At 66.6% G+C, this 446103-nt stretch carries 434 protein-coding genes, 2 tRNA genes, 3 pseudogenes and 1 riboswitch (2 of these 440 only partly in view); of the genes and pseudogenes, 212 read left to right on the plus strand and 227 right to left on the minus strand.

Annotated elements, in window-relative coordinates; all coding sequences use genetic code 11:
- Together N5I32_RS15740 and N5I32_RS15745 are read right to left on the minus strand one after the other, a co-directional pair.
- Window positions 1-407, minus strand: partial view of a 2-dehydro-3-deoxy-6-phosphogalactonate aldolase gene (locus tag N5I32_RS15740; RefSeq protein WP_261496871.1) — the 5' portion only. 199 nt of this gene lie to the left of the window's left edge; the window shows 407 of its 606 coding nt (coding positions 1-407); the start codon lies at window positions 405-407; its stop codon lies off the left edge, out of view.
- The gene (locus N5I32_RS15745; RefSeq protein ID WP_261496872.1) at window positions 404-1312 is read right to left on the minus strand and encodes a 2-dehydro-3-deoxygalactonokinase; all 909 of its coding nucleotides are present in this window, start codon (window positions 1310-1312) and stop codon (window positions 404-406) included. The genes N5I32_RS15740 and N5I32_RS15745 overlap by 4 nt, the downstream gene beginning before the upstream one ends.
- A gap of 339 nt (window positions 1313-1651) precedes the next feature.
- Here N5I32_RS15745 and N5I32_RS15750 point away from each other — a divergent pair, with 339 nt between their 5' ends.
- From N5I32_RS15750 to N5I32_RS15790, 9 genes are all read left to right on the plus strand, one after another.
- On the plus strand, window positions 1652-2536 hold the full coding sequence (locus N5I32_RS15750; protein ID WP_261496873.1) for a LysR family transcriptional regulator: 885 nt from the start codon (window positions 1652-1654) through the stop codon (window positions 2534-2536).
- Between the two features lie 108 nt (window positions 2537-2644).
- Window positions 2645-3121, plus strand: a complete 477-nt coding sequence (locus N5I32_RS15755) for a formate dehydrogenase subunit gamma (protein ID WP_261496874.1) — start codon at window positions 2645-2647, stop codon at window positions 3119-3121.
- Window positions 3118-4635 (plus strand): formate dehydrogenase beta subunit, encoded by a 1518-nt coding sequence (locus N5I32_RS15760; RefSeq protein WP_261496875.1) that lies wholly within the window; start codon window positions 3118-3120, stop codon window positions 4633-4635. The genes N5I32_RS15755 and N5I32_RS15760 overlap by 4 nt, the downstream gene beginning before the upstream one ends.
- Window positions 4632-7511, plus strand: a complete 2880-nt coding sequence (gene fdhF / locus N5I32_RS15765) for a formate dehydrogenase subunit alpha (protein ID WP_261496876.1) — start codon at window positions 4632-4634, stop codon at window positions 7509-7511. Before N5I32_RS15760 ends, fdhF begins: the two co-directional genes overlap by 4 nt.
- Window positions 7512-7515: 4 nt before the next feature.
- Window positions 7516-8337: a formate dehydrogenase accessory sulfurtransferase FdhD gene (gene fdhD, locus N5I32_RS15770; protein ID WP_261496877.1), complete on the plus strand. Its 822-nt coding sequence runs from the start codon at window positions 7516-7518 to the stop codon at window positions 8335-8337.
- Window positions 8327-8530 (plus strand): formate dehydrogenase subunit delta, encoded by a 204-nt coding sequence (locus N5I32_RS15775; protein ID WP_261496878.1) that lies wholly within the window; start codon window positions 8327-8329, stop codon window positions 8528-8530. The genes fdhD and N5I32_RS15775 overlap by 11 nt, the downstream gene beginning before the upstream one ends.
- A gap of 49 nt (window positions 8531-8579) precedes the next feature.
- A complete protein-coding gene (locus N5I32_RS15780) occupies window positions 8580-9167 on the plus strand; it encodes an ImuA family protein (protein ID WP_261496879.1) in 588 nt (195 codons plus the stop codon).
- Window positions 9082-10572, plus strand: a complete 1491-nt coding sequence (locus N5I32_RS15785; RefSeq protein ID WP_261496880.1) for a Y-family DNA polymerase — start codon at window positions 9082-9084, stop codon at window positions 10570-10572. The genes N5I32_RS15780 and N5I32_RS15785 overlap by 86 nt, the downstream gene beginning before the upstream one ends.
- Window positions 10569-13949, plus strand: coding sequence for an error-prone DNA polymerase (locus N5I32_RS15790; protein ID WP_261496881.1), 3381 nt, complete (start codon window positions 10569-10571; stop codon window positions 13947-13949). The genes N5I32_RS15785 and N5I32_RS15790 overlap by 4 nt, the downstream gene beginning before the upstream one ends.
- A gap of 10 nt (window positions 13950-13959) precedes the next feature.
- Here the strand turns inward: N5I32_RS15790 and N5I32_RS15795 are convergent, their stop codons facing one another.
- From N5I32_RS15795 to N5I32_RS15805, 3 genes are read right to left on the minus strand one after another with little or no spacing between them, the layout of a single operon-like run.
- Complete coding sequence (locus N5I32_RS15795) at window positions 13960-14748, minus strand: dimethylarginine dimethylaminohydrolase family protein (protein WP_261496882.1); 789 nt, start codon at window positions 14746-14748, stop codon at window positions 13960-13962.
- A gap of 34 nt (window positions 14749-14782) precedes the next feature.
- The gene (locus N5I32_RS15800) at window positions 14783-15973 is read right to left on the minus strand and encodes a pyridoxal phosphate-dependent aminotransferase (RefSeq protein ID WP_261496883.1); all 1191 of its coding nucleotides are present in this window, start codon (window positions 15971-15973) and stop codon (window positions 14783-14785) included.
- A complete protein-coding gene (locus N5I32_RS15805; protein WP_261496884.1) occupies window positions 15970-16617 on the minus strand; it encodes a TetR/AcrR family transcriptional regulator in 648 nt (215 codons plus the stop codon). Before N5I32_RS15805 ends, N5I32_RS15800 begins: the two co-directional genes overlap by 4 nt.
- Window positions 16618-16906: 289 nt before the next feature.
- Here N5I32_RS15805 and N5I32_RS15810 point away from each other — a divergent pair.
- A pseudogene (locus tag N5I32_RS15810) lies at window positions 16907-17787 on the plus strand (chromate transporter).
- 32 nt (window positions 17788-17819) lie between these two features.
- Here the strand turns inward: N5I32_RS15810 and N5I32_RS15815 are convergent.
- Window positions 17820-18662 (minus strand): sterol desaturase family protein, encoded by an 843-nt coding sequence (locus N5I32_RS15815; protein ID WP_261496885.1) that lies wholly within the window; start codon window positions 18660-18662, stop codon window positions 17820-17822.
- 241 nt (window positions 18663-18903) lie between these two features.
- Between N5I32_RS15815 and N5I32_RS15820 the strand changes: the two genes are divergently transcribed.
- The 5 genes from N5I32_RS15820 (at window position 18904) to N5I32_RS15840 (ending at window position 26485) form a co-directional block, all read left to right on the plus strand.
- Window positions 18904-20013 carry an efflux RND transporter periplasmic adaptor subunit gene (locus N5I32_RS15820; protein WP_261496886.1) on the plus strand — a complete coding sequence of 370 codons (1110 nt, stop codon included), beginning with the start codon at window positions 18904-18906 and terminating at the stop codon, window positions 20011-20013.
- Window positions 20014-20022: 9 nt separating this feature from the next.
- The gene (locus N5I32_RS15825) at window positions 20023-23100 is read left to right on the plus strand and encodes an efflux RND transporter permease subunit (RefSeq protein ID WP_261496887.1); all 3078 of its coding nucleotides are present in this window, start codon (window positions 20023-20025) and stop codon (window positions 23098-23100) included.
- Window positions 23101-23130: 30 nt separating this feature from the next.
- Window positions 23131-24372: an AGE family epimerase/isomerase gene (locus N5I32_RS15830; RefSeq protein WP_261497307.1), complete on the plus strand. Its 1242-nt coding sequence runs from the start codon at window positions 23131-23133 to the stop codon at window positions 24370-24372.
- Window positions 24373-24496: 124 nt separating this feature from the next.
- On the plus strand, window positions 24497-25453 hold the full coding sequence (locus N5I32_RS15835) for an L-malyl-CoA/beta-methylmalyl-CoA lyase (protein ID WP_261496888.1): 957 nt from the start codon (window positions 24497-24499) through the stop codon (window positions 25451-25453).
- A 72-nt stretch (window positions 25454-25525) separates the two neighbouring features.
- Window positions 25526-26485 carry an acetyl-CoA carboxylase carboxyltransferase subunit alpha gene (locus N5I32_RS15840; protein WP_261496889.1) on the plus strand — a complete coding sequence of 320 codons (960 nt, stop codon included), beginning with the start codon at window positions 25526-25528 and terminating at the stop codon, window positions 26483-26485.
- 129 nt (window positions 26486-26614) lie between these two features.
- Here the strand turns inward: N5I32_RS15840 and N5I32_RS15845 are convergent, their stop codons facing one another.
- Genes N5I32_RS15845 through N5I32_RS15855 form a run of 3 tightly spaced genes read right to left on the minus strand, consistent with a single transcriptional unit; the run spans window position 26615 to window position 28947 of the window.
- Complete coding sequence (locus N5I32_RS15845; RefSeq protein WP_261496890.1) at window positions 26615-27352, minus strand: lysophospholipid acyltransferase family protein; 738 nt, start codon at window positions 27350-27352, stop codon at window positions 26615-26617.
- A gap of 24 nt (window positions 27353-27376) precedes the next feature.
- Window positions 27377-28279 (minus strand): cell division protein FtsX, encoded by a 903-nt coding sequence (locus N5I32_RS15850; protein ID WP_439648209.1) that lies wholly within the window; start codon window positions 28277-28279, stop codon window positions 27377-27379.
- A complete protein-coding gene (locus N5I32_RS15855) occupies window positions 28276-28947 on the minus strand; it encodes a cell division ATP-binding protein FtsE (protein ID WP_261496891.1) in 672 nt (223 codons plus the stop codon). The genes N5I32_RS15850 and N5I32_RS15855 overlap by 4 nt, the downstream gene beginning before the upstream one ends.
- A gap of 165 nt (window positions 28948-29112) precedes the next feature.
- Between N5I32_RS15855 and N5I32_RS15860 the strand changes: the two genes are divergently transcribed.
- A complete protein-coding gene (locus tag N5I32_RS15860; protein WP_261496892.1) occupies window positions 29113-30084 on the plus strand; it encodes a zinc-ribbon domain-containing protein in 972 nt (323 codons plus the stop codon).
- A 35-nt stretch (window positions 30085-30119) separates the two neighbouring features.
- Here N5I32_RS15860 and N5I32_RS15865 read toward each other — a convergent pair whose 3' ends face one another.
- Window positions 30120-32696 carry a TIGR02302 family protein gene (locus N5I32_RS15865; RefSeq protein WP_261496893.1) on the minus strand — a complete coding sequence of 859 codons (2577 nt, stop codon included), beginning with the start codon at window positions 32694-32696 and terminating at the stop codon, window positions 30120-30122.
- A 37-nt stretch (window positions 32697-32733) separates the two neighbouring features.
- Complete coding sequence (lysA, locus tag N5I32_RS15870; RefSeq protein WP_261496894.1) at window positions 32734-33999, minus strand: diaminopimelate decarboxylase; 1266 nt, start codon at window positions 33997-33999, stop codon at window positions 32734-32736.
- 129 nt (window positions 34000-34128) lie between these two features.
- Between lysA and N5I32_RS15875 the strand changes: the two genes are divergently transcribed.
- Genes N5I32_RS15875 through N5I32_RS15890 form a run of 4 tightly spaced genes read left to right on the plus strand, consistent with a single transcriptional unit; the run spans window position 34129 to window position 37770 of the window.
- Window positions 34129-34770 carry a CerR family C-terminal domain-containing protein gene (locus N5I32_RS15875; RefSeq protein ID WP_261496895.1) on the plus strand — a complete coding sequence of 214 codons (642 nt, stop codon included), beginning with the start codon at window positions 34129-34131 and terminating at the stop codon, window positions 34768-34770.
- On the plus strand, window positions 34767-35714 hold the full coding sequence (locus N5I32_RS15880) for an HlyD family secretion protein (protein ID WP_261496896.1): 948 nt from the start codon (window positions 34767-34769) through the stop codon (window positions 35712-35714). The genes N5I32_RS15875 and N5I32_RS15880 overlap by 4 nt, the downstream gene beginning before the upstream one ends.
- Entirely contained in the window at window positions 35711-36637 is a 927-nt protein-coding gene (locus N5I32_RS15885) for an ABC transporter ATP-binding protein (RefSeq protein ID WP_261496897.1), read from the plus strand. Before N5I32_RS15880 ends, N5I32_RS15885 begins: the two co-directional genes overlap by 4 nt.
- Entirely contained in the window at window positions 36634-37770 is a 1137-nt protein-coding gene (locus N5I32_RS15890; protein WP_261496898.1) for an ABC transporter permease, read from the plus strand. The genes N5I32_RS15885 and N5I32_RS15890 overlap by 4 nt, the downstream gene beginning before the upstream one ends.
- 22 nt (window positions 37771-37792) lie before the next feature.
- Here the strand turns inward: N5I32_RS15890 and N5I32_RS15895 are convergent, their stop codons facing one another.
- Entirely contained in the window at window positions 37793-37930 is a 138-nt protein-coding gene (locus N5I32_RS15895) for a hypothetical protein (protein ID WP_261496899.1), read from the minus strand.
- Complete coding sequence (gene argH, locus N5I32_RS15900; RefSeq protein ID WP_261496900.1) at window positions 37927-39324, minus strand: argininosuccinate lyase; 1398 nt, start codon at window positions 39322-39324, stop codon at window positions 37927-37929. The genes N5I32_RS15895 and argH overlap by 4 nt, the downstream gene beginning before the upstream one ends.
- Before the next feature lie 25 nt (window positions 39325-39349).
- Here argH and N5I32_RS15905 point away from each other — a divergent pair, with 25 nt between their 5' ends.
- Complete coding sequence (locus N5I32_RS15905; protein WP_261496901.1) at window positions 39350-39904, plus strand: TlpA disulfide reductase family protein; 555 nt, start codon at window positions 39350-39352, stop codon at window positions 39902-39904.
- 3 nt (window positions 39905-39907) lie between these two features.
- On the opposite strand, the gene N5I32_RS15910 is transcribed toward N5I32_RS15905, so the two are convergent.
- Window positions 39908-40471 (minus strand): DNA-3-methyladenine glycosylase I, encoded by a 564-nt coding sequence (locus N5I32_RS15910; RefSeq protein WP_261496902.1) that lies wholly within the window; start codon window positions 40469-40471, stop codon window positions 39908-39910.
- A gap of 79 nt (window positions 40472-40550) precedes the next feature.
- Between N5I32_RS15910 and N5I32_RS15915 the strand changes: the two genes are divergently transcribed.
- The 4 genes from N5I32_RS15915 to yddG all read left to right on the plus strand — a co-directional run bounded on the left by N5I32_RS15915 (window position 40551) and on the right by yddG (window position 44483).
- The gene (locus N5I32_RS15915) at window positions 40551-41402 is read left to right on the plus strand and encodes an EAL domain-containing protein (RefSeq protein ID WP_261496903.1); all 852 of its coding nucleotides are present in this window, start codon (window positions 40551-40553) and stop codon (window positions 41400-41402) included.
- Between the two features lie 118 nt (window positions 41403-41520).
- Window positions 41521-42696 carry an acetyl-CoA C-acetyltransferase gene (locus tag N5I32_RS15920; protein ID WP_261496904.1) on the plus strand — a complete coding sequence of 392 codons (1176 nt, stop codon included), beginning with the start codon at window positions 41521-41523 and terminating at the stop codon, window positions 42694-42696.
- Window positions 42697-42812: 116 nt separating this feature from the next.
- Window positions 42813-43538, plus strand: a complete 726-nt coding sequence (locus N5I32_RS15925; RefSeq protein WP_261496905.1) for a beta-ketoacyl-ACP reductase — start codon at window positions 42813-42815, stop codon at window positions 43536-43538.
- Between the two features lie 63 nt (window positions 43539-43601).
- Entirely contained in the window at window positions 43602-44483 is an 882-nt protein-coding gene (gene yddG, locus N5I32_RS15930) for an aromatic amino acid exporter YddG (RefSeq protein WP_261496906.1), read from the plus strand.
- Here yddG and N5I32_RS15935 read toward each other — a convergent pair.
- The 3 genes from N5I32_RS15935 to N5I32_RS15945 all read right to left on the minus strand — a co-directional run bounded on the left by N5I32_RS15935 (window position 44474) and on the right by N5I32_RS15945 (window position 45733).
- Window positions 44474-44641 carry a YdcH family protein gene (locus N5I32_RS15935; RefSeq protein ID WP_261496907.1) on the minus strand — a complete coding sequence of 56 codons (168 nt, stop codon included), beginning with the start codon at window positions 44639-44641 and terminating at the stop codon, window positions 44474-44476. The genes yddG and N5I32_RS15935 overlap by 10 nt on opposite strands.
- A 127-nt stretch (window positions 44642-44768) precedes the next feature.
- On the minus strand, window positions 44769-45518 hold the full coding sequence (locus N5I32_RS15940; RefSeq protein ID WP_261496908.1) for a tRNA1(Val) (adenine(37)-N6)-methyltransferase: 750 nt from the start codon (window positions 45516-45518) through the stop codon (window positions 44769-44771).
- Entirely contained in the window at window positions 45518-45733 is a 216-nt protein-coding gene (locus tag N5I32_RS15945; protein ID WP_261496909.1) for a putative signal transducing protein, read from the minus strand. Before N5I32_RS15945 ends, N5I32_RS15940 begins: the two co-directional genes overlap by 1 nt.
- A gap of 54 nt (window positions 45734-45787) precedes the next feature.
- Here N5I32_RS15945 and N5I32_RS15950 point away from each other — a divergent pair, with 54 nt between their 5' ends.
- Window positions 45788-46789 carry a polyprenyl synthetase family protein gene (locus N5I32_RS15950; protein ID WP_261496910.1) on the plus strand — a complete coding sequence of 334 codons (1002 nt, stop codon included), beginning with the start codon at window positions 45788-45790 and terminating at the stop codon, window positions 46787-46789.
- Here N5I32_RS15950 and N5I32_RS15955 read toward each other — a convergent pair.
- The 3 genes from N5I32_RS15955 to N5I32_RS15965 all read right to left on the minus strand — a co-directional run bounded on the left by N5I32_RS15955 (window position 46782) and on the right by N5I32_RS15965 (window position 51067).
- Window positions 46782-47615, minus strand: coding sequence for a 4-(cytidine 5'-diphospho)-2-C-methyl-D-erythritol kinase (locus N5I32_RS15955; RefSeq protein ID WP_261496911.1), 834 nt, complete (start codon window positions 47613-47615; stop codon window positions 46782-46784). The genes N5I32_RS15950 and N5I32_RS15955 overlap by 8 nt on opposite strands.
- The gene (locus tag N5I32_RS15960) at window positions 47605-49308 is read right to left on the minus strand and encodes a tetratricopeptide repeat protein (protein WP_439648218.1); all 1704 of its coding nucleotides are present in this window, start codon (window positions 49306-49308) and stop codon (window positions 47605-47607) included. The genes N5I32_RS15955 and N5I32_RS15960 overlap by 11 nt, the downstream gene beginning before the upstream one ends.
- Window positions 49309-49414: 106 nt before the next feature.
- The gene (locus tag N5I32_RS15965; RefSeq protein ID WP_261496913.1) at window positions 49415-51067 is read right to left on the minus strand and encodes an electron transfer flavoprotein-ubiquinone oxidoreductase; all 1653 of its coding nucleotides are present in this window, start codon (window positions 51065-51067) and stop codon (window positions 49415-49417) included.
- 236 nt (window positions 51068-51303) lie between these two features.
- Between N5I32_RS15965 and greA the strand changes: the two genes are divergently transcribed.
- Both greA and N5I32_RS15975 read left to right on the plus strand, forming a co-directional pair.
- Complete coding sequence (gene greA, locus N5I32_RS15970) at window positions 51304-51774, plus strand: transcription elongation factor GreA (protein WP_261496914.1); 471 nt, start codon at window positions 51304-51306, stop codon at window positions 51772-51774.
- A gap of 20 nt (window positions 51775-51794) precedes the next feature.
- Window positions 51795-52826, plus strand: coding sequence for a hypothetical protein (locus N5I32_RS15975; RefSeq protein ID WP_261496915.1), 1032 nt, complete (start codon window positions 51795-51797; stop codon window positions 52824-52826).
- Window positions 52827-52873: 47 nt separating this feature from the next.
- Here the strand turns inward: N5I32_RS15975 and N5I32_RS15980 are convergent, their stop codons facing one another.
- The 5 genes from N5I32_RS15980 to N5I32_RS16000 all read right to left on the minus strand — a co-directional run bounded on the left by N5I32_RS15980 (window position 52874) and on the right by N5I32_RS16000 (window position 56920).
- A complete protein-coding gene (locus tag N5I32_RS15980) occupies window positions 52874-53494 on the minus strand; it encodes a hypothetical protein (RefSeq protein ID WP_261496916.1) in 621 nt (206 codons plus the stop codon).
- Between the two features lie 18 nt (window positions 53495-53512).
- Window positions 53513-53647, minus strand: a complete 135-nt coding sequence (locus N5I32_RS15985; RefSeq protein ID WP_261496917.1) for an aa3-type cytochrome c oxidase subunit IV — start codon at window positions 53645-53647, stop codon at window positions 53513-53515.
- A gap of 84 nt (window positions 53648-53731) precedes the next feature.
- The gene (locus N5I32_RS15990) at window positions 53732-54193 is read right to left on the minus strand and encodes a DUF6173 family protein (protein WP_261497309.1); all 462 of its coding nucleotides are present in this window, start codon (window positions 54191-54193) and stop codon (window positions 53732-53734) included.
- The gene (locus tag N5I32_RS15995; protein ID WP_439648219.1) at window positions 54190-55233 is read right to left on the minus strand and encodes an MBL fold metallo-hydrolase; all 1044 of its coding nucleotides are present in this window, start codon (window positions 55231-55233) and stop codon (window positions 54190-54192) included. Before N5I32_RS15995 ends, N5I32_RS15990 begins: the two co-directional genes overlap by 4 nt.
- Before the next feature lie 10 nt (window positions 55234-55243).
- A complete protein-coding gene (locus tag N5I32_RS16000; protein WP_261496919.1) occupies window positions 55244-56920 on the minus strand; it encodes an acyl-CoA dehydrogenase in 1677 nt (558 codons plus the stop codon).
- A 130-nt stretch (window positions 56921-57050) separates the two neighbouring features.
- Between N5I32_RS16000 and N5I32_RS16005 the strand changes: the two genes are divergently transcribed.
- Window positions 57051-57995 (plus strand): L-threonylcarbamoyladenylate synthase, encoded by a 945-nt coding sequence (locus N5I32_RS16005; protein ID WP_439648210.1) that lies wholly within the window; start codon window positions 57051-57053, stop codon window positions 57993-57995.
- A complete protein-coding gene (locus N5I32_RS16010; RefSeq protein ID WP_261496920.1) occupies window positions 57992-58393 on the plus strand; it encodes an ACT domain-containing protein in 402 nt (133 codons plus the stop codon). Before N5I32_RS16005 ends, N5I32_RS16010 begins: the two co-directional genes overlap by 4 nt.
- A gap of 4 nt (window positions 58394-58397) precedes the next feature.
- Here N5I32_RS16010 and N5I32_RS16015 read toward each other — a convergent pair whose 3' ends face one another.
- Window positions 58398-58991, minus strand: a complete 594-nt coding sequence (locus N5I32_RS16015) for a YqgE/AlgH family protein (protein ID WP_261497312.1) — start codon at window positions 58989-58991, stop codon at window positions 58398-58400.
- Window positions 58992-59080: 89 nt separating this feature from the next.
- Here N5I32_RS16015 and N5I32_RS16020 point away from each other — a divergent pair, with 89 nt between their 5' ends.
- Window positions 59081-59881, plus strand: coding sequence for a protein-disulfide reductase DsbD domain-containing protein (locus N5I32_RS16020; protein ID WP_261496921.1), 801 nt, complete (start codon window positions 59081-59083; stop codon window positions 59879-59881).
- Here the strand turns inward: N5I32_RS16020 and N5I32_RS16025 are convergent.
- The 4 genes from N5I32_RS16025 to N5I32_RS16040 all read right to left on the minus strand — a co-directional run bounded on the left by N5I32_RS16025 (window position 59878) and on the right by N5I32_RS16040 (window position 66075).
- The gene (locus N5I32_RS16025) at window positions 59878-63219 is read right to left on the minus strand and encodes an efflux RND transporter permease subunit (protein ID WP_261496922.1); all 3342 of its coding nucleotides are present in this window, start codon (window positions 63217-63219) and stop codon (window positions 59878-59880) included. The two genes, N5I32_RS16020 and N5I32_RS16025, sit on opposite strands and share 4 nt — an antisense overlap.
- 1 nt (window position 63220) lies before the next feature.
- Entirely contained in the window at window positions 63221-64660 is a 1440-nt protein-coding gene (locus N5I32_RS16030) for an efflux RND transporter periplasmic adaptor subunit (protein ID WP_261496923.1), read from the minus strand.
- Between the two features lie 84 nt (window positions 64661-64744).
- A complete protein-coding gene (gene moaB, locus N5I32_RS16035; protein ID WP_261496924.1) occupies window positions 64745-65287 on the minus strand; it encodes a molybdenum cofactor biosynthesis protein B in 543 nt (180 codons plus the stop codon).
- Entirely contained in the window at window positions 65284-66075 is a 792-nt protein-coding gene (locus N5I32_RS16040) for a uracil-DNA glycosylase (RefSeq protein WP_261496925.1), read from the minus strand. Before N5I32_RS16040 ends, moaB begins: the two co-directional genes overlap by 4 nt.
- Before the next feature lie 116 nt (window positions 66076-66191).
- Between N5I32_RS16040 and N5I32_RS16045 the strand changes: the two genes are divergently transcribed.
- From N5I32_RS16045 to N5I32_RS16060, 4 genes are all read left to right on the plus strand, one after another.
- The gene (locus N5I32_RS16045) at window positions 66192-67154 is read left to right on the plus strand and encodes an aspartate carbamoyltransferase catalytic subunit (RefSeq protein ID WP_261496926.1); all 963 of its coding nucleotides are present in this window, start codon (window positions 66192-66194) and stop codon (window positions 67152-67154) included.
- A 70-nt stretch (window positions 67155-67224) separates the two neighbouring features.
- Window positions 67225-68499, plus strand: coding sequence for a dihydroorotase (gene pyrC, locus N5I32_RS16050; protein WP_261496927.1), 1275 nt, complete (start codon window positions 67225-67227; stop codon window positions 68497-68499).
- A gap of 1 nt (window position 68500) precedes the next feature.
- Entirely contained in the window at window positions 68501-69106 is a 606-nt protein-coding gene (gene plsY / locus N5I32_RS16055) for a glycerol-3-phosphate 1-O-acyltransferase PlsY (RefSeq protein ID WP_261496928.1), read from the plus strand.
- Window positions 69107-69220: 114 nt separating this feature from the next.
- Complete coding sequence (locus N5I32_RS16060) at window positions 69221-69628, plus strand: DUF805 domain-containing protein (RefSeq protein WP_261496929.1); 408 nt, start codon at window positions 69221-69223, stop codon at window positions 69626-69628.
- On the opposite strand, the gene N5I32_RS16065 is transcribed toward N5I32_RS16060, so the two are convergent.
- From N5I32_RS16065 to N5I32_RS16080, 4 genes are read right to left on the minus strand one after another with little or no spacing between them, the layout of a single operon-like run.
- On the minus strand, window positions 69622-70992 hold the full coding sequence (locus tag N5I32_RS16065; RefSeq protein WP_261496930.1) for a glutamate--cysteine ligase: 1371 nt from the start codon (window positions 70990-70992) through the stop codon (window positions 69622-69624). The two genes, N5I32_RS16060 and N5I32_RS16065, sit on opposite strands and share 7 nt — an antisense overlap.
- 58 nt (window positions 70993-71050) lie before the next feature.
- Window positions 71051-71563: a hypothetical protein gene (locus tag N5I32_RS16070; RefSeq protein ID WP_261496931.1), complete on the minus strand. Its 513-nt coding sequence runs from the start codon at window positions 71561-71563 to the stop codon at window positions 71051-71053.
- The gene (locus N5I32_RS16075) at window positions 71560-72336 is read right to left on the minus strand and encodes a hypothetical protein (RefSeq protein WP_261496932.1); all 777 of its coding nucleotides are present in this window, start codon (window positions 72334-72336) and stop codon (window positions 71560-71562) included. The genes N5I32_RS16070 and N5I32_RS16075 overlap by 4 nt, the downstream gene beginning before the upstream one ends.
- 14 nt (window positions 72337-72350) lie before the next feature.
- On the minus strand, window positions 72351-73091 hold the full coding sequence (locus N5I32_RS16080; protein WP_261496933.1) for a 16S rRNA (uracil(1498)-N(3))-methyltransferase: 741 nt from the start codon (window positions 73089-73091) through the stop codon (window positions 72351-72353).
- 12 nt (window positions 73092-73103) lie between these two features.
- Here N5I32_RS16080 and ubiA point away from each other — a divergent pair, with 12 nt between their 5' ends.
- From ubiA to N5I32_RS16095, 3 genes are all read left to right on the plus strand, one after another.
- Window positions 73104-74072 carry a 4-hydroxybenzoate octaprenyltransferase gene (ubiA, locus tag N5I32_RS16085; RefSeq protein WP_261496934.1) on the plus strand — a complete coding sequence of 323 codons (969 nt, stop codon included), beginning with the start codon at window positions 73104-73106 and terminating at the stop codon, window positions 74070-74072.
- Window positions 74073-74137: 65 nt separating this feature from the next.
- On the plus strand, window positions 74138-76060 hold the full coding sequence (locus N5I32_RS16090; protein ID WP_261496935.1) for an OmpA family protein: 1923 nt from the start codon (window positions 74138-74140) through the stop codon (window positions 76058-76060).
- Between the two features lie 34 nt (window positions 76061-76094).
- On the plus strand, window positions 76095-76424 hold the full coding sequence (locus N5I32_RS16095) for a hypothetical protein (RefSeq protein ID WP_261496936.1): 330 nt from the start codon (window positions 76095-76097) through the stop codon (window positions 76422-76424).
- 8 nt (window positions 76425-76432) lie between these two features.
- Here the strand turns inward: N5I32_RS16095 and N5I32_RS16100 are convergent, their stop codons facing one another.
- From N5I32_RS16100 to N5I32_RS16115, 4 genes are all read right to left on the minus strand, one after another.
- Window positions 76433-76870 carry a molybdenum cofactor biosynthesis protein MoaE gene (locus tag N5I32_RS16100; protein ID WP_261496937.1) on the minus strand — a complete coding sequence of 146 codons (438 nt, stop codon included), beginning with the start codon at window positions 76868-76870 and terminating at the stop codon, window positions 76433-76435.
- Between the two features lies 1 nt (window position 76871).
- Entirely contained in the window at window positions 76872-77120 is a 249-nt protein-coding gene (gene moaD, locus N5I32_RS16105; RefSeq protein ID WP_261496938.1) for a molybdopterin converting factor subunit 1, read from the minus strand.
- Entirely contained in the window at window positions 77117-77785 is a 669-nt protein-coding gene (pgsA, locus tag N5I32_RS16110) for a CDP-diacylglycerol--glycerol-3-phosphate 3-phosphatidyltransferase (RefSeq protein WP_261496939.1), read from the minus strand. Before pgsA ends, moaD begins: the two co-directional genes overlap by 4 nt.
- A gap of 84 nt (window positions 77786-77869) precedes the next feature.
- Entirely contained in the window at window positions 77870-78439 is a 570-nt protein-coding gene (locus N5I32_RS16115; protein ID WP_261496940.1) for a cupin domain-containing protein, read from the minus strand.
- Window positions 78440-78571: 132 nt separating this feature from the next.
- On the opposite strand from N5I32_RS16115, the gene N5I32_RS16120 reads away from it, so the two are divergent.
- Window positions 78572-79849 carry a 4-aminobutyrate--2-oxoglutarate transaminase gene (locus tag N5I32_RS16120; RefSeq protein ID WP_261496941.1) on the plus strand — a complete coding sequence of 426 codons (1278 nt, stop codon included), beginning with the start codon at window positions 78572-78574 and terminating at the stop codon, window positions 79847-79849.
- A 64-nt stretch (window positions 79850-79913) separates the two neighbouring features.
- On the opposite strand, the gene N5I32_RS16125 is transcribed toward N5I32_RS16120, so the two are convergent.
- Entirely contained in the window at window positions 79914-80702 is a 789-nt protein-coding gene (locus tag N5I32_RS16125) for an exodeoxyribonuclease III (RefSeq protein ID WP_261496942.1), read from the minus strand.
- A gap of 133 nt (window positions 80703-80835) precedes the next feature.
- Between N5I32_RS16125 and N5I32_RS16130 the strand changes: the two genes are divergently transcribed.
- Window positions 80836-81375, plus strand: coding sequence for a hypothetical protein (locus tag N5I32_RS16130; RefSeq protein ID WP_261496943.1), 540 nt, complete (start codon window positions 80836-80838; stop codon window positions 81373-81375).
- A gap of 112 nt (window positions 81376-81487) precedes the next feature.
- Here N5I32_RS16130 and N5I32_RS16135 read toward each other — a convergent pair whose 3' ends face one another.
- Window positions 81488-82174, minus strand: coding sequence for a response regulator transcription factor (locus N5I32_RS16135; RefSeq protein ID WP_261497313.1), 687 nt, complete (start codon window positions 82172-82174; stop codon window positions 81488-81490).
- A 153-nt stretch (window positions 82175-82327) separates the two neighbouring features.
- Here N5I32_RS16135 and ribA point away from each other — a divergent pair, with 153 nt between their 5' ends.
- Together ribA and N5I32_RS16145 are read left to right on the plus strand one after the other, a co-directional pair.
- Window positions 82328-83416, plus strand: coding sequence for a GTP cyclohydrolase II (gene ribA, locus N5I32_RS16140; protein WP_261496944.1), 1089 nt, complete (start codon window positions 82328-82330; stop codon window positions 83414-83416).
- A gap of 17 nt (window positions 83417-83433) precedes the next feature.
- Window positions 83434-83928: a L,D-transpeptidase family protein gene (locus N5I32_RS16145; protein WP_261497314.1), complete on the plus strand. Its 495-nt coding sequence runs from the start codon at window positions 83434-83436 to the stop codon at window positions 83926-83928.
- Here the strand turns inward: N5I32_RS16145 and N5I32_RS16150 are convergent.
- From N5I32_RS16150 to N5I32_RS16160, 3 genes are all read right to left on the minus strand, one after another.
- Window positions 83919-84572 carry a YggS family pyridoxal phosphate-dependent enzyme gene (locus tag N5I32_RS16150; RefSeq protein WP_261496945.1) on the minus strand — a complete coding sequence of 218 codons (654 nt, stop codon included), beginning with the start codon at window positions 84570-84572 and terminating at the stop codon, window positions 83919-83921. The genes N5I32_RS16145 and N5I32_RS16150 overlap by 10 nt on opposite strands.
- Window positions 84559-86724 carry a tetratricopeptide repeat-containing sulfotransferase family protein gene (locus tag N5I32_RS16155; protein ID WP_261496946.1) on the minus strand — a complete coding sequence of 722 codons (2166 nt, stop codon included), beginning with the start codon at window positions 86722-86724 and terminating at the stop codon, window positions 84559-84561. Before N5I32_RS16155 ends, N5I32_RS16150 begins: the two co-directional genes overlap by 14 nt.
- Before the next feature lie 129 nt (window positions 86725-86853).
- Window positions 86854-87837 carry a porin gene (locus tag N5I32_RS16160; RefSeq protein WP_261496947.1) on the minus strand — a complete coding sequence of 328 codons (984 nt, stop codon included), beginning with the start codon at window positions 87835-87837 and terminating at the stop codon, window positions 86854-86856.
- Between the two features lie 255 nt (window positions 87838-88092).
- Between N5I32_RS16160 and N5I32_RS16165 the strand changes: the two genes are divergently transcribed.
- The 5 genes from N5I32_RS16165 to N5I32_RS16185 all read left to right on the plus strand — a co-directional run bounded on the left by N5I32_RS16165 (window position 88093) and on the right by N5I32_RS16185 (window position 93436).
- Window positions 88093-88635: a DUF3576 domain-containing protein gene (locus N5I32_RS16165; protein WP_261496948.1), complete on the plus strand. Its 543-nt coding sequence runs from the start codon at window positions 88093-88095 to the stop codon at window positions 88633-88635.
- 81 nt (window positions 88636-88716) lie between these two features.
- Window positions 88717-91272 (plus strand): leucine--tRNA ligase, encoded by a 2556-nt coding sequence (leuS, locus tag N5I32_RS16170; protein ID WP_261496949.1) that lies wholly within the window; start codon window positions 88717-88719, stop codon window positions 91270-91272.
- Window positions 91259-91756, plus strand: a complete 498-nt coding sequence (gene lptE / locus N5I32_RS16175; protein ID WP_261496950.1) for an LPS assembly lipoprotein LptE — start codon at window positions 91259-91261, stop codon at window positions 91754-91756. The genes leuS and lptE overlap by 14 nt, the downstream gene beginning before the upstream one ends.
- Window positions 91753-92778: a DNA polymerase III subunit delta gene (gene holA, locus N5I32_RS16180; RefSeq protein WP_261496951.1), complete on the plus strand. Its 1026-nt coding sequence runs from the start codon at window positions 91753-91755 to the stop codon at window positions 92776-92778. Before lptE ends, holA begins: the two co-directional genes overlap by 4 nt.
- Before the next feature lie 70 nt (window positions 92779-92848).
- Window positions 92849-93436, plus strand: a complete 588-nt coding sequence (locus tag N5I32_RS16185) for a glutathione S-transferase family protein (RefSeq protein ID WP_261496952.1) — start codon at window positions 92849-92851, stop codon at window positions 93434-93436.
- Here the strand turns inward: N5I32_RS16185 and N5I32_RS16190 are convergent, their stop codons facing one another.
- Complete coding sequence (locus tag N5I32_RS16190) at window positions 93437-94864, minus strand: amidase (protein WP_261496953.1); 1428 nt, start codon at window positions 94862-94864, stop codon at window positions 93437-93439. It lies immediately after the preceding gene.
- Between the two features lie 93 nt (window positions 94865-94957).
- Between N5I32_RS16190 and N5I32_RS16195 the strand changes: the two genes are divergently transcribed.
- The gene (locus tag N5I32_RS16195) at window positions 94958-95407 is read left to right on the plus strand and encodes a GAF domain-containing protein (protein WP_261496954.1); all 450 of its coding nucleotides are present in this window, start codon (window positions 94958-94960) and stop codon (window positions 95405-95407) included.
- Here N5I32_RS16195 and N5I32_RS16200 read toward each other — a convergent pair.
- On the minus strand, window positions 95404-96561 hold the full coding sequence (locus N5I32_RS16200) for a TIGR03862 family flavoprotein (protein ID WP_261497316.1): 1158 nt from the start codon (window positions 96559-96561) through the stop codon (window positions 95404-95406). The genes N5I32_RS16195 and N5I32_RS16200 overlap by 4 nt on opposite strands.
- A gap of 92 nt (window positions 96562-96653) precedes the next feature.
- Between N5I32_RS16200 and N5I32_RS16205 the strand changes: the two genes are divergently transcribed.
- On the plus strand, window positions 96654-96956 hold the full coding sequence (locus N5I32_RS16205) for an HNH endonuclease family protein (RefSeq protein ID WP_261496955.1): 303 nt from the start codon (window positions 96654-96656) through the stop codon (window positions 96954-96956).
- A 7-nt stretch (window positions 96957-96963) separates the two neighbouring features.
- Here N5I32_RS16205 and N5I32_RS16210 read toward each other — a convergent pair whose 3' ends face one another.
- On the minus strand, window positions 96964-97578 hold the full coding sequence (locus tag N5I32_RS16210; RefSeq protein WP_439648211.1) for an enoyl-CoA hydratase/isomerase family protein: 615 nt from the start codon (window positions 97576-97578) through the stop codon (window positions 96964-96966).
- Window positions 97579-97717: 139 nt separating this feature from the next.
- On the opposite strand from N5I32_RS16210, the gene N5I32_RS16215 reads away from it, so the two are divergent.
- Both N5I32_RS16215 and N5I32_RS16220 read left to right on the plus strand, forming a co-directional pair.
- A complete protein-coding gene (locus tag N5I32_RS16215; RefSeq protein WP_261496957.1) occupies window positions 97718-99202 on the plus strand; it encodes a DUF2125 domain-containing protein in 1485 nt (494 codons plus the stop codon).
- Between the two features lie 102 nt (window positions 99203-99304).
- On the plus strand, window positions 99305-100654 hold the full coding sequence (locus N5I32_RS16220; protein ID WP_261496958.1) for a TldD/PmbA family protein: 1350 nt from the start codon (window positions 99305-99307) through the stop codon (window positions 100652-100654).
- 10 nt (window positions 100655-100664) lie between these two features.
- On the opposite strand, the gene N5I32_RS16225 is transcribed toward N5I32_RS16220, so the two are convergent.
- The 5 genes from N5I32_RS16225 to pnp all read right to left on the minus strand — a co-directional run bounded on the left by N5I32_RS16225 (window position 100665) and on the right by pnp (window position 106687).
- Window positions 100665-101342 carry a class I SAM-dependent methyltransferase gene (locus tag N5I32_RS16225; protein ID WP_261496959.1) on the minus strand — a complete coding sequence of 226 codons (678 nt, stop codon included), beginning with the start codon at window positions 101340-101342 and terminating at the stop codon, window positions 100665-100667.
- On the minus strand, window positions 101339-102514 hold the full coding sequence (locus tag N5I32_RS16230; protein WP_261496960.1) for a rhamnan synthesis F family protein: 1176 nt from the start codon (window positions 102512-102514) through the stop codon (window positions 101339-101341). Before N5I32_RS16230 ends, N5I32_RS16225 begins: the two co-directional genes overlap by 4 nt.
- A gap of 349 nt (window positions 102515-102863) precedes the next feature.
- A complete protein-coding gene (locus N5I32_RS16235; protein ID WP_261496961.1) occupies window positions 102864-103610 on the minus strand; it encodes an FkbM family methyltransferase in 747 nt (248 codons plus the stop codon).
- A complete protein-coding gene (locus tag N5I32_RS16240) occupies window positions 103607-104482 on the minus strand; it encodes a glycosyltransferase family 2 protein (protein WP_261496962.1) in 876 nt (291 codons plus the stop codon). The genes N5I32_RS16235 and N5I32_RS16240 overlap by 4 nt, the downstream gene beginning before the upstream one ends.
- Window positions 104483-104533: 51 nt before the next feature.
- Window positions 104534-106687 carry a polyribonucleotide nucleotidyltransferase gene (gene pnp / locus N5I32_RS16245; protein ID WP_261496963.1) on the minus strand — a complete coding sequence of 718 codons (2154 nt, stop codon included), beginning with the start codon at window positions 106685-106687 and terminating at the stop codon, window positions 104534-104536.
- 361 nt (window positions 106688-107048) lie between these two features.
- Between pnp and N5I32_RS16250 the strand changes: the two genes are divergently transcribed.
- Complete coding sequence (locus N5I32_RS16250; protein WP_261496964.1) at window positions 107049-108506, plus strand: sialate O-acetylesterase; 1458 nt, start codon at window positions 107049-107051, stop codon at window positions 108504-108506.
- Window positions 108507-108509: 3 nt separating this feature from the next.
- Here N5I32_RS16250 and N5I32_RS16255 read toward each other — a convergent pair whose 3' ends face one another.
- The gene (locus N5I32_RS16255; protein WP_261496965.1) at window positions 108510-109343 is read right to left on the minus strand and encodes an SDH family Clp fold serine proteinase; all 834 of its coding nucleotides are present in this window, start codon (window positions 109341-109343) and stop codon (window positions 108510-108512) included.
- Complete coding sequence (locus N5I32_RS16260; protein ID WP_261497317.1) at window positions 109340-109618, minus strand: Rdx family protein; 279 nt, start codon at window positions 109616-109618, stop codon at window positions 109340-109342. Before N5I32_RS16260 ends, N5I32_RS16255 begins: the two co-directional genes overlap by 4 nt.
- A 168-nt stretch (window positions 109619-109786) precedes the next feature.
- On the opposite strand from N5I32_RS16260, the gene N5I32_RS16265 reads away from it, so the two are divergent.
- The 4 genes from N5I32_RS16265 (at window position 109787) to N5I32_RS16280 (ending at window position 114529) form a co-directional block, all read left to right on the plus strand.
- Window positions 109787-111592 carry an adenine deaminase gene (locus tag N5I32_RS16265; protein WP_261496966.1) on the plus strand — a complete coding sequence of 602 codons (1806 nt, stop codon included), beginning with the start codon at window positions 109787-109789 and terminating at the stop codon, window positions 111590-111592.
- Entirely contained in the window at window positions 111589-113064 is a 1476-nt protein-coding gene (locus N5I32_RS16270) for an AMP nucleosidase (protein ID WP_261496967.1), read from the plus strand. Before N5I32_RS16265 ends, N5I32_RS16270 begins: the two co-directional genes overlap by 4 nt.
- Window positions 113065-113192: 128 nt before the next feature.
- Window positions 113193-113480: an HU family DNA-binding protein gene (locus N5I32_RS16275; RefSeq protein ID WP_261496968.1), complete on the plus strand. Its 288-nt coding sequence runs from the start codon at window positions 113193-113195 to the stop codon at window positions 113478-113480.
- Between the two features lie 170 nt (window positions 113481-113650).
- Complete coding sequence (locus tag N5I32_RS16280) at window positions 113651-114529, plus strand: DMT family transporter (RefSeq protein WP_261496969.1); 879 nt, start codon at window positions 113651-113653, stop codon at window positions 114527-114529.
- Here the strand turns inward: N5I32_RS16280 and N5I32_RS16285 are convergent.
- Window positions 114516-115403 carry a CE1 family esterase gene (locus N5I32_RS16285; protein ID WP_261496970.1) on the minus strand — a complete coding sequence of 296 codons (888 nt, stop codon included), beginning with the start codon at window positions 115401-115403 and terminating at the stop codon, window positions 114516-114518. The two genes, N5I32_RS16280 and N5I32_RS16285, sit on opposite strands and share 14 nt — an antisense overlap.
- A gap of 55 nt (window positions 115404-115458) precedes the next feature.
- Window positions 115459-116565 carry a chorismate synthase gene (aroC, locus tag N5I32_RS16290; protein ID WP_261496971.1) on the minus strand — a complete coding sequence of 369 codons (1107 nt, stop codon included), beginning with the start codon at window positions 116563-116565 and terminating at the stop codon, window positions 115459-115461.
- Window positions 116566-116734: 169 nt separating this feature from the next.
- A riboswitch (TPP riboswitch) is annotated at window positions 116735-116842 on the plus strand.
- Window positions 116843-116878: 36 nt separating this feature from the next.
- Between aroC and thiB the strand changes: the two genes are divergently transcribed.
- From thiB to thiQ, 3 genes are read left to right on the plus strand one after another with little or no spacing between them, the layout of a single operon-like run.
- Window positions 116879-117874 carry a thiamine ABC transporter substrate binding subunit gene (gene thiB, locus N5I32_RS16295; protein WP_261496972.1) on the plus strand — a complete coding sequence of 332 codons (996 nt, stop codon included), beginning with the start codon at window positions 116879-116881 and terminating at the stop codon, window positions 117872-117874.
- Window positions 117850-119421, plus strand: coding sequence for a thiamine/thiamine pyrophosphate ABC transporter permease ThiP (locus N5I32_RS16300; RefSeq protein ID WP_261496973.1), 1572 nt, complete (start codon window positions 117850-117852; stop codon window positions 119419-119421). Before thiB ends, N5I32_RS16300 begins: the two co-directional genes overlap by 25 nt.
- Window positions 119408-120103 (plus strand): thiamine ABC transporter ATP-binding protein, encoded by a 696-nt coding sequence (gene thiQ / locus N5I32_RS16305; protein ID WP_261496974.1) that lies wholly within the window; start codon window positions 119408-119410, stop codon window positions 120101-120103. The genes N5I32_RS16300 and thiQ overlap by 14 nt, the downstream gene beginning before the upstream one ends.
- Window positions 120104-120196: 93 nt before the next feature.
- Here the strand turns inward: thiQ and N5I32_RS16310 are convergent, their stop codons facing one another.
- From N5I32_RS16310 to N5I32_RS16345, 8 genes are all read right to left on the minus strand, one after another.
- Window positions 120197-120985: a cytochrome c1 gene (locus N5I32_RS16310; RefSeq protein ID WP_261496975.1), complete on the minus strand. Its 789-nt coding sequence runs from the start codon at window positions 120983-120985 to the stop codon at window positions 120197-120199.
- A 19-nt stretch (window positions 120986-121004) separates the two neighbouring features.
- Entirely contained in the window at window positions 121005-122321 is a 1317-nt protein-coding gene (gene petB / locus N5I32_RS16315; protein ID WP_261496976.1) for a cytochrome b, read from the minus strand.
- An 11-nt stretch (window positions 122322-122332) separates the two neighbouring features.
- Window positions 122333-122896, minus strand: coding sequence for a ubiquinol-cytochrome c reductase iron-sulfur subunit (gene petA, locus N5I32_RS16320; RefSeq protein WP_261496977.1), 564 nt, complete (start codon window positions 122894-122896; stop codon window positions 122333-122335).
- Between the two features lie 194 nt (window positions 122897-123090).
- Window positions 123091-123735, minus strand: a complete 645-nt coding sequence (locus N5I32_RS16325) for a LysE family translocator (RefSeq protein ID WP_261496978.1) — start codon at window positions 123733-123735, stop codon at window positions 123091-123093.
- Complete coding sequence (locus N5I32_RS16330) at window positions 123732-124343, minus strand: glutathione S-transferase (protein WP_261496979.1); 612 nt, start codon at window positions 124341-124343, stop codon at window positions 123732-123734. Before N5I32_RS16330 ends, N5I32_RS16325 begins: the two co-directional genes overlap by 4 nt.
- 116 nt (window positions 124344-124459) lie before the next feature.
- Window positions 124460-125257 (minus strand): NYN domain-containing protein, encoded by a 798-nt coding sequence (locus tag N5I32_RS16335; RefSeq protein ID WP_261496980.1) that lies wholly within the window; start codon window positions 125255-125257, stop codon window positions 124460-124462.
- A 64-nt stretch (window positions 125258-125321) separates the two neighbouring features.
- Window positions 125322-125936 carry an FMN-binding negative transcriptional regulator gene (locus tag N5I32_RS16340; protein ID WP_261496981.1) on the minus strand — a complete coding sequence of 205 codons (615 nt, stop codon included), beginning with the start codon at window positions 125934-125936 and terminating at the stop codon, window positions 125322-125324.
- A 146-nt stretch (window positions 125937-126082) separates the two neighbouring features.
- Window positions 126083-127213, minus strand: coding sequence for an S-(hydroxymethyl)glutathione dehydrogenase/class III alcohol dehydrogenase (locus N5I32_RS16345; RefSeq protein ID WP_261496982.1), 1131 nt, complete (start codon window positions 127211-127213; stop codon window positions 126083-126085).
- Between the two features lie 85 nt (window positions 127214-127298).
- Between N5I32_RS16345 and N5I32_RS16350 the strand changes: the two genes are divergently transcribed.
- On the plus strand, window positions 127299-127571 hold the full coding sequence (locus N5I32_RS16350) for an I78 family peptidase inhibitor (RefSeq protein ID WP_261496983.1): 273 nt from the start codon (window positions 127299-127301) through the stop codon (window positions 127569-127571).
- A gap of 4 nt (window positions 127572-127575) precedes the next feature.
- Here N5I32_RS16350 and N5I32_RS16355 read toward each other — a convergent pair whose 3' ends face one another.
- Window positions 127576-128565: an NAD(P)H-quinone oxidoreductase gene (locus tag N5I32_RS16355; protein ID WP_261496984.1), complete on the minus strand. Its 990-nt coding sequence runs from the start codon at window positions 128563-128565 to the stop codon at window positions 127576-127578.
- A gap of 8 nt (window positions 128566-128573) precedes the next feature.
- On the minus strand, window positions 128574-129266 hold the full coding sequence (locus tag N5I32_RS16360; RefSeq protein ID WP_261496985.1) for a COQ9 family protein: 693 nt from the start codon (window positions 129264-129266) through the stop codon (window positions 128574-128576).
- Window positions 129267-129373: 107 nt separating this feature from the next.
- On the opposite strand from N5I32_RS16360, the gene rpsU reads away from it, so the two are divergent.
- Both rpsU and N5I32_RS16370 read left to right on the plus strand, forming a co-directional pair.
- The gene (rpsU, locus tag N5I32_RS16365; RefSeq protein ID WP_154335332.1) at window positions 129374-129580 is read left to right on the plus strand and encodes a 30S ribosomal protein S21; all 207 of its coding nucleotides are present in this window, start codon (window positions 129374-129376) and stop codon (window positions 129578-129580) included.
- Window positions 129581-129758: 178 nt separating this feature from the next.
- Window positions 129759-130211, plus strand: a complete 453-nt coding sequence (locus N5I32_RS16370; protein WP_439648212.1) for a transglycosylase SLT domain-containing protein — start codon at window positions 129759-129761, stop codon at window positions 130209-130211.
- Window positions 130212-130229: 18 nt separating this feature from the next.
- Here the strand turns inward: N5I32_RS16370 and N5I32_RS16375 are convergent, their stop codons facing one another.
- The gene (locus tag N5I32_RS16375; protein ID WP_261496986.1) at window positions 130230-130688 is read right to left on the minus strand and encodes an Lrp/AsnC family transcriptional regulator; all 459 of its coding nucleotides are present in this window, start codon (window positions 130686-130688) and stop codon (window positions 130230-130232) included.
- A gap of 136 nt (window positions 130689-130824) precedes the next feature.
- Between N5I32_RS16375 and ald the strand changes: the two genes are divergently transcribed.
- The gene (ald, locus tag N5I32_RS16380) at window positions 130825-131943 is read left to right on the plus strand and encodes an alanine dehydrogenase (protein WP_261496987.1); all 1119 of its coding nucleotides are present in this window, start codon (window positions 130825-130827) and stop codon (window positions 131941-131943) included.
- Between the two features lie 136 nt (window positions 131944-132079).
- Window positions 132080-132766 (plus strand): hypothetical protein, encoded by a 687-nt coding sequence (locus N5I32_RS16385; RefSeq protein ID WP_261496988.1) that lies wholly within the window; start codon window positions 132080-132082, stop codon window positions 132764-132766.
- Between the two features lie 99 nt (window positions 132767-132865).
- Here the strand turns inward: N5I32_RS16385 and mscL are convergent, their stop codons facing one another.
- Window positions 132866-133285 (minus strand): large conductance mechanosensitive channel protein MscL, encoded by a 420-nt coding sequence (mscL, locus tag N5I32_RS16390; protein ID WP_261496989.1) that lies wholly within the window; start codon window positions 133283-133285, stop codon window positions 132866-132868.
- A gap of 125 nt (window positions 133286-133410) precedes the next feature.
- Window positions 133411-134052, minus strand: coding sequence for a phosphoribosyltransferase (locus tag N5I32_RS16395; RefSeq protein WP_261496990.1), 642 nt, complete (start codon window positions 134050-134052; stop codon window positions 133411-133413).
- Between the two features lie 136 nt (window positions 134053-134188).
- Between N5I32_RS16395 and dgcA the strand changes: the two genes are divergently transcribed.
- Complete coding sequence (gene dgcA / locus N5I32_RS16400; protein WP_261496991.1) at window positions 134189-135154, plus strand: N-acetyl-D-Glu racemase DgcA; 966 nt, start codon at window positions 134189-134191, stop codon at window positions 135152-135154.
- Between the two features lie 147 nt (window positions 135155-135301).
- Window positions 135302-136165, plus strand: coding sequence for a D-amino-acid transaminase (locus N5I32_RS16405; RefSeq protein WP_261496992.1), 864 nt, complete (start codon window positions 135302-135304; stop codon window positions 136163-136165).
- Window positions 136166-136195: 30 nt separating this feature from the next.
- On the opposite strand, the gene N5I32_RS16410 is transcribed toward N5I32_RS16405, so the two are convergent.
- Together N5I32_RS16410 and N5I32_RS16415 are read right to left on the minus strand one after the other, a co-directional pair.
- Complete coding sequence (locus N5I32_RS16410) at window positions 136196-136513, minus strand: DUF1244 domain-containing protein (protein WP_261496993.1); 318 nt, start codon at window positions 136511-136513, stop codon at window positions 136196-136198.
- 9 nt (window positions 136514-136522) lie between these two features.
- On the minus strand, window positions 136523-137263 hold the full coding sequence (locus N5I32_RS16415; protein WP_261496994.1) for an N-formylglutamate amidohydrolase: 741 nt from the start codon (window positions 137261-137263) through the stop codon (window positions 136523-136525).
- Window positions 137264-137386: 123 nt separating this feature from the next.
- Between N5I32_RS16415 and pyk the strand changes: the two genes are divergently transcribed.
- The gene (gene pyk / locus N5I32_RS16420) at window positions 137387-138835 is read left to right on the plus strand and encodes a pyruvate kinase (RefSeq protein WP_261496995.1); all 1449 of its coding nucleotides are present in this window, start codon (window positions 137387-137389) and stop codon (window positions 138833-138835) included.
- A gap of 26 nt (window positions 138836-138861) precedes the next feature.
- Here the strand turns inward: pyk and N5I32_RS16425 are convergent, their stop codons facing one another.
- From N5I32_RS16425 to glpD, 10 genes are all read right to left on the minus strand, one after another.
- Window positions 138862-139986: an iron-containing alcohol dehydrogenase gene (locus tag N5I32_RS16425; protein WP_261496996.1), complete on the minus strand. Its 1125-nt coding sequence runs from the start codon at window positions 139984-139986 to the stop codon at window positions 138862-138864.
- Window positions 139983-141467 carry a glycerol kinase GlpK gene (glpK, locus tag N5I32_RS16430; protein WP_261496997.1) on the minus strand — a complete coding sequence of 495 codons (1485 nt, stop codon included), beginning with the start codon at window positions 141465-141467 and terminating at the stop codon, window positions 139983-139985. Before glpK ends, N5I32_RS16425 begins: the two co-directional genes overlap by 4 nt.
- A complete protein-coding gene (locus N5I32_RS16435; RefSeq protein ID WP_261496998.1) occupies window positions 141464-142603 on the minus strand; it encodes a DmpA family aminopeptidase in 1140 nt (379 codons plus the stop codon). The genes glpK and N5I32_RS16435 overlap by 4 nt, the downstream gene beginning before the upstream one ends.
- A 106-nt stretch (window positions 142604-142709) precedes the next feature.
- The gene (locus N5I32_RS16440; protein WP_261496999.1) at window positions 142710-144431 is read right to left on the minus strand and encodes an ABC transporter substrate-binding protein; all 1722 of its coding nucleotides are present in this window, start codon (window positions 144429-144431) and stop codon (window positions 142710-142712) included.
- A gap of 88 nt (window positions 144432-144519) precedes the next feature.
- The gene (locus N5I32_RS16445; RefSeq protein ID WP_261497000.1) at window positions 144520-144942 is read right to left on the minus strand and encodes a DUF2160 domain-containing protein; all 423 of its coding nucleotides are present in this window, start codon (window positions 144940-144942) and stop codon (window positions 144520-144522) included.
- The gene (locus tag N5I32_RS16450) at window positions 144942-145745 is read right to left on the minus strand and encodes a carbohydrate ABC transporter permease (RefSeq protein WP_261497001.1); all 804 of its coding nucleotides are present in this window, start codon (window positions 145743-145745) and stop codon (window positions 144942-144944) included. The genes N5I32_RS16445 and N5I32_RS16450 overlap by 1 nt, the downstream gene beginning before the upstream one ends.
- Complete coding sequence (locus N5I32_RS16455; RefSeq protein ID WP_261497002.1) at window positions 145745-146617, minus strand: carbohydrate ABC transporter permease; 873 nt, start codon at window positions 146615-146617, stop codon at window positions 145745-145747. Before N5I32_RS16455 ends, N5I32_RS16450 begins: the two co-directional genes overlap by 1 nt.
- Window positions 146617-147693, minus strand: a complete 1077-nt coding sequence (locus N5I32_RS16460; protein WP_261497003.1) for an ABC transporter ATP-binding protein — start codon at window positions 147691-147693, stop codon at window positions 146617-146619. Before N5I32_RS16460 ends, N5I32_RS16455 begins: the two co-directional genes overlap by 1 nt.
- Window positions 147693-148796, minus strand: a complete 1104-nt coding sequence (locus N5I32_RS16465; protein WP_261497004.1) for an ABC transporter ATP-binding protein — start codon at window positions 148794-148796, stop codon at window positions 147693-147695. Before N5I32_RS16465 ends, N5I32_RS16460 begins: the two co-directional genes overlap by 1 nt.
- Window positions 148797-148806: 10 nt before the next feature.
- A complete protein-coding gene (glpD, locus tag N5I32_RS16470) occupies window positions 148807-150381 on the minus strand; it encodes a glycerol-3-phosphate dehydrogenase (protein ID WP_261497319.1) in 1575 nt (524 codons plus the stop codon).
- A 301-nt stretch (window positions 150382-150682) separates the two neighbouring features.
- Here glpD and N5I32_RS16475 point away from each other — a divergent pair, with 301 nt between their 5' ends.
- From N5I32_RS16475 to pheT, 5 genes are all read left to right on the plus strand, one after another.
- Window positions 150683-151450 carry a DeoR/GlpR family DNA-binding transcription regulator gene (locus N5I32_RS16475; RefSeq protein WP_261497005.1) on the plus strand — a complete coding sequence of 256 codons (768 nt, stop codon included), beginning with the start codon at window positions 150683-150685 and terminating at the stop codon, window positions 151448-151450.
- Between the two features lie 143 nt (window positions 151451-151593).
- A complete protein-coding gene (rpmI, locus tag N5I32_RS16480) occupies window positions 151594-151794 on the plus strand; it encodes a 50S ribosomal protein L35 (RefSeq protein ID WP_261497006.1) in 201 nt (66 codons plus the stop codon).
- A 12-nt stretch (window positions 151795-151806) separates the two neighbouring features.
- Window positions 151807-152169, plus strand: coding sequence for a 50S ribosomal protein L20 (gene rplT / locus N5I32_RS16485; RefSeq protein WP_261497007.1), 363 nt, complete (start codon window positions 151807-151809; stop codon window positions 152167-152169).
- A 141-nt stretch (window positions 152170-152310) separates the two neighbouring features.
- Window positions 152311-153393, plus strand: a complete 1083-nt coding sequence (pheS, locus tag N5I32_RS16490; protein WP_261497008.1) for a phenylalanine--tRNA ligase subunit alpha — start codon at window positions 152311-152313, stop codon at window positions 153391-153393.
- A gap of 381 nt (window positions 153394-153774) precedes the next feature.
- Complete coding sequence (pheT, locus tag N5I32_RS16495) at window positions 153775-156183, plus strand: phenylalanine--tRNA ligase subunit beta (RefSeq protein ID WP_261497009.1); 2409 nt, start codon at window positions 153775-153777, stop codon at window positions 156181-156183.
- A 14-nt stretch (window positions 156184-156197) separates the two neighbouring features.
- Here the strand turns inward: pheT and N5I32_RS16500 are convergent, their stop codons facing one another.
- A complete protein-coding gene (locus tag N5I32_RS16500) occupies window positions 156198-157121 on the minus strand; it encodes a LysR family transcriptional regulator (protein ID WP_261497010.1) in 924 nt (307 codons plus the stop codon).
- Between the two features lie 125 nt (window positions 157122-157246).
- Between N5I32_RS16500 and N5I32_RS16505 the strand changes: the two genes are divergently transcribed.
- The 6 genes from N5I32_RS16505 (at window position 157247) to N5I32_RS16530 (ending at window position 161577) form a co-directional block, all read left to right on the plus strand.
- Window positions 157247-157792, plus strand: coding sequence for a carboxymuconolactone decarboxylase family protein (locus N5I32_RS16505; protein ID WP_261497011.1), 546 nt, complete (start codon window positions 157247-157249; stop codon window positions 157790-157792).
- Window positions 157793-157844: 52 nt separating this feature from the next.
- On the plus strand, window positions 157845-158807 hold the full coding sequence (locus N5I32_RS16510; protein WP_261497012.1) for an MBL fold metallo-hydrolase: 963 nt from the start codon (window positions 157845-157847) through the stop codon (window positions 158805-158807).
- 40 nt (window positions 158808-158847) lie between these two features.
- Window positions 158848-159336 (plus strand): nuclear transport factor 2 family protein, encoded by a 489-nt coding sequence (locus N5I32_RS16515; protein ID WP_261497013.1) that lies wholly within the window; start codon window positions 158848-158850, stop codon window positions 159334-159336.
- 30 nt (window positions 159337-159366) lie between these two features.
- On the plus strand, window positions 159367-159912 hold the full coding sequence (locus N5I32_RS16520) for a pyridoxamine 5'-phosphate oxidase family protein (protein WP_261497014.1): 546 nt from the start codon (window positions 159367-159369) through the stop codon (window positions 159910-159912).
- A 223-nt stretch (window positions 159913-160135) separates the two neighbouring features.
- A complete protein-coding gene (locus N5I32_RS16525) occupies window positions 160136-161065 on the plus strand; it encodes a DUF3179 domain-containing protein (protein WP_261497320.1) in 930 nt (309 codons plus the stop codon).
- Complete coding sequence (locus N5I32_RS16530) at window positions 161047-161577, plus strand: DoxX family protein (RefSeq protein WP_261497015.1); 531 nt, start codon at window positions 161047-161049, stop codon at window positions 161575-161577. The genes N5I32_RS16525 and N5I32_RS16530 overlap by 19 nt, the downstream gene beginning before the upstream one ends.
- Here N5I32_RS16530 and N5I32_RS16535 read toward each other — a convergent pair.
- Together N5I32_RS16535 and N5I32_RS16540 are read right to left on the minus strand one after the other, a co-directional pair.
- Window positions 161562-162128: a carboxymuconolactone decarboxylase family protein gene (locus N5I32_RS16535; RefSeq protein ID WP_261497016.1), complete on the minus strand. Its 567-nt coding sequence runs from the start codon at window positions 162126-162128 to the stop codon at window positions 161562-161564. The genes N5I32_RS16530 and N5I32_RS16535 overlap by 16 nt on opposite strands.
- Before the next feature lie 106 nt (window positions 162129-162234).
- Window positions 162235-162795: a carboxymuconolactone decarboxylase family protein gene (locus tag N5I32_RS16540; protein ID WP_261497017.1), complete on the minus strand. Its 561-nt coding sequence runs from the start codon at window positions 162793-162795 to the stop codon at window positions 162235-162237.
- Window positions 162796-163159: 364 nt separating this feature from the next.
- Here N5I32_RS16540 and N5I32_RS16545 point away from each other — a divergent pair, with 364 nt between their 5' ends.
- From N5I32_RS16545 to N5I32_RS16555, 3 genes are read left to right on the plus strand one after another with little or no spacing between them, the layout of a single operon-like run.
- Window positions 163160-163387 (plus strand): hypothetical protein, encoded by a 228-nt coding sequence (locus N5I32_RS16545; RefSeq protein WP_261497018.1) that lies wholly within the window; start codon window positions 163160-163162, stop codon window positions 163385-163387.
- A 48-nt stretch (window positions 163388-163435) separates the two neighbouring features.
- Complete coding sequence (locus N5I32_RS16550) at window positions 163436-163663, plus strand: hypothetical protein (RefSeq protein WP_261497019.1); 228 nt, start codon at window positions 163436-163438, stop codon at window positions 163661-163663.
- Between the two features lie 48 nt (window positions 163664-163711).
- Window positions 163712-163939 carry a hypothetical protein gene (locus tag N5I32_RS16555; protein WP_261497020.1) on the plus strand — a complete coding sequence of 76 codons (228 nt, stop codon included), beginning with the start codon at window positions 163712-163714 and terminating at the stop codon, window positions 163937-163939.
- Between the two features lie 143 nt (window positions 163940-164082).
- Here N5I32_RS16555 and N5I32_RS16560 read toward each other — a convergent pair whose 3' ends face one another.
- The 3 genes from N5I32_RS16560 to N5I32_RS16570 are packed head-to-tail and all read right to left on the minus strand — an operon-like array spanning window position 164083 to window position 166533.
- Complete coding sequence (locus N5I32_RS16560; RefSeq protein WP_261497021.1) at window positions 164083-164919, minus strand: YiiX/YebB-like N1pC/P60 family cysteine hydrolase; 837 nt, start codon at window positions 164917-164919, stop codon at window positions 164083-164085.
- Between the two features lie 52 nt (window positions 164920-164971).
- On the minus strand, window positions 164972-165955 hold the full coding sequence (locus N5I32_RS16565) for a YeeE/YedE thiosulfate transporter family protein (protein WP_261497022.1): 984 nt from the start codon (window positions 165953-165955) through the stop codon (window positions 164972-164974).
- A gap of 35 nt (window positions 165956-165990) precedes the next feature.
- Window positions 165991-166533, minus strand: coding sequence for a hypothetical protein (locus N5I32_RS16570; RefSeq protein WP_261497023.1), 543 nt, complete (start codon window positions 166531-166533; stop codon window positions 165991-165993).
- Window positions 166534-166700: 167 nt separating this feature from the next.
- On the opposite strand from N5I32_RS16570, the gene N5I32_RS16575 reads away from it, so the two are divergent.
- The gene (locus tag N5I32_RS16575) at window positions 166701-166865 is read left to right on the plus strand and encodes a hypothetical protein (protein WP_261497024.1); all 165 of its coding nucleotides are present in this window, start codon (window positions 166701-166703) and stop codon (window positions 166863-166865) included.
- Window positions 166865-167548: a hypothetical protein gene (locus tag N5I32_RS16580; RefSeq protein ID WP_261497025.1), complete on the plus strand. Its 684-nt coding sequence runs from the start codon at window positions 166865-166867 to the stop codon at window positions 167546-167548. Before N5I32_RS16575 ends, N5I32_RS16580 begins: the two co-directional genes overlap by 1 nt.
- A 22-nt stretch (window positions 167549-167570) precedes the next feature.
- Here N5I32_RS16580 and N5I32_RS16585 read toward each other — a convergent pair whose 3' ends face one another.
- The 12 genes from N5I32_RS16585 to N5I32_RS16640 form a co-directional block, all read right to left on the minus strand.
- Entirely contained in the window at window positions 167571-168620 is a 1050-nt protein-coding gene (locus N5I32_RS16585) for a patatin-like phospholipase family protein (RefSeq protein WP_261497026.1), read from the minus strand.
- A gap of 1 nt (window position 168621) precedes the next feature.
- Window positions 168622-169845 (minus strand): bifunctional alpha/beta hydrolase/OsmC family protein, encoded by a 1224-nt coding sequence (locus N5I32_RS16590; RefSeq protein WP_261497027.1) that lies wholly within the window; start codon window positions 169843-169845, stop codon window positions 168622-168624.
- 161 nt (window positions 169846-170006) lie between these two features.
- The gene (locus N5I32_RS16595; protein WP_261497028.1) at window positions 170007-170258 is read right to left on the minus strand and encodes an anti-sigma factor family protein; all 252 of its coding nucleotides are present in this window, start codon (window positions 170256-170258) and stop codon (window positions 170007-170009) included.
- Between the two features lie 105 nt (window positions 170259-170363).
- On the minus strand, window positions 170364-170963 hold the full coding sequence (locus N5I32_RS16600; protein ID WP_261497029.1) for an RNA polymerase sigma factor: 600 nt from the start codon (window positions 170961-170963) through the stop codon (window positions 170364-170366).
- Window positions 170964-171174: 211 nt separating this feature from the next.
- Window positions 171175-172026 (minus strand): ATP-binding cassette domain-containing protein, encoded by an 852-nt coding sequence (locus tag N5I32_RS16605; RefSeq protein WP_261497030.1) that lies wholly within the window; start codon window positions 172024-172026, stop codon window positions 171175-171177.
- The gene (locus N5I32_RS16610) at window positions 172023-172862 is read right to left on the minus strand and encodes an ABC transporter ATP-binding protein (protein WP_261497031.1); all 840 of its coding nucleotides are present in this window, start codon (window positions 172860-172862) and stop codon (window positions 172023-172025) included. The genes N5I32_RS16605 and N5I32_RS16610 overlap by 4 nt, the downstream gene beginning before the upstream one ends.
- 4 nt (window positions 172863-172866) lie before the next feature.
- Window positions 172867-173784 carry an ABC transporter permease subunit gene (locus N5I32_RS16615; RefSeq protein ID WP_261497032.1) on the minus strand — a complete coding sequence of 306 codons (918 nt, stop codon included), beginning with the start codon at window positions 173782-173784 and terminating at the stop codon, window positions 172867-172869.
- Window positions 173781-174788: an ABC transporter permease subunit gene (locus N5I32_RS16620; RefSeq protein ID WP_261497033.1), complete on the minus strand. Its 1008-nt coding sequence runs from the start codon at window positions 174786-174788 to the stop codon at window positions 173781-173783. Before N5I32_RS16620 ends, N5I32_RS16615 begins: the two co-directional genes overlap by 4 nt.
- Before the next feature lie 70 nt (window positions 174789-174858).
- On the minus strand, window positions 174859-176451 hold the full coding sequence (locus tag N5I32_RS16625; protein ID WP_261497034.1) for an ABC transporter substrate-binding protein: 1593 nt from the start codon (window positions 176449-176451) through the stop codon (window positions 174859-174861).
- 40 nt (window positions 176452-176491) lie between these two features.
- Window positions 176492-177157 carry a helix-turn-helix domain-containing protein gene (locus N5I32_RS16630; RefSeq protein ID WP_261497035.1) on the minus strand — a complete coding sequence of 222 codons (666 nt, stop codon included), beginning with the start codon at window positions 177155-177157 and terminating at the stop codon, window positions 176492-176494.
- 151 nt (window positions 177158-177308) lie between these two features.
- Window positions 177309-178460, minus strand: coding sequence for a M24 family metallopeptidase (locus N5I32_RS16635; RefSeq protein ID WP_261497036.1), 1152 nt, complete (start codon window positions 178458-178460; stop codon window positions 177309-177311).
- Window positions 178461-178621: 161 nt separating this feature from the next.
- Complete coding sequence (locus N5I32_RS16640) at window positions 178622-179554, minus strand: LysR family transcriptional regulator (protein WP_261497037.1); 933 nt, start codon at window positions 179552-179554, stop codon at window positions 178622-178624.
- A gap of 163 nt (window positions 179555-179717) precedes the next feature.
- Between N5I32_RS16640 and chvE the strand changes: the two genes are divergently transcribed.
- The 6 genes from chvE (at window position 179718) to N5I32_RS16670 (ending at window position 187173) form a co-directional block, all read left to right on the plus strand.
- On the plus strand, window positions 179718-180764 hold the full coding sequence (chvE, locus tag N5I32_RS16645) for a multiple monosaccharide ABC transporter substrate-binding protein (protein ID WP_439648220.1): 1047 nt from the start codon (window positions 179718-179720) through the stop codon (window positions 180762-180764).
- A gap of 62 nt (window positions 180765-180826) precedes the next feature.
- Entirely contained in the window at window positions 180827-182356 is a 1530-nt protein-coding gene (gene mmsA / locus N5I32_RS16650; protein WP_261497039.1) for a multiple monosaccharide ABC transporter ATP-binding protein, read from the plus strand.
- Window positions 182357-183529: a multiple monosaccharide ABC transporter permease gene (gene mmsB, locus N5I32_RS16655; RefSeq protein WP_261497040.1), complete on the plus strand. Its 1173-nt coding sequence runs from the start codon at window positions 182357-182359 to the stop codon at window positions 183527-183529.
- A gap of 8 nt (window positions 183530-183537) precedes the next feature.
- Window positions 183538-184506 carry an AraD1 family protein gene (gene araD1, locus N5I32_RS16660; protein WP_261497041.1) on the plus strand — a complete coding sequence of 323 codons (969 nt, stop codon included), beginning with the start codon at window positions 183538-183540 and terminating at the stop codon, window positions 184504-184506.
- Between the two features lie 10 nt (window positions 184507-184516).
- Entirely contained in the window at window positions 184517-186262 is a 1746-nt protein-coding gene (gene araD / locus N5I32_RS16665; RefSeq protein ID WP_261497042.1) for an L-arabinonate dehydratase, read from the plus strand.
- Window positions 186262-187173 carry a Gfo/Idh/MocA family protein gene (locus tag N5I32_RS16670; RefSeq protein ID WP_261497043.1) on the plus strand — a complete coding sequence of 304 codons (912 nt, stop codon included), beginning with the start codon at window positions 186262-186264 and terminating at the stop codon, window positions 187171-187173. The genes araD and N5I32_RS16670 overlap by 1 nt, the downstream gene beginning before the upstream one ends.
- Before the next feature lie 22 nt (window positions 187174-187195).
- Here the strand turns inward: N5I32_RS16670 and N5I32_RS16675 are convergent, their stop codons facing one another.
- From N5I32_RS16675 to N5I32_RS16705, 7 genes and pseudogenes are all read right to left on the minus strand, one after another.
- The gene (locus N5I32_RS16675) at window positions 187196-187987 is read right to left on the minus strand and encodes an SDR family NAD(P)-dependent oxidoreductase (RefSeq protein ID WP_261497044.1); all 792 of its coding nucleotides are present in this window, start codon (window positions 187985-187987) and stop codon (window positions 187196-187198) included.
- Complete coding sequence (locus N5I32_RS16680) at window positions 187984-189228, minus strand: Tm-1-like ATP-binding domain-containing protein (protein WP_261497045.1); 1245 nt, start codon at window positions 189226-189228, stop codon at window positions 187984-187986. The genes N5I32_RS16675 and N5I32_RS16680 overlap by 4 nt, the downstream gene beginning before the upstream one ends.
- Window positions 189225-190190: a phosphotransferase enzyme family protein gene (locus tag N5I32_RS16685; protein ID WP_261497046.1), complete on the minus strand. Its 966-nt coding sequence runs from the start codon at window positions 190188-190190 to the stop codon at window positions 189225-189227. The genes N5I32_RS16680 and N5I32_RS16685 overlap by 4 nt, the downstream gene beginning before the upstream one ends.
- The gene (locus tag N5I32_RS16690) at window positions 190187-191464 is read right to left on the minus strand and encodes an aspartate aminotransferase family protein (RefSeq protein WP_261497047.1); all 1278 of its coding nucleotides are present in this window, start codon (window positions 191462-191464) and stop codon (window positions 190187-190189) included. The genes N5I32_RS16685 and N5I32_RS16690 overlap by 4 nt, the downstream gene beginning before the upstream one ends.
- Window positions 191457-192956 (minus strand): annotated as a pseudogene (locus tag N5I32_RS16695) (tripartite tricarboxylate transporter permease). The gene N5I32_RS16690 and the pseudogene N5I32_RS16695 overlap by 8 nt, the downstream one beginning before the upstream one ends.
- A gap of 7 nt (window positions 192957-192963) precedes the next feature.
- Window positions 192964-193503: a tripartite tricarboxylate transporter TctB family protein gene (locus N5I32_RS16700; RefSeq protein ID WP_261497048.1), complete on the minus strand. Its 540-nt coding sequence runs from the start codon at window positions 193501-193503 to the stop codon at window positions 192964-192966.
- A gap of 151 nt (window positions 193504-193654) precedes the next feature.
- Window positions 193655-194590 (minus strand): tripartite tricarboxylate transporter substrate-binding protein, encoded by a 936-nt coding sequence (locus N5I32_RS16705; RefSeq protein ID WP_261497049.1) that lies wholly within the window; start codon window positions 194588-194590, stop codon window positions 193655-193657.
- 120 nt (window positions 194591-194710) lie between these two features.
- Here N5I32_RS16705 and N5I32_RS16710 point away from each other — a divergent pair, with 120 nt between their 5' ends.
- The 4 genes from N5I32_RS16710 (at window position 194711) to N5I32_RS16725 (ending at window position 199118) form a co-directional block, all read left to right on the plus strand.
- Window positions 194711-195502, plus strand: a complete 792-nt coding sequence (locus N5I32_RS16710; RefSeq protein ID WP_261497050.1) for an IclR family transcriptional regulator — start codon at window positions 194711-194713, stop codon at window positions 195500-195502.
- Window positions 195503-195632: 130 nt separating this feature from the next.
- Window positions 195633-197114 carry an aldehyde dehydrogenase family protein gene (locus tag N5I32_RS16715; RefSeq protein WP_261497051.1) on the plus strand — a complete coding sequence of 494 codons (1482 nt, stop codon included), beginning with the start codon at window positions 195633-195635 and terminating at the stop codon, window positions 197112-197114.
- Window positions 197099-197761, plus strand: a complete 663-nt coding sequence (locus tag N5I32_RS16720) for an HAD-IA family hydrolase (RefSeq protein ID WP_261497052.1) — start codon at window positions 197099-197101, stop codon at window positions 197759-197761. Before N5I32_RS16715 ends, N5I32_RS16720 begins: the two co-directional genes overlap by 16 nt.
- Before the next feature lie 4 nt (window positions 197762-197765).
- On the plus strand, window positions 197766-199118 hold the full coding sequence (locus N5I32_RS16725) for an aminotransferase class III-fold pyridoxal phosphate-dependent enzyme (protein WP_261497053.1): 1353 nt from the start codon (window positions 197766-197768) through the stop codon (window positions 199116-199118).
- Window positions 199119-199180: 62 nt separating this feature from the next.
- On the opposite strand, the gene N5I32_RS16730 is transcribed toward N5I32_RS16725, so the two are convergent.
- The 3 genes from N5I32_RS16730 to N5I32_RS16740 are packed head-to-tail and all read right to left on the minus strand — an operon-like array spanning window position 199181 to window position 201554.
- On the minus strand, window positions 199181-199384 hold the full coding sequence (locus N5I32_RS16730) for a DUF2783 domain-containing protein (protein WP_261497054.1): 204 nt from the start codon (window positions 199382-199384) through the stop codon (window positions 199181-199183).
- Window positions 199384-200997 (minus strand): FAD-dependent oxidoreductase, encoded by a 1614-nt coding sequence (locus tag N5I32_RS16735; RefSeq protein WP_261497055.1) that lies wholly within the window; start codon window positions 200995-200997, stop codon window positions 199384-199386. Before N5I32_RS16735 ends, N5I32_RS16730 begins: the two co-directional genes overlap by 1 nt.
- On the minus strand, window positions 200997-201554 hold the full coding sequence (locus N5I32_RS16740; protein ID WP_261497321.1) for a VOC family protein: 558 nt from the start codon (window positions 201552-201554) through the stop codon (window positions 200997-200999). The genes N5I32_RS16735 and N5I32_RS16740 overlap by 1 nt, the downstream gene beginning before the upstream one ends.
- Window positions 201555-201809: 255 nt before the next feature.
- Here N5I32_RS16740 and N5I32_RS16745 point away from each other — a divergent pair, with 255 nt between their 5' ends.
- Entirely contained in the window at window positions 201810-202127 is a 318-nt protein-coding gene (locus N5I32_RS16745) for a MarR family winged helix-turn-helix transcriptional regulator (protein ID WP_439648221.1), read from the plus strand.
- A 1-nt stretch (window position 202128) separates the two neighbouring features.
- On the opposite strand, the gene N5I32_RS16750 is transcribed toward N5I32_RS16745, so the two are convergent.
- Complete coding sequence (locus N5I32_RS16750; protein ID WP_261497057.1) at window positions 202129-202656, minus strand: MarR family winged helix-turn-helix transcriptional regulator; 528 nt, start codon at window positions 202654-202656, stop codon at window positions 202129-202131.
- A complete protein-coding gene (gene maiA, locus N5I32_RS16755) occupies window positions 202653-203282 on the minus strand; it encodes a maleylacetoacetate isomerase (RefSeq protein WP_261497058.1) in 630 nt (209 codons plus the stop codon). Before maiA ends, N5I32_RS16750 begins: the two co-directional genes overlap by 4 nt.
- A gap of 124 nt (window positions 203283-203406) precedes the next feature.
- Between maiA and hmgA the strand changes: the two genes are divergently transcribed.
- Genes hmgA through N5I32_RS16780 form a run of 5 tightly spaced genes read left to right on the plus strand, consistent with a single transcriptional unit; the run spans window position 203407 to window position 208889 of the window.
- Window positions 203407-204768 carry a homogentisate 1,2-dioxygenase gene (gene hmgA / locus N5I32_RS16760; RefSeq protein WP_261497059.1) on the plus strand — a complete coding sequence of 454 codons (1362 nt, stop codon included), beginning with the start codon at window positions 203407-203409 and terminating at the stop codon, window positions 204766-204768.
- Window positions 204769-204825: 57 nt separating this feature from the next.
- Window positions 204826-206085 carry a fumarylacetoacetase gene (gene fahA / locus N5I32_RS16765; protein WP_261497060.1) on the plus strand — a complete coding sequence of 420 codons (1260 nt, stop codon included), beginning with the start codon at window positions 204826-204828 and terminating at the stop codon, window positions 206083-206085.
- 11 nt (window positions 206086-206096) lie between these two features.
- The gene (locus N5I32_RS16770) at window positions 206097-207047 is read left to right on the plus strand and encodes an MBL fold metallo-hydrolase (RefSeq protein WP_261497061.1); all 951 of its coding nucleotides are present in this window, start codon (window positions 206097-206099) and stop codon (window positions 207045-207047) included.
- 21 nt (window positions 207048-207068) lie between these two features.
- On the plus strand, window positions 207069-208685 hold the full coding sequence (locus N5I32_RS16775; protein ID WP_261497062.1) for an FAD-dependent oxidoreductase: 1617 nt from the start codon (window positions 207069-207071) through the stop codon (window positions 208683-208685).
- A 3-nt stretch (window positions 208686-208688) separates the two neighbouring features.
- Window positions 208689-208889 carry a DUF2783 domain-containing protein gene (locus N5I32_RS16780; protein ID WP_261497063.1) on the plus strand — a complete coding sequence of 67 codons (201 nt, stop codon included), beginning with the start codon at window positions 208689-208691 and terminating at the stop codon, window positions 208887-208889.
- 30 nt (window positions 208890-208919) lie between these two features.
- On the opposite strand, the gene hpaH is transcribed toward N5I32_RS16780, so the two are convergent.
- From hpaH to N5I32_RS16810, 6 genes are read right to left on the minus strand one after another with little or no spacing between them, the layout of a single operon-like run.
- Window positions 208920-209717 carry a 2-oxo-hept-4-ene-1,7-dioate hydratase gene (gene hpaH, locus N5I32_RS16785; protein WP_261497064.1) on the minus strand — a complete coding sequence of 266 codons (798 nt, stop codon included), beginning with the start codon at window positions 209715-209717 and terminating at the stop codon, window positions 208920-208922.
- A complete protein-coding gene (locus tag N5I32_RS16790; RefSeq protein ID WP_261497065.1) occupies window positions 209714-210568 on the minus strand; it encodes a fumarylacetoacetate hydrolase family protein in 855 nt (284 codons plus the stop codon). Before N5I32_RS16790 ends, hpaH begins: the two co-directional genes overlap by 4 nt.
- The gene (locus N5I32_RS16795; protein WP_261497066.1) at window positions 210565-211962 is read right to left on the minus strand and encodes a pyridoxal phosphate-dependent decarboxylase family protein; all 1398 of its coding nucleotides are present in this window, start codon (window positions 211960-211962) and stop codon (window positions 210565-210567) included. The genes N5I32_RS16790 and N5I32_RS16795 overlap by 4 nt, the downstream gene beginning before the upstream one ends.
- A 9-nt stretch (window positions 211963-211971) precedes the next feature.
- The gene (hpaD, locus tag N5I32_RS16800; RefSeq protein ID WP_261497068.1) at window positions 211972-212952 is read right to left on the minus strand and encodes a 3,4-dihydroxyphenylacetate 2,3-dioxygenase; all 981 of its coding nucleotides are present in this window, start codon (window positions 212950-212952) and stop codon (window positions 211972-211974) included.
- Window positions 212953-212955: 3 nt separating this feature from the next.
- Entirely contained in the window at window positions 212956-214461 is a 1506-nt protein-coding gene (hpaE, locus tag N5I32_RS16805; protein ID WP_261497069.1) for a 5-carboxymethyl-2-hydroxymuconate semialdehyde dehydrogenase, read from the minus strand.
- Window positions 214458-214856, minus strand: a complete 399-nt coding sequence (locus N5I32_RS16810; protein ID WP_369414339.1) for a 5-carboxymethyl-2-hydroxymuconate isomerase — start codon at window positions 214854-214856, stop codon at window positions 214458-214460. Before N5I32_RS16810 ends, hpaE begins: the two co-directional genes overlap by 4 nt.
- A gap of 94 nt (window positions 214857-214950) precedes the next feature.
- Between N5I32_RS16810 and hpaR the strand changes: the two genes are divergently transcribed.
- The gene (hpaR, locus tag N5I32_RS16815) at window positions 214951-215415 is read left to right on the plus strand and encodes a homoprotocatechuate degradation operon regulator HpaR (protein WP_261497070.1); all 465 of its coding nucleotides are present in this window, start codon (window positions 214951-214953) and stop codon (window positions 215413-215415) included.
- Window positions 215416-215701: 286 nt separating this feature from the next.
- Here the strand turns inward: hpaR and rpsO are convergent, their stop codons facing one another.
- The 6 genes from rpsO to N5I32_RS16845 all read right to left on the minus strand — a co-directional run bounded on the left by rpsO (window position 215702) and on the right by N5I32_RS16845 (window position 219904).
- Window positions 215702-215971, minus strand: coding sequence for a 30S ribosomal protein S15 (rpsO, locus tag N5I32_RS16820; protein ID WP_261497071.1), 270 nt, complete (start codon window positions 215969-215971; stop codon window positions 215702-215704).
- Between the two features lie 127 nt (window positions 215972-216098).
- The gene (locus N5I32_RS16825) at window positions 216099-217052 is read right to left on the minus strand and encodes a calcium-binding protein (protein WP_261497072.1); all 954 of its coding nucleotides are present in this window, start codon (window positions 217050-217052) and stop codon (window positions 216099-216101) included.
- 115 nt (window positions 217053-217167) lie between these two features.
- Window positions 217168-217671, minus strand: a complete 504-nt coding sequence (locus N5I32_RS16830; protein WP_261497073.1) for a DUF1643 domain-containing protein — start codon at window positions 217669-217671, stop codon at window positions 217168-217170.
- The gene (locus N5I32_RS16835; protein WP_261497074.1) at window positions 217668-218324 is read right to left on the minus strand and encodes an RluA family pseudouridine synthase; all 657 of its coding nucleotides are present in this window, start codon (window positions 218322-218324) and stop codon (window positions 217668-217670) included. Before N5I32_RS16835 ends, N5I32_RS16830 begins: the two co-directional genes overlap by 4 nt.
- A 45-nt stretch (window positions 218325-218369) precedes the next feature.
- Window positions 218370-219266 carry a homocysteine S-methyltransferase family protein gene (locus N5I32_RS16840; protein WP_261497075.1) on the minus strand — a complete coding sequence of 299 codons (897 nt, stop codon included), beginning with the start codon at window positions 219264-219266 and terminating at the stop codon, window positions 218370-218372.
- Between the two features lie 14 nt (window positions 219267-219280).
- On the minus strand, window positions 219281-219904 hold the full coding sequence (locus N5I32_RS16845; RefSeq protein ID WP_261497076.1) for a LysE family translocator: 624 nt from the start codon (window positions 219902-219904) through the stop codon (window positions 219281-219283).
- 128 nt (window positions 219905-220032) lie between these two features.
- On the opposite strand from N5I32_RS16845, the gene N5I32_RS16850 reads away from it, so the two are divergent.
- Complete coding sequence (locus tag N5I32_RS16850) at window positions 220033-220455, plus strand: glyoxalase (protein WP_261497077.1); 423 nt, start codon at window positions 220033-220035, stop codon at window positions 220453-220455.
- A 37-nt stretch (window positions 220456-220492) separates the two neighbouring features.
- On the opposite strand, the gene N5I32_RS21360 is transcribed toward N5I32_RS16850, so the two are convergent.
- The 3 genes from N5I32_RS21360 to N5I32_RS16870 all read right to left on the minus strand — a co-directional run bounded on the left by N5I32_RS21360 (window position 220493) and on the right by N5I32_RS16870 (window position 223043).
- Window positions 220493-221269: a GFA family protein gene (locus N5I32_RS21360; protein ID WP_369414341.1), complete on the minus strand. Its 777-nt coding sequence runs from the start codon at window positions 221267-221269 to the stop codon at window positions 220493-220495.
- Between the two features lie 66 nt (window positions 221270-221335).
- Window positions 221336-221791: a free L-methionine (R)-S-oxide reductase MsrC gene (locus tag N5I32_RS16865; RefSeq protein ID WP_261497078.1), complete on the minus strand. Its 456-nt coding sequence runs from the start codon at window positions 221789-221791 to the stop codon at window positions 221336-221338.
- A 73-nt stretch (window positions 221792-221864) separates the two neighbouring features.
- Window positions 221865-223043, minus strand: a complete 1179-nt coding sequence (locus N5I32_RS16870; RefSeq protein ID WP_261497079.1) for a thiolase family protein — start codon at window positions 223041-223043, stop codon at window positions 221865-221867.
- A 93-nt stretch (window positions 223044-223136) separates the two neighbouring features.
- Between N5I32_RS16870 and N5I32_RS16875 the strand changes: the two genes are divergently transcribed.
- From N5I32_RS16875 to N5I32_RS16885, 3 genes are all read left to right on the plus strand, one after another.
- Entirely contained in the window at window positions 223137-223475 is a 339-nt protein-coding gene (locus N5I32_RS16875; RefSeq protein WP_261497080.1) for an STAS domain-containing protein, read from the plus strand.
- Window positions 223465-223953: an ATP-binding protein gene (locus tag N5I32_RS16880; RefSeq protein WP_261497081.1), complete on the plus strand. Its 489-nt coding sequence runs from the start codon at window positions 223465-223467 to the stop codon at window positions 223951-223953. The genes N5I32_RS16875 and N5I32_RS16880 overlap by 11 nt, the downstream gene beginning before the upstream one ends.
- Window positions 223954-224153: 200 nt before the next feature.
- Window positions 224154-225731 (plus strand): gamma-glutamyltransferase family protein, encoded by a 1578-nt coding sequence (locus N5I32_RS16885; protein ID WP_261497082.1) that lies wholly within the window; start codon window positions 224154-224156, stop codon window positions 225729-225731.
- Between the two features lie 2 nt (window positions 225732-225733).
- Here N5I32_RS16885 and hspQ read toward each other — a convergent pair whose 3' ends face one another.
- Complete coding sequence (gene hspQ / locus N5I32_RS16890) at window positions 225734-226060, minus strand: heat shock protein HspQ (RefSeq protein WP_261497083.1); 327 nt, start codon at window positions 226058-226060, stop codon at window positions 225734-225736.
- Between the two features lie 83 nt (window positions 226061-226143).
- On the opposite strand from hspQ, the gene N5I32_RS16895 reads away from it, so the two are divergent.
- Both N5I32_RS16895 and N5I32_RS16900 read left to right on the plus strand, forming a co-directional pair.
- Entirely contained in the window at window positions 226144-227025 is an 882-nt protein-coding gene (locus N5I32_RS16895; protein ID WP_261497084.1) for an AEC family transporter, read from the plus strand.
- Between the two features lie 74 nt (window positions 227026-227099).
- The gene (locus tag N5I32_RS16900; RefSeq protein WP_261497085.1) at window positions 227100-227675 is read left to right on the plus strand and encodes a transglycosylase SLT domain-containing protein; all 576 of its coding nucleotides are present in this window, start codon (window positions 227100-227102) and stop codon (window positions 227673-227675) included.
- A 6-nt stretch (window positions 227676-227681) separates the two neighbouring features.
- On the opposite strand, the gene N5I32_RS16905 is transcribed toward N5I32_RS16900, so the two are convergent.
- The 5 genes from N5I32_RS16905 to N5I32_RS16925 all read right to left on the minus strand — a co-directional run bounded on the left by N5I32_RS16905 (window position 227682) and on the right by N5I32_RS16925 (window position 235107).
- Window positions 227682-228272 carry a LolA family protein gene (locus N5I32_RS16905; RefSeq protein WP_261497324.1) on the minus strand — a complete coding sequence of 197 codons (591 nt, stop codon included), beginning with the start codon at window positions 228270-228272 and terminating at the stop codon, window positions 227682-227684.
- A gap of 128 nt (window positions 228273-228400) precedes the next feature.
- Window positions 228401-229402, minus strand: a complete 1002-nt coding sequence (locus N5I32_RS16910; protein ID WP_261497086.1) for a YaaC family protein — start codon at window positions 229400-229402, stop codon at window positions 228401-228403.
- A 209-nt stretch (window positions 229403-229611) separates the two neighbouring features.
- The gene (locus N5I32_RS16915; RefSeq protein WP_261497087.1) at window positions 229612-232455 is read right to left on the minus strand and encodes a DNA translocase FtsK; all 2844 of its coding nucleotides are present in this window, start codon (window positions 232453-232455) and stop codon (window positions 229612-229614) included.
- A 12-nt stretch (window positions 232456-232467) separates the two neighbouring features.
- Entirely contained in the window at window positions 232468-233646 is a 1179-nt protein-coding gene (locus N5I32_RS16920; protein WP_261497088.1) for an aminotransferase class I/II-fold pyridoxal phosphate-dependent enzyme, read from the minus strand.
- A 132-nt stretch (window positions 233647-233778) separates the two neighbouring features.
- A complete protein-coding gene (locus N5I32_RS16925; RefSeq protein WP_261497089.1) occupies window positions 233779-235107 on the minus strand; it encodes an amidase in 1329 nt (442 codons plus the stop codon).
- A 48-nt stretch (window positions 235108-235155) separates the two neighbouring features.
- On the opposite strand from N5I32_RS16925, the gene N5I32_RS16930 reads away from it, so the two are divergent.
- Complete coding sequence (locus tag N5I32_RS16930) at window positions 235156-236418, plus strand: FAD-dependent oxidoreductase (RefSeq protein WP_439648213.1); 1263 nt, start codon at window positions 235156-235158, stop codon at window positions 236416-236418.
- Window positions 236419-236428: 10 nt separating this feature from the next.
- Here N5I32_RS16930 and N5I32_RS16935 read toward each other — a convergent pair whose 3' ends face one another.
- The 6 genes from N5I32_RS16935 to dapE form a co-directional block, all read right to left on the minus strand.
- Window positions 236429-236611, minus strand: a complete 183-nt coding sequence (locus N5I32_RS16935; RefSeq protein WP_261497091.1) for a Trm112 family protein — start codon at window positions 236609-236611, stop codon at window positions 236429-236431.
- The gene (locus N5I32_RS16940) at window positions 236608-237246 is read right to left on the minus strand and encodes an LON peptidase substrate-binding domain-containing protein (RefSeq protein WP_261497092.1); all 639 of its coding nucleotides are present in this window, start codon (window positions 237244-237246) and stop codon (window positions 236608-236610) included. The genes N5I32_RS16935 and N5I32_RS16940 overlap by 4 nt, the downstream gene beginning before the upstream one ends.
- 26 nt (window positions 237247-237272) lie before the next feature.
- Complete coding sequence (gene trxA / locus N5I32_RS16945; RefSeq protein WP_261497093.1) at window positions 237273-238178, minus strand: thioredoxin; 906 nt, start codon at window positions 238176-238178, stop codon at window positions 237273-237275.
- A gap of 69 nt (window positions 238179-238247) precedes the next feature.
- Window positions 238248-239432, minus strand: coding sequence for a lytic murein transglycosylase (locus N5I32_RS16950; RefSeq protein WP_261497325.1), 1185 nt, complete (start codon window positions 239430-239432; stop codon window positions 238248-238250).
- Between the two features lie 169 nt (window positions 239433-239601).
- Window positions 239602-241857, minus strand: coding sequence for a ribonuclease R (rnr, locus tag N5I32_RS16955; protein WP_261497094.1), 2256 nt, complete (start codon window positions 241855-241857; stop codon window positions 239602-239604).
- 53 nt (window positions 241858-241910) lie between these two features.
- Window positions 241911-243080: a succinyl-diaminopimelate desuccinylase gene (gene dapE, locus N5I32_RS16960; RefSeq protein ID WP_261497095.1), complete on the minus strand. Its 1170-nt coding sequence runs from the start codon at window positions 243078-243080 to the stop codon at window positions 241911-241913.
- A 235-nt stretch (window positions 243081-243315) separates the two neighbouring features.
- Between dapE and N5I32_RS16965 the strand changes: the two genes are divergently transcribed.
- The gene (locus tag N5I32_RS16965) at window positions 243316-244386 is read left to right on the plus strand and encodes a Hint domain-containing protein (protein WP_261497096.1); all 1071 of its coding nucleotides are present in this window, start codon (window positions 243316-243318) and stop codon (window positions 244384-244386) included.
- On the opposite strand, the gene N5I32_RS16970 is transcribed toward N5I32_RS16965, so the two are convergent.
- The 7 genes from N5I32_RS16970 to paaG all read right to left on the minus strand — a co-directional run bounded on the left by N5I32_RS16970 (window position 244383) and on the right by paaG (window position 249901).
- Window positions 244383-244727, minus strand: a complete 345-nt coding sequence (locus tag N5I32_RS16970) for a DUF8846 family protein (RefSeq protein WP_261497097.1) — start codon at window positions 244725-244727, stop codon at window positions 244383-244385. The two genes, N5I32_RS16965 and N5I32_RS16970, sit on opposite strands and share 4 nt — an antisense overlap.
- A 63-nt stretch (window positions 244728-244790) precedes the next feature.
- Window positions 244791-245447 (minus strand): nucleoside triphosphate hydrolase, encoded by a 657-nt coding sequence (locus tag N5I32_RS16975; RefSeq protein WP_261497098.1) that lies wholly within the window; start codon window positions 245445-245447, stop codon window positions 244791-244793.
- Window positions 245448-245516: 69 nt separating this feature from the next.
- The gene (gene pcaF / locus N5I32_RS16980; protein ID WP_261497099.1) at window positions 245517-246719 is read right to left on the minus strand and encodes a 3-oxoadipyl-CoA thiolase; all 1203 of its coding nucleotides are present in this window, start codon (window positions 246717-246719) and stop codon (window positions 245517-245519) included.
- A gap of 45 nt (window positions 246720-246764) precedes the next feature.
- Window positions 246765-247364: a TetR/AcrR family transcriptional regulator gene (locus N5I32_RS16985; RefSeq protein ID WP_261497100.1), complete on the minus strand. Its 600-nt coding sequence runs from the start codon at window positions 247362-247364 to the stop codon at window positions 246765-246767.
- A gap of 4 nt (window positions 247365-247368) precedes the next feature.
- Entirely contained in the window at window positions 247369-248679 is a 1311-nt protein-coding gene (paaK, locus tag N5I32_RS16990) for a phenylacetate--CoA ligase PaaK (protein WP_261497101.1), read from the minus strand.
- Window positions 248676-249113, minus strand: coding sequence for a hydroxyphenylacetyl-CoA thioesterase PaaI (gene paaI, locus N5I32_RS16995; protein ID WP_261497102.1), 438 nt, complete (start codon window positions 249111-249113; stop codon window positions 248676-248678). The genes paaK and paaI overlap by 4 nt, the downstream gene beginning before the upstream one ends.
- Window positions 249110-249901 (minus strand): 2-(1,2-epoxy-1,2-dihydrophenyl)acetyl-CoA isomerase PaaG, encoded by a 792-nt coding sequence (gene paaG / locus N5I32_RS17000; RefSeq protein ID WP_261497103.1) that lies wholly within the window; start codon window positions 249899-249901, stop codon window positions 249110-249112. The genes paaI and paaG overlap by 4 nt, the downstream gene beginning before the upstream one ends.
- A gap of 111 nt (window positions 249902-250012) precedes the next feature.
- Here paaG and paaZ point away from each other — a divergent pair, with 111 nt between their 5' ends.
- From paaZ to N5I32_RS17020, 4 genes are all read left to right on the plus strand, one after another.
- A complete protein-coding gene (gene paaZ / locus N5I32_RS17005) occupies window positions 250013-252037 on the plus strand; it encodes a phenylacetic acid degradation bifunctional protein PaaZ (RefSeq protein ID WP_261497104.1) in 2025 nt (674 codons plus the stop codon).
- A 195-nt stretch (window positions 252038-252232) separates the two neighbouring features.
- The gene (locus N5I32_RS17010) at window positions 252233-253267 is read left to right on the plus strand and encodes a TRAP transporter substrate-binding protein (protein ID WP_261497105.1); all 1035 of its coding nucleotides are present in this window, start codon (window positions 252233-252235) and stop codon (window positions 253265-253267) included.
- 76 nt (window positions 253268-253343) lie between these two features.
- On the plus strand, window positions 253344-253928 hold the full coding sequence (locus N5I32_RS17015) for a TRAP transporter small permease (RefSeq protein ID WP_261497106.1): 585 nt from the start codon (window positions 253344-253346) through the stop codon (window positions 253926-253928).
- Window positions 253925-255238 (plus strand): TRAP transporter large permease, encoded by a 1314-nt coding sequence (locus N5I32_RS17020; RefSeq protein ID WP_261497107.1) that lies wholly within the window; start codon window positions 253925-253927, stop codon window positions 255236-255238. The genes N5I32_RS17015 and N5I32_RS17020 overlap by 4 nt, the downstream gene beginning before the upstream one ends.
- Window positions 255239-255241: 3 nt before the next feature.
- On the opposite strand, the gene N5I32_RS17025 is transcribed toward N5I32_RS17020, so the two are convergent.
- The 11 genes from N5I32_RS17025 to N5I32_RS17075 all read right to left on the minus strand — a co-directional run bounded on the left by N5I32_RS17025 (window position 255242) and on the right by N5I32_RS17075 (window position 269840).
- Window positions 255242-257299 (minus strand): 3-hydroxyacyl-CoA dehydrogenase NAD-binding domain-containing protein, encoded by a 2058-nt coding sequence (locus tag N5I32_RS17025; RefSeq protein WP_261497108.1) that lies wholly within the window; start codon window positions 257297-257299, stop codon window positions 255242-255244.
- Window positions 257300-257422: 123 nt separating this feature from the next.
- Complete coding sequence (locus tag N5I32_RS17030) at window positions 257423-258028, minus strand: TetR/AcrR family transcriptional regulator (protein ID WP_261497109.1); 606 nt, start codon at window positions 258026-258028, stop codon at window positions 257423-257425.
- A gap of 53 nt (window positions 258029-258081) precedes the next feature.
- On the minus strand, window positions 258082-259632 hold the full coding sequence (locus N5I32_RS17035; RefSeq protein WP_261497110.1) for an ABC transporter substrate-binding protein: 1551 nt from the start codon (window positions 259630-259632) through the stop codon (window positions 258082-258084).
- A 1-nt stretch (window position 259633) separates the two neighbouring features.
- The gene (locus tag N5I32_RS17040; RefSeq protein ID WP_261497111.1) at window positions 259634-260611 is read right to left on the minus strand and encodes an ABC transporter ATP-binding protein; all 978 of its coding nucleotides are present in this window, start codon (window positions 260609-260611) and stop codon (window positions 259634-259636) included.
- Window positions 260608-261579, minus strand: a complete 972-nt coding sequence (locus N5I32_RS17045; RefSeq protein ID WP_261497112.1) for an ABC transporter ATP-binding protein — start codon at window positions 261577-261579, stop codon at window positions 260608-260610. The genes N5I32_RS17040 and N5I32_RS17045 overlap by 4 nt, the downstream gene beginning before the upstream one ends.
- The gene (locus N5I32_RS17050) at window positions 261576-262433 is read right to left on the minus strand and encodes an ABC transporter permease (RefSeq protein ID WP_261497113.1); all 858 of its coding nucleotides are present in this window, start codon (window positions 262431-262433) and stop codon (window positions 261576-261578) included. The genes N5I32_RS17045 and N5I32_RS17050 overlap by 4 nt, the downstream gene beginning before the upstream one ends.
- Window positions 262417-263367, minus strand: coding sequence for an ABC transporter permease (locus N5I32_RS17055; RefSeq protein ID WP_261497114.1), 951 nt, complete (start codon window positions 263365-263367; stop codon window positions 262417-262419). Before N5I32_RS17055 ends, N5I32_RS17050 begins: the two co-directional genes overlap by 17 nt.
- A 21-nt stretch (window positions 263368-263388) precedes the next feature.
- The gene (locus N5I32_RS17060; RefSeq protein ID WP_261497115.1) at window positions 263389-265407 is read right to left on the minus strand and encodes a CocE/NonD family hydrolase; all 2019 of its coding nucleotides are present in this window, start codon (window positions 265405-265407) and stop codon (window positions 263389-263391) included.
- A 15-nt stretch (window positions 265408-265422) separates the two neighbouring features.
- Entirely contained in the window at window positions 265423-266937 is a 1515-nt protein-coding gene (locus N5I32_RS17065; protein WP_261497116.1) for a trimethylamine methyltransferase family protein, read from the minus strand.
- Entirely contained in the window at window positions 266934-269000 is a 2067-nt protein-coding gene (locus N5I32_RS17070; protein ID WP_261497117.1) for an oxidoreductase, read from the minus strand. The genes N5I32_RS17065 and N5I32_RS17070 overlap by 4 nt, the downstream gene beginning before the upstream one ends.
- Window positions 269001-269123: 123 nt before the next feature.
- Entirely contained in the window at window positions 269124-269840 is a 717-nt protein-coding gene (locus N5I32_RS17075) for a GntR family transcriptional regulator (RefSeq protein ID WP_261497118.1), read from the minus strand.
- A 149-nt stretch (window positions 269841-269989) separates the two neighbouring features.
- Here N5I32_RS17075 and N5I32_RS17080 point away from each other — a divergent pair, with 149 nt between their 5' ends.
- The 4 genes and pseudogenes from N5I32_RS17080 to N5I32_RS17095 all read left to right on the plus strand — a co-directional run bounded on the left by N5I32_RS17080 (window position 269990) and on the right by N5I32_RS17095 (window position 273896).
- Window positions 269990-270871 carry a dihydrodipicolinate synthase family protein gene (locus N5I32_RS17080; protein ID WP_261497119.1) on the plus strand — a complete coding sequence of 294 codons (882 nt, stop codon included), beginning with the start codon at window positions 269990-269992 and terminating at the stop codon, window positions 270869-270871.
- 54 nt (window positions 270872-270925) lie between these two features.
- A pseudogene (locus tag N5I32_RS17085) lies at window positions 270926-272123 on the plus strand (NAD(P)/FAD-dependent oxidoreductase).
- Between the two features lie 10 nt (window positions 272124-272133).
- Complete coding sequence (locus tag N5I32_RS17090; RefSeq protein WP_261497121.1) at window positions 272134-272832, plus strand: SDR family oxidoreductase; 699 nt, start codon at window positions 272134-272136, stop codon at window positions 272830-272832.
- Between the two features lie 35 nt (window positions 272833-272867).
- Window positions 272868-273896, plus strand: a complete 1029-nt coding sequence (locus N5I32_RS17095; RefSeq protein ID WP_261497122.1) for a proline racemase family protein — start codon at window positions 272868-272870, stop codon at window positions 273894-273896.
- 108 nt (window positions 273897-274004) lie between these two features.
- On the opposite strand, the gene N5I32_RS17100 is transcribed toward N5I32_RS17095, so the two are convergent.
- The 4 genes from N5I32_RS17100 to N5I32_RS17115 all read right to left on the minus strand — a co-directional run bounded on the left by N5I32_RS17100 (window position 274005) and on the right by N5I32_RS17115 (window position 277589).
- Window positions 274005-274080 (minus strand) — tRNA-Thr (locus N5I32_RS17100).
- 100 nt (window positions 274081-274180) lie between these two features.
- Complete coding sequence (locus N5I32_RS17105) at window positions 274181-275659, minus strand: heme biosynthesis protein HemY (protein ID WP_261497123.1); 1479 nt, start codon at window positions 275657-275659, stop codon at window positions 274181-274183.
- 10 nt (window positions 275660-275669) lie between these two features.
- Entirely contained in the window at window positions 275670-276896 is a 1227-nt protein-coding gene (locus N5I32_RS17110) for a COG4223 family protein (protein ID WP_261497124.1), read from the minus strand.
- Window positions 276897-276965: 69 nt separating this feature from the next.
- Window positions 276966-277589 carry a uroporphyrinogen-III synthase gene (locus tag N5I32_RS17115; protein WP_261497125.1) on the minus strand — a complete coding sequence of 208 codons (624 nt, stop codon included), beginning with the start codon at window positions 277587-277589 and terminating at the stop codon, window positions 276966-276968.
- A gap of 179 nt (window positions 277590-277768) precedes the next feature.
- On the opposite strand from N5I32_RS17115, the gene tsaD reads away from it, so the two are divergent.
- Genes tsaD through N5I32_RS17140 form a run of 5 tightly spaced genes read left to right on the plus strand, consistent with a single transcriptional unit; the run spans window position 277769 to window position 280958 of the window.
- Window positions 277769-278863, plus strand: a complete 1095-nt coding sequence (gene tsaD, locus N5I32_RS17120; protein WP_261497126.1) for a tRNA (adenosine(37)-N6)-threonylcarbamoyltransferase complex transferase subunit TsaD — start codon at window positions 277769-277771, stop codon at window positions 278861-278863.
- A complete protein-coding gene (locus tag N5I32_RS17125; RefSeq protein ID WP_261497127.1) occupies window positions 278860-279825 on the plus strand; it encodes an NAD(P)H-dependent glycerol-3-phosphate dehydrogenase in 966 nt (321 codons plus the stop codon). Before tsaD ends, N5I32_RS17125 begins: the two co-directional genes overlap by 4 nt.
- A gap of 2 nt (window positions 279826-279827) precedes the next feature.
- On the plus strand, window positions 279828-280097 hold the full coding sequence (locus N5I32_RS17130) for a YciI family protein (RefSeq protein ID WP_261497129.1): 270 nt from the start codon (window positions 279828-279830) through the stop codon (window positions 280095-280097).
- Entirely contained in the window at window positions 280097-280510 is a 414-nt protein-coding gene (locus N5I32_RS17135) for an EVE domain-containing protein (protein WP_261497130.1), read from the plus strand. Before N5I32_RS17130 ends, N5I32_RS17135 begins: the two co-directional genes overlap by 1 nt.
- Before the next feature lie 55 nt (window positions 280511-280565).
- Window positions 280566-280958 carry a DUF1761 domain-containing protein gene (locus N5I32_RS17140; protein WP_261497131.1) on the plus strand — a complete coding sequence of 131 codons (393 nt, stop codon included), beginning with the start codon at window positions 280566-280568 and terminating at the stop codon, window positions 280956-280958.
- A 210-nt stretch (window positions 280959-281168) separates the two neighbouring features.
- On the opposite strand, the gene N5I32_RS17145 is transcribed toward N5I32_RS17140, so the two are convergent.
- Window positions 281169-281516, minus strand: coding sequence for a DUF2853 family protein (locus N5I32_RS17145; protein WP_261497132.1), 348 nt, complete (start codon window positions 281514-281516; stop codon window positions 281169-281171).
- A 91-nt stretch (window positions 281517-281607) separates the two neighbouring features.
- Window positions 281608-283002, minus strand: coding sequence for an adenosylhomocysteinase (gene ahcY / locus N5I32_RS17150; RefSeq protein ID WP_261497133.1), 1395 nt, complete (start codon window positions 283000-283002; stop codon window positions 281608-281610).
- Between the two features lie 122 nt (window positions 283003-283124).
- Here ahcY and N5I32_RS17155 point away from each other — a divergent pair, with 122 nt between their 5' ends.
- Entirely contained in the window at window positions 283125-283718 is a 594-nt protein-coding gene (locus N5I32_RS17155; RefSeq protein WP_261497134.1) for an HD domain-containing protein, read from the plus strand.
- Window positions 283719-283749: 31 nt separating this feature from the next.
- Here N5I32_RS17155 and N5I32_RS17160 read toward each other — a convergent pair whose 3' ends face one another.
- From N5I32_RS17160 to N5I32_RS17170, 3 genes are all read right to left on the minus strand, one after another.
- Entirely contained in the window at window positions 283750-284043 is a 294-nt protein-coding gene (locus tag N5I32_RS17160) for an H-NS histone family protein (protein ID WP_439648222.1), read from the minus strand.
- Window positions 284044-284152: 109 nt separating this feature from the next.
- Window positions 284153-284707, minus strand: coding sequence for an ActR/PrrA/RegA family redox response regulator transcription factor (locus tag N5I32_RS17165; RefSeq protein ID WP_261497326.1), 555 nt, complete (start codon window positions 284705-284707; stop codon window positions 284153-284155).
- A gap of 63 nt (window positions 284708-284770) precedes the next feature.
- Complete coding sequence (locus tag N5I32_RS17170; protein WP_261497136.1) at window positions 284771-285403, minus strand: SCO family protein; 633 nt, start codon at window positions 285401-285403, stop codon at window positions 284771-284773.
- An 81-nt stretch (window positions 285404-285484) separates the two neighbouring features.
- On the opposite strand from N5I32_RS17170, the gene regB reads away from it, so the two are divergent.
- From regB to N5I32_RS17230, 12 genes are all read left to right on the plus strand, one after another.
- Window positions 285485-286873 (plus strand): sensor histidine kinase RegB, encoded by a 1389-nt coding sequence (regB, locus tag N5I32_RS17175; protein WP_261497137.1) that lies wholly within the window; start codon window positions 285485-285487, stop codon window positions 286871-286873.
- Between the two features lie 92 nt (window positions 286874-286965).
- Window positions 286966-288537 carry a PAS-domain containing protein gene (locus tag N5I32_RS17180; protein ID WP_261497138.1) on the plus strand — a complete coding sequence of 524 codons (1572 nt, stop codon included), beginning with the start codon at window positions 286966-286968 and terminating at the stop codon, window positions 288535-288537.
- Between the two features lie 57 nt (window positions 288538-288594).
- Window positions 288595-289101 carry a tRNA (adenosine(37)-N6)-threonylcarbamoyltransferase complex ATPase subunit type 1 TsaE gene (tsaE, locus tag N5I32_RS17185; protein WP_261497139.1) on the plus strand — a complete coding sequence of 169 codons (507 nt, stop codon included), beginning with the start codon at window positions 288595-288597 and terminating at the stop codon, window positions 289099-289101.
- Window positions 289098-290111, plus strand: a complete 1014-nt coding sequence (locus N5I32_RS17190) for an aminoglycoside phosphotransferase family protein (protein ID WP_261497140.1) — start codon at window positions 289098-289100, stop codon at window positions 290109-290111. The genes tsaE and N5I32_RS17190 overlap by 4 nt, the downstream gene beginning before the upstream one ends.
- Window positions 290096-290779: a nucleotidyltransferase family protein gene (locus tag N5I32_RS17195; RefSeq protein ID WP_261497141.1), complete on the plus strand. Its 684-nt coding sequence runs from the start codon at window positions 290096-290098 to the stop codon at window positions 290777-290779. Before N5I32_RS17190 ends, N5I32_RS17195 begins: the two co-directional genes overlap by 16 nt.
- Window positions 290772-293726, plus strand: a complete 2955-nt coding sequence (gene addB / locus N5I32_RS17200) for a double-strand break repair protein AddB (protein WP_261497142.1) — start codon at window positions 290772-290774, stop codon at window positions 293724-293726. Before N5I32_RS17195 ends, addB begins: the two co-directional genes overlap by 8 nt.
- Window positions 293723-297112, plus strand: coding sequence for a double-strand break repair helicase AddA (addA, locus tag N5I32_RS17205; RefSeq protein ID WP_261497143.1), 3390 nt, complete (start codon window positions 293723-293725; stop codon window positions 297110-297112). The genes addB and addA overlap by 4 nt, the downstream gene beginning before the upstream one ends.
- A gap of 57 nt (window positions 297113-297169) precedes the next feature.
- Window positions 297170-297490, plus strand: coding sequence for a thioredoxin (gene trxA, locus N5I32_RS17210; RefSeq protein WP_261497144.1), 321 nt, complete (start codon window positions 297170-297172; stop codon window positions 297488-297490).
- 112 nt (window positions 297491-297602) lie between these two features.
- Complete coding sequence (gene hslV, locus N5I32_RS17215; protein WP_261497145.1) at window positions 297603-298160, plus strand: ATP-dependent protease subunit HslV; 558 nt, start codon at window positions 297603-297605, stop codon at window positions 298158-298160.
- Window positions 298153-299244, plus strand: a complete 1092-nt coding sequence (locus tag N5I32_RS17220) for a hypothetical protein (protein ID WP_261497146.1) — start codon at window positions 298153-298155, stop codon at window positions 299242-299244. Before hslV ends, N5I32_RS17220 begins: the two co-directional genes overlap by 8 nt.
- Entirely contained in the window at window positions 299241-300539 is a 1299-nt protein-coding gene (gene hslU / locus N5I32_RS17225) for an ATP-dependent protease ATPase subunit HslU (protein WP_261497147.1), read from the plus strand. Before N5I32_RS17220 ends, hslU begins: the two co-directional genes overlap by 4 nt.
- Before the next feature lie 22 nt (window positions 300540-300561).
- Window positions 300562-301677, plus strand: a complete 1116-nt coding sequence (locus N5I32_RS17230) for an alpha/beta hydrolase (protein ID WP_261497148.1) — start codon at window positions 300562-300564, stop codon at window positions 301675-301677.
- On the opposite strand, the gene N5I32_RS17235 is transcribed toward N5I32_RS17230, so the two are convergent.
- Together N5I32_RS17235 and N5I32_RS17240 are read right to left on the minus strand one after the other, a co-directional pair.
- The gene (locus N5I32_RS17235; protein WP_261497149.1) at window positions 301678-302268 is read right to left on the minus strand and encodes a Smr/MutS family protein; all 591 of its coding nucleotides are present in this window, start codon (window positions 302266-302268) and stop codon (window positions 301678-301680) included.
- Window positions 302269-302303: 35 nt separating this feature from the next.
- On the minus strand, window positions 302304-302969 hold the full coding sequence (locus tag N5I32_RS17240; RefSeq protein ID WP_261497150.1) for a Tim44/TimA family putative adaptor protein: 666 nt from the start codon (window positions 302967-302969) through the stop codon (window positions 302304-302306).
- 108 nt (window positions 302970-303077) lie between these two features.
- Here N5I32_RS17240 and N5I32_RS17245 point away from each other — a divergent pair, with 108 nt between their 5' ends.
- The 3 genes from N5I32_RS17245 to idi are packed head-to-tail and all read left to right on the plus strand — an operon-like array spanning window position 303078 to window position 304668.
- On the plus strand, window positions 303078-303554 hold the full coding sequence (locus N5I32_RS17245; protein ID WP_261497151.1) for an FxsA family protein: 477 nt from the start codon (window positions 303078-303080) through the stop codon (window positions 303552-303554).
- 60 nt (window positions 303555-303614) lie between these two features.
- The gene (secB, locus tag N5I32_RS17250) at window positions 303615-304121 is read left to right on the plus strand and encodes a protein-export chaperone SecB (RefSeq protein ID WP_261497152.1); all 507 of its coding nucleotides are present in this window, start codon (window positions 303615-303617) and stop codon (window positions 304119-304121) included.
- Between the two features lie 10 nt (window positions 304122-304131).
- Window positions 304132-304668 (plus strand): isopentenyl-diphosphate Delta-isomerase, encoded by a 537-nt coding sequence (gene idi / locus N5I32_RS17255; RefSeq protein WP_439648214.1) that lies wholly within the window; start codon window positions 304132-304134, stop codon window positions 304666-304668.
- 3 nt (window positions 304669-304671) lie between these two features.
- Here the strand turns inward: idi and N5I32_RS17260 are convergent, their stop codons facing one another.
- Genes N5I32_RS17260 through N5I32_RS17280 form a run of 5 tightly spaced genes read right to left on the minus strand, consistent with a single transcriptional unit; the run spans window position 304672 to window position 309264 of the window.
- A complete protein-coding gene (locus tag N5I32_RS17260; RefSeq protein ID WP_261497153.1) occupies window positions 304672-304974 on the minus strand; it encodes a DUF4387 family protein in 303 nt (100 codons plus the stop codon).
- Entirely contained in the window at window positions 304967-306325 is a 1359-nt protein-coding gene (locus N5I32_RS17265; RefSeq protein ID WP_261497154.1) for an acyclic terpene utilization AtuA family protein, read from the minus strand. The genes N5I32_RS17260 and N5I32_RS17265 overlap by 8 nt, the downstream gene beginning before the upstream one ends.
- A 1-nt stretch (window position 306326) precedes the next feature.
- Window positions 306327-307844, minus strand: coding sequence for a tripartite tricarboxylate transporter permease (locus tag N5I32_RS17270; RefSeq protein WP_261497155.1), 1518 nt, complete (start codon window positions 307842-307844; stop codon window positions 306327-306329).
- An 11-nt stretch (window positions 307845-307855) separates the two neighbouring features.
- Window positions 307856-308296: a tripartite tricarboxylate transporter TctB family protein gene (locus N5I32_RS17275; RefSeq protein ID WP_261497156.1), complete on the minus strand. Its 441-nt coding sequence runs from the start codon at window positions 308294-308296 to the stop codon at window positions 307856-307858.
- Entirely contained in the window at window positions 308296-309264 is a 969-nt protein-coding gene (locus N5I32_RS17280) for a Bug family tripartite tricarboxylate transporter substrate binding protein (protein ID WP_261497157.1), read from the minus strand. Before N5I32_RS17280 ends, N5I32_RS17275 begins: the two co-directional genes overlap by 1 nt.
- A gap of 117 nt (window positions 309265-309381) precedes the next feature.
- Here N5I32_RS17280 and N5I32_RS17285 point away from each other — a divergent pair, with 117 nt between their 5' ends.
- From N5I32_RS17285 to N5I32_RS17305, 5 genes are all read left to right on the plus strand, one after another.
- A complete protein-coding gene (locus N5I32_RS17285) occupies window positions 309382-310047 on the plus strand; it encodes a response regulator transcription factor (protein ID WP_261497158.1) in 666 nt (221 codons plus the stop codon).
- An 11-nt stretch (window positions 310048-310058) separates the two neighbouring features.
- Window positions 310059-311420 (plus strand): sensor histidine kinase, encoded by a 1362-nt coding sequence (locus N5I32_RS17290; RefSeq protein ID WP_261497159.1) that lies wholly within the window; start codon window positions 310059-310061, stop codon window positions 311418-311420.
- The gene (locus tag N5I32_RS17295) at window positions 311390-312424 is read left to right on the plus strand and encodes an ABC transporter substrate-binding protein (protein ID WP_261497160.1); all 1035 of its coding nucleotides are present in this window, start codon (window positions 311390-311392) and stop codon (window positions 312422-312424) included. Before N5I32_RS17290 ends, N5I32_RS17295 begins: the two co-directional genes overlap by 31 nt.
- Before the next feature lie 129 nt (window positions 312425-312553).
- Entirely contained in the window at window positions 312554-314341 is a 1788-nt protein-coding gene (locus tag N5I32_RS17300) for an autotransporter assembly complex protein TamA (RefSeq protein ID WP_261497161.1), read from the plus strand.
- Window positions 314341-317856 carry a translocation/assembly module TamB domain-containing protein gene (locus N5I32_RS17305; protein ID WP_261497162.1) on the plus strand — a complete coding sequence of 1172 codons (3516 nt, stop codon included), beginning with the start codon at window positions 314341-314343 and terminating at the stop codon, window positions 317854-317856. The genes N5I32_RS17300 and N5I32_RS17305 overlap by 1 nt, the downstream gene beginning before the upstream one ends.
- Here the strand turns inward: N5I32_RS17305 and N5I32_RS17310 are convergent.
- The 5 genes from N5I32_RS17310 to N5I32_RS17330 are packed head-to-tail and all read right to left on the minus strand — an operon-like array spanning window position 317850 to window position 321404.
- Window positions 317850-318710 carry a YihY/virulence factor BrkB family protein gene (locus N5I32_RS17310; protein ID WP_261497163.1) on the minus strand — a complete coding sequence of 287 codons (861 nt, stop codon included), beginning with the start codon at window positions 318708-318710 and terminating at the stop codon, window positions 317850-317852. The genes N5I32_RS17305 and N5I32_RS17310 overlap by 7 nt on opposite strands.
- Window positions 318682-319377 carry a DNA polymerase III subunit epsilon gene (gene dnaQ / locus N5I32_RS17315; RefSeq protein WP_261497164.1) on the minus strand — a complete coding sequence of 232 codons (696 nt, stop codon included), beginning with the start codon at window positions 319375-319377 and terminating at the stop codon, window positions 318682-318684. The genes N5I32_RS17310 and dnaQ overlap by 29 nt, the downstream gene beginning before the upstream one ends.
- Entirely contained in the window at window positions 319370-319972 is a 603-nt protein-coding gene (gene coaE / locus N5I32_RS17320) for a dephospho-CoA kinase (RefSeq protein WP_261497165.1), read from the minus strand. The genes dnaQ and coaE overlap by 8 nt, the downstream gene beginning before the upstream one ends.
- Entirely contained in the window at window positions 319969-320808 is an 840-nt protein-coding gene (locus tag N5I32_RS17325; protein ID WP_261497166.1) for a shikimate dehydrogenase, read from the minus strand. Before N5I32_RS17325 ends, coaE begins: the two co-directional genes overlap by 4 nt.
- Window positions 320805-321404 carry a Maf family protein gene (locus tag N5I32_RS17330; protein WP_261497167.1) on the minus strand — a complete coding sequence of 200 codons (600 nt, stop codon included), beginning with the start codon at window positions 321402-321404 and terminating at the stop codon, window positions 320805-320807. Before N5I32_RS17330 ends, N5I32_RS17325 begins: the two co-directional genes overlap by 4 nt.
- Before the next feature lie 426 nt (window positions 321405-321830).
- Here N5I32_RS17330 and hemJ point away from each other — a divergent pair, with 426 nt between their 5' ends.
- From hemJ to N5I32_RS17365, 7 genes are all read left to right on the plus strand, one after another.
- The gene (gene hemJ / locus N5I32_RS17335) at window positions 321831-322280 is read left to right on the plus strand and encodes a protoporphyrinogen oxidase HemJ (RefSeq protein WP_261497328.1); all 450 of its coding nucleotides are present in this window, start codon (window positions 321831-321833) and stop codon (window positions 322278-322280) included.
- A gap of 126 nt (window positions 322281-322406) precedes the next feature.
- A complete protein-coding gene (rho, locus tag N5I32_RS17340) occupies window positions 322407-323678 on the plus strand; it encodes a transcription termination factor Rho (RefSeq protein ID WP_261497168.1) in 1272 nt (423 codons plus the stop codon).
- 31 nt (window positions 323679-323709) lie between these two features.
- Window positions 323710-324996 carry a tRNA uridine-5-carboxymethylaminomethyl(34) synthesis GTPase MnmE gene (mnmE, locus tag N5I32_RS17345; protein ID WP_261497169.1) on the plus strand — a complete coding sequence of 429 codons (1287 nt, stop codon included), beginning with the start codon at window positions 323710-323712 and terminating at the stop codon, window positions 324994-324996.
- Between the two features lie 3 nt (window positions 324997-324999).
- Entirely contained in the window at window positions 325000-326874 is a 1875-nt protein-coding gene (gene mnmG / locus N5I32_RS17350; RefSeq protein WP_261497170.1) for a tRNA uridine-5-carboxymethylaminomethyl(34) synthesis enzyme MnmG, read from the plus strand.
- Window positions 326871-327491, plus strand: a complete 621-nt coding sequence (gene rsmG, locus N5I32_RS17355) for a 16S rRNA (guanine(527)-N(7))-methyltransferase RsmG (protein ID WP_261497171.1) — start codon at window positions 326871-326873, stop codon at window positions 327489-327491. Before mnmG ends, rsmG begins: the two co-directional genes overlap by 4 nt.
- On the plus strand, window positions 327484-328290 hold the full coding sequence (locus N5I32_RS17360; protein ID WP_261497172.1) for a ParA family protein: 807 nt from the start codon (window positions 327484-327486) through the stop codon (window positions 328288-328290). The genes rsmG and N5I32_RS17360 overlap by 8 nt, the downstream gene beginning before the upstream one ends.
- Window positions 328291-328300: 10 nt before the next feature.
- The gene (locus N5I32_RS17365; RefSeq protein ID WP_261497173.1) at window positions 328301-329197 is read left to right on the plus strand and encodes a ParB/RepB/Spo0J family partition protein; all 897 of its coding nucleotides are present in this window, start codon (window positions 328301-328303) and stop codon (window positions 329195-329197) included.
- Here N5I32_RS17365 and N5I32_RS17370 read toward each other — a convergent pair.
- The 5 genes from N5I32_RS17370 to rph are packed head-to-tail and all read right to left on the minus strand — an operon-like array spanning window position 329194 to window position 332406.
- Window positions 329194-329547: a YbaN family protein gene (locus N5I32_RS17370; RefSeq protein ID WP_261497329.1), complete on the minus strand. Its 354-nt coding sequence runs from the start codon at window positions 329545-329547 to the stop codon at window positions 329194-329196. The genes N5I32_RS17365 and N5I32_RS17370 overlap by 4 nt on opposite strands.
- Complete coding sequence (gene hemW / locus N5I32_RS17375; protein ID WP_261497174.1) at window positions 329547-330701, minus strand: radical SAM family heme chaperone HemW; 1155 nt, start codon at window positions 330699-330701, stop codon at window positions 329547-329549. The genes N5I32_RS17370 and hemW overlap by 1 nt, the downstream gene beginning before the upstream one ends.
- 3 nt (window positions 330702-330704) lie before the next feature.
- Complete coding sequence (locus N5I32_RS17380; RefSeq protein ID WP_261497175.1) at window positions 330705-331085, minus strand: RidA family protein; 381 nt, start codon at window positions 331083-331085, stop codon at window positions 330705-330707.
- Window positions 331082-331696, minus strand: a complete 615-nt coding sequence (rdgB, locus tag N5I32_RS17385; RefSeq protein WP_261497176.1) for an RdgB/HAM1 family non-canonical purine NTP pyrophosphatase — start codon at window positions 331694-331696, stop codon at window positions 331082-331084. The genes N5I32_RS17380 and rdgB overlap by 4 nt, the downstream gene beginning before the upstream one ends.
- Complete coding sequence (gene rph, locus N5I32_RS17390) at window positions 331696-332406, minus strand: ribonuclease PH (RefSeq protein ID WP_261497177.1); 711 nt, start codon at window positions 332404-332406, stop codon at window positions 331696-331698. Before rph ends, rdgB begins: the two co-directional genes overlap by 1 nt.
- Before the next feature lie 115 nt (window positions 332407-332521).
- Here rph and hrcA point away from each other — a divergent pair, with 115 nt between their 5' ends.
- Together hrcA and N5I32_RS17400 are read left to right on the plus strand one after the other, a co-directional pair.
- Entirely contained in the window at window positions 332522-333598 is a 1077-nt protein-coding gene (gene hrcA / locus N5I32_RS17395; RefSeq protein WP_261497179.1) for a heat-inducible transcriptional repressor HrcA, read from the plus strand.
- Between the two features lie 41 nt (window positions 333599-333639).
- Window positions 333640-334143, plus strand: coding sequence for a nucleotide exchange factor GrpE (locus N5I32_RS17400; protein ID WP_439648223.1), 504 nt, complete (start codon window positions 333640-333642; stop codon window positions 334141-334143).
- Between the two features lie 3 nt (window positions 334144-334146).
- Here the strand turns inward: N5I32_RS17400 and tmpB are convergent, their stop codons facing one another.
- Window positions 334147-334752: a (R)-1-hydroxy-2-trimethylaminoethylphosphonate oxygenase gene (gene tmpB / locus N5I32_RS17405; RefSeq protein WP_261497182.1), complete on the minus strand. Its 606-nt coding sequence runs from the start codon at window positions 334750-334752 to the stop codon at window positions 334147-334149.
- A complete protein-coding gene (gene tmpA, locus N5I32_RS17410; RefSeq protein ID WP_261497183.1) occupies window positions 334749-335885 on the minus strand; it encodes a 2-trimethylaminoethylphosphonate dioxygenase in 1137 nt (378 codons plus the stop codon). Before tmpA ends, tmpB begins: the two co-directional genes overlap by 4 nt.
- 93 nt (window positions 335886-335978) lie before the next feature.
- On the opposite strand from tmpA, the gene N5I32_RS17415 reads away from it, so the two are divergent.
- Window positions 335979-336851 carry a LysR family transcriptional regulator gene (locus N5I32_RS17415; protein WP_261497184.1) on the plus strand — a complete coding sequence of 291 codons (873 nt, stop codon included), beginning with the start codon at window positions 335979-335981 and terminating at the stop codon, window positions 336849-336851.
- On the opposite strand, the gene mutS is transcribed toward N5I32_RS17415, so the two are convergent.
- Entirely contained in the window at window positions 336848-339493 is a 2646-nt protein-coding gene (gene mutS, locus N5I32_RS17420; RefSeq protein WP_261497185.1) for a DNA mismatch repair protein MutS, read from the minus strand. The two genes, N5I32_RS17415 and mutS, sit on opposite strands and share 4 nt — an antisense overlap.
- A 146-nt stretch (window positions 339494-339639) precedes the next feature.
- Here mutS and N5I32_RS17425 point away from each other — a divergent pair, with 146 nt between their 5' ends.
- Both N5I32_RS17425 and N5I32_RS17430 read left to right on the plus strand, forming a co-directional pair.
- Window positions 339640-341907 carry an NADP-dependent malic enzyme gene (locus N5I32_RS17425; RefSeq protein ID WP_261497186.1) on the plus strand — a complete coding sequence of 756 codons (2268 nt, stop codon included), beginning with the start codon at window positions 339640-339642 and terminating at the stop codon, window positions 341905-341907.
- Window positions 341904-342773, plus strand: a complete 870-nt coding sequence (locus N5I32_RS17430) for a ribokinase (protein WP_261497187.1) — start codon at window positions 341904-341906, stop codon at window positions 342771-342773. Before N5I32_RS17425 ends, N5I32_RS17430 begins: the two co-directional genes overlap by 4 nt.
- 30 nt (window positions 342774-342803) lie before the next feature.
- Here the strand turns inward: N5I32_RS17430 and msrA are convergent, their stop codons facing one another.
- The 3 genes from msrA to N5I32_RS17445 all read right to left on the minus strand — a co-directional run bounded on the left by msrA (window position 342804) and on the right by N5I32_RS17445 (window position 345482).
- Entirely contained in the window at window positions 342804-343427 is a 624-nt protein-coding gene (msrA, locus tag N5I32_RS17435) for a peptide-methionine (S)-S-oxide reductase MsrA (protein WP_261497188.1), read from the minus strand.
- Between the two features lie 156 nt (window positions 343428-343583).
- The gene (locus N5I32_RS17440) at window positions 343584-344810 is read right to left on the minus strand and encodes an argininosuccinate synthase (RefSeq protein WP_261497189.1); all 1227 of its coding nucleotides are present in this window, start codon (window positions 344808-344810) and stop codon (window positions 343584-343586) included.
- Between the two features lie 96 nt (window positions 344811-344906).
- Window positions 344907-345482 (minus strand): hypothetical protein, encoded by a 576-nt coding sequence (locus N5I32_RS17445; protein ID WP_261497190.1) that lies wholly within the window; start codon window positions 345480-345482, stop codon window positions 344907-344909.
- 207 nt (window positions 345483-345689) lie between these two features.
- On the opposite strand from N5I32_RS17445, the gene ilvA reads away from it, so the two are divergent.
- Window positions 345690-346937 carry a threonine ammonia-lyase IlvA gene (ilvA, locus tag N5I32_RS17450; RefSeq protein WP_261497191.1) on the plus strand — a complete coding sequence of 416 codons (1248 nt, stop codon included), beginning with the start codon at window positions 345690-345692 and terminating at the stop codon, window positions 346935-346937.
- Here the strand turns inward: ilvA and N5I32_RS17455 are convergent.
- Window positions 346934-347290: an Hpt domain-containing protein gene (locus N5I32_RS17455; protein ID WP_369414345.1), complete on the minus strand. Its 357-nt coding sequence runs from the start codon at window positions 347288-347290 to the stop codon at window positions 346934-346936. The genes ilvA and N5I32_RS17455 overlap by 4 nt on opposite strands.
- Before the next feature lie 157 nt (window positions 347291-347447).
- On the opposite strand from N5I32_RS17455, the gene N5I32_RS17460 reads away from it, so the two are divergent.
- The gene (locus N5I32_RS17460) at window positions 347448-348689 is read left to right on the plus strand and encodes a PP2C family protein-serine/threonine phosphatase (RefSeq protein ID WP_261497192.1); all 1242 of its coding nucleotides are present in this window, start codon (window positions 347448-347450) and stop codon (window positions 348687-348689) included.
- Here N5I32_RS17460 and N5I32_RS17465 read toward each other — a convergent pair.
- The gene (locus N5I32_RS17465; protein WP_261497193.1) at window positions 348686-349135 is read right to left on the minus strand and encodes an NUDIX hydrolase; all 450 of its coding nucleotides are present in this window, start codon (window positions 349133-349135) and stop codon (window positions 348686-348688) included. The two genes, N5I32_RS17460 and N5I32_RS17465, sit on opposite strands and share 4 nt — an antisense overlap.
- Before the next feature lie 76 nt (window positions 349136-349211).
- On the opposite strand from N5I32_RS17465, the gene hslO reads away from it, so the two are divergent.
- From hslO to N5I32_RS17505, 8 genes are all read left to right on the plus strand, one after another.
- Window positions 349212-350213 carry an Hsp33 family molecular chaperone HslO gene (gene hslO, locus N5I32_RS17470; RefSeq protein WP_261497194.1) on the plus strand — a complete coding sequence of 334 codons (1002 nt, stop codon included), beginning with the start codon at window positions 349212-349214 and terminating at the stop codon, window positions 350211-350213.
- Complete coding sequence (locus N5I32_RS17475; protein ID WP_261497195.1) at window positions 350200-350799, plus strand: CoA pyrophosphatase; 600 nt, start codon at window positions 350200-350202, stop codon at window positions 350797-350799. Before hslO ends, N5I32_RS17475 begins: the two co-directional genes overlap by 14 nt.
- The gene (locus N5I32_RS17480; RefSeq protein ID WP_261497196.1) at window positions 350799-351941 is read left to right on the plus strand and encodes a CCA tRNA nucleotidyltransferase; all 1143 of its coding nucleotides are present in this window, start codon (window positions 350799-350801) and stop codon (window positions 351939-351941) included. The genes N5I32_RS17475 and N5I32_RS17480 overlap by 1 nt, the downstream gene beginning before the upstream one ends.
- Before the next feature lie 56 nt (window positions 351942-351997).
- Window positions 351998-352594, plus strand: a complete 597-nt coding sequence (locus N5I32_RS17485; protein ID WP_261497197.1) for a LysE family translocator — start codon at window positions 351998-352000, stop codon at window positions 352592-352594.
- A 56-nt stretch (window positions 352595-352650) separates the two neighbouring features.
- Complete coding sequence (locus N5I32_RS17490) at window positions 352651-354507, plus strand: ABC transporter ATP-binding protein (RefSeq protein ID WP_261497198.1); 1857 nt, start codon at window positions 352651-352653, stop codon at window positions 354505-354507.
- Entirely contained in the window at window positions 354504-356339 is a 1836-nt protein-coding gene (locus N5I32_RS17495) for an ABC transporter ATP-binding protein (RefSeq protein WP_261497199.1), read from the plus strand. Before N5I32_RS17490 ends, N5I32_RS17495 begins: the two co-directional genes overlap by 4 nt.
- Window positions 356336-357562 carry a class I SAM-dependent RNA methyltransferase gene (locus tag N5I32_RS17500; RefSeq protein ID WP_261497200.1) on the plus strand — a complete coding sequence of 409 codons (1227 nt, stop codon included), beginning with the start codon at window positions 356336-356338 and terminating at the stop codon, window positions 357560-357562. Before N5I32_RS17495 ends, N5I32_RS17500 begins: the two co-directional genes overlap by 4 nt.
- A 74-nt stretch (window positions 357563-357636) precedes the next feature.
- Window positions 357637-358134, plus strand: coding sequence for a L,D-transpeptidase family protein (locus tag N5I32_RS17505; RefSeq protein ID WP_261497201.1), 498 nt, complete (start codon window positions 357637-357639; stop codon window positions 358132-358134).
- 36 nt (window positions 358135-358170) lie between these two features.
- On the opposite strand, the gene dalA is transcribed toward N5I32_RS17505, so the two are convergent.
- Window positions 358171-358680: a divisome-associated lipoprotein DalA gene (gene dalA, locus N5I32_RS17510; protein WP_261497202.1), complete on the minus strand. Its 510-nt coding sequence runs from the start codon at window positions 358678-358680 to the stop codon at window positions 358171-358173.
- 175 nt (window positions 358681-358855) lie between these two features.
- Between dalA and N5I32_RS17515 the strand changes: the two genes are divergently transcribed.
- Together N5I32_RS17515 and N5I32_RS17520 are read left to right on the plus strand one after the other, a co-directional pair.
- Entirely contained in the window at window positions 358856-359461 is a 606-nt protein-coding gene (locus tag N5I32_RS17515; protein WP_261497203.1) for a L,D-transpeptidase, read from the plus strand.
- A 144-nt stretch (window positions 359462-359605) separates the two neighbouring features.
- Entirely contained in the window at window positions 359606-359788 is a 183-nt protein-coding gene (locus tag N5I32_RS17520; protein WP_261497204.1) for a hypothetical protein, read from the plus strand.
- A gap of 54 nt (window positions 359789-359842) precedes the next feature.
- Here the strand turns inward: N5I32_RS17520 and hemH are convergent, their stop codons facing one another.
- Complete coding sequence (gene hemH, locus N5I32_RS17525) at window positions 359843-360907, minus strand: ferrochelatase (RefSeq protein WP_261497205.1); 1065 nt, start codon at window positions 360905-360907, stop codon at window positions 359843-359845.
- Between the two features lie 52 nt (window positions 360908-360959).
- Window positions 360960-361796, minus strand: a complete 837-nt coding sequence (locus N5I32_RS17530; protein WP_261497206.1) for a methyltransferase domain-containing protein — start codon at window positions 361794-361796, stop codon at window positions 360960-360962.
- A 22-nt stretch (window positions 361797-361818) separates the two neighbouring features.
- On the opposite strand from N5I32_RS17530, the gene N5I32_RS17535 reads away from it, so the two are divergent.
- The 4 genes from N5I32_RS17535 to N5I32_RS17550 are packed head-to-tail and all read left to right on the plus strand — an operon-like array spanning window position 361819 to window position 364114.
- A complete protein-coding gene (locus N5I32_RS17535; protein WP_261497207.1) occupies window positions 361819-362541 on the plus strand; it encodes a ComF family protein in 723 nt (240 codons plus the stop codon).
- A gap of 36 nt (window positions 362542-362577) precedes the next feature.
- Window positions 362578-362835, plus strand: coding sequence for a glutaredoxin 3 (grxC, locus tag N5I32_RS17540; RefSeq protein WP_261497208.1), 258 nt, complete (start codon window positions 362578-362580; stop codon window positions 362833-362835).
- A 3-nt stretch (window positions 362836-362838) separates the two neighbouring features.
- Complete coding sequence (locus N5I32_RS17545; RefSeq protein ID WP_261497209.1) at window positions 362839-363669, plus strand: carbon-nitrogen hydrolase family protein; 831 nt, start codon at window positions 362839-362841, stop codon at window positions 363667-363669.
- A gap of 1 nt (window position 363670) precedes the next feature.
- Window positions 363671-364114 (plus strand): MarR family winged helix-turn-helix transcriptional regulator, encoded by a 444-nt coding sequence (locus tag N5I32_RS17550; RefSeq protein WP_261497210.1) that lies wholly within the window; start codon window positions 363671-363673, stop codon window positions 364112-364114.
- A gap of 6 nt (window positions 364115-364120) precedes the next feature.
- Here N5I32_RS17550 and ubiG read toward each other — a convergent pair whose 3' ends face one another.
- A complete protein-coding gene (ubiG, locus tag N5I32_RS17555) occupies window positions 364121-364864 on the minus strand; it encodes a bifunctional 2-polyprenyl-6-hydroxyphenol methylase/3-demethylubiquinol 3-O-methyltransferase UbiG (protein WP_261497211.1) in 744 nt (247 codons plus the stop codon).
- 64 nt (window positions 364865-364928) lie between these two features.
- Here ubiG and pip point away from each other — a divergent pair, with 64 nt between their 5' ends.
- The 6 genes from pip (at window position 364929) to infB (ending at window position 371843) form a co-directional block, all read left to right on the plus strand.
- The gene (gene pip, locus N5I32_RS17560; RefSeq protein ID WP_261497212.1) at window positions 364929-365897 is read left to right on the plus strand and encodes a prolyl aminopeptidase; all 969 of its coding nucleotides are present in this window, start codon (window positions 364929-364931) and stop codon (window positions 365895-365897) included.
- The gene (gene tspO, locus N5I32_RS17565; protein WP_261497213.1) at window positions 365894-366355 is read left to right on the plus strand and encodes a tryptophan-rich sensory protein TspO; all 462 of its coding nucleotides are present in this window, start codon (window positions 365894-365896) and stop codon (window positions 366353-366355) included. The genes pip and tspO overlap by 4 nt, the downstream gene beginning before the upstream one ends.
- 135 nt (window positions 366356-366490) lie before the next feature.
- The gene (gene rimP / locus N5I32_RS17570; protein WP_261497214.1) at window positions 366491-367060 is read left to right on the plus strand and encodes a ribosome maturation factor RimP; all 570 of its coding nucleotides are present in this window, start codon (window positions 366491-366493) and stop codon (window positions 367058-367060) included.
- Window position 367061: 1 nt separating this feature from the next.
- A complete protein-coding gene (gene nusA / locus N5I32_RS17575; RefSeq protein WP_261497215.1) occupies window positions 367062-368669 on the plus strand; it encodes a transcription termination factor NusA in 1608 nt (535 codons plus the stop codon).
- A gap of 16 nt (window positions 368670-368685) precedes the next feature.
- Window positions 368686-369315: an RNA-binding protein gene (locus tag N5I32_RS17580; protein ID WP_261497216.1), complete on the plus strand. Its 630-nt coding sequence runs from the start codon at window positions 368686-368688 to the stop codon at window positions 369313-369315.
- Window positions 369312-371843: a translation initiation factor IF-2 gene (gene infB, locus N5I32_RS17585; protein WP_261497217.1), complete on the plus strand. Its 2532-nt coding sequence runs from the start codon at window positions 369312-369314 to the stop codon at window positions 371841-371843. The genes N5I32_RS17580 and infB overlap by 4 nt, the downstream gene beginning before the upstream one ends.
- Before the next feature lie 36 nt (window positions 371844-371879).
- Here infB and N5I32_RS17590 read toward each other — a convergent pair whose 3' ends face one another.
- The 4 genes from N5I32_RS17590 to N5I32_RS17605 form a co-directional block, all read right to left on the minus strand.
- The gene (locus N5I32_RS17590) at window positions 371880-372017 is read right to left on the minus strand and encodes a hypothetical protein (protein WP_261497218.1); all 138 of its coding nucleotides are present in this window, start codon (window positions 372015-372017) and stop codon (window positions 371880-371882) included.
- Window positions 372018-372147: 130 nt separating this feature from the next.
- A complete protein-coding gene (locus N5I32_RS17595; RefSeq protein ID WP_261497219.1) occupies window positions 372148-372549 on the minus strand; it encodes a (deoxy)nucleoside triphosphate pyrophosphohydrolase in 402 nt (133 codons plus the stop codon).
- Window positions 372546-373907: a bifunctional glutamate N-acetyltransferase/amino-acid acetyltransferase ArgJ gene (argJ, locus tag N5I32_RS17600; RefSeq protein WP_261497220.1), complete on the minus strand. Its 1362-nt coding sequence runs from the start codon at window positions 373905-373907 to the stop codon at window positions 372546-372548. The genes N5I32_RS17595 and argJ overlap by 4 nt, the downstream gene beginning before the upstream one ends.
- A 22-nt stretch (window positions 373908-373929) precedes the next feature.
- The gene (locus tag N5I32_RS17605) at window positions 373930-374772 is read right to left on the minus strand and encodes a peptidylprolyl isomerase (protein WP_261497221.1); all 843 of its coding nucleotides are present in this window, start codon (window positions 374770-374772) and stop codon (window positions 373930-373932) included.
- A 183-nt stretch (window positions 374773-374955) separates the two neighbouring features.
- Between N5I32_RS17605 and secA the strand changes: the two genes are divergently transcribed.
- Together secA and N5I32_RS17615 are read left to right on the plus strand one after the other, a co-directional pair.
- The gene (gene secA / locus N5I32_RS17610; RefSeq protein ID WP_261497222.1) at window positions 374956-377691 is read left to right on the plus strand and encodes a preprotein translocase subunit SecA; all 2736 of its coding nucleotides are present in this window, start codon (window positions 374956-374958) and stop codon (window positions 377689-377691) included.
- Between the two features lie 106 nt (window positions 377692-377797).
- Entirely contained in the window at window positions 377798-378688 is an 891-nt protein-coding gene (locus N5I32_RS17615; protein WP_261497223.1) for a hypothetical protein, read from the plus strand.
- Here N5I32_RS17615 and radC read toward each other — a convergent pair.
- The 3 genes from radC to dnaK form a co-directional block, all read right to left on the minus strand.
- On the minus strand, window positions 378680-379438 hold the full coding sequence (gene radC / locus N5I32_RS17620) for a RadC family protein (protein ID WP_261497224.1): 759 nt from the start codon (window positions 379436-379438) through the stop codon (window positions 378680-378682). The two genes, N5I32_RS17615 and radC, sit on opposite strands and share 9 nt — an antisense overlap.
- A gap of 59 nt (window positions 379439-379497) precedes the next feature.
- Window positions 379498-380643: a molecular chaperone DnaJ gene (gene dnaJ, locus N5I32_RS17625; protein WP_261497225.1), complete on the minus strand. Its 1146-nt coding sequence runs from the start codon at window positions 380641-380643 to the stop codon at window positions 379498-379500.
- Between the two features lie 70 nt (window positions 380644-380713).
- Window positions 380714-382627, minus strand: a complete 1914-nt coding sequence (dnaK, locus tag N5I32_RS17630; RefSeq protein ID WP_261497226.1) for a molecular chaperone DnaK — start codon at window positions 382625-382627, stop codon at window positions 380714-380716.
- 155 nt (window positions 382628-382782) lie between these two features.
- Here dnaK and N5I32_RS17635 point away from each other — a divergent pair, with 155 nt between their 5' ends.
- Entirely contained in the window at window positions 382783-383442 is a 660-nt protein-coding gene (locus N5I32_RS17635) for an alpha-ketoglutarate-dependent dioxygenase AlkB family protein (protein ID WP_261497227.1), read from the plus strand.
- 2 nt (window positions 383443-383444) lie between these two features.
- On the opposite strand, the gene N5I32_RS17640 is transcribed toward N5I32_RS17635, so the two are convergent.
- The gene (locus N5I32_RS17640; protein WP_261497228.1) at window positions 383445-384263 is read right to left on the minus strand and encodes an ABC transporter permease; all 819 of its coding nucleotides are present in this window, start codon (window positions 384261-384263) and stop codon (window positions 383445-383447) included.
- A 116-nt stretch (window positions 384264-384379) separates the two neighbouring features.
- On the opposite strand from N5I32_RS17640, the gene cysQ reads away from it, so the two are divergent.
- The 9 genes from cysQ (at window position 384380) to N5I32_RS17685 (ending at window position 394639) form a co-directional block, all read left to right on the plus strand.
- Complete coding sequence (gene cysQ / locus N5I32_RS17645; protein WP_261497229.1) at window positions 384380-385174, plus strand: 3'(2'),5'-bisphosphate nucleotidase CysQ; 795 nt, start codon at window positions 384380-384382, stop codon at window positions 385172-385174.
- The gene (locus N5I32_RS17650) at window positions 385174-385974 is read left to right on the plus strand and encodes a 3-deoxy-manno-octulosonate cytidylyltransferase (protein ID WP_261497230.1); all 801 of its coding nucleotides are present in this window, start codon (window positions 385174-385176) and stop codon (window positions 385972-385974) included. Before cysQ ends, N5I32_RS17650 begins: the two co-directional genes overlap by 1 nt.
- Window positions 385971-387167 carry a glycosyltransferase family 2 protein gene (locus N5I32_RS17655; RefSeq protein WP_261497231.1) on the plus strand — a complete coding sequence of 399 codons (1197 nt, stop codon included), beginning with the start codon at window positions 385971-385973 and terminating at the stop codon, window positions 387165-387167. Before N5I32_RS17650 ends, N5I32_RS17655 begins: the two co-directional genes overlap by 4 nt.
- A 194-nt stretch (window positions 387168-387361) precedes the next feature.
- Window positions 387362-388255, plus strand: coding sequence for a UTP--glucose-1-phosphate uridylyltransferase GalU (gene galU / locus N5I32_RS17660; RefSeq protein WP_261497232.1), 894 nt, complete (start codon window positions 387362-387364; stop codon window positions 388253-388255).
- 3 nt (window positions 388256-388258) lie between these two features.
- On the plus strand, window positions 388259-389245 hold the full coding sequence (gene galE / locus N5I32_RS17665; RefSeq protein WP_261497233.1) for a UDP-glucose 4-epimerase GalE: 987 nt from the start codon (window positions 388259-388261) through the stop codon (window positions 389243-389245).
- Entirely contained in the window at window positions 389235-390464 is a 1230-nt protein-coding gene (locus N5I32_RS17670; RefSeq protein ID WP_261497234.1) for a glycosyltransferase family 4 protein, read from the plus strand. Before galE ends, N5I32_RS17670 begins: the two co-directional genes overlap by 11 nt.
- A gap of 41 nt (window positions 390465-390505) precedes the next feature.
- Entirely contained in the window at window positions 390506-391516 is a 1011-nt protein-coding gene (locus tag N5I32_RS17675) for a glycosyltransferase family 2 protein (protein ID WP_261497235.1), read from the plus strand.
- Window positions 391517-391526: 10 nt separating this feature from the next.
- Window positions 391527-393224, plus strand: coding sequence for a DUF5927 domain-containing protein (locus N5I32_RS17680; protein WP_261497236.1), 1698 nt, complete (start codon window positions 391527-391529; stop codon window positions 393222-393224).
- A gap of 2 nt (window positions 393225-393226) precedes the next feature.
- Window positions 393227-394639, plus strand: coding sequence for a nodulation protein NodH (locus tag N5I32_RS17685; protein ID WP_261497237.1), 1413 nt, complete (start codon window positions 393227-393229; stop codon window positions 394637-394639).
- Here N5I32_RS17685 and N5I32_RS17690 read toward each other — a convergent pair.
- The 9 genes from N5I32_RS17690 to N5I32_RS17730 all read right to left on the minus strand — a co-directional run bounded on the left by N5I32_RS17690 (window position 394627) and on the right by N5I32_RS17730 (window position 400618).
- The gene (locus N5I32_RS17690; protein WP_261497238.1) at window positions 394627-395091 is read right to left on the minus strand and encodes a PTS sugar transporter subunit IIA; all 465 of its coding nucleotides are present in this window, start codon (window positions 395089-395091) and stop codon (window positions 394627-394629) included. The genes N5I32_RS17685 and N5I32_RS17690 overlap by 13 nt on opposite strands.
- 34 nt (window positions 395092-395125) lie before the next feature.
- The gene (gene hpf / locus N5I32_RS17695) at window positions 395126-395701 is read right to left on the minus strand and encodes a ribosome hibernation-promoting factor, HPF/YfiA family (protein ID WP_261497239.1); all 576 of its coding nucleotides are present in this window, start codon (window positions 395699-395701) and stop codon (window positions 395126-395128) included.
- Between the two features lie 59 nt (window positions 395702-395760).
- Entirely contained in the window at window positions 395761-397077 is a 1317-nt protein-coding gene (locus tag N5I32_RS17700; RefSeq protein ID WP_261497240.1) for an RNA polymerase factor sigma-54, read from the minus strand.
- The gene (gene lptB / locus N5I32_RS17705; protein WP_261497241.1) at window positions 397052-397813 is read right to left on the minus strand and encodes an LPS export ABC transporter ATP-binding protein; all 762 of its coding nucleotides are present in this window, start codon (window positions 397811-397813) and stop codon (window positions 397052-397054) included. The genes N5I32_RS17700 and lptB overlap by 26 nt, the downstream gene beginning before the upstream one ends.
- A complete protein-coding gene (lptA, locus tag N5I32_RS17710; RefSeq protein WP_261497242.1) occupies window positions 397813-398307 on the minus strand; it encodes a lipopolysaccharide transport periplasmic protein LptA in 495 nt (164 codons plus the stop codon). Before lptA ends, lptB begins: the two co-directional genes overlap by 1 nt.
- A 7-nt stretch (window positions 398308-398314) precedes the next feature.
- Window positions 398315-398917, minus strand: coding sequence for a hypothetical protein (locus N5I32_RS17715; RefSeq protein WP_261497243.1), 603 nt, complete (start codon window positions 398915-398917; stop codon window positions 398315-398317).
- Between the two features lie 5 nt (window positions 398918-398922).
- Window positions 398923-399891, minus strand: coding sequence for a KpsF/GutQ family sugar-phosphate isomerase (locus N5I32_RS17720; RefSeq protein WP_261497244.1), 969 nt, complete (start codon window positions 399889-399891; stop codon window positions 398923-398925).
- Between the two features lies 1 nt (window position 399892).
- On the minus strand, window positions 399893-400507 hold the full coding sequence (locus N5I32_RS17725; protein ID WP_261497245.1) for a ribonuclease D: 615 nt from the start codon (window positions 400505-400507) through the stop codon (window positions 399893-399895).
- A 26-nt stretch (window positions 400508-400533) separates the two neighbouring features.
- Window positions 400534-400618: transfer RNA gene (locus N5I32_RS17730), tRNA-Leu, on the minus strand.
- A 140-nt stretch (window positions 400619-400758) separates the two neighbouring features.
- Here N5I32_RS17730 and N5I32_RS17735 point away from each other — a divergent pair.
- The 10 genes from N5I32_RS17735 to N5I32_RS17780 all read left to right on the plus strand — a co-directional run bounded on the left by N5I32_RS17735 (window position 400759) and on the right by N5I32_RS17780 (window position 412927).
- Window positions 400759-401748, plus strand: a complete 990-nt coding sequence (locus tag N5I32_RS17735) for a complex I NDUFA9 subunit family protein (RefSeq protein WP_261497246.1) — start codon at window positions 400759-400761, stop codon at window positions 401746-401748.
- Window positions 401745-402554, plus strand: a complete 810-nt coding sequence (locus N5I32_RS17740) for an undecaprenyl-diphosphate phosphatase (protein WP_439648224.1) — start codon at window positions 401745-401747, stop codon at window positions 402552-402554. Before N5I32_RS17735 ends, N5I32_RS17740 begins: the two co-directional genes overlap by 4 nt.
- A 157-nt stretch (window positions 402555-402711) precedes the next feature.
- Window positions 402712-404148, plus strand: a complete 1437-nt coding sequence (locus tag N5I32_RS17745) for an NAD(P)-dependent oxidoreductase (protein ID WP_261497249.1) — start codon at window positions 402712-402714, stop codon at window positions 404146-404148.
- A 91-nt stretch (window positions 404149-404239) separates the two neighbouring features.
- Window positions 404240-404953: a hypothetical protein gene (locus tag N5I32_RS17750; RefSeq protein WP_261497250.1), complete on the plus strand. Its 714-nt coding sequence runs from the start codon at window positions 404240-404242 to the stop codon at window positions 404951-404953.
- Entirely contained in the window at window positions 404950-409488 is a 4539-nt protein-coding gene (gene gltB, locus N5I32_RS17755; RefSeq protein ID WP_261497251.1) for a glutamate synthase large subunit, read from the plus strand. Before N5I32_RS17750 ends, gltB begins: the two co-directional genes overlap by 4 nt.
- Before the next feature lie 79 nt (window positions 409489-409567).
- On the plus strand, window positions 409568-410308 hold the full coding sequence (mtgA, locus tag N5I32_RS17760) for a monofunctional biosynthetic peptidoglycan transglycosylase (protein WP_439648215.1): 741 nt from the start codon (window positions 409568-409570) through the stop codon (window positions 410306-410308).
- 46 nt (window positions 410309-410354) lie between these two features.
- Window positions 410355-411020, plus strand: coding sequence for an FtsZ-binding protein FzlA (gene fzlA, locus N5I32_RS17765; protein WP_261497252.1), 666 nt, complete (start codon window positions 410355-410357; stop codon window positions 411018-411020).
- A 74-nt stretch (window positions 411021-411094) separates the two neighbouring features.
- Window positions 411095-412141, plus strand: coding sequence for a tRNA epoxyqueuosine(34) reductase QueG (gene queG / locus N5I32_RS17770; RefSeq protein ID WP_261497332.1), 1047 nt, complete (start codon window positions 411095-411097; stop codon window positions 412139-412141).
- 73 nt (window positions 412142-412214) lie between these two features.
- Window positions 412215-412628, plus strand: coding sequence for a hypothetical protein (locus N5I32_RS17775; protein WP_261497253.1), 414 nt, complete (start codon window positions 412215-412217; stop codon window positions 412626-412628).
- A 107-nt stretch (window positions 412629-412735) separates the two neighbouring features.
- Window positions 412736-412927, plus strand: coding sequence for a hypothetical protein (locus tag N5I32_RS17780; protein WP_261497254.1), 192 nt, complete (start codon window positions 412736-412738; stop codon window positions 412925-412927).
- A 50-nt stretch (window positions 412928-412977) separates the two neighbouring features.
- On the opposite strand, the gene N5I32_RS17785 is transcribed toward N5I32_RS17780, so the two are convergent.
- Window positions 412978-413847 (minus strand): branched-chain amino acid aminotransferase, encoded by an 870-nt coding sequence (locus N5I32_RS17785; protein WP_261497255.1) that lies wholly within the window; start codon window positions 413845-413847, stop codon window positions 412978-412980.
- A 161-nt stretch (window positions 413848-414008) separates the two neighbouring features.
- Here N5I32_RS17785 and N5I32_RS17790 point away from each other — a divergent pair, with 161 nt between their 5' ends.
- The 6 genes from N5I32_RS17790 to dxs are packed head-to-tail and all read left to right on the plus strand — an operon-like array spanning window position 414009 to window position 419240.
- Window positions 414009-414518: a MarR family winged helix-turn-helix transcriptional regulator gene (locus tag N5I32_RS17790; protein WP_261497257.1), complete on the plus strand. Its 510-nt coding sequence runs from the start codon at window positions 414009-414011 to the stop codon at window positions 414516-414518.
- Window positions 414515-415225, plus strand: a complete 711-nt coding sequence (locus tag N5I32_RS17795) for a response regulator (protein ID WP_261497258.1) — start codon at window positions 414515-414517, stop codon at window positions 415223-415225. Before N5I32_RS17790 ends, N5I32_RS17795 begins: the two co-directional genes overlap by 4 nt.
- A gap of 58 nt (window positions 415226-415283) precedes the next feature.
- Window positions 415284-416213 (plus strand): histone deacetylase family protein, encoded by a 930-nt coding sequence (locus tag N5I32_RS17800; protein WP_261497260.1) that lies wholly within the window; start codon window positions 415284-415286, stop codon window positions 416211-416213.
- Window positions 416210-416443, plus strand: coding sequence for an exodeoxyribonuclease VII small subunit (locus tag N5I32_RS17805; RefSeq protein WP_261497261.1), 234 nt, complete (start codon window positions 416210-416212; stop codon window positions 416441-416443). Before N5I32_RS17800 ends, N5I32_RS17805 begins: the two co-directional genes overlap by 4 nt.
- Window positions 416444-417310 (plus strand): polyprenyl synthetase family protein, encoded by an 867-nt coding sequence (locus tag N5I32_RS17810; RefSeq protein ID WP_261497262.1) that lies wholly within the window; start codon window positions 416444-416446, stop codon window positions 417308-417310.
- A gap of 13 nt (window positions 417311-417323) precedes the next feature.
- Window positions 417324-419240, plus strand: a complete 1917-nt coding sequence (dxs, locus tag N5I32_RS17815) for a 1-deoxy-D-xylulose-5-phosphate synthase (RefSeq protein ID WP_261497263.1) — start codon at window positions 417324-417326, stop codon at window positions 419238-419240.
- Window positions 419241-419244: 4 nt separating this feature from the next.
- Here dxs and N5I32_RS17820 read toward each other — a convergent pair whose 3' ends face one another.
- On the minus strand, window positions 419245-420102 hold the full coding sequence (locus tag N5I32_RS17820) for an SDR family oxidoreductase (protein ID WP_261497264.1): 858 nt from the start codon (window positions 420100-420102) through the stop codon (window positions 419245-419247).
- Window positions 420103-420187: 85 nt separating this feature from the next.
- Here N5I32_RS17820 and N5I32_RS17825 point away from each other — a divergent pair, with 85 nt between their 5' ends.
- Complete coding sequence (locus tag N5I32_RS17825) at window positions 420188-420820, plus strand: class I SAM-dependent DNA methyltransferase (protein WP_261497265.1); 633 nt, start codon at window positions 420188-420190, stop codon at window positions 420818-420820.
- Between the two features lie 3 nt (window positions 420821-420823).
- Here the strand turns inward: N5I32_RS17825 and pncB are convergent, their stop codons facing one another.
- The 3 genes from pncB to pncA form a co-directional block, all read right to left on the minus strand.
- The gene (pncB, locus tag N5I32_RS17830) at window positions 420824-422116 is read right to left on the minus strand and encodes a nicotinate phosphoribosyltransferase (protein ID WP_261497266.1); all 1293 of its coding nucleotides are present in this window, start codon (window positions 422114-422116) and stop codon (window positions 420824-420826) included.
- Between the two features lie 46 nt (window positions 422117-422162).
- A complete protein-coding gene (locus tag N5I32_RS17835; protein WP_261497267.1) occupies window positions 422163-424400 on the minus strand; it encodes a hybrid sensor histidine kinase/response regulator in 2238 nt (745 codons plus the stop codon).
- A 73-nt stretch (window positions 424401-424473) separates the two neighbouring features.
- On the minus strand, window positions 424474-425079 hold the full coding sequence (gene pncA / locus N5I32_RS17840) for a bifunctional nicotinamidase/pyrazinamidase (protein ID WP_261497268.1): 606 nt from the start codon (window positions 425077-425079) through the stop codon (window positions 424474-424476).
- A 98-nt stretch (window positions 425080-425177) separates the two neighbouring features.
- On the opposite strand from pncA, the gene trhO reads away from it, so the two are divergent.
- Window positions 425178-426095 (plus strand): oxygen-dependent tRNA uridine(34) hydroxylase TrhO, encoded by a 918-nt coding sequence (gene trhO / locus N5I32_RS17845; RefSeq protein ID WP_261497269.1) that lies wholly within the window; start codon window positions 425178-425180, stop codon window positions 426093-426095.
- On the opposite strand, the gene N5I32_RS17850 is transcribed toward trhO, so the two are convergent.
- The 4 genes from N5I32_RS17850 to N5I32_RS17865 all read right to left on the minus strand — a co-directional run bounded on the left by N5I32_RS17850 (window position 426096) and on the right by N5I32_RS17865 (window position 429738).
- A complete protein-coding gene (locus N5I32_RS17850; protein ID WP_261497271.1) occupies window positions 426096-426350 on the minus strand; it encodes a spike base protein, RCAP_Rcc01079 family in 255 nt (84 codons plus the stop codon). It abuts the gene before it with no gap.
- Between the two features lie 120 nt (window positions 426351-426470).
- Complete coding sequence (locus tag N5I32_RS17855) at window positions 426471-427298, minus strand: CpsD/CapB family tyrosine-protein kinase (protein ID WP_261497272.1); 828 nt, start codon at window positions 427296-427298, stop codon at window positions 426471-426473.
- Between the two features lie 20 nt (window positions 427299-427318).
- A complete protein-coding gene (locus tag N5I32_RS17860; RefSeq protein ID WP_261497273.1) occupies window positions 427319-428860 on the minus strand; it encodes a GumC family protein in 1542 nt (513 codons plus the stop codon).
- Complete coding sequence (locus N5I32_RS17865) at window positions 428857-429738, minus strand: ExeA family protein (RefSeq protein ID WP_261497274.1); 882 nt, start codon at window positions 429736-429738, stop codon at window positions 428857-428859. Before N5I32_RS17865 ends, N5I32_RS17860 begins: the two co-directional genes overlap by 4 nt.
- A 464-nt stretch (window positions 429739-430202) precedes the next feature.
- Between N5I32_RS17865 and N5I32_RS17870 the strand changes: the two genes are divergently transcribed.
- From N5I32_RS17870 to N5I32_RS17885, 4 genes are all read left to right on the plus strand, one after another.
- A complete protein-coding gene (locus N5I32_RS17870; RefSeq protein ID WP_261497275.1) occupies window positions 430203-430880 on the plus strand; it encodes a sugar transferase in 678 nt (225 codons plus the stop codon).
- Between the two features lie 56 nt (window positions 430881-430936).
- Window positions 430937-433378, plus strand: coding sequence for a tetratricopeptide repeat protein (locus N5I32_RS17875; protein ID WP_261497276.1), 2442 nt, complete (start codon window positions 430937-430939; stop codon window positions 433376-433378).
- Between the two features lie 131 nt (window positions 433379-433509).
- Window positions 433510-434103, plus strand: coding sequence for a polysaccharide biosynthesis/export family protein (locus N5I32_RS17880; protein ID WP_261497277.1), 594 nt, complete (start codon window positions 433510-433512; stop codon window positions 434101-434103).
- A gap of 12 nt (window positions 434104-434115) precedes the next feature.
- Window positions 434116-435486 (plus strand): porin family protein, encoded by a 1371-nt coding sequence (locus N5I32_RS17885; RefSeq protein ID WP_261497278.1) that lies wholly within the window; start codon window positions 434116-434118, stop codon window positions 435484-435486.
- A 6-nt stretch (window positions 435487-435492) separates the two neighbouring features.
- On the opposite strand, the gene arfB is transcribed toward N5I32_RS17885, so the two are convergent.
- The 6 genes from arfB to N5I32_RS17915 form a co-directional block, all read right to left on the minus strand.
- A complete protein-coding gene (arfB, locus tag N5I32_RS17890; protein ID WP_261497279.1) occupies window positions 435493-435912 on the minus strand; it encodes an alternative ribosome rescue aminoacyl-tRNA hydrolase ArfB in 420 nt (139 codons plus the stop codon).
- Between the two features lie 337 nt (window positions 435913-436249).
- Window positions 436250-436873, minus strand: a complete 624-nt coding sequence (locus tag N5I32_RS17895; RefSeq protein ID WP_261497280.1) for a queuosine precursor transporter — start codon at window positions 436871-436873, stop codon at window positions 436250-436252.
- A gap of 90 nt (window positions 436874-436963) precedes the next feature.
- Window positions 436964-437845 (minus strand): esterase-like activity of phytase family protein, encoded by an 882-nt coding sequence (locus N5I32_RS17900; protein ID WP_261497282.1) that lies wholly within the window; start codon window positions 437843-437845, stop codon window positions 436964-436966.
- Complete coding sequence (gene mepA, locus N5I32_RS17905) at window positions 437818-438711, minus strand: penicillin-insensitive murein endopeptidase (protein WP_261497283.1); 894 nt, start codon at window positions 438709-438711, stop codon at window positions 437818-437820. The genes N5I32_RS17900 and mepA overlap by 28 nt, the downstream gene beginning before the upstream one ends.
- The gene (locus N5I32_RS17910; protein ID WP_261497284.1) at window positions 438708-440063 is read right to left on the minus strand and encodes an MFS transporter; all 1356 of its coding nucleotides are present in this window, start codon (window positions 440061-440063) and stop codon (window positions 438708-438710) included. Before N5I32_RS17910 ends, mepA begins: the two co-directional genes overlap by 4 nt.
- A gap of 62 nt (window positions 440064-440125) precedes the next feature.
- Window positions 440126-440656 (minus strand): acyl-CoA thioesterase, encoded by a 531-nt coding sequence (locus N5I32_RS17915; protein WP_261497285.1) that lies wholly within the window; start codon window positions 440654-440656, stop codon window positions 440126-440128.
- Window positions 440657-440790: 134 nt separating this feature from the next.
- Between N5I32_RS17915 and N5I32_RS17920 the strand changes: the two genes are divergently transcribed.
- Window positions 440791-441084 carry a YggT family protein gene (locus tag N5I32_RS17920; protein ID WP_261497286.1) on the plus strand — a complete coding sequence of 98 codons (294 nt, stop codon included), beginning with the start codon at window positions 440791-440793 and terminating at the stop codon, window positions 441082-441084.
- Window positions 441085-441146: 62 nt separating this feature from the next.
- Window positions 441147-443189 carry a DNA helicase RecQ gene (gene recQ, locus N5I32_RS17925; protein WP_261497287.1) on the plus strand — a complete coding sequence of 681 codons (2043 nt, stop codon included), beginning with the start codon at window positions 441147-441149 and terminating at the stop codon, window positions 443187-443189.
- Here recQ and N5I32_RS17930 read toward each other — a convergent pair.
- Window positions 443186-445393, minus strand: a complete 2208-nt coding sequence (locus tag N5I32_RS17930; RefSeq protein ID WP_261497288.1) for a response regulator — start codon at window positions 445391-445393, stop codon at window positions 443186-443188. The two genes, recQ and N5I32_RS17930, sit on opposite strands and share 4 nt — an antisense overlap.
- A 93-nt stretch (window positions 445394-445486) precedes the next feature.
- On the minus strand, window positions 445487-446103 hold the 3' portion of the coding sequence (locus tag N5I32_RS17935; RefSeq protein WP_261497289.1) for an acetyl-CoA C-acyltransferase family protein. The gene runs 562 nt beyond the window's last position; only the last 617 of its 1179 coding nucleotides appear in the window; its start codon lies off the right edge, out of view; its stop codon occupies window positions 445487-445489.

Here is a 446103-nt window from a genome sequence, read left to right on the forward strand (position 1 = left end):
GCGGCCAGCCCGGCTGGGCCGGCAACATTCCCGGGGAATAGCTTCAAGCCGTCCGCGCCGGCCCTGAGCGCGGCAAACGCCTCGGTCGGGGTGAACACGCCGGGCCAGCTTTGCAGCCCCCGCGCCTTCGTCGCCGCGATCACCTCCGGATCGCAGTTCGGAGAGACGACCAGCCGCCCGCCCGCCTCGGCCACAGCCGCGACCTCCTCGCAGGTCAGGACGGTTCCCGCCCCGATCAGCGCATGCGCGCCGAGGGCCGCGGCAAGCGCGCCGATGCTGTCCAGCGGGCGGGGCGAGTTCAGCGGCACCTCGATCGTCGTGATACCCGCCTGCACCAGGGCCTCGCCGACGGCCACGGCCGCGTCGGGGGTGATCCCGCGCAGGATCGCGATCAGCGGCCGCCTCATGCCCTCGCACTCCTGATCCGGGCGCGGATCATCGCCAATCCGGCCAGCACCATGTCGGCACCCTCCGCGCATTCGGCCGCGACGCCTTGCGCGCCAAGCGCCTGCGCATAGGCCGCCGCCACCCCGGGCGCCCCGACGACCGCAACCCGTTGGCCAAGCCAGAAGGGGCGCATGGCGGCAAGTTCGGCGCCGATCAGGAGCCCCGACAGCCGCGATCGCGCCGCGCGCGGCGCAAGGCCATGTAGCAACCCCTCCGCCCGGATCGAAAACAACTCGGTGGCAAGCCTTTCGGGTCGCGACAGCGCCCGCGAAACGCCATCGAGAAAAGCCTCCGGGTCTTCGCCCTCCGGCGCCATTTCGTGGCGCAGGACCGACTGCGTGGACAGAAGCGCGAACAACTCCCCCGTCATCGCGGTGCGGAAACCGACCACCTCGCCCGCCGAGACCCGCGCCCATTTGCTGTGCGTTCCGGGCAGGCAGATCACGCCGTCAAAATCGGGGTTGCCGGCGATGAAACCGGCTATCTGCGTTTCCTCCCCGCGCATCACGTCGGCGGGCCGGTCCTGCGACAGGCCCGGAACGATGCGCAGGTCGAGCCTCGGATCGGCGGCAGGGGCCCTGACCAGGGCCTCCGCAGGATCGGTTCCGGCGGGCACCGCGCGATACTTCGCCTCGGTCCAGCCATGGCGGGCGCCGACCATGCCGCAGGCGATCACCAGCGTTGCGCGGCCCGGGGCAAGCCAGCCGCCGATGAGGTCCGCAAGTGCAGCTTCGTGTCCTGCGGCGCCGGGATGCGCGGTGTTCGCGGCTTCGGCGGTGGCGATCACGCCCTCCGGCCCCAGCGCAACTGCACGGATACGGGTCGAGCCCCAGTCGACCGCAATCCAGTCCAGCCTTTCGTCCATTCCGTCACCACCGTTCCGCATCACCTGGGCACCTGCCGCCGGTATATTCCCCGAAGCCGCGGCGGAAAGGAAGTGTGGGCAGACCGGGAAACCGCATGCGCAGGCCCGGGGCGGCGCAGGTTCACTGCGGATCGCGAGTCGGTCGTGAGAACTTGGCCATTTTGGGCTGGAACAGAGCCTTTTTCTACAGGATCGCCGTCCGCGGCTGCGAAGGCGATGCCTGCAACGCCTTGCCCTGTCGGTGCCGGCACTGCTACGCAGTCGTATCGATGTGATGGCAAGGCAACCGCTGTTCCCGTCGCGGGGGCGCCGCCATCGCAGGGGAACGGAGCGCGGGGAATGATCGAGAAGCTGGAAATGTTCCTCGCTGTCGCCAAGGAGGGCCACTTCGGACGCGCGGCGGCAAGCCTCGGGATCGCTCAGCCGACGCTGTCGACCGGCATCAAGCAGCTTGAGGATCAGCTTGGCGTTCAGTTGATCTTTCGCGGTTCGCGCTTCGGCGGGCTTACCCCGGAAGGGCACCGCGCGCTGATCTGGGCACGCCAGATCGTTGGCGACGCGCGTCAGTTGCGCGACGAGATGCGCTATTCCCGCGACGGCCTGACCGGCCACCTGCGCATCGCCGCGATCCCGACCGCGCTGACATGGGCGGGCAGGCTGACGACCCGGTTCGGGGAAAAGCATCCGAACGTGCGCTTCACGATCCTGTCGCGCACCTCGATCGAGATACTGTCGATGCTGGAAAACCTCGATATCGACGCCGGCATCTCCTACCTCGACAACGAGCCGACCGGGAAAGTCAGCACCGAACCGCTTTACAACGAAAGCTACACGGTGGTGTGCAACGCCAACTCCCCCTTTGCCGGGCGCGAGAGCGTGGGTTGGGAAGAACTGGAGGGGCAGCGTCTCTGCCTTCTCACCCCCGACATGCAGAACCGCCGCATCATCAACCGGCATTTCGAGGAGGCGGGCTTCACCCCCGAGGCGCGAATCGAGTCGAACTCGACGGTCGTGCTGGTGGCCAATGTGCTGAATGGGGGCTGGGTGACCGTGCTGCCGGACGACATGGCCACCTTTCTGACGGCGGGGAAACCGCTTCATGTCATCCCCCTTGCAGGCGCTGCGCGCGATCATGTCGTGGGGCTGGTCGCACCTTATCGTGAACCGCATACGCCGGTCCTGCGCGCGTTGCTCTCGGAGGCCCGCAGATTGTCCGAGGTTTAAGGCGAACTGTCAGCTTGATCACGAATTCATATCAATTGACGGAAATCTGTTATTGATTTACGATTAAGAATGAGCATGAGAGTTGGCCGGAGCAACCCGGAGGAATTCATGCCGCGCCCCAATGGCGAACCCTCTGCCGACCGGATTTCGGCGGTGATCGCGGACCATCTGCACTTGGAAGGCCCGCTTCTTCCCATGCTGCACGCAATGCAGGAAGAATTTGGCCACGTCCCGCAAGCGGCGGTCGATCCGATCGCGGCGGCGCTGAACATCGGCAAGGCCGAGGTCCATGGCGTGATCTCCTTCTACCACGACTTCCGCGAGGCCCCGGCAGGCCGTCACGTCGTCAAGATCTGCCGGGCTGAGGCCTGTCAGTCCGTCGGCGGCGATACGCTGGCCGAGGCAACGCTCGCGAAACTCGGGCTCGACTGGCACGGCACCACGCGGAACGGCGCGGTGACGATCGAGCCGGTCTATTGCCTGGGCCTTTGCGCCTGCGCCCCGGCGGCGATGGTCGACGGCAAGGTCGTAGGCCGGGTCGACGAAGCGAAGATGGCGACGATCCTGAAGGAGGCCGGCGCATGAAGATCTACGTCCCCCGCGACAGCGCTGCCAAGGCGCTTGGCGCCGACGATGTCGCCGCGGCGATCGCCGCCGAGGCGAAGCGCCGTGGCGATGCCGTCGAAATCGTCCGCAACGGCTCCCGCGGGATGATCTGGCTTGAGCCTCTGGTCGAGGTCGAGAAGGACGGCACCCGCCGCGCCTATGGCCCGGTGAGTCCCGCTGAGGTTCCCGCGCTGCTCGACGGCACGCTTGGAACCCTTGGCCGGGTCGAGGACATCCCCTTCTTCGCGCGCCAGACCCGCCTGACCTTCGCCCGCGTCGGCGTGACCGACCCGCTCAGCCTTGCCGACTACGAGGCGCACGGCGGCCTTGTCGGCCTGCGCCGCGCGCTGGGCATGACCGCTGCCGACATCGTTGCCGAGGTTACCGCATCGGGCCTGCGCGGCCGGGGTGGCGCGGGCTTCCCGACCGGCATCAAGTGGGAAACCGTCCGCAAGGCTGGCGGCGAGCGCAAGTACATCGTGTGCAACGCCGACGAAGGCGACAGCGGCACCTTCGCCGACCGCATGATCATGGAGGGCGACCCCTTCACCCTGATCGAGGGCATGGTCATCGCCGGTCTCGGTACCGGTGCGACGAAGGGGTATGTCTACATCCGCTCCGAATACCCCGATGCGATCGAGGTGATGGAAGCGGCCGTCAGGGCCGCGCGCGGGGCCGGGATCCTGGGGGCGGGCGTTCTGGGCTCCGGCCACGCCTTCGACATGGAAATCCGCATGGGCGCGGGCGCCTATGTCTGCGGCGAGGAGACCTCGCTCCTGAACTCGCTCGAGGGCAAGCGCGGGATCGTGCGGGCCAAGCCGCCGCTTCCCGCGCTGGAAGGGCTGTTCGGCAAGCCGACGGTCGTCAACAACGTCCTGTCGCTCGCCACCGTTCCCGTGATCTTCGAAAAGGGCGCGGGCCATTACGCGGGTTTCGGCCTTGGCCGGTCCAAGGGCACGATGCCGATCCAGATCGCGGGCAACGTGAAACACGGCGGCCTGTTCGAAACCGCCTTCGGCTTGCCGCTGGGCGAACTGGTCAATGACATCGGCGGCGGCACCGCCTCCGGCCGCCCGGTCAAGGCGGTGCAGGTGGGCGGGCCGCTGGGCGCCTACATGCCGGTGTCGAAGTTCGACACCCCCTTCGGCTACGAGGAATTCGACGGCCAGGGCGGCTTGATCGGCCATGCGGGCGTCGTCGTCTTCGACGACACCGCCGACATGCTGAAGATGGCGCGGTTCGCGATGGAGTTCTGCGCGGTCGAAAGCTGCGGCAAGTGCACGCCCTGCCGCATCGGCGCGGTCCGGGGGGTCGAGACGATCGACCGCATCCGCCGGGGCGATGCCGATGCCAAGGGGATCCTGACCGACCTGTGCGAGACCATGAAGGACGGCTCGCTCTGTGCGCTGGGCGGGTTCACCCCCTTCCCGGTGATGAGCGCGCTGACCCATTTCCCTGACGATTTCGCCCACCATAAGGAGGCCGCGGAATGAAAGACTTCATCATCCCCCAGGACGACCGCGACATGGGCACCCCCGCCCGCACCGGCGCGCCGGTCACGCTGACCATCGACGGTTTCGAGATCACCGTGCCCGAGGGTACCTCGGTCATGCGGGCCGCGGCCGAGGCCGGCATCAAGGTGCCGAAGCTCTGCGCCACCGACAGCCTTGAGGCGTTCGGGTCCTGCCGGCTCTGCGTCGTGGAGATCGAAGGCCGCCGCGGCACGCCCGCATCCTGCACCACGCCCGTGGCGCCCGGCATGGTGGTTCACACCCAGTCCTCCAAGGTCAAGAAGATCCGCAAGGGGGTGATGGAGCTTTACATCTCCGACCACCCGCTGGATTGCCTGACCTGCGCCGCGAATGGCGACTGCGAGTTGCAGGACATGGCCGGCATGGTCGGCCTGCGCGATGTGCGGTATGAGCCGGGCCGGAACCACTTCGAACAGCGCTTCGCCGTCGGGCCGAACCCGGAATACATCCCGAAGGACACGTCGAACCCCTATTTCACCTACGACCCCGCCAAGTGCATCGTCTGCTCCCGTTGCGTGCGCGCCTGCGAGGAGGTGCAGGGCACCTTCGCGCTGACGATCGAGGGCCGGGGCTTCGAAAGCCGGGTCAAGGCCGGCGCGGCCGCCGATGATTTCCTGTCGTCGGACTGCGTGAGCTGCGGCGCCTGCGTGCAGGCCTGCCCGACCGGCACGCTCCAGGAAAAATCGGTGATCGAGCTTGGCACGCCCGAGCGGTCCGTCATCACCACCTGCGCCTATTGCGGCGTGGGCTGTTCGTTCAAGGCGGAACTGAACGGCGACGAACTGGTGCGCATGGTGCCCTACAAGCACGGCAAGGCGAACCGGGGCCATTCCTGCGTCAAGGGCCGCTTTGCCTATGGCTATGCGACGCATCAGGACCGCATCCTGAACCCGATGATCCGCGAGACGATCCACGAGCCGTGGCGCGAAGTGTCCTGGGATGAGGCGCTCGGCTTTGCCGCGGCGCGCCTGTCGGGCCTGCAGGAAAAATACGGCCGCCGGTCGATCGGCGTCATCACCTCGTCGCGCTGCACGAACGAGGAGACCTATCTGGTCCAGAAACTGGCCCGCGCGGTATTCCGCAACAACAACACCGACACCTGCGCCCGAGTCTGCCATTCGCCCACGGGCTACGGCCTTGGCCAGACCTTCGGCACCTCGGCCGGCACGCAGGACTTCGACTCGGTCGAGCATACCGATGTCGTCATCGTCATCGGCGCCAATCCGACCGACGGCCACCCGGTCTTCGCCAGCCGCCTGAAGAAGCGGCTGCGCCAGGGCGCGAAGCTGATCGTGATCGACCCGCGCCGCATCGACCTGGTGAAGTCGGCGCACATCGCGGCCTCGCATCACCTGCAGCTGCGCCCCGGCACCAACGTCGCCGTGGTCACCGCGCTGGCCCATGCCATCGTGACCGAAGGCCTTTTCGACGAGGCCTTCATCCGCGAACGCTGCGACTGGGACGAGTTCCTGACCTACGCCGAGTTCGTCCGCGATCCGCGCAACAGCCCCGAGGCGACGGAACTGCTGACGGGTGTTCCCGCCGCAGAACTGCGCGCGGCGGCGCGTCTCTTTGCCCGCGGCGGCAACGGGGCGATCTACTACGGCCTTGGCGTGACCGAACACAGCCAGGGCTCCACCACCGTCATGGGCATCGCGAACCTTGCGATGCTGACCGGCAATATCGGCCGCAAGGGCGTGGGGGTAAACCCGCTGCGCGGCCAGAACAACGTCCAGGGTTCGTGCGACATGGGGTCGTTCCCGCATGAACTGCCGGGCTACCGCCACGTGAAGAACCCCGAGGTGCGCGCGATCTTCGAGAACATCTGGGGGGTGGAGATCGACGCCGAACCGGGCCTGCGCATCCCCAACATGCTGGATGCGGCCGTCGATGGCACCTTCAAGGGCCTTTACTGTCAGGGCGAGGACATCCTGCAGTCCGACCCCGACACCAAGCATGTGGCCGCCGGCCTTGCCGCAATGGAATGCGTGATCGTCCACGACCTGTTCCTGAACGAAACCGCGAACTACGCCCATGTCTTCCTGCCCGGCTCGACCTTCCTCGAGAAGGACGGGACGTTCACCAACGCCGAACGCCGCATCAACCGCGTTCGCAAGGTGATGGCGCCCCGGAACGGCTATGCCGACTGGGAAATCACCCAGATGCTGGCCAACGCGATGGGCGCGGGCTGGACCTACACCCACCCGTCCCAGATCATGGACGAGATCGCGGCGACGACGCCTTCGTTCGCCGGCGTGACCTATGACCTTCTGGAGGAGAAGGGCTCGGTCCAGTGGCCCTGCAACGAGAAGTCGCCCGAGGGCACGCCGCTCATGCATGTCGACGGGTTCGTGCGCGGCAGGGGGCGGTTCATCGTCACCGAATACGTGGCGACCGACGAACGCAGCGGCCCGCGCTTCCCGCTTCTGCTGACGACCGGGCGCATCCTCAGCCAGTACAACGTCGGCGCGCAGACCCGGCGCACCGCGAACGTCGTCTGGCACGACCAGGACGTGCTGGAGATCCATCCGCACGACGCGGAGAACCGCGGCGTCAAGGACGGCGACTGGGTGCGGATCGCATCGCGTTCGGGCGAAACAACGCTGCGCGCGCAGGTGACGGACCGGGTCGCCCCAGGGGTCGTCTACACGACCTTCCACCATCCCGACACGCAGGCGAACGTGGTCACGACCGACTTTTCGGACTGGGCCACGAACTGCCCCGAATACAAGGTGACGGCGGTGCAGGTCGGCCTGTCGAACGGCCCGACCGGCTGGCAGCAGGACTACGCGGTTCTGGCCGAGCAGTCGCGCCGCATTCTTCCGGCGGCGGAGTAGGCGCATGACCCGGCCGCTGGCGCGCAGCATGCCCGGCCTGTCCGTCCAGCCGGACGGGCAGCGCGCGATCGTGCGCGCCCTGCCCGAAGAGGTGCCGATCGCCCTGGTCTTCGACGGCACCACCCAGGCCGTGATGATGGCGACGCCCGGCGACATTGCCGATTTCGCCCATGGCTTCGCGCTGAGCGAGGGCATCGTCGACGACCTGTCCCAGATCGAGGACTTCGAGGAAGCCGACCATGGCGGCGGCATCGAGGCCCGGATGTGGCTTCGTACCGACCGGGCCGAGGCGCTGAAGGCCCGCCGCCGGGTGATGGCCGGTCCCGTGGGCTGCGGCCTGTGCGGGATCGACAGCCTTGACCAGGCGCTTCGCCCCCTGCCGCGGATCGCGGCGGGGAGTCCGCTTCTGTCGCGGGCCGATGTCGCCGGGGCGACCGAGGCCCTGGCCGGGCTTCAGCCGCTTCATGCCCAGACCCGCGCGACCCATGCGGCGGGGTTCCTCCTGCCCGGACAGGGCATCGTCGCCGTGCGCGAGGATGTGGGCCGGCACAACGCGCTCGACAAGCTGATCGGCGCGCTGGCCCGCACCGGCATCGACGCTTCGGCCGGGGCCTTCGTCATGACCAGCCGCGTGTCGGTGGAACTGATCCAGAAATCCGCGTTGGCGGGCTGTCCGGTGCTGATCGCCGTGTCCGCCCCGACCGCGACCGCCCTGCGCCTGGCCGAAGAGGCCGGGATCACGCTGGCCGCCTTCGCCCGTGGCGGCGGCTTCGACCTTTATTCCCATCCTGACCGCATATCGACCGGAGTGTCCCATGTCGCCTGAGAAGATGGTCCACATGGCCAATCAGATCGCCACCTTCTTCAAGACCCAGCCCGGCGAGGACGCGGCCGAAAAGGTTGCCGCCCATATCCGCGACTTCTGGGAACCCCGGATGCGCGAGCAGCTTCTGGCCCATGTCGCCGCGGGGGGCGCAGGCCTTGATGCCGTGGTGGTCGCGAGCACGCGGAAGCTCTGAAGCCGGGCAGGCGGTTCCCGCCGCGCGATACCTGGTGTAATCAGGGTCCATGTCACCCGCGTTCCGCCCTCCCGTCCCGCTGCGCAGGGGCCGCGTCCACGAAGCCTGTGGGCCCGGGGCAATGGGCTTTGCCGCTGCCACCTGCGCGCAGGGGTCGGGGCAGATCCTGTGGATCCGCGAAGCCTGGCGGGCCAAGGCGCTCAACCCCGTGGGGCTGTCGCTGTTCTTCGACCCGCACCGGCTTCTCTGGGCCTCGGTGGCCGACCAGACCGACGCCCTCGCCGTCGCCGAAGAAGCGCTGAAGGACGGCGCCGTACCCCTGGTCATCGTGGAACTCAGCGGCGCGCTCGACCTGCGCGAGGGGCGGCGGCTGCAACTGGCGGCCAAGGCCGGCCAGACCACCGGGCTGTGCCTGATCCCCGAAGGCATGGGCAGCAACGCCGCCGAAACCCGCTGGTACTGCACCCCCCTTGCCGCCGCGGGGGGGACGGACTCGACTCCGATGCGGTGGGCGCTTATCAAGAACAAATCAGGAACATTGGGGACCTGGGATGTTCGATGGGATCACGCGGCGCGTCGTCTCGATGTGGTTCCCCCGGTTGGCGAGCGACCGGGTCCTGCGCCTGCGCCCGGTTGACGCGCCCTTCGCGCTGACGCTTCGCCAGAACAATACCGAACGGCTTTACTGCCTGAACGACCGCGCCGAGGCGGCGGGGCTGCATCGCGGCATGCCCTTCGCCGATGCCCGCGCCTTCTGCCCTGACCTGCACAGCGCTCCGGCCGCTCCCCCGCGCGATGCGCGCTTCCTTGCGATGCTGCGCCGCTGGGCCACGCGCTATTGCCCATGGGTGGGTTTCGAGGGGGAGGACGGGCTGGTCCTGGACATCACCGGATCGGCCCATCTGTTCGGCGACGAAGCAGCGATGCTGACGGACATGCACGCGCGGCTGTCGCGCGCGGGGCTGACGGTGCGGCTGGGGCTTGGCGCCACGCGCGGGGCGGCCTGGGCCTTTGCCCGTTTCGGCGGGGCGGCGTTTCGGGCCGGGGGCGACAGGGATGCGCTTGGCCGCCTGCCCGTCGCCGCCCTGCGGCTTGAGGCGGATACGGTCACCGCGCTGGAGCGGCTGGGGCTGCGCACCATCGCCGACCTGGCCGCCACGCCACGCGCACCGCTTGCCCGGCGCTTCGGCCCCGCGGTGCTGATGCGGCTGGACCAGGCGCTTGGGGCCCGTGCCGAACAGATCGCGCCCGAGGCCGAGGCGCCCCACTACGGCGTCCGCCTGACCCTGCCCGAGCCGATCGGGCTGGTCGATGACGTGATGGCGGGAACCGCGCGGCTGATCGACCGGCTCTGCGCCCGGCTGAAGGACAACGCGGCGGGCGCCCGCGTCCTGTGCCTGACGCTGCGCCGGGTCGACCAGGCCAGCCAGCAGGTGGAACTGCGCCTGGCCAGCGCGCTGCGCGATCCGGCCCGCATCCTGCCGCTCTTCGAACGCGGGGTCGGTGCGGTTGAAGCAGGTTTCGGCATCGACCAGATGCGGCTTGAGGCGACGGTCGTCGAGCCCCTTGCCGTCGAACAGCTCGGCTCCATCCCGCGCCGGGGGGGTGGCGGCGGCGGCGACCGGATCGAGGATTTGATCAACCGCATCGGCACGCGGATCGGGCTGGAGAACATCCGCCGCTTCCTGCCCGCCGACAGCCATATCCCCGAACGCAGCTTCCTGGTCGCGCCCGCCGCCTGGTCCCGGTCCGAAGGGGCCTGGGTCGCGCTGCGCCCGCGCCCGCCGATCCTGTTCCGGCCCGAACCGATCGCGGGCACCGGCCCCCGCCCCCCCGGACAGTTCCGCTGGCGGCGAATGGGCTTCGACACGGCGCGCGCCACCGGCCCCGAACGCATCGCCCCGGAATGGTGGCTGGAGGACGACGGCTGGCGCACGGGCGTGCGCGACTACTGGCATGTCGAGACCCGGCAGGGCCGGCGGCTGTGGCTGTTCCATACGCCGCAGAACCCCGGCTGGTTCGTGCAGGGGGAATTCGCATGACCCGCAAGGCCGCCGCCCCGCTGCGCCCCCACAACCGGCCCGGCTATGCCGAACTGTGCGTCACCACCAACTTCACCTTCCTGACCGGCGCCTCCCACCCCGAGGAGATGGTCGCGCGGGCCGCCGAACTGGGGCTGGAGGCGATCGCCATCACCGACCGCAATTCGCTGGCCGGCGTGGTCCGGGCCTATTCCGCCCTGAAGGAGTTGCGGCGCGAAGCCGAGGAGACCTTGCGCATCCGGTCGCAGCACCGGATCGACCCCTGTTCGCGCCAGGAAATCGGCCAGCCGGAAGGCATCGCCCGCCCCGCTCTGCCCCATCCCGTCCCGCCCCATTCCCCCGGCCCGCGCCTGCCGCGGCTGATCGTGGGCTGCCGCCTGGTCCTGGCCGACTGCCCGGTCGAATGGATCGCGCTGCCCACCGACCGGCCCGCCTATCACCGGCTTTGCCGCCTTCTGACGCTGGGCAAGCGGCGGGCGGAGAAGGGGGGGTGCCTGCTCCATCTCTCCGACCTTCTGGAAGGGTGCCGGGGCATGGTCCTGATCGCCCTGCCGCCCGCCGACCTGTCCCGCGCCCTGCGCCCGGTCCAGACCATGCGGCGGCGCTATCCCGATCATGTCTTCCTCGGTGCCGCGCCGCGCTATGACGGCTCGGACCAGGCCTGGTTCGACGCCTGCGCGACGCTTGCGCTGCGCGTCTCGGCGCCGATGGTGGCGGTGGGCGATGTGCTGATGCACCGCGCCGGGCGGCGGCAACTGGCCGATGTGCTGACCTGCCTGCGCGAAGGCTGCACCATCGACCGGATCGGCACGCGGGCGCTGCCCAACGCCGAACGCCGGCTGAAGGGCGCGGAGGACATGGCGCGGCTTTACCGCAACCACCTGGCCGCGGTCCGCCGCACGCTGGAGATCGCGGCGCGCTGCAGCTTCTGCCTGAGCGAGCTGAGCTACGAATACCCGGACGAGATTTCGGACGGCGAAACCCCGCAGCAACGGCTTGAGCGGCTGACGGCCGAGGGATTGGCCCGGCGCTGCCCGGAGGGCATCCCCGACCGTTACCGCGCGCTTGCGGAAAAGGAGATCCGGCTGGTCGGAGACCTGGGCTTCGCCGCCTACTTCCTGACCGTCCACGACATCGTGAGCCATGCCCGCTCGATCGGCATTCTCTGCCAGGGGCGCGGGTCGGCGGCGAATTCGATCCTTTGCTGGGCGCTGGGCATCACCGATGTCTCGCCCGACATGATCAGCATGGTGTTCGAGCGTTTCGTGTCGAAGTACCGGGGCGAACCGCCCGATATCGACGTCGACTTCGAGCATGAGCGGCGGGAAGAGGTCATCCAGTGGATCTACCGGAAATACGGCCGCCACCGCGCCGGGCTCTGCGCCACGGTGATCCACTTCCGATCCCGCGCCGCGATCCGCGAGGTGGGAAAGGTCATGGGCCTGTCGCAGGACGTCACCGCCAGCCTTGCGGGCCAGATCTGGGGCATGTCGAACGGGGGCGCCGACCCCGACCGCATCCGCGAACTGGGTCTCGACCCGCGCGACCGGCGGCTGTCGCAGACCATCCGCCTGATCGGAGAGATCATCGGCTTCCCCCGCCACCTGTCGCAGCATGTCGGCGGCTTCGTCATCACCCGCGGGCGGCTGGACGAGCTTTGCCCGATCGAGAACGCGGCGATGGAGGATCGCACCGTCATCGAATGGGACAAGGACGACATCGACGCGCTGGGCATCCTCAAGGTCGACGTCCTGTCGCTCGGCATGCTGACCTGCATCCGCAAGGCCTTCGACCTGCTGCGGGATCACGACAGGACCGATCTGACCATCGCGACGATCCCGCAGGAGGACCGGGCGACCTACGACATGCTCTGCGTGGCCGATGCGGTGGGGGTGTTCCAGGTTGAAAGCCGGGCGCAGATGAACTTCCTGCCCCGGATGCGGCCGCGCACCTTCTACGACCTGGTGATCGAGGTCGCGATCGTCCGTCCCGGCCCGATCCAGGGCGGCATGGTGCAGCCCTACATCCGCCGCCGCCAGGGGCATGAGGCGGTCAGCTTCCCCTCGAAGGAACTCGAGGGCGTCCTGGGCAAGACGCTGGGGGTGCCGCTTTTCCAGGAACAGGCGATGCAAATCGCCGTGGTCGCCGCGGGCTTCACCGCCGAGGAGGCAGACCGCCTGCGCCGGTCGCTGGCCTCGTTCCGGCGCATGGGCACGATCGGCGCCTTCCGGGACAAGTTCATCGCCGGGATGCTCGCCAACGGCTACACCCCCGAATTCGCGGAACGCTGCTTTTCCCAGATCGAGGGCTTCGCCGACTACGGCTTTCCCGAAAGCCATGCCGCCGCCTTCGCGATGCTCACCTATGTCTCGTCCTGGCTGAAGCGGCACCACCCGGCTATCTTCGCCTGCGCGCTGCTGAATTCGCAGCCGATGGGCTTTTACGCCCCGGCGCAGATCGTGCGCGACGCCCGTGAACACGGGATCGAGGTGCGCCCCGTCTGCGTCAACCGCAGCGACTGGGACAACCGGCTGGAACGGCGCCCCGACGGGGCACTGGCGCTCAGGCTCGGCTTTCGCCAGATCCGGGGCCTTCGGGAAGAGGATGCGCGCTGGATCGTGGCGACGCGCGGCAACGGTTTTCCCGACCCCGAAAGCCTGTGGCTCCGGGCCGGCGTGTCGCCTTCGGTGCTGGAACGGCTGGCCGAGGCGGATGCCTTTTCCGGCATGGACCTGACCCGTCGCGACGCGCTCTGGCAGGTGCGTGCGATCCGCGCCCCGGCGCCGCTGCCGCTGTTCGCCGACCCTATCGACGGCGAGGGCATCCGTGAACCGCAGGTCGAACTGCCCGCCATGCACCTGGGCGAAGAGGTGGTGGAGGATTACGTGGCGCTGCGCCTGTCGCTGCGCGCCCACCCGATGGAGCTTCTGCGCGCCTCCCTCCCCGGCCTGACCCCGCATGTGGAACTGGCAACGGCACCGCCGCGGCCACTTTCCGTCTGCGGCCTTGTCATCACCCGCCAGCGCCCCGGCACCGCCTCGGGCGTGATCTTCCTCACGCTCGAGGATGAGACGGGCGTGTCGAACGTGGTCGTCTGGCCCAAGGTCTATGAACGCTTCCGCCGGGCGGTCATGGGCGGGCGGCTCTTGCGGGTGACGGGCCGGCTGGAGCGCGAGGGTATCGTCGTGCACCTGATCGCCGATCGGATCGAGGATCTGTCACACCGCCTGTCCGAGCTTGGCCACCCGCTGGACGGGGCCGTGGGGATCACGCAGCCCCAGGCCGACGACGCGCCGCGCCCGCCCCGCCAGCCGGCGCGCGCACGTCACCCGCGCGAACAGGCCAAGCAGCTGTTCCCCAGCCGCGATTTCCACTGAGCCGGCTGCGTCAGAACCGCAGCGACAGGCAGGACATGCCGCCGTCGAGCTTGGCACATTCGCTGTTGCCGATCTCCTGCACGCGGTAGCCGGCCTTGCGCAGGCTTTCGGCCGTTTCGGGAAAGCCCGCCGCCATCAGCACGACATCGTTGTAGCGGATCGCGTTGGCCGCGGCCTCCTCCCCCGGCGCGGTCAGGATCACGCGGTAGCCGTCGAAGCAGCCCGACTGCGCCAGCCGCCCGGTCGCCAGGATCGTCTGGCCGTCGAGGAGCGAGCAGTCGGTCTTGAAATGGAGAACGCCGTCCGGCACCCGGATTTCGCGCAGGCTCCGGCCCCAGTCGGCCAGGATCGCGCGCAGTTCCGCGATGCCCGCCGCGTTGGTGCGCGCCGACTGGCCCACCAGAACCTCCCGCGGGGTGAAAAGGATGTCGCCCCCCTCGATCGTGCCGGGGCCGCGGATTTCCCGCACCTCGGCGAAGAGCCCGCGGATCACGGGCGCCATTTCGGCGACCTCGCCCGCCCGCGACGGCGCGCCGGGCCGCATCAGGACCGCCCCTTCGGGCAGACAAAGCGCCGTATCCTCGACGAAAAGCGCATCGGGAAACGGCTCGAGCGGGGGCAGTTCGACCACCTCTGCCCCGGCCGCGCGCAGGGCCGCGACGTAATCGGCATGATGTTTCAGCATCAGGCCAAGATCCGGCGCGCCGGTATCGACGGCACGCAGGCCATGGGTGACGCTTTCGCCGGGGCGGCGGGTGATCGCGCGGGTGAACTGCCAGGAGGGGTCGGTCCGGGTCATCGGGTGCAGCCTTTCAATCGTCGGTCTGAAGGGGTCATGCCTCGGCCCGCTGGCCGGACAGGGACAGGGAATGCGCGACCATGCGACCGCTGGCGGTGCGGAAGCGGTCGTCGTCCACGGTCAGCGCCACGCGGACCCAGCCGCCCAGCGTTTCGCCGAACGCCGATCCGGGCATCACCGCGACGCCTGCATCCAGAAGCCCCAGGGCAAAGTCGCGGTCCGACAGGCCGCTGGACCGGACATCCACCAACGCGAACATCCCCGCCTCTGGCCGGTGGACGCCCAGCGCCGTCTGCTGGGTCAGAAGGTCGGCCAGATAACGGGCGCGGGCGGCGAACCGCGCCCGCATCCCGCGCGCGGCCTCGGAGGGCCGGGACACGGCCTGCGCGGTCATGTCGGCGATGAAGGGCTGGTTTCCGAACAGCATGGTTTCCGACAGGGCCAGCAGACGGTCCGCGAACTCCCTCGACCCGACGCACCAGCCCGAACGGAAACCCGGTGCGGCGTGGGACTTGGAGATCGAGGCCACGACGACAACCCTGTCGGCGAAGCCCGTGCGCGCCAGGGGCGAGACGAAGGTCACGCCGTCGAATACCAGTTCCTCGTAAACCTCGTCGGAGATGATCCAGAGGTCGTGTTCCACCGCCAGCCGCCCGATCGCGTCGATATCCCCGGCGGTCAGGACCGCGCCGGTGGGATTGTGCGGCGTGTTGAGGAGGATGGCACGCGTGCGCGGCCCGATCCGTTCGGCCAGATCCTGCGCCGACAGGCGAAACCCGTTTTCGGCCCGAAGCGGTACGGGAACCACGCGCGCACCGGATGCGGCGATGACGCCTTCGTAGGTCGCATACATCGGGTCGCCCACCAGGATCTCGCATCCCGGCTCGGCAATGCCCATCAGAACGGCATAAAGCGCGGTCTGGGTTCCCGGAAAGCACAGGACCTGATTGGGGTGCACCGGCCTGCCCAGGCGGGCGGCGTATCGGGCGGCCAGGGATTCGCGCAGGTTGTGCTCCCCCCGGCCGTCGGAATACTGCGTCCGGCCGGCGCGCATGGCGGCCACGGCGGCCTCGACCAGATCGGCCGGTGCGGGCACGTCCGGGTTGCCGATCGTCAGGTCGACGACATCCTCCCCCGCCGCAATGCGCTCCCGTGCGCGCACGTGCAGTTCCCACTTCGCGCCGCCCAACCCGGCCAACCTGTCCAGAACGGGTGAATATCTCATCCCTTCGCCTCGTCTTCCGCAAGATCAATGCCGATGATCGCCCCGACAGAGCGCAGGCCGATCCGTATCAGTTCGCCGCCTTCGAACGCCTCGGGCAGCGCTCCGGCCTCCAGCCAAAGTCCGTCGAGAACCGCGTTGCTGGCGATGGCCAGTTGCCGTTCCTCCGACGCGGGCACCCCGCGCCCGGCTTCGGCCAGCGCGTCGGCGATGCGGCGCTGAAGCAGATCCCGGTAGTGGAGGTAGGTGCCCTCGTGCGTCTTGCGCATGGCCGGATCGCGCCAGACCATGTGGATGAATCCGGCCCAGAGCGACAGCGCCTCGGGCGCGGCCACCGGCGGCGTGACGGAGGCTACGATCATCCGGGCCAGACGTTCCCGCGCGCCATCACGCCCCGGCATCGCGGCGGCGTCGATCACCTGGGTCTGGCCAAGCATGTGAAACCGGTAGGCGGCGTTCAGAAGATCCTCTTTCGAGCTGAAATAGTGACGAATCATGCCCTGCGTCACACCGGCCTCCTGCGCGATCGCGCGAACGGTCGCCGCCGCCGGACCATGCCGGGACACAAGCGTCAGGGTGGCGCGCATCAGCGCCTCCTTGCGGCTTTCGGGGGGTTCGCGCCGGAAGATGCGTCGGGGTTCGGCCATGGGTCCAACAAAATTATACAAACGCATAATTAAAGCAATCGCGAGCGCGCGCAACCGGAATCCGAGCCGGCAGCGGCAACTGTCGGCGGTATCGCGCGCCCCGAAGTTCGCCCCCGGGCGCCTGCCATTTCCGCCACCTTGCCGCCGGCCAGCCCTTCGCGCAGTCCCTATGCTTATTCCAAGGTCGATGAATGCCCGAAGCCTGCGCTGTCCGGGCGGTCCATCCCGGTTCGAGCGGTGATCGGGCGGTCGCTCGCAAGAACGATCCGCAGCGAAGGTCAGGAGATCCATGCAAGCGCCGTCGAAGACAGGGGAAGGAACCGCGAAGGAGGTCTTCCTCGCCCTCCTCAAGCTAGGGCTTACCTCGTTCGGCGGGCCCATCGCGCACCTGGGCTACTTCCGGGACGAGCTGGTGATCCGGAGGCAGTGGCTTGATGAGCGTGCCTATGCCGATCTCGTGGCGCTGTGCCAGTTCCTGCCGGGGCCGACATCGACGCAGACCGGGTTCGCCATCGGTCTGATGCGGGCGGGCTGGGCCGGAGCACTGGCGGCCTTCGTGGCCTTTACCCTGCCTTCTGCGCTGATGCTCGGTGCCTTTGCACTGGCAGGGGCAGGGATCGGACGACCAATCGGAGAAGGCGCGCTGCACGGGCTGAAGCTGGTCGCCGTCGCCATCGTGGCACAGGCCGTCTGGGGCATGGCTCGCAGTCTATGCCCCGATCGCACCCGGACGGGAATCGCCGCCGGGGCTTTGCCCTGCTGGCATTCCTGGCCGTCATGCTCCTCTTGCCCCTGATTGCGGGGACGTCGCAGGCCCTGGCCTTCGTCGACTGCTACTTCCGCGCGGGCGCGCTGGTCTTCGGTGGAGGGCATGTGGTCCTGCCCATGCTACAGGCCGAAATCGTGGCGCCCGGCTGGGTTTCGCCCGATCGGTTTCTTGCCGGTTACGGTGCGGCGCAGGCGGTTCCCGGGCCGCTGTTCACCTTCGCGGCCTATCTTGGCGCGGTCACCCCGGTCGAGCCGAATTGATTGCCCGGCGCGGTCGGGAACAGCACGGACTTTGCCTTGGCGCTTGCCAGCTTCCTGCTGCTGGTCGTCTGGAAGGCTCCGCCGTGGTTCGTCGTCGTCGCAGCCGCGATGAGCGGCGCGACCCTCACACTGCTTGCCTGACGGCCGCTGGCACGCTGACCCGAAGGGCGGCGCTACCTGCGATAGGTCCGCGGGTCCAGCGCGCCGCCCGAGGCAGGACCGCGCAGGGGCTGGATCAGCATCCGGTCAAGCCACAGGTCGCGCGGCGTGCGGAACTGCTCGATGCCGATCTCCATCCGATCATGCCCCTTTGCCGGCTGGGCGACATAGGTGCCCAGAAGCCGGTCCCACCAGGGAACCGAGAAGCCGAAGTTGGAGTTCGTCTCGCGCGGGTCAACCGAGTGATGAACGCGGTGCATGTCCGGCGTGACGAGGACCAGGCGCAACACGCGATCCAGCCCGGGCCGCAGGGTGATGTTGGAGTGATTGAAGAGAGAGGCGGCATTCAGGATCACCTCGAAGGCCAGGACCGCGATCGCGGGCGCGCCGATCGCGCCCACCACGGCAAGCTTGATCGCCATCGAGAGAAGGATCTCGATCGGGTGAAAGCGCAGGCCCGTGGTCGCGTCGAAATCCAGGTCCGCGTGATGCATGCGGTGCAGGCGCCAAAGCCCCGGAACGGCATGGAACATCACATGCTGAAGATAGATCGCCAGATCGAGGATCAGGATCGCGCCGACGAAGGCAAACCAGCGCGGCACCTCGATGACGTTGAAAAGCCCCCAGCCCTTCGCCTCGGCCATCCCGGCCAGGCCCACCGCGAGAACCGGGAACGACAAGCGCAGCACCGCCGTGTCGAGCGCGACCAGCGCCAGGTTGTTGGTCCAGCGGATCAGCCGGGGAATCTCGCGCCGGCGCCTTGGCGCCGCCAGTTCCCACACCATCATCGCGACCAGAACGCCCAGAAAGGCAGCCAGCCGGAAACCGGGCTCATGGACCAGCAGGAACTCGGACATCGTGGCGACCTCGCCGCGGCCTTGGCGCTCGCAAGGCATCCATTGAATGTCTAGGGTTCGCGGGCAATCCCTGTCAACAAAGGCAGAGGCCGGCGCGACGAGTTGTGCATTCTTTCTGCCCTTGCAGGCAGCTTGGCGCGTTCTGTGCATTGACGCCGCGCGCACAACCGTTCAGTTAAGGGACCTGAACCGCCCAGGCTCTGTCCACGCGGCCTCGCAACAACAGCCAGAGATGATCCCCATGGCAAAGCGGCTTTTCATCGCCATCATTCTTCTCGGTCTCGTGGTCGGGGGAATTGTCTGGTTCAAGTATTTCCGCGACGGGATGATCGCCCAGTTCATGGCAGGGCGCGTGCCGCCGCCGGTGCCGGTCACCGCGCAGACCGTCGAGCCCGTGACCTGGGAGCCGGGCATCGACGCCATCGGTACCGCGATCGCGGCGCGGGGTGTCGACCTGGCGATCGAGGCGGCGGGCATCGTCCGCGCCATCAACTTCGAGGCGAACGACAGCGTGGCCGAAGGCGCGGCGCTGGTGCTGATCGACGACGACAGCGAACGCGCCGCGCTTTCGGCTGCGCAGGCGTCCCTGGGTGTTGCCCTGACGGACGCACGCCGCGCGCAGACGCTGACCGAGCGCGGCGTCAGTGCCGCCAACACCGCCGAGACGGCCGAAGCCCTGGTCGAAAGCGCCCGCGCCCAGGTGGCGCAGGTCCAGACCGCACTTGATGCCAAGACCTCGACCGCGCCCTTTGCGGGCGTGATCGGCATTCCGCGGATCGAGGTCGGACAGTATGTCTCGACCGGCGCGATCTTCGCGACGCTTCAGGACCTGAGCCAGATGCGGGTGGATTTCACCGTCCCTGAACAGCAATTGGGCGCACTCGAACTGGACGGGCCGATCAGCGTCAGCACCGAGGTCGGGGATTTCCGGGCCGAAGGCCGGATCACCGGGATCGAGCCCCAGGTCGATGCGAACTCGCGCCTGGTGTCGGTTCGTGCGGAAGTGAGCAACCCCAGTGGCCGGCTGTTCCCGGGCCAGTTCCTGCGCGTGCGGGTGTCGCTGCCGGCCGAAAACGGCGTGATCGCGGTCGCGCAGACGGCCGTCATCTCCAGCCTATACGGCGATTCGATCTATGTCGTCCGACCGGGCGAGGGCGAGGGTGCGTTGACCGTCGAGCAGGTCTTCGTGCAACTCGGGCGCCGGTCGGGCGGGCTGATCGAGGTGACGCAGGGGCTGGCGCCCGGTGACCAGATCGTCACGTCGGGCCAGAACCGGCTGTCGAACGGTGCGAAGGTGGTGATCGACACGTCCGTCGACCTTTCGGTGACGGATGGGCAGTCTGACGGATAGGGGCGGCGAATGCATTTCTCCGAAATCTTCATCCGCAGGCCCGTCCTGTCGACCGTTCTCGCGGCGCTGATCACCTTCCTCGGGCTTGCCTCGGTGGTGAACCTGCCGGTGCGGCAGTACCCGGAGGTCGAGGAAAGCGTCATCACCATCACGACGGTCTATCCCGGCGCGGCACCCGACCTCATCCAGGGATTCGTGACTTCGCCCATCGCGGCTGCCGTGTCGACGACCGAGAACGTGGACTACATCACCAGCCAGTCGCGGCCCTCGGCCTCGGTGGTGACGGTGCAGATGCGGCTTGGCGCCGACCCCGACATTGCGCTGACCGAGGTCATGTCGAAGGTCCAGCAGGTGCGGGGCGAGTTGCCGCAGGATACCGAGGATCCGGTCATCGCCAAGGGGACGGGGCGCACCTTCGCGCTGATGTACCTGGCGGTCCGCAACCCGAACATGACGCCGGAGCAGTTGAACGAATACCTCTCGCGCGTGGTGCGGCCGCGGGTCACCAACATCGGCGGCGTGGCGCAGATGGAAATTCTGGGGGGGCAGACCTATGCGATGCGCATCTGGCTCGACCCGCTGAAGCTTTCCGCGCGGGGCGTGACCGCTTCCGAAGTGCTGGCCGCGATCCGGTCCTCGAATTTCCTCTCGGCCCCCGGAAAGACCGAGAACGAGTATTTCTCCTACGCCCTGACGCTCGATTCCACGATCCAGACGCCTGAGGCCTTCGGCGCGCTTCCGCTGGCCCAGGGCGCAAACGGCGTGGTCCGCCTGCGCGACGTCGCGCAGATCGAGCTTGCCTCGGGAACCACCGACGCCATCGTGATGTTCGGGGGCGAACGCGGCACGTTCATCGGGATCATTCCCGCGCCCGGCGAAAACCAGCTTGATGTCGCCACAAACGTCCGCGACGCCCTGCCCGCGCTGACCGCGACGCTGCCGCGGGGGATGACCATCGACCTCGTCTACGATTCGACCGAGACCATCGCCGCCTCGATCGAGGAGGTGTTCAAGACCATCGCCGAGGCCGTCCTGATCGTCGTCGTCGTGATCCTTCTCTTCCTCGGCTCGTTCCGGTCGGTGCTGATGCCGATCGTCACCATCCCGCTGTCGCTGATCGGCGTCTGTTCGGTGATGCTGGCGCTGGGGTATTCGATCAACCTGCTGACGCTTCTGGCGATGGTGCTGGCCATCGGGCTGGTGGTCGACGACGCGATTGTCGTGGTCGAGAACATCCACCGCCACATCGACGAGGGCATGAAGCCCGCGCGCGCAGCCATCCGCGGCATGAAGGAGATCACCGGGCCCGTCATCGCCATGACGATCACGCTGGCGGCGGTACTTTCGCCCCTGGCCTTCACGGGCGGTCTGACAGGATCACTCTTCACCGAATTCGCGCTGACGCTTGCGGGGTCGGTGGTCATTTCCGGGGTCGTCGCACTGACGATCACGCCCGCGATGTCGGCGCGCCTGCTCAGCCACGATGCGCCGGGCAGATTCCAGCGCACCGTCGACCGGGCGCTGGGCGGTCTTGCCAACTGGTACGAACGGCGGGTGTCCTCCTCGCTCGATTATCGACCGGTGACCATGCTCATGGTCCTGGCGCTGCTCAGCGTGTCCGGGTTCATGTTCGTGAACACCTCCTCGGAGCTTGCCCCAGAGGAAGACAACGGCGCGCTTTTCGCGATCATGAACGGCCCCCGCTACGCGACCCTCGAATACACGGACGCCTTCACCCAGGAGGTCAGCCGCCGCACTGCGGATATCGAGGAAGTGCGGACCTCGTTTTCCGTCGCGGGCATGGGCGGGGCCTCCAGCTCCGGTTTCTACATCTGGGCGTTCAAGGACTGGGCCGACCGCAGCCGCAGCCAGTCCGAGATCCAGCAGCAGATCCAGGCCATCCTCGACAACGCACCGGGGCTGCAAAGCTATGTCTTCGCGCCCCCGTCGCTGCCCGGCGCGGGTGGCGGGCTGCCGATCTCGATGATCATCCAGTCCATCCACGCGCCCGAGCGTGTGGTCGAGATCGCCGAGGAAATCCGTGCCAAGGCGATGCAGTCGGGCATGTTCATCGTCGTGCAGAACAGCCTGTCCTTCGACGCACCGCAGGTTCGGCTGACCATCGACCGCGACCGCGCCGCGCAGCTGGGCGTGGCCGTCAGCGACATCGGCTCCACCCTTGGCCTGCTTGTCGGCGGTGGCGCGGTGGCGCAGTTCGACCGCGATTCCAACAGCTACGACGTCATCACCCAGGTTCCGCGCGAATGGCGCGACAACCCCGAACGGCTGGGCGAGTTCTTCGTGCGGTCACGGTCGGGCGACATGGTCCCGCTGGCCTCGGTCGTCACCATCGAGGACACCGTCTCCGCCGCGGCCATCGAGCAGTTCAACCAGCTCAACTCTGCCACGCTTTCGGCCATGCCGATGATCGGCATCTCCAGCGGCGTCGCGCTGGCCGAGCTTGAGCGGATCACCAACGAGGTTTTGCCGGACGGGTTCTTCATCGACTATTCCGGCCAGTCGCGGCTGGAAAAGACCGAAGGCAACACGATCCTGCTGGCATTCGGCGCCGCGCTGGTGGTGATCTACCTGGTCCTTGCCGCGCAGTTCGAAAGCTTCCGCGATCCGTTCATCATCCTGATGTCGGTGCCGCTGTCGATCTTCGGCGCGATGCTACCGCTGTTCTTCGGTGCGAGCACGCTGAACATCTACACCCAGGTGGGGTTGATCACGCTGATCGGCCTGATCACCAAGCACGGCATCCTGATGGTAGAATTCGCCAACCAGCAACGCGAGGAACATGGGCTTTCGCGCCGCCAGGCCATCGTCGCCGCGGCCAAGACCCGCCTGCGCCCGATCCTGATGACGACCGCGGCGATGGTGCTTGCGGTGGTGCCGCTGATCATCGCCGAGGGTGCGGGCGCCGCCGCCCGTCAGGCCATGGGCCTCGTGATCTTCGCGGGCCTCATGATCGGCACGATGTTCACGCTTTTCGTCGTGCCCATGTTCTACACGCTCATCTCCCGCAGCGACGCGGACTACCTGCTGCACAAGCGCGGGGAAGAGATGCGCTTTGGAACGGCCTGAACAGCCATGACGCCGGAAGCCCCCGCACCCATGCCCTGGATCGGGACGCAAGGGGGCGACCTTGCGGCACGGCCGGCGCACCGCGACTGGCTGATGACGCAAGCGTGCGACCTGATCGGCTTCTTCCGCCGGGGCGCGCTCAATCCAAGCGGCGGCTTCTTCGCGCTTGACGATGCGGGCGGCCCGCTGCCGGCCTCCGGCCCTGGCGGGCCGGTGCGCCACCTGCACGAAACCACGCGAATGGTTCACTGCTTTGCCATCGCGCATCTTCTTGGCCTGCCGGGATCGGACCGCATGATCGGCCACGGCATGGCATTCCTGCGCCAGCGCCATCGCGACCGTGCACAGGGCGGCTGGTTCTGGTCGGTGGACGATGCCGGCCCGGTTGACGCCACGAAGCAGGCCTATGGCCACGCCTTCGTGCTTCTTGCCGCGTCGTCGGCCAAGGTCGTCGGCCATCCGGACGCCGATGCACTGATCGAGGATGCAACGGCGATCCTGAACCAGCGCTTCTGGGACGAGGCCGCAGGCGCCACGACCGAGGAATACGGCGCCGATTGGCAGCCGCTCGGCTCCTATCGCGGACAGAACTCCAACATGCACCTGACCGAGGCGCTGATGGCCGCCTATGAGGCCACCGCCGAACCCGACTACCTGCGCAAGGCCGAACGCATCGCCGGACTGATCATCGACCGTCACGCCCGCAGCCTTGGCTGGCGCGTGGCGGAACACTTCCGCGCCGACTGGAGCGTGGATCGCGATTATGCGGGCGACCCGATGTTCCGCCCCGCCGGCACCACGCCCGGCCACGCGCTGGAATGGAGCCGCCTTCTGATCCAGCTTTGGGAACTGGGCGGGCGCCGCCTGTCCTGGCTGCCAGATGCCGCGCGTAACCTGTTCCTGCACACCTGCGACATCGGCTGGGACAGGGAGACAGGCGGGTTCTACTACACGCTCGACTGGAACGACCGCCCGGACCGCGCGGACCGCTACTGGTGGCCCTGCGCCGAAGGCATCGCCGCCGCCGCGGTGCTGCGACAGACCGGGGGCGATGCCCGTTTCGAAGCCTGGTACCGGCGCATCTGGGATTTCACCGCAAGCCACCTGATCGACACGGAACGCGGAGGCTGGTTCCCTGAACTGGACGGAGACCTGAGGCCGATATCCGCGGTCTTCCGGGGCAAGCCCGACCTCTACCACGCATTGCAAGCGTGCCTGATCCCGCTTCTTCCTGCGGACGGCAGCATCACCCGCGGGCTTTCCCGCGCGTGAATCGCGTACCCGGCCCTTCGGGGCGGTCTTTTTCTGCACCTGCGAAAGCCCGCTTGCACGCCGCAGCGCAATATCATATCCCCTAGGCGACTTATCACGAAACTTCCTTGCGAGACGACCTGCCATGAGCTTTCGCCTTCAACCCGCCGCACCCGCCCGCCCCAACCGCTGCCAGCTGTTCGGTCCCGGCTCCCGCCCAGCCCTTTTCGAGAAGATGGCGGCATCGGCGGCCGACGTGATCAACCTCGACCTCGAGGATTCGGTCGCGCCCGACGACAAGGCGCAGGCACGCCGGAACATCATCCAGGCCATCGGCGACGTGGACTGGGGCACGAAGCATCTCTCGGTCCGCATCAACGGCCTCGATACCCCCTTCTGGTACCGCGATGTAGTCGACTTGCTGGAAAACGCTTCCGAACGGCTCGACCAGATCATGATCCCCAAGGTGGGCTGCGCGGCCGATGTCTATGCCGTGGATGCCCTTGTGACGGCGGTCGAGGCCGCGATGGGGCGCCGGAAGCGCATCGCGCTCGAAGTCATCATCGAATCCGCTGCCGGCATCTCGCACGTCGAGGAAATCGCGGCATCCTCCCCCCGCCTTCAGGCGATGAGCCTTGGCGCAGCGGATTTTGCCGCCTCCATGGGCATGCAGACGACCGGCATCGGCGGGACGCAGGAAAACTACTACATGATACGCGAGGGGGTCCGGCACTGGCCCGACCCATGGCACTGGGCGCAGGCCGCCATCGTCGCCGCCTGCCGGACCCATGGTGTCCTGCCGGTGGACGGCCCCTTCGGCGACTTTTCCGACGACGAGGGCTTCCGCGCCCAGGCGCGTCGGTCGGCCACGCTCGGCATGGTCGGGAAATGGGCGATCCACCCGAAGCAGGTGGCGCTTGCCAACGAGGTCTTCACGCCGTCTGAGGCCCAGGTGGCCGAGGCGCGCGAGATCCTTGCCGCGATGGAGGCCGCCAAGGCCGCGGGCCAGGGTGCGGCCACCTACAAGGGACGGCTGGTGGACATCGCCTCGATGCGCCAGGCCGAGGTCATCGTGCGGCAGGCGGAACTGATCGGCGGCTGACGCTCACCGCCACATGAGTTGCATTTCTCCGGTCGCGGCTTCATATATCCCGGGTCCTGAGCGGAGTGTCACATGAACTATCTCGAGTTCGAGAAGCCCCTGGCCGAGATCGAAGGCAAGGCCGAGGAACTGCGCGCGCTTGCCCGCAAGAACGAGGAGATGGATGTCGAAAAGGAAGCGGCAGCGCTTGACCGCAAGGCGGCCGAGATCCTGAAGGACCTCTACAGGAACCTCGACCCGTGGCGGAAATGCCAGGTGGCCCGCCATCCCGACCGGCCCCACTGCAAGGACTACATCGACGCACTCTTCAACGAGTTCACCACACTCGCGGGGGATCGCAACTTCGCCGACGACCACGCCGTGATGGGCGGCCTCGCCCGCTTCAACGATCAGCCCGTCGTCGTCATCGGCCATGAAAAGGGCAACGACACCAAGTCGCGGATCGAGCGCAACTTCGGCATGGCCCGGCCCGAGGGCTACCGCAAGGCGATCCGGCTGATGGACCTGGCCCAGCGCTTCGGCCTTCCCGTCATCACCCTCGTCGATACGCCGGGCGCCTATCCGGGCAAGGGCGCGGAGGAACGCGGCCAGTCCGAGGCGATCGCGCGCGCCACCCAGAAATGCCTCGAGATCGGCGTGCCGCTCATCTCCGTCATCATCGGCGAGGGTGGGTCAGGCGGCGCGGTGGCCTTTGCGACCGCGAACCGCGTCGCCATGCTCGAACACTCGATCTATTCGGTGATCTCGCCCGAAGGCTGCGCCTCGATCCTGTGGAAGGACGCCGAGAAGATGCGCGAGGCCGCCGAGGCGCTGCGCCTGACCGCGCAGGACCTGCTGAAGCTTGGCGTCATCGACCGCATCATCCCCGAACCTCTCGGAGGGGCGCAGCGCGGCCGCAAGGACGCGATCGACGCGGTCGGCAAGGCCATCGAGGTCATGCTGAAGGAGCTTGCGGGCAAGAAACCCGCCGAACTGGTCAAGGACCGGCGGCAGAAGTTCCTCGACATGGGGTCGAAAAGCCTCGCGGCCTGATCGCGGCCTTCCTGCTTCTTCGTTGTCCCACATGTTCCTGACGAAGGCCGCCCGAGCGCCTTCGCGGGACGTGAAGGGGCAAGAACCGGCTTGCGCCGCGGGCGCGCCATTGAAGGGCGGGCGCGCGCGTCACCCCGGCCGGTGAAAGCCCGCTTCCGTCATCAGCCGGTTCGACGCGCCTTCCACCACTTCCTCGATTTCCGCCATGAAGGCCTCGACGCGCTGGCCGGCCGGAATGCGCGGCAGGAACTCCACGACCGCCAGCCCCGGCTTGCGCAGAAGGCCATGCCGGGGCCAGAAGACACCCACATTCGTGGCCACCGGCACGCAGTCCTGCTTCAGTTGCGCATAGAGCACGCCGACGCCGACCTTGTAGGGCTTCGTCGCCCCGGCCGCGACGCGCGTGCCCTGCGGATAGATGATCAGTTGCCCCGGCCGCTCCTCGCGCGCGGCCTTCACCTCGGCCACCATCCTGCGCATCGCCTCGCCGCCCTTGCCGCGATCGACCGGGATGCAGCCCAGCCTGCGGGCATACCAGCCGACGATGGGCGCCCAGAGAAGCTCCTTCTTCATGATGAACTTCGGTCGCGGCACCACCGAAATGATCAGGATGATGTCGAAGAAACTCTGGTGCTTGGCGGCGATCACCACCTCGTCCTCAGGGATCTCGCCGCGGATTTCCGACCTTAGCCCCACGAGCGCGGCCGCGGATGCCCTGACCCAGCGGGCATAGGCGTGCACGGCCCGTATCGCGTTGTCGCGGTTCCATAATACCGCGGGCAGCCAGGCCAGCGCGTAGGCCACCATCGCGAGATACATCTGGGCGATGAAGACTGCGGACAGAAGGTATTGCAGCAGGATTCTCATGCGGGGTGCCTCATTCGCTCTGCCTCATGCCTCGTCCCTCAGCCGGCGAAGTGCCGCCGCGCGGGTGGCGACAAGCGCGGTAATCGCCGCGATGGCGGGAACGGACAGCGCCCAAAGCCATTCGCGGCCGGAAAAGCCGAGGTGAGTCAGAAACTCGCCGTCCGCGACCACGGGCAGAGCCGCAACCGCGGCCGCCGCGACCGTGGTTCCGGCCAGCGCACCAAGGGTCGCGCGCAGGGTGTAGCGGCGGACGAAGGCGCGCGCGATCGTCACATCCCGCGCGCCGATCAGGCGCAGAACCCGTATCACCTGCCCGTTGGCAGCAAGCGAGGCCTGCACGGCCAGCGTCACCATGGCCGCCGTCGCCCCCCCGATCAGCGCGAGCGAAAAGACGGCGATCCGTCTGAGCGCTACGGCGGTATCCGCCAGCGGCGCGCGCCAGCGGCTGTGATCGTCGAGCACAGCACCCGGCGCTTCCGCGGACAGGCGCAGGCGCAGCCCTTCGGCATCGAACGCCTGCGGCTCGGTGGTGATCGCGACAAGGCGCGGGATGGGCAGGGTTTCCACCGGCAGGTCGGGGCCGAACCATGGCGCCAGCAGCGCCCGGGTTTCCTCGGCCGGGATTTCGCGGCTGCTGACCACGCCGGGCGTCGTCGTCAGCACCTCGAGCACCCTGCGGGTCTGGAGGTCGGCCTGATCGGGGGCTGCCGAAATCCGGACGGTGGCCGTCGCCGCGAGGTCGCCAGACCAGCTGTCGGCCAGCCGATTGGCCGAGAATGCAAGCGCAAGCGTGAAGACCGCCAGAAAGGCCATCGCGGCGGCCGCGAGCAGCGTGAGCGTGGCACTCGCCCCGGCGGCAGGAACAATGCGGTCGATCCCCGGCGCAAAGGTGGCGGGCGCGGCGGACCGGGTGCTGATGGGCTTCACAGGTCTGCCCCCGCGGTCTGAACCTGACCATCCTTGATCCTCAGCACCCGCGCGGCAACCTGCGTCTTCGCGGTCCGGATCAGGTTGAGGTCATGGGTCGCGATCAGCACCGTCTTTCCCATCCGGTTCAACTCGACCAGCAGCGAAAGAAGCCGCATAGACATCTCCCAGTCGAGATTGCCCGTCGGCTCGTCAGCCAGGATCACGTCGGGTGCGCCGATGATCGCACGCGCCAGCGCGCCACGCTGACGTTCCCCGCCCGACAGTTCCGAGGGAAGCGCCCCTTCGCGGCCGCGCAGCCCCACCCATGCCAGAAGGTCCGCCAGATCGCTTTCCACAATCGGCCGCCCCGCGACGATCAGCGGCAAGGCAACGTTCTCGGCCAGTGTCAGATGGTCGAGGAATTCGCAGTCCTGGTGCACGACGCCGATCCTGCGGCGCATTCCGGCCAGATCATCCCGCGAAAGCTGGGCCAGATCCGCGCCGAAGGCAGACAGCCGGCCAGCGTTGGGCCGGAGCTCTCCGTAGCACAGCTTCAGGAAGGTCGTCTTGCCCGCGCCTGATGGTCCGGTCAGGAAATGGAATGACGCGCGCGACAGCGTCAGGCTCACGCCCGCCAGCAGCGTCCTGCCGGGGTAGCCGTAGCTGGCATCGTGCAATTCTATCACCTTTTCCTCCGCCTTAGCGTGGCATTCCCGCCCCGGTGCCCGTCCGTTTGCCGGCCTCTGGCCGCAAATGCTTGGATCGCGACGTCATGCTTGCTACAACAGGGCAAATACAAAGGCCAGAATGGCTTTGACATCAGAGGCTCGGGCAGGAAATCGGGTGACTACATGCGGCTGATATGCCCAAACTGCGGCGCACAGTACGAGGTTGACGACAGCGTCATCCCCGACAGCGGCCGCGACGTGCAGTGTTCGGACTGCGGAACCGCCTGGTTCCAGAAAAGCGCGGCCGCGACCGCCGCCGAAACGGAAGCGCGGCGCATTGCCGTCGTTGCCGCGGCAAGCAAGGGAACGGCGATGGAGTGGGCGGAGACGTCCAGGCTTGCCGGCGACACCGAAGAGGCCACCCCTGCACCGCCGCCGGAGGAGAGCGCTTCGGCGGGACCCGCTGAGATTGAGGCCGAGGTGGTGGCCGAGGCCGAACCCACGCCGCCCGTGGCACCCGAAGTCCCCGAAGAGGTGGCGCCCGAGTTGGAGCCGGAGCCGCAGGTCGTCTTCAAGCGCCGTGCGATCGACGAGACAACCCTGAACGTCCTGCGCGAGGAAGCGGAGCGCGAGGCGAAGGCGCGGCGCGAAGAACAGGGCGGCGCATTGCAGCGGCCCGCCGTGTCCGAACCCGAAGCCAGCGGGGAGCGCAGCCTGCAAGCGCGTGCCATGCCAGATGCGGCGGCGGTCGCGCAGCCGGCCCCCGCAGCCGTGGCGACCCCGGCACCGGCCCCGGCGCCCGCAGCCGCGCCTGCCGAGGATGACCGACATTCCCGCAAGGAGCTTCTGCCCGATATCGAGCAGATCAAATCCACCCTGCGCTCCACCTCGGATCGTGATGGCGATGCGGCATCGCGTGACGCCCCGGAATACCAGCGCCGTCAGCGGGCGTCTTTCCGAACCGGTTTTGTCATGGCCATCGTCATGATTGCGGCCCTGTTCGCCCTCTACGCCATGGCGCCCGAAATCGTGTCGGCCATGCCGGGCACCGAGGGCCTGATGGCCGCCTATGTAGGCACCGTCGATGGTTTGCGGCTCTGGCTGCAGAACGTGACCCTGGCGGCGGCCGAGGCGATGGGCGGCCCGGGCCTCTGATCCCGGACGCCTGATTCCAGCGAGGCCCCCGCGCCTCAGAAGCGATCGAGCAGGCGCTTGAAGTAATCCAGTTCAAGCTGCGGTCGGGTTCCGTCGTTCGAGCGGCGCCGCAACTCGTCCAGAAGGTCGATGGCGCGGCGGTAGACATCCTTTTCCTGAAGCATGTTCTGGTCCGACTCGATCCCGCCCAGGCTGCCGGCGGTCCGGCCCAAGGGGTCGCGCGGTACCTCGCGCGTGCCGTCGCCCTGCATCTGGCCCTGGTTTCCGGGCTGGTCGTTGCGGTTCTGCGCCAGCGCCTCGCCCAGGTTGCGCAGGCCTTCGCGCAGGTTGCGGATGGCTTCGGCCTGACGGTCGAGTGCCCCCGACATGTCGCCATCGCGCAGGGCCCCCTCGGCCTCCTCCATCGCGCGGGCGGCATCGTCCAGGGCCTGCCGTGCGGCTTCGTCAAGGTCTCCGCCCCCGGTGTCGGGCAGACGGCCCTGCTGTTCCGCAAGCTGGTCGCGCAGGGCACGCTGGCGCTCCGCCAGACTGCGCTGGTCGCCCTCTCCCGGTTGCGATCCCTCGGGCGCACCCTCCTGGCCGGGCTGGTTCTGGCCGGCCTCGCCATCGGCGCGACCGCCGGGCTGGCCCGGCTGCGGCTGCCCCTCGCCGCCGCGACTGCCCTGCTGAAGGTTGCGGAACGACTCGTCAGACAGCTGCTGCTGCCCGCGCAGGGTTTCCTGAAGGTCCCGCATCGCCTGCCCGCCCGGCGTCTGCTGGCCTTCGCCGCCCTCGCCGCGCGTCACGCGCAGGTTCTCCATCATCCGGCTCAACTGGTCGAGCAGTTCCTGCGCCTCGGCCATGCGTCCTTCTTCCATCAGGCGCTGGATTTCATCCATCATCTGCTGAAGCTGATCGCCGGTCATCTGCTGGCCATCCTGCGCCTGCCGGTCGGGTTCGTCCGTACCGCCTTCGCGCTCGGCGTTCTCGGCAAGTTCGCGGATGTAATCGTCGGTCGCTTGCCGAAGGTCATCCATCAGCTTCTGGATCTCCTCGGGGCTGGCACCGTTGCGGATCGCCTCGGCGAGCCGTTCCTGGGCCTGCCGCATCTTCTCAAGCGCGTCGGCCAGGCCGCCATCCTCGATCAGAAGGGCCACCTCCCACAGCGCCTCGGCCACTTCGTCGCGGATGGTCGCGGACAGCGCCCCTTCCTCCAGCCCGGTGTCGAGCCTGCGCATCGCCACCCGCAGCATCAGATAGGCGCGCTCGTTCCGGATAAAGCCTTCGGGCCGATGCGTGATCGCGCGCAGGATCTGCGCCGAACGCCGGCCGTTGTCCCGCGACCACAGCAGATCGCGGCGCATCTCGGCCACCGCGGCGGCCAGCGGGTCGAAGAAACGTCGCCCGGGCAGGATGATGTCCCGCGCCTCGGTCTGCCCGACCTGACCGCGCGAATCCTCGACGAAAAGGCGGATGCTGACAGGCATGTTGGACCAGACATGCTGTGACGCGTCCTCGATCAGGGCATCGGTGAACTCCGCCCGGCTACCTGCAAAAGGCATGGGCAGGTCGTAGACCAGCGTTTCCTGCGGCTCGGGGTCGACGGCCAGGCCATGGCGCCGGTCGATGCGATCCGCATCGAGGACGATCTCGGCCCACCCGCGCAGAACGGAATAATCATCCGCCGCCGTGAAGGGCTGCGACATGACCCCGTCGGCCTCGCGCGTGATCTCGCCTGCGAAGGTCACCGTCGGCGCGGCGTCGGGCGCGACCGTCAGTTGCCATTCCCGACCGCCTTCGCCGCTGATCGCCAGCGTTCCCGACCGCGTGGCCTCGAAGTCATAGGCGCGCACGGGCGAGGCAGGGTCGGCGGCGACGGGATCGGCTGCGGATACGCTTTGCCGGAACGCGAGGTCCTCCGCCGAGGCATAAAGGCGCACGGTCACGCGGGTGCCTTCGGGAACCGTCAGACGCTCGTCCTCAAGGGTGTTGAGATAGAGGCTCGGCTTTCCGGTGTAGCGCGGCGGTTCCAGCCAGGCTTCCCACGACGGCCCGGCGGGCAATGCCGCGGCACCGCCGCCACCGGCGACCGACGCGACGGACCCCACCTTCCAGACCGACCCGAACAGAAGCGCAACGACGAGCAGCGTCAGGGCGGCATAGCGCAGGGCGAAGGGATCGCGCGCCGCCAGCCGGAGGTCGGGCGCCACCGGCCGGGCGGTGGCAAGGCGTGCCGCCATGCGGTCGAGATGCGCGCGCCAGACGATGGCGCTTGCAGGGTCCTTGTCGCCGATCGCCTGACGGTCCGTCAGCGCGGCCAGCGGCCGTCCGGGCAGCGACGCATCGAGACGGGCCATCGCCTCGGCCCGCGTCGGCCATCGGAAGCGTCGGACCCCGACGGCAAGCGCCGCAGCCGATGCGAGGAGTACGGCCACGGTGGCACCCCAGAAAACCTCTCTCGACAGGTGGTCCTGCACCCCGAAGGACAGGACGGCAAGCGATGCCGCCGCGATCGTCCAGAGCGGCCAGAAGCTGCGCGTCAGGCGTTCGGCCAGCATGCCCGCCCGCGTGAAGCGAAGCGGCCAGCGGATGTCCCGCATCGCCGAACGTGGGGTCGGTGTCCTGCGCGTCATTCTCCGTGCCCGTGACCTGACCGCGCCCAACTGCGGGTCAGAGCCACGAGGGGATGCTATCGCGGTTTATGATCTCGTCAAAGCTCGGACGGGCGCGAATGACAGCGAATTGATCCCCGTTCACCAGAATTTCCGGCACCAGCGGGCGGGTGTTGTATTCCGAAGCCATCACAGCCCCGTAGGCACCGGCAGAGCGGAAGGCGACCATGTCGCCCGGCCCGACAGGGGGCATCAGGCGGCCACGGGCAAAGGTATCGCCCGTCTCGCACACCGGGCCGACGATGTCGTAGGCCTTCGGCTCCTCGCCCGGCGCGGGTTCGACGACGGGCACGATGTCATGGTGCGCGCCATACATGGAGGGGCGCACAAGGTCGTTCATCGCCGCGTCGAGGATCAGGAAGTCGCGCCCCTCGCCGTGCTTGAGGTAGATCACCGAGGTCACCAGCAGGCCGGCGTTACCGGAAATCAGCCGCCCCGGCTCGATCTCGATCTCGCAACCCAGATCGCCCACCGTGCGCTTGATCACCTCGCCGTATTCGACCGGCAGCGGCGGGGCGGTGTTGGACCGCTCGTAGGGAATGCCCAGCCCTCCGCCCAGGTCCAGGCGCCGGATCGTGTGGCCGGCGCCGCGCAGCGCGCGGGTCAGTTCGGCAACCTTGAGATAGGCCTGTTCGAACGGCTCCAACTCGGTCAGCTGGCTGCCGATGTGAACGTCGATGCCCACCACCTCGATCCCCGGCAGGCGCGCCGCCTCGGCGTAAACCTCGGGGGCGCGCGCGATGGGAATGCCGAACTTGTTTTCCTTCTTGCCGGTCGCGATCTTCTCATGCGTCCGCGCATCCACGTCGGGGTTGACCCGGATCGCGATCGGCGCGGTCACCCCGAGGCTGGCCGCAACCTCGGACAGTGCCAGAAGCTCAGGCTCGCTTTCCACGTTGAACTGACGGATGCCGCCGGTCAGCGCCATCCGCATCTCGGCGCGGGTTTTGCCGACCCCGGAAAACACGATGTGGTCGCCGGGCACGCCCGCAGCCCTGGCGCGCAGGTATTCGCCCCCCGAGACCACATCCATTCCCGCACCGAGGTTGCCCAGAGTCTTGAGGACGGCGACGTTCGAAAGCGACTTGATGGCGAAGCAGACCAGATGCGGCAAGGGTCTCAGCGCCTCCTCGAACAGGCGGTAGTGCCGTTCCAGGGTGGCGGTTGAATAGACGTAGAAGGGGGTGCCGACCTGGGCCGCGATCTCGGGGATGGCCACATCCTCGGCGTGAAGGACGCCGTTGCGGTAAAGGAAGTGATCCATGCGTGCGCGCCCCCGTTCCCCGTTCGCAGCCGAGGCTTAGTCGATCGTCGCCGCGAAGGAAAGCGGTGCGGAATCGGCTTGATTTCAATCAATCGTTTGATTAAATAATCACCGACACAAGGATTGCACATGACCATCCCATCGACCGCACCGGAAGGGACGCAGGCCGCCTTGATCGCCGCCGGGCTTCACCTGTTCGGGCGAGACGGCTTCGCCGGCACTTCCACCCGCGACATCGCCGCCCGTGCGGGGACGAATGTCGCGTCGATCGCCTATCACTTCGGCGGCAAGGAAGGCTTGCGGCTGGCCTGCGCACGCGAAGTCGTGCGTCGGCTGGGCACCGTCATATCGGCGCCGGATGCGCAGGCCCTTTCCCGCGACGCGGCGCGGCGGCAGCTTGAGATGACGCTGCGCGCCCTTGTCCTGTTTCTGACCACGGCAGAGGATTCCGCCGATCTCGTCGCCTTCATGCTGCGCGAGGTGGGTGAAAACGGCCCGGCTTTGGCGGAAATCTACGCAACGCTGATTGAGCCGCGCCACCGCGCCGTTTGCGCCCTCTGGGCCACCGCCACCGGGCAGGAGGCCGAAAGCGAGGATGTGCGCCTGTCCGTCTTCGCCTTCCTTGGGCAGGCGATCTATTTCCGCATCGCCCGCCCGATCGTGGAACGCCGGCTGGGCTGGGGGCAGATCGGCCCGGATGAGGCCAACCGCATCGCCGACCGCCTTGTTCTGAACCTTCGCGCGCAGCTTTCCGAAAGGACCCCGGCATGATCCTGTGCTCGATCCCCCTCATCGCGTCGCTGTTCACCGCCTGCACCCCCGCACCGCCCTTCGCGACGGGCTACGTCGAGGGCGAATATGTGCTCGTCGCGCCTGTCGCGACGGCGGAGGTCGCGGAGATTCCGGTCCGGCGCGGCGACCGGGTGGTTACGGGCGCGATCCTGGCAGTGATGGAGCGCGAGGACGCCGAAATCGCGCTGGCCGAATCGCGCGCGGCCCTTGCGCGGGCAGAAAGCGAGCTTGCCAACCTGAAGGAGGGCCGTCGCCCCGAAGAGATACGCGTGCTGGAGGCGGCGCTGACGTCGGCCCGGGCCGAGGCGGCGGAACGGGATCGCGCGGCCGAACGGCTGGCGCAGCTTGCCGCGCGCGGAGCCGCGACGGAAGCGCAGCGCGATGACGCGGCCACGGCGGCCGAAGTGGCCCATGCCCGCGTGGCACAGGCCGAGGCCGATCTTGCCGTCGCCCGCCTGCCCGCCCGCGCGCAGCAGATCGCAGCGGCGGAGGCGACCGTGGATGGCGCTGGGGCAGCACTGGCGCGGGCGGAATGGACACTGGACAAGCGCCGCCTGACGGCACCGGCGCCCGGGATCGTCGCGGACGTGATCCGGACGCCGGGCGAGATTGCCGGACCTTCCGCCCCGATCCTGTCGCTGCTACCCGATGGCGCGGTCAAGCTGCGCCTTTATGTCCCCGAGACGCTTGTCTCGGCCGTCCACCCGGGGGACAAGCTCAATTTCCGCTGCGACGGCTGCCCCGGCACCGCCACCGCCACGGTCACCTACGTCTCCGACAAGGTGGAGTTCACCCCTCCCGTCATCTATTCGCGCGAGAACCGCCAGAAGCTCGTCTACCTGATCGAGGCCGCACCCGACGACGGCTCGGGCCTCAAGCCCGGCCAGATCGTCGATGTGACCCTGCCTGGTGCGGCGCGATGAGCGTCGAACCGGCGATCGAGGTGCGCGGCCTGGTCAAGCGCTTCGGCGGGCGGGCGGTGGTGGACGAGGTGTCGCTCTCCGTCCAGACGGGCGAGATCGCTGGCTTCCTCGGCCCGAACGGATCGGGCAAGACGACGACGATCCGGCTGCTCTGCGGGCTTCTGACCCCGGATGCCGGCGAGGGCCGCGTTCTCGGCCACGACATCCGGCGCGAGGGGCGCGCGATCAAGCGCGAAGTGGGCTACATGACTCAGCGCTTCTCATTCTACGAAGACCTGACGATCGAGGAAAACCTGCGGTTCGTCGCCGGGCTTTACGGGCTCAGCCCCGCGGCGCGGGCGGTCACCGACACGCTGGCCGATCTTGGCCTGACCTCGCGGCGCCGGCAGTTGGCGGGCACGCTGTCGGGCGGCTGGAAGCAGCGGCTGGCACTTGCGGCCTGCATCATGCACGGGCCGCGTCTCCTGATGCTCGACGAACCCACGGCGGGCGTCGACCCGAAGGCCCGGCGCGACTTCTGGGACGAGATTCACCGGCTATCCGCGGGTGGTCTGACCGTCCTCGTCTCGACCCACTACATGGACGAGGCGGAGCGGTGCCACCGGATCAACTATATCTCCTATGGCAAGCTGATCGCGCGGGGCAGCGTGGCCGAGGTCGTCGCAAACGCGGGGCTTGTCACGCTCGTTCTCGACGGCGGCGACATCGCGGGGGCCGCGAAAGCCCTTGCCGGCGCGCCGGGGGTGGAGCAGGTGGCACCCTTCGGCGCGACGCTGCACGTCGTGGGCCGCGACCCCCGGACCCTTGCCGCGACCGCCGGGCGGGTGGCGGAAGCACATGGCTGCGCCGTCCATCCCGCGGAGACGAGCCTTGAAGATGTGTTCATCCAATTGATGGGCGGCAGCCAGGACAACATGACATGACGCGGTTCTTTTCCCTCACCCGGCTTGGCGCGCTTCTGGTCAAGGAACTGATCCAGATGCGGCGCGACCGCATCACCTTCGCCATGATGCTGGGCGTGCCGCTGATGCAGCTCCTGCTCTTCGGCTTCGCCATCAACTCCGACCCGAAGAGCCTTCCTGCCGCACTCGTCGCGCCCACTCAGGACCGCTACAGCCGCGCCATCGTCACCGCGCTGGAACTGACCGGCTACTACCGCTTCACCCATCCCGACGCCTCGGCGGCCGAGGCCGAGGCGCTGATCGCGCGGGGAGAGGTGTCCTTTGTCGTCACGCTGCCTTCGGACTTCGGGCGCCGGGTGGACCGCGGCGACCATCCCCAGCTTCTGATCGAGGCGGATGCGACCGACCCATCGGTGGCCTCCGGGGCCATCTCGACCCTGTCGACGGTGGCGGCGGATGCGCTCCTGCGCGAACGCGGGATCGAGGCGCAGGCGCGCGAGGCATCAGGCCAGGCGCTCGATGTCGTCGTGCACCGCCGCTACAACCCCGAAGGCGTGACCCAGTACAACATCGTTCCGGGCCTTCTGGGCGTGATCCTGCAGATGACCATGGTGATGATGACCGCGATGGCGCTGACCCGGGAACTTGAACGCGGCACCATGGAGAATCTGCTGTCCATGCCCGCCACGCCGATCGAGATCATGCTGGGCAAGATCCTGCCCTATCTCGGCGTCGGCGCGGTTCAGGTCGCGGTCGTCCTCCTCGCCGCCCGCGCGATCTTCCACGTCCCGTTCCTTGGCCCGATCCCCCTGCTTCTGGCGGGGATATTCATCTTCGTCAGCGCGCTCGTGATCCTGGGCTACCTTTTCTCGACCGTGGCCCGGACCCAGATGCAGGCGATGCAGTTGGCCTTTTTCTACTTCCTGCCGTCACTGCTCTTGTCGGGCTTCATGTTTCCCTATCGCGGCATGCCGTCCTGGGCACAGGCCCTGGGCGAGGTTTTTCCTCTGACCCACTTCCTGCGGATCGTGCGCGCGGTGATGCTGAAGGGGGCCGATGCCGCCGCGGTCGCGCAGCCGATGGCGGCGCTGACGCTGTTCGCCGCGGGCTTTGCCACGCTGGCGCTTCTGCGGTTCCGCCAGACGCTGGACTGAGCCGCGTCCGGCGCCCGCAGGATCAGCCGGAAATGCCCACCGTGACCTGGCCGCTGATGCTCAGCCCGGGCGCCGGCTCAGCCGCGGGCGGTTTCGGCGGCCCGTCTGCCCCGCAGGCAGCAAGCACCAGGAGCGCGGCCAGCGCGATCAGCGTTTTCATCTCAGCACATCCTTCCAGCGGGCCACCTGCGCGCGGACCTGTTCCGGCGCGGTTCCGCCGTAGCTTTGCCGGCTCGCGACAGAGTTGTGAACCCCGAGCACCGAGTAGACCGACTGGTTGATCGCCGGATGGGCCGCAGTCATCTCGGCCAGCGTCAGGTCGGGCAGGTCGCAGCCCTTCTTCTCCGCCAGCGCCACCAGCGCGCCGGTGACGTGGTGCGCCTCGCGGAACGGCAGCCCCGCCTCGCGCACCAGCCAGTCGGCAAGATCGGTCGCGGTCGAAAAGCCCGAAGCGGCCGCGCGTTCCAGGTTGGCGACATTCGCGGTCATGTCGCGGACCATGCCCTCCATCGCCGCCAGCGCCAGCATCAGGCTGTCGGCGGCATCGAAGACCTGTTCCTTGTCCTCCTGCATGTCCTTGGAATAGGCGAGCGGCAGGCCCTTCATCACCATCATCAGCGCGACATTGGCGCCCATGATCCGCCCCACCTTGGCGCGGATCAGTTCCGCCGCGTCGGGGTTCTTCTTCTGCGGCATGATCGAGGAGCCGGTGGAGAATCGGTCGGACAGCGCCACGAAGCGGAACTGGGCCGAGGACCAGATCACCAGTTCTTCCGCGAAACGGGAAAGGTGCATGGCGCAGATCGAGGCGGCGGCCAGGAACTCCAGCGCGAAGTCGCGGTCCGAGACGGCATCGAGCGAGTTGGCCATCGGCCGGTCGAATCCAAGCGCCGCCGCCGTCGCGTGCCGGTCGATCGGGAACGACGTGCCGGCCAGCGCCGCGGCGCCGAGGGGGCATTCGTTCATCCGGACCCGCGCATCGCGGAACCGGCCGGTGTCGCGGGCGAACATCTCCACATAGGCCATCATGTGATGGCCCCAGGTCACCGGCTGCGCCGTCTGCAGATGGGTGAAGCCGGGCATGACCCAGTCGGCCCCCACCTCTGCCTGCGCCACAAGCGCGCGCGAGAGCGCCGTCAGGCCAGCGATCGCCGCATCGGCCTGGTCGCGCACCCACAGCCGGAAGTCGGTCGCCACCTGGTCGTTGCGGGACCGCGCGGTGTGCAGCCGCCCGGCCGGCTCGCCGATCACTTCCTTCAACCGCGCCTCCACGTTCATGTGGATGTCCTCCAGCGCGGTCGAAAAGGTGAACTTTCCCCCCTCGATCTCTGACAAGACCGTGAGCAGCCCTTCCCCAATCGCCTCGGCATCCTTAGTGGTGATGATGCCCTGCGCCGCGAGCATCGCGGCGTGGGCCCGGCTGCCCCGGATATCCTGGGCGTAAAGCCGCCGGTCGAAGCCGATCGAGGCGTTGATCGCCTCCATGATCGCGTCCGGCCCGGCGGCGAAACGCCCGCCCCACATGGCGTTGGAGGATTTGGTGCTGTCGGTCATCGTCAACGGGCCCTTCGGAGGCAAAATGCGCAAGATCCTGTCCGCCGTCCTCTACACGGCCCTCGCTCTCGGTGCAAACGCCCAGACGCTGGACACGGCGCCGGCGCAGGCCGCTGCCACCGGCGGCATGCAGAAGCTGGTCTTTGCCGAAAGCCCCGCCGAGGCCATCGACGCCGTTCTTCTGGACGAGGCCGAGGCCGAGCACCGCGTGTCCGACTGGCGCGGGAAGGTGGTCCTCTTGAACTTCTGGGCGACATGGTGCGCGCCTTGCCGGGCAGAGCTTGGTTCGCTCGACCGGCTCGAAGCGGCGCTCGGCGGGGAGGACTTTGCCGTCCTCACCGTGGCCACAGGGCCCAACCCAGTTCCGGCCATCCGCAAGCTGTTCGGCGAGGAAGGCATCACGAACCTGCCGATCCTGCGCGACCCGCGCCAGCAGTTCGCCCGTTCAATGGGGGTTCTCGGCCTTCCGATCACGGTGATCCTGGACCGCGAGGGGCGCGAGATCGCGCGCCTCATCGGCGATGCGGAATGGGATTCGCCCGAGGCGCAGGCGGTCATCGCCGCCCTTGTGGCAGGCTGAGCCTCAGCCCGACAGGTCCGCGTGGCGGGGGCAGGTCACGATGTGGTCGTTGACCATCCCCACCGCCTGCATGAAGGCATAGACGATGGTCGGCCCGGCAAAGCGGAAGCCCGCCTTCTTCAGGTCCTTCGAGACCCGCTCCGACAGCGGCGTGACGGCGGGCACCTCGGCCATGCCGCGAAGGTTGTTCTGAAGGGGCGTGCCGCCGACATAGCGCCACAGCCATTGATCGAACCCCTCGCCCTCGGCGATCCTCAGATAGGCCTGGGCATTGCCGATCGTCGCCTCGATCTTCGCCCGCGACCGCACGATCCCCGGATCTGCAAGCAACCGCGCCACCTCGGCCTCCCCCCAGCCGGCGATGACCTCGGGCTCGAAGCCGGCGAAGGCGGCCCGAAACCCCTCGCGCTTGCGCAGGATGGTGATCCAGGCCAGCCCTGCCTGAAAGCCGTCGAGGATGAGCTTTTCCCACAGCGCGCGCGGATCGTACTCGGGAACACCCCATTCGGTGTCGTGATAGGCGACATAGAGGGGATCGGTGCCGCACCAGGGGCATCTTTCGTTCATTTCGCGCTCCTTTTTCCTGTTCGCCTTTACAGCTTCTTAGGCGGTTCTGTCGATGCTGGCACCGAAGCGGAGGACCGGCATGAGAAAAGGCAGGACGAATCGTTCAGGGCTCGATCCCGCCGGCGAAAGCCCGCTGAACGCGGCCGTCGCGGCGCGCGACAGGAATGCGATCCAGATGGTGCAGACCGCGGTCGACCGGAAGGAGGTCATGCTGGCCTTTCAGCCCGTGGTACCCGCCTCCGACCCCGGCCGGCCCGCGTTCCACGAGGCGCTGATCCGCATCCTCGACGATACAGGACGCATCATTCCCGCGCGCGATTTCATCGACGCGATCGAAACGAGTGAACTTGGCCGCAAGATCGACTGCCTCGCGCTGGAAATGGGGCTTGCCGAGCTTCGCGCGGTGCCGGGGCTCCGGCTCTCGGTCAACATGTCCGCCCGGTCGATCGGATATCCGCAGTGGATGCGACTCCTTCAGCGCGGCCTGGCAGACGATCCGACCACGGGCGAACGGCTGATCCTCGAGATCACCGAAGCCTCCGCCATGGTCGTGCCCGACATCGTGATGGTCTTCATGCGCGACCTTCAGCAGCAGGGGCTTGCCTTCGCGCTCGACGACTTCGGTGCCGGGTTCACCTCGATCCGCTATCTCAGGGATTTCTACTTCGACATCCTGAAGATCGACGGCCAGTTCATCCGCGGCGTGGCGGGCAACCGCGACAACCAGTGCCTGACGCGGGCGCTGCTGGACATCGCCCACCACTTCGACATGTTCGCCGTCGCGGAATCGGTCGAGGACGCCCGCGATGCGACCTACCTGGCCGGGATTGGCATGGACTGCCTCCAGGGCTATCACTTCGGCGCGCCGGTCGTTCATCCCCCCTGGCGGCAGGCGGAGAAGGGGCGCCGAAGGGCCCTTACCTCGGGATAACGGGGCATTCACGGCGCCTTTCTCTTGACGCAGGCGCAGCATTGGTCATGCTGCAGGGCGGCGCGGGGGATCGTCAGGTCCGACCGCTTTCGGATCATGCCATGACAGGGGACCCACCATGACAAACGTCGTCATCGTATCGGCTGCGCGGACAGCCGTCGGCAGCTTCAACGGCTCTTTCGCCAATACACCGGCCCATGACCTTGGCGCCGCCGTGCTTGATGCGGTCGTCGCCCGCGCCGGCATCGACAAGGCCGAGGTTTCGGAAACGATTCTGGGTCAGGTTCTGACCGCGGGACAGGGCCAGAACCCGGCACGCCAGGCGCATATCAAGGCGGGCCTGCCCCAGGAAAGTGCCGCCTGGTCGATCAACCAGGTCTGCGGCTCGGGCCTTCGCTCCGTCGCGCTGGCCGCGCAGCACGTCCAGCTTGGCGATGCGTCGATCGTTGCCGCTGGCGGCCAGGAGAGCATGTCGCTCGCCCCGCATGTCGCGCATCTGCGGGCCGGCCAGAAGATGGGCGACCTGAGCTTCATCGACTCGATGATCAAGGACGGCCTCTGGGACGCCTTCAACGGCTATCACATGGGCACGACGGCGGAAAACGTCGCCCAGCGCTGGCAGATCAGCCGCGAGATGCAGGATACGTTCGCGCTTGCCAGCCAGAACAAGGCCGAAGCGGCGCAGAAGGCCGGCAAGTTCAAGGACGAGATCATCCCCTTCGTCATCAAGACCCGCAAGGGCGACGTCACGGTCGACGCGGACGAATACATCCGTCATGGCGCCACCATGGACGCGATGACCAAGCTGCGCCCGGCCTTCGCCAAGGACGGCTCGGTCACCGCCGGCAACGCCTCGGGCCTGAACGACGGCGCTGCGGCGGTCCTGGTGATGAGCGAGGCGGAGGCCGCCAAACGCGGGCTGAAGCCGATCGCGCGCATCGCCTCCTACGCGACCGCCGGTCTCGACCCCGCCATCATGGGCGTCGGCCCCATCCATGCCAGCCGCAGGGCGCTTGAAAAGGCAGGCTGGAAAGCCGCCGATCTCGACCTTGTCGAGGCGAACGAGGCCTTTGCGGCCCAGGCCTGCGCGGTCAACAAGGACATGGGCTGGGATCCGGCACGGGTCAACGTCAACGGCGGCGCCATCGCCATCGGCCACCCGATCGGCGCATCGGGGGCGCGAATCCTCAACACGCTTCTGTTCGAAATGCAGAGATCGGGCGCGAAGAAGGGTCTTGCGACCCTGTGCATCGGCGGCGGCATGGGCGTTGCCATGTGCCTCGAGCGGGCCTGATCTTCACGTTGCAGCGAAATCTTTCTGCAAAAGCAAAAAACGGGCGCAACAATGTTGCGCCCGCTTTCGCATTTGGCTAACAGGATTTCAAAGTCACGTCGTTTTCAGGAGGAATCATGACGAGGGTTGCATTGGTCACCGGCGGGTCCCGCGGCATCGGAGCCGCCATTTCCGTGGCCCTGAAGGCGGCGGGATACAAGGTTGCCGCCAACTATGCCGGCAATGACGAGGCCGCTGCCGCCTTCACGAAGGAAACCGGGATTCCGACCTACAAGTGGTCGGTCGCCGACTACGACGCCTGCAAGGACGGGATCGCCAAGGTGGAGGCCGACCTCGGCCCCGTCGACATCCTCGTGAACAACGCCGGGATCACCCGCGACGCGATGTTCCACAAGATGACCCCCGCCCAATGGAAAGAGGTGATCGACACCAACCTGTCGGGCGTCTTCAACATGACCCACCCGGTCTGGTCGGGGATGCGCGACCGCAAGTTCGGGCGCGTGATCAACATCTCCTCCGTCAACGGCCAGAAGGGGCAGGCGGGGCAGGCCAACTATTCCGCGGCCAAGGCGGGCGATATCGGCATCACCCGCGCCCTGGCGCAGGAAGGCGCCCGCGCGGGGATCACCGTGAACGCCATCTGCCCGGGCTATATCGGCACGGACATGGTGAAGGCGATCGACGAAAAGGTTCTGGCCGAACGCATCATTCCCCAGATCCCGGTCGGCCGCCTTGGCGAACCCGAGGAAATCGCGCGCTGCGTCGTGTTCCTTGCGTCCGACGACGCGGGCTTCATCACCGGTTCGACGATCTCGGCGAACGGCGGTCAGTTCTTCTCCTGACCGGAGGAGCATTGTATAGGGGGCCGGTCCACAGGGGCCGGCCCCTTGTCATGGGAGTATGGAATGACGAAGGGGCAGGCCACGATCACGGGCTTCATCGCGGTGCTTCTCTGGGCGCTTCTGGCCGCGCTGACCGTGGGCACGGCGCCGATGCCGCCGCTCCTGCTCACGGCCGTCACCTTCGCCATCGGGGGGGCGATCGGATTGGCGTGGATCGCCTGGACCGGCGGCTGGCGCGATCTGCTGCACGTCTCGCCCAAGGTCTATCTGTTCGGGACGGCGGGGCTTTTCGGCTATCACTTCCTCTATTTCTCGGCGCTCCGTCTTGCCCCGCCGGCGGAGGCAAGCCTGATCGCCTACCTTTGGCCATTGTTCATCGTCTTGCTGTCCGGGCTGCTGCCTGGAGAACGTCTGAACGCGGGCCATGTCGCCGGCGCGCTTCTGGCATTCGCGGGCGCCGCGCTGATCCTTTCGGGCGGCGCGGGCGGCGACCTGACGGGCGGCGCCATCGCGGGCCTGGGGCTTGCGTTCCTCTGCGCACTCACCTGGGCCGGCTATTCCGTCGGCTCGCGCCTTCTGGGGCAGGCGCCCACTGCCTCTGTCGCGATCTTCTGCGTGATGACCGCGGTGCTGTCCGCCCTCGCGCATCAGCTGACCGAGGTCACCGCCTGGCCGGCATCGGGCTGGGGCTGGGCAAGTTGCATCGCGCTGGGCGTCGGCCCGGTCGGGCTGGCGTTCTATGTCTGGGATATCGGCGTCAAGCGCGGCAACATCCAGTTGCTGGGCGTGACGTCCTACGCGGCGCCGCTGCTTTCAACGATTGTCCTGATCCTCGCGGGGCAAGCCGAGGCTTCCCCGCGGATCGCAATCTCCGCCGCATTGATCACCTCGGGCGCCGTCATGGCCGCACGGGCCGGCGCCCGCAAACGCCCCCTTCAGGCCTGACTGAGGCGAGCGATCTCTTCCTTGAGCCGCAGTTTCTGCTTTTTCATCTCCGCGATTTCCAGATCGTCGTAGCCAGGATGGCGCTGCGCCTCTTCCACGGCCTCGGACAGATTCTGGTGTTTCTTGCGAAGTTCCTGCAGGTGCGAACCCATCGACATCGTCGTCTCCTCTCCTGTGAAACCTGTCACGATCCCATCACATATGGTGAGTCGTGTCACGCGGAACCAGAGCGCGATCCGCGGTGGGACAGCATGACGCGCAGCAGGTTTACAAAGAATTGAAGCGTCAGACCGGAATCCCCAAACCGGACCGCAGAACCGCCTGCGCCGCCGGCGTGAAGCTCTCGCCGTCGCGCTCGTGGCGGTCGCCGGTGTGCAGGATGAAGGGGGCGAGCAATCGCAAGGGCGCGCGCCCTCCCTTGCGGGCCCGAAGGATCACGCGGGTGGCGTCGCGGCCTGTGCGCGGGGCGACCGGCAGGATCGTGATGCTGCCCGCACCCTTCAGATCCAGCATGTCCGCCAGTCGGTCCGCAGACTGGATCACGGTCAGCCAGCCGCCCGGTTTCAGTCGCCGCAGCGCAACCTCGAACCAGAGCGACAGCGGCGTTTCCTCGCGCAGCGCGCGCTCGCGTCCGGCATCGCGCGCGGCTGTTCCGGCATGCGCGGGATAGTAGGGGGGATTGGCGATGACGTGATCGAAGCTCCGCGTTCGCAAGCCGGGCGGCAAGTGCGCGATGTCCCCCTCGGCGACCTCGAGCGCGACGCCATTCCCGGCGGCGTTCCGACGCGCCAGTTCGCCATAGTCCGGCTGTATCTCGACGCCCGCGACCGACACCCCCGGAACCCGCACGGCGAGGCAAAGTGCGGCGACACCTGCACCGCAGCCCAGTTCCAGAACGGTTTGCCCCTGACGTGCGGGGCAAGCCGCAGCCAGAAGGACCGGGTCCATTGCCGCGCGATAGCCCTGCTTCGGCTGCCAGATCCTGAGGCGCCCGCCGAGAAATGCATCGCAGGACAGGTCCGCCTCGGCAAACATCAACCGTGCGGTCCGATGCCGTTGTCGCGCAGGATCGCACTCGCGATGAAGTGATCCTGATCGCGCACCATGAGCCTTTTCGGAAGCAATCCGATCGAGCCCTCCAGAATGCTCATGTGGACGTCCAGCTCAAACACCGCTATATCCTCCGCTTCAAGAAGGGCGGTTGCGAAGGCGATCACGGTCGGGTCGTTGGTGCGCACAAGCTCTTTCATGATCCGAGACTTAAGGACAAGCCCCAGCGTTTGTCGAGGGTGGACGGGACGGCGATGGGTTTGGACAGTACCGTGAAGAAACCGCATGACCGGCTCAGCGCGCATCTGGCCGGTGACATGGCCCGCGTGAACACGCTCATTCGGGAACGCATGGCGTCGGAGCATGCGCCGCGCATCCCCGAAGTCACCGCCCATCTGGTCGAGGCGGGGGGCAAGCGGCTGCGGCCGCTTCTGACGCTCGCCGCGGCCCGTATGTGCGGCTATGACGGTCCCTATCATATCCACCTGGCCGCGACGGTGGAGTTCATCCACACCGCCACGCTGCTGCACGACGACGTGGTCGACGAAAGCCGACAGCGGCGCGGGCGTCCGACGGCAAACCTGCTGTGGGACAACAAGTCCTCGGTCCTTGTCGGCGACTATCTTTTCTCGCGGTCGTTCCAGCTGATGGTCGAGACCGGGTCGCTGCGCGTCCTCGACATCCTGGCCAACGCCTCCGCGACCATCGCGGAAGGCGAGGTGCTGCAACTGACCGCCGCGCAAGACCTTCGCACGGACGAGGCGATCTACCTCAAGGTGATCCGCGGCAAGACCGCCGCGCTGTTTTCCGCCGCGACCGAGGTGGGCGGCGTGATCGCCGGCGCGCCGGAAGATCAGGTGCGCGCCCTTCACACCTATGGCGATGCGCTCGGCATCGCTTTCCAGATGGTGGACGACATCCTGGACTATGGCGGGGCGACCGAGGTTATCGGCAAGAACGTGGGCGACGATTTCCGCGAACGCAAGCTGACGCTGCCGGTGATCAAGGCCGTCGCGAAGGCCACGCCCTCCGAGCGCGAGTTCTGGCGCCGCGTGATCGAGAAGGGCGACCAGCAGGACGGCGATCTGGAACAGGCGATGGCGCTGATGGACCGGCACGGCACCATCGCATCGGCCAGGACCGACGCAATGGACTGGGCGTCGCGGGCCAAGGCGGCGCTGGAGGCGCTGCCGCCGCACCCGCTGCGCGCGATGCTGTCAGATCTGGCGGATTACGTCGTCTCGCGCGTCAGCTGAGAACGGCGGCCTCTTCCACCCACCAGCCGGGTTGCCGGTGCCTGAGGGCGGCGGCGGCTTCGGTGGCGGCGGTGCGATCGGCGAACAGCCCGAAGCAGGTGGCGCCCGACCCCGACATCCGCGACAGAAGGCAGCCGGGCTGATCGCCGAGGGCGCCGATGACCTCGCCGATCACGGGTTCCAGGGCGCAGGCCGCATCCTCCAGATCGTTGCGGCAGGTGGCAAGGTAGCGCGCGAGGTCGGCAACGTCCGCGAGCGGCGGCAAGGGCGGCAGGGGCGCACCGTCCCGCCGCCTCAGGGCGCCAAAGACCGCGGGCGTCGCCAGGGATACGCCCGGATTGGCCAGGACGAGATGCGCGGGCGGCAGGCCAGAGAGCGGCTCCACTCTCTCTCCGATGCCCTGAACCCGCGCCGGACGACCAATCAGGCAGACCGGAACATCGGCACCAAGCGGGGCGGTCAAGGCCGCCTCGGGAAGCGCGCGCCCCCTCAGCCGGCAGATCGCACGAATGGCGGCCGCCGCGTCCGCAGACCCGCCACCGATGCCCGAGGCGACCGGCAGGTGCTTGGTCAACCTGATCACCACCCGTTCCTCCCCAAGGAACCGGGCCGCACGCAGCACGAGGTTGTCAGGCTCGGCCGTAAGCGCACCGGCCATGGGGCCATCGATGATCAGCCGAAGTTCGGGGCCCGGCGTCACCGCCAACCTGTCGCCGACGCCGGCGAAGACGACAAGACTGTCGAGAAGATGGTAGCCGTCCGCGCGCCGGCCCGTCACATGTAGCGCCAGGTTGACCTTCGCCGGCGCGAAGTCCTCAGTTGTCATTCTTGCTGACAGCCAAGGGCTCTGCGCCCTCCTCGCTCAGCACGACATCCAGACCGACTTCAAGCTTGCGGCGGATGCGCGCGGCTTCTTCCTCGGTATCCGGTTCGAACGACAGGGCGCGCTTCCACTGGAACTCCGCCTCGCGCTGACGGCCGACCGCCCAGTAGACGTCGCCCAGATGGTCGTTGACGATGCTGTCGACCGGCATCAGTTCGACCGCCCGCTCCATGTGCTCCACCGCTTCCTCATAGCGGCCGAGGCGGTAGAGCGCCCAGCCGAGGCTGTCGACGATGTAGCCGTCATCGGGCTTCGCTGCGACCGCCTTCTCGATCATGGAGAGCGCCTCATCGAGGTTCGTCTTCATCTCGAGGAACGAATACCCCATGTAGTTCAGCACCTGCGGCTGATCGGGACTCAGCTCCAGCGCCTTGCGGAAATCGGCCTCGGCCGCCGACCAGTTCTTTTCGCGCTCGAAGCAGATCCCGCGGGTATAATAGACAACCCACTGGCCGGGCTGTTCCGGCGGCAGCGCGGCAATCGCCTTGTCATAGGCCGCCGCGGCCTCTGCGAAACGCTCCTCCCGACGCAGGATGTCGCCCAGGTTCGACCAGACGATGGCGACGTCGGGCTTGGTCTTGGCCAACGATTCAAGCGCCTCGATCGCGGCGTCGACACGGTCGCCCGCAACCAGCGCATCGATCCGCCCCAGTTCCGCGGTCAGGTAGGACGGATCGTCGGGGGCGATCCGGTTGTAGGTCTGGGTCGCCAGATCATACTGCTCCTGGCGTTCGAGGATGCCGGCGGACATCAGGATCGCGTCGACATAGTCCGGCCGCATGAATTCGGCCAGCCGCGTGAAGGTCAGCGCGTCGAGCGCCCCCGTCTCCGCGTTCAACACACCCGCGACCGTCGCAAAGACCTCGGCAACGCCGTCGGCGGGGCTGCGGATCACGTCGAAGGGCACCGTCTCGCCCGCAACCAGGCGCGCGCGCAGCGCGTCCAGTTCCGGGTCGACGGCACCACCAACAACCCGCTCGATCAGTTCGATCGCCGCCGGGTTGCGCTCCAGCTGGCTCAGCACTTGGGAATGGGCGATGACCCCACGCCGGGTCGCTTGCAGCGGGCCGCCCGCCTCGCCGGAAAAGATGCCGTCCGCGCCCTCGAAATCCCCGACCGAGGCCAGCGCCAGCGCCTTGTGGTAAAGGCCGAAGCTGCGCAGGCCGGATTGTTCGGCGATATCGTCGAACGCGGTGATCGCCTCGGACATCTGGCCCTGGCCGACCAGCGCCCAGGCCCTGAAGAGATGATCGACAAGCGGTCCGGCAGTGTGGCCCCCGTCCAGTTCGGCAAGCGCCCCGGTATAGTCGCCCTGCTGGGCAAGGTCGGCCAGGATGACCAGCGTCACCACCTGGCTGTCATACCCGCGGTCCCGTTGCTTGCGGGCGATCGGAATGGCCTTCTCGGGCTGGCCGCGGGCGATCTGCGACAGGATCGCCGTTTCGGCCACGGCGGAGTTCGTCGGGTCCTGCTGCAACGCCAGCGCAAGATAGATCGCGGCCTGGTCGTAGTTGAACATCGAGAACGCCTGCCGGCCCGCCAGATAGGGCCCGGCCAGACCCTCGGCAGACAGGGCATCGGACCCCTGGGTCAGAAGACCCAACGCAAGGGCAATGGAAAGACGTGCGGACAAGATCGGCTCCTCCGGGCAGACTTGAGAGGGAGCCTAGTGTGCGCCGCCTGGCAAGGCAATGCGGGAACGCAGCGGCGCGTTTTCCGCCGGTGGGTTCCCGCCAGACCTGTCACATGTTGGGATAGTTCGGCCCGTCGCCGCCCTGCGGGGTCGTCCAGTTGATGTTCTGGCTCGGGTCCTTGATGTCGCAGGTCTTGCAGTGGACGCAGTTCTGGAAGTTGATCTGGAAGCGCGGATTCCCCGCCTCGTCCGTCAGAACCTCGTAGACACCCGCCGGGCAGTAGCGCTGCGCCGGTTCGTCATACTTCGGAAGGTTGATACCAACGGGGACCGACGGATCCTTCAGCCTGAGGTGGCAGGGCTGGCTTTCCTCGTGGTTCGTCGCGGCAAAGGCGACGTTGGTCAGGCGGTCGAAGGACAGCACGCCATCGGGCTTCGGGTAGTCGATCTTGGGGAACTTCGACGCCTCGCCGGTCGCCGCCGCGTCCGACTTGCCGTGCTTGAGCGTGCCGAACAGCGACAGGCCGAACAGATGGTTGGTCCACATGTCGAACCCGCCGAAGGCAAGCGAGGCGACCATCCCCCAGCGCGACCACATTGGCTTGACGTTGCGCACGCGCTTGAGGTCCTTCGCCACCGGCCCGCTGCGCAGTTCGTCCTCATACGCGGTCAGTTCGTCGCTCTGGCGCCCGGCCATGATCGCCGCATGGGCGGCCTCGGCGGCATGGATGCCCGACCACATTGCGTTGTGGTTGCCCTTGATGCGCGGGACGTTGACGAGCCCCGCCGAGCAGCCCAGAAGCGCCACGCCCGGCGCCACCACCTTGGGGATCGACTGCCAGCCGCCCTCGCTGATCGCGCGCGCGCCGTAGGCCACGCGCTTGCCACCCTTCAGAAGGTCCGCCACCATCGGGTGATGCTTGAACCGCTGGAACTCCATGTAAGGGTAGAGATGCGGGTTCTGGTAGTTCAGGTGCACCACGAAGCCGACATAGACCTGATTGTTTTCAAGGTGGTAGATGAACGACCCGCCGCCCGCGTTCGAGCCGAGCGGCCAGCCCATCGTGTGCGTCACCGTCCCCTCGCGGTGCTTGGCGGGATCGATTTCCCAGATCTCCTTCATGCCGATGCCGAACTTCTGCGGGCAATGACCCCTGGAAAGTTCGTACTTCGCCATGACTTCCTTGGAGAGGGATCCGCGGACCCCTTCGGAGAGGAAGACATACTTGCCGTGAAGCTCCATGCCCGGCTCATACTGCGGGCCGGGCGTTCCGTCCGACAGAAGGCCCATCTCGCCAGCGACGACGCCCTTGACCTCGCCCTTGTCGCCATAGACGATCTGCGAACAGGACATGCCCGGGAAGATCTCCACGCCCAGCGCCTCGGCCTGCTCCGCCATCCAGCGGCAGACGTTGCCCATCGAGACGATGTACTTGCCGTGGTTGTTCATGAAGGGCGGCATCGGCCAGTTGGGGATGCGCATCTGCCCCGCTTCGCCCAGGACGTAGAAGCTGTCCTTCGTGACCGCGGTCCTGATCGGCGCGCCCTTGGCCTGCCAGTCGGGGATCAGGGCATCAAGGCCGGCGGTATCCAGCACCGCGCCCGACAGGATGTGGGCGCCGACCTCGGAACCCTTTTCCAGGACGACCACGTTGAGGTCCGCGTCAAGCTGCTTCAACCGGATCGCCGCCGACAGACCTGCAGGCCCTGCGCCCACGATCACAACGTCATATTCCATCGCTTCGCGCGTCACTTCGGTCATCAGCTTATCCCCTTGGTTGGCGGGCAGGCCCAAAAGTCCCGGAGTTCCTAGCTTACCGGATGGGTCTAGGCAATCTCGCCGCGACATGATCGTGCCCAAACGCGGCCCACCCGCAACTTTCTTTCGCTGTCGGGGATGCACGATATGTCGCCGCCTAGCAGTGCTTGACTTTACTGCCACATCCCGGATTTACAGTTCGGGTTGCAGATTTGTGGAATGGACCGCGGCAGAGGCACATGGAAAAGATACCGATGACCCGCGCGGGCCATGCCGCGCTTGACGAAGAACTCAAGACGCTCAAGTCGGTGGAGCGCCCCGCCGTGATCAAGGCGATCGCCGAGGCGCGCGAACACGGCGACCTGTCGGAAAACGCCGAGTATCACGCCGCCCGGGAACGCCAGAGCTTCGTCGAGGGCCGCATCAAGGAACTTGAGGCGATGCTTTCGCTGGCCGAGGTGATCGACCCGACCCGCCTTTCGGGCGCGGTGAAGTTCGGCGCGACGGTCACCCTGGTCGATGAGGACACCGACGAGGAACGCACCTACCAGATCGTGGGCGAATCCGAAGCCGACATCGAGCGCGGCCTTCTGAACGTCCGCTCGCCCCTGGCGCGCGCCCTGATCGGCAAGGACGAGGGCGACAGCGTCGACGTGCGCACGCCCGGCGGTCAGAAAAGCTACGAAGTCGTCGCGATTCGCTACATCTGAAGCAAAGGCAGGGCAGGGCCATGCCGAACCAGAAAACGGACCCCGACCGCATAAAGGCTGCGGACCCCTCTGCACACTATCCCGCGGAAGACGACCGTCGCCTGGCCGCCGGAGACGTGATCGCGTTCGGGCTCAGCCTGCTCTGGCTTGCGGTCTTCGGCGGGCTATTCTGGTATTCAGGTACCTCTGAGGGTGGTGCAGCACAGGTCGCCGTGATCCTGATCGCGATTGGGCTTCCGGTCGCGCTGATCTGGTTCGCCGCACTCACCTTGCGGGCGACCCGCGCGATACGCGACGAGGCGCGTCAGCTGCGCCACATGATGGATGCGATGCGACAGACCTATGCGGCGCAGGCAGAGGCGGGATCGGCGCAGAAGGTCGTCGAGAAGCGGCTGGACGAAATTGCCGCCGCCGCGCGCAAGACCGAGCAGACCATGGCGATGTTCGTGTCGGTGCGCGACGGCGCCGCCACGCAGCCCCCTCCGGATCGTGCCAGTGTGCTCATCGTCCCGTCGAAAGGAAATGACGGCTCGGAACAGCCCGACCTTGCCCTCGGCACGCCCCCCGAGGCGGCAGCAACCACCTTGTCGGTTGCCGACAGGATCAGGGCGCTCAACTTTCCTGACGGGCCGGATGATCGCGACGGGTTCCGCGCGCTTCGCCAGGCACTTCAGGACCGCCACATGGCCAAGATCATCCGGGCGGCACAGGACGTCCTGACGCTTCTCAGCCAGGATGGCATCTACATGGACGACCTGACGCCCGAGCGGGCCCGGCCAGAACTGTGGCGCCGCTTCGCGCAGGGGGAACGTGGCCGCCCGCTTGCGGCCCTGGGCGGCATCCGCGACCGGTCGAGCCTGGCACTCAGCGCCGCGCGGATGCGGCAGGACACGATCTTTCGCGATGCCGCACACCACTTCCTGCGCCAGTTCGACAGGACGCTGGCCGAGATCGAGCAGACGGCAACCGACGCGGAAATCGCCGCGCTATCGGAAACGCGCACGGCGCGGGCCTTCATGCTGCTGGGGCGTGTTTCAGGCGTGTTCGACTGAAACCTGCGCCACTGAACCCTGCGCCGTAGCGCCAGTTGTGGCGGGGATCAGTTCTCCGCTTCCGGAATCGCCGCTTCCTTCTGGATCAGCAGCACGCCGTGGTTGTTGTCCGGGTCGCCGTCCAGATGCACCTTCTGCGTGACGCCGGGCAGCTCGCCGAATTGCTTCATGATCTTGCTCGGGAAGAAGCTGTGCGAGATCGACTCGAAGCCCGGCAGGTCGCGCAGGATGCTGCTGACGGAATTTCCGCAGAAGGCCTTGTTCACGGCGCCATATTCCTCGGCGCGGCGGATGGCCAGTTCCGCCACCTGGGCGCTGACCGGGACGCGCTGTTCGATCACGTCATAGGTCTCGCGCGCGTGGTAGTCGATGTAGAAAGCCTTCATCCTTGGCGTGATGCCGTAGAACAGATCGTTCCGCTCCGGCACGGTCGAATGATGCCAGGTGCCCGCCGGATCGAACAGCACGCGCTGACTGCCGTCGATCATGATGCCGGAATGCTCACCCTCTCCCCCACGCTTGCGCACCACGGTGAAGAGCGTGATCGACGGCTCCTCTCCCGAGACGAAGCGCGCGCGCGCGACCGCCTCGTCCGGGGCCCAAACGGGTTCAGCCCCGCAAGACGCCAGAACGAGAGGCAGGGCAAGCGCGATCAGGGTGCGGCGCATCCGGAAATCCGCGACCGATCAGGCGTTGGCGAGCGCGAGGAAGATGAGAATGCCGATGACAACCGCCATCGCCCAGCCGGCAAAGCGGACGAAGCCGGCAAAGGTCTTTTCGTGTTCCCTGATGTTCATGGTGCCATGCTTGTGTTCGGCCATCTCGTGTCCCTCCTGGCGGTTTCGGCCCGAATAGCCGATTCAGCCTGCGCTGTCACGGCCTCCACGGCCGATTTCGCGCAGCTGTTACTTTCGATCCAGATCGGCCGCCAGACGAAAGCCGATGCGGCGCGGCTCATCAACTTCGGACGCTTTCGGTAGCGCCCGCAACATGACGTTCAGCTGGCTGACATGCTGGATGAGCTGGGTCCGCGCCTCCTCTTCGTCCCGACCGTAGAATGTTACGATGTCGGGGGCGAAATAGCCGATCCCCTCGATCCGGAGCACCCCCACGTCGCCGCCGGTGAAGCCCATCGCCACCTCGTGCTCGTCGTCCAGCTGTTCCTCGAAGTTGTTGATGTAGAGGATCAGCCGTTCATAGGCCCATTGCGCCGGGCTCTTCTCCTCGATCGACTCGGCGGCGATGGCCTCTGGCAAGGGCATCAGTTCCACCGTCTTGGGCGCGTCGGGCGCGGTGTGGACGACCCGCGCACATGGCAGCGCCGAGGCTTCGTGCACCTCTGCCGAAGTCTGGATTTCGTCGGTCAGTTGGCTTTTTGCCATCGCCAGACCCCCCTGTTGGTCAGCCGTCGCGTAACGCGCCCGGCCTTCAGAAGATGATTGAGATGGGCCACGGCTTCAACCAGGGCAAGGCCATATTCGGCCTCGCCGATCTCGCGTCGGAACAGGGCGGGGAAGCACTGCGCCGCCATTCGCGGCTTCTCAAGGAAGGTTTCCAGCCTCGACAGGGCGCCGAGGTGATTTTCGATCATCTGGGTCAGCCGCAGCGGAAGCCCGGTAAAGGGCAGCCTGTGGCCCGGCAGAACCAGTTGGTGGGGGTTGGCGAAGGCGCGGAAACGCTCCGCGCTGGCGATCCATTCGGCCACAGGATCGGCGCCGGGCTCGCTTGCGTAGACGCCGAGATTTGCCGAGATGGACGGCAGAAGCTGATCGCCGCCCAGCACCAGATTGTCCCCATCGGCCCAGAAAGTGGCATGTTCGGGGGCGTGGCCATCCCCCGTCCGCACGGCCCAGTCGCGCCCGCCGATGGTGATCCGGTCGCCGTCGCGCAGCCGGGTAAAGCCCAAGGGCAGCGGCGCCACGACGTCGCAGAAGTTGAAGGGCCGTTCGGCGGCCCGCCGCGCCAGACGCGCCGCGTCCATCCCCGCCGCCGTCCAGAACGCCAGCGTTTCGGCAACCGGAACCGGCTGCTCGTCCAGCGTCAGCATCCGCGCGAAAAGCCAGGACGTGCGCGTCGTCAAAAGCTCCGCGCCGCGCGTCAGGAACCAGCCGGCAAGCCCGATATGGTCGGGGTGGTAGTGCGTGACCACCACCCGGCGCACTGGCTGGCCGGCAAGCGGGCCCCCCAGCAGGTGTTCCCATATCCCACGGGCGCGGCGGGTATCGAGCCCGGTATCGACGATGGTCCAGCCGTCGCCGTCGTCCAGCGCGTAGACGTTGACATGGTCCAGCGCCATCGGCAGCGGCAGCCTGAACCACAGGACGCCCGGCGCAACTTCGCGCGCCTCTCCCTCCGCGGGCGGTGCCTCGAACGGGTAGCGGATCGGGTCGAGCGGCGCGCCAGCCATGTTCATCCGCTCAGAAATCCTCGTCCGCAAGGGCGTCAAGGGTTGCCGCCCCTTCCCGGGCTTCGGTCAGGCAGGCGGCGTGCCGGGGAAGGATGCGGCGGATGAACACCTCGGCCAGGGTGCACCGCGTCGCCTGCGCGGCCGCCGCCCTGAGATGGAAGTGCGCACCCAGGCAAAGCGCGAAGGCGTGCAGGTAGGGGACCGCGCCGGCAAACCGGTCGCGCGTGCCCTGGGCCAGAAGCCACTCGGTCGTCTCCCGCAGGGATTCGGCGGCCGACCACACCGCCTCGGCCAGATCGGGGCAGTTGGTGCGCACCGTCTCGGCGCCGGACTGGATCTCGTCCAGCAGGCGCATCGCGGCCTCGCCCCCGTCTGCCAGCTTCCGGCCGACCAGGTCCATCGCCTGAATGCCGTTGGTGCCTTCGTAGATCGCGGTCACGCGGACATCGCGATAGAACTGGGCGGCCCCGGTTTCCTCGATGAAGCCCATGCCGCCGTGCACCTGAACGCCGGCTTCGGCCACGCGCAGGCCAGTGTCGGTGCCATAGGCCTTGGCGATCGGGGTCAGGAAAGCGGCGCGATCGCCCCAGTCCTTGGCGCCCGTCGCGCGCGCCATGTCGAGCGCCACCGCGCAGGCGAGCGCAATCGAACGCGCGGCAAAGACCTCCGCCCGCATGGTTGCCAGCATCCGCCGGACATCCGCATGGCCGATGATCGCACCGGCCTGAACACGGTCGCGCGCATATTCGGCGGCCTTCTGGCAGGCGGCCTCGGCCACGCCCACGCCCTGCATGCCGACACCCAGGCGGGCGTTATTCATCATCGTGAACATGGCCGCCATGCCCTTGTTGGGCTCTCCCACCATCCAGCCTGTCGCCTCCTCGAAGGCCATGACGCAGGTCGGCGAGCCGTGCAGGCCCAGCTTGTGTTCGATGCTGACGACCCTGAGCGTATTGGCGGCACCCGGCTTCCCGTCCGGACCGGGCAGGAACTTGGGCACCATGAACAGGCTGATGCCGCGCGTGCCCGACGGCGCTTCGGGCAGCCGCGCAAGGACAAGGTGGCAGACGTTGCCGACAAAGTCGCAATCGCCCCACGAGATGAAGATCTTCTGCCCCGTGATCGCGAATGTACCGTCGTCGCGTGGCACCGCTTTGGTCCGCAGCGCGCCGACATCGGACCCCGCCTGCGGCTCGGTCAGATTCATCGTCCCCGACCATTCGCCGGTGATGAGCCTTGGCAGGTAAAGTTCGCGGATTTCATCGCTTGCGTGATGCTCCAGCGCCTCGATCTGGCCCTGGGTCAGGAGCGGGTTGAGTTGCAGCGACAGGCAGGCGCCGGACATCATGTCCTGCACGGCCATGTTGAGCGTCTGCGGCAGTCCCATGCCGCCGTGCGACACCGGCGCGGCGGTGCCGATCCAGCCGCCCTCGGCGATCTTGGCATAAGCCTCGCCATAGCCGCGCGTGCTTCGCAACGCGCCGTTTTCCAGACGCGGGGGGGCGATATCTCCGGCGCGCTGAAGCGGCGCCATCACCTGGTCGCACAAGCGGCCCGCCTCCTCGAGCATCGCGTCGATCAGGTCCGGCGTCGCCTCGGCAAAGTGTTCGGTCGCGGCGACCGGTGCGATCGGCACAACCTTGTCCAGGATGAAGCGGATGTCGTCGACCGGCGCGCGATAGGGCATCTGAGTCTCCCGGCGCGCTTGGCAAGTCACGCCCGCGCGCGTATGTGTCCTGAGCTTGGCGCATGGTGGCGGCACCTCGGAGGGCGGGCAACCCGAACGCTGCGTCACGGCTGAAACGGAGTTGCGGGTGATGCAGGTTCTTTCCCCGGATGCGAAGGGCTTGGCCGCCGCCGCAGACCTTCTGCGGCGCGGAGAGCTGGTCGCGTTTCCGACCGAAACGGTCTACGGCCTGGGCGCGGATGCGCGGTCAGACAAGGCGGTGGCCCGGATCTTCGACGCCAAGGGCCGCCCCCGCTTCAATCCGCTGATCGTCCATGTCCCCGGCGTCGAGGCCGCGCGGCAGATCGCTGTGCTGGACGACCGCGCCGAACGCCTGGCATCCGCGTTCTGGCCGGGACCGCTAACCCTGGTGCTGCCGCTTCGCCCCGGTTCGGGCCTGTCGCCGCTGGTGACGGCGGGCCTTCCGAGCGTCGCGCTGCGCGTGCCTGCGCATCCGGTCGCAAGCGCGCTTCTTGCGGCGTTCGGCGGGCCCGTCGCCGCGCCTTCGGCCAATCCTTCAGGCAAGGTCAGCCCGACACGGGCAGGGCATGTCCTGGCGGGGCTTGCCGGGAAGATCGCTGCGGTGGTCGACGGCGGGCCCTGCACCGTCGGCGTCGAATCGACGATCCTCGGGCTTGCCGGCGATGCCGAACTTCTGCGCCCCGGCGGCATACCGGCCGAGGTGATCGAGGCTTGCCTGGGCCAGCCGCTTCATATCGGAGGCAATGCGGTCCAGCCAACCGCGCCCGGCCAGCTTCTGTCGCATTACGCGCCGTCGTCCAGCGTCCGGCTCAACGTCTCCGCCCCCGATCCTGGTGAGTTCTGGCTGGGATTCGGCCCCGCGGCGGGGAAGGCGGACCTGAACCTGTCCCTGTCCGGCGATCTGGTCGAGGCGGCCGCGAACCTCTTCCATTTCCTGCAAGAGGCAGACAGGGTCGCCGACGGAAGCCCCATCGCGGTGTCGCCAGTGCCCGAACACGGGCTTGGGCGGGCGATCAATGACCGCCTGCGCCGGGCGGCGGCGCCCCGGCCATGAAGGGCGAGACAGATCTTTCGCGGATGCTGAAGGGCATGACCCCGGTTCTGCATGACGCGGAATTCGGCTATGGGCTGCTTCCGGCCGCGGCCGGTGTTCCCCCCGGGCTGACCCCTTTCGCGACAGTCCGCGAAGCCGAGGGGATCACCGTGATCGCGCCCCTCGCCGAGCTGATGCGCCACGGTATTCCGCACCGGGCGGGGTTTGCCTGCATCACGCTGACGCTGCATTCCGACCTGGACGCCGTGGGGCTGACGGCGGCGTTCGCGCGGGCGCTTGCGGATGCGGGCCTGGGGGCCAACGTCATCGCCGGCCTCTACCACGACCACATCCTCACGAACTGGGATCGCAGGGATGCTGCGATGGCCTGCCTGACGGCCCTCTCTGACCGGGCGTAAGCCTTCAGGCCCGCCCGGCGGAGGCAGAGAGCAGCAAAGGGTCTATTCCCAGAGACCTCAGCGCCGCTTCCCATTTGGCTGCGTTGTCGTTGGAAAACAGCAGTTCCGGCGTCGCCTCGCAGGTCAGCCAGCCGTTCTGGCGAATCTCGTCCTCCAGTTGGCCCGGCCCCCAGCCAGAGTAGCCGAACGCAAGGATCGACTGCCGCGGGCCTTCGCCCCGCGCAAACGCCTCCAGAATGTCGAGCGTCGCGGTCATGCCGAAACGCTCGTCCACCGCCAATGTGGCGGCCGCGTTCTGATAGTCGCCCGAATGAAGGACGAACCCTCGGCTATGCTCGACAGGGCCGCCGAAATGCACGCGGATGTCGCGCGAACGGGGCGTTACCGGGATGTGCAATTGTTCGAGCAGGTCGGTAAAGCGCAGGTCACGCGCGGGCTTGTTGACGATGAGGCCCATGGCCCCCTCGCCCGAATGGGCACACATGAAAACGACGCTGCGATCGAAGCGCGGATCACCCATGCCCGGCATCGCAATGAGCATCTTGCCGCTGAGATTCATATCGGCCTCCTTCGCTAAAGATTGCGCTCGCGCGGCCACATGACAAGAGGTGCGCGGCCCCTTCACGGCGATTGGCGGAAAGTTGACTTCTCCTTTCGTGGTCCCTCACCTACATTGGAGTCATGTGCATGACTGGAAGAACCCTGACGGCCTCGGCCGTGTTCGCGATGTGCGTTAGTGCCGCCTCCGCCCAGGAGGTGCCCGACAACCTTTACAGCGTCGAACTGCTGCCCGGTTGGCAAACGCCGGAGGGGACGCGGATGGCTGCCCTTCGCCTGACGCTGGCGAAAGGGTGGAAGACCTACTGGCGCGCCCCGGGCGAGGCCGGCATCCCGCCGGCCTTCGACTGGTCCGGTTCCGAAAATGTCGCCTCGGTCACCTATCACTGGCCGTCGCCCGAAGTGTTCGAGGTCAGCGGGTTCACGACCTTCGGCTTCCACGACGAACTGGTCCTGCCGATCGAGGTCGCGCCAGCCGATCCCACCCGCCCGATCCATGCCGACGTCGATGTCGAACTCGGCATCTGCGAGAGCATCTGCGTGCCGGTGGCGTTTTCGGTGTCGGGCGACCTGTCCGGCAACGCGCGCGACGCGCGCATCAGCCGCGCGCTTGCCGAGGCGCCGAGGGATGCCCGTCAGGCCGGTCTGAAGGGCATAAGCTGCGCGGTCGAACCGATCCGCGACGGGCTGAGGCTGACCACCACCCTCTCCCTGCCGCCGCTTGGCGGGGATGAGATCGCGGTGATCGAGGCAGGCCCGGGCGACATCTGGGTTTCCTCCACCGAAACCCGCCGCGATGGCGAAAGACTTGTCTCCGTCGCCGACCTCGTGCCACCTGCGGCCCAGCCCTTCGCGCTCGACCGGTCGTCGGTCGTGGTGACAGTGCTGGCCCATGGCCAGGCCATCCAGCAGGTCGGGTGCACCGGCTAGGGCCGCCTGCGCCGACGCTGCCCTGCGAACAGAAACAGCGCAAGCACCGACGTGATCACCATGACGCCTGCCCAAGACAGCAGCGCCGGGCTTGCCAGCCCGTTACCCCGCATCAGCGGTACGACCAGAAGGACGGCGGCGAGTGCCAATCCAGCCGCTGCGACAAGGATCGACCGGCGCAAACGCCCCGCCCGCCGATCGAAAACCCGACGCAAAGCATTGATATGGCTTGATATATCCGCCTGAATCGCCATCAGAACCGGCACGACAATCAGCACCAGTACCATTCCGAAGCCAAGGCCGTAAACCAGCGTGATCACGGTTGGCTTGAGAAACTGCGCCTGCTTCGACGTCTCGTACAGAAGCGGCGCAAGCCCGGCGACGGTCGTCGCCGTGGTCAGGAACACCGCACGGAGCCGGCCGGCGACGGCATCGACGATGGCCGGCAGCAGCGCGCGCCGCTCCGCCGCCTCGTCGACCGCGACGACAAGCACGATGGCGTCGTTCACGATGATCCCGGCCATGCCGATCATGCCCACGACCGAGAACATGGAAAGGGGTACATCCCACATCCAGTGTCCGTGCAGCGCGCCGACTAGGCCAAGGGGGATCACCGCCATGACGACGACCGGGCGCCACCAGCTTGCGAAGATCCAGGCAAGGACCGCGTAGATGCCCGCCAGAGCGGCGACGAGTCCCAGGAGCGCTTCGGACAGGAACCGGTCCTCGTCCTCGCTCAGGCCCGAGAGCTTGTAGTCGAGGTCGAACTCCTGGGCCAGCTCCGGCAGGATGCGCGCCTGCACCTCGTCGAGGATGGCGGCGGCGCGCGCGGGATCGTCATCCGCAAGGTCCCCCGTCACCTGGACCACCGCCTGCCCGTCTTCCCGGCGAATCGACGAAAAACCGCCGCGCAACGAAGCCGTGAAGATATCGGACAGCGGCACATGGCCGCCCCCGGGCGCGCGCAGCAGAGTATGGTCTAGGAAATCCGCCCGGATGTCCTCGTCCGGCATTTCCACCCGGATGGCCGCGGACCGCGCGCCGACAGGGAAGGTCGCCGCCTCGATGCCGGACAGGCGCGAGCGCAGCTCCCTCCCGACATCCTCGGTCCGGAAGCCCAGCGCCTGACCCTGCGGCGTCAGGTCGAGCACAAGCTCGTCCTTGTCGTAGGGCAGGCTGTCTTCCAGCGCGGAAACCTCGGGGTATCGCGAAAGCCGGGTCTTGAGCGCCTCTGCGGCCGACTTGAGGTCTTCGGCCGACGCTCCGGTCAGCTCGACCGTCAGCGCATCGCCTGCCGGCCCGAAACGCGCGCCGCGGAACGACAGCTCCTCAAGCAGGGGATGCGCCGGGGCGGCTTCCTGCAGATCGGCGAGGAACTGGAAGCTCGACCACGGGCGAAGGTCGGCGTCGATCAGCTCGATCGAGATACCGCCCATTAGGTCGGGGTCGCGGGTGTCGCCGGAACCGAAGAACCGGCCGGCGTTTCCGCCGATCTCCGCCAGGACATGCCTCAGCGGGTAGGTGCCGTAGCGTTCCTCGTAGTCGCGGGCAACCCGCTCCGTCGCCTCCTGCAGCGCATAGGCATAGGCCAGCGTGTCGTCGCGCCGTGCACCGGCCAGCATCGAGAAATTGCCAGACACCGCCCCTTGTTCGGGCGAGTTGAAGAAACGCCACGTGATATCGCCCTTCAGGAACAGCCCCGCCTCGAACGCGAGGAGCGCAAGGGCGCCCGCAACCACGGCGTAGCGCACCGAAAGGGCCGCCTTCGTGACCGGCCGCATGATCCGGTCGCGCACCCATGCGAAGCCGCGGTTCACCTGCCGGCTGGGCCAGTCGTACCAGTGCGCCTCTCCCGCGTGCGACAGCGCCTTGGCCATGTGGTTCGGCAGGATCAGGAACGCCTCGAGCAGGGACGCCGCCAGAACCGCCGTCACCGTCAGGGGGATGTCGGCGATCAGCGTGCCAAAGTTGCCGCCGATCGCCATCAGCCCCAGAAAGGCGATGACAGTCGTGACGGTCGAGGAAAAGACAGGCGCCGCCATGCGGATTACCGCGGTTTCCGCCGCGACAAGAGGTGGCTCGCCCAGGCGCCGGGCGCGGTGGTCGGCGTGTTCGCCCACAACGATGGCGTCATCGACGACAATCCCGAGGGTCAGGATCAGCGCGAAAAGCGACATCATGTTCAGCGTCAGACCAGCCGCATGCATGAACGCCACCGCGGCGAGCATGGAGGCGGGAATGCCGGCCGCCACCCAGAAGGCGGTGCGCGCGTTCAGGAACAGGAACAGGAACCCCAAGACCAGGACCAGACCCATCGCCCCGTTCTGAACCAGGATCGAAAGCCGGGCGGCGATGTCGGCCGACCGCGTTCGCACCAAATCTACCGAAACGCCTTGCGGCAGGGTTGGGCGCAATTCCGCCGCGATCTCCTCGACCGAGGTCTGGATGCCGATCGCGTCGCCCGACGCTGACCGGTCCACCCGGATCACCACGGCGGGGTTCGTCCCCACGAAATAGGCGCGCGACCGGTCGCCTGGCTGCTCAACCAGGCGCGCCACATCGCCCAGGCGCAGCGTCGTGCCGCCCGGCGCAGTCCGCAGGACGATCGCCGCCAGCGCCTCAGGCCCGCGCCGCTCGGTCCCGGTGCGAAGCCGGGTATTCGCCCCCTCGACCTCGCCCGCCGGGTTGGTTCCGGTCTCTGCCGCAATGACGTCGGCGATTTCCGTCAGCGTCAGGTCATGGCGCATGAGCGAGGAGAGCGGCACTTCGACCGTGATCTCGGGATCGGCAAGGCCCTGCACCGTGGCCCGTGTAATGCCCTCGGCGAACAGCCGGGTCACGAATTCGTCGGCGAACCGGCCAAGCTGTTCGGCCGACACGGGCCCGGTGATGACGACATCCGTCACCCTGTCACGCCAGGATGACCGCCGGATCTCGGGCAATTCCGCGTCTTCGGGCAGGTTCGACACGGCAGCCACGGCCGTTTCGACGTCGGCGACGCCGCGCGAAAGATCCCAGCCCGGCTCGAACTCCAGTTCGATGCTGGCGCTGCCTTCGCTGGCGACGGAACTGGCGCGGGCCACGCCCTCGACTGTGCGCAGCGCGGGTTCCAGCACCTCGACGATGCCGCGGTCCACATCGGCCGCCCCCGCGCCCGGCCAGGACACGGTGACGTCTACCTCAGGCACGACGACGTCGGGAAAATACTGCGTGCGCATCTTCGGGATCGCGGCAAGCCCGGCCAGCATGACCATGATCAGGACGAGATTGGCCGCGGTGGCGTGACGGGTGAAATAGGACAGGACCCCGCCAGCCAGACCTTCGCCGCGGCGTATCATCTCAGCCCCCGTTCCGGGCTTCGATGCGGCGAACCGTTGCCGCCGGGACCAGCGCCTGGCCCAGTTCCGCCAGAACGCGTGCCTTGGCGCCGACGGGCATCCGCTTGCATCCCTCCACAATCGCGACCAGCGCCGCGCGCCGTTCCGGTGTCAGCGGGATCAGCGCGGCTTCCTCGGGCGCGCCCTCGCGCACGGGACGGATGCGGATGCCCGGACCCAGAAGGGGCGACCGGCCCGCCACGATCTCGCGCCCGGCCAGATCGTCCACGGCGACGATCACGCTGTCGCCTTGCCGCCGCAGCACCGCGACCGGACGCGCCTCAAGCCGTTCTTCCTCGCCGACAACAAGCACGGTCCCGTCCGGACCAAGCGCCGCCGCCGGGATGACGGCCGCCCCGGCAAGGTCCGGCTCGGTGACGGAGACAGTGACGAAGTCGCCGGGCTTCAGCCCCTCGGCGCGGTCGAGCGAGGCAAAGACAAGTCGTCCGCTTTCCCCAGCAGCAACGGCTGCACCCGCCCGGTCCAGCCGTCCGGACGACGCGATCGCCACCCCGGACTCGACCTGCACCGGCAGGGGCAGAAGCCGCGCGTCGGCATCCAGAAGGCGGGTGAATTCGGCGGTCGAAATCCGGAACGCCACCTCAAGTGCCGCCGGATCGATCAGGTCGCCCAGTTTTTCGTTCCGGCTGACAAGCCCCCCCTCGACCACGCTGATCGCGGCGAGAACGCCGGAGAACTCCGCCCGCAGGACGGTATCGGCCACGCGGCGCTCGGCCTCGGCCAAGGTTATTTCGGCCCTTGAGACGGCCGACATGGCGCGGTCAAGCCGCGCTTCCGCCTCGGCCAGCGCCTGACGGCGCGCAAGCACGCCCTGTGCGGCAGACGAAACCGCCAGCGCCGCGGCTTCCCGGTCGGCCGCCGTTCCCAAGCCCTTGGTCGCCAGATCCTCCAGCCGCGCCAGGGCCTGTCCGCGCAGGTCGGCCTGCACCTCGGCCGCGGCCAGATCGTCGCGCGCAAGGACCAGCGCGCGTTCGGCCTCGGCCTTTTCCAGCCGCGCGCTGTCCAGATCGGAACTGGAAAGATCGCGCGCGGCCTCGGCATCGCGGGGATCGAGACGCACCAGGATATCCCCGGCTGCAACCGCGCCGCCTTCCACCAGGTTCGGATGTATCTCGATCACCGTTCCCTCGGCCGCGGAACGCAACTCCAGCGTCTTGCGGCTTCGCACGGTTCCGTAGGCGGTCAGGGTCGGCGCGACGGTGGCAGGCTCCAGCCGAAGCACGTTCGCTGCGAAGATCCTTTCCCGCGCGCCCTCGGCCGGAGCGGGCCCGGCCTGCCGCGTTTCCAGCGCATCGCGCAGCCACAAGCCAGCCACCAGCAGGAACGCGGCAGCAGCCGTCAGGTGCACCAGGCCGAGCAGGCTTCGAAAGGCGAAACGCATTACCTCAAACCCATCCGCGAGAAGGCAAATCCTATCCTGCCGGCCGGAATGCTCCAAGCTCAAAGCATTGCACGCACGCGGGCGTTACTTCCGTCGCAGATGCTCATCCAGCCGTGGCATGATCTCGACAAAGTTGCAGGGACGGTGGCGGTAGTCGAACTGCCATTTCAGGATTTCGTCCCAAGCGTCCTTGCAGGCGCCGGGACTGCCGGGCAGCGCGAACAGGTAGGTCCCCCCGGCAACCCCGCCGGTGGCACGGCTTTGCACCGCGCTTGTGCCGATCTTCTGCATCGACACGACGGTGAAGACCGTAGCGAAGGCCTCGATCTCCTTCTCGTAGACGTCCCGGTGCGCCTCGACCGTGACGTCGCGCCCGGTCAACCCGGTGCCGCCGGTGGAGATCACCACATCCACCCCCGGATCGGCGCACCAGGCCCGAAGCTTTGCCGCAATCTCCGCCCGTTCGTCGCGCACGATGTCGCGGGCGGCCAGCACATGCCCCGCCTCGGCGATCCGCGCGACCAGCGTATCGCCAGACCGGTCCTCGGCCAGGCCGCGCGTGTCCGATACCGTCAGGACGGCGATGCGGACGGGGATGAAGTCCTTGGTTTCGTCGATGCGGCTCATGTATTTCCGACCAGTTTCGATTTCAGCGACAGAAGATCGGCCCAGGCTTCGCGCTTGGCCGAGGGCGTGCGCAGAAGGTAGGCGGGGTGGTTCATCGGCAGGGCCGGACGGCCGAACGCCTGCGTCCAGTTCCCGCGAAGCCGGGTGATGCCGCGCCGGCCCAGCGCCGCCGCGCAGGCGGTGTTGCCCATCAGGACGATCAGGTCCGGATCGGCCAGTTCGACATGGCGTTGCACGAAGGGCAGCATCATCGCGATCTCGCCCTGCTCCGGGTCGCGGTTCTGTGGCGGTCGCCAGGGCAGGACGTTGGTGATGTAGAGCGCCTCGGCCGGGTGGTGCGCCATCCGCGACAGCCCGATGGCTGCGAACATCCGGTCAAGCAACTGCCCGGCCCGGCCCACGAAGGGGCGCCCCTCCATGTCCTCCTCGCGGCCCGGCGCCTCGCCCAGGATCATGACCCGCGCCTCGGGGTTGCCGTCTGCAAAGACGAAGTTGCGCGCGCCCTTCCTCAGATCGCAATGGTCATAGGACGCCTCGATCGCGGCCAGTTCCTCAAGCGTTCGGGCGCGCGCCGCCATCGCGGCAGCCACCGCGACGGGATCGGCCGCGCCGGGTGCCGCCGGCGCGGCCACCGCGGCAGGGGCCGCGACTTCGGCCGGCTTCGGCGCCGCATCCTCGTAGCGATTGACCGGATCATCCCCGATGGCCTCGTCCGCGCCCAGTTCCGCCTGCCACTCGTAAAGCGCGCGGGCCGTCGCAAAATCCATCTGGGAGAGGGCTGAGTCCATGGCCGCCAAGCTAGGCATCCGCCCGGCCGACCACAAGCATCGTATTGGCCATCGTATTGGCCGTTGCCCGATGCGCGGCCATTTGCCATAAGCCCTGAAACGGACCGGAGGCCCTGATGACATTCCGCGCGCGGCATCTTCTGGGGATCGAGCACCTTGCCCCGGAAGAAATTCGCACCGTCCTCGACCTTGCCGAGACCTATGTCGATCTGAACCGGCGCACGGTGAAGCATGCCGATGCGCTGGCAGGCATGACCCAGATCAACATGTTCTTCGAAGCCTCGACCCGAACGCAGGCGTCGTTCGAACTGGCCGGCAAGCGGCTTGGGGCGGACGTGATGAACATGTCGGTTGCCCATTCGTCGGTGAAGAAGGGGGAAACCCTGATCGACACCGCGCTGACGCTGAACGCGATGCACCCTGACCTTCTGGTTGTCCGACACCCCGCCTCGGGCGCGGTCGACCTGCTGGCGCAGAAGGTCAACTGCGCCGTGCTGAACGCCGGCGACGGGCGGCATGAACACCCGACGCAGGCGCTCCTGGACGCGCTGACCATCCGCCGGGCGAAGGGCCGCATCCAGCGCCTGACGGTCGCCATCTGCGGCGACATCGCGCACAGCCGGGTCGCCCGGTCGAACCTGATCCTGCTGGGCAAGATGGAAAACCGCATCCGCCTGATCGGCCCGCCGACGCTGATGCCCTCGGGCGTCGCAGACTTCGGCTGCGAACTTTACGACGACATGCGCGAGGGGCTGAAGGGCTGCGACGTGGTGATGATGCTGAGGCTCCAGAAGGAGCGGATGGACGGCGGCTTCATCCCCTCGGAACGCGAGTACTATCACCGCTATGGCCTCGACGCGGAAAAACTGTCCTTCGCGAAGGAGGATGCCATCGTCATGCATCCGGGACCGATGAACCGCGGGGTGGAGATCGACGGCGAACTGGCCGACGACATCAACCGGAGCGTCATCCAGGATCAGGTGGAGATGGGCGTCGCGGTGCGCATGGCCTGCATGGACCTCTTGGCCCGGAACCTGCGTGCCGAACGCGGGCGGCAGGCGGTGGGGGTGATGGTTTGATGGGCGCTTTTGACCACAGAGGACCGCGACCGGCCGAAGCAGGGGCGGGAAGAACGAGGCTGTCCACGACATGACCACCCTCCTCACCAACGCCCGCCTGATCGACCCAGAGGCGCTGACCGAGACCACCGGCAGCCTATTGATCGAGAACGGCCAGATCGCCGCCCTGAACGGCACCACCCCCAATGGCGCGACCGTGATAGACTGTGGGGGCAAATGCCTCGCCCCCGGCATCGTCGATCTCGGCGTCAAGATCGGTGAGCCGGGGGAGCGGCACAAGGAATCGTTCCGCTCTGCCGGTCTTGCGGCGGCGGCGGGCGGCGTGACCACGATCATCGCCCGGCCCGACACGAACCCGTCCATCGACAATCCTGAAACGCTGGAATTCGTCACCCGCCGCGCGGCCGAGGCGTCGCCCGTCCGCATCCGCCACATGGCCGCCCTGACCAAGGGCCGCGAGGGGCGGGAGATGACGGAGATCGGGTTCCTGCTCGACGCGGGGGCGATTGCGTTCACCGACTGCGACCACGTGGTAACGGATACCAAGGTCCTGTCCCGCGCGCTGACCTATGCGAGGTCATTGGGCGCGCTTGTCATGGGCCACCCGCAGGAACCGGGCCTGTCGAAGGGTGCCGCCACCACCTCGGGCAAGTTCGCCTCGCTTCGCGGCCTGCCGGGCGTGTCGCCCATGGCGGAACGGATCGGCTTTGACCGCGACATGGGTCTGGTCGAGATGACCGGGGTCCGCTACCACTTCGACCAGATCACCACCGCCCGCGCGCTGCCGCCGCTTGAACGCGCCAAGGGGAACGGCTTCGACGTGACGGCGGGCACCTCGATCCATCACCTCACGCTCAATGAATTCGACGTCGGGAACTATCGCACCTTCTTCAAGGTCAAGCCGCCGCTGCGCAGCGAGGATGACCGCCTGGCGACGGTGCAGGCCGTGGCCTCGGGCCTGATCGACATCATCAGTTCCATGCACACGCCGCAGGACGAGGAATCGAAGCGCCTGCCCTATGAGGACGCGGCATCCGGCGCGGTCGCGCTGGAAACCTTCCTGCCGGCGGCGATGCGGCTTCATCACGCCGGGCACCTCAGCCTGCCGCAGCTTTTCCGCGCCATGGCCCTCAACCCCGCAAGGCGGCTTGGCCTGCCGCAGGGCCGGCTTGCCGTGGGCGCGCCTGCCGATCTGGTTCTATTCGACCCCGACGCGCCCTTCGTGCTCGACCGGTTCAAGCTCCGCTCCAAGTCCAAGAACACCCCATTCGACGGGCAGCGGATGGAAGGCCGGGTTCTGGCGACCTGGGTTGCAGGCAAACAGGTATTCAGCGCGGAGGCTTAGGATGCCGGAACTGACAAGCGGGCCTTTGGCCCTGATCCTGGCGGCGATGCTGGGCTATCTGCTGGGATCGGTTCCCTTCGGCCTTCTGGTCACGCGGGCGATGGGGCTGGACGACCCGCGCGGGATCGGGTCGGGCAACATCGGCGCGACGAACGTGCTGCGCACCGGCAGCAAGCCCGCGGCGCTGGCCACGCTGCTGCTAGACGGTGGCAAGGGGGCGGTGGCGGTGCTGGTCGCGCGCGCCCTCTCCGGCGCGGATGCCGCGCAGGTCGCAGGCCTTGCCGCGTTTCTCGGCCACCTTTACCCGGTCTGGCTGAAGTTCCGCGGCGGCAAGGGGGTGGCGACCTTCATCGGCACGTTGCTGGCCCTGGCCTGGCCGGTCGGGATCGCAACCTGCGGCACCTGGCTTGTGGCCGCCGTCGTGACCCGCCGCTCGTCGCTGGGCGCACTCGTCTCGGCCGCGCTTGCGGCGGTCTGGGCCGGCTTCCTCGGCTACGGCGCGATGTCGATCCTGATCCTCATCCTCGCCACGCTGGTGTTCTGGCGCCACCGCACCAACATCGCCCGGATCCTGAACGGGACGGAACCGCGGATCGGGCGGAAGTGACCCGGCGCGGGACGACTGAGTCCCGGATGCAACTCAGGGAAGATCGTTGGGCGCGGTTCTTGCCAAGCCGGCTCACCTGACGGAAGCTTCCGCCGTCAGAACGGAGGAAGGCCGATGGACTTCACGACTGCTGTCAAGACCTGCTTCAACAAGTACGCCACCTTCAGCGGCCGCGCCGTGCGGTCGGAATACTGGTGGTTCGTCCTGTTCCTGATCATCGCGAACATCGTTGCCAGCGTCCTGGACATGGCAATCATGGGCAACGGCGGAATGGGGTTCCAGCCGATTTCCACCATCTTCGCGCTGGCCACGCTGCTGCCGAGCCTTGCGGCCGGTGCGCGGCGCCTGCATGACACGGGGCGGACCGGATGGTGGCTGCTGATCGCGTTCATCCCGATTCTCGGGGCGATCATCCTGATCTGGTTCCTCGCGCAGCGGGGCGAAGACGGTACCAACGCCTACGGCCCCGCACCGACCACCGGCGGCGCGGGAACCTCGATCCCCAGGGTCGATCGTCAGTAGCTGTATTCGGCGTAGATGCGGGACAGATCGCCCGCCCAGGCGCCGTGATACTTCTCCAGCAGTTCGTCGGCCGGGGTCTTCCCGGTTTCGACGCTTTCTTGCAGCGCGTTCAGGAAATGGGTTTCGTCCGGAACCATGCCGCCGGCGCCCGGCCGGGCGCGGGCCTTGAGGCCGGACTGCGCGATCGCCACGACCTCCCGCGCGAGATCGAGCATCCTTATCCCGCCCACTTCGGCCTGAAGCCCGTGGACAGACGCCGCCACGCGCAGCGCCTCGCGCGTTTCGTGGCTCCAGCCCTTCGCCAGGTCCCACGCGGCGTCAAGTGCGGGCTGATCGTAGAGCAGCCCCACCCAAAGCGCCGGCAGGGCGCAGAGCCGCCGCCAGGGCCCGCCATCGGCCCCACGCATCTCGATGTATTTCTTCACCCGCGCCTCGGGGAAGACCGTCGTCATGTGGTCGGCCCAGTCCGACAGCGTCGGCTTTTCCCCCGGCAGCGCGGGCAGTTCGCCCTCCAGGAAATCCCGGAAGCTTTGCCCCAGCGCGTTGATGTACTTTCCATCGCGGTAGACAAAATACATCGGCACATCTAGGACATAGTCCACGTACCGCTGATACCCCATGCCGTCTTCGAAGACGAAGGGCAGCATCCCCGTGCGCGCGCCATCCAGATCGCGCCAAATGCGTGAACGCCAGCTCTTGTGCCCGTTCGGCTTGCCGTCGAAGAAGGGAGAGTTGGCGAAAAGCGCTGTGGCCACGGGCTGAAGGCTGAGCGCCACGCGCAGCTTCTTCACCATGTCGGCCTCGGACGCGAAATCGAGGTTCACCTGCACCGTGCAGGTCCGGTACATCATCTGGGTGCCGTGCGTGCCGACGCGCCCCATGTAATCGGTCATCAGACGGTAGCGCCCCTTGGGCATCATCGGCATCTGCTCATGCGACCATTCGGGCGCCGCGCCTAGGCCGATGAACCGCGCGCCGATCCTGTCGGCAACCTCCTTCACCTCGCGCAGGTGTTCGTTCACCTCGTCGCAGGTCTGGTGAATCGTCTCGAGCGGCGCGCCGGACAGTTCAAGCTGCCCGCCGGGTTCCAGCGACACGTTGGCGCCGTCCTTGGTCAGCCCGATGATGTTGCCCTGCTCCAGCACCGGCGCCCAGCCGAAACGGTCGCGCAGCCCCTCGAGCATCGCCTTGATGGAGCGCGGCCCGTCATAGGGCAGCGGCTTCAACGTGTCCTGGCAATAGCCGAACTTCTCGTGCTCGGTGCCGATCCGCCAGTCGTCCTTGGGTTTCTCGCCCGAGGCCATGTATTCGGCCAATTGTTCGAACCGCTCGATCGGGCCGCCGCCGGACTGAGGAATGGACATGGTTGGGGCTCCGATCGTGGGCGTATGCAAGGCGCATAGAGGTCGCGCGTCCGGACGGTCAAGTCAAGGCCGCGCGGGCGGGCCTTTGCCACAGAACCTCTGTGCCTGCATGCGCATCCAGTGCGCGTGAAAGCGCGCCCATGTCGATGCCGGGCAGTGCGGCGAAGGCGTCGTGCAGCAGGTCCGCCCCCGCGGCGGCGATGGGCACCAGCAGGATCTGCCCATCCGCCTGCCTGAGCCGCCAGTGCTTGCGGCCGTTGACGACGATCATGCGGATTTCGGCCAGTTCGCGCAGGGCGACGTATCCGCCGAAACTGGGGCCGAAGTACCCGATCTGGCCTTCGTCGATCTCGATGACGCCGGGCGCGTCCACCGCGCGATCGAACCGGCGACGACGGACCGCGATGACCGCCAGCGCAAGGCCCAGGCCCGCAAGCATCACGCCAAGCGGCATCAGCAGGTAGCCGCCCAGCGTCACCAGCCACAGCCCGAGGCCCGCCACGGCCAGCGCCGACCAGACTTCGCGCCAGCGGACCAGCCGCGCCCGCACCTCGGGCCTGATGAAGCTCATTCCGTCACTCCGGCATAAGGGGCCCGGCGCCGTTCCGGTGTCATTTCGGTGAAGTCGCGGATTAACTGCGGCGTGCCGGCGTTCCGCTCCCACAGCGCACCGCGGTCGGCGTACTGCAGACGTCCCTGCCAGATGTCCGCCCATTCCCACCCGGTTTCGGCGCGCGTTCCGTCGTGCCCGATCAACGTGTAACGGTTGGAGATGATCGCCCGGTTGCGCGCCCCAAGCGCAAAGCTCAGTTCGATCAGCCCCCCATCCGGCAGGTCACGCGCAAGGACCGCGTCATAGGATTCGCCGCGCAACAGGCGCCAGCCGCGTGTCTGCATCAGCGCCACTTGGGTCGACCCCATGTGGAACCCGTCGGTCGAATGCGGGAAGGCATCGGCAGGCGCTGGCCGCAGCTCATCCGGCGGCAGGGTATCGGCCGGTCCGGACCCGTTTCGCCAGACGACTCCGGGTGCGGGAAAGGCGCCGCCGCCGCCCCAGGTGCTGTCCTGCGGGAAGAAGGCTATCGCGGTCAGCCAGGGCACGCGCGACACCGCCGTCCACCAGCGCGTTCCGCCCTTTCCCGCGAAGATGACAAGATGCCGCCCGTCCGGCGACAGGTCAGACCGGTGTTCGAAGATGCGGCCATGAAACCACTGGCCGGTCTGGAAGCTGTTGCTGTCGCGATCCCAGCCGATCGTCGCCACCCACCGGCTTGGCCCGCGCCGCAGGATCAGCGCGCCGGCGCAGTCGCGGGCGGTCAGGACGTGAAGGCGGGGCGGGGTCATCTGCGCATCGCCGCTCATGTCACGCGCCAGTCGCCCAGTGCCGCCTGCCAGAGGGTCAGCGCGGCCACGGCGGCGGTTTCCGCCCTGAGAATACGCGGACCGAGCGACACCGGCTGCACGAACGGCAGCGCACGCAGGCGGTCACGCTCGATGGGCGAAAAGCCCCCCTCCGGGCCGATCAGCACAGCCCAGGGGCCGGGCTCCTCCGACAGAAGAACCCCGAGGGCGGACGCACGGCCGGCCTGATCCTCATCGGCCCAGAGGATGCGCCGGGCGGGGTTCCAGTCCGCCAGGACCTTCGACAGCGGCACCATCTCCTCCACCTCGGGCAGGTGCAGCGCGCCGCACTGTTCCGCGGCCTCGCGCACATGGGACAGGGCTTTGTCGCGCCGCAGACGTTCCGCGTTGGTGCGGTCGGTCGCGATGGGCACGACCCGCGCCACGCCCATCTCCACCGCCTTCTCGACGATGAAGTCGGTCCGCGCCTTCTTCACCGGGGCAAACAGAAGCCAGAGGTCCGATCCCGCGGACTGTTCTGCAGTCTGCGCGATGCACGACAGAAGCCCCTTGCGCTTCCCCGCTTCGGTGACTTCTGCCAGCCATTCCCCGTCGCGTCCGTTGAAGACCAGGATGCGGCTGCCCGGCCCTTCGCGCATCACCCCGAACAGGTAATGCGCCTGCGGTTCGGTCAAGGGAACCGATTGCCCCGCCCCAAGCGGATGGTCTACACAAAGTCTGATCTTCGCTGACGACATGAGGCCGAACTTATGACCCCCTCCGCGCAAAAGCCAGAGCCCGAGGGACAGGTCGCGGACGCCGTTCGGAACAACTGGGTGGACCGCCTCGCGCCCGAGTTCGCCCGTCCCTATCTGCGCCTCAGCCGCGCCGACCGGCCGATCGGCACCTGGCTTTTGCTGCTGCCGTGCTGGTGGGGGCTTGCGCTGGCCGCGGCGGTGGACGGCTGGCGGCCGGGCGACCTGTGGATCGCCGCGGGTTGCGCGCTAGGCGCCTGGCTGATGCGGGGGGCGGGCTGCACCTGGAACGACATCACGGACAGGGAGTTCGATGCCGCCGTGGCGCGTACCCGGTCACGTCCGATCCCTTCGGGGCAAGTCACGGTCAGGGGTGCGCTGATCTGGATGGTGGCGCAGATGGCGCTGGCGGGGCTGATCCTTCTGACCTTCGCGCCGGTCGCTATCCTGCTTGGCGTCTCCTCGCTCGGGATCGTCGCCGTCTATCCCTTCGCCAAACGCTTCACCTGGTGGCCGCAGGCGGTTCTCGGCCTTGCCTTCAACTGGGGCATCGTGGTGGCGTGGTCGGCGCACACAGGCGGCTGGCCGGGTTTGCCCGCCTGGCTTCTCTACGCGGCCGGCATCGCCTGGACGCTGTTCTACGACACGATCTACGCCCATCAGGACAAGGAAGACGACGTCCTGATCGGCGTCAGGTCCACCGCCCGCCTGTTCGGCGTCCGGACCGGCCGTTGGCTTGCCAGGTTCCTGGTCGCCGCGGTCTGCCTGATGGGGCTGGCGGTCCTGCTCGCCCTCGCGCCCGAGGCATCGGCGCTGAAGCTGGTCGTGGCACTGGCCGCCGCATGGGCGCTGGGCTGGCATCTCTACTGGCAGATCACGCGGCTTGACATCGACGACGCCGACACCTGCCTCATGCTGTTCCGCAAGAACCGAGACGCCGGACTTCTGGTTGCGCTGTTTCTTGCCACCGCCGGGTTCCTTTGATTGATCCCGCATCCTGCGGACCTTAAGAGAAGGCGTTCCGTTATCCCAGCGAGGATCCCTGCCGGATGACCCTGCCTGCCAAAGCGATTGGCGCTGCCGCATTTGCCGTTGCGGCCGGCCTGTCGATTCTCGCAGCAGTTTGGGCGGCCTCCGCAATCGAGGGCAAGTCGCTGCGCGGCGTGCGCGCAGCACTCGAGGAAGGTGGCTATACCTGGGCCGAGGTCGCGGTGGATGGCCTTCAGGTCACGCTGACCGGCACCGCCCCCACCGAGTCATTGCGGTTCCGGGCACTGACCGCGGCAGGTGCGGTCGTCGACGCGCGCCGCATCATCGACGCCATGGATGTCGTCGATCCCTCAGCACTTGGCGTGCCGGAGTTCACGCTGGAGATCCTGCGCAACGGCGACGGGATTTCCCTGATCGGTCTGGTGCCCTCCGAGGGCGCGCACGCGGCAATCGTCGAACGGCTGGGCGATCTGGCGGGCGACGGCCAGGTGACCGACATGCTTGAAACCTCCGAACACGCGGAACCCGAAGGCTGGGGCGCGGCCGTCGATTTCGGCTTGCGCGCGATGGAAGCACTGCCCCGTTCAAAGATCTCCGTCACGGCCAGCCGCGTTGCGGTCATGGCGATTTCGGACAGTGCAGCCGAAAAGGCGCGCATCGAATCCGACCTGCGGCGGCGCACACCGCAGGGCGTGACGCTCAGCCTCGACATTTCGGCGCCGCGCCCGGTGATCGCGCCCTTCACCCTTCGTTTCGTGATGGACAAGGCCGGCGCGCGCTTCGACGCTTGTTCCGCCAACAACGAAAAAGCGCGCGACCGGATCGTTGCCGCGGCGACGAAGGCGGGCATGGCCGGAAAGGTGAACTGCACAATCGGCCTTGGTGTCCCGAGTCCCGACTGGGCCGAGGCAGTCGCCATGGGCATCGCCGCGACCGCCCAACTTGGGGATGCAGTGATCACCTATTCGGATGCGGATGTGTCGCTGGTTGCCGCTTCGGGCGTCGCGCCGGACCTTTTTGACAGGGTCGTGGGTGAGCTTGAGTCGAACCTGCCCGAGGTCTTCTCGCTGCACGCCGTCCTGACCCCTGCAGAAGCCAGCGAAACCCGGGATGGGGGCATCCCCGAGTTCGTCGCGATCCTGAGGGAAGACGGAAAGGTGGAGTTGCGCGGGCGCGTGCCCGACCCGCTGGTGCGCGAGGCGGTCGAAAGCTTCGCCCGGTCCCGCTTCGGCTCCACCGCCGTCTATGCGGCGACGCGACTGGACGCCGGGCTTCCTAAGGGCTGGTCGATCCGCGCGCTGGCCGCGGTCGATGCGCTTGCCCATCTTGACAGCGGGCAGGTCACCGTGCGGGCCGACCGCGTCAAGATCAGCGGAACCACCAGTCAGCCGGATGGCCGCGACGAAGTCGCGCGCATCCTCTCCGACAAGCTTGGCGAGGCACAGGGCATCGAGATCGCGATCTCCTACGTGCCGGTAGAGGTGCCCGAGGTTGATCTGCCCTCGCCCGAGGAATGTGTCGAGGGGATCAACGCGGCCCTCACCAGGCAGAAGATCGAGTTCGAGCCGGGGTCCGCGCGGATCGCCCCTTCGGCAAGCGGGACGCTGGACACCATCGCGGACCTTCTGAAGGATTGCGCCGATGCGCCGATCGAGGTTGCGGGCCACACCGACAGCCAGGGCAGCGAGGAGATGAACCTGAACCTGTCCAGGTCGCGGGCGCAGTCGGTCGTCCAGGCGCTGATGGGGCGGCGCGTGCTGACCGGCAACCTGTCGGCTGTGGGTTACGGGGAAACCTTGCCCATTGCCCCCAACGACACCGAGGACGGGCGGGAACAGAACCGGCGGATAGAATTCAGGCTGCTTCGCATCGCCGAGGACGGCACCACCGTGCCGATGGCGCTGATACCCGGACCCGACACGCCGCGGCCGAAGGCGCGCCCCGGCGGGTCGGACTCGGCGGAACCGGCGGCCAGCGAATAACCGGCAGCGAATAACGGGCGGGGAGGCTCGACGCGTGAACAGGACAGACTTCATCATTGCCACCGCGATCGTGCTTTTCCTGGCCTTCCTCGCGGGCTGGTTCGCATCCTGGCTGTTCCATCGCCTGACCCGTGTCACACAGGCGGGCATGGGCGATCTGGAACAGATGGCGCACGAACTGCACGAGGCCGAGGAGTCGCGCGACCGCGCCCTGACCTATCTTGAGGAGCGCGAACTGGAGATGACGCGCAAGCTGGCCCAGTGCGAAGCGGAACTGCGTGCCGCGATGGAGGGCTTGCGCATCTCGCGCGCAGAGGCGGACGAATTGCGCGCCTATATCGAGCGGGCGAACACCGGCGACTGAGGGCGACGCTACCAGCGCCGCAAGGCGGTTTCGTCGTCGTCGCGCGCCGCCACCCATTCCGCGCCATCGGGGCCGAATTCCTTCTTCCAGAAGGGCGCGCGGCTTTTCAAGTAGTCCATCAGGAACTCGGCCGCCTCGAAGGCGGCCTGGCGATGTCGCGATGCCGTCGCGACCATCATGATCGGCTCGCCGGGCAGAAGCGTGCCGAAGCGGTGGATGATCAGCACATCCGACAGCGGCCAGCGTGCGCCCGCATCGTCGGCGATCTTCGCAAGCGCCCGTTCCGTCATGCCGGGGTAGTGCTCAATCTCCATCCGCGACAGGCCGCCGGTTCCGCGCACGAGGCCCAGAAAGGTCACGACCGCGCCCGTCTCGCCGTCACCCTGCGCGAAGCGCGCAGATTCCGCGCCATAGTCGAAAGGGTCGGACTGAACCCGGACGTCCATCCTAGCCCCCGGTCATGGGTGGGAAGAAAGCCACCTCTCTCACGCCCGCGAGCGGGGCGGAGAAATCCGAAAGCTCCTGATCCAGCGCCACGCGCAGCGCGCGGGTGTCGGCAAAGGCCGCGGCATAACGCTCCTCCCGCGCCTTCAGTTCGGCGACAAGATCCGCGACGGTCGCGGCCCTGGTCTCGATCCGCTCCCTCGGGAGGCCGATACGCTCGCGCACCCAGGCGAAATAGAGGACGTCGATCATTTCTTGTCGTCTTTCAGGAACGGCAGCGCCTTCTGGAAATACTCCCATCCGGTCATGAAGGTCAGGACGGCGGCGACCCAGATCACCGCAAGCCCCATGGTCGTGGCCAGCGACGAACAGCCCCGGGTGCCGCAACTGCGGATCGGATCGGCCATTCCCTGGCTGACCAGTTCGGCATAGCGTTCTGGCGTAAGGCCGCGGCGGGCGATCCCTTCCAGATGCTCAAGCCCGGTGCCCAGGAACAGGATCGCGATCGCGATCATCTGCGCCGTGGTCTTCCACTTGGCCAGCTTCGTGACCTTGAGCAGGCCCGCCTTGGCGCCCAGGAACTCCCTCAGCCCGGACACGAACACCTCGCGGAACAGGATCACCGTGGCGGGCAGGATCAGCCAGGGGTTCATGCCGGAATAGCCGGTGATGACCATGATCGCGATCACCACCATCGCCTTGTCGGCGATCGGGTCCAGCATCGCGCCGAACTTCGATTCCTGCTTCCACAGCCGCGCAAGGTAGCCGTCGAAATAGTCGGTGACGGCCGCCAGCACGAACAGGGTCAGCGCGAACCAGTCGGCCCATGGGCGATGGAAATAGAGGAACATCACCGCCACGCCCGGCGCGGCGAAAAGACGAAGAACGGTCAGGATGTTCGGGATCGTCCAGCTCATGCCCGGCAACCTAGCCGGACCGGGCCGCAGTTGGAAGGGGGCAGGACCGGGGCGTTGCGCGAATGTGCGCGCGGCCGTCCCCGGTCAAAACGTGGGCGGCGTGCAGGCCGAGACCATCACGCAGTCGTCCGGCCCCGGATTGTGGAAGCGGTGGGGCGTCCGGCTGTTGAACAGGTAGCCGTCGCCGGCCTCCAGCAACTGCGTCTCGGTCCCGACGGTCACGTTGATGCGGCCGGAAAGGACGATGCCCGCCTCCTCCGCGTCATGGCTGTAAAGCTCCGGGCCGGTGTCGGCGCCCGCAGCATAGGTCTCATACAGCATCTGGATCGCGCTGGCGCCGGGCCGCCCGATCTGGCGGAAGGTGACACCCGCCTCAGCCTCGCCCCGCTTTGCCGAAGGCGTGATTTCCCTGAGTTCGTGCTTGCGGAAGTACCATTTCGGGCCGCCTTCTTCCGGTGTCGAGAAGAACGCGCTGAGCGTGATGTCGAGCCCGACGAGTATCTTCTTCAGCGTGGCGATCGACGGGCTGGTGCGATTCTGCTCGATCAGCGAGATCATGCCGCTGGTGACGCCGGTTACCGCAGCCAGCTGGCGCTGCGACATGCGGCGGCGTTCCCGCTCTTCCTTCAGCCTTGCCCCGGTGTCGAACTCCATCGCGTTCCCCTGTCCCGACGCCTTGCCGATCACCTCCTCATAATGATAAATTTATTAGGCATCAATTCGCAATATTGATCATTTGCTTCCACGCCTGTATGCATGCGCGCAAATTTCGCCAAGGAGGCTGCCATGCTGAACGCCGAGATCGAAGCCCGCCGCAAGTCCGCCATGTCGCGCGGCGTCGGCGTGATGACCCAGATTTTCGTGGACAAGGCCGAGAACGCCGAGATCTGGGACAAGGAGGGCAACCGCTACATCGACTTCGCTGCGGGGATCGCTGTCGTCAACACCGGCCACCGTCACCCCCGGGTGATCGAGGCGGTGAAGGATCAGCTTGACCACTTCACCCACACCTGCCACCAGGTCGTGCCCTATGAAAACTACGTGCGGCTGGCGGAGCGACTGAACAGCATCGTCCCGATCTCCGGCGAGAAGAAGTCGATCTTCGTCACGACCGGTGCCGAGGCTGTGGAAAACGCCGTCAAGATCGCGCGCGCCGCGACCGGACGTCAGGCCGTGGTCGCCTTTTCCGGCGCCTTCCACGGGCGCACCTTTATGGGCATGGCACTGACCGGCAAGGTCGTACCCTACAAGGTCGGCTTCGGCGCGATGCCGAACGACGTCTTCCACGTCCCCTTCCCGGTGCCGCTGCACGGGGTTTCGGTGCAGCAGTCGCTCGACACGCTCAACTACCTCTTCAAGGCCGATGTCGACCCCAAGCGCGTCGCGGCGATCATCCTTGAACCAGTGCAGGGCGAAGGCGGCTTCTACGAGGCGCCGCGCGAGTTCTTAAAGGCGCTGCGGGCGATCTGCGACGAACACGGCATCCTTCTGATCGCCGACGAGGTGCAGACCGGCTTCGCGCGCACCGGCAAGATGTTCGCCATGGAACACCACGACGTCGAACCTGACCTGATGACCATGGCCAAGGCCCTGGCCGGCGGCTTCCCGCTGGCCGCCGTGACCGGCCGCGCCGCGATCATGGACGCGCCCGCGCCGGGTGGACTGGGTGGCACCTATGGCGGCAGCCCGATGGGGATCGCCGCCGCGCACGCCGTTCTGGATGTGATCGAGGAGGAGAAGCTTTGCGATCGCGCCAATCAGCTTGGCTCGCGTCTCAAGCAGCATCTTGAATCGCTGCGCGGCGACATTCCCGAGATTGCGGACATCCGCGGCCCCGGCTTCATGAACGCGGTCGAGTTCAACGACGTTGCGACCGGCAAGCCCTCGGCCGAATTCGCCAACAAGGTGCGGACCGAGGCGCTTGCGCGCGGGCTGCTGCTCCTGACCTGCGGCGTCCATGGCAACGTGATCCGCTTCCTGTCGCCTCTGACGATCCAGGACGGCGTGTTCACCGAGGCGCTTGGCAAGCTCGAAGACGCGATGCGCGCCGCTCGGGCGGCGTGAACCGGCGCAACTGGCCACGGACGGCCGCCCCCCGGGGCGGCCGTTTGCATTTCCGCGCGGACTGTCAGAGGTCGAAGGTCGCGAAGACCGGCGCGTGGTCGGACGGCTGATCCCAGCCGCGTGCCGCGCGCAGGATGCGGCTGCCATGCGCCGCGCCCGCTATGTCCGGCGTCGCCCAGACATGGTCCAGCCTGCGGCCCTTGTCGGCCGCGTCCCAGTCGGGCGAGCGGTAGGACCACCAGCTGTAGAGGAGCCCTTGCGGGATATCCTGACGGGTCACGTCCACCCAGTTGCCGGCGGCGATGGCATCATTGAGCAGCGCGGTTTCCACCGGGGTATGGCTGACGATCTTCAGAAGGCTCTTGTGGTTCCAGACGTCATCCTCGCGCGGGGCGATATTCAGGTCGCCCACAAGGATCGACTTCCGCGGCTTTTCCCGGTGCGCCCAGTCGCGCATGGCGGCGACATAGTCGAGTTTCTGGCCAAACTTCTCGTTCGCCGTGCGATCCGGGATGTCGCCGCCCGCGGGGACGTAGAAATTGTGGATGGTGACGCCGTTCTCAAGCTCTGCCGAGACATGACGCGCATGCCCAAGATCGGCCAGGTCGAAGGCGCCGACCTCCCTCAGGGGGAGTTTCGACAGGATCGCCACGCCGTTGTAGCCCTTCTGCCCCCGCGCGACCATGTGGGTGTAGCCCAGCGCGCGGAAAGCCTCGGTCGGGATCAGTTCCACCGGGCTCTTGCATTCCTGCAGGCAGAGGATGTCCGGCGCCTCGTCCGAAAGGAGTTTCGCCACCAGTGCCTCGCGCAGACGCACCGAATTGATGTTCCAGGTCGCAAGCGTGAAGGGCATCGGCATCTCCTGTTGTCCGGGCCCGGACCTTAGACTCCGGGGGCGGCGGCGGCAATGCGCCGGAAGCCGCCCTGAGGGCTTGAGTGCGCGCGCCCTCCGTGCAAGATCGGCGTCGCCTATACGGAGAAACCTCATGCGCCTGGCCGCCCTGCTTATCTCGCTCGTCCTTGCCCTGCCGGCTGCGGCGCGCCCCCTGTCGCAGTCGGAGGCCGATACGCTGTCGGTCGCGGTCGACGCCTATCTGGGCGCCATCGGCGCGGGCAGCGCGGAAAAGATCGTGGCGGCCATGCCACCTCGGATCCTGAACGTCTTTGCAGGTGCGACCGGCGTCGAAGCGTCCCAGCTGACCGAAGTCCTGACCGGCCAGACCGCCGCGATGATGAAGGGAACACGCTTCACCGACCTGGCGGCGGGCAAGTCCCGCCTTGAAGCCGAAGAGGGTACGCTACCGGACGGAAGCCAGGTGACATGGGTCCTGATCCCGACGCGCTTCACCTCCACGACCGGGGGCGTTGCCACGATCAACGAGCAGCCCCTTCTTGCCGTCAATGAAGGCGGTTCGTGGTACTTCGTGCGCGTCGATGGACCCGAGCGCCAGCAGCTTGCCGCAGCCGCCTACCCGTTTCTGGCTGATATCCGGATGCCGGAAGCCACGGTCCGGCCCGCTGAGTGACGCCCCACATCGGGCGCCCGAGCAGGCAAAAAAAGACCCGGGCCAGGCCCGGGTCAGTCCAACAGGGAGGATGCCGCCTCATGACCCCGATGCGGCGAGGGGATTCGCTGGCTCACGCGACGAGCCGATAGCCTCCAGATTCCGTAACAAGAAGGCGCGCGTTTGACGGATCTGGTTCGATTTTCTGGCGGAGCCGATAAATGTGGGTCTCCAGCGTGTGGGTGGTCACGCCTGCATTGTAACCCCAGACCTCATGCAGGAGAACGTCACGCGGCACGACGCCGTCAGTCGCTCGATAGAGAAACTTGAGGATGTTCGTCTCTTTCTCGGTCAGCCGGATCTTGCGATCGCGTTCGTCGATCAGCATCTTCATCGCCGGCTTGAACGTATAGGGCCCAAGCTGGAACACCGCGTCCTCGGACTGCTCGTGCGTGCGAAGCTGGGCGCGGATGCGTGCCAGCAGCACCGGGAACTTGAACGGCTTGGTGACATAGTCGTTCGCGCCAGCATCGAGGCCGAGGATGGTGTCGGAATCGCTGTCGTGGCCCGTCAACATGAGGATCGGGCACTTGACGCCCTGCTTCCGCATCCGCTTGCAAAGCTCGCGCCCGTCGGTATCAGGCAGGCCCACATCCAGCACCGCGAGGTCGTAGATGCCGGCCTTGACCTTCTCGATCGCCTCCGAACCGCTGCCGGCCTCGAAGACATCGAAATCTTCGGTCATCACAAGCTGTTCGGCCAGCGCCTCGCGCAGGTCGTCGTCATCATCCACGAGCAGGATCTTCTTCAGGGTCGCCATAAGTTGCACTCCGCCTTGCCCCTCCCAGATGCGGCGTAGCGTGGCGTTCGGCAAGCCCTGCAACAGCTTTTCACACGGAGTTGTCGCCTCGTGCAGAAATGTTTCAATTTCCCTCATCCGCGATTATCTAGGGGTCGCAACTCCGGACGACCCATGCCACTTGGTCCCTCACCCCTCGAACGCCTGAACCGCGCCCGCGCAGATCTGCGCATGGGCGTTCCGGTCGTGCTGGCCGCAGCGGGCCGCTTTGCCATCGTCGTCGCGGCCGAAGAACTGGGCGCGGATCGCCTGGCGGCGCTGCGCGCGCTTGGCCCGGTCACGCTGGCCATCACCGTGCGGCGGGCCGAAACGCTGAAGGCTCGCGCCTATGACGGCGATCTGGCGAGGATCGTCGTGCCAGAGGATGTGGACCTGGCCTGGTTGCGCGGCGTCGCCGACCCGGCCGACGATCTTCGCGCGCCGATGAAGGGCCCGCTGAACAGCCAGCGCGATGGCGATGCGGGCCTGCACCGCTTCGCCATCCAGCTTGCCAAGTCGGCGCATCTTCTGCCGGCCGCCCTTGTGGTTCCGGTTCAGGACGGGGCGGGCATCGCGCGGCAGGAAGGCTTGACCTTCCTCGATCTTGATCTGGTGGCCCCCGAATTTGCCCGCGCCGCCCGGTTGCATCCGGTCATCGCGGCACGGGTCCCCATGCGCGCGGCCGAGGCCGGACGCCTGCATGTCTTCCGCCCCGAGGACGGAGGGGAAGAACATTACGCGGTCGAGATCGGCCGACCGCCGCGCGACAAGCCCGTGCTGGCGCGACTTCATTCGGCCTGTTTCACCGGCGACCTGCTGGGCAGTCTGAAATGCGATTGCGGACCGCAGCTTCATGCCGCACTCGAACAGATGGGGGCGGAAGGCACGGGCGTTCTGCTGTATCTCAACCAGGAAGGGCGCGGCATCGGCCTTGCCAACAAGATGCGCGCCTATTCGCTCCAGGATCAGGGGTTCGACACGGTTGAGGCGAATCATCGGCTGGGGTTCGAGGATGACGAACGCGACTTCCGGCTTGGTGCGGGCCTGTTGAAGGCCATGGGGTTCGGCGCCGTCCGGCTTCTGACGAACAACCCCGCGAAGATCCGGATGATGGAGGCGATGGGCATCACGGTGACCGAGCGTGTGCCGCTGCAGGTGGGGCGCACGCGTCACAACGACGCCTATCTGGCCACCAAGGCGAAAAAGTCGGGGCACCTCCTGTGATCGCCTCGTCTGCCGACATGGTCCTGACCCCGACCGGCCTGCGCTTTCGCGGGCGCCTGATCCCGGTGTCCTGGGGGCGTAGCGGGATTCGTGGCGACAAGCGCGAGGGCGACGGGGCGACGCCGGCGGGCGTTCACCGCACGCTCGGCCTTCTTTATCGGCCCGACCGCATCGCGGCAGATGCACTGCCGCCCTGGGCCGTTCCGATCCGGCTGGAGGATCGCTGGTGCGATGCGCCCGGCCATCCCGAGTACAACCACCTGGTCCGCGAACCCTTCGGCGACAGTCAGGAGCGTCTGCGCCGTGGCGACCCGCTTTACGACCTGATCCTGCCGCTGGACTGGAACTGGCCCGACGCGATACCCGGCAAGGGATCGGCGATCTTCATCCACCAGTGGCGCCGGCCCGGCTTTCCCACCGCCGGGTGCCTTGCCTTCGCGCGCCCGGACCTGATGTTCATCGCCCGCCATGCCGCGCCCGGCACGCGCGTGGTCATCCAGCCTCAGCCGTAGTTGCGCGCCCCGAAGATGGCCGACCCCACGCGGATGTGGGTGGCACCGGCGGCAATGGCGGCCTCGAAGTCCCCGCTCATGCCCATGGAAAGCCCGGCCAGGCCATTGCGCGCGGCCAGCGCCGCCAGCATCGCGAAATGCGGACGACTGTCCTGATCCTCGGGCGGAATGCACATGAGGCCGGCAAGTGGCAACCCCAGCGCGCGGCAGTCGCGGATGAAACCATCGGCATCGGCCGGCAGCACGCCCGCCTTCTGCGGCTCCTCCCCGGTGTTGACCTGCACGAAGAGTTGCGGGCAACTTCCCCGCGCCTCGGCCAGGCGCGCCAGCTTTTCGGCCAGCGAAGGGCGATCGAGCGTGTGGATCGCGTCGAAAAGCTCGACCGCGACCTTGGCCTTGTTGGTCTGCAGGGGCCCGATCATGTGCACCTCGACCGGGCCGAATCGCGCGCGCAGCGGCGGCCACTTGGCCTGCGCCTCCTGCACGTAGTTTTCGCCAAAGACCCGGTGACCTTCGCCCAGCACCGCCTCAACCCGGTCGAGCGGCTGGACCTTGGACACGGCGATCAACGTCACCGACCCCTCGGCGCGCCCCGCCGCGCGTTCCGCCGAAGCGATGCGGGCCCGGATCTCAGTCAGTGACATGCCCGCCCTCGCGCAGCGCATCGAGCATGGGCTTCAGATCCTTTTCAAACCTTTGCCAGCCCTTGACCGATTTCTTGCTGATCGGCTGGCGGACCTGGTAGATGCTGAGCGTCTTCACCTTGTTCTTGTTCTCGTGGAAGTTCAGGCAGGCGTCCTCCCACTCCAGCCCGCAGGCGGAGATGAGCTTGCGCGCCTCCTCCTCCGGGTTGGCGACCAGCTTTTCGTACTGCACCTCGTAGAACCAGTCGGGGATTTCGGACCGCCAGAAATCGATCATGTCGACGAAGGTGCCGTAGTAAAGCGCCAGTTCCCGCTGATCGTAGGCATAGGGGTGCGCGTTTTCGGGGAACTTGTTCTTGTACATCGACAGCAGGTTGTCGCGCGGGTCGCGCCGGACGACGATGAAGCGCGCATTGGGCATCGCCAGCTTGATCAGCCCCATGTGCATGTAGGTCTGGATCGACTTGTCGGTGATGTGGGCCACATCCCCGAACCGTTCGGCGTAGAACGCGCCAAGGTCGTGGCCCAGCCGGGTGATCTCCTCCTCGGGGACCTCGCCCAGCGGGCGCGCCTCTGCCCCGCCGGCCATGAACCGGTGGGCGGCCAGAACCGCGTCGCCGATCTCCCCCCCGCTCGTCACGGTGGAGTGGCTGGCGATGATCTGCTCGACCAGCGTGGTTCCAGAACGCGGCATGCCGGTCACGTAGATCGGCGCGCAGGCCGTCCGGCCGGGCCGGACCAGGCTTGCCCAGTCGGTGCCGCGATAGGCCTTCTTGGTCAGTTCGACGGCCCTGTAGCGGTGGTCCATGCTGTGGGGTTGCATCCGCCGCATGGCGGCGTTCGCGGCGTTGAGGTACTTGAACACCTCCTCGTCCTCACGCACGTCTTCCAGCGCCTTGGCCAGCGCGAAGCCGAGGTTCATCCGGTCGGTCTCGCTCAGCCGCGGGTCGGCGTAGCGTTCCTTCATCGTCGCGATGATGGGGTCGCCCGGCTCCGTCTTGTGCGAGGTGATGAAGACGCGGTAGGTCTCGCCGTTGTTCGGGTCGGCGGCCATGCTGCGGCGGAACAATTCGTCGACGACGTCGAACTGCCCCAGCGTCTGCATCAGCGACGCCTTGCTTGACAGCGCCGAGGCAAGGTTGGGGTTCAGCGCCAGCGCCCGGTCAAGATGGACAAGCGCCTCGTCGTCCTTGCCTTCCTTGACGCGGATCTGGCCCAGCATCGATTCCGCCTCGGCCGATTCGCCCTTCGACAGGACAAGCGCGCGGCGATAGGCGGCTTCGGCCCCGGCGTTGTCCTTCAGCTTGAGCCGGGCATCGCCGATGGCCATGTGCAGCGGATAGGTGTCGACGCCCTGCGCCCGCGCACGCTCCAGCAGCACGAAGGCCGCGTCGTGCTGATCGGAACGGCTGAGCGCGGTCGCCAGGTTCACCAGCGCCGAGGGCAGGCCCGGCGCCAGGATCACCGCCTGCCGGAACAGTGGGGTCGCCTCTTCCTCGCGCTTGAGGTCGATCAGGAACCGGCCGAGGTTGTCGTAAGCCTCGGCATAGTTGGGATCGATGCGCAGGATCTGGCGATAGGTCGCCTCGGCCAGCATGGACTTGCCCTGCATCGCCTGCGCGGTCGCGGCGATGTTCATGACGATGGCGGACTGCGGATGCTGGACCAGCACCGCCATGGCCGCGCTTTCCGCCTGCTGTGCGCGGCCCGCGTTCATCAGCCCAAGAAGCCGTCGAATCTCCTGCGGCGGCACACCGCCGGTCAGCGGCCTTGTGGCGCTGCGGCGGGCGCCGAAACGGTCCTGCAGGGTCAACTTCAGTTCGATCGGCAGGGTCGCGGATTTCAGCGCGGCGAGAAAGGTCTTTTCCGCCGCCGGGTCGCCGCCCAGCGCCAGCGCCTCGGCCCAGACCTTCCAGATCGCGGGTTCCGACGGCTTGATCGCCGCGGCCGCCTGCGCGTGCTTCAGCGCGCCGGGAAACCTGTTGGTCTGGTTCAGGACGATGGCGACCTGATAGTGCACCTCGGCGACCCTGGGGTTGAGGTCCAGGATCGATTGATAGGCCTTGAGCGCGGCCGGATAGCGGCCTGCCTTCTGGTGGGCCAGCGCCTGCGCGTAAAGATCGTTGATCTGCGTTGCCGACGCGACGGCCATGCCCGCTCTCCCTTGTCCAAGGTGGTGGGCGGAACCTAGTGGCTTGGGCCGGGAATGTCGAGAATCAGTGCCGGAAAAGAGAAAGAGCGGGCCGAAGCCCGCTCTCCCTGTCACGTAGGTCGCGTTCGATCAGAACGACAGGCCGAGACCGGCCGACCAGGTGTTCTCGCCGCCGCCGTTCCAGCTTCCGCAGGCAACGTCGCAGTCGGAGTGGCCGTAGCCGAACATGGCCACCGCGCCGCCGCCGAGGTCGTAGTTGGCGACGATACCGTAACCGGCGATGTCGCCGATCGAGGTGTCAAACACGCCGTAGTTGGCGCCAACGGTCAGAGCACCGGTGGTGTAGGCAACGCCCAGGCCCCACCAGGAGTCCGAAGCCGCCGAGGTGGCGACCACGGTCGACGAGTGGAACACGGTGTTGTCGAGGTCGGCATAGCCGAGGCTGACGGACACGCCGTTCGACATCGCGGCGCTGGCGCTGAGGCCCCAGACCGAGTTGACGCCGTTGTCCTGGAAGCCGAGGCCCGCGGACACGTCCATGCCGCCCATCGAGCCGGCCCACTTACCACCGACGGCGATGCTGGTGTCGCCGGTGCCCGGACCATTGAGGCCGTCATCCTGCTCGGCCGAGATCGCAACCGCGAAGTCGCCGAAGGAGTATTCGTAGCGCATGATCTGGTTGTCATAGAGACCATCAAGGCCGGTGAACCAGTAGGCGCCCGCATGGGTGGAGTGGTCATCGGCGAGCGCGGAGCCCGCATAGATTTCCGACAGGGCCCAGTCGAAGGCGCCGTCGGTTTCACCCAGCGTCACCTTGCCGAACGAACCCGAAACCCAGACGGCTTCGTCGTCGTACGCCGGACCATCTTCGTCCTTGCCGTTGATCGCATCGGCGCCGTTCTGGTCGTCGAGCTGAATTTTCGCACCGAATTCCAGACCGTTGTCGGTCGTGCCGGACATGTTGAAGTTGATCACGATGTCGTTGTGGAACTGGGTGTCGATGTCGCTGCCGCCGAAGATACCGATTTCGGCATAGCCCGAGAGCGAGACTTCCGCAGCCGCAGCGCCGGCGAAGCCGACGAGAGCGGTGGAAGCGAGAAGAACCTTTTTCATTTCGTTTTCCCTCGTTGTGTCAAAGGTAGGCCCAACTCAGGGGAATCCGAATTGGGTATGCCCCTATTTCCCCTCATGCCGGCGGCATTGCAACGGAAACGGCCCGCGTCCGGGGAAGATCGGTGGCGATGGTGCAGACTTGCCACAGTCACCTCGGACCGCCCCCCGGCGCGGTCGCCAAGGCCCTGCCGGAAAAGCCTTGTTCGCGCGCGGCCCGTCAGTTAGACAGCGGAAAAGGCAGACGAGGGCGGCGGAATGACGATCCGGGGCATGGTGCGCAATGCGATGGTGGGCGGCTGCCTTCTTTCCCTGGCCGCCTGCGGCGGTATCGGCAGCGGCGACAGCGGCTGGTTCCGGCGTGGCCCCACGACCGACCAGGAAACGCTTGACGCGCGCGCGGCCGCCGATCAGCAGCGCGCCGACCTGGCTGCGCTTGAACCCGAAAGCAACCGCGGCAACATCTGGGATCTGTTCGGCCAGCAGGACGACCCCAACGTCACCGTTCGGGTGAACAAGTACCTGTGGCAGGCCTCGCTCGAGGTGCTGAACTTCCTGCCGGTCGAATCCGTCGATCCCTTCTCGGGCGTGATCGTGACCGGCTACGGCACCCCGCCGGGCGGCGGGCGCGCCTATCGCGCGACGATCTACGTGCAGGACCCCGCGCTTGACGCCCGCTCGCTCAAGCTTGCGCTGGTCGCGCGCGGCGGCGGCCCGGTGTCGGCCGAGGTGTCGCGCGCGGTCGAGGATGCCATCCTGACCCGTGCCCGGCAGTTGCGCATCCGCGATCTGGATCTCTGACCGGGCCGACCCCGCGCGAGTCTCTGGACCTTCGCCGCCCGCCGGGTATAACCACGCCCGGCAGTCGCATGAGGAAGTCCAATGTCGCGCTACGATCCCGCAATCACCGAAGCCCGCTGGCAGAAGGCCTGGGACGAGGCCGGCGTCTTCACCGCGCGGCGCGACGAGAACCGTCCGAAGTACTACGTGCTCGAGATGTTCCCCTACCCCTCGGGGCGCATCCACATGGGCCATGTGCGCAACTACACGATGGGCGACGTCGTGGCGCGCTACAAATCCTCCTGCGGGTACTCGGTGCTGCATCCGATGGGCTGGGACGCTTTCGGCATGCCGGCCGAAAACGCCGCGATGGAAAAGGGCGGCCACCCCAAGGAATGGACCTACGGCAACATCGCGGTGATGCGCGACCAGATGAAGCCCTTGGGCCTGTCGATCGACTGGAGCCGCGAGTTCGCCACCTGCGACCCGGAGTATTACGGCCAGCAGCAGGCGATGTTCCTCGACTTCATGGAAAAGGGCCTGGTCTACCGCAAGGCCGCGGTGGTGAACTGGGACCCGGTCGACATGACGGTGCTTGCGAACGAGCAGGTGATCGACGGCCGGGGCTGGCGGTCGGGCGCCGAGGTGGAGCGGCGGGAACTGACGCAATGGTTCTTCCGCATCTCCGACTTCGCGGGGGAACTGCTCGAGGCGCTCGACGGCCTGAAGGACTGGCCAGAGAAGGTGCGTCTGATGCAGGCCAACTGGATCGGCAAGTCGCGCGGGCTTCAGTTCGCCTTCGAAACGGCAGGCGCGCCCGCGGGGTTCGACCGGCTGGAGGTCTACACGACGCGGCCCGACACGCTGATGGGCGCGTCCTTCGCCGCGATCAGCCCGGACCACCCGCTGGCCAAGGCGCTTGAGGCAAGCGATGCGGGCGTGGCGGACTTCGTGGCCGAATGCCGCCGTGTCGGCACCTCGGAAGAGGCGCTGGAAAAGGCCGAGAAGAAGGGGATGGACACCGGCATCCGCGTACGACATCCCCTTGATCCGGCTTGGGAATTGCCGGTCTACATCGCCAACTTCATCCTCATGGACTACGGCACCGGCGCGATCTTCGGCTGCCCCGCGCACGACCAGCGCGACTTCGACTTCGCGACGAAGTACGACCTCGCCATCCCGCCCGTCTTCGTGGCCGAGGGGGCCGAGGAGGCGCCGCTCGGCGAAGCCTTCGTGCCGATGAAATCCGAACGTGTCCGCTATGTCCGCGGCTTCGCGGGCGCGACGGTGCAGACGGGCGAGGAGGCGGTCAACGCCGCCATCGCCCACGCCGAGGCGAAGGGTTATGGCCGCGGCGTCACCAACTACCGCCTGCGCGACTGGGGCATCAGCCGGCAGCGCTACTGGGGTTGCCCCATCCCCGTGGTGCATTGCGCGGACTGCGGCGTGGTGCCGGAGCGGAAGGAAAACCTGCCCATCCGCCTGCCCGACGACGTGACCTTCGACGTGCCGGGCAACCCGCTCGACCGGCATCCTACCTGGCATGACTGCGCCTGCCCCGCCTGCGGCAGGCCCGCCCGGCGCGAGACCGACACGATGGACACTTTCGTCGATTCGTCGTGGTACTACGCCCGCTTCACCAGCCCCCGCGCGAAAACGCCTACGGATGCGGCCGATGTCGACTACTGGATGAACGTCGACCAGTACATCGGCGGGATCGAGCATGCGATCCTGCACCTGCTCTATTCCCGCTTCTTCGCCCGCGCGATGCACATCTGCGGCCACCTGCCCGCCAAGGCGATCGAGCCCTTCAACGCTCTCTTTACCCAAGGCATGGTCACGCACGAAACCTATGCGACGCGCGGGGCCGATGGCCGCCCGATCTGGCAACTGCCCGAGGACGTGATCCGCGACGAGGGCGGCGCGCGGCTGAAGGACGGCACGCCGGTCGAGATCGGGCCGTCGATCAAGATGTCGAAGTCGAAGAAGAACGTCGTCGATCCGATGGACATCATCACCCGCTACGGCGCCGACACCGCGCGCTGGTTCGTGATGTCCGACAGCCCGCCCGAGCGGGACGTCGAATGGACGGCCTCCGGCGCCGACGCCGCGCAGAAGCATCTGGCGCGCGTCTGGCGGCTGGCGCACGAGGTTACCACCCGCGGCGCGGGCGACCCGTCGCATGACCAGGCACTTCTGAAGGCGCTGCACCGGACCATCGCCGAGGTGACGGCCGGGATCGAGGGGTTCGCCTTCAACAAGGCGGTGGCGAAGCTGTACGAGTTCACCAACACCTTCTCGAAATCCGACGCCTCGGCCGGCGCGAAGCGCACCGCGATGCTGACGATGGCGCAGCTGATGTCGCCGATGGTGCCGCACCTGGCCGAGGATGTCTGGGCGATGCTGGGCGGCGAGGGCCTGGTGGCGCAGGCCGCCTGGCCCAAGGCGGACCCGGCGATGCTGGTCGAGGATTCGGTGACGCTGCCCATCCAGATCAACGGCAAGCGGCGCGCCGAAATCGTGGTGCCGAAGGACATGCCGCCGGCAGAGGTTGAAAAGATCGCCCTGTCCGACGAAGCTGTGATCCGATTCCTTGCCGGCCAGCCGGTGAAGAAGCTGATCGTCGTGCCGGGACGCATCGTCAATGTCGTCGTCTGACCGCCGCCACTTCCTGTTCCTCGCGGCCGCGCTGCCGCTTGCCGCCTGCGGCTTCCGTCCGGCCTATGGTCCGGGCGGACCGGCGCGGGGCTTGCTCGATCAGGTCACGATCGACGCCCCGGTGGACAGGAACGGCTTCGATCTGGTGGAACGGCTGGAGGAGCGCCTTGGTCGCACCAAGGCCCCTGCCTACACGCTCGGCTACCGGATCGAGACGACCGAAGTCGGGCTGGGCATCACCCCCGACGACACCACGACGCGCTACAACGTCAACGGCTCGGTCGCCTTCGAGCTGCGGGAAGTGGCCACGGGGCGCGATCTGTCGTCGGGCAAGGTCGCGACCTTCACCGCCTATTCCGCCACCGGGACCGTGGTCGCGACCGAATCGGCGCGCGCGGACGCCTACCGGCGGCTGATGCGCCTGCTGGCCGATCAGATCGTCACCCGGCTTCTGGCAACCTCGGCCGAGTGGGGCGGCGCGTGAAGCTGGCCGGGGCGGCGGCGGCGCGCTATTTCGCGCGGCCGGAGCCGGAACGGACGGGGCTTCTGATATTCGGTGCGGATGCGATGCGGGTGGCGCTGCGCCGGCAGGAAGTCGTGGCCGCGCTGATCGGCCCGGAGGGAGAGGCGGAAATGCGCCTGACCCGCATCGCCGCGGCCGACCTGCGCAAGGACCCCGCGCTTCTCGCCGATGCAGTCAAGGCGCAAGGCTTCTTTCCCGGCCCGCGGGTGACGCTGGTCGAGGACGCGGGCGATGGCCTGGCGCCCCTGATCGGCGGTGCGCTGGCCGATTGGCGTGCGGGCGATGCGGTTGTCGTTGTCACCGCGGGCGCGCTGGCCGCGAAATCCGGGCTGCGCGCCCTGTTCGAAAAGCACGCCAATGCCTATGCCATCGGCATCTACGACGACCCGCCGGGACGGGAGGAGATCGAGGCGGCACTGGCCCGCGCCGGTCTGAAGGACGTCGGCCGCGATGCCATGGGCGAGTTGTTGGCGCTGGCGCGCGATCTGGACCCCGGAGACTTTCGCCAGACCATCGAGAAGATCGCGCTTTACAAGCACGGCGACGCATCGCCCCTGACCCCGGCAGAGATCGAGCTTTGCGCGCCCGCGACCACGGAAGCCGCGATCGACGACCTTCTGAATGCCGCGGCAGAGGCGCGGGCGGACCGGATCGGTGTGCTGGTCCAGCGGCTGTCGGGGCAGGGCGTGACCCCGGTATCCCTATGCATCTCGGCCACGCGCCACTTTCGCATCCTGCACATGGCGGCGGCCGATCCCGGGGGGGTCGCCGCCGGCATCGCCCGCGCACGCCCGCCGGTCTTCTTCAAGCATCGAGAGCCGATGCAGCGGCAGGCGCAGGCCTGGGGAATGCGCAAGCTGGAACAGGCGCTGGCGATCCTGACCGACACCGACCTGACGCTTCGTTCCGCGTCGCGTGCGCCGGCGATGGCGGTGATGGAACGGGCACTTCTGCGTCTGGCCATGCTGGGGCGGCGGCAGTAGCCTGCGGGCCGGCGAACGCCCTTGCACGTTCCCGCCATGCGTGTCTCCATGGGCCAAAAATGGGGATGTCATGTACACTGTCATCGGAACCGCCAAAAGCCGTGCCGCCCGCGTGCTTTGGATGCTGGAAGAACTGGGCGTGCCGTTCGAGCATGTCGCCGCGTCCCCGCGGTCAGAAGGGGTGGTGGAGTTCAACCCGGCCGGCAAGATCCCGGTCCTGATCGAGGACGGCACCCCGATCACAGATTCCACCGCGATCATCCAGTATCTTGCCGACAAGCACGGACAGTTCACCCATCCCGCCGGAACGCTCGACCGGGCGCGGCAGGACAGCCTGACCCAATTCCTGCTCGACGAGTTTGACGCCGCGCTCTGGATGGCGGCACGCCACAGCTTCATCCTGCCCGAGGAACTGCGCCAGTCCGCGATCAAGGATTCGCTCAAGTGGGAGTTCGAGCGCAGCCAGAAGACCTTGATGCACCGGATGGGCGAAGGCCCATTCCTGATGGGAGAGGTGATGACGGTGCCCGACATCATCCTGACCCATTGCGGAAACTGGGCGCTGACCGCGCGCTTCCCGATCGTGGAGCACAAGCTGTCGACCTATCTCGACCGGATGCGCGAGCGGCCGGCGTTCAAGCGGGCGATGGCGCGCTGATCACAGCACCGGGCGGGCCTTCGGACCGCCGAACCAGCCGCCCGCCGCCGCCTCATAGGCCAGCCCTGCCCGGAAGACATCCGCGTCGGCATAGGTGCGCCCGACCAGCTGAATCCCGGTCGGCACACCATTCGCAGCTCGCCCGGACGGCACCGACAGCACGGGACAGCGGCTGAGCATGTTGAAGGGCGTCGTCATCACCCAGCCCAGCATGGGATTGACCACCTTGCCGTTGATCTTCACCGTTCCGCCGTGCTGATTGAAGTCGGCCGGCACCGAAGGAACCGCCGTCGTCGGGCAGATCAACAGATCGTAACGCTCCAGCAGCGGTCCCAGCGTGGCATACATCCGCCCCGCAACCTCGAGGCTTTGGACGAAGTCGATGGCGCGCGACTGCAACCCGGCCTCGGCAAAGGCACGGGCGTAGTCCGTCATCTCGTCCCCGTGTTCCGCCAGAAGCTGACCGAGGTAGGCCCCGAAGATGTGGCGGAGGTAGGTGAGCCCGGCGTCGAGTGCATCCGATGGCCAGCCCAGATCGACCTCCTCCACTGTTGCGCCAAGATCGCGGAACACGTCCAGCGCGGCGCGCGTGTTCGCCTGCACCTCGCGGTCGACCTCGAACAGGCCGAGGTCCATGGAGAACGCGATCTTCCAGCCCTTGATGGGGCGCATCTCCATGGGCAGCCGCAGGCGCGGCCTGAGGCTTGCGATGTCCCCCGGATGGGGGCCGGCCATGACGTTCTGCAACAGGATCGTATCGCGCACCGTGCGCGCCATCGGCCCGTTATGGCAGTAGAAGTCGAGGTTGAAGGGCGGATCCTCGGGGTTGCGGCCGTAAGGCGGCTTGTAGCCCACGGTTCCCGTCATCGACGCCGGAATGCGGATCGACCCGCCGATGTCGGACCCCGTGGCAAGAGTCGCCGAGCCAGCAGCGAGCGCCGCACCCGATCCACCCGAAGACCCGCCGGGGGTGAAGGCAGGGTTCCAGGGGTTGCGCGTCACCCCCCAAAGCCGCGACCAGCAATAGCCCGCGCAGGAAAACTCCGGCGTCGCGGTGCGCGCGTGCACGATCGCGCCCGCCCGCAGGATGCGGTCGTTGACCGGCGAGGTGTGGTCGGCCACATGATCCTTCAGGATCAGCGAGCCGTTCGAGGTCGGCTTCCCCTTGATGAAGCTTTCGTCCTTGATCGCGACGGGCAGCCCCTCCAGCGGCCGGACACGCCCGCCCCTGGCATAGCGCCCCTCGGCCTTGCGGGCCTCGTCCATCGCCTCGTCGAAATGGCGGAAGGTGATCGCGTTGAGGCCCGGTTCGGTCGCCTCGGCGCGGGCGATCACAGCGCGCATCAGTTCGACGGGCGACAGCGACCTGTCGCGGAACCTTGCCAACGCCTCGGTTGCCGGCATGTAGCAAAGATCTTCGTCGCGCATGGTGCTGTCCTCCCTCTCCGCCCTGCGGGCCACGCTAGATCAAGGCATGGCCGGGCGTCTACGGTGCCGTTGAGCCACGATTCGGAGAATCGCGTGACCAATGCCTTTGCCGACCTGCACGCCGCCTGTGCGCCCCTTGGCGCGCGCCTCTTCACCGTGACGGTCCACGACCCGGCCGCGCGGCTTTTCCGGCGCGTCTACACCTCTCATCCGGCGGACTATCCGGTGTCCGGGACCAAGCCCATGGGCGACGACGCCTGGACCCGGCACGTGATCGGTGGGGGTCGGAGCTTCGTCGCCAACACGACTGCGGAGTTTGCGCCGTTGTTCCCCGATCATGCGCAGATCAACGCGCTTGGCTGCCACTCCGCACTCAACATCCCGCTATTCGACGATGCGGGCGCGGTGGTCGGCACCGTCAACATCCTGCACGACGAAGGACATTTCACCCCAGATCGCGTCGCCGCTTTCGAGGCGCTGGCGATGCGCCACCGTCCCGCGCTTCTGGCCGCTGTCGCCACGACGGATCTGACGACCGGCTAGGGGCGCGCCGCGTGACGGCCGGCCCAGAGCCCCGTCGCCAGACACCCCGTCAGCAGATAGCCCCCCGTCGGAGCCTCCCAGTCGAGCATCTCGCCGCAGGCGAAGACGCCGGGCAGGGCCTTCAGTTCCAGCGCCTCCGTCAGGCTTTCGCGCCGGATGCCACCCGCGGACGAGATCGCCTCGGCAATCGGGCGGGGGCCTTCGTGGCGCACCGGCAGCGCCTTCAGAAGTTGCGCCATCGCGTCCCCCTCAGGCAGGGGGCGCGCCCATTCCATCACCAGCGCGATCTTCACCGGATCGAGCGCCAGCGCCTTGCGCAGGCGATTGGCAACGCTGTCCTTGCCTTTCGTCCGGGCAAGCCGCGCCGAGACCTCGGACGCGGCGACATCGGGCAGCAGGTCCAGCGTCAGGACCGCCCCGTCGCGCACGGCGGCCGAAACGGCATAGACGCCGCCGCCCTCGATCCCGCGCGCGGACACGACGAATTCCCCCCGCACGCGCCGGTCGCCCGCCTGAAGTGCTACACCCTTCACCGGGGTTCCGAAATGCGCCGCCATATGCGCGGACCAGCGCACGCCAAAGCCCATGTTCGCAGGCCGGAATGGTGCGATCCCGACCCCCATTTCCGCCAGCCAGGGCACCCAGGCGGCGTCCGATCCCAGGCGCGGCCAGCTTGCACCGCCCAGCGCCAGGATGGTCCGCGACGGTCGCACCAGCGCCGGGCCCGCGGGCGTCTCGAAGCCGGGATCCGCGCCCTGAAACCCCGACCACCGCCACCGCGTCCGCAGCTCCACCCCCTGCGACGCCAGACGCGCCAGCCAGGCCCGCAGAAGCGGCGAACCTTTCATCGCGACCGGGAACACCCGGCCCGACGTTCCAGTGAAGACCTGCTGGCCCAGCCCGCGCGCCCAGTCCATCACCCGGTCCGGGCCGAAGTCGCGCAGCACCGGTTCGAGCCAGGGCGCGCCGTAGGCGCCCAGGAACTCTGCCGCAGGCTCGTCCTTGGTCAGGTTCAGCCCGGATTTCCCCGCCATCAGGAACTTGCGCGCGGGGCTTGGCCTCGCCTCGGCCACGACGACGCGCCGGCCGGCGTCCGCCAAAGCCCCGGCTGCCATCAGCCCTGCCGGCCCTGCCCCGATCACCAGGGCGTCGATGCGTTCGATCTCTGGCACCTCTGCCCCTTGTCCCGTCCGGCTCCGCATCCCATCCTGTCGCAAGGACCGCCCCCGAGGGCAAGTGGGGAAGCATGACCGGCGCCGATGAAGACCCGATCTGCCCCCTTTGCGGGCGCCCCATCCCGCCGAACGTCCCGCAAAGCCTGCATCACCTCGTGCCCAGGCTCAGGGGTGGAAAGGGGGGCCCGGTCGTGCTTCTGCACCACATCTGCCACCGGGAAATCCATGCCGCGCTCAGCGAGACCGAGATCGCGCGATCCTATGCCACGATCGAGGCTCTGCGGTCCCATCCCCGGATCGCGCGGTTCGTCGAATGGGTGGCCCGCCGACCAACCGCGTTCCGGTCGCGCACGCCCGGCCCGCGGAGGAGGTAGCCGACCCTCAGGCCAGCATCGCCTTGATCGCCGCCACATGGTCGGCCGTCGCACCCCGCGCGTCGGAGGCGAGAGTCTGCGCCGTCGCCATCAGGTCGTCGGCCGCAACGACTTGGTCGACAAGCCCCCAGTCCATCGCCTCTGCCGCCGAGGCCCTGACACCCGCCATCAGGATCATCTTCGCCCGCGCCGGGCCGACGAGGCGCATCAGGCGCGCTGGATCGGACGGCTGCGGCAGGAAGCCGAGCTTCATCACCGGGTAGAAGAACTTCGCCTCCGGCACCGCGAGACGCAGGTCGCAGGCCAGCGCCATGCCGAAGGCGCCGCCGGCGAGCGTGCCGTTGAGCGCCGCGATGGTCAGGCAGGGCAGCGCCGCGATGGCGCCCGACAGCCGTTCCCAGACCGGGCTGGTGGCCAGTCCGGCCCGCGCCTCGTCCAGATCGGCGCCCGCGGAAAAGACCTTGCCCCGGCCGGTCAGGATCAGCGCCCGGGCGCCGTCCCGGCCCGCGCGGTCCGCGATGTCCGCCAGTTCCTCGAGCATCGCCCCGGTCAGCGAATTCGCCTTGTCCGGCCGGTCGATCGTCACCGTCCAGAGCCCCTCCGACATCTCGCATCCGATCAAGACAAATCCTCCCGCGCGGTCTATCGGACTTCGTAAGCGCCTTGCCCTAAAACTGTCCAGAACTTGTGCACGCTATTGACCTTGCCCCGCGCGAGCGGGATGCTGTCGATGACCCTTTCAGCCCCAAAAGGACAATCACATGACACGGTCACAGGGACTTGGCGCCTCTGCCTTGCTTGCCACGCTGTTCTGCTCGACGGCGGTGTGGGCAGACATCACGCCGGAAGAAGTCTGGCAGAACTGGACGGGTCTGGCCGAAAGCTTCGGGCAGACCGTCACGACGATCGCGACCGAGCGTCAGGGCGATACCCTGGTCGTGTCCGGCATCGCCTTCGCCCAGGAAAACCATGGTGTTACCACAAGCATCAGTATCGACGAGGTGCGGCTGCGCGACATGGGCGACGGGCGGGTCGAAGTGACCATGTCTGAGACCGTACCGTTCAAGGCCGAGGGCGCGCCTGAAGGCGGCAAGCCGGTCAACATGAACGCGACGATCACCCAGACCGGCATGTCGGTCATCGCCTCCGGCGCCTCGGACGATGCGACCTACGAATATTCCGCCCCGGCGCTTGCGCTCATGATGCAGGCGACGGGTGACACGGAGAACGCGCCCATCGACATCTCGGTGACGATGGCGGGGGCGACCGGCATCTATCATGTCGTGGGTGACACCAGTCGCACGGGCGAGTCGAGCTTCAACGCCCAGTCGGTCGCCTACAGTTTCTCGGGCCAGGACCCCGCCAATGCGACCGGCTTCAAGTTCGACGGGACGGTCGAAGGGCTGAGCGGCACGGGCGAGTTCAACCTGCCCGCAGGCGTCGACATGGAGAACCTTTCGGCCGCGCTGCAGGCCGGGCTCCGGATGGCCGGATCCTATGGCTATACGAGCGGCGCGGGCCAGTCGACGATCGAAGGGCCCGAGGGCGGCGGCTTCAGCTATACGGGCGGCGCCGGCACGTTGCGCTTCGCGATGTCGAGCGAGGGGCTGAGCTATGGCGGCGACGCGGGCGAGTTGTCGATGTCGATGCAGATGGCGCAGTTCCCGGTGCCCGTCGACGTGAAGTTGGGTCAGTCGGCCTTCGATATGAAGATGCCCGTCACGCCGGGCGAAACGGCGCAGCCCTTCGGCCTTGTGGTCAAACTGGTCGATCTTGAGGTTTCGGAAATGCTGTGGGGGATGTTCGATCCCGGCCAGCAACTTCCGCGCGACCCTGCCACGCTGATCGTGGATGTGTCGGGCGACGGGACGCTGGGCGTCGACATTTTCGACCCGGCCCAAGCCGAAACCCTTGCCGATCAGCCCCCCGGAACACTCAACTCCGTCTCCATCAACGAGGTCAGGGTCAGTGCGGTCGGAGCCGAACTGACCGGGTCGGGCGCGGCCACCTTCAACAATGATGGCCCGATGCCGGTTCCGAACGGCGCGGTGGACCTGCGGCTGGTCGGCGCCAACGCGCTGATGCAGAAACTGGTCGCAATGGGCCTTCTGCCAGAGGACCAGATGATGGGCGCGCAGATGATGCTGGGGCTTTTCGCGGTGCCCGACGGCGAGGATGCGCTGGCCTCCAAGATCGAGTTCAAGGACGACGGCACGATCTTTGCCAACGGCCAGCAAATCAAGTGAGGGATTGAATCCGCGGATGACCGCCCGGAGGACTTCGGGCGGTCGTTCCTTGCGCACCGGGTCGCGAAGGATTACCTGCGGTCGAAACACTGGCGGATTGTGATGACGGCATCGACCCTTGCTTCCCTGACCCATCAACTTCTCGAGGCGGCGCAGAAGGCCGGGGCGGATGCCGCCGATGCGATGGCGGTGGAAGGGACCGCCCTGTCCATCGACGTGCGGAAAAGCCGGCTGGAGCAGGCGGAGAGGTCCGAAGGCGTGGAGATAGGGTTGCGCGTGCTTGTCGGCCGCAGGCAGGCCATCGTTTCGGCCTCCGATCTGTCGGAGCGCACGATTGCCGCCATGGCCGAAAGGTCCGTCGCCATGGCGCGCGAGTCGCCGGAGGATCCGACGCTGGGGCTGGCCGATGCGGGGCAACTTGCGCAGGGCTGGGACCTGGCCGCGCTGGAGTTGTGCGACAGCGCCCCTGAACCCCTCCCGTCCGACCTGGAGTCCGACGCCCGCCGGGCCGAGGCGGCCGCGCTTTCCGTGGCAGGCGTCACCCAGATCGATTCAGCCTCGGCAAGCTACAGCCGGCGAAGCGTGCACCTGTCCGCCACGAACGGGTTTTCGGGCGGGTATGAACGCACCTCCCGGTCGATCTCGGCGGTCGCGATCTCCGGCAGCGGGCTGGGCATGGAACGGGACTGGGCCGCGGAAAGCCGCACCTTCCAGTCGGACCTGCCCGACCCCGAAGGCATCGGTCGTCTGGCGGGGGAGCGGGCGGTTGCCCGTTCCGGGGCGCGCAAGCCGAAAACCGGGGCCTTTCCGGTGATCTTCGACGAACGCGTGGCATCCTCGCTGGTTGGTCACCTTCTCGCCGCGGCGAACGGCAGCGCGGTGGTGCGTGGGGCCACCTGGCTCAGGGATGCCCTGGGGGCTCAGGTTCTTCCGAAGGGCCTTTCGATTGTCGAAGACCCTGCACGGCCACGCATCTCTGCATCCCGCCCCTTCGACGGCGAAGGTCTGGCGCCGCGCCGGCGCGCCATCGTCGACGACGGCGTCCTGACGGGATGGACGCTTGACCTTGGCACCGCCCGCAAGCTCGGGCTCGCCTCCACCGCATCGGCGGTCCGTGGCCCCGGCTCGTCGCCGTCCCCCGGTGTCACGAACATCGCCTTGACGCAGGGGACGAAAAGCCGCGACGCCCTTGCCGCCGACATGGGCACCGGCCTTCTTGTCACCTCGATGATAGGATCCTCGATCAACCCTACAACCGGCGACTATTCGCGCGGCGCCTCGGGTTTCTGGGTGGAGCAGGGGCAGATCGCCTATCCGGTGAACGAATGCACGCTTGCCGGCAACCTGCGCGACATGCTGCTGCGCATCGTGCCCGCCAACGACGCGCGGGGGCATCTGTCCTATGTCGTGCCCAGCCTGCTGGTCGAAGGGCTGATGCTGGCCGGAGAGTGATCCCCGGCCGTCACCCCAGCAGACGGCCCAGAACACCGCGACGCGACGCGCTCCGCCGCTCCACGATGAACGCGTGGGACGAGACGTAGCGCGCCGAAGACCGCCACGCCGGAACAAAGCCGCAGGCCGCGAACAGGGTCAGCCAGTCCGAGACGGGCAGGACGTTGAAGTGTGTGGGCTCATCAAAATCGTCCGGAGTGGATGAAAACAGGACACGGTCGCTGATCGCGCAGATATTGGCGATGGCCGTTTCGGCCTGTTCGGGCGGCAGATGCTCCAGAACTTCGATGCAGACCGCGAACTCGTATCGCTCCGCCCCGGAGAAGACCGGGATTGGGTCCACCACGGACTGCACCCAAAGCCGGTCCGCCATGTCGTCCCGCGCGTTCGAGACGGCGTAGGGGGACACGTCCATGCCATAGGCATCGACGCCGCGATCACAAAGAGCCTCGACCAGAAGCCCGAAGGCGCAGCCGATGTCGATCGCGTTTCGGGGCCGGTAACGCCGCACGATCCGGTCGGCCGCGTTGCCGAAGAACGACAGCCAGGGCTCATGCCGGCCATAGGACTCGTATCCTTCCACCGAACAGCCGCTCCGATAATAGGCCGCATCATAAAGCCGGGCGGGATCCCTCCGCGCCAGCTCAACGGTGACATGTTCGCGGGGGGGCAGGTCCGGGGTGCTCATGCGACTTCGACCTCACGATCGGCGGTTCGGTGGACCGGCAGCACGGACGGGCGCAAATACCGTCCAGGGTCCGCCTCAAGCGGTCGGGGCAGCCGATGCGCCACGCCATCGCAGGTCATCACCTCTTCCAGCACGGCGGGCGCCATGCCCTCGGCGAAGCCGCCGGCCAGCAGTTCGGCCCGTTGCAACCGGTACATGGGCTGGCGATCCTTCTTCAGGATCTGCCCCCTCAGCTTGCCCAGCATCAGGAGCGGATGCGCGATCAGCAGGTATTTCCCCATCTTCAGATCCCCGGCCAGCGCCATCACCCGTGTGCGCCACGCGGGATCGGCCGGATCGCCTGCGGCATAGGGCGCCAGTGTCGCGGCGTTGGAGGTATCCACCCGCATCTGATAGCGGACGACCTGCATCAACTCGTCCGGGGTCAGGGATCTCAACGCGATCATCGGGTCGCTGATCAGATAACGATAGCCGATCGAATATCCCCGGGCGCGAAAATGTTCGGTCATGGGGATCTCGCAGCGGCGGATGACCAGGTTCTTGTTGCTGGTCACGAACAGCCCTGCCCAGTAGTTGCGGAAGTCGGAAGTTGCGACCAGCCGCTTGCCGAAGGCGAAGAAGTAGGACTGCAGGTGGCTGCGGTGCCGGTTGACGCGGGCATTCATCACATAGCCGTAAAGGTCGTCATCCGCGCGGCGCATCCGGTCGATCAGGTCGCAGTCCGGGTAGAGCGGAAACCAGATGCTGTCGTTCATTACCAGCACCCTTCCGATCTCCGTGCCATGGTCCAGCAGGTGAAGAATGCCATCGCGATAGCCGCCGAAGTCGTAGCCGTAGTTGGGCCGCTCCATGATCGCGGCACAATGCGGCTTCAGCCGCGCGACATCCTCCGCAGACAGCGGTGCATTCGACACGACAAGCGGCGCGAAGCCCTTTCCGGTGAGATGGCGCAAGGTATGGAACAGCGACCCCGAAAGGCCCTGGGGCTGATAGATCAGCACGACGGCCACATCGCCCGACAGCGCATGGGCCCCGTGATGCAGCCGGATGCGGCGCGCCTTGCGAAAGTCGTGGATCCGGCGCAGCGCAGGCCCGTAGACCAGCCATTGCACCTGGCTGACTTGCAGCGCGACCCGACGGACTTCGCGCTTCAGCTTCCAGAGCGGCATCATCGTTCATGTCTCCGCGATCGGTTTCGGTTCCAGATCGAAAGACTGCGCCCTGACCTGCCCCTGCGGCAAGTCGCCGGGCGCGCCCCGCGCCCGACCCGCCGCCAACCGGCGGGAACCTGCCTTGGCGATGAGGGTCTCCGCCGACGATTCCGGCGGGAAGCCGCGCAGGAACACCCCTGACGCGCGACAGGGACCGCGCTGCGCGGAATGACGCTTGCCGGACAGGCTCCCCGCGTCTGCCCATGACCGGAGGGGTTCAGGCCCGGACCGGCCCGCGGTCAGGTGCCCGGAAGCGGGTCCATCGACGCAATCAGCATCGGATAGTTCCGGTTTTGGAGGTTAGCAGGTCTCACAGCGCCCGTTCGCGCCGCAAACAGACCACATCTCGTTCTACACGCACGGATCTGAAACCGACCGACTCCAGTAGTGTCAGGATTCGGTCGCTGTCCGCACGGTTCTTGGGATATGATTTAGGATGGGTTTCAAGAATAATCAGATCAACTCGCGAAAGCGCTCCTGCTTCGGATTCAACGAGTGCAAGCTCAGCGCCTTCTATGTCGCACACTAAAGCGTATGGTTCACCTGCAATTCGCTCTGCAATTTCTGCGAGCCTTAACGCGGGAACGGTCACGGTTCGCTTCGACCCTTCGCCAACTCGGCTCATATGCGAATTTTGTCCGATGGAAAACGAAACTGACTGTACTCCTGAATAATCGACAGCAGCATTGATTATTTCGGTTCTCGACGGGTCGCTATTCTGCATAGCATTGCGGCTAAGGATGGGTATTAGCGCAGGGTTGGCTTCAACGATGATATGGTGGGCGTCCGGGCCGATGGTCCTTCGGATCAAGGCCGAGACGACACCGAAACAGCCGCCAAGCTCGATCACGTTCGTGCCCGGTCGAAGGAAGTCCCGCACCATGCCAGCCTCTTCTGCCTCGTAGGGGCGCCCCTTGGCGAGAAGATAGGTAATGGCAAGGTCGCGGCCCTCTGGAATGTGAATCGGCACGCCGTGGGGCGCGAAATCCTCGTTGCTGTGACCGAGTTTCCTACGCAGCTTCAAGTACTGCCGCCGCTTGAACTGCTTGAAGCTCATGTTTGCCGCCCCGGTATCGAACTGCCGCCCAGACTTGCATGGACGATCCCACCCAGAAACGCCACCTGCTTCGCGCGCTTGCGCCGCGAGACGAGAACGACCGGCGAGAGAAGTTGCAGCGTCGCCTGGATCAACGCGTGCGTCCGCACCCAAGGCCGGTGATGCTTTCGCGCCGCATAGACGCGAGAGTGGCCCATGTGCCAGGCCTTCAGCGCGGCGATGTCGACACTGCGGGCCGATGAGGAACCGCCAACGTGCTGCACAAGCGCATCGCGGATGAACATCAGCGGCCCGCATTCGGCCTTCAGCCGCAGCGCAAGGTCATCATCCTCGTGGAACAGGAAGATCCCGGGATCGAAGCCGCCGACCTTCTCAAAGTACTTGCGGCGAACGAAGAAAGCCGCACCCGACAGGATCGACACCTCGCGGTCAGCCTCGGGCCAGCCACGCGGCATCCACTCGGCGCGTGGCATCAGATAGCTCTTGCGCTTGAAGAAGGGTGTGCCGTCGCTCTCGGCGATGCGCGGGTTGAACGCGCTTGCCGCCTGGTAACGATCGGCGGCCGCGACCAGACGGTCGAGGGTGTCCGGCATCAGCGCCGCGTCGGGATTGAGGAACAGCAGGAACTCCGTCTTCGCTCCCTCGGCCCCGAGGTTGCAGGCGACACCGAAGCCGAGGTTTCGCGCATTGCGAACCAGACGTACGCCATGCTCAGCGCAGAGCGCCGCCAGCGGTTCCGTGTCATCCGAGGCGTTGTCCGCGATGACGACCGACGCTTCCTTTGGGACCGAACCGAGCAGGCGCGGCAGGACGTGCAGGCTGTTGTAGCTGACCGTTACGACGGTCACGCGCGCGGCGGGGGGCGGTGTCATGCTCTGCCTTACGAATCGAAAGGGCCCGGGCAGTACCCGGGCCCCACTGGATTACGCCTCTTCGGCGCCTTCCTTTTCCTTCTTCTCCGGCACGATCTCGGCGCCGGTTTCCTGGTCGACCATCTTCATGCCGAGCCGGACCTTGCCGCGATCGTCGAAGCCGAGAAGCTTGACCTTCACTTCCTGGCCTTCCTTCAGGATCTCGTTCGGATGGTTCAGGCGCTTGTTGGTGATCTGGGACACGTGCACCAGACCGTCGCGCTTGCCGAAGAAGTTCACGAAGGCGCCGAAGTCGACAAGCTTGACCACCTTGCCGGTGTAAATCTTGCCTTCTTCCGGCTCGGCCACGATCGAATAGATCATGTCGTAGGCCTTCTTGATCGAATCGGCATTGGCCGAGGCGATCTTGATCACGCCGTCGTCGTTGATGTCGACCTTGGCGCCCGACACTTCGACGATCTCGCGGATGACCTTGCCGCCCGAGCCGATCACTTCGCGGATCTTGTCGGTCGGGATGGTCATGGTCTCGATGCGGGGCGCGTGGGCGGAGAACTCCGACCGGCCTTCGGTCAGCGCCTTGGCCATCTCGCCCAGGATGTGCATGCGCCCGTCCTTCGCCTGCGCCAGCGCCTGTTCCATGATCGCCGGCGTGATGCCCGCAACCTTGATGTCCATCTGGAGCGAGGTGATGCCGTTTGCCGTGCCCGCGACCTTGAAGTCCATGTCGCCGAGGTGATCCTCATCGCCGAGGATATCGGTCAGGACCGCCCATTTGCCATCCTCTTCAAGGATCAGGCCCATCGCGACGCCCGCGACCGGCGCCTTCAGCGGCACGCCCGCATCCATCATCGAGAGCGAGGAGCCGCAGACCGTGGCCATCGAGGAGGAGCCGTTCGATTCGGTGATCTCCGACACGACACGGATCGTGTAGGGGAAGTCGGTCGGCGCCGGCAGCACCGCCTGCAGCGCGCGCCAGGCAAGCTTGCCATGGCCGATCTCGCGTCGGCCCGGAGGGCCGAAGCGGCCAACCTCGCCGACCGAATAGGGCGGAAAGTTGTAGTGCAGAAGGAAGTTCGAGCGGAAGTTGCCGTGCAGCGCGTCGATGATCTGCTCATCCTCGCCGGTGCCGAGCGTGGTCACCACGAGGCCCTGCGTCTCGCCGCGGGTGAACAGCGCCGAGCCGTGGGTGCGGGGCAGGATGCCGACCTCGGACACGATCGGGCGCACCGTGCGCGTGTCGCGGCCGTCGATGCGGCGGCCGGCGGTCACGACATCGCCGCGCAGGATCGAGGATTCCAGCTTCTTGATCGCGGAGCCAAGGTTGGCATCCGCCAGATCGTCTTCCGAAAGCGATGCCTTGATCGCGGCAACGGCGGCTGAGATCGCGTTGGTGCGGGCCTGCTTGTCGAGGATCGCGAAGGCGGCGCGCATCTGCGCCTCGCCTGCGGCCTTCACCTTTGCGTACAGATCCGAATAGTCCGGCGGGGTGAAGTCGAACGGCTCCTTCGCGGCGTCTTCCGCGAAGTCGATGATCAGGTCGATGACCGGCTGCATCTGTTCGTGACCGAACTTCACCGCGCCCAGCATCTCGGCCTCCGAAAGCTCATAGGCTTCGGATTCCACCATCATCACCGCGTCCTTGGTGCCCGCGACGACAAGATCAAGCCGCTGCTCGGGGTTCGCGCGCAGGTTGTCCATGTCGGCAACCTCGGGGTTCAGGACGTAGGCGCCGTTCGAGAAGCCCACGCGCGCCGCGCCGATCGGGCCCATGAACGGGACGCCCGAGATGGTCAGCGCCGCCGAGGCCGCGATCATCGCGACGATGTCGGGATCGTTGACAAGGTCGTGGCTCAGCACGGTGCAGATGATCAGCACCTCGTTCTTGAAGCCATCGACGAAGAGCGGGCGGATCGGACGGTCGATCAGGCGCGAGGTCAGCGTTTCCTTCTCCGAAGGACGCCCTTCACGCTTGAAGAAGCCGCCCGGGATCTTGCCGGCGGCATAGGTCTTTTCCTGGTAATGCACGGTCAGGGGGAAGAAGTCCTGGCCAGGCTTCGCCTCCTTGGCGAAGGTCACGTTGGCCATGACGGAGGTCTCGCCCAGCGTGGCGACGACAGAGCCGTCGGCCTGACGCGCGATCTTCCCCGTTTCCAGCGTGAGCGTTTCCTGGCCCCACTGGATCGATTTCTTTGTTACGTTGAACATGTATCGTTTCCTCAAGGGACAGCCCGGCCCTCCGGGTGTCCCGTTCCTATGGCGGCCCCATTGCCGCCGCCCCCAATCCTTCGCATGCGCCCGGGGGCATGGGCTCACGTCACAGATGGACGGGGGCCATACAGGAAAACAGGCTGGTTGGGAAGGGGCGGCTTCGGTCGGCCCGTGGCGCGGCCCGAACCGCGAGGCATCGGGTCCGGGCGACCAAACCCTGAACGCCGCGCGCTGACATCGGGTCGCGGACGCAACGCCTGCTGCGCCAAACGTAAAGTCGCCATGACCCAGCCATCGTGTCGCAGCAACCCGCAAGAGCCGGGGCTCTGCCGATGCCGACCAGACCAAGGATGCCAGCATGTTCCAGATCGGCCTGTCCCTCGCCCAAGCGCCGGTGTCGCGCGCGGCGTCGTCCGCGCCTGACGCCCATGTCTTCGTGGTCGCCGGCGATTCCGTTGCCTCCGGCCGGGCGGCGGAAACGGATGCGGAGGTGTTTCCAGCCGGCGCGCGGCACTGGGCGGCAAGCAACGCCTGGGAACCGGTCGGCAGCCGCCTTCATCACGGCCCGTGGGAAACCGGCGCCGTCGCGCGCCCCGACGCAAGCGCGAACTTCGGCTGGGCACGGGCGTTCGCGAATGCCTACCAGGCCGCCAATCCGGGCGTCATATTGCACCTGATCGGGGTCGCCCGTGCCGGCGCGGGCTTTGCGAACGGCCTGTGGACCCCGGGCGGGGCGGCGTATCAGGCCGCGCTTGGCCGCATCAACGCCGCCCTTTCCGCCGCCCCGGCCAATGCGGTGCTGAAAGGCATCCTGTGGCATCAGGGCGGCGCGGATGCGCAGGATCCGGCGGCCCGCGCGACTTACGAGGCGGCCCTGACTGGCCTTGTCGCAAGCCTGCGCGCCGACGTCGTTGGCGCCGGCCCATCCACCCCTTTCGTCATCGGCGGTCACTTCCCCCTTTCAGCCCAGTATCACGCTGACATCCAGAGCGTCTGCCAGTCACGCCCGAACCGGATCGCCCATACCGGCTACGCCGATCCTTCCACGCCGACGGAAGCCACGCTTTTCGACGGGGTGCACCCGGATGCCGCCGCCAATCAGCGCCTGGGGCAGAGTTATCACCTTGCCCTGCTTCAGGCTGCGGCCAACCCCTCGGTCGCATCGACCGGTGCGATCACGACTGGCGCCATCGGGCACTATCCGCTGCCACGCGCGCTTGTCGCCACGGTCACAGGCGTCGCGCTCGGCTCCCCCGCCAGCGACCGGCTGCTGGTCGTCGCCGTCACGGCCCGGTCCGACACCGCCATCCGCCCGCTTTCCGTATCGGTTGGCGGCCTTCGCATGACGCGCGCGGGCGCGCCTGAAACCGGCGTCAACCATTGCGGTGCCACCCTTTACTATGGTCGCGTTCCGGACGGGACCGCCGCCACCGTCGAGGTCGCCTTCGACGCGCTGAACTACAACGGGCAGGCGGCGATTTCGGTGCTGCCGGTCTATGGCGCAAGGCTGCACCCTGCCAGCGCCAAGGGCTTCGCCATCGCCCGATCGGACTCGGGTACCACCACGCTTTCCGCGCCAATATCGGCAGAACCGGGAGAGTTCGTCTACGCCTTCGCCACCGGCATCTCCAACGCGCTGGCCGCGGCGGTCGTGAACCTGCCGCAGACCCTGTCCAGCCTGGCCGGCAACGCCAAATACGGCATCTACAGCGCCGCGGGCCTTTCGGCCACCAGCGGGCCAATGACCGTGACCTTCAACTTCGACATGAACCTGGTGCGGGCGACCCTTGCCGCCATCGTTCTCAAGCCGTCCTGATCGCTAGCGCCGTGCGCCCCGTGGCGCCGGCTGGTGCGGGCCGGGCAGGAACTCCACCCCGCCCGATTGCCGCACCGGCTGGGGATAGAGCATCATCATCTCCATCACCTCGTCCGGCATGTCGGTGGCGACGTTCAGCCCGATTTCCTGCGCCTCGCGGGCGGAGATCGGGTAGTCGTGGGTCCAGGTCCCCGACGCCAACACCTCTGCAATCTCGGCTGCCTTGTCCGCGGGCATCTGCGCCGACAGGATCTCCGTCGCGGCCTTGCGAACCTGGTCCAGCGCCTTCCGGCTGACATCGGCCAGAATCAGCGTCTCATCGTCGATCTCGGCGACGGGCTTGGCCTTCACAGCCTTCACGATCGAGGCTGCCGGATACTGGCCGATCTGCGGGTCGATCGGGCCCAGCACGGAATGGTCGCACATCACGATCTCGTCCGCCGCGAGCGCAACCAGCGTGCCCCCCGACATCGCATGGTGCGGGACGAAGACCGTGACCTTTCCGCGATGCGCCTCGACCGCCCGCGCGATCTGGAGCGCCGCCAACACCAGTCCGCCCGGCGTGTGCAGCACGATGTCGAGCGGCGTGTCCTTGTCGGTCATCCGTATGGCGCGCAGCACATCCTCGCTGTCCTGGATGTCGATGTAGCGCATCAGCGGAAAGCCGAGGAATCGCATCGTTTCCTGCCGGTGCACCATCAGGATGACACGGCTGCCCCGGCGGCGCTGGAACCGGTCGATCATCTGCATCCGCCGCAGGTCCAGAACCTTGCGCGCCAGGAATGGCTGCATCATCGACAGGATGATGAAGATCCACATGGCGTCCGAGATTGTCATGCGGCGCCCCCGGCGCGGTCCACGTGGCCCAGCGACCGCTCGGGGTCGATGCGGTCGCGCACCATCTGCTTCAGCACCTTGATGTCAGGAAACCCGCCGTCGCGCTTGCGTTCCCAGATTACCGTGCCATCCAGCGTGATCTCGAACGCGCCGCCGGTCCCGGGGCAGAGCGTGACCCCGCCGAGGTCGTTCTGGAAGGTCGAAAGCAGTTCCTGCCCCATCCACGCCGCCCGCAACAGCCAGTTGCAGCCGGTGCAATAGGTGATGCTGATCATCGGCAGCGACAAAAACCCCTCCTCTCAAGGTCCGGCGTCCGGGCCGGGGCGGTCCGGTGGCAGCGCGGTTCCGGGCCCGGTTCCGGGGCAGTCTTTCATCCCTGAGACGGCCGCGCAACTCCTGTCGCTGCCTCTTGCGGTGCATCCGGCGATCTGGCAGATTTTGGCATGAAATCACAGAACCTTACCCCCCGCCCCTGGTCCGACGTCGCACCCCGCCTGGTCGCGGTTGCCGCGGGCCGTGCCCCGGCCGACCGCGTGATCCGCGGCGGTCAGTGGGTCAACGTCCACACGCGCGAAATCCTTCCCGGCCACGACGTCGCGATCGCCGAGGGGCGCTTTGCCGCGATAGCCCCCGACCTGTCCTACGCGATCGGCCCCGAAACCGAGGTGATCGAGGCGCAGGGCCGCTACATGGTGCCGGGGCTGTGCGACGGCCACATGCATGTCGAAAGCGGCATGCTGACCCCGGCGGAATTTGCCGCCGCCGTCATCCCCCACGGCACCACGACGATGTTCGCCGACCCGCACGAGATCGCGAACGTCCTCGGGATCGAAGGCGTCCGCATGATGCATGACGAGGCACTGATGCAGCCCGTCAGCATGTTCATGCAGATGCCCTCCTGCGCCCCCTCCGCGCCGGGGCTGGAGACGACGCCCTATGAGATCGGGCCGGACGAGGTGACCGAGGCGATGGCCTGGCCCGGCATCGTCGGCCTGGGAGAGATGATGAACTTCCCCGGCGTGATCGCGGGCAGCCAGCAGATGCTGGCCGAGATTGCCGCGACCCAGCGCGCGGGCAAGACCGTGGGCGGGCACTACGCCAGCCCCGATCTCGGCCCCGCCTTCCTCGCCTATGCCGCGGGTGGCCCTGCCGACGACCACGAGGGGACGACCGAGATGGACCCGGTGGTGCGGGCGCGCCAGGGCATGCGGGCGATGATGCGCCACGGGTCGGCCTGGTTCGACGTGGACCGGCAGATCACTGCGGTGACGGAAAAGGGGCTGGACCCACGCAACTTCATCCTGTGCACCGACGACTGCCACCCCGGCACGCTGGTCGAGGAAGGGCACATGGACCGCGCCTATCGCCGCGCGGTGGAAAAGGGATGCGACCCGCTTGTCGCGCTGCAGATGTGCACCATCAACACCGCGACCCATTTCGGGCTGGAACGCGAACTCGGCTCCATCACGCCGGGGCGCCGGGCCGACCTGATCCTGACCTCCGACCTCAGGACGCTTCCGTGCGAGCGGGTCATCGCCCGTGGCCGCACCGTCGCCGAGAACGGTCGCCTGACCGTTACATGCCCGCATTACGACTGGCCCGCACATGCCAGGGACACGGTCAGGATGGGACGTGACAAGACAGCCGACGACTTCGTGATCCGCGCCCCCGAGGGCGCCGCAACGGTTCGTGTCCGCGTCATCGGCATCGTCGAGAACCAGGCGCCGACGCGCGCGCTGACCGCCGAACTTGCCGTCCAGGACGGCATCGTGGAACCGGACGAGGGACAGGACGTCGCCCAGTGCGCGGTGATCGAGCGCCATCAGGGATCGGGCCAAACGGTCAACGGCTTCGTCAACGGCTTTCGCTACAAGGGCCGGATGGCCATGGCCTCGACCGTCGCGCATGACAGTCACCAGATCATCGTCGTCGGCACCGACCGCGGGATGATGGCCGAGGCCGCCAATTCCATCGCGAAGATGGGCGGGGGCTTCTCGCTCTGGAAGGACGGGAGGGAGATTGCGGACATCCCGCTGCCGGTCGCCGGCCTCATGTCCGACGCGCCGGCCGCCGAGATGGCCGCGAAGGCATCCAACCTCGTCACCCGCATGCGCGATTGCGGATGCGACCTCAACAACGCCTCGATCCAGCATTCGTTCCTTGCCCTCGTCGTGATCCCGGAGCTTCGGATCTCCGACCTCGGGCTGGTCGACGTCACACGGTTCGAATTCACAGAGCTTTTTGCATGAACACCGATGCCGACGTGCTGTCCCCCGCGATGCCGGAGAGTGAGCCTTTCACCGACGCCGAGGCTGCCGTCTCGCGGCTAGAGGCGCTTTATGCCCAGGCGACCAACTTCCTCTACGACCAGTTCACCCGGACGCTGGGCGGCCATCGGCCTGCGGCGCGGGTGCGCGCCTTCTACCCGGAGGTGCGTCTGACGACGACCTCGCACGCCAAGGCCGACAGCCGACTTTCCTTCGGCCATGTCGCAACGCCGGGAACCTATGTCGCGACGATCACCCGGCCGGACCTGTTCCGGAACTACCTGATCCAGCAGATCGGGCATCTGCTGCGCAACCACGGCGTCCCGGTCCATGTCGGACCCAGTACGACACCGATTCCCGTCCATTTCGCCGTCGCCTCCAGCCCGCATGTGAATGTCCCGCAGGAGGGGGTTCTGGACTTTTCGCTGCGCGACGTTTTCGACGTGCCCGACCTTGCCACGACGAACGATGACATCGTCAACGGCACGGCGCGGCCGAACCCCGACGGATCAGATCATCTCGCGCCCTTCACGGCCCAGCGCGTCGACTACTCGCTGGCCCGGTTGAGCCACTACACGGCCACCGATGCGGGGCATTTCCAGAACTTCGTCCTGTTCACGAACTACCAGTTCTATGTGGAGGAGTTCGAGGCCTACGCGCGCCAGTGCCTCGCCGACCCCGCGTCGGGTTACACCTCCTTCGTGGGGCCGGGAAACGTCCAGATCACTTCCTCCGACGGCGATCTGGCGACACCGCTGAAGATGCCGCAGATGCCCACCTATCACCTGAAGCGCCGCGGCGGTCAGGGGATCACGCTGGTCAACATCGGCGTCGGCCCCTCGAACGCCAAGACGGCGACCGACCATATCGCGGTCCTGAGGCCCCATGCATGGCTGATGGTCGGCCACTGCGCCGGGCTTCGCAATTCGCAGTCGCTCGGCGACTTTGTGCTGGCACACGCCTATGTCCGCGAAGACCACGTCCTGGACGCGGATCTGCCGGTCTGGGTGCCGATCCCGGCGCTGGCCGAGATCCAGATCGCGCTGCAGGAGGCCGTGGCAGACGTCGCCCACATGGACGGCTTCGACCTGAAGAAGATCATGCGCACCGGCACCGTCGCCACGATCGACAACCGCAACTGGGAATTGCGCGACCAGTCGGGGCCCGTCCAGCGCCTGTCACAGTCCCGCGCGATCGCGCTCGACATGGAGTCGGCCACCATCGCGGCGAACGGCTTCCGCTTCCGGGTACCGTATGGAACGCTTCTGTGCGTGTCCGACAAACCGCTGCATGGCGAGTTGAAGCTGCCCGGCATGGCCACCGACTTCTACCGCACGCAGGTCAGCCGCCATCTGCTGATCGGGGTCAGGGCGATGGAAAAACTGCGGGACATGCCGGTTGAGCGCATCCACAGCCGCAAGCTGCGTAGCTTCGAGGAAACAGCCTTCCTTTGACGCCGCGAAAATCGGCTGAACGGGCATAATTTGCTTGCCATGCCCGACGAAGAAATGTGATTGACCACAACAGGCTGTGAACGACAGCGAATGACCCCCAACAGAACGGGGCCAGAGAGGAGACAGACATGTCCAAACCCATGACCAAGACCCAGCTCGTGGCCGCGGTGGCGGAAGCGATGGGCTCCGACAAGAAGACCGCTTCGGCCGCGCTTGACGCGATCGCTTCGGTGGTGACGTCGGAAGTCGTAGGCGGCGGTGCCGTGACCCTTCCCGGCATCGGCAAGGTCGTCTGCCGCACCCGTCCGGAACGGCAGGTCCGCAACCCCGCGACCGGTGAAACGATCACCAAGCCGGCCGACAAGGTCGTCAAGATCTCCGTCGCCAAGGCGCTGAAGGACAGCGTCAACGGCTGAGATGCCGCCACCGCGAAAGCGGTCGCGACGCATGCGGGGCCGTCCAGTGGACGGCCCTTTTCATTTGCGCCCGCCAAAGCCCCGATCCTCCGCCGCGGCCGCTCTTCACTTTGCCGGGGGTTCGTGGCAGGGAGCGGGCGAGCGACCGAGCAGCACCGGAAGGACGGATGATGGACCTGCGCGCAATCCTGATGGGGCTGGCCTTCGCGTTCATGTGGTCGTCCGCCTTCACTTCGGCACGGATGATCGTCGCCGATGCCCCGCCCCTGACCGCGCTGGCCTTCCGTTTCCTGTTTTCCGGCCTCATCGGCGTGTCGATCGCCGCGGCCCTCGGCCAAAGCTGCAGGCTGAGCCGCGGCCAGTGGCGTTCCGTTGCGATCTTCGGACTGTGCCAGAACGCCCTTTACCTGGGGCTCAACTTCGTCGCGATGCAGTGGGTCGAGGCATCGCTGGCCGCCATCATCGCCTCGACCATGCCCCTGCTCGTCGCCCTTCTCGGCTGGATCTTCCTTGGCCAGATGGTCCGGCCGTTGGGGCTTGCGGGCCTTGTTGCAGGGGTCGTGGGCGTGACCATCATCATGGGGTCGCGCTTTTCCGGCGGCGTCAGTGTCGAGGGTCTGATCTTCTGCGGGCTGGGCGCGCTTGCCCTTGCGGTCGCGACGCTCACCGTGCGGGGGGCTTCGTCCCAGGGCAACGTGCTGATGATCGTCGGCTTGCAGATGTTCGTGGGAGCGGCCGTCCTTGCCGTCGCGGCGCTGCTGACCGAAAGCTGGCAGATCAACTGGAACCTGCGCCTGGTCCTGGCCTTCGCCTACACGACCCTGGTGCCCGGCCTTCTGGCGACATGGGTCTGGTTCCGGCTGGTCGAACGGATCGGCGCCGTTCGTGCCGCCACCTATCACTTCCTTAACCCCTTCTTCGGGGTCGCGGTCGCGGCCGTCTTCCTGAGCGAGCAACTGGGCCTTGCCGACATCGTCGGCGTGGCCATTGTCGCGGCCGGCATCCTTGCGGTGCAGTTGTCGAAGGCGGCGCCAGTCAAAACCGGCTGAAGAAGGCCCAGATCTCGTCCGGCGAGGATATGTCCCGGTTGGTCGGGCCGGATCGGCCACCGGGGATTATCTTGCGCCCGCCGGGCCAACCGTGCCCACCGCCGCCCACGCTCAGAAACGCGGTCGGCGCTGAGCAGCCCCGCCCCTCGAACCGCCGGACGGAGCCGGAGGGCGCACCCTCGGCGCTTGAACCACAGCCGTTGCGCCGCTGAAATATCCGGTAGGTTTCTTCGGCCGACAGCACCGTATCGCGCGCGCGCCGACCCAGCGTGATCGGACCGCCACCATAGGGAACGATCGGGTCCGCCGTCCCGTGGATCATGAGAAAGCCGATGGCAGGCCCCTTGCGGCAGGCGCCCAGCGAGGCTTCGGGCAGCGGCATCGCCACCGGCGCGATGGCGCGCACCAGCCCCGGCCTGCCGCAGGCGAGCGCGTAGCTTTCCATGCCCCCGCGCGAAACGCCCGTCGCAAAGACGCGCGCCCGGTCGACCGGATAGGTGCGCGCCACTTCGTCGATCACGCGCGCCAGGAATTCCGCGTCGTCGCGTCGGGGGGAAAGGTTGGCGGAGATCTTGCCGACCCCGGTATCCCAGACGCGCCCGATCGCATCGGGATAGACGACCAGGAAGCCATGCCGCGCGGCCAGTTCGTCGAAGCGGCGCCGCGTCGACAGGCGAACCTCCCGCCCGCTCCCTCCGCCCCCGTGAAGGACAAGGACCAAGGAGCGCGGCCCGTCGAACCTGTTCAGCGTTTCGGGCACGAAAAGCCGATAGCTGCGCTGCGCGCCGTCCTGGGTCAGCGACCCCTCGACAAGCCCGGCCTTCAGCGCGCCGGGCAAAGCCAACAGCGCCAGGATGATCAGGGCTCTCAGCATCGTCGCCTCCTCCCGCGTGTTTCCTGTCACACGAGCAGAGGCGCGGTTTCCGTCGTCAGCGCCCGATAGGCCCCCGCCTGCCCCCAGTCTGCCCCCGGTCGAGGAGCAGATGGTCAAGGATGACGCAGGCCATCATCGCCTCGCCCACCGGCACCGCGCGGATGCCGACGCAGGGATCATGCCGCCCCTTGGTGACGATCTCGCGCGCCTCGCCGGTTACCGCGATGGTCCGGCGCGGGCTCAGGATCGAGGAGGTGGGCTTGACCGCAAACCGGACGACTACATCCTGCCCGGTCGAAATCCCGCCGAGGATGCCGCCCGCGTGGTTGGAGGAATACCGCGGACGGCCGTCGTCGCCCAGGGTGATCTCGTCGGCGTTTTCGACCCCGGTCAGTTCCGCGGCCGCCATCCCTTCGCCGATCTCCACCCCCTTCACCGCGTTGATAGACATCATCGCGGCGGCCAGATCGCTGTCGAGCTTGCCGTAAATCGGCGCGCCCAGGCCCGCGGGAACGCCCGCGGCGACGACCTCGACAACCGCGCCCACCGAATTGCCGGACTTGCGCAGGTCGTCCAGGTGTTCCGCCCAGATCGCCGCCGCCGCGGGATCGGGGCACCAGAACGGGTTCCGCTCGACCTCGGCCATGTCGAAGCGGTCCCGGTCGGCGCGAAGGCGGCCCATCTGCACCATGTAGCCGGTGATCGCCACCTCGGGCGCCAGTACTTTCAGCACCTCGCGCGCGACGGCGCCAGCCGCCACGCGCGCCGCGGTTTCCCGCGCGGATGACCGCCCGCCCCCCCGGTAGTCGCGGATGCCGTACTTCTGCCAGTAGGTGATGTCGGCATGGCCGGGCCGGAAGCTTTCGGCAATCTCGCCATAGTCCTTCGACCGCTGGTCAGTATTCTCGATCATCAGCTGGATCGGCGTCCCGGTCGTGCGCCCCTCGAACACGCCCGAGAGGATGCGAACGGCGTCAGCTTCGCGCCGCTGGGTGGTGTACTTGTTCTGCCCCGGCTTGCGGCGATCCAGCCAGTGCTGGATCATCGGCTCGTCCAGCACGACCCCCGGCGGGCAGCCATCCACCGTGGCGCCAAGCGCGGGCCCGTGGCTTTCCCCCCAGGTGGTGACCCGGAACAGGTGTCCGAATGTGTTCAGGCTCATGCGGCGCTCCCTCAGCTGTCCTCGCGCAATAGCGAAGCGTTCGGCCCGGCTCAAGCGATCTCGCGTCGCGACCTGCCGAAACACTGCCGGCCGGAGCGGGCACACGCCGCGCAGAATGCGGCGCCGGTTGGCCCGGACCTTGCGCACGGCCGGCCCCGGATGTAGGGTCGCGGCCACCTCGGGGTGTCCCGGACCAGGTCCGGGACTGAGATGCGAAAGCGGACCCGTTGAACCTGAACCGGTTAGCACCGGCGGAGGGAAGGTAAGGCGACACGCCCCCATCTCCGCCCGCCTGACCATTGGAGGATGAGAGATGAGACTTTCCCCGATGATCGCGGGTTTCCTGTCAGCCCTGGCGCCCTTCGCGGCGCTTGCTGAGGAAAAGCCCGTCCTGACGATCTACACCTACGACAGCTTCGTGTCCGACTGGGGGCCCGGCCCCGCCGTGAAGGCCGCGTTCGAGACCTATTGCGCCTGCACGGTCGAATTCGTCGGCGCGGGCGACGGCGCGGCACTCCTGGCCCGCGTCCTCATCGAAGGGGCGGACAGCCCCGCCGACGTCGTGCTGGGCCTCGACACCAACCTGACCGCCGAAGCCGCGGCAAGCGGGCTTTTCGCTCCGCATGGCCAGAACCCCGAACTCGACCTGCCGGTCTCATGGTCGGACCCGCTGTTCCTTCCCTATGACTGGGGCTACTTCGCCTTTGTCTACGACCGAACGAAAACAGTCTCTGTTCCGGCCGATTTTGAGGCATTGGCCGCCTCCGACCTCAAGATCGCGATCCAGGATCCGCGCTCGTCCACCCCCGGTCTCGGCCTGCTTCTCTGGGTCAGGAAGGCCTACGGCGACCGCGCGGCAGAGGTCTGGTCCGCGCTCTCCGACAATATCGTGACCGTCACCCCCGGCTGGTCCGAGGCCTATGGCCTGTTCCTGAACGGCGAGGCCGACGCGGTGCTGTCCTACACCACCTCGCCCGCCTATCACCTGATCGCGGAGGGGGATGACACCAAGGCGGCGATGCCCTTCACCGAAGGCCACTACCTGCAAGTCGAGGTCGCGGGCCGCCTTGCCGCCAGCGACACGCCGGACGTGGCCGACCGCTTTCTGGCGTTCATGACAACCGACGCCTTCCAGTCCGTCATCCCGGAGACGAACTGGATGTATCCCGCGAAAACGCCCGCGGGGGGCCTGCCGATGGGCTTCGAGACGCTGGTCATCCCGTCCGAGGCGCTCCTGTTCACGGCCGATGAGGCCCGTGACATCCGAGAGAAGGCGCTGGCCGAATGGCAGACCGCGCTCAGCCAGTAGCACGCACCCTGGCGACGGGAGGGGTGCCTGCGGCGCTTCTCCTGGCGCTGACGCTCGGCACGCTGGCCTTCGTGGCTGTGCGGGCCGACGGTTTCTCCGCGCTTGGCCCCGCGGATTGGGTTGCCGTGCGATTTACCCTGTGGCAGGCGTTCCTTTCCGCCCTTCTGTCCTCGCTCCTCGCCATCCCCGTCGCCCGTGCCCTCGCCCGCAGGCGCTTTCCGGGCCGGGGCCTGCTGATCGCGCTTCTGGGCGCGCCCTTCATCCTGCCGGTCATCGTTGCGGTCATGGGGCTTCTGGCCGTGTTCGGGCGGGCGGGTCTCCTGAACGACGGCCTTGCCCTTCTCGGCATCCCGCCCGTTTCGATTTATGGCCTTGGCGGGGTCGTGCTCGCCCATGTCTTCCTCAACCTGCCGCTTGCGATCCGCCTTCTGCTCCAGTCCTGGCTCGCAATCCCGGCAGAGCGTTTCCGACTGGCCGCATCGCTCGGGATGGGCCCGCAGGAGGTTTCCCGGTTTCTGGAGCGGCCGATGCTGCGCGCGGCGCTGCCCGGCATCTTCCTGGCGATCTTCCTGGTCTGCCTGACCAGTTTCGCCGTCGCCCTCACACTCGGCGGGGGGCCGCGCGCAACCACGGTCGAACTTGCGATCTATCAGGCCTTCCGCTTCGACTTCGATCTGGGGCGCGCCGCGCTGCTCGCGGTGATCCAGGCCACGCTCAGCCTGACCGCCGCAATCATCGCCCTTCGCGTCACCGTGCCCGCGGCCTTCGGTGCCGGCCTCGACCGCCCGATCGAACGCTGGGATGCGACCGGCGGCCTGCTGAAACTGCAGGACACTACCGCCATCCTTCTCGCCGCGGCCTTCCTCGTCATGCCGCTTGCGGCCATCGTCCTGCGCGGCCTTCCCGCTCTTGCAACCCTGCCCGGCCCGGTCTGGCAGGCAGCGGCCCGGTCCCTGACCGTCGCGCTTGCCTCCATGTCGCTGACCATCGCCCTCGCCCTGCCCCTGGCGATTGCGACAGCCCGCGCCCGCTCCGGCCTTGCGCGCGGGCTCGACTCCCTCGCGATGCTGCCGCTTGCCACCTCCCCGCTCGTTCTCGGCACGGGCCTCTTCCTTGTCCTGCGCCCCGTCGCCGATCCCGTGGCTCTTGCCCTCCCGGTCACGGCGCTCGCCAATGCGACGCTGGCCCTGCCCTTCGCGCTGCGCATCCTCCTGCCGGCAGCCCACGCGGCCGAGGCGGACTTCGGCCGTCTGGCCGACAGCCTCGGGATGTCCGGATTTGCGCGCCTTCGACTGATGACGCTGCCACGTCTCGCCAGGCCCCTGCGCTATTCAGCCGCCCTTGCGGCGGCCCTCTCGATGGGAGATCTCGGCGTCATCGCGCTCTTCTCGGATCCGGACCACGCAACCCTGCCACTGCAACTCTACCGGTTGATGGGCGCCTACCGCATGTCCGACGCCGCCGGGGCGGCCGTGCTTCTCCTCCTCCTCTCCTTCACCCTCTTCTGGGTTCTCGACAGGGGGGGCCGCCCGGATGCTCGTGCTTGAAGCGCTCAGGATCGAGCAGACGGATTTCCACCTCTCGGCCGACCTCACGGTCGACACCGGAGACCGGGTCGCCGTCATCGGCCCTTCTGGTGCCGGAAAGTCGACGCTGCTGGCAGCAATCGCAGGTTTCGTGCACCCGGCCTCCGGGCGTATCCTCTGGGAAGGCCGCGACATCTCGGGCCTGCCGCCGGGGGAGCGGCCCGTCTCGATCCTGTTCCAGGACCAGAACCTGTTTCCGCACCTGAGCGTGAGCCAGAACGTGGGGCTGGGCGTTCGGCCCGACCTGCGCCTGTCCGCCCCGGACCGGGACCGCGTGGACCAGGCGCTGGCGCAAACGGGGCTGGAGGGGCTTGGGGACCGGCTTCCGGGCACCCTGTCCGGTGGGCAGCAAAGCCGTGTGGCACTCGCGCGCGCGCTTCTGCGCGACCGCCCGGTCCTTCTCCTCGACGAGCCCTTCGCCGCCCTTGGCCCCGCGCTCAAGGCTGAAATGCTGGATCTTGTCGCAACGCTTTCCAGCCGCAAGCGCATGACCGTCCTCATGGTCACGCACGACCCCGCCGATGCCCGCCGCTTCGCCCCCCGCACGATCGTCGTGGCCGAGGGCCGGGCCCATCCGCCGGCGGACACCGGGGCGATTCTCGACACGCCGCCGCCCGCACTCGCGGCCTATCTCGGAAAATGAAGACGCGCCCCCGAAAGGACGCGTCTCCTGTTTCATTCTGGCGGAAATACTCCGGGGGTCCGGGGGCAGCGCCCCCGGCCTCCGCGACCGGGCTCAGGCCGCGGCCTTCTTGCCCTTGATACTGGCCCAGAGCCGCTTGTTGGTCAGGTAAAGCAGGACCGAAAGCAGGCCAAGGAACAGCACGCCGACGAAACCCGCCTGCTTGCGCGCCATCATCTTCGGCTCCGCCGCCCACATCAGGAACGCCGCGACATCCTCGGACATCTGTTCGACCGTCGCCGGTGTTCCATCCTGATAGGTCACCAGGTCATCGCTCAGCGGTGCGGGCATCGCGATCCAGCCGGTGGAGAAGGCGTGGTTCTCGTAGAAGGTCGTCCCGGCCTCTTCCTTCTCCTCACCAGTGTATCCGGTCAGAAGCGCATGGATGTACTCTGGTCCGCCGATGCCGCGGAAGAACTGGTTGATGCCCAGCCCGTAGGGGCCGTGGAACGCGGCCCGCGCCTTTGCGATCACGCTCAGGTCCGGCGCGCCCGCGCCGGTGTTCGGCGGGAACTTGTCGGCAGGCGTCGCCGGGCGGTCCTCGCCGGTTTCCTTGTCGACCACCGACAGGTTGGCGGCATAGGCGCGCACCTGATCCTCGGGCAGGCTCGGGCCGCCTTCTTCCGAAAGTTCGCCGATGCGCACCTGCTTCATGCCGTGGCAGGCCGAGCAGACCTCGGTGAAGACCTGCAGCCCGCGCTGCAACTGGTGTTCATCGAAGGTGCCGAAGGGCCCCTCGAACGAAAACGCGAAGTCCTCGATGTGCTGCTCGGTGCCGGCGGCATGGGCGCCGGACGACAGGGCCAGAACGGAAGCAGCCGTGATTGCGATATTTCTCAGCATCTCGATCGTTCCTTTCCGCTCATTCGGCCGGATGCGCGCCGTAGTGCGCCTTGAAGTCTTCCTCGATCGTCGCGGGCGGGGTCAGCGGCTTCTCGATGATGCCGAGGATCGGCAGGATCACGAGGAAGTAGGCGAACCAGTAGGCCGCGCCGATCAGCGAGATCGTCGAATAGGGCGGCTCGGCCGGCATGGAACCGCACCACATCAGCACGACGAAGTCGATGACCAGCAGGTAGAACCACCAGCGGAACATCGGCCGGTACTTGCCCGAACGCACGTTCGAGGTATCGAGCCAGGGCACCAGGGCCATGACTGCGATCGACCCGAACATCGCGATGACGCCGAAGAACTTCGCGTCGACGATGCCGAAGGTGACCCAGTTGGCGAACATCACCACCCAGACGTCCGAGGTGAAGGCGCGCAGGATCGCGTAGAAGGGCAGGAAGTACCATTCCGGCACGATGTGGGCGGGCGTCGCCAGCGGGTTCGCCTCGATGTAGTTGTCCGGGTGGCCGAGGTAGTTGGGCATGAAGCCCACGACCGCGAAGAAGATCATCAGGACGACGGCCAGCGCGAACAGGTCCTTGATCACGAAGTAGGGCCAGAAGGGCAGGGTGTCCTTCTCGGCTTCCGCCTTCGAGCCGCGTCGAACCTCGACGCCCGTCGGGTTGTTGTTTCCGGTGGTGTGGAAGGCCCAGATATGCACCGCGACCAGCGCTGCGATCACGAACGGAAGCAGGTAGTGCAGCGAGAAGAAGCGGTTCAGCGTGGCGTTGTCCACCGCCGGCCCGCCCAGAAGCCAGGTCTGGATCGCCTCGCCGATGCCCGGGATCGCGCCGAACAGGCCGGTGATCACCGTGGCGCCCCAGAACGACATCTGACCCCAGGGAAGGACGTAGCCCATGAAGGCCGTGCCCATCATCAAGAGGTAGATGATCATGCCCACGATCCAGGTGACCTCGCGCGGGGCCTTGTAGCTGCCGTAGAAGAGGCCGCGGAAGATGTGGATGTAGACCGCGAGGAAGAAGAGAGAGGCGCCGTTCGCGTGAAGGTAGCGCAGCATGTGGCCACCGTTCACGTCGCGCATGATGTGTTCGACGCTGGCGAAGGCCATGTCGACATGCGGCGTGTAGTGCATCGCAAGGACGATGCCCGTCGCGATCTGCAGGACAAGGCAGAAGGCCAGGACGATGCCCCAGATCCACCACCAGTTCAGGTTCTTCGGCGTCGGGATCATCAGCGTGTCGTAGATCAGGCTGACGACCGGCAGGCGCCGGTGCAGCCACTGCTCGAAGCCCGACTTGGGTTCGTAATGGTCGTGCGGAATACCAGCCATGGTCGTCCCCCTCAGCCGAGTTTGATGGTGGTGGCGTCGACGAAGGCCGCGATCGGCACGTCGAGGTTGCGCGGCGCGGGGCCTTTGCGGATCCGGCCCGAGGTGTCGTAGTGCGACCCGTGGCACGGGCAGAACCAGCCGCCGAAATCGCCCGAGGCATTGCCCAGCGGCACGCAGCCGAGGTGGGTGCAGACGCCCATCATCACCAGCCATTCACCCGCCTCGTCGAGCGAGCGGTTCTGGTCGGAGGCGTCCGCCTCGGGCCCGATGTTGGCGTTTTCGGCCTTCGCGTCGATCAGGTCGGTCAGGTTCACCGCCCGTGCCGCGTCAATCTCTTCCTGCGTACGGCGGCGGATGAAGACCGGCTTGCCGCGCCACTTGACCGTCAGCTGGGTTCCGACCTCGACGCCGCTCACGTCGACGAAGATCGAGGACAGCGCCTTGACGTCGGCCGAGGGGTTCATCTGATCGACGAGCGTCCAGACAGCGGCGCCCCCGGCGACCGCGCCGGCTCCGGCTGTGGCGTAGTAGAGGAAATCCCTCCGGGTGCCTGCGTGTTCTTCTGCGTGAGACACGAGATATTCTCCCTTCCTCGGCCAGCTGCCCGGCCATGCGACCAAAGGGCGGCGGTTTCCCGCTGCCTTCACGGGCGGTTATTAGCCGTCAATTTCAAGCCCGTCCAGCGGACAATGGAGCGCAGTCCCCCCGATTTGCCGCAACGCAACACGGGCGGCGCCGTCCCGGCAGCATGGAAGCGCGCCTGCGGGCTTCATGGCCCCTCGGCAATGCCGAACGCCAGCTTCAGCGCGAAGCCCGCGAAGAACAGCGCGACGGCGGCATTCACCGACGGCGCCGCCCTGAGATAGAAGCGTGCCGCCGGCCCGCTCGAAAAGACCAGCCCGTAGACGGCGTGGATCGTCCCCGCGACAGCCGAGGCGCCCGCGCAGAGAAGCGCGATGTCAAGCATGCCGGCAGAGGCCGTCGGAAACAGCGACAGGACGGCGACCCAGGTGGTCAGTGCCTTGGGATTGGTCGCGTTGACGCCAAGTGACCGGGCGAAGGCCGCCCCTGAACCCAGCCCCGACCGTCCGGATACCTGCCCGGCGCCCGCCCTCCAGCCGTGCAGGGCGGCACGGGCATAACGGAGGGCGAACCAGGCCAGCAGCAGGACGCCCAGCAGGGTCAGGACCGTCTGAAGCGGCGGGAACAGCCGGAACGCGGCGGCCATGCCCAGTGTCATCCCCAGACACCAGAAACCGATGCCCAACGCGACACCCGCGGCGGAGGCAAGTCCTGCCCCCCGCCCGGAGCCCATCGCGGTGGCGATCGTGTTAATGACGTTCGGTCCCGGCGACATCACGTTCAGGGCCAGGAACAACCAGACCGCCCAGAACGATGCGGGCTCAAGCGTCATGCCGCGGGCGGCTCCGTCAGGCGCATGTTTTCGCGCGCCGAAAAGCCTTGATACCATGCCGCCAGCCCGGGCCGGCCGCTGCGCCAGTTGCGCGCAACGTGGCGGAAATCGAGGTAAGACAGCGCGCAGCCGACCGCGACCTGCCCCATGTCGAGCGGCCCGTTCAGGTGATCGAGCCAGCGCGCCTCCAGCGCATCGAGCGCGCGGGCCACCTTGCCCCACTGCCCCTCGACCCAGGGTTCGTGACGCTTTTCCTCGGGGCGAATCCGCGCCTCGTAGACCATCAGGATGGCGGCATCCAGCATCCCGTCCGCCGTCGCCTCCAGCGTTAGCGTCTGCCACAGGCGCGGCGGCTCGGGGTAAAGCCGGCCACCGGCGCGCGCGTCGAGATAGCGGCAGATGACCCGGCTGTCATAGATCGCCTGGCCATCGTCAAGCACCAGCGCGGGGATCTTGCCCAGCGGGTTGCGGTCGACCGGCATCGACCCCGGATCGGTCGGCGTACCGGAAGCGGTAATGACCTCGACATCGCCTGCCTGCCCCGTCTCCAGCAGCAGGACCATGACCTTGCGGCCGAAAGGCGTTGTGGGGGAATGGAAAAGCTGCATCGCGGTCTCCCTGTCTGGCGGCATCGCGCCACCAGACGCCCGGCGATCCCGGGTGTCAAGCCGGCCCGCGCGAGCCTTTCTTGCGGCGACCCGGCCCTGGCCGTGGGGCCTGCGTCTCAGGCCCTGTCACGCACCAGAAGGTGGTTGCCTGGACCATGTTTCACCTCGAATCTCGGGATCGCGCGCAACAGGTCGGAAAGCTTGGGCTTGCCGTAGCTGCGGCTGTCGAAGTCCGGCGCAAGCTGCGTCATGAACTGACCAAGCTGGCCCAGCGAATACCAGTCCTGGTCGGGATCGATCCGCTTCATCGCATCCAGGATCAGGGGGACGGCGTCGAGCGCCGGTTTCTTTTCCGGGGTGGCATCCGCCGGTTTCTCCGGCTTGGGCATCGCTCCTTTCGGGGCGACGGCGCTTTCGGCCGGCTTCGCGGTATCGGGCTTGACCGGCTGCGCAGAGACGGTGCCCGACCCGCTGGTGATGTTCTCGATGAAGATGAAACGATTGCAGACCTTGCGAAGGGAATCCGGGGTCTTCGCCTCACCGATGCCGATGACCTGCAGCCCGTCCTCACGGATGCGGCTTGCCAGCCGGGTGAAATCGCTGTCCGAACTGACCAGAACGAAGCCGTTCACCTTGCCCGCGTGCAGGATGTCCATGGCGTCGATCACCAGCCCGATGTCGGAGGCATTCTTGCCCTTGGTGTTGGCCGACTGCTGGTGCATCACCAGCCCCAGGTCGCGCGCCTCCTGCTTCCATTGGGCAAGCGCCGGGCTTGACCAGTCGCCATAGACGCGCCGCAGCGAGGGCTCGCCGAAGGACGCGATCTCGTCGAGGATCGCCGAAGCGTTTTTCGCCGGGATGTTGTCGGCGTCGATCAGGACGGCAAGAAATGGGGTCTGTCGCGGTACCTGCATGAAAACTCCTGATGCACTCGTCGCGATCCTGCGCCACCGCCTTCGGGAACGCAACGCCGCACGCTCAGCCTTCGATCGCCCGCATCAGCGCGGCAAGGCCCGCGATCTCTGCCCCGATCCCCGCGGCCTCCATCCCGTGCGCCGCGCCAATCCGCGCGGGTTCGGGCTTGTTCTGGCCCAGCTTCCATGTCCCGTCGACCGAGGCGATCTCAAGCCGGACGGGAACAATCATCCGCATCAGCCGCTCCAGCGCCTCGGGGTTCATCTTGTCGGCCACCCAGGGTTTCTTGCCCGCGATCCGCCCCTCGAAAGTCGCGGCAAGCCGGTCAAGCTGTCCGCGAAGATCCTTGGGCGGAAGCAGACCAAGCTGCCCGCGCAGATGGACGGCGACATAGTTCCAGGTCGGCACCTGATCCTCCATGCCGTACCAGTCAGGGGAGACGTAGGCGTCCGGCCCCGTAACCGCCAGAAGCGCGGGAACCGGCGCGGCCAGGGCACGCGCGATCGGGTTCGACCGCACCAGGTGCATCTCGGCGAAACCGTCGCGCAGCGTGAACGGCACATGCGACACCAGCGGACCCTCGGGCCCCGCCATCGTCAGCATGCCGAACCCGCGCGCCCCCGCGAAGGCCAGGTTCCGCGCCGCCGTTTCCTGTCTGTAGATCGGATTGGGATGCATGGGTCACCACCTCCTGACCCTTCCTGCCGCCTGGCAACCCGTTTGTCACGGCCTGCATTGTGTCGGGGACATTGCCCCGAAACGCACGGGCCGGGGACATGCCCCGGCCCGCAGGCCCCGCAGATCGGGCTCCCTGTCGGAAGTCGTCAGTAGATCACGACCGACCGGATCGATTCGCCCGCATGCATCAGGTCGAAGCCTTTGTTGATGTCTTCAAGCTTCAGCGTGTGGGTGATCATGGGGTCGATCTCGATCTTGCCGTCCATGTACCAGTCCACGATCCGGGGCACGTCGGTGCGCCCGCGCGCGCCGCCAAAGGCGGTGCCTTTCCAGACCCGGCCGGTGACCAGCTGGAAGGGGCGCGTCTCGATCACTGCGCCCGCCGGGGCGACGCCGATGATGATCGACTGGCCCCAGCCGCGATGGGTGCATTCCAGCGCCGCGCGCATAACCTTGACGTTGCCGGTGCAGTCGAAGCTGTAGTCCGCCCCACCGATCTTGTCGAAAGGCGTCTTCGTCATGTTGACGATATGGGCGACGATATCGCCCTCGATCTCCGACGGGTTGACGAAGTGCGTCATGCCGAAACGTTCCGCCATCGCCTTTTTCGCCGGATTGAGGTCCACGCCGATGATCATGTCGGCGCCCGCCAGCCGCAGGCCCTGGATCACGTTCAGCCCGATGCCGCCCAGGCCGAAGACCACCGCCTTGGCGCCGATCTCCACCTTGGCCGTGTTGATGACGGCGCCGATACCCGTCGTCACGCCGCAGCCGATGTAGCAGACCTTGTCGAAGGGCGCGTCCTCGCGGATCTTCGCCAGCGCGATCTCCGGCAGGACGGTGTGGTTCGAGAAGGTCGAGCAGCCCATGTAGTGCAGGATCGGCGTGCCATCGAGCATGGAGAAGCGCGACGTGCCGTCCGGCATCAGGCCCTTGCCTTGCGTGTCGCGGATCGAGGTGCAGAGGTTGGTCTTGCGCGACAGGCACGACGGGCATTCCCGGCATTCGGGCGTGTAGAGCGGGATGACATGGTCGCCCGGCTTGAGGGATTTCACCCCCGGTCCCACCTCGACCACCACGCCCGCGCCCTCGTGGCCGAGGATCGCCGGGAAGGCGCCTTCCGGGTCAGCGCCCGACAGGGTGAACTCGTCGGTGTGGCAGATGCCGGTCGCCTTGATCTCGACCAGAACCTCGCCAGCCTTCGGGCCGTCAAGGTTCACCTCCATGATTTCGAGCGGCTTTCCAGCCTGCAAGGCCACGGCAGCGCGGGTGCGCATGACAATCCTCCCCTGTGAATGCGGTTGTTCTTGCCCGACCCTGTGCGATACTGGCCGCCAATGCAATTCGGGAAACGACATTCGGATGAAAGCTTCTGCCACGTTCGCGACACTTGCGCTCGTTGCTGCCTGCACGGCCGCGCCTGCCGACCAGCCGCCCCCGGCCGGGGGCGAATGCCCGGCAGACACGCTCCAGCACCTGCTGGGAGAGCCGGAGCAGGCCGCGCGCGACCTTGCGCCCCAGGGCCCGGTCCGCATCTTCCGCACGGGCGATGCCCTGACCATGGATTTCAACGCCGCAAGGCTCAACATCGAGATCGGCGGCGACGGCCGCATCGTCGCCATCACCTGCGGCTGAGGGGTCAGCGCACCTTCAGGACGATCTTGCCGACATGGCCGGAGCTTTCGATCCGCGCATGTGCCGCCGCGGCTTCGGCCAGCGGAAACTCGGAATCCATCACCGGCGCGATCCGCCCCGCCTCGATCAGCGGCCAGACCGTTTCGCGCAACGCGCGCGCAATCCGGGCCTTGGCCAGGTCCGACTGGGGTCTCAGCGTCGAACCCGTGATCGTCAGCCGCCGCGCCATCACCTGCGCGAAATTCAGCTCTACCTTGGGCCCGGACAGGAAGGCGATCTGCACCAGGCGCCCGTCATCGGCCAGGGCCTGAACATTCCGGGGCAGGTAGTCGCCGCCGACCATGTCCAGGATCAGGTTGGCACCGCCCTCCGCCTTCAGGACCGCGACGAAATCCTCCTCGCGGTAGTTCACCGCCCGCTCCGCGCCAAGGGTCAGGCAGGCCGTGCATTTCTCCGCCGACCCGGCGGTGGTGAAGACGCGCGCGCCAAAGGCGTGGGCCAGCTGGATCGCCGTCGTCCCGATGCCGGAAGATCCGCCGTGGACCAGGAACCGCTCGCCCGCCGTCAGGCCGCCGCGTTCGAAGACGTTCGTCCAGACGGTGAAGAAGGTTTCCGGCAGGCAGGCCGCCTCTCTCAGGCCCATGCCCTTCGGCACCGGCAGGGCGTGCGCCGCCGGGGCAAGGGCGTATTCGGCATACCCGCCACCGGGAAGCAGGGCGCAGACTTCGTCGCCGACCTTCCACTCCGCCACGCCCGGCCCCACCGCCGCGATGCGCCCCGCGGCCTCGAGCCCCGGCAGGGGCGAAGCCGAAGGCGGCGGCGCATAGGCGCCCGCCCTTTGCAGCGCGTCGGGCCGGTTCACGCCGGCGAAGGCGACCTCGATCAGGACCTGCCCGGCCTGAGGCACCGGCACTCGTCTTTCGCAGACCGCCAGCACCTCCGGCCCGCCGGGCTTCGTGATCTCCACCGCGCGCATCGTCGCTGGAACCGCCATCATCGCTCCTATGTCCTGAACTTGCCCGGCAGGTCGGCCGCCGCCGCCCCGGGCGCCCTGATGTTGCCCAAGAGGCGCAGCGGGCCCTCCAGCAACTTGCCCAGGGCCGGCGACTCTTTCAGCTGCGCCTTCGCCTTTTCGAAACGCATGACATCCTCGATGCGGCGGTCAAGGAATTCCCAGGTCGCCGCGCTGCCCTCGCTGTCATCGCCCAGCCAGTAAAGCACCGTCGCCCCGTAGACCGCCGACAGGGTGGCGCGCTTGGAGTACCAGTTGAAATCGCGCGAGGTGTCGCCCAGCGCAGACCAGATCGCGTCCGCCGTGCCCCAGATCAGCGCCGCGCCCGTTGCGGCGTGCGGCGGCAGGGCGAAAAGGGCCGCACCGCGGCGCACAAGCTCGCGGTCCGCCCCCTCAAGCCGGAACCGGACCGCGGCGGTGATCCGGTCACGGAAGCGCAGCGCGGACAGATCCTCTGCCGCCAGCCGCGCCCGCATCAGTCGGTCGCCGCGCCGGTGATATTCCACCGCCAGATCGACCGCGCCGCCTGGGCAGATCACCCGTGCCAGCGCCGGGTCCACGCCGGCATCCTTGCAGGCCGCCGCGAAAGCTACCGGGCTCCAGCCGTCGAACACGACATGCGCCAGTGCCGCCTCCATCAGCGATTCTCTCAACGCGCCTGTATCCATTCCATTGTTTTCCATGGATAAAACACCTCTGGCGCGATGGTGGACAAAATCCCGCGCCTCTGCTATACGACCGCTTCCTGCAAGCTCTTGCAACTCTAACTTAGGAAGGTGGTGACAACCACATGCAGGTCAGCGTTCGCGACAACAACGTCGAACAGGCGCTTCGCGCGCTCAAGAAGAAACTTCAGCGCGAGGGTGTGTTTCGGGAAATGAAGCTCAAGCAACATTTCGAGAAGCCGTCCGTCAAGAAAGCCCGTGAAAGGGCCGAGGCCGTTCGCCGCGCCCGCAAACTGGCGCGCAAGAAGGCCCAGCGCGAAGGCGCGCTCTGAGAGGCGACTGGAACGTCTGGCGGGGCAACCCGCACGGTGGAACCCCCGCGGCCCGGCCCGGGGGTTTTGCTTTGTCCGCCACTGGTTCCGGCAGGTTTCCGCCCGCCTGTCGTCCCCCCGTTCCCTTGTCCAGCGGCGGATGCTAGGCACGGGTCGGGGGCAGAGGAGGGATAACCGGATGATGGATCGCCGCACCATGCTAGGCCTGATGGCGCTGGGCCCGATGACTCTGGGCCCGGCCGCCTGCGGCCGCCGCGAACCGGCCGCGCCGCAGGGCCCGGCCGAGGTCAACCGCCTGATCAACCACTACGCCCGCGTCTACGATGTGCCCGAAGACCTGGTCCACCGCGTCGTGCGGCGGGAAAGCGGATACAATCCTGCTGCCCGTAACGGGCCCTACTACGGGCTCATGCAGATCATGCCGCAGACCGCCGCGACGATGGGCTACCGGGGGGCGCCCGAGGGGTTGCTGGATGCGGATACCAACCTGAAATACGCGGTCCGCTACCTTCGCGGCGCCTGGCTTGTGTCGCGCGGTGACCGGGATGACGCGGTCATGTGGTATTCGCGCGGCTATTATTATGAGGCCAAGCGCATGGGCTTGCTGGAGGAAACCGGGCTGAGGGCCTGACCGGCGCCCTTGACGCCGTCAGAGCGGGATCGCGGTTGTCTGGCGCACCGTGCGCAGGGCAAAGGACGAATGCATCTGCGCGACGCCCGGCAGTCGCGCCAGATGCTGCCGGTGGATGCGGGCGAAATCGTCGGTATCCCTGGCCACGACCTTGAGCAGGTAGTCGGCTGACCCCGCCATCAGGTGGCACTCCAGCACGTCCGGCACCAGTTTCACCGCCCGCTCGAACGCCTCCAGCACCTCGTCGGCCTGTCCCGACAGCGTGATCTCGACGAAAACCGTCGTCGGCCGGTTCAGCTTGCGCGCGTTCAGAAGCGCGAAATAGCCGTCGATGTACCCGTCCGCCTCAAGCCGCCCGACCCGGCGATGGCAGGCAGAGGGCGACAGATTCACGCGTTCGGAAAGCTCGGCATTCGACAGCCGGCCCTCCTTCTGCAAGAGGCCGAGGATTCGGCGATCCGTTGCGTCTAGCTGCACTGCGGCACAATCTTCTTCGAGGATATGGTTCAGAACTCGAATATTCTTCGAACAGTTTTACCGGGGACGCCTGCAAATTCAAGACAATTGCACACCATAGCATGCATCCTTGCGCAAGCGCATTCTGGAGGATCCCATGAAGATCGGCTGCCCCAAGGAAATCAAACCGCAGGAATTCCGCGTCGGCATGACGCCGAACGCCGCCCACGAAGCCGTCCGCAACGGCCACGACGTCTATATCGAGACCAACGCCGGGATGGGCGCGGGCTTCACCGACGCCGACTATGTCGCGGCGGGCGCGAAGATCCTCGGGACCGCGAAGGAGGTGTTCGACACCGCCGACATGATCGTCAAGGTCAAGGAACCCCAGGCGGGCGAGCGCAAGATGCTGCGCGAAGGCCAGATCCTCTTCACCTACCTGCACCTCGCGCCCGATCCGGAACAGACCCACGACCTGCTGAAATCCGGTGCGACCTGCATCGCCTATGAAACCGTGACCGACCGCATGGGCGGCCTGCCGCTTCTGGCGCCGATGTCCGAGGTAGCGGGCCGTCTGGCGCCCCAGGTCGGCGCCTGGACGCTGCAGAAGGCCAACGGTGGCCGCGGCGTCCTGCTGGGCGGCGTGCCGGGCGTGTCGCCCGCGAAGGTCCTGGTCATCGGCGGCGGCGTCGTCGGCACCCACGCGGCGAAAATCGCGGCCGGCATGGGCGCGGATGTGACCGTTCTCGACCGCTCGATCCCGCGCCTGCGCTATCTCGACGATGTCTTTGGCGGTTCGTTCAAGAACGCCTATGCCTCGGCCGGTAACACGATCGAACTGGCCCGCCAGGCCGACATGATCATCGGCGCGGTGCTGATCCCCGGTGCGGCGGCGCCGAAGCTGATCTCCAGGGCGCAACTGTCCGAACTGAAGCCGGGTGCGGCGCTTGTCGATGTCGCCATCGACCAGGGCGGCTGCTTCGAGACCTCGCGCGCCACGACCCACCAGGACCCGATCTACGAGGTCGACGGCATCATGCACTACTGCGTCGCCAACATGCCGGGCGCCGTGGCCCGCACCTCGACGCTGGCGCTGGGTAACGCGACCATGCCGTTCATGCTGGCGCTGGCCAACAAGGGCTGGAAGCAGGCCTGCGCCGATGACGTCCACCTGCTCAACGGGTTGAACGTCCATGCCGGCAAACTGACCTATGCCGCCGTGGGTGAGGCGCTGGGCCTGCCGACGATCTCGGCCGCGGATGCGCTGAAGATCTGAGCGGGACGACCCCGATAACGCCGGCCGCGCGGAAGTCTCACCGCGCGGTCGCATCTTGACCCATGTCATCGCGTCGCTCTCCGGCTTCGTCCAGATTTCCATACGATCGGGACTCTGGCGATCATGGGGGTTTACGGTGAGAACGCGAAAGACTTGGCGGACGTGGTCCGAAGCGGGTCTCTCGACCGCGCTGGCAACAGCCGTTTCTGCCTGCGGGGCTGCCGCACAGGAAAGCCCGTCGCAAGTCCTGCCCGCTGCGGACAAGTCGGTGCAACTGGGCGAGTTCGTTGCGACCGTTCCGTTGGAATGCGCCCCGACCGCGGGCCGGACCGGTCGTACCTCTGCCCTCCATTGCGAGTGGGCGACCCGCGACGGGACGACCCGCATCTACGATCTCAAGGTTACGACGAAGCGGAACGACCCGACCCTGTCGCAACTGGAGGGGCTGAGCACCGAGTCGCAGCGAATCATGCTGTCGGCAATGCTGCCGGCCTATCTGGGTACGCAACTGGAGTTCGGACCGCTCCCCGAAGCCGCGCCGCCGCAGGGGTTCACCCTGCGCAAGGTGACACATGGCGGATATCCGGCGCCGGGGCCGGGCGGAATGCTGGGCTGGTGCACGTCGGTCGGATATCGGGCGACCTCGGGCGCCGAGACGATCAGCGCCCTCGGGTTGGCCTGCGTGGTCGTGGCAGCCAATCACAGGGATCTGCTTCAGGTCGGATCGGTGCTCGGCGCAAGGCACAAGTCAGGCAGCAACCCGCCGACAGGTTTCGCACGCGACGCGGAACGAATCTCAGGCTCCCTGCGGCATCGTACGTAGGCCCGGTCCAGCCGCACCCGAATGCGGGACCGAACACTTCGGAAAGGCAAAGGCCCACCGACCGGGGCGGGCCTTTCGTCTGCGCTGAATCGGTGAGCGTTACTTCCGCAGTGCGTCACGGATTTCCATCAGGACATCCAGTTCGCTCGGGCCCGCGGGCGCGGCGGCGGCTTCTTCCTTCTTGGTGGCGGCGTCCTTGACCTTGTTCACTGCCTTGACCAGCAGAAACACCACGAAGGCGATGATGAGGAAGTTGATGACGGCGGTGATGAAGGCGCCGTAGGCGAAGACAGGTGCGCCGGCATCGCGGGCTGCAGAAAGGCTTGCAAACTCGCCCTCGCCGAGGTTCACGAACAGGTTCGAAAAGTCGATCCCTCCGGTCACAACCCCGATGATCGGGTTGATGAGATCCGCGACAAGCGAAGTCACGATCGCCGTGAACGCGGCCCCGATGATGATCCCGACGGCCATGTCCATGACGTTGCCGCGCGCGATGAAATCCCTGAATTCCTTTATCATGTCTTGTCCCTACTGGTTATGCGATCCGTTACGCGTCGCTTGTTTCCAAAGTCACGCCAATCAAGCTTAGCACGGGCGCCGGATTTGAGGAGTGTTTTCGCGCGATGGTAGATTGAAGGCCGGCGTCAGGCAGGCGGTGGCCGGGCGGCGGCAAGCGTGGCGATCACCTCCGCATCCGAGGTTTGCGGGAAGGACCGGTAGTGGGCACCGACCGCCCAGAAGTCCCGGGGTTCTTCGAGGATGAGTATATCGTCCGCCAATCCGGCGAAATCGGCCCGTGCCTCGACCGGGGCGACGGGGACAGCAAGCACGATCCTTGCGGTGCCACGCCCCCTGAGGGTCGCCAATGCCGCCCTGAGCGTGGCCCCCGTGGCGATCCCGTCATCGACGACAACGGCCGTGGCGTCCGTCAGGTCCGGATCCGCGGCGCCGCCCAGATAGAGGGCGCGCCGGTCCGCGATTTCCGCGCGTTTCGCGGCAACAATGCCCGCAAAGTCCTGTGCGCGTTTTCCGATGCTGGCCAGAACGCGCGCGTTGAAGACGGGCTCCGCGCCCTCGGCGACGGCCCCGGCCGCCAGTTCCTCGTGTCCGGGCACGCCGATCTTGCGCACGAAGATCAGCCCGAGCGGCGCGCCGAGGCTGCGCGCGACCACGGCCGCCACCGGCACGCCGCCGCGCGGCAGCGCCAGCACGACCGGCCTTGGCAAGGCCAGCGCCTTCACCCGTTCGGCCAGCCTGCGCCCCGCTTCAGCCCGGTCGGCGAACATGGCTCCTCTCCGGCAAGTGTTCAACCGAGTGTGCCAAAGCCGGAGCGAAACGCCAAGCGCGCGTCAAGACCACGCCTTGACGCCTGCCGCTGTCCGGCGGAAACAGGGCTGGCGATCAGACACGGAACCCGGAACCATGACCCTTTCCGTCACAGCCGACAGCTTTCCCCTGGCCGAGGTGTTCACCATCTCGCGCGGGTCGAAGACGCAGGCTCAGGTGCTGACGGTCACGGCCACCCGGGGCGGGGTCGCAGGGCACGGCGAATGCGTGCCCTATGCCCGCTACGGCGAAAGTCTGGAGAGCGTGGCGGCAGAGATCGGCGGTTTGCCCGCAGCGATCGGGCGGGCGGAATTGCAGCACTCCTTGTCGGCGGGGGCGGCGCGCAATGCCGTGGATTGCGCCTTGTGGGATCTCGAGGCGAAGGCGGCGGGGCGGCGCGTCTGGGACCTGGCGGGCCTGCCGGTGCCACGGCCGGTCGTCACCGCCTACACCCTGTCGCTCGACACGCCGGAGCGGATGCAGGCCGCCGCCGCACGGCAAGCGCACCGGCCGCTTCTGAAGATCAAGCTCGGGACGGCCGACGACATGGCCCGTCTCGAGGCGGTCCGGCGCGGCGCTCCGAGCGCGGCGATCATCGTCGATGCCAACGAGGGCTGGACAGCGGATGTCTACGGCGACCTTGCACCGCATCTGAAGCGTCTGGGCGTCGCGCTGGTCGAGCAGCCGCTGCCGGCGGGCGCGGATGACATGCTGTCCGAGATCGCCCGCCCCGTCCCGATCTGTGCGGACGAGGCGGCGCATGACCGTGCCAGCCTGCCGAGGCTGCGCGGCAAGTACGATGTCGTCAACATCAAGCTCGACAAGACCGGCGGCCTGACCGAAGCGCTGGCGCTTCGAGACGCCGCCCGCGCCGAAGGCTTCGGGATCATGGTGGGATGCATGGTCGGGTCGAGCCTGGCCATGGCGCCTGCGTTCCTCGTGGCACAGGGGGCGGACTGCGTCGATCTGGACGCGCCGATGCTGCTGGCGGCGGACCGGGCACATCCGGTTTGCTACGAGGGATCGGTGATGCAGGTGCCGGACGCCGCGCTCTGGGGATAGGCTTTCGCCCGCCCGGCGCGGGCGATCCGGGTGGGGGCGCTGCCCCCACACCCCCGGGATACTTGTCAAAAGAAGAAGATCGCAGGACCGGGCTTGACCTTGCCCCGGCTTGGGCAGAAGAAACGACGACCTTAGAAGGGAGCCGCCATGAGCCGCATCGTCTATGTGAACGGGGACTTTGTGCCGGAGGAGGAGGCGAAAGTTTCCGTCTTCGACCGCGGCTTCCTGATGGCGGACGCGGTCTATGAGGTGACGAGCGTCCTGGGCGGCAAGCTTCTGGACTTTCCCGGTCATCTGGCGCGGTTGCACCGGTCCTTGTCGGAACTCGGCATGGGTAGCCCGGTGACGGACGCCGAGCTGCTGGCGATTCACCGCGACCTGGTGGCGCGCAACGGGATCGTGGACGGGCTGGTCTATCTGCAGGTCACGCGCGGCAATCCGGGTGATCGGGATTTCACCTTCCCCGATCCCGCGGTGGTGAAGCCCGGAATCGTGCTGTTCACGCAGTCGAAGCCGGGGCTGGCGGACAGCCCCGCGGCCAGGGCGGGCTGGCGCGTCATCTCGATCCCCGACATCCGCTGGGGGCGGCGCGATATCAAGACGGTGCAGCTTCTTTACCCGTCGATGGGCAAGATGATGGCGAAGAAGGCCGGCGTGGACGATGCCTGGTTCGTCGAGGAGGGCAAGGTCACCGAAGGCACCTCGAACAACGCCTACATCGTGAAGGGAGGGCGGATCATCACCCGCGACCTGTCCAGCGACATCCTGCACGGGATCACCCGCGCCGCCGTCCTGCGCTTTGCGCGCGAGGCGCAGATGACGGTGGAGGAGCGCGCCTTCACACTGGAGGAGGCGAAAGAGGCGGACGAGGCCTTCATCACTTCGGCCTCGGCCTTCGTGATGCCGGTGGTGGAGATCGACGGTGTCAGGCTTGGTTCTGGCGCACCGGGGCCAGTCGCGACGCGCCTGCGCGACATCTACATCGAGGAAAGCCGCAAGGCCGCGGTCTGAACGCGCCGGGCTGCGCCGTTCCCGCCCGGCTCAGCCTTTCCCGGGTCCGACGTTCTCGCGGAAGGCGACCTCGAAGGCGGCTTTCGTCGCCACGTCCGCCTCGCTCTGGTTCCGGTCTTTCCAGATGTCGTAGGGCATGCCGTAGTAGACCTCGCGCGCCTCGTCCTTCGACATCGCAATGCCGCGTTCGTTCGCGGCCTCCTGGTACCAGCGGGCCAGGCAGTTGCGGCAGAACCCGGCCAGGTTCATCAGGTCGATGTTCTGCACATCGGTGCGCTTTTCCATCAGGTGGTGGCGCAGCGCACGGAAGGCTGCGGCTTCGATTTCGATACGGGTCCGGTCGTCCATGATGGGTCCTCAATGGCCGGATGCGGCCAGCACATCCTCAAGAATGGGGGCGAGACGGTCGGCCCACATGGCCTGACCCGCCGCATCCCGGATCAGGTCGTTGCGGACCTCGATCAGGACGTTCGGCCGTCCGTGGCGCAGGGCGTGGCGGTCTATGGCGTCACCGTCGAGGTGTCCGCTGTAGGGTTCGTTGTCGCCGGTGGCGTAACCCTCGGCCCGGAGACGGTCGATCAGCGGCAGTGCCAGCCGGTCGTCGAGATGGGAATAGAGGACGCCGACCTCCCACGGGCGGGGCGCGCGGCCGTTCAGGCGCGGGGTGAAGCTGTGGACGGCGCAGATCACGGTGTCGGGGCGGCGGGCGGCAAGCCGCGCGTAGGCATCGTGATAGGGGCGGTAGAAGGCCCGGAGGCGGCGCTCCACCTCCTCGGCGCCGGCGTGCCGGTTGGCCGGGATGATGGTGCCGTCGTACAACTTCATCAGGAGCGTCGGATCATCCTCGCCGCGGTTGGGGTCTATGACCAGCCGGGAGAAGGTGGACAGGATGGCCGGAGCGTCGAGCCGTGCGGACAGCGCGCGCGTGACGCCTGCCGCGCCCACGTCATAGGCAATGTGACGGTCCATGTCGGCGGCGCAGATGCCAAGCGAGCCGCCGCCCACCTCTGGCGGCACGGCATTGGACGCGTGGTCGCAGGTGACGAGCCATCGGGACGGGCGATCGGGCCCCAGGATCTCGCATGCCGAAAACGTCATCATTTCTTCCCGGAACTTTCGCGTAGGCTGGTTTAGACACTCTTGCAGGAAAGCACCAGTTGCCCTGAAAAGGGGAATAGGTCATAGAGACCCGCGATGTTACCGCAAACAGGGGGATGGGGAATGAGACGCCTGCGCAATGTGAAGATCGTGGCGACGCTTGGCCCCGCTTCCAGCGACTATGACACCATCCGCGCGCTTTTCGACGCGGGGGCAGACGTGTTCCGCCTGAACATGAGCCACGGCAGCCACGCGGAACAGAAGGCGCGTCACGACATCATCCGCCGGGTCGAGGCGGATACCGGCCGTCCGATCGCCATTCTTGCGGACCTGCAGGGGCCGAAGCTGAGGGTCGGGGTGTTCGCCAAGGGGTCCGAGGATCTGGCGGAAGGGCAGAAGTTCCGCTTCGACCTTGACCCCGCCGAGGGCGACGCGACCCGGGTCTGCCTGCCGCACAAGGAGATTTTCGCCGCGCTCGAACCGGGCGCCTCGCTTCTGGTCAACGACGGCAAGATTCGGCTGCGCGTCGATGCCTGCGGCGCCGATTTCGCCGAATGCACGGTGACCATCGGCGGCACGATCTCGAACCGCAAGGGCGTCAACGTGCCGGACGTCGTCCTGCCGCTTGCGGCGCTGTCGGACAAGGACAAAGCGGACCTGGAATTTGCCTGTGGCCTGGGCGTCGACTGGCTGGCGCTGTCCTTCGTGCAGCGGCCCGAGGACGTGGAGGAGGCGCGCGGCCTCGCGCGGGGCCGCGCGGCGATCCTGTCGAAGATCGAGAAGCCCGCGGCGGTCAAGGCCTATCCGGCCATCCTTGCGGCATCGGACGGGATCATGGTGGCGCGGGGCGATCTGGGCGTGGAACTTCCTGTCCATTCTGTTCCGCCGATCCAGAAACGGCTTGTACGGGGGGCAAGGGCGGCGGCCAAGCCGGTGATCGTCGCGACCCAGATGCTGGAAAGCATGATCGAAAGCCCGATGCCCACGCGCGCCGAAGTTTCGGACGTCGCCACCGCGATCTACGAAGGCGCGGATGCGGTGATGCTGTCGGCCGAATCCGCCGCGGGGCAGTACCCGGTCGAGGCCGTGGCAACCATGGACAGCGTCGCGAAGTCGGTCGAGGCCGACCCGACCTACCGCGAGGTGATCGAGGCGAGCCGGAGGGTCGATCGCAAGACCGTCGCCGACGGCATCGTCGCCGCGGCGCGCGAGATCGCGGAGGCGACGAACATCCACGCGATCTGCTGCTTTTCCCAGTCGGGCATGACGGCAAGCCTTGTCGCGCGCGAACGCCCGAACGTCCCGATCCTCGCGCTGACGCCGATCCAGTCCACCGCGCGCCGCTTGTGCCTGACCTGGGGCATCCATTGCGTACTGACGGCCGATATCATCGACCGCTTCAAGATGGCCGTCGTCAATGCAGCGCGGGCCGCGCGCGAATACGGTTTTGCGACCGAAAAGGACCAGATCGTCGTGACGGCGGGGGTGCCCTTCAACGTCAAGGGCACGACGAACATCCTGCGTGTCGCGCCCTGCGACGAGCGGTTGATCTATCGCACCGACCCGGAGTGACTTTCCGGGCGATGGCGTCGGGGGGGCTAGCCGGCCTTCCCGAGGATCTCCGCAAAACCGTCCGGAGTGAGGGCGACAGGATTGGCCTTGCTGGAAGAGGCCGCCACCGCCGCGACTGAAATCTCCGCGTGGTCGGCCGGGGCCACGCCCAGCGCGGACAGCCGGGGAAGACCCGCGCGATGCGCCCACGCGGCCAGTTCTTCCGGCACGGCGACGGGTGCGCAGCCGAGGGGATCGGCGAGCAGTCCAAGCGCCTCGTCGATCCGTTCACGGGCCGCGCCGTCGCTTCGCGCGCGGTTGACGGCCAGCGCCGGGCCAAGCAGCGCGCCACAGATGGCGCCATGCGCCGCACCGGTCATGCCGCCGATGACGCCAGCCAGCCCGTGAACCGCGCCAAGCCCGGCATTCGCAAGCGCCATACCCCCGATGAGCGAGGTGTAGGCCAGCGTGTCGCGCGCCGACGCGTCCTCCCCTTCCATCAACCGCATCAGCGCGGCAAGTCCGGGGCCGATGGCCGGGCGGGTCAGGGCATCGGTCCAGGGGGTCGCCTTGCAGGAGATGAAGGGCTCGACCACTTGGGTTACCGCGTCCAGTCCGGAGGCGAGGGTGACGGAGCGCGGGGTATGGTCGGTCAGTGCTGGGTCGACGATCGCGACCCGGGCGATCATGCGATCGTCGCGGAGACTGACCTTTCGCCGATGCTCGGGCAGGCCGATGACGGCGTTCTTGGTGGCCTCGGCCCCGGTTCCGGCGGTAGTCGGGATCGCGACGAAGGGCAAGGGATCGGCTTTCAGCGGCAGGCCCTTGCCCACCACTTCCAGATGCTCCATCGGCCCGTCCGGCGCCGGGATCAGCGCGGCCAGCGCCTTGGCAAGGTCGATGACCGAGCCGCCGCCAAGGCCGACCACGACCTGCGGCTCAAAACCGCGCGCCCGGCGAAGGGCATCCTCCAGCATTTCCAGGGTCGGCTCGCCCGCGCAGGGCAGACCCTGAACTTCCGCCTCGGGTATCCGCAGCCAACTGGCCCGATCCGGGTTCGCGCCATGGACCACCAGCACGCGGTTGCCAAAGGCGCGGATCAGACCGGCGGCCTTCGCAGCCTCACCCCGGCCGAACAGGATGCGCGGCGGCTGGAGTATCGAAAAGCTCATACCGTCATCGTCGCCTGCACGGCCCGGCTCCAGCGGGCATACCGCGCGCTGCGGTCGGCCTCACTCATGCGCGGTGCAAAGCGGCGCTCCAGCGCCCAGGCCTTGCCGAACTCGGTGGGATCGGGGCAAAGGCCGGCCTGCAAACCCGCCAGATAGGCGGCCCCCAGCGCCGTCGTCTCGGTCACGACCGGGCGATCCACCGGGGCGCCCAGGATGTCGGACAGGAACTGCATCGTCCAGTCGCTGGCCGTCATGCCGCCATCGACGCGCAAGACGCCATCGGCCTCGGCCCCCCAGTCGGATCGCATCGCCTCGAGCAGGTCGCGGGTCTGGTAGCCCACGCTTTCCAGCGCCGCGCGCGCCAGTTCGGCGGGGCCGGAGTTTCGGGTCAGCCCGTAGATCGCGCCGCGGCAGTCGGGGCGCCAGTAGGGGGCACCCAGCCCGGTGAAGGCCGGCACAAAGACAACGTCCTGTCCGGCGTCGGCCGCCTCGGCCAGGGGTTGGGTCTCCCGCGCCTCGCGAATGATCTTCAGCCCGTCGCGCAGCCACTGGACCACCGCGCCGGCGATGAAGATCGATCCTTCCAGCGCATAGGTCGTCCGGCCATTCAGGCGATAGGCGATGGTCGTCAGCAGGCGGTTCTTCGAGGGGACCATGTCGGCCCCGGTATTCAGGAGCGCGAAGCAGCCGGTGCCGTAGGTCGATTTCATCATGCCGGGGGCAAAGCAGGCCTGGCCCACGGTCGCCGCCTGCTGGTCGCCCGCGACGCCAAGGATCGGGATCTCGCGCCCGAAAAGGTCGGCGCGCGTGGTGCCGTAGTCGTCGGCGCAATCCCTCACCTCGGGCAGAAGCGCCATCGGAATGTCCAGAAGCGCGCAGATCTCGGCATCCCATGCGTTCGTCGCGATGTTGAACAGAAGCGTCCGGGCGGCGTTGGTGGCGTCGGTCGCATGGACGCGCCCGCCGGTCAGGTTCCAGATCAGCCAGGTGTCGACGGTGCCGAAGGCAAGCTCACCCCTCGCGGCCCGGTCGCGCGCGCCGGGGATGGTGTCGAGCAGCCACTTGAGCTTGGTGCCCGAGAAATACGGGTCAAGCAGCAGCCCGGTGCGCGCGGAGATCATCGCCTCATGTCCGGCGGCCTTCAGGGCGGCGCAGGTGTCGGCGGTGCGCCGGTCCTGCCAGACGATGGCGTTGTGCAGCGGCTTGCCGCTGGCTCGATCCCACAGAAGCGTCGTCTCACGCTGGTTGGTGATGCCGATCGCGGCGATATCCCCGGCGCCGGTCCCGGCCTTTTCGATGGCCGCGCGCGCGGTCGCCGCGACGCTGGACCAAAGGTCGGCGGGATCATGTTCAACCCAGCCGGAGGCCGGGTAATGCTGCGGAAATTCTTCCTGTGCCTGTGCCACCGGGCGCAGCGCGACGTCGAAGAGGATCGCGCGCGAGGATGTCGTGCCCTGGTCGATGGCTAGGATGTAGGTCATGTCTGCTGCCCTCCCTGCTTCACCGCGCCCCGCCCCTCTGAACCCAGCGCAGAAAGCGGCAGGGCGGGAACGAAATTGCCGTCGCGGCCGGTCATGTCGTCATTTGCGATCATGCTGTTCAGGATCGCCTCTTCTGTCGCCTGCACCACGGCCTCGAAGAAGGGATCGATATGCTCATCGGGAACGAAGCGGGCGGAGCAGAGGCGGGGCTGGCCCTGCCCCGAAAGCGCGCTTCCCGCGGTCGAGAAGGCGAGGAAGATGTCGCCCGATCCGTGCCGCGCGATGCCGCCCAGCCGCCCCACGCCAAAGCTGGCACGGCGGGCGAGCCGCTTCAGCTGATGCGGCAGGAACGGCGCGTCGGTGGCGATCACCGCGATGATCGAGCTCAGCTCCGGTGCGGGGGCATGGGTCGTCATCTCCGGCAGGCCGGGCAAACGGCCGACCCGGCGGCCAAGGACCGTCAGATCGGCGCGGGCGCCGAAATTGGCCTGGACGAAGACGCCAAGGTGATAGTCGGCGTCGTAGGTCACGACGCGCGAGGCCGTGCCCGACCCCGCCTTGAAGCCGAAGCATTTCATCCCCGTGCCGCCGCCGACGCTGCCTTCCTCGACGGGGCCGGCGGCAGCGCGGTCGATCGCCGCGATCACGTCCTCCTCCCGCACATGGAAGCCGTTGATGTCGTTCAGGAACCCGTCATAGGTCTCGGCCGCCACGGGCAGGGCGAAGTCGTCGCCCATCTGGTCCGGAAAACGCTGCGCCGCCCAGCGCACGGTCGCATCGCGCGCGGTTCCGCAGGAGTTGGTGTTGGTGATGGTGATCGGCAGGCTCAGCTTGCCCGCCTCCTCGACGTAATGGCTTCCGGTCATCTCGCCGTTGCCGTTCAGGCTGAAGAGGCCCGCAAAGACCGGGTCCCAGACACGATCGACCGGGCGCGGCAGTATCGCCGTCACGCCGGTCCGCACCGGACCCCGGCCGACGCTCAGCCGGCCCTCGCCCCGGATCAGCGTGCTGTAGCCGACCGCAACGCCGGGAACGTCGGTGATCGCATTGAAGGGCCCTGGCGTTCCATCAAGGCGCAAGCCCACGCCGGCGGCGCGCAACTTGCCCGAGGGCGTGGTGATCCGGGGGGATGTCATTCCTCTGTACGCTCCGTCGCCGATCCGGCAGCGAGTCTTTCAGGGGTTCGGAAAAATGGCAAAGCGAAAGGGCGAGGCGCAGGCGCCCCGCCCTTCCGTCGATCAGTTACTGCCAGGACTTGATCAGCTCGTCATAGCTGATGGTTTCCGGCGCCGGATCTTCGTTCTCCAGCTTGGCAACCGGCGAGCCGGGCTCGTCAAGCCAGACCTGCGGGTCCTGCGGTTCGTTCAGCTTCGGACCGATGTCGCCCTGGACGCCGGCACGCTCAAGCCGCTCCAGCACCTTCTCCTGCTCCTCGCAAAGGGCGTCGAGCGCCTCTTGCGGGGTCTTGGCACCGGACATGGCGTCGCCGATGTTCTGCCACCAGAGCTGCGCCAGCTTCGGATAGTCGGGCACGTTGGTCCCGGTGGGCGACCACTGGACGCGCGCCGGGCTGCGGTAGAACTCGACCAGGCCGCCAAGCTGCGGGGCGCGATCCGTGAAGGACTGATGCTGGATCGTCGATTCACGGATGAAGGTCAGGCCGACGTGGGATTTCTTCACGTCCACCGTCTTCGAGGTGATGAACTGGGCGTAGAGCCAAGCCGCCTGGGCGCGGTCGATCGGCGTGGACTTCAGCAGCGTCCAGGACCCGGCGTCCTGATAGCCGACCTTCATGCCGTTCTGCCAGTAGGCGCCGTGCGGCGAGGGGGCCATGCGCCACTTGGGCGTGCCGTCCTCGTTCATCACCGGCAGGCCGGGCTTGACCATGTCGGCGGTAAACGCGGTGTACCAGAACATCTGCTGGGCGATCGAGCCCTGGGCGGGAACCGGACCGGCCTCGCCGAAGGTCATGCCCTGGGCTTCCGGCGGAGTGAACTTCTGCAGCCACTCGATCGCCTTGGTCACGGCATAGACCGCCGCCGCGTCGTTGGTCGCACCGCCACGCGCCACGCAGGAGCCGACGGGACGCGAGTTTTCGTCCACGCGGATGCCCCATTCGTCGACCGGCAGGCCGTTCGGTTCACCCACGTCGCCCATGCCGGCCATCGACATCCACGCGTCGGTGTAACGCCAGCCGAGCGACGGGTCCTTCTTGCCGTAGTCCATGTTGCCATAGACGCCGGTGGCCGGGCCGCCGGCATAGGACATGTCGCGGCCGGTGAAGAACTCCGCAATGTCCTCGTAGGCCGACCAGTTGACCGGAACGCCAAGATCATAGCCATAGGCCGCCTTGAAGTCTTCCATGGTCTTGGGGTCCGTGAACCAGTCGTAGCGGAACCAGTAGAGGTTCGCGAACTGCTGGTCGGGCAGCTGGTAGACCTTGCCATCGGGGCCGGTGGTGAACTTGATCCCGATGAAGTCGTTGATGTCGAGGTTGGGGTTGGTCACCGCCGCACCTTCGCCCGCCATCCAGTCGGTCAGGTTGTGGGCCTGCTGATAGCGCCAGTGGGTGCCGATCAGGTCGCTGTCGTTGATGTAGGCGTCATAGACGTTTTCGCCCGACTGCATCTGCGTTTGCAGTTTCTCGACGACGTCGCCCTCGCCGATCAGGTCGTGGGTGATCTTGATGCCGGTGATGGCGGTGAAAGCGGGCGCCAGTACCTTGGCTTCGTATTCGTGGGTCGTGATCGTTTCCGACACCACCTTGATGTCCATGCCCGCATAAGGCGCAGCGGCGTCGATAAACCACTGCATCTCGGCTTCCTGATCGGCGCGGCTCAGCGTCGACAGGTCGCCGATTTCGGCATCGAGGAAGGCCTTTGCGGCCTCCATGTCTGCCCAGGCAGGCATGCCCATGGCCATCAGCGCCAGTGCCATGGCCGTTGTCGTGTGACGCAGTCTCATCCTGTTTCCTCCCAGTTTGCGAGACGTCGGTTCGGCAGTTCGCCGGGGACGATGTTTCCTGCCGCCCCCGGCGGTTCGTGTGCCCGTTTCAGACCCAGCGGAAGACCGCTGCGGCATAGACGAGGCTGAGAGCGAAGGCGCCCCAAAGCGGCGCCCCCGCGAAGAAAAGCCAGGCCAGGTGGATGAACGCCGACCCAAGAAGGCTGATGAACAGCCGGTCGCCGCGCGTGGTCTCGATCCTGAGGATGCCCAGGCGCGGCGTTTCCGGAAAGCGGATCGCCAGAATGGTGAAGGTGACCAGCAGGCTTGCGATCGACCAGAAGAAAAGCGCGACCGGCAGCGTCCAGGCCATCCAGCCCTGGGCGATCATCGGGGCGAACCAGTCGATGGCCCCCTCCTTGCGTGGCGCGAGGAGGACGAGCGCGGCAAGAGCCGTGCCCATGATGGCGGCGGCGCCGATCGTTATGGCGCCCCAGTTAGCCCGGCGCGAAGGGCCGGCGGTGTCGGTCATCACACCCTCCCCAGGGCGAAGCCCTTGGCGATGTAGTTGCGGACGAAGTAGATCACGAGAGCACCGGGCACGATGGTCAGCACGCCCGCCGCCGCCAGCACCCCCCAGTCCATGCCGGAGGCCGACACGGTGCGGGTCATCGTCGCTGCGATCGGCTTCGCGTTCACCGAGGTCAGGGTGCGCGACAGCAGCAGCTCGACCCAGGAGAACATGAAGCAGAAGAAGGCGGCGACGCCGATGCCGGAGGCGATCAGCGGCATGAAGATCTTCACGAAGAAGCGCGGGAACGAATAGCCGTCGATATAGGCGGTCTCGTCGATCTCCTTCGGGACGCCGCGCATGAAGCCTTCCAGGATCCAGACGGCCAGCGGCACGTTGAACAGGCAGTGCGCCAGCGCGACGGCGATGTGGGTGTCGAACAGGCCCACGCTGGAATAAAGCTGGAAGAACGGCAGCGCGAAGACGGCCGGCGGCGCCATGCGGTTCGTCAAGAGCCAGAAGAACAGGTGCTTGTCGCCCATGAAGCTGTAGCGGCTGAAGGCATAGGCCGCGGGCAGCGCGACGGTGATCGAGATCACCGTGTTCATGACCACGTAGATGATCGAGTTGACGTATCCCATGTACCAGCTCGGATCCGTCAGGATGACCAGGTAGTTGCGGAAGGTCAGGTCGTTGGGGATGAGCGTGAAGGACGAGGTGATCTCGGTGTTCGTCTTCAAACTCATGTTCACGAGCCAGTAGATCGGCACCAGCAGGAACAGCAGATAAAGGGTCATCACGACCGGGGACGATTTCAGACGCATCAGCGGGCCTCCTCCCGGTCGAGGTTGGTCATCACCGTGTAGAAGACCCAGCTGACCAGCAGGATCACGAGGAAGTACATGATCGAGAAGGCGGCGGCGGGCCCGAGGTCGAACTGTCCGACGGCCATCTTCACGAGGTCGATGGACAGGAAGGTGGTGGAGTTGCCGGGGCCACCGCCAGTGACGACGAAGGGTTCCGTGTAGATCATGAAGCTGTCCATGAAGCGCAACAGGATCGCGATCAGCAGCACGCCCTGCATCTTCGGCAGTTCGATATAGCGGAAGATCGCCCAGCGCGTGGCCTGGTCGATCCGGGCCGCCTGGTAATAGGCCTGCGGGATCGACTGCAGCCCGGCATAGGCCAGCAGCGCCACCAGAGAGGTCCAGTGCCACACGTCCATGACGATGACCGTGATCCAGGCATCCAGCGGGTCGTTGGTGTAGTTGTAGTCGATCCCGAAGGCCGCGAGCGTGTGCCCCAGAAGGCCGATGTCGACCCGCCCGAAGATCTGCCAGATGGTGCCGACGACGTTGAAGGGGATCAGCAGCGGCAGGGCCATCAGCACCAGAACGACGCTGCCCCAGAAACCCTTCTTCGGCATGTTGAGCGCGATGAAGATGCCCAGCGGCACCTCGATCGCGAGGATGATCGCGGAGAACAGGATCTGCCGGCCCAACGCGTCGTGCAGCCGCTCGGAGGTGACCATCTCCTCGAACCATTCGAGACCCACCCAGAAGAACTGGTTGTTCCCGAAGGTGTCGTTGACCGAGTAGTTGACCACGGTCATCAAGGGCACGATGGCCGAGAAGGCCACGATCACGAGGACCGGCAGCACGAGGAACCATGCCTTCTGGTTGACGGTCTTTTCCATCAGGCGGCACTCCCTTCCACGCGCCAGTCATCGGCGTAGACGCTGATCCGATCCTGCGCGAAACTCACATGTGTCAGGTCAGCCGAAACCGGCATCCCCTCAGGCACGACGATGCTGAGCGCCTGGCCCGCTGCCTCGGCCCGCACAAGGCGGTGCCGTCCGACATCCTCGACCCGGCGGATGGTGACGGGAATGCCCTCGCCGCGGGTCAGGACCGCGTATTCCGGGCGGATACCGATCTGCGTGCGGCCCGCGACGGAGCCGTATGAGCGGCCAAGTTCAACAGCACCGCCCGCAAGATGGGCGCGCGCGCCCTCGATCCGCGCATCGAACAGGTTCATCCCCGGAGAGCCGATGAAGTAGCCGACGAAGGTGTGCGCCGGCTTCTCGAACAGTTCTTCCGGCGTGCCCATCTGCACGACGCGGCCGTCGTACATGACCACCACCTTGTCGGCGAAGGTCAGCGCCTCGGTCTGGTCGTGGGTCACGTAGATCATCGTGTGGCCAAACTCGCGATGCAGCGACTTCAGCTGGGTCCGCAGCTCCCATTTCATGTGCGGGTCGATGACCGTCAGCGGCTCGTCGAAGAGGATCGCGTTCACATCCTCGCGCACCATGCCGCGGCCAAGGCTGATCTTCTGCTTGGCATCGGCGGTCAGCCCCTTGGCCTTGCGGTCAAGCCAGTCCTCCATGCCGATCATCCGGGCGACGTGCTGGACCCTGCCGGCCACGTAGGCCGCGTCCATCCGCCGGTTCTTCAGCGGAAACGCCAGGTTGTCGCGAACGGTCATGGTGTCGTAGACGACCGGGAACTGGAACACCTGTGCGATGTTGCGCTCTGCCGTCTCTTCTCCGGTCACGTCGCGGTCGCCGAACAGGACGCGCCCCTGCGACGGCCGCAAGAGGCCCGAGATGATGTTCAGAAGCGTGGTCTTGCCACACCCCGAAGACCCGAGAAGCGCGTAGGCGCCGCCGTCGTCCCAGACGTGGTCCATCTGCTTGAGCGCAAAGTCGGCCTCGCCCCTCGGGTGGGACAGATAGCTGTGCGCGAGGTTCTGGAGCGTGATCCGGGCCATCAGGCTGCCCCCTTCAGTTCCGCCGAGGCATAGGCGGCAGGGGCGGCAAGGCGCCCGTCGGCATGGAAGATGTAGATATGGGCGGGATCGAGCCAGACGCTGACGCGCGATCCTGGCGCGAGGTCGTGCACGCCATGCACCAGCCCAACCCAGCGGTCGGTTCCATGGCCGATGTGGACGAAGGTTTCCGATCCGGTGATCTCGGTCACGCCCAGGGCGCACTGGAACTCGACCGCCTGGCCCGAATGCCGGTTCAGCTCGAGGTGGTTGGCGCGGAAGCCCGCGACATAGCGCCCGTCGGGAAGCGCGGCAAAGGCGCCGTCGGCCGGGGCGTTGGCACGCTCGCCGAAGGTGATCCGGTGGCCATCCTTGAAGCAGGACACGAAATTCATCGGCGGATCGCTGAAAACCCGTGCGGTGACCATGTCGGTCGGCTGTCGGTAGACGGCGGGCGTGGGGCCGAACTGGGTCACCCGCCCTTCCCAGAGCGTCGCGGTATTGCCGCCCAGAAGCAGGGCTTCCTCCGGTTCGGTCGTGGCATAGACGAATATGGCCCCGCTCGCCTCGAAGATGCGCGGGATCTCGACCCGCAGTTCCTCGCGCAGCTTGTAGTCGAGGTTGGCCAGCGGTTCATCGAGGAGGACAAGCCCCGCGCCCTTGACCAGAGCACGCGCCAGCGCGCAGCGCTGCTGCTGGCCGCCCGAAAGCTCCAGCGGCTTGCGCTCCAGCATCGGCGTCAGGCGCATCAGGTCCGCCGTCTCGCGCACCCGGCGGTCGATCTCGCTGGCCGGGCGACCCTCGACCCTGAGGGGTGAGGCGATGTTCTCGTAGACCGAAAGGCCGGGGTAGTTGATGAACTGCTGATAGACCATGGCAACGCCGCGATCCTGCACGCGGACCCCGGTCACGTCGCTGCCGTCCCACAGGATGCGACCCTGCGACGGCACGTCGAGCCCCGCCATCAGCCGCATGAGCGATGTCTTGCCCGAAAGCGTGGGGCCAAGCAGCACGTTCATCGTGCCCTTCTGCAGCGTCAGGTTCGTCGGATGGATGTGAACCCTTCCGCCGACGATCCTGGAAACTGCCTGCAACTCAAGCGCCATACTCTCGTTCCTATTCCGCGGCCGGGACGGCGGCCCGGGCTCTCGTCATGTGGTTCTCCAGCGCGGCGATCTGGTCCTCGGTCATCCGTAGGCCCAGCTTTGTCCGACGCCAGACGATGTCGGCCGCGTGCCGGGCCCATTCCTTGCCCATCAGCCAGCGCGCCTCCGCCTCGGTCAGCGTGGCGCCGAAGTCACGGCCGAGGTCGGCCATGGACGCGGCGCCGCCCAGAACCGCGAAGGCCTCGGTTCCGTAGGCGCGGACCAGCCGAGCGGCGTGATAGTCCGAAAGGAACGGATACTGCACCCTCAGCCGCGCCAGCAGGTCCGCCACGCCGTCCTGAGGAAAATCGCCGCCCGGCAACGGCACGCGGGCCGTCCACCGGCCCTTCAGGCCGGGAAAGAACGGGGTGATCTTCTCCATCGCGCTTTCGGCAAGGCGGCGATAGGTGGTGATCTTGCCGCCGAAGACATTCAAGAGCGGCGGGCCATCCGCATCGACGGACAGGACATAGTCGCGCGTCGCTGCCGTGGCCGATTTCGCCCCGTCATTGTAAAGCGGCCGCACACCGGAATAGGTCCAGACCACATCTTCCGCGGTCACCGGCCGTGCGAAGTACTTCGAGGCGAAGGCCAGCAGGTAGTCCCGTTCCTCTTCCGTACAGCGCGCCTCGGACGGCTTGCCCTGATGGTCCTTGTCGGTGGTGCCGATCAGGGTAAAGTCCTGTTCGTAGGGAATGGCGAAGATGATCCGCCCATCCTCTCCCTGGAAGAAATAGCAGCGGTCGTGGTCGAACAGGCGGCGCGTCACGATGTGGCTTCCGCGGACCAGCCGGACACCCTCGGTCGACCTGATGCGGGCGACGTTGCGGATCACATCTTCGACCCAGGGGCCGCCGGCGTTCACCAGCATCTTCGCGCGGAAGGTCTGGCGGCCGCCCTCGCCCTCGGTCAGGATTTCCCAGTGGTCCCCCGTGTGGTCCCCCGTGCGCGTGGCGGAGATCACGCGCGTGCCGACCATGATCTTCGCGCCCCGCGCCTCGGCATCGCGGGCATTCAGCACGACAAGGCGCGAATCCTCGACCCAGCAGTCGGAGTATTCATAGGCGCGGCGGAAACGCGGCTGCAGCGGCTTGCCCGCGGGGTCGGTGGACAGGTCCAGGGTGCGGGTGGCGGGAAGGATCTTGCGCCCGCCCATGGTGTCGTAAAGGAAAAGGCCCAGCCGGATCATCCAGGCCGGGCGGCGCCCCTTCATCCAGGGCATGAAAAGCCCCAGAAGACGCCCCGCCGGCGTATCGCTTTCGAAGCGCATGCCCGCATGATAGGGCAGAACGAAGCGCATCGGCCAGGAGATGTGCGGCATCGCGACCAGCAGCGTCTCGCGCTCTTCCAGCGCCTCGCGCACCAAGCGGAATTCGAAGTACTCAAGATAGCGCAGGCCGCCGTGAAAGAGCTTCGTCGAGGCAGATGATGTTGCCTGCGCAAGGTCGCCCTGCTCGGCCAGAAGGACGGAAAGACCGCGCCCCGCAGCATCGCGCGCGATCCCGCATCCGTTGATGCCGCCACCGATGATGAACAGATCGGCCATCTCGGGCCGCCGCGCATCCGCCACGTCGCAATCCTCCCCCGAAGAGACTTTGCCCTTCCGGTCGCGACCATGCACCGAAGCGAAGCGGGGCGTCAATCGTAAATGTTCGCTATTGCGCGCTTTCATCAAAAGCGAGCATAGTAGAATTAATTCCGGTGCGTTTCCGGGCGTTCGAGACACGCCATGCTGCGCCGCGAAAGAAAACGAATGCTGGCGCAGCATGACCCGCCCGACCCGCGGAACCATGGGATCGGGGCGCGACGGGGGTGCTGTCCGGCCGAACGGCAGGGGAGACGGAAGCTTGGCCCTCAACATTCGCCAAAGCGAGATTCTCGAGATCGCGCGGACCGAGGGGCGCGTGATCGTGGAGGATCTGGCGCAGCGGTTCGACGTCACCCTGCAGACGATCCGGCGCGACCTGACCGAGTTGTCCGAAGCCGGGTTTCTGGATCGCGTCCATGGCGGCGCGGTCGCGCGCACGGGCGTGGTGAACATCGGCTACGAACAGCGGCGACGCATGAACGAAGGCGCCAAGGCCGCCATCGCCAAGGCCTGTGCGGCCGAGATCCCCGACAACTCCTCTCTGATCCTCAACCTCGGCACCACCACTGAGGCCGTCGCGCACGAGCTTCTGCATCACCAGAACATCACCGTCGTGACCAATAACATGAACGTGGCCAACATCCTTCTGGCCAACCCGAGTTGCGAGATCATGGTGGCGGGCGGCGCCCTGCGCCGATCTGATGGCGGACTGGTGGGCGATCTGACCACGCAGTTCTTCGAGCAGTTCAAGGTCGATTTCGCGATCGTCGGCACCTCGGCGCTGGACCACGACGGCGACATGCTCGACTTCGACCTGGTCGAGGTGCGGGTCAGCCGCGCGATCCTGCGCCAGGCCCGGCGCTCGTTCCTGGTCACCGACCACTCGAAGCTTGGCCGTTCCGCCCCCGCGCGGATCGCCTCGCTCTCCGAGATCGACACCGTCTTCACCGACCGGCCGCTGCCCGCCGATCTGGACGAACGCTGCCGGCAATGGTCAACCCGGGTCGTGATCGCCCCGCAGGCCTGAACCCGGGCACAGCAGCCCTTCGGGCCGCCCTTCCCCCTTGCCAACCGGGCCCTCCCCGGCTATAGGGCGCCTCTCGAATACCCTGCGGGGCCGGCCAAGTGGCATTGCCGAGTCGCGCATTCACGTCTGACCAGGAGATGAAAATGCCCAAGATGAAGACCAAATCCGCTGCGAAGAAGCGGTTCAAGATGACGGCCTCTGGCCGCGTCAAGGCGGGTGTCGCCGGCAAGCGTCACGGCATGATCAAGCGTTCGACGGACTTTATCCGCAAGGCGACGGGCACCATGCTCCTCTCCGACCCGGATGCGAAGATCGTCAAGAAATACATGCCCTACGACCGCTGAGGAGCCAGACACATGTCCCGCGTTAAATCCGGCGTCGTCACGCACGCCCGTCACCGCAAGGTCATCAAGAAGGCGAAGGGCTACTACGCCGCCCGTTCGCGCAACTTCCGCACCGCCACGCAGGCGGTCGACAAGGCGCAACAGTACGCCACCCGCGACCGGAAGACGCGCAAGCGCAACTTCCGCGCGCTGTGGATCCAGCGCATTAACGCCGCCGTCCGCGCCATCGACGAGACGCTGACCTATTCGCGCTTCGTCAACGCGCTCTCCAAGGCTGGGATCGAGGTCGACCGCAAGGTTCTGGCCGATCTGGCCGTGCACGAACCCGCGGCGTTTGGCGCCATCGTCGAAAAGGCGAAGGCCGCGCTCGCGTAATCTCTCATTCCGAGGGACAGTCGGAACCCCGCGAGTGCCGGAAAGGCGCCGCGGGGTTTTGTTTTGGCGGTCGCCGGCGGGCGACTTGCAATCGGGGGCTTCTGTGGTAGCACAGGGCCCGGATTTTCGAAGGGCCGAAAGATGGACGGTTTGGACGCGCTGAAGGGCAAATACCTGGACGGGATCGCCGGGGCGGGCGATGAGGCCGCGCTGGAGGAACTGCGCGTCGCGGCGCTTGGCAAGAAGGGCGAGATCAGCCTGAAGATGCGGGAGCTTGGGCAGATGGACCCGTCCGCGCGTCAGGCGGCGGGCGCCGCGCTGAACCGCCTGAAGGACGAGATCGACGCGGCATTGCGCGCCCGCAAGGCGGGGCTGGCCGATGCGGCGCTGGATGCGCGGCTCAAGGCCGAATGGCTGGACGTGACGCTGCCGGGCCGCCCGCGCCGTCAGGGCACCATCCACCCCGTCAGCCAGGTGACCGAGGAGGTCACGGCGATCTTCGCCGACATGGGCTTTGCCGTCGCCGAAGGCCCGCAGATCGAGGATGACTGGCACAACTTCGACGCGCTGAACATCCCGCCGGAACACCCCGCGCGGCAGGAACACGACACCTTCTTCATGGCGCGGGCCGAGGGCGACACCCGCCCGCCCCACGTCCTGCGCACCCACACCAGCCCCGTGCAGATCCGCGCCATGGCATCGCAAGGCGCGCCGATCCGCGTCATCGCGCCGGGCCGCGTCTACCGCATGGACATGGACCAGACCCACACGCCGATGTTCCATCAGGTCGAGGGGCTGGCCATCGACCGCGACATCTCCATGGCCAACCTGAAATGGGTGCTGGAGGAATTCTGCCGGTCCTTCTTCGAGGTGGACAGCGTCGAACTGCGCTTCCGCGCCAGCCACTTCCCCTTCACCGAACCCTCGGCCGAGGTCGATATCCGCTGTTCCTGGGAAGGCGGGCAGCTGAAGATCGGCGAGGGCGACAAGTGGATGGAGATCCTCGGTTCCGGCATGGTCCACCCCAAGGTGCTGGCGGCGGCGGGCGTGGACCCGACCGAATGGCAGGGCTTCGCGTTCGGCATGGGCATCGACCGGCTGGCGATGCTGAAATACGGGATTCCGGATTTGCGGGCGTTCTTTGAGAGCGACCTGAGGTGGCTCAGGCACTACGGCTTCGCGGCGCTGGATATGCCGACGGTGGCCGGGGGGTTGAGCAGGTGAGTGGTTACATATCCCCCTTTACCTTCAGCCAAACCAGCCCCGTACAAATCGCGAGAAGCATGACCAACCCCGCTATCTTGTCGAAGGGTGGTCCCAGTAGGAATCCGAGGCACAGCAAGCCGCTACCGATCGCCCAACTAATAAAGGCTCCTCGTAATTTCGGATCGCCGAATCTGGCGATCGCCGCGCAGACAATGAAGACAAATCCAGAATATATCGCCCACTCCATGACTTTCCCGTGCAATTCGCTTCGAACTGCGCAGCATGGTAATGGCACCGCTGGTCAAACCAAGAGAAATCCAACGCCGTAGGGCGGGCTTCAGCCCGCCATCCGATGAATTGGCGGGCTGAAGCCTGCCCTACGCAAACTGGGACGAAACGATGAAATTCACCCTCTCCTGGCTGAAAGACCACCTCGACACCACGGCCTCGGTTACCGAGATTGCCGAGGCGCTGACCGATCTGGGGCTGGAGGTGGAGGAGGTCTCCAACCCCGCCGCGCGGCTGTCGGCCTTTACGCTCGCCAAGGTGCTGCACGCCGAACAGCACCCCGATGCCGACCGGCTGCGGGTCTGCCGGGTGATGACGGACGAGGGCGAAAAGCAGATCGTCTGCGGCGCGCCGAACGCGCGGGCGGGGATCACGGTCGTCCTCTGCAAGCCGGGCGATTATGTCCCCGGCATCGACGTGACGCTGGGCGTCGGCAAGATCCGCGGCGTCGAGAGCCACGGCATGATGGCCTCCGAACGCGAACTTGAGCTTTCTGACGAGCACAACGGCATCATCGAACTGCCCTCGGGCGAGGTGGGCGAGCGTTTTGTCGACTGGCTGGCGGCAAACCGCCCCGGCGCGGTGGACCCGATGATCCACATCAAGATCACCCCCAACCGCCCCGACGCGCTGGGCGTGCGCGGCATCGCCCGTGACCTTGCGGCGCGCGGCCTCGGCACGCTGAAGCCGCTGCCGATGGAGCCGGTGAAGGGCACGTTCGACAGCCCCGTCGGCGTCGCAATCGACTCCGCGCTGAAGGACAAGGGCTGCCCGCTCTTCGCCGGCCGCACCATCCGCGGCGTAAAGAACGGCCCGTCGCCCGCCTGGCTTCAGGCGCGGCTGAAGGCCATCGGCCTGCGTCCGATCTCGGCCCTCGTCGACATCACCAACTTCTTCACCTTCGCGCTGAACCGGCCGCTTCATGTCTTCGACGTGGCCAAGGTGAAGGGCGACCTGCGCATCCACCCGGCGACGGGGGGCGAGGTACTGCTGGCGCTGGACGGCAAGACCTATACGCTCCGCGAGGGGATGATGGTGATCTCCGACGATCAGGGGCCGGAAAGCCTGGCCGGGATCATGGGCGGAGAGCATTCGGGCTGCACCGAGGAGACGACCGACGTCTTCCTCGAAAGCGCCTACTGGGACCCGATCACCATTGCGGCGACGGGGCGCGCGCTGCGCATCAACTCCGACGCGCGCTACCGGTTCGAGCGCGGCGTGGACCCCGACTTCACCCTGCCGGGGCTGGAGCTTGCCACGCGGATGGTGCTCGACCTCTGCGGGGGCGAGCCGTCGCATGTCGTGATGGACGGTGCGGTGCCCGACACGGCGCGCGCCTACCGGCTGGACCCCGCACGGGTCATCAGCCTGGTCGGCATGGATATCCCCGAGGCCACGCAGCGCGCCACGCTGGAGGCGCTTGGTTTCACGATGGCGGGCGACATGGCGACCCCGCCGACCTGGCGCCCCGACATCCTGGGCGAGGCCGACCTGGTCGAGGAGGTGGCGCGGATCGCGTCTCTGACCAAGCTGGAAGGCAAGCCGATGCGCCGTGCGCGCCCCGGCGTGCCGAAGCCGGTGCTGACGCCGATGCAGGTGCGGGAAAAGGCCGCGCGGCGGACGCTGGCGGCTCTGGGCTACAACGAATGTGTCACCTACTCCTTCATCGACGGTGCCTCAGCCGCGCTGTTCGGGGGCGGAACCGAAGCGACTCGGCTGGAAAACCCGATCTCGTCGGAAATGACGCACATGCGGCCCGACCTGTTGCCGGGCCTCTTGCAGGCCGCGGCGCGCAACCAGGCGCGGGGCTTCATGGACCTTGCGCTGTTCGAGGTGGGCCCTGCCTTCGCCGGTGGCGAACCGGGAGAGCAGGAACTGCAGGCGGCGGGACTTCTGGTCGGTGCCACGGCCCCACGCGACCCCTACGGCTCGCGCCGGGCGGTGGATCTCTACGACGCGAAGGCCGATGCGGAGGCCGTCCTGTCTGCACTTGGCGCGCCCGCCAAGGTGCAGATCAGCCGCAAGGTCGCGGGCTGGTGGCATCCAGGCCGTTCGGGCGTGATCGGGCTTGGCCCCAACGCGCTTGCAACCTTCGGCGAGGTGCATCCGAAGATCCTCAGGGCGATGGACGTGAAGGGGCCGGCGGTGGCCTTCACCCTCCATGTCGCGCGCATCCCCTTCCCCAAGGTCAGGACCGCGACCCGGCCCGCGCTGGCTGTTTCCGACCTGCAGGCGGTCGAGCGCGATTTCGCCTTCGTGGTGGACGAGGGTGTGGAGGCGCTGACGCTCGTCAACGCGGCGCAGGGCGCCGACAAGGCGCTGATCGAGGAGGTTCGCGTCTTCGACCAGTTCACCGGCGAGAGGGCAGAGGCGCAGATGGGCGCGGGCCGGAAATCGCTTGCCATCACGGTGCGGCTGCAGCCCCGCGACCGGACGCTGACCGACGAAGAGATCGAGGCGGTCAGCGCGAAGATCGTCGAGAAGGTCGCCAAGGCCACCGGCGGCACCCTGCGGGGATAACGGTGGGCGGAATCTCAGGGCGGTGACGCCCGCGCCGCGGCCAGCCGATCCAGTTCCGCCCCCAGCAGCGGCGCGGCGAAGTCGACGAAGGCCCGCACCTTCGGCGCCACGAGCCGGGAATGCGGATAGACCAGGTTCACCGGCAGTTCGGGCTGCCGGTCGTCTGCCAGCACCTCGACCAGCCTGCGGTCGCGGATCTGGTCCTGAACCATGTAGGACAGCGCCGGGGCGATCCCATGGCCCTGCTGGGCAGCCTCGATCGCGGTCAGGGCGTCGTTGACCTCGAACGCGGGGGCGAGCGGGAAGCTGACCTGGCGGGCGCCATCGTGGTAGCGCCATTCCCGCAGCGGCATCAGCCCGGTAAACCCGATGAACCGGTGTTCCTTCAACTCGATGGGCACATCGGGGCAGCCGTTCTGTTCCAGGTATCCAGGGCTGGCGACCAGCAGGCGGCGCACTGCGCCAACGCGCCGGGCGATCAACCCCGAGTCGGGAAGCGGGCCGATGCGAACGGCGAGGTCGATCCCTTCCTCGACCAGGTTCGCCACGCGATCAAGAAGCAGCATCGACGCGGTCACGCGCGGGTTCCGTCCAAGGAAACGCCAGACCACGGGCGCAAGAACGGATCGGCCGAATGACACCGAGGCGGTCAGCGTCAGGTGCCCATGCGGCACCGTCGCCTCTCCGGCCGCCTCGCGCTGGGCCGTTTCCAGATCAGCCAGGATGCGGCGCGCGCTGGCCAGAAAACGTTCGCCCGCCTCCGTCGTCGTCAGGCTGCGGGTGGTCCGGTTGAACAGCCGTGCCCCCAGACGGTCCTCAAGCGATGCGACGGCGCGTGTCACTGCGGGCGGAGACAGGCGCAACCGCGAAGCCGCGCGGGAAAGGCTTCCCGCGTCCGCCACCGCGACCAGAACCTCAAGCTCGTGCAGGCGGTCCATATAATTCCACCATTCGGAATAATGTATTGCCAATATCATCTATTCTTCCACAATCAACAATACCTCATCTTGCGTGGCAGCGGCGCCCGACAACGCCCGATTCCGATCACGCAAGGAGAACCCACATGGCCCGTGTAGCCGTCATCGACCCGAATACCGCCAGCGGAGACGCCAAGGCGCTGCTGGACGCCGTTCAGTCCGCTCTGGGGATGGTCCCCAACTTCATCCGCGTTCTGGCGAACTCTCCCGCGGCGCTGCAGGCGTTCCTCGGGCTGCACGGCATCGCCGGTGCGGGCGCGCTCGACCCCAAGACGCGCGAGCGCATCGCGCTGTCGGTGGCCGAGCAGAACGCCTGCCAGTACTGCGTCTCTGCCCATACCGCGATCGGCCGCAAGACCGGTCTCGACAACGAAGAGATGCTGGCGAACCGCGCCGGCCGTTCCTCCGACGCCAAGGCCGCGGCCGCGCTGACCTTCGCGCGCGCGCTGGTTGAACATACCGGCCAGGTCACCGGGGCCGAAATGGATGCGGTGCGCGCCGCAGGCCATTCGGACGGCGAGATCATCGAGATCATCACCCATGTGGCGATGAACATCTTCACCAACATCCTGGGCAGGGCCACGCAGGTCGAGATCGACTTTCCCAAGATCGAACTGAACCGCACCGCCTGAGTTCGTCCCCGGCCGCAGGGCCGGGGCAAACCATTTCATGAAAGGGACGCCGATGCTCCGTCTTACCCGCCGCGGCTTTGCCGCCTCTCTTGCCGCCCTGCCGCTTGCAGCGGCTGCGCCGACCGCGCTTCAGGCGCGCTCGACCGGCCCGCTGCCCCGGCTGCCCGTCGTCGCCCGCTACCAGATCGGCCGGTTCGAAGTGACGGTCATCTCGGACGGCTACATCGACTTCCCCTTCGACTTCTTCACCGGGGCCACACCGGACCAGGCCCGCGCAGCGGCCGGCGCCGTTCATGCGGCGGGCGTGGACGGGGTCCGCGGCAGCTTCTCGACCTATCTCATCAATGACGGGGAGCGTTACATCCTTGTCGACAGCGGGCCGGCCGGCACGGTCAGCGCGACCTCGGGCTACCTGCCCGAAACGCTCGCCTTCCTCGGTGTCGCACCCACCGACATAGACGCCGTGATCCTGACCCACGCCCATATCGACCACATCGGCGGCATGATCGCGGGAGGCCGGAACAACTACCCCGAAGCAGAGGTCTTCATCGACCGGCGCGACCTCGCGGCCTTCACCGATCCCTCGATCGAGGCGCGGGCGCCGGAGATCACGAAGTCGAGCTTTGCGGCGACGCAGGAACTGGCACGCCTTTATCCGCGGCTTCAGCCGATCGACGGCGATCGCGAAATCTCGCGCGGGGTTTCCGTCTTCGACCTTTCCGGGCACACCCCCGGCCAGATCGGCGTCAGGATCGAGGATGAGGGGCAGTCTCTCAATCTTGTGTCCGACATGCTGTTCCATCCGGCTGCCCACCCGGCTATTCCGGGCTTCGGCATCATCTTCGAGATGGACAAGGACGCCGCCGATGCCGCGCGCGCCCGCTTCTTCCCAAAGGCCGCCGACGAGGGACTGCTCTTGGCCGCGACGCACATGCCGTTCCCCGGCGTCGGCCGGATCGTCAGTGATGCGGGCGCGCTGAAATGGCTTCCCGCCGACTGGTCCTACGTCGGCTGAACCCGCTACACCTTTGCAACGTCTAGAGGAGACCTGAACCATGTCCCAAGCCACCCTGCCCGAAGGTGCGCGTCCGCCCCTGCCGCCCTTCACCCTCGAAACGGCCATCACCAAGGTGCGCATGGCCGAGGATGCCTGGAACTCGCGCGATCCGCAGCGCGTGTCCCTGGCCTATACCGAAGACAGCCAGTGGCGGAACCGGGCCGAGTTCCTGACCGGCCGCGCCGAGATCGTCGCCTTCCTGACCCGCAAATGGGCGCGCGAGATCGAGTACCGGCTGGTCAAGGAGATCTGGGCTTTCACCGACAATCGGATCGCCGTGCGCTTTGCCTACGAATGGCGCGACGATGCGGGCAACTGGTATCGCAGCCATGGCAACGAAAACTGGGAATTCGACGAGCGCGGACTGATGCGGCGGCGACTGGCAAGCATCAACGACCAGCCGATCAAGGAATCCGACCGCCGCTTCCTCTGGGCGTCCGGCCCCCGTCCCGCCGACCATCCCGGTCTGTCCGACCTGGGCCTTTGACGGGCGCGCCCACCCGAAAAGGAGAATGAGATGCCACACGGATTTGCCGAGATCGCCTTCACGCCTACCGTGAAGCGGATTCAGGAAGACATGGGAAGCCGGGCCGCCTATGCCCGCATGGAAGACGTGCCGGTCCCGGTGAACGTGCGGCTCGAAGACGCCGAGGCGGACTTCATCCAGGCCCGCGACTCTATGTACATGGCGACGGTGGGTGAAACCGGCTGGCCCTACATCCAGCACCGTGGCGGGCCGAGGGGATTCATCCGGGTACTCGATGAAGCGACGCTCGGCTTTGCCGATTTCCGCGGCAATCGCCAGTATGTCAGCGTCGGCAACCTTCAGACGAACGACCGGGTGTCGATCTTCTTCATGGACTATCCGAACCGCCGGCGGCTGAAACTGTTCGGTCGCGCGCGGGTCATCGGATCGGAACAGGCGGAAATCCTGGCCCGGCTCGAGGTGCCCGACTACCGCGCGCGGGTCGAACGCGGCATCCTGATCTCGGTCTCGGGCTTCGACTGGAACTGCCCGCAGCACATCACCGAGCGCTTCTCGGCCGCGGACGCGGCTGTCTAGACCGAACTGTCAGGGGCGGCCGCGAAACCCACCGGGCCGCCCCTGACATCACTTTCCAGCGAGCGGCGTAACATCCGGCACGCTCAACTGTCATCTTTCCCGGGCGCGCCTGAAGCCCGACCATGCGGAGAGTGACATGACCCGGACAGAGACCCGCCGAGGAACCCCGCGCAAGGGCTTCGGCCTGCTGTTCACCCGCCGCGCCGCCATGGCGCTTGGCCTGATGGCCGTCGCCGGTTCCGCGCTGGGTCAGGAGGCGGCGTTCCGCGCGGCCTGGCCGGAGACCGACTTTTCGCGCACCGCGATCGACCTTGGAGACGTGATGGCCGGCGGCCCCCCGAAAGACGGGATCCCCGCCATCTCGGACCCGCGCTTCATCGCCGCCGCGCAGGAAACGCGATTGGCCGACCGCGAGCCCGTCATGACCGTGCGCCCGGAAAACGGCCCCGCGCGGGCCTATCCCATCCGCTACCTGATGTGGCACGAGATCGTGAATGACGTGGTCGACGGGCAGCCGGTCGCCGTCACCTTCTGCCCGCTGTGCAATACCGGCATGGTCTTCGACCGGCGGGTGGGCAGCACAACGCTCAGCTTCGGTGTGTCGGGACTGCTGCGAAACTCCGACATGATCATGTATGACCGCGAAACCGAAAGCTGGTGGCAGCAGGCGCTGGGCGAAGGCATCGTCGGGCGCCACACCGGCAGCAAGCTGACCCAGTTGCCCGCGCGGATGGAAAGCTGGTCGGTGTTCCGGTCGGCCGATCCCGACGGGCTGGTGATGGATGAACCGGACTGGTCGCGCGCCTACGGCAGCAACCCCTATGTCGGGTACGACACGTCCCGCCCGTTCCTTTACGACGGGGAAAACCCGCCGCACGGCATCAATCCGCTGGAACGGGTGATCCGGGTCGGCAACCGTGCCTGGCCGATGACGCGCCTGATCGAGGAACGCCGGATCGAAGAGGCCGGCGTGGTCCTGACCTGGGAAGAGGGTCAAGCCTCTGCGCTGGACGGCCCCGTTATCGGCACGGGGCGAGAGGTTGGAAACGTCAACGTGCTTGACAGGGAAGGCCGCGATGTCATCCACGACATTCCCTTTGCCTTCGCGTTCCACGCCTTCCATCCGCGCGGCGAATGGATGATCGCGAAGTGAAGGCGGCCGGCTGGAAGGAAGCCGTCCTGACGAGCTTCAGCCGATGCGCCTTTGCGGCAACGCTCCTGCCCTGGTTCGCCATCTCGGCGCTGTCGCGGTTTCCGGGGCATGACCTGTCTATGGGCCCGGCCGTGGACGGCTGGTTCGTCACGATCGGGGCGGTTTATGCCTATCTGCCCGATACAGTTGCGACGGGACAAGCGGCGCCGGGCACGGCCGGAATGGTGTATGTCGCGGGAATGAGCCTGGCCGAACTGGTCCTGCCTGTTCTGATCGTGGCGGGACTTGCCGCGCGATGGGCGGCCGTCGGCCTTGTCCTGCACCAGGCAATCGCCATGGCGATGGCGTCCTCGTCAGGTTGGGCTGGCGCGCTGTTCGACGCCAGCCCGTTCGACATGTTGCCAGACCAGTTGCTGCTGTGGTGCGCGCTTCTGGCCCCGGTGATGATCCATGGCGCCGGGCCCCTGTCGCTGGACGCGGGCCTTCGGCGCCTGTTTCAGGCCAGGGCGTAGGGCGCGAACACGGCATCCACCGGCGTGGCCGCCAGATGGTTCACGGTGTTGGAAATCGACTTGCAGGCGATCGCAAGGACCACGCCCAGCACCTGGCTCTCTCCATATCCGGCGGCGAGGAAGGCATCGACCGCCGCACGGCCGGGATTGCCGCGCGACACCAGCATCGCCTCGGTGAACACCGCCACCGCGCGCAGTTTCGGGTCCGGCAGGTCGCCGCCCGCGCGCAAGGCCGCAAGGCTGTCGGCGGGCACGCCCGACTTGCGGTCGGCGATCATCGAATGCGCCGCAAGGCAGTAGCTGCACCCGTTCACCCGGCTGATGGTCAGGAAGACGGTTTCCTGTTCCGCCGGCGTGAAGCCCGATGCCTGGCGGAAGCCGTCGTAGCTGCCCAGATAGGTGGCCAGAAGCGGCGCCAGATTGGCCATGTAGCCGTACATGTTCGGCACGAAGCCAAGGCGCGCCTTGGCGCCGGCCAGAAGAGCCTGTGCTTCGCCGTCCGAGCCATCGATCTGGACGGGCGACATGTCGAGGAGTGGTGTCCTGGTCATGAGATTTCCAATGGTTTGAGACAGGACACCGCATATCGCGCCCGCGGGTGTATCGAAACTCACATCCCCGGCGCGCGGTTCAAATTGAGGTGAGGGCGCCGCGCGCTCAGACCTGGCCCGGGCTTTTCGAGATCGTCTTCCACAGATGGGTGTAGCGATACCTGCGGCGCATCTCGTCGGTCATGTCCATGACGCGGACGTGCCGCTTGATGCCCGCCCCTTCCAGGATGCGGTTCATGAAGTTGTAAAGTGCTGTGACCGAAATGACATCGAAGAAGCCCTCTTCGCTGAACCCGGCGTCATAGACGGCCTGGGCATCCGCCATGCCCGTTCCGGCCGGGTCGACGGTCAGTCGCCGGACGAAGGCCAGCACCGGGCGCATCCGTTCCGGGATGCCGGGATGATCGAGGTCGATCCGGACGTCTCCGAACACCTCGGCGGGAATGCCCCAGGCCTTCGCATGGTCCAGATGGGCGGAAAAGCAATAGTGGCAATCGTTCAGGGAAGACACGTAGGCCGCGATCAGTTCGCGCTCTCCCACGCTCAGCTCGCTGTCATTGCGCAGGATGGCGTCGTGGTATTCCAGCAGCGGAAGGATGCCCCGGTCGGGAAACTTGCGGAACAACGCGAGCAATTCGAGATTCGGGATCGACGGAAAATGTGACACGCGGGCGGCCTCGCTCTGGGAAAAGGGTCTTTCCGGGGTCAAGGACTAGCCCGGAAAGGTCCATCCGAAGCAACACATTTATTTTACCGCCTGTCACAGCCGCCGATTTGTTTCAGGAAAAGCCGGCGCAGGGCCGAGCGTTTCCTGTAACGGGCGCTGGTTCCGGCTGAATTCCCCGCCCGATCACGGGAACGTGACAAACCATTACTGTTACAGGGTTTTTTCAAAAAATCGGCGTGAGCGGACGTGAGGGAAGGGTGATTTCACATTGCGGCAGGGCACCCCCAGATTGGTCTCATCGGAAGGCAGGAACGCCTCCCACCACACAACCGAAACACACGTCTGAACCTGAAAGGACCACATCATGAAAACGCTCTTCACCGCCCTCGCCCTCATCGCTTCCGTCACCTCCGCCAGCGCCATGGCCGCGGACGGTCTCTCGGCCACCGACGCCTTTGCCGTCCGCTCGATCGTCCCGAACGCCGATCTCTCGGGCCTCACCTCGGCCCAGGCCAGCGCCATCAAGGGCGTGCTGCACGGCGACGACCGCGAAGTCGGCGGCCAGATCCGCGCCATCCTGCTGTGGAACTGATCGCCAGTTCCCGCTGAACCAACCAATGCTTCCTGAAAGGACCACATCATGAAAACGCTCTTCACCGCCCTCGCCCTCGTTGCTTCCGTCACCTCCGCCAGCGCCATGGCCGCGGACGGTCTCTCGGCCACCGACGCCTTCGCCGTCCGCTCGATCGTCCCGAACGCCGATCTCTCGGGCCTCACCTCGGCCCAGGCCAGCGCCATCAAGGGCGCGCTGCACGGCGACGACCGCGAAGTCGGCGGCCAGATCCGCGCCATCCTGCTGTGGAACTGATCGCCAGTTCCCGCTGAACCAACCTATGCTTCCTGAAAGGACCACATCATGAAAACGATCTTCACCGCCCTCGCCCTCGTTGCTTCCGTCACCTCCGCCAGCGCCATGGCCGCGGACGGTCTCTCGGCCACCGACGCCTTCGCCGTCCGCTCGATCGTCCCGAACGCCGATCTCTCGGGCCTCACCTCGGCCCAGGCCAGCGCCATCAAGGGCGCGCTGCACGGCGACGACCGCGAAGTCGGCGGCCAGATCCGCGCCATTCTGCTGTGGAACTGATGGACGAAATCTCAGGATGCCCCGGCTCCCAAGGGGCATCCTGATACTCCGGAACAAGGCGGGCCACGCGGCCCGCCTTTTCGTTTTGAGGTGGACGCGGGACGTGACAGTCCGGCACCCCGGCAAAGAGGCCCGGCGTGGCCCTAGGAGGCGCTGGTGTCGTCCACCGGACCCGCCGGTTCGGACGCCTCGGCCTCGATCCGGTCACCCCATTCCAGTACATGCGGGTCAAAGCCATCGGCCAGATGCGGCTTGACCACCTCGAAATAGGGGGACAGGTCGAAATCGCGCGGCGCGAACAGCGAATGATGGCGGATGTGAAGTATCTCCTTCCGGGCGAAGGCGGAACCATGGCGGGCCTTCACGGTGGTGACATCCGGCAGGATCGGATAGCGCACGGCCTGGAAGGCACGCGCGATCAGTGACGAGCAGATCGCGCGGGTCGGATCGCCCGACCCGAAGGCCAGCATGCGACGCCGCCAGCGGACCGGAACCGGCGGGTTCGGCAGGAAGTAGCGCAGAAGATCGAAGATGTTCTTCATGTCGTACTGAAGACCTATCCGGTCGATCATGAACCCCGTGACCGCCTGAAGCTCCCCCTCGGTCAGACCCACGGGCCGGCAGATGCGCGTATTGTGCCGCGCGTATTTCGTGAGTGGCGCGGAAATGCAGCCCTCGCCAAGATTGACCTCGACCAGCCGGTGCGGCTCATCCCCCTGCGCGGGGGGCGCCAGCCGGTCGCCGACATACATCGCCGCATGCGACCAGGTTGACTGGGTGAGATACTTGATCGCGTTCGACACGCGCTCGCGCCCCTCGACCAGGATCACGTCGCCGGGGCGCAGCACGCGGCAAAGCGTATCGAAATCCGACGGCGTGAAGGGAACGTAGCCGGCGCTGGGGCTGTTGAGCTTTCTGGCCAGCCGCGTGCCGAGACGTCGCAGGAAGCTGTCGAGGGTCTTGTCGAGCGCACGCGCCATGGGGGTACTCCGATCCGGGTCCGCAAAGGGGACTGACCCGGGTGCAGTTGCGTTACAGACCGGACCGGCAGATGTCGCCTTCGCAGACGATGCGCGGTATCGGGCGGCCCAGGAACCGCATCGCCGTCAGCGCCAGCCATATGCCCGCGACGATGCCGGCCCATGCGGGCAGCGCGTGCGGCGAAAGCGAGGGGATGCCGAACAGTATCAGCCCGTCATTGCCACCGGGGATGAGGGTGGAGCCCACGCCCATGGCGGATCCCGCCGCCAGGTGGCGCAGGGCTGGAAGCGGTCGAACCCGGCGCAGGCGGAAGCTGCGGCGGTACCATGCCGAAAGACCCATGGCCGCAAGTGCCGCAAGCGATACCAGCCAAAGCCCCGCCGGTTGCTTGCAAGCCGCAAGGGGAGCCGCACCCGCCGAGCACAGCGCCGTTGCAGTGAACGACCACGGCCGTTCCAGCAGCAGCAGCGCCGCATTCGCGAGCCCCAGCAAAAGCACGGAGAAAGACAGCGGCCAGTACGCGTCCAGGAGCGGGCCACCTTCCACACGGGCACGCCGGATCACGCGGAAACCTTCCCACAGCATCCACGCCACCAGCGGCACCGCCAGCCAGCCCGGAAACTGCGTCGGAACCGGGGGGGCGTGCAGATCCGGCAGCAGGGATGCCGCGCCGGTGATGCCAAGCGCCCAGCCGGCAAGGGTGAAAAGCATGATCGTGTGCCCCTCGGCCAGCCGCGCCAGTGTGGAGAACGAGCAGGCGCCATTCATGGCGGCGCCAAGGCCGAAGACCACTCCGCCAAGGACCGCGACCGGCGTCAGGGGTCGCGCCGCAAGATCGGGCGTGTAGGCTGCCAGCCTGGCCAGGGACAGTATCCCCGCCGTCCAGAGCGCAGCCTTGAGAAAGGACCACAGGACGTGCCCGCTCCCGCTGGTCATGACTTCTGCCACGGCCTTCACCGTGCAGAGCCCTGCGCGGTGCGCCGAGGCCCCGAGAACAGCGCCCGCCATCAGGGCAAGGATCAGATCGGGGGACATGGGGCCTCGGCGCGGGACAGGCGCTGCTTTCGCTCTCAGTACTTCAGATGCTCGGAGGTAAAGACAAGGTCCTCGCCGCCGCCCTGGTGGCAGGCGATGCACCCGTCGTCCATGCCCTTCGCGACGCGCCCTGCCATGGCGGGGCCGTCCGGCATCTTGTCCACCGAACCGTCGGGCAGATACTTGACCCAGAACCAGTCCTTGTTGTCGGCATCATAGCCCGCCTCGCGCCGGAACATGACGGTATAGGCGCCCAGGTGCTTGTCCGGATCGGCCAACGCCTCGTCCGCGGTGACCCCTTCGGGCCCGAAGTTGCGCTTGACGATCAGATCGCCTTCGTGGCCGTCGATGGTGGCCGTGGTGTAGAATGTTTCCAGCATCATGCCGTGCGGATCGGTGCCTTCATAGGGCGTTGCGCGGATCATGCCGGGACCGGAAAGGCGGTTGGCTGCCATGACTTCCCAGATGCGCTTGGCATACTCCACATCCGCATCGCTTCCGAACGGCATGTCCTGCGCCTGCGCCGCACCCGCGGCCAAGGCCAGCGCGACCACCAGTGACGTGAGTTTCGTGTTCATCGAGGTTCCTCCCTTTTCGGTCGAACGGAGACACGCGGGCACGCCAGATGTTTCGTCACGGCCTATCAATTCGCCGTGAAACGCGGGATCGCAATCTCTCGTGGGCAGCCGATAGTCCTTGGTAAAACCACGCAGGCGGGTAAGAGTTGGATCGCGGGTGGTCGGAGATGGTCGACATGGCAACGCACGATCACATTCTCTTCTTTCCCTACGGGTTTGCCGGGGTGAAGCGCGCGGCCGGCGTCGGCGAAACGGAGGTCACCTGTGCCGGCAAGGGCGTCATCGCACGCCCCGTCGCCGAACCCCACCCTTATCAGCCGGATCGAAGGTGATGGCAGATCATGCAGCGCGGCTGTCCCGGCGTCGCCTTCTGGCGGTGGGGCGAAGCCTGGCGCGGATTGCCCTGATCCTGGCCCTGGTCTGGGGTATCCATCTGCTGCTCGAATGGGCGAATACGCATGTTCCACACGGGCAGGGCGTCTTGCGCCTGAGCATGCTCCTGGTGTTCCTGCTGGCCTACGCGGCGCTGATCGCCGTGCCCTTCGTGCCGGGCATCGAAATCGGCCTGTCGCTGATGATCATCGAGGGTCCCTGGATCGCGCCGCCGATCTATGTCGCCACCGTGACCGGGTTGCTCCTGTCCTATGCGGCGGGGGAATGGTTGCCCTATCGGGTGCTGCACCAGATGCTGTCCGATCTGGGCATGCGGCGGGCCTGCGCGCTTCTGGACCGGACGCACCCGCTATCGCGTGAAGAACGGCTTTTGCTTCTGCAGGAACGTGCACCCGCATGGGTACGGCCCTTCGTGTCGCGATTTCGCTACCTCGTGTTGGCGGCGCTGGTGAATACGCCAGGCAATGTGCTGATCGGCGGCGGTGGCGGCATCCTGTTTGTTGCCGGTTTCAGCCGACTCTTCCGGCCCTTGCCCACGGTCGGGACCATCGCGCTGGCGGTGCTGCCGGTGCCGCTGCTGATCTGGGTGTTCGACATCGACCCGCGCGGGCTTCTCGGGTAGCGGCGGGCCGCGCGCCGGTGCCCTATCCCTGGTGCTGCGGGCCGATGCCCTGGAACATCGCGCGAAGATCCACCGTGCCGCGTTCTCCGATGTCGTCGAAGTGCCGATCCAGCCAATCCGAAGCGGTATCCCGGCCGAGATCGCGCAGTCGCGTCAGGAACGCCCATTCGGCGTTCATCTTGGACGAGGCACCCAGCGGCTTCAGCGCCTCCTGGTTCTCGATGATGTGGATGTGCGCGCGACGGTAGTGGCCGGGGTCCAGCTTGCCCTCGTCGATCAACCGGCAGACGAAGTCGATCGCCCGGAGTTCCTTGAGAAGGCTTGAGTTGAAGGTGATCTCGTTCAGGCGGTTCTGGATGTCGTGCGCACTGGTCGGCACGCCCTTGCGCTCCACCGGGTTGATCTGGACGATGATCGTGTCGGCGCTGTCGCTTTCGGTGTGGAAGGGGAAAAGCGCGGGGTTGCCCATGAAGCCGCCGTCCCAGTAGGGAACGCCGTCGATGACCACCGCCCGGAACAGATGCGGCAGGCAAGCCGAGGCCATCACCATGTCGACCGTCAGCCTGTGGCTGTCGAACACCTGCACCCGCCCGGTTTCCACATTGGTGGCCGAGATGAACAGGCGGATGCCGTTGCAGTGCCGCACGCAGTCGAAATCGATCGCGGCCTCGACGATGTCGCGCAGCGGGTTCATGTCGAGCGGGTTGAACTGGTAGGGCGACCAGAGCCGGGACATGAGGTCGAGCCACTGATAGCCCGGCGATCGCTCCAGGCTCCAGTTGCCCATAAGCACGTCTATGGGCGCCCTGCGGATCGGCGAAAAGCGGGCGGCCTCGCTGACGCAGCGCCAGAAATGCGCCAGCTTCTCGCGGGCGCCTTCAGGCCCGGCGGCGGTGAATCCGTCGGCAACCGCAACCGCGTTCATCGCCCCAGCCGAGGTGCCGGAAATGGCCGCGATCTCGATCCGCCCATCTTCCAGCAACCGGTCGAGCACTCCCCAGGCAAAGGCGCCATGCGCGCCGCCACCCTGCAACGCCAGGTTCACGCGCTTGCGGTTCCGTCCGCCTGCCATCCTAGTCCCCCGCCAATGCGCTTCGGATGATCGCCTGCCCGTGCAGTGTCTTGTGCACCGGGCACTTGTCGGCGATTGCCAGAAGGGCCGCGCGCTGGTCCTCGGACAGATCGCCGCGCAGGTGGATGGTGCGGTTGAACACGTCCACCTTGGACTGCGCCTTGTCGCACTCCTCGCAATCCTCGGTGTGGCAGCGGTCATGCGTCACGTCGCAGGCGACATGCGCTAGGGGTATGCCCTTGCGGCGAGCGTAAAGGCGGATCGTCATAGCGGTGCAGGCGCCCAGCGCGGCCGAGAGGAGCTGATAGGGACTGGGGCCGAGATCGGTACCGCCCATCTCGACCGGCTCGTCCGCGACAAGCTGGTGGCGGTTGTTCACGGTGATATCCTGACGAAAACCCGACGCTTCGGCCTCGGCCACCCGCACCACGCCTTCGGGGGCTTCGGGGCGCATGTGCTCCGGCGCAAGGTCCAGATAGCGCGAGGACCAGGAGGAAATCAGGTCGGCCACATATTCCGCATCCGCCTCGCGCGTCAGCAGGTGATCGGCATCGTCGAGCGAGACAAAGCTTTTGGGGTGCTTCGCCGCTACGAAGATCGCCTGAGCATTCTCGATCCCGACCACGCTGTCGCGCGGGGCGTGCAAGACAAGCAGGGCCGCCCCCAGTCGGGGCAGCGCATCGGTGAGAGAGGCGGCGGAAATGTCGTCAAGGAACTGTCGCCGGATCGTCAGGTCCCGTCCGGCAAGGGTGACGACCGCCTCCCCCTTGGCGCGGATTTCATCCAGCTTGCCGCCGAAGTTGTGGGCGACATGCGCCGGGTCCGACGGCGCCCCGATGGAGACGACGGCGCGCAGGCCGGGCACCTGCGGCGCAGCCTTCAGCACCGCCGCCCCGCCCAGCGAATGCCCGATCAGAAGCTGCGGGGCAAGGCCCTGGCCGGCCATCCAGCGCGTCGCGGCCAGCAGGTCGCCTACGTTGGACGAAAAGTTCGTGTTCGCGAATTCGCCCCCGGAATGGCCAAGGCCGGTGAAGTCGAAACGCAGCACCGCAATGCCGAGCGCAGCCAGACGGCCGGAGATGCGCCGCGCCGCCGCGATGTCCTTGGAGCAGGTAAAGCAATGCGCCAGCACCGCCGCCGCCCGCACCGGACCTTCGGGCCGGTCCAGCCGCGCGGCCAGGATGGCACCCGTGGCGCCGGGAAAACTGATGCGTTCGGTCTTCATCTCTACCCCCTTCGGTGCGAAGGCAGGGCGGCGGATCGACCCGGCCCCCTGCGGATCAGTTCAGCGTCCCGCGTTGCGCGGACGCCTTGACAGTCGCGGCGAGACCCGCGACGGCGCCGGACGCCAGGTTCGGCATTTCCGGGGTTCCTTCCGCTGCGGCCTCAGCCGCCCTGATGCCTGGCTTGGTTCAACTCGGCAAGAATGGCGTTGATGCGGCCATCGTCGGCCTCGGACATCATGTCGTCCAATGCGGCAGCGGCCGTCAATTCGTCTGTCGTGCGTATCTGGTCGACAAACCGTCCGCAGCCCTTGCACATTGCAAGGTGAACCTTCAGCTGCATGGCTTCCCATGCGCTCACTTCGCCGTCGACCATGGCGTTGGCCTTTTCGGCAACTTCCTTGCAACTCATCATCCGGCGGCGTCCTTCCTTACAGCCTTGCAGGGTAAGGACGCGCGAGAACCGCCTTCGTTACAGGGATGACCGGATTAATGCGCCCGTGGCACCGACCGCGAAGGATCAGGCCAGGGCGTCCAGCGCCTTGCGCACTGCCAGCCGGGCGCGGTGAAGCAGGACCCGGACGTTGCCTTCGCTGATCTCCAGCACCCTTGCGACCTCGGTCGCCTCCATCCCCTGCTGACTGCGCAGGATCAGGACCGATCGCTGCGCGGCGGGCAAGGCGTCGATCGCGGCGTTGACATGTTCCATCACGCTGCGCCCGGCGATGATCCGTTCCGCCGTCATCTCGTCCCAGAGGTCCGGCATGTTCTTCCACCGGCCGCGCCCGTCGAAGGCTGCGCTCAACGAATCGTCGTCGCCATCGCCGTCGAAGCTGATGGTGCGCCCGTCACGCTGCGCACGCGTGCGCGCCTTGTTGACGAGGATGGCGAAGATCCAGCCGGACAGCGACGATCTGCCCTCGAACCCGCCGATGCTCCTCAGCACCGCAACCCAGGTATCCTGAACGACCTCCTCGGCGGTGGCGCGGTTGCGGATCAGCCCCATGCACATGCGGACCATCGGCGCGTTCAGCCGGCGGTACAGCATTTCGAACGCCTTTCGGTCACCCGCGACAAGCGAGGCAACCAGTTGGCCTTCGTCGGGAAAATCCGTTCGCATACCGCACCTGAGCATCCTTGGACGCACCATGCAGAGCGCGCGCCCCGCAAGTCCAGTTACGTGTCAGGCAAAACAATGCTTCGTGATCGAATGTGAGTGCGCCGGCCCCGCCGGTGGCCACGATCGGGCGCTTGCCTCTGCCGGCCTGCGCGGATCGGGAAACCGGCCGACACACCGGCGGCGTCGGCGTGACCGGCCCCGGCCTCCGGGATCAGCGCGCCGCCGCCCTCGCCGCGGTGCGGCGCTCGATCCGGACGCGGATCGCAGCCACATCGGTCACCGGGGTCGCCGCGAACAGCGACCGGGTATAGGGGTGCTGCGGATTGGCGAACACGGCCTCTCGGCTGCCTTGCTCCACGGCCACGCCCTTCGAGATCACCATCACCTCGTCCGCGATGTAGCGCACGACCGAAAGGTCATGGCTCACGAACACATAGGTCAGGTGGAACTCGTCCTGAAGGTCGGCCAGAAGGTTCAGCACCTGCGCCTGCACCGACAGGTCGAGCGCGGAAACGGGTTCGTCCAGCACCAGAAGCGAGGGGTTCAGCATCAAGGCCCGCGCAATCGCGATCCGCTGCCGCTGCCCGCCGGAAAACATGTGGGGATAGCGGTTGAAATGCTCCGGCTGCAGGCCGACCCTTTTCAGCATCGCCTCGGCCCGGTCGCGCCGCTCGGCCGCGGCCACGCTGGTGTTGATGACCAGAGGCTCCATCAGCACATCGCCCACCTTCTGGCGGGGATTGAGGCTGCCATAGGGGTTCTGGAACACCATCTGCACCCGGGACCGCAGGTCGGGCCCGGGGCGGCGCTTGCGAATGTCGACGACGTCGCCTTCGATGCGCAACTCCCCTCCGGTGGGCGCGTCGATCAGCGCGATGATCCGCGCCAGCGTCGACTTGCCCGATCCGCTTTCGCCCACGATGGCAAGCGTCTTGCCCTTTTCGACCCTGAAGTCGATCCCGTTCAGCGCACGAACCGACTTGGCGCCGGTGAAGAGGCTTCCGGGAACCTGATAGTCCTGAACGATCGCCCGGCCCTCGACGACGGGAACTGCCTGCGTCATCGCACACCCTCACTCTCGAAGAAGTCCGATACCGTGGACAACCGGTCACCCGTTGCATTCTCGGGCAGGGCCGACAGCAGGGCACGCGTATAGGGGTGCTGCGGCGCCTCGAAAAGGCTGAGCACGTCGGCCTCCTCCATCTTCTTGCCCTTGTACTGCACCACCACCCGGTCGGCGGTTTCGGCCACCACGCCCATGTCATGGGTGATCAGGATCAGCGCCATGCCATGATCTTCCTGAAGCTTCATCAGAAGATCGAGGATCTGCTTCTGGATCGTCACGTCGAGCGCGGTCGTCGGCTCGTCCGCGATCAGAAGGCGCGGGTTCGAGGCGATGGCCATGGCGATCATGACCCTCTGGCATTGTCCGCCCGACATCTGGTGCGGATAGGCGTTGATCTTCACCTCCGGTTCCGGGATTCCCACATCGCGGAACAGGTCCAGCGCCTTGTCGCGCGCCGCGCGGCGGGACAGGCCAAGGTTCAGCCGCAACACCTCCTCGATCTGGAAACCCACCGTGAAGGACGGGTTCAGGGAGGCGATGGGCTCCTGAAAGATCATGGTGATCTCGCGCCCGATCAGCTGACGACGCTGCGCCTTCGACAGGTTGAGCATGTCGTGCCCGTCATAGGTCATCTCGTCGGCGGTGATGGTGGCCGAGTCCGGCAGAAGGCCCATGACCGCCAGCATCGACACCGATTTGCCGGAACCGCTTTCGCCCACGATGGCCAGGACATCGCCCCGGTCCACCTGAACGTCGATCCCGTCGACGGCGGTGAAGCTGCCGGTGGCGGTGGCGAACCGCACGGTCAGGTTGCGGATGTTCAGAAGCGCCATGTTGTCAGCTCCGCTTCAGCTTGGGATCAAGCGCATCGCGCAGCCCGTCGCCCATCACGTTGATCGCCAGCACCGAGATCAGGATGGCAAGTCCCGGGAAGGTGACGACCCACCAGGCGCGCAGGATGAACTCGCGCGCTTCGGCCAGCATGGTGCCCCATTCCGGCGCCGGCGGCTGCGCGCCCATGCCGAGAAAGCCGAGCGCGGCAGAGTCCAGAACGGCGGAGGAAAACGACAGCGTGGCTTGTACGATCAACGGTGCAAGGCAGTTGGGCAGGATGGTCCTGAACATCAGCCTGAGGTTGCCCGCCCCGGCGACGCGCGCTGCGGTGACATATTCCCGCTTCATCTCCGACATCACCGCAGCCCGGGTGAGGCGTGCGAAATGGGGCTGGTAGACGATGGCGATGGCGATCATCGCGTTTGTCAGGCCGGGCCCAAGGACGGCGACCAGAACCAGCGCCAGCAGAAGCGAGGGGAAGGCCAGGATCACGTCCATCACGCGCATGATCACACTGTCGACCCAGCCGCCGAAGAACCCGGCCAGAAGGCCGATGACGATGCCGCCGACCAGCGCGATCGACACGACGACGACACCGATGAAGAGCGAGTATTGCGCCCCGAAGATCAGCCGCGAAAGGATGTCGCGGCCCACCGCGTCGGTGCCTAGCAGGTAGCTTGTGCTGCCGCCCTCCTGCCAGACCGGTGGAAGCAGCAGCGCCTCGCGGTACTGCACTGTCGGATCGTGCGGGGCGAGAAGCGGGGCGAAAACCGCAACCACGACCAGAAGCGCGAAAACCGCCAGCCCGACGACCGCGCCGCGGTTCTGGCTGAAGTAGAACCAGAACTCGGCCAGCATGCGGCGAAAGATGGCGGCGTCCGACAGTCTGACCGTGGCGGCGGATTGGGGGGTATCGGTCATTTGACGCGGATCCTCGGGTTGATGAGGCCGTAGGTAAGGTCGACCAGCAGGTTCACGATCATGACCAGCGCCGCGATCAGCAGCAGGCCGGACTGCACGACCGGATAGTCCCGGCGCGAGATGGAATCGATCATCCATTTGCCGATCCCGGGCCAGGAAAAGATGGTTTCGGTCAGGATGGCGCCGGCCATCAGCACGCCGATCTGCAACCCGATGGTGGTGACGACCGGGATCATCGCATTGCGCAGGGCGTGGATCCCGATCACGCGGAAGGGTGGCATGCCCTTGGCGCGCGCGGTGCGCACGTAATCTTCGCTCATCACCTCGAGCATCGCCGACCGGGTCTGCCGCGCGATCACGGCAAGCGGAATGGTTGCCAGAACGATCGAGGGCAGGATCAGGTGGCTCAGCGCCGAAGCAAAGGCCCCCTTCTGACCCGAAAGGACGCTGTCGATCAGCATGAAGCCGGTTACGTTGGGGAAGAAATAGAGAAGGTTGATCCGCCCCGACACAGGCGTCCAGCCGAGGATGCCGGAAAACAGGATGATCAGCAGCAGGCCCCACCAGAAGATCGGCATGGAAAAGCCGACCAGCGCCACGGTCATCGAGATCTGGTCGAACCAGCTTCCGCGCCGGATCGCGGCCATGACGCCCACCGGCACGCCGATCAGCGTGGCGATGATGATGGCGCACAGGCCCAGTTCGACCGTTGCCGGGAAGAGCGTCAGAAACTCGCTCAGAACCGGTTTCTTGGTGACCAGCGAATTGCCGAAGTCTCCGTGCATCAGCCGGCCGAGGAAGTCGAAGTATTGCAGCACCACCGGCTTGTCATAGCCAAGCTGCGCCGACAGTTCGGCGTGACGCTCCGGCGTGACGCCGCGTTCGCCTGCCATCAACAGCACCGGATCGCCGGGCAGGATGCGGACGAAGCTGAAGGCGATGATGGTGATCCCGAGAAACGTCGGAACCAGGTAGAGAAGCTTGGATAGGATGAACCGGACCATGCGCCATCTTCCTTGAAGAACGCGCGGGGGCCGTTGCCCCCGCGCGCAGTTTCCGCTCGATCTGAGCCGATTACTCGGCGATGTCCACTGTCTCGAAGGTGAAGTCACCCAGCGGGCTCATCACGAAGCCCGACACCTTGTTCGACATCGGCACATACTGGGTGGAGTGCGCGATGGTGAACCAGGGCGCCTGATCCTTGAAGATCACCTGTGCCTGCTCATAAAGCGCAGTGCGCTCCGCCGGGTCTGCGGTGATCTTTGCGTCCTTCAGGAGCTTCGAGAAATCCTCGTTGCACCAGAAGGCGCGGTTCGCCCCGCCCTCGCCTGCGGAATCGCAGGACAGCAGCACCGACAGGAAGTTGTCGGGGTCGCCGTTGTCGCCGGTCCAGCCCAGGATGACGGCGCCGTCACGGCCCGCTTCCATCGATTTCTGCAGGTATTCACCCCATTCGTAGGACACGATCTCGGCGGTGACACCGACTTTCGAGAGGTCTTCCTGCATCAGTTCCGCCGTGCGGCGGGCGTTGGGCATGTAGGGACGCTGCACCGGCATCGCCCAGATCTTCATGGACAGATCGGTGACCCCAGCCTCGGCCAGCATGGCCTTGGCGGCTTCGGGGTCGTAGGGATCGTCCTGGATCGCGTCGTTGTAGGACCACATGGTCGGCGGGATCGGGTTCTTCGCAGGGGCCGCGGCTCCCTGGAACACAGCGTCCACGATGGCCTGCTTGTTGATCGCCATGTTCAGCGCCTTGCGGACCTTCGGATTGTCGAAGGGCGCGACGGTCGTGTTGTAGGCGAGGTAACCCACGTTCAGGCCGGCCTGCTCGTCCAGCTTCAGGTTTGCATCGGCCCGGATCGCCTCGATGTCGGCGGGTGCCGGATAGGGCATCAGGTGGCATTCGCCTGCCTTCAGCTTCTGCAGGCGCACGGCTGCATCCGGCGTGATGGCGAAGACCAGGTCGTCGATGATGGCGGGCGTTCCCCAGTAGTCCGGGTTCTTCGCGTAGCGGATCACCGCATCCTTTTGGTACGCCACAAACTTGAACGGGCCGGTCCCGATCGGCATGTTGTTCATGTCTTCCATCGTGCCCGCGGCCGCCAGCGTGTCGGCATATTCCTTCGACACGATCGAGGCGAAGGGCATCGCGATGTTGGCAAGGAACGGCGCCTCGGGCTGGCTCAGCGTGAACTTGACCGTGTAGTCGTCGATCTTCTCGATCGACTTGATCAGGTTCGGCATGTCCATCGAGGTGTAGTATTCGTAGGTGATCCCTGGGATGTACTGGTGCCACGGGTGATCGGCCTTGCCCTGACGGTCGTAGGAGAAGATCACGTCATCGGCGTTGAAGTCGCGCGTCGGCGTGAACTTTTCGTTGGACTGCCACTTCACGCCCTTGCGCAGGTGGAAGGTATACTCGGTCCCGTCGGCCGAGACGTCCCAGCTTTCGGCAAGCCCCGGCTCGACCTCGGTCGTGCCCTTCTTGAACTCGGTCAGCCGGTTGAAGATCGGGTGCGCCGAGGCGTCGAAAGTTCCGCCCGCGGTGTAAGGCGCAGGATCGAAACCCTCGGGCGAGGCTTCAGAGCAGTAGACGAAGGTCTTGGCCTCTGCCGCGGCCGCCATCATGGCAAGTGCCGAGGTCATGGCGAGTAAGGTCTTCATTGTTCTCTCTCCTTGTTGAGGTCTTGTGTCTGGCCGCCAATCATCCGGCGGGAAGTTCCGATGTGTTGTCGGCTGCCTGTGGCGCCGTCCCGTCCCGTCCCGTGTCGGCGCTCCTCTCGCGAGGGGTGTAGGCCGAGGGCGTGGCGGGGTGCAGCATCTTTCCGGTCCAGAGCAGCCGTGCCGGCCGATCGCCCGGGTTGGAATAGGAGTGCGGGTGCTGCCCCAGATAGTGCATGCTGTCGCCCGCGCGCAGCAGAAACCCCTGGTCATCCACCTTCTGCAGGATCTCCCCCTCCAGCACGAAGATGATTTCCTCGCCGGAGTGCTGGACGGTTTCCGACGTGTAGTGCGGCGGCACATCGAGAACGAAGGAAGTCAGTTCGTGCCCCGGAAAGTCGGCGCCGATCTGTTCGTAGATGACCGAGTTTCCCGCGACCGAGAAGCGATGACGCAACCCGGCGCGGGTGACGCTGTCGACCTGCTTCGGCGTTGCGATGAAATGGTCGATGCTCACATCCAGCGCGGCGGCAATCTCGGCCAACGTTCCCAGCGTGGGCACGGCATTGCCGCGCTCGACCTGGCTGAGATAGCTGACCGAAACGCCGCATGTGTTGCTGAGTTCCTGCAAGGTCATCGACATCAACTGGCGCCGCTTGCGGACGCGCTGGCCCAGAGCGGCAGGGATGCTCGATCGCTTCTTCGACATCACCCCCCCTTCTGTTCGTCCCGCGCGTCGCGCCGTCAACAAAGTGCATGTCGTTCACACACGCAACAACTTTTTTTGTTTTGCAAGAATCATTTTACTAGGCTTTGAGGGGTCCCCCGCAAAGCCGGGAAGGGCTGTCGAACGGCGGGCCTCAGGGCGCGTCCGGGCGCGTGGCGGGCGGGCAGAACCAGTTCGGCCCGGCATCGGTCATGTAGACGATATCCTCAAGACGAACGCCGCATTCGCCGTAGACGCACAGCATCGGCTCGATCGAAAAGCACATTCCCGGCGCCAGCGGCGTCGTATCGCCCTTCACGATCCAGGGCGCCTCATGGATGTCGAGGCCAAGCCCGTGCCCGGTGCGATGCGGCAGGCCCGGAACACGATAACCGGGCCCGAAACCGGCATTCTCCAGCACGTCCCGGGCGGCCTGATCCACCGACTCGCAACTGGCACCCGGCCGGGCGGCAGCGAACGCCGCCATCTGCGCACGGCTTTCGCATTCCCACAGGAATCGCTGGCGGTCGGTCGGCGTGCCGAACACATAGGTCCGGGTGATGTCCGAATGGTAGCCGTGAAGCCTTGCGCCCAGGTCCACCAGCACCATGTCGCCATCCGCCAGCCGCTGATCCTCTGGAACACCATGCGGATAGGCCGTCGCCTCGCCGAACTGAACCGCGGCAAAAACGTGCTGCATGCCCATCGTGAGGTGCGCGGCGGCGATGAAATCGGCAACCTCGCTGGCCATCATGCCCTCGCGCAACCCGGCATGGACCGCCTTCTGCACACGGTAACTGGCATCCATCGCCGTCTGCACGATCGCAAGTTCGGCGGCGGACTTGATCCGGCGCTGCGCGGCGATCATCGCCCCGGCGCCGGTCAGCGAGACGGCAGGCAGATCGCCGATGCGGGCGGCGGAGCGGAAGGGGGTTTCCGGGTCCAGCGCGATGCGCCCGGACACCTCTGCCGCGATCGGCGCGAACGGGTCTTCGTGCTCCTCCCACACCAGAATCTTGCCCGGCAGGCGCTGCATTCGTTCCAGCTTGGGTCGCTCGAAGTTCGGCGTGATGTAGACAAGTGATCCGTCATTCAGCACCAGCGCGCCGTGCAGGCGTTCGGAGGGGTGAAGTGACAGCCCGGTGTAGTATGTCAGCGAAGATGTGGCATCGAGCCAGACAGCATCGATGCCGGCGCGGCGCATGCCGCCGGCCAGGCCGATGAGCCTTTCGCCATGCTCCGCGGTCGGGACTGCTGCGGCGCTGACCGCCTCAAGGTTTCGCAAGGCGCTGTCGAAGTCTGTCATCCGCTGCCATTCCTGATCTGATGCACCCAAGGGCGCTGCCCGTTCTTCATCGGCTGTTTGCGCCGTGCCCCTGGTGTTTCGCACTCGCCACCAGATTTCGCAACTCGACCCGGGAAGCATGCCGGCGATTCCGGTGCGCGGCGCATTTCCCGCACCTTCGCTCAGGTGCGCGCAAGGATTTCCTCGACCAGCCTCTGGGCCGACGGGGTCAGGCGCGACCCGGTTCGCGTCACCAGGCTAAAGGCCGCGACCGTCAGCCCGAGGTCGATCGGAAGCGATACGAAGGGAACCGAGGGATTGCCCGAAAAGCTTTCGACCACCGGCGTCGCCAGCGGGGCGATGGCGTCCGTCTGGTTGATCAGCGCCAGCGTGAACAGGAACGAGGACGTCGAAATGCGCCGTCTCGGCATCGGCAGGCGGAGTTCGTTCAGCCGTGCGCGAACTGTCTGGGTCAGCAGGGTTTCGTCGTCTCCCATCACCCAGTCAAAGCGCATCACGTCCGCCTCGTCGATCCTGGGTTGCAGCAGCAGCGGGTGATCCCGGCGCACGACCAGCGACAGCGGCTCTCCGGCGATCAGCCGCGCCTCCAACTCGCGGTCGGCCGCACCGGGACGCGCCAGCGCGAAGTCCAGTCGCCCTTCGCGCAGCAGTTCGCAAAGTGCGACAGAGGTCGTGACCGTCACCTCGGCATGGATCTCCGGGTTCGTGCCCAGAAGCTCCCTCAGCGCCGGCAGGACAAGGCTGAGGGCCGGCCCCGTCACCGCGCCGACCCGGACGACGCCCGCCCGCCCCGTCGCGGCCTCGACCACTTCGCGCGCACCGTCGAGCAGTTCGATCTGGATCCGCATGGCGCGCCGCGCCAGGGCCTCGCCTACCTGGGTCAGGCGAAGACCACGCCCCTGCCGCTCATGCAGGCGCAGCCCCAGCATGGTCTCCATTTCCGCCAGAAGACGGGAGGCGACCGGCTGGGCGATGCCTATGCGTGCCGCCGCAAGGCCAAGGGCGCCCGCCTGGGCAATCTCGGCCAACAGCCGCAATTGCATGGGTTTGAGCTGCCGGAGCTGGCCGGCGACGTTGGTGGCGCTTAGATTCATGACCATTCCGTTATGAATATCTCCGCAAGTGTCATTTGACAGATATATGACTTTTGCGCAACCTGCGCCTCGTCCGCGGGCAGGGACCAGGATGCCCGTTCAAGGCGGATACGAACTGCACGTCATCGGGAGGAAACAGATGATCTTGACCCGCCGCGGCCTCATGGCCCTTGCCGGCACAACTGCTGCCCTTTCTGCACTTCCTGCCCTTGCGCAGGACAAGGGTGCCATCGGCATCGCCATGCCGACCAAATCCTCGTCGCGCTGGATCTCCGACGGCGAGTCGATGGTCCAGGCGTTCACCGAGGCGGGCTATGCCGCCGACCTGCAATATGCAGAGGACGACATTCCGACCCAGCTTGCCCAGATCGAGAACATGATCACCTCGGGCGTGAAGGCGCTGGTGATCGCGGCCATCGATGGCACCACGCTCTCGAACGCGCTGGACAACGCCGCCGCCCAAGGGATCAAGGTCATCGCCTATGACCGCCTGATCCGCGACAGCGGCTCGGTCGACTATTACGCCACCTTCGACAACTTCAAGGTCGGCGTCCAGCAGGCCGAAAGCCTGGTCGCGGGCCTGAAGGAACGCTTCCCGGACGTGAAGCCGTGGAACGTCGAGCTTTTCGGCGGCTCGCCCGACGACAACAACGCCTTCTTCTTCTACAACGGCGCGATGTCGGTCCTGCAGCCGATGATCGATGCCGGGGACATCGCCATTCCCTCCGGCCAGATGGGCATGGACGTGGTCGGCACGCTGCGCTGGGACGGCGCCGTGGCGCAGGCCCGGATGGACAACCTCCTGTCGTCGAACTACGGCGACAAGCAACTGCATGGCGCGCTCTCGCCCTATGACGGCCTGTCGATCGGAATCCTGTCGTCGGTCAAGGGTGTCGGCTACGGCTCCGGCGACCTGCCGATGCCGATCGTCACCGGCCAGGACGCGGAGATCCCGAGCGTCAAGTCGATGATCGCGGGAGAGCAGTATTCGACGATCTTCAAGGACACCCGCGAACTGGCGAAAGTCACCGTGAAGATGGTCGATGCCGTCCTGGGCGGCGGCGAGCCGGAGATCAACGACACGTCGACCTACGACAACGGCGTCAAGGTCGTGCCGTCCTACCTGCTTGAGCCGGTCTCGGTGAACCTGTCGAACTACGAGGAAGTGCTCGTCGGTTCGGGCTACTACACCGCGGACCAGCTGCAGTAAGCTGGCCGGAGATGCCTGCCCGCGCCGGGGTTGCGCGGGCGGGCACCCTCGGGGGAAGGCGCATGTCGACACTTCTGGAAATGCGGGAGATCTCGATGGTCTTCCCGGGCGTCAAGGCGCTCGACCGGGTGAGCCTGACGGTCGAGTCGGGCGAGATCCATGCCATTTGCGGCGAGAATGGCGCCGGCAAGTCGACCCTGATGAAGGTTCTTTCCGGGGTCTACCCCCACGGAAGCTTCGATGGCGAGATCCTGTATGACGGATCGCCCCTGCGCAATCGCGGCATCCGCGACAGCGAGGAGAAGGGCATCATCATCATCCATCAGGAACTTGCGCTGATCCCGCTCCTGTCGATCGCCGAGAACCTGTTCATGGGCAACGAGGTATCCTCACGCGGGGTGATCTCGTGGCCGAGTGCCTTCAAGAAGACCGAGGAACTCCTGCGCCGGGTCGGGCTGAACGAGCCGCCGAGCGCGGTCGTCGGGAAGCTGGGCGTCGGCAAGCAGCAACTCATAGAAATCGCCAAGGCGCTGTCGAAGAACGTGCGCCTGCTGATCCTCGACGAACCGACCGCCGCCCTGCAGGAAGCCGACGCGGACCGCCTGCTGCGGCTGATGCTGGAACTTAAGGCGCAGGGCGTCACGCAGATCATCATCAGTCACAAGCTGAACGAGATTTCCCGCGTGGCCGACCGGATCACCGTCATTCGCGACGGGGCTGCCGTGTCGACGCTGACCAAGGCGCAGATCTCCGAGGATCGCATCATCCGCGACATGGTCGGCAGGGACATGGCGCACCTTTATCCGGAACGCTCCTTCAACCCCGGAGAGATGCTGTTCGAGGTGGACGACTGGTCCTGCTGGCACCCCGAACAGGCGGGTCGCCAGACGATCCGGCAGGTTTCCCTGAATGTGCGCAGGGGCGAGATTGTCGGTATCGCGGGGCTCATGGGCACGGGCCGCACCGAGCTTGCGATGTCGATCTTCGGCCGCAGCTTCGGCAAGGGGCATACCGGCACGGTCCGGATGCACGGCAAGCCGGTGGATGTCTCGACCGTGCCAAAGGCGATCCAGGCCGGCATTTCCTATGTCACCGAGGATCGCAAGGCGCTTGGTCTGATCCTGGACGAACCGATCGTTCGCAACGTGAGCCTTGCCAACCTGTCGGCCGTTGCGCGGCGCTGGGTCCTCGACAAGCGGCGCGAGGCGCAGGTGGCCGAGACCTATCGCAAGCAACTGGCGATCCGCACCCCTGCCATCCAGCAGAAGGTGGTCAACCTTTCCGGCGGCAACCAGCAGAAGGTCGTGCTGTCGAAATGGCTCTTTACCGACCCGGAGCTGCTGATCCTCGACGAACCCACGCGCGGCATCGACGTCGGCGCGAAGTTCGAGATCTACACGATCATGAAGGACCTTGCCGGCCAGGGCCGCGGGATCCTCATGATCTCGTCCGAGATGCCGGAACTGCTTGGCATGTGCAACCGGATCTACGTGATGAACGAGGGGCGCATCGTGGGCGAATTGACACGGGAAGAGGCAAGTCAGGAAGGGATCATGGCGCTGATCGTGAAAGATGCCGGGAAGGTGGCTTGAATGTCGACTCAAGAACGCAACTCGCTTGGCGGTCACCTGCGCGAAAACGGAATGCTTCTGGCGCTGGTCGCCATCGTCGTCCTGTTCTCGATCCTGGTATCGGCTCAGGGCAAGCCGATGTTCCTGCAGGCACCGAACATCACCAACATCTTCCTTCAGAACGGCCATGTCATCATCCTCGCGCTGGGGATGCTCCTGGTCATCGTGTCCGGTCACATCGACCTTTCGGTCGGATCGGTAGCGGCCTTCACCGGCGCCGTGGCGGCCTGGCTGACGGTCGATCTGAAGCTTTCGGTCTACGCGGTCATTCCCTTGACGCTCGTCGTCGGCGGCCTCATCGGTGCGGCGCAGGGCTACTGGGTCGCGTTCTGGCGGATCCCGTCCTTCATCGTGACGCTTGCGGGGATGATGGTGTTCCGGGGCGCCACGCTCCTGCTGCTGGGCGGGCAGAACATCGGCCCCTTCCCGAAGGAGTTCCAGGCGATGTCCTCCGGCTTCATTCCCGACCTGACCGGGATCACGAAGCCGCACGGGCTGACCCTGATCATCGCCACCCTGGCCATCGGCGTGGTGGTCTGGATCGGCCTGCGCTCCCGCCGGCGGGACGTGGAGTTCGGGATCACCCCGGAACCGGCGGGCCTGTTCTGGGGCCGCACCCTGATCATCGCCGCCGCAACGGCCTTCGTGGGCTATCAGCTTGCCTCGTTCCGGGGGTTGCCGAACGTTCTTCTGGTTCTGGCGGTGCTGACCGTTCTTTACGCCTTCTTCACAGAAAACACCGTGCAGGGCCGCCGCATCTATGCCGTCGGCGGCAACGAGAAGGCGGCGAAGCTTTCGGGCATCCGGACCGAGCGGCTGGTCTTCTTCTGCTTCGTCAACATGGGGATGCTGGCGGCGCTGGCGGGCATGATGGTGACCGCGCGACTGAATTCGGCCACCCCCAAAGCCGGGACCGGGTTCGAGCTGGACGCCATCGCTGCCGTCTTCATCGGCGGGGCATCAATGGCCGGGGGATCGGGCAAGATCATCGGCGTCGTGATCGGCGCGCTGATCATGGGCGTGATGAACATGGGCATGTCCATCCTCGGGATCGGCATCGATTATCAGCAGATGATCAAGGGGCTGGTGTTGCTCGCCGCGGTGATCTTCGACGTCTACAACAAGACCAAGTGAGGCGGACCATGCATCTTTCCACCGTCAGGGATGTTGGCGTCGTCTTCCGCGAAGGGGCCGAGGCGCGCGCGGTGCGAAACACCGGATCGGCCTACGAACTCGCCCTGGCCGCAACTCGCGCCGGGCACGGCATCGCGGCCGAAGTCGCCCGGCGCGGGCTGGGCGACACCGTGGACCTGACCCGTGCCGTCTTCGACCTGCCGGTCAGCCACCCAGACCCGGCGCACCTGCACCTGACCGGGACGGGGCTGACCCATCTCGGCTCCGCCTCTGCCCGCGATGCGATGCACGCCAAGCTGGAAGCGGCCGAAACGCTGACCGACAGCATGAAGATGTTCCGCATGGGGCTCGAGGGGGGGAAACCGGCGCAGGGCGAGGTCGGCGCGCAGCCGGAATGGTTCTACAAGGGCAACGGTCATTCCGCGCGGGCGTCGGGGGAACCGCTCGAAGCGCCCGGTTTCGCCGAGGACGGCGGCGAGGAACCGGAGATCGCCGGGATCTATCTGATCGGTCCGGACGGCACGCCATGCCGGATCGGCTGGGCGCTCGGCAACGAGTTTTCCGACCATGTGACGGAACGGGTGAACTATCTCTGGCTTGCGCATTCCAAGCTGCGCGCGGCCTCGTTCGGGCCCGAGATCCTGATCGGGGATCTGCCCGCGCATGTCCAGGGAACCTCGCGCGTCCTGCGTGGCAACCGGACGATCTGGGAAAAGCCCTTCCTCAGCGGAGAGGCGAACATGTCCCACACGATCGCCAATCTGGAACACCACCACTTCAAGTACCCGATCTTCCGTCAGCCCGGCGACCTGCATGTGCATTTCTTCGGCACCGCGACCCTGTCGTTCGCCGACGGGATCAGGACCGAGGCCGGCGACATCTTCGAGATCTCGGCGCCCGCATTCGGCCAGCCGCTCCGCAACCCGCTTGCCTTCGCCGCCAGGGAAGCAGGCCCCGTTCGCATACTTCCGCTCTGAGGATCCAGGAATGACCCGTTTTGTACCCGCCCCCTGGCCTCGCAGGCTCCGCTCTCAGGAATGGTTCGGCGGCAGCGGCCGCGACCAGATCTATCATCGCGGCTGGATGAAGAACCAGGGCTTCCCCCACGACCTGTTCGATGGTCGCCCGGTGATCGGCATCCTCAACACCTGGTCGGAACTCACGCCCTGCAACGCGCACCTGAACGTGCTGGCTGATTTCGTCAAGCGCGGCGTCTACGAGGCGGGCGGCTTCCCGGTGGAGGTTCCGGTCTTCTCCACCAGCGAAAGCGCGTTCCGCCCGACCGCAATGATGTTCCGCAACCTTGCCGCCATGGCGGTCGAGGAGCAGATGCGCGGCCAGCCGATGGATGGGTGCGTCCTTCTGGTGGGGTGCGACAAGACCACGCCATCGCTCCTGATGGCCGCGGCCTCGACCGACCTGCCGTCGATCATCGTGACCGGCGGGCCGATGCTGAACGGGTATTACAGGAACGAGCGCGTGGGTTCGGGCACGCATCTGTGGAAGTTCTCCGAGGCGGTGAAGGCCGGAGAGATGACGCCCGAGGAATTCGCCGAGGCTGAGGCGTCGATGAGCCGCTCGGCAGGGTCGTGCAACACGATGGGCACGGCAAGCACGATGGCCTCGATGGCCGAGGCGCTTGGCATGGCGCTTTCCGGCAATGCGGCGATTCCGGCCGTGGACAGCCGCCGCCGCGTCATGGCTCAGCTGTCCGGGCGGCGGATCGTGCAGATGGTCAAGGACGACCTGAAGCCTTCGGACGTGTTGACCAGGGATGCGTTCGAGAATGCGATCCGCACCAATGCCGCCATCGGCGGATCGACCAACGCGGTGATCCACCTGCTGGCAATCGCGGGCCGCGTCGGCATCGACCTGACCTTGGACGACTGGGACCGCTGCGGCCGCGACGTGCCGACCATCGTCAACCTGATGCCTTCGGGCAAGTACCTGATGGAGGAGTTCTTCTATGCCGGTGGCCTGCCCGTCGTCATCAAGCGGCTGGGCGAGGCGGGGCTGCTGCACAGGGACGCGCTGACCGTCTCGGGCCAGACCGCCTGGGAACAGGTCAAGGACGTGGTCAACCACAACCCCGACGTGATCCTGCCCGCCGACAAGGCCCTGACCCAGTCGGGCGGCGTCGTCGTGCTCAAGGGCAACCTCGCACCGAAGGGCGCGGTGCTGAAACCCTCGGCCGCCTCGCCGCACCTGATGGTGCATCGCGGCCGCGCGGTGGTCTTCGAAGACATTGACGACTACAAGGCCAGGATCAATGACGAGGGGCTCGATATCGACGAAACCTGCGTCATGGTGCTGAAGAACTGCGGCCCCAAGGGCTATCCCGGCATGGCCGAGGTGGGCAACATGGGCCTGCCGCCCAAGGTGCTGCGCAAGGGCATCACCGACATGGTGCGCATCAGTGACGCCCGCATGTCGGGCACGGCCTACGGCACGGTCTGCCTGCACACCTCGCCCGAAGCGGCGGCCGGTGGTCCGCTGGCAGTGGTGCGCGACGGCGACATGATCGAACTGGACGTGCCGAACCGCCGCCTGCACCTCGACATCGCGGAAGAAGAGCTGACCGCACGCCTGGCCGCCTGGACGCCCACCCACGAGGTCGCGGAGAGCGGTTATCTCTGGCTGCACCAGACCCATGTCGAGGGGGCCGATACCGGGGCGGACCTGTCGTTCCTCAAGGGCGGCCGGGGCGCGCCCGTGGGCAAGGATTCCCACTGATGAAGGTTGCCCTGATCGGCATCGGCAAGATCGCGCAGGATCAGCACGTCCCCGCGATCCACTCATCACCGGACTGGGAACTGGCCGCCACCGTATCCCGCAAGGGGTCGGTCGCGGGCGTGCCGGCCTTCGACGACCTTGACCGGTTCCTGAAGGAACGGCCGGATGTGCCGGTCGTCTCGCTCTGCATGCCGCCGCTGCCGCGGTTTGACTATGCCCGGGCAGCACTTCTGGCGGGGCGGCATGTCATGCTGGAAAAACCCCCCGGCGCGACGCTTGCGGAGGTGCATGAGCTCGAAGCGCTGGCGCGTGACCGCGGCCTGTCGCTCTACGCGACCTGGCACAGCCGGATGGCCCATGCCGTCGCGCCCGCCAAGGCGTGGCTGGCCGACAAGACGATTGCCCGCGGCCACATCACCTGGCACGAGGACGTGCGGAAGTGGCATCCCGGCCAGGACTGGGTGTTCGAGCCGGGCGGGATGGGGGTTTTCGATCCGGGCATCAACGCGCTCTCGATCCTGACGGAAATCCTTCCCCGCCCCGTCCATCTCAGGCAGGCGCGGCTGGAGTTTCCCTCCAACCGACAGACGCCGATCGCTGCGCAGCTGGAGTTCTCGGGGCAGATCACGGCCGATTTCGACTGGCGGCAGGAGGGCCCGCAGACCTGGGACATCACCGTGGAGACGACCGAGGGCACCCTGGCGCTTCGAACCGGCGGCAACGTGCTGGAGATCGATGGCCGCGTCGTTGCGGGCCAAAGCACGATCATGGGCGAATATCCGGCGCTTTACGCCCGAATGGCCGAACTGGTGCGAACACGCAGTTCGGATGTCGACCTGTCGCCCATGGTCCACGTTTCCGATGCGTTGATGCTGGGCCGGCGCGAGATCACAGACGCGTTCCACTTCTGAGGGTCGGGCGGCAGCCCGCGCCTCAGCCGAAGGCCAGGGTCGGCACGTCGACGATCGTCGATCCGCCGTCTATCGTCAGGATCGCCCCCGTGATCATCGACGCCTCTGACGAGCACAGGAAGGCAATCGCTGCCGCGACCTCATCGGGATGCGCGGGACGGCCAAGCGGCACGTCGCGCGTCACCAGCGCATAGGCCTCCTCGCGCGAGGCAAGGTTCATCCGCGTCCGCAACTCGTCCATCTCGGCATCGGCCATCTCGGTCGTGACCCAGCCCGGGCAGACGGCGTTGCAGCGCACGCCCTGACGCCCGAAATCGCGGGCGACAGAACGGACAAGGCCGATCTGGGCATGCTTGGCGACGGTATAGCCGAAGGCGCCCGCGGGCGCGGCCAGGCTGGCAATCGAGGCCGTCACCGCAATCGCCCCCTTGCGGCGGACCAGTTCGGGCATGGCCGCACGAAGAAGGATCACGGCCGTATCGAGATTGGCCCGGCACGCGGCCGCCCAGTCGTCGTCGGTCGTCTCGGCAAGCGTGGCAAAGCCGTGGCCGCCGGCATTCGCCACCACCACATCCAGCCCGCCGAAGCGGTCGACCGCCATCGCCACCGCCGCACCCGCCTGTACCGGATCGGCGCAGTCCCCGACACATGCCGCGGCACCGATCGGTCCGGCGACGTCCTCCAGCGGCGCCTGCCTGCGGCCCATCACGACCACCCGGGCGCCCTCCCGTGAAAGCCGCCGGGCGACTGCGGCCCCGATCCCGGTGCCGCCGCCCGTGACCAGCGCGACCTTGCCTGCGAACCTGCCGCTCATGCTGGCCCCCTGCCGGGCGCGACGAGCCCCGCCGCGACCCATTCATCAAGCTTTGCCAACACGGCGTCGCAGAACGCGGCATCGTTGATATGGCAGTCGAGGGCGGTCATCCCTATCCGGCCGGTCATGGCGCGTTCCGCCTCATCGGAGAAGGCCGCCAGACCCTCGGGGTCGTGTGCCGCCTCGCCGGGCCGGTCCCATTCCTCGATTCCGCCCTTCGGCAGGAAGAAGTGCGTTGGGCCCTTTGCCGTGGCCAGACGGTCGGCCATGGCGCGGGCCATGGCGCGGCGTTCCTCGGCGTTGAAGCCGACGCTCTTGATCAGGCGGTTGTGTTCGTGGAAGGGGCGATCCTGGAACCGCGCGGGGATCGACTGCCAGCCGGCGAGATCGAGGATATCGGCCGCGCCGGGCGCCACCAGTTGCGGCGTGCCGCTGCGGCCCGCGCCGGTCAGTCGGTCGGCCCCGGCGCTGACCAGCGAGCCGTTCAACATGTTGACCAGTTCCTGCAGCGAGAAATCCATCACGCAGGCGAAAAGCCCGTCCGCCGCCAACCGTTCGAAGGCCATGCCGCCCATGCCGGTGGTGTGGAACACGGCGATGTCATAGCCGCGCCGCGTCAGTTCCGGGTGCAGCCGCTTCATGTATTTCAGGCAAGACGACCCGAGCGAGGTCATCCCGATCATCGGGCGGTCGAAGCTTGGCGGCTCGACCGCTTCCGCCGCCCCCAGAACCGCCCCCGCCGCCTGACTGAGCGAGGATTTGCAGAGCGGGTTCAAGCCGTAAAGACCGCCCGCCCAAAGGATGAACTGCACATCCGCCGCCATCCGTTCCGCCGCGATCAGGGGGGATCCGGCGACGGTCGAGACGATGTACTTCGGCACCCCGATGGGCAGGGCTTGCGCGCAGTCGAGCGCAAGGTCGGTGCCCATGGTGCCGCCCAGCGCGATCATGCCGTCGAAGCGGCCCGCATCGTGAAGCCGCCGGGTCAGGAGTGCCGCGCCCGCGCTCATCCTGGCGAAGGCTTCGCCCTCCTCGCCCAGCGCGATCAGCCCTTCGATGGTTTCGCCGACCGCCCCGGCAACGTCATGCTTGCTGACTTCGACCGGCATCCTGGCCTCGCCCAGAACGCTGACATCCATCGCCAGAACCTGGCCGCCCTGAGACTTGATCCGGCCGATCAGATAGGCCAACTCATCCGCCTTGGTGTCGAACGTGCCGATGACCAGAATGGTTTTCGTCATCTTTCCCCTTCCCCCTGGTGAACCCCGCTGTCGCGCAGGCAGGTCGCGCAAAGTTCCCGTGCCTCGGCCACGAAGCGCGCGTTCCTTTCGGCTCCGCCGTCCTCTGCCATGCGCGGCACGATCCAGCCGACATAGGTCAGCGCCCTGATGGCGATGAACAGGTCAAGGAGCGAAAGATCAAGCGCGCGCCGGCCGAGATAGCCGTCGATCAGGCATGCCTTCAGCGTGGGATAGTCAGGCTCCGCCATCGACTTCAGCAGGACCGTGGCCATGTCGAACAGGCGATAGCCGAAGCCGCCGTCGTCGAAGTCGATCATCCGGATGACCGGACCATCCAGCAGCACGTTCTCGCGGACAAGATCGGCGTGGATCAGGCCGAAGTCCAGCGAAGTGCGCGGATCGCCCAGCCGATCGCGCGCCACCTGCCGAAACCGCAGGAACAGGTCACGCGTCGCCGGGTCGAGCGTGGGGTTGTCCCAGAACCGACTCCATAGCGGCGCATCGCCAAGAAGGCCGTCGATGTCCCATCGGCAGCGCCGAAAGCCGGGGGGCTGCCGCCACGCATCGCAAGCGGCGTGCAGCCGGGCCATTTCCGCCCCCAGCACATGGAAGACCCCGGTTCTGTCGGCGACCGACAGGGGCGTGCGGCTTTTGCCCATCGGCTTGCCCGGGAGCCAGCCCAAGACATCGACAAAGTTGCCGCCAAGCCGCTCCAACAACCGGCCGGAGCGCGCGGTAACGGGGCGCGGAACATGCAGCCCGGCCCTGTCCATCGCCTCCAGCCAGACGAGTTCGGAGACCAGTTCATCCTCTTGCCGGTAGCCGGGTCGCTTGATCCTGAGCGCAAGGTCGCCGGTCGCGGACCGCACCCGGTAAACCCGGTTCTCGCGCCCCGCCACAAAGCTGCATTCGGCTCCCTCCAGACCCCAAAGTGCCAGGGCTTCCCTGACCGGATCGGTCATGCCGTCACCGGCGTTTCTGCCAGAACCGCATCCAGCGTGGTCATCAACAGGTCGAGGTGGTCCTCGCCGAAGGGCATCGGCGGGCGGATCTTCAGCGTGTTCTTGTGGCGTCCCAGCTTCGACAGGATGATCCCGCGCTGCCGCATCCTGTTGACCGCCCGATCCGCGTAGGCGGCGGCGGGTGCCTTGCTGTCGCGGTCCAGAACGAATTCAGCGCCGAAGACCATGCCCGACTGCCGGACATCACCGATCACCTCGTACCTGAGCGCGAGATCGCTCAGCCGCTCTTGCGCCAGCCGGCCGATCCGCGCGGCATTGGCCTGAAGGTCCTTTTCCTGCAACTCCTCCAGCACGGCCGTTGCGGCGGCACAGCTGACCGGGTTGCCGCCGAAGGTGTTGAAATAGCGGAAGGACCCGCGGAACCGCGCCATGATCTCCGGCCGCGTCACCAGCCCGGCGACCGGATGGCCGTTGCCCATCGGCTTTCCCATGGTCACGATATCGGGGACCACGCCCTGCTTCTGATGCCCCCAGAAATGGCTGCCGCAACGGCCGAAACCCGCCTGAACCTCGTCGCAGATCAACAAGCCACCCGCACGGCGCACCGCCTCCGCCGCCGGGCGCAGCCAGCCTTCGGCCTGCGCGGGGAAGCCTTCGTTCAGGAACAGGGGGCAGACGATGAGCGCGGCGAAGCCGATGCCGTCGCGGTCCAGATCGTCGATCGACGCCTGCACCTTGGCCGCGAACCTCTGGCCGTCGGGGTCGGGGATGCGGTAGCTGTCCGGCGCCTCGACATGGCGCACATATTGGCCCAGGCCAAAGCCCACCTCGGGCACGTTGCTTTTCGAGAGGTGGCTGACCAGCGTGGTGTTGCCGTGATAGGTGGCGTCCGTCGCGATGATCCCGCGCTTGCCCGTCATCGCCTCGGCCATGCGGAGCGCGATGTCGTTCGCCTCGGACCCGGTGCAGGTCAGGATCGCGGTTTTCAGCGGATCGTCATAAGTCGCCGTCAGACGCTCGACATAGTCGAGGATACCTTCGTGCAGATAGCGCGTATGGGTGTTCAGGGTCGCCGCCTGACGGCAGATCGCCTGCACCACGCGGGGGTTGCAGTGGCCGACATGCGGCACGTTGTTGTAGCAGTCCAGGTACCGGCGCCCTTCGGCATCCCACATCCAGACATCTTCGCCCCGCACGATGTGGACCGGATCGTCGTAGAAGGTGGAGACGTTCGGCCCCAGAAGCGCCCTGCGCCTCGCGATCAGGTCAGCCATCGGCGTTCTCTGCCCGCTTTGCGGCCCGCGCCTTCATCACGGACCAGACCTGCCCTGCAAGGGCGAAGAGGATCATCGCGAACAGGATGAAGGCGATCGGGCGGTCGATGAAGTCCCAGGGCTCGCGCACCCGTGCCATGGCGGTGCGCAGACGGTCTTCCATCAGCTTGCCCAGGACGATGCCGAGGATGATCGGGGAGGTTGGCAGGTCCAGCCGTTTCAGGATGAAGCCGAAGACGCCGAAGGCAGAGGCGATGGCCACATCGGTCAGAGAGTTGCGCAGCGTGTAGACGCCGATCAGGCTGAAGGTGAGGATCATCATCCCGAGGAACCGATTGGGGATCAGCATCACCTTCATCAGCGTCCGTGTCGCGAAGAAGAGGAAAGCGACCACGATCACGTTCAGCAGGAAGAGGTTGAGGTAAAGCGCGTAGATGAAGTCCATCTGTTCGGCGAACAGGCGGGGGCCGGGGATGACGTTGTGGACATAGAACACCGCCAGCATCATCGCGGTCAGCTCCTCGCCTGGAATGCCCAGCGCCAGAAGCGGGATCATCGCCGCTGCCGGCACCGAGTTGTTCGCCGCCTCCGAGGCGACGATGCCCTCGGGGTTCCCCTTGCCGAACAACTCGGGCGTTTTTGATGTTCGTTGTGCGTAGGAATAGGACATGAACTGCGACATGAACTCCCCCACGCCTGGGATCATCCCGCAGATCACGCCGAACGACGATGCGACCGTGGCAATCCGCCGGTAGACCCACAACTCCCGCATCTGGGAAAAGAAGCCGATCTTCGCGACCTCGGGCAGGTCGATGGGCTTGTCCTCGCTCATCAGCAAAACCAGTGCCTGGCTGATCGCGAACAGGCCCAGGACCACGACAATCAGGTCGACGCCCGATTGCAGCCAAGGCAGGCCGAAGGTGAAGCGCTGCGTATAGGCGGTGGATTCGATGCCGATGGTGGCCAGGAATATTCCCAGACAGGCCAGGATGGCGGCCGGCAGGACCTGTCCGCGATGGGTCACGATGACCAGCACGATCCCCAGCAGCGCCGCCAGGAAAATCTCCCGGGCGCCAAACATCGGCGCGACCTTCGCAAGGACCGGGGCCAGCAGGATCAGCGCCCCGATGGACAGGACCGCGCCGTAGAAGGACGCGGAATAGGCCAGGCTCAGCGCCCGCCGCGACTAGCCCCGCTTGGTCATCGGATAGCCATCATAGGTGGTCAGCGCGTTGACCGGCGTCCCGGGCGTGTTGACGAGGATGGCCGGAATGGCGCCGCCGAACATCGACGACCCGTAGATGCCCAGAAGAAGGGTCAGGCCGACGATCGGCTCCAGCGAGAAGGTCACCGGCAGCGCGATCGCAATGGCGACCGCCGCGCCCACGCCGGGCATCGCGCCCACGAGAACGCCGCCGATGGAGCCGATCACCAGGGCGGCGATCACGTCCCAACGCGCAAGCAGTTCGATGCTGGCAAGAAAGGTATCCATATGACCCTCAGAAATAGCGCATCAGGATGTAGCGAAACGGCTCGGGCGCGATCTCGTAGACCGATCCCGACGGGATCTTCACGTTCATCCCGGTCTTGAAGAACAGGACGACGAACAGACCGAAACCTGCCGCGATCCAGAGGGTTCTGCCGCGATACCCCGCCCGCAAGGCAAGGCCCGCACAGAAGGAGAGCGTGGCGGCGAGATAGCCGATCACCGGGATCGCCATCACGTAAAGCATGTACCAGCCGATGAACTCCAGCGACCGGAGCCACAATGCCGCCTCTTGCCAGCGGCCCGGCGTGCGGGCAACGCGGACGCGGGACAGGGCGTTCATCAGGCCGAACAGGACGACCCCAACCAGCGACAATGTCGGCCAGAAGCGGGGCTGCGCCGCCAGCCCCTTGCCCGGCAGCCATGTCGTCTGCCAGGGAACGGCGGCAAGAAGGATCAGCGCGATCGTCATGGTGATGGTCACGAACAGGATCTCGCCCGGCTTCCGCCCTTCTGGGAAGACATGCGGATGATCGTCTGCTTGCTGGCTCATCTGGCCAACCTCCAAGTCTGGCAGGTGCAGGATCCGGCCCAGCCCGGAACGGCGCGGGCCGCGGGAAGGTCAGGGAAGGGGCCTGGCCCTCCCGGTATTGTTCACAGGCCCCCGTGGCGCTGACCGCCGGGGGCCCGATCGGGCTTAGGGCTTACTCCGCCAACATTGTCGCGATGCGGCCCGACACCTCGATATCCGAGGCGATGCGGGCGGCGGCGGCATCGGCGTCCATCCAGTAGACGATCGCCCCCGTCTGCGCCGCAAGCTCCTGCGCGCGGGCTGAGGCCATGGTCTCCTTGGCCGAAGCGATGATCTTCTCGCGCACGTCGGCGGGGGTGTCCTTGTGGACAAACAGACCGTTCCAGAGCGAGATGTTCAGGTTCGGGGTCACAGACGCCAACGTCGGCGCATCCGGAACCACAGAAATCGGGGCTTCGGTGACGGTCGCAAGGATCTTCACGCTGTCGAGACAGGGCAGAAGCTGCTGGATCGTGGTGTTGATGACGTCGAAGTCGCCCGAGGCCAGAGAGTTGCAGTCAAGCGCGCCCGACGATGCCTCGCCACCCCATTCGAAGCCCAGCTCCTTGGCCGCCGCAAAGCTTGCCTGGGTGGGCAGCAGGAAGGCACCGAAGTGCCCCAGAAGCTGCGGCTCGGACTGCGAGTATTCGGCAAGCTCGGCCATGGTCGAGAATGGCTTGTCGGCCGAGGCGGCGATCACGAAGGGATAGGTCAGGAAGATGCCCAGCGGCTCGAACGGGTTCGGGTTCAGTCCGGGCACGCCGACATCGGGGCCGACAACCGGAATGTCGACGACGAACGAGCCGACGGTGTAGCCATCCGGCGCGGCTGCGGCGACTTCGGCGGCACCCGGGAAGGGGCCGCCTTCCGAGGGTTTGTTGACGACGGCCGCCGCGACCCCGTACTTCGCCTGGAAGTCCTCGGCGATCATGCGGGTCAGCACATCTTCGAGATCACCCGGAGGGAAGGGCACGACGAAGCTGACGGGGCGGTCGGGATATTCTGCCGCTGCGGGGCAGGCGAGACTGGCCGCGATCACGGCAAGCATGGCGAGATTCGGGTTAGGCATTGACGACCTCTCTGCGGTTTATTATTATCAACATCGGTTCAACAATAGCCCCTGCGCCGCGTTTCGTCAACGTGATTGACGCGTCGCAAGCGGGCCCGCCCGGGAAAGCCAGGTTTCGTAATGTCCAGCACCGTCGCCAAAGCGTTGTCTTTGCTGAATTATTTCTCCGAGTCGGAGCCGGAGATCGGGCTTTCTGAACTTGCGCGGCGATCAGGCGTCGACAAAGCGACGGTACACCGGATGCTGGCGGTCATGTGCGACCACGGCCTGCTGGAAAAGCGTGGCGACGCACGGCTTTACCGGCTGGGTGCGGGCGTCCTGCGCCTGGCGCGGGTGCGGGAAACAGCCTTTCCGGTCTCTTCCGTGTTCCAGCATTCGCTCGACACCCTGTCCGCGGAAATCGGCGAAACCGCGCATGGCTCGCTGATCGCGGGCCGCGCCCTTGCCACGATCGGCGTCAGCGAGAGCAACCGGGGCAGCCGCGTCTCTCTGGTTGCGGGTGAGATCCTGCCGATGCACAGCACCGCCTCGGGCATGGTCGTCCTTGCCTTCTCGCGGCCGGAATTTGTCGACCGCGCGCTGGGCGAGCCGCTGGTCGCCAAGACCTCCCGGACGGTCACCGACCCCAACATTATAAGGGCGCGGCTGCAGGAGGTGCGCCTGACGGGCTATGCCGAGGCCGACCAGACCAACGAGGACGACGTCTACGGCATCGCGATGCCCGTCTTCGACACCGACGGCACACCGGCCGGGGCGATCGCCGTGGCGATGCCCGCCCACCGCATGACGAACGAACTGCGCCGGCACACCATCTCGGCCCTGTTCGCCGAGGCCGACAAGCTGAACTTCGGCATCGGAGGCCGCCCGCCTGCCGAATTCCGCGCGGCGGCGGCCCGGTTCTCTCCGACCTGATCTTCTGGGCTTCCGGTCCCTTCCCTGGCGAACCGCCGCGGCGGGCCTGTCTGACCTGCGCAAATGTCCGGTTGACCCGCTGTCGGGATCGGTACATAATAAACACCGCTGGTGTAAATATAGAAACAACATGACGCAAGATCAGATCGAAACCCTTCGCACCACGCCACTGCCGCCGTTCCGGCACATCGTCGACGGCCAACCGGTCGCTGCCTCGGACGGCGGCACGATGCGCGTCGTGTCCCCCATCGACGGCAGCCTGCTGACCACTTGCGCGCGCGGCACCAAGGCCGACGCAGATGCCGCCATCGCGGCGGCACGCCGGGCCTTCGACGATGGGCGCTGGTCCGGTCTGCCCCCCGCCGCGCGCAAGAAGATACTGCTGAAATGGGCCGACCTGATCGAGGCCCGCGCGCTTGAGATCGCGGTTCTGGGCGTGCGCGAGAATGGCACCGAGATCGGCATGGCGCTCAAGGCCGAACCGCTCTCGGCAGCAGCGACGCTGCGCTACTATGCCGAGGCGATCGACAAGCTCTCGGGCGAGGTGGCGCCAACCGATCCGGCCTTCCTGGGTCTGGTTCACCGAGAACCGGCAGGCGTCGTCGGGGCCATCGTGCCCTGGAACTTCCCGCTGATGATCGGCGCGTGGAAGTTCGGCCCGGCGCTGGCAGCCGGCTGCACCATGGTGCTGAAACCGGCCGAGACAGCATCCCTGACCCTGCTGCGCCTCGCCGAACTGGCGCTTGAGGCCGGGGTGCCGCCGGGCGTGTTCAACGTCGTCACCGGCGAAGGCGCGGTCGTGGGCGCCGCCATCGCCGAGTCGATGGATGTCGACGTGCTGGTCTTCACCGGATCGGGCGCGACGGGCCGGCGCCTGCTGGAGGCCGCCGCGCGGTCGAACCTCAAGCGCGTCTACCTGGAGCTTGGCGGCAAGTCCCCCAACATCGTCTTTGCCGATGCCCCCGATCTTGACGAGGCGGCGAAGGTTTCCGCCCAGGGCGTCTTCCGCAACTCCGGTCAGGTCTGCATCGCCGGATCGCGCATTCTGGTGGAGCGCAGCATCCACGCGACCTTCGTCGAAAAGCTTGCCGCCCATGCCGCCGCGATCCGGGTGGGCGATCCGCTGGACAGCGCGACCCAGGCGGGGGCGATGAACTCTGAACGCCAGTTGATGCAGAACCTTGCGTTCGTCGGGGAAGCCAGGGCGGCCGGACGCCATGTGATCGGGGGCGCGAGGATCCTGGAAGACACCGGCGGCTACTACATGTCCCCGGCCATTGTCGCGGACGCCACGCGCGAAGACCGCGTCTTCCGCGAAGAGGTCTTCGGCCCCGTCGTCACCGTAACTCCCTTCGACACCGAGGCCGAGGCGGTGGCGCTGGCCAACGACACGACCTACGGGCTGGCCGCCGCGGTCTGGACCTCGAACCTGTCGCGCGCGCACCGCATGGTGCGAAAGGTCCGCGCGGGCCTTGTGCATGTGAACACCTATGGCGGGTCCGACCTGACGGTGCCCCTTGGCGGGGTGAAACAGTCGGGCAACGGGCATGACAAGTCGCTGCATGCCTTCGACAAGTTCCTCGATCTGAAAACCGCATGGGTGAAGCTTTGACCCGCGCGCTGGTTCTGGATTTCGGCGGCGTGATCTCGAAAACCCTGTTCGAGACTCATGCGATGTCCGAAGCTGCCCTTGGCCTTCAGCCCGGCACGCTGACCTGGCGCGGCCCCTTCGATCCGGAAACCGACGCCCCCTGGCGCACGATGCAGGCAGGCGAGATGACCGAACGCGAGTACTGGGCGCTCCGGATGCGAGAGACCGGCGCGCTTGTGGGCGAGGCGTGGTCCGAGTTCCCCCAGTTCGTCGGCCGGTTGCGCGGGGCCGATCCGGCGGCGGTGATCCGGCCCGAGGCGCTGGCCGCGATCGGAAAGGCCAAGGCGGCGGGTTGCAGACTGGCGATCCTGTCGAACGAGCTTGACCTGTTCTACGGCGAGGATTTCCGGGCAAGACTGCCCTTCCTTGCCGATTTTGACTTGATCGTCGATGCCACCCATACCGGCATCCTGAAGCCCGATCCGCGCGCGTTCGGCTTAGTGACCGAGGGGCTGGGCCTGCCCGCATCGGCCTGCGTCTTTGTCGACGACCAGGCCCGCAACCTGCGCGGCGCCGAAGCCGTGGGGATGCCGTACGTCCACTTCGATGTCACGCAGCCCGGCGACAGCTATTCCCGCGCGCTCGCGCTGCTTTGCCAAGGAGATTGATCCGATGAAAGACTCCAATTTCCTCAAGGAAAACAATGCGCGGCGCCTGTGGCATCCGATGTCGCACCCGGCCGAAAGCCTGGCCAATCCGCCGGACATCATCGTCGAGGCCGAAGGGGTGGAGATCATCGACGTCGACGGTCACCGGATGGTCGATGCCGTCGGCGGGCTCTGGAACGTCAACCTCGGCTATTCCTGCCAGCCGGTGAAGGATGCCATCGCGGCCCAGTTGAACCGGCTGCCCTATTACTCGATCTTCCGCGGCACGACGAACGACAACGTGATCGAGTTGGCGGAGATGCTGGCCGGGTTCTTCGCGCCTGACGGACTGTCGCGCGCCTTCTACACCTCTGGCGGTTCGGACGGGGTGGAGGTGGCGCTCAGGCTGGCGCGGCAATACCACAAGATCCGGGGCGAAGCCGGCAAGGTCAAGTTCCTCAGCCTCAAGAAGGGCTATCACGGCACGCATACGCTGGGCGCCTCGGTGAACGGCAACGCCAATTTCCGCACCCAGTATGAGCCGCTGATGCCGGGGTGCTTCCACACGCCCGCCCCCTACACCTACCGCAACCCGTTCAACGAAAGCGACCCGGCGCGGCTGGCGCAACTTTGCCTCGCCGCCATCGAGGACGAGATCAGGTTCCAGGACCCGTCCACCATCGCCGCCTTCATCATGGAGCCGGTGCTGGGCGCGGGCGGGGTGATCCCGCCGCACGAAAGCTTCATGCCCGGCGTGCGGGCGCTTTGTTCGAAGTACGGCATCCTGCTGATCGCTGATGAGGTCATCACCGCCTTCGGCCGGACCGGAAGCTGGTCAGGCTCGCGCCATTGGGGGGTGCAGCCGGACCTGCTGGTTTCGGCCAAGGCGATCACCAACGGCTACTTCCCCTTTGGCGTGGTGATGGTGGCCGATGCCGTGGCCGAGGTGTTCGAGGGTGACGCCACCGGCAAGGGTGCGATCGGGTCGGGCTATACCTATTCCGGCCACCCGGTCGGGGCGGCGGCAGCGATCGCCTGCCTCAAGGAAACCGAGCGCCAGCAGGTTCACCTGAACGCCGGTGCGCGGGGGGATCAGCTTTTCTCGGGGCTTCAGGCGTTGATGGCCCGTCATCAGGTAATCGGCGACGTCCGCGGCGGTCATGGCCTGATGTGCGCGCTGGAGCTTGTCTCCGACCGTGCCAGCAAGGCGCCGATTGACAAGAAGACCATCGGCAAGGTGCATCGTGCAACTTATGAGGCGGGCGTGATGATCCGAGTATCCGGCAACAACATCATCCTGTCGCCGCCGCTGGTGGTGACCAAGGCGGATGTAGCCAGGATCCTGTCGGCGCTGGATGCGGGGTTCGCGTCGCTCTGAGCGCAGCGGGTAAGGAAAGGCCCGCCTTCCCAGCCGGGGGCGGGCCTTGACATGTCACCCGGTTAGTCCGGCCGGCCCCCGCTGGTCGCGGCCAGCCGGATTGCCTCGCGCAGCACCCGGGCATCGCCGACATGGTTGGCCAGGATCAGGATCAGACGTGCGTTCATCCGGTTGGCTGCTTCGTCGCCCATCTCTCGCTGGCTGTCGACGAGGTATTCGTAGAACCCGTCCGGGTCCGCGATGTTGGGGGAAAGGTTCAGTTGCATCACAAGGCTCCTTCCGCGCCGCAGGCCCGGGCAAGGGCGCCGGCGATCGCCGCCGGATCGAAAGACCGCCAGCGCGCGGCAACATGCTGGTCGGGGCGGATCAGGTAGCAGGTTCCCGGCTTGCCGTCATAGCGGGCGGCAACCAGCCCTTCCGCGTCGTCCAGATCGCGGCCCACCATCAGCGGCAAAGCGGTGACACCGTTTGCCGTCACCGTCTCGGCATCGCCGAAGGACAGAAGGGTGAACCCCTGACCCAGATGGCGTATTAGCCAGTCCGGCTTGCCCCTCACCGTCACCGGCGCATCCGCACAGACAGTACCGGGCGACATCCGCCCCGCCCATTCGCCCGCATCCGCCGTGTTCAGCGCGCTGTTCGCATAGGGCGTGGGCGCCGACAACCGGCCCGAGTTCACCAGGGGCTTGGCAAAGTCGGCAACCCCGGCAAGGTCCAGCACCGCGTCACGGAACCGGCGCGAGGCCGCACTTTTCGGGGTGATGAAGTCGGTCGAGCGGGTGGAGTTCAGCAGGTTGTCGTCGGCCGCAAAGGCGCGTTCGTCGTGATAGCTGTCGATCAGGCTTTCGGGGGCCTGCCCCTTCAGCACCAGCGCCAGTTTCCAGGCGAGGTTGTCGATATCCTGCACGCCGGTATTGGCCCCCCGCGCGCCGAAAGGGCTGACCTGGTGCGCCGAGTCCCCGGCGAACAGCACCCGGCCATGGCGGAATTGCCCAATCCGGCGGCAGGCGAACTGGTAGACCGAGGCCCATTCCAGCTCGAACTCGACATCGTCCCCCAGCATGGCCTTGACGCGGGGGATGACCTTTTCGGGCCGCTTCTCCTCGGTCGGGTCGGTGTCCCAGCCCAGCTGGAAATCCAGCCGCCAGACATCGTCCGCCTGCTTGTGCAGCAGCGCCGACTGGTTGCGGTGAAAGGGCGGGTCGAACCAGAACCAGCGCTCGGTCGGGAAATCGGCCTTCATCACGATATCGGCGATCAGGAACCGGTCCTGGAAGAACTGGCCGGTGAATTCCGCCCCAACCATCCTGCGCGTGTCGGAGTTGGCCCCGTCGCAGGCGATGACCCAATCGGCCTCCATCGCGAAGATGCCGTCGGGGGTTTCCACCGTCAGGATGGCATGATCGCCTTCCTGCCGCAGGCTGATCAGCTTGTGCTTCCAGCGCAGGTCGATCCGGGGATGGGCGGCGATGGCCTCGACCATCCACTCCTCCAGGTAATACTGCTGCAGGTTGATGAAGGCCGGGCACTTGTGGCCGCCCTCCGGTAGAAGATCGAACTGATAGACCTGCCGGTCGCCGAAGAACACCTTTCCGACCTTCCAGCTGATCCCCTTGTCGATGAAGCGGTCGGCAAGGCCGAGACGGTCCCAGATTTCCAGCGGGCGCTTGGCATAGCAGACGGCCCGGCTGCCGACCGAGACGGTGTTGTTGTCGTCGATCACCACGCAGGGCACACCCCGCGCGGCAAGGTCCAGCGCCGCGGTCAGGCCCACCGGCCCCGCGCCGATGATGACGACCGGATGACGCATCGTCCGCCCCTCGACCTGTTCGGCCGAGGGGACGTAGGCATATTCCGGATAGCTGTAGGTCTGGAACATCACGGCGCCTCCACGCCGTCCTTGGACAGTTCCCGGGCGTGCAGCCAAGCCGCGTGCTGCGGCGCACGCTTGGTGCGGCTCCACTCCTCCAGCATGTCCCATTTCACGGCATCCAGCCGCTTGAGCATTTCTTCCTCGCGCGGGTCGGGGCAGGCCAGTTCGACGCGGTGTCCGTTGGGGTCGAAGAAGTAGATCGAGTGAAAGATCGAATGGTCGGTGACGCCCAGAACGTCCACCCCGTTCGCCTCCAGATGGTCCTTGAAGGCGATCAGCGTGTCGCGGTCCTTCACCTTGAAGGCGATGTGCTGCACCCATTTCGGCGTGTTCGGGTCGCGTCCCATCTCCGGCTTGGTCGGAAGCTCGAAGAACGCCAGTACGTTGCCGTTCCCGGCATCCAGGAACAGGTGCATGTAGGGGTCGGGTTCATGCGTGGATGGCACCTTGTCCTCGGCGATGGCGAGCACGAAGTCCATGTTCAGCATCCGGGTGTAGAACTCCACCGTCTCCTTCGCGTCCTTGCAGCGATAGGCGACGTGGTGGATCCGGTCGAGCTTCAGTATCGGCGCGGTCAAGGCGCATCCTCCCATTAGTTGCATTCGCAACCAATGATCGATTCGCGGTCGGCGCGACTTGATCCAGATCAAATTGTTGCGACTGCAACCAGTTTACCCTGTCAAAAACAGGATGCCGGGATGCTTCAGGACTTCTTTCCCTATCGGCTTGCCGTTACCTCCGCCGCCTTTTCGCGGCTTCTGGTCGATGTTTACCAGCGGCGCTTTGGCCTTGGCCGGGATGAATGGCGGCTTCTCTACCTGCTTGCCAATGTCGAGGCGGAAACCTCGCTCGACCTTGGCCGCAATACCTCGCTCGACAAGGTTCAGGTCAGCCGCGCCGCCGACCGGCTGCTCCGGAAAGGTCTGATCGAACGACGGACCCCGGAACTGGATCGCCGGCTCTGGCTCTATTCCTGCACGCCGAAGGGGCGCGCGATGTTCAACGAGGTTCACACCCTTGTCGACCAGCGGTCCGAGGCGGTTCTGCAACGCATGACGCGCGAGGACCGCACGGCGCTTGAGCGGGGGCTCACCGCGCTGCGCCAGGCCACGGAAAGCGTCGCGGCGGGGCTTTAGGTCAGGTATCCGGCCCGTCGGTTCGCGGCGAAGCCACGATCAGACGACGCAAGAGCGAGGCGAGCCTGTCGGCGCCCTCGCGCCCGAGTGTGGCCCTCAGTTGACGGTCGAAGCTGACGGCAAGTCCGCCAAGTTCTCCGAAGACATCCCGGCCTCTTGCGGTCAGCGAAAGAACCTCGGCGCGGCGGTCGGTTTCGCTGGGCGCGCGCGTCAGCATCCCGGACTGTTCCAGCGCGGCGACCGCCCGGCTGACCTTGGTCTTCTCGATATGGCTGATGGCGCAGATGTCGCGAGCGGTCATGGCGCCGAACTTTCCCAGGTTCGCCAGCACGCGCCACTGGGTGCGGGTGAAACCGTAACGGTCGCGGTAGACGGCCTGAAACCCGTGCGACGTAGCCTCGGCCGCCTGGTTGAGAAGGTAGGGCAGAAACTCTTCAAGATCGAAGCCACTAGTCGGGTCGGTCATCGTCGGCAGGGCGCCCTTGTCATGTTCCGGCGCCAGTATGGCACGCAGGCCGGACGACGTCACCCTGCCAGCTTCACCCGGTCGGGATGCGCCGCCATGAAGGCGGGCAGGCATTCCAGTGCCTCGGCAATGGCCACAACGCGCGGGAAGGGCTGCAGGTCCACCGTCCAGCGCCGGGCGTTGTAGACCTGAGGAACCAGGCAGATGTCCGCGAGGGTGACTGAGTCTCCATGACAGAAGCGCCCTTCGGGGTGCCGCAGCAGCAGCCCCTCCAGCCCTTCAAGCCCGAGGCCGATGAAGTGGCCCATCCAGCCCTCCATCGTCGCCCCAAGGCTGACGGCGTGGCGCGCGACACGCAGGTTGCAGACCGGGTGGATGTCCATCGCGACCGCATGGGCCATGGCCCGCACGACCGCCCGCTCTATGGGGTCCTTCGGCAACCAGCCGGGGGCGCGCGTTTCATCGAGGTATTCAAGGATCGCGAGCGACTGGGTCAGGCTGTGACCGTCGATCTCCAGCGTCGGCACCAGACCTTGCGGATTGCGCGCCAGGTTGTCGGCGCCGGCCTGTTCACCCGCCAGAAGATCGACCGTGACGGGCCGCCAGGGCAAGCCTAAAAGGTTCAGCGCGATCCGCACACGATAGGCCGCCGAGGACCGCCAATAGTCGTAAAGCACCGTCTCCGGCATCTCATGCTCCAGATCGTTACACTTGCAACTTTACCTTGACTTCGTTGCATCCGCAACTATAAACACCCTGACAAGCCGCCGCCGAGCCCGGCGCGGACTGCAGACCAGCTTGCTGGAGGAGCGCATGACGAGCCTATCCTTGCCCCAGGGCATGATCCGCGCAGCATCGATTGCCGGTCCGCATGAAGGCTACATGCCCGGTTTCGGCAACGACTTCGAAACCGAGGCGCTGCCCGGCGCGCTGCCGCAGGGCATGAACAGCCCGCAGAAGTGCAACTACGGACTTTATGGCGAACAGCTTTCTGGCACAGCGTTCACCGCGCCCAGCCACCAGAACGAACGCACCTGGTGCTATCGTATCCGCCCGTCGGTCAAACATACGCACCGATTCCGCAAGATCGACGTACCGCTGTGGAAATCCGCCCCCTGCATCGACCCCGACGTCATCAGCCTGGGCCAGTACCGTTGGGATCCGCTGCCGGTTCCGGCCGAACCGCTGACCTGGATCACCGGGATGCGCACGATGACCACGGCGGGGGACGTGAACACCCAGACCGGCATGGCGAGCCATGTCTATCTGGTGACGGAATCGATGCAGGACGAATACTTCTTCTCGGCCGACGGTGAGTTGCTGGTCGTGCCGCAGGAAGGGCGGCTGCGATTCTGCACCGAACTGGGCATCATCGACCTGGAGCCGAAGGAAATCGCCATCCTGCCACGCGGCCTCGTCTACCGGGTCGAGGTGCTGGAAGGCCCGGCCCGCGGCTTTGTCTGCGAAAACTACGGCCAGAAGTTCCAGCTTCCGGGCCGCGGGCCGATCGGCGCCAATTGCATGGCCAACCGGCGCGACTTCAAGACACCCGTGGCAGCGTTCGAAGACCGCGAGGTGCCCTCGGTCGTGACGGTGAAATGGTGCGGCCAGTTTCACGAAACCCGGATCGGGCACAGCCCGCTTGACGTCGTGGCCTGGCACGGCAATTACGCGCCCTGCAAGTACGACCTGCGCAGCTATTGCCCGGTCGGAGCGATCCTGTTCGATCACCCGGACCCGTCGATCTTCACCGTCCTGACCGCGCCGAGCGGGATCGAGGGAACAGCGAACATCGACTTCGTCCTGTTCCGCGAACGCTGGATGGTGGCGGAGAACACCTTCCGCCCGCCGTGGTACCACAAGAACGTCATGTCGGAACTGATGGGCAACATCTACGGCATCTACGACGCCAAGCCGAAGGGGTTCGTCCCCGGCGGCATGAGCTTGCACAACTGCATGCTGCCGCACGGGCCGGACAAGAACGCGTTCGAGGGCGCGTCGAACGCCGAGCTTGGTCCCGAGAAGCTGGACCAGACCATGTCCTTCATGTTCGAGACCCGCTTCCCGCAGCAACTGACGCCCTTCGCCGCGCAGGCCGGGCATCTGCAGGAAGACTACATCGACTGCTGGGGCAGCCTGGAGAAGAAGTTCGACGGGACACCCGGCGCCAAATGACAGGGCCGGGGGTTTCACACCCCCGGACCCCCGTGGGATACTTAGGAAAAGAAGAAGATGGGATTGATCCGTTCCTGGGTTGAAGGCGCAAATCGGGCGGACAGCCCGTTCCCGCTGAACAACCTGCCCTGCGGCGTGTTCTCTGCGGGCACGGATGAGCCGCGCTGTGGCGTCGCCATCGGCGATTTCGTGCTGGACGTGGCGGGGTTGGAAGAGGCGGGGCTGCTGTCGCTGGAGGGCGGGCCGCTCCTCGACGTGCCGTTCTGGAACGAGGTGATGGAGGCAGGCCCTGCGGTCTGGGCCGCATTGCGCGCGCGCCTGACGGCGCTGCTGGCGGAAGGGGCGGCGGAGCGGGCGGCGGTGGAGCCGTTCCTTCATCGGCAGACCGACGTGACGCTGCACCTGCCCTTCCTGGTCAGCGAATACACCGACTTCTACGCGGGCCGCCACCATGCCTTCAATGTCGGCACCATGTTCCGCGGCCCGGAGAATGCCCTGCCGCCGAACTGGCTCCATATCCCCATCGGCTATAACGGGCGGGCGTCCTCGGTGGTGGTGTCGGGCACCGAAATCCGGCGCCCCTGGGGACAGGTGAAGGGGCCGGACGAGACGATGCCGCGCTTTGCGCCATCGGCCCGCTTCGACATCGAGCTGGAAATGGGGGCCGTCGTCGGCCAGCCTTCGGTGCACGGACAGCCCGTCACGGTGGCCGAGGCCGATCAGATGATCTTCGGCTATGTGCTGCTGAACGACTGGTCTGCGCGCGACATCCAGGCCTGGGAGTATCAGCCGCTCGGCCCGTTCCAGGCGAAGGCGACGGCGACGACCATTTCCCCCTGGATCGTGATGCGCGCGGCGCTGGAGCCGTTCCGGTGTTCCACCCAGCCGCGCCAAGTCCCGCTTCTGCCGCATCTGGCCGAACCCGGGCCGATGCTTTACGACATCGCGCTGGAGGTCGGGCTGACCCCGGAGGGCGGGGAAGAGACGATCATCGCGCGCACCAACTACGCCGAGATGTATTACTCCGCTGCGCAGCAACTGGCGCATCACACGACAAGCGGCTGCGCGATGAATGTGGGTGACCTGTTGGGGTCCGGCACCATCTCGGGCCCGGTGAAGGAAAGCCGGGGCAGCCTTCTGGAACTGTCCTGGGGCGGCAAGGAGCCCATCGCCATCGAAGGTGGCACGCGCACCTTCATCGAGGACAACGACACGCTGACCCTGCGCGGAAGCTGCAGGGGCGACGGCTACACCATCGGCTTCGGAGAGTGTGCGGGCAAGGTGATCCCCGCATTGGCCGACCCCTACGCACGATAAGGAATCCGACAATGGCAAAGGCATTCGCCTCGCAAGGCGACCTCGCGGAAAAGAAGATCAGCTTTACCGAGATCGGCGAGGGGCTTTATGCCTTTACCGCCGAGGGCGACCCGAACTCCGGCGTCATCATTGGCGACGACTCGGTGATGGTGGTCGAGGCGCAGGCCACCCCGCGTCTGGCGCAGAAGGTGATCGACTGCATCCGGGGCGTGACCGACAAGCCGATCAGCCATGTCGTGCTGACGCATTATCACGCGGTGCGCGTGCTGGGGGCGTCAGCCTTTGGCGCGGGCCAGATCATCATGTCGGAAGCCGCCCGCAACATGGTGGCCGAGCGCGGGCAGGAAGACTGGGACAGCGAGTTCCAGCGCTTTCCGCGCCTTTTCCAAGGGCATGAGAGCATCCCCGGCCTGACCTGGCCCACCACGACGTTCAACGGCCGGATGACGGTCTGGCTGGGCAAGCGGCGGGTCGACATTCTTCAGCTGGGTCGCGCCCATACGGCGGGCGATGCGGTGATCCATGTTCCGGACCAGAACGTGATGTTCACCGGCGATATCGTCGAGGCGCATTCGGCCTGCTATTGCGGCGATGGCCACTTTGCCGACTGGGGGGGCACGCTGGAGGCGATCCGCGCCCATGACCTTGACGCCATCGCGCCGGGTCGGGGGGATGCCGTGGTCGGCCCCGCAGCCGTCAACGCTGCGCTGGACCGGACCAAGGACTTCGTCGAAAGCACCTACCGGCCGGTTGCGCGTGTCGCCGCCCGCAACGGCACGCTCAAGGAAGCATGGGACGCCTGCCGCGACGCCTGCGACCCGAAGTTCCGGGACTACGCGATCTACGAACACTGCCTGCCCTTCAACGTGGCGCGCGCCTATGACGAGGCGCGCGGCATCAGCCACCCCCGGATCTGGACCGCGCAGCGCGACCTGGAAATGTGGGCGGCCCTGCAGGGCTGACAGACGCTCAGGGAGGAGCACATGACGGACCTCGTTCCGGAACGCTATACGCTTGCGTTCCGCCTCTACCCGTATGCCAAGTCCCCCGATCAGGAGGCAGCCACCCCGGCCCGCCACAAGGTGATTGTCGTGGGCGGCGGGCCCATCGGCCTGGCCACCGCGCTGGACCTAGGCCGGCGCGGAGTGCCGGTCCTGCTGCTCGACGATCACGAGGGCGCAGGCCTGGGCAGCAGGGCGCTCTGCTTTTCCAAGCGCACGCTGGAGATATGCGACCGTCTCGGCGCCGCGGGGCCGATGCTGGACAAGGGCGTGCAGTGGAATGTCGGCAAGGTCTTTCACGACGACCGGCTGCTGTACGAATTCAACCTCCTGCCCGAAGCCGGCCATGCCTTCCCGGCTTTCATCAACCTGCAACAGCCCTGGTTCGAGAAGTTCATGCATGACGCCATTCTCGACGCGCAGGCAGAAGGCGCGCCGATCGAGTTACGCGGAAGAAACCGCGTCGACGCGGTGATCCCCGCGGCAGATCATGTCGCGCTGGACGTGATGACGCCGGACGGGCCCTACCGGCTTGAGGCCGACTGGCTGATCGCCTGCGACGGGGCGCGCAGCCCGTTGCGTGGCATGATGGGCCTTTCATTCGACGGGCGGGTGTTCGAGGACAACTTCCTGATCGCCGACGTGAAGATGAAGGCGGATTTCCCGACCGAACGCTGGTTCTGGTTCGAGCCGCATTTCAAGTCCGGCGACTCGGCGCTTTTACACAAGCAGCCGGACGACATCTGGCGCATCGACTTCCAGCTGGGCTGGAACATCGACCGCGCGAAGGAACTGGAGCCCGCGAACATCCGCGCCCGGGTCGACGCCATGCTTGGGCCGGGCGTCGAGTATGAGTTGGACTGGTGTTCCATCTACACATTCCAGTGCCGCCGGATGGGGCGGTTCCGCCATGGCCGGGTGCTGTTTGCGGGAGATAGCGCGCATCAGGTCAGCCCCTTCGGCGCACGGGGGGCCAATTCCGGCATTCAGGACGTGGACAACCTGGCCTGGAAGCTGGCGCTGGTGCTGGATGGGGCGGCGCCGGAGGCGCTGCTCGATACCTATGACAGCGAGCGGGTCCATGGCGCGGACGAGAACATCCTGAATTCCACCCGCGCGACCGACTTCATCACGCCGAAAACCCCGGTGTCGAAGATGCTCCGCAACGCCGTTCTGGAATTGGCCGAAACGCTGCCTTTCGCGCGGACGGTGGTGAACTCGGGCCGTCTCTCCCTGCCCTGCACCTATGACGGGTCGGCGCTGAATGGCCCCGACCACGCCGCGATGCCCGCGCGCACCCGGCCCGGCAGTCCCTGCCCGGATGCGCCTGTGGCGGGCGGTTGGCTGCTGAACCGCCTCGGGCGGGGCTTCACGCTGTTGACGATCGGCGCGCCGGCCCCCGAAGTCCTGACCGCCCACGGCCTGGCCGTGCCGCGTCTGGCGCTGGACGCGACGCCCGAGATTCGCGACCGCTATCTGGGCGACGCCGAAGCTGCCGTATACCTGATCCGCCCGGACCAGCATGTTGCCGCGCGCTGGGACCATTACAGCGCGGGTGCGGTGTCGGACGCCCTCGCCCGGGCGATCGGAAAGGAGTGAGAGATGCTGATCACGACCCCGAACCTGACCCGCCCGGACGAGACTTACGCCGCCTTGATTGCAACCCATGAAGGGCTGAGCGAGGCGGAAAGCCACGCCCTGAACGCGCGTCTCATCCTGATCCTGATGAACCACATCGGCGATGATGCCGTGCTGACCGAGGCTATGCGGCTGGCGCGTGACAAGGGCGGGCAGGCGGCCTGACGCAGTTTTCTCGCGCCTGCGCAGGGCGGATCAGAAGTTCAGGCGCACCGCACCGAAGGCGCCGAAGTCGGCCTCGAACCGGCTTCCGGGCGGGGCCTCGACCGGGCGGATGAAACTGCCCGACAAGAGGATGTCCCCGGCGACGATTCCCATTCCATAGCGGCTTAGCCGATGCACCAGCCACAGGATGCCGGTCACCGGATCGTTGAGGACCCCTGCGCCTAGCCCGGTTTCCTCGACCACGCCGTCGCGGGTCACGATGGCCCCGATCCAGCGCAGGTCGAAGGCTTCGACCGGATGGCGCTGCCGCCCCAGCACGACGCCCGCATTCGCAGCATTGTCGCTGATGGTGTCGGTGATGATCCGGGCCTTGCCGGTCTCCGGGTCGACCCTCTGGATGCGGGTGTCGAGAATTTCCAGGCTGGGCGCCACGTAGTCGGTCGCGGCGATAATCTGATCCCGCGTCACGCCCGCGCCGGCAAGGGGGGCCTTCATGACGAAGGCGATTTCCGCCTCGATCCGCGGCTGGATGAAGCGGCCTTCGGGGATCGTGTCTCCGTCCTGAAACAGCATGTCATCCAGAAGCACCCCGGAATCCGGTGTGGCGATGTTCAACGCCTGCTGCATCGCCCGGCTGGTCAGTCCGATCTTCCAGCCGATCACCTGTGCCCCCGCCGCGCGCTTCAACCCGACTAGGGCGGCCTGCACCGCATAGGCATCGTCGAGCGTCATCCCGGGATGGCTGAGCGAGAGGAGTCCGCACTGGCGCCCGCTCCGTTCCGCCTGAAGGAGCGTTTCCGCGGCGGTGGTGATCTCCTCCGGCGTCATTCGTCGGCCACTCCGTTCCTGAGGATGCCGATGCCCGGCACCTCCACCTCGATCACATCGCCGGGCCGCAGCCAGACCGGCGGATCGAACCGCGCGCCGGCGCCCGTGGGCGTGCCGGTCACGATGATGTCGCCGGCAACCAGCGTGGTGAAGGTCGAGATATAGGCGATCTGGCGGGCCACCGGGAACAGCATGCGTCCGGTGCGGTCGCGTTGGCGCACCTCTCCGTTCACGCGGGTGACGAGGTCCACATCGACGATCTGCGCGGGGTCGCGAAACGGCACCAGCCAGGGCCCGAGCGCGCCCGAGCGATCCCAGTTCTTGCCTTGCGTGACATTGAACTTGGCGTGGCGCACCCAGTCGCGGATCGTGCCCTCGTTGCACAGCGTCAGGGCGGCGATGTGCGACAGGGCATCGGTCTCTGGAATGCGGCGGCCGCCCGTGCCGATGACCACCGCAATTTCGCCTTCGTAATCCAGTTGCGGGCTTTCCGGCGGCCGGATCAGGGGCTGCCCGTGGCCGGTAAGGCTGCGGGCAAAGCGCGGAAAGAGCGACATGTTGGGCGGCGCGTCCTGCCCGTCCCTGTATTCCGCGTTGCGGTCGGGAAAGTTCACCCCGACACAGATGATCTTTTCGGGGTCGGGGATCGGAATGTCGTAGGCAAAGCGGCCATCCGCATGGCTGGCCTTCCGCCCCGCGCCCGCCGCCAAGACCAGGTCGATCGCCCCTGCCTCGATCACGCCCCGCAGGGTCTTCCATTGCGGGAAGTCGTCGGAAAGGGACAGGACACCGCCCGGCACGCTCACCCCCCAGTGCTGGCGGCCATCGGCGCTGAAGGTGACGAGGTTCATGGCGTCCCCGCAAGTTCGGACAGGACATCGAAGGCCATGGCGATATCCGCCTCGGTCGCGTCGAACTGGCCGGCCTGAAAGCGGATCACCAGGGCGCCGTCGACGCGGGTCTGGGTCAGGTAGATGCGCCCGTCGTCGTTGATCCGGTTGATGAAGTCCTGCTGCGCCGCGTCGTCCGCTCCCTTCAGCCGGAAGGTGAACAGCGACAGCACCGGTTCGGTCACGATCTCGAAGCGCGGATCGGCGGCAAGCCGTGCGGCCAGGGCCTGGGACCACCGGACATGGTTGCGGATGCGGGCGCGCAGGCCCTCAAGCCCGTAGTGGCGCAGCACGAACCACAGTTTCAGCGCACGGAAGCGGCGGCCGAGGGGGATCGACCATTCGGAATAGTTGATGATGCCGTCGGCGCCATGTGTCTTCAGATACTCGGGCCGAATCGCCAGGGTCTGCACCAGGCTGGCCGGATCGCGCAGGAAATGGGCGGCACAGTCGAACTGGACCCCCAGCCACTTGTGCGGGTTGAGGACGACGGAGTCCGCGCCATCGACACCCAGCCAGAGGCCGCGGAATTCGGGGCAGATCATTGCGGCCCCGGCCCAGGCGGCATCGACATGGGTGTAAAGGCCCTCTGCCTGCGCCACCCTCACCACGGCGGCGATATCGTCGCAGGCCCCGATTCCCGTCCCGCCGGTGCAGCCGATGATTCCACAGGGCAGATACCCGGCGACGCGGTCGGCGGCGATGGCGGCCTCCAGCGCCGCGATCGAGATTCCGCGGCGCGGGCCTTCCGTCGGGATGCGGACCAGGTTCTCGGCTCCGATCCCGGAGATCCAGATCGCGCGATCGATCGAGGTGTGGACCTCGCCCGAGGCATAGACCCGCAGGCGCGGCTGACCGGTCAAACCCGCGAGGTTTCCAGCCCAGGCCAGCGCCCTTTCACGCATCACCAGCACCGCCGCCAGCGTCGCCGAGGATGCGCTGTCCTGAATGACGCCCTTGAAATCCTCCGGCAACCCGACCGACTGCCGCAGCCAGTCCATCATCACCGTCTCCATCTCGGTCGCGGCGGGCGAGGTCTGCCAGAGCATGCATTGCGCGGCCACGGTGGTGGCGAGGAACTCGGCCAGCATCGAGGGCGGGGTAGCATTGGCCGGGAAATAGGCGAAGAAGCGCGGGTGCTGCCAATGGGTCATGCCGGGCATCACGATACGCTCGAAATCGGCGAAGATCACCTCCATCGCCTCGGGGGCCTCCGGCGGGGCGGGGGGCAGTTGTGCCGCCACCGCGCCGGGCCGGGTCATGGCGCGCACCGGGCGGTCGCGAAGCCCCTGATGATAGGCGGCACCCCAGTCGGCGATCCGGGCGCCCCAGCGGGCAAAGGTGTTCCAGTCCATGGCCGTTCCTCAGGGCGCGATGATCGGGGTGGCCTTCAGGTCGCTTTCGACAAGGGCTGCCCCTTCGAACTCCGACCCAAGCTCGAACCATGACCGGGGCGCGGGCGCGCCCCAGAGCGTCTGGCGCTGCGAGTCCTTTAGATCCCACTTGATCGGTTCAAGGTCAGGGTCGCAGGTCTGGTAGTCTGAGCAGTAGATCTCGGTCCGGTGGCCATCCTTGTCGCGGATGTACAGGAAGAAGGCATTGGAAATCCCGTGCCGCCCAGGGCCGCGTTCGATGTTCGAGAGGTAGCCGGTGGTGCTCATCAGATCGAGCAGGTCGATGATGTTGAGCGGCGTCGGCACCCAGAAGGCGGTGTGGTGCAGGCGCGGTCCGGTGCCGTTGGTGAAGGCGATGTCATGGACGCCGCCCTTGCGATGCATCCACGCCGCCCAGGTGCGGCCTGTCTCCTCATCGGCGGTGTATTCGGTGACGCGGAAGCCCATGTCGCCGTAGAACTCCACCGCCTGATCGACGTTCGAGAAGAACAGGTTGAAATGGTCGATCCTGAGCGGTTTCACCCCGCGATAGAGCCTGTAGTGCTGGTGGATCGGCGGCAGGCGGTCCATTCGCGCGTAGAATTCCAGTGGCACGCCCCAGGGATCGCGCGTGGCCAGCACGCGCCCCATGAAGGGCCGCTCGATCCACGACACCGGCAAGTCGCGCCCCGTAAACCAGGTCGCCGCGCGGTCCAGATCCTCCTCCGACCAGACCTTGAAGCCAAGCACCCCGACCGAGGGCCGATCGGCGCGCCGCAGGATCACCGAATGATGGCCGCGTTCCTCCATCGCCCGCAGGTAAAGGCCGTCGCCGTCCTCATGCGTGACTTGAAGCCCCAGCAGGTCGACATAGTAGGCGCGGCTCCAGGCCAGATCGGTTACGCGCAGTTCGACGTGGCTCAGCCGGACGATGTTGAAGGGCGGGTTCAGGTTCGGGGCAGGAAGGGGCATGGGTCAGGCTCCGAGGCGCTGGATCTTGTGGTTTCCAAGGGCGAAGGCGGTGTTCCTGGTTTCCATGTAGAATTCAAACGACCAGTCACCTCCGTCGCGCCCGATGCCGCTTGCCTTGACCCCGCCAAAGGGGGTGGGCAGGTGGCGGACGTTCTCGCTGTTCACCCAGGTCATGCCCGCCTCCATCTGGTCCGAGAAGCGCAGCGCACGCATCAGGTCGTTGGTCCAGAGATAGCCGGTGAGGCCGTAGGCGACCCCGTTGGCGATCGCCAGGGCCTCCTCCTCGTCCGTGAAGCGGATTGAGGTGAGGAAGGGGCCGAACACCTCTTCCTGCGCGATGCGCATGTCGGGGGTGGCGTCGGTGAACAGGGTCGGGCGGATGAACCAGCCCTTGTCGCCAACCCGACCCCCGCCCGCTGCCAGCGTCGCGCCATCCTGCTTGCCGATGTCCACATAGCCCGTGACCTTGTCGAAATGGGTCTTGTGGATCAGCGGCCCGATCTCGGTGGCCGGGTCCAGCGGATGGCCGACCCGGATGTTGTTCACCCGCGCGACCAGCGCCGCATGGAAGCGGTCCGCGATACTGTCCTGCACCAGAAGCCGCGAGGACGAGGTGCAGCGCTCGCCGTTCAGCGAGTAGATCATGAAGATTACCGCATCCAGCGCGCGCTCAAGATCGGCGTCCTCGAAGACCACGACGGGGTTCTTGCCGCCCAGTTCGAAATGCACCCGCTTCAGCGTATCCGCCCCCTGCTTCATGATCATGCTGCCGGTGCGGCTTTCGCCGACGAAGGCGATGGCCTTGATGTCGGGATGTTCGGTCAGGGCCTTCCCAGCCCCTTCGCCCATTCCGTTGACCAGGTTCAGGACACCCGCGGGCAAGCCCGCCTCGTGGCAGATCTCCGCGAGGATCCGCGCCGAGAGCGGGCTGAACTCGGCCGGCTTGTGAACGACGGTGCAGCCCGCCGCCAGCGCCGGGGCGATCTTCCATGTGGATAGCATGAAGGGCGTGTTCCACGGCGTGATCACCCCGACCGGCCCGATGGGATGGCGGCTGGTGATGTTCAGGTGGTCCTTCGTGGGCAGGCTTTTCCCGTCCCGCGCGGCTGGGGCGAGGTCGGCGAAGAAGCGGAAGTTCTCTGCCCCGCGCAGTGCCGCCTTGGACATGAAGCGCCAAGCCTGCCCGGTATCCCAGCATTCGCAAAGCGCGATTTCCTCGGCCCGCTCCTCGATCAGGTCGGCGATCCGGTGCAGGATCGACTTGCGCCTGTCCCCCGGCATCGCAGCCCAGGCCGGAAACGCCGCCCTGGCCGCCCTGGCCGCCGCATCGACGGTTTCCGCCGTGCCAAGCGCCACCCTGGCGATCAGGCTTTCGTCCACCGGCGAACGCGTCTCGAACCAACTTTCGGCCGCGACATCCTGCCCGGCAATCAGGTTCGGGATGCCCCCGTCCCGATAGCGGGCCAGGTAGGTGTCAAGTCTGGCCATGCGGGCTTCAAGATCGGTCATTGGCCATCTCCCGGCAGGTAGCGGCGGATGGAGGATGTCTTGGGGGACAGAGCGGCATCTATGTCGCGCATCTCGAACGACAGCATGAAGGAACTGGTTTCCATGACCCCCGCGCAATAGGCCTCGGCCGCGGCGAAGATCTCGGCCGTGGCCCGCGCTTTGTCCTCCGGACTGCGACCTTCGCGAAGGCGCAACGAAATATCGAGGAAGGCGTGGTCGGGCTGGCCATCGGCAATCACCACATGAGTGCAGGCCGTGGCACGCACCCGGATGCCGGCCAGCGGCAGGATACCCGTCGCGACCGATGCATCCCGCAGAACCCGGCACAGCCCGGCAATGTCGAGACGTGTTTCAAGGTTCGGCGAGTAGTCCATCTGGATGTGCGGCATCGTCATCCTCTTTTACTTGCTTTGTTAAGTAATATGGTTGCCGTGTCAACCAAATTCGCGCGGGCCTTGAGGCACCGCCTGCTTCGCGCGATAAACGCGCATGACGAACGACAGAAGCTTTTTGCGCACGACCCGCCGCTCGCTGCCCATCGCCCTCTTGCGTGCGCGCGAGACGTTGATGGCACCTATCCGCGAGATGCTGGGCGAATCCGGTGTCAACGAACAGAAATGGCGGGTGCTTCGTGTCCTGCACGAACTGGGGCCGCTTGAGCTTGGCCAGTTGGCCACCGAGGCGTGCCTGCTGCAATCCAGCCTGACCCGGATGGTGAAGCCGCTTGAGGGGGAGGGACTTGTCACCCGCCACACCCCGCCGGAGGACCGCCGCAAGACGGTGCTCGCGATCACCGAAGCCGGCGTGGCACTGATCCTCCGCCACTCCGCCCGGAGCGCCGACATCTTCGCCCGCATCGAAGCGGAGTTCGGAGCGGAGCGCGTGGAACTGTTGCTTAACCTTCTGGATGACCTGCAACGGCTTGACCTGCGCAAGGGCGGTGCGGAGCCCTGATGTCGGGCCGTCAGCGCAGGGTCGTCGCGACGGAAGTGTCGGCACGCGGGGCCAGGGTTGGGGGAAGGGAATTGCCCGACATGTCGAGCACAACGGGCAAGCCCCCGCCCGGGCAGACACGCCATCGGTAGACGCATCACCGGGCCCCGCACCACCCCGGCCAGGCAAGCCGCGCCGAGACGGAACGCGCGAGATCAGCGAAGGAAGCTCTACGGACAACCGCGGCCAGAAAACGAGAACGCCCGCTCCTTGCGGTGCGGGCGTTTCATTCCGGCGTGCGGAAGGATTAGCGGCGGATACCGAGACGCTTGATCAGGTCCTGATAGCGCGCGTCGTCCTTCTTCTTGAGGTAGTCGAGAAGCTTGCGGCGCTGGGCAACCATCATCAGGAGACCGCGGCGGGAATGGTTGTCCTTTGCGTGGGTCTTGAAATGCTCGGTCAGCGTGGCGATGCGCGACGACAGGATCGCGACCTGGACTTCGGGCGAACCGGTGTCGCCTTCCTTGGTCGCATATTCCTTCATCAGGCGGGATTTTTCTTCGGCCGTGATCGACATCGGGGTCTCCTTTCGGCAAGGGGTAATGGCGCAAGCCGGGATGTCGTCCAGCATGGCCCGTGGAGGTTCCGCCTTAACCGGCGGATGCGCGCGTATAGGGGAAATCGCACCAGAAGAAAAGACGGAATCAGGGCAATTCGTCGACCGTGCCCTTGCGTGGCACAATATGGACCTGCCCGGGATCGACATGGGGCGCGCCGCGCAGTTCCGCGATCAGCGACCCGTCGAGATAGATGCGCGTGAAAGCCCCGGGCACCCCCGGCTCTCCGTCCTGCGAAATCGTGATGCGGGCGTCGGGGTGGATGGCCGGGTCGCAGGCGATCTGCAACGTGTCCGTCGCAGGGTCGTAATCGTCGATGATCGCGCGGTCGCCCTTCAGCCAGTCACCCAGGACGAAGGTGTCCGCACCTTCCCCGCCGTTCGCCTGATCGGCACGCCCGAGCAAGAGCGTGTCATCCCCCCTGCCGCCGTTCAGGAAATCCTGCCCGTCCCTGTCGCCGCCCGCGCTGTCAGCGACCCGGCCATCAAGGGTATCGTTTCCCGCGCTTCCCTGCAGGTAGTCGTGGCCAAGCCCGCCCACCAGGCTGTCGTCGCCATCCGACCCATGCAGGGCATCGTCATCCACGCCCCCGTCCAGAATGTCGTCGCCCGCACCGCCGATCAGCGAGTCGCGCCCTTCGCCGCCCAGCAACAGATCGTCCCCGAACTCGCCCGACAGCGTATCGTCCCCGGCATCGCCTGCCAGGCTGTCGTCGTCCGCACCACCGATCAGGCGATCGTTGCCTTCGCCTCCCGAGAGGACGTCCCGCCCTTCGCCGCCGACAACATCGTCGTTGCCAGCCCCGCCCAGGATCGTGTCGTCCCCGGCGTAGCCGTTCACCTGGTCGTCGCCCGCGAGCGCATCGAGCATGTCGCCCGTCTCCTCGCCCGAAAGGACGTCATCGTCGTCGCTGCCGGGAAGGTATGGCACCGCCTCCGCCTCGTCTTCCTTCGGCTCCGGATCGATGCCTTCGTCATCGCTCGACATGTCGAGAACCGCGCCCAGCGCGAACAGCGCCATCATTCCGGCCAGAATCAGCATCTCTGCCTCCACGCGCCCACGCAGCCCGATGACTGCATCACCCGGGCTCATTCCAGCGCGGCGGCGGTTAAGACTTGGCGAAGGGCGCGCGGGATCGGTTGAATTTTACGCTGATTCAGGTCCAGCGTTCGGGCACGCGGGAATAGGCGACGTAGAGCGGGTGGCGCGGCGCGCCCGCCCGCGTCAGACCGAGATGCCAAAGGACAAGTCCCGCGTCGCGAAGGCGCGCAGCAACCGTCTCGCCGCGGCGCAGCAGATTTCCGTGCATGCCCCAGCCGCACAGCACGCGGCGCGCAGACAGGGCCGCCTCGGTCAGAACGGTGTCGGTCTCAGGCCCGACCGGGTCTTGCGCCGCCCGAAGGTCCGCCGGCCGCGTCGCGCGCCAGGCGAAGAGGTTGGTCACCGCAAAGGAATCGAAACCCTGCATCCGGGCCCTGCGCTCGCAGCGCTCAACGGTCGGGTCGTTTCGCTCCTCGGAGGCGGTGGAGGGGTTGAGCAGAACGAAAAGCAGGCTTTCCCCCGGTCCCCACCGTCGGGCAAGCAGGTAGCGATAGCTGCCGCAATCCGAATAGCGCGCCTCGGACGAAACGTCGCCGGATTCGTGCCGCCGGACGATCACCGGAACGGGCAGGGCGCCGTGAAGGTCACACCCTTTCCCGTCTCTGGGTGGTTGAAACGCAGGCTTTCGGCATGCAGCATCAATCGGGGAAACGCCCGCGCCGGCCCGGTCGCGTAGAAGGGGTCGCCCAGGATCGGGTGGCCGATTTCCTTCATGTGCACGCGCAACTGATGGCTGCGGCCGGTCAGCGGGAAAAGGCGCACCCGCGTGGTGCCGTCCGGATCGTGGCCCAGAACCTTCCAGTCGGTCTGCGCCGGCTTGCCATTGACCGGATCGACATGCTGAAGCGGCCGGTTCGGCCAGTCCACGATGAGCGGCAGGTCTACCCGACCCTCCTTGGGCTCCAGATGGCCCCAAAGGCGCGCGCGATAGGCCTTCTTCGTCGCGCGCCCCTCGAACTGCGCGCCAAGGTCGCGCTGGGCATGCCGCGTCAGGGCAAAGACCATGACGCCCGAGGTATCGCGATCCAGCCGATGCACCAATAGCGCGTCAGGATAGACCTGCTGCACCCGGGCGATCAGGCAGTCCGCCAGATGTTCGCCCCGTCCCGGCACGCTGAGAAGTCCTGCCGGCTTGTCGACGACGACGATCGCGTGATCGGCGTGGATCACGTTCAGGGGGGTGTCGGGCGGTGCATAGGCGGCATCGGTCATGGCGCGGCGTTAGCACGATCGGCCACCGCGCTGCCAGCGCGCAGATCAGACGATCCGGTGCCCGGCCGCGCGCAGACGTGCCGCCATCTCGGCGATATGGGCGGGCGTCGTTTCGCAGCACCCGCCGATGATCGTGGCTCCCATGTCCACCCAACGCATCGCGAAGTCGGCATAAAGCGCGGGCGTCATCTCGGGCCGGGCGTGCAGGACATCGACGGTGGGGCTGTCCTTCAGGAATTCCTTGGTGATCTGCTGGAAGCCGTTCGCATAGGCCCCGTAGGGCAGTCCAAGGGTCGAAAAGACTGCAAGCGCCGCCGCCATTGCCTCGGGCGCCGAGCAGTTGGCCAGCACCGCCGCCGCGCCGCCGTCGTACAGCACTGCGCCGAGGTTCTCCAGCGCCTCGCCAGAGCGCAGACGACTGCCGTCCTCGTCATCCACCGTGACCGACAGCCAGACCGGCCGCCCGTGCCCGCCCGCCCCGTCGAGAACCGCGCGCGCGTGGTCGAGCGAGGCGACCGTTTCGGCCAGGATCAGGTCGACGGCGGGGCTCAGCAAGGTGGCGATCTCGGCGTACTTCGCCACTGCCTCCGCATGAGGGGGATGGGCGTCAGGACGATAGGATGCCACAAGCGGGCCGATCGACCCGGCGATGCGGCCGCTGTCATGGCCTGCGCGCGCCGCCGCGGCCTCGGCCAGGGCCTGGGTATGAAGTGCTGCAAAGCGGTCCTCGATCCCCGCCTTCACCAGGCGGTCGCGGTGGATCGCATAGGTGTTCGTGGTCGCGACCGTGGCGCCGGCGCGGAAGTAATCCTCGTGCACCTGCCGGACCAGGCCGGGATGGTCGATCATCACCTGCGTCGACCACAGCGGCGTCGGCGCGTCACCGGACCGCGCCACCAGTTCCTGTCCCATGCCACCGTCAAGAAGCGTGACGTTTCCCATCTCTATCTTATCCCTCAATCAACAAGAAGCTTGCCGGCAAGCCCGGCGAAAAGCACCGCGGAGACCCGGTCAAGCACCCCCGCCCGCCGCGCGAGGAGGGTGCCGAACCGGCCGGCCAGCGCGCCGTAGCCCATGGTCACGATGGTGCCGGTTACCGTAAAGACACCGCCCAGCATCAGGATCTGCAGCCAGACGGGGCCGTATTGCGGATGCGCGAACTGCGGCAGGAAGGCCAGCACGAAAAGAGCAACCTTCGGATTGAGCGCATTTGTCACGAACCCGCGCCAGAGTGCACGCCCGGCCCCCCGCGCCCCGCGGGTGCCCGCAGCGATACCGCCACCGCGCCAGGACCGCCAGGCCAGCCACAGCAGATAGCCGGCACCCGCGTAGCGAATGGCCGTCAGCGCCGCGGGTTCCGCGGCGATCAGTGCCGACACGCCCACTGTCGCCAGCCCGACATGCCAAAGGCCGCCCAGCCCGACCCCCAGACCCGCCATCATCCCCGCGCGTGGCCCCCCCGCAAGGCCCGAAGCCGTCGCGAAGACGACGTCCGCACCCGGCGTCAGGTTCAGCACCAGCCCGGCCGCCAGAAAGGTCAGGAACTCCGGCAACGGATATTGGGCGAGAAGGTCGATCATGGCTACCAGTGAAACCGGGCGAGTTTCCCCACCCGTCCCCGATTGTACGTGTGCCGTCAAGCGCAAGCGGCGGGATTGACCGCGCCGCGCCGCGCTGAGAGTGTACCGGCGACGGATCGGGGGCGGACATGGATTTCGAGACGGTTTCGGCAGAGGATTTCGGTCGGGCGCTGAAGGGGCTTGGCCTCAACCTTCTCGTGCGCGATGCTGCGGCCGAGGCGTCGTTCCTTGCGGCAGTCTTCGGGATGACCGTCCACCGGCAAAGCCGCGACTTCGCGATCATGTCCTATCACGGACAGATCTTTCAGCTGCATTCGGACGGGACATTCGCCAGTCACCCCCTCTACGCCCTGCTGCCCGAGGCCGGGCCGCGCGGCGCGGGACTGGAGATTCGGCTTTATGAGACCGACCCCGACATCGCGGCAGCGCGGGCCGCGGCAGTTGCGGACGCGGTCGTCCTGCAAGAACCCAAGGACAAGCCGCACGGGCTGCGCGAATGCGTGATCATGTGCCCGAACGGCTATGCCTGGGTGCCCAGCCGGCGCATCTGACGGCCCGGGGCCTGCCCCGTCGGCCCGGGCCGTGCACTCACCATCGCGGGGCGCCGGGAAAGCTATCGTCAAGGTCGTAGTAGTCACCCTTCGAGCCGACGAAGATGTGATCTTCAAGCCGTCCGCCGGTGGCACCCAGCACTGACCCGGCCTCGATGGAGAACTCCCCGGCGACGGAGCGGAACCAGAGGCTTGATCCGCACGCCGTGCAGAACCCGCGCCGGCCACCGGCCGGGGTTTCGTATTCGCCAAGGGTTTCGCGACTTTGCCAGTCGATCTGGCCCTCATCCGCGTCGAAGGACGCCGCGTAGTGGCCCGAGAGCTTGCGGCACTGGATGCAGTGACATGCGGTGATCCCGCCCGCGGGGCCCGGCAGGCCAAACGCGACGCCACCGCAAAGGCAGCGGCAGTCGAGGCGCTGCACCCTGGCGGCGGGACGGGCCGGGGGTGCGCTGCCCGGCGTGTAATAGTCCCCCGCATCCTCGGCATGGATGTGTCGGGTCAGCTTCAGGCCCGTCGCCCCGTCGAAGGCGCCGGCCGCGACCGCCATCCGGGCCTCCGCCGCGGGTTTCCAGAAAAGGCTGGCGCCACAGCGCCGGCAGAACCCGCGCCGGGCGGCGGACGAACTCTCGAACCAGGCGAGCGTCCCTTCGGCGAGGAAGCGGAGCCGGTCAAGCGGCACGGAAGTCGCTGCCCAGTAGTGACCGCTGGTTCGGCGACACTGTCCGCAGTGGCAGGCCCAGACGTCGCGCAGGGGGCCCACCGTCTCGAAGCTCACGCCGCCGCAGAGGCAGCTGCCGTGCCGCAGGTCCATTCCATCCTCGCACCCGGTTTCCCCGCCGCATCATGCCGGAGAGAGCGGCCCGCCGGCAAGGCCGCGTCAGAGCCGCCCGAAGACCGACCGCAGGATCGCGGATAGCCCCTCGGCATCGGCGCGGGTGAAGGCGGACGGCTGATCGCTGTCGATGTCCAGCACCCCGATCAGGCGGCCGTCGCCCGCATGCACCGGCAGCACGATCTCGGACCGGGTCGAGGAGGAACAGGCGATGTGGCCGGGAAAGGCGTCCACGTCGTCGACAAGCTGCACCTCTCCGGTTCGCGCCGCCGCACCGCAGACCCCCTTCGAAAAGGGGATGACAAGGCAGCCGTGCCCGCCCTGGTAGGGGCCGATCTTCAGCACCGAAGTCGCGGTCACGCGGTAGAAGCCGGTCCAGTCGAACCGGTCGTCGGCGTGGTGCAGTTCGCACACGACCGTAGCCATCAAGGCAACCTCGTCGGTTTCGCCCGCGGTCAGGCTGTCAATGATCCTGCCGGTTTCGAGGTAGTCGATGGTCATACGTGGCCCCTTCCGAAAGCCGGGGGGCTGTCTGCCCCCCGGACCCCCCGAGGATACTTGCGAAAAGAAGAAGTCATGGGCGTTCGATCGCGATGGCCGTGCCTTCGCCGCCGCCAATGCAGATGGCGGCGAGGCCGCGCCGGAAGCCGCGCCGTTCGAGCGCGTTGAGAAGGGTCACGATGATGCGCGCGCCGGAGGCACCGATCGGGTGGCCGAGCGCGCAGGCGCCGCCGTTGACGTTCATCTTCTCGTGCGGGACGCCGAGTTCGCGCATGAAGGCCATGGGAACGACGGCGAAGGCCTCGTTCACCTCCCAGAGGTCGACATCCTTCACCGACCAGCCGAGGCGGTCGAGCAGCCTGCGCGCGGCGGGCACCGGCGCGGTGGGAAAGAGCGCCGGCGCCTGGGCATGGCTTGCGTGGCCAAGCACACGGGCGCGGATCGTCAGGCCGGCCGACTCTGCGGCCCGGCGCGAGGCCATCACGAGCGCCGCCGCGCCGTCGGAGATGGAGGAGGCGTTGGCGGCGGTCACGGTCCCGTCCTTGCGGAAGGCGGGTTTCAGGGTCGGTATCTTTTCGGGCCGGGCGGTCGCGGGCTGTTCATCGGCATCCACCAAGGTTTCGCCGGAGCGCGAAGCCACGGTGACCGGCGTGATCTCGCCCGAGAAGGCTCCGGTCGCCTGGGCCTGAATCGCGCGGGTCAGCGAGGCGAGCGCGTAGCTGTCCTGTTCGGCGCGGGAGAACTGGAACGCGCTGGCGCAATCCTCCGCGAAGGTGCCCATGAGGCGACCCCTGTCATAGGCGTCCTCCAGCCCGTCGAGGAACATATGGTCGATCGCCTGGGTATGACCAAGCCGCGCCCCGCCCCGCATCCGCGGCAGGAGATAAGGCGCATTCGTCATGCTCTCCATCCCGCCCGCGATCATGATGCCGGTCTGCCCGAGTGCGATCTGGTCGAAGGCGATCATGGCCGCCTTCATGCCTGACCCGCACATCTTGTTCAGCGTGGTCGCCGGCACCTCTTCGCCGAGGCCGGCGTGGAAACCGGCCTGTCGCGCGGGCGCCTGTCCCTGGCCTGCGGGAAGGACGCAGCCCATCAGCAGTTCCTCGACCTGGTCGGGGCGGGCGCCGGCGTCGGCCAGGGCGGCCCTGATCGCCGCACCGCCAAGAACCGCGGCCTCGGTCGTGGCAAAGGCGCCCTGGAACCCGCCCATGGCGGTGCGGGCGGCCCCAGCAATCACAACGTCCTGCATGAGATTTCCTTTCCGGTGCTGAGGGCAAAGACATACCGAATAGTAAGGATTGCCGTCTAGCCTGAGCGTGATGCGAGGTGTTCGGAGGCACGGATGAACCTGGAAGCGGCGGTGCTGGGCGACATGCTCGTGGTGCATGTCGACGCAGACCGGATCGATGCGGCCTGCGCGATCCAGTTCAAGGACCGGATGCGTGAGGTCGCGGCCGGCGCCCCGTCGCGCGTCGTCATGGATCTTGCCCGGGTGCGATTCGTCGACAGTTCGGGGCTGGGGGCGATCGTGGCGGTCATGAAGTTCCTGGCGCCGGCGCGCCGGCTGGAGCTTGCGGCGCTGACCGCGAACGTGGCCAAGGTTTTTCACCTGACGCGAATGGACAACGTTTTCACGATCCATGCAGAGGTGCCGGGAACCGGGATGGATCATGGCGGCTGATGCGGAGCTGCAGCGGAAGGCCGGCCCGAAGCAGGCCGGTTCGACCGGACGCCCGATCCGGTTCGTGGCAGAGGTCGAGGCACAACCACTGGCCGTCAGGATGCTGCTTTATGCGCTGCTCAAGCGGCTGGAGCATCACATCGGCCCGGCGGATGCCGGTTCGATCGAACTGGTTTTGGCCGAGATTCTCAACAACATCGTCGAGCACGCCTATGACGAGGGTCGCGCCGGCGCGCTCGAGGTCGTGGCGGAGCTGCGGCCTGCGGCGCTCGACTGCTGCGTGCGGGACTGGGGACGCCCGCTGCCGGATCACGCGATCCCGCTCGGTGGATTGCCCTCGACGGCGGTCGCGATCGAAGACCTGCCCGAAGGGGGATGGGGATGGGCACTGATCCGGGACGTGGCGCGCGACCTCCGCTATGGGCGCGAGGGGGAGTGCAACGTTCTGCAACTGGCGATCCCGCTCAGCTTCGATTGAATCGTCCCTGCCGTGCATCTCTGCCGCAATCATGCCCCATTTCGCTCAAAACTCGGCCCGATTGCCACGCGAGAGTGATCCTGTAGCTTCACAAGGCTTCCCTCGGCGTCGCGTTTAACAGCCCCCACCCATAGCGCGACGCCGAGGTCTTCCCTTTCATCGCAAGGACTCATAGCCTCCGCCCAGAAACGGAGGACATGATGCGCGATTTCCAGCTTCCCGGGCGATCCACGGTTCTGGCCACGGAAGGCATGTGCGCCACGTCGCATCCGCTGGCCGCGCAGGCGGCACTCAGGATTCTCCAGGATGGCGGAAACGCCGTCGATGCGGCGATCGCGGGGGCGGTTCTCCTCGGGTTTGCCGAACCGCAATCCTGCGGCATCGGCGGGGACTGCTTCGTCCTGCTGAAACCGGCGGGGGAGGAGCGAATCATCGCGCTCAACGGCTCCGGTCGCGCACCCGCGGGATTGTCTGCGGCCGATCTGCGCCATCGCGGTGTAGCCACCATCAGCACGGAATCGATCGAATCGGTCACTGTGCCCGGGGCGGTCGATGCGCTGTGCCGGTTGTCGGCGGACTGGGGCCGGGCCGGGCTTGGCGCCAGCCTTGCCCCCGCCATCCACTACGCGGACGCCGGGGTGCCCGTCGCCGCGCGCGTGGCCTTCGACTGGCCCGAGGCGGAAGACCGCCTGTCCGGCGCGGCACGGGCCTATTACCTCGACCAAGGCAAGGCGCTTCGCGTCGGGCAGATCTTCCGCTCACCCGGTCAGGCGGAGGTCTTGCGCCGCATTGCGCGTGAAGGGCGGGCAGGGTTCTATGAAGGCGCGGTTGCGGCCGACATGGTGGCATCGCTGCGTGCCGCGGGCGGTTGCCACACCGAGGCGGATTTCGCCGCCACCGCCTGCGCCTACTGCGACCCGGTCAGCGGCGATTATCGCGGCCATGAACTGGTGGAGCATCCGCCGAACGGCCAGGGCGCGACGGCCATCCTGATGTTGAACATCCTGTCGCATTTCGATCTGCCGTCGCTGGATCCGATGGGCGTAGAGCGCGCGCATCTGGAGGCCGAGGCTACCAAACTGGCCTATGACGCGCGCGACCGGTTCATCGCCGATCCGGATCACACCACCCGTCTGGGTCACATGCTGGCCCCCGAAACCGCGGCACGGCTGGCCGCGCTGATCAATCCCGCCAAAGCGATGGATCTGGTTTCCAGCAGGACGGAGGCGGTTCACCGCGACACCGTCTATATCACGGTCGTCGACCGCGACCGCATGGCGGTGTCGCTGATCTACTCCACCTACTGGGGCTTCGGCTCCGGGATCGCGTCGGAGAAGTTCGGCATCCTCTTCCAGAACCGGGGCGCGGGCTTCACGCTGACCGAGGGCCACCCCAACGAGGCGGGGGGAGGGAAGCGCCCCATGCACACGATCATCCCCGGCATGGTGCGCCGCAACGGCCGCGTGCTCATGCCCTTCGGCGTGATGGGAGGGGCCTACCAGCCCACCGGCCACGTCCGTTTCCTGACCAACCATCTCGACCACGGGCTGGACTTGCAGCAGGCGCTGGATGCGCCGCGTGCCTTTGCCGTCGATGGCGCGTTGAAACTGGAGCGCGGTTATGACGCAGCGGCGGCGGCACGGCTTGAGGAGATGGGCCACAAGGTCATTCGAGCTGACGAGCCCCTCGGGGGTGGACAGGCGATCCGCATCGAGGATTCGGGCGTTCTGATCGGTGCCTCCGACCCCCGCAAGGACGGTTGCGCGCTGGGCTACTAGGCTCAGTTCAGTTGAAAATGCAGGGAATAACGGCCATCCTCGAAGTCCCCGAACAGATCGGGAAGATCGGGATGACCAACCGGCCCCGCGGCCCCGTCGGGGATGAGGTTCTGTTCCGACACATAGGCGACGTAATAGCTTTCGTCGTTCTCGGCCAGAAGATGATAGAACGGCTGGTTCTTGGCAGGTCTGCTTTCTTCGGGGATCGCGTCATACCACTCCTCGGTATTCGAGAACATCGCGTCCACATCGAAGACCACGCCCCGGAATGTGTGCTTGCGATGCCTCAACACCTGACCAAGGTGATATTTCGCACTCGTCTTGAGCATAGATTTCGTCCCCATGCTGCCATAGCTACTCCCGTGGCGCCGCTGCTGTCCATCCTTGAAGCCGAATCACGCGGAAACAGTCTGTGAACGTCATCCTTACAGTCCTCCAGACGATCGCACCGGTGTTCCTGCTGGGCGCAGTCGGCTTCGCCTGGGTCCGGGCCGGTTTCGAGTACAAGGTCGAATTCGTGACCCGGTTGGCGATGACCTTGTCGGTCCCCTGCCTGATCTTCGTAGCCCTTATGAAGACGCGGATCGACCCGGCGGCGCTGACGACGGTCTCGCTGGCAGCACTCGCCGCCTATGCGGTCCTGACCGTCGTCTTCTGGGCGCTTGTCCGCGTCGCCGGGATGGATCAGCGCACCTATCTTGCGCCGATGATCTTCGGCAATACCGGCAACCTGGGCCTGCCGCTGGCGCTTTACGCATTCGGGGAGGCGGGTTTCGGCTACGCCGTCGTGATCTTTGCGGTGATGGCGATCCTGTCCTTCACCTTCGGCCTTTGGCTCGTCTCCGGCGGCGGCTCCCCGCTCCGGGTCCTGAGGGAGCCGATCGTCGGCGCGACGCTTCTGGGCGGGGTGTTCCTGTGGAACGGCTGGCAGACGCCCGCCTGGCTGACAAACACGCTCGAACTCGCCGGCCAGATGGCGATTCCGATGATGCTGATCACGCTCGGCGTCGCCATCGCCCGCCTGCATCCAAGCCGCTTCCTGCCGCCGCTCGGCCTCAGCCTGGTGCGGACGGTGATCTGCACAGCCGTCGCCTGGATGACCGGCCTTGGCCTTGGTCTTGAGGGCGTCGCCCTTGCCGTCCTGATCCTTCAGGTCGCCACCCCTGTCGCGGTCACCTCCTACATGATGGCCGAGAAATACGGCGCCGATGCGGACGCGGTGGCGGGCCTTGTCGTCGTCTCCACCATCGTGTCGATCGTCTCGATCCCGGCAACGCTCGGTTTCCTCGTCTGATGGCGACGGGATTGTGATTCCAACCGGCGCGCGAATTCGCTAAAATCGCCGGAAAAGAAAGAACGAGAGGCAGTATGAGCAGGTTTGTGTGCATCGCGCTGGTGATGCTGCTGGCGTCTTGTGGCGGCCACAGGGCGCCGCGCAATCTCGATGACGCCTGCGACATCGTCGATGAGCGGCCGGCCTATCTTCGGGCGATGAAGCGCACCGAAGACAAGTGGGGCGTTCCCGTCGCCGTGCAGATGGCGACGATCTACCAGGAGTCGAAGTTCATCGGCAACGCGAAGACGCCGCGCCGCTTTGCCCTGGGAATCATCCCGATGGGCCGGCAAAGCTCTGCCTATGGCTACAGCCAGGCGATCGACGGCACCTGGGAAGACTACCGCGCCGCGACCGGCCGCCGCGGTGCAAGCCGGACGGACATCGACGACGCGACCGACTTCATCGGCTGGTACATGGACCAGAGCGAGCGAAAGCTGGGCATCATGAAGTTCGACGCCACCAACCAGTACCTGGCCTATCACGAGGGGCAGTCGGGCTATTCCCGCGGGTCGCACCTTGGAAAGGCGTGGCTGCTGCGGGTGGCCGACGATGTCGGCACGCGGGCGCAGATGTACAACCAGCAGCTTTTCACCTGCGGCAAGCTCTAGGCGCGGTCAGTTCAGCCCGCGCCTGTTGACCTCGTAGCTGATCGAGAAGGCGGAGGGCTGGAACTTTCCGCCCGTCTTCAGATCATCGAGCACGACGGTCGTCCGGTTCCCGGTCTCGTCCGTCACGGTCCACTGGCGCAGCGCCAACGGGTCGGCGGAGAAGGCGAGCGTCAGCGTGCCGTATTCCGGATGGTCGGGGTCCTGCGCGATGACGGTGGTCAGCGGCCCGTCCTCGGCATGGCCCACGACCATCTTCGCGCGGGTCAGGTCGATATCTTTGCCCAGAATCAGGTTCAAGGGCGTCTTCGACAGCGGATACTGTTCGGGCGGCTGGTTCGACTTCGGGTCGAAGATGGCGAGCTGCCCGCCCGAAGCCAGGACGAGCGTGGCGTCGGGGGTGTATTCGAACCGCATCCGGCCGGGGCGCTGGATCAGCACGCGCCCCTCGGAGACGGAGCCGTCGGCATTCATCTGGGTGAAGGCCGCCTCGGCGGTGGAAAGGCCGTTGAGGTAACGCGAGATCTCCGCAAGCGACAGCTTCGCGGCGGCCGCGGGGCCGGCGGCAAGGACGAGGAGGGCGGCAAGGACATGCTTCATCATGCCCCCTATCTAGGGCCTTTCCCGCCGTTATGCCATAACGCCGGGGTGATATCGGCGGAAAGGGGGCGGGTCCGAGGGTGCGTGAGGGCACGCTCCTTACGCTTGATGCAGGTTGCTCGAATTCGCTAACTCCGCATTTTCGGAGGCCAGAACTGAAATCCTGTAATTTCCGTTGCTATCTGATCAATAAATTGACCCATTGCATGGTTGATGAATTCAACTAAGAGCCAGTTTGCTTGACCTGAGAGATGCCGGTCAAGACCTGCAGGATCATATCGCGAAAGCTCACTAAGACGATGCATGGCTGCGAACATCAAAGTAACGGTGTGCCGGGCCCCAACGTGATTGTTAGCAAGCTGTTTCTTTAAGTACCAAAGATCTCTCTCCCCGCCTATATTGACCACTACTCGCCTAGTAGTTCCATGATAATTTTGAAGCCGTTGAAGCGCTCGTTTCTTATCTTCTGAGTTTGTTCGACCGACATACCAATCAAAACGCTTCTTTCTTCTTACTAGCGTCTTACCGTCTGCGTCCCAGGTTTCGAAAGAATTAGGAAGGCTCCGAAGTGTACGCTGGTCTGAGAACCTTGGTACGATCTCAGCCTCAAACCACGCTTCTCGGGTCTTATCATGCCTAACGTACTTTGCGCTCTCGAGAGGTATAAACAGTTCTGCAGCGGAGGTAAAAGAGAGACAGAACGCGCGGTGTATAAAAGGAATGTTCCAAAGAATATCTCTTAACGAGTATTCAGCTGCAGTTGTACTTTCATTAAAGTAGCCACAAAGTGCGGGAAGAATACCTCCGTTCTGAAATTTCACCGTTTCATTCGCAAGTGACGCTCGAGCATCCTCCGATCTCTGGCCCGTCACCCCATGATGATCGCCGTGCTTTACCTTCTTGTGCTTAAGTAGAGCCTTACTTGCATTTAGAAAGGCGTAATAGATCGGTAGCGGGGCGGCTTCAGGGCTAAGTAATTCACTTGCTTCAGCAAATCTCCGAGCTTGCTGCCAATACGACAGAGCCTCCTTAGACTTCGCGCGCCTCAGCGAAAGCTCAACATACTGCCATGGGTCATTGCTGAGAACGTGCAACGCGCCGAAGTCCGGCGACGTTACGCCCTTGTGCATCCATATCCGCCGTTGACTAACCCTTAGCTGTTCTGGCAAATCGTCCCTCCGAAAAGTTGAATATCTGCCCGTAATTCATTAGTTCAAGCGTGCCAGTGCTCTCTTACTATCTCTTCTAGGCACACGTCATTATTGAGAAAAAAGTAACTTCTGCAACCAGAAAGTGTAGTACAAGGTGTGCTTGGCAATACGCAGGCTGACCCGCCCCCTCACCCCTCCGGCACCAGTATCTCCCGCTTGCCCACATGGTTCGCCGGGGACACCAGCCCCTGTTCCTCCATCTGCTCCACCAGGCGCGCGGCCTTGTTGTAGCCGATGCCGAGCTTCCTCTGGATGTAGGACGTGCTCACCTTGCGGTCGCGCAGGACGACCTGCACCGCCTGGTCGTAAAGCCCGTCGTCGCCGCCGTCCTGGCCAAGGCCGAGGACAAGGTCGATGTCGCCCTCCTTGTCCTCATCCGGCCCCTCGACCACGCCCGACATGTATTCCGGCGGGCCGAAGGACTTCAGGTGGGTCACGATCTCCTCCACCTCCTCGTCGCTGACGAAGGGGCCGTGGATGCGGGTGATGCGGGACCCGCCGGCCATGTAGAGCATGTCGCCCATGCCCAGAAGCTGTTCGGCCCCCATCTCGCCCAGGATGGTGCGGCTGTCGATCTTCGACGTGACCTGGAAGGAGATTCGGGTCGGGAAGTTCGCCTTGATCGTGCCGGTGATGACGTCGACCGAGGGGCGCTGCGTCGCCATGATCAGGTGGATGCCCGAGGCGCGCGCCATCTGGGCAAGACGCTGGATGCAGGCCTCGATCTCCTTGCCCGCGACCATCATCAGGTCGGCCATCTCGTCGACGATGACGACGATGTAGGGGATCGGCTTCGGCTCGATCTCCTCGGTTTCGAAGACGGGGTCGCCGGTTTCCTCGTCAAAGCCGGTCTGTACGGTGCGCTTGAAGGTCTCGCCGTTCGCCAGCGCCTCGCGCACGCGGCCGTTGTAGCCGTCGATGTTGCGCACGCCCATCTTCGACATCTTGCGGTAGCGCTCCTCCATCTCGCCCACCACCCACTTGAGCGCGACGACCGCCTTCTTGGGGTCGGTGACGACGGGGGAAAGGAGATGCGGGATGCCGTCGTAGACGGACAGTTCCAGCATTTTCGGGTCGATCATGATCAGCCGGCATTCCTCGGGCGAGAGCTTGTAGAGGAGCGAGAGGATCATGGTGTTGATGGCAACGGACTTGCCCGAGCCGGTGGTGCCCGCGATCAACAGGTGGGGCATCTTGGCGAGGTTCGCGACGACCGGTTCGCCGGAGATGTCCTTGCCAAGCGCAAGCGGCAGCCGGTGGTTACCGTCGCCGAAGTCACGCGCGGCGAGGATCTCGCGCAGCACTACCTTTTCGCGGTGGGCGTTCGGAAGCTCGATGCCGATGACCGAACGGCCGGGAACGGTCGAGACGCGAGCCGACAGCGCCGACATCGACCGCGCGATGTCGTCTGCAAGGCCGATGACCCGGCTGGCCTTCAGGCCCGGCGCGGGTTCCAGTTCGTACATGGTGACGACCGGGCCGGGGCGGACGGAAACGATTTCGCCCTTGACGCCGTAGTCGTCAAGCACGCTTTCCAGCATCCGGGCGTTCTCCTCCAACGCCTCGTCGGAAAGCTGGTGGCGCTGGATCGAGACCGGATTGGTCAGCAGTGACAGGGGCGGCAGTTCGTAGACCGGGCCGGACGGCTCATCGAAACGGAGCCGGGGCTGTGCTTCGGCCATCGCCTGGCGCGAGGGCGCGGCGGCCTTGCGGTCGGAGTGCTGGACCACGCGGCGCGGTTCGGACCGGGGCAGTGACAGCGGGCTGCCGTGCTCGACAAGGTCGAGGTCGTCGTAGTCCTCGTCTTCAGCCGCCTCAAGCATCTGGCGCGCTGTGAGGGGCGGTTCGGCCGGAAGCGTTGCGCCCGAAGGCGAAGGCGCCGTCACCACAGGCTCGGCACGCGCAAAGCCCGGTTCGACCCGATCTGCAGCCTGCGGCACGGAGCGGGCGCTGCTCTGCCCGGTGCGCAGTTTCACGGCGTCGGCGATCCGCTCGCGGATGCGGTCGGCGCTCGGCGCTTCGCCGGTCCAGGCCAGTCGACCCGTGTCGCGCTCGACCAGTTCCGGCTCAAGCCGCGCGCCCGCGTCCGGCCCGCTGCGCAGCATGGCACCCACGCGCGCGAAGATCCCCGTCCGCGCCGCGGCTTCGGCGGCCGGCGCAGCGACTGCGGAGGGGGCTGCAAACCTTGGCTCTGCCCGCAGGATGCCGGCGTTGCGATGGCGGACGGGTGCGACGTCGTTTTCGTCGCCCTCATGCTGCGCGTCGTCATTCCGGCTGCGTCGCCGCTCGTTCAGGGCTTGCGCACCCTTGAGCGAGGCAACCGCCCCGCGGCCCAGCATCCGCAGGACCCAGTCATATCCCACGATGGTACCCACGAGCAGGAATCGCGCGATCCGCGCAAGCTCTCGCCGGTCAAAGCCCAGCACGAAGGCCATCATGGCAACCGCAGCGATGCCGATCACGGCCGATACGATCTTGAGCGCCAGCCCCGCGTCCAGCGGCGCGATCCCGAGGACGGCGCCCAGAACCGTATCGCCGAACAGCCCGCCCAGCCCGAAGCTGTGCAGCCAGCCCGCGCCCGGCGCATGGGTCGAGGCGTAGACGGACAGGACCGCGATGGCGATCGGGGTGAAGATCGCCCGGGACAGCGCCCGTTCCTCGCCCGCATGCGCGACGAAGCGCACGCCCCAGACGGCGAAGGCCAGCGCAAGCCCCCAGGCCCCATAGCCCGCGATCACATAGAGCGGCGAGGCGACGGCGGCACCGAACCGGCCAAGCAGGTTCCGCGCGGGTTCGTCGGTGGCGGCAAGCCAGCTGGGATCGTCAGGGCTGTAGCTGCCGATGATCATCGCCGTCGCGATCCCCATCGCCAGAAGGGCGATGCCCAGCAGTTCCTTCCCCCGCCGCTCGATCGCGGCCTGGGTGTGCTGGTCCAGAAGCGGATCGCGCTGCCGTGCCTGATAGGATGCCATCTTTACCCGTCCTCAACCGTAAAGGCAGTCGCGAAGCCGCGTAAGCCCGCGCTGCATTTCTTCTTTCGGAGCCACCATCGCGACACGGATGTAGCCTTTGCCCGGATTTTCGCCCCCGACCTCACGCGCGAGATAGGCGCCGGGCAGGACCCGGACCCCGGTTTCCTGCCAGAGCCTCAGCGCCGCTGTCTCTCCGTCCTCGACCGGAAGCCAGAGGAAGAAGCCGCCATCAGGCCCGCGATAGGCTTGCAGGCCCGAGAAGATCTGATCGGCGATGTGGAACTTCTCGTGATAAAGCGCGCGGTTTTCCTCCACATGCGCTTCGTCTGCCCAGACCCGTTCGGACACGCGCTGGATCGGCAGGGGCAGGGGCGCGCCGCCGTAGTTGCGCAACTGGCGGAACCGCGCGATCGACTGCGATCCGCCCGCGACGAAGCCCGACCGCAGGCCGGGGAGGTTGGACCGCTTCGAAAGCGAATGGAAGACCGCGACCTTTTCGGGATCCGTGCCGGTTTCGGCGGCCACCTCAAGGGCGCCCGGTGGCGGTGCGGAACGCCAGATCTCCGAATAGCATTCGTCGGCCAGAAGCGTGAAGCCGTGCCGTTCGGCGAGCGCCAGCAGGTCCGCCAGATAGTCGCATGGGGCGATCGACCCCTGCGGGTTGGCGGGCGAACACAGATAGGCCAGCGCCACCCGATCCAGCGTCGCGGCCGGCAGGCCGGCATAGTCGGGCAGGAACCCGGTGGACGCAGTCGCCGGGACATAGATCGGTTCCGCCCCGACGCTGAGTGCCGCGGCGGCGTAGACCTGATAGAAGGGATTGGGCATCAGGACGACGGGGCGCCTGCCCGCCTTCGTCTCGGGGCAAAGCGCCAGACAGGCGTCGAACAGTCCCTCGCGCGTGCCGTTCAGGACCATCAGCCGCTCAGGGCCGAGACGGGCGCCATAACGCCGCGCGATCCAGGCGGAAATCGCCGCCAAAAGCTCCGGCGTGCCCTCGTTCGGGGGGTACTGGCCAAAGCCCTGGAGGTTCGCCGCCAGGACCTCGCCCACGAAGGGGGGCATCGGGTGGCGCGGTTCGCCGATGGTCATCGCGATCGGCTCGCCGCCCGGTTGATGGACGTCAAGCAGCTTCCGCAGGCGCGGAAACGCGTAATCAGGCAGGTTCGAAAACCGCTCGGGGAACGCCATTCATGCCTCAACTGCCGGGGTCATTGCGCCCCGTTTGACATCAAGTCTAGCCAAACCGGTTGGCCCGGTCCAGAAAAAGCGCCGGATTCCCGCCGGTTGTTCCCTGCGATTGTGGCATTTCAGCCGGCCCGCTCAGGCCAAAGCTGCTTCTGCCGCCGCGCCCAGACGCAGCAGCCGTTCCTCTGCCATGGGCGGCGCAAGCAGCGTGATCCCGCACGAGGGAATCCCCGTGGGCAAGGTCAGCCCGCACAGCCCCATGAGGTTGCCGATCCGCGTGTTGCGCAGGCCAAGCAGATTTTCGGCCGCGAAATAGTCCGGGTCCGACAGAAGCCGCTCCCGGTCCGGGGGCAGGATCGGCGATGTCGGGGTCAGGACTGCGTCATAGCCCGCGGTGCGCGCGTTCCAGAATGCGCGCAACTCGCGCAGCCGGCGCCAGCCGGCAACATACTCCGCACCGCTGAACCGCTTGCCCAGGCGGAAACGTTCCCGAACGGGTTCGAACATCCGATCTGGTTCCGCCTCGATCCGCTCGGCCCAGGTTCCGTAGGCTTCGGTGGTGAACAGAAGGCCCGCAAGGCCGTGCGCTTCCGCCAGTTCGGGCGCGGTGCCGGTTTCGACGGCAGCACCGGCGTTCTGAAGGCGGGCGACCGCGTTCTCGAAGGCAGAAAGCGGCGCTTCGCGGCAATCCGCAAGCGCCACGGTTTCCATGATCAGGAACCGCGCACCCCGCAACGTAGCCCCGCGAAGGTCGGCAGGGCGAGAGCCGTCCATCGCGGCCAGGAGCAGGGCCGCATCCTCGACCGTGCGGCACAAGGGGCCGACCGTATCGAAACTTTCGCACAGGGGAACCACGCCGGTCAGCGGCAGGCGACCGCTTGTCGTCTTCAGCCCCACGAGGTCGTTCCAGGCGGCCGGTATGCGAACCGATCCCCCCGTGTCGGACCCGATGCCTGCGGCGGCCAGGCCGAAGGCGACCGACGCTGCGGCGCCCGAGGAGGAACCGCCCGGCGCCAGCGCGGGGTCGTTCACGTTGGGCGGCGTCGCTGTCATCGGGTTCACGCCCAGCCCCGAAAAGGCCAGTTCCGTCATATGCGTCTTGCCAAGGCAGACCAGGCCTTGAAGGGTGGCCCGTCTCAGCACCTCGGCATCGGCGTGGGGTACCCGACCCTCCAGCAGGCGCGAACCGGCCTCGGTCGCCGTTCCCGCCGTGTCGAAGAGATCCTTCCACGAGATCGGAACGCCGTCGAGCGGCGAAAGCCGGTGCCCCGCGCGCGCCCTGGCGCTTGCGGCCTCTGCCTCGGCCAGGGCGCGGGCCTCTGTCGTGCGCGCATAGATGAGGTGGCCTGCGTCATGTTCGCGGATCGCGTCCAGATAGGTGGCCGTCAGGTCCACCGGGTCGATCTCCCCCGTCCCGATGGCCCGTCCAAGGTCGCCCGCGCTCATCTCCCGCCAGTCCGTCATTCCGCCCTCCGTCCGATCTTCGCCGGAACGGTAGCGGCAAGGCGGCGCATGGACAATCCCGCCCGGACGGGGATATCTGGTGCCATGAACTTCGACGCGGATGTGATCATTGTCGGCGGCGGGCTGAACGGCCCCGCCCTCGCGCTTGCGCTGGCACGGGCGGGACTGTCCGTCATCGTTGTCGATGCCCAGCCCGCGCGGGCCCGGGCCGAGTCGGCCTTCGACGGCCGCGCCTATGCCCTGGCCATCGCGTCCAAGCGCCTGCTTGCCGCGGTCGGCGTCTGGGACCGGGTGGCGGACAAGGTGCAACCGATCCTCGAGATCAAGGCCAGCGACGGTCGCCCCGGCGAAGGTGCGGCACCCTTCTTCCTGCATTTCGACAGCGCCGAGATCGAGGAAGGCCCGATGGGCTTCATGCTCGAGGACCGCCACCTCTACGCGGCCTTCCTCGACGCCATGGGCCAGACCGCCGGGATCATCCACATCCCGGCAACCTCGGTCATGGACCAGGCGGCGGATGCTGCGGGCGTGACGGTCACGCTGTCGGATGGGCAGGCCCTGCGCGGTCGCCTGATCGCCGGATGCGACGGCCGGCAGTCGGGCACCGCAAGCCGCGCGGGCATCGGCCGGACCGGGTGGAGCTATGGCCAGACCGCTCTGGTCTGCGCGGTCGCGCACGACCGGCCCCACCATGGCATCGCACAACAGTTCTTCATGCCGACCGGCCCGCTGGCCATCCTTCCCCTGCCGGGCAACCGGTCCTCGATCGTCTGGAGCGAGACCGAGGAGAATGCGCGCGTCATCGCGGCGCTGGACGACGATGCCTTCATGGCGGTGCTGCGCCCCCGGTTCGGCGACTATCTTGGCGATATCCGGCTGGCCGGGGCGCGATTCACCTATCCCCTGAACCTGACGCTTGCCGACCGCTACGTGGCGCCCCGCGTGGCGCTGGTGGGCGATGCTGCGCACGGTGTCCACCCGATCGCGGGGCAGGGCCTGAACCTCGGCTTCCGCGACGTGGCGGCCCTGGCAGAGGTGCTGGTGGCCGCGAAAAGGCGGGGCGAGGATATCGGCGCCGAAGAGGTTCTGGAACGTTACGAAAGCTGGCGGCGGTTCGATTCGACGACGCTCGCGCTTGGCATGGATACCGTCAACAAACTCTTTTCCAACGACAATCCGCTGTTGCGCGCAGCACGCGATCTGGGCATGGGCGCGGTGAATGCCCTGCCGCCCCTGCGCCGTGCGTTCATCCGCCAGGCCGCGGGGCTTTCCGACGATCTGCCGAAACTGCTGAGCGGCCGGGCGCTCTGACGGCGCGCCGTCACTCCAGTTCCCGCGCCTCGTCGACCAGCATGATCGGAATGCCGCCACGGATCGGAAAGGCGAGCTTCGCCGCGCGCGAGACAAGCTCCTGCGCCTCCGCGTCGTAGGTCAGCGTGGTGTGGGTCAGCGGGCAGACGAGCGCCTCGAGCATGCGACGGTCGATGCGGATTTCGTCGATCATTGCATGCGCTCCTCTCCGCCGCCGCGCAGAGCGTATTCCATCAGCGTCACCAGCGTCTCGCGCCGCGTGACCAGAGTCGGCGCCTCCAGGAGCGCCTGCTTGTCTTCCGGTTCAAGCGGGCAGAGGATCGACAGCGCGTTGATCAGCATCTCGTCCTCGGCCTCCTTCAGGCTTCCCCAGTCGGTCGAAAGCCCCTCGGCCGCGAAATAGCGCGACAGCAGCGCCAGAAAGGACTCGCGGTCGAACTGCGGATCCTCCTCGGCCGGGCCGCGGTCACGCTCGAAGGGCGACCAGTCCACCTCGGCGCGGCGATAGGGCATGAAGCCGCCCAGCTCCGAGACGACGCGAAAGCGCGAAACGCCGGACAGCGTGATCATGTAGCGCCCGTCCTCGGTTTCCTGGAATGCGGTGACGCGGCCTGCGCAGCCGATCGAGGAAAGGGTCTCGCCCCCGCCCGGTGTGGGGCGGGGCTGGATCATGCCGATCAGGCGTTCGCGCGACTTCAGCGCATCGTCCAGCATGGCAAGATAGCGCGGCTCGAAGATATGAAGCGGCAGGCGCGCCCGCGGCAGCAGAAGCGCCCCCGGCAGGGGAAAGATCGGGATCACTCCGGGCAGGTCCGCAAGCGTGGACATCGGTCCCCCAGTCCCTTTCGGACGGCTCAGGCGAAGATCAGCGACGACAGCTTGCGCCGGCCCTTCTGAACGATCGGGTCATTCGGCTTCAGCGCGTCGAAAATCTTGAAAAGCTGGGTCTTGGCAGCGCCACCGTTCCAGTCGCGGTCGCGGCGGAACAGTTCCAGCAACTCCTCTACCGCGCCCTCGACCTTGCCGGCGGCATGAAGCGCCAGCGCGAGATCATAGCGCGCCTGATGGTTGTCGGGTTCGGCAAGGACGAGGTTGAGAAGTTCGGCGACCGGGCCCGCATTGGCGGCCTGATGGGCCAGCTCCAACTGCGCACGGGCGGCCTCCACCTGCTGCGACTTCGCGATGGCGGCGGGGGCCGCCGCCAGCAGCCCCTGGGCCTGGTCGTGATTGCCAAGGGCCAGATGCGCGCGCACCAGCCCACCATAGGCCGCGGCATTCTCCGGCTCTTCACCCAGGATGGCGGCAAAGGTCTCGGCCGCGCCCACCGCGTCACCCTCGGCCAGCATCGCCTCGGCCGCCTCGATCGCCTCTCCCAGACCGCCATCGCCGGCAAGGCCGGACAGCTTGTCGACGAAGGCCTTGATCTCCGACCCCTGGATCGCGCCCTGGAAGCCGTCCACCGGCCGCCCCTGCCAGAAGGCATAGACGGTCGGGATCGACTGGATCCTCAGCTGCGACGCGATCATCTGGTTCTCGTCGACGTTGACCTTGACCATGCGGACCTTGCCGCGCGCCGCGGTCACGGCCGCCTCGAGCGCGGGGCCAAGCGTCTTGCACGGGCCGCACCAGGGTGCCCAGAAGTCGACAATGACGGGCACGTCCTTGCTGGCCTCGATGACGTCCGTCATGAAGTTGGCTTCGTTCGTGTCGCGGATCAGGTCCGCCGGTGCCGCAGCCGGTTTCTGGCCGAATTCGAGCATGACTGCCCCCCGTTGAATGCGTGTCGTCCCCTATATGAGCGCAAGCAGCGGAAAGGCCAAGGGGGTGCGTCAGCGCAGCTTGCGCAGGATCTCCAGGCTGGCGTAGCCGTCCGGGATCATGCCGATCGACCGCTGGAAGGCGCGGACGGCGGCAACGGTGTTTGGACCGATCTTGCCATCGACCCCGCCCGTGTCGAACCCGGCCTTTGTCAGCCGCTCCTGCAATTCCCTGCGCTCATCCAGGACAAGGGCGCGGTCCTCGCGCGGCCATGTGGCCTGAATCGGCGGGCCGCCCGCGATGCGGTCGGAAAGATGGCCCACCGCGATCACATAGGCGTCGGCGGCGTTGTAGCGCTCGATCGCGTGGAAGTTCGGGAAGATCATGAAGGCCGCGCCGCGCGCGCCGGCCGGCATCAGGATCGAGGCCGGGCCATGGTCGCCGACCGTGCGCCCGGCAGAATCGCGCACGCCGAGCGCGGCCCAGTCGGCGGCGGATTTCTTCACCTTCTCGCCCGTCAGCCCATAGTCGAACCCGGCCGGAAGCCGAACCTCGACCCCCCAGGGCTGGTCCTTGCGCCAGCCCGACCGCGCCAGATAGGCGGCGGTGGAGGCCAGCGCGTCGGCCGGGTCGTCCGACCAGATGTCGCGCTTGCCATCGCCGGTGAAGTCCACCGCGAAGGACAGGTAGGACGTCGGGATGAACTGGGTATGACCCATGGCACCTGCCCAGCTTCCGGTCATGTGGCGCACGTCCACGTCGCCGGACTGAAGGATCTTCAGCGCCGCGATCAGTTGGCTTTCGAAGAAGCGGCCGCGCCGACCGTCATAGGCCAGCGTCGCCAGCGCCTCGATCAGCGGGACGTCACCCCGGATCTCGCCATAGGCGCTTTCCAGGCCCCAGACGGCGACGACGACCTCCTTCTCGACGCCATACGCCTTCTCGATCCGTTCCAGAAGCTTGCGATGTTTCCTGAGCGCCTTGATCCCGTTGTCGATGCGGTTTTCCGAAACCGCACTGTCGAGATAGTCCCAGATCGCCTTGGTGAACTCGGCCTGATTGCGGTCCTTCTCGATCACGTAGGTGTTGTAGGAGATATCCCGGAAGGCGCGGTCGAGGACGGTTTGCGATATGCCCTGCGCCATCGCACGGCCGCGGAATCCGGCAATCCAGCGGTCAAATCCCAGATTGGCCGAAGCCGGGACAATCGATTCTGGCCCGCCCAAGATTCCCCCTCCGGTCGCTTCGGTGACCATCCCGACGCCCGCCGCATTCGCGCCAGCGCCCGTGGCCGTCAAGAAAGCTGCAAGGCAGCATGCCGCATGTTTCATGGATACCGCTCGTCGCCTGTTTTGCAGGAATCGTAGCGGCATTCGGCGCCTGTGGAAAGTGCCGGACACGCGGGCCGGCGACAGCCTGCCGGGATCAGCGGCGGCGGCGTTCCGCCTTGCGGCTCAGCTTTGCGGTCTTCGCCTTGTCCGCCCCCGCGCGCCGCATGACGCGCTTGCCGCGCCTGGCAGAGGCGCCGCCGGGCCGGCCCTGCCCCTCGATTTCGAGCAGCTCCAGCATCAGCCCGCCCGTCACCGGCACCGCCTCGGCAAGGCGGACGGTCACGCGCTGGCCGATGCCGATGACAAGGCCGCTGTCCGCGCCGGTCAGGGTCTGGGCGCTGGCGTCGTAATGGAAGAACTCGCGCCCCAGCGTGCGGATCGGGATCAGGCCGTCGGCCCCGGTCTCATCCAGCCGCACGAAGCAGCCGAACCGGGCGATGCCGCTGATCCGGCCCGCGAACTCGTTGCCGACCCGGTCGGCCAGATAGGCGGCCAGATAGCGGTCGCTGGTGTCGCGTTCGGCCGCCATCGACCGGCGCTCGGTCTCCGAAATATGGGTCGCCGTGTCTTCCAGATCCTCTATGTCCCGCTGAGACAGCCCGTCCCGGCCCCAGCCATGGGCCAGGATCAGCGCGCGATGCACGATCAGGTCGGAATAGCGCCGGATGGGCGAGGTGAAATGGGCGTAGGATGTCAGCGCCAGCCCGAAGTGCCCGAGGTTCGCCGGGTGATAGTAGGCCTGCTGCATCGAGCGCAGCGTGGTGATGTTCAAAAGCTCGTCGAACTCGCTGCCCTCGGCCTGTGCCAGCAGGCGGTTCAGATGCGCGGTCTTCAGCACCTGCCCCTTGGCGAGCGTGAAGCCCGAGGCTTCCGCCACCTCGCGCAGCGCGTCCAGCTTTTCGGGCGAAGGCTCTTCGTGCACGCGGAACAGAAGCGGGCGGCGCAGCCGGATCAGTTCCTCGGCGGCGGCCACGTTGGCGAGGATCATGAACTCCTCGATCAGGCGGTGCGCGTCGAAGCGGTCGCGGAAGGCGACTGACTTGACGTGCCCGTCCTCGCCGATCTCGATCTTGCGCTCGGGCAGGTCAAGATCCAGCGGCTGACGCATCGCCCGGGCGGCCTTCGTCGCCTCGTAAGCCGCATAAAGGGGGGCGATGACCTCTTCCATCAGGGTGGCGCAGCGGTCGTTCGGGCGGCCGTCGCGGGCCTCCTGCACTTCGGAGTAGTTCAGGCTTGCCACCGACCGGATCATGGCGCGGGTGAAGCGGTGGCTGACCTTGCGGCCCTTGCTGTCAAGCTTCATCCAGACCGCGATGACCGGCCGCACGACCCCTTCGTGAAGCGAGCAGAGGTCACCTGACAGGCGCTCCGGCAGCATCGGCACGACGCGGTCGGGGAAGTAGGTGGAATTGCCGCGGCGGCGCGCCTCCCGGTCCAGCGCGGACTGCGGAGTGACATAATGGGCGACGTCGGCGATGGCGACCCAGACGATGTGACCCCCTTCGTTCTTCGCATCCTCGTCCGGGTGGGCAAAGCAGGCGTCGTCGTGATCGCGTGCGTCGGCCGGGTCAATGGTCACGAAGGGCAGGTGCCGCAGGTCTTCCCTGTCGCCCAAAGCGGCGGGCGTGGCGCCGTCGGCCTCCGCGATGGCGTCGTCAGGAAAGTCGTCCGGAATGCCGTGCTGGTGAATCGCGATCAGCGATACGGCGCGTGGCGCGGCCGGGTCGCCCAGCCGTTCGACGATGCGGGCGCGCGGCAGGCCCATGCGGGCCTTCGGACCGGACTGCTCCGCCTCGACCAGTTCGCCGTCCCGGGCGTCCAGCGTCGCACCGGGCGCGACCATCCATTCCAGATCCGCGCCCTTGTCGATCGGCACGATGCGCCCGCCTTCCGCCCCCTTGCGGAAGATGCCGAGGATACGGTGCGGGTTGGTGCCCAGCTTGCGGATCAGCGCCGCCTCGTATCCATGATCCTCGTCCGCGACCTCGGTGATCCGGGCCAGGACGCGGTCCCCCTCGCCCACCGCAGCATCGCCCTTCCTGGGGCGGAAAAGCACGCGCGGCACGGGGCCTTCGCCCTGCCATTCGACCGGGCGGGCAAAGATGTCTCCGTCGCGGTCGGGGGCAAGGATGGTCAGCATCGCCACGGGGGGCAGCTTCGTCGGGTCGCGGAAGCTGCGGCGGCGGCGCTCGATGGCGCCGTCCTCCTCAAGCTCCTTGAGCAGACGCTTCAGGTCGATCCGCGCCGCCCCCTTGATCCCGAACGCCTTGGCGATGTCGCGCTTGGCGGCTGTGCCGGGATGTTCGGCGATCCAGGCCAGGATTTCGGCTTTGGTGGGCAGGGTTTTCATGCCCCGCGCCTAACATAGCCCGGCCGCGGCGTCATGCGGAAAGCGCAGGCGCCTCAGGCGAAGTAATCGTGCAGGATGCGGGAATAGATCGCCTTGAGCTGCCGGATATCCTCGACCGGCACACGCTCGTCGACCGCATGCATCGTCCGGCCGACCAGGCCGAACTCCACCACCGGGCAGTGATCCTTGACAAAGCGCGCGTCCGACGTGCCGCCCGAAGTGGACAGCACCGGCTCGCCCCCGGTCTTCGCCTTGACCGCGCCCGCCACAAGCCGCACGAACTCACCCGGCGGGGTCAGGAAGCTTTCGCCCGACACGTCCACCTCCATCGCGAAGGTCACGCCGGTGTCCGCCGTCACCCGATCGGCTTCGGCCCTCAGCCGGTCCATCAGACTGCGGGAACTGTGCGCGTCATTGAAGCGGATGTTGACCCGCCCGACGGTGCGCGCGGGGATGACGTTCGACGCGGTGTTGCCGGTGTCGATGGTGGTGATGGCCAGGGTCGAGGCATCGAAATGCTCCGTCCCTTCGTCAAGCGGCGCCGACGCGAGGCGGTCGAAAAGCCGGACCAGCGCATGCAGCGGATTCTTCGCGCGGTGGGGATAGGCGGAGTGTCCCTGCACCCCTTGCGCCGTGAAGGTCACCGTCATCGAGCCGCGGCGGCCGATCTTCATCATCTCGCCCATGCGGTCGGGGCAGGTGGGTTCGCCCACAAGGCAGACCGACATCGCTTCCCCCCGCGACTTCATCCAGTCGAGAAGCGCCACGGTCCCGTCCTTCGAGGGCCCCTCCTCATCGCCCGTGATGGTCAGGATCAAGGCGCCGTCGGGCGGCGTGCCGCAGACGAAATCCACCGCGGCGGCGACGAAGGCCGCCACGCCCGACTTCATGTCGGTGGCCCCGCGCCCCCACAGGAAACCTTCGGAAATCTCGCCGCCGAACGGGTCGCGGGTCCAGGCGGCGCGGTCGCCCACGGGCACCACATCGGTGTGGCCGTTGAAGCCGAAGGTCCGGTTGGCGCCCTTCCTGCCCCAGCGCGCGAACAGGTTGGGCGTGCCGTTGCGATCCACCCGCACGCAGTCGAAACCGGCCTCGCCCAGCAGGTCCGCCAGAAGCTGAAGCGCACCGCCTTCCTCCGGCGTGACGGAGGGGCAGCGGATCAGGCGGGCGGTCAGGTCAACCGGATCGACTGGGGAAATCGGGGCTGATCGTGTGTCGGTCATGGCTCGTTCCTCGGCGTTGAAGACAGGGTTAGCTGCTTCGGCACAGATCGGCAATTGGCATGCGCCTGTTGCAGGGGTGTCACCATTGATGCCGCGCAAGCCCGCAGCGCAACTGCCGCGATTCACAAACGGAACGGCTGGCTGCATAGTCGGGAACGACCGAAGGGTGAGGAAACATCCTCGAACGGAGCAGTCGGCGGGCAGGCTTTGCCGCGCAGGGGCAGGTGGGAATCGGATGGGCTGGCTTGTCGTCGCAAGTCACGCGCGTGGCCGAAAGGTCGCGCAGGGGCGGCCGAAGCACCGGCTGCTGTCGTCGGGCAGCCTGATCTGGGAACTGGACTTCGCCACGCTGCGCCCCGCGCCGCAACTGATCTATCGCGCCCGGACCGCGACCGCCTCCATCGACCTGAACATCCTCAGGCAAGACCGGGCGCACGTCATCTTGCGCGCCGGCGATCAATTCTGCCAGGTCGCGACGGGTTTCGACCGGACGGCCGCCCGTGGCGCACTGCGGCTGACGCTGCGCTGGGACTGCATTTCGGGGGAAACGACGCTGACGGCAGAGAACCTGGCCCAGGGAACGTTGCGCCAGCAGGTGGTCGATCAGGTTCCGGCCCTCGCGGCGGAGGAGCTTTCCAACCTCGCGCGGCAATGGGACGTTCGGAATCCGGCCCTGGTCTGGCACGCCGCGGCCGATCACCTTCACCCGGTGGGACCGGGCATCTGCATGGCGGGCGCCACGCCCATCGCGACGACGCGCGGGACGTTGCCGCTGTCCTCGGTGCGCGCGGGTGATCACGTTGTCACGCGCGGCGGGAGCAGAGCCGCGGTCCTCTGGTGCGGCTCGGTCGAGGTGCCGGCCCTTGGCGCCTATGCGCCTGTGCGGCTGAAGGCGCCGCCCTTCGGGACCGCCGGCGACCTGATCGTGCACCCCGGCCATCGCCTCGCGCTGTCGGGAACCGAGGTCGAGTACCTGTTCGGCGAGGAGGAGGTGCTGGTCGAGGCCGGCGCCCTGGTCGATGGGGAAACCGTCATCCCCGAACCGACCGGGCCGCTTTTCCGCTACCACGGCCTGCTTCTGGACGACCACCACATCATCGCGCCGGGCGGCTGCGCGATGGAAAGCCTGTGTATCGGTGCGCTGGCGCGCGACCGCGATCTGGCGCTGACGACCCCCCTGGGCGAACTTGCGCGGGCGGGGCACCTTCCGGTGCAGCGCCGCACCGCCCTGCGCGATGCCGAACCCTACGAAGCCGCCGCCCTCGCGATGGCGCGGCGTGCCGGCCGGTCCCTGTTCGCCGCCTAGGGCTTGTCGAAGAACGGCGTCATCTGCGCGACGATTACCGCGTTTTCGGCCAGCGCGCGATCCATCAGGGCGCGTTCCTCGTCGGCGATCTCGTGACCCTGGTCGATCCGCTCCTGAAGCGTGCCGTAGCCCGTCACGTCAAGCGGGTTGAGATCGGCCTGCTTGAGGACGGCGACGGTTTCGCGCACCGCCTCGTCCTCGTCCACACCCGAGGCATAGACCATCAGCGCGGCACCGGTCGCACCCTTGGGCAGGCCGTCGCCGGACTTGCGGCCAACCTGGACCAGCAGCGTGTAGACTTCCTGCGGGCGCTTCGTCTTGCGCGGCTTGTCCTCGGTCATGGCGGCCTCCTCTTGCCGGCGTTGGGTCGCGTGTCCGCGGTTCCGTGTCAAGGGCCGTGGCGATCAGCCGGGGTGCAGCGCGCCGTCCCGCACGACAAGGTCGGCGCGCGCCCTGGCCGCCATGACGCGGGCGGCATTGGGCAGGTCGTTGCTGCCCGCGCGATCGCGCGCGGCGTCGGGCGCAAACCCATAGGACAGCCAGCGATCCACCAGGCGGCGTTCAAGTTCCTGCATCGGCACGTCGAGAAAGATCGAAAGATCCCACAGCGGGGCTAGGCCGCGCCAGGGATCCTCGTCCAGCAGCAGATAGTTGCCCTCGACCACCACCAGCCGGGTTTCCGCGCGGATCTCGGCCGCGCCTGCGATGGCGATTTCCCGGTCGCGGTCGAAGACCGGCAGGATCACCGACGGCTCCTCGCGCACCCGGCGCAGGGTGGCGGCGAAGCCCGCGAAGTCGAAGGTCTCCGGGGCACCCTTGCGGGGCAGAAGGCCCCTCGGTTCAAGCAGCCGGTTGTCGAGGTGGAAACCGTCCATCGGCATCAGCACCACGGCATGACCCCGGGCCACCAGGGCCGAAACCGTCCGCTCCGCCATGGTGGATTTCCCCGCGCCGGGGGGGCCCGCCATCGCGACAATCCGGCGCGGTGCGTCGCGGCCGGGAACCAGTGGCGCGATCCGTTCGGCCAACGCCGTGGCGATCCGGTCCACCTCGTCCTGCATCCGTCCTCCCTTTCCTTGCCCAGCGCAGAGCATGGTCGCCGCCCTTCAGGCGATCCTGGCAAGCGCCGGTCAGACCCGTTCCAGGATCAGGGCCGCACCCTGCCCGACGCCCACGCACATCGTGCACAGCGCATAACGCCCGCCGGTCCTGCGCAGCTGGCGCGCGGCGGTCAGCACCATGCGCGCACCGGACATGCCGAGGGGATGACCGAGTGCGATGGCCCCGCCGTTCGGGTTCACATGCGCCGCGTCGTCGGGCAGCCCGAGCGCGCGCAGCGTCGCCAGCGCCTGGCTTGCGAACGCCTCGTTCAGTTCGATCAGGTCCATCTGGCCGATGGTCAGCCCTGTCCGCGCCAGCAGCTTCTGCGTCGCCGGGACCGGGCCGATGCCCATGATGCGGGGCGCCACGCCGGCAGATGCCATCCCGACGATCCGCGCAACGGGCGAAAGGCCCTGCGCCCTGGCCGCCGCCGCGCTGGCGACCAGAACCGCCGCCGCGCCGTCGTTCACGCCCGAGGCATTGCCCGCCGTCACGCTCAGGTCCGGGCCGTTCACGCCCTTGAGCCTGGCCAACGCGTCGGCAGTGGTTCCGGGGCGGGGGTGTTCGTCGACATCCACGATCACCGGGTCGCCCTTGGGCCGGGGAAGCGTGACCGGCACGATTTCATCCGCAAAGACGCCGGCGGCCTGTGCGGCCTCCCACCGTGCCTGGGAACGGGCGGCGAACGCATCCTGGTCCGCGCGGGCGATGCCGAAGTCCGCGGCGACATTGTCCGCCGTCTCGGGCATGGAATGGGTACCGTGGGCGCGCTCCATCTTCGGATTGACGAAACGCCAGCCGATCGTCGTGTCGTGGATGATGGCCGCGCGCGAAAAGGCGCTGGTCGCCTTGGGCATGACGAAGGGCGCGCGGCTCATGCCTTCGACGCCGCCTGCAATCAGAAGATCCTGATCTCCCGACCGGATCGCGCGCGCGGCGATGCCCACGGCGTCAAGGCCGCTGGCACACAGCCGGTTCACCGTGACCCCCGGCACCTCGATGGGAAGCCCGGCCAGCAGCGCGGCCATGCGCGCGACGTTGCGGTTGTCCTCTCCCGCCTGGTTCGCCGCGCCCAGGATCACGTCATCGACCGCGGACCAGTCGACCTGCGGATTGCGCGCCATCAGGGCCGCAATCGGGATCGCCGCGAGGTCGTCCGTGCGAATGCCCGACAGCGCCCCGCCGTAACGCCCGATAGGGGTCCGGACCCCGTCGCAGATGTAAGCATCCATTCGGTTCCTCCATTCCGGGCCGTCGGTTTCGGCGACCCGGCAGGGTCAGTCCAGGCGGCGCAGCCCGCCGATTACCAGATCGCAGACAAGATTGGCATAGGCTTCGCGCGCCGCCCGGTCCGCCTTTCCGTCCCATTGATAGTGCCAGTTCGTCATGGCGAAGACCGACATCGTCACCGCCCGAAGGCGTTCGCGATCCTCGGCAACCGACGCTGGCGCCAGGCGGCGCAGCCGGTCGCGCACCACCTGCACTAGATCGCGCTGGTAGCCGCGCAGGATCTCTTGCGAGGTTTCCGGCAAGGCGCGGATCGCGTTCAACTGGACACCGTGTTCGGCATCCGCCCCCTCATAGGCCAGAAGCAGTTCGGCGACGATGGCGCGAAGCTGGGCCCCGGGGTCCTCGCTGTCGAAGACCAGACCGGTGACGCGATCGCGCAGGCTGGACAGGTGGGTGTCGAGGATGTCGAACAGCAGCGCCTCCTTGCCCGGGTAGTAGTGGTAGATGTTGGCCTTCGAGATGCCGCAGGCCGCCGCCACCTGCGCCATCGACGCGCGGCCATACCCTTCCTCGGCAAACAGGCGCGCCGCCGTCTTCAGGATCGCGTGGCGCTTGTCGTCGTGGTCGCTGGCAATGGGACGTGCCACGGGATCAGGCCTTCTGCCGGTTGTCGACGACACGCCTGGCCTTGCCTTCGGACCGCGCGACCGTGCCGGGGTCGTTCACCACGACCTCGACCGAGATCCCTGCGACGTCGTGCACGTGCCGCGCGAGCTCCCGCGCCTGGGCCACACGCTCATCCTGCGAGGCATGTTCGGGCAGGGGCTCGACATGAATGCGCATCGCATCCATCCGACCCCTGGAAAGCATCTCGATCTGGAAATGCGGTGCAAGGCCGGCGGTGCGCAGCACCTGCTCCTCGATCTGGGTGGGGAAGACGTTGACGCCGCGCAGGATGATCATGTCGTCGCTGCGGCCGGTGATCTTCTCCATCCGCCGCATGCTGCGCGCCGTTCCGGGCAAAAGCCGGGTGAGGTCGCGGGTGCGGTAGCGGATGACCGGCAACCCCTCCTTCGTCAGGGTGGTGAAGACCAGTTCGCCCATCTCGCCTTCGGGCAGGACCGCGCCGGTCTCTGGGTCGATGATCTCGGGGTAGAAGTGATCTTCCCAGATGTGCAGCCCGTCCTTCGTCTCCACGCATTCGTTCGCGACCCCCGGCCCCATCACCTCGCTGAGGCCGTAGATGTCGACCGCGTGCATGTCGAATGCCTCCTCGACCTCGCGCCGCATGGCGTTGGTCCAGGGCTCCGCCCCGAAGATCCCCACATCCAGAGAGGAGCCGCGCGGGTCGAGACCCATCTTCCGGTACTGTTCCAGGATGTTGAGCATGTATGACGGCGTGACCATGATCGTCGAGGGGCGGAAATCCTCAATCAGCATCACCTGCCGCTCTGTCATGCCGCCCGAAACCGGGATGACGGTGCAACCCAGCTTCTCGGCGCCGTAATGCGCGCCAAGCCCGCCGGTGAACAGGCCATAGCCATAGGCCACATGCACCTTGTCGCCGGGGCGCGTGCCGCTGGCGCGCATGGACCGCGCGACCAGCCCCGCCCAGATCTCGATGTCGCCAGCCGTGTAGCCGACCACGGTCGGCTTGCCGGTGGTGCCGGAAGAGGCGTGAACGCGCACGATCCGGTCCTGCGGCACGGCGAAAAGGCCGAAGGGGTAGTTGTCGCGCAGGTCCGCCTTCGTGGTGAAGGGAAACTTAGCGATATCCGACAGGGTGCGCAGGTCGTCCGGATGCACGCCGGCGGCGTCAAAGCTTTGGCGGTAGTGCGGGACATTCTCATAGGCGTGACGCAGGGACCATTTCAGCCGCTGAAGCTGGAGGGCCGAAATTTCATCCCGGCTGGCAATCTCGATCGGATCGAGGCTGGCGCGCGGCGGGGTCAGGTCCTTCATGGCCGATCTCCTTCGGTGTCGAACAGGCTTCCCGGTATGGCGCGCGACTGGCCACGGAATTCGGCGATCGCGGTGCCGTCCTGACGGGCCACCGTCACGTCGTAGATGCCGGACCGTCCGCGCAGCTGCACCTCGCGCGCGCTGGCGGTCAGGACGTCGCCGACATGGCCCGCCGCCAGATAGGTGATGGTGTTCGTCTGTGCCACCGTGCGCTGTCCGCGGCTGTTGCAGGCGAATGCGAAGGCGCTGTCGGCCAGCGCGAAGGTCACGCCCCCGTGCAACATGCCATGGCCGTTGCAGTGATGCGGCGCGACCCTCAGCGTCAGCACGGCCGTGCCTTCCGCAACCTCGGCCAGTTCAAACCCCAGCCAGCGGGAGGCCGTGTCCTCCGCCCACATCAGGGCCGCCGCCCGTTCCGCGATGGTTCCGGTCATGGGCGGCCCCCGGCAAAGCGCGGCGCGCGTTTTTCCAGAAAGGCGCGCACGCCCTCGGCGTAGTCGGGCGAGGCGCCGCAGGTCTTCTGGAACTCCGCCTCAAGCTCAAGCTGCGCGTCAAGCGTGTTGGTCGCGGCCGCCTGGATCGCCCGCTTGGTCAGCGCAAGGCCCAGCGTCGGGCCATTGGCGAGCGACTCGGCCAGCGCCCGCGCCTCTGTCATCAGCGTCGCGTCGGGAACCGCCCTCCAGACAAGGCCCCAGTCGGCCGCCTCGCGCGCGGTCAGCGGCTGGCCGGTCAGCGCCAGCGCCTTGGCGCGCGCCTCGCCCAGAAGTCGCGTGAGGTTCCAGCTGCCGCCGGCATCGGGCACAAGGCCGACCTTGGCGAAAGACTGGATGAAGCGCGCGCTTTCGGCGGCCAGGACGATATCGCAGGCCAGCGCTAGATTGGCCCCGGCGCCCGCGGCCACGCCATTGACGGCGCAGATGACCGGAAAGTCGAGCGACCGGATGAGGCGGATCAGCGGGTTATAGAACTCGTGCAGCGTCCTCGACAGATCAGGCGCGCCGGTCATCTTCGCCGGGTCGCGGTCGCCAAGGTCCTGTCCCGCGCAGAAACCGCGCCCGGCTCCGGTCAGCAGGACCGCACGCGCCCCGCCATCGCGCGCCGATTCCAGTGCGGCGCGAAGCGCGCGGTGCATGTTGTCGTTGAAACTGTTCAGGCGATCGGGCCGGTTCAGCGTGATTTCCACCCACGCGCCATGGCCGGTCACGAGAATCGTCTCCGACATCTGCGTCCTCCTCCGCTTCCCCCTCGTCCGCGCCAAAAGCCTTGCATAAACCAACCGGTCGGTCAATATAGCCTTGCCCGTCGTACCGGTCCGAGAAGAGGAGCCGACCCGATGCAGGATATCTCGAGCCACGTTCTGGGCCGCTGGATCGGTCCCGGCCCCGGCGCCCGCGAGATTGCGAATGCGGTCACAGGCCGGCCCCTCGGGCGCGCGGGCAACGACGATCTGGACTTCGGCGCGATCCTCGACTTCGCCCGATCGCGCGGAGGGCCTGCCCTGCGCGCCATGACCTTCCACGAGCGGGCGCGGATGCTGAAAGCGCTCGCGCAGCATCTGAGCGCGCACAAGCAGGTGCTTTACGACGTGTCCTACGCGACCGGCGCCACGCTGGGCGACCACGCCTTCGACATCGACGGCGGGATCGGGACGCTGTTCGTCTATGCCTCGAAGGGCAGGCGCGAACTGCCCGACGCGCAGGTTCTGCTGGACGGCGGGCTTGAGCAGATGGGCCGGGCGGGCAGCTTTCTCGGCCAGCACATCTACACGCCGCTCCGGGGCGTGGCGGTGCATGTCAACGCCTTCAACTTCCCGGTCTGGGGGATGCTGGAAAAGCTCGCGCCCAGCCTGCTGGCCGGGGTGCCATCCGTGGTGAAACCGGCGACCGCAAGCTGCTACGTAACCGAAGCCTGCGTGCGCCTGATGATCGACAGTGGGCATCTGCCGGAAGGCGCGGTGCAGCTGGTGACGGGGGGGCTTGGCGATACGCTCGACCTGCTCGACAGCCAGGACGCCGTGACCTTCACCGGGTCGGCGGCGACGGCGGTCCGGCTGCGCGCGAACCCGAACCTGATCCGCAAGGCCGTGCGCTTCACCGCCGAGCAGGACAGCCTCAACGCCTCGATCCTTGGCCCGGACGCCGGGCCCGGAACGGCTGAGTTCGACCTGTTCGTCAAGGAAGTCACGCGCGAGATGACCGTGAAGGCGGGGCAGAAGTGCACCGCGATCCGCCGCATCATCGCGCCCGAACCCCTGGTCCAGCCGTTGATCGAAGCGGTATCGGCGCGGCTTGCAAAGGTGGTGATCGGCGACCCGAGGGTCGAAGGGGTGCGCATGGGCGCGCTGATCTCGCAGGACCAGAAGGCCGATGTCCTTGCCAAGGCGGCCGTGATCGCGACCGAGGCGGAATGCGTCTTCGGCGTGCAGTCGGGACTTGCCCCGGTGGGCCCCGATGTCGAGGGCGGCGCCTTCGTGGCGCCCACGCTTTTCCTCTGCGCCGACCCCGACCGCGCCCGGAAGGTGCACGAGACGGAAGCCTTCGGGCCGATCTCCACGATCATGCCCTATCGCGATGCGGAACACGCGGCCACGCTCGCCAATCGCGGACGCGGCAGCCTTGTCGCTTCCATCGTCACGCATGACGCGGGCTTCGCGCGCGATGTCGCACTGGAAATCGCGGCCTGGCACGGGCGTGTCTACATCAATGACCGCGACAGCATGGCCGAGGCGACGGGCCATGGCGCGCCGATGCCGCACATGGTCCACGGAGGACCGGGTCGTGCGGGCGGGGGCGAGGAACTGGGCGGGATACGCGGCGTGAAACACTTCATGCAGCGCACCGCCGTGCAGGGCAGTCCCGCCATGCTGACCGCGATCGGCGGCAGATGGGTGCCGGGGACCGCGCCGGTGACGGCGCCGGCCCATCCCTTCACCCGGCGCTTCGGCGACCTCGGCATCGGCGAAACGCTCACCACGGCGCCGCGCACCATCACGCTCGCGGATATCGAGCACTTCGCGCACTTTACCGGCGATACGTTCTACGCGCACATGGATGAGGCGGCGGCGGCCCGGAACCCGTTCTTCCCCGGTCGCGTCGCGCACGGTTATCTTCTTCTGTCCTTCGCCGCGGGGCTTTTCGTCGAGCCGAACGAGGGGCCGGTGCTGGCCAATACCGGGCTTGACGCGCTGCGCTTCGTCAGGCCCGTCGTGCCGGGCGACAGCATCCGGGTGACGCTGACGGTGAAGGAAAAGACGCCGCGCACGCCGGAATACGGCGAGGTGCGGTGGCATGCGCGGCTCGACAATCAGGATGGCGACAAGGTTGCGGACTACGAGCTTTTGACCATGGTGGCGGTCTGAGGCGCAGGCCGCCGCAGCCGGGGCGGCCGCCGCGCGAGGGCGCGGCAGGCCCGGACGACAAGCCGGATGACATGGGGACGCCCACATGCAACATTTCGGCAACAGGGCAGAACACCCGTATGGCGGCCATGCCGGGCGCGGCAAACTTCGACAGGCGGAACAGCCTGAACGGATACAACAAGGGGAGGAGACCGAATGGCTGATCGCAGAACAATTCTCGCCGTCCTTGGTGGCCTGGCGCTCGCCGCGGGGACGGCGACGGCGACGCTGGCACAGGACGTAACGCTGAAGCTGCACCAGTTCCTGCCGGCGCAGGCCAATGTCCCGAAGCTGATCCTCGATGTCTGGGCCGACAATGTGGAAAAGGACTCGGGCGGGCGGATCAAGGTCGAGCGCTTCCCGGCGATGCAGCTTGGCGGCACGCCCCCGGAGCTGATCGACCAGGCGATCGACGGCATCGCCGACGTGGTCTGGACGGTGGTCGGCTACACGCCGGGGCGCTTCCCCTCGACCGAGGTGTTCGAACTGCCCTTCATGGTCTCCGACGCGCGTGCCGCCTCCGCCGCCTACTGGCAGATGTTCGAGCGGCACATGAAGGAGACCGAATTCGCCGATGTCCACATCCTCGCGACCTGGGTGCACGGGCCGGGCATGTTCCATACCAACAAGCCGGTCGAGCATCCCGCCGACCTTCAGGGGATGAAGATTCGTGGCGGCGGTCGCATGGTCAACGAACTGCTGGACCTTGCGGGGGCGACCCCCGTCGGCATGCCCGTGCCCGCCGTATCCGAGGCGCTGGCGAACGGGGTGATCGACGGCGCCACGATCCCCTGGGAGGTCACGCCCGCGCTGAAGGTGCCCGAACTGGTGAAGAACCACACCGAATTCGAAGGCGCGGCGCTTTACAACCTGACCTTCGTGCTGGCGATGAACAAGGAACGCTACGAAAGCCTTCCCGATGACCTGAAAGCGGTGATCGACAAGAACTCGGGGCTGGAGTTCTCGGTCTTCGCCGGCGGCACGCAGGCGGATGCGGACGGCCCGGCGCGGCAGATCGCCGTGGACCTCGGCAACAACATCATCACCGTGAGCGCGGCCGACGCGGAGGAATGGCGCAAGGTGGTGGAGCCGGTCTATGCCAAATGGGTCGAGGACATGGCCGCGCGCGGAATCGACGGGCAGGCGCTGATCGACGAGGCCCGGTCCCTGATGGACGCCTACGGCAAATAGGACGCCGGAACAGGGCCGTCCCGTCCCGCGCCGGTGCCCGCGCGGGTTGCGGGGCGCCGCGTGCAAGGGGGTAGCGATGCATCGCAAGGTGACGAAACTGGCGCGGTTCATGGCCGTCCTCGGCGGGTTCGTGCTGGTTGCGCTGATCCTGCTGACGGGCGTCTCGGTGGCCGGACGCGTCCTCAACACCTTCCTGCACGGCAGTTTCATGCAAGGCCTCTCGCCCGACCTTGCGGGCCGGCTGATCGCCCTCGGCATCGGCCCGGTGAACGGCGATTACGAACTGGTCGAGGCGGGCATGGCCTTTGCGGTCTTCGCCTTTCTGCCGCTGTGCCAGATCACCGGCAGCCACGCCTATGTCGATGTCTTCACCGCCTGGCTTCCACCCCGCGCAAGCCGGGTTCTGCGCGCCGTGATCGAGGTCGCGTTCGCCGTCATCCTGGTGGTGATCGCGGTGCAGCTGCACGAGGGGCTGCAATCGAAAGTGCGGTCGGGCCAGTCCACCTTCCTGTTGCAGACGCCGGTCTGGTGGAACTACGCGGCCAGCCTGCTGGGCGCCGCCATCGCCGCGCTGGTCGGCGCCTACATGGCCGCGGTGCGGGCTCTGGAAGCGGTGAGCGGCCGGGTGATCGTCGCCGAAGGGCCGGAGGCCGTGCATTGAGCGGCCTTGAAATCGGCCTTTGGTCCTTCCCCGCACTTCTCGCGCTGATCTTCGTGCGCGTGCCGATCGGGCTGGCGATGTTCGTCACCGGCGGCTTCGGGCTCTGGCTGGTCAGCGGCATCAACCTGCCGCTCGCCAAGCTCAAGACCGAGACCTATTCGACCTTCTCGAACTATTCCCTCTCGATCGTGCCGATGTTCCTGCTGATGGGACAGTTCGCAACGCTCGGCGGCATGTCGAGCGCGATCTTCCGCGCCGCGGAAAGCTGGCTCGGGCACCGCAGGGGAGGCGTCGCCATGGCCGCGATCGGCGCCTGCGCGGGTTTCGGCGCGATCTGCGGCTCATCGCTCGCCACCGCCGCCACGATGAGCCGCGTCGCCCTGCCCGAGCTCAGGGCCTACGGCTATGCCGGCGGGTTCTCGACCGCGACGCTGGCGGCGGGCGGGACACTCGGCATCCTGATCCCGCCCTCGGTGGTGCTGGTGATCTACGCGATCCTCGCCGAACAGAACATCGCCAAGTTGTTCCTCGCGGCGGTCATCCCCGGCCTTCTGGCTGCTGTCGGATACCTGATCACGATCTCGATCTATGTCCGCCTGTACCCCGGCCGCGCCGGCGTGCGAGCGCCGGTCCCCTATGCCGAACGCTTCCGCGCGCTGATCGACGTCTGGCCGGTGCTTCTGGTCTTCGGGCTGGTTGTCGGCGGCATCTACCTCGGCTGGTTCACGCCCGCCGAAGGCGCCTCGGTCGGGGCGATCGGAACCGGGGTGATCGCCTTCCTGAACGGCGGCCTGCGCTGGCGGTCCCTGGTCGAAAGCTTCATGGTGACCGCCCGTTCGACCGCGATGATCTTCTTCATCATTCTCGGGGCCGCACTCTACAACGGCTTCCTCGCCCTGACGCAGGTGCCCCAGGAGATCTCGGCCTTCGTCACCGGCCAGGGTTTCAGCCCCTGGACGGTGCTCGCGCTCATCCTCGTCTTCTACCTTGTGCTGGGCTGTATGATGGACAGCCTGTCGATGATCCTGCTGACGATTCCGATCTTCTTTCCCGTCATCATGTCGCTCGACTTCGGGATGAGCGCCGAGCACACGGCGATCTGGTTCGGCATCCTCGTGCTGATCGCGGTCGAGGTCGGGCTCATCACCCCGCCGGTGGGGATGAACCTGTTCATCATCAACGCGATGGACCGGTCGACGCCGATGGTCGAGACCTACAGGGCGGTGCTGTTCTTCGTCGCCTCCGACATCGTGCGGGTGGCGATCCTGGCTGCTTTCCCGGTGATCACGCTGGTCCTGCTGCCCGGTTAGCGATCATCGCCGCCAGTCGGCGAAGGCCACGCCCCGCCGCGCGCAATCGGCGATCAGCGGGGCGGGCGCCCACGCCACCGCATCCTCCGCCGCCAGCGCCTCAAGCGCATCCTGCAGGGCGGGCGCGCCGATCACATCCGCATGATGCATAAGCCCGCCGCGCCAGCGCGGAAATCCGTAGCCATGGACGGTGACCAGATCGATGTCGGCGGCGCTTTGCGCGATCCCCTCGTGCAAGATCGCCGCGGCCTCGTTGATCATCGCCAGAACCAGGCGGCGCGAAATCTCCTCGGGCGCAAAGGTGCGCCGGGAAATCCCGGCGGCCCGCGCCTCGGCCAGGATCACCTCCTCCACGACGGGATCGGGCGTTCGGGCGCCACCGGCGTGACTGTACCAGCCAGCGCCGGTCTTGCGGCCCAGCCGGCCGGCCTCCACCAGGCGGTCGCCGATCGGGATATAGCGCCAGGCGGGGTCGCGGGTGGCATCCTGCCTGCGCCGGTTCGCATGCGCGATGTCGAGGCCCGACAGGTCCTGCGCGGCATAGGGCCCCATCGCGTAGCCGAACGCCTCCATCGCCGCGTCGACCTCCGACGGCAGCGCACCATCCATCAGCAGCGTGTCGGCCGCCTCTCGATAGCGGGCAAGGATGCGGTTGCCAATGAAGCCGTCGCAAACGCCGGCCAGAACGGGGACCTTGCGCAGGACGCGGGCCAGGGCGAAACCCGTGGCAAGGGCGGCATCCGACGTCGCTGCGCCGCGCACGATCTCCAGCAATTTCATGACATGCGCCGGCGCGAAGAAATGCAGCCCCACCAGCCGCGCAGGGTCGTCCAGCCTGCGCGCGATCGCGTCCACATCGAGGTAGGAGGTATTGGTGGCCAGGATCGCATGCGCGGGCAGGGCAGCCTGAAGGCGCGCGAAGACTTGCTGCTTGACCTCCATGCTTTCGAACGCGGCCTCGATGGCCAGATCGGCCGTGCCCGCGTCGCGGTAGTCATCGCTCGCCGCAAAGCGGCCGCGCCGCGCCTCGGCCCCGTCCCGGTCGATCAGGCCACGGTCCAGACTTTCCGCAATGATCTTTTCGACATTCGCTCGTGCCCGCTCCGTGCCTGCCGCATCGGTTTCAAGGATTGTCACCGACAGACCCGCGTTCAGCAGCGCGCAGGCGATGCCCGACCCCATCGTGCCGCCCCCCACCACCGCGACATGCCGCACCGGAACCGGCGCCGCCGTCAGCCAGTCGGGCGCGCGGGCGCCGCGTTCGGCGAAGAACAGGTGACGCAGGGCGCGCGCCTGATCGGACTGCCGAAGATCCAGAAACGCCGCTCGCTCGGTCCGGAGCCCCTCGGCCAGCGGCAAGCATTGCGCCTGTTCCAGAAGCTCGATCGCACGCAGGGGGGCGGCCTGTCCGCGCATCCTGCGTTCGGCAGTGGCGCGCGCGGCCGCGAAGGCCGCCGCCGGCGCCGCCGCGACCGGCCGCGCCCCCACCGGGACCGCCGCCGCAAGACGATCTGCCGGGAACTCCGCCGCGCGGGCCACCGGATCGTCGTCGATTGCATCGACGAGGCCGAGGCCAAGCGCCTCTGACCCCGGCACCGCCCGACCCGACGGTACCAGATCAAGCGCGCGTTCCATTCCGACAAGGCGCGGCAGGCGCTGGGTTCCGCCCGCACCGGGCACGACGCCCAGCGTCACCTCTGGCAGGCCGATGGTGGCGTCAGGGCGCGCGATGCGGATGCGGCAGGCAAGCATCACCTCGGCCCCGCCCCCCAGTGCCGCGCCATGCACCGCCGCGATCCAGGGCACGCGGCTTACCTCGATCCGGTTCAGGACGTCGGGCAGGTGCGGGGGTTCGGGCGCGCGGTCGAACTCGCGCGCATCCGCCCCGGCGGCAAAGCCCCTGCCCGCACCCGTCAGGATCACCCGCTCCAGCCCCTCGGCCTCGGCCCAGTCGACAGCGTCGAGCAAGCCCTGCCGGATCGCGCGGTTGATGGCGTTGACCGGCGGATTGGCCAGTTCGACATATCCGCAGGCGCCTTCCTTGCGGCGATTGACTGCCATCGTTTCCTCCGTTTCCGCGCCTGTCGCTGCCGCGGCGACACCTTCGCCCGGCCTTCGTCAGAAAACGCTGTCCGGTCGCCCAGTTCAAGCCCGTCGCCGCGCGCGCCGCGACCCCTTTCGATTTCAGAACTGGCCCAGATGCGGCTCCAGAAGTGCGCGGCAGGCGGACCGTGCAGCCGCGGCCGGCATAGAGTCGGGTTCGATGCAATGCTGGATGCCAAGCCCGTCGACCAGAGAGATCAGCGTTCTGGCCAATAGGTCGGTATCCACCGTCCGCCCGTTCCGCTCTGCCGCCTCCGCGATCGCGCCGGCGACGTCGCGCACGAATGCGGCATACTGGACGCGATGCTCCGCCCTCAGGTCGTCGTTTATCGAAATCTGGCCCCAGAGGGTCAGCCAGATGTTGAAGGATTCCCGGTTGAAGACCTCGGGCACGAAGAAGGCGTCGAGCAGGGCTGAAAGCCGCGTTTCGCCGGGGACCACCGGGCGCGTCAACCGGGTCGAGTCGCCGTACATATGCGCGTAGACGGCCGCCAGAAGCGCGTTCATCGAGCCGAAGTGATGGGTGATCAGACCGCGCGACACCCCCGCCTCGACGCAGATCCTGTCCACGGTGAATTCCTGGATGCCGCCGCGCGCCATGCAGGCAAGACCGGCGGCGACCAGTTCGGCGCGCCGCTCCTCGCTGCTCAGACGGTTGAAACGTGGCGCCCGTCGCTTGGTGTCCATTCCGCTTCCCCAGGGTCTGCGGCGCCCGGTCAAGGCGCCGCAGGTCATGCCAGTCAGATCCGCGCGAACCGTACCGGGTCGGGGTGACCGTCGGCAAGGATCACCGGCTTCAGGTCCGCATCGTGAATCGCGACCAGCGGTTCGAAGCAGATGAAGACGAATGAGCCGGATTCCTCCATCAGGTCCTCCATCCGGTTGAACATTGCCCGGCGCTTGTCCGGATCGCGTTCGGTCAGCGACTTCTGGTACAGCTCCTCGTATTCGGCGCTGTCGAAAAAAGTCCAGTTGTAGACACCGATCTGGTCGGGGCGGAACCAGACGAGGTTTTCCGTCGGGTCGACGCCGCCCGCGAAGGATTGCAGCACCAGTTCCAGCGACAGGTAGTCGTCGCCCGCCGTCTTGTCGCCCAGCGCCCAGTAGGCGGCTTCCTCGGTCGGTTGGATCTCGACCGTGATCCCGGCCTCCGCAAGGCTGGCCTGGATGATCTGCGCGATGGTCTGCGACGTCGAGTCGGTCAGCGCGACAAGGTTCAGCGTCAGCCCCTCGGCCCCCGCCTCGGCCAGAAGCGCCTTCGCCCTTTCCACGTCGCGCGTGTCGATGATGTTCTTCTCGCGCGCATAGGTGGTGCCGGGCTGGACGACCCCCGCGGACCGGCCCACAAGCCCGTCGTAGGCGCCTTGCAGGACGGCATCGCTGTCATAGGCGTACTGGATCGCCTGGCGCACGCGGATGTCCTTCAGCGGTTCGGCGTTCTGGTTGACCGTCAGCCAGACATAGCGGGTGGATTCCGCCTCGATCAGGGTGGCGCCTTCCGGCATCGCCGCCTTCAGCTGGCGGACCGCGCCGGCAGCGACGCGGGTATAGTCGAAGGCATCGGCCTCGTAGGCCAGTTGCGCCGCCTGATCGTCGGCCTGGATGTAGATTTCCACGGTCTCGAAGGCGGGTTTTTCACCGGTCCAGCCAGGGTTCGCCTTCAGCGTGACCTTCTGCTGCTGCTCCCACGCCTCCAACAGGTAGGGGCCGCACTGCGCCGGGATCTCGGTGGTGTAGCTGCCGCCCGCCGCCTCGACCGCCGCCTTGCAGACGATGTGGCCACCGTAATAGGGCATGGCGATGACGATGAAGGGCGCGAAGGCCTCGGTCAGGTGGATCACGCCGTTGCGTGCGTCGATGACCTCGACCTCCTTCAGCTTCTCGAACTGGTAGGCCCAGGCGCTGTCGGACCCGGCGATGCGTTCGTAGGAGAACTTCACGTCCTCGGCCGTGACCGGGCCATAGTCGCCCGTCCAGGTCAGCCCCTCGCGCAGGGTGAAGGCAAGCCGGGTATCGTCGAGCCATTCGAGCGTCTCGGCCGCGTAGAGTTCCCAGTTGTTGCCCTCGCGCATGTCGCCCATGCGCACCAGCGACACCTGCGTGCAGCGCGGGATGACCTCGTCAAGGCCGCCGATGATGCCCCAAGGGTCCAGCACCTGGAAATCGGCCTCCATCCGGATCCGCAGCGTGTCGCCCTCTGCGGCCCAGGCAAAGTTCGGCGCTGCCACCGCCGAGGCGAGGCCCGCCCCCGCGCGTTTCAGAAATCCGCGTCTGTCGGTCGTCCACTTCATCTCATCCTCCCTTTTTTGTCGTCTCGGGGAAATGGCACCGGGCGAAGTGCCCGGTACCGATGGTGTGCAGCGCCGGGGCGGTGCTGCGGCAAATGTCGCGCGCGATCGGGCAGCGGGTGTGAAACTCGCACCCCGTGGGACGCCGAAGGATACCCGGCACCTCGCCCCGGATCGCAAGATCGGCGCGGCGCAGGCGCGGATCCGGCCGGGGCTCCGCCGCGATCAGGCTTTGCGTGTAGGGGTGGCGCGGGCGGGCGAAGATTTCGGCGGTCGGCCCCGTCTCGACCAGGCGGCCGAGGTAGAGAACGGCGATCCGGTCGGCCACGTGGCGGATCAGGGCGAGGTTGTGGGTGATGATCAGATAGCTGAGGCCGTGCCGGTCCTTGAGGTCGGCCATCAGGTTCAGGATCTCCGCCTGCACCGAGACGTCGAGGCCGGCGGTCGGTTCATCCGCGATGACCAGCGCCGGCTTCAGCGCCAGCGCCCGCGCCACGCCCACCCGCCGCGCCTGCCCGCCGGACAGTTCGTGCGGATAGCGGGCGGCCATTTCGGGCGGCAGCCCCACCTCGGCAAGCAGGTCAAGCGCCTTCGCCCGGCGGTCTCCGGCCGGGGCGCGGTGGATCACGAAGGGCTCCACCACCGCCTCGCCGACCGACATGCGCGGCGACAGCGAGGCGGCGGCATCCTGGAACATCAGCGCCGTGCGTCGACGAATCGCCCGGAAATCCGAACCGCTTTCCAGCGGCGCGCCGTCGAAGCGCAGGGTCCCGGCGCTGATGGGCTGCAACCCGAGGACCGCCCTGGCCAGTGTCGTCTTGCCAGATCCGCTTTCGCCCACGAGACCCAGCGTCTCTCCCCGCTTCAGGTCGAGCGTGACGCCAGACAGGATGTTGATCGCCGGCCGCCCGCGCGACGGGAGCCAGCCGCCCGATGGCAGGTCGACGCCAAGCCCCTCGATGGCCAACAGCTCGTCGGTCACGGCGCGACCTCATGGCATAGGGCGGAACGGTCCGGGCCCAACACAACCCGCGGCGGCGCGTCGGTCAGGCAGCGCGCCGTGGCCTTGCTGCAGCGCGGCGCAAAGGCACAGCCCGGCGGCGGCGTGCGCAGGTCCGGCAACCGCCCGCCGATCGCGGGAAGACGGCCCGACCGCTCCTCGATGCGGGCGGGGTCGCAGGCCAGTAGCGCCTGCGTGTAGGGATGGCGCGGATCGTGGTAGAGATCATCCACCGGAGCCTCCTCCACCACCTGGCCCGCGTACATCACCGCGACGCGGTCGCAAAGCTCCGCGATCACGCCCAAATGGTGGGTGACGATGACGATGGCGCAGCCGTAGTCCGCCTGCAATTCCCGCAAGAGGTGGATGATCTGCGCCTCCATCGTCACGTCGAGCGCCGTGGTCGGTTCGTCCGCGATCAGCACCGCGGGCCGCATCAGCAGCGCGGCGGCAATCGCTGCGCGCTGGCGCATGCCCCCGGAAAACTCGTGCGGAAAGCGCCTCATGGCGTGATCGGGGTCGGATATGCCCACCCGCGCCAGCATCCCGCACGCGGCCTGCCACTTGTCGCGGCGCGAGGCCCCGGTGCGGTTGAACTGGAAATCTACAAGCTGCGCGCCGATGGTCAGGACCGGGCTGAAGGCGGTCATCGGGTCCTGGAAGACCATCGCCACCTCGGCACCGCGCAACCGCCTGCGATCGTCCGCAGAAAGGTGCAGGATGTCCTCGCCCCGCAGCCGGATCGCGCCCGATGTCCGTTCCGCATTGGCGCCGGTCAGGTCGATCATGGCCGCCGCCAGCGTCGACTTCCCGCAGCCGCTTTCGCCCGCGATGCCCAGCACCTCGCCCGGCCTGATCGCAAGTCTCACGTCGCGCAGGACATGGACCGCGCCACCCGGCACGCGGTAGCGCAGGGACAGGTTCTCGACCGACAGGATGGCTTCGGTCATCGCGCCCCCCGTCCCTGCAGCCGGGGATCGAGCGCATCGCGCAGCCCTTCGCCCAGGAAGGTGAAGCCGAGGGTGGACAGCACCAGCGGCAAGCCTGCGATCATCACCATGTAGGGCGCCGCCCTGAGCGAGGTGTAGCCGTCGTAAAGGATGTTGCCCCAGGACGGCGTCGGCGGCCGCACCCCGAGGTTCAGGTAGGAGAGCCCGGCCTCGAGCATGATGACCACGGGGATGTCCATCGACAGCAGTATGACCAGCGGCCCGACCACGTTGGGCAGCATGTGACGCAAGAGGATGCGCGCGCCCGATGCGCCCATCGCCCTTTCGGCGACGATGAAATCGGCCCCCGCCAGGGCCAGCGTCTGCGCCCGGATCAGCCTTGCATAGGCGGGGATCGACACCAGCACGACGACCAGGATCAGCGTGCCGGTGCCCGGCCCCATCACGGTGATGACGGCAAGCGCGAACATGATCATCGGCAGCGACGACAGGGAGTCGAACAGCAACACGAGCAGCCCGTCGAGCCAGCGCGGCCCGAACCCCGCGATCATGCCAAGGACCAGCCCTGCCAGACCCGCCAGACCGACCGCGGTGATGGCGATCGAAAGGGCCGTCCGCGCGCCGTAGATGATCCGCGAGAGGAGATCCCGGCCCAGCTGATCGGTGCCCGCCAGATGCGCAAGGCTGGGCGGCTGGAACTTTTCGACGACGTTCAGGCGGATCGGATCGGCGGGGGCGATCCAGGGCGCGAACAGCGCCATGGCGACGAACAGGGTCACCAGCCCCAGACCGAGCGCGGCCATGGGGTCGCGCAGAAGCGCACGCAGGACCGTTTTCCTACCGGCGGAAGGCATCGCGCACCCTGGGATCGAGCCGGGCGATCAGCAGATCGGCGGCGGTGACGATGAAAAGGTAGAAGGCGGTCATGAACAGGACCGTTCCCATGACCACCGGGTAGTTACGCTTCTGCACCGCCCCGGTGATCAGCGTGCCGATGCCCGGCCGCCCGAAGACGGTCTCGACGAAGACCGCGCTCGACAGGATCGACCCGAGCCCGACCGCCAGAAGCGCGATCGTCGGAATGATCGCGACGCGCAGGCCATAGCGCAGGACGACGCGGGTTTCCGGCAGGCCGAAGGCGCGGGCGGTGCGAATGTGGTTCTCCCCCATCACCTCGAGCAGCGAGGCGCGGACAAGCCGTGCAAGGTAGCCGACCCATCCGACGCCGAGCGCAAAGGCCGGAAGGATCAGCGCCCGGATCTGGCTGGCGGGGTCGCCCGGCGTTCCCGCCCCGATCGCCGGCAACCAGCGCAGCCAGACCGCGAAGATCAGGATGGCGTAGATCGCGACGACGAAGGCGGGGACCGAGATCAGGCCCACCGACACGACCCCCAGCAGCCGGTCAGCCCACGTATCGCGCCACACCACCGCCGCGGCACCAAGCGCGATGCCGAGCGCGAGCGCCCAGCCAAGCGCGGCGACGCCAAGGATCAGCGTATTGGGAAAGAACTCCAGGATCTGGTCCAGGACCGGCCGCTTGGACCAGACGTCATACCCCAAATCCCCCGTCAGCGCGCTGCGGAAGAAATGCCAGACCTGCCACAGGATCGGCTCGTCAAGGCCCATCCTTTCGCGTAGCAGCGCCTTGAGTTCCGGTGTCGCGCGCGGGCCCAGCGCCAGCGACGCCGGATCGCCCGGCACCAGAAACACCATCGCGTACATCGCAAGCATCACCGTGACCAGGATCACGACGGCAAGGGCGATGCGCTTGATGGCATATCTCAGCATGGCGCGCTGTGCCGGCTCCTTTCACAGATGGTCCCTGGGAATGCGCTCGTCCCAGCTGCGTTCGAAGATGGTGGCGCCGTTCTCGGTCACGCGCAACGTCGCCTCGACCCGGAAGTGGGTCGCGCTGCAGGTCAGCCGCCCGGTCGAGTGATGGCCGAAGCGGCCGTCCTTGCGGGCAATCTCGACGTTGCAGGCGGTCTCGCAGGTGGCCGACAGCGGATCGCCGTCGCGGATGCGATAGCGCGCGAAGGAATCCGAGGTGACGGTCTGTCCGATGTCCGTCATCTCCTTCGAAGAGGTCCAGCGCGGGAAATCCACCACCATCTCCCCGCTCAGGAGATCGCGGCGGACGCTGCGCCTGACCTCGGCTTCGACCGGCAGATCGACCGAGGGCGTCGGCGCCGCCATCTCTGCCGGCCCGAAGGGCCTGAGCGCGGCATCGGCGGGATCGGCGGGTCGGACAGGCAGGGCAAGCCGTGTCGCGCCGGTCTGCAGCGTGAGGGTCGCCAGTTCCGGCGACGGCCAGCAGATCGGCCAGTAGGTCGTTGACAGCGAGACCGCGATCCGGTGCCCCGCCGGGAAGGAATGCGCGATATCGTCAAGGTCCACCGTCGCCGCGTAGTCCCGCCCCGGTTCCAGAACCGCGGCATCTTCGTGGCTGTCACGATGCGTAAGGTTCAGGCAGCCCAGAGAAACCCGCGTGGACCGGCCATCCGGCATGACATCGTTCAGCCGAACCGCGACCAGGGCCAGGGGCTTGTCGACACTGAAGCGCAGGTGAAGCTGCGGCGCGCCGAGAATGTCGACCTGTTCCGTCAGCGGGTCGGACAGAAAGACGAGCGAGCCGCCGTCATCCTCGCGCTGGTCTGTCGGCCATTCGGCATCCTCTCCGTACCTGCCGACCTCTCCCGCCGCGAGGCCGACCCAGAGCGGTGAGCAGATCGAAGCCGGTGCAGACGGAGCGGCACGGTCGCCGAGATGACCGCCCGCGTTCAGGTGCAGGTCCCGCCAGTGGATACGCGGCGATGGCCATTGCGCCTCGGCCACCCAGCGCCCCGGACGCTCCAGATAGCAGGTCGACGGCGGGACGCTGTCCTGCATCCAGACGCGGTACATGGGTTCGTCCATGATCCCGGTATCGCGGCCTTTCATCCAGTGGTCGCACCACCGCGTCACCTCCTGAAGCCAGCCGATCGCCGGCTGCACGGCCACGTCGTGCGGGAACGAATGCGCCCAGGGCCCGATCAGCCCCATCCGCGGGCCCGACAGCCCGGCCAGCAGCCGCGGCACGCTTTCGGAGTAGTTGTCCGCCCAGCCCGAGACGGCGAGGACGGGGATCGCGATGGCCGATAGATCCTCGCAGACCGACCCGTGCTTCCAGTAGGCATCGCGGCGCTGATGGGCAAGCCAGTGCAGGATCCAGGGCTGGTTGTGCTCGATCCGGGCCTGCCACATCGCGCGCCACTGCGGGCCGACGATCTCGGGGTCGGGCGGAAGGTCGTTGTGGCCGAACATCGTCTGGGACCAGTCGAAATTGTCCTTCGACAGGCACCCTCCGACATAATGCACATCGGTCGCATAGCGGTCATCGGTGGACCCCACGGTGATGATCGTCTTCAGCGCGGGCGGCCTGCGCGCGGCAATCTGAAGGCCGTTGAAGCCGCCCCAGGAAATCCCGTACATCGCCACCTGCCCGTCGCACCAGTCCTGCGCGGCGATCCAGGCGATGGCGTCGCAGCCGTCGCGAATTTCCTGTTCGGTGTATTCATCGTCGATCAGCCCCTCGCTGTCGCCGGTGCCGCGGATGTCGAGCCGGAGGCAGGCATAGCCGTGCCCGGCCAGCCAGGCGTGCATCTTCTGGTCGCGCGCCCGCGTCCCCTCGCGCTTGCGGTAGGGCAGGTATTCGAGGATCACCGGAACCGGCCCCGCACCCTTGGGCCGCCACAGCTTTGCCGCCAGACGCGTGCCATCCGGCAAGGGCACGAAAATGCTCTCCACGATCTCGACCGCGTGGGGGAACTCATTCCGGATCATCGTCATCCCTGCCTCCTCGCTTCAGTTCATCGGCGCGCCGCCCTCGGCCTTGCGCCGCGCCACAAAGGCATCGAGCGCCTCGGCCACACCAGGGTCCAGCGCGGGTTCCTCGTATTCCTGCAAGAGCGTCTTCCACACGGTATTGGCCCGCGCCCGCGCGTCGATGCCGCCGCGGTCGAGCCAGGTCGGGTGGTTGTCCCAGTTAGACAGCAGCGGCGCATGGAACGCGGTCTCATAGCGTTCCATCGTGTGCGCGGTGCCGAAGAAATGCCCGCCAGGCCCGGCCTCGGCCACGGCATCGAGGGCCAGCGCCTCAGGCGAGGTGTCGATGGGTTCGAAGTAGGCGTCCATCATCATGAGGAGTTCCGCATCGAGGATCAGCTTCTCGAAGCTTGCCGTCAGCCCACCGTGGAGCCACCCGGCCCCGTGTTCCAGCAGATGCGCGCCCCCCATCAGCGCACCCCAGAGCGCCATCTGGGATTCGTAGGCCGCCTGCGCATCGACCTCGTTCGCGGCCGTGACGTTAGACGACCGGAACGGCACCCCCACATGCCGCGCCAGCTGGCCCGACGCCTGCGCGGCCTTCACGTATTCCGGGGTGCCGAAGGCAGGGCTTCCCGACCGCATGTCGACGTTCGAGGTGAAGCCACCATAAAGAACCGGCGCGCCGGGGCGCACGATCTGGGTCAGCGCGATGCCCGCCAACGCCTCGGCGTGCTGCTGTGCTAGCGCGCCCGCCAGCGTCACCGGCGCCATGGCCCCGGCGAGCGTGAACGGGGTGATCGCCAGCGCCTGCCCGTGTTCGGCCATGGCGATCAGCCCCTCGGCCATGGGAATATCGAGCTGCAGCGGAGAATTGGTGTTGATGACACCGACCAGCGCCGGGCGGTCGATCAACCCCTCGGGCGTGGTGCCAAGGGCCATCGCCGCCATTTCGATCCCGTCCAGGGTGCGCGCCCGTCCCAGCGTCTGCCCCTGCCAGGTCTTGTCGAGAAGGCCGATCTGCGCGCGGTAGATGTCAAGGTGCCGGGTGTTGGCGGGCAGGTCCATCGGCTCGAACGGCCCGCCGCCTTCCTGATGGATGACGTTCAGGACCTGCACCAGCTTCAGGAAATCGCACATCTCCTCGAAGGTTCCGTCGCGCCGTCCCCGGTCGTTGTCCATCACATAGGCCGGGCCGCCGACAGAGGTGTAGACGCAGAGGTTTCCGCCGACCCTCACGTCGTGCGCAGGGTTGCGGGCGTGGAGCGTGAAGCGGCGCGGAACCGTCCTCAATTGCTCCTCGATCAGGCCGGGTTCGAAGCGCACGATGTCGCCCGAAACCTCTGCACCGGCGTTACGGAAAAGGGCGCGCGCGCCATTGTCGAGCACGCGCATCCCGATCCGCGCCAGAATGTCCATCCCGGCCTGGTGGATGGCGGCGACCTGGTCGCCGCTCAGCACCTCGACCGGCGCGTAGGGACGGGGACGCTGCCCGAACGCGGGCTGGGCGACGCCGGCGGATCGGCCGGCCCGTGGCCTGCGGCGGGCGGTCATTCCGCCGCCTCGCGCGGGGGGGCGATGTCGCGCATCGCAAACGGTGCGTCGCGCCGTTCGCGCTGCGGGACCAGCCCGATTTCCCGCGCCGCACGGTGCCCCTGGTAGACGGCATGCGCAATGGCGCCGGGCGCGTTGGCATCCCCGGTCAGGACAACGGACCGCATATCTTCGCGCAGCGCATCGTAAAGCGGCGATCCCCCGGTGCGCTGCCCGACGACGATCAGCGAGCGCGCCGGGATCACCTGCTGCTCACCAGTGAAGATCTGCGCCAGCGTCACCCCCTCACCGTCGAAGTCCTCGACGATCTGCAAGGTCCGGCACGCGATGCCCGCCTTGCGGAACGCCTGATGCACCAGGGGCTGTTCGTTGGTCATGATCCCCCAGGACTGCGCCGAACCCGCACTGGTGACATAAGTCGTGGCCAGCCCCTGCGCGGCCATGTGTTCGGCGACGGCCGAACCCATGTAGTAATTGTCGAAGTCGAAGACGACGACCGGCCCCTCGACCCTCGCCCCGCGCGCGATGTCGTCAGGGGTGTAGACGCGCGGCGCGGCAAGCGGCCTGGTCGGGACCTCGTTCGCGCCGCACAGGTTGGCGGTCCAGCGCGCGCCGGTGGCGATGACCACGTGATCGGCGCCGAATTCCCGCACCTCATCCGCGCCCAACTCGCTTTCTGCATGCAGCGAAACGTTGGGCATCCGCCGCAACTGGCCCAGACGGTAGTCCACCACTCGGAACCACTGGCGAAGGCCCGGCAACCGGGTCTCCCACAGCAGCCGGCCGCCGAAGTCGCGCGCCGCCTCGGCCAGCACCACCTTGAAGCCGCGCCGACCGAGTGTCAGCGCCGCCTCCAGCCCCGCCGGTCCGCCGCCAACGACCAGCACGGACCCCTCTCCGTCCCGCCGCACGATCTCGGGGTGCCAGCCATGGCGCCATTCCTCCCCCGCCGTCGGGTTCTGCGTGCAGCGCACCCAGACCCCGTCATGCCAGGAAGAGATGCAGATGTTGCAGCCGATGCATTCGCGGATCTCGTCCTCGCGCCCTTCGGCAATCTTCGCCGGCAGGAACGGGTCGGCTATCGACGGACGCGCCCCTCCGATCAGGTCGAGCACTCCGCGGCGAACCATCGACACCATCGTGTCCGGCGAGGTGAAGCGGCCTACGCCGACCACCGGCCTTTCGGTGATCGTCCTGACGAAATCGACGACCGGTTCGTGGCTGCCCTCGGGCGCGAAGCGGGACGGGGCGCAGTCGGTGGCCGAATAGTCCATCTTGACGTCGAAGAGGTCCGGCGCGTCCTTCAGAAGCCCGATGACCTCATGCGCCTCGGATGGCGCGCTCTCCGACGGCCGCGCCCGGAGTTCCTGAAGCGAGATGCGCAGGGCGACCGCGCAACGCCCGCCCGTCGCCTCGCGCACCGTGTCGATCAGTTCCTCGACCAGGCGCACGCGGTTGCGGGGCGATCCGCCATAGGCGTCGGTGCGGTGGTTGTAGTCCGAAAGCAGGAACTGGTAGGGCAGGTATCCCATGCCCGCGTAGACATAGAGGATGTCGAACCCGGCCTGTTCGGCGCGAACGGCCGCCTCGGCGTGCCAGCGGATCAGGTCGCGGATGTCGCCGGCGTCCATGACCCGGGGCCGGGCCGAGGACATGAAACCCACATGGGTCGCCATCCACGGCACGCCCGACGGCGACAGCGGTGTGTGCCGGGTGGTGCGGTTCACCGCAGCCGCGCCGCCGTGCCAAAGCTCCACCGCCGCCAGTGCCCCATGCGCATGCACGGCCTCGGTCATCACCGCATGGGCGCGCACGTCGGCCTCGTCCCAGAGCGAGGCGAAGGGAAACGGGCTGTCGTCCGACGAAGGATGCACCGAACATGCGCCGGTCGAGACGACGGCCCAGCCGCCTTCGGCCTTCATGCCGCGGAAGGCCGCGCGGACGTGCGGGTTGGCGTTGGTCATCCCCGAGGCGTGCGGAACCTGGAAGAACCGGTTCTTCGCGGTCTTGGGGCCAATCCTGACCGGATCGAACAGGATGTCGAATCTCGGGTTGCGCGGCATCGGCGTGCCTTTGTTGAACTATCGTATAGTTGCGCTGCCGCGACACCCTGTCAAGCATTGCTTTTCAAGGGCGGCGCCAACCATGTGCGCAACCCGTCACCGCCATCCGGATGCAGTTTCGTCCTAAGCCTTGTCCGGGCTGTCGAGCGGGACCGAGAAGGAGTAGTTCTCCTTCATGAAGTCGATGAAGCTGTTTCGAAACTGGCGCGTGTGTGCATGGGCGAGCGCATCGGCCCGGCTGACGTCCCTGTCGCGGATCGCCTCGAGCATCGCGGCATGTTCATCGGTCAGCAGGTAGCCGTCCCGGGTTCGTTCGATGTACTGGAAATGAAGATGCAGCATGCGCCGCCCCTGATCCAGAAGGCGTTCGTAGAAGCCGGCGAGATAGGGGTTTCGCCCCGCCGCCGCGATGGCCATGTGGAATTCCTTGTTGGCCAGCGACATGGCCAGGTGCCGCCCGCCCTTAACCGATGCCTCGAAGTCCTTCTGCCGGCGCGCGATGGCCTTCAGATCGGCATCGGTCCGCAGTTCGGCGGCCAGGCGCGTGTTCATCCGCTGGGCGATGTCCAGTGCCTCGACGTACTTGGGAAACCCGATGACGTCGATGGGCGCCACGATGGTGGACCGGTTGGCCAGTGTCACCACAAGCTCCTCCCCCGCCAGGCGGATCAGCGCCTCGCGGACGGGTGAGCGGGACATGCCGAAGCGATCTGCCAGCGTGGTTTCGTCCAGAAGCTGCCCCGGCTCCAGCGCAAGCGACAGGATCTCGTCGCGCAGGGTGTCGTAGGCGAAGCGCCAGCCGGTCCCCTTGAGCCGCCGTGGTTCGCCGTCTTCAGACATCACTTCCTCCAGACTCGCGCAAATCCACCGATACCGGCCCGCGTGCCGCCTGTCGACAAGGTTCACTTCCAGTTGACATGTCGTCACTGTGTCGGCAAGGTTAATGTCGACACAGTGCCGACAATAAACGATATACGAAAGGATGCGCGATGAAGCTTCAAGGCGTGATGCCGGCCCTTGTGACCCCGTTCGATTCGGCAGGCCAGGTCGATTTCTCAGCGCTTGGGGCGCATATGTCGAACCTGCGGGCCGCCGGTGTCTCCGGCTGGGTGCCGTGCGGTTCATCGGGCGAATACAGCCTGATGAGCGACGAGGAGCGCGACAGCGTCCTGCGCTTCGTCAAGGACTTCGCGAAACCTGGCGAGACGCTGATCGCGGGAACAAATGCGCCGCACACCGCCGGCGTCATCGCGAACACCCGGCGCGCCAGGGACATCGGCTATGACATCGTGCTGCTGGCCGTGCCGTTCTACACCAAGCCCTCGCAGTCCGAGATCATCCGCCACTTCAACGCCGTGCTCGACGCGGTAGATGTGAAGATCGTCCTTTACTCCTACCCCGGCAAGGACGGTGTCGAGATCGGCTACGAGGCACTCGACGCGATGGCGGACCATCCGCGGGTCATCGCCATCAAGGAAAGCTCGGGCAGCCTGCAGCGGGCCATCGGTATCGCGACCCGGTATGACGGCCGCATCCAGCTGGTTTCGGGTTCGGACGACATCGCGCTCGACTTCATGCTCTGGGGTGCGGACAGCTGGATCTGCGGACCGGCGAACTGCATGGCCAGGGCGGTCTGCGACCTGGACCGGACGTTCCGGTCCGGCGATCTGGCGAAGGCCAAGGCGATCATGGCCCGCCTGTGGCCGGCGATGAATTGCCTTGAGGCCGGCAAGTTCGTTCAGAAGCTCAAGTACGGGTGCGAGCTTCAGGGCACGCCGGTCGGGGCATGCCGCCTGCCGCTGGGTCCGCTTGCGGACGACGAGAAGGCCGCATTCGCGGAAGCCATGCAGCCGATACTCGACTGGAAATGATCCGGACCCGAGGCTAGCGTCACACCCCGGCAATTCAACATCTGGCGGAACGACATGACAACCGTCGTCATCGGTGCGGGCATCATCGGAACCGCGATCGCCCATGAACTGGGGCGGCGCGGCAGGCCGGTCGTCCTGATCGACCGCGATGCGCCGGGGATGGGCGCATCCTTTGGCAACGCGGCCTCGATCGCGGTGACGGAGTTCATGCCGGCATCGCGCCCCGCCATCTGGCGCCAGATACCCGGCTGGCTGCTCGACCCCGAAGGCCCCGTCCGCATCCGCCCCGCCCACATGCCGCGGCTGATACCCTGGTTCCTGCGGTTCATCGCCGCGTCGCGTCCGGCGCGCGTGCGCGAACTGGAAGCGGCGGGCGCCGCGCTGTGCACCCGTGCGCTGGACGACACGCTGGCGCTTCTGCGCGACACCGGGCTTGAGGGCGAGATCACCGAACAGGGATGTCTTTCGATCTATGCCGACGAGGCGGAGTTTCGCGGCGACCGGGAGCATCTCGACCTGCTTGAACGCTTCGGCCTTCCGCATGAGGTGCTGGACCGGCAGGCCATCCGCGCGCTTGAGCCGGAGATCGCCGAGGGAATCTGCACAGCCGTCCTGCTGCCCCAGAACCGTTCGATCCGCGATCCGCACCGGCTTGTGAGCGCGCTGGCCGAACGTTTCGCCGGACTTGGCGGAAAGATCCTGCGCGGCGAGGTTGCGACCTTCACCCGGTCCGATGCGATCCGCGAGGTCGTGTTGACGGACGGGCGCAGGATCGCCGCCGACGCGGTGCTAATCAGCGCGGGTGCCCATTCCGCTGGAGACCGAGCGCGGCTATCACACGCAGATCATGTCGCCCGGGATTCACCTGCACCACTCGCTCATCTGGCCGGCGCGCGCCTTCATGGTCACGCCGACGGCGAGCGGCATCCGGGTCGGCGGAACGGTGGAGATGGCGGGCCTCGACGCGGCGCCGGACTATCGTCGGTCGAGGATCACGGTCAGGGCTGCGCAAATCGCCCTTCCCAACCTCAGGTGCGCCGACTTCACCGAATGGATGGGCCACAGGCCGGCCTTGCCCGACACTGTACCCATCATCTCTGCCTCGGCCCGGACCCGGGGCGTTTTCTACGCAACCGGCCACGGTCATCTCGGGCTGACCTGCGCCGCGACGACGGCGCGCCTGATCGGGGACCTCGTGACCGGGGCGAAACCGCCGATCGACCTGTATCCCTATCGTATCAACCGGTTCTGAGGAGGAATGAATGACGCAGAAAGTATGTCTTGTCACCGGCGGCGGTCGCGGCATCGGTGCCGCCGTCGCGCGTGAAATGCACGCCCAGGGTTACAGCCTCGTGCTGATGTCACCGTCGGAAAGCTGCGAAACACTGGCCGCGGAACTCGGCGGCGTCGCCCGCCGCGGCGTAGCGCAGAACCCCGACGACCTCGCCGGCATCGTCGACCTGGCGATGAAGACCCATGGGAGGATCGACGCGGTGCTCAACCACACCGGCCACCCCCCCAAGGGCGATCTGCTGGAGATCACGGACGAGAACTGGGACCTTGCCAACGACATGATCGTGAAGTCGGTGGTCCGGATGGCGCGCCTGGTCACGCCGATCATGGAAGCGCAGGGCGGCGGTGCCATCGTCAACGTGACGACCTATGCCGCGTTCGAGCCGTCGCCATGGTTTCCGGCCTCCTGCGTCTACCGCGCCGGGGTGTCGTCGTTCACCAAGCTTTATGCCGACCGCTACGGGCCGAAGAACATCCGGATGAACTGCCTGATGCCCGGCTTTACCGACAGCCTCGACGTCGGCAAGTTCGCGGACCTCACGGCACTTAAACGCATCGCCAGGGTCGAGGAGCAGGCGAAGGCCGCGGCCTTCCTGCTGACCGACGCGTCAAGCTACATCACCGGGCAGAGCCTCCGGGTCGATGGCGGGCTGACCCGGCATGTTTGATCCGGACCAGGCAGGGGTTGGAAAGGGCCGGCATTATGTTCGAACGCTGCCTTGATACCCTTCTGGTCCATTGCCAGGGCGAGATCGGAAAGGTGATCGTGGGCGGCGCGCCCGACCTTCCCGGCGCCACGATCCTTGACAAGATGAACCACCTCAACCGGACCGACGACAGCTTTCGCCGGTTCGCCGTGTTCGAGCCGCGCGCCCATGTCGCGATGACGACCAACCTGCTTTTGCCCCCGACCCGCCCGGATGCCGACGCAGGGTTCATCGTGCTGCAGTCCGACCGGGCCCATCCGATGAGCGGATCGAACGCGATCTGCGTGGTGACGGCCCTGATAGAGACCGGACGGGTCCCGGTCACGGGCCCGCAAGCCCTGGTGCGGCTGGACACGGCCGCGGGCCTGATCGTCGCCCGCGTGGAGGTCCGGGACGGCAGGTGCCTGTCGGTCAGTTTGGACAATGTACCGGCCTTCGCGCTTGCGCTTGACGCACCCTTGCGCACCAGCCGGTTCGGCACGATCCGCGCCGACATCGCCTTCGGCGGCGTGTTCTATGCCCTGGTCGACGTCGCGCAGATCGGCCTGAAGATCGAACCCGCCGAGGCGCGCGCGCTTGCCGAGGCGGGCATGTCCATCAAGGCCGATCTGGCCGGGCAGGTGACCGTCGCCCACCCCGAAATCGCGGATCTGACCCAGATCGCCTACGTGATGTTCCGTGATCGCGATGCGGATAGCGCCGTGCGCACATGCACCACCCTGATGCCCGGCCGGGTGGATCGTTCACCCTGCGGCACCGGGTCATCCGCCAATCTCGCCTGCCTTCTTGCCCGGGGGGAGGTGGGAACGGGCGACGTCCGGCTGTCGCGCAGCATCATCGGCGGAACCTTTGCCGCCGAGGCGCTGGGGGAAACCACGGTCGGCCCGTACCGCGCCGTCCTGCCCCGCATCACCGGGCAGGCGTGGATCTACGGGCGCGAACAGCTGCGGATCAGCCCCGACGATCCGTTCCCGGCGGGCTTTGCCCTGTCGGACACCTGGGGCCCCTACGCCGGCGACCTTTGACGGGGCAACGCGACGGGGCAGCCGATTGGGCACGGTGCCGCGGATCGTGTCCGCTAGAACCCAAAAGCCACGCAGCTTCTTCAAGCTGCGTGGCTTTTGTCTGGTGAGTGGTGCCGGTGAAGGGACTCGAACCCCCGACCCCATCATTACGAATGACGTGCTCTACCAGCTGAGCTACACCGGCACTTTCCTGCGACGTCGCGCGTCGCGATGCGCTGGCCGGTCTGACCCCGCCGCCGCATCGTGGCCGGGCTGATAGCATCAACACCGCCCAGTGTGTAGTCCTATTTTGCGTCTTTTTCTGCCGCCGACTCCGCTGCGTCACCGACGATCACGTAGTCCGCCGCGGGAACCGCAAAGTCGCCGGCCGCGGGCGGAGCCTCGGCGCGCTCACCCACGATCAGCGGCAACATGTCGGCACCTCCGGCCGGGCCAAGGCTGCCCTCCTGCGCCTCGCGCCAGCTGAACGTGTCGAAGCCGCCGCAATTCGCGCAGACCGGCGCCCAGTGCGGTTCGATGTTGTGGCAGTTGTCGCAGACCCATTGGGGGCCGCGACTGGCCGTCACGGCGCGGGCGAGCCAGCCGCGCACCACCGCATCGGGTGACCCCTCCCCCCGCTCTATGGCCGCCATGATCGTCAGGGCGCGGGCCGTGGGGTGCGCCTGAGCGAGCGTTCCCATCGCGCGCCGCGCGGCCGGGAAATCCTCGGCCGCGATGCTGAGTTCGGCCCTGAGGAGCCGGCTTTCCTCGTGGTCGGGACGGGCGGCGATCAGCACCTCGAACCGCTTCAACCGCGCCTGGGGCGTCTCGTTTGGGTCGATCGCAGCGAAGGCTGCGGCCAGGTCGGGGTGGGGTTGCGCCGACCAGGCCTTGATCAGCAGTCGCTGCGCCAGTTTGGGCTTGCCGCCGGTGATGTAAGCCTGCGCCGCCATCGCCGCGGCGGGAATGAGATCGGGTGAGGCCTTGTTCGCGGCGATCGCCGCCTCGCGCGCCTCGATCGAGGCGTTCTCATCGAAGACCTCCCGCGCCTCCTGGAGGGCGAGGACCGCGTCCCTGCGGCTGTGGACGTCGCGCGGCAGAAGCCCCTGCTTCAGCTTCGCGCCCAGCACCTTGCGCGCACCTCGCCAATCCCCCGTCCCGGTCTGAAGCCTGAGGAGCGTGTCCTGCACGCCCGCGTGGCGGGGGTTGAGGGAAAAGGCCTTCTCGGCCAGCTTCAGCGCAGTGGCGGTGTCCCCTTCCGACAGCTTCTGCATCAAGAGACCGCGCACCCCCACGAACCGGGTCCGGTCATCCGCGAGCAGCCGCTTGTAGACTTCGGTGGCGCGGCGGGTGTCGCCGGCCAGTTCGGCGGCCTGAGCCATCAGCAGGTTGGTCAGTTCGGGCCGCTCCAGAAACCGCTCGGCGCGGACGGCCTTGGCCATCGCCACGCGCCCGTCGCCGGAGGCTATCGCCATCATCCCCTCGGCCAGGGCCTCGAACCCCTTCCGTTCCCGGTTGCGGTTGAAGTAGCGGCTGATCGCGGTTTCGTCCCCGTTCAGGAACCGCAGGGTCGCGACAACCAGCCCCAGCGCCCGAAGGCCGATCCAGACCACCAGGACCGCCAGTACACCCGCAATCGCCGCCTGAAGCGGGCCCAGCGTGAATTCGGTGCTGCCGATGACAAGGCGCAGCCCCGGCCCCTGATCGGCCAGATGCCCCGCAAGCAGCGTCAGCGCCGCGACCACGGCGACGAAGGCCACTATCTTGATGAAGGACCAGATCATCGGACGCCTTTCATTCCACCGCCGCCACAAGGGCCGAAAGCGCGTTCAGCGCGGCCACCCGACGCTCTGCCAGCCCGATCCACTCTGCCATGACCGCCCGGCCGCCTTCCGGAAGCGCACCAATCTCGGCGATGGCCGCGGGGATGTCCCCTGCCGTCAGCGCCGCCCCGGCGCGCGACAGGACGGCATCGGGATCGTCGCCCGCGCGCGGCGTCAGCGACCGTGCCCCGGTCTGGCTGCGCAGGAATGCCGATATGCGATCCGCCCAGCTCTCGCCCGCCGCTTCGCGCAGGGACACTGTCAGGGCCTCGCGTGCGGCGGCTTCGAAGCGGGCCTGGAGAAGCTGCGCGGTCGGAATGCCCTTGGCCTGATCGGCAAGTTCGGCAGGCGCCGTGACCCCCGCAGCGGCAAGGTTCGCGAGTGCACCGTCGATGGCGCCACCGCTTTCAACCGCGGCGCGCAGATGGCTGAGCGCGGCACGCGCCAGGGCGCGCTGGCCCTCGGCCTCGGCCTCGGCGCGGATGCGTGCGGCATCCTCCTCGGCGGCGCGCAACCTCTCCTCGGCGGCGGCGGACAGGCTGGTCAGGCGCTCCTCCAGCGTGGTGCTTTCGCCGCGCTGCCGTTCGATCTCGGCCTTGAGCGCGGCAATCTCCCGCTCGAATGACTGAAGTGCGGCCGGGGAAACGCCGTCGCCCGAAACCGGCAGGCGTTCGACCGCGGTCACCCGCTCTTCCAGCGCCGTCAACCTGTCCCCGATGCCGGCAAGTCCGTCGGCCGCCGCCTGCCGCGCGGCCTGCGCCGATGCCTCTGCGGCCGAAACCCGTTCGGAAAGCGCGGCCAGTTCGGCCGGGTCCGCACCCGGAACAAAGGTGGCCACGCGCCCCTCGAGTGCTGTCAGGTCGGCATCCTGCGTGCCGATCTCGGCCTTCAGCGCCGCGATGGATTCCTTCAACTCGGTCGTCGGCGCGGCGCTGGGCAGGGCGTAGTAGGCCGCGCCGAATCCCGCGCCCGCCGCGATGATGCCGCCCAGGATCGGGCCGACCCAGCCGCCGGCCGACCCTTTCCGGCGGGGCGGGGATGGCTGTTCGTCCGGAACGCGGGGCTCGTCATCCGCATCCGCGGCTGCCGAAACCGCCTCGGGGGCCGTTACAGATGCCTCCGGCTCATGGGCCTCAGGTTCGCCGGCAGGAACGGTGTCCGCGGGTTCCTCGCCCTCTGTGTGCTTGCTTTTGGCCAATCGCGCCTCCCGATCGTCAGTCCCGCACCGGGGCCGCCATCTGCAATCTAGACCCCGAACGGGCGCGCCTCAAGCCGAACTGCCTGCGGCAATCAGCGCAGCCAGCGCGTCGAGCATCGCACCCGCGTCCGGATGCCGGGCGATGCGCATGGCGGCGGGTGCCAGCGGTCCCGCAGCTTCGGCGACGCGCGCGCTCATCGCCGCCACCAGCAGGGGGGCCCTTGCACCGGCCATCTCGGCGACGGCCCGGTGTGCCGATGCGGGGGAGAATAGCGGCAGGAGGAGCGGTTCCGGCCCTTCCAGCGCGTGCCGAAGTGGCGCATCCGCGGGGCGGGTGACCTGTTCGTAGACGATGGCTGAAACAGTCTCTATTCCAGCCGATATGAACGATTTTTCCAGATCGAAGGCAACCTCCGCGCCGCGCGGATAGGCGATGCGGCGCGGGTGGACTTCGCCCGCGATCCAGCCGGCGAGTGCTGCCGCGTCCCCGGGCCCGGTGCGCGCGTCGAAACCGGCGGCCCGTGCAATCTCTGCCGTCCGCGACCCGACACAGAGCGCGGGCAGGTCCCGGCGCGGGCAGAGGCGCGCGAAGCCCGTGACGGCATTGCCTGAGGTGAAGACGACGGCATCGCACCCCTCAAGCGGGATGGCTGCGTCCCTCGAGAAAATCTCGGTCAGCGGCGACAGGATCACCGGCCAATCCGCGCCGAACCGCGCGCGAAACTCATCCGCGAACTGCCGAGACTGCGGTTCGGGCCGGATCAGGATCAGCGTCGGTCGGAAAATCGCGCACCTCCTTCCGGCCCGCCGGGATTGTGTGACGTCCCTTCGGGTGTTACCTGCCGGAACGGGGCCGCGCAACCAGCAGGATCATGGGCGAAGGGATTACCATACTCGGGCTCGAAAGCAGTTGCGACGACACAGCCGCCGCTGTCGTCCGCCTGGCTGGAGAGAGCCGCGCGATCCTTTCGTCGGTGGTCGAGGGGCAGGCCGCTCTGCACGCCGCCTTTGGCGGTGTCGTGCCGGAAATCGCCGCCCGCGCCCATGCAGAGCGAATCGATGTCTGCGTCGAGCGCGCGCTGGAGGGGGCGGGAACGCGCCTGTCGGAGATTGACGCCATCGCCGTCACCGCCGGGCCGGGCCTGATCGGCGGCGTCCTGGCCGGGGTGATGTGCGCCAAGGGCATCGCGGCCGCCACCGGCCTGCCGATCATCGGCATCAATCACCTTGCCGGCCACGCGCTGACCCCGCGGCTGACCGACGGGCTGGCATTCCCCTACCTGATGCTCCTCGTTTCGGGCGGGCATTGCCAGTTCATCCTCGTCGAGGGGCCAGAGGATTTCACCCGCCTTGGCGGCACCATCGACGATGCGCCGGGCGAGGCCTTCGACAAGACGGCAAAGCTTCTGGGCCTGCCCCAGCCCGGCGGCCCCTCGGTCGAGGCCGAGGCGTCGCGGGGCGATGCCGCGCGCTTTGCCTTTCCGCGCCCGCTGCTGGACCGGCCGGGGTGCGATCTGTCCTTCTCGGGCCTCAAGACCGCGCTTCTGCGCGCGCGCGACGGGGTGGTGGCACAGAGGGAGGGGCTGACAGCCCGGGATCGCGCGGACCTTTGCGCCGGCTTCCAGGCCGCGGTGGTCGAGGTGCTGGCGGTCAAATCTGCCCGTGCGCTGGATGCCTGCCTTGACCGTTCGCCCGGCATGTCGGCCTTCGCCGTTGCGGGCGGGGTCGCTGCGAACCAGGCGGTTCGCGTCGCGCTCGAACGGGTCGCGGCGGAACGCGGCGTGCGGTTCCTGGCGCCGCCGCTTGCGCTGTGCACCGACAACGCCGCGATGATCGCCTGGGCGGGGATCGAGCGGTTCCGACTGGGCCATCGCGACGGGCTGGACCTGTCCGCAAGGCCGCGCTGGCCACTTGACCAGCACAGCGCGCCGATGCTTGGCGCCGGCAAGAAGGGGGCCAAGGCATGACCGTGGCGGTTCTGGGAGCGGGCGCATTCGGCACGGCGCTGGCCATTGCCCTTGCCCGCAACGGGGCCGAGGTCGGGATCTGGGCCCGCGACCCCGCGCACGCGGCCGCAATGCAGGCGACGGGGCGCAACGACCGGCGGCTGCCGGGGGTGGAACTGCCCGAAACCGTCACTGTTTCGGCCGATCTGGCCAGTTTCGTGGCGGCGCGGACCCTGCTTCTGGCGCTGCCGATGCAACAGCTTGACAGCTTCGTCCGCAGCCATGCGGCGACCCTGGCCGGCCGGTCCCTGGTGGCCTGCTGCAAGGGGATCGACCTGGCCACCGGCCGCGGGCCGACCGCCATCATCGCCTCTGCCTGTCCTTCGGCGACGGCGGCGATCCTGACCGGGCCCAGCTTTGCCGCCGACATCGCGCGCGGCCTGCCCACCGCGCTGACCCTTGCCTGCGCCTTGGAACGGGCCGGTGCAGCGCTTCAGTCCGAACTCTCCACCCCGGTCCTGCGCCTTTACCGGACCGAGGACACCGCCGGCGCCGAACTGGGCGGGGCGCTCAAGAACGTGATCGCGATCGCCGCGGGTGTCGTGATCGGCGCGGGCCTCGGTGACAGCGCGCGGGCCGCCCTGATGACGCGGGGCTTCGCCGAGATGAGCCGGATGGCCATTGCCCTGGGGGCGCGGGCCGAAACGCTGGCGGGGCTGTCCGGCTTCGGCGATCTGGTGCTGACCTGCACCTCGGCGCAATCGCGCAACTTCCGCTATGGCCATGCCCTCGGCGCAGGCGAAGGCTTCGATGCCTCCGTCACCGTGGAAGGTGCGGCCACCGCCGAGGCGGCAAGCGCGCTGGCGTCGCGGTCCGGCATCGACGTTCCCGTCACCGACATGGTCGCCGCCCTTGTCCGCGGCCGTGTTTCCGTTCCGCAGGCCGTCGAGGCGCTGCTTTCCCGTCCCCTCAAGAAGGAATGACCATGAACTTCGCCGTTCTTTGCCGCGACAAGCCCGGCCACCTGCAGACGCGTCTCGACAATCGAGCCGCGCATCTGGCCTATATCGAGGCGACCGGAATCGTCGCCCTTGCGGGCCCGCTGATCGAGAACGGCCAGATGTCCGGTTCCCTCATCATCCTTGACTGCGCCGACCGCGCCGCCGCCGATGCCTGGGTGGCGGGCGATCCCTATGGCAAGGCCGGGCTGTTCGAGGCTGTCACGGTCACCGAATGGAAGCGTGTGGTGGGCTGATGGCGTACTGGCTTTTCAAGTCCGAGCCCGACGCCTGGAGCTGGGACCAGCAGGTTGCGAAGGGCGCGGCCGGAGAGGAATGGACCGGCGTCCGCAACTATCAAGCCCGCAACAACATGCGCGCGATGAAGACGGGCGATCTGGGATTCTTCTACCACTCCAACATCGGGAAGGAGATCGTCGGCATCGTCGAGGTTTCGGCCGAATGCCACCCTGATTCCTCGACCGACGATCCGCGCTGGGAATGCGTCGACATTCGCGCCGTCAGAGCCTTGCCCCGCCCCATCACCCTTGATGAGGCGAAGGCGGACCCAAGGCTCGCGGATATGGCGCTGGTCAAGAACACGCGCCTGTCGGTGCAGCCCGTCACCGAAGCCGAATGGAAGATCGTCTGCGAACTTGCGGGCCTGTAGACCGGAGCGCCGGCTGACGGCATGATGGCGCCACGAAACAGCGCGAGGTTCCATCATGTCTCTTCTCAGCGTGCTTGTCGCTGCCGCGGCGGGCTATGCCTTGGGCGCGGTCTGGTACATGTCCCTGTCAGCCCGCTGGATTGCCGCTGCGGGCGTCGCCTGCGATGCCAACGGCAAGCCGGTCAACAAGAGCGTCACGCCCTTCATCCTGTCCGCGGTGGCCATGCTTCTGGTCGCCGGCATGATGCGCCACATCTTCGGCATGGCGGGGATCGACGGCCTGGGGGCCGGACTGGTGGCCGGCCTGGGTCTTGGTGCCTTCATCGCCGCACCCTGGATCATGATCAACTATGCGTATGCGGACCGCCCGCGGGCGCTGACCTTCATCGACGGCGGCTATGCCGTCCTTGGCTGCGCCCTCATCGGCGCGGTGCTTGGATTGTTCTAGAAATCGACGGGGTCCCGGGCGCACGGTCCGGGACCCCTTGCCACCCCGGCGCACCCCTGCACCATCCGTGACATGTTCGGTCTCGACCGTACTGGCCTGTTGATGCCGAACATAGCTTGCAGCCACGTCCCAGGCAAGCGCTGTTTCCTTACAAAATCAAATGAAATCAATGAATTGTCTTAACACAGCATTAACCCTGTTCCTGCCGTTTCAGGGGTGATGCGCCTCGGCGCCAAGCTGCACGACAAGCATGTAATAGAGAACCGCCCGATACTTCGGATCACCGGCGGTCCCGTACATTTCCACCGAGGCGCGGATCGCCTCGGACAGTTCAGGCCCATCGGGCAGGGCGAGCTTGCGCACCAGGAAGTTGCGCCGGATCCGGTCCAGTTCGGCGGGGTCGTCGACATCGACGGTGCCGCCGTCCGGCGCGAAGATGAGGGGGCCGCAGCCGTCAACCACCCGGTTCAGCAGCGCCGCATCGGGTTCCAGCGCGCATTTGCTGCGCAATTCATCGGCGTAGAGCGCGACCAACTCTGCCCTGCGGCCCGTGTTCATGACCCATCCTCCGGTCGGCAAGGATAGGAACGAAATCTGTCGCGGCAAGAAAAAACCCCCGCCGGGGCGGGGGTTCGGGCAGGTCGTATCATCAATAGCGGTAGTGGTCCGACTTGAACGGACCGTCGACCGTCACGCCGATATAGTCGGCCTGCTCCGGGCGAAGCTGCGTCAGCTTCACGCCGATCTTCGCCAGATGCAGGCGCGCCACCTTTTCATCCAGATGCTTGGGCAGGATGTAGACCCCGGGGGTGTAGTCCCCGCCCCTGGTCCAAAGCTCGATCTGCGCCAGGACCTGGTTGGTAAAGCTGGCCGACATCACGAACGACGGATGGCCCGTCGCGTTGCCAAGGTTCAGAAGGCGCCCTTCGGACAGCAGGATGATCCGGTTGCCCGAGGGCATCTCGATCATGTCCACCTGGTCCTTGATGTTGGTCCACTTGTGGTTCTTGAGCGCGGCGACCTGGATCTCGTTGTCGAAGTGTCCGATGTTGCCGACGATGGCCATGTTCTTCATCTCGCGCATGTGCTCGATGCGGATCACGTCGCGGTTGCCGGTGGTGGTGATGAAGATGTCGGCATCGCTCACCACGTCTTCGAGCACGACGACCTCATACCCGTCCATCGCCGCCTGAAGCGCGCAGATCGGATCGACCTCGGTCACCTTCACCCGCGCGCCCGCGCCGCGCAGGCTGGCAGCCGATCCCTTGCCCACGTCGCCATAGCCGCAGACCACCGCGACCTTGCCCGCCATCATCACGTCGGTCGCCCGCCGGATGCCGTCCACCAGCGATTCCTTGCAGCCGTATTTGTTGTCGAACTTCGACTTGGTGACGCTGTCGTTCACGTTGATCGCCGGGAAGGGCAGCAGGCCCTTCTTGTGCAGGTCATAAAGGCGATGCACACCGGTCGTGGTTTCTTCGGAAACCCCCCGGATCGCGTCGCGCTGCTTCGTGAACCAGCCCGGGCTTTCCTTCAGGCGCTTCTTGATCTGGTTGAACAGGCAGACCTCCTCTTCGGAGGAGGGTACCTCGATCAGCCCGGTTTCACCCGCCTCGACCCGCGCGCCCAGAAGGATGTAAAGCGTCGCGTCCCCGCCATCGTCGAGGATCATGTTGCAGGTGCCTTCCGCGAACTGGAAGATACGGTCGGTATAGGCCCAGTATTCCTCAAGCGTCTCGCCCTTGATCGCGAAGACGGGGATGCCCGCCTCGGCAATCGCCGCCGCCGCATGATCCTGGGTCGAGAAGATGTTGCACGACGCCCAGCGCACCTCGGCGCCCAGCGCCTGCAGCGTTTCGATCAGCACCGCGGTCTGAACCGTCATGTGCAGCGATCCGGCGATCCGCGCACCCTTGAGCGGTTTCGACGCGCCGAATTCCTCCCGCAGGGCCATCAGTCCCGGCATCTCGGTTTCCGCGATGTCCAGTTCCTTGCGGCCATAGCCGGCAAGCGCAATGTCCTTGATGATGTAGTCCTTGGCCATGTCTCAGCGTTCCCGAATATCTGTTTGCGGCTGCCATAGCATCCGGGCGGCTTTCGGGCAATCGCCCGGACGGTTTACATGGCCCTGTCAAGCGCCTAGTCATCGGCCAGGCGGAGGATTTCATGGCAAAGACCCCACGTGCTTGGCAAAGGATGCTGTCCGGCCGCAGGCTTGACCTGCTGGACCCGACGCCGGTCGATATCGAGATCGAGGACATCGCACACGGGTTGGCCTTCGTGGCGCGCTGGAACGGCCAGACGCTGGGCGACTGGCCCTATTCGGTGGCCGAACATTCCCTTCTGGTCGAGCAGATCTTTGCCCGCCTCAATCCCGGGATCGCGGTGCGATGGCGCCTGGCCGCGCTGCTGCACGATGCCCCGGAATATGTGATCGGGGACATGATCAGCCCGGTGAAGGCCGCGGTCGGGCCGGGATACGGCGCGCTGGACGAACGGCTGACGGCGGCGGTCCACCTGCGCTTCGGCCTGCCCGCCACCCTGCCCGCGCCGATCAAGAAGCAGATCAAGCGGGCCGACACGATATCGGCCTGGCACGAAGCCGTCAGCATCGCGGGATTCTCGCAAGACGAGGCGACGAAGTTCTTCGGACGGCCCGAAATGCCCCAGACAGGCGCGATCCGCATTGTCCTGCGCCCGCCGGTCGAGGTTCGTCTGGCCTATCTGGATCGCTTCGCTGCGCTTGTCGACGAAGGTTGAACACGCGCCGGGGGGTGCCCTCAACTCCGGTTCAGATGGCCAGATCGTCGAGCGTTTTACCCGCTTTCAGCGCGGCGACAGCCCATCCCGGCTTGCGGCCGCGACCGGACCAGGTGTTCGCGGGATTTGCCGGATCGGCATATTTGGCCTTTGCCGGGGCCCGCTTGCGCACCGGAGCGGCGCCGACCAGTTCATTCAGCGAAAAGCCAAGTGACTTTGCCGTTTCCTCGACTGCGGCGAGGGCGTCCTTCTTTCTCCGCTCTTCAAAGCCTTCGATGGCGCGCGCCACCTGCGATTGCAGGGCCTTGAGTTCCTTCAAAGACATATTGCTTAGATCGACAGCCAAGATGAAACCTCCATGGGGACTTGACCTGATGGGTCCCGGATAGAAAGCCCATTAATTCACCTTTTTTGCAACTCTAAAAATCGTCGCCCTATTTAGGGCTTCGCTTTGCAAGGATCCGCTGCAATGTCCGGCGGTGCATATTCAGACGCCGCGCGGTTTCCGAAACATTGCGATCGCACAATTCATAGACGCGCTGAATATGTTCCCACCGCACCCGGTCCGCAGACATCGGGTTTTCGGGCGGCGGCGGGAGCGTGTCTCCGCGCGCGAGCAGGGCATTGGTGATGTCGTTCGCATCCGCCGGCTTCGACAGATAGTCGGTGGCCCCGATCTTGACTGCGGCAACGGCGGTCGCGATGGCACCGTAGCCCGTCAGCACGACGACACGGCAATCCGGGCGCCTTTCGCGCAGGGTTTCCACCACATCGAGGCCGTTGCCATCCTCAAGCCGCAAATCCACGACCGCGTAGGCCGGAGGTCGCGCCATGGCCGCCGCCTTGCCCGCGGCAACGCTTTCGGCCGTCTCGGGGATGAAGCCTCGTTTCTCCATTGCCCGTGCCAGGCGCGTCACGAAGGGCGCGTCGTCATCGACAAGAAGCAGCGAGCGGTCCGGACCCAGTTCCGCAGTTTGATCTTCGGCCATGCTGCCCCCGGCTGATATCCATGGAATCGTTCTAAGGGCTGCACCGGCCGCGGTCAAATGCCGCTAGCCGGCGTGGTCCACGAAGCAGGCCACGTTCTCCGCCATCGTCTCGGGCGAAGTTTCGCGCGAATAGAACTCGACGAACCCGTGGCCGGGAAGCATCAGATAGGTCTGCGTCATGTGATCGACGAGGTAGTATTCATCCTCGGGGTTTTCGGGGACGCGGTAATAGGTCTTGTAGGCATTGGCGGCGGCGCGGATCTGCTCTTCGCTGCCGGTCAGCCCGACCAGACGCGGATGCAGATAATCCGTCCACTCCTTCAGCACTTCGGGCTTATCCCGGGCGGGATCGACGGAAATGAACACCGGGGTCACGTCGTAGCCCATTTCGTCCAGCACATCGATCGCGGCCACATTGCGGCCCATGTCTGCCGGGCAGACATCGGGGCAGAAGGTATAGCCGAAATAGACAAGGCTCGGCTTTGTGAGAACATCGCGGTCGGTAACAGTGGCGCCATTCTCGTCGACAAGCGTGAAGGCCCCGCCAATCGCGCCCGCTCCGCCGGCAATCACGCTCTGGCGGCAGTCCGCAAAGACATCCGCGCCCCTTTGTTGCGTCACGGCGAAGATCCCGATCAGAAGAACGGCAATGGCCGAACCCGAGGCGAGTGCAATTCTGCGGGTGGAAACGGACATCGAAGACCCCTCTGATCGGTTGAACGGCTTGCCGTCTGCACCTATCAATCTCCGGACCCGTTTTCCAGAGCCGGGGGGAGCATGGCCCAATCAAATCCACCGGGCGCCGGTTTCGACCCCGATGCGTTCGATGGCGAGCGCGTCCGGCTTCGCACGCTGATCCTGCTGCGATGGGCCGCGATCGCCGGACAGGTCGCCGCGCTGACCGTGGCCTCCGGACCCCTCGCGCTGTCGATCCCGCTCGGCCCCTGTTTTCTCGTCGTCGGGATTGCGGTTGCGGCCAACATGGTGGCGATCACCGTGTTCCCCGAGACCAAGCGGCTGTCCGAAGGCCAGACAATGGCAATCCTGCTGTTCGACACCGGGCAACTTGCGCTTCTGCTCTCGCTCACCGGCGGGCTGTCCAACCCCTTCGCCTTCCTGATCCTTGCCCCTGCGACAATAGGCGCCACCGTGCTTGGGCCACGCCCGAGCGGCGCGGTCGCGCTTGTAACCATCGCCCTCGTCACGCTGGTCGCAGCCTTTCACCTGCCGCTGGCCACCGCCGACGGGGCGGTGCTGTCGCTGCCGCCGATCTTCGGGGTCGGGCACTGGCTGGCCATCGTCATCGGTGTGACCTTCCTGACCATATACGCCGGGCGCGTCGCGTCGGAGATCCGCTCGATGGGGCGGGCGCTCCTGGCCACGCAGATGGCGCTTGCGCGGGAGCAGAAGCTGACCGATCTGGGAGGTGTCGTCGCCGCGGCCGCGCATGAGCTTGGAACCCCGCTTGCCACCATCAAGCTGGTCAGTTCGGAACTTGCGGACGAACTGGGGGACCGGCCCGAACAGCGGGATGACGCGCTTTTGATCCGGCGCGAGGCCGATCGCTGTGCGGAGATTCTCCGCTCGATGGGGCGGGCCGGCAAGGACGACCTTCACCTGCGGGCCGCCCCCCTGTCCGCCGTCCTGCGCGAGGCGGGCGAGCCCCACCTGGACCGCGGGCGCGGCGTGCGCTTCGACCTGGCGCCTGCCACCGGGGCTTCCCTGCGCGAGCCCAGCATCGGGCGCCGGCCCGAGATCATCCACGGGCTTCGCAATCTGATCCAGAACGCCGTCGATTTCGCCCGCGCCACTGTCTGGGTCGAAGCCCGCTGGAGTGCGGACCGCCTGATCCTGCGGATCATGGACGACGGGCCGGGCTTTCCGCCGCATCTGCTGGGCCGCATAGGCGACCCCTTCCTGCGCAGGCGCCCGGCGGAAGTCGCGCCCGACCGACCCGAGTACGAGGGCATGGGACTTGGGCTTTTCATCGCCAAGACGCTTCTGGAGCGGACCGGCGCGGAGATCACCTTTGCCAACGGCAGCGATCCCTTTCTGGCCGAATCCGAACGTCCGGAGCGCTGCGGTGCCATCGTGCAGGTGGTCTGGCCGCTGTCCCGCATCGTGCGGCCGACCTCCGAGCCGCTGGGAGAAAACATAAGACACTGAAATGGCCACGAAATCGCCCGGATTGGTTAATCCGTCGTTAACCAATCTGCGGTGAGTCTGCGACATCGGGGGTAATGAATTGGGGATGCGACATGCCCTCGTCGTTGGTGCTGGCCGTTCTTGTCACGACTTCGGCCTTTTCGGCCGCGCTTTTCGGGCTCATGGCCATTGCCATGATCGACAACTGGCGCTGTGCGCGTTTGCGCCGCGATGCGAACAGCTCCACCGCCGAGCCTTATGTGTTCCTGTTCGACGATCACGACCTGATCGACGCCAGTACGCCGGCACGCGCACTGCTCAGAAGCCTGCCCACCGGGTCCAGCGACTGGAACCGGCTGGTTGCCTTCCTCGCGCCGCGGTTTGCGGGCTTCGCAGCCTCGTCGAACGCGGTTCCGGGGCCGGAGGGGCAGGAGTTCCGGTCGGCTGACGGCAGCGTGCTGGAGTTTACCGGCGGCGCGGGCCTGCCGCATCGTCTGCTTCTCCTGCCCGGCGAGGGCGCGGGGCAGGACCTGCGGATCGACGCGCTGTGCCACCGCGCGCAGGAGGACGAGGTTGCCAGTCTGCGGGACGTGTTCAACGCGCTGCCCATGCCGGTCTGGCGCACCGACAGCGAGGGGACCGTGATCTGGGCCAATGCTGCCTATCTTTCGGTATCCGCCGCGGCGGCCGGCTGCCTTGAGGAGGAGCTGTCATGGCCCCTGCCGAACCTTCTGGACCTACTGACGTCAACGCGCGATGTCGGGCCGCGCCGGATCGCCGTGCCGGGCCCGCAGCGGCGCTGGTTCCAGATCGACACCGCCCCCAGCGGGGATTTCCTTCTGCATGTCGCCACGCCCTGCGATGCCCTGGTTCGGGCAGAAACCACGCGCGACGAGCTGATGCAGACGCTGGCGAAAACCTTCGCGGACCTGCCCATCGGATTGGCCGTGTTCGACCGGCAGCGGCAGCTTGCGCTGTTCAACCCGGCCCTGTCGGACCTGACGGATCTGGGCCCGGAGTTCCTGACGATGCGGCCGGGGTTCCACGACTTCTTCGACCGCCTGCGGGAAAAGCGCATGATCCCGGAACCGCGGGACTATCACGGCTGGCGGCAGGCGATCGCCGACATCGAAACCGCAGCGGCGGCGGGGCATTACGAGGATACGTGGAACCTTCCCGCGGGGGCGACCTACCGCGTCACCGCACGGCCGCACCCTGACGGCGCGCTGGCGCTCTGGTTCGAGGACGTGAGCGCGGACATGTCCCTGACCCGCCGCTTCCGGGCTGAGGTCCAGACCTGTCAGGCGGTGTTCGACAGTCTTGACGTCGCGGTTGCCGTGTTCTCCGCCGCGGGCGTCATGACGCTGTCTAACACGGCCTTTTCCGATTTCTGGGGGTTCGAGGATTCGGTCGCGACGATCCCCGTGGATGCGGCCGATCTTGCGGCGCTCTGGCAGGCGCAGACCGAACCGACGCGGGTGTGGGATGATCTCGTCCGCTACCTTTCCGAACTTGGCGAGCGGGAGCCGTGGCGGGCCGAGGTTCGGCGGCTTGCGGGTCTGTGCGTGGTGCTGGATGCCCGCCCGCTCAGCGGTGGCTCGACGATGGTGGAGTTCCGGACAGAGGGGGCCCGCCACGTTCCACGATGCAGCCAGCCGGGGATGGGCGCGGTGCCGGCGATCTGAAAAGCCGGCGGCAAAAGTGCCCTTGCCGCGGCGCCATGCGCCGCTAAAAGTCGGGGCATGCACCCTGATAGCGCCTCTCAACCCGAGCTGAAGATTCACCTTGCGTCGACAGAGGCGACCGATGCCCTGGCACAACGGCTTGCGCCCCTTCTCGTTCAAGGGGACATACTTCTGCTCGAAGGCGACATCGGCGCCGGCAAGACGCATTTCGCGCGCGCGCTCATCCAGGCGCGACTTGCGGCAGCAGGCCGAAGCGAAGACGTGCCCTCGCCCACCTTTACCCTCGTGCAGACCTATGAGGCCGACGACACCGAAATCTGGCACGCAGACCTTTACCGGCTAACCGGACCGGAAGAGGTCTGGGAACTTGGGCTGGATGATGCCTTCCGCACGGCAATCTGCCTGGTCGAATGGCCGGACCGCCTCGGGCCCGCGCGGCCTGCGGATGCCCTGTCGCTTCGCTTTGCCGTGCTGCCCGACGACACGCGGGTGCTGACCGTCTCCGCCGACGGACCGCGATCCGGTGCCCTGCTCGGCGCGCTGAAAACGTGGGGCGGCCGGTGACGGAACGCGGCGGCGCCATCGAAGACTTTCTCCGCCGTGCCGGATGGTCGCGGGCGTCGCGTCACCCGCTGGCCGGGGATGCGTCAGCCCGGCGCTACGAGCGCTTGGTCCTGGACGGGCAGACGGCGATCCTGATGGACGCGCCGCCCGACCGGGGCGAGGATGTCGGGCGCTTCGTCCGCATGGCCAACTGGCTGCTTGCACAGGGTTACTCTGCCCCGAAGCCGATGGCGCAGGACCTGTCGGAGGGTTTTCTTCTGCTTGAGGATATGGGCGACGACCTTGTCGCCCGGCTGACGGCGGCAGACCCCTTGCGCGAGCGCGAACTTTACGCGGCTGCCACGGATTTTCTCGTCGACCTCGGCACCCGCCCGGTTCCCGGCTTCGTTCGCCCGCTCAATGCGGACGCCCTTGCGGCCCTGCTGACCTGGCTGGGCGAATGGTACATGCCAGCGATGGCGGCAGACCCCGCCGCGGTTGCGGAGGTGCCCGCCACCTTCGCGAGGCTTTACCGGGTACTTGCCCGCGATGCCCGCCCCGTGCTGTCGCTTCGCGACTTTCACGCCGAAAACCTGATCTGGCTGCCCGAACGGCAAGGCTGTGCCCGGCTGGGGCTTCTCGACTTCCAGGATGCCGTCGCCGCGCATCCGGCCTACGATCTCGTCTCGCTGCTCCAGGATGCCCGCCGCGAGGTGAGCTTGGCGACGGAAGCGGCGATGATCGAGCGATTCTGTGCCGCTTCGGGCTGGAACAGAGACGATTTCGGCGCCATCTACGCCCTTCTGGGCGCGCAGAGAAGCTTGCGCATCCTTGCCGTCTTTGCCCGGCTTTGTCTGCACCTCGGGCGGCCGCGGTACCTCGACTTCATGCCCCGCGTCTGGGGTTATCTGCAACGTAACCTCGCGCATCCCGCCCTGGCGCCGCTTGCCGCGGCCCTGGCCGGATTGCCCGCGCCGACCGAAGCGGCGCTCACCCGCTTGAAGGTAGATCGACCATGCCCGACGCGCTGATGCTTTTCGCGGCCGGACTGGGCACGCGCATGCGCGAACTGACCCGGGACCGCCCGAAGCCGCTGATCGAGGTTGCCGGCCGACCTCTGATCGACCATGCGCTCGACATCGCCCTGTCCGCGCGGGTGGCGCGTATCGTCGTCAACGTCCATTATCTTGCCGAACAGATCCGGGCCCATCTGGCGCACCGCCCGGTGATCCTGTCGGATGAAACCGCGGCACTTCTGGAGACCGGTGGCGGGTTGGCCCATGCGCTGCCACTTCTGGCCGCCGATCCCATCTTCACGATGAACACAGACGCCGTCTGGACCGGCGCCAATCCCCTTGACGAACTGCGCACCGCCTGGCTGGGGCAGGAGGAGGGGTTGCTGCTTCTGGTGCCGCGCGAGGCCGCCACCGGATACGCGGGCAGGGGCGATTTCGATCTGGATGACGCCGGGCGCGTGGTCCGTGGAACCGGCTATGTCTACACGGGCGCTCAGATCCTGCGAACGCCACACTTTGCCGCCCGCGCGCCCGGCGCCTATTCGATCAACCCTGTGTGGGACGAGATGATTGCCGAAGGATCCCTATTCGGCGCCGTTCACGCGGGCGGCTGGTGCGACGTCGGACGGCCCGAAAGCATTGCGCTGGCCGAGGCGATGCTCCACTCTTCCCGCGATGTTTGACCGCGCCCATTCGCCCCGCCTGTTCGCCCTTCCCCCCGGAGCCGATTTCCCGGCGCGTCTGGTCGAAGGGCTGATATCGCGACTGGCGCACGAGCCGCCCGAGGCGATGGCGCGGGTCACACTTTACCTCAGCACGGCGCGGATGCAGCGCCGTGTGCGCGCGCTGTTCGACGGGCAGGGCGCGCGCATCCTGCCGCGGATCAGGTTGGTTGCCGATCTTGGCCGCGATCCCCTTGCCGGGCTTCCCCCCGCCATTCCGGCGCTGCGCCGTCGCCTGGAACTGGTGGAACTGGTGCGCGGGCTGGTGAAGACCCTTCCCGACTTCGCCCCCGGCACGCCGGTTTTCGGCCTGGCAGACAGTCTCGCGCGCCTTGTCGAGGAACTGGAAGCCGAGGGCATTGCCCCCGCGGCGCTGGAGAATCCCGCGCTGGCCGAGAACCACGCCGCGCACTGGGAACGGAGCCTGGCATTCCTGCGGATTGTCGGGCGCTGCGTGGACAACAGCGCGGGCGAGGGCCGCCCCGGCACCGATGCGCGTCAGCGCAGGATCGTTTCGGCCCTGTCCGACCTCTGGCAGCAGGCCCCCGCCCAAGACCCGATTATCGTTGCCGGTTCGACCGGGTCGCGCGGGACAACCGCGCTTTTGATGGCGGCGGTGGCACGCCTTCCACAGGGCGCCGTCATCCTGCCGGGTTTCGACTTCGACATGCCTGCCGAGGCGTGGCAAATCCTGGAAACCGGCCCCGCTCCCGGCGAGGATCATCCGCAGTATCGGTTTCTGAAACTTGCGCGCGGGCTTGGGGTGACGCCGGACCACATCCACCCCTGGGCCGAAGGCGCGGCACCGGATCCGTCGCGCAACCGGCTGGTGTCCCTGGCGCTTCGTCCCGCACCCGTCACCGACCGATGGATGGCCGAGGGCGGCGGACTGGGCGACCTGCGCGACGCGGTGCGGAACGTCGCCCTGATCGAGGCCCCCGATCCGCGGTCCGAGGCGCTGGCACTGGCACTGCGGCTGCGCGAGGCCGTGCAGACCGGGACCCGCGCCGCGCTGATCACGCCCGACCGGACGCTGGCCCGGCGCGTCACCGCTGCGCTTGACCGGTGGGGCATTGTGCCGGACGACAGCGCGGGACAGCCGCTCAACCAGACGCCGCCGGGGCGCTACCTGCGCCAGGTGGCCGACGCCGTCGGGCAGAAGCTGACCTCCGAGGCGCTGCTGGCGTTGCTCAAGCATCCGCTGACGGCGACGGGTGCAGGGGATCGCGGGAACCACCTGCGGTTCACGCGGGATCTGGAACTGGCGATCCGTCGGTCGGGCCCGCCGTTCCCGACCGGCGAGACCATCGCCGCCTGGGCTGCCGCGCGCGGAGAGGCCGAGCGCCTGGCTTGGGCCGACTGGCTCTCCGGATGCCTTGGCGACCTGGAAAACCCGGCCCCCCGTCCGCTGGCCGATTGTGTCGCGGCCCATCTTGCGCGCTCCGAAGCCCTGGCCGCCGGCCCGGGGGGCGATCGGGCCCGGAGCGAGCTTTGGCAGGACGAGGCCGGGCGTGCCGCGCGTCTGGCGATGGACGGGCTTGCGCGCGAGGCAGAGAATGGCGGCCTTTACACGCCTCGACAGTACGGCGAACTTGTCGCCGGCATCCTCTCGACAGAAGTGGCACGCAAGACGGAGGGCGCCCATCCGCTGATCGCGATCTGGGGCACGCTCGAGGCGCGGGTGCAGGGCGCAGATCTGGTTCTTCTGGCCGGCCTCAACGAAGGCACATGGCCCGAAGCGACCCCGCCCGACCCCTGGTTGTCGCGCCAGATGCGGCTCAAGGCCGGTCTTCTGTTGCCGGAACGGCGCATCGGGCTGTCGGCACATGATTTCCAGCAGGCGGCGGCAGCCCCCGTAGTGGTCCTGTCGCGCGCCGCCCGCGACGACGAGGCCGAGACGATCCCTTCCCGTTGGCTGGCGCGCCTCACCAACCTTCTGGGCGGCCTGCCCGCGAACGCCGGTCCCGAGGCCTTGGGCCAGATGCGGGACCGCGGTCAGGCTCTCCTGACGCTTGCGCGGATGTTGGAGAAGCCCGGAATTACTAAGCCGGCGCCACGACCGGCGCCGCGCCCGCCGCTGGAGGCGCGGCCGGCCGAACTCCCCGTCACCGCGATCCGCACGCTGATCCGCGACCCCTACGCCATCTATGCCCAGCGCATCCTGCGGCTGCGCAGGCTTGACCCCCTGCGGGCCGAACCGGATGCGCGCATGCGGGGCACTGTGCTGCACGACATCGTTCACGACTTCATCCGCAACCGGCCCGAGGTCGAGCCTGCCGCCGCGGCAAAGGCCCGCCTGCTCGGCAGCGCCGAAGCCATCCTGACGCGGGAGATCCCCTGGCCCTCGGCCCAACGCCTGTGGCTGGCGAAGCTGGCGCGCATCGCCGACCGCTTCGTCGGCGCCGAAAGCCGGCGTGCCGGCCGGGGAACCCCGGTCGTGCTGGAGGAAAAGCACCGGCTGGCAATCCCCGAACTGGGCTTCACGCTGACAGCCAAGCCAGATCGTATCGACCTTCTGGAGGACGGGCGGGTCCACATCTATGATTACAAGTCCGGCCGTCCGCCCAGCCCGGATCAACAGAAGCATTTCGACAAGCAGTTGCTGCTCGAGGCTCTGATGGCCGAGCGTGGTGCCTTCGCGCCGCTGGGTCCGCGCGAGGTGGAAGGCGCGACCTACATCCACCTCGGCGGCGAGGGCCAGGACAAGCCGACGGACCTGACGCCGGACCTGCTTGACGAAACCTGGCGCGGGCTGACCGAACTGATCCGGGCCTACCACAGGCGGGACAAGGGCTACATCGCCCGCCGGGCCGTGTTCGAAAGCCGGTTCGAAGGGGATTATGACCACCTTGCCCGCTTCGGCGAGTGGGAAATGGGGGATGCATCGCATCCGGAGAATGTCGGATGATGGACGACGCTACCCGCGCGCAGGTACGCGCCGCCGATCCGCTGGCCTCGACCTGGCTTTCCGCCAATGCGGGCTCCGGCAAGACCCGCGTGCTGATCGACCGCGTCGCGCGCCTGCTGCTGCAGGGCACCGAACCGCAGCGCATCCTGTGCCTGACCTACACCAAGGCCGCCGCCAGCGAGATGCAGAACCGCCTGTTCGACCGGCTGGGTCAATGGGCCATGCTGCCTGAGCCGGAGTTGCGCGACGCCCTTTCCAGCCTAGGCGCCCCCGGCCCGGTGAATGCCACGGCGCTGGCGCAGGCCAGACGGCTGTTCGCCCGCGCCATCGAGACGCCCGGCGGGCTCAAGATCCAGACCATCCATTCCTTTTGCGCCGCGCTTCTGCGCCGCTTCCCGGTCGAGGCCGGGGTGTCGCCGGACTTCAGCGAGCTTGACGACCGCACCTCTGCCCTTCTGCGCGAGGAGATCGTCGAGGAACTGGCCGCCGGCGACGACGTCGACGCGGTCGATGCGCTGGCGAACCTGGTTTCCGGTGACGATCTGGACGGTTTTCTGGGCGATCTGGGCCGGAACAGTGACTTTTTCGCGCACCCGCTGATGCGCGACGAAGCGCTGAGTCTCTTTGGTCTTCCGGCCGGATTCGACTGGCCGAATCTGCTTGCCTCGATCTTCAACGGGGATGAGGCTGCGCTGTTCGCCTCCCTCGTTCCAATCCTTGAAACGAGCGGCGCAACGGACAGTCGCGCGGGTCGGCGGCTTGGCGCGCTCGATCTTGCCGCACCCGGGCCGGACACGCTCAAGCTGCTGGAGGATGTGCTGCTGACCGGCTCCGGGGCCAAGGTACCGTTCGCCGCCAAGATCGACAGCTTTCCGACCAAGGCCCTGCGCGAAGGGAGCGCCGCCGCCTTTGTGCCCGAACTGCAGGCGCTTATGCTGCGGGTCGAAGGGGCCCGGCCCAGGCGCCTGGCCCTTGCCGCCGCCGAAAAGACGCTGGCACTGCACCGTTTCGCGGGCGCTTTCCTGCCGCGCTACGCCGCGCGCAAGGCGCTGCACGGCTGGCTCGACTTCGACGACCTCATCAGCCGCGCCGCGGCCCTTCTCGGAGATCGGGAAGTCGCTTCCTGGGTGCTGTTCCGGCTGGACGGCGGGATCGACCACGTGCTTGTCGACGAGGCGCAGGACACCAGCCCCCGCCAATGGAAGGTCATCGAACGTCTGACGGAGGAGTTCACTTCGGGCGAGGGCGCGCGCGGAACCGGGCGCACCATCTTCGTCGTCGGCGACAAGAAGCAGTCGATCTATTCCTTCCAGGGCGCCGACCTGGAGGAGTTCGACGGCATGCGCCTGCATTTCGCGGCGAGGTTCAAGGCCCTTGGCCGCGGCATGGAACAACTGGAGCTTCTGCATTCCTTCCGTTCGGCCGATGCCATCCTGCGGGTGGTCGACCTGACTTTCGACGACCGGGTGAACCGGGGGCTTGGCGGCTCTCCCCTCCACCGGGCCTTCCATATCGACAAACCTGGCCGGGTCGATCTCTGGGCGCCGGTCCCCAAACCCGCGCGGGTCGAGCCCGACAAGTGGTTCGATCCGGTCGATGTCCTGCCCGAAGCCCACGAACATGTCGTGCTGGCCCGCAAGATCGCCGCGGAAGTCCGCCGCATGATCGACGCGGGCACCTGCATCATGGGCAAGCACGGCCCTCGCAAGATCCATGAGGGCGATTTCCTGATTCTCGTGCAGCGGCGCAGCGCGCTGTTTGGCGAGATCATCCGCGCCTGCAAGGCAGCGGGCCTTCGCATCGCGGGCGCCGACCGTCTGAAGCTTGGCGCGGAGCTTGCGGTCAAGGATCTGGCCGCACTTCTGAACTTCCTCGCCTTGCAGGAGGATGACCTTTCACTTGCGGCCGCCCTGCGCTCGCCCCTGTTCGGCTGGACCGAGGCGCAACTTTACGACCTGGCCCACGATCGCGCCGACAGGGCATTCCTGTGGGAAGCGCTGCGCGGCCGGCGCGAGGCGCATCCCGAAACGCTCGCCATCCTCGACGACCTGCGGAGATGGGCCGACTTCCTGCGTCCGTTCGAGCTTCTTGAACGGATCCTGACGCGGCATGGCGGCCGAAAGCGCCTGCTGGCCCGGCTGGGACCGGAGGCGGAGGACGGGATCGACGCGCTTCTGGCGCAGGCCCTGGCCTATGAACGGACGGAAGTGCCGAGTCTGACGGGGTTCCTGGTCTGGATGCAGACCGACGAGGTCGAGGTGAAGCGCCGCCTCGACAATGCCGGCGATGCGCTTCGCGTGATGACCGTGCACGGGGCCAAGGGGCTTGAGGCGCCGATCGTCATTCTTCCCGACACGGCGAAGCGGGGTGAACAGACCCGCGACGAGATTTACGTGAACGGGCAGGGCATCGCGCTGTGGAAGACCCCGGCGGCCGAAAGCCCCGCGCTGATCTCCGACCTGCGCGATGCCTTCAGGGAACGCCAGCGGCAGGAGCGGATGCGGCTTCTCTATGTCGCGATGACGCGGGCGGAAAGCTGGCTGATCGTCTGCGCCGCGGGCGACACCGGATCCGGCGAAGACAGCTGGCATGCGCTGATCGACACGGCGCTGGAAAAGGCGGGCGCGGCCCTGCATCCCGCGGAAGGGGGCGCGTGGGATTTCGGCGCCGGCAAACGCTTCGAGCTTGGGCACTGGCCGGCACCTTCGCCTGAAGATGCCGAACCGGCGCGGACCGCCGCCGAAACGCCGACTGAGCCGGACGCCTGGATGACCGATCCCGCGCCCGTCCCGCCGGAAGCGCCGCCGCCCCTGTCCCCGTCGGCGCTGGGCGGGGCAAAGGCGCTGGCCGGCGAGGCGGGTTTGGACGAAGAGGAGGCCAAACGTCGCGGCACCTGCATCCACCTGCTGCTGGAGCATCTGCCATCCTGGCCCCGCGACCGCTGGCCGGAGATCTCGGCGACATTGCTGGAAGCCGAAGTTGGCGCCAATCCGGCTGAATCAGAGACGTTTCTTGCGGAGGCGGCGCGCGTCCTCGACTCGCCCGATCTGGCCGCGATCCTGCCGGACGCGCTGCGCGAGGTCGAACTGACCGCGGAGCTAGAGGAGTTGGGGGGGCGCAGGCTTCACGGCACCGTCGACCTGCTTCTGGTCCGCGGTCGGCATGTTCTTGCCGTGGACTACAAGTCCAACGCCGTGGTGCCGGAGAACGCCGAGTCTGTCCCCGAAGGCATCCTGCGGCAGATGGGCGCCTATGCCGCCATGCTGGCGCCGATCTACCCCGACCATGAGATCGAAACCGCGATCCTGTGGACGCGGACCGGTCAGCTGATGCCATTGCCTCTCGATATCGTGAGGGGAGCGTTGCTATCGACCCCAACAGCTTGACGGCGGCGCCGCGGCTTCATACCTTCTGGCCAACGCATTCCCCTTAGGAGCCCCATCATGGCCACCGTCGCCGTTACCGATTCCACCTTCGATGCCGAGGTCCGGCAGTCCGACATCCCGGTTGTCGTCGACTTCTGGGCCGAATGGTGCGGCCCCTGCAAGCAGATCGGCCCCGCGCTCGAAGAGCTTTCGGCGCAATACGCCGGCAAGGTCAAGATCGCCAAGGTGAACGTGGACGAGAACCCGAATTCGCCCGCCCAGATGGGTGTGCGCGGGATCCCGGCGCTGTTCCTCTTCAAGAACGGGCAGGTGGTGTCGAACAAGGTCGGCGCCGCGCCCAAGGCCGCGCTTCAGAACTGGATCGAATCCGCGATCTGATCTCCGGAACGTCTCCAAGACTGGGGCGCCTTCGGGCGCCCCTTCTGTTTGTCGCGGTTGCGGCGCACGTCCCGGCCCGCCATATAGGGCGGTGAACCGGATGGAGGGCGCGATGGCCGAAGACAGGTTTCCCGGCTGGCACGGAACGACGATCCTGGGCGTGCGCAGGGGCGGAGAGGTCGTGGTGGCGGGCGACGGGCAGGTGAGTCTCGGCCAAACCGTGATCAAGGGCACCGCCCGCAAGGTCCGCAGGCTGTCGCCGGGCGGGCGCGACGTGGTCGTGGGCTTTGCCGGATCGACCGCCGACGCCTTCACGCTGCTGGAACGGCTTGAAAAGAAGCTCGAGGCGGCTCCGGGCCAGTTGACCCGCGCCTGTGTGGAACTGGCCAAGGACTGGCGGACCGACAAGTATCTGCAAAAGCTCGAGGCGATGCTGATCGTGACCGACGGGGTGACGCTTCTGGTCGTGACCGGCGCCGGCGACGTTCTTGAGCCGGAGCATGACGTGGCCGCCATCGGCTCGGGCGGGAACTTCGCCCTTGCCGCCGCGCGGGGGCTGATGGAAACCGACCTGACGGCAGAGGAGACTGCCCGCAAGGCGATGGCGATCGCGGCCGACATCTGCGTCTACACCAACGGCAACCTGACGGTGGAGAGGATCCGTGGCTGAGGCACCCGAAGGCATGGACCCCGCCGACATCCGCGCGGCTGTCAAGGCGGGCATCCTGACTTCGGCGCAGGCGGCCGAACTGAAGGCGCTGAGCGACGCGCGCGCCGGCCGCATCGCCGGGCGGGTGCGGGAAGACGAGCCCTTCGAGTTCTTCAAGGGCTTTGCCGAGATCTTCGTGGCCGTGGGTCTGGTCATTCTTCTGGGCGGGATCGCGCTTCTGCTTGGCGTGATCGGCGGGGTCGGGATACTGATCGTCATTCCCGCGATCCTGGCCGCAATCTCGTGGTGGATGGCGCGCTTCTTCACCCTGCGCTGGCGGATGAACCTGCCCTCGATGGTGCTGGCCAGCGCCTACGCCGGCGGCATCTACGTTTCCTTGCTGACCGTACTCGGCCAGTCGGACATGGGGCTGAAATCCGTCGCGATCCTGTCCGCCGCCGCGGCCGCGATTGCCGCGGGGCTGTGGTATCGCCGCTTCAAACTGCCCTTCTCGATGTTCATCCTCGGCAGTTTTGCCCTTATGGCGACCTACGCGCTGTTCACCCGGTACAATCCCGGCGGCAATTTCGAGGATATCGACAGCTGGGCCCAAAGCTTCGTTCCGCGCGCCAACCTAACCCTGGCGTCGCTGGTCTTCGGCATCGCCGCCTTTGCCGGTGCGATGGCCTTCGACCTGCGCGACCCGCATCGCGTCGGGCGGCAGTCCGCCACCGCCTTCTGGCTGCACCTTCTGGCAGCGGGGGCACTCGTGAACGCGGTTGCCGGCAATATCTGGAACAGCGGCGGCGGCGCGAACATCCTGCCGACCGTCCTGGTCCTGACGGCCTTTGCCGTGGTGGCGCTGGTGATCGATCGGCGGTCCTTCCTGACGGCGGGGATCGTCTACATCGCCGCCGTGATCTACTGGGCCGTCGCCGGAGAGGGCGAGGCCAGTCTGCGGGACTGGGCGCTGATCCTGATCCTTCTTGGCTCTTTCTTCACTCTGCTCGGCACCTGGTGGATTCCGCTGCGGCGCCGGTTGATGCGCGCGCTTCCGGATTTTCCCGGCAAGGACCGCCTGCCCCCCCACTCGGAGTCGCCATGACCAGCCTCACCCCGCGCGAGATCGTATCGGAGCTTGACCGCTTCATCATCGGCCAGAAGGACGCCAAGCGCGCCGTCGCGGTAGCGCTGCGCAACCGCTGGCGGCGCAAGCAACTGCCCGACGACATCCGGGACGAGGTCTATCCCAAGAACATCCTGATGATCGGCCCGACCGGCGTCGGCAAGACCGAGATCTCGCGGCGGCTGGCAAAGCTTGCCAAGGCGCCGTTCCTGAAGGTCGAGGCGACGAAGTTCACCGAGGTCGGCTATGTCGGCCGCGATGTGGAACAGATCGTCCGCGACCTTGCCGACGCGGCGATGATCGAGACCCGCGAACGCATGCGCGACGAGGTAAAGGCGCGCGCGCACAAGGCCGCCGAGGATCGCGTGATCGAGGCCATCGCCGGTGCGGACGCCCGCGAACAGACGCGGGAGATGTTCAGGACGCGGCTGAAGAAGGGCGAGCTTGACTCGACCGTCATCGAGCTTGAACTGGCCGAGGCCGCGCCGCAGATGCCGTTCGAACTGCCCGGTCAGCCGGGAATGGGCGTGATGAACCTGGGCGATCTGTTCGGGAAGGCCTTCGGCGGGCGCAAGACACGCAAACGCCTGACGGTGGCGGAAAGCTACGACCTGCTGATCTCGGAAGAGGCGGACAAGCTTCTGGACGATGAACAGGTCAAGCAGGCGGCGCTTGAGGCGGTGCAGGAAAACGGCATCGTCTTTCTGGACGAGATCGACAAGATCTGCGCCCGCGCCGAAACCCGTGGCGCCGATGTCAGCCGCGAGGGCGTGCAGCGCGATCTTCTGCCCCTGATCGAGGGGACGACCGTTTCGACGAAGTACGGGCCGGTCAAGACCGACCACATCCTCTTCATCGCCTCGGGCGCGTTCCACATCGCCAAGCCGTCGGACCTGTTGCCGGAATTGCAGGGGCGCTTGCCGATCCGGGTGGAACTGCGCCCGCTGACGGAAGAGGATTTCGTCCGCATCCTGACCGAGACCGACAATGCGCTGACCCGGCAATACACCGCGCTCATGGGAACCGAGGATGTCGCCGTGACCTTCCGCGACGACGGCATCGCCGCGCTGGCGCGGATCGCCGCCGAGGTCAACCGGAGCGTGGAGAACATCGGGGCACGGCGGCTATACACAGTGATGGAACGGGTGTTCGAGGAACTCAGCTTCACCGCGCCGGACCGCGCGGGCGAACAGGTGACCGTCGACGCGGCATTCGTGGAGCGCCACCTTGGCGATCTGTCGAGAAGCGCCGATCTTTCGCGCTATGTTCTTTAAGGCGGCCGCTTCGGGGGTCCGGATGAACCGCATCGCCTTCGCCGTTCTCACCGTCGCGCTCCTGACCGGCTGCACGCCGCGCGGGGCGGTGGTCATTGAGCCCGCCGCCGCGCGCACCGGTGCGGTCGAGACGGTGTTCATCGGGACCACGCGCGCGCCCGACCCGGAAAGCGGAGAGCCCTTCGGCTTCGGGCGGACCGAGGAAACCCGCTTCGTCCGTCTGGATGTCGCCGTTCCGCCTGAACGCGAGCCCGGTGAGATCGACTGGGCGCCCAAGGGGCGCGCGCCCGACCTCAGCCAGGAGTTCGTGGCGACGGCGCAGGACGTCTTCGCCGGGCCCGGGGCGTTCCGGACGGAACTCGCGCGGGACCTTCGCCGTCAGCCCGCGGGGCGGCGGGAGGCGATAGTGTTCGTTCACGGCTTCAACACCACCTTCGCGGAAGGCGCCTACCGGCTGGCGCAGCTTGGCCACGACCTGAAGATCGGCGCGACGCTTGTCCACTACTCCTGGCCGTCGCGCGCGCACCCGCTCGGATATGCCTATGACCGCGACAGCGTTCTGTTCGCCCGCGACGGCCTGGAGGACCTGCTGCGCGAGGTCACCGCTGCGGGTGCCAACCGGATCGTGATCGCGGCGCATTCCATCGGTTCGCTTCTGACGATGGAAACGCTGCGGCAGATGTCGGGGCCGCAGGACGCCCGGGTTCGCGACAGCATTGCCGGTGTGATTCTCTTCTCTCCCGACATCGACGTCGAACTGTTTCATGCGCAGGCCCGCGCCATCGGCGATCTGCCGCAACCCTTCCTCATATTCACCTCGAAGCGGGACAAGGCGCTGGCACTGTCGGCGCGACTGACTGGGGAACGCGACCGCCTGGGCAACATCGACAGCGCGGCAGAGGTGGCGGACCTTGCGGTGACGGTGATGGACACGACCGCCTTTTCGACCGGGACAGGCCATTTCGACGCCGCCCATTCGGCGGCACTCCTCTCGGTGCTGGGGCAGGTCGCGGCGGCGGGCAGTGTGCTGGAGGGCGAGGGGCGGATCGGCTTCCTGGCCGGGTCTGTCGTGACGGTTCGCAACGCCACGCAGATCATCATGGCGCCGGTCGCCGCCATGTCCGGCCTTGGCAACTGATCAGCGCGCGCGGCGCAGATAGACGTAATACGCCCCGGCACCACCATGCTTCAGATGCGCCGTCGCGACCTGGAGCACGAGCGGCCTGAGCGGCGGCTGGCTGAGCCAGTGGGGAACCTCGTGCCGAAGCGCGCCGATCCGTGCGGGGATGGGGCCGGGTTCGTCCTTGCGCTTTCCCTTGCCGGTGATGACCAGGACAAGGCGCCGCCCCTCGGCATGCGCGTTCAGGATGAAGCGGACAAGCTCCGGCCGGGCCTCGGCCAACGTCATCCCGTGCAGGTCGATCCTGCCCTCTGGCTTCAGGCGCCCGCGCGTCATTGACCGGTAGGCGGCGCTATCCATTCGCACGGTCTGCCGTGCCAGCGCCTCTTCAAGCGTCGGGGCAAGATCGTCCCTTTGCTTCGCCGCCACCGCCTCTCCGACCCGGAAGGCAGGCAGAATGGTTCGTGGCCGCAGCACCTCGGGCGCGAAGGGTTTCGGCGCGGGCTCTGCCTTGACCGGATGCTCGGGGTGCAGGGCGTGGGCCGTCCGCGCGACCTTCTGCCAAAGCTCCCGCTCTTCCGGGCTGATCGGGCGGGGGCGGCGGGTCACGGGCGAGGCTCGGTTCGGGGGTTAGTCGGCGGAGATCACTCGCCGGTTGCGACCAGTTGCCAGTTCGGGTCGTTGACCCCCATCTTGCGCGCGAAGGTCCAGACATCGCGCTGCTTGCGCGCGCGCTTGGGGTCGCCCTCGACCACGGTGCCGCTGCTGTCGCGTGCCGCCGAAACAATCTCGCCCACGAAGCGCACGCTGATTTCGCCTTCCCGCGTTTCGCGGTCGAACTCGGCCGAATCCAGCGCCAGTTCCCTCAGGCCCAGGAACTCGGCGGTGACGGTCAGTCCGCGGTTGCGCCGGGCGGCGACCGCGCCCGAGAACGCCTCGAACACATCCCGCGACAGGAAGGGGCGGACCGACTCCATATCGCCCTTCTCGAACGCCATCAGGATCATCTCGTAGGCGCCGCGCGCGCCCTGGAGGAATCCGGAGACGTTGAAGCCCGGCTCGACCTCCTTCATGGCGGCAAGCGCGCGGGCAGTATCGCTGCCCTCAGGGGCGTGGTCGATGATATCGCGGTCCGGCCCGCCCTCGATCACCTCGAAGTCACGCCGTCCGCGCCGTTCCGGCAGCGGTGTGGGTGCGGGCGCGGAAGGTTTTTCGAAACCGTCCCGCGTTCCCAGGACGCTTTTCAGCCGCAGGATGAGAAAGATTGCGATGCCCGCCAGTACGAGCAGCTGAATGATCGAACCGTTCATGCGTTTCAGGACCTCGATGCGCAGCGGGTTGGTATCTTCCGCACTTCCCACCTATGTAAGGGACGGGTGCCGTCAAGTCCACCGCACCCGCCAAAGTCGGAGCGTGTCATGTGGCTTCTCGTCGCCTTCATCCTGATCCCGATGATCGAGATCGGGCTGTTCATCAAGGTTGGTGGCCTGATCGGCATCGGCTGGACGCTGGTCATCGTGTTGGCCACCGCAATCGCCGGAAGCTGGCTGGTGCGGATGCAGGGCCTCAAGGCGCTGGCGGAGTTGCGTGGGTCGCTCCGCGATCTGGGCGACCCGACCGAGCCGATCGCGCACGGCGCGCTGATCCTTCTGGCCGGGGCCCTGCTTCTCACGCCGGGTTTCTTCACCGACACGCTGGGCCTTCTGCTTCTGGTTCCGGCGATCCGGCGCGCGCTGCTGCGATATCTGGCCAGCCACGTGCGGATGGAGCGTTTCACGGTCGGAGGAGGCCCGGCCCGGCCGCGCGCGCCTGATGACGTGATCGACGGCGAATTCTCGGTCATCGACCCGGAAAATCAACCCTTGCGGGGACCCTCGGGCTGGACCCGCCATTGAGGCGGCCGGGTCAAGGTGCTAAACCCGCCGCGACCCATTCGGATTTTCCTGGAGATTGACATGGCCGAACCCGCCAACGGCGCCGCACCGCAACCGACCCCGCAGCTGAAGATGCAGGTGCTGGGCCAGTTCATCCGCGACCTGTCGTTCGAGAACATCGTTGTCCAGAAGGGCATCGTCGCAACCCAGGTGCAGCCGGAAATCCAGGTGCAGGTCAGCCTCGATGCGCGCAAGCGGTCGGTCGAACACCAGTACGAGGTCCTGACGAAGTTCAAGATCACCTCGGTCAACGCCTCCGACAAGGCGCCGCTGTTCCTTCTGGAACTGGAATATGGCGGCATCTTCCACATCGAGGGCGTGCCGGAGGAGCAGATGCATCCGTTCCTGATGATCGAATGCCCGCGCATGCTGTTCCCTTACGTCCGGCGCATCGTCGGCGATGTGACGGCCGATGGCGGTTTCCCGCAACTGAACCTCGACACGGTCGATTTCGTGGCGCTCTACCGGCAGGAACTGGCGCGCCGCGCGGCGTCCATCCAGAAGCCCGCCGATCAGCCCGCGAACTGACGGGCCCGCCTTGTCCTCGGGGCTGCATGACCGGATCCCTGCCTGGGCAGACGGCGTGCTTGCCCCGATGGACAAGCTTGAGGTTCACCTGCAGGGCGTTCGGCACAAGGCCGTCTCGGTCTTCGTTCTGGATGGTCCGCGCGTGCTGATCCAGCGCCGCGCGCTGTCCAAGTATCACACGCCCGGGCTGTGGGCGAACACCTGTTGCACCCATCCGCATTGGGACGAGGCGCCGGCCGACTGCGCGACGCGGCGCCTGCGCGAGGAGTTGGGGGTTGTCGGGCTGGTTCCGACGCACGCCGACCAGGTGGAATACCGCGCCGACGTCGGCGGCGGCATGACGGAGCATGAGGTGGTGGACATCTTCGTGGCGGAGGCGCCCGCCGGCCTGCAGGTGACCCCCAACCCGGACGAAGTGATGGACACCCGCTGGCTCACGCTCGAGTCGCTGGTGGCCGAGGTGGCCGCCGAACCGCAAGAGTTCACACCCTGGCTGAAGATCTACCTGGCCGAGTTCCGTGACCGCATCTTCGGCACAGCCGCCTGAGGGTCAGCCGATCTCCATCTCTTCCAGCAGCACCGCCCAGGCCGCGCCGTGCATGTCACGGTCGGCGGCGGTGCCCTGCACAGTCGGGCGCGGGAACGAGAACTTGACGACATCCAGATCGGCGATGTCGAACCGGCGCACATCCGCTTCGGCCACGCCGTAAAGGGCCGCGACGCGGGCGGTTTCCAGTGCGCCGGAGACCCGCGCGAACACCTCGCGGCTTCCGCAGAACACATCTACCGTCAACCAGAATGGCCCTGCGTTCTTGGATCGCACCTTCTGGACGATTGCACCCAACTCAGCCATGACCCACCTCGCTCACCTGCAACCGGAAGGCCGCCATGGGATCGTCAAGCGCCATGACGTGATGGAGGCAGAATTCATATCCCGCCCCGCGCGCCATTTCGGCCGGCGAAAACGGGAAGGCAAAGGTGGGCATGGGTTCGTCTTCGGTCAGGGCGTGATGCAGGAGGTAGGGGTTCAGGATCTTCCCGATCTCGACCGCCTGCGCCTCGGTGGGCGCGGTGACGATTGCCAGCACACCGACCTCGACGGGCACGGTGCGGCCGGTTTCGAGCGGGCCCAGCGTCGCGTCCTGTCCGACAAGGCGCATTTCGATGGTGAACTCCGCCTCTGCAAGGCCGGTCCGATCGACCGCGACCTCGCGGCAGCGGCGCGCGATATCCTCGGCCCAGGCGCGGGCATTGGCGACATAGCGGCGGTCGCGCAGCAACGTCAGGCTGACGACCTGATACCCCGCGACCCGCGCGCCCTCCAGCTTCACCGTGTAACGGCCCGGCACCCAGACGGACCCCTCAACCCGCACCCGCCGATCGTCGAGCGCGATGTAGCGCGACGCGGCAACGTCGAGGTGCCCGCCGGGTTCGTGCAGGATGTAGGGGTCGGTATTCTCGTAAAGCATATGGGCCGAGACGGTATAGGGCGTCGCGCGGGCCGTCGCGCCCAAGGGTTCGAGGGTGAAGCCCCGTTCGTCGAAGTCGATCTGGATCACGCCTGACGCCGGGTTTGTTGTGGCCAGCGCCCCGCATTCCCCCACCTTGGCGCCGTGCCAGGCACCGCCGGCGTCGCAGTTTCGCGCGATCGGCAGCGCGGCGATGATCGCGGTATCGGTCGTGCGGCCGGCAATCACGATGTCCGCCCCGGTGTCCAGCGCGGCGCGGATCTGCTCCACCCCCGCCAACGCGACGATGTTGGTGCAGGAGCGCACCAGGTCTTCGTCGGCCAGGGGTGCGCCGGAGAGCGGCGTCACCCTGCCGGCGCGCATCGCGGCAGCGATGGTGTCTGGCGATTGCCCGGAGTAGAGGCGGGCGACCTTGACCTTCTGGCCAAGTTCCTCAGCCAGTTCGCGGGTGATCTCGAAAAGCCAGTCAACCGCGCTGTCCGCACCGCAGGTTCCTGCGGTTCCGATGACAAGTGGCACGCCAGCTTCGGCACGAGCGAGCATGAGGTCGCGCCATTCCGCCTTTGTCGTGGCGCGCGAATACTTCGACACGCCGCGCCCGAGGTAGGAGGGCCCACTGTCCGTGGACCCCCCGTCAACCGCGATGATGTCAGGGCGGTTCGCCACCCCCCGAGCCAGGGCCGCACGGTCGTAGGCAAGACCGAGTGCCCCGGTCGGGATCAGAACGCGCACCATTTCAGTCCTCGTTCGCGCTGTCGGGCACAGGCGGGCGCTTCAGCATCTTGCGCAGGAACATTGGCGCCAGGAAGCCGAGCACGGCGAAGGCCCAAAGCCCCACGGCAATCGGCGTGGAAAACAGGAACGTCCAGTCGCCGTTCGATATCACCATGGCGCGGCGCAGCGCATCCTCCATCTGCCCGCCCAGCAGGATGCCGAGGATCACCGGCACCGTCGGCACGTCAAGCTTGCGCAGGATGTAGCCGAGGACCCCGAAGGCGATCATCAGGAGCATGTCGAAGTAGCTGCCGGTCAGAGAAAAGATGCCGACGAAGCTGACCATCGTCACCATCGGCATCAGCACCCAGGCTGGCACCATCAGGATCTTCACGAACAGCTTCACCATCGGCACGTTCATGATCAGAAGCACGATGTTGGCGATGAACAGGCTGGCGATCAGGCCCCAGACGATCTCCGGCTGCTCCTTGAACAGGAGCGGCCCCGGCGTAATGTTCAGCGTCATCAGAAGCGCCAGCATGACGGCGGTGGTTCCCGACCCCGGCACGCCCAGCGTCAGCATCGGCACCATGGCGCCGCCTGCGGCCGCGTTGTTGCCGGCTTCGGGTGCCGCCACGCCGCGCGGGTCGCCCTTGCCGAAGTTGCCCTTCGCGCCGACATAGCTCTTTTCCGCCATGTAGGCCATGAAGCTGCCCAGCGACGCGCCGGCCCCAGGCAGAACGCCGGCGACGAAGCCAAGGCCGGTCGAGCGCATCATTGTGCCGAACGTGGCCTTCAGGTCGCCCCACGGGATCGTCAGCTTGCCCAGCGTCACGCCGATGGCGCTGTTGCGCCCATGGCTTTCGATGAAGATGAAGATCTCCGCGATGGCGAAGAGGCCGACGATGGCCACCAGGAAGTCGATCCCGTCCATCAGGTGCAGGTTGCCGCCGGTGTAGCGGGGCAGGCCGGTGGAATTGTCGAGCCCGATCATCGCAAGGCCAAGGCCAAGGCAGGCTGCGAAAGCCGATTTTGCCTGGTTGTTGGATGTCATCCCGCCAAGGGTCGCGAAGGCGAGGAGGTAGAGCGCGAAGTATTCGGCCGGGCCGAAGAGGTAGGCGATGGACGCAAGGATCGGCGCGATGACGACAAGGCCCACGGTCGACAGGAAAGACCCCGTGAAGGACGCGACACCCGAGATTACCAGCGCATCCCCCGCGCGACCCTGCCGGGCCATCGGAAAGCCGTCGAGCGTGGTCATCATCGCCGGTTCGTCGCCTGGAATGTTCAGGAGGATCGAGGATATCCGCCCGCCGTACATCGTGCCGTAGTAGACCGACGTCAGCAGAACCAGCGCCTGCGTGGCGTCAAGGCCAAGTGCGAAGGCCAGCGGAATCAGGATGGCGACGCCGTTCGAGGGGCCAAGACCCGGCAAGGCGCCGATGATCGTCCCCAGAAAACAGCCGCAGAAGGCAAGGAAGAGGGTGTAGGGCGTCAGCGCGACGCCAAACCCCATCGCGAGGTTGGCAAGGGTATCCATGAATCAGCTCCCTATCCCATCAGCGCCCGGGGAAAGGCGAAAAGGCCAAGGCCAAGGCCGAACTTGAAGATGACGAACAGGACGACGGAAAGCGCGGCGCCCATGACGGCGCTCTGCACGGCCTTCGGCTCGATCAGGTAGCCGATTGCGGCAGAGGCGATCGCGGTCGGGATCAGGAAGCCGAGAGGCACGATGGTATAGGCATAGGCCACCAGCACCACCAGCGCGACGCTCATCGACATCCAGGCGGCACGGGCCGGCCATTCCGGGTCAGGATCCGGGCGCGCGAGCATGGCAAGGCCGCAAAGAAGAGACGCGCCGGAGATCAGGATGGGAAAGACGCGCGGCCCCAGCGGGTCGGACATGAAGCTGGTCTGGATAGCCAGGGCGCCCGCGAAAAACGCGAGCGCCCCGATGACCACGACCAGACCGAAGATCCGGTCGCTGGCCATCACTGGATGACCCCGATCTCTTTCGAGAGGGTCGTGGTGTCAGCGATGACCTGGTCGATCCAGCCCTGGAAGTCCGCGCCGACCTTGGTGAAGGGCGCAAGGCCGTTGTCAGCCATGACCTGCTTCCACTCGGCACTGTCGGCCACGGTCTGGAGCTTTTCAGCCCAGGCGTTGAACTGGTCGTCCGAGATGCCCCTGGGCACGTAAAGCCCGCGCCAGTTCACCACCTCGACGTCGAAGCCTTGCGACTTGGCGGTCGGGATTTCCTCGAAGCCCGGCACAGGTTCGGCGGTCAGGACCGCAAGGGCGCGCACGTCACCCGACTTGATGAAGCCCGAGATCTCCGACATGTCGCCGGTCATGGCCTGGGTGAAGCCGCCGATCGTCTGGGTGATCGCCTCGGCGCCGCCGTCCATGCCGATGTACTTGACTTGCGCGAAGTCCGTGAAGCCCGCGGACTTCAGCACCATCAGGGGCTTCAGGTGGTCAAAGCCGCCAGCGGCGGAACCGCCCGCGAAGGTGACGGAGGTCGGGTCGGCCTTGATCGCCTCGACCAGATCGCCCAGGGTCTGGAACGGGCTGTCCTTGGCCACCACGATCACGCCGGGATCGCCACCGATCGCGCCAACCCAGCGCACCTGGTCCGCCGCCATGCCTGCGTAGGCATTCTGCGCAAGTCGCGTGGTTGTCGCGGACGATGCCGCGACGATCAGGTCTGCGTCCTCGTTCCGGTCGGACACGATGTGGGTGTAGGCAACGCCACCGCCGGCGCCGGCCATGTTCGTCACCTGAACCGGCTGATCGACCAGCTTCAGATCATAGAGAAGCTTGCCAATCTGGCGGCAGGTGAAGTCCCATCCGCCGCCCGCGTCGGCGGGCGCGATGCACTCGGTAGCCCAGGCCGACGACGTGGCGGAAAGGGCGAGAACGGCGCTGGTGCCCAGCGCCTTGAGAAGGGTAAATTTCATGCTGTCCTCCCAGACATGCTCCGCTGGTTCGGGTTTCCGCAGGTCATGCGGCTCCCTCCCCTTGCGGAACGCACGATTCGCGGGAAAGCTGACACGAACCTGTCACACCGGAGTTCCATGCGTTTCCTTCTGGTCGAGGACAATCCCGAACTGTGCCGATCGGTCGCTGACCGGCTTCGGCTGGACGGGCATGCCGTCGACCCGGCGGCGTCGCTGGCAGAGGCACGCGACTGCCTGCGGGCTGCCGCTTACGATCTGATCCTGCTGGACATTTCCCTTCCGGACGGCGACGGGCGCGACTTCCTCAAGTCCGAGCGTCGGGCGGGGCGCGACACGCCGATCATCGTGATGACCGCGCGTGCGGCAGTGTCCGACCGTGTCGATGTGCTGGACCTGGGCGCCGACGATTATGTCACCAAGCCCTTTGATTTCGCAGAACTGGAGGCGCGCTGCCGCGCCGTTCTGCGCCGTCGCGGCGGGGCGCTTCAGACCGTGCGCAGCTTTGCCGGGCTGACGTTCAACCCGCTCAGCGCGACCCTTCTTGTCGGATCGGAAACGCGGGAACTTCGCAACCGGGAACTGCGACTGCTGGAGATCCTTCTGTCCGCGCCCGAACGCATCTTCTCGAAGGCGCATCTGTGCGACCGCCTCTTTTCCTACGCCGAGGCGGTCACGGACAACGCGATCGAGGTCTATGTCGGGCGGCTGCGCAAGAAGCTTGAGGGCTCCGGGGCACGGATCGAGACCGTTCGCGGAATCGGCTACCGTCTGGTGGCGGAGTGAGACAGGCGCCGATGTCGCTGCGCCGGCGGCTGGTGCTTCAGCTTCTGGGCATCGCCGCCGTTCTGGCGATCCTGCTTTACCTGACGGTCAGGACGGTCGCCAACTCGGCAGCCGAGGCGACGCAGGACGGCGTCCTGGGGGCGGCGACCCTGGCCATCGCCGAACGACTTCAGGGCGGAGAAACCGGAGTCAGCCTCGACCTGCCTTACGAGGCATTCTCGATCCTGGGCTCCATCAGCGACGACCGCATCTTCTACCGCGTCGATGCCAATGGCGAAACGCTGACGGGTTACGCGGACCTGCCGCTGCCGCAGTACGAAACCCTTTCGGTCGAGCCGGTCTTTTTCTCGGACCTCTATGAAGGGGTGGCGGTGCGCATCGCGGTCGCCGCGCGCACCGTGCTGGTCAAGCGGGAACCGATCCTGGTCACCGTCGCCGTCGGCCAGACCCGGCAGGGGCAGGAGGCCATCGCCCAGCGGACGGCGAACCTCGCAGCGGCCATCGGCCTGGCGGCCTTCGCGCTCGCCGCGCTCTTGTCGATGCTGACGGCCGGCAGCGTGCTTGGCCCGATCAATCGCCTGGCGGATGCCGTCGGCCGACGGGGACCGCACGACCTGCGCGCGGTCGATCACCCCTCACCCGAGGAATTGCGCCCGCTTGTCACCGCGCTCAACGGGTTCATTGCGCGCCTGCGGGGTGCGCTCAGCCGGACGGAAACCTTCATCGCCGAGGCCGCGCATCATATCCGGACGCCGCTTGCGACGGTTCGGGCGCGGGCCGAGATCGCCTTGCGCCAGACCCAGGCGGACGAAACGCGCGAGGCCCTGCGCGCCGTCATCCGGGCGGTGGAGGAAAGCAGCCGATCGGCCGGCCAGCTTCTGGACCATGCGACGGTCGTCTACCGCTCCGACCGGCTGGCGGACGGGCCGGTCGACCTCGCGCGGCTTATGCAGGGCCTGGTGCGTTCGCACGCGCCGACCGCGGAGCTGCGCGATCTGGAACTGACGCTTTCGGGCGCAGACGCCCCTGCGGTCGTGCAGGGCGACAGGCTTCTGCTGGAAAGCGCACTGCGCAACCTGATCGACAATGCGATCAAGTATTCACCGCCGGAATCCGAGGTCAGCCTTGAGCTGGAGGCGCGCGCCGATGATGTCGCCGTCCGCGTCAGGGACCGCGGAAGGGGGCTGGCCGGGCAGGTCCAGTCGGATCTGACCCGCCGCTTCGCGCGCGGGGACAATGTGGATGACGTCGTCGGATCGGGCCTGGGCCTGACCATCGTCGCGGAAGTTGCCGAGGTTCATGGCGGCAGGTTCCGGCTTGAGGAACGGGAAGGAGGCGGCACATGCGCCGAACTGGTTCTGCCCTTGCGGTGATCCTGCTGCTGATCCGCCCGGCCATGGCCTTTGTGATCGAGGAGGAGGAATACTTTCCGGCGACCGGCGGTTCGTCACAGTCCATTTCGCTGCTCTCCACCACCGACACCGACGTCCTGCGCCCCGCGATCCTGGCGTTTCAGGAAGCCAATCCCGACGTTGCGGTGCGCTATGTCGTCGCCTCCAGCCAGGAGGTCTATGCGGCACTGGCCGATGACGGGCAGGCGTTCGACCTCGTGATCTCCTCCGCCATGGACCTTCAGATGAAGCTTGCCAATGACGGCTTTGCCGCAAGCTGGGCCTCTGCCGCGACCGCGCGGCTGCCCGACTGGGCCAAGTGGCAGGACCGTGTCTTTGCCTTCGCGCAGGAAAGCGTCGTTCTCATCGCCTCGCGCCGGGGTTTCCGGGGCCTTCCCATCCCGCAGACGCGGCGCGACCTGACCGAGTTGCTGCGCGACCATCCGGATGTGTTTCGCGGACGCATCGGCACCTATGACCCGCGCGCATCTGGCGCGGGCTATCTGTTCGCGACGCAGGAGGCGCGGCAGTCCGACAGCTTCTGGCGGCTGGCCGAGGTGGCCGGGGGGCTGTCCCCGCGCCTTTACATCTCATCCATCGACATGATCTCGGACCTCAAGGCGGGGCGCCTGGCGCTGGCCTACAACGTCCTGGGAAGCTACGCGGGGCCGCGGCTCGAATCCGACGCGGACGGCGTTGTGGTTGAGTTCGCGGACTTCACCCTGACGCTCTTGCGCACAGGCATGGTGCCGACGAATGCGGAAAACCCGGATGGCGGCGGCGCCTTTCTCGACTTTCTGCTCAGCACCCGCGGGCAGGCGCTGATCCGGGACCGCGCGGGCCTGCCGCCGATAGACGAGGCAGCCCTTGCCGCCCGCCCGCACCTTCGCCCGATCCGGCTGGACGCGGGGCTGCTGGTCTATCTCGACCGGCTGAAACGGCAGGCGTTCCTGGCGGAATGGTCTTCGGCCATGTCGCAGGACTGAGGCGGGCGAAATGACGCCGGGGGTGGTGCCCGTGCTGGCAATCCGCCCCGAAACTTGCAAGATAGCGGCAATGATCGCGAGAGTTGTCCGGGGGGATGTTTGCGCGACGGTAGAGCCAGACTGCGTCCCATGGCAGGGGCGGCACTTGCGGTGCTGCTTCTGGCGACGGCCGTCGGCCCTGCCGGCGCGCTGGAGCAGCTCGAGTTCCTGACTCCAGGCGCGGAGGAGAGCCTCAGGGACGATCTTCTGGCGGCCTCGCTGCTGCGTCAACTGCGCGAGGACGGTCGCGGCGACCCGTCGGAGGTTCTGGCAGCCGCGCGCGAGGATTATGCCCGGCTGACCGGCGCGCTTTATGCCCAAGGATACTACGGCGGTGAGATCCATATCCTTCTAGATGGACGGGAAGCGGCCGACATCGCCCCTCTGGACGTTCCCGACAGGATCGACGCCGCCGCGATCCGGATCGAGCCTGGCCCGAGGTTCCGTTTCGGCGCGGCGCGGATGCGTCCCTATGCGCGGGGAACCAGGCTTCCGCCGGCCTACGCCGACACCAAGCCCGCGCTGTCGACGGCGATTGCCGATGCCGCGAACGCGGGAGTCGATGGATGGCGCGCCATCGGCCATGCGAAGGCGTCCCTCGCCGGGCAAACGATCGTCGCCGATCATGGGCTTCAGACCCTCGATTCCCTCATCCTTCTTGAGCCGGGGCCAAAGTTGCGTTTCGGCCGGCTGACGATCCGAGGGCAGGACCGCACGCGCACCGATCGCATGTACGAGATTGCGGGCTTTCCATCCGGAGAGGTCTTCGATCCCGATGCGCTTGACGAGGTTTCGGACCGCCTGCGCCGCACCGGGGTCTTTCGATCGGTTGCGGTCGATGAGGCGGAAGCACCCAACCCGGACGGGACGCTCGACATCGCCATTTCGGTTGTCGAGGAGGCGCCCCGGCGGTTCGGCTTCGGTGCCGAAATTTCAAGCTCGGACGGCGTCGAGCTTTCGGCCTACTGGACGCACCGCAACCTGTTCGGCGGGGCGGAAAGACTTACCCTCGAAGGCGAGATCTCCAATATCGCGGGCGTTGCCGACGCGACGGACTATCGCATCGGGGCGCGGCTCGAGCGGCCCGCCACGCTGACCGCCGATACCTCCTTCTTCCTGACAGCCGAAGCGGAACGGTATGAGCTGGGCGATTTCACCGTCGACCAGCTGACCTTCGGGACGGGTCTTGCGCATGTCTTCAGTTCCGAACTCAGGGGTGAGGTCGCGCTGGAATACACCTATGCCCGCGTCGATGTTTTGGATCTGGACATCACCTTCAAGCAAGTCGCCCTGCCGGCATTTCTGGAATGGGACCGGCGCGACGATCGGCTGAACGCAACGAAGGGATTCTATCTGAAGGCCGAGGCCACGCCGTTCCTAGGCTTTGACGCGACAGGATCGGGCGCGCAGGTCAAGGGCGACTTCAGGGCCTACCGCCGTCTGGGCGGCGGGGAGCGGGTCGTTCTGGCCGGACGCGCCCAACTGGGCGCCGTCTTCGGGCCCTCGCTGGCCGAGACGCCGCCGGACTATCTGTTCTACTCCGGCGGCGGCGGAACCGTCCGCGGGCAGCCGTATCAATCCCTCGGCGCGGCTGGCGCGATCGGCACACGGACCTTCGAGACCGGCGGGCAAAGCTTCGCCGCCCTGTCGGGCGAGATTCGCACCCGTGTCACCGACACCATCTCGGTTGTTGGCTTCTACGATGCGGGCTTCATCGGCGCGGAAGACTTCGCCAACGGCCGCTGGCATTCCGGCGCGGGGCTTGGATTGCGCTACGACACCGGGCTTGGCCCCCTGCGTCTGGACGTCGCCGCGCCGGTCTCGGGCGATACCGGATCGGGAGTACAGCTGTATCTGGGCATCGGACAGGCCTTCTGATGCGCGCGCTGCTTCTCTCCCTTCTCATCGCGCTCTGCCCGTTGACGGCGCTTGCGCAAGACAGCGGGACAGCGGCCGAGGACAAGGGGTTTCTGACCACCTTCCTGGAAGACAACCTGTCCGGTGCCGGGCGCGAGGTGCGGATCGACGGATTTGCCGGAGCCCTGTCGTCGCGCGCGACCTTCACGCAACTGACGATCGCGGATTCGGACGGGATCTGGCTCACGATCCGCAACGGCGCAATCTCATGGAACCGGTCCGCGCTGCTGTCGGGCCGGGTGGAGATTGCCGAGATGTCCGCAGAGGCGATCCTGGTCGACAGGGGGCCTTCCACCGGCCCGGCGGCGGGCGGCGCGGAAACGGAGACGGGGGAGTTTTCCCTTCCGGAATTGCCTGTGTCGCTTCGCATCGGGCTTTTGCGTGCGGACCGCGTGGCCCTTGGGGCTGACATTCTTGGAGAACCGCTGGAGTTCCGCGCCGAGGGGGCGGCGGAACTTTCGGGCGGACAAGGCGAGGCCCGGTTCGAAGCGGAGCGCACGGACGGCGGCGCCACAGGCAACTTCACGCTGAGGGCGAGTTATTCCAACGCCACGAAACAGGCGGCGATCGACCTGCTGGCGGCAGAGGGCAAGGGCGGGCTGGTGGCCCGGATGGTGGGCCTGCCGGGCGATCCGTCGATCCTGCTTGCGCTGAACGGCGCCGGTCCGATCACCGATTTTGCCGCCGACGTCGCGCTGTCGACCGATGGGGCGCCGCGCCTGACAGGCAAGGTCGGCTTCGGTGCCACGGGGGCGGACCTTGCCGCCGGGCAGCGCGTCCGCCTTGACCTTGCCGGGGATGTCCGGCCGCTGTTTGCGGCGTCGTATCACGGCTTCTTCGGGGAAAGCTCCCGGCTTGCCGCCGAGGGTCGCCGCCACGCTGATGGCCGGATCGAGCTTTCGGCTTTTGACCTCCAGTCAAGCGCCTTGCACGCGTCCGGAGAGGCCGCCATCGGCGCGGGTGGCGAGCCCCGGCGGCTCAGGGCGGAAATTTCCCTGAGCGGAAGCGATGCCGCGCCCGTTGTCCTGCCGATGCCCGGGGCGGAAACGACGGTGACCGGCGCCGATCTTCGCATGACCTTCGACGCGGCACAGGACGAAGGCTGGTCTCTGGACGGCACCCTGACCGGCTTCCGCCGTGCGGAGTTGTTGCTGGGCGACGTCAGGCTGGACGGATCCGGTCGGATTGCCCCCGGGCGCGCAGGCGGGACCGTCACGCTCTCCGTCAGGGGGTTGCAGGCCGGCGGCCCCGACCTGGCATCTGCGGTGGGCGAACGGATCGACGGCCGGGTTGTCTTTTCCTGGCAGAAGGGCGGCGCACTTCGACTTCCGGTTCTCGTCCTCTCGGGCGAGGACTACGGGCTGACGGGTCGCGCGGCCATCCTGGGCGATACTCTGGATGCCAATGCCGCGATCCGCGCATCCGACCTTTCACGGCTCGCGCCACTGATCGGCGCGGGGCTGAGCGGGGCTGCGGACGTAGCGTTTTCCGGAAAGGTGGATCTTGCCGGCGGCGGGTTCGATCTCAGCCTTGGCGGATCCGCCGCGGACCTTGGCGTTGGCATAGCAGAGGTGAACCGGCTGCTGGCCGGAACGACGACGCTGCGCGCGGAGGCCGCAGGTCATACGGGCGATATCGCCTTGAAATCCGCAGAGTTTCGGGCCGACGGCTTTGCCGCCACGCTCGCCGGCCGCATCGCGCCTGGGGCGAGTGACCTGTCGCTCGAGATGACGCTCGATGATCTTGGTCGCCTGCGCCAGGGTCTTGGAGGCGCGGTCGGCGGGCAGATGCGGCTGACGGAAGAGGCGGGCACCCGCAGGGTCGAGGGTGCGATTCGCGCGACCGATCCACAGCTTGGCAATGCCACGCTGACGCGCCTCCTCCCCGGTCGGAGCGATTTGGACTTCGCGCTGAGCGCGCAGGATGGCGTGGTCAGGCTGGAGCGGCTCGATCTGTCAGGCGCGAAGCTGTCGGCCCGGGTCGGCGCAACCGACGCCGACCCGCAGACCCTGACCGTCGAGGCCCGACTGTCAGATACCGCGATTCTTTCCCCCGAACTTCCGGGCGTGACGCAGGTTTCGGGCACGATACGGAACGGAGCGGCCTATCGCCTCGATCTGGTCGCAACCGGCCCCGGCGGTATCGACGCGAAACTGACCGGGGACCTGGCAGCCGATCTGTCCCGGGCGGACCTTGCCGCGACGGGGCGACTGCGGGCAGAGGTGGCCAACGGTTTCATCGCACCGCGCGCCGTGACGGGAACGCTGGCGTTCGATCTGCGCCTGAACGGGCCGCTCGCGCTGTCATCCGTGTCAGGGACCGTTACGGCAGAGGGCCTCCGGGCCGCGGACCCGACACTGTTCATGGCGGCGGAGGGCGTGACTGCGCGTGCCAGCCTGTCCGGCGCAGATGCGCAGATTTCGCTATCCGGCGGCTTCCGCGATGGCGGCAACATCGGCGTCCAGGGGTCGATCTCGCTTGCGCCTGGCCTCGATTCGGATCTTTCAGTGACACTCGACCGGGCGAGGCTGCGCGATCCCCAGCTTTTCGAAACCGAGGCGAGCGGGGCGCTCAGACTGACCGGGCCGATCGCCAGAGGCGGGTCGATTGCCGGGACGATCCAACTGGGCCAGACAGACATCCGCGTCGGCACGGCGAGTCTCGGCTCCACCCGCATCATCCCCGATATCGTGCACAGGTCGGAGCCGGATCGCGTCAGGGCAAGCCGCGCGCGCGCCGGGTTGATCCAGTCAGAGGCTGCGCCGCGGGGATCGCGCAGGCCCATCGCGATCGACCTGCGCATCGCCGCCCCGCAACAGATCTACGTGCGGGGGCGCGGGCTTGACGCCGAGCTCGGCGGGTCGCTCGTTCTGGGGGGAACGACGGACAACATCGTGCCTTCCGGCCAGTTCCGGCTGGTACGCGGGCGGCTGGATATTCTCACGAAGCGCCTGAACATCACCGAAGGCATGGTCGAGATGCGGGGGGCGCTGGTGCCGCATGTGCGCTTCGTGGCCACCCATCAGGGCGATCAGGTAACCACGACGGTCACGATCGAGGGCCCGGCCACGGCACCCGAGATCCGTTTCAGCTCATCCCCCGAACTGCCGGAAGAAGAGGTGTTGTCCCAGCTGCTGTTCGGTCGGGGGGTCGAGACGCTTTCGGTATTCCAGGCTGCGCAACTGGCGTCAGCGGTGGCCACCCTTGCAGGTAGGGGCGGTGAGGGCATCGTCGGCCGCCTGCGTACCGCACTGGGCGTGGACGATCTTGACGTTTCCACGGACGAAACCGGGGGCACGACGCTGCGCGCCGGAAAGTATGTCTCGGAGAAGGTCTATACCGACATCACGCTGGACGGCGAGGGAAAGACCGAGATCAATCTCAACCTCGATATCCGCGATGGCCTGAAGGCGCGGGGGACCGTGGATTCGGAGGGGTCGACCGGGCTTGGCATCTTCTTCGAGAAGGACTACTGACGCCGCCGCGCCTGCGTCAGTTCGGCATTCACCACCGCCCCGAACAGCACGATATAGGCGGACATGTAGAGCCACACGAGGAGCGCGATCACCGCGCCCAACGAGCCGTAGACGCGATTGTAGTTCGCGAAATAGGTCAGATACACCGAGAAGCCGGCCGACCCCGCCGCCCATGTCAGCGCGGCCAGTACTGCGCCGGGCAGCACATGACCGATACGGACGCCTGGCGAATGCAGGCCGAAACGATAGAAGATCAGCAGGGCTGACATCACCACCAGCATCAGGACTGCCCAGGGCAACAGCGTCAGGATCGTGCTTTCCAGCGGCCCGAAGGTCACGAAGTTCAGCAGGATCGGCACGGCAACGACCGTCGCCAGCGCCGCGAAGAGCAGCGCGAACAGTCCCGCCGTCAGCGCCACGGTGCCGACAAGGCGCCAGAGTACCGGATGCCGTTTGCGGTCGTGGACGGCGTGAAGGCCGGCAACCAGAGCGTCGACACCGGAATGAACGGAATAGAGCGCGATCAGCAGGGAAAAGGCCGTCGTCCACCCCGTCGTGCCACCACCGGCGGCAAGCAGGGCGACAAGTTGCCCCTCGATCAGGTCGTAGGCCGCAGCAGGGATCAGGTCGCGCACCGAGACAAGGTAGAGGTCGATCACAAGTGGATCGGCGAACACGCTCCAGAACGCGATCAGGGCCACCATACCGGGAAAGATCGCGAGCATGCTGTAGAAGGCCACCCCTGCGGCGATCAGGGACAAATGCCGGTCGCCTGTCGCGGTCCAGACGGCACGCAGCAGCGCCCTTGCACCCGGGCCGGATGCCTTACCCGAGGCGCTTCCAGACCGCGCCATCGCCAAGCCCCGCAACGAATTCCGAGTGCGCCTTTGCCTCCGCCTCCGTCAGGCGCGGCGCCAGGGGAACCGGGCGCGGATACGGGCGCCATTCGCCGGTATCCTGCGGCCCGACCGAGGTGCTCGCGGACACCGAGAGCGCGAAATCCGGTTGTCGCCCACCGATCAGTTCCAGATAGACTTCGGCCAGAAGCTCGCTGTCGAGAAGGGCGCCGTGCTTTTCGCGCGCCGAGTTGTCGATCCCGAAACGCCGGCAGAGCGCGTCGAGCGATGCGGGCGAACCGGGAAACTTGCGCCGTGCAAGGGCGACGGTATCAAGCGCCCGTTCGCCTGCGATGATGGTGTGGCCGGCCCAGTTCAGTTCCGCGTTCAGAAACTTCATGTCGAAGGCGGCGTTGTGAATCACGAGCCTCGAGTCGGACCCGATGAATTCCAGGAACCCCATGGCTATTTCCACGAAGCGCGGCTTGTCGCGCAGAAAGTCGTCGCCGAGGCCATGAACCTCGAACGCTTCTGCCGGCATGGAGCGTTCGGGGTTGATGTACTGGTGATAGCTGCGACCGGTCGGCACATGGTTGAACAGCTCAACCGCTCCGATCTCCACGATCCGGTGGCCTTCGGCCGGCTCAAAGCCGGTGGTTTCGGTATCCAGTACGATTTCACGCATGGTCTGCCAGGATCCTCCGGATCAGGTTTCGCACGGCGGCGCGGGCACCATCAAGCGTTTCCGTTCCGATGACATGCGTGGCGCGCGCGCGCTTTTCCGCGTCCGGGATCTGTCGCGAGAGGATCAGGTCTAGCTGCGCATCGGTCATGCCGGGGCGGGCAAGGACGCGGGCGCGCTGGACCTCTGCCGGGGCCGACACCACGATTGTCGCATCCATCTCGCTGTCGGCCCCGGTTTCGAAGAGAAGCGGGATGTCGAGTACGACGATCCGCGCGCCATCCCGCGTGGCTTCGTCGAGAAACGCCCGCCGGTCGGCGACGACAAGCGGGTGCACGACTGCCTCGATCCGGCGAAGGGCGCCGGGATCTGCGGCGATCCAGTCCTTCAGCCGTGCCCGGTCAACAGCGCCGTCGACGATCGCCGGCGGGTGCAGTGCGAATATCGCGGGAACAGCCTTTCCGCCGCGGGCGTAAAGGCGGTGCACCGCAGCGTCGGCATCCCAGACCGGCACGCCTTCCTGGCGAAACATTTCGGCGGTCGTCGACTTGCCCATGCCGATGGACCCGGTCAGGCCCAAGATGATCGGTCGGCTCATGCGTTCAGGACTGCATCGCGGGTTTTCTGGTCGACCTCGGGCCGCTTCCCGAACCATCGTTCGAAGCCGGGCGCGGCCTGATGCAGAAGCATCCCGAGCCCGTCCACGGTGGTGCAGCCGATTTCGGCCGCCGCTTCCAGAAATCCGGTTCGCAGGGGCGTGTAGACCAGGTCGTTGACGACGGCCTTCGCCGACAAGGCGTCCAGAGGCACGCGCAGATCCGGCTTGCCCACCATCCCGAGAGAAGAGGTGTTCACGACGGTCGCCGCATCCTCCATCATGTTGCCGGCCTGGACCCAGTCGTAAACCGCGACACGCGCCCCGAACTCGGATCGGAGCGCGTCTGCGCGCGCGCGCGTCCTGTTTGCGATGCGCACTTCCGGCGCGCCTGCGTCAAGAAGTGCCGTGACGACGGCACGCGCAGCACCACCCGCGCCGATCACGGCGGCGGGGCCCGAACCCGGGCGCCAGTCGGGCGCGTTTTGCCGAAGGTTGGCGATGAAACCGTGCCCGTCGGTGTTGTCGGCGTGAATCTTTCCGTCCGACCGGAAGATCAGGGTGTTCGCGGCCCCGATCAGTGCAGCGCGGTCGGTCACGATGTCAGCCAGCGCGAGAACGCTTTCCTTGTGGGGAATCGTCACGTTGACACCGACAAACCCGGCCTTGGGAAGGGCGTGCAGAACCTCCTTCAGGTCTGCCTGGGCCACATCCATCGGAATGTAGTAGCCCGCAATGCCGTAGGTCCGGAGCCAGTGGCCGTGAAGCACGGGGGATTTCGAATGCGCGATCGGGGACCCGATGACGCCGGCGAGCGGGATGCGCGGATGGTCGGTCATGCTGCGATGTCGCCCCGAACCGAAAGCCACGTCAAGAGTTCGAGCAGCGGAAGACCAAGCACGTTGAAGAAATCCCCCTCGATGCGCGCCATCAGGCGCACGCCCTCTTCCTCCAGCTTGTAGGCGCCGACGCTGTGACGCACGCTGTCCCAGTTCCGCGCCAGATAGTCCTCAAGATAGGCCTCCGAAAACGGGCGCATGGTCAGGCGCACCTGGCCGACGTGCCGCCAGAGCGGTTCGCCATCTCGGTAGACGACGGCGGCGGACAGGAGCCGGTGGGTTTTCCCGCGGAGCGCGACCAGTTGCGCGCGCGCCTCATCCCGGCTTTCGGGCTTGGAGAAGATCCTGCCGTCCAGTTCCAGGATCTGATCGGCACCAAGGACCATCGCCCCCGGTCTGCGCGCGGAAACCTTTGCCGCCTTCGCCTCTGCGAGGGCATCGGCAATATCGCGCGGCCCGGCCCCTTCAGCCAGAAGGGCGGCGCGGATCGCCTCCTCATCGACGCGCGGGAATTCCAGGTCAATGTTCAACCCGGCGTTCCTCAGCAGTGTCGCGCGGATCGCGGAACCGGAAGCGAGAACGAGATCTGGTTTCATGCTGTGGACAGGTCTCGGGATGATCGGTTGCGGAGGCTGGGGACTTTCGACGCGAAAGGGGCGCTGGGGCTGAAAAGGTGGTCGCTCCGCCGGTTTGTCAAGCTGCCCGCCCCATCTTGCCCACCTGTGCACGAAGCTTTTCCACGCCGGTGCATAATCCCCATCCGCGCCCAAGTGTGGAAATCAATGCACAGGAACATCCCGACATGAACTTCCGTATCTCATTGTTAAAGAAAGACATTATGACGGCTTTCACGGTTTCTCCAGTTTTTCCCGGTGTTATCCACAACCTTTCCCGCCTGTGGATCATTTCACACCTGGCAAGCTTTTCCCAGCTGTCCACAACCCCAACATCATCATCATTCTTTTCTTTCCAATACTTATTTGATTAGGAGTAGGGGCCCCAGCGATGGAGACATCTCCGTGATTACCGATTTTCTCGCCGCCTACTATCCCTGGACGAAGTCGCTTCACGTCATCTCCGTCATTGCCTGGATGGCTGGCCTTTTCTACCTGCCGAGGCTGTTCGTCTACCATGCAGAACAGGTCGAAGCGGGGTCGGCGACCGACGCGCTGTTCCAGACCATGGAACGCAAGCTGCTGCGACTGATCATGAACCCAGCGATGATCGCCACCTGGATCTTCGGTCTTGGTCTGGTGTTCACGCCGGGCATCGTCGTCTGGGACGAGGTGTGGCCCTGGACGAAGGCCGCCGCCGTCCTCGGCATGACCTGGTTTCATCATTGGCTGGGCTATAGGCGCAAGGAATTCGTGGCCGGACGGAACACGCGGTCGGGTCGGACATACCGGATGATGAACGAGGTACCGACGCTTCTCCTGATCCTGATCGTCGTGTCGGTCATCGTGAAGTTCTGAGCCTTTGTTGACTCTCACCCCCGGTGGCGTGTATCAGCGGCTCTGGCCCTTCCGTCCGGAAATGGGCGTTTCCCGAACCCGAAATCCTCGTGCCCGGCAGGGCGCCGCGATGTGAGCATTTATTTCATGAACCAGGACCGTTTGAACCTAGCCGATCTGAAGGTGAAAAGCCCCGCCGACCTTCTGGCGATGGCGGAAGAGCTCGAGATCGAGAACGCGTCCACCATGCGCAAGGGCGAGATGATGTTCTCGATCCTGCGCGAGTATGCCGAGGAAGGATACGAGGTTGGTGGCGACGGCGTTCTGGAGGTGCTTCAGGACGGGTTCGGATTTCTCCGCTCGCCGGAGGCGAACTATCTGCCAGGCCCGGATGACATCTATGTCAGCCCGGACATGATCCGGCAGTATTCCATGCGAACGGGTGACACCGTCGAGGGTGTCATCCGCGCGCCAGGAGAGAACGAGCGTTACTTCGCCCTGACCAAGGTCACGCGCATCAACTTCGAGAACCCGGAGAAGGCGCGCCACAAGGTTGCGTTCGACAACCTGACGCCGCTTTACCCGGATGAGCGCCTGAAGATGGAGATCGAGGATCCCACCATCCGCGATCGTTCTGCCCGGATCATCGACCTGGTCGCACCGATCGGCAAAGGCCAACGGTCGCTTATCGTGGCGCCGCCGCGGACCGGCAAGACGGTACTTCTGCAGAACATCGCCCACTCGATCGAGAAGAACCATCCGGAGTGCTACCTGATCGTTCTTCTGATCGACGAACGGCCGGAAGAGGTGACCGACATGCAAAGGAGCGTCAAGGGTGAGGTGATCTCCTCCACCTTCGACGAACCGGCGACGCGTCACGTCGCGGTGGCTGAAATGGTGATCGAGAAGGCCAAGCGGCTTGTCGAGCACAAGCGGGACGTGGTGATCCTGCTCGATTCGATCACCCGCTTGGGTCGGGCCTTCAACACGGTTGTTCCGTCGTCGGGCAAGGTCCTGACCGGCGGTGTCGACGCCAACGCGCTGCAGCGGCCGAAGCGGTTCTTCGGCGCCGCCCGCAACATCGAGGAAGGCGGATCGCTGACCATCATCGCCACCGCGCTGATCGACACCGGCAGCCGAATGGACGAAGTGATCTTCGAGGAGTTCAAGGGCACCGGCAACAGCGAGATCGTCCTTGATCGGAAGGTGGCGGACAAGCGTGTCTTCCCGGCGATGGACATCCTCAAGTCCGGCACCCGGAAAGAGGAACTTCTGGTCGATTCCAAGGATCTGCAGAAGACCTACGTTCTCAGGCGCATCCTGAACCCGATGGGCACCACGGATGCCATCGAGTTCCTGATTTCGAAGCTGAAGCAGACCAAGACGAACGGCGAGTTCTTCGATTCCATGAACGCCTGACTTGTTGTTATAAAACAATAGGGTACTGACTATGGAAACGATCTTTGCACTCGCCTCGGCGCGGGGGAAGTCCGGCGTTGCGGTGGTTCGGGTGTCAGGCCCCGCAGCGTTCGGCGCCGCGCGCGCCCTGGTCGGCGACCTGCCGGAGCTGCGCCGTGCCGGCCTGAGGCGGCTGGTCTGGCAGGGGGACGTGCTTGACGAGGCGCTGGTGCTTTGCTTCGCGGCAGAGGCGAGCTTTACGGGTGAAGATACGGTGGAGTTCCACCTGCACGGGGCGACCGCAACCGTGGCCGCCGTTATTCGCGCCCTGTCGGCGCAGGAAAGGCTCCGCCTGGCCGAGGCGGGAGAGTTCACCCGCAGGGCGCTGGAAAATGGCAGGGTCGACCTGGCGCAGGTCGAGGGCCTGGCCGATCTGATCGAGGCCGAAACCGAGGCGCAGCGCAAACAGGCCCTTCGTGTGCTTTCGGGTCGGGTCGGGGCGCGGGCGGAAAGCTGGCGGCAAAGGCTGATCCGGGCGTCAGCGCTTCTGGCCGCCACGATCGATTTCGCGGACGAGGATGTTCCGGTCGACGTCAGGCCGGAGGTTTTGGCCCTGATCGCGGAGGTCAAGGCGGGCCTGTCCGCGGAGCTACGTGGCTATGGCGCGGCAGAGGTTGTCCGCGAGGGGTTCGAGGTTGCCATAGTTGGCCGGCCGAACGCCGGAAAATCCACGCTTCTCAATGCGTTGGCGGGCAGGGAGGCGGCCATTACGTCGGAGTATGCGGGCACGACCCGCGACGTGATCGAGGTCAGGATGGACCTGGCGGGTTTCGCCGTGACGCTTCTTGACACCGCGGGCCTTCGCGAGGCCGAGGATCATGTCGAGAGCATTGGAATCGACCGGGCGATCGCCCGTGCCGAAGTCGCGGACTTGCGGGTGTTTCTGGATGATGGTGGGGCGCTTTCTATGCTTTCGCCGCGCGGCGATGACATCGTGGTGCGCGCCAAGGCCGATCTTCATCCTGATGAACCGGGCCTGGCCGTCTCTGGCCTGACCGGTCAGGGGCTTGAGCGGTTGGTTGCCGAAATCGGGGAACGGGTGGCGCAAAAGGCGGCAGGCGCAGGGCTGATCACGCGCGAAAGGCACCGGGCGGCGGTTGTTCGGGCGTTGGGGGCTTTGGAATCGGCCGAATCTGAGGTAGTCAGCGGACACGGCCTAGAGGAACTGGCTGCCGAGGAGTTGCGGAGTGCGGTCCGGGCGCTAGATTCCCTGGTCGGTCGCGTCGATGTCGAGGATCTGCTGGACGAGATTTTCTCCAGGTTCTGCATCGGCAAGTAGGGAGTGTTTCACGTGAAACAGTTCGATGTCATCGTGATCGGCGGCGGGCATGCCGGAACCGAGGCGGCGCACGCGGCAGCACGGATGGGTGCGAGGACGGCGCTGGTGACGCTGCGGGCGGACGCTATCGGCGTCATGTCGTGCAATCCTGCCATCGGGGGTCTTGGCAAGGGCCACCTGGTTCGCGAGATCGATGCGCTGGATGGTGTGATGGGACAGGCCGCGGACCGAGCCGGCATCCAGTTCCGGCTTCTCAACCGCCGAAAGGGACCCGCTGTCCAGGGGCCGAGGGCGCAGGCAGACCGCAAGTTGTACCGCCTGGCGGTACAGGATTTTCTGTCGCTGCGCCCGGGCCTGACGATCATCGAGGCAGAGGCGACGGACGTCATCCTGGCGGGTAACCGCATCGCGGGCCTCGAGTTGGCCGACGGGACGACACTGTCGGCAGGGGCGGTGGTTCTGACCGCCGGAACGTTCTTGCGTGGAACGATCCATGTCGGTGACACGAAGCGCCCCGGCGGAAGGGTGGGCGATAAGCCCTCCATCCGGCTGGCGGAGCGGCTTGAGGCGCTCGGATTGCCGATGGGGCGGCTCAAGACGGGTACGCCGCCCCGGCTGGATGGCCGAACGATCGACTGGTCGCGGCTTGAGATGCAGCCGGGCGATGAGGAGCCCGTGGTTTTTTCCTTCCTGAACCGAAAGCCCTTTGCGCGGCAGATTTCCTGCGGAATCACGCATACGAACGAAGCCACGCACGACATCATCCGCACGAACATTCTTCGCTCCGCAATGTATGGCGGGCACATCGAAGGCGTCGGCCCGCGCTATTGCCCCTCTGTCGAGGACAAGGTGGTTCGATTCGCTGACAAGTCATCGCACCAGGTGTTTCTGGAGCCGGAAGGGCTGGACGACGATACGGTCTATCCCAACGGCATCTCGACTTCGCTGCCCGCCGATGTTCAGGAGGCCTATGTCCACACGATTGCGGGGCTTGAGCGTGCGCGCATCATGCAACCGGGCTATGCGATAGAATACGACTATGTTGATCCGCGGGCGTTGCGCGAAACGCTCGGTCTGAAGGCGCTACCGGGTCTATATCTTGCGGGTCAGATCAACGGCACCACAGGATATGAGGAGGCCGGTGCCCAAGGCCTTGTTGCGGGTCTGAATGCCGCGCTCGAGGCGACGGGCAGGGATCCCGCCGTCTTCAGCAGGTCCGACAGCTACATCGGCGTTATGATCGACGATCTGGTAACGCGCGGGGTGAGCGAGCCGTATCGGATGTTCACCTCGCGCGCGGAGTTCCGGCTTTCGCTCCGCGCAGATAACGCGGATCAGCGGCTGACCCCGCTTGGCCTGTCCCTGGGGTGCGTAGCCGACCAGCGGAAAAAATCGTTTGGCGACAAGATGGAAGCAATCGCGTCCGGCCGGCAGATGTTGTCTGAACTGGTCCTGTCTCCGAATGAGGCTGCGGCCCATGGTCTGAAAGTCAGTCAGGATGGGGTCCGGCGGAACGGTTTTACCCTTCTGGCTTTCCCCGATATCGGGTTCGATGACCTCTTGAGGGTCAGGCCATCGCTATCCTGCATCTCCGACGAAGTCCGGAACCAGATCGAGAGAGACGCGTTATATGCCCAATATCTCGACCGCCAAGCCGCTGACATTGATCAGGTTCGAAGGGATGAAGGCCACGAAATTCCGGAGGATTTTGATTATGGCAGCCTTTCCGGGCTGTCTGCCGAGCTCAGTTCCAAGCTGTCGCGCATTCAACCCCGGACGCTTTCTCAGGCCGGACGCGTGGATGGAATGACGCCCGCGGCGCTGACGCTCATCCTGGCGCGCCTCAAGAAGGCGGATCGGCAGCGGTCAGCCGGATGAGCAAGGAAGACTTCGTCGCGCGTCGTCGTGTTTCACGTGAAACAGTGGCCCGGCTGGAGCGGTATGCGGAGCTTCTGGGCAAATGGAATCCGGCGATCAACCTGGTTTCCCCCTCCACTCTGAAGGAGGTCTGGACCCGGCACTTCCTTGATTCGGCGCAGCTTCTGGATTTGGCGCCCGCGAGAGCCATGCACTGGGTGGACCTGGGGGCCGGTGGCGGCTTCCCCGGTCTGGTGGTGGCAATTCTGGCGAAGGAAGAGAGGCCTGCCCTCAAATTCACCCTGGTCGAGTCGGATCGGCGCAAGGCGGCGTTCCTTGCGCATGCGGCGCGCAGTCTCGGCGTGGATGCGGAGGTGCTGGGCGACCGGATCGAAACCATCCCGCCCTTGGGCGCGGACGTGATTTCGGCGCGGGCGCTGGCGCCCTTGGAACAGCTACTGTACTTTGCTGCGCGCCACATGAGGACGGGAGGCGTAGCGATTTTTCCCAAGGGCGCGCGCCACGAGGACGAGATCCGTCAAGCACTTGAAAAATGGCGCTTCGCTTGCGAGAAACACCGCAGCATGACGGATCCGGAGGCCGTCGTGCTGACAGTCGGAGAGATCGCCCGTGTCTGACCCAACCCGCCCGCCAGGCCCAAGGATCATTGCGATTGCCAACCAGAAGGGCGGCGTCGGAAAGACCACGACTGCGATCAACCTCGCGGCGGCGCTTGCAGAAAACGGCTTGCGTGTGCTTCTGGTCGATCTGGATCCCCAAGGAAATGCGTCTACCGGCCTTGGCGTCGAGCAAACGCAGCGGGGGCTGACCACCTATGATCTGCTGATCGAGGACGCCGCGCTTTCAGACGTGGTGCGCCAGACCGAGGTGCCGGGGATCTGGATCTGCCCTGCGACCACAGACCTGTCATCGGCCGACATCGAACTCGTCGCGAACGAGAAGCGCAGTTTCCTGCTGTACGACGCGCTTCGGCAACCTGCGATCGACGCCTATGGTTTCGACTACGTGCTGATCGACTGTCCGCCGTCGCTCAGCCTGCTGACGGTCAACGCGATGATCGCGGCGCACTCCGTGCTCATTCCCCTGCAGGCGGAGTTTTTTGCTCTGGAAGGGTTGTCGCAACTCATGCTCACCGTGCGGCAGGTTCGCCAGACGGCGAACAAGGACCTGCGCATCGAAGGAATCGTCCTCACGATGTATGATGGCCGCAACAACCTGGCACAACTTGTTGAGGCTGATGCGCGCGCCAACCTCGGGGACCTTGTTTTCCGGACGATCGTTCCCCGCAACGTCCGTGTGAGCGAGGCGCCATCTTATTCGGTGCCGGTCCTGATCTACGATACGACATCGAAGGGAAGCCTGGCCTACCGCTCGCTGGCGCAGGAGCTTCTTGCCCGGCACGCCCGCGCAGCTTGAGAGGAACAGAATGACCGACAGGAAACTGGAACGCCGCGGGCTTGGCAGGGGACTTTCGGCGCTGATGGCCGATGTGAACCTCGGAGGCGGTCATGGGGATGAACAGGCCGCACCCCGGCGCGCGGAAGTCTTTGTTCCGATCGAGAAGATCGTGCCGAACCCCAACCAGCCGCGCCGCGATTTCCTGCCGGAGGCATTGGCCGAACTGAGCCAGTCCATTCGTGAAAAGGGGATCATCCAGCCGCTTATCGTCCGGAAAAGAAAAGACAATCCAGACGGCTACGAGATCGTGGCGGGTGAGCGCAGGTGGCGTGCGGCGCAGGCGGCGCAGATCCACGAGGTGCCCGTCATTGTGCGCGACCTGGACGACACCGAGGTTCTGGAAGTCGCCATCATCGAGAACATCCAGCGCGCCGATCTCAATGCCTTAGAGGAGGCGATGGCCTATCGTCAGTTGATGGATCGCTTCGGCCACACGCAGGAAAAACTCGCCGAGGCCCTGGCGAAAAGCCGAAGCCACATCGCCAACCTCCTCCGTCTTCTGCACCTGCCGGAGGAGATTCAGACCTGGTTGCGCGAAGGCAAGCTGACCGCCGGCCATGCCCGCGCGCTCATTCCTTGCGAGGACCCGGTGCCCTTGGCGCGCGACGTCATCGCCCGGGGGCTGTCGGTGCGTCAGACCGAGGAGCTGGCCCGCAAGGCGAAAGGCGCGACAAGGGTAGCGAAGCCGCGTGCCCCGTCCGAAAAGGACGCCGACACGCGGGCGCTAGAGGGCGATCTGACCGCAAATCTTGGTATGCGTGTAAGTATCAACCACAAGGGGTTGGATGGTGGCCAGCTGACCATCACTTATCGCTCGCTTGAGGAGCTGGACGAGCTTTGCCAGAAGCTCTCCGGCTTTGCCTAGGCGTCGGGCCGCGACCACAGAAAGGCCATGACACCGCTCAGGGCCGCGGCCTGCACGACAAGCACCGGCACACCGAAACCCAGTTGCCAGCTCAGCGCCAAGGCCGCCAAGACCGAAGCCGTCGCAAACACCTTGGCGCGGCGACTGACGGCTCCGCGCTCCTGCCAGTCGCGTATCGGCGGGCCGAGCGTTTCGTGGTGGACAAGCCAGGTGTGAAGGCGGCGAGAGGATCGGGCAAAGCAGAAAGCAGACAGAAGCAGGAACGGCACCGTCGGCAGAAGCGGCAGAAAGAGCCCGATCAGCCCGAGCGCGAGCGCGGTCAACCCGGATACCAGCCATAGCGGGCGAATCATGGCATCAAGTTCCTGATGACACTGTTCAAGACGGCGCGCCCCGCGGCGGTTGCCCGCAGTCGGACGCCGTTACTCACCATCAACCCCATCCTGCACAGGTCGTCGACGACCCCTGCATCGAGCGACCTGCCAGCCAGAGCGACGTAGCGCGCCAGATCCAGCCCTTCGCTCAACCGCAGCGCCATCATGAGATACTCGGTCGCCTGTTCCCCGGGCGTCACAACGTCGACGACGCCGTCACCGGAACCGCGCTCCTCCACCGCCGACAGCCAGTCACCGGGCGCGCGCGGCGCTTCTGTCGCCAGGCGCCGTCCGTCCAGTGTCAGTCGGCCATGCGCCCCGGGGCCAACGCCAGCATAGTCGCCGCAGCGCCAGTAGATCAGGTTGTGCCGGCTTTCCGATCCGGTTGCGGCGTGGTTCGACACCTCATAGGCCGGCATTCCGTGCTCGGCGCAAACATCTTGCGTTTCCAGATACATATCCGCCGCGATCTCATCCTGCGGCAAGCCCTTCAGGCCACCAGCGGCGTGCCGGGCGCCAAAGGCGGTGCCGTCTTCGATCGTCAACTGGTACAGCGACAGATGATCCACCGCCATGCTCAGCGCCTCGCGAAGTTCGCGCCGCCAATCTGCGGGTGTCTGGTGTTGGCGGGAATAGATCAGGTCGAAGCTGACCCGTGGGAACGCCTCCCGCGCGACATCGAAGGCCCGGCGCGCCTCGGCGACGGTGTGAAGCCGCCCCAACCGCCGAAGGTCCGCGTCGTTCAGGGCCTGAATGCCCATCGAAATGCGGTTCACACCCGCCGCGGCATAGCCCCGGAAGCGGCCCGCATCCACCGATCCGGGATTGGCCTCCAGCGTGATCTCGATATCGTTGGCCGGAACCCAGCGGGCGCGGACGCGATCGAGGATGGCGCTGATCACGTCCGGGTCCATCAGTGACGGCGTGCCGCCTCCGAAAAAGACCGAGTTCAGAACTCTTCGACCGGTCAGCGCCGCAACCCGGTCGATCTCCGCCAGGTAGGCCGCCTGCCAGCGTCGTTGATCGATGGCGGCGGCGACATGGCTGTTGAAGTCGCAATAGGGGCACTTCGAGGCACAGAACGGCCAGTGCAGGTAAAGGCCGAACCCGCCGTGCCGCCAGTCCTCCACGCGTCAGCCCTTGAAGGCAGTGACTTCGATTTCAATCTTCATCTCGGGCTTGATGAGGCCCGCGATCACCATCGTCGCCGCAGGCCGGATTTCGCCCAGATGCGCCCCCAGGACCGGCACGACCTCATCGACAAGCGCCGCGTCGGTGAGGGTGTATTGGACGCGGACGATGTCCTGCATCGCAAATCCGCCCTCGCCCAGCGCCCAGGCGATCGTGGCAAAGCAGTTGCGCGCCTGCTCGGCGACGCCTTCCGGGATGGTCATGGTCGCGTAATCGTAACCCGTGACTCCCGAGACGAAACACCAGCCGCCCTTCACCACGGCGCGGCTGTAGCCGAACGTTTTCTCGAAGGGTGATCCGGTCGAGATCAGCTTGACGGTCATTCGGTTTCTCCCATGTGGGCCAACAGCTTGCGGAATGCGTCTGCGCGATGGCTGATCCGGTTCTTCATCTCCGGGTCCATCTCTCCGAAGGTCAGGCGATGGCCCTCGGGCTGGAACATCGGGTCGTAGCCATGGCCCCTGTCCCCCCGCATCGGCCAGACAACCTGGCCCTCGACCTTACCCTCGAAAACCTCGTCGCGACCATCCGGCCAGGCCAGAACCAGCGTCGACCGGAACCGCGCGGTGCGCGGATAGGTGGCGTTCGCGGCCTCCAGTTCGGTCCAGGTGCGGGTCATCGCCTGCACGAAGTCGCGGCCCCGGGGCGTTTCTGCCCAATCTGCCGTGTAGACACCCGGCGCGCCACCCAGGCCGTCCACCTCGATCCCGCTGTCATCGGCCAGCGCGGGCAGTCCTGTCGCCCGGGCCGCGGCGTGGGCCTTGATGCGTGCATTGCCGACGAAGGTATCTTCCGTCTCGGCAGGTTCACCGAGCCCCAGTTCGGCCGCGCCCACGCAGGAAATACCCAAGGGCGCTAGCATCGCCGCGATCTCGTCCAGCTTTCCCCGGTTGTGCGTCGCGACGAGAAGCCTGCTGCCGGCGATCCCAAGCATCAGACGGCGGCCTTCTGCGCCTCGACAAGCGCGGCGATGCCGGCCTCGGCCAGGTCCAGTAGCTGACCCATCTCGTTGCGGCTGAACGTCGCGCCTTCGGCCGACATCTGCACCTCGATCAGCCGGCCGCGCCCGGTCAGGATGAAGTTTCCATCCGTCCCCGCCTCGCTGTCCTCGGCATAGTCGAGGTCGAGAACGGGCTGTCCGGCATAAATCCCGCAGGACACCGCCGCGACATGATCGACGATCGGGTCGCTGACGATGGCGCCTGCCTTCAACAGCTTGTTGACGGCAAGCCGCAACGCGACCCAGCCACCCGTGATGGAGGCGCAGCGGGTGCCGCCGTCGGCCTGTATCACGTCGCAATCGACCACGATCTGCCGTTCGCCCAGCGCCACGCGGTCCACCCCAGCCCGCAGGGCGCGTCCGATAAGTCTTTGAATTTCCTGTGTTCTTCCAGACTGCTTGCCAACCGCCGCCTCGCGCCGGTTGCGCGTGTTGGTGGCGCGGGGCAGCATGCCGTATTCCGCCGTCACCCAGCCCAGCCCGGTTCCTTTCAGGAACGATGGCGCCTTGTCCTCGATCGTGGCGGTGCAGAGCACATGCGTGTCGCCGCAGCGGATCAGGCAGGACCCCTCGGCATGCCGGGTCACACCCGTCTCGATGGAAACCGCGCGCAGTTCGTCCAGCTTGCGCCCAGAGGGTCTCATGTCCGCGTCCTTTCCTTGCTTGCCGCCACTTACCGCCTGCCAGCATCGCGGCGCAACCCCGATTGACGCCCGACGTGCCAACTCCTTAATTTCAAGCGTGGAACGGTCAATGTACATGGGCGAAACACCAAAGATTCTTGCGGAACTGAACGAACGCTCGCGCGAAGTCTTTCGGCGGGTGGTCGAGGGTTATCTGGACACCGGCGACCCCGTCGGCTCCAGAACACTGACGCGCAGCATGTCCGAAAAGCTGTCCGCCGCCACGATCCGCAACGTGATGCAGGATCTTGAGTATCTCGGATTGCTCGACAGTCCCCATGTCTCCGCGGGCCGGGTGCCCACCCAACTCGGGCTGCGGCTGTTCGTCGACGGTCTGATGGAAGTGGGGTCGGTCTCGATCGAGGATCGGGAGCGGATCGACGCGACGCTGGGTGGCAACGAACCCGGTGTAACGGCGATGCTGGATCGGATCGGGGGCGCGCTGTCCGGCATCACGCACGGCGCCAGCCTTGTGCTCACGCCCAAACACGAAGCGCCGATCCGGCACGTCGAGTTCGTTTCCCTGTCGCCGGAGCGGGCACTTGTCGTGCTCGTCTTTGCCGACGGGCATGTGGAGAACCGGCTGTTCAGCCCCCCGCCCGGCCAGACCCCGTCCTCGATGCGCGAGGCGGCGAATTTTCTCAACGCGGTGGCAGAGGGGCGAACGCTTTCCGAACTCCGCTCCCACATGCGCAGCGAGATCGCGCGGCGACGCCAGGAACTCGACGTCCTCGCCAGGGAGATGGTCGAAAGCGGGCTTGCGCTTTGGGAAACGACCGGGGATTCGCATGAGCGCCTGATTGTTCGCGGCCGCTCGAATCTAGTCGACCAGGCGGATGCGGCAGACCTTGACCGGATCCGCACGCTTTTCGATGACCTCGAACGCAAGCGCGACATCGCCGATTTCCTCGAACTGGCGGAAAAAGGCGACGGGGTGCGCATTTTCATCGGCTCGGAGAACAAACTTTTCTCACTTTCCGGTTCCTCTCTGGTGGTGTCTCCCTATATGAACGCTGACCGGAAGATAATCGGCGCCGTTGGCGTGATCGGGCCGACGCGGCTCAATTATGGCCGCATCGTTCCCATCGTGGACTACACGGCGCAGCTTGTCGGGCGGCTTCTGTCCGGCGGGCACAAGGGACAAGACCAATGAGCGACATGAAGAAAGACGAGATTGCCGAGGATCAGGCCCTGATGGGCGACGAAGGGATCGACGCGGAACCCGCCGAGGCGGAGATCGAGGCGCTTCGTGCGGAACGCGACGACTTCCGCGACCGGTTCATGCGCGCGCTGGCAGACGCGGAGAACGCCCGCAAGCGAGGGGAACGCGACCGGCGCGAGGCGGAACAATACGGCGGCTCGAAGCTCGCGCGTGATCTGCTGCCGGTCTACGACAACCTCAAGCGCGCGCTCGACGCGGCCGGCGACGAACAGCGCGCCGCGGCGCAGGCGCTGATCGAGGGCGTGGAGCTGACGTTGCGCGAACTGGTCAACGTCCTGACCCGCCACGGGGTCCAGCCGGTCACCCCGGCGGTTGGCGATACCTTCGACCCGCAGATTCATCAGGCCATGTTCGAGGCACCCGTGCCCGGCACCCGTGCCGGCGATATCATCCAGGTGATGACCGAGGGTTTCCTGCTGCACGAGCGGCTTTTGCGGCCTGCGCAGGTCGGCGTCAGCTCTACTCCGAAATCCTGAACATCACGGACTGGCAGGCGCCGCAAGGCAGTGCCGGTCCACAACCCGCTGCACCATCGGCGCAAAGTGCCAGTAGTCGGGCGTGGTCATGTCCGCCCGCTTGCCGGCGTCGTCCAGATAGCGGACCTGGATGATTTCCTTCAGGTTGGGATTCGTCTCGAACGCGGCCACCTCCTCGGCCGACATCGGCCCGCCCTGTAGACTGAGCGAGTGGATCGACGCCTCCGAAAGTCGCCTGAAGTATTCGGGCCGTGTCGCGCACAGGTAGCGTTTGGCCGCGACGTGGTGTCGGACGCAGTCGGTCACGACGCTCGGGAAAAACCGCTCCAGCAGTTCTGCGCCGGCTTCCTCGTGGAACCTGTCCTCGGTGTCGTCCATGCGGAAGGTGCCGAATTCGGATGTGAAGTGACCGATGTCGTGCAGCAGGGCGGCCACGACGATTTCCTCGGGCATCGCGTTTTCGGCGGCGAGGGTCGCGCCCTGAAGCATGTGCTGCGCCATAGTCACCGGCTCGCCCAGGTATTCCTCTCCGCCCCGCCTGTCGAAGATGTCGCCAATGAAGGCCACGATGGTCTCGCGCGACAGGGTCGTGAGATCCGGCCGGGTCATTCCGCCGCCTCCCTCACCGAAAGCGCGGCAAGCCGTGACAGCAGCCCGTCCTTGTCGGCGTAGCACCCCTGAAGCCAGCGCGTTCCCGTTCCTGAATAGCCCTTGCGGGCATGAAGAACGCGGGTGTTGTCGACCACGAAGCATTCGCCGGGGTTCAGGCGGAATGTTACTTCCATGGCCGGATCGTCGATGATCTCACCGAACCGGCGATAGGCCGCGTAATAGCCCTCCATCTTGTCGAAGGACACGTCCGTGATTGCGGCGGCTGAGCGGTTGTTGAAGCGGACCGCGACAAGTTCTCCGTCCGGCGCAAGCTCGATCATCGGGCGGCGCGACCGAAGCACCACGCCGGCCTCGCCCGCGTATTCGAACCGCGCGCAATGCTGCGTCAGCAGGTCGAACCCGGCCGGGCTTTCCTCCCGCAGTCGCTCGGCGGCCCGGAAACCGTCCACAACCATGTTCTCGCCCCCCGCGGCGGAACTTTCGAGGCAGTAGAGCACCTGGATAGTTGGCACCGGATCCCGGTAGGGGTTGTCGGTATGGGCCTGAAGCCCCAGCCCCGTATAGGCGAGGTTCGTCGGGTTGACGGTAGTCCGCACCTCGAAGTGGCGGCCGTAATTGGTTTCACGGACGTAGCCGAAAAGGTCCACCACCCGCATCAGCGCGCCGTCCTCAACCGGCCCGCCCAGAAGCTTGCCGAAGCCGTAGCGTGCCACACCGCCAAGCCAATGGCACAGTGCCAGCGGATCAGCCGAAACGCTGGCAAAATCGCCGGTTGGGACCGCGTGCGTCAGGCCCGCATCCCAGGTCTCGATGCCGGGCGATGTCCAGCCGGGGCGGCGATCCTGCGCGCGGTCGTAGCTGCGGTCCAGCAGCCAGGCGGGATCGAACTCAACCGTCTTGCCATCGGGCGCGAAGGACAGGCGCAGCATCGCCCCCGACATCGCGGCGGTGGCAATCCGCGTGTCCTTGGGTATGTCGGCAAGCGTGATCAGCCTTTGCCCGTTGCCGGGCGACCGGGTCTGCGCATCCCAGGCGTTGTCGCGCAGCCAGATCGCGTGAAACCGTGCGGTTCGGGTGCCGTCCGAAAGCGTCAGCACGCCGCCGTCGGAAGAGACGGTGACAGTCGTCATGTTTCCCTCCTGCAGTCCTGTTCGACGGCATGATTTCTTGAAGAAAGCATAATGGCAACTTAGAAGAACGAAGGTGTCTTCATCGAAAGCCTTATGAATAATTGCGATCTGTCAAACCTGCCGCTGGAATGGGTCCGCGCCTTCGAGGCGGCCGGCCGCACGGGAAGCTTTTCCGCAGCGGCCCGCGACCTTGGCGTGACGCAGGCGGCGATCAGCCAGCGCATCGGCCATCTGGAATCCCGCCTGGGAACGCCGCTTTTCCTGCGCCGGCCGCGCCGCACGGTCCTGACCGTCGAGGGGGAGGCCTGGCTTCCCTTCGTCAGCGATGCCTTGCTGACGCTTCGGCAAAGCGCGGAGGATCTGTTTTCCACACGTCGCGCGCGGATCGCGATTTCCGCCAGCGCCTCGGTGACCGAGCTTTGGGTGGCGCCGCGGCTGGCGCGCCTGACGCCCGAAGGCGGCCCCGATCTGGTCTTCCATACCATGGTGCTTGCTGCGGAGGCGGCCGCGCCGGGTCCGCAGCCTGTCCGCATCCGCTACGGCTCCGGCGCCTGGCCGGATGCGCTGCAAGCACCCCTTTATGCCGAGGCGCTCAGCCCTGTCGCGGCGCCTGCCTTGCTGAGCGGGGGGCAGGACTGGCGCCGGCTGCCGCGCATCGGAGTGACCGGGCCGCGTCAGGGCTGGAAGGAATGGTGTGCGGCGACCGGAGATTCCGCCTTGCCCGCGCCATCGCTCCGGTTCGACGGCTTCGCCGCCGCCCTCGCCGCAGCGCGGGCGGGGTGCGGCGTGCTGCTGGCGTCGCTGCCGCTTGCAGCCGGCGATCTGGAGGGGCGGACCCTTGTGCGGGTCAGCGACACGGTTCTTCGCCCCCGCGAAACCTACTGGATTCTGGCCGGAACAGAGACTGTTTCATGTCGCCAATGGGCCATCCTGACGGATCTCTTGTGCGAAGCCGGCGCGGTCTAGTCGCGCAACAGTCCCTTCAGGTCGTAAAGCGCGCTCAGCGCGTCGAGCGGCGTCATCTCGTCGGGGTGAAGGGCGCGCAGGCGTTCCTCGACGGGCGAGGGGCCCCTGGCGGTGCGCGGCGGCGCGGCGGGTGCGGCGCTGAACAGCGGCAGATCGTCGATCAGCGCATGCTTGCGCGTCCCGCCTTCGCGTTCGCCTTTCTCCAGCGCCTCCAGCACCACTTTCGCGCGTTCGACCACGCTGGCGGGCAGGCCTGCCAGCCGCGCGACCTGCACGCCATAGCTGCGATCCGCAGCGCCCTTGCGCACCTCGTGCAGGAAGATGACCTCTCCCTCCCACTCCTTCACGGTGACGGTGGCGTTCTCCACGCCCGAAAGCTTGTGCGATAGCCCTGTCATCTCGTGGTAGTGGGTGGCGAAAAGCGCGCGACAGCGGTTGACCCCGTGCAGATGCTCCAGCGTCGCCCATGCGATCGACAGGCCGTCGTAGGTCGCCGTCCCGCGCCCGATCTCGTCAAGGATCACCATGGCCCTGTCATCGGCCTGGTTGAGGATGGCCGCGGTTTCAACCATCTCGACCATGAAGGTAGATCGCCCGCGCGCCAGGTCGTCCGCCGCGCCCACACGGCTGAACAACTGGCTGACCAGACCGACATGCGCCCGCCGCGCGGGAACGAAGGATCCCGCCTGGGCCAGCAGGGCGATCAGCGCGTTTTGCCTCAGGAAGGTCGACTTGCCGGCCATGTTGGGTCCGGTCAGAAGCCAGATCGCCGGCGTTTCGCCCGAAGTCAGAAGGCAGTCATTGGCCACGAAGCTTTCGCCTGACCGCTTCAGCGCCCGTTCGACCACGGGGTGGCGCCCCGCCTCGACCTCGAAGGCGCGGCTGTCGTCCACCACCGGTTCGCACCAGTTCTCGCCCCGCGCGAGATCGCCGAAGGCGGCGGCAAGGTCGATCTCGGCCAGTGCGCGGGCGGCCTGAGAAATCCGCGGCGCGGTGTCCAGCACGGCGGCCTTCAGGCTGTCGAACAGCCGCCTTTCGATCTCAAGCGCCAGGCCGCCCGCGTTCAGGATCCGCGTCTCCATCTCCGACAGCGGGAGGGTGGTGAAACGCACCTGGTTGGCGGTGGTCTGGCGGTGGATGAAGGTTTCGTTCAGCGGCGCCGAAAGCATCCGCTCGGCGTGCGTCGCAGTTGTCTCGATGAAGTAGCCCAGCACGTTGTTGTGCTTGATCTTCAGGCTCTGGATGCCGGTCTGGCCGACGTATTCGGCCTGCATCCGCGCGATCACGCCGCGCCCCTCGTCGCGCAGCTGCCGCGCCTGGTCCAGTTCATCGTCGTAGCCCGGCGCGATGAATCCGCCGTCGCGCACCAGAAGCGGGGGCTCCTCGACCACGGCCGCAGCAAGCAGGGCGACGAGGGTGTCGAAGCCGGTCAGATCGCCCGCGGCCTGCGTCAGACGGGGCGGGGCGGCCGCATCCAGACGGCCGGCGATATGCGCCCCCTGAACCAGCCCGGCGCGGATCGCCGAAAGGTCGCGCGGACCGCCGCGATCCAGCGCCAGGCGCGACAACGCGCGGTCGATGTCGGGCACGCGGCGAAGATCGGCGCGAAGGGCGTCGGCCAGGCGCGCCTCCTCCACCAGAAAGCGGACCGCCTCATGCCGCGCATGAATCGCCACGAGATCGCGGGAAGGTGCGGAAAGCCGCCGTTCCAGCAGCCGCGCACCTGCGGCGGTCACTGTCCGGTCCACCGCCGCGATCAGCGATCCTTCGCGCCCGCCGGAAAGCGCTTGCGTGATCTCCAGATTGCGCCGCGTTGCCGCGTCGATCTGCACCACGCCGCCCGGCGCTTCCCTGACCGGGCGGCGCAGCAGGGGCAGCTTTCCCCGCTGCGTCAGGTCCAGATACTCGACGATCGCCCCCAGCGCCGCGGTCTCCGCCCTGTCGAAACTGCCGAAGCCCTCGGCCGTCGCGACCTGGAACAGGGCGCAGAGCCGCCGTTCCGCCCCGGCGCTGTCGAAGGCCGCGCGTGGCAGGGGCGTGACGGCGACACCCAGATCGTCAGACAGTCCGGCCAGGCCGGGTTCGCGCGCCTCGCTCAGCAGGATCTCGCGCGGGGCAAGGCGCGCAAGCTCCGGCCCGAGCCGCCCGAGGGGGCAGGGGATCACCCGGAACTCGCCAGTGGAGATGTCGGCCCAGGCCAGTGCCGCCGCCTCGCGCACCTCGGCCCAGGCGGCAAGGTAGTTGTGCCGCCGCGCCTCCAGAAGCGTTTCCTCGGTCAGCGTGCCCGGCGTGACAAGGCGCACCACGTCGCGTGCCACCACCGCCTTCGATCCACGCTTTTTCGCCTCCGCCGGATCTTCCATCTGTTCCGCGATGGCCACGCGAAACCCCTTGCGGATCAACGTCAGCAGATAGCCCTCGGCCGCATGGACCGGCACGCCGCACATCGGGATATCCTCGCCCAGATGCTGGCCGCGCTTGGTCAGGGCGATGTCGAGCGCCGCCGATGCCGCCTCTGCGTCAGCAAAGAACATCTCGTAGAAATCGCCCATCCGGTAGAAAAGGAGCGCATCGGGATAGCGCCCCTTGATCTCCAGATACTGCGCCATCATCGGCGTCACGATGCCGTCGCTTGCGGTCATGCTGCCCCCTCGTCCGCAGCGACCCTACAAAAGCCCGCGCGGGGCCGAAAGGGGCAAGTCTTTTTGCGCTAACGCCGAAGACGCCGTTATTGTGGACAGGGACCGCCCCGGCTATGACGGCGCAAAGGCACAAGGAAACGTCGCTTATGGCCCCCAAGAACCGCATCACTCCGGAAGAGGCGCTGTCATATCACCTGAATCCGGTGCCGGGAAAGTACGAGATCAACGCATCGAAGCCGATGGCGACGCAGCGCGACCTTTCGCTGGCCTACAGCCCCGGCGTCGCGGTTCCCGTAGAGGCGATCGCGGAGCGGCCAGAGACGGCCTATGACTATACCACCAAGGGCAACATGGTCGCGGTAGTGTCGAACGGCACGGCAATCCTCGGACTTGGCAATCTCGGCGCGCTGGCCTCCAAGCCGGTGATGGAGGGCAAGGCGGTGCTGTTCAAGCGGTTCGCCGACGTGAACGCCATCGACATCGAGCTTGATACCGAAGACCCCGACGAGATCATCAAGGCGGTCTCGCTCATGGGTCCGACCTTCGGCGGCATCAACCTTGAGGACATCAAGGCGCCCGAATGCTTCATCATCGAGCAGCGCCTGAAGGAGATCATGGACATCCCGGTGTTCCATGACGACCAGCACGGCACGGCGGTCATCTGCGCGGCGGGGCTGATCAACGCGCTCGAACTGACCGGCAAGAAGCTGGAGGATTGCCGGATCGTCCTGAACGGCGCGGGTGCCGCGGGGATCGCCTGCCTCGAACTGCTCAAGACGATGGGCGCGCGCCACGACAACTGCATCATGTGCGACACCAAGGGCGTCATCTACCAGGGCCGGACCGAGGGGATGAACCAGTGGAAGTCGGCGCATGCCGCACGGACCGAGGCGCGCACGCTTGAAGACGCGATGCGGGGCGCGGACGTGTTTCTGGGCGTTTCGGCCAAGGGTGCGGTCACGCCGGCGATGGTCGAGGCGATGGCGCCCAATCCGGTCATCTTCGCCATGGCCAACCCCGACCCGGAGATCACGCCCGAAGAGGCGCAGGCGGTGCGGCCCGATGCGATCGTCGCCACCGGGCGGTCCGACTATCCGAACCAGGTCAACAACGTCCTGGGCTTTCCCTACCTGTTCCGCGGCGCGCTCGACATCCACGCCCGCGCGATCAACGACGAGATGAAGATCGCCTGCGCCCACGCGCTCGCGCGGCTGGCGCGGGAGGATGTTCCCGACGAGGTGGCGATGGCCTATGGCCGCAAGCTCAGCTTCGGGCGCGACTACATCATACCCACGCCGTTCGATCCGCGGCTGATCTACGTGATCCCGCCGGCGGTCGCGCGCGCCGGGATGAACACCGGGGTCGCGCGGCGGCCGATCATCGACATGGCGGCCTATGAGCTCAGCCTGAAATCGCGGATGGACCCGACCGCCTCGATCCTTCAGGGCATCCACGCCCGCGCCCGCGCCGCGCAGGCCCGCATGATCTTTGCCGAAGGCGACGATCCCCGTGTCCTGCGGGCGGCCGTGGCCTATCAGCGCGCGGGCCTTGGCAAGGCGCTGGTCGTTGGGCGCGAGCAGGACGTGCATGAAAAGCTGACGGCAGAGGGTCTTGCCGATGCCGTGCGCGAGATCGAAGTGGTGAACGCCGCCAACACCCGCCACCTGGGCGACTACAAGGATTTCCTCTATGCCCGGCTTCAGCGCAAGGGGTTCGACCGGCACGACGTTCACCGGCTGGCGGCCCGAGACCGGCATGTGTTTTCCGCGCTCATGCTGGCGCACGGCCACGGCGACGGTCTGGTCACCGGCGCTACGCGCAAGTCGGCGCATGTCCTGCAACTGATCAACCATGTCTTCGACGCATCGGCGGCGGATGGCGCGGTGGGCATTACCGCGGTTCTGCATCGCGGGCGGATCGTGCTGATCGGCGACACGCTGGTTCACGAATGGCCGGAGGAAGAGGATCTGGCCGACATTGCCGAGCGTGGCGTTGCCGTCGCGCGCGGCCTCGGGCTTGAGCCGCGAGTGGCGTTCCTGTCGTTCTCGACCTTCGGCTATCCCGTCTCCGAACGCGCGACCAAAATGCACCGTGCGCCTCGCGTGCTCGACGCCCGCGGTGTCGATTTCGAGTATGACGGCGAGATGACCGTCGACGTGGCGCTGAATGCCGAACAGATGTCCCACTATCCGTTCTGCCGGCTGTCCGGGCCCGCGAACGTTCTGGTGGTTCCGGCACGGCATTCCGCCTCGATCTCGGTCAAGCTGATGCAGGAAATGGCCGGCGCCACGGTCATCGGCCCGATCCTGACGGGGGTCGACAAGCCGGTGCAGATCTGTTCGACGGTTTCGACGGTCAATGACATCCTCAACATGGCGGTGATCGCGGCCTGCCGGCTGGGCAGCGCCAGATGACGATCTTCAACCTCGGCTCCATCAACATCGATCACTTCTACCGGGTGCCGCATCTGCCCGCGCCCGGTGAGACGCTGGCCGCCACGGGCTATGCCTTCGGCCTGGGCGGCAAGGGCGCGAACCAGTCTGCCGCCGCCGCGAAGGCGGGCGCGCGGACCGTTCACATCGGTGCCGTAGGGCCAGAGGGCGCCTGGACCGTCGACCGGCTCAAATCCTGGGGGGTGGACACCGCGCAGATCGTGACACTCGACATGCCGACGGGCCACGCGGTCGTTCAGATCGACGACCGCGGGGAAAACGCGATCATCCTCTGCCCGTCTGCCAACAGGGCGATCCCGTTCGACCATGTGGAGCATGCCCTGACTTCGGCCAGGCCGGGCGACACGTTGCTGTTGCAGAACGAAACCGATCACCAGGCCGATGCCGCCCGCCACGCCCGAGAGAAGGGGCTGAGCGTCATCTACTCCGCCGCGCCGTTTGATCCGGAAGCCGTCCGCGCGGTCTTGCCGTTCGTCTCGCTCCTTGTCCTGAATGCGGTGGAGGCGCAGCAACTCAGCGCGGCTCTCGCAACGCCCGTCGAGTCGCTGGACGTGCCGGAACTTCTGATAACCCGCGGGGCGGAGGGCGCGGAATGGCGCCAGCGCGGCGGTGCACGCGCTTTCGCCCCGGCGCTCTCGGTCACCGCCGTCGACACGACCGGCGCAGGCGATACATTCGCCGGCTACTTCGCCGCCGGGCTGGACCTTGGACGCGCGCCGGAAGACGCGCTTCAGTGGGCCGCGACGGCTGCCGCGCTCAAGGTCACGCGGCCCGGCACCGCCGATGCGATCCCGACGGCCGCGGAAGTCGCGGCCTTCCGGGCCTGAGGGCGCCCGTATGGGACGTCGCGATGCAGGTCAGTGAACGAAGGGGGCGGCATCGCCCCAAAGCTCCTTCACGCGCGCATCCCGGCCGCAGGCCTTGCGGTAGAACTTGTAGGCGTCGGACTGTGTCTTGAAGCCGCGCCGGGTCAGGATGATGCTCGTCCCCTTGTAGTAGTCCTGGTGATAGCCCTCGGCCGGCCAGAATGTGCCAGCCTTCAGGATCGGGGTCACGATCTTCTGGCCCAACGCCGCCTCCGCCTCCGCCTTTTCCTTTTCGGCGGCTTTGCGCTGGGCATCGTTCTGCACGAAGATCGCCGTCCGGTAGCTGGCGCCGCGGTCGCAGAACTGACCGCCGTCGTCCGTCGGGTCGATCGACCTGAAGAAAAGCTGGATCAGTTGCGCGTAGCTTATCTGCGCGTCGTCGAAGTGAATCTCGACCGCCTCATAATGCCCGGTGCCGCCGCCCCCGACCTGCTTGTAGGTAGGGTCCTCCAGATCACCGCCGGTGAAGCCGGCAATGACCTCGCTTACGCCGGGGACGCTCTCGAAGTCGCTTTCGACACACCAGAAGCAGCCACCCGCGACGATTGCCGTTCTCGGCGCCGCCAGGGCGGGGCCGGCGATCAGAAGGCCTAGGACCAGAGCGAGATAGTGCATGGGGAGTCTCCTTTCCGCGCGCATCCTGCGCGGATGGACCCTCGCCGCAAGTCATCTTCCCGTGATCGGGCCCCTGTCCTCAACCCGTCTTCGCCGTTCTCCTTGCGCCGGCGGGCGCGTCAGGTCACCCCTGACCGACAGGAAGCCGGCCCGCGATCAGCCCTTCACGCGCGCGTTCCGGGTCGCGATCAGCTTGAGCCGCAGGGCGTTCAGGCGGATGAAACCGGCGGCGTCCTTCTGGTCGTAGGCGCCCGCGTCCTCCTCGAAGGTCACGTGCTTTTCGCTGTAAAGCGAATGGTCTGACCAGCGCGCGACCGTACGCGCGGAGCCCTTGTAAAGCTTGACCCGCACCGTGCCGGAGACGTGTTCCTGGCTCTTGTCGATCAGCGCCTGGAGCATCTCGCGTTCCGGGCTGAACCAGAAGCCGTTGTAGATCAGTTCCGCGTAGCGCGGCATGATCGAATCCTTCAGATGCCCCGCTCCGGCGTCGAGCGTGATCTGCTCGATCCCGCGATGCGCCTCCAGCAGGATTGTCCCGCCGGGCGTCTCGTACACGCCGCGCGACTTCATGCCGACGAATCGATTCTCGACCAGATCGAGAATGCCGACGCCGTGCTTGCCGCCCAGCTCGTTCAGCCGGGTCAGGATCGTCGCCGGGCTCATCGCCTCGCCGTTGATCGCAACCGCGTCGCCCCGATCGAAGGTGATCTCGACGAACTCGGGCTCGTTCGGCGCATCTTCGGGCCGGCTGGTGCGTTGAAGCACGTAATCGGGGAACTCCTCGGCCGGGTTCTCCAGAACCTTGCCCTCGGACGAGGTGTGCAGCAGGTTCGCATCGACCGAAAACGGCGCCTCGCCCCGCTTGTCCTTGGCAATCGGGATCTGATTCGCCTCGGCATAGGACAGAAGCTGGGTCCGCGACTGCAGCGACCATTCCCGCCAGGGCGCGATCACCCGCAGGTGAGGGTCAAGGGCCAGCGCCGACAGTTCGAACCGGACCTGGTCGTTGCCCTTGCCGGTCGCGCCGTGGGCCACGGCATCGGCGCCGCATTCCGCCGCGATCTCGACCAGCCGCTTCGCGATCAGCGGCCGCGCAATCGAGGTGCCGAGAAGGTAGAGCCCTTCGTAAAGCGCATTGGCCCGGAACATCGGGAAGACGAAGTCGCGCACGAACTCCTCGCGCACATCCTCGATATGGATGTTTTCAGCCTTGATCCCCAGCATCAGCGCCTTGGCGCGCGCCGGTTCGAGTTCCTCCCCCTGGCCCAGGTCGGCGGTGAAGGTGACGACCTCGCAGCCGTATTCGTTCTGCAGCCATTTCAGGATGATCGAGGTATCGAGACCGCCGGAATAGGCAAGGACGACTTTCTTCGGGGCAGACATGGGGCGGCCTCATTGCGTGGCGTCAATTCGGCTGCCGTTTATTGGGTTTCCGCGCATCGGGCAAGGGCAGAGGGCCCGGGCCCGCCAAAGTCGCCCTCAGGCGTCGATCCCGAGGACTTGCCGGATCATGTCGATCGCTTCGGGCGACAACGGACGGCCATTGGCGGCGGCGTCCAGGGCCCGCGCCTCGGCGGCTTCGGCGGCCTCAAGCCGCGCGCGATCGGAAGCGGCGCCGCTACTGTCGTACTTCGCTTTGGCAGCAATGGTTGCTTCGGCCGCGCGCAGATAACTGCGATACCTGCCGATCTGACTGGTGGTGCTGGCACGCGCCAGGGTCGCCGGATTGATCTCTATGGACTCGAGCGCCTTCAGTTCGGACGCCAGCAGGCCGAAGTTGGCGTTCGCCGCAACCTTGATGTTCGGCGCGGCAGTGGGCTTGTGCTTGCCCTTCGCGTTGCCGTTGTTGTTCCCGTTCCCGTTCCCGTTCCCGCTCCCGTTCCCGTTGCTTCCGCCACCGTTGCCGTTCCCGCCACCATTCCCGCCGCCGTTGCCTTCGTTCTTCGCAAGCGCGGCGTCAAAACCTACCAGAGCGACGACGGGTGACATCGGACCGCCGATAAGGCCGGCCAGCAGGAAGGAGACGACAAGGCTACGGGCTCTGAATCCAGACATTCTGTCCACCAGGGCGGCACCCGGACCGGGTTGCTGCACGCGATACGCTGATTCCATCAAGCCAGAGAGAGTTGTCAGAATTGTGGCCAGCGGACGGTATGAGGCCCGCGAACGGCATGGCGGCGGAAATCGGCCGGTCCCAGGCTTGACATCCCGCCGATTGAATGACGCAAAGGGTAAACTCGCAAAACCACAGGAACCGGCGACGTGACCACCTTCAACGATCGTGCGCTTGAGGCAACGGAATCACTTCGCGCGCTCTTTCCCGAAACACCGCTGCAGCTCAATGTCCACCTGTCGCAACGCTATGGTGCCGAGATCCACCTGAAGCGCGAGGATCTGACCCCGGTTCGCAGCTACAAGCTGCGCGGGGCCTTCAACGCAATGCGGAAGATTCTGGCGCGCGATCCGGCCCAGCGCCACTTCGTCTGTGCCTCGGCGGGCAATCACGCCCAGGGCGTTGCCTTTGCCTGCCGCCATTTCGGCGTGTCCGGGACGGTCTTCATGCCGGTCACGACGCCGCAGCAGAAGATCGACAAGACCCGCACCTTCGGTGAGGGCGCTGTCGAAATCCGCCTGACCGGCGACTATTTCGACCAGACTCTCGCCGCCGCGCAGGCCTATTGCCGCGAAGGCGGGGCGTGGTTCCTGTCGCCCTTTGACGACGAGGATGTGATCGAAGGGCAGGCCAGCGTGGGCGTGGAAATCCTGCGCCAGCTTGGCCGCGCCCCCGATATCGTGATCCTGCCGGTCGGCGGCGGCGGGCTTTCGGCCGGTGTGACGTCCTACCTGTGCGATGTCGTGCCCGGGGTCGGCTTCCGCTATGTCGAGCCGGCCGGCGGCGCCAGCCTTGCCGCGGCCCTTTCGGCGGGCGAGTCGGTCACGCTCAAACGGATCAACAGTTTCGTCGACGGTGCCGCCGTCGCGCGGGTGGGCGAGCGCACCTTTGCCCGGCTTCGGGGGACAGATCCTGCCCATGTGCTTTCCGCCCCGGAGGACCGCATCTGCATCACCATGCTCGAGATGCTGAACGTGGAGGGTATCGTTCTTGAACCGGCAGGGGCCCTGTCGGTTGACGCCTTGCCCGAGCTTTCGGACCAGATCGCGGGAAAGACCGTCGTCTGCGTGACCTCGGGCGGCAACTTCGATTTCGAACGGTTGCCCGAGGTCAAGGAACGGGCGCAGCGATACGCGGGGCTGAAGAAGTATTTCATCCTTAGGATGCCCCAGAGACCCGGAGCCTTGCGCGAATTCCTGGAAATGCTTGGCCCTGACGATGACATCGCGCGATTCGAGTATCTGAAGAAGTCGGCCCGCAACTTCGGCTCGGTGCTGATCGGGATCGAAACCAAGGCCGCCGCGAACTTCGTTCGCCTCGCCGAAGCTCTCGACCGGGCCGGCTTCGTCTACCGCGACATCACGAATGACGAGACGCTGGCCGAATTCCTGATCTAGGCCGCCGAGGATCTGCCCGCGATTCCCGCCATGAAGGTCTTGCGTGACCGCACGTAGGACTCGACGACCGCGCCGATGTCGATCGCAGTGGGGTTACCACGCGCGGCCAACCGTTCTCCGTCCTGGCAGATGGCGCCGAAATCTGCAAAGCCGAGGTTCCAGGCGCTTCCCTTGAGAAAGTGCAGATCCTGTTCGTAGGTCACGGGGTCGGGATGCAACCTCAATCTGGAAATCACCGTTTCAACTTCATCAAGGAAAAGCTCCACGACCTCATCGAAGCTGTCTTCCCCGATTTCATCCCTGAGGCTGTTCACCCTTTCCCAATCAATCATTCCAAAGACCCCCAGCTCCACCGGAATGCCCGATGCTAGGCACGGCCGCGTTGATACCGGGTTAATGCGCGCCCGCAGAAGGATTCAGCTTGCCTTAACGATCGAATCCTATCGTCGAGGCAGCGGCACAGGCCCGGGCTATTTCGTGCATACCAGTTCATTTCCTGACCAGATCGACATGGCATCCATCGCCCCGCCGGCTTGCAGCGGGCGGCGTGTTCTGGTGGTTGACGACAGCCGCGTGCAGCGCCGGATTCTCGCCTCTCAGATCGCCCGGTCGGGTTACCGGGTGGAGGAGGCAGGCTCTGCCGAAGAAGCCCTCGCGCTGTGCCGACGCAACCCGCCCGATCTGATCATCTCCGACTGGATGATGCCGGGGATGAGCGGGCTCGACTTCTGCAAGGCGCTGCGGGAGCTGAATGCCGGCGGATACATCTACTTCATCCTGCTCACCTCGAAGACCGAGACGGCCGAGGTCGCCATGGGCCTCGATGTCGGGGCGGACGACTTCCTGACAAAGCCGGTCTCGGGCGATGAGCTGCGCGCCCGGATTGCGGCGGGCGAACGGATTCTCCGGATCGAGCGGGAACTGAAGGACAAGAACCGCCTGCTGACCTCGGCGCTGGGCGAGTTGCAGGGGCTTTACGATTCGATCAACCGCGACCTGATCGAAGCGCGAAAACTGCAGCACAGCCTGATGCGGGAACGGTTCCGCAGCTTCGATGCGATGGATGTCGCGCTGCTTCTGCGGCCGTCGGGTCACGTGGGCGGCGACCTTGTCGGGTTCTTCCAAATCTCCGGAACGCGGGTTGGCGTCTTCTCCATCGACGTGTCGGGACACGGGATCACCTCGGCCCTGATGACGGCGCGGCTAGCGGGATTGCTCTCGGGCAACAGGCCGGAGCAGAACATTGCGCTGGTGCAGGCCGGCGCCGGCTATGGCGCGCGCGCCCCGGCAGAGCTGGCGCGCCAGCTGAACCGCATCGTGCTGCGCGAAATGCGTACCGAAACCTATTTCACGCTCGCCTACGCGGAAGTCGACCTGCAGTCGGGTCGTGTCGCGCTGGTGCAGGCGGGGCATCCGCATCCGGCCATCCAGCGGGCCGACGGAAGCGTGGAGTTCGTGGGGCACGGCGGCTATCCGATCGGCCTGATCGAGGACGCGGACTATCGGACGATCGAGGTGCGGCTGTCCCCGGGCGACAGGCTTTTCCTCATGTCGGACGGGATCACCGAGGCGCCTGATGCCAATGGCGCCGAACTTGGCGCCGAGGGTCTGGCGCGGTTCATGCACCTTTGCCGGTCCCAGCGCGGGCCGGGGTTCCTTGATGCCATGATGGCGCATGTCGATGCCCACGCGGGCGGGGAGTTTCCCGACGACGTCTCGGGCGCGCTGATCGAATTCAGGGGGCCGGTCTAGCGCATAAGGCGGCTGATCGCCGTTGCCAGGAAGTGCCGGTCGCCGTCGTTGTCCAGGATCCGGGCCGCGTCCCGCGCCGGAACCCACAGCGCCTGGTGACCCGGCTCCGAGGGCGGGCCAAGCCGCCGGACAGGGCGGGCGAGGTAGATCGCGCACAGCTTTTCCGCCCACCTGTCGTATTCCGGCATGTAGGTGAAGCGTCGGAAAGCCCCCAGCCGCTTCGGCTGGGCGATCGACCAGCCGGTTTCCTCGTAGACCTCACGATGAAGTGCGTGCAGGGGTGATTCGCCGGGGTCGATGCCGCCGCCGGGCAACTGATACTCCGGTTCAGGCTCTGCCTGATGCGTGATCAGGACTTCGTCACCCAGCAGAAGAACGGCATAGACACCATGCCTTACCCGGTATTTCCGGTCTGCCCTGACCGCCTCGCCGAACCGCCTGATCATCGTCGCCCCCTTGGCGCGCAGGTTGCCGTTCCCATATGGACGCGGTATGCCAAGGCCTCGGCCCAAAGGAAACCCCATGACAAGCCTGTCGCAGATCGTCTGGGACGATACCGTCCTGCCATTTCAACTCGACATGTCCGACATCCGCGGACGGATCGCGCGCCTTGATGGCGTGCTGGAGCGGATTCTGGGCCAGCATGACTATCCCGCCGCGGTCGAGGGGCTGGTGGCCGAGGCGGCGCTTCTGACAGCACTTATCGGGCAGACGATCAAGCTGCGCTGGAAACTGTCGCTCCAGATCCGGGGCGACGGGCCGATCCGCATCATCGCCACCGACTACTACGCGCCGGCGACCGAAGGGGCGCCCGCCCGCATCCGCGGCTGGGCGAGCTTCGATGCGGAACGGCTGGTGCCGGACGGGCATGCCTTCAGCCAGATCGGCAAGGGCTATCTGGCGATCCTGATCGACCAAGGCGCCGGCAATGTGCCCTACCAGGGCATCACGCCGATCGCCGGCAGCTCCCTTTCCGCCTGTGCGGAGGCTTATTTCGCGCAGTCGGAACAACTGCCCACTCGGTTCGAACTATCCTTCGGCCGATCGCTCCTGCCCGGACAGGGGGAGCATTGGCGGGGAGGCGGCGTTATGCTTCAGCACATGCCGAAAGCCTCGCCGCTGTTCGCGAAGGAGGCGGCGACCGGCGAGGGCGGCTTGCTGACGGCGACCGACATCCTCGACGGCGAGGATGGCGACAACTGGCGCCGCGCAAACCTGCTTCTGGACACGGTCGAGGAGCTTGAGCTGATCGGCCCCACGGTGCAACCGACCGAGTTGCTGGTTCGGTTGTTCCACGAGGAAGGGCCGCGGGTCTTTGACGCCCAGGCGATCCAGTTCGGCTGCACCTGTTCGGAGGAGAAGGTCCGTCAGAGCCTGTCGATCTATTCGGCGAAAGACATCGCCCACATGACCACCGAAGACGGGATCGTGACGGCGGACTGCCAGTTCTGCAACGCGCATTACGAGTTCGACCCCGCAACGCTCGGGTTCGAGGCGCGGGAGCGCCCCGATGGCGGCGAGTGATCCGTTCGGCGGGCTTAGGGCGGCGCTGGCGGGTCCGGGCCGCCCGACCTCTGACTTCGACCTGAACCCCGAGACCAGCCTGCCCGAGGGACGCCGCCTGATCCGCGCGGCGGTGCTGGTGGCGTTCCAGCCGGGCCCGGCGGGGCTTGAAGTCATCCTGACCAAGCGGTCGTCGCGGCTGAAGCACCATCCCGGGCAGATCGCCTTTCCGGGGGGCAAGGTGGACGCAACCGATGCGGACGCAGTGGCCGCCGCCCTCCGGGAGGCGGAAGAGGAGATCGGCCTGTCGCGCGCAAGCGTGGCGATCCTCGGCACGACTGACGCGCACGAGACCGTCACCGGGTTCTCCGTTACCCCGGTCCTCGGCTGCATCCCGTCGCCCTTCGAACCCCGGCCCGAGGCCGGCGAGGTGGACGAGGTCTTCACCGTGCCTCTGGCGCACCTTCTGGACCCTTCGAACTACCGGATCGAGGGGCGGCGCTGGCGCGGACAGTGGCGGCGCTACTATACCGTGCCCTACGGCCCCTATTACATCTGGGGCGCAACCGCGCGTATCCTGCGCGCGTTGGCGGACCGGATGGCGTGATGCGGATAACGGACGACTGGATCACGGCCGGGCATGTCCAGCGCGTGCTGGGGATGCTGACGGATGCCGGCCATCAGGCATTCATGGTGGGCGGATGCGTGCGCAACGCGCTTCTGGCGCAGCCGGTCGCGGATATCGACATCTCAACCGACGCGCTGCCGGAGCGGGTGATGGCGCTGGCCCGTGCGGCCGGGCTGAAGGCGGTGCCCACCGGCATCGACCACGGCACCGTCACCGTGGTTGCCGAGGGCGTAGGGCACGAAGTGACCACCTTCCGCCGCGACGTCGAAACCGACGGGCGGCGCGCGGTCGTGGTCTATTCCGACCGGATCGAGGATGACGCGGCGCGGCGGGACTTCACCATGAACGCGCTTTACGCCGACGCGGCCGGGCGCATTGTCGACCCCATCGGCGGTCTGGCCGACCTGAAGGCCCGGCGCGTCCGCTTTGTCGGCGACGCCGGGGAACGCATCCGCGAGGACTACCTTCGCATCCTGCGGTTCTTTCGGTTCCACGCCTGGTATGGCGACCCGGTCGAAGGGCTAGACCCCGAGGGCTTCGCCGCCTGTGCCGAAAATTCGGCCGGAATAGAGACACTTTCACGCGAAAGAATAGGCCACGAGATGCGCAGGCTTCTGGCCGCGGTCAACCCGTCGCAGGCGGTTGCCGCGATGCAGGCCGCGGGGATTTTGGCGCGGGTTCTGCCGGGGGCGGATGCCCGCGCCCTGGCCCCCCTGGTGCATCTGGAGCCGCCCTATGCTCCAGACTGGCTGCGTCGGCTTCTCGTTCTGGGCGGTGCCGGTCCCGCCGAACGTCTGCGCCTGTCGAGGGTTGAGGCGCGGCGCATCGAGCTGCTGTCGAACACCTTGGCCACTGGCGAGAGGCCGGAGGCCACGGCCTATCGCCATGGCGCCGAAATCGCTCGGGACGCGGTTCTCATCTCGGCGGCCGTTGCCGGCACGGTCTTGCCAGAGGGGTGGGAGGAACGGGTCGCGCGCGGGGCGGGCGCGGTGTTCCCGGTCCGGTCCGCCGATCTGATGCCCATGCTGTCGGGCCCGGCACTCGGCGCACGGCTCAGCGAGCTCGAGGAACGCTGGATCGCCTCGGGCTTCGAATTGTCACGGGAACAATTGCTGGCTTGAAGCCGCCGGCGCGCGCGGCAAGAGTCCGCCCTCGAATCCATCTTCCGGGATCTGTCATGCCTCCCGAAACACTCATCGCGCTCATCTCGCTGGCCGCCGGTACGCTGTTCACCCCCGGCCCCAACAACGCGATGCTCGCGGCATCCGGCGCGACCTTCGGGTTTCGCCGCACGCTTCCGCACATGCTGGGGGTCGCCGTGGGCTTTCCGGCGATGGTGCTGATCGTGGGCCTGGCGCTGGGCGGGCTTTTCCAGACCAGCCTCGCCCTTCAGGAAAGCCTGCGTTGGGGCGGCGCGGCCCTGCTGATGTGGATCGCGTGGAAGATCGCCACCTCGGGCGGTGTGTCGGCCGGGGGCGGCCCGGCGCGGCCGATGAGCTTTCCGGCCGCTGCGGCATTCCAGTGGATCAACCCGAAGGCCTGGGTGATGGCGGTCGCGGCGACCTCGCAGTTCGTCACCGGTCCGGGCCCGGCCCTTGCGGCGGGCATTGTCGCGCTGACGTTCCTGGGAGGAGGGTTGATGTCTTCCGCGACCTGGGTCATGGCCGGCCAGACGATCGCAAGGATCCTGACCTCATCCGGGCGCCGTCGCATCTTCAACCTGACGATGGCGGCGCTGATCGTGCTTTCGGTCGCGCAGCTTGTCTGGCACTGACATTCCCCTTTTGGCCGGGGCGCGGTATACGGGATCGAACTTGCAAAGGTTTCCCCATGTTCCGGTTCTTCGAGAACCTCGTCGATCCCTATGTGGCCTATGAGGAAAGGGACGAGCCGCCCCGGCGCCTTGTCCCCTTCCTGAGGGAGTACGCCCGGCCGTTCCGCGGCGTCTTCGCGGTTGCGATCGTGGTCAAGGTGCTGACCGCGCTGACCGAGGTCGGGCTGATCTGGTACATGGGCCGCATCGTCGATTTCCTGTCGGGCGACGATCCGCGCGCGGCCCTTGCGGCGCATTGGCTGGAGATCGCTGCCGCGGCGGTTTTCGTGCTGTGCCTGCGCCCCTTCGTCGCCGGGCTGGACGTCGCGCTTCTGCACAACACCATCGTGCCGAACCTGCGCACGCTGGTCAGCTGGCGCGCGCACCGGCACATCCTGCGCCAGCCGGTGGGATGGTTCGAGAACGACTTTGCCGGACGCATCGCAAACCGCGTGATGCAGACGCCCCCCGCGACCAGCGATGCCGTCTATCAGCTGCTTGACGCGATGACCTTCGCGTTCACGACTTTCCTCGGTTCGGTCGCCCTGCTGTCAACGGTGGATTCCCGGCTCGTGGTGCCGCTGGTCCTGTGGTTCCTTGGCTATCTCCTGCTTCTCAAGGTCTCGGTCGCGAAGGTGGCCCCGGCGGCGCAGGCGGCATCTGGTGCCCGGTCGGCGGTCACGGGGCGGATCGTTGACAGCTACGCCAACATCCACTCGGTCAAGCTCTTCGCCCACGACGACCGGGAAATCGCCTATGCCGGCGAGGTGATCGAAAACGCCCGGACCGCGCTGCAAAGGGAAATGCGGATCATCACCCGCATGGACATCATCCTGACCGCGCTGAACGGTGCGCTGATCGTCGGGCTTTCGGGGCTGTCGATCTGGCTCTGGTACAGCGACGCGGCTTCGGTCGGGATCGTCGCGGTGGCGACGACGATGGCGCTCAGGCTCAACAACATGACCTACTGGATCATGTGGGCCTCGACCGCGCTGGTGCAGGCGCTGGGCACCGTGGCCGAGGGGATGGAGACCATCGCGCAGCCGATCGGCCTGGTGGACCGGCCGGCCGCCAGCGACCTGCAACTCAACGAGGGCCGGATCGAGATCCGCGGCCTCAGCCATCACTACGGACGCGGCTCTGGCGGGCTGGCCGCCATCGACCTGACCATCGAGCCGGGCGAAAAGATCGGGATCGTCGGGCGATCGGGGGCAGGGAAATCGACGCTGGTGAAACTGCTCCTGCGCTTCTACGACGCCGAGGCCGGGTCGATCCGCATCGACGGGCAGGACATTGCCACGGTCACGCAATCCAGCCTGCGCCGCCATATCGGCATGGTGCAGCAGGAAACCAGCCTGTTGCACCGGTCGGTGCGGGACAACATCCTTTACGGACGACCCGACGCGACCGAGGCCCAGATGATCGAGGCGGCCAGACGGGCTGAGGCGCACGACTTCATCGAAACGCTGCGCGACCCGGCCGGGCGCGGTGGTTACGATGCGCAGGTGGGCGAACGCGGGGTGAAGCTGTCGGGCGGCCAGCGCCAGCGCATCGCGCTTGCCCGCGTGATCCTGAAGGACGCGCCGATCCTGGTGCTGGACGAGGCGACATCGGCGCTTGACAGCGAGGTGGAGGCGGCGATCCAGTCGACGCTTTACGGCGTCATGGAAGGCAAGACCGTGATCGCCATCGCGCACCGGCTCTCGACCATCGCGCGGATGGACCGGATCGTGGTGCTGGACGACGGCAGGGTTGCGGAGGAAGGGACGCATGCCCAGCTTCTGGCCATGAACGGTCTTTACGCACGCTTCTGGGAACGCCAATCGGGCGGCTTCATCGGCATCGACGATGAGGCCGAAAAGGCCGCCGAATGAAGCTCGCCACGCTCTTCGACGCTTTCGCGCCCGCCGATGGACAGCCGCCCAACCGGCTGCTGCCGTTCTTCGGCTGGTGCCTTTCAGGATCGTGGCCTACCCTTATCATGGCCGCCGCCGCGTCCTCGGTCGCGGGGGTGATGGAGGTGGTCACGGCCTATTTTCTGGGCCAGGTCATCGATGCGGCCAGCGCGACGGGGCCGGAAGGGTTCTTTTCCGCCAACCTTTCGCTTCTGCTGTGGATCGCCTTTTTCTTCATCGTTCTGCGCCCGCTTGCCTTCGGGGCTTCCTCAGCGTCGAACGCCATCGCGGTCGGGCCGAACCTGACGCCGCTTGTCCTGTCGCGGCTCCACCGCTGGACGATGGGTCAGGCGGTGACCTTCTTCGACAACGACTTTGCAGGGCGCATTGCGCAAAAGCAGATGCAGACCGCCCGCGCCGTCACCGATGTCGCGACCGAGTTCATCAACACCGTATGCTTCGCGCTCGCCTCGCTGATCGGGTCGGCGATCTTTCTGCTGGCGATCGACTTCTGGGGGGCGGTCTCGCTTTCGGTCTGGATCCTCGCCTATGTCGGGTTGATCCGCTTCTTCATCCCGCGGGTGCGGCAGAACTCCGCGGCGCGGGCGGGTGCGCGGGCAATGGTGACCGGGCAGGTCGTCGACACGATTACCAACATCAAGACCGTCAAGCTTTTCGCCCACGCCGAACACGAGGATCGCGCCGCGTTGTCGGCCATGCGCGTCTTCCGCGAACGCTCGCTCGAGTTCGGGGTGATCTCGGCCTGGTTTCGGCTGGCGCTGATGACGCTGGCCGGTTCGCTGCCAGTGATCCTGGTCGGCGGCACGCTGGTGATGTGGACGCATGGGCTGGCCAGCGCTGGCGACATCGCGGCTTCGGGCGCCATTGCCATCCGCATTGCCCAGATGACCGGGTGGGTCAGTTTCACGTTGATGGCGATCTATGCCAACATCGGCGAGGTTGAGGATGGCATGCGCACACTGACGCCGCCGCACACGCTGACCGACGCGCCGGACGCGGAGGAGATGACCCGCGCGCGGGGCGAGATCACCTTCGACCACGTCAGCTTTGCTTACGGGCGCCGGGTTGGCGGGATCGAGGACATCTGCCTGACCGTCCGGCCGGGAGAAAAGATCGGCATCGTCGGCGCCTCGGGCGCGGGCAAGTCGACGCTGGTAGCACTTCTCCTGCGGCTCTACGACAGTGAGAAGGGGCGCGTACTGGTCGACGGGCAGGACGTGACACGCGTGACGCAGGAAAGCCTGCGCCGACAGATCGGCATGGTCACGCAGGAGACGGCGATGTTCAACCGCTCCGCGCGCGACAACATCCTTTACGGCCGCCCGGACGCGACCGAGGCCGAAGTGATTGCCGCCGCCGAGGCCGCCGAGGCGGACGAATTCATCCGCGGCCTTGTCGATCACAAGGGCAAGACCGGCTATGACGCGCAACTTGGCGAACGCGGCGTCCGCCTGTCCGGCGGGCAGCGGCAGCGGATCGCTCTGGCCCGCGCCTTTCTCAAGGACGCGCCGATCCTGGTGCTGGACGAGGCGACCTCGGCGCTTGACAGCGAGGTGGAGGCCGCGATCCAGAGCGCGCTTGGCCGCGTGATGCGCGGAAAGACGGTCCTCGCCATTGCACACCGGCTTTCGACCATCGCGGCGATGGACCGGATCATCGTCCTTGACCGCGGCCGGATCGTCGAGGAGGGAAGCCACGAGACGCTTCTGGCCCGGGGTGGGCTTTATGCGCGCTACTGGAATCGGCAGTCGGGCGGCTTCCTCGGGACCGAGGAAGAGGCGGCGGAGTGAGGCTGACCATCGACAGGCTTGGCCATCTGGGCGACGGCATCGCGCCCGGGCCCGTGTTCGTTCCGGGCGCCCTTCCGGGCGAGGAAGTCGAGGGGGAGGTCACGGGCGACCGCATGCAGGCGCCGCGTATCGTCGCGCCGTCGCCGGACCGGGTCAGGGCAGCCTGCCCGCACTATCGCGCCTGCGGCGGCTGCAATTTGATGCATGCCTCGGACGATTTCATCGCCGAATGGAAGAAGGATGTGGTTCGCTCCGCACTGTCCGGCCAAGCGCTCGAGGCGCCGGTCCGGTCGATTACCACTTCTCCGCCGAATTCACGGCGTCGGGCGACGCTTTCGGGCCGGAGAACCCGGAAAGGAGTCGTCGTCGGATTCCACGGCCGCGCGTCCGATACGGTGGTGCCGATCCCCGGCTGCCTGCTTTTGCGGCGCGAACTTCTGGCGGCCTTGCCTGCGATGGAGGAGATCACGGCCATCGGCGCTTCGCGCAAGGGGGAGCTTTCGCTGACCGTAACCTTGTCGGACGGTGGCATCGACATGGCGCTGACGGGGGGAAAGCCGCTTGAACCGGGGCTTTTCTCAGCGCTCGCCGCGATCGCGGGAAAGGCGGATCTCGCACGGCTGACCTGGGATGGCGAAACCGTGGTGACGGCACGCCCGCCTGTCCAGCGGTTCGGCCGGGCGATGGTGCTTCCCCCATCGGGCGGATTTCTTCAGGCAACCCGAGAGGGCGAGGCGGCACTTTCAGCCTTTGTGGCAGAGGCGGTCGGGACAGCGCGGCGGGTGGCAGACCTGTTCGCCGGTTCGGGCACATTCGCCCTGCCGCTGGCCGAGACGGCAGAGGTTCACGCAGTCGAGGGAGAGGTCGACGCCATTGCCGCCCTCGATGCCGGCTGGCGCCGAGCGGCCGGCCTGCACCGAGTGGCAACCGAAACGCGCGACCTCTTCCGCCGTCCCCTGCTGCCGGACGAGTTGCGCGCCTTCGATGCCGTCGTGATCGACCCGCCGCGTGCCGGGGCAGAGGCGCAGTGCACGGAGCTCGCCCGAAGCGGCGTTCCCGTCGTGGCAATGGTGTCGTGCAATCCCGTCACTTTCGCCCGGGATGCGCGAATCATGTGTCATGGCGGCTATGCGATCGACTGGGTCGAGGTGGTCGATCAGTTCCGGTGGTCCCCGCATGTCGAACTTGTCGCCCGGCTTTCGCGCAGAATCAGCAAATCGTGAGCGGAAATTTGCGCACTTCCCGGAGCGGCCGGTCCCGTGTATCACGCAGGAAAAGACCAACGGCAGGACAGGCAATGAACGGTATCGGAGCAGGTCTGGCGATCGTTGCGGCGGTGGCGCTTGCAGGCTGCGAGAAGTCGAAGTTCCGGAGCTATGACGGACCCGAGGTGACGCAGATCCTCGTGCTCAAGGAAAAGCGGACGATGTTCCTGCTGAACGGGAACACCGCGCTGAAGAAGTACGACATCGCGCTTGGCGGCGATCCGATCGGCGACAAGAAGATCGAGGGTGACCAGAGAACCCCCGAAGGCGTCTACTACATCGACCGGCGCAACCCGAACTCGGCCTTTCATCTGTCGCTGGGAATCTCCTATCCGAACGAAGCCGACGTCGAAGAGGCGAAAGCGCTTGGCAAGCCGCCCGGCGGCGACATCTTCATCCATGGCCGGGCGGGCAGGAACCGGGGGTTCGGCTCCGACTGGACCGCGGGTTGCATCGCGGTATCCGACGATGAGATCGAGGAAGTCTATTCCATGGTCCGGACCGGCACGCCGATCTTCATCGCGCCCTAGCGCCAAACGGTGCCGGAAGGCTTACACTTCAAAGGATTAGCTGCCGGTCAGCAGGGTCCACCAGAGCTTCCCGCTCGGCTCCTGGAACCAGGAGAATCCGATCTGGCGTGCCGCCGGATCAAGGATGACGGCGCGTGTGTCGGGCACATCCATCCAGGCCGCAAGCGTCTCGACCTCGGTCTCATAGGTCTCGGAAATGTTCTCGCCCAGCATCTGCCCGGTGTAGCCCACCCGCCGTACGCGATCGACTGGCGACGACCCGTCGGACCCGAAGTGCCAGGGGCGGTTCTGCACCGACATGTCGCGCGAATGGGTCGCCGCCGCCGCCGTCAGTTCGGCGTTGAGCGCAAGGGGCGGGACCCCGGCCGCCGCGCGCAGCGTATTGACCGAGTCGACCATGGAGAAGGTCACGCGCGATGTATCGCCCGGCTTGATCATGTAGACCTTGGGCAACGGCTTGCCGTCCGGCCCGATCTGCAGGGGCTCGGTCGCGCAGGCCGAAAGCGCCAGGATCGCAACGGCGACAAGACCGAAGTAAGGTTTCATCTGGGCGGTTCCCTGATAGTGCGGCTCCCTCCTTTACAGCCGGCGAATCCATTGTTCAAACGCCATCTTCCGCCGTCGGCGGGAACCTGACGACGGCGTGAGTTGCTCTGCCCGGAAATGAGGGGTAGGTTCCGCGCACCATGACGCCCCGCGTCCAATCAACATGGAGACAGGCATGAGCTCCGATACCTCTCGCAGGCTCGATCGACGCAGCTTCCTTGGCGCTGCCGCCCTTCTGGGCGTTGCCGCCGCGACACCCGTCCGCGCGCAGTTCGGCGCCGAGACGACCGAGTACGAACAGGATCCGACATCCAACTTCCGCCGCAACATCTCGAGCTTCCGCGCCCTCGACTGGCGCCCGTACTTCGAGAACACCCGCAAGGGCGCGATCCTTGTCGACATCACGTCGCGGGCGCTGCACTTCTGGTCGGAGGACCAAAGCATCTATCGCCTGTTCCCGACCAGCGTCCCCTTGAGCGAGGACCTGACGCGTCGCGGCCGCACCGAGGTTGTCCGCAAGGTGGAGGGGCCTGAATGGCGCCCGACCCCGGCGATGAAGGAACGCAATCCTGACTGGCCGGACTATGTTCCCGCAGGACCGGACAATCCGCTCGGGACCCATGCGCTCTACCTGTCGTGGCAGTTCTACCGCATCCACGGCACCCACGACACGCGCAAGATCGGCCGGCGTTCGTCGAACGGTTGTGTTGGGCTTTACAACGAGCACATAGCGGAACTTTTCGGCATGGCGAAAGTTGGTACGCAGGTGTTGCTTATTTGACGACAGGGGCGAAACCTTTGTCCCTGCTGCATAAGGGGCGTTGCAAAAAATGCGCCGTGTGGGTTAGTGGGCGATACGAGGTACTGAATGAATGCCCGGGCGTTCCTCATGAAACCTGTGCCGGGTGAACTTGGAGACTCTAAAATGAAAAAGCTTGCACTTGCTGCCGCTCTCTCGCTCGCCGCGACCACCGCTTTCGCTGGCGGTATGGCTGAGCCGGTGATGGAAGAAGAAGTTGTGACCCAGGAAGCGTCGTCCTCGAGCGCCGGTATCGTGGTTCCGCTCCTCCTCCTCCTGCTCGTTGCCGCTGCGGCTTCGTCCAACTGATCGGGAAACCGTTCAGGAAGGGGGCGGTGGATTTCCACCGCCCCTTTTCATTGCTCAGACCCAGCCGGCAAGATTGTCGCCAATGACGGCCATCAGCGCAGCGATGTGCGCGTCGTCGTCGTTCAGGCAGGGGACGTAGGTGAAGCTTTCACCGCCGGCGTGTTCGAACGCCTCCCGGATCTCGCCCTGAATCTCTTCCAGCGTCTCGATGCAATCGGCGGCGAAGGCCGGCGAGATGACGGCAATCCGTTTCTTTCCCGCCTTGGCAAGTTCGGCCACATGTTCGACCGTGTAGGGTCGCAGCCATTCCTCGCGCCCGAAGACGGATTGGAAGGTGGTGTCAATCGAATCCGCCTGCCATCCCAGCCGCTCCCTCAGCAGGCGAGAGGTCTTCTGGCACTGGCAATGGTAGGGGTCGCCCTGCATCAGATAGCGCTTCGGCATCCCGTGGTAGGACGCCACCAGCACGTCCGGCTTGTGGTCCAGGCCCGCATAGGCCCGCTCCACCGATTGCGCGAGGGCCTCGACATAAAGCGGGTGGTCGAAGTATTCGGGCGCGACGCGCACCGCGGGCTGGCGCTTTTCCTTCATCAGCGCGCGGAACAACTCGTCGTTGGCGGTGGCTGAGGTCGCGCCGGCGTATTGCGGATAAAGCGGCAGGAACAGTAACCGCTCACACCCCTCGTCAACCATCCTGCGCACCACGCCTTGCGTCGAGGGGTTGCCGTAGCGCATGCAGAACTCGACCATGACATCGGCGTCGTAGCGCGCCGCGACAGCCGCGCGCAGCTTTGCGACCTGCGCCTTGGTGATCGTCATCAGCGGGCTTTCCCCCGCCTCGTGATTCCAGATCGAGCGGTAGTTCGCGCCCGAGGTGAAGGGCCGCTTCGACAGGATGATCAACTGCAGAAGCGGCTGCCACTTCCACGAGGGAATGTCGATCACCCGCTTGTCCGACAGAAACTCGCCCAGGTAGCGGCGCATCGACCAGTAGTCATGGTTGTCGGGCGTTCCGAGGTTCGCGACCAGAACGCCGATGCGGCGGCGCGGTTGCGGCGGGTGGTCTTTCGGCGCGTGCGCAAGGCGGCCCTCTCCGGGCCGGTCGATTATCGCAGTCATCAGGCTCCCCTTCTGTCCCGGCCGCTCCGAGATAGTCGTTTTTGCAGCCGTATCAAAGCGGCTTGGCGGAAGTGTCGCGGCCGCCGCCCGGGCGAAGGGCATCGGCCAGCCGGTGCGCAGCACTTCCGGGCCGCAGCGGTTTCTGCTGCGTCTCGTGCGGGGACCAGCCCGTCAAGAACATCATCTCGAACGTGGCGCGAACCCGGCCCTCGTCGGCGGGGAAGCTCTGGGCGTAGATGCGGGCCGCTTCGGGGAAGAGATCCCGCCGTGGCCAGCGGCGGTTGCGTGCGGCAAGGGCGTTGCCCTCGCCCATCGCCCGAAGGTCGGCCATGAGGTGGAAGGCGGTCCGGTAGGTGACGGTCTTGACGACCGAATCGGCGACCGGAAGGGCGAATCCCGCCCGCTGCAACAACCCGCCGATGTCGCGGATCTCGCCCATCGGCAGAACGCGCGGCGACAGCCCGCCGGTCAGGGCGGCCTCGGCCTCGGCCAGCGCGGCGCGAAGTTCGCTGAGCGTCCGCCCGCCGAACATGACCCCCAGGAACAGCCCGTCGGCCACTAGGCCCCGCCGGCACTGCACAAGCTGTCCGACAGGGTCGTTCGCCCAGTGGAGCCCGAAGGCGTGGATGATCAGATCATGCGCCTGCGGCGTAATGTCGAGCAGGTCGTCATCGGCGATCCGACGCGCGTCGGGCCACAGGTCCCCCCAGGGATCAGGAAATCCGCCGATGATCAGCGGCGTCGTAAACCTTCTGTTAACTTCGCCGAGCCTTTCCTTGATCTCGACGGCGGCTTCCTCCTGCAGGAAGGCTTCCGTCCCCTGCCGCTGCGCCCGCAAACGGTTGCGGGCAAGGGCGGCACGGTCGGTGATATCGGGTGGCTGCTGCATGGCGCGACCCTAGGGGTTCGGAATGGGATTGCAAGGTCTCGCGCGGGTGTTCTTTCCGCCTCAATGCGTCAGCTGCGGGGCGCCGACATCGACCGAATTCGGCCTGTGCAGCGCGTGCTGGCCGAAGACGCCCTTCATCACGGGGCTGGTCTGCGACACCTGCGGCGTCCCACTTCCGGGCACCGACGAAGGCAGGCCGGAACATTGCGACGACTGTCTGACCCTGGCGCGGCCCTGGGCGCGCGGGCGCGCGGCGCTGCTTTACACGGACAACGGCCGCAGCCTGGTGCTGGGCCTGAAACACGGCGATCGTCTCGACCTCCTGCGCCCGATGGCCGAATGGCTGGAGCGGGCGGCAGGGCCGATCCTGGCCCCCGACATGCTGATTGCGCCCGTGCCGCTGCACTGGTCGCGGCTCCTGCGGCGGCGCTACAACCAGTCGGCGCTCCTGTCCCGCGCGCTTGCCACACGCACCGGGCTGGAACATTGCCCGGATCTTCTGTTGCGCCGCCGCCGCACGCCATCGCAGGACCATCGCGACCGCGACGCACGGTTCGCGAACCTTTCCGGCGCCATTGCCGCCCATCCCCGCCACGCCGGCCGCATCCGTGACCGCCGCATCTTTCTGGTCGACGACGTCATGACATCCGGAGCCACCTTTGCCGCGGCTGCCGATGCCTGCCTCGCAGCCGGCGCAAAGGAGGTGTGCGTTCTTGCACTGGCACGTGTTGCGAAGGATGCCTAAGTTCCTGTAGTTACGCCAACAGCCCGGCAGGAAATCATGGCAGTCGTTGAAATTTATACTACCCCCTATTGCCCCTATTGCACCGCAGCCAAGCGGTTGCTGGCCCGCAAGGGCGTGAGCTTTCAGGAAACCGACGTGTCGAGGCAACCCGAGCTTCGCAAGCAGATGATGGTTCGTGCCGGTGGACGCCACACCGTGCCGCAGATATTCATCAATGGCCGCCATGTCGGCGGATCCGACGATATCCACGCGCTGGACCACCGTGGCCAGCTTGACCCGCTTCTGGCAGGATAGTGCATGAAGATCGGCCTTCTGCAGCTTTGCTCCTCTGATCAGCCGGACGAAAACCTGGCGGTGACGACGGACCTGCTGCGCAAGGCCGCCGAAGGGGGCGCGTCCTTCATCCTCACGCCCGAGGTGACGAACTGCGTGTCGTCCGACCGGGCCCACCAGGACAGGGTGATCCGGACCGAAACCGAGGACGCGACGTTGTCGACGCTCGCGTCCGAGGCGCGGGCGCTGGGCATCTGGCTTCTGATCGGATCGCTGGCGTTGAAGACCGAAGGCGGCGACGGGCGATACGCCAACCGTTCGTTCCTGATCGCCCCGGATGGCCGCATCGCGGCGCGCTACGACAAGATCCACATGTTCGACGTGAACGTGTCGGAAACCGAGCAGTACCGGGAATCCGCAGGCTTCCGGCCGGGTGCCCGCGCGGTGGTGGCGGCAACGCCCTTTGCCAGAATCGGGCTGAGCGTCTGTTATGACCTCAGGTTTCCCCATCTCTATCGCCGGCTTGCGCAGGCGGGGGCAGAGATCCTGACCGTTCCCGCCGCCTTCAACGACACCACGGGTGCCGCGCACTGGGAAAGCCTGCTGCGGGCGCGCGCGATCGAGAATGGCGCCTTTGTGCTGGCGCCGGCGCAAAGCGGAAGCCACGCCGTCCACAACGGCCGGCCACGCCGGACTTGGGGGCATTCGATGGTCGTCGCGCCCTGGGGCGAGGTTCTGGCGGACGGCGGAACCGACGTCGGCGTGATCCTTGCGGACATCGACCTGGCAGAGGTCGCGCGCGCGCGGCAGCGGATTCCGTCCCTGACCCACGACCGCGACTTCGAGGGGCCCTGAGATGGCCGATCCGCACGAACCCCTTGCCATCGCGCTCTTTTCCGAGGTCTTTATGGCCGACCAGCTGGCGCGCAACCGGATTTCCCGCGCGTTGCCGAAGGGGATGGAGCTGTCGCATTTCTCCGTGCTCAACCATCTGGCCAACATTTCCGATGAGCGGACACCGGCGCAGCTGGCCGATGCCTTTCATGTCACGCGTGGCGCGATGACCAATACGCTCGCCAAGCTGGAATGGGCGGGACATATCCACATCCGGCCCGACTGGGACGACGCACGGCGCAAGTTCGTGTCGCTGAGCCCGGCAGGGCGTTCCGCGCGCGACGCCGCCCTTGCCTCGATCGCGCCGATCCTGACCGACCTTGTGCGCGCGATCGGGCACGACAAGGTACGTGCCGTCCTGCCGGTCCTGCGCGACCTGCGGTTGCGGCTTGGCCAGGACGGCTGAGCCGCCTCACGGATGGCGCGCGGCCATCACGTAGTTCACCGACAGGTCGCGGTCCGAGATTGACCACTGCCAACTGACCGGGTTGAAGACGAACCCCTTGCGGTCGACCGGCGCCAGCCCCGCGGTGCGCAGCAGAGCCTCAAGCTCGGCGGGCGTGATGAACCGGGACCAGTCGTGGGTGCCCTTCGGCAGCCATCGCATCACCCACTCGGCACCGATGATAGCGGCCATGAAGCTCTTTGCGTTCCGGTTGATCGTGGACGCGATCATGAGCCCGCCGGGTTTCAGCAGCGCCCGGCAGGTTGCAAGAAAGCCCGCCGGATCCGCCACATGCTCGACCACTTCCATGCACAGCACGACGTCGAAGCGTTCGCCGGCCTCGGCCATCCGTTCCGCCGTGGTGTGGCGGTAGTCGATGGCCAGCCCCTGCGATTCCGCATGCAGGCGGGCAACGGGGATGTTCCGCTCGGCGGCATCCGCCCCGACCACATCGGCGCCAAGCCGCGCCATCGGCTCGGACAGGAGCCCGCCACCGCAGCCGATGTCGAGAAGCCGCAGACCGGCGAAGGGCGCTGAGGTGGCAAGGTCGCGCCCGAACTCGGCGGCGATCTGGCGGGTGATGTAGTCGAGCCTGACCGGGTTCATCATGTGCAGCGGCTTGAACTTGCCGTGCGGGTTCCACCATTCGGCTGCCATCGCCTCGAACTTGGCGATTTCGGCGGGATCGACGGTATCTTGCGTGTGCTGCATCCGGTTCTCCGGTCGGTACTGGCCCCCATGGCGGGACGCTTCTTTTGCGGTATATAGTCCAGGCATGGACCGCTCCGCAGGGCAAAAGCGCACAGGCGCCAATCTTTATTCGCAGGTCGAACCCTTCGACCGGCAATTCCTCGATGTGGGCGAGGGGCATCGCGTCTACGTCGAACAATGCGGGCAACCGGACGGGCTGCCGGTTCTGGTCCTGCACGGCGGACCCGGCGGCGGATCGTCGCCCGCCATGCGGAGGTTCTTCGACCCGTCGGTCTATCGCGTTGTCCTCTTTGACCAGCGCGGCTGCGGACGGTCGGAGCCGAATGCCGCAGTTCAGGCGAACACGACCTGGCACCTGGTTGCCGACATCGAACGCATCCGCAAGGCGTTGGGAATCGACCGCTGGATCGTCTTCGGCGGAAGCTGGGGTGCCACGCTGGGCCTGATCTACGCCGAGACGCATCCCGACCGCGTGATCCACCTCGTCCTGCGCGGCGTCTTCCTGATGACGCAGGCCGAGCTTGACTGGTTCTACGGCGGCGGGGCCGGGGCCTTCTGGCCCGAACTGTGGCAGCGTTTCGCCGGCATGGTCCCGGCGGATGAACGCGCCGACCTGATCGGCGCCTACCACAAGCGGTTGTTCTCGGGAAACCCCGCCGAGGAGGCGCGATTCGCGCGCGCCTGGACGGGATGGGAAAATGCCCTTGCCAGCATCGAGAACGAAGGCCTGACGGGCGATGCGCCCAGCGATTACGCCCGCGCCTTTGCCCGGCTTGAGAACCATTACTTCGTCAACCATGGATTTTTGGAGACGGACGGCCAGATCCTCCGCGACCTCCCGAAGATTCAAGATATCCCCGGCACCATCGTGCAGGGCCGTTACGACATGATCTGCCCGCCGCTGACGGCGTGGAAGCTGACACAGTCATGGCGCCGGTCCGAGTTGCGGATGATCCCCGTCGCCGGTCACGCGCTGTCGGAACCGGGCATCAGCGCGGAACTGGTGCGGGTGATGGACGGGCTCAGGGCATGAGTGCGGGCTGGATCTTCGCGGCGTTTCTTCTCGGCTCGGGAGCTGCGGCGGCAAGCGGCGCCGTCTTCAAGCCGGGCAGTTGGTACGACGGCCTGAAACGGCCGCGCTGGACACCGCCCGGATGGGTGTTCCCGCTGGTCTGGACCACGCTTTACATCCTGATGGCATGGGCGGCGACACGCGTCGCGCTGCGGCCGGAAAACGGCGCCGCACTCGCGCTTTACGCCGCGCAGATCGCGCTGAACACGCTCTGGACGCCGGTCTTCTTCGGGGCGAGGCGGATCGGCCTCGGGGCGGTCGTCCTTCTTGCCCTGCTGGCGACTGTTGTCACGATGATCCCCGCCTTCTGGAGGGTGGACTGGTTCGCCGGCCTGCTCCTGCTGCCCTATGGCGCGTGGCTTTGTCTTGCGTCGGTGCTGAACCTATGGATCTGGCGGAACAACCGGTCGTCAGCTTAGCGCTTAGCTTAGCGCTTGCAGACTCACCCCCGTTCCCCTATATCGCCTTCAACAGCGGCGTTGCGGGGTCCAAACTCGCAACCCACCGGGAAAGATCGACGGGCCGCAGGGCCCGTTTTTTATTGCTTGGAACCCATGACCGACCTCATCGCGAAAACCGCCATCGACCGTCGCCTGGCCGAGATCGTGACCCCGACCATCGAGGGCCTGGGGTTCGAGCTGGTGCGTATCCGGCTGATGGGCGGCAACACCAAGACGCTTCAGATCATGGCCGACCGACCCGACGGCGGCATCGATGTTGACGACTGCGGGCGGATTTCAACCGCCGTTTCCGCCGTGCTCGATGTCGAGGACCCGATCGAGGAGGCCTATACGCTCGAAGTCTCCTCGCCGGGGATCGACCGACCGCTGACGCGGCTGAAGGATTTCGACGCCTGGAAGGGATACGAGGCCAAGATCGAAACCGCCGAGATGATCGACGGGCGCAAGCGGTTCAAGGGCGAGCTTGCCGGAACCGAAGGCGACGAGGTCCTGATCGAGATCGAGGAAGGCACGATCGGGCTCCGGTTCGACTGGCTTTCCGACGCAAAGCTGGTCCTGACGGATGAGCTGATCACCGAAATGCTGCGGCAGAAGAAGGCGCATCCCGCGCCGGACGAAACGCAGTTCGACCACATCGAAGAAGATACTTCCGAGGAGGAGTGACATGGCGATTACCTCTGCCAACCAGCTCGAGCTTCTGCAGACGGCCGAGGCGGTCGCGCGGGAAAAGATGATCGACCCGGATCTGGTGATCCAGGCGATGGAGGAAAGCCTCGCCCGTGCGGCCAAGTCCCGCTACGGCTCCGAGATGGACATTCGCGTGAAGATCGACCGCAAGACGGGCCGCGCGAACTTTACCCGCGTCCGCACCGTGGTCGAGGATGACGCGGTCGAGAACTATCAGGCTCAGCTCACGGCCCAGCAGGCGAAGCAGTACCTCGCCGACCCGAAGGTGGGCGACACGATCGTGGACGAGGTGCCGCCGGTCGAACTTGGCCGCATCGCCGCGCAATCCGCCAAGCAGGTGATCCTTCAGAAGGTCCGCGAGGCCGAGCGCGACCGCCAGTTCGAGGAATTCAAGGACCGCAAGGGCTCGATCATCAACGGCGTGGTCAAGCGCGAGGAATACGGCAACATCATCGTCGACATCGGCCGCGGCGAGGCGATCCTGCGCCGGAACGAGAAGATCGGCCGCGAAAGCTACCGCCCGAACGACCGCATCCGCGCCTATATCAAGGACGTCCGCCGCGAGGCCCGCGGCCCGCAGGTCTTCCTGTCGCGCACCGATCCGCAGTTCATGGCGGAACTGTTCAAGATGGAAGTGCCGGAGATCTACGACGGCATCATCGAGATCAAGGCCGTGGCCCGCGATCCGGGCAGCCGCGCCAAGATCGGCGTCATCTCCTACGACAACTCGATCGACCCGGTCGGCGCCTGCGTCGGCATGCGCGGCAGCCGCGTTCAGGCCGTGGTGAACGAGCTTCAGGGCGAGAAGATCGACATCATCCCGTGGAACGAGGATCAGGCAACCTTCCTTGTCAACGCGCTTCAGCCGGCCGAGGTTTCGAAGGTCGTCATCGACGAGGAAGGCGGCAAGATCGAGGTCGTGGTGCCGGACGAGCAGCTGTCGCTCGCCATCGGCCGCCGGGGCCAGAACGTGCGGCTCGCCAGCCAGCTGACCGGCCTCGACATCGACATCCTGACCGAAGCCGAGGAAAGCCAGCGCCGTCAGGCCGAGTTCGCCGAACGCACGAAGCTGTTCATGGAGGCGCTCGATCTGGACGAATTCTTCGCCCAGCTTCTGGTCGCCGAGGGCTTCACGAGCCTCGAGGAAGTGGCTTACGTCGAGCTTGACGAGCTTCTGTCGATCGAGGGCGTCGACGAAGGCACTGCCGAGGAACTTCAGGCCCGCGCCCGCGACTTCATCGAGGAGCAGAACCGCAAGGCTCTGGAAACCGCCCGTTCGCTGGGCGTCGAGGACAGCCTGATCGAGTTCGACGGCCTGACCCCGCAGATGGTCGAGGCACTGGCCAAGGACGGGATCAAGACGCTCGAGGATTTCGCGACCTGCGCCGACTGGGAACTGGCCGGCGGCTGGACCACCGTTAACGGCGAACGCGTGAAGGACGAGGGCCTGCTCGAGAAGTTCGACGTCAGTCTTGAAGAGGCGCAGCACCTGGTGATGACCGCGCGCATCCAGCTTGGCTGGGTCGATCCGGCGGAGATGGATGCCGAAGGCGAGGCCGATGACCAGGAGGAGGCCGAGGCCTGAGCCTCGGACAGTGCCGATGACCCGAGGCGGACGCGAAAAGGACAGGGACGGGCCGGAACGGCGCTGCATCGTCACGGGTGACGTGCAGCCCAAGGCCGGTCTTGTCCGTTTCGTCGTCTCCCCCGCGGGCGAGGTCATGCCCGACCTCGCCGGCAAGCTTCCCGGCCGCGGCATCTGGGTCACGGCGGATCGCGATGCCATCGCGAAGGCTGCCGCCAAGGGGCTGTTCGCGCGCGCGGCGCGGGCTCAGGTCACGGTCGCCCCGAACCTTGCCGATGTCGTCGAGGAAGGTCTGGCGAAGCGCGTCGTCGAACTGGTTTCGCTGGCGCGCAAGGCCGGTCTTGCCGTCGCCGGGTTCGAGAAGGTCAAGGGCTGGCTGGCGGAGGGCAAGGCAAAGGTGCTTCTGCAGGCGTCCGACGGATCCGACCGTGGCAAGGGCAAGCTCTGGACCCCGCAGGGTGGGCGCTGGTTCGGTTGCCTGACATCCTCGGAACTCGGTCTGGCCTTCGGTCGGGATTATGTGATACACGGCGCGCTTGCGTCTGGCGGACTCAGCATCCGTGTTGTAGAGGAAGCCGCAAAGCTTGATGGCTTGCGAAAGATTGACGGCGGAAATTCCGCCGGGAAGGAAACGAAGTCGGCATGAGCGATACAGACGGTAAGAAACCGCTTGGTCTTGGGGGCGGTCGTCCCGGTCAGGTGAAGCAGAGCTTCAGCCACGGCCGGACGAAGAGCGTCGTGGTCGAGACGAAGCGCAAGCGTGTGGTCGTGCCGAAACCGGGTGCCGCGCCGGCGGCTGCGGGCAAGCCCGCGATGTCCGGCGGTGATCCGTCGCGCCGCCCTGCCGGCATCTCAGACGCCGAGATGGAGCGCCGGCTGAAGGCGCTTCAGGCCGCGAAAGCGCGCGAAGTCGTCGAGGCCGAGGCCCGTGCCGCCGAAGAGCGTGCGCGCGAGGAAGAACGGGAACGCCGCCGCGCCGAGGCGGAGGCGAAGGAGCGCGAAGAGCGCGAGCGCGAAGAGGCGCTGCGGCTGAAGGCCGAGGAAGAGGAACGCCGCGCCCGCGAGGCCGAGGTGCGCGCCGCCCGCAAGGAAGAAGTGCGCAAGCCCGCGCCGGCGAAGCCCGCGCCTGCCGATCCGGCCGCCGCCGAGGCTGCCGCCGCACGCGCCGCCACCAAGGGCGTTGCCGCTGCGGGACCCCGCAAGACCGACCGGGAACGCGACGACCGCGGCGCCCCGGACCGTGACAGCCGCAATCGCGGCGCCGCCCGCGATGAGGCGCGCCGTTCCGGCAAGCTGACCCTGTCCGAGGCGCTGGACGAGGGCGGGCGCCAGCGGTCGCTCGCCGCGATGAAGCGCAAGCAGGAAAAGGCCCGCGCCAAGGCGATGGGTTTCGGCCACAAGGCCGAGAAACAAAGCCGTGACGTGCAGTTGCCCGAAACCATCGTGGTCAGCGAACTGGCCAACCGCATGGCCGAACGTGCCGCCGACGTGGTCAAGGCGCTCATGAAGATGGGCATGATGGTCACGATGAACCAGTCGATCGATGCCGACACCGCGGAGATCGTGATCGAGGAATTCGGCCACCGCGCGGTCCGGGTCTCGGATTCGGACGTCGAGCAGGTCATCGACACGGTCGAGGACAAGGACGAAGATCTTCTGCCGCGGCCGGCGATCGTCACGATCATGGGCCACGTCGACCACGGCAAGACCTCGCTTCTGGACGCGATCCGCAAGACCAACGTCGTCGCGGGCGAAGCGGGCGGCATTACCCAGCACATCGGCGCCTATCAGGTGAAAACCCCGAACGGCAGCTTGGTGACCTTCCTTGACACGCCGGGCCACGCTGCCTTCACCTCGATGCGCGCGCGCGGCGCGCAGGTGACGGACATCGTCATCCTGGTGGTTGCCGCCGACGACGCGGTGATGCCGCAGACGGTCGAGGCGATCAACCACGCCAAGGCCGCCAGGGTTCCGATGATCGTCGCCATCAACAAGTGCGACAAGCCCAGCGCCAACCCGCAGAAGGTGCGGACCGACCTTCTCCAGCACGAAGTCGTGGTGGAAGCGATGTCGGGCGAAGTGCAGGACGTCGAGGTTTCGGCGCTGACGGGCAAAGGCCTGGACGAACTTCTGGACGCCATCGCACTGCAGGCCGAGATCCTGGAGCTGAAGGCCAATCCCGAGCGCGCCGCGGCGGGTGCCGTGATTGAGGCGAAGCTTGACGTGGGGCGCGGCCCGGTGGCGACCGTTCTGGTTCAGAACGGAACCCTGCGTCAGGGCGATATCTTCGTCGTCGGCGAACAGTGGGGCAAGGTCCGCGCGCTGATGAACGACAAGGGCGAAAGGGTGCAGGAAGCCGGCCCCTCGGTTCCGGTCGAGGTTCTGGGTCTGAACGGTACGCCCGAGGCCGGCGACGTCCTGAACGTCGTCGAGACCGAAGCGCAGGCGCGCGAAATCGCGGCCTACCGAATCCAGGCCGCCAAGGACAAGCGCGCGGCGGCAGGCGCGGCCACGACACTCGAACAACTCATGGCGAAGGCCAAGGCCGACGAAACCGTTGCCGAACTGCCCATCGTCGTGAAGGCGGATGTGCAAGGCTCGGCCGAGGCGATCGTTCAGGCGATGGAAAAGATTGGCAACGACGAGGTGCGTGTGCGCGTTCTGCACTACGGTGTGGGCGCGATCACCGAATCCGACATCGGTCTTGCCGAAGCCTCGGGCGCGCCGGTCATCGGCTTCAACGTCCGCGCCAACGCGCCCGCGCGCAATGCCGCGAACCAGAAGGGTGTGGAGATCCGCTATTACTCCATCATCTACGACCTTGTGGACGATATCAAAGCCGCTGCCTCGGGTCTGCTCAAGGCCGAGGTGCGCGAGAACTTCATCGGCTACGCCAAGATCCTCGAGGTCTTCAAGGTGTCGGGCGTCGGCAAGGTCGCCGGCTGTCTTGTCACCGAAGGGGTGGCGCGGCGTTCCGCGGGCGTCCGTCTCCTGCGCGACAACGTGGTGGTCCACGAAGGCACTCTGAAGACGCTCAAGCGCTTCAAGGACGAAGTCAAGGAAGTGCAATCGGGCCAGGAATGCGGCATGGCCTTCGAAAACTACGATGACATCCGGCAGAACGATGTCATCGAGATCTTCGAACGCGAAGAGGTCGTGCGGAAGCTGAACTGACGCCGCACGGTCGAACGAAAGAGAGAGGCCGCCTTTTCAGGCGGCCTTTTTCGTGACTGGCAGGCCTTCGAAAACCCTGCTGCCGACGCGAATCTGGATCCGCCCGTCGGTCAATTCCTTCTCGAAGGTGCCCTGAACCTGCACGCAACTTCCGATCACGATGGTTCGCAGCATGGCCCTCGCCCCCCCTGTTGGGCTGCTGATTTCATCCCGGTCGTTGCCTGTTTTGAGCCGAGTTGGCCCATAATTTGCATGTTCGATGCGATTCTGGAAACAAATTGACTCCGCATGGCCCAGATGGCCGCTAAAGCCAATCGCGCAGGATCGGGATCAGCGGCAGATCGGCCGGTGGCATGGGGTAGTTGCGAAGATCGTTTGCACGCACCCAGGCCAGCGCCTGCCCTTCACGGGCGTGGGGAATGCCTTGCCATTTCCGGCAGGCGAACAGCGGCATCAGCAAGTGAAAATCCTCGTAGGCGTGGCTCGCGAAGGTCAGGGGCGCAAGACAGCTTTTCCAGGTGTCGATCCCCAATTCCTCGTGCAGTTCCCGGATCAGCGCCGCCTCCGGGCTTTCTCCGGGTTCGACCTTGCCGCCGGGGAATTCCCACAGGCCGGCGAGCGACTTGCCCGCCGGCCGCTGCGCCAGCAGAACCCGTCCGTCGACATCGATCAGCGCGACCGCCGAAACCAGGACGACCCGCGTCACGACCGGTAGTCGGCGTTGATGTCGATGTAGCGATGCGTCAGGTCGCAGGTCCAGACACTTTTCGCGCCCTTGCCGAGCCCGAGGTCGACGCCAATGACAAGGTCCTGCCGCTTCATGTAGTCGGACGCCGCCTGTTCGCTGTAGTCGGGAACGCGCCAACCCTTCTCGGCCACGAGGAGGTCTCCGAACCGGATCGAGATCAGGTCGCGGTCGGCGCGCGCACCGGATTTGCCGATCGCAGCGACGATCCGGCCCCAGTTCGCATCCTCGCCGGCAATCGCGGTCTTGACCAGGGGCGAGTTGGCGATGGCCATCGCGATGCGGTGGGCATCCGCCGCATCCGCGGCCCCCGTAACCCGAACCTCGACGAATTTCGTGGCCCCTTCGCCGTCCCGCACCACCTGATGCGCAAGATCCATCATCACGCGGCGCAGCGCCGCTTCGAATTCGCGCGCGACCTTGCCGCGCAGATCGGTGATCGGGGCCGCGTCGGACATGCCCGTGGCGGCGACGATCAGCGCGTCCGAGGTCGAGGTGTCGCTGTCCACCGTGATCGCGTTGAAGGTGTCGTCGACCTGGCGCGAGACCATCTTTTGCAGCGCCTTCGAGGGGATGGCCGCGTCGGTGAAGATGTAGACCAGCATGGTTGCCATGTCGGGCGCGATCATGCCCGATCCCTTGGCGATGCCGGCGATGCGGATGGTGCCGCCTTCGCCCGCCAACTCGGCAGCCGCCCCTTTGGCAAAGGTGTCGGTGGTCATGATCGCGCGGGCCGCAAGCTCTATCGCGCCGTCATCCAGACCGGCAACCAGCTCAGGAAGGCTGGCGGTGATCCGTTTATGTGGCAAAGGTTCGCCGATCACGCCGGTCGAGGAGGACAAGACGCGTGACGGAGGCAGGCCAAGGGCCGCTGCAACGCCGGAAGTCACCGCGTCCACGGCCTCCTGCCCGGCCTTTCCGGTGAAGGCGTTGGCGTTGCCGGAGTTGACGATGATCGCGGCGCCATCCTCGCTTTCGGCGGCAATTTTCAGCTTCGACTGGCAGTCCAGAACGCAGGCCGCGCGGGTAGATGAGCGGGTGAAGGCGCCGGCCAGGGCGGTTCCCGGGGCCAGCCGCGCCAGCATCACGTCCGTGCGACCCGCATAGCGCACACCGGCCGCGACCGTCGCGAACTCCACACCCGCGATGCGGGGAAGGGTCGGAAAGCCGTTCTTCGGCGCAAGCGGCGACACTGTCGCGGCCGTCTTGCCGGAACCGACCGTATCCTTCGCGGCCTTCTTGACCTTCTTGCGAAGCTTCTGGACCTTTTCCTTCAGCTTCTTCACGTCGGCCTTCAGATCGGCGCCTTTCCTGGCCATCGTGCCCCCCTGTGGCGGTGCGTCAATTGTCGATCAGTGCGGTGTTCTTCAGGATTACCGGATCCATGCCTTCCGAGTTCCGCTTGATCTCGGCAGATTCGGTCAGCGCGGTCACTGCGGCCTCGACCGCCTTCTGCTGCAATTCCCCTGCAAGTTCGTCCCGCGTCTCATCAAGCGTCGGAACCGTCGCTGCCCGGGTCTCCATCAACTTGATGATATGCCAGCCGAATTCGGTCTGGACCGGATCGGACAGCTGGCCGGCTTGCAGGGCAACGACGGCATCCTCGAACGGCTTGACCATCATGCCAAGCCCGAACCAGCCCAGATCGCCACCGTTCGGGCCGGACGGCCCGGTCGACATCTCGGTTGCAACCGTGGCGAAATCGGCGCCGCCGTCCAGTCTCGCGCGCACGGCCTTGGCCTCTTCCTCGCTCTCCACAAGGATGTGGGCGGCGTGATACTCGGTGCCCGGATCAACCTTGCCATAGCGTTCGTCATAAAGGGCCTGAAGCGCCTCATCGGTGACCGCGGCATCGGCGATCGTGTTCAGGGCCTCGTTCGACAGATAGGCAAGCCGCTGGGTTGCGAGCATCAGTTCGGTGCGTTTCGACAGCGGCTGCGGAACCTGCTGCGCCAGGGCGGTCTGCTGGATCAACTGCTCGAGAATTCCGTCGAACAGCGTCTTGTCATCCATCGACAGATATTGGGCCGGCAGGGCTTCGCGCAGCGCGATCATCTGGCCCAGGGTGATGTCTGTGCCATTGACCGTGGCGACGACCGTTCCCGCCTCGGGCTCCTGCGCAAGCGCCGGCGTCGTCAGGGTCAGCACACATGCCGCCGCCCAGAGTATCGTCCGTCTCGACATCGTTATAGCTCCTGCTCGTGCTGCCGGCCCTTGCGGCGTTGACTATCCCGTGCCAGCCGCTTACATCGCGTGGGGTCCTGCGGGGCTCCGCCGGCCCGGGTTTCGTTGTTCTTCTAGGCAACGCTGAGGGTGGCGGCAAGCCGCATTCGCAGGAACCGTCAGTCCTACCCGAGCGGAGAAAAGATGCTGGGCCTCGGAACACTCGCGAAGAAGGTCTTCGGCACGCCGAACGACCGCAAGGTCAAATCGGTTCGCCCGCTGATCGAGAAGATCAACGCGCTGGAGCCGGAGTTCCAGAAGCTCAGCGATGACGGGCTGAAGGAAAAGACGCGCGCCTTGCAGGAGCGGGTGCAGGGCGGGGAAAGCCTTGAGGCGGTCCTGCCCGAGGCTTTCGCCAACTGCCGCGAGGCGGCCAAGCGCGCCCTTGGCCTCAGGGCATTCGACGTGCAGCTGATGGGCGGCATCTTCCTTCATCAGGGCAACATCGCCGAGATGAAGACTGGCGAGGGCAAGACCCTGGTCGCGACCTTTCCGGCCTATCTGAACGCCCTGACCGGGCGCGGGGTGCATATCGTCACCGTCAACGACTATCTCGCCAAGCGGGATGCCGAGTGGATGAGCAAGGTCTACACTGCGCTCGGCATGACCACGGGTGTGGTCTACCCGTTCCAGCCGGACCAGGAAAAGCGCGACGCCTACCGCGCCGACATCACCTATGCCACCAACAACGAACTGGGCTTCGACTACCTTCGTGACAACATGAAGGGCCGGATCGAGGATATGGCTCAGCGCGGCCATTACTTCGCCATCGTCGACGAGGTGGACTCCATCCTCATCGACGAAGCGCGGACGCCGCTCATCATCTCGGGCCCGAGCCAGGACCGGTCGGAGCTTTACAAGACCCTCGACCGGTTCATCCCGCAGCTTTCGGAAGAGCATTACAAGCTCGACGAGAAGGCGCGCAACGCCACCTTCACCGAAGAGGGCAATGAGTATCTCGAGAAGATCCTGTGGGAAGCCGGCGTCCTGCCGGAGAACCAGACGCTTTACGACCCGGAATCGACGACCATCGTCCACCACGTGAACCAGGCACTCAGGGCGCACAAGCTGTTCAACCGCGACCAGCACTATATCGTGCGCGATGGCGAGGTGATCCTGATCGACGAGTTCACCGGCCGCATGATGAAGGGCCGCCGCCTGTCGGACGGGCTGCACCAGGCGATCGAGGCGAAGGAAGGCGTGCAGATCCAGCCGGAGAACGTCACCCTCGCCTCGGTCACGTTCCAGAACTACTTCCGCCTCTATGAAAAGCTTGCGGGCATGACCGGCACCGCGGCGACAGAGGCCGAGGAATTCATGGAGATCTACAAGCTGGGCGTGGTCGAGGTTCCGACGAACCGCCCTGTCCAGCGGGTCGACGACCACGATCAGGTCTATCGCACAGCGCGAGAGAAGTATCTGGCGATCATCGAGCGCATCCGCGAGGTCCACGCCAAGGGGCAGCCGATCCTGGTCGGCACGACCTCGATCGAGAAGTCGGAGATGCTGTCGCAGATGTTGACGAAGGAGGGCATCGCGCACGATGTGCTCAACGCCCGCCAGCATGAGCGCGAGGCGATGATTGTCGCCGATGCGGGCAAGCCCGGCGCCGTCACCATCGCCACGAACATGGCCGGACGCGGCACCGACATCCAGCTTGGCGGCAACGTCGAGATCAAGGTGATGCAGGCGCTGGCCGCCGACCCCACCGCCCATCCCGATGAGGTCCGCGCCCGGATCGAGGCTGAACACGCCGGCGAACGGCAAAAGGTGCTGGACGCCGGCGGGCTTTATGTCCTGGCCAGCGAGCGTCACGAAAGCCGGCGCATCGACAACCAGTTGCGCGGCCGTTCGGGCCGTCAGGGCGACCCGGGCCGGTCGTCGTTCTATCTCTCGCTCGAAGACGACCTGATGCGGATCTTCGGGTCCGAGCGGCTCGACAAGGTGCTGTCCACCCTCGGCATGAAAGAGGGCGAGGCGATCATCCACCCCTGGGTGAACAAGTCGCTGGAACGGGCGCAGGCGAAAGTCGAGGGCCGCAACTTCGACATCCGAAAGCAGTTGCTGAAGTTCGACGACACCATGAACGACCAGCGCAAGGCGATCTTCGCGCAGCGGCTGGAGATCATGCAGTCGGAGGATCTGGAAGAGATCGTCCAGGACATGCGGCATCAGGTGATCGACGACCTTGTCGACGAATACCTTCCGCCCAAGTCCTATGCCGAGCAGTGGGATACGGCCGGCCTGGCGCAAAAGCTTCGCCAATCCATGTCGCTGGACCTGCCGATCGCCGCCTGGGCCGAGGAGGAAGGCGTCGATCAGGAGGTCATGCGCGAACGGCTTTACGAGGCAAGCGACAAGCTCGCGGCGGAAAAGCTGGCGGCGTTCGGTGCCGACACCATGCGGCAGATCGAAAAGCAGTTCCTGCTGCAGACGATCGACAGCAAGTGGCGCGAACATCTTGTCACGCTTGAGCACCTTCGCTCGGTGGTCGGCTTCCGCGGTTATGCGCAGCGCGATCCGCTGTCGGAGTACAAGACCGAAGCCTTCGCGCTGTTCGAGACGCTTCTGAACGGGCTCCGGACCGAGATCACCGAAAAGCTGGCCAAGGTCAGGCCGCTGACCGAGGACGAGCAGGCCGCGATGCTTCAGCAGATGGTCGCCGCCCAGCAGGCGCAGCGCGCACCCCAACCGGCCGAGCCGGAGCCGACACCCGCGCCGGCACCTGCGGCGAAGCCGGCTCCGGCGCTGGCTGCGGCAACGGCTGCTGCCGGTTTCGTCGAGGATGATCCGGCAACCTGGGGCAACCCAAGCCGGAACGATCCCTGCCCCTGCGGGTCGGGGGAGAAGTTCAAGCACTGCCACGGCAAATTGGCCTGAAAGGCCCCGCGCCCGGTGATGCGTACCGGGCGCGGCCTGCGCCCTATTGGCGCCATGCATCCGTCAAAGTTCTCCGCTAGCCACGGCTGGGGGCATGGAGGGTGGAATGCGCGTCTCCGCTGCGCGTGCAACGATGATCGGCGCTGTCGTGGCGGCGCTGGCAATGACAGTCTGGGCGGAGAATTCCGCGCAGGCGCGGCGTTTTGCGGACACGGATGAAGGCGCCCTGCCACCCGCGCCGGTGCAGGTGGCCGTCGGCGTTCTGGGCGATGCGCGCCCGACGCTGCCCGCCGAGCGGCCGGATGGCGCGGTTCCCGTGCTGGTGGCCGATGCGCGCCTGTCGGAACGTGTCGCCTCGCTGGAGCGGCCGGATCCGCGTCAGACGTCTGCAGCCAGCCAGAGCTACAGCGCCTATGGCATCGCCTGCCGGCGCCCGGACCTGTCGGTGACGGCCCTTCCGGGGGGGTTCCTGCGCCTTGAGGTCGCCGCGCCGTGCCTTCCGGCGACGCCGGTGGAGGTGACCTATGGAGCGCTCCGCTTTCGATTGCCGCTCGATGGGTTCGGCCGGGCGGCACAGACCCTTCCCGCACTGGCACAAAAATCCAGTGTCACGGCCGAATTTGCCGACGGATCGCGGGTGATCCGGCGCAAGACCGTGGCGGATTTCGACCGCGGTCGTGTCACCGTCCTCTTGAACGACGAAACCGGGCCTGAACCGGCCAGTTCCGCCCCGGTCTTTCGCGCGCTTCTGGATGCGGTCACCGGTGCGCCTTTGGAGCTTCTGTCCGTCGAAGGCGGCGGGCAACTCAGCCTCGACACCGGGGCCGCGCCCGATCTGTGCGGCCGCGACCTTCAGGGCTGGTTGCTGCAAGGGGCGGAGGAGGGCGAGGCGCAGCGCTTCGCCGTTGCCATGCCCGACTGCACGCTTGCCGGTGCAAGGATCGTGCTCGATTTCGGTCGGCTGGCGGGCGGCCCCGACCAAACCCGCTCAGAGTAGGCCGGCCGAGCGAAAGCTGGTTTCGCGGGACTTGCCAATGATGAGGTGATCGTGAAGGACGATTCCCATCACCGTCAGCGCATCGAGAATCTGGTTGGTCAACAGGATGTCCTGCTGCGAGGGGGTCGGGTCGCCCGAGGGGTGATTGTGAACGAGAATGAGCGCGGAGGCGTTCAGTTCCAGTGCCCGCTTCACGACCTCTCGCGGGTAGACCGGAACGTGGTCGACCGTGCCGCGCGCCTGCTCCTCATCCGCGATCAGGACATTCTTGCGGTCCAGGAACAGGATGCGGAACTGTTCTGTCTCGCGATAGGCCATGGCGGTGTGGCAGTAGTCCAGAAGCGCACTCCAGGATGAGAGGATGGGGCGGTGCAGCACCTTCGCGCGTGCCAGCCGCTGCGCCGCCGCCTCCACCACCCGCAGTTCGGTGATCACGGCCTCGCCCACCCCCTCAACCTCGGCCAGGCGGTCCTGAGGCGCGGTCAGGACGCGGCTGAAATCGCCGAACCGGTCGATCAGGCGGCGCGCAAGCGGCTTGACGTCCTGCCGGGGAATTGCCCGGAAGAGGAGCAGCTCCAGAAGCTCATAATCCGGCATCGCAGCCGAACCGCCCTGAAGGAAGCGTTCGCGCAGGCGCTTGCGATGGTCGCGGATGTAGGAGGGAAGCCGACCGGGGTTGAGCGCGGATTCCGGCGCCTCGTCGGCGTCGAAAAGAAGGGGCGATTCCTGGAAGGCACGGGGCTGGCTCATGCGCACAGCCTCGTTGCAGGAAGTGAATGAAAGCTTAATGCGGGCCGGCAGGCGGGGACTTACCCCTTCATCCCGTCCCAGAAGCTGCGAACCTTGGAGAAGAAGGAGGAGCTTTCGGGGTTGTTGTTCTCCGAAAGCTTCTCGAACTCCCGCAGAATCTCCTTCTGGCGGGCGGTCAGGTTCACCGGCGTTTCCACCGCCAGTTCGATCAGCATGTCGCCATGCCCGCCGCCGCGCAGCGCGGGCATGCCTTTGCCGCGCAGCCGCATCTGCTTGCCGGTCTGCGCCCCTTCGGGGATGCGCACGCGGCTGCGGCCGCCGTCGATGGTCGGCACCTCGACCTCGCCACCCAGCGCGGCCGTGGCGATGGATACGGGGATGCGGCAGAAAAGATTGGTCCCGTCCCGCTGGAACAGGGCATGCTCGCGAACCTCGATGAAGATGTAGAGGTCACCGGACGGTCCGCCGCGCATGCCCGCCTCGCCCTCGCCGGCAAGGCGGATCCGTGTGCCGGTTTCGACACCCGCCGGGATGTTGACGGAAAGCTGGCGCTCCTTCTCCACCCGGCCCGCTCCCTGGCAGGTGCGGCAGGGGTTCTTGACGATCTGTCCGGCGCCGGCGCAGGTCGGGCAGGTCCGCTCGACGGTGAAGAATCCCTGCTGCGCGCGCACCTTGCCCATGCCAGAGCAGGTCGGACAGGTCTGCGGCTCCGATCCGCCCTCTGCGCCGGTTCCGTTGCAGGATCCGCAGGCGATCGAGGTCGGTACGTTGATAGACTTCTGCACACCCGCGTAAGCTTCCTCGAGTGTGACCCGAAGATTGTAGCGCAGGTCCGAACCGCGCTGCGCCCGACTGCGGGGGCCGGCACCGCCGCGCCCGCCCATGAAGTCGCCGAAGAGGTCCTCGAACACGTCCGAGAAGGCCGAGGCGAAATCGCCCTGGCGGCCCTGACCGCCTCGCGGCCCACCCCCCATGCCGCCGTCAAAGGCCGCATGGCCGTAGCGGTCATAGGCGGCCTTGCGGGTCTCATCCTTCAGGATGTCATAGGCCTCGTTGATTTCCTTGAAGTCAGACTCGGCCTGCGGGTTGTCCTTGTTGCGGTCGGGATGAAGTTCCTTCGCCTTCGCGCGATAGGCCTTCTTGATCTCGTCGGCAGATGCGCCGCGACCGACGCCGAGAACCTCGTAGTAGTCCCGCTTGGCCATTCCTCATCCCCTCGGGAAACGCGCGAAGCCGGCCCGGTGCTTGCCGGGCCGGCCTTGGTAGGAGTTCGGTTTACTTGCGCTTGCGGTCTTCGCCAAGATCCTCGAAGTCGGCGTCGACGATATCGTCGTCCACCCCGCGCGGGCCTTCTTCATCCTCGGACGCCGCCCCTTCGGACTGCTGCGCCTTGTAGATGGCCTCGCCAAGCTTCATCGCGGCGTCGGTCAGGTTGTGGATGCCGCCCTTGATCTTGCCGACATCATCGGACTTGAGCGTTTCCTCCAGCGCGCCAATGGCCAGTTCGATCACCTCGACGGTCGAGCCGTCGATCTTGTCGCCATGCTCTTCCAGAGACTTCCTGGTCGAGTGGACGAGGCTTTCGGCCTGGTTGCGGGTTTCCACCAGTTCCTTGCGCTTCTTGTCGGCGTCGGCGTTGGCTTCGGCATCCTTGACCATCCGGTCGATCTCGTCGTCGCTGAGACCGCCCGAGGCCTGGATGGTGATCGCCTGTTCCTTGCCGGTCCCCTTGTCCTTGGCCTTGACCGAGACGATGCCGTTGGCGTCGATGTCGAAGGTCACTTCGATCTGCGGCATGCCGCGCGGCGCGGGCGGGATGTTTTCAAGGTTGAACTGGCCCAGAAGCTTGTTGTCGGCCGCCATTTCCCGTTCGCCCTGGAACACGCGGATGGTCACCGCGTTCTGGTTGTCCTCGGCCGTGGAGAAGATCTGCGACTTCTTGGTCGGGATCGTCGTGTTGCGGTCGATCAGCCGGGTGAAGACCCCGCCCAGGGTCTCGATACCAAGCGACAGCGGCGTGACGTCGAGAAGGACCACGTCCTTCACGTCGCCCTGCAGCACGCCGGCCTGGATCGCGGCGCCAAGCGCCACGACCTCGTCGGGGTTCACGCCCTTGTGCGGCTCCTTGCCGAAGAAGGCCGTCACCTCTTCGATGACCTTGGGCATGCGGGTCATGCCGCCGACCAGGACGACCTCGTCAATATCGCTCTTGGAGATGCCGGCATCCTTCAACGCGGCGTCGCAAGGCTTCAGCGATTTCTTGATCAGGTCGCCCACAAGGCTTTCCAGCTTCGCGCGGGTCAGCTTCATGACCATGTGAAGCGGCGTGCCCGACTTCATGTCCATCGAGATGAAGGGCTGGTTGATCTCGGTCTGCTGGCTGGACGAAAGCTCGATCTTGGCCTTTTCGGCAGCTTCCTTGAGCCGCTGAAGCGCCATCTTGTCCTTCGTCAGGTCGACGCCGTGTTCTTTCTTGAACTCGTCGGCGAGGTAATTGACGATCCGCATGTCGAAGTCTTCGCCACCGAGGAACGTGTCGCCGTTGGTCGACTTCACCTCGAACAGGCCGTCGTCGATTTCAAGGATGGTGATGTCGAAGGTGCCGCCGCCGAGGTCGTAGACCGCGATCGTCTTCGAATCCTTCTTGTCGAGCCCGTAGGCAAGCGCGGCCGCCGTCGGTTCGTTGATGATGCGCAGCACCTCGAGGCCGGCGATCTTGCCGGCGTCCTTGGTCGCCTGGCGCTGGGCGTCGTTGAAGTAGGCGGGCACGGTAATGACGGCCTGCGTGACCGTTTCGCCCAGGTAGGACTCGGCCGTTTCCTTCATCTTTTGCAGGACGACGGCGGAAATCTGTGCGGGCGAGTACTTTTCGCCCCGGACCTCGACCCAGGCATCGCCGTTGCCGCCGTCGACGATGGCGTAGGGAACGAGCTTGCGGTCCTTCTCGACCTCCGCGTCGGTCACGCGGCGGCCGATCAGGCGCTTGACCGCGTAGACGGTGTTGGAGGGGTTGGTGACGGCCTGCCGCTTGGCTGCCTGGCCGACAAGGCGTTCATTTTCGGTGTAGCCCACGACGGAAGGCGTGGTGCGTGCCCCTTCGGAGTTCTCGATGACCCGCGGCTGCGACCCGTCCATGATGGCGACGCAGGAGTTCGTGGTCCCGAGGTCGATCCCGATGACTTTGGCCATGTGTATACCTTTCCTTCGGCGATATTGTGGGGGCGAGACCCGAATTCGGCTTCCCGTCCCCGATCCCAGGTTGTGACCGGCGGGCATCGCCCGTCAGCTTCCCGGGGTATATAAGAAGGGCCATTACGGCCTGCAAGCGCGGAAAAGACGGCAAAATGGTGGAAAATCGATCGGAAGGAACGCACCGGCCAGAGCTGCCGCTTCCCCGCAGGGCGGCGGCACTTGACCTGCGCGGGGCCGCGTACTTTCCGGGATTCCTCGACCCTGCCGCGCAGGCAGCCCTGGTCGAGGATCTGCGCCGCGTGGTGGCCGAGGCGCCGCTGTTTTCGCCGACCACGCGCTTTGGCGGAAAGATGACCGTTCGCATGACCTCGGCCGGGCGCTACGGCTGGTACTCCGACCGGCGCGGATACCGCTACGAGGCGCTTCACCCGTCCGGCCGGCCGTGGCCGGCGATCCCGGAGCGCGTTCTTTCGGTCTGGAAAGAGCTTGTGGGCCCGGCGCGGCTTCCCGATTGCTGCCTTGTCAATCTTTACGAGGGCAACGCCCGCATGGGCCTGCACCAGGACCGTGACGAGGCCGACCTGTCCTGGCCGGTCCTGTCGATCTCGCTGGGCGACGAGGCGCTGTTCCGCATCGGCGGGACGGAACGAGGGGGGCCGACGGAGTCGCTCCGCCTGCGTTCGGGCGATGTGCTGATCCTGGCGGGCGCGTCGCGGCTGGCCTATCACGGAATCGACCGCATCTATCCTGGCACGTCCGGACTGTTGCCGCGCGGCGGGCGCATCAACCTGACGCTGCGAGTGGTCGACTGACCTCAGCCGCCCCACCATCCCTGGGACCGGTGCTTGCGGGCATAGAATTCGCCCATCAGGCCGATCATCACGGCCGCGACGGTGATCGCCAGCGGAACGGCAAGCGTGGTGGTGTGCGGTTCATAGTTGATGAACACGTATCCCCGCGCCTGGTCGACGATGTGGAACAGCGGATTCCATTCGAACATCCGGTGAAGTCCGTAAGGCATCGCGTTCGCGATGAACATCTTGCCGGAAAACAGCATGTTGGCCCTGCGGAACACGGTTTTCAGGATATGGGCGAGACGCGGCGCCCAGGGTTGCAGCGCCAGGAAGACGAGGCCGATCGCGCTTCCGCTTGCCCAGCTGAACAGGATCATCCCCAGAAAGCCCAGCGGATCCTCGATCTCGATCGGCCCCGCGACGACGTGATAGCCGAAGCCCAGAATGAAGATCGCGGCGAGTTGCTGGTAGAGCGCGCTGAGCGCAGATGACGCGATCGCCACGGTCGTGTTCATGGGTGAATGGGCCATCATCGGGGAATTCGGCCCCTCCGCCCCGCAGACCGCCCCCAATGCCCCGTTGAACGAGATGAAGGTGAAGATTCCCGTCAGCAGGAACAGGACAAAGTCGCCATGGATGCCGATCCGCCGCACGCCGAAAAGCCCGGTCATGAGGTAGAAGAACCCCAGCATGACCAGCATCTGGAAAACGGTGCTGAGAATCGCGACGCCGGGGCTGGAGTGGCGGCCGCGAATCTTGCGGACGGTGAGGTGATAGGTCACCGCCAGCATCGACGCCGCGGCAGCCAGACCCGTCCGTTTCCGTTCGACCGTGAACATCGCGCGCCTTCGTCGGTGTTGCCGTTCAATTCCTATCAGGCAAAACTTGCCGATCCCTTAGCCTGCAAGCATAAGTGGAGCCGCCTGCCCGATCAACGACCCGGAAAGGGAAGACCTTGGATTTCGATCGACTGACCCATGTGATGCGCCACCTTGCCCTGATCGCCGGGGACCGCATCATGGATATCTACGACGCCCCCGATTTCGAGGTGCGCGCCAAATCGGACGCAAGCCCGGTGACGGCGGCGGACGAGGCAGCCGACGCGCTGATCGCCGAAGGGCTGGCGGAGGCCTTTCCGTCACTTCCCATCGTGACCGAGGAGCAGGCACACACGCACGCCCAGTCCGCGCGCACCTTCCTGATCGTCGATCCCCTGGACGGCACCAAGGAATTCGTCCAGCGCCGCGGCGATTTTACCGTCAACATCGCCTATGTCGAAGACGGTGTGCCCCTGCGCGGCGTCGTCTATGCCCCGGCGAAGCGGCGGCTGTTCTACACTCTCGCCGACGGGCGCGCGGTCGAGGAAAAGGGGCCCTTCGACAAGCTCCATCCGGGCGAACAGGTGCCGATCACGGTCTCCGTCCCCGACAACCGCGCGCTGATGGTCGTGGCGTCCAAGTCCCACCGCGATCAGGCCACCGACGACTACATCGCGCGTTATGCCGTCCGCGACATGACCAGCGCGGGATCCTCGCTGAAGTTCTGCCTTGTCGCGACCGGAGAGGCCGATCTTTACCCCCGTCTTGGCCGGACGATGGAATGGGACACCGCCGCGGGCGACGCGGTCCTGCGCGGGGCAGGAGGAGAGGTCGTCCGGTTCGACGATCACGCCCCCCTGACCTACGGCAAACCCGGTTTCGAAAATCCCTTCTTCATCGCCTATGCCCCCGGCGTCCTTCTGGTGAACTGATGAGCGTTCTTGTCGCGATCCCCGCCCGCTATGCCTCGACCCGTTATCCCGGCAAGCCGCTGGTGCCGCTCCGGGGGGCGGATGGCGTGTCCCGCACCCTCGTCCAGCGCAGCTGGGAGGCGGCGATGGCGGTGCAGGGCGTCGACCGTGTCGTCGTCGCAACCGATGACGACCGCATCCGGGCCGAGGCAGAGGGCTTCGGGGCCGAGGTTGTCATGACCTCGTCGGAATGCCGCAACGGCACCGAACGCTGCGCCGAGGCGCATGAGGTTCTTGGCGGCGGGTTCGACATCGTCGTCAACCTTCAGGGCGATGCGCCGCTGACCCCGCACTGGTTCGTCGAGGATCTGGTCGCGGGTCTCAGCGCCGATCCCGCGTCCGAGGCCGCGACGCCAGTCCTGCGCTGTGATGGCCGCGCGCTCAACGGCTTCCTCGACGACCGGCGCGCGGGCCGCGTCGGCGGCACCACAGCCGTCTTCGGCCATGACCGGCAGGCGCTCTACTTCTCCAAGGAAGTGATCCCCTACACCACGCGCCGCTACGAGGATGATGAACCCACGCCGGTCTTTCATCACGTCGGCGTCTATGCCTATCGCCCCGCGGCGCTGGCCGCCTACCCGGGATGGGAGCCCGGCACGCTGGAAACGCTCGAGGGGCTGGAGCAGCTTCGGTTTCTGGAACGCGGGCGACGCATCCTGTGCGTCGAGGTTGCGGCGCGCGGTCGCCAGTTCTGGGAACTGAACAACCCCGAGGACGTTCCGCGGATCGAGGCGATGATGGCCGAGATGGGGATGGCATGACGGGCATGCTGCCCGTCAGCGTCATCGTCGTCTCGCGACACCGGCCGACCGAACTGGCCCTGTGCCTCGCGGGGATCCGCAGGCAGGATCATCCGAATTTCGAACTGATTGTCGTTGCCGATCCTGCGGCCGCCGCCACATGCCCCGTTGATGCCAAGTCGGTCCTGTTCGACGAGGCCAACATCGCCGAGGCGCGCAACCGGGGGCTTGCCGTGGCGGCGGGGGACGTCGTCGCCTTCATCGACGATGATGCCGTGCCCGAACCCCGCTGGCTCAGCCGGTTGACCGCGCCGTTTGCCGATTCCGAAGTGTCGGCCGCGGGGGGCTTCGTCATCGGCCGCAACGGAATTTCCCATCAATGGAATGCCTCCGTAGCCGACAGGCACGGCCGGTCCGTTCCGCTGGAGGTGGACCTGGCAGGCGTCAGCGTCCTGCAAGGCGCCCCCGGCCGCGCCATCCGCACCGAAGGCACGAACTGCGCCTTCCGTCGCAGCACCCTTGCGGAAGTGGGCGGCTTCGACCCGACCTTTCGATTCTACCTCGATGAGACGGACCTGAACATGAGGCTGGCGGAACGGGGGCTGAAGACGGCGATCGTGCCACGGGCGCGGGTCCACCACGCCTATGCGGCCAGCGACCGTCGACGGGCCGACCGGACGCCAACCGACCTGACCGAGATCGGTGCCAGCCAGGCGGTGTTCCTGCGCAAGCACGCGCCCGAAACGGAACACGTCGGAGCCATGGGCGGCTTTCGCGCGGAGCAGGAGCGGCGGATCCAGCGCCTTTTGCGCAGCGGCTCGATCGACGGCGAAGCTGCCGCCCGGCTGCTGGAGACGCTCGACCGGGGGATTGCCGAGGGCATGAGGCGCCCGCTTGGCCGGCTTGCTCCGCTGCCGGGCACCGCGCCGGACTTCCTTCCCTTGCCGGCCGGAAACGGCCGGGTGCACGTCTCGGCGGGATGGACCTGGCAGTCGAAAGCCCTTTCGCAAGCAGCGCGGGCGCGGGGCGAATCAGAGACGGCGGTGGTCCTGCTTTTCAGCCCGACCGCCCGCTATCACCGGCTGCGGTTCACCGGCACGCACTGGGAGCAGCGCGGCGGTCTTTTCGGCAAATCCGACCGTTCCGATCCGTTGTTCCGATTCTGGCGCCGCAAGTGGAGGTTCAACCGCGAGGTGAAACGCCTTGATTTCTAGTCGCCTTTTCGTCTCCGGAGCGCTTTGCGCACAAAAGAGCGCTGGGCGCCTCAATTTTTGACCAGACGGCCACAATATTTCCTTGCCCGCACCCAATCCTGCGTCCATGGCTTGCCCACATCGGCACGGAGGCATTAACTGTTCGGGTGCAGTTGTCGGTGGCGCGAATTTGGCGCGTGGTTCGGGGGATTGGAATGAAGCGCAAGGTAACCAAGGCCATCTTTCCCGTCGCCGGACTGGGCACGCGCTTCCTGCCTGCGACCAAGTCGATCCCGAAGGAGATCATGACGCTCGTCGACCGGCCGCTGATCCAGTACGCCATCGACGAGGCGCGCGCCGCCGGCATCAAGGAGTTCATCTTCGTCACATCGCGCGGGAAAAGCGCGCTCGAGGATTACTTCGACCATGCCAACGAGCTTGAGGCGCATCTGCGGCGCAACGGGCGGGAAGACCTGCTGGCGATCCTCAAGACCACGAACATGGATTCCGGCGCCATCGCTTACATTCGCCAGCACAAGGCGCTCGGTCTTGGCCATGCCGTCTGGTGTGCCCGGCGCTTGGTCGGGAACGAGCCTTTCGCGGTGCTGCTGCCGGACGACGTGATCGCGGGCGACAAGCCCTGCCTGCAGCAGATGGTGGAGGTTTACGCGGAAACCGGCGGCAACGTCGTTGCGGCGATGGAAGTGCCGCATTCCAAAACCTCCGCCTACGGCATTCTCGACGTGAAGGAGGATCTGGGCGCGCTCGTCTCGGTCAGGGGGATGGTCGAGAAGCCCGCGGTGGATGCCGCCCCTTCGAACCTCGCGGTGATCGGGCGCTATATCCTGACGCCGGCGATCATGCGTAACCTTGACCGGATCAAGGCCGGGTCGGGCGGAGAGATCCAGCTGACCGACGCCATCGCCGAGGAAATCGTCCGGTCCGACAACGTCTACGGGTTCCGCTTCCGGGGGCAGCGTTTCGACTGCGGGTCCAAGGCAGGATTCCTTCAGGCGACGGTCGCCTTTGCGCTGGCGCGCCCCGACCTGAGGGACGAGTTTTCACAGTTTCTGGCCGAAATGACGGCAGTGCGCCGCGCGGCCGAGTAGGCGATGGCGCGTCACGTCCTTGTCACCGGCGGCGCCGGCTATGTCGGCTCCCATGCATGCAAGGCGCTTGCCCGCGCGGGCTTCGTTCCCGTCACCTTCGACAACCTCTCCACCGGGTGGCGCGATGCCGTCCGGTTCGGTCCGCTGGAGGAGGGAGACCTCACGGACGCAGAACGGTTGGCCGAGGTGTTCGCGCGCTGGAAACCTGTCGCGGTCCTGCATTTCGCAGCGCTGAGCCTGGTGGGCGAGGCCGTGCGCGACCCCGGCCTCTACTGGCGCATGAACGTGCTTGGCGCGCTCAACCTGATCGAGGCGGCGGCGGCGGCGAACTGCCTCGACTTCGTGTTTTCCTCGACCTGCGCGACCTATGGCGATCAGGATGGCGTCGTGCTGGACGAAGACACGCCGCAGGCCCCGATCAACGCCTACGGCGCGTCCAAGCGCGCAATCGAGGACATTCTGCGGGACTTCGGCGTTTCGCATGGGCTGCGTTCGGTGATCTTCCGCTATTTCAACGTGGCCGGCGCCGACCCCGAGGCGGAAGTCGGGGAATTCCATCAGCCGGAGACGCATCTTGTCCCGCTCCTGCTCGATGCGGTGGCGGGGCGGCGGCCGGCGCTGACGGTGCATGGCTCCGACTACGCCACCCCGGACGGCACCTGCATCCGCGACTATGTCCATGTCGCGGACCTGGCCGACGCCCATGTGCTCGGGCTCGAATGGCTGCTGAACGGGCGCGGCAGCCGGGTCTTCTGCCTGGGGACGGGCCGCGGGTTCTCGGTGCGCGAGGTGATCGAACACGCCCGCATCGTCACCAACCGCGCTGTGCCGGTCGTCGAGGGGGAGCGCCGACCCGGCGATGCGGCACGGCTGGTCAGTGGCAGCGCGCGCGCGATCGAGGAGCTTGGCTGGAAGCCGGAGCGGTCCACCCTTCCGGCGATGATCGCCGACGCCTGGCGCTGGCACCAGACAGGCGGATATGAACGCTGAGCCGAAAGCCCGGCTTCTGGATGTCACGCGGCTTGTCTCGCGGATCGGGCGCGGGCCGCTGACGGGCGTGGACCGGGTCGAACGTGCCTACCTGCGCGCGCTCCTGGCGCGGCACACGCCGCTTTTCCTGCTTCTGCGCACACCTTTCGGCCATCTCATCCTGCCGCGAACGGCGGGCCCTTTGGTGCTGGGATGGATCGCATCGCCCCAGACGGTGCCGCGCCCCGACTTTCCGTTCGGCCTGGGTCGGGATCTGCCGATCCTGAAGCGGGCGCGCATCGCCTTGCGCGATCACCGGCTTCGGTCCTGCCTGCCGTGGCGGTTGACGCGCGCGGTCCATGCGACGATGCCGCAGGGCGGGGTCTACCTGAACGTCGGGCATGCGAACCTGTCGGAGCGCACCTTGGCGCAGTTGCAGGATGTTCCGGGCCTTCGTGTGGCGGTGATGATCCACGATACCATCCCGCTCGATCATCCCGACCTGTGCCGGGAATCATCGGTGGCCGCGTTTCGCGACAGCTTGGCTGCGACCGCGCACCAAGCGGACCTGATCCTCTGCCCCTCGCAGGCGGCGGCAAAGGATATCCGGCGCTGGTGCGACAGCTTCCGCCGCGTGCCCGAGGTGAAGGCCGTCCATCTGGGCGTCGATCCGGTTGAGCCGGACCTGGGAAACCTGCCCGCGACGCTTGACCTGGGCCGTCCGTATTTCGTCACGCTGGGCACGATCGAGCCACGCAAGAACCACGCGCTCCTCCTCGATGTCTGGGTGGAGATGGCCAATCGCATACCCGCCGGGCGTCTTCCTCAACTGATCATCATCGGGCAGCGGGGCTGGCGAAACCAGGCGGTGTTCGACCGTCTCGATGCGCTGCGCGCGCCGGACAGCCCGGTGCACGAATTCGGAAGCCTGGGCGATGCGGCGGTGGCCGCGCTGGTCATGGGCGCAAAGGCCTTGCTGATGCCAAGCCTGGCCGAAGGTTACGGCCTGCCCGTGATCGAGGCGGCGCGCCTCGGAACCCCGGTTCTGTGCAACGATCTGCCTGTTTTCCGTGAAATTCTTGGCGACTATGCAGTTTACGCAGATGTGGCCGACATGTATTCTTGGACGACAAGAATAATTGAATTTTCAGGGAGAGTTCGGGCAGCAGGTCCCGGTCGCGTTCTGGAGACGGACGTTGGCTGGACGGAATACTTCAAGACCGTGTTAAGCACCGTCTGAGACCATCCCCCAGCACATGGGCCTGAACCCGCCGGATCGAGATGCGAGCCTTGGAACGATACAGACTTCGCCTGAGGCGAAAGCGATTTCTGTGGCGAGCGTTCCGCCGGCGGCGTGATCTTTCGACAGTGGCGGACAGGACCGCCACGCTTGCCCCCGATGCCATCCTTCTGTTTGCCACGCTGCGCAACGAACGGGTCCGGCTGCCGTATTTCCTGCAGTACTACCGGCGGCTCGGGGTAAGTCATTTCCTGTTCGTGGACAACGGTTCGACCGACGGGTCGGGCGACTACCTGTCCCGGCAGGACGACGTGTCGGTCTGGCGCACGGAGGCCAGCTATCGCAAGTCGCGGTTCGGCCAGGACTGGCTGACCTGGCTTCTGCGCAACCATGCGAACGGCCGCTGGGCCCTGACAGTCGACCTGGACGAATTCTTCGTCTACCCGTTCTGCGATACCCGCCCGCTCCGGGCGCTGACCGACTGGATGGACGGCCTTGGCCTTCGCGCTTTTCCGGCGATGGTACTCGACATGTATCCGCGCGGCCGCATCGATGCGCATCCTTACCGCGAAGGGCAGGACCCGTTCGAGATCCTTCAGTGGTTCGACAGCGGCAACTACGTGATCTCGCAGAATCCCACCTACGGGAACCTGTGGATACAGGGTGGCCCGCGCGCGCGCTGCATGTTTGCCGACACTCCGGCGGAAGCGCCATCGCTCAACAAGGTTCCGCTGGTCAAGTGGCGGCGCGACTACGCCTATGTCAATTCGACCCACATGCTGCTGCCGCGCAGCCTGAACCAGCTTTACGACCGCGACGGCGGCGAAATGGCGTCGGGTTGTCTTCTGCACGCCAAGTTCCTTTCGGTCCTGGGCGAGAAGGTCACCGAAGAGCTTGATCGCAGGCAGCACTTCGCCGAAGGCAGGGAGTATCAGCGATATGCCCGCGCGCTGAACGACGATCACGACCTGTGGTGCCGGTGGTCTGAGAAATACGTCAACTGGCGGCAGCTTGAGATATTGGGGCTGATGTCGAAAGGCTGCTGGGCATGAGGCGTCGCTGATGGGTGTGGGCTTCATCATGCTCTGCCATACCGCGCTCGACCGGGCGGCGGCGGTCGCGCGTCATTGGGCTCGGGCGGGCGCGCCCGTGGTCGTTCACGTGGACAGGCGCGTTCCGCAGGATCAGTTCGCGGCGATGCAGGCGGCCTGCGCGGATGTGCCCGCCATCGGCTTTTCGCGCCGCTATCCCTGCGAGTGGGGCACGTTCGGCCTTGTCCGCGCCACGCAGGCCGCCGCCGAACGGATGCTGGCCTATCATCCGGAAGTGCGGCACTGTTTTCTGGTGTCCGGTTCCTGCCTGCCGCTCAGGCCGTTGCGTGAACTTCAGACCTATCTTGCCAGTCACCCTGACACCGACTTCATCGAAAGCGTTACCACGTCCGATGTGGGCTGGACGGTCGGTGGTCTCGACACCGAAAGGTTCACGTTGCGCTTTCCGTTTTCCTGGCGGCGCAACCGCCGGCTTTTCGACGCCTACACGCGCCTGCAACGCCGGCTTGGCGTAAGGCGCCACATTCCTCTGGGGCTGGTTCCGCATCTGGGATCGCAGTGGTGGTGTCTGACCCGGCGCACCTTGTCGGCAATCCTGAACGACCCGAACCGGCCGGTCTACGACCGCTATTTCCGCCGCGTCTGGATCCCCGACGAAAGCTACTTCCAGACGCTGGCCCGGCTGCATTCGTCGCGGATCGAGAGCAGGCCGCTGACGCTTGCCAAGTTCGATCACGAGGGCAAGCCGCATGTCTTCTATGACGACCATCTGCAACTGCTGCGGCGGTCGGATTGCTTCGTGGCGCGCAAGATCTGGTCGGGCGCGGACAGGCTTTACGACGCCTTCCTCAATCCGCTTCCGGATGCGTCGCGGATGGCGGAGCCGAGCCCGGGCAAGATTGACCGCCTGTTTGCGAAGGCGGCCGAACGGCGGCGGCTGGGGCGTCCGGGCCTTTACATGCAAAGCCGCTTTCCGCGCGCCGGGCGGGAGAATGGCCGCACTGCGGGCCCCTACTCGGTCTTTCACGGCTTCTCGCCCTTGTTCGAGAACTTCGACGCCTGGATTTCAAAGTCGCTCGGCCTGCGGGCGCATGGCCACCTTTTTGCGCCCGGGCGCGTGGAGTTCGCCGGCGGGGACGACGTCTTCAACGGCGCGCTTTGCAACAGCGCAGCACTGCGCGACTACAACCCCCGCGCCTTCCTGACCAATCTCCTGTGGAGCACGAGGGGGGAGCGGCAGTGCTTTCTTCTGGGGCCGGCCGACAATCTCGGCTGCGTCCCCTTCATGGCCGGCGACAGCAACGCGCAGATTTCCGTCGTGACGGGCGCCTGGGCGGTTCCGCTGTCCCGTGCGCAGGGCGATTTCTCCGCGATCCGGCGCGAGGCAGCCCGGCTGCAACGGGCCGAAGGGGAGATGCTGGCCGCACTCGATCTGCCGCATGCCAAGGCGTCCGTCCGGGTCTGGACGCTGGCCGACTTTGTGGAGAACCCGATGGAGGCGATTCAGGCGATCTTCGACGAGATCAATCCCCGCGCGCCCCATCGTCTGACCGAGGTGCCGCGCATGGTCGATCTCAGCGGCCTTTCGACCTTTCTGCAGCAGTTGAAGAACCAGGGCATGTTGCCGACTCTGGTTGGGGATTACGCGTCCATAGACGATATGCTGTCCGCGCCGCCCGAGCGTGCCCGGCCCTATCTGGTCCGCTGACCGTGACCGATACGCCGCGCTTCGACTGCTTCGTGATCCTTGCGTCGATGCGGACGGGATCGAACCTTCTGGAGGAAAGCCTGAACTCGCTGACGGGTCTGACCTGCCATGGCGAGGCCTTCAATCCGCGCTTCGTGGGTGGCCCCCGGAAGGAAGAGGTGCTTGGCCTCACGCTGGAGGAGCGGGACGCTGACCCCGGCCTGATGCTTGACCGGATCGCTGCCGCAGAAGGGTTGAACGGATTTCGGTATTTCCCCGACCATGACCCCAGGGCCTTCGACCGGTTCATGCGCGACCCGCGCTGCGCCAAGATCGTGCTGACGCGCAATCCGCTCGAAAGCTACGTGAGCCTGAAGATCGCACGGCAGACCGGCCAGTGGAAACTGGGACGCGCCCGGGATCACAAGGCGGGTAGCATCACCTTCGATGGCCCCGAGTTCGAGGCCTATCTGGAAGAACTCATGGGTTTTCAGCTTCAGGTGCTGCGGCTGTTGCAGACGACCGGGCAGACGGCCTTCCACCTCGACTACGAGGATGTCAGGGACCCTGCCGTGCTGACGGGTCTGGCGGCCTATCTCGGCCTTGCCGCGGAAAGCGTGAAACCCTCCACCCGGCTGGTGAAGCAGAATACCGCCGGCCTGGATGAACTGGTTGAGAACCATGGCGCGATGGAACAGGCGCTGACGCGGATCGACCCGTTCAATCTGCACCGCGTGCCCAATCTGGAGCCGCGGCGCGGGCCGGGCATTCCGGGCTTCATCGCGTCCGCCAGGGCACCGCTGCTGTTCATGCCCGTGCACGGCGGGCCGACGGCGCGCGTGGTGGACTGGATGGCCCGGCTGGGCGGCGGGGTCGAGCGTGATTTCACCCAGAAAACCCTGCGCGACTGGATGCGCACCCGGCCCGGCCACCGCAGCTTCACGGTGCTGAGCCATCCGGTGGCGCGCGCCCACCGGGCCTTTGCCGAGCTTTTGCAGAACGCCGCGACGGCCGAGTTTCGCGACTATCTCAAGCGCGCGCATGGTCTTGACCTGCCACGGCCGAACGCACGGGGCGACATCGGCGCGCGTGAACACCGGCGCGCCTTCCTCGGGTTCCTGAAGTTCCTGCGGGCCACGCTGAACGGGCAGGCGTCGATCCGGCCGGACCCCGCCTGGGCAAGCCAGTCCGCACTTGTGACGGGCTTCGGCCAATTCGCCCCGCCCGGTCTGATTCTGCACGAAGAGGCGCTGGAGGATGGTCTTGCCCATCTTGCCGGGTCGCTGGGGATGGCGATGATCGACCTGCCGCCCGCCGCGCCGGAAACGGACCTAGCCGGGATCTACGACGCGGAGGTGGAAAAGGCCGCCCGTGCGGCCTATCCGCGCGACTACCTGGTTTTCGGTTTCGGTCCCTGGCGGGATCAGGCCGCCTGACTGGGCCGCGCCTCTGTCAGGACCGCGTGCAGTGCCGCCGTATCGGAATTGGCCCGCAGCTTGGCGCAGGTGGCCGCCTCCCGCATGGTGCGGGAGACGAGCGCCAGCGCCTTCAGATGCTCGACCCCGGAGTCTTTCGGGGCAAACAGGGCGAAGACAAGGTCCACGGGCTGCCGGTCGACCGAATCGAAGTCCATCGGCTTTTCAAGCCGCATGAACACGCCCACCACGCGGTCCAGACCGTGCAGCCGTGCATGCGGCAGGGCGACGCCGTGGCCGACGCCGGTCGGACCAAGGCTTTCGCGTTCCTGAAGGGCGTCGACCGTTTCGGAGGCGTTGAGGCCGTAGACCGTGTGCGCGATGTCGGCGAGGTCCTGGAACAGGCGCTTCTTGCTGGTGACGTGGCCGAACACCTTCACCGCGGCGGGCTTCAACAGGCTTGATAGTTCCATGCGCCTTACTGTCCTTCGCCGCGGCGGAGCCGGTTCATTTGGTGTTGACCGGGTCTATCCAGCCAACGTTGCCGTCTTCGCGACGGTGCACGACATTGACGCCGCCGTGCTTTTCGTTGCGGAATACAAGGACGGGTGCCCCTGCCAGCTCCATCTGCATCACCGCCTCACCGACCGAAAGCGAAGGAATCTTCGTCTCCATCTCGGCAATGATCATCGGCTGGAGCGTTTCGGGTTCCCGGCCTTCGTCTTCCTCGTTCGCGGCGAGCACATACATGGGCGCACCGGCAAATTCAACGGGTTCGGAACGATCGCGGTGATGGTCGCGCAGGCGGCGCTTGTAGCGGCGCAACTGCTTGTCCATTTTCTCGATGCAGGCGTCGGCGGCGGCGTAGATCTCGGTCGCGGCGGCGCGGGCCGACACCGTCAGCCCGGTGGACAGGTGCACGGTGGCCTCGCAGACGAATTCGTGCGCGTCGCGGGAAAAGACCATGATCGCATCGGTGGGGCGCTGCGAGTACTTCTCGATCGTCTGACCAAGCTCGGTCTTGACATGCGACTGCAACGCGTCCCCGACGTCGATCTGTTTTCCGCTGATCTGATAACGCATGGTGCCTCCTTGGGACGTGATGGAGCCCTACCCCGCAATGGGGAAGGATCCGGTTAAATTCAGGGGGTTGAAGACCCGTGCCCGGGTTGCGTGCGACCCGCTCGGGAAACCTTCCGACGCCGGCGTTCGAAGGATGAGGGTATGCGCATGCATTTGCGATATTTGGCGACAGTTCGGCGCGCTATGTCAACGCCCTCCAGCATGAGTTGGGCACGAATCTCGTCGTCCGCAAGGGGCTGTTCCGGGTCTTCCGCCAGGATAAGCGCACGGATGCGCCTTTGGGCGTCGAAACCGGAAACCGCGTCCTCCGGATCGCCCAGTGCAGCGCTGAAGAAGAGCGAGAACGGGTAAACCCGGCCGCCGAACATCAGCGACTTGCCGGACAGGGCGCGACCGACGGTCGATGCATGCAGATCGAGGGCGCGGGCCAGATCGGCGCGGCTCAGCGGGTCCAGCCGATCCTCCCCGAGCGAGAAGAAGCGCGCCTGACGCTCCACGATTGCGGCCGCGATTCGCAGGAGCGTGACCTGGCGGGCAGCAATCGCGTTGGCGATGCGGCGCGCGCGCTCGGTGTGCTCGGGCAGCCCGCCCGCGGTATCGGCAAGCGCGACGCGCGGCAAGGCATCGGGGTTCAGGCGCACGCTCACCCGGCCTTCGGGCGTGCGCTCGACCACGATTTCCGGAACCCGCGGCACCAAGTGATCAGGCACATCGGCGACCGGATGCGGGTTCAGGCTGCGCAGAAGGGCGCCGATGCGCTGCGCCTCGGCCTCGCTGATCTTCAGTGCGGCGGCGATACGCGCCCATGCGCCCTTCGCGAAGTCCCCCAGCCGGGCCACGACCTGGGCCGACAGCCGGGCCCCGAGTCCGGCGTCCCGAAGCTGCAGTTCGAGGCACTCCGCCAGGCTTCGCGCGCCCACGCCGCAAGGCTCGCAAGCCTGAACCGCGCCCAGTGCGGCGGAAAGAACCGGCTGCGTCAGGCCGTAGTCGGCAGACAGTTCTTCGAGTGTCGCATCCAGAAAGCCGTCTGCCCGCAACTCGGAGACGATCAGGCGCGCAGCCTCATCCACGCCGCGCTCAAGGCGCTGCAGTCCGATCTGGCGCAGCAGCGACTGGCTCAGGCTTTCCTCGGCGGCGACAAACTCCCTGGCGACGTCGAAGGTCGAGGGTTCCGGCCAGTACTCGACGATCAGGCAAGGATTGTCTTCTGCCTCGCGCAGGATTTCCTCGGACAGCAGTTCGGTCGGCAGGGCCAGGATTCGCAGGCCGAGGCGCATGGCGGGCGTTAGACCCAGACGTTGCCTTTGCCGCAGGTCGACGCGCTGCGCGAGCGGCGCCCTGCCGGCCCCGTCAGGAGATGCGGAAGCTTTGGCCAAGGTAGACCCGGCGCACGTTCTCGTCGCGCACCACTTCGTCGGCGGTTCCGCTCATCAGCACCGCGCCATCGTGCAGGATGTAGGCCCGGTCCACGATCTCAAGCGTCTCGCGCACGTTGTGATCGGTGATCAGCACGCCGATACCGCGGTCCTTCAGGTCATGGACCAGCGTGCGGATGTCGCCCACCGATATCGGATCGACGCCGGCAAACGGTTCGTCAAGCAGAAGGTACTTGGGATCGGCGGCAAGGCAGCGCGCAATTTCCACCCGCCGCCGTTCACCCCCCGAGAGCGACAGGGCAGGCGCCCGCCGCAGATGGGTGATCGAGAACTCCGACAGCAGTTCCTCAAGCCGCTCGCGCTGCTTGTGGCGGTCCTTCACGGTGATTTCCAGGATCGCCAGGATGTTGTCCTCGACCGAAAGGCCGCGGAAGATCGACACTTCCTGCGGCAGATAGCCGATCCCGAGCCGCGCGCGGCGATACATGGGCAAACCTGTCACATCGCGGCCGTCGATGATGATCTGGCCACTGTCGGGCGTGATGAGGCCGGCGATGTTGTAAAAGCAGGTGGTCTTGCCCGATCCGTTCGGCCCCAGAAGTGCGACGACCTCGCCCCGGTTCAGGTGCATCGAGACGTCTCGGATGACCGGTCGGCGGCGGTAACTCTTGCGCAGGTGGACGATGCGCAGGCCGGCGCTGCCTTCCGCAACGGTCAGTTCGGGCCGTCCAGCCATCAGTTGCTCCCGGGCTGGAGCACGGTCTTGACCCTGCCGCCCATCTGACCGGTGCCGGCCGCAAGGTTGAGAGACAGGGTTTCGCCTGAAAGCACGGTCGCCCCCTGCGTCAGAAGAACGGAGCCGGCCAGCACGATTTCACCCGAATCAACGGTGTATTCGGCCGTGTTCGCCTTGGCCGCGTCGGGCCCGCTGGTCAGCACGACATTCCCGGTCGCGATCAGGCGCTCGATCCGGTTCTGGCCACCCGCGCCATATTCCACGCGAATCTCGTCGGCACCCAGACGCATCTCGCCTTGAGACACCACCACGTTGCCACTGAAGACGGCGGTTCCGTCGGCCTGGTTCACCGCAAGCTGGTCGGCGGTCACCTCCACCGGCAGGCTGGTATCGGCCTTGATCCCGCCGAAGGCAATTTCGCTGCCTTGCGCCTGCGCTGCGCCGCTGGCTGCAAGGATCAGGCTGAAGGCAATAGTGATCGCGCGAAGGAACATCCGAACCTCAATTCTCCGGCTCATATATCAGCTTGACCCCCTGGTTGAAAACCAGAACGTAAGCCTTCGCGTCCCCGTCCGTGGCGGCAAGCGACATGGCGCCGGCCTCCAGCGTCCCGAAGGGCGCCAGTGCCCGGATGGCGCCCTCGGAATGGACCTCGGTCACCGACGTCGAGGCGGAAAGCCCCTGGGTGTCGATCGTGTAGCCGGTCGAGGTCTCGATATGCACGCCTCCGGTCAGAAGCAGACCTCCCGCCGCCGGATCCATGCTTCCCGTCCCGGCCGCCATCGTCAGGTTCAGCCCGTCGGTCGTCTCCAGTTCGGCTGTCACGCTTTCGGCCAGCCCGCCGCCATCGGCCAGCGGGCGCGCGACGCCGGCGCGCACCAGAAAGGTCGTCCCGTCGCCGGTCACGCCGGAATATTCGGGCGCGGTCAGGCGCTGCTCTCGCGCCAGCGCGTCCACGTCCACCTCGGCGTAGGGCAGCGTTTCCTCGGTATCGATCCGCCGGGAGACGAGAAAGAGCGTCGACAGGATCACCAGCGCCGCAAGCGGCAGCAGGATCTTCAGCCAGAAGACCAGGAGCGTGCGGAGATCCGTCTGTTCCGACATCGGTTTCAGGCCACGCCGGCCCGCAGGCAGTCGTGGATGTTCAGAATACCGGTCGCACGTCCGTCGCCGGCGGGGTCCAGCACGAACAGGCAGGTGATCTTGCGGTCGCGCATCTCTGCCACCGCCTTCTCGGCCAGCGCGCCGGGGGGAACCGTGCGCGGGTTCTGCGTCATCACCTCGCCGGCCGTATGGGTGAGCAGCCCCTCCATGTGGCGCCGCAGGTCGCCGTCCGTCACGATTCCGACAAGACGCCCCGCGGCATCCGTCACGCCGGCCACGCCAAAGCCCTTGCTGCTCATCGTGACCAGCGTATCGCTCATCGGGGTCGTCTCCGTCACCATCGGCACCGCGTCGCCCCCGTGCATCAGGTCCGCGACCTTCAGAAGCCGGGCGCCCAGCTTGCCGCCGGGGTGGAAGGTGCGGAAATGCTCGGGCGTGAAGTGGCGATGCTCCATCAGCGCGACGGCCAGCGCATCGCCCAGCGCCAGGGTCATGGTGGTGGATGTGGTGGGCACGATGCCGGTGCCGCAGGCTTCTTCCGCGTGCGGCAGAAGGATCGCAACATCGGCTTGGGTCAGAAGGGTCGATCCCGCGCGGCTTGCAACGCCGATCAGCGGAATCCCGAAGCGGCGGCTGTGGGCGATGATGTCGGCCAGTTCCGGCGTCTCGCCCGAGTTCGACAGGACCAGCGCCACATCGCCCCCGGTCACCATGCCGAGGTCGCCGTGACTTGCCTCGGCCGGGTGCACGAACTGCGCCGGCGTTCCGGTCGAGGCCAGCGTGGCGGCGATCTTGCGCGCGATGTGGCCCGACTTGCCCATTCCGGACACGATGACGCGGCCTTTCGCGGCCAGGATCAGGTCGACGGCGGCGGCAAAGCTTCCGTCCAGCGCCTCGGCCAGGGCGGCAAGACCGCGCGCCTCGATCCCGATGACGCGGCGGGCGGTGGCGATGAGGGTTTCAGCGTCGGTCATGTCAGTGCCTGAAGATGTCGGTCTCGTCGCCCCAGCCCATCAGGTCCAGTTCGGCGCGCGCAGGAAGGAAGTCGAAGCACGCCTGCGCGATTTGGGTGCGCCCCTCGCGGGCCAGGCGGCGATCAAGCTCTTCCTTCAGGCGATGAAGATAAAGGACATCGGATGCCGCATAGTCCTGCTGCGCCTCCGTCAGCGTTTCCGCCCCCCAGTCCGAGGTCTGCTGCTGCTTGGAGATGTCGATGCCGATCAGTTCCTGAAGCAGGTACTTCAACCCGTGCCGGTCGGTGAAGGTGCGCACCAGCTTCGAGGCGATCTTGGTGCAGTAGACCGGCGCGGTGGTCACCCCGAACGCGGTTTTCAGCGCTGCGACGTCGAACCTGCCGAAGTGGAAAAGCTTGAGCACGCGCGAATCGCCCAGCATGCGTTCGAGGTTGGGCGCCTGCGTCTGGCCGCGGGCGATCCGGACCAGATGCGCGTCGCCGTTGCCCGAGGACAGCTGCACCAGGCAAAGCCGGTCGCGTCGCGGGTCCAGGCCCATCGTCTCGGTATCGATCGCGACCACCGGACCAAGGTCCAGATCCGCCGGAAGATCGTTCAGATGCAGGTGGATCGTCATGCTAACCCCTCATTGGCGAAGGGGTCTGGTGCCCAGAAGAGGACTCGAACCTCCACGCCTTGCGGCACTGGTACCTGAAACCAGCGCGTCTACCAATTCCGCCATCTGGGCTGATGTCGTGGTCCGCGATGTATAGGGGGCGAAAGTCGGTGTCAACGGGGTCCGGCGGGAATTTGCGCGGCATGATTGCGCCTTGTTTGGCGGGGGCTGAGCCGCTAATCAGGGGCGCAACCAGCTGTGCGGAGGTCCCCATGTCCAGGCTCGTCACCATCTACGGCGGTTCGGGTTTCGTCGGGCGGCACGTCGCGCGCCGGATGGCGAAACTGGGCTGGCGCGTGCGCGTGGCGGTGCGCCGCCCGAACGAGGCGCTGTTCGTCAGGCCCTACGGCGCGGTCGGACAGGTCGAGCCGGTGCTCTGCAACATCCGCGACGACGCCTCCGTGCGCGCCGCGATGAAGGGTGCGGATGCGGTCGTGAACTGCGTCGGCATCCTCAACCGTTCGGGGCGCAACACCTTTGCCGCCGTGCAGGCCGAAGGGGCCGGGCGCGTCGCGCGCATCGCCGCGGAGGAAGGTGTGGGACAGCTTGTCCACCTGTCCGCCATCGGCGCCGACGCGCAGTCGGACAGCGCCTATCAGCGGTCCAAGGCCGCGGGCGAGGCGGCAGTGCTGGCCGCGTTCCCGCAGGCGGTGATCCTGCGCCCCTCGGTCATCTTCGGGCAGGGCGACGGCTTCTTCAACCGCTTCGCCTCGATGGCGCGGTTCGGGCCGGTCTTGCCCGTCGTCGGGGCGGCCACGAAGTTTCAGCCGGTCCATGTCGAGGATGTGGCCGAAGCCGCCGTTCTGGGCGCGACCGGCGCCGCCGCGTCGGGTATCTATGAACTTGGTGGGCCCGAAGTGCGGTCGTTCCGCGACTGGATAGGCGTCATGCTGGGCGTGGTCGGCCGCCGCCGCCTTGTGCTCAACCTGCCGTTCTGGCTGGCGCGGATCATGGGCGCGGTTTTCGACTTCGCCCAGGTCGCGACCGGCGGGTTGTTCGAGAACCGCCTGCTGACCCGGGACCAGGTCCGCAGCCTTGGCCGGGACAATGTCGTGGCGTCCGGGGCACGGACGCTTGCCGATCTCGGGATCACGCCGACCGCTGCCGGTGCGGTCCTGCCGGAGTACCTGTGGCGCTTCCGCCCGTCCGGCCAGTATGACGCGATCAAGTCCTCGGCCAAGAACCTCAGAAAGCATTCCTGATGTTCGATGCCGTCGTGGTCCCGCTCCTCCTGGGGTTCCTGGAGGGGTTGACGGAGTTCATCCCGGTTTCCTCGACCGGGCATCTCCTGATCGCGAGCCGCTTTCTGGGGTTTCACAGTGCCGGCGGCACGTTCGAGGTGGTGATCCAGCTTGGCGCGATCCTTGCCGTGGTGTGGATCTATCTTGCCAAGATCGTGCGCACGCTGGGCGGTCTGGGGCATGATCCGCAGGCGCGGCACTTCGCGCTGTCGGTCCTGATCGCCTTCCTGCCCTCCGTGATGGCGGGGCTTCTGCTTCACGACTTCATCAAGACCGTGCTTTTCGAAAGCCCAGGGATCATTGCGACGGCGCTCATCATCGGCGGCATCGTGCTTCTGATCGTCGACCGGCTGCCGATCCCGCAAAGGCATGTGGATGCGGAGCATTTCCCGTGGAGGATGTCGCTTGGCATCGGTCTGGCGCAGTGCCTTTCGCTGATACCCGGCGTATCCCGGTCCGGGGCGACGATCGTGGGCGCCTTGCTCATGGGTGCGGACAGGCGCGCCGCGGCCGAGTTTTCCTTCTTCCTGTCGATCCCGACCATGGTTGCCGCCGTATCCTACGACCTGTGGGAAAACCGCGCCGGTCTTGACGCAGGCGCCGTCCACGAGATCGCGATCGGATTCGCCGCCGCCTTCTTCAGCGCAATAGTCGTGGTGCGCTGGTTGCTCGCCTACCTGAACCGCCACGGGTTCGCGGTGTTCGGATGGTGGCGAATCATCGTGGGCGCGGGGGTCTGGGGCCTGCTTCTGACTGGTCACGCATAAAAACGTAAACTATCCTGACCTAAATTTGCGCTGCTACGCCCCATTCTGAGCTTACTGGCTGAAAAAACTTGAAAATAGGTAAACTATACTGACTTTTATTCTCTGCGCTGGCAGAGTAGCTATGCGCACCCGGAATCTGCCGAAGGGAGGCGCAGTCATGGCTCAGGAACGGATGCTCAAGTTCGTGACCGTCTCCAGGGAGATGCCCGAGAAGCGTGACGCCAGCGTGCGCGCGCAGGACTTTCACGAGATCTACCGCGAATACGCCGAGGCAAAGGCGGCCGAACAGGCAAGCCGGTGTTCGCAGTGCGGTGTGCCCTATTGTCAGTCGCACTGCCCGCTTCACAACAACATTCCCGATTGGCTGCGCCTGACCGCGGAGGGCCGCCTGCAGGAGGCCTATGAGCTTAGCCAGGCGACCAATACCTTCCCGGAGATCTGCGGCCGCATCTGTCCGCAGGATCGGCTGTGCGAAGGCAATTGCGTGATCGAGCAGTCCGGCCACGGCACCGTGACGATCGGTTCGGTCGAGAAATACCTGACCGACACCGCCTGGGACCGTGGCTGGGTCAGGCCGATCCGGCCGCATGCCGAACGCGCCGAAAGCGTCGGGATCATCGGCGCCGGTCCCGCGGGCCTTGCCGCGGCAGATGTCCTGCGCCGGGCTGGCGTGCAGGTCACGGTCTACGACCGCAACGATCGCGCGGGCGGCCTTTTGACCTACGGTATCCCCGGCTTCAAGCTGGAGAAGGATGTGGTCCTGGCCCGCATCGCGCAGCTGGAGCAGGGCGGGGTCAGCTTCGTGCTGAACTGCAACGTCGGCGTGGATCTGAGCTTCGATGCCATTCGCGGGAAGCATGACGCAGTACTGATCGCGACCGGCGTCTACAAGAGCCGAGAACTGGACGGCGACTCCGCATCGGCGGAGGGCATCGTTCGTGCCATCGACTACCTGACCGTGTCGAACCGCAAGGGATTCGGCGACGAGGTGGCTGAGTTCGACTCGGGCGAACTGAACGCCGAAGGCAAACGGGTCGTCGTCATCGGCGGTGGCGACACCGCGATGGACTGCGTCCGCACCGCGATCCGGCAGGGGGCACAGTCGGTCAAATGCCTTTACCGCCGCGACCGGGACAACATGCCCGGCTCGCAGCGCGAGGTCGCGAACGCCGAGGAGGAGGGCGTGGAATTCGTGTGGCTGGCGGCCCCCCGTGGCTTCGTGGTGGGCGCCGGCGTGGAGGGCGTGGCGGTGCAGAAGATGCGCCTTGGCGCCCCCGACGCCAGCGGTCGGAGAAGCCCGGAGGTCATTCCCGGCGCCGACTATGTCGAACCGGCCGAACTGGTCATCAAGGCGCTGGGGTTCGAGCCTGAACCGCTGCCCGCGCTGTGGAAAGTGGAGGGGCTTGAGGTGACCCGCTGGGGCACGATCAAGGCCAACTTCGCCACCCACGCGACCAGCCTTCCCGGCGTCTACGCGGCCGGCGACATCGTGCGCGGCGCCAGCCTCGTGGTCTGGGCCATCCGCGACGGGCGCGAGGCCGCCGACGCGATCCTGACCTATCTCGCGCAACCCGCGCAGGTGGCGGCGGAATAGGGTAGGATCCGATGCGACCTGACGCACCGGAAGCGAGTGGTTCACCGGGTTGCCGCAAGCCGCGCAACCGCAGCACGCAGGAGAGACCGTCATGACGACCCTTCGCACTGTCCTCGCGCTTGGCGCCTGCTGGCTGGCCATGCCGGCTTCGGCCGGACAATTTCCCCTGCCGCAGGGCTGCACGGCCTACGCGACGGTGCAGATGCGGTCCTGCCTGGTATCGCAGCACTACCGCTGCGAGGGGGAACCCGAGGACAATCAGTGGGCGGTGCAATCCGACGGACAGGGGCCGTTCTTCGCCAACCTGATCGACGGAGAGACGCGCTGGCTGCAAAGCTACGACCTTTACACGGGCGAGCAGGACAGACTGGGCGAGGAGAACGATCCCGCCTCCTTCTCCGAACTGCTGGAGCGGGGGCGCGACGACTTCGATTTCTTCACCGAAAGCAGCTATGGCGAGCTGCGCCGCTACGTGGGGCACGATCGCCTGACCGGCCAGACCGCCACGATCGACGGCATCGTCCTGGAACAGACCGAATTCGAACTGACCGCCTATGATTCCGACGGCGCGGAGGTCTGGAGCCGCAAGGGCAACCAGTACGTTCACCGCGGCTGGCGCATCTTCTTCCCCGGCACCGAACATTTCGAGAATGCCTTCGGTGACAAGGCCGACACGGTCGAGAACCCGGTGGAATTCGCCCTGCCTGGCGACAAGGGGTTCCTTGAGAACGAGCCGAAATACGACTGCGACACGCTGACCGCTTCGCTGAAACTGACCCCGACGGACGGAGGACCACGGCCATGACGATCTTTGACCAGGACTGGGTGCAGGCCGAGGAGACCAGGCGCGCGTGGATGAACGAGCACAGCCTGTGGCGCGAGGAGGACGAGCATTCGTCCTGCGGCGTCGGGCTTGTGGTTTCGATCGACGGGCGCGCATCGCGACGGGTCGTGCAGAACGGCATCGACGCGCTCAAGGCCGTCTGGCACCGCGGCGCGGTGGACGCCGACGGCAAGACCGGCGACGGCGCGGGCATCCATGTGCAGATCCCGGTCAAGTTCTTCTATGACCAGGTGCGCCGCACCGGCCACGAACCCGATTTCGGCAAGCTGATCGCCGTGGGCCAGATCTTCCTGCCGCGCACCGACTTCGGCGCGCAGGAACGCTGCCGCACGATCGTCGAAACCGAAGTCCTGCGGATGGGGCACTACATCTATGGCTGGCGTCACGTTCCGGTCGATACCAGCGTCCTGGGCGAGAAAGCCAACGCGACGCGGCCCGAGATCGAGCAGATCCTGATCCGCTGCGAAAAGCCCATCGACCAGGAGCAGTTCGAGCGGGAGCTTTACATCATCCGCCGGCGGATCGAGAAGGCGGCGCTGGCGGCCCATATCGCCGGGATGTATCTGTGTTCGCTCAGCTGCCGGTCGATCATCTACAAGGGGATGATGCTGGCCGAACAGGTCGCGGTCTTCTACCCGGACCTGATGGACGAACGCTTCGAAAGCGCGTTCGCGATCTATCACCAGCGCTACTCGACGAACACCTTCCCGCAATGGGCGCTGGCGCAGCCTTTCCGCATGCTGGCGCACAACGGCGAGATCAACACGCTGAAAGGGAACGTCAACTGGATGCGGAGCCATGAGATCCGCATGGCATCGTCGGCCTTCGGAGAGATGGCCGAAGACATCAAGCCGATCATCCCGGCCGGCACGTCGGATTCCGGCGCGCTTGACGCTGTGTTCGAGGCGCTGGTGCGCGCCGGCCGTTCCGCCCCGATGGCCAAGACCATGCTGGTGCCGGAGGCCTGGTCGAAGACGGCAATCGAGATGCCGAAACCCTGGCAGGACATGTACGCCTACTGCAACAGCGTGATGGAGCCGTGGGACGGCCCTGCTGCGCTGGCGATGACCGACGGCCGCTGGGTCGTGGGCGGTCTGGACCGCAACGGCCTCAGGCCCATGCGCTACGTGCTGACCGGCGACGGCATGCTGATCGCGGGGTCCGAGGCCGGCATGGTCCCGGTCGACGAGATGACGGTGCGCGAAAAGGGCGCGCTTGGCCCGGGGCAGATGATCGCCGTCGACATGGCCCAGGGACGGCTTTACCGCGACTGGGACCTGAAGGACAAGCTGGCTGCCAGCCAGCCCTTCGGCGACTGGGTGCAGAAGGTCGTCGAACTGAACGCGCTGATGCAGGACGTGCCGGAACGCGCGGTGTTCGAAGGCGCGGACCTCCGCCGCCGCCAGATCGCCGCGGGCTACACGCTTGAGGAGCTGGAGCAGGTTCTGGCGCCGATGGCCGAGGATGGCAAGGAAATGGTCGCCAGCATGGGCGATGACACGCCGCCCGCAGTGCTGTCGTCGAAATACCGACCGCTGTCGCACTATTTCCGCCAGAACTTCAGCCAGGTCACCAACCCGCCGATCGACAGCTTGCGCGAAAGCCGGGTGATGAGCCTCAAGACCCGGTTCGGGAACCTGACGAACGTGCTGGCCGAGGATTCGAGCCAGACCGAGATTCTGGTTCTGGAAAGCCCGTTCATCGCCAACGCCGAGTTTGGCGAGATGGTGCGCCAGTTCGGCGACCGCGTGACCTCGATCGACTGCACCTTCCCGGCCAGAACGGGGGACGATGCGCTGCGCCAGGCCCTGGAGCGCGTTCGCGCGGAGGCGGAGGATGCCGTGCGTTCGGGCGCAGGGCATCTGGTCCTGACCGACGAAGGCCAGGGCGAGGATCGCGTGGCCATGCCGATGATCCTTGCGACCTCGGCGGTGCACAGCTGGCTGACGCGCAAGGGGCTGAGAACGTTCACCTCGCTCAACGTGCGGTCCGCGGAATGTATCGACCCGCATTATTTCGCGGTGCTGATCGGTTGCGGGGCGACCACGGTGAACGCCTATCTGGCGCAGGATTCCATCGCCGACCGCATCCGCCGCGGCCTGATCGAGGGAAGCCTGGAGGACGCGATGCGCCGCTACCGCGCTGCCATCGACGCGGGCCTTTTGAAGATCATGTCGAAGATGGGAATCTCGGTCATCTCGTCCTACCGCGGCGGGCTGAACTTTGAGGCGGTCGGGCTTTCCCGCGCGATGGTCGCGGAATACTTCCCGGGCATGCACAGCCGCATTTCCGGCATCGGGGTCACCGGCATCCAGCACAAGGTCGCCGAGATTCACGCGAAGGGATTCTGCGGCGGGTCCGACGTGTTGCCGGTCGGCGGCTTCTACAAGGCGCGCCGGTCGGGCGAAAGCCACGCCTGGGAAGCGCAGACGATGCATATGCTGCAATCGGCCTGCGACCGCGCGTCCTTCGACCTGTGGAAACAGTATTCGGCGCGGATGCGGGCCAACCCGCCAATCCACCTGCGCGACCTGCTGGACATCAAGCCGATCGGCCGCCCGGTGCCCATCGACGAGGTGGAATCCATCACCTCTATCCGCAAGCGTTTCGTGACGCCGGGCATGTCGTTGGGGGCGCTCTCGCCCGAGGCGCACATGACGCTGAACATCGCCATGAACCGCATCGGTGCGAAATCCGACAGCGGCGAAGGCGGCGAGGATCCCGCGCACGCGCACCCGCTGCCGAACGGCGACAACCCCTGCGCCAAGATCAAGCAGGTGGCGTCCGGCCGCTTCGGCGTCACGGCAGAGTACCTCAACGCCTGTGAGGAGCTTGAGATCAAGGTGGCCCAGGGCGCCAAGCCCGGTGAGGGCGGGCAGCTGCCGGGGATGAAGGTGACCCAGTTGATCGCACGCCTGCGGCATTCGACGCCGGGCGTGACGCTGATCAGCCCGCCGCCGCACCACGACATCTACTCGATCGAGGATTTGGCGCAGCTCATCTACGACCTGAAGCAGATCAACCCGCGCGCCAAGGTGACGGTGAAGCTGGTGGCCTCGTCCGGCGTCGGCACGATCGCGGCCGGCGTGGCCAAGGCCAAGGCGGACGTGATCCTGATTTCGGGCCACAATGGCGGCACCGGCGCCAGCCCGGCGACCTCGATCAAGTATGCGGGCCTGCCCTGGGAAATGGGCCTGACCGAGGCGCATCAGGTGCTGGCGATGAACAAGCTGCGCGACCGGATCACGCTGCGCACCGACGGTGGCCTGCGCACCGGGCGCGACATCGTAATCGCCGCGCTGATGGGGGCCGAGGAATACGGCATCGGCACCGCCGCGCTGATCGCGATGGGCTGCATCATGGTGCGCCAGTGCCAGTCGAACACCTGCCCGGTGGGCGTGTGCACGCAGGACGAACGCCTGCGCGCCAAGTTCACCGGATCGGCGGACAAGGTGGTGAACCTCATCACCTTCTACGCGCAGGAGGTGCGGGAGATCCTGGCCGAGATTGGTGCCCGGTCGATGGACGAGATCATCGGGCGCGCGGACCTTCTGACGCAGGTCAGCCGCGGCCACGCCGATCTTGACGACCTCGACCTGAACCCGCTTCTGATCACCGTCGACGGTTTCGACCGCATCGTCTACGACCGGTCCAAACCCCGCAATGCGGTGCCCGACACGCTGGATGCCGAGATCATCCGCGACGGTGCGCGGTTCTTCGAGGATGGCGAGAAGATGCAGCTGTCCTATGCCGTGCGGAACACCCACCGCACCATCGGGACGCGGGCGTCGAGCCACATCGTCAAGAAGTTCGGGATGCGCAACAACCTGCAACCCGACCACCTGACGGTGAAGCTGACGGGGTCCTGCGGGCAGTCGCTGGGGGCCTTTGCCGCGCCGGGGCTGAAGATCGAGGTGTCGGGCGATGCCAACGACTATGTCGGCAAGGGCCTGTCGGGGGGCACCATAGTGGTGCGCGCGCCCATGGCCTCGCCGCTCGACGCGGGCGAGAACACGATCGTCGGCAACACGGTGCTATACGGCGCGACCGATGGCCACCTTTTCGCGGCGGGACGGGCGGGCGAACGCTTTGCCGTCCGCAACTCTGGCGCGAAGGTCGTGGTCGAGGGATGCGGGTCGAACGGTTGTGAGTACATGACCGGCGGCGTCGCGGTGATCCTCGGCTGGATCGGCGCGAACTTCGGCGCGGGCATGACCGGCGGCATGGCCTATGTCTGGGATCCGGAGGGCGAGGCGGAGGATTTGATGAACTTCGATTCGATCGTCACCTCGGCAGTCAGCCACCCGCACTGGGAGGCGGAGTTGAAGGGCCTGATCGAACGTCATGCCGCGGAAACCGGCAGCCGTCGCGCGGCGCGCATCCTTCAGCACTGGGACACCGAGCGGGCGAACTTCATTCAGGTCTGCCCGAAGGAGATGCTGAACCGCATCCCCAATCCGCTCAGCCTCGACGCGCAGGCGGTACCGGCGGAGTGACACACAGGCGGGGCCGGATGCCAGATCCGGCCCCGCGCCCGCTTGACCACGGGGGCAAAGCCGTGGCTAAGGTCGGGCGATGGTCAAGCAGGCAAGAAAACCGAGAAAGAAGAAGGCGGCCAATCCCGTCGCCGGTATCCCGCGCATGCCGAGCGCGCGGCAGATGCTGCGCTGGGCAGGGCGTGGTCTTGTTGGGGCTGCGGCGTTCTTTCTGCTGCTGGTTCTGGTCTACACTGTCCTCAATCCGCCGATGACGGCCTACATGCTGGCCGAAAGCGTCCGATACGGCGGGATCAAGCATGACTGGGTCAGCCTTGAGGAGATGTCGGCAGAGGTGCCGCGTGCCGTCGTCGCGGCGGAGGATGCGAATTTCTGCCTGCACTGGGGTTTCGACATGGCGGCGATCCGCGAGGCGATCGACCAGGGCGGGACGCGTGGGGCCTCGACCCTGACCCAGCAGACGGTCAAGAATGTCTTTCTCTGGCATGGACGAAGCTGGCCCCGCAAGGCGCTCGAAGCCCTGATGACGCCGGTGGTGGAACTGGTCTGGACCAAGCGCCGGACGCTGGAGATCTACCTGAACGTCGCCGAGTTCGGGCAGGGGGTTTTCGGAATCGAGGCCGCCGCGCAGCATTACTTCGGCATCCCCGCGCGGGAGCTGAGCGGGGCACGCGCCGCACTTCTGGCGGCGGCGCTGCCCGATCCGAAGGACCGCAACCCGGCGCGGCCCTCGGGCTACCTGCGCAAGCGCGCGCGCCAGATCGCCGAGGGGGCCGACACGATCCGCGCAGATGGCCGCGCGGACTGCTTCCAAGGTTGAACGGCGCCGGGGGCGGGGCTATCACGACATCAAACCGAGGCTCGAGATGACCCGACTTTACCACGTTCCACTGTCCCCGTTCTGCCGCAAGGTCCGCCTGACGCTCGCCGAGAAGCGGGTCGAGGTGGAACTTGTCGAGGAACGTTACTGGGAACAGAGCCCGGATTTCCTGCGCCGCAACCCGGCGGGAAAGGTGCCGGTGCTGAAGATCAATGGCCGGCTTCTGAGCGAAAGCCAGGCGATCTGCGAATACCTGGACGAGACGGTGCCCGAGCCGCGACTGATGCCGCGCGACGCCGAAGGGCGGTGCGAGGTGCGCCGGCTTTGCGCCTGGTTCGACGACAAGTTCCACACCGAGGTGACCTCGAAGCTGCTTTACGAGCGCGTCAACAAGAAGATCATGGGGCAGGGCTATCCCGAAAGCCGCAACGTCAAGTCCGGCGCGCAACGCATCAAGTTTCACCTCGACTACCTGAGCTGGCTTCTCGACCAGCGGCGGTGGCTGGCCGGGAACGAGATGACGCTGGCCGACTTCACCGCCGCGGCGCATCTGTCGAGCCTCGACTACATCTCCGACGTGGACTGGAACCGGAGCCAGAACGTCAAGGACTGGTACGCCAAGATCAAGTCGCGGCCGGCGTTCCGCTCGATCCTGGCCGACCAGGTGCCGGGCTTTCCTCCGCCCGCGCATTACGCCGATCTGGATTTCTGAGGGGTCGCGCCGGGGGCGCTGCCCCCGGACCCCCGGGATATTTTCGAAAAGAAGAAGGGGCGATCGTGGAGGCTCTGGCGCTGAAGGCGCGGCTGGTGGAGACGGCGCTGGCCGAGGGATTCTCGGGCGTGGGGTTTTGCGCGCCGGACGCCATCCCCGAGGCGGCCGGGCGGCTGGCGGCCTTTGTGACGGCCGGGCGGCACGGGCAGATGACGTGGATGGCCGAACGGATGGGATGGCGCGGCAATCCCGCCGCCCTTTGGCCGGAGGCGCGAACGGTGATCATGCTGGCCGAGGTCTATACGCCTGAGAGCGATCCGATGGCGGTTCTGGCCCTGAAGGACCGCGGCGCGGTATCCGTCTACGCGCAGGGGCGCGACTATCACGACCTGGTCAAGAAACGGCTGAAGCGGGTCGGGCGCTGGCTGCTGGCCGAGGCTGAAAAAGGCTCTGATCCAGCCGAAATCAAGGTTTTCGTGGACACTGCGCCGGTGATGGAGAAGCCTTTGGCGCAGGCGGCGGGGCTGGGTTGGCAGGGCAGGCACACCAATCTGGTCAGCCGGTCGCTGGGCAGCTGGTTCTTCCTGGGCGCGATCTTCACCACGCTCGACCTTCCGAAGGATGCGCCCGAGGCGGATCATTGCGGTTCGTGCCGCGCTTGTCTGGATGTCTGCCCGACGCGGGCTTTCCCGGCGCCCTACCAGCTGGATGCGCGGCGCTGCATTTCCTACCTGACGATCGAACATGTGGGGCCGGTGGACGATGACCTGCGCCCGCTGCTGGGCAACCGGATCTATGGTTGCGACGACTGCCTGGCGGTGTGCCCATGGAACAAGTTCGCGCAGGCGGCGCGCGAGACGGGCTATGCGGCGCGGGTTGGCGCACCTGCGCTGGCCGAACTTGCGGCGTTGGACGATGCAGGGTTTCGCGTGTTGTTCTCGGGCAGTCCGGTCAAGCGGATCGGGCGCAACCGGTTCGTCCGCAACGTCCTTTACGCGATCGGCAACTCCGAGAACTCCGCGCTGCTTCCCGTCGCCAGAGGGCTGGTCGGGGATGAGGATGCCGCGGTGGCCGACGCCGCGCGGTGGGCCTGCACGCAGCTTGTCAAAGTCGCGCCATGATTGTGCGATAGAGAGGCAGACCGGGCCTGTCACGCGCCGGGGACCGATGGATGCACGAAGAGGCGGATCGATCATGGACTACTTTCCGCAGCCGGGGACGACGGGATTCCTGATCCTGTGCGTCGGCATCTACCTTCTGATGATCAACGCGGTGACGCGGCTTCTGTGCAGGCAGGACAAGATCTGGCGCGAGGCGCAGAAACCCGGCATCGAGGCGCCGATCTTCATGGTTCTCGCCCTCATGGGGGGCTGGCCGGCGATGAAGTACGAGCTTTGGTTCGAGGGCAACCGCGCTGGCGGGAACGCGACGGCCTGGATCGTGACGCTGGTGGCGACCGCTTATGTCGGCGGCTACGCGGTGCTGGTGCTGCCGGGACAGTTGCCGGACATGACGGCGGGAGAGATGCTGAGCTACCTGATCCAGGGCGGTGAAGGGGACAGGGCCGCGCGTCTTCCGCGCCGCTTCGGGCCGGGGGCCGACGATTGACGCCGCGCTTCGTGAGGGTGGCGGACTCCGGTATGGTCATGCGGCCGATTCTGCCGCATGCTTGGGTTGTCCCTTCGGGGACGGACGAAAACCGCAAGGAGGAAAGCATGAGCCGGCACATCACCGACCGTCACGCCGCACCCGAGGGGGGCCGTCTGAAGAACTACATCGCGGTAGAGCGCGCCTCTGGCGAAAAGCGCCATCCGGCGATACGGGAACTGCATGAACGCGCCGCGACGCGGGACGATGCGGTCAGGATGCGCGAATACCTGCGTATCGAACGGGGCATTCGCGCCTGAAGGGAAGCGGCGCGCCCGGGGGCGCGCCGAAAGACCGGATTGGCGGCCGATCAGCTGCGGACCAACTTCTCGTATTCAAGCGCAACGCGCTTCGTCAGGTCGCCGACTTCGAAATTGTAGGTGCCGATCCGGCCCACCGGGGTGACCTCTGCGGCGGTGCCGGTCAGCCAGCACTGTTCGAAGCCCTCAAGTTCCTCGGGCATGATGTGCCGTTCGTGGACCTTGATCTGCATGTCCTTCAGCATCTGGATCACGGTCTGCCGGGTGATGCCGTTGAGGAAGCAGTCGGGCTTGGGCGTATGCACCTCGCCGTCCTTGACGAAGAAGATGTTGGCGCCGGTCGCCTCGGCGACGTAGCCGCGGTAGTCGAACATCATCGCGTCCGAGCAGCCCTTGGCCTCGGCCGCGTGCTTGGACATGGTGCAGATCATGTAAAGGCCCGCGGCCTTGGCCTCGGACGGGATGGTCGCGGGGTCGGGCCGGCGCCACTTCGCGATGTCGAGCTTGGCGCCCTTCATCTTCGCGTCGCCGTAGTAGTTGCCCCATTCCCACGCGGCAACGGCCAGGCGCACCGGGTTGCGTTTGGCGGCAACGCCCATGTCCTCGCCCGAACCGCGCCAGGCGATGGCGCGAACATAGGCGTTGTCCCAGCCGTTCGCCTTCAGCACCGCGTCCTTGGCGACGTCGATCTCCTCGGCGGAATAGGGGATCTCCATGTCCAGAAGCTCTGCGGAGCGGCGCAGGCGGTGGGAATGTTCGTGTCCCTTGAAGATCTTGCCGTTGTAGCAGCGTTCGCCTTCGAACACCGAAGAGGCGTAGTGCAGCGCGTGGGTCAGGATGTGCACCTTGGCATCGCGCCATTCGACCAGCTTGCCGTCCATCCAGATCTTGCCGTCGCGATCGTCATAAGCCCCGGCCATGTCATCCTCCTCGGGTCGTTCCGTTTGCGAAAGTTGCGCCGATTAGGTCCGAAGCGGACATAAAGTTGCGCGAAATCTGCGATTCGCTATCAGTTGAGTCTTGGAAAGTCAACAAGGCTGACATAAAATCATGGCGAAGACGAGCGAGGAGACCGGGGGGCATGTCGGCAGGCGGCGGCACGGCACAGGGTGGCGAGAGCCTTCTGTTCCTGACGGACGAACAGCTGCGGAAGGGAATCGAGGCGATGTTCTTCGCCTATCGTGGTTTCACAGCCGATCCGGACCGCATCCTTGAAAGCCATGCCTATGGGCGGGCGCACCACCGCGCGATCCATTTCATCCATCGTCAGCCCGGACTGACGGTCAACACCCTGCTGAGCGTGCTTGGCGTGACCAAGCAATCCCTGAACCGGGTGCTTCGTACGCTGGTGGAGGATGGACTTGTGGACTCGCGTGTCGGGCGACGCGACAAGCGCGAGCGGCATCTGTATCTTACCGAAAAGGGTGCGGCGCTGGAGCGGGAGCTTTCGGATGCGCAGCGGGCGCGCATGCGTGCGGCCTACCGCGCGGCCGGGCCGGCGGCTGTGGCCGGCTTTCGACAGGTTCTCGAGGCGATGATGGATCCGGATTTGAGGCGGTATTTTCAGATGATGAAGGACAGTGGTGCATGAGCGAGCAGCCGGACGTACACCTTCTGATCATCGACGACGACGAACGCATCCGGGGGCTTTTGCAGAAGTTCCTGGCGCGGCATGGCTTCTGGGTCACCGCCGCGCGCGATGCCGCCCACGCGCGCAAGCTTCTGGCCGGGCTGGAGTTCGATCTGATCGTCATGGACGTGATGATGCCGGGCGAGGATGGGGTGACGCTGACCCGCGACCTGCGGGCGGTGATGGACACGCCGATCCTTCTCTTGACCGCGAAGGGGGAGACGGCCGACCGCATCGCCGGGCTGGAAGCGGGAGCGGACGACTATCTGACCAAGCCGTTCGAGCCGCGCGAGCTGTTGTTGCGGATCAACGCGATCCTCAGGCGCGCGCCCGCGCCCGTGGTTGCCGACAAGACGCCCAAGGTACTGCATCTGGGGCCGGTGCGCTATGACATCGACCGCGGCGAAATGTGGAAGGGCGAGGCGCAGGTGCGGCTGACGGCGACCGAGGCCGCCCTGATGCGGATCTTCGCCGCCCAGCCGGGTGAGCCCATCAGCCGCGCGAAGCTGGTCGAGGATCTGGGCCGCAGCGGGCCCGACGGCGGCGCACAGGAACGTGCGGTCGATGTGCAGATCACCCGATTGCGCCGAAAGTTCGAGGCCGACCCGAAGCAGCCACGCTATCTTCAGACCGTGCGCGGCGCGGGCTACATGCTTGCACCGGAGTGACCGCGGCACCGTCGGAGCCTCCGGCGGGAGTATTTGCCGCCAGAATGAAGGGGCAGCGATGACGATCTTCTTCACGCACGAGGCGGGGCTGGCGCATGTCAATCCTCCGGGCCACCCCGAACAGGTGGCGCGTCTGGAGGCGATCCTGGCCGGGCTGAGGCACCCGGCCTTCGCCGCGCTTGAGCGCAGGCCCGCCCCCTTGGCGGAGGAGGCGGAGGTGCTGCGCTGCCATCCGGCAAGCTATCTGGAGCGGGTGAAGGCTGCGCAGCCTGAAGAAGGATGGTCGCACCTGGATGGCGACACCTTCCTGTCGCCGGGGTCGTTCGAGACGGCGTTGCGTGCGGTCGGTGGGGTGAACGCGGCGGTCGATGCGGTTCTGGCGGGGGAGGCGCGGAATGCCTTCGTCGCGATGCGCCCGCCCGGTCACCATGCCGAGACTGCGACGGCGATGGGGTTTTGCCTGTTCGGAACGGTTGCCATCGCGGCGAAACATGCGCTGGACCGGCACGGCCTGTCGCGTGTCGCGATCCTTGACTTCGATGTCCATCACGGCAACGGCACGCAGGATCTGCTGTGGGACGAACCGCGCGCGATGTTCGTGTCCTCGCACCAGATGCCGCTTTATCCCGGCTCCGGCTACGCCAGCGAGCGTGGGGCCCATGGCCAGATCCTGAACCTGCCGCTGCCGGCCGGCTCGGGCGGGGGCGAGATGCGCGTGCTGTGGGAGGGTGCGCTGGGCCGTGTCATCGGCTTCCGGCCAGACCTGATCCTTGTCTCGGCCGGGTTCGATGCGCACCGCGCCGATCCCCTGGCGGGCCTCAACTGGACCGAGGCGGATTTCGCCTGGCTCACGCATGCGATCTGCGATGTCGCCGACGAATGCTGCGGGGGGCGGGTGGTATCGTCGCTGGAGGGGGGCTATGATCTGACCGCACTCGCGGCCTCGGTCGCGGTCCATGTGAAGGTTCTGATGGAGCGGGACGGATGAACGATATTGCCGCGATGAGTTTCGAAGAGGCGATGAAGGCGCTGGAAGACGTGGTCCGGCAGCTGGAATCGGGCAATGTCGAGCTGGAAAGGTCCATCGGCCTTTACGAAAAGGGGGCCGCGCTGAAAGCGCATTGCGAGAAGAAGCTGAAGGAGGCGGAGGAAAAGGTGGAAAAGATCACCCTCGCCGCCGGGCAGCCCGTGGGAACCACTCCGGCCGAAGGGTTGTGAGTGTTCCCCGATCGTCTGAGACAGGTTCAGGCCGGGGTTCAGGCCGCGCTGGATGACGCGCTTTCCGATTGCGCCGACATCGCCGTGGTGCACGCAATGCGCTATGCGCTGCGGGGCGGCAAGCGCATCCGGGCCTTTCTGGTGATCGAGGGGGCGGCACTTTTCGGCATTCCCATGAGCCGCGCCATGCCGGCCGCCGCGGCGGTCGAGGCGCTGCACGCCTATTCGCTGATCCATGACGATCTGCCCTGCATGGATGACGACGACCTGCGCCGGGGCCAGCCGACGGTGCATGTGAAGTGGGACGAGGCGACCGCGGTTCTGGCGGGCGACGCGCTTCAGACCCTGGCGTTCGAGTTGTGCTGCGACCCGATTCTGGGGCCTTCCGACCGGCGGCTTGATCTGGTGCAAACGCTTGCGCGGGCCTCGGGGGCGGAGGGGATGGTGCTGGGCCAGGCGCTGGACATCGCGGCGGAAACCGCGCCGGAGCCCCTGACTTTGGCCGAGATCACCGCGCTTCAGGCCGGCAAGACCGGGGCGCTGATATCCTTTGCCGCAGAGGCTGGCGCGATCCTGGCCGGTGCGGACCGCAAGCCGCTGGCCGCCTATGCCCGTGCGCTGGGTCTTGCGTTCCAGATTGCCGACGACATCCTGGATGTGGAAGGCGACCCCGGCAAGGCGGGCAAGCGGCTGGGCAAGGATGCGGGTGCCGGAAAGGCGACCTTCATTTCCCATCTGGGGCTCGCCGGTGCAAAATCCCGTGCGCTTGCCCTGATCGAGGAAGCGCAAACCGCACTTTTACCCTATGGTGCGACAGCCGAGAACTTGAGAGAGGCGGCGCGCTTCGTTATCTCGCGCGAGATGTAGCCCCGGGATCCAGATGACCGACCGACCGATAACCCCCGTTCTTGACCGCGTGCAGGTCCCCGCCGACCTGAAGCGCCTGTCGGATCGGGAACTGCGCCAGTTGGCCGACGAGGTCAGGGCGGAAACGATCAGCGCGGTTTCCGTCACCGGCGGGCATCTCGGGGCCGGGCTTGGTGTCGTGGAACTTACGGTCGCGCTGCATGCCGTCTTCGAGGCGCCACGCGACAAGATCATCTGGGACGTGGGCCACCAGTGCTATCCGCACAAGATCCTGACCGGGCGGCGCGACAGGATCCGCACGCTGCGGCAGAAGGGCGGGTTGAGCGGTTTCACCAAGCGGTCGGAAAGCCCCTATGATCCGTTCGGGGCGGCGCATTCCTCGACCTCGATCTCGGCGGCGCTGGGCTTTGCCGTCGCCCGCGACCTTGGCGGCGACGCGGGTGATGCGGTGGCCGTCATCGGTGACGGCGCGATGAGCGCGGGCATGGCCTATGAGGCGATGAACAACGCCGGCCATCTGGGCAAGCGGCTGTTCGTCGTCTTGAACGACAACGAGATGTCGATCGCCCCCCCGGTGGGCGCGATGTCGGCCTATCTGTCGCGGCTTTACGCCGGCGCGCCGTTCCAGGAACTGAAGGCGGCGGCCAAGGGCGCGATCAGCCTGTTGCCCGAACCCTTCCAGGAAGGGGCGCGGCGGGCGAAGGAAATGCTCAAGGGCATGACCGTCGGCGGCACCCTGTTCGAGGAACTGGGCTTTTCCTACGTCGGCCCCATCGACGGGCATGACATGGAGCAGTTGCTGACCGTCCTGCGCACGGTCCATGCGCGGGCGACCGGCCCGACGCTGATCCATGTGCTGACAAAGAAGGGAAAGGGCTACGGCCCGGCCGAGCGCGCCACCGACAAGGGGCACGCGACGGCCAAGTTCGACGTGGTGACGGGTGAGCAGAAGAAGGCGCCGTCGAATGCGCCGGCCTATACCAAGGTCTTCGCGCAGTCGCTGGTCCGGCAGGCGGAGAAGGACGACAGGATCGTTGCCATCACCGCCGCGATGCCGGACGGGACCGGGCTGAACCTGTTCGCGGAACGCTTTCCTAAGCGGTGCTTCGATGTGGGCATTGCCGAACAGCATGCGGTGACCTTCGCGGCGGGGCTGGCGGCGGCGGGCCTGAAACCGTTCTGCGCGCTCTACTCGACCTTCCTGCAGCGGGGCTACGACCAGGTCGTGCACGACGTCGCGATCCAGCGCCTGCCGGTGCGATTCCCCATTGACCGGGCCGGGCTGGTCGGCGCGGACGGGGCCACCCATGCGGGCGCCTTCGACATCGCCTTTCTGGCCAATCTGCCCGGCTTCGTGGTCATGGCGGCGGCGGACGAGGCGGAACTGGTCCAAATGGTCGCGACCGCGGCGGCGATCGACGACCGGCCCTCGGCCTTCCGCTTCCCGCGCGGCGAAGGCGTCGGGGTGGAACTGCCCGAACGCGGCATCCCGCTCGAGATCGGGCGCGGCCGGATCGTGGCCGAGGGCGGGCGCGTCGCGATCCTGTCCTTCGGCACCCGCCTGGCCGAGGTGCTGAAGGCGCGCGAGGCGCTGGCGGCGCGCGGTCTGGCGCCCACGGTGGCGGATGCGCGCTTTGCCAAGCCACTGGACCGCGACTTGATCCTGCGGCTTGCCGCCGAACACGAGGCGTTGATCGCCATCGAGGAAGGCGCCATCGGCGGGTTCGGAAGCCATGTCGCCCAGCTTCTGGCCGAGGAGGGCGTATTCGACCGCGGCTTCAAGTTCCGATCAATGGTCCTGCCCGACAGCTTCATCGATCAGGCCGGCCCCGAGGACATGTATGCGGTGGCCGGCATGAACGCGCCCGAGATCGAGGCGAAGGTGCTTGAGGTTCTGGGCGTGGCCAGCGTCGGCGCGCGGCGGGCCTAGGCGTCTAACCCTCGGCCGCCAGCAGCGCGCACAGCCCGGCGCGGTAATCGGGATAGGCGAGTTTTACCCCCAGATCGCGCTTGATGCGGTCGTTCCGGACACGCTTTGACTCGGCGTAGAAGCTGCGGGCGAGCGGTGTCATTTCTGCCTCGTCGAACGGAACCTCGGGCGGCGGCGGCAGGCCCAGAAGGCGCGCGGCCTCGGTCAGCACATCCTCGGGCGGGGCTGGGTCGTCGTCGGAGACGTTGTAGACTGCTCCGGGGTGGGGCCGCGCGATCGAGGCGGCAAGCACGGCTGCGATGTCGTCCACATGGATGCGGCTGAAGAACTGGTTTTCGCGGATGATGCGCCGGGCGGTGCCGTTCTTCACCTTCTCGAAAGGACCACGGCCGGGGCCGTAGATCCCCGCCAGCCGGAAGATATGCAGGGGCAGGCCCGCGCGTTCGGCCAGGCGCTGCCATTGTCCTTCGGCCAGAACCCGGATCTGCCCGCGCCGGGTCGACGGGGTCAGCGGAGTGGATTCATCCACCCAGCCCCCCGCGTGGTCGCCGTAGACCCCGGTGGTGGAGAGATAGCCGACCCAGGCAAGATGCGGGGCGGCCGCGCCGATGGCTTCGGCAAGCTCGCGCAGCACCGGATCGCCGTCGTCGTCGGGCGCGACCGAGATCAGGATATGGCTTGCCGCGGCGATCGCGGGACGCAGGTCTTCGCCCGGCCAGACAAGCGCCTCGATCCCGGCGGCGCGCAGGCGGTCGGCCTTCTCAGCGCGTCGGGTGGTGCCGATGATGCGCCAGCCGGCAAGGCGGCGGGCGAGGGCTGCGGCGGAATAACCGTGGCCGATGGAAAGAAGCGTTGCGGTCATGGCGCGACTATCCTTTGGGTGGCTCGGGATCGCAAGGCTGCTTGATGCGGCTTGACGCCGCCCCCGCGGCGTGGCCCCATGACGCATGGCCGAAAACGACTTCGATCTGAATGACGCCTACGGACTGCGGTCGCGCGAGGATATCCTGCGCTACTATCGCACCCTCGCGCCCAACTACGATGACGACTTCGCCAAGGCGATGGATTTCCGCGTACCGGAACTGATCGCCGAGGCCTATGCTGCCGAAGCCGTCGGCCCGGTTCTGGACGTCGGCGCGGGGACCGGACTTCTGGCCGCCGAACTCAGACAGCGAGGGGTCGCGCCGATCGACGGCATCGACATCTCGCCGGAGATGATCGCGATTGCGCGCGGCAAGGGCCTTTATCGCAAGCTTCATCAGGCGGACGTGACGCAGCCACTGAACCTGCCCGACAGTTCCTATGTCGGCTGCGTCAGTTCAGGCACCTTCACCTTCGGTCATGTCGGGCCGGAGGCGATCGACGCGCTGCTGCGGGTGACCGAAAGCGGCGGCTTCTTCGCGTTCTCGATCCATTCCGGCGTCTACGCCGCCGCGGGTTTCGCGGCACGGTTCTGCGCGCTCGAGGAAGACGGCTGGATCACCGCCTTCCGGGCCGCAGACATCGCCTTCTACGGCCCCTCCGCGACAGGTCCGCACTCGCAGGACCGCGGCTTCGTCGTGACCTTCCGCAAGGTCTGAGCCTCAGACCACGACCGCCTGCGCCACTTGCTCGCCAACGCCAAAAACCCGCTTGTAGCGCTCGATCTCGGCTGCCGGCCCCATCGCCTTGTTGGGATTGTCCGACAGCTTGACCGTGGGCCGGCCATTCGCGCTGATGGCCTTGCAGACAAGGCTGAACGGCGCCAGCGCGTCGTTCGGCACGAGACCCCGGAAGTCATTGGTCAGGAGTGTCCCCCAGCCGAACGAAACCTTGACGCGGCCCACGAAGCGCGTGTGCAGTTCCTCGATCTTCTCGGTGTCGAGACCGTCGGAGAAGATGACAAGCTTGTTGCGCGGATCCTCGCCGCGCGACTTCCACCAGGCGATCGCGGTTTCGGCGCCAATAACGGGGTCGCCGGAATCGATGCGGATGCCTGTCCAGCCGGCCAGCCAGTCGGGGGCGTGTTGCAAGAACCCGGCGGTCCCGTAGGTGTCGGGCAGGATGATGCGCAGGTTGCCCTCATGCTCCTCATGCCAGTCCTCGAGAACGCGGTAGGGCGCCTGCCGCAGGTCCTCGTCGGTATCGGCAAGGGCGGCATAGACCATGGGCAGTTCGTGCGCGTTTGTGCCGATCGCCTCGATGTCGCGGCGCAGTGCGATGCGGCAGTTCGAGGTGCCGATGAAGGCGTCGCCCAACCCCTCGATCATCGCCTGCACGCACCAGTCCTGCCACAGGAAGGAATGCCGCCGCCGCGTGCCGAAGTCGGCGATCTTGAGGCCGTCGATCCGGCGAAGCCGCTCGATCTTTTCCCACAGTCGCGTCATCGCGCGGGCGTAGAGCACCTGAAGCTCGAACTTGCCCATCGCGGCCAGAACCGCGCGGGAGCGCAGTTCCATCAGCACGGCCAGCGCGGGGATTTCCCACAACATCACTTCCGGCCAATTGCCCTCGAACGTCAGCTCGTACTGATCGCCCACGCGTTCCAGATGATAGGGCGGCAGCTTCAGCGCCTCGAACCATTCCATGAACGCAGGCGAGAACATCTGCCGCTTTCCGTAGAAGGTGTTGCCGCGCAGCCAGGTCCCCTCCCCCCGCGACAGCGAGAGGGAGCGGACGTGATCCAGCTGCTCGCGCAGTTCGCCCTCGTCGATCAGGCGGGCCAGCGGGATGCGGGTCGTCCGGTTGATGAGGCTGAAGGTCACCTGCGTGTCGGGCCGGTTGCGATGGATCGACTGGCACATCAGGAGCTTGTAGAAGTCGGTGTCGATCAGCGACCGGACGATCGGGTCGATCTTCCAGTTGTGGTTGTAGACCCGCGTGGCGATATCGACCATGGGATGCCCCCTTTCCCTTGCCTATTACGTGACAGGCGGCGGCGGGTCAAAGGCCGTTTGCCGCGCCCTGAACGGGGCGGAACGTCAGGCAGCCCAGAAGATCGGCCTTGTTCAGCGGCTTGGTCAGAAACGCATCGAAGCCGGCGGCGATGCATGCCTGACGATCCTCGTCGAAGGCATTGGCGGTCAGGGCGACGATACGCGCGCGCGGCCGGTCGCCCGCCCGCTCCGCGGCGCGGATCCTGCGTGTCGCCTCGATACCGTCGAGTTCGGGCATCGAGATGTCCATGAAGATGACATCCGGCGACCAGTCGAGCGCGCGGGAAACAGCGGCCTTGCCGTCTTCGGCAAACGCGATTTCGGCTTTTGTCGCCGACAGCATCCGACCCACGATAAGGCGGTTCGTCGCATTGTCCTCTGCCACGAGGATCCGCAGCCCCGCAGTCTGGATCTCGGGCGGAGGTGTTGCGGCCGCGATGGGCCGGGCTTCCCGATTCTGCGCGACTGCGAGGCTCAGCGTCAGGCGAAAGTCCGAACCGGCCCCCGGGCTGGATCGGGCGGCAATGTCGCCGCCCATTTCACGGGCAAGCAGGCGCGAGATGGTGAGGCCAAGACCAGTCCCCCCGAAGCGCCGGGTAATCTCCCCGTCGGCCTGGGTGAAGCTGTCGAAGACATGCTCCAACCGGTCCTCGGCGATCCCGATGCCGGTGTCGATGACGCCGATCTCGACCTGCGCGATGTCGCCCGTTCGGCGCAGGCCCAGCGCGACCCGAACGCTGCCCGAGGGGGTGAACTTGATCGCATTTCCGACGAGATTCACGAGGATCTGCCTCAGCCTACCTTCATCGCCGATCAGGGGCGGCGTGTCGACGGGCAGGTCCGCGGCCAGGTCGATCCCCTTCGCCCGCGCCAGCGGTTCCATGAGGTCGATCACGCCGTTCACGCACGCGAATATGGAAAAGGGTTCTTTCCGGATCACCGGAGTGCCGGACTGCAGTCGCGCAAGGTCGAGGATGTCGTTGATGATTGCGAGAAGCGCGCGGCCCGAGTCGACGATCGTGTCCACGGCGTGCAACTGGTCAAGGGCCAGCGGACCTTCGCGCAGCAGTTCCGCCATCCCGATCACGGCGTTCATAGGCGTGCGGATTTCGTGGCTCATGGTGGCGAGGAAGCGTGTCTTGGCGCTGGCAGCGTCCTCGGCCGCCTGCCGCGCCCGCGCCAGTTCGGCCTCACGCTCCTTCATCGCGGAGATGTCGCGCTCAACCCCGATGGTCATTGCGTGGCTGCCATCCGGGTTGAAAATCGGGGTCAGACTGGTTTCCATCCAGAACCGGCTGCCGTCCTTGCGGCGGTTCAGCACCTCGATGCGGATCGGCACCTTGCTCTTGTGGGCCTCGATCAGCCGCCGAACCGTCTCGGGGTCGGTATCCGGGGCGTTCAGCAGATCACCGGGCATGCGGCCGACCGCTTCATCGAAGGTGTAGCCGGTGGTGCGGGTGAAAGTGTCGTTGACCCAGGTGATGCGGCCGTCCCTGCGGGTGATGACGACGCAGTCGTTGGCGTGTTCCGCGACCAGAGCAAGTTGGCGTGCCTTGGCCTCTTGTGCACGAAGGCGCGCCTTTTCGTCCAGCAAGGCGCGGTCGTAGGCCACCTGGCGTCGGTGCGCGCCGCGCACGAAGGACAGGAAGCCCGTGGTCATGATCATCAGGACCGCGATGCCGACAAGGTCGTAGCCGTGGCTTTCGACCAGTGCGACGCCCTGAACGGTTTCCCACAGGCTGCGGAGCGCCAGGGCGCTGAGCCCGCCCATATGGATCGCGATGCGGGCAAGGGCCGATCCGGTGTGGTGGGGAAGCGACAGGCCGGCATTGATGACGGCCGAGGCAAGGAAGGCGGAGACGAAGAAATCGGCGGCAAACCTGTCGGCGGACCAGAGCGTCAGCCCCACCGCCGCAAGGATGGTCGCGGCCTGGATCGCGGCTGTCACGGTGACGAGGGCGCGCGCCCCCCGTGGCACGACCCCCCCGCGCGCGGCACCCAGCACCGCGCGCAGCGCCAGGCAGTCGAGGCCCTCGCCCAGCAAGGCCAGGGCCATGACCGTCACCCCCATCTGGGGCGACGACAGCGTTGCGACGGCAAGCCCGCCCGTCAGCGTCAGGATCTGGCGCTGGGGAAAGCTGCGCAAACGGCCCCGGCAGTAGCGCAGGAACAGCCCATCTGGCGTGTTGCGAAGGTCGCCGGCCTGCGGCATCGCTTCGGCGTGATCGGGTTTTTCCTGTACCATGCCCGGCCTGTCGTGCGGAGCAGAGGGTCCGCCCGTTCACGATCAGTATCCCGGAATGGTTAACAAAACCTGATCAGAGAAGGACGACACCCGCCTCGGTCATGGCGCGGCGGGCGGTTTCGAGCGACCCGTCCAGGTCGATCGCGCGGCACGCGCTTTCGATCACGCTCACGCCGAAGCCGAGGCGTGCCGCGTCGACCGCCGAGTAGGCGACGCAGAAATCGGTCGCGAGGCCGACGAGCGTGACATGATCCACGCCGCGCGTCCGAAGATACCCCTCAAGCCCGGTGGGTGTCGTGCGATCGTTCTCGAAGAAAGCCGAATAGCTGTCGATGGCGGCACGAAACCCCTTGCGCAGGACCATGTCGGCGGGATCGGTCCGCAGCCCGGTGTGGAAGGCCGCGCCGGATGTGCCCTGGACACAGTGGACCGGCCAGAGCACCTGCGGACCGTAGGGCATCTCGATCAGCGAAAAGGCGGCCTTCCCGGGGTGGTTCGCGGCAAAGGAGGCATGGTCGGCCGGGTGCCAGTCCTGTGTCAGGACGCGGACCTGAAACTCTCTCATCAAGGCGTTGATCTCGGGGATGATCGCGTCGCCGTCGATGACCGCCAGGGCGCCCCCCGGGCAGAAGTCGTTCTGGACGTCGATGACGATCAGGGCGTCGGTTGCAGGGCGCATGGAAACCTCCGTTTCTTCCATGCGTAGGGGTGGGAGCGGCGCCGGTCAATCCCGGGCGCGCCCTTGCCCCGGAACCCGGCCGGGCGTATCAGCGCGCCATGCTGACGGTCGTCGCCCTATACCACTTCACCCGGTTCGAGGATCCCGCGAGGATTCGCGACCCCCTTCGCGCGTTGTGCGAGGGCTTGGGCGTGAAGGGGACACTGCTTCTGGCGCCCGAGGGCATCAACGGGACGATCGCCGGCAGCCGGTCCGGGCTCGACCAGGTTCTGGAGCACATCCGCGGGCTTCCTGGCTGCGCCGATCTCGTGTGGAAGGAAAGCGCCGCCGCGGTGCCTCCGTTCGGTCGCATGAAGGTTCGGCTCAAGCGAGAGATCGTGACCATGGGCGAACCCGACACCGACCCGCGCGCCGCGGTGGGGCGCTATGTCGAACCGTCCGATTGGAACGCGCTGATCCGGGCCAACGATGTGGCGGTGATCGATACGCGCAATGACTACGAGGTGCAGATCGGCACCTTCGCGGGCGCGATCGACCCCGGAACAAAGAGCTTTCGGGAGTTTCCGCAGTGGTGGCAGGCCAATGCGCACCGGTTCGAGGGCAAGCGGATCGCGATGTTCTGCACCGGCGGGATCCGCTGTGAGAAGTCCACCAGCTACCTCGTCTCTCAAGGGGTCGAGGAGGTGTTTCACCTCAGGGGCGGCATCCTGAAGTACCTTGAGGAGGTGCCGGAGGCCAACAGCCTCTGGCGCGGCGGCTGCTTTGTCTTCGACGGCAGGGTCAGCCTTGGACATGGACTTGAACCGACCGGGCACGATCTCTGCCATGCCTGCCGAAGGCCGTTGTCGGCTGACGACAAGGCGCGTCCGGAATACGAGGCGGGTGCCAGCTGCCACCGCTGCCTTTCGCAATATGGCGATGCAGACCGAGCGCGCTTTCGCGAACGCCATCGCCAGATGGAACGGGCTGCCGGACGCGGTGGCCGCCATGCTGGCAACTGCGACACGGGCAGGTGATCACCACAGCGCGACGATATCGCCCGCTGTCGTTCCATCTGAGAGAACCCGCCTGGCGCGGATCGGGAGGATGGCGCCGGCCGGGACATTCCGAAAGACCGTCGGCTGTCCGCCGGCCATGGTGACGGCAAGATCGCCGGTGCTGCCGACATAAACGGCGCGCGACATGGCTGCCAGATCGGTTTCGTTGCTGGGAGTGATGGCCGCCGCTTCGCGCGCTGGCGCGGTCAGGGTGGTCGGCAGGTCGGAATACAAGTCCATGTCGGGGCTCCGCAGGAGTTTGGTTTTCGGCGATCTGGCCTGCCCGGCCAAAGGCGCCGCCAAGTGGTTCTGCGGCAAGCGTGTTAACATCCCCGTTGCGGCGCGTTCGCCGATCTACTCGTAGTAGGCGTAGCCCGTCGTATCGTCGGGATATCGGCACTTGTTGAGCACCACCCCCATGACCTTGGTCAGTTGCCCCAGTTCCTTCTCGCAGAAATCGACGTTGGGCAACTTGCTCATTTCCGCGGCCACCACCAGCAAGGCGCAATCCGCCTTGCTCATCAGGTTCACATGGTCGTCCGAACCAAGCATGGGCGGAGTGTCGTAAATGATCAGATCGGGGCGCCAGTCCTCCTGGATGGCATCCAGGATATCCTTGGCGCGCTGGGACTGGAAAAGCTCGGCCGGGTTGCTTCCCGGCGCCTGGTTCAACCCGACGACCAGATTGTCGGAGATGCGCGCGGCGACATCGAAGAAGGGAACGTCGCCGGCCAGAACCTCATGCATGGAGTGGGGCGGCGTGTGCCCGACAATCTTGTGCAGGTTCGGGCGGCGGAAATCGAGATCGAACAGCATGACCCGCAGGTCCTTCTGCCGCGCGATGCTGAGCGCGAGGTTCAGCGCGATCGTCGACTTGCCGCACCCCGCTTCGGGCGAGGTGATCGCGAGGCGCTTCCAGCCGTTTTCCTGCATGAGCCGCAGGGCACGCGACCTGAGCAGGTCGTAGGGCGTGGCGTCGCGCCCGCCAAAAAGCGCGCTGATGCGGAACCTTCGCGCCCGGGCGGCAACGAATGGAACCAGCGGCACGGTTCCCCAGTCGACGGACGGCCCCGAACGGACCGGAACCGCAAGCGCGGACTTGCGGGCAGGTGCCGCCGCCTCCCGCAGGACGGCCTTGCGCCGTTCCCGTGCCTTGGCCATCGCCGCTTCAAGCTTTTCCATGCCTGCGCTCCGAACCTTCCCTAAAGCCGTATGCCAAGTTTCGCCGCGACCTTGGCCAGAAACAGATCCAGCGGCATGTAGTAGCTGTGAACCGCATAGATTGCCGCTGGCAACCCAATTCCGAACAGCGCGACCGCAAGCAGAACCGTCATGCGGCGCGCCTGGATCTCTTCAGGCGTCTGCATGTAGGGGATCGTCGCAATCGGGGTGATCCCGAACGCATCGACAAGGTCCTTGGGGCGCCGCACGGCGCGGTTCAGAAGTTCGATCAGCAGGACGAGGCCCAGTCCGGCCCCTATTCCGCCGACCATGCCGAGAAGCACGATCATGCGTCGCTTCGGCTTAGACGGAGAGTCGGGCTGGGTGGCCGGTTCCAGCAGCGACACGCGCGCACCCTTCGACAGGACCTCGATCCGCTCGCCGGTCGAGGCCGCGGCCAGGTTGGCGACGGCGGTGTTGTACTGTTGCTGGATGTTGGCGTACTCCCGCTCCAGCCCGTCAAGGCCGATCTTGACCTCGGGTGTACGGTCGATCGTTTCCCTCAGTGCCGCGATCTGATTGGTCAGCTCCGCCTTCTGGGCGGCCAGCTGCGCGAGCGTCGAGTCAAGGTCGGCAATCTGGAACTTCAATGTCGTTCCCGCACCGCCGGCCTCAAGGCCGGACATGCCGGATGCCGTCTGCTGGCGGACCGTTTCCTCCAGCACGTTCACCTTTTCTTCGAGGATCCGGATGCGCGGATTGGTTTCGGAGTAGATGATGCGTGCCTGCGCCAACTGATCGCGCAGGACGATAAGCTGGCGCGCCTCTTCGGTCGGGGGCAGCGCGCCCACCCCGCTCGCCAGCGCCGCATCGTAGATCGCCACGAGACGGGACTTCTGGTCGGTCGAAAGCCGGGTCTCGCGCTCGTTTGCCGCCAGCCTTTCCTGCAACTGGGCCAACTGGGACATGCGGAACTGAAGGGTATCCGGCAGCGCGTCGGCATTCGCGTTCTGATACTCGAGGATGTTGGCGCTCAGCCGGGCCAGGCGGTCGGACAGACGGGTGGTTTCCTGCTGGAAGAACTCCATCGTCTCCTTGGCGGATTCGATGCGCACATCGACATCGGCCGCAAGCACCAGGGTGACGAAGTCCGTCACGACCGCGTTGGCGATCTCGCTTGTCCGGGCGGTGAAGGCCAGGTCCATCAGCGTCGCCTGCTGCTGGCCGCCCCGAATGCCGATATCGGTGTGACTGACCATCTGCTTGACGATCTCGTTCGGGGTCATCTTCGCGATATCCTCGAACACCACGCGGTTGCGGGCGATCCGCAGCAGGTTTTCCCGCGTCATCAGCCGTTGCTGCAGGATCTGCAGCTTCTCCACCGCGGCGGCCTGAACGGTGGGGGCCGCCATCGCGTCCGGGATCTGCGAGGCTTCGAGCAGCAGTCGCGCCTCGGACTGGTACTGGGGCGGCAGGACGACCGCCACGGCGAGCGCCGCGGCGGTGATCAGGAAGGCCGTCGTCAGGAAGTAGGGCAGGCGCCTGCGGAAAACGGCAAGGTAGAAGGCAAGGTCCAGGTTCATCTACGCTTCTCGTCCTCGGCCTGGATCTGTGCGGCGAAGAACACGCCATCGTCCAGAACAGACTGGACCACATGTTCGTCCACACGGTGGTTGTCGGTGGTCCAGGCATAGAGCAGGGACATGTCGCAAAGCTGGTTCATCAGCCGCGGAACCCCGCGTGTGACTTCGAAGATACGCTTGATTGCACCGCGCGTGATCTCCTTGCCGGTTCCGCCTGCCGCGATCAGACGATGGGCCACCAGTTCGACGGCGCCGGCCTCGTCCAGCGGTTGCAGATGGAAGCTGGCTGCAATCCGCTGTGCGAGCTGGCGCAGGGAAGGATCGAGAACCATCTCCCTCAACTCGGGCTGGCCAACCAGAACAAGCTGTATCACCTCGTCCTTTCCGGTGTTGATGTTGGTGAGCATCCTCAGTTCTTCAAGACTTTCGCGCGACAGGTTCTGGGCCTCGTCGAAGATCAGGACGACCCTGCGACCCGCCGCGTATTCGTCGATCAGGAAGTCCTGTAGCCGCTGGAACATCTGGACGTAACCCTCACCCGGATCGAAGCGCAGGCCCAGCGCGTTGAGAACCCACTGGATCAGCTCGCCGCGACCGCCCTGCGCGTTCGAGATGAGGCCGACAGTGGCGCGCGACTCGAACTGGCGCAGCAACTCGCGCAAGAGCGTGGTCTTGCCGCAGCCGACGCCGCCGGTCACCAGAGTGATGGGTGCCCGCGACATGATGCCGAACTCCAGCACGGAATAGGCGCGGCGGTGCTGGGGCGACCAGAACAGGAAGTCGGGGTCGGGAACAAGCGTGAACGGACGTTCGCGGAAGCCGAAAAAGTCGAGGTAGAACCCGACCGGTGCGCCATCGCTGGCAGCAGCATCTGTCATGTTACCTGATCGGTTCATCGCACTCTAACGTCTTTCACTCGTCACCAACGGTCCCGCGGACGCAACGCGGAGGTTTCGCATGCCGCTCACCGCATGGACCCTCGGCCCCGGGAATCACTGGTACCTTGTTAGCTTGGATTCGAATCGAAGTCTCCCATCGAGGCTGCGCACTGTGCCGTCGCAGAAACAATATATAGCTCAGCACTACATATGTTGCCCTAGGGGAAACTCATGGTCCGGGCCTTTTGGCCTTTCATGGCAGCACATGTCTCAAACAAACCTCAGTGATGCCTTTTTTTCGCCAAAATCGCGATCCCAACCAATTGCCGATTTGTCGGCGTCCCCGCCAATGGTAAATGTAAGGAGTGCCCTCGTCGGGCCTCCTCTGGTGTAGTGAGTAGAGGGCGAATTGGCCCAAGGGGTCCGGGAGCTGCCCCCGGATGGTGTGCTGTATGACGTTGCAAATGAACGATCTTTCCGAGGCCCTGGCGCAAAGAGTAACGCCGACGGGGCTCGTCCATGTGCCTTACCAGTCCGGTTGGTACAGGAATTTTCTCAAGCGGGGTCTTGATGTGGCCCTGGTGATCCTGGGCTCCGTCGTGGCGGTGCCCTTGGTCGCGTTCCTCGCCGTTCTGGTGGCGCGTGACGGCCACCGGCCATTCTACTGGTCGGATCGCGTCGGCCGGAACGGTCGCACTTTCCGCATGCTCAAGCTGCGGACGATGGTGCCGGGCGCCGACAAGATGTTGCGCGACTATCTGGCCACGAACGAGGCCGCGCGGCAGGAATGGACCTGCAAGCAGAAGCTTGCCTTCGACCCGCGCGTGACGCGGATCGGCGCCTTCCTGCGCAAGACTTCGCTGGATGAGCTGCCTCAACTCTGGAACGTCCTGAAGGGCGAGATGTCGTTGGTCGGACCGAGGCCGATGCTGCCCGAGCAGCGTGACCTCTACAGCGGACTGTCGTATTACGCTCTGCGCCCCGGCGTTACCGGCCTCTGGCAGGTATCGGAGCGTAACGCCGCGGATTTCTCGCGCCGGGCCGAAATCGACAGGCAGTATGAACGCGACCTGACCCTGATGGGCGATCTGCACATCCTAACCTGCACCTTGCGCGTCGTCTTCAAGGGAACCGGCTGCTAAGCGGCCGGCCTTTGCCGGCCCCAGCAGCGCGCATGCGCAGGTATTGAGAGGGTTCCATGTCCATTCGTTCCGCGTTCCTGCTTGCCACGACTTCGGCGTTCCTGCTCGTCGCGTGCGATTCCCCGGAGGAGAAGGCAGAAAAGCATTTCCGTGCGGCGCTGGAATTTGTTCAGGCGGGCGATATCGAGCGCGCGATGGTGGAGTTCCGGAATGTCTTTGACCTGAACGAGACCCACCGCACCGCCCGTATCAGCTATGCCGAACTGCTGCGCGAAAGCGGAAGGACGGCAGATGCGTATGCGCAATACCTGCAGCTGAACGAGCAATTCCCTGACGACATCGAAGCGCTGACCGCGTTGTCGCAACTGGCGGTCGAGTCGGGGCGGCTGGACGATGCCGAACGGTTCAGTTCGGCGGCGCTGAAGATCGACCCGGCGAACATTCCGGTCCGCATCACGCGGGTCATGCTCGACTACACCCGCGCCATGGCCAAGGGCGATTCCGAGGCGATGAATGCGGCGATGGAGCGGGTTCCGGTGCTTCGTGTCGCACGCCCGGACGACATCACGTTGCGACGGGTCGTCATCACCGAGCTTCTGCGGAGAGGGGAGCTTGATGGCGCGCTGGCAGAGCTTGACCTGGCGATCAGCCAGTCTTCGCAGGATCGGTCGCTCTATGCTCTGCGACTGGCGATCCACATGCAGCGCAACGATGTCGAGGCGGTGGACGCGGAATTGGCGACGCTGACCCGCACCTTCCCCGACGACCCGGGGGTGACCGCGGCGATCGTCGAATGGTACGAGACCCGCGGCGCAACCGACCGAGCCGAGACCTATCTGCGAGACCGCGCCGACGCCCGTCGCGAAGACTCCGCCACGCTTGGCGAACTGCTTCGATTCCTGGTGGAAAAGCGCGGACTGGACGCGGCCATTGCGGAAATCGACCGCCGCCTGGCCGAAGACGGCCAGACCACCTTCCTGCGCGCTGCACTTGCATCGCTTCAGTTCGATGTCGGGCGCCACGACGAGGCGGTGAGGGACCTGCGCGACGCCATTTCTGCGGCAGAACCGCAAGAGGACGTCATCACCTACAAGCTCGCCCTTGCCCACATGCTGAAGGTCACGGGTGACCGTGCCGGAATGCAGTCCGTGGTGACCGAGATTCTCGAAGCCGACCCCGGCGAGACAGAGGCGCTCAAGCTTCAGGGCGGGTGGCTCATCGATGAGGACAAGACCGGCGAGGCGATCGCCGTCCTGGGGCGCGCACTGGATCTGGCGCCGCAGGACGCAGCCGTGATGACCCTGCTTTCCGATGCCTACGCACGCGACGGCGAACGCGACCTGGCCCGGCAGTATCTGGCCATGGCGGCGCGGGCGTCCGACGCCGCACCGGAAGAATCGTTGCGCTACGCGCGCTTTCTGATCGCGGAGGGCGATCGGCTGGCTGCCGAGTCGGTGCTGATTTCCGCCCTCAAGCGTTCGCATGCCCATACGGGCCTTCTTCAGCAGCTGGGGGAGGTTTACGTCGAGCTTGAGGACTGGCTGCGGGCGGAAGACGTGGCAAAGGCGATCGAGAGCGTGGGCACGGAAGACGCGCGCATCCGCGCCCTGCCAATACGCATGGCTGTCTTTCAGGCGAGGGGGCAGAACGAGGCCGGGGCGGCCTATCTTGAAACGGTGACGGACGCCGGCACCTCGGGACGGATGGCACAGATTGCCGCGATCCAGTCGCAACTCGATACGGGCCAGGTGGCCGCCGCGATTGAGGCTGTCGACAGACTGCTGGCGACATCGCCGGACGACGCCGAACTGCGCTATATTGCGGCGCTTGCGCGCGAAAGGTCCGGCGACCTTGCGGCGGCATCTGAAGGCTATCAAACGCTTGTCGATGAAGGCCGCGCCGATCCGCAAACCTGGGCCGGGCTGGCGCGAGTCCTGATCCTGATGCCTGGGCGAATGGGCGATGCCGCGGGGGTGCTTGATCAGGCAATCGAAGTCCATCCGGGGCATCCCGGACTGATGTGGGCGCGCGCCAGTGTGCATGAGCACATGGGTGAATATGACCAGGCCATCGCCATCTACGAGGATCTCTACGGCCGCGACAGCTCAAGCGCCATCGCCGCCAACAACCTCGCCAGTCTTCTGTCCACCCACAGGGCGGGCGATCCCGAAAGTCTTGCCCGCGCCCGCGTCGTCGCCCGTCGTCTGCGCGGAAGCACCGAAGCGCCGTTCCAGGACACCTACGGCTGGATTGCCTATCTCTCGGGTGACTACGATACCGCGCGCAAGGAACTTGAGGCGGCAGTGGGCGTTCTGGGCAGTGACCCGCAGGTCCGCTATCACCTCGCGATGACCTATCAGGCGCTGGGCCAGATTCGCGAAGCGCGCGAACAATATGAAATCATTGACCAGATTGTCGCCCCGAATGACACGCGTGACTTCGTCAAGGAAACCCGTGCATTTCTGGAAGACACAGGCCCTGCGACCAAGGTTGACTGAAAATGCTTCCAAAACAACGCGCTAAGACCCTCTTGCGAGCAAATATCGTTGAGGCCGTGATAACTTACCCTTTGGCGGTCAAAGTCTTTTGCCGTAATCTCGCCACAGTTCCTGTCTGATTGGGTGCCCTCATGTACAAGCTTCTTCTCGGCCTCGTCCTGGCCGCACTGACCGCCCCGCTCGCGTGGGCGCAGGATTCCTACACCATCCGTTCCGGTGACGTGCTCCAGATGGAGGTGGTCGAGGATCCAAGCCTCAATCGCAGCCTGCTCGTGCTGCCCGATGGCAGCATCTCCGTTCCTTCGGTCGGCACTGTCCGTGCCGCCGGACAATCCGTCGATTCCGTGCGGTCGGCAATTCAGGGCGCGCTGTCACCCAACTTTGCCTCCCAGCCCACGGTTTATCTGGCCATCGGACAGGTTGCCCCGGCCGGTGGGTCGGGCGGCGCAACCATCCCCGTCTACATCATGGGCGAAGTCACCAATCCGGGTAAGATCCGGGTTACCAAGGGGACGACTCTGCTGCAGTTCCTTGCAGAAAGCGGCGGCCTGACGCGCTTTGCTGCAACAAAGCGCATTCAAGTTCAGCGCACGGATCGCAAAACCGGCGAAGTGAAGGTATACGGTTTCGACTACAAGGCGGTTCAGAACGGCGGCATGGCCAAGAATATCGTTCTGAGCAGCGGAGATGTGATCGTCGTGCCGGAGCGCCGACTGTTTGAATAGGACGGGGACAGAGTGGGAATAACGGGGAAGCGGTTCGCAGTTGCTGCGACAGTCATCACCCTTGCACCGACTTTCGCCGCTGCCCAGACGGGTGGCGGCGAAGGCAATCCGGGCGGGTTTCAGATCGACATCGGGCTGACGACAGGGCTGACCTATGACAGCAACCTGTCACTCGATCCGGGAGGAGACAGCGCGACAATCTGGGATACCGGCCTGACCGTCGCCCTGTCGAGCGTGACCCCCAGCCAGCGATTCGACTTCGTCGTCGGCGGTGTGCTGCGCTACATCGACACCGAAGGCGACAGCGAGTTCGGGCTTGAAGATCCGCGTGCCCGGTTTGGATACTTGCGCGAAAGCCTCAACAGCCGTCTTGAGTTTGCGGCAAGTTACAGTGACGTGGATCGTGACTTCCTCGATCCGTTTACCGATGTGACTGACGAATCGGGTGACAGCGGCACGGTCGCCACCACCGACGTCGAACTGCGCTACGAAACGGGTCTGCAGGAGCCTTTCGGCTTCAGCGTCGACCTGACGCACAACAAGATCGACTACTCCGACACGACCGACCCCGATCTTGAGGATAGCCAGACCGACCGGGCGATCGTTGAGGCTCGCATGCGGCTGTCGTCCGTCAGCACGGTCACGGTCTCTGCAGATCGCGAATGGTACGAGGCGGACGACGCCGAACAAACCGATCGTGACTCGGAAACCTATCTTGCCGCACTCCGCCACGAGATGGGTCCGACGCTGACGCTGGACGCCAGCCTTGGCCATACCCGGATCGAAACGGAAGAATTCGGCATCACCGAGGTCGATTCGGGCGCCGTCGGGTCGATCGGCCTGACCCGTGCGCTGGGGAACGGCACCGCCAACGTGCTTCTGGCCACGCGGATCGAGACCACCGGGCGGCGGACCGAGCTGACCTTCGGGCGAGAGATGGAACTGCCGCGCGGCAGTCTTGAGGCAATGCTCGGGGCCAGCAGGGGTGACGATGGCGATATCGACGCGATCGGCAGCCTGACTTACGTCCAGCGCACCCGCAGCGGCGAACTGACGGCATCGGTCTCGCGTTCGGCTTATGCCGACGACGACGACGAAAGCGTGCTGGACACCCGTGCTGCGGTCACCTACCGGCATGAGATCAACGCCGTTTCCCGCCTCGATCTGGGCGTGGAGTGGAGCCTGGTCGATCGTTCGGCCGGCGGCATCCCGGATGAAACCGACTATACCCGCGTCAGCGCGGCCTATACGCGCGAACTGACCGTGGACTGGGATCTGACGGGCGGTATCAGCCATCGTACACGGTCCGACACAGATGAGGGTGACGCCGACTCGACTACGGTCTTCGTCACGCTTTCCCGCAACTTCAGCTTCCGCCCCTGAGGGAACTCAGTCGTCATCGACCTTGCCGCGCAGCGCCTTGACGGCGCTGCGTTCGGCCTTTGACTGAAGCCTTCGCCGTTGGCTGCCCAGGGTTGGCCGCGTCGGGACGCGCTTTTTCGGCGCGACCAGGGCAAGGCGGATCAGTTCCACCAGCCGCTCCCGCGCAAGCTCGCGGTTCTGCGCCTGACTACGGCTTTCCTCTGACCGGATCACGATGACGCCGTCTTCGGTCCAGCGACGGCCCGCCAGCCGCTTCAGCCGGGCCTTGACAGGGGCGGGCAGGTGGGGGCTGCGTTCGGCTTCGAAGCGCAGTTCGACGGCGGTGGAAACCTTGTTCACGTTCTGACCGCCCGGCCCCGAAGCGCGGATGAAGCTTTCGCTCAGTTCCCAGTCCGCGATGGCGATGGCGTCGTTTATCCAGAGCATGCGGATGTTCTGGGGTCAGCTTCGACTTCGGTCAAGTGGGATGCCGCTTCGGTCGGGATGATCGGACCTTGCCGCAGGGCCACGTGACTTCCGGCAACGGAAAGGGCCGTTCCGATCTGGAACGGCCCTCCGAGATCTAAGGAGATGGACCAGTTAGGGTGCCGGGTTTCGGCATGGCCCAGTCATGGGATTGAACCTTCGGGTTTGCCCTTAGGCCACGGCCCTCCTGACTGTCCTGACACCTCTCTCCAATATCACTCTAGACACTGGATCACCTCCTTTCGCTGGGTTGCCGTTATCCACAGGCTGCCACAGATTTTGTGTTTGTCAAAACCTTTCACGCTACCCTTGTGGTCAATTTCCCGACAACAAGCCGGAATGGCACGAGAGCCACAGCGGCCAAAGACAGTTTCACGAGCCAGTCCGCGACGGCAAGCGACACCCAGAGCGGAGCGACAGGCCCGAAGCCGAGGACGGGAAGCGCCTCGCCCGCCCAGCTGACGTCGTTGCCGGGCTCCAGAAACGTCAGAGCGGCCGAGAACGCGATCGTGAAGAAAAGGGCGGTATCGAGCGACGATCCGGCAAGCGTCGACACCAGCGGCGCCCGCCACCAGCTGCCCTGACGCAACCTGTTGAACACGCTGATGTCCAGAAGCTGCGCCGACAGGAAGGCAATCCCCGATGCAACGGCGACCCTGAGCGTGACGAGGGGGCCGAACTCCCCCACGATCTGGCTGCCAACCAGCGAACAGAAGATACCGACGGCGAAACCGGCGACGACGACCTTGCGGGCGGCAGCGGCGCCCTGAAGGCGGTTCGTCAGATCGGTGACGAGGAAGGCGAACGGATAGGTGAAGGCACCCAGGGTCAGCCACTGTCCGAATAGGAACTGCACAAGGATGTTGGAGGCCACCACGACGGCGGCCATGGCAAGAATGCCAGGGATCAGATTGCGGGTCATGACATTTCCGTTTTTTACAAGGTCGCGGAGACTTGGCCCCGGACCATCCGGGACGGGCGGGCTTTAGTGCCTGCCCTCGTGGCGGTCAAGTCATTCGATCACCCGCAGGTCGACGACCTCGGTCCGCTGGACGGGAAGGAAGTTGTCGTCCGAGACCAGCGTCAGGCGGATCGCGCCCTCCCCGTCCTGCCAGACGGCCAGCGCCTCGAAGTTGTCGAACACCCCCGCCCGGCTTTCCAGAAGGATCTGCGGGTTCGACGGCCCGCTTTCGGACACATCGAAACGAAGGACGCGCGACATGAAACCGACCAGCGGCCAGAAGTCGCGCTGAAGGAGGTACAGGCGCCCGTCGGGGCCGAAGTCAGCGCCAACGGGGCGCCACGCGCCCTCGGCCGAAAGCCATAGAGGCGATAGCCAGACGCCGTCGCGGAACCGCACGATCATGTGCCTGTCGCCGATCTTTCCTTCGGTGAAGGCCCAGAGCGATCCGTCCGGCGCCGCCGCCAGCGCCTCGAGCGCCTGGTTCCTGCGCCATTCGGCCACCCCTGGCGGGGGCGAGGCGGTCGATTCCGGCGCTGCCGGGTCTGCCCGGAAGGTCAGGCGGTGACTGTCCTCGAAGCTGATGGCAATCGTGCCGTCGGCAAGCAACGCAAGCCCTTCGGAATCGACGGCCTTGCCGGCCAGCGGGCGGCCCGATGCATCCACGAGCTTTCGCGCGTCTTCGATGGTGGCGGAGGCGACAGCACCCTGCGTGTCGCGCACGAACGCACCCGAGAAGATGCTTGCGCGATCCGATATCACCACAAAGCGCAGGCCGTCGCGGGACAGTTCCAGCCCCGACAGGCCGCCGAAATCGCGCGATCCGTCCTGCCAGACGAAGGTGCCGACCAACTCAGCCCGCGGCGCGGCCCCGACGGAAGTTGGGCCCAGCGCAAGCGCCGCGATCAGTCCGAAGCAAGCACGGCCGCGCATTGCCTGGGCAGGTCCGACATGGTGAATTCGCGTGGTGTCTTCTTGCGCTTGCCCTGCGGTTTCGTGGGCTTCGGCGGGTTCTTCAACTCCTCAAGATAGGTCGTGACCCACCACATCAGGGTGTCGTCGCACCCGTTGCCGCCGTTCGACAACTCGGACACGGTCGGCTTCTGGGTCTCGCAGTGCCGCGCGCCCCTGGGGCACTTCAGGCGAACGTGGAAGTGGGTGTTGTGCCCGTAGATTGGCCGAATCTTCTGCAGCCAGTCGGTGTCGGATTTCTTCGCCGTCCGGCAAAGCTCGATCTTGACGGCGGCCGCGACGAAGACACGGTCCACGCGCGGGTCCGACGCGGCGAGCTTCAGCAGCGCGCCATGCGCCGGTGACCAGTTCCCGTTGATGCGGGTCTGGTCCTCGGTCCGGACCGAAATCGAGCTGATCCGTTCGCGGTCCGCCGTGCTCAGGTCAAGCCGCGCGGGCGGCAGAAGCCAGATGTCGGCGTCAAGCCCGATCTGATGGCTGGCGTGGCCCGAGGTCATCGGACCCCCGCGGGGTTGGGACATGTCACCGATGTAAAGCCCCGGCCAGCCGACTTCTTGCGCCTTGCGCGAGAGGTCCACCAGATACTCCACCAGTTCCGGCTGGCCCCAGTTGCGGTTGCGCGAAATCCGCATGGCTTGCCAGGTCGGCCCAGATTCCGGCAATTGGATCATCCCGGCGCCGCAGCCCTTTGCATAGGATCCGATCGGCTCGGACGGCTGCGCCGAGGCCGCGCGCATTGCACCGAAAAGCTGGTTGGCCAGCGGTTCCGCGCATGCGGGGGCAGCCAGCGCGAGCAGAAGGGAAGCCAGGGGACAAAGCCACTTCATCGGTCACCTCTCGGTTCGACCCAGATCATCAGAAAAAGCCCCAGCGCGAGCAGTGGCACCAAGGGCGCGATGCCCAGTCGGGCGCTGCCGGTAAGCGAGGTCGCCACCGTGATCAGGGCCGGGGCCAGAAATGTCGTGGCCTTGCCCGACAGGCCGTAAAGCCCGAAAGCCTCGGCCGCGCGGTCCGGGTCGGCGTGATAGACCATCAGGGTTCGGCTCGACGCCTGCAAGATCCCGCCCGCCGCACCGATGAGCGCCCCGCACAGGTAGAATAGGCGATCCGGCAGCGGCGAGCCTTCGGCCAGCACGACGCCGAAGACACTGTCGCGCGAAAGCCCGATCAGGACGATGCAGACCGCCATGAGAATGGCGATGCAGACGATGATGACCGGTTTCGGGCCCAAGCGGCTGTCCAGCCGCCCGCCCGCCCAGCAGGCCACCGCGGCGGTCACTGCTGCGATGATGCCGAAGGTTCCGCTCTGGATCACGCCCCAGCCGAGGACGTTCGAGGCGAATGCGCCGCCGAGGCCATAAAGGGCGTTGAGCGCGTCGCGGTAGAACATCGAGGAGGCGAGATAGGCCGACAGGCTCTTGCGGCGGTGCAGGCTGCGCAGGCTTTGCCAGAGCCGGCCGAACGCCTCGCGTGCCGGGTGGCGTTTCGGGGCGGATGGCTCGCGGACCCATAGGAAGAACGGAACCATGAAGACGACAAACCAGAGCGCGGTGAAGGGACCGACAGCGCGTGTGCCCTCTCTCAGCGCCGGGTCAAGGCCAAGCGCAGGGGGAAATCCGGCCAGTGTCGTTCCCGTCGATGCGCCCTCGGCGAAGAGCAGAAGCACGACGAAAAGCGCCACGACCCCACCGGCATAACCAAAGGCGAACCCGGACCCGGACACGCGGCCAAGTTCCTCGCGCACGGCCAGATGCGGCATCAGCGCGTTGGTGAAGATCGTGGCGAACTCCATCGCGATCAGGCCGATCCCGAAAAAGACGACGGGCCAGAAGATGCCGCCCGTCGGCGTCGTCCACCACAGCGCCAGGGCCGCGACGACGTAGAGGAGGGAGAAGCCCCGGATCCAGCCCATGCGGTTGCCGCTGCCATCCGCGATGGCACCGAGGATCGGGGCGAGGATCGCGATGCAAAGCCCGGCCAGAGTCAGCCCGCCCGACCAGTAGGCCTGCGCCTGCGCGGCGGCGGCCTCCGGCGTGGCGCCGGCGGCGGCGAAGTGGGCGCGCGCGACTTCGGCGAAGTAGGGGGCAAAGACGAATGTCAGGAGGAGCGTGCTGTAGGGCTGGCTGGCCCAGTCGAAGAAGAACCAGCCCCAGATCCGCTTTCTTGCCGAAACGGCCATGCCTGCCCTGCCCCTGTAACCCCGTCGATCAAGCCCGAAAAGGGTGCAGGGTGCAAGCGCACTTACCTAACCGGGGGCCAGGGGCGTTCCGCGTCGGCGGCGATCCATGACCTGACCCATCCGGGCAGGTCAGGGCTTTGCGACGGCTGACCCATCGCGGCCAGAACGTCGGACGGCGCGACGATGCCGCCTGAGGAGGTCACCGCAGAGCGGAGCAGCATGTGGCTGGTGCAGTCGCCCTTCCGCCACATGCTCTGCTCCATGTAGAAGAAACGCGCGTCCCAGCCCAGCACCCGGCTGCGCATCTCGATGCGGTGGAAGGCGCGGACGCGGCGGCGGTAGCGTACCGAGTTGCCGGCAACCGTGATGCCCCACCGGTTCCGCGCCAGCAGCCCGATCAGGCCCATGCGCACCGCCATGGGGATCCGCCCGAGATCGTAGAGCGTGAGCGTGCGGCCGTTGTTGAGTTCCGCCCAGACGTCCAGGTCCCAGGGCCAGCAGATGTGATGGGACACATGCGTTTCGGTCAGGCCGAGCGGCGCTGCGTGGCGGGCCTTGAAGCCTTCCTTCAGCATGCGGACAAAGGGATACATCGCAGCTCCGTTCAGATGTTGCCGAAAGGGAACCGGACACGCGGGCAGGGTCAACCGCGACGTTGCGTTAGCAGGTTGCGCGGCGGGGGCCGACCGCTTACCTGTGGTGCGACCAAGATTTGCCGGAGAAACAGATGCAGTCGCTTTACCAGATCCTGATGCTGATCCTCGACGTGGTCTGGTTCGTCATGATCGCCCATATCATCATGTCCTGGCTGATCAGCTTCCAGGTCCTGAACACGCGCCAGCCGCTTGTCGCGCAGATCTGGTTCGCCCTGAACCGCATGCTGGAGCCGATCTACGCGCCGATCCGGCGGTTACTGCCGCAGACGCCGGGCCTTGACCTTGCGCCGCTTGTCGCCTTCATCGCGCTGATTGCACTGCGCATCGTTCTTCAGAACAACGCCGGCTTCTTCTACGGCACCTGAGCCTTGCCTTGCCCCGCCCTTCGTGAAAGGGTCCGGGGCAACGGGCAAGAAACAGAGCAGGCATGCAGCGCGCCGAGGAAATTCTCTCCTCAGTCTTCGGATTCGCGGGATTCCGGCCGGGCCAGGCGGAAATCGTCGCCGCCGTGGCGGAAGGGCGCAACACGCTGGCGATCATGCCGACCGGCGGCGGCAAGTCGCTTTGCTACCAGTTGCCGGCGCTCATGCGCGATGGGGTGACGGTCGTCATCTCCCCCCTGATCGCGCTGATGCGGGACCAGGTCCGCGCATTGCGGGAATCCGGCGTGGCGGCGGGGGCTCTGACCTCGGGCAATACCGAGGAGGAGACCGAGGAGGTCTTCCTGGCGCTCGATCAGGGCCGGCTGAAGTTGCTCTACATGGCGCCGGAACGGCTGGCGTCGGGTGGAACGCTGACGCTTCTGCGGCGCATCGGAACCAGCCTGATCGCGGTGGACGAGGCGCATTGCGTCAGCCAGTGGGGGCACGACTTCCGACCCGACTATCTTCGCATCGGTGAACTGCGCCGCGCGCTCAAGGTGCCGCTGGCCGCCTTCACCGCGACCGCGGACGAGGAGACGCGGGCCGAGATCGTCACCCGGCTATTCGACGGCGCGGCGCCGGCCACGTTCCTGCGCGGCTTCGACCGGCCGAACATCCACCTGGCCTTCGCCGTCAAGAACCAGCCGCGCCGCCAGATATTGGACTTTGCTGCGGCGCGGCGCGGGCAGTCTGGCATCGTCTACTGCGGCACTCGGGCCAAGACCGAAACGCTTGCGCAGGCGCTGCGTGAGGCGGGGCACGTCGCCTGCCATTACCATGGCGGGATGGAGGCGGACGACCGCCGGCAGGTCGAAATCCGCTTTCAGCGGGAAGACGGGCTGATCGTAGTGGCGACCGTTGCCTTCGGCATGGGCATCGACAAGCCCGACATTCGCTGGGTCGCGCATGCGGACCTTCCGAAGTCGATCGAGGCCTATTATCAGGAAATCGGGCGCGCCGGTCGTGATGGCGCGCCGGCCGAAACGCTGACCCTCTATGGCCCAGACGACATCCGCCTGCGCCGGGCGCAGATCGACGAAGGCCTTGCGCCGACCGAACGCAAGGCGGCGGACGATGCGCGTCTGAACGCGTTGCTGGGTCTGGCCGAGGCCACCTGCTGCCGCCGCCGCCGGCTGCTGGCCTATTTCGGGGAAACGGCGGAACCATGCGGCGCCTGCGACCTGTGCGATACGCCCCCAGACCTGTTCGACGGGACCGAAACGGTGCGCAAGGCGCTTTCGGCCGTCCTCAGGACCGGCGAGAGCTTCGGGGCCGGGCACCTGATCGACATCCTGACCGGACAGGGCACAGACAAGGTGCGTGAACGGGGGCACGACATGCTGCCGACGTTCGGGGTCGGTCGGGACCAGAGCAAGGCGGAATGGCAGGCAATCTTCCGCCAGATGCTGGGCCATGACCTGATCCGCCCCGACCCCGAACGCCAGGGCGCGTTGCGCATGACAGATGCCGCCCGCCCGATCCTGCGCGGAGAGGCAGACATCACGCTGCGCCGCGACACGATCCGCACCCCGGCGGGGCCGGTGGCGCGCGCGCTTGTCTCCGACGAGGACGCGCCGCTGCTCTCGGCGCTGAAGGCGAAGCGCCGAGCACTGGCCGAGGCGGCCCGCGTGCCCGCCTATGTCATCTTTACCGACCGCACGCTGATCGAGATGGCGGAGCGCCGGCCCGCCACCCTTGACCAGATGGCACGGATCAGCGGTGTGGGGGCGAAGAAGCTGGAAAGCTTTGGCCAAGCCTTTATCGAAGTGATCAACGGCGCGGCCGAAGCCGCCCCTCACCCCGCCCGCAGGCGCCTTGCGGGGCGCGAAGAGGGGATGGTGTTCGACCGGCTTCTGGCGGCCCAGCAGGATCTGTCGCGGGGGTCCGACGGCACGGGAAAGTTCCTGACCTGCACCCATGTCACCCTTGCGCGCATTGCCGAAAGCCGCCCCCGCACGCGGGCCGAGATGGAGCGGATCGGCGGCGTGGGGCCGCAGAAGGCCGATCGTTTCGCCGAAGCCTTCCTTGCGATTCTGCGCGAGGCTTAGCCCGGATCCTCCGGAACCGGTCGCAACGCCCCTTCGGGCCTGAAATCCGCAATCTGTTCGGCAAGCGCGGACTTCCTCAGCGGCTTGGTCAGGTAGCGATCGATGCCGGCCGCCAGTATCTCGGCATCGTCGCCGTCCAGGGCATGGGCGGTCAGGGCGACGATCGGCACATGGGTCGCCGTCCCCGCCTCAAGCATGCGGATTTCCCGGCTGGCCTCGCGACCGTCCATTTCGGGCATGGAGATGTCCATGAAGATCAGGTCCGGGTGGAAGTCCCGCCAGAGTTTCACCGCCTCGTGCCCGTTCCCCGCGAATTCGAGGTCGATGTCGAAGTCCTGGACCATCTTGCGGAAGACAAGCTGGTTGGTGCGGTTGTCCTCGGCCACCAGCACCCGCATTCTTCGCGCGGGCTGCAGGGCGGGCGCGTCCGATGGCGGGTGGGCCACGACCTTCGGGCCCGGGTCGACCGGGGACAGCGCGCGTAGATGATGGTAAAGCTCGCTGCGCAGGATCGGCTTTTGCAGGCGACCGTTGCATCCCTTGTCCCCATCCACCGCCAGGGGGGCTGCGGACAGCCCGAGGATCGGAACGGGCGTACCCGTCGCGCGGATCGCCTGCGCAAGCGTCCGCCCCTCGATCAGGCCCAGTTTCTCGTCCATCAGGACCAGGTCGATCCCCGCTCCGTCACCGAAGATGGCCATCGCCTCTGCCGCGGAACGGCAGGTGGTCACGGCCAGCCCATAGGTCTGCAACTGCCGTTCTATGATCACGCGGTTGATGAGCAACTCATCCACGACCAGCGCTGAACGCAGCAGGATCGGTCGGTCGGGGTGATCGACCGTGATCGGCTCGGCGGCGGGAAGGTGCAGCTTGAAGCCGAAGCACGAGCCGTGGCCAAGTTCGCTGTCGACCCACACGCTGCCGCCCATCAGATCTATCAGTTGCCGGGTGATCGCCAGGCCAAGGCCGGTCCCCTCGAACTTGCGGTTCGACTGATCCTCGACCTGGTTGAATTCCCCGAAGATGTGGTCGAGGTGTTCTTCCGCGATGCCGATGCCGGTATCCTCGACCGACACATGCACCTCATATTCGCCGCCGCCCGTCGCCACGCCGACGACGCGCGTCAGGACGTGGCCTGCCTGGGTGAACTTCACGGCGTTGCCGATCAGGTTGGTCAGGATCTGACGGATCCGCCCCGGATCGGCGACATAGCGGGTGGGCAGGAACATGTCGAAATCGACGAGAAGGCGGATGTCCTTTTCCCGTGCCACCGGTTCCAGCAGCAGCATGACCTCGTGCAGGCAATGGTCGAGGTCGAAGGGTCTGGGGTGTAGACGCAGCCTTTCCGCCTCGGCCTTCGAATAGTCGAGGATGTCGTTGATGATTGCCAGTAACGCCTCGCCAGAGGTGCGGATCGTTTCTGCATAGATCCGCTGATCGTCGGTCAGGGCGGTTTCGCAGAGCAGTTCCGCCATGCCGACCACACCGTTCATCGGTGTGCGAATCTCGTGGCTCATGTTGGCGAGGAAGGCGGACTTTGCCCGATTGGCGGCTTCGGCGCGCTCTCGTGCCTGCTTGAGTTCCGCCTCGCGCTCGATCGTCTTGGTGATGTTCTGAACAAGGCTGACAAGGTCGCCCGACTCGCAGTGGCGATCGATCAGACGTATGTGATGGCCGCTTTGCAGGCTGACCACGCGGGGTGGGATCACCTCGCGCACCATCCGGGCGGTCATGTCGTGGCGCCAGTCGTCTGCATCCAGCCCGTCGAGATCGACGATTCCCTGGTCGGCCATCGTCTTCACTATGGTGTCGTAGTGGACGCCCGGCCCGATGTCCCCGATGCCTTCGAACGGCTCCATGTAGGCGCGGTTTGCGACCACCAGCCGCAGATCCTTGTCGAACAGCGCGAAGCCGTCGCGTATCGTGTCGAGCGCGTCCCAGAGCCGCCGCTGCGCTGTCCTTGCCTCGACATGGGCGTTTTCCAGATCGCTGAGGTAACGCCCCTGCTGGCCCTTCAGCGTTTCCGCCTCATGCAGCGCGGTTTCAAGGAAGCTGCGCTGGGCGACGATCTGGTCCGACAGGCTCAGCGCGTGTCGGGCCAGTTGTTCGTTCGCGGAATAAAGCTCCCGCTTCTTCTGGTCGAGAAGACGTTCGGCCGCCAGCCGCGCCCGCCGCTCCCTGACAAGCTTGTCCGCAATGCTCACCCCTGACCTCCGACCGAGCGTGCCGGAAACACCATCGCCGCGATGGATGAAGGGACGTTTAATGCCGCTCTGCCGCGGGGCCTTGCGCCTTGATCACAGGCGCTCGATGGCCAAAGCGATGCCCTGGCCGCCGCCGATGCACATCGTCACAAGCGCGCGCCTTCCGCCCGAACGCTCCAGTTCATGCAGCGCCTTGACGGTGAGGATGGCGCCCGTCGCGCCCACGGGGTGGCCAAGCGCGATGGCGCCGCCGTTCGGGTTCACCCTGGCGGGATCAAGGCCGAGCGCCTGCGACACGGCCAGCGCCTGCGCCGCAAATGCCTCGTTCGATTCGATGATGTCGAAGTCCTCCGCCGAAAGCCCGGTGCGGGCGCACAGCGCCTGGACCGCGGGGATCGGGCCGATGCCCATGACATCGGGCCGGACGCCCGCGTGGGCATAGCCGAGGATGCGCGCACGGGGTGCAAGCCCTGCCCGGTTGGCGGCGCCCGCGCGGGCCAGGACGAGTGCGGCCGCCCCGTCGTTGATCCCGGAGGCGTTGCCTGCGGTGACCGTGCCGTCCTTCTGGAACGCGGGCCTGAGCGCGGCAAGCGCTTCGGGTGTCGTGGCCTTGGGGTGCTCATCGGTATCGAAGACGACGGTGCCCTTGCGGGTCGTGACCTCGACCGGCACGATCTGATCCCTGAAGCGGCCCGCGTCGATGGCTTCGG

The organism is Albidovulum sediminis, assembly GCF_025380365.1.
In the GTDB taxonomy this organism is placed as follows: domain Bacteria; phylum Pseudomonadota; class Alphaproteobacteria; order Rhodobacterales; family Rhodobacteraceae; genus Albidovulum; species Albidovulum sediminis.

What these genes read in the sequence shown, in the direction of transcription:
- N5I32_RS15745 (WP_261496872.1), bottom strand. Translation starts at nt 1,312, where the DNA reads ATGGACGAAAGGCTGGACTGGATTGCGGTCGACTGGGGCTCGACCCGT.
- N5I32_RS15750 (WP_261496873.1), top strand. Translation starts at nt 1,652, where the DNA reads ATGATCGAGAAGCTGGAAATGTTCCTCGCTGTCGCCAAGGAGGGCCAC.
- N5I32_RS15755 (WP_261496874.1), top strand. Translation starts at nt 2,645, where the DNA reads ATGCCGCGCCCCAATGGCGAACCCTCTGCCGACCGGATTTCGGCGGTG.
- N5I32_RS15760 (WP_261496875.1), top strand. Translation starts at nt 3,118, where the DNA reads ATGAAGATCTACGTCCCCCGCGACAGCGCTGCCAAGGCGCTTGGCGCC.
- fdhF (WP_261496876.1), top strand. Translation starts at nt 4,632, where the DNA reads ATGAAAGACTTCATCATCCCCCAGGACGACCGCGACATGGGCACCCCC.
- fdhD (WP_261496877.1), top strand. Translation starts at nt 7,516, where the DNA reads ATGACCCGGCCGCTGGCGCGCAGCATGCCCGGCCTGTCCGTCCAGCCG.
- N5I32_RS15775 (WP_261496878.1), top strand. Translation starts at nt 8,327, where the DNA reads ATGTCGCCTGAGAAGATGGTCCACATGGCCAATCAGATCGCCACCTTC.
- N5I32_RS15780 (WP_261496879.1), top strand. Translation starts at nt 8,580, where the DNA reads ATGTCACCCGCGTTCCGCCCTCCCGTCCCGCTGCGCAGGGGCCGCGTC.
- N5I32_RS15785 (WP_261496880.1), top strand. Translation starts at nt 9,082, where the DNA reads ATGTTCGATGGGATCACGCGGCGCGTCGTCTCGATGTGGTTCCCCCGG.
- N5I32_RS15790 (WP_261496881.1), top strand. Translation starts at nt 10,569, where the DNA reads ATGACCCGCAAGGCCGCCGCCCCGCTGCGCCCCCACAACCGGCCCGGC.
- N5I32_RS15795 (WP_261496882.1), bottom strand. Translation starts at nt 14,748, where the DNA reads ATGACCCGGACCGACCCCTCCTGGCAGTTCACCCGCGCGATCACCCGC.
- N5I32_RS15800 (WP_261496883.1), bottom strand. Translation starts at nt 15,973, where the DNA reads ATGAGATATTCACCCGTTCTGGACAGGTTGGCCGGGTTGGGCGGCGCG.
- N5I32_RS15805 (WP_261496884.1), bottom strand. Translation starts at nt 16,617, where the DNA reads ATGGCCGAACCCCGACGCATCTTCCGGCGCGAACCCCCCGAAAGCCGC.
- N5I32_RS15815 (WP_261496885.1), bottom strand. Translation starts at nt 18,662, where the DNA reads ATGTCCGAGTTCCTGCTGGTCCATGAGCCCGGTTTCCGGCTGGCTGCC.
- N5I32_RS15820 (WP_261496886.1), top strand. Translation starts at nt 18,904, where the DNA reads ATGGCAAAGCGGCTTTTCATCGCCATCATTCTTCTCGGTCTCGTGGTC.
- N5I32_RS15825 (WP_261496887.1), top strand. Translation starts at nt 20,023, where the DNA reads ATGCATTTCTCCGAAATCTTCATCCGCAGGCCCGTCCTGTCGACCGTT.
- N5I32_RS15830 (WP_261497307.1), top strand. Translation starts at nt 23,131, where the DNA reads ATGCCCTGGATCGGGACGCAAGGGGGCGACCTTGCGGCACGGCCGGCG.
- N5I32_RS15835 (WP_261496888.1), top strand. Translation starts at nt 24,497, where the DNA reads ATGAGCTTTCGCCTTCAACCCGCCGCACCCGCCCGCCCCAACCGCTGC.
- N5I32_RS15840 (WP_261496889.1), top strand. Translation starts at nt 25,526, where the DNA reads ATGAACTATCTCGAGTTCGAGAAGCCCCTGGCCGAGATCGAAGGCAAG.
- N5I32_RS15845 (WP_261496890.1), bottom strand. Translation starts at nt 27,352, where the DNA reads ATGAGAATCCTGCTGCAATACCTTCTGTCCGCAGTCTTCATCGCCCAG.
- N5I32_RS15860 (WP_261496892.1), top strand. Translation starts at nt 29,113, where the DNA reads ATGCGGCTGATATGCCCAAACTGCGGCGCACAGTACGAGGTTGACGAC.
- N5I32_RS15865 (WP_261496893.1), bottom strand. Translation starts at nt 32,696, where the DNA reads ATGACGCGCAGGACACCGACCCCACGTTCGGCGATGCGGGACATCCGC.
- lysA (WP_261496894.1), bottom strand. Translation starts at nt 33,999, where the DNA reads ATGGATCACTTCCTTTACCGCAACGGCGTCCTTCACGCCGAGGATGTG.
- N5I32_RS15875 (WP_261496895.1), top strand. Translation starts at nt 34,129, where the DNA reads ATGACCATCCCATCGACCGCACCGGAAGGGACGCAGGCCGCCTTGATC.
- N5I32_RS15880 (WP_261496896.1), top strand. Translation starts at nt 34,767, where the DNA reads ATGATCCTGTGCTCGATCCCCCTCATCGCGTCGCTGTTCACCGCCTGC.
- N5I32_RS15885 (WP_261496897.1), top strand. Translation starts at nt 35,711, where the DNA reads ATGAGCGTCGAACCGGCGATCGAGGTGCGCGGCCTGGTCAAGCGCTTC.
- N5I32_RS15890 (WP_261496898.1), top strand. Translation starts at nt 36,634, where the DNA reads ATGACGCGGTTCTTTTCCCTCACCCGGCTTGGCGCGCTTCTGGTCAAG.
- N5I32_RS15895 (WP_261496899.1), bottom strand. Translation starts at nt 37,930, where the DNA reads ATGAAAACGCTGATCGCGCTGGCCGCGCTCCTGGTGCTTGCTGCCTGC.
- argH (WP_261496900.1), bottom strand. Translation starts at nt 39,324, where the DNA reads ATGACCGACAGCACCAAATCCTCCAACGCCATGTGGGGCGGGCGTTTC.
- N5I32_RS15905 (WP_261496901.1), top strand. Translation starts at nt 39,350, where the DNA reads ATGCGCAAGATCCTGTCCGCCGTCCTCTACACGGCCCTCGCTCTCGGT.
- N5I32_RS15910 (WP_261496902.1), bottom strand. Translation starts at nt 40,471, where the DNA reads ATGAACGAAAGATGCCCCTGGTGCGGCACCGATCCCCTCTATGTCGCC.
- N5I32_RS15915 (WP_261496903.1), top strand. Translation starts at nt 40,551, where the DNA reads ATGAGAAAAGGCAGGACGAATCGTTCAGGGCTCGATCCCGCCGGCGAA.
- N5I32_RS15920 (WP_261496904.1), top strand. Translation starts at nt 41,521, where the DNA reads ATGACAAACGTCGTCATCGTATCGGCTGCGCGGACAGCCGTCGGCAGC.
- N5I32_RS15925 (WP_261496905.1), top strand. Translation starts at nt 42,813, where the DNA reads ATGACGAGGGTTGCATTGGTCACCGGCGGGTCCCGCGGCATCGGAGCC.
- yddG (WP_261496906.1), top strand. Translation starts at nt 43,602, where the DNA reads ATGACGAAGGGGCAGGCCACGATCACGGGCTTCATCGCGGTGCTTCTC.
- N5I32_RS15935 (WP_261496907.1), bottom strand. Translation starts at nt 44,641, where the DNA reads ATGTCGATGGGTTCGCACCTGCAGGAACTTCGCAAGAAACACCAGAAT.
- N5I32_RS15940 (WP_261496908.1), bottom strand. Translation starts at nt 45,518, where the DNA reads ATGTTTGCCGAGGCGGACCTGTCCTGCGATGCATTTCTCGGCGGGCGC.
- N5I32_RS15945 (WP_261496909.1), bottom strand. Translation starts at nt 45,733, where the DNA reads ATGAAAGAGCTTGTGCGCACCAACGACCCGACCGTGATCGCCTTCGCA.
- N5I32_RS15950 (WP_261496910.1), top strand. Translation starts at nt 45,788, where the DNA reads ATGGGTTTGGACAGTACCGTGAAGAAACCGCATGACCGGCTCAGCGCG.
- N5I32_RS15955 (WP_261496911.1), bottom strand. Translation starts at nt 47,615, where the DNA reads ATGACAACTGAGGACTTCGCGCCGGCGAAGGTCAACCTGGCGCTACAT.
- N5I32_RS15965 (WP_261496913.1), bottom strand. Translation starts at nt 51,067, where the DNA reads ATGACCGAAGTGACGCGCGAAGCGATGGAATATGACGTTGTGATCGTG.
- greA (WP_261496914.1), top strand. Translation starts at nt 51,304, where the DNA reads ATGGAAAAGATACCGATGACCCGCGCGGGCCATGCCGCGCTTGACGAA.
- N5I32_RS15975 (WP_261496915.1), top strand. Translation starts at nt 51,795, where the DNA reads ATGCCGAACCAGAAAACGGACCCCGACCGCATAAAGGCTGCGGACCCC.
- N5I32_RS15980 (WP_261496916.1), bottom strand. Translation starts at nt 53,494, where the DNA reads ATGCGCCGCACCCTGATCGCGCTTGCCCTGCCTCTCGTTCTGGCGTCT.
- N5I32_RS15985 (WP_261496917.1), bottom strand. Translation starts at nt 53,647, where the DNA reads ATGGCCGAACACAAGCATGGCACCATGAACATCAGGGAACACGAAAAG.
- N5I32_RS15995 (WP_439648219.1), bottom strand. Translation starts at nt 55,233, where the DNA reads ATGGCTGGCGCGCCGCTCGACCCGATCCGCTACCCGTTCGAGGCACCG.
- N5I32_RS16000 (WP_261496919.1), bottom strand. Translation starts at nt 56,920, where the DNA reads ATGCCCTATCGCGCGCCGGTCGACGACATCCGCTTCATCCTGGACAAG.
- N5I32_RS16005 (WP_439648210.1), top strand. Translation starts at nt 57,051, where the DNA reads ATGCAGGTTCTTTCCCCGGATGCGAAGGGCTTGGCCGCCGCCGCAGAC.
- N5I32_RS16010 (WP_261496920.1), top strand. Translation starts at nt 57,992, where the DNA reads ATGAAGGGCGAGACAGATCTTTCGCGGATGCTGAAGGGCATGACCCCG.
- N5I32_RS16020 (WP_261496921.1), top strand. Translation starts at nt 59,081, where the DNA reads ATGACTGGAAGAACCCTGACGGCCTCGGCCGTGTTCGCGATGTGCGTT.
- N5I32_RS16025 (WP_261496922.1), bottom strand. Translation starts at nt 63,219, where the DNA reads ATGATACGCCGCGGCGAAGGTCTGGCTGGCGGGGTCCTGTCCTATTTC.
- N5I32_RS16030 (WP_261496923.1), bottom strand. Translation starts at nt 64,660, where the DNA reads ATGCGTTTCGCCTTTCGAAGCCTGCTCGGCCTGGTGCACCTGACGGCT.
- moaB (WP_261496924.1), bottom strand. Translation starts at nt 65,287, where the DNA reads ATGAGCCGCATCGACGAAACCAAGGACTTCATCCCCGTCCGCATCGCC.
- N5I32_RS16040 (WP_261496925.1), bottom strand. Translation starts at nt 66,075, where the DNA reads ATGGACTCAGCCCTCTCCCAGATGGATTTTGCGACGGCCCGCGCGCTT.
- N5I32_RS16045 (WP_261496926.1), top strand. Translation starts at nt 66,192, where the DNA reads ATGACATTCCGCGCGCGGCATCTTCTGGGGATCGAGCACCTTGCCCCG.
- pyrC (WP_261496927.1), top strand. Translation starts at nt 67,225, where the DNA reads ATGACCACCCTCCTCACCAACGCCCGCCTGATCGACCCAGAGGCGCTG.
- plsY (WP_261496928.1), top strand. Translation starts at nt 68,501, where the DNA reads ATGCCGGAACTGACAAGCGGGCCTTTGGCCCTGATCCTGGCGGCGATG.
- N5I32_RS16060 (WP_261496929.1), top strand. Translation starts at nt 69,221, where the DNA reads ATGGACTTCACGACTGCTGTCAAGACCTGCTTCAACAAGTACGCCACC.
- N5I32_RS16065 (WP_261496930.1), bottom strand. Translation starts at nt 70,992, where the DNA reads ATGTCCATTCCTCAGTCCGGCGGCGGCCCGATCGAGCGGTTCGAACAA.
- N5I32_RS16070 (WP_261496931.1), bottom strand. Translation starts at nt 71,563, where the DNA reads ATGAGCTTCATCAGGCCCGAGGTGCGGGCGCGGCTGGTCCGCTGGCGC.
- N5I32_RS16075 (WP_261496932.1), bottom strand. Translation starts at nt 72,336, where the DNA reads ATGACCCCGCCCCGCCTTCACGTCCTGACCGCCCGCGACTGCGCCGGC.
- N5I32_RS16080 (WP_261496933.1), bottom strand. Translation starts at nt 73,091, where the DNA reads ATGTCGTCAGCGAAGATCAGACTTTGTGTAGACCATCCGCTTGGGGCG.
- ubiA (WP_261496934.1), top strand. Translation starts at nt 73,104, where the DNA reads ATGACCCCCTCCGCGCAAAAGCCAGAGCCCGAGGGACAGGTCGCGGAC.
- N5I32_RS16090 (WP_261496935.1), top strand. Translation starts at nt 74,138, where the DNA reads ATGACCCTGCCTGCCAAAGCGATTGGCGCTGCCGCATTTGCCGTTGCG.
- N5I32_RS16100 (WP_261496937.1), bottom strand. Translation starts at nt 76,870, where the DNA reads ATGGACGTCCGGGTTCAGTCCGACCCTTTCGACTATGGCGCGGAATCT.
- moaD (WP_261496938.1), bottom strand. Translation starts at nt 77,120, where the DNA reads ATGATCGACGTCCTCTATTTCGCCTGGGTGCGCGAGCGTATCGGCCTC.
- pgsA (WP_261496939.1), bottom strand. Translation starts at nt 77,785, where the DNA reads ATGAGCTGGACGATCCCGAACATCCTGACCGTTCTTCGTCTTTTCGCC.
- N5I32_RS16115 (WP_261496940.1), bottom strand. Translation starts at nt 78,439, where the DNA reads ATGGAGTTCGACACCGGGGCAAGGCTGAAGGAAGAGCGGGAACGCCGC.
- N5I32_RS16120 (WP_261496941.1), top strand. Translation starts at nt 78,572, where the DNA reads ATGCTGAACGCCGAGATCGAAGCCCGCCGCAAGTCCGCCATGTCGCGC.
- N5I32_RS16125 (WP_261496942.1), bottom strand. Translation starts at nt 80,702, where the DNA reads ATGCCCTTCACGCTTGCGACCTGGAACATCAATTCGGTGCGTCTGCGC.
- N5I32_RS16130 (WP_261496943.1), top strand. Translation starts at nt 80,836, where the DNA reads ATGCGCCTGGCCGCCCTGCTTATCTCGCTCGTCCTTGCCCTGCCGGCT.
- N5I32_RS16135 (WP_261497313.1), bottom strand. Translation starts at nt 82,174, where the DNA reads ATGGCGACCCTGAAGAAGATCCTGCTCGTGGATGATGACGACGACCTG.
- ribA (WP_261496944.1), top strand. Translation starts at nt 82,328, where the DNA reads ATGCCACTTGGTCCCTCACCCCTCGAACGCCTGAACCGCGCCCGCGCA.
- N5I32_RS16145 (WP_261497314.1), top strand. Translation starts at nt 83,434, where the DNA reads ATGGTCCTGACCCCGACCGGCCTGCGCTTTCGCGGGCGCCTGATCCCG.
- N5I32_RS16150 (WP_261496945.1), bottom strand. Translation starts at nt 84,572, where the DNA reads ATGTCACTGACTGAGATCCGGGCCCGCATCGCTTCGGCGGAACGCGCG.
- N5I32_RS16155 (WP_261496946.1), bottom strand. Translation starts at nt 86,724, where the DNA reads ATGGCCGTCGCGTCGGCAACGCAGATCAACGATCTTTACGCGCAGGCG.
- N5I32_RS16160 (WP_261496947.1), bottom strand. Translation starts at nt 87,837, where the DNA reads ATGAAAAAGGTTCTTCTCGCTTCCACCGCTCTCGTCGGCTTCGCCGGC.
- N5I32_RS16165 (WP_261496948.1), top strand. Translation starts at nt 88,093, where the DNA reads ATGACGATCCGGGGCATGGTGCGCAATGCGATGGTGGGCGGCTGCCTT.
- leuS (WP_261496949.1), top strand. Translation starts at nt 88,717, where the DNA reads ATGTCGCGCTACGATCCCGCAATCACCGAAGCCCGCTGGCAGAAGGCC.
- lptE (WP_261496950.1), top strand. Translation starts at nt 91,259, where the DNA reads ATGTCGTCGTCTGACCGCCGCCACTTCCTGTTCCTCGCGGCCGCGCTG.
- N5I32_RS16185 (WP_261496952.1), top strand. Translation starts at nt 92,849, where the DNA reads ATGTACACTGTCATCGGAACCGCCAAAAGCCGTGCCGCCCGCGTGCTT.
- N5I32_RS16190 (WP_261496953.1), bottom strand. Translation starts at nt 94,864, where the DNA reads ATGCGCGACGAAGATCTTTGCTACATGCCGGCAACCGAGGCGTTGGCA.
- N5I32_RS16205 (WP_261496955.1), top strand. Translation starts at nt 96,654, where the DNA reads ATGACCGGCGCCGATGAAGACCCGATCTGCCCCCTTTGCGGGCGCCCC.
- N5I32_RS16215 (WP_261496957.1), top strand. Translation starts at nt 97,718, where the DNA reads ATGACACGGTCACAGGGACTTGGCGCCTCTGCCTTGCTTGCCACGCTG.
- N5I32_RS16220 (WP_261496958.1), top strand. Translation starts at nt 99,305, where the DNA reads ATGACGGCATCGACCCTTGCTTCCCTGACCCATCAACTTCTCGAGGCG.
- N5I32_RS16225 (WP_261496959.1), bottom strand. Translation starts at nt 101,342, where the DNA reads ATGAGCACCCCGGACCTGCCCCCCCGCGAACATGTCACCGTTGAGCTG.
- N5I32_RS16230 (WP_261496960.1), bottom strand. Translation starts at nt 102,514, where the DNA reads ATGATGCCGCTCTGGAAGCTGAAGCGCGAAGTCCGTCGGGTCGCGCTG.
- N5I32_RS16235 (WP_261496961.1), bottom strand. Translation starts at nt 103,610, where the DNA reads ATGAGCTTCAAGCAGTTCAAGCGGCGGCAGTACTTGAAGCTGCGTAGG.
- N5I32_RS16240 (WP_261496962.1), bottom strand. Translation starts at nt 104,482, where the DNA reads ATGACACCGCCCCCCGCCGCGCGCGTGACCGTCGTAACGGTCAGCTAC.
- pnp (WP_261496963.1), bottom strand. Translation starts at nt 106,687, where the DNA reads ATGTTCAACGTAACAAAGAAATCGATCCAGTGGGGCCAGGAAACGCTC.
- N5I32_RS16250 (WP_261496964.1), top strand. Translation starts at nt 107,049, where the DNA reads ATGTTCCAGATCGGCCTGTCCCTCGCCCAAGCGCCGGTGTCGCGCGCG.
- N5I32_RS16255 (WP_261496965.1), bottom strand. Translation starts at nt 109,343, where the DNA reads ATGACAATCTCGGACGCCATGTGGATCTTCATCATCCTGTCGATGATG.
- N5I32_RS16260 (WP_261497317.1), bottom strand. Translation starts at nt 109,618, where the DNA reads ATGATCAGCATCACCTATTGCACCGGCTGCAACTGGCTGTTGCGGGCG.
- N5I32_RS16265 (WP_261496966.1), top strand. Translation starts at nt 109,787, where the DNA reads ATGAAATCACAGAACCTTACCCCCCGCCCCTGGTCCGACGTCGCACCC.
- N5I32_RS16270 (WP_261496967.1), top strand. Translation starts at nt 111,589, where the DNA reads ATGAACACCGATGCCGACGTGCTGTCCCCCGCGATGCCGGAGAGTGAG.
- N5I32_RS16275 (WP_261496968.1), top strand. Translation starts at nt 113,193, where the DNA reads ATGTCCAAACCCATGACCAAGACCCAGCTCGTGGCCGCGGTGGCGGAA.
- N5I32_RS16280 (WP_261496969.1), top strand. Translation starts at nt 113,651, where the DNA reads ATGGACCTGCGCGCAATCCTGATGGGGCTGGCCTTCGCGTTCATGTGG.
- N5I32_RS16285 (WP_261496970.1), bottom strand. Translation starts at nt 115,403, where the DNA reads ATGCTGAGAGCCCTGATCATCCTGGCGCTGTTGGCTTTGCCCGGCGCG.
- aroC (WP_261496971.1), bottom strand. Translation starts at nt 116,565, where the DNA reads ATGAGCCTGAACACATTCGGACACCTGTTCCGGGTCACCACCTGGGGG.
- thiB (WP_261496972.1), top strand. Translation starts at nt 116,879, where the DNA reads ATGAGACTTTCCCCGATGATCGCGGGTTTCCTGTCAGCCCTGGCGCCC.
- N5I32_RS16300 (WP_261496973.1), top strand. Translation starts at nt 117,850, where the DNA reads ATGGCAGACCGCGCTCAGCCAGTAGCACGCACCCTGGCGACGGGAGGG.
- thiQ (WP_261496974.1), top strand. Translation starts at nt 119,408, where the DNA reads ATGCTCGTGCTTGAAGCGCTCAGGATCGAGCAGACGGATTTCCACCTC.
- N5I32_RS16310 (WP_261496975.1), bottom strand. Translation starts at nt 120,985, where the DNA reads ATGCTGAGAAATATCGCAATCACGGCTGCTTCCGTTCTGGCCCTGTCG.
- petB (WP_261496976.1), bottom strand. Translation starts at nt 122,321, where the DNA reads ATGGCTGGTATTCCGCACGACCATTACGAACCCAAGTCGGGCTTCGAG.
- N5I32_RS16325 (WP_261496978.1), bottom strand. Translation starts at nt 123,735, where the DNA reads ATGACGCTTGAGCCCGCATCGTTCTGGGCGGTCTGGTTGTTCCTGGCC.
- N5I32_RS16330 (WP_261496979.1), bottom strand. Translation starts at nt 124,343, where the DNA reads ATGCAGCTTTTCCATTCCCCCACAACGCCTTTCGGCCGCAAGGTCATG.
- N5I32_RS16335 (WP_261496980.1), bottom strand. Translation starts at nt 125,257, where the DNA reads ATGCAGGTACCGCGACAGACCCCATTTCTTGCCGTCCTGATCGACGCC.
- N5I32_RS16340 (WP_261496981.1), bottom strand. Translation starts at nt 125,936, where the DNA reads ATGCATCCCAATCCGATCTACAGACAGGAAACGGCGGCGCGGAACCTG.
- N5I32_RS16345 (WP_261496982.1), bottom strand. Translation starts at nt 127,213, where the DNA reads ATGCGCACCCGCGCTGCCGTGGCCTTGCAGGCTGGAAAGCCGCTCGAA.
- N5I32_RS16350 (WP_261496983.1), top strand. Translation starts at nt 127,299, where the DNA reads ATGAAAGCTTCTGCCACGTTCGCGACACTTGCGCTCGTTGCTGCCTGC.
- N5I32_RS16355 (WP_261496984.1), bottom strand. Translation starts at nt 128,565, where the DNA reads ATGGCGGTTCCAGCGACGATGCGCGCGGTGGAGATCACGAAGCCCGGC.
- N5I32_RS16360 (WP_261496985.1), bottom strand. Translation starts at nt 129,266, where the DNA reads ATGGAAAACAATGGAATGGATACAGGCGCGTTGAGAGAATCGCTGATG.
- rpsU (WP_154335332.1), top strand. Translation starts at nt 129,374, where the DNA reads ATGCAGGTCAGCGTTCGCGACAACAACGTCGAACAGGCGCTTCGCGCG.
- N5I32_RS16370 (WP_439648212.1), top strand. Translation starts at nt 129,759, where the DNA reads ATGATGGATCGCCGCACCATGCTAGGCCTGATGGCGCTGGGCCCGATG.
- ald (WP_261496987.1), top strand. Translation starts at nt 130,825, where the DNA reads ATGAAGATCGGCTGCCCCAAGGAAATCAAACCGCAGGAATTCCGCGTC.
- mscL (WP_261496989.1), bottom strand. Translation starts at nt 133,285, where the DNA reads ATGATAAAGGAATTCAGGGATTTCATCGCGCGCGGCAACGTCATGGAC.
- N5I32_RS16395 (WP_261496990.1), bottom strand. Translation starts at nt 134,052, where the DNA reads ATGTTCGCCGACCGGGCTGAAGCGGGGCGCAGGCTGGCCGAACGGGTG.
- dgcA (WP_261496991.1), top strand. Translation starts at nt 134,189, where the DNA reads ATGACCCTTTCCGTCACAGCCGACAGCTTTCCCCTGGCCGAGGTGTTC.
- N5I32_RS16405 (WP_261496992.1), top strand. Translation starts at nt 135,302, where the DNA reads ATGAGCCGCATCGTCTATGTGAACGGGGACTTTGTGCCGGAGGAGGAG.
- N5I32_RS16410 (WP_261496993.1), bottom strand. Translation starts at nt 136,513, where the DNA reads ATGGACGACCGGACCCGTATCGAAATCGAAGCCGCAGCCTTCCGTGCG.
- N5I32_RS16415 (WP_261496994.1), bottom strand. Translation starts at nt 137,263, where the DNA reads ATGACGTTTTCGGCATGCGAGATCCTGGGGCCCGATCGCCCGTCCCGA.
- pyk (WP_261496995.1), top strand. Translation starts at nt 137,387, where the DNA reads ATGAGACGCCTGCGCAATGTGAAGATCGTGGCGACGCTTGGCCCCGCT.
- N5I32_RS16425 (WP_261496996.1), bottom strand. Translation starts at nt 139,986, where the DNA reads ATGAGCTTTTCGATACTCCAGCCGCCGCGCATCCTGTTCGGCCGGGGT.
- glpK (WP_261496997.1), bottom strand. Translation starts at nt 141,467, where the DNA reads ATGACCTACATCCTAGCCATCGACCAGGGCACGACATCCTCGCGCGCG.
- N5I32_RS16435 (WP_261496998.1), bottom strand. Translation starts at nt 142,603, where the DNA reads ATGACATCCCCCCGGATCACCACGCCCTCGGGCAAGTTGCGCGCCGCC.
- N5I32_RS16440 (WP_261496999.1), bottom strand. Translation starts at nt 144,431, where the DNA reads ATGAGACTGCGTCACACGACAACGGCCATGGCACTGGCGCTGATGGCC.
- N5I32_RS16445 (WP_261497000.1), bottom strand. Translation starts at nt 144,942, where the DNA reads ATGACCGACACCGCCGGCCCTTCGCGCCGGGCTAACTGGGGCGCCATA.
- N5I32_RS16450 (WP_261497001.1), bottom strand. Translation starts at nt 145,745, where the DNA reads ATGCGTCTGAAATCGTCCCCGGTCGTGATGACCCTTTATCTGCTGTTC.
- N5I32_RS16455 (WP_261497002.1), bottom strand. Translation starts at nt 146,617, where the DNA reads ATGGAAAAGACCGTCAACCAGAAGGCATGGTTCCTCGTGCTGCCGGTC.
- N5I32_RS16460 (WP_261497003.1), bottom strand. Translation starts at nt 147,693, where the DNA reads ATGGCCCGGATCACGCTCCAGAACCTCGCGCACAGCTATCTGTCCCAC.
- N5I32_RS16465 (WP_261497004.1), bottom strand. Translation starts at nt 148,796, where the DNA reads ATGGCGCTTGAGTTGCAGGCAGTTTCCAGGATCGTCGGCGGAAGGGTT.
- glpD (WP_261497319.1), bottom strand. Translation starts at nt 150,381, where the DNA reads ATGGCCGATCTGTTCATCATCGGTGGCGGCATCAACGGATGCGGGATC.
- rpmI (WP_261497006.1), top strand. Translation starts at nt 151,594, where the DNA reads ATGCCCAAGATGAAGACCAAATCCGCTGCGAAGAAGCGGTTCAAGATG.
- rplT (WP_261497007.1), top strand. Translation starts at nt 151,807, where the DNA reads ATGTCCCGCGTTAAATCCGGCGTCGTCACGCACGCCCGTCACCGCAAG.
- pheS (WP_261497008.1), top strand. Translation starts at nt 152,311, where the DNA reads ATGGACGGTTTGGACGCGCTGAAGGGCAAATACCTGGACGGGATCGCC.
- pheT (WP_261497009.1), top strand. Translation starts at nt 153,775, where the DNA reads ATGAAATTCACCCTCTCCTGGCTGAAAGACCACCTCGACACCACGGCC.
- N5I32_RS16500 (WP_261497010.1), bottom strand. Translation starts at nt 157,121, where the DNA reads ATGGACCGCCTGCACGAGCTTGAGGTTCTGGTCGCGGTGGCGGACGCG.
- N5I32_RS16505 (WP_261497011.1), top strand. Translation starts at nt 157,247, where the DNA reads ATGGCCCGTGTAGCCGTCATCGACCCGAATACCGCCAGCGGAGACGCC.
- N5I32_RS16510 (WP_261497012.1), top strand. Translation starts at nt 157,845, where the DNA reads ATGCTCCGTCTTACCCGCCGCGGCTTTGCCGCCTCTCTTGCCGCCCTG.
- N5I32_RS16515 (WP_261497013.1), top strand. Translation starts at nt 158,848, where the DNA reads ATGTCCCAAGCCACCCTGCCCGAAGGTGCGCGTCCGCCCCTGCCGCCC.
- N5I32_RS16520 (WP_261497014.1), top strand. Translation starts at nt 159,367, where the DNA reads ATGCCACACGGATTTGCCGAGATCGCCTTCACGCCTACCGTGAAGCGG.
- N5I32_RS16525 (WP_261497320.1), top strand. Translation starts at nt 160,136, where the DNA reads ATGGCCGTCGCCGGTTCCGCGCTGGGTCAGGAGGCGGCGTTCCGCGCG.
- N5I32_RS16530 (WP_261497015.1), top strand. Translation starts at nt 161,047, where the DNA reads ATGGATGATCGCGAAGTGAAGGCGGCCGGCTGGAAGGAAGCCGTCCTG.
- N5I32_RS16535 (WP_261497016.1), bottom strand. Translation starts at nt 162,128, where the DNA reads ATGACCAGGACACCACTCCTCGACATGTCGCCCGTCCAGATCGATGGC.
- N5I32_RS16545 (WP_261497018.1), top strand. Translation starts at nt 163,160, where the DNA reads ATGAAAACGCTCTTCACCGCCCTCGCCCTCATCGCTTCCGTCACCTCC.
- N5I32_RS16550 (WP_261497019.1), top strand. Translation starts at nt 163,436, where the DNA reads ATGAAAACGCTCTTCACCGCCCTCGCCCTCGTTGCTTCCGTCACCTCC.
- N5I32_RS16555 (WP_261497020.1), top strand. Translation starts at nt 163,712, where the DNA reads ATGAAAACGATCTTCACCGCCCTCGCCCTCGTTGCTTCCGTCACCTCC.
- N5I32_RS16560 (WP_261497021.1), bottom strand. Translation starts at nt 164,919, where the DNA reads ATGGCGCGTGCGCTCGACAAGACCCTCGACAGCTTCCTGCGACGTCTC.
- N5I32_RS16565 (WP_261497022.1), bottom strand. Translation starts at nt 165,955, where the DNA reads ATGTCCCCCGATCTGATCCTTGCCCTGATGGCGGGCGCTGTTCTCGGG.
- N5I32_RS16570 (WP_261497023.1), bottom strand. Translation starts at nt 166,533, where the DNA reads ATGAACACGAAACTCACGTCACTGGTGGTCGCGCTGGCCTTGGCCGCG.
- N5I32_RS16575 (WP_261497024.1), top strand. Translation starts at nt 166,701, where the DNA reads ATGGTCGACATGGCAACGCACGATCACATTCTCTTCTTTCCCTACGGG.
- N5I32_RS16580 (WP_261497025.1), top strand. Translation starts at nt 166,865, where the DNA reads ATGGCAGATCATGCAGCGCGGCTGTCCCGGCGTCGCCTTCTGGCGGTG.
- N5I32_RS16585 (WP_261497026.1), bottom strand. Translation starts at nt 168,620, where the DNA reads ATGGCAGGCGGACGGAACCGCAAGCGCGTGAACCTGGCGTTGCAGGGT.
- N5I32_RS16590 (WP_261497027.1), bottom strand. Translation starts at nt 169,845, where the DNA reads ATGAAGACCGAACGCATCAGTTTTCCCGGCGCCACGGGTGCCATCCTG.
- N5I32_RS16595 (WP_261497028.1), bottom strand. Translation starts at nt 170,258, where the DNA reads ATGATGAGTTGCAAGGAAGTTGCCGAAAAGGCCAACGCCATGGTCGAC.
- N5I32_RS16600 (WP_261497029.1), bottom strand. Translation starts at nt 170,963, where the DNA reads ATGCGAACGGATTTTCCCGACGAAGGCCAACTGGTTGCCTCGCTTGTC.
- N5I32_RS16605 (WP_261497030.1), bottom strand. Translation starts at nt 172,026, where the DNA reads ATGACGCAGGCAGTTCCCGTCGTCGAGGGCCGGGCGATCGTTCAGGAC.
- N5I32_RS16610 (WP_261497031.1), bottom strand. Translation starts at nt 172,862, where the DNA reads ATGGCGCTTCTGAACATCCGCAACCTGACCGTGCGGTTCGCCACCGCC.
- N5I32_RS16615 (WP_261497032.1), bottom strand. Translation starts at nt 173,784, where the DNA reads ATGACCGATACCCCCCAATCCGCCGCCACGGTCAGACTGTCGGACGCC.
- N5I32_RS16620 (WP_261497033.1), bottom strand. Translation starts at nt 174,788, where the DNA reads ATGGTCCGGTTCATCCTATCCAAGCTTCTCTACCTGGTTCCGACGTTT.
- N5I32_RS16625 (WP_261497034.1), bottom strand. Translation starts at nt 176,451, where the DNA reads ATGAAGACCTTACTCGCCATGACCTCGGCACTTGCCATGATGGCGGCC.
- N5I32_RS16630 (WP_261497035.1), bottom strand. Translation starts at nt 177,157, where the DNA reads ATGTCGAAGAAGCGATCGAGCATCCCTGCCGCTCTGGGCCAGCGCGTC.
- N5I32_RS16635 (WP_261497036.1), bottom strand. Translation starts at nt 178,460, where the DNA reads ATGACAGACTTCGACAGCGCCTTGCGAAACCTTGAGGCGGTCAGCGCC.
- N5I32_RS16640 (WP_261497037.1), bottom strand. Translation starts at nt 179,554, where the DNA reads ATGAATCTAAGCGCCACCAACGTCGCCGGCCAGCTCCGGCAGCTCAAA.
- chvE (WP_439648220.1), top strand. Translation starts at nt 179,718, where the DNA reads ATGGCCCTTGCCGGCACAACTGCTGCCCTTTCTGCACTTCCTGCCCTT.
- mmsA (WP_261497039.1), top strand. Translation starts at nt 180,827, where the DNA reads ATGTCGACACTTCTGGAAATGCGGGAGATCTCGATGGTCTTCCCGGGC.
- mmsB (WP_261497040.1), top strand. Translation starts at nt 182,357, where the DNA reads ATGTCGACTCAAGAACGCAACTCGCTTGGCGGTCACCTGCGCGAAAAC.
- araD1 (WP_261497041.1), top strand. Translation starts at nt 183,538, where the DNA reads ATGCATCTTTCCACCGTCAGGGATGTTGGCGTCGTCTTCCGCGAAGGG.
- araD (WP_261497042.1), top strand. Translation starts at nt 184,517, where the DNA reads ATGACCCGTTTTGTACCCGCCCCCTGGCCTCGCAGGCTCCGCTCTCAG.
- N5I32_RS16670 (WP_261497043.1), top strand. Translation starts at nt 186,262, where the DNA reads ATGAAGGTTGCCCTGATCGGCATCGGCAAGATCGCGCAGGATCAGCAC.
- N5I32_RS16675 (WP_261497044.1), bottom strand. Translation starts at nt 187,987, where the DNA reads ATGAGCGGCAGGTTCGCAGGCAAGGTCGCGCTGGTCACGGGCGGCGGC.
- N5I32_RS16680 (WP_261497045.1), bottom strand. Translation starts at nt 189,228, where the DNA reads ATGACGAAAACCATTCTGGTCATCGGCACGTTCGACACCAAGGCGGAT.
- N5I32_RS16685 (WP_261497046.1), bottom strand. Translation starts at nt 190,190, where the DNA reads ATGACCGATCCGGTCAGGGAAGCCCTGGCACTTTGGGGTCTGGAGGGA.
- N5I32_RS16690 (WP_261497047.1), bottom strand. Translation starts at nt 191,464, where the DNA reads ATGGCTGACCTGATCGCGAGGCGCAGGGCGCTTCTGGGGCCGAACGTC.
- N5I32_RS16700 (WP_261497048.1), bottom strand. Translation starts at nt 193,503, where the DNA reads ATGAGCCAGCAAGCAGACGATCATCCGCATGTCTTCCCAGAAGGGCGG.
- N5I32_RS16705 (WP_261497049.1), bottom strand. Translation starts at nt 194,590, where the DNA reads ATGCCTAACCCGAATCTCGCCATGCTTGCCGTGATCGCGGCCAGTCTC.
- N5I32_RS16710 (WP_261497050.1), top strand. Translation starts at nt 194,711, where the DNA reads ATGTCCAGCACCGTCGCCAAAGCGTTGTCTTTGCTGAATTATTTCTCC.
- N5I32_RS16715 (WP_261497051.1), top strand. Translation starts at nt 195,633, where the DNA reads ATGACGCAAGATCAGATCGAAACCCTTCGCACCACGCCACTGCCGCCG.
- N5I32_RS16720 (WP_261497052.1), top strand. Translation starts at nt 197,099, where the DNA reads ATGGGTGAAGCTTTGACCCGCGCGCTGGTTCTGGATTTCGGCGGCGTG.
- N5I32_RS16725 (WP_261497053.1), top strand. Translation starts at nt 197,766, where the DNA reads ATGAAAGACTCCAATTTCCTCAAGGAAAACAATGCGCGGCGCCTGTGG.
- N5I32_RS16730 (WP_261497054.1), bottom strand. Translation starts at nt 199,384, where the DNA reads ATGCAACTGAACCTTTCCCCCAACATCGCGGACCCGGACGGGTTCTAC.
- N5I32_RS16735 (WP_261497055.1), bottom strand. Translation starts at nt 200,997, where the DNA reads ATGTTCCAGACCTACAGCTATCCGGAATATGCCTACGTCCCCTCGGCC.
- maiA (WP_261497058.1), bottom strand. Translation starts at nt 203,282, where the DNA reads ATGCCGGAGACGGTGCTTTACGACTATTGGCGGTCCTCGGCGGCCTAT.
- hmgA (WP_261497059.1), top strand. Translation starts at nt 203,407, where the DNA reads ATGACGAGCCTATCCTTGCCCCAGGGCATGATCCGCGCAGCATCGATT.
- fahA (WP_261497060.1), top strand. Translation starts at nt 204,826, where the DNA reads ATGGGATTGATCCGTTCCTGGGTTGAAGGCGCAAATCGGGCGGACAGC.
- N5I32_RS16770 (WP_261497061.1), top strand. Translation starts at nt 206,097, where the DNA reads ATGGCAAAGGCATTCGCCTCGCAAGGCGACCTCGCGGAAAAGAAGATC.
- N5I32_RS16775 (WP_261497062.1), top strand. Translation starts at nt 207,069, where the DNA reads ATGACGGACCTCGTTCCGGAACGCTATACGCTTGCGTTCCGCCTCTAC.
- N5I32_RS16780 (WP_261497063.1), top strand. Translation starts at nt 208,689, where the DNA reads ATGCTGATCACGACCCCGAACCTGACCCGCCCGGACGAGACTTACGCC.
- hpaH (WP_261497064.1), bottom strand. Translation starts at nt 209,717, where the DNA reads ATGACGCCGGAGGAGATCACCACCGCCGCGGAAACGCTCCTTCAGGCG.
- N5I32_RS16790 (WP_261497065.1), bottom strand. Translation starts at nt 210,568, where the DNA reads ATGAACCTCGTCACCTTCAGCGCCGATGGCCGCCAGCACTGGGGGGTG.
- N5I32_RS16795 (WP_261497066.1), bottom strand. Translation starts at nt 211,962, where the DNA reads ATGGACTGGAACACCTTTGCCCGCTGGGGCGCCCGGATCGCCGACTGG.
- hpaD (WP_261497068.1), bottom strand. Translation starts at nt 212,952, where the DNA reads ATGCCCCTTCCTGCCCCGAACCTGAACCCGCCCTTCAACATCGTCCGG.
- hpaE (WP_261497069.1), bottom strand. Translation starts at nt 214,461, where the DNA reads ATGACCGATCTTGAAGCCCGCATGGCCAGACTTGACACCTACCTGGCC.
- N5I32_RS16810 (WP_369414339.1), bottom strand. Translation starts at nt 214,856, where the DNA reads ATGACGATGCCGCACATCCAGATGGACTACTCGCCGAACCTTGAAACA.
- hpaR (WP_261497070.1), top strand. Translation starts at nt 214,951, where the DNA reads ATGACGAACGACAGAAGCTTTTTGCGCACGACCCGCCGCTCGCTGCCC.
- rpsO (WP_261497071.1), bottom strand. Translation starts at nt 215,971, where the DNA reads ATGTCGATCACGGCCGAAGAAAAATCCCGCCTGATGAAGGAATATGCG.
- N5I32_RS16825 (WP_261497072.1), bottom strand. Translation starts at nt 217,052, where the DNA reads ATGCTGATTCTGGCCGGAATGATGGCGCTGTTCGCGCTGGGCGCGGTT.
- N5I32_RS16835 (WP_261497074.1), bottom strand. Translation starts at nt 218,324, where the DNA reads ATGACCGATGCCGCCTATGCACCGCCCGACACCCCCCTGAACGTGATC.
- N5I32_RS16840 (WP_261497075.1), bottom strand. Translation starts at nt 219,266, where the DNA reads ATGGGAAACGTCACGCTTCTTGACGGTGGCATGGGACAGGAACTGGTG.
- N5I32_RS16845 (WP_261497076.1), bottom strand. Translation starts at nt 219,904, where the DNA reads ATGATCGACCTTCTCGCCCAATATCCGTTGCCGGAGTTCCTGACCTTT.
- N5I32_RS16850 (WP_261497077.1), top strand. Translation starts at nt 220,033, where the DNA reads ATGGATTTCGAGACGGTTTCGGCAGAGGATTTCGGTCGGGCGCTGAAG.
- N5I32_RS21360 (WP_369414341.1), bottom strand. Translation starts at nt 221,269, where the DNA reads ATGGACCTGCGGCACGGCAGCTGCCTCTGCGGCGGCGTGAGCTTCGAG.
- N5I32_RS16865 (WP_261497078.1), bottom strand. Translation starts at nt 221,791, where the DNA reads ATGACCATCGACTACCTCGAAACCGGCAGGATCATTGACAGCCTGACC.
- N5I32_RS16870 (WP_261497079.1), bottom strand. Translation starts at nt 223,043, where the DNA reads ATGCAGGACGTTGTGATTGCTGGGGCCGCCCGCACCGCCATGGGCGGG.
- N5I32_RS16875 (WP_261497080.1), top strand. Translation starts at nt 223,137, where the DNA reads ATGAACCTGGAAGCGGCGGTGCTGGGCGACATGCTCGTGGTGCATGTC.
- N5I32_RS16880 (WP_261497081.1), top strand. Translation starts at nt 223,465, where the DNA reads ATGGCGGCTGATGCGGAGCTGCAGCGGAAGGCCGGCCCGAAGCAGGCC.
- N5I32_RS16885 (WP_261497082.1), top strand. Translation starts at nt 224,154, where the DNA reads ATGCGCGATTTCCAGCTTCCCGGGCGATCCACGGTTCTGGCCACGGAA.
- hspQ (WP_261497083.1), bottom strand. Translation starts at nt 226,060, where the DNA reads ATGCTCAAGACGAGTGCGAAATATCACCTTGGTCAGGTGTTGAGGCAT.
- N5I32_RS16900 (WP_261497085.1), top strand. Translation starts at nt 227,100, where the DNA reads ATGAGCAGGTTTGTGTGCATCGCGCTGGTGATGCTGCTGGCGTCTTGT.
- N5I32_RS16905 (WP_261497324.1), bottom strand. Translation starts at nt 228,272, where the DNA reads ATGAAGCATGTCCTTGCCGCCCTCCTCGTCCTTGCCGCCGGCCCCGCG.
- N5I32_RS16910 (WP_261497086.1), bottom strand. Translation starts at nt 229,402, where the DNA reads ATGCACAAGGGCGTAACGTCGCCGGACTTCGGCGCGTTGCACGTTCTC.
- N5I32_RS16915 (WP_261497087.1), bottom strand. Translation starts at nt 232,455, where the DNA reads ATGGCATCCTATCAGGCACGGCAGCGCGATCCGCTTCTGGACCAGCAC.
- N5I32_RS16920 (WP_261497088.1), bottom strand. Translation starts at nt 233,646, where the DNA reads ATGGCGTTCCCCGAGCGGTTTTCGAACCTGCCTGATTACGCGTTTCCG.
- N5I32_RS16925 (WP_261497089.1), bottom strand. Translation starts at nt 235,107, where the DNA reads ATGACGGACTGGCGGGAGATGAGCGCGGGCGACCTTGGACGGGCCATC.
- N5I32_RS16930 (WP_439648213.1), top strand. Translation starts at nt 235,156, where the DNA reads ATGGACAATCCCGCCCGGACGGGGATATCTGGTGCCATGAACTTCGAC.
- N5I32_RS16935 (WP_261497091.1), bottom strand. Translation starts at nt 236,611, where the DNA reads ATGATCGACGAAATCCGCATCGACCGTCGCATGCTCGAGGCGCTCGTC.
- N5I32_RS16940 (WP_261497092.1), bottom strand. Translation starts at nt 237,246, where the DNA reads ATGTCCACGCTTGCGGACCTGCCCGGAGTGATCCCGATCTTTCCCCTG.
- trxA (WP_261497093.1), bottom strand. Translation starts at nt 238,178, where the DNA reads ATGCTCGAATTCGGCCAGAAACCGGCTGCGGCACCGGCGGACCTGATC.
- N5I32_RS16950 (WP_261497325.1), bottom strand. Translation starts at nt 239,432, where the DNA reads ATGGTCACCGAAGCGACCGGAGGGGGAATCTTGGGCGGGCCAGAATCG.
- rnr (WP_261497094.1), bottom strand. Translation starts at nt 241,857, where the DNA reads ATGAAAACCCTGCCCACCAAAGCCGAAATCCTGGCCTGGATCGCCGAA.
- dapE (WP_261497095.1), bottom strand. Translation starts at nt 243,080, where the DNA reads ATGACCGACACACGATCAGCCCCGATTTCCCCAGTCGATCCGGTTGAC.
- N5I32_RS16965 (WP_261497096.1), top strand. Translation starts at nt 243,316, where the DNA reads ATGGGCTGGCTTGTCGTCGCAAGTCACGCGCGTGGCCGAAAGGTCGCG.
- N5I32_RS16970 (WP_261497097.1), bottom strand. Translation starts at nt 244,727, where the DNA reads ATGACCGAGGACAAGCCGCGCAAGACGAAGCGCCCGCAGGAAGTCTAC.
- N5I32_RS16975 (WP_261497098.1), bottom strand. Translation starts at nt 245,447, where the DNA reads ATGCAGGACGAGGTGGACCGGATCGCCACGGCGTTGGCCGAACGGATC.
- pcaF (WP_261497099.1), bottom strand. Translation starts at nt 246,719, where the DNA reads ATGGATGCTTACATCTGCGACGGGGTCCGGACCCCTATCGGGCGTTAC.
- paaK (WP_261497101.1), bottom strand. Translation starts at nt 248,679, where the DNA reads ATGAAGGACCTGACCCCGCCGCGCGCCAGCCTCGATCCGATCGAGATT.
- paaI (WP_261497102.1), bottom strand. Translation starts at nt 249,113, where the DNA reads ATGACCGGAACCATCGCGGAACGGGCGGCGGCCCTGATGTGGGCGGAG.
- paaG (WP_261497103.1), bottom strand. Translation starts at nt 249,901, where the DNA reads ATGTCGGAGACGATTCTCGTGACCGGCCATGGCGCGTGGGTGGAAATC.
- paaZ (WP_261497104.1), top strand. Translation starts at nt 250,013, where the DNA reads ATGCAGGATATCTCGAGCCACGTTCTGGGCCGCTGGATCGGTCCCGGC.
- N5I32_RS17010 (WP_261497105.1), top strand. Translation starts at nt 252,233, where the DNA reads ATGGCTGATCGCAGAACAATTCTCGCCGTCCTTGGTGGCCTGGCGCTC.
- N5I32_RS17015 (WP_261497106.1), top strand. Translation starts at nt 253,344, where the DNA reads ATGCATCGCAAGGTGACGAAACTGGCGCGGTTCATGGCCGTCCTCGGC.
- N5I32_RS17025 (WP_261497108.1), bottom strand. Translation starts at nt 257,299, where the DNA reads ATGGCAGTCAATCGCCGCAAGGAAGGCGCCTGCGGATATGTCGAACTG.
- N5I32_RS17030 (WP_261497109.1), bottom strand. Translation starts at nt 258,028, where the DNA reads ATGGACACCAAGCGACGGGCGCCACGTTTCAACCGTCTGAGCAGCGAG.
- N5I32_RS17035 (WP_261497110.1), bottom strand. Translation starts at nt 259,632, where the DNA reads ATGAAGTGGACGACCGACAGACGCGGATTTCTGAAACGCGCGGGGGCG.
- N5I32_RS17045 (WP_261497112.1), bottom strand. Translation starts at nt 261,579, where the DNA reads ATGACCGAAGCCATCCTGTCGGTCGAGAACCTGTCCCTGCGCTACCGC.
- N5I32_RS17050 (WP_261497113.1), bottom strand. Translation starts at nt 262,433, where the DNA reads ATGCCTTCCGCCGGTAGGAAAACGGTCCTGCGTGCGCTTCTGCGCGAC.
- N5I32_RS17055 (WP_261497114.1), bottom strand. Translation starts at nt 263,367, where the DNA reads ATGCTGAGATATGCCATCAAGCGCATCGCCCTTGCCGTCGTGATCCTG.
- N5I32_RS17060 (WP_261497115.1), bottom strand. Translation starts at nt 265,407, where the DNA reads ATGACGATGATCCGGAATGAGTTCCCCCACGCGGTCGAGATCGTGGAG.
- N5I32_RS17065 (WP_261497116.1), bottom strand. Translation starts at nt 266,937, where the DNA reads ATGACCGCCCGCCGCAGGCCACGGGCCGGCCGATCCGCCGGCGTCGCC.
- N5I32_RS17070 (WP_261497117.1), bottom strand. Translation starts at nt 269,000, where the DNA reads ATGCCGCGCAACCCGAGATTCGACATCCTGTTCGATCCGGTCAGGATT.
- N5I32_RS17075 (WP_261497118.1), bottom strand. Translation starts at nt 269,840, where the DNA reads ATGTCTGAAGACGGCGAACCACGGCGGCTCAAGGGGACCGGCTGGCGC.
- N5I32_RS17080 (WP_261497119.1), top strand. Translation starts at nt 269,990, where the DNA reads ATGAAGCTTCAAGGCGTGATGCCGGCCCTTGTGACCCCGTTCGATTCG.
- N5I32_RS17090 (WP_261497121.1), top strand. Translation starts at nt 272,134, where the DNA reads ATGACGCAGAAAGTATGTCTTGTCACCGGCGGCGGTCGCGGCATCGGT.
- N5I32_RS17095 (WP_261497122.1), top strand. Translation starts at nt 272,868, where the DNA reads ATGTTCGAACGCTGCCTTGATACCCTTCTGGTCCATTGCCAGGGCGAG.
- N5I32_RS17105 (WP_261497123.1), bottom strand. Translation starts at nt 275,659, where the DNA reads ATGATCTGGTCCTTCATCAAGATAGTGGCCTTCGTCGCCGTGGTCGCG.
- tsaD (WP_261497126.1), top strand. Translation starts at nt 277,769, where the DNA reads ATGGGCGAAGGGATTACCATACTCGGGCTCGAAAGCAGTTGCGACGAC.
- N5I32_RS17125 (WP_261497127.1), top strand. Translation starts at nt 278,860, where the DNA reads ATGACCGTGGCGGTTCTGGGAGCGGGCGCATTCGGCACGGCGCTGGCC.
- N5I32_RS17130 (WP_261497129.1), top strand. Translation starts at nt 279,828, where the DNA reads ATGAACTTCGCCGTTCTTTGCCGCGACAAGCCCGGCCACCTGCAGACG.
- N5I32_RS17135 (WP_261497130.1), top strand. Translation starts at nt 280,097, where the DNA reads ATGGCGTACTGGCTTTTCAAGTCCGAGCCCGACGCCTGGAGCTGGGAC.
- N5I32_RS17140 (WP_261497131.1), top strand. Translation starts at nt 280,566, where the DNA reads ATGTCTCTTCTCAGCGTGCTTGTCGCTGCCGCGGCGGGCTATGCCTTG.
- N5I32_RS17145 (WP_261497132.1), bottom strand. Translation starts at nt 281,516, where the DNA reads ATGAACACGGGCCGCAGGGCAGAGTTGGTCGCGCTCTACGCCGATGAA.
- ahcY (WP_261497133.1), bottom strand. Translation starts at nt 283,002, where the DNA reads ATGGCCAAGGACTACATCATCAAGGACATTGCGCTTGCCGGCTATGGC.
- N5I32_RS17155 (WP_261497134.1), top strand. Translation starts at nt 283,125, where the DNA reads ATGGCAAAGACCCCACGTGCTTGGCAAAGGATGCTGTCCGGCCGCAGG.
- N5I32_RS17160 (WP_439648222.1), bottom strand. Translation starts at nt 284,043, where the DNA reads ATGTCTTTGAAGGAACTCAAGGCCCTGCAATCGCAGGTGGCGCGCGCC.
- N5I32_RS17165 (WP_261497326.1), bottom strand. Translation starts at nt 284,707, where the DNA reads ATGGCCGAAGATCAAACTGCGGAACTGGGTCCGGACCGCTCGCTGCTT.
- N5I32_RS17170 (WP_261497136.1), bottom strand. Translation starts at nt 285,403, where the DNA reads ATGTCCGTTTCCACCCGCAGAATTGCACTCGCCTCGGGTTCGGCCATT.
- regB (WP_261497137.1), top strand. Translation starts at nt 285,485, where the DNA reads ATGGCCCAATCAAATCCACCGGGCGCCGGTTTCGACCCCGATGCGTTC.
- N5I32_RS17180 (WP_261497138.1), top strand. Translation starts at nt 286,966, where the DNA reads ATGCCCTCGTCGTTGGTGCTGGCCGTTCTTGTCACGACTTCGGCCTTT.
- tsaE (WP_261497139.1), top strand. Translation starts at nt 288,595, where the DNA reads ATGCACCCTGATAGCGCCTCTCAACCCGAGCTGAAGATTCACCTTGCG.
- N5I32_RS17195 (WP_261497141.1), top strand. Translation starts at nt 290,096, where the DNA reads ATGCCCGACGCGCTGATGCTTTTCGCGGCCGGACTGGGCACGCGCATG.
- addB (WP_261497142.1), top strand. Translation starts at nt 290,772, where the DNA reads ATGTTTGACCGCGCCCATTCGCCCCGCCTGTTCGCCCTTCCCCCCGGA.
- addA (WP_261497143.1), top strand. Translation starts at nt 293,723, where the DNA reads ATGATGGACGACGCTACCCGCGCGCAGGTACGCGCCGCCGATCCGCTG.
- trxA (WP_261497144.1), top strand. Translation starts at nt 297,170, where the DNA reads ATGGCCACCGTCGCCGTTACCGATTCCACCTTCGATGCCGAGGTCCGG.
- hslV (WP_261497145.1), top strand. Translation starts at nt 297,603, where the DNA reads ATGGCCGAAGACAGGTTTCCCGGCTGGCACGGAACGACGATCCTGGGC.
- hslU (WP_261497147.1), top strand. Translation starts at nt 299,241, where the DNA reads ATGACCAGCCTCACCCCGCGCGAGATCGTATCGGAGCTTGACCGCTTC.
- N5I32_RS17230 (WP_261497148.1), top strand. Translation starts at nt 300,562, where the DNA reads ATGAACCGCATCGCCTTCGCCGTTCTCACCGTCGCGCTCCTGACCGGC.
- N5I32_RS17240 (WP_261497150.1), bottom strand. Translation starts at nt 302,969, where the DNA reads ATGAACGGTTCGATCATTCAGCTGCTCGTACTGGCGGGCATCGCAATC.
- N5I32_RS17245 (WP_261497151.1), top strand. Translation starts at nt 303,078, where the DNA reads ATGTGGCTTCTCGTCGCCTTCATCCTGATCCCGATGATCGAGATCGGG.
- secB (WP_261497152.1), top strand. Translation starts at nt 303,615, where the DNA reads ATGGCCGAACCCGCCAACGGCGCCGCACCGCAACCGACCCCGCAGCTG.
- N5I32_RS17260 (WP_261497153.1), bottom strand. Translation starts at nt 304,974, where the DNA reads ATGGCTGAGTTGGGTGCAATCGTCCAGAAGGTGCGATCCAAGAACGCA.
- N5I32_RS17265 (WP_261497154.1), bottom strand. Translation starts at nt 306,325, where the DNA reads ATGGTGCGCGTTCTGATCCCGACCGGGGCACTCGGTCTTGCCTACGAC.
- N5I32_RS17270 (WP_261497155.1), bottom strand. Translation starts at nt 307,844, where the DNA reads ATGGATACCCTTGCCAACCTCGCGATGGGGTTTGGCGTCGCGCTGACG.
- N5I32_RS17275 (WP_261497156.1), bottom strand. Translation starts at nt 308,296, where the DNA reads ATGGCCAGCGACCGGATCTTCGGTCTGGTCGTGGTCATCGGGGCGCTC.
- N5I32_RS17280 (WP_261497157.1), bottom strand. Translation starts at nt 309,264, where the DNA reads ATGAAATTTACCCTTCTCAAGGCGCTGGGCACCAGCGCCGTTCTCGCC.
- N5I32_RS17285 (WP_261497158.1), top strand. Translation starts at nt 309,382, where the DNA reads ATGCGTTTCCTTCTGGTCGAGGACAATCCCGAACTGTGCCGATCGGTC.
- N5I32_RS17290 (WP_261497159.1), top strand. Translation starts at nt 310,059, where the DNA reads ATGTCGCTGCGCCGGCGGCTGGTGCTTCAGCTTCTGGGCATCGCCGCC.
- N5I32_RS17295 (WP_261497160.1), top strand. Translation starts at nt 311,390, where the DNA reads ATGCGCCGAACTGGTTCTGCCCTTGCGGTGATCCTGCTGCTGATCCGC.
- N5I32_RS17300 (WP_261497161.1), top strand. Translation starts at nt 312,554, where the DNA reads ATGGCAGGGGCGGCACTTGCGGTGCTGCTTCTGGCGACGGCCGTCGGC.
- N5I32_RS17305 (WP_261497162.1), top strand. Translation starts at nt 314,341, where the DNA reads ATGCGCGCGCTGCTTCTCTCCCTTCTCATCGCGCTCTGCCCGTTGACG.
- N5I32_RS17310 (WP_261497163.1), bottom strand. Translation starts at nt 318,710, where the DNA reads ATGGCGCGGTCTGGAAGCGCCTCGGGTAAGGCATCCGGCCCGGGTGCA.
- dnaQ (WP_261497164.1), bottom strand. Translation starts at nt 319,377, where the DNA reads ATGCGTGAAATCGTACTGGATACCGAAACCACCGGCTTTGAGCCGGCC.
- coaE (WP_261497165.1), bottom strand. Translation starts at nt 319,972, where the DNA reads ATGAGCCGACCGATCATCTTGGGCCTGACCGGGTCCATCGGCATGGGC.
- N5I32_RS17325 (WP_261497166.1), bottom strand. Translation starts at nt 320,808, where the DNA reads ATGACCGACCATCCGCGCATCCCGCTCGCCGGCGTCATCGGGTCCCCG.
- N5I32_RS17330 (WP_261497167.1), bottom strand. Translation starts at nt 321,404, where the DNA reads ATGAAACCAGATCTCGTTCTCGCTTCCGGTTCCGCGATCCGCGCGACA.
- rho (WP_261497168.1), top strand. Translation starts at nt 322,407, where the DNA reads ATGAACCAGGACCGTTTGAACCTAGCCGATCTGAAGGTGAAAAGCCCC.
- mnmE (WP_261497169.1), top strand. Translation starts at nt 323,710, where the DNA reads ATGGAAACGATCTTTGCACTCGCCTCGGCGCGGGGGAAGTCCGGCGTT.
- rsmG (WP_261497171.1), top strand. Translation starts at nt 326,871, where the DNA reads ATGAGCAAGGAAGACTTCGTCGCGCGTCGTCGTGTTTCACGTGAAACA.
- N5I32_RS17365 (WP_261497173.1), top strand. Translation starts at nt 328,301, where the DNA reads ATGACCGACAGGAAACTGGAACGCCGCGGGCTTGGCAGGGGACTTTCG.
- N5I32_RS17380 (WP_261497175.1), bottom strand. Translation starts at nt 331,085, where the DNA reads ATGACCGTCAAGCTGATCTCGACCGGATCACCCTTCGAGAAAACGTTC.
- rdgB (WP_261497176.1), bottom strand. Translation starts at nt 331,696, where the DNA reads ATGCTTGGGATCGCCGGCAGCAGGCTTCTCGTCGCGACGCACAACCGG.
- rph (WP_261497177.1), bottom strand. Translation starts at nt 332,406, where the DNA reads ATGAGACCCTCTGGGCGCAAGCTGGACGAACTGCGCGCGGTTTCCATC.
- hrcA (WP_261497179.1), top strand. Translation starts at nt 332,522, where the DNA reads ATGGGCGAAACACCAAAGATTCTTGCGGAACTGAACGAACGCTCGCGC.
- N5I32_RS17400 (WP_439648223.1), top strand. Translation starts at nt 333,640, where the DNA reads ATGGGCGACGAAGGGATCGACGCGGAACCCGCCGAGGCGGAGATCGAG.
- tmpB (WP_261497182.1), bottom strand. Translation starts at nt 334,752, where the DNA reads ATGACCCGGCCGGATCTCACGACCCTGTCGCGCGAGACCATCGTGGCC.
- tmpA (WP_261497183.1), bottom strand. Translation starts at nt 335,885, where the DNA reads ATGACGACTGTCACCGTCTCTTCCGACGGCGGCGTGCTGACGCTTTCG.
- N5I32_RS17415 (WP_261497184.1), top strand. Translation starts at nt 335,979, where the DNA reads ATGAATAATTGCGATCTGTCAAACCTGCCGCTGGAATGGGTCCGCGCC.
- mutS (WP_261497185.1), bottom strand. Translation starts at nt 339,493, where the DNA reads ATGACCGCAAGCGACGGCATCGTGACGCCGATGATGGCGCAGTATCTG.
- N5I32_RS17425 (WP_261497186.1), top strand. Translation starts at nt 339,640, where the DNA reads ATGGCCCCCAAGAACCGCATCACTCCGGAAGAGGCGCTGTCATATCAC.
- N5I32_RS17430 (WP_261497187.1), top strand. Translation starts at nt 341,904, where the DNA reads ATGACGATCTTCAACCTCGGCTCCATCAACATCGATCACTTCTACCGG.
- msrA (WP_261497188.1), bottom strand. Translation starts at nt 343,427, where the DNA reads ATGCACTATCTCGCTCTGGTCCTAGGCCTTCTGATCGCCGGCCCCGCC.
- N5I32_RS17440 (WP_261497189.1), bottom strand. Translation starts at nt 344,810, where the DNA reads ATGTCTGCCCCGAAGAAAGTCGTCCTTGCCTATTCCGGCGGTCTCGAT.
- N5I32_RS17445 (WP_261497190.1), bottom strand. Translation starts at nt 345,482, where the DNA reads ATGTCTGGATTCAGAGCCCGTAGCCTTGTCGTCTCCTTCCTGCTGGCC.
- N5I32_RS17460 (WP_261497192.1), top strand. Translation starts at nt 347,448, where the DNA reads ATGGCATCCATCGCCCCGCCGGCTTGCAGCGGGCGGCGTGTTCTGGTG.
- N5I32_RS17465 (WP_261497193.1), bottom strand. Translation starts at nt 349,135, where the DNA reads ATGATCAGGCGGTTCGGCGAGGCGGTCAGGGCAGACCGGAAATACCGG.
- hslO (WP_261497194.1), top strand. Translation starts at nt 349,212, where the DNA reads ATGACAAGCCTGTCGCAGATCGTCTGGGACGATACCGTCCTGCCATTT.
- N5I32_RS17475 (WP_261497195.1), top strand. Translation starts at nt 350,200, where the DNA reads ATGGCGGCGAGTGATCCGTTCGGCGGGCTTAGGGCGGCGCTGGCGGGT.
- N5I32_RS17480 (WP_261497196.1), top strand. Translation starts at nt 350,799, where the DNA reads ATGCGGATAACGGACGACTGGATCACGGCCGGGCATGTCCAGCGCGTG.
- N5I32_RS17485 (WP_261497197.1), top strand. Translation starts at nt 351,998, where the DNA reads ATGCCTCCCGAAACACTCATCGCGCTCATCTCGCTGGCCGCCGGTACG.
- N5I32_RS17490 (WP_261497198.1), top strand. Translation starts at nt 352,651, where the DNA reads ATGTTCCGGTTCTTCGAGAACCTCGTCGATCCCTATGTGGCCTATGAG.
- N5I32_RS17495 (WP_261497199.1), top strand. Translation starts at nt 354,504, where the DNA reads ATGAAGCTCGCCACGCTCTTCGACGCTTTCGCGCCCGCCGATGGACAG.
- N5I32_RS17505 (WP_261497201.1), top strand. Translation starts at nt 357,637, where the DNA reads ATGAACGGTATCGGAGCAGGTCTGGCGATCGTTGCGGCGGTGGCGCTT.
- dalA (WP_261497202.1), bottom strand. Translation starts at nt 358,680, where the DNA reads ATGAAACCTTACTTCGGTCTTGTCGCCGTTGCGATCCTGGCGCTTTCG.
- N5I32_RS17515 (WP_261497203.1), top strand. Translation starts at nt 358,856, where the DNA reads ATGAGCTCCGATACCTCTCGCAGGCTCGATCGACGCAGCTTCCTTGGC.
- N5I32_RS17520 (WP_261497204.1), top strand. Translation starts at nt 359,606, where the DNA reads ATGAAAAAGCTTGCACTTGCTGCCGCTCTCTCGCTCGCCGCGACCACC.
- hemH (WP_261497205.1), bottom strand. Translation starts at nt 360,907, where the DNA reads ATGACTGCGATAATCGACCGGCCCGGAGAGGGCCGCCTTGCGCACGCG.
- N5I32_RS17530 (WP_261497206.1), bottom strand. Translation starts at nt 361,796, where the DNA reads ATGCAGCAGCCACCCGATATCACCGACCGTGCCGCCCTTGCCCGCAAC.
- N5I32_RS17535 (WP_261497207.1), top strand. Translation starts at nt 361,819, where the DNA reads ATGGGATTGCAAGGTCTCGCGCGGGTGTTCTTTCCGCCTCAATGCGTC.
- grxC (WP_261497208.1), top strand. Translation starts at nt 362,578, where the DNA reads ATGGCAGTCGTTGAAATTTATACTACCCCCTATTGCCCCTATTGCACC.
- N5I32_RS17545 (WP_261497209.1), top strand. Translation starts at nt 362,839, where the DNA reads ATGAAGATCGGCCTTCTGCAGCTTTGCTCCTCTGATCAGCCGGACGAA.
- N5I32_RS17550 (WP_261497210.1), top strand. Translation starts at nt 363,671, where the DNA reads ATGGCCGATCCGCACGAACCCCTTGCCATCGCGCTCTTTTCCGAGGTC.
- ubiG (WP_261497211.1), bottom strand. Translation starts at nt 364,864, where the DNA reads ATGCAGCACACGCAAGATACCGTCGATCCCGCCGAAATCGCCAAGTTC.
- pip (WP_261497212.1), top strand. Translation starts at nt 364,929, where the DNA reads ATGGACCGCTCCGCAGGGCAAAAGCGCACAGGCGCCAATCTTTATTCG.
- tspO (WP_261497213.1), top strand. Translation starts at nt 365,894, where the DNA reads ATGAGTGCGGGCTGGATCTTCGCGGCGTTTCTTCTCGGCTCGGGAGCT.
- rimP (WP_261497214.1), top strand. Translation starts at nt 366,491, where the DNA reads ATGACCGACCTCATCGCGAAAACCGCCATCGACCGTCGCCTGGCCGAG.
- nusA (WP_261497215.1), top strand. Translation starts at nt 367,062, where the DNA reads ATGGCGATTACCTCTGCCAACCAGCTCGAGCTTCTGCAGACGGCCGAG.
- N5I32_RS17580 (WP_261497216.1), top strand. Translation starts at nt 368,686, where the DNA reads ATGACCCGAGGCGGACGCGAAAAGGACAGGGACGGGCCGGAACGGCGC.
- infB (WP_261497217.1), top strand. Translation starts at nt 369,312, where the DNA reads ATGAGCGATACAGACGGTAAGAAACCGCTTGGTCTTGGGGGCGGTCGT.
- N5I32_RS17590 (WP_261497218.1), bottom strand. Translation starts at nt 372,017, where the DNA reads ATGCTGCGAACCATCGTGATCGGAAGTTGCGTGCAGGTTCAGGGCACC.
- argJ (WP_261497220.1), bottom strand. Translation starts at nt 373,907, where the DNA reads ATGGCCAGGAAAGGCGCCGATCTGAAGGCCGACGTGAAGAAGCTGAAG.
- N5I32_RS17605 (WP_261497221.1), bottom strand. Translation starts at nt 374,772, where the DNA reads ATGTCGAGACGGACGATACTCTGGGCGGCGGCATGTGTGCTGACCCTG.
- secA (WP_261497222.1), top strand. Translation starts at nt 374,956, where the DNA reads ATGCTGGGCCTCGGAACACTCGCGAAGAAGGTCTTCGGCACGCCGAAC.
- N5I32_RS17615 (WP_261497223.1), top strand. Translation starts at nt 377,798, where the DNA reads ATGCGCGTCTCCGCTGCGCGTGCAACGATGATCGGCGCTGTCGTGGCG.
- radC (WP_261497224.1), bottom strand. Translation starts at nt 379,438, where the DNA reads ATGAGCCAGCCCCGTGCCTTCCAGGAATCGCCCCTTCTTTTCGACGCC.
- dnaJ (WP_261497225.1), bottom strand. Translation starts at nt 380,643, where the DNA reads ATGGCCAAGCGGGACTACTACGAGGTTCTCGGCGTCGGTCGCGGCGCA.
- dnaK (WP_261497226.1), bottom strand. Translation starts at nt 382,627, where the DNA reads ATGGCCAAAGTCATCGGGATCGACCTCGGGACCACGAACTCCTGCGTC.
- N5I32_RS17635 (WP_261497227.1), top strand. Translation starts at nt 382,783, where the DNA reads ATGGTGGAAAATCGATCGGAAGGAACGCACCGGCCAGAGCTGCCGCTT.
- N5I32_RS17640 (WP_261497228.1), bottom strand. Translation starts at nt 384,263, where the DNA reads ATGTTCACGGTCGAACGGAAACGGACGGGTCTGGCTGCCGCGGCGTCG.
- N5I32_RS17650 (WP_261497230.1), top strand. Translation starts at nt 385,174, where the DNA reads ATGAGCGTTCTTGTCGCGATCCCCGCCCGCTATGCCTCGACCCGTTAT.
- N5I32_RS17655 (WP_261497231.1), top strand. Translation starts at nt 385,971, where the DNA reads ATGACGGGCATGCTGCCCGTCAGCGTCATCGTCGTCTCGCGACACCGG.
- galU (WP_261497232.1), top strand. Translation starts at nt 387,362, where the DNA reads ATGAAGCGCAAGGTAACCAAGGCCATCTTTCCCGTCGCCGGACTGGGC.
- galE (WP_261497233.1), top strand. Translation starts at nt 388,259, where the DNA reads ATGGCGCGTCACGTCCTTGTCACCGGCGGCGCCGGCTATGTCGGCTCC.
- N5I32_RS17670 (WP_261497234.1), top strand. Translation starts at nt 389,235, where the DNA reads ATGAACGCTGAGCCGAAAGCCCGGCTTCTGGATGTCACGCGGCTTGTC.
- N5I32_RS17675 (WP_261497235.1), top strand. Translation starts at nt 390,506, where the DNA reads ATGCGAGCCTTGGAACGATACAGACTTCGCCTGAGGCGAAAGCGATTT.
- N5I32_RS17680 (WP_261497236.1), top strand. Translation starts at nt 391,527, where the DNA reads ATGGGTGTGGGCTTCATCATGCTCTGCCATACCGCGCTCGACCGGGCG.
- N5I32_RS17690 (WP_261497238.1), bottom strand. Translation starts at nt 395,091, where the DNA reads ATGGAACTATCAAGCCTGTTGAAGCCCGCCGCGGTGAAGGTGTTCGGC.
- hpf (WP_261497239.1), bottom strand. Translation starts at nt 395,701, where the DNA reads ATGCGTTATCAGATCAGCGGAAAACAGATCGACGTCGGGGACGCGTTG.
- lptB (WP_261497241.1), bottom strand. Translation starts at nt 397,813, where the DNA reads ATGGCTGGACGGCCCGAACTGACCGTTGCGGAAGGCAGCGCCGGCCTG.
- lptA (WP_261497242.1), bottom strand. Translation starts at nt 398,307, where the DNA reads ATGTTCCTTCGCGCGATCACTATTGCCTTCAGCCTGATCCTTGCAGCC.
- N5I32_RS17715 (WP_261497243.1), bottom strand. Translation starts at nt 398,917, where the DNA reads ATGTCGGAACAGACGGATCTCCGCACGCTCCTGGTCTTCTGGCTGAAG.
- N5I32_RS17720 (WP_261497244.1), bottom strand. Translation starts at nt 399,891, where the DNA reads ATGACCGACGCTGAAACCCTCATCGCCACCGCCCGCCGCGTCATCGGG.
- N5I32_RS17725 (WP_261497245.1), bottom strand. Translation starts at nt 400,507, where the DNA reads ATGACGATCCACCTGCATCTGAACGATCTTCCGGCGGATCTGGACCTT.
- N5I32_RS17735 (WP_261497246.1), top strand. Translation starts at nt 400,759, where the DNA reads ATGTCCAGGCTCGTCACCATCTACGGCGGTTCGGGTTTCGTCGGGCGG.
- N5I32_RS17745 (WP_261497249.1), top strand. Translation starts at nt 402,712, where the DNA reads ATGGCTCAGGAACGGATGCTCAAGTTCGTGACCGTCTCCAGGGAGATG.
- N5I32_RS17750 (WP_261497250.1), top strand. Translation starts at nt 404,240, where the DNA reads ATGACGACCCTTCGCACTGTCCTCGCGCTTGGCGCCTGCTGGCTGGCC.
- gltB (WP_261497251.1), top strand. Translation starts at nt 404,950, where the DNA reads ATGACGATCTTTGACCAGGACTGGGTGCAGGCCGAGGAGACCAGGCGC.
- mtgA (WP_439648215.1), top strand. Translation starts at nt 409,568, where the DNA reads ATGGTCAAGCAGGCAAGAAAACCGAGAAAGAAGAAGGCGGCCAATCCC.
- fzlA (WP_261497252.1), top strand. Translation starts at nt 410,355, where the DNA reads ATGACCCGACTTTACCACGTTCCACTGTCCCCGTTCTGCCGCAAGGTC.
- N5I32_RS17775 (WP_261497253.1), top strand. Translation starts at nt 412,215, where the DNA reads ATGGACTACTTTCCGCAGCCGGGGACGACGGGATTCCTGATCCTGTGC.
- N5I32_RS17780 (WP_261497254.1), top strand. Translation starts at nt 412,736, where the DNA reads ATGAGCCGGCACATCACCGACCGTCACGCCGCACCCGAGGGGGGCCGT.
- N5I32_RS17785 (WP_261497255.1), bottom strand. Translation starts at nt 413,847, where the DNA reads ATGGCCGGGGCTTATGACGATCGCGACGGCAAGATCTGGATGGACGGC.
- N5I32_RS17790 (WP_261497257.1), top strand. Translation starts at nt 414,009, where the DNA reads ATGTCGGCAGGCGGCGGCACGGCACAGGGTGGCGAGAGCCTTCTGTTC.
- N5I32_RS17795 (WP_261497258.1), top strand. Translation starts at nt 414,515, where the DNA reads ATGAGCGAGCAGCCGGACGTACACCTTCTGATCATCGACGACGACGAA.
- N5I32_RS17800 (WP_261497260.1), top strand. Translation starts at nt 415,284, where the DNA reads ATGACGATCTTCTTCACGCACGAGGCGGGGCTGGCGCATGTCAATCCT.
- N5I32_RS17805 (WP_261497261.1), top strand. Translation starts at nt 416,210, where the DNA reads ATGAACGATATTGCCGCGATGAGTTTCGAAGAGGCGATGAAGGCGCTG.
- dxs (WP_261497263.1), top strand. Translation starts at nt 417,324, where the DNA reads ATGACCGACCGACCGATAACCCCCGTTCTTGACCGCGTGCAGGTCCCC.
- N5I32_RS17820 (WP_261497264.1), bottom strand. Translation starts at nt 420,102, where the DNA reads ATGACCGCAACGCTTCTTTCCATCGGCCACGGTTATTCCGCCGCAGCC.
- N5I32_RS17825 (WP_261497265.1), top strand. Translation starts at nt 420,188, where the DNA reads ATGGCCGAAAACGACTTCGATCTGAATGACGCCTACGGACTGCGGTCG.
- pncB (WP_261497266.1), bottom strand. Translation starts at nt 422,116, where the DNA reads ATGGTCGATATCGCCACGCGGGTCTACAACCACAACTGGAAGATCGAC.
- N5I32_RS17835 (WP_261497267.1), bottom strand. Translation starts at nt 424,400, where the DNA reads ATGGTACAGGAAAAACCCGATCACGCCGAAGCGATGCCGCAGGCCGGC.
- pncA (WP_261497268.1), bottom strand. Translation starts at nt 425,079, where the DNA reads ATGCGCCCTGCAACCGACGCCCTGATCGTCATCGACGTCCAGAACGAC.
- trhO (WP_261497269.1), top strand. Translation starts at nt 425,178, where the DNA reads ATGCTGACGGTCGTCGCCCTATACCACTTCACCCGGTTCGAGGATCCC.
- N5I32_RS17855 (WP_261497272.1), bottom strand. Translation starts at nt 427,298, where the DNA reads ATGGAAAAGCTTGAAGCGGCGATGGCCAAGGCACGGGAACGGCGCAAG.
- N5I32_RS17860 (WP_261497273.1), bottom strand. Translation starts at nt 428,860, where the DNA reads ATGAACCTGGACCTTGCCTTCTACCTTGCCGTTTTCCGCAGGCGCCTG.
- N5I32_RS17865 (WP_261497274.1), bottom strand. Translation starts at nt 429,738, where the DNA reads ATGACAGATGCTGCTGCCAGCGATGGCGCACCGGTCGGGTTCTACCTC.
- N5I32_RS17870 (WP_261497275.1), top strand. Translation starts at nt 430,203, where the DNA reads ATGAACGATCTTTCCGAGGCCCTGGCGCAAAGAGTAACGCCGACGGGG.
- N5I32_RS17875 (WP_261497276.1), top strand. Translation starts at nt 430,937, where the DNA reads ATGTCCATTCGTTCCGCGTTCCTGCTTGCCACGACTTCGGCGTTCCTG.
- N5I32_RS17880 (WP_261497277.1), top strand. Translation starts at nt 433,510, where the DNA reads ATGTACAAGCTTCTTCTCGGCCTCGTCCTGGCCGCACTGACCGCCCCG.
- arfB (WP_261497279.1), bottom strand. Translation starts at nt 435,912, where the DNA reads ATGCTCTGGATAAACGACGCCATCGCCATCGCGGACTGGGAACTGAGC.
- N5I32_RS17895 (WP_261497280.1), bottom strand. Translation starts at nt 436,873, where the DNA reads ATGACCCGCAATCTGATCCCTGGCATTCTTGCCATGGCCGCCGTCGTG.
- N5I32_RS17900 (WP_261497282.1), bottom strand. Translation starts at nt 437,845, where the DNA reads ATGCGCGGCCGTGCTTGCTTCGGACTGATCGCGGCGCTTGCGCTGGGC.
- mepA (WP_261497283.1), bottom strand. Translation starts at nt 438,711, where the DNA reads ATGAAGTGGCTTTGTCCCCTGGCTTCCCTTCTGCTCGCGCTGGCTGCC.
- N5I32_RS17910 (WP_261497284.1), bottom strand. Translation starts at nt 440,063, where the DNA reads ATGGCCGTTTCGGCAAGAAAGCGGATCTGGGGCTGGTTCTTCTTCGAC.
- N5I32_RS17915 (WP_261497285.1), bottom strand. Translation starts at nt 440,656, where the DNA reads ATGTATCCCTTTGTCCGCATGCTGAAGGAAGGCTTCAAGGCCCGCCAC.
- N5I32_RS17920 (WP_261497286.1), top strand. Translation starts at nt 440,791, where the DNA reads ATGCAGTCGCTTTACCAGATCCTGATGCTGATCCTCGACGTGGTCTGG.
- recQ (WP_261497287.1), top strand. Translation starts at nt 441,147, where the DNA reads ATGCAGCGCGCCGAGGAAATTCTCTCCTCAGTCTTCGGATTCGCGGGA.